The organism is Alphaproteobacteria bacterium US3C007 (genome assembly GCA_034423775.1).
In the GTDB taxonomy this organism is placed as follows: domain Bacteria; phylum Pseudomonadota; class Alphaproteobacteria; order Rhodobacterales; family Rhodobacteraceae; genus Thalassovivens; species Thalassovivens spotae.
This window is the reverse complement of the sequence record CP139918.1, coordinates 922,745-1,384,117: the sequence shown is the minus strand read 5'-3', so window position 1 is coordinate 1,384,117 and position 461,373 is coordinate 922,745. Positions and strand designations below refer to the sequence as shown.

Here is a 461,373-nt window from a genome sequence, read left to right as displayed (position 1 = left end):
CTGATGGGTGATCCAGCTTGGGCCAAATTGATGCTCGAACGCGAATTATCGCCCTCGGCAGAGGTTGTTGGGCCAGAATTATTTAGGCGGGTTGCGGGCGAAAATGGGGCAGATGACAATGAAGCGTCCATGGTGCGTGAATATGTGTTGCCGCGCGAAAACATCACGGGCGCGGTTGCGCTGCTGCCCGAAGCTCAAAAAATGCTAAGCGGTCATAGCGTCGACGTAAACATGTGGGCCCCCGTTATCGCTGCAGATATGCAACGGTTTTATATCGTTTATTCGGGGCGCGATATCACAACGCTTGGAAAGGCGGTGGATGAAGTGGGCGTGTCAAAAGAGTTTCAGGACATGCTTGTCAAAGCCTCGCAATTGGGAACGCTTGACCGAGCGTGGATGATGGCAACGCTCAAATAAATAAAATCGGGCGTCTAAACGGCGAAGGAAGGTTCCTCTTGATCAGCCGGCTGGCATATGGGCAGGGAATGATCCCCTTTTCATATGCGCCACCGTGAGGCAGAGAGCTGGCTTATTTTAGCATATCATCCAGCAAGCGCTGTTTGGCATCTGCGCTTATGGAAACCACGATAGCTTTTGCAATATCGGGCACTGGCGAGACCTTCTTTTTGTCTTTTTCTTCAACGCTATCTAGGCGCTGAGCCTCTTTTAACGCAGCTGCCAGTTGGGCTGAGGTGGTTTGAGACACAGGGTTCATAAAGCTTCCTCCAAAGCTTAAAATAGCACAAAACCGGAAATCTGTGTAGGGGGTTTCACAGATCTGATCCATCTTCTTACCCTCCAACGCAAGAAAAAGCGCGGGGTGCCGATACACCCCACGCTTTTCAATGTTTTTGATAGGTGGCGGGCTTGGCGTTAGGCGGCGCAATTCAGTATAGCTGCCAGAAAACCCCTCATAAAAAATTACAAGCTTTGCAACACGCCGCTTTACCAGCAATAAGCCCTCCCTCACTTTGCGCTGATACTCACATTGATTGGAATTTGATCGCCGATACGATAGTTGTTGTAGGTATAACTTTTGCCGCGAATACCGTTCCACTCATAGGTAATGCGGTAGTTTTTTATATGCGACTGCTCAGTATTAACCTGAACGAGATTACATTGCTGCTCTGACCTATACCCCACGATAACCCGCTTTGTCTGCTGGCCCTGATCTGCCGCCATCAGGCCCCCGATCACGGCGCCAGCTGCAGCGCCCCTGTCTTTTCCAGAAACGGTTCCACCCAGAAGACCTCCGATAATCATACCACCCAAAACATCGCTTGAGCTGGCGCCTCTGGTTTGCGAGGTTCCATAGATTGGCACCTCCACATTCTGACAGCGGCGCTGCGGTTCCGATAGTGTTTTTGTCTGGTAATTCGGCTTGATCTTAATAACCGTTGCATAGCTTTCAGCGCTCAAAAACGCCGGACTTAACGTTGCAAGCAAAGCCGCACCCAATATATTTTTCATCATAATCTCCAATCTTGTTTCTGATTGATGACAGAAAACAATAAAAGATCATGTTATCCAAAAACCGCCATTTGTTATTGAATAACGCGGCGAATTTGGTCAACTTTAGCAGACCCTACACGCTAAGGATGTTTGCTATGACCAAAATGATTATCTCAGCTTTGGCTTTTGGGATCTGTATAGGTGGATCCGCAGCGCTTGCATCAGGCGAATGCTATTACCTATATAAAGCCAAAAAAACCGCCCCGCTTCAACTGCATTTGGGGATGATAAAAATTAATGATACCTGTAGCTCAGGGCCGCACCAAACGCAGCTGTCGGACAGGCTAGCGCAAAACGGTTGGAAATTGATGCAGATAGTCAAACAATATCCTGAAATTGACGGAGTGAAGTTCAAAAATGATTTGGGTGAGTTCTTTCTTAAATATTAAGCCGCAAACCCTTATCCTTTGGGGCGCCGCGATCATATTGCTTTTGATAATCAGCGCGTTGGCCCTGATAATATGGTCGGTACCAGATCCACGCGTTTTCAATGAAAATATTGAGAAGGTTTTTTTGGAAAATGATTTTTCAACCCAAACAGAAATCAAACTGCTGGAAGTTTTAGCCTCATCGGGCAGCCTTTTTGAAAGTTCGATCAGCCTCTATTCAAGCATTATTTTCACGCTGGTTATCATCACAATTTCTATGATGGTGATAAGTTTTGGCTCTTTGATGTCCAACATACATCTGCGGCAGCAATTCGTTGCGCTGAAAAACAGCGCACTGCAGGTGAATGGGATCGAGCTGAGCCGAGCCGAAAATTCGGTAAAAATAAATGGCGATTGGCTGCACTTAACCAAAGGCAGCATGGAAACGTTAAGCGTGCTTTTAGAAGCGACATTAGACGGTGATTTTCTATCCGGCTTAGATGTTGAAATTTTGGTTTCGAGGAAAAACGCCGCCAATTGTGAGGATGCCGCGGGCGTGATGCGGATCAAAAGGCTGCGCGACAATATCGGAAATCAGATTGTCGCGCAGCATCTCATTCAAAATATTCCGGGCAAAGGCTACCAGATCAAAGTGTCCAAAAATAATATTGTGATCAACTGACGTACCTGCTGGCAGATGTTAGACTTTAGACGCCGGTAAATAACACTCGCCCTCAGACGGGATATATCAGTTCATTTTGAATGAATTTAAGGGTGAGGCATCTGGATCAGCAAAGCTGCAAGACATACAGATTGTCATCAAAGGCGCAGATCATAGATTTTTTAACGCATCTTTCAAAGCGCGCTTCCAAATACCAGAGTGATCAAAGGCAGGCCAATGTCATCTCCTGCGCAAATAAACGCATGCGCCGGTTCATCCGGCGCTTGTCTGAACGGATCAGATAGATAAAAAATTCTGGCATACTAAACGCGGGCAAAATCGGAACAAGCGCGCCCGTCTGCAAATTATCTTTTAAGATGAAATCGGGCAAATTGGCGATGCCCTGGCCTTGAAGCGCCACATGCAACAAAAAATCTCCGCTATTGCTGTTCAACGCTGGCGTAAACTCAATCGGATATGTTTTGCGCGTGGCCGTAGAAATCAATGGCCATCTTCCGCGCTTAGCGGCGCCAAAATGAAGCAGCTGATGCTCTTGCAAAGCCTGCAGATTATTTGGCTTGCCCCATTTGGCCAAATACGCAGCCGAAGCACAAATATGATGCCGCATAATTCCAATTTTCTCGGCAACAAGGGCTTGGTTCAATTGGGGTGTGATACGAATGGCAAAATCGTAATTATCGCGTTCAAGGTCAACCAGTTGATCGTCGAAATCGACCGTCAATTGAATTTCAGGATATTTCTCTATGAAGCCCATCAAAGCTTCTTTAAGAAAGGAGATCCCGAATTCCCGCGGCAAAGATACCGAAAGCGGCCCAGATATAGCCGCATGCGTGCTGCTGAAATCAGTTTCGATTTCTTCAAAATCATGAACCGCTCGCAAAGCCCTCTGGTATAATTCGCGGCCCGTTTCAGTCACGTTCCAGCGCCCCGGTGCACGATCAATCAACTTTGCTGAATAGCGGTCTTCCAAAAGGTGTAATCGCCGGCTGACCGCTGATTTTGCAATATTGAGCCGATCCGCTGCTTTTGAAATGCTGTGATTTTCGACAATCACCGTGAACAGACGCAAATCTTCCATTTGCCCCATTTTGTTCTCCTTTTTAGACCACCCTGCCCGTTTTTTAACACCTTATTCTTAATGTAAGAACATGGCAGATTTGGCACAACTTGCCAGTTTATATTCCCATTGATACAAAAACGGATCGGATAATATTTAGCCCTATAGGTTCTAAAATTTCGAACGAAATCGGCTAATATACTGAAAAAATTACTTTTATGATTGCCGATGAACCTAGAGAGACAGAAACACCCCAATGACGCACTATTCCCCAAGCGCCGGTTACATGACTGAAACGATACAGCGCAGCTATATCGCTTATGCCATCACGCAAAACACGCTTCCCGCGCAAGCCCATCGTATGCCGCAGATTATTTCTTTGGTTGCCGCAGAAGATCGTTCAAAACCGATCCAATTTTGGCAATTATTTTCCGTTATGGGCCAAACGCGTATTCTGCGCATCGTCCATGATTTTTACCGCCGCGTCTATGAAGATGAGGCTTGGTTTCGCGATGTTTTCGCCCGTGTTGGCGACGCAGCCCACCATGTCAGAACCCAATCGGCGATGTGGATTGATGTGATGGGTGGCGGCTTTCATTATCACGGGGCTGAGTTCAGGCTCAACTTTCATCATCAGCATAATGCTTTCCAGCTGATGACCAACGAGGGCGCAGCACGCTGGACAAAACTGATGATTGAAACATTGCAGGCCTGCGATGCGCAGATAAATTATGACCCACGCATTCGCCCGAGTATCAACACATTCTTGCAGTATTTTATGTCTAAATATGCGGCTGAATTTGGTTTTCAGGCCAGTCATCTCTTTGGCCCAACAAACCCAGCAGTTAGGCGAAAAATAAATTTTATGAATATGACGGATACGGCAATTGAAGCCTTGTCTGATGCTGATCTGAAAGAGGGGCTGCTGGCGCGGGGGGTCGATTTGAGCAGCAGCGAAGAAAGACAGGCATTGATCAAGAAAGCCCAAAGCCTGTAACGCCCCGCCTCGTGACGGCGTTACCATATAAAAAGGATCTATACATGCGTAGGCAAAACCCGGATCGCTCGGTTGAAGAATCCCAAACCAATGCGGCTGCTCGGCGCGCCAAGGGGGAATTTATGCGCGGTGTTAGCCAGTTCCGAAGCGCGCTGGGCAGTGCCGCCTTTCCCGCTGAAGCGCACCGCTATCATCTTTACGTGGCGTTGAATTGCCCCTGGAGCCATCGCGTGACTTTGGCGCGCAATCTCTTAGGTCTGCAGCATAGCATCACGCTTGACGTGGCCTTTCCAAACCGCACCGATGAGGCTGACCCCGAGGGGCCAAACCACTGGCAATTCGCACCAGAGCGGATTGCCTCGATCAGCCAAGCTACGCTACCAGATTGCACACAGGAAACCGCGACAGGGCAAAATTTTCGACTTCTTAAAAATATCTATGCCAAAGAAGGATCACAAGAACGCTCTGTACCCGTGCTTTATGACAAGCACAGTCAAAGCATCGTTTCGAACGAAAGCGCCGAGATTGTAAGAATGATGGGCCAGAACGCAGCCGCGCTGGGCAGTCGCCTTGCCGATGCAGAGCGCATCGATCTCTACCCTGCCGATCAAGGCTTAAGATCCCAAATTGACGCGCTGAATGGCCGTATTTACGACGCGGTCAATAATGGTGCTTACAAGGCAGGTTTCTCCTCTGATCAATCGGTCTATGAGGCGGCCTTTCATAAATATTTCAATATGCTGGAAGAGTTAAACGCGCTGTTGCAGGATGGCCGCGCCTACCTGACCGGTGAGGCGTTTACCGAAGCTGATTTAAAGCTATTCCCAACCCTATATCGCCACGACCCCGTCTATTATCTTCGCATGAAGCTGAATGGTGCGAAAATATTCCATTACCCAGATCTGTGGCGATGGCTCTGTCGCGTTTATGCGCTGCCAGGAGTGGCAGAAAGCGGATCTTTGACGCTTTGCCTGCAAGGCTATTTCGGGCGCTCATGGAATGGCGTTATCCCGCTTGGCCCCCGCCAGCCAAGGCCCTATCCAGAGGCCTATCATCATCCGGAACTGGCAAAGTCAGCCAAATCTAAATAGAGCACAAGACAGCAGTGAAACCCACGGCCACCAGTACCGGCTTGGGCTTTTTCGGCCCCCAAAAATCAAAATCCAACGCGCTGGGGCCAACTTATTTTTTCAGCAGGCAGCGCGTGATAAGATCTTATCAGCCATATTGGCGCGCGAGCGTGCAATAGTCCTCTGCGGCGATAGAATGACAGTTACGATAGACGCGTAAGGATCCGTTCCGTAAGATCATCAGGGCTGACCAGCTTTGCCCGCCATGCTGCCAGTATAAGTAATTTCAAGAAGAACCCGAAATCCGTTGGCGCCCGCAGATCAAACTGGCTCTTTTATCGACCAATCAAGGAGATAAGCATTTGATTAGTTGAGATATATAGAGTTTTATTCCTCTTAAGCCCGCCGTTTGCAAAAGGACATTAACAGATATGAAACCAACCATCCTTTCCGCACCGCATCCACGGTCTTTAGAGCTGATCTTTACGGCAAAGCGCCTTGCACAACTGCGCGATAGCTATGAGGTGATCGAGGTTTCTGAAGATGAGATTGCAAACCTTTCGCCACAAGTGCTCGCGCAGGTCCGTTATATCATCGGCCAACCCCCGCTTGACCATCTTCTGCTCGAGCAGCTGAAACAGCTGAAATGCATTTTCAACGTTGAATCAAATTTGATGGATAACATGCCCTATGACACGCTATTTGAGCGCGGGATTCATGTTGTCACTACGGGTGCGGTTTTCGCGCAGCCTGTTGCCGAATTGGCCCTTGGCCTTGCGCTCGACCTCAGCCGACAAATTACCGCCGCGCATCAAACCTTTGAGAACGGCACCGAAAAATGGGGGCTCGAAGGCAATCCGCAAGCAAAACTGTTGTTCAACAGCAGGGTTGGCATGATTGGATTTGGGGATCTGGGCAAGGCTTTGGCGACAATTTTGACCGGTTTCAAACCACAGATAAAAATATACGATCCTTGGCTTCCCAACTCTTTCTTATCGGGGATCGGCACGCCCAGCTCTTTAGAAGATATCTTCGACAGCTCAGATATGATCTTTGTGTTAGCTGCGGTCACGACTGAGAACCAACATTTTATAAACGCCGACCTTATCGCACGCATGCCCCAAGGCAGCAGTTTGGTTTTGCTCAGCCGCGCCGAAGTGATTGATTTCCCTGCGCTGATCAACGCGGTTGAAAAGGGTCATATCACCGCCGCAAGCGATGTATGGCCGCTTGAACCTATGCCCGCAGATCATCCCGTGCGTCAGCTTCCCGGGTTTTTAAAATCTGCGCATCGCGCCGGCGCCTTGCAGCAATGTTTTGAAGATATGGGGGAAATGGTCTGGGAAGACTTACAGCTTTTGGATCGGGGCCTTCCACCGCTGGTGTGCAAGCGCGCGCAACGGGAAACCGCAAGCAAAATGCAAAGCAAGCCCGTTTCGGAAAATTAACCTGATCGGGCCAAGAGTCCAGATTGTTTAGAGGCGCAGCTCGGCTTCAAAAGAGTTTCCCACTATTAGATCGGCAGATACGGAATTGTCTAACACCAATCGTGCATTTGGCAGGTCATTGGCCGTTACCTTTTCTTGCGCCGCTTCTTTTGATAGGTTCCCCCACCGCGCCAGCAGGCGCTGTTTAAGAATATCCATGGGTACGTCAAGCATCGCAGTAAGATCAAAACAAGGGCGTAAATCTTGCCAACCGGGCTGATCCAACAGCAGATAATTGCCCTCAACCAAAATGATTTCAGTTTTGCGTGAAATAATTCGCGCTGAGGCAAGCGAGAGATCCAAATCGCGGTCAAAAAGCGGTACCGCGATATCGCTGCTAGCCTCTTTCACACGGCTCAGAAGATTGGTTAAACCCTCTATGTTGAAGCTGGCGGGGGCGCCTTTGCGCGCCTGCAGCCCCAATGCGCTGAGCACCGCGTTATTGTAATGCCAGCCATCCATCGGGATGATTTGACATTGCGCATCGCGCTCTTGGTTGAACCGCGCGCAGAGCGCATCGGCAAACGTTGACTTGCCAGAGCCCGGTGGCCCAGAAATGGCGATAATCTTACGGTCTGCCGAGGTTAGGGTTTCAAGCTTGCGCCTGAAAAGGGTGAACGTTTCGTCACTCAGCAACATCGCCCGAGTCTTTTGGCTTCATCGCCCCGGTCATCATCGCCACAGCTTCTGACATTTCATATTCTTTGGGATCAATAACGCAGAGGCGCTTGCCCAATCGGTGGATATGGATGCGATCAGCCACTTCAAACACATGCGGCATATTATGCGAAATCAAAACAATCGATATGCCGCGTTCGCGCACATCCTTAATCAAATCAAGCACCCGACGGGATTCTTTGACCCCAAGCGCCGCGGTAGGCTCATCCATGATAATCACCCGCGATCCAAAGGCGGTGGCGCGCGCCACGGCGATGCCCTGGCGCTGCCCACCCGACAGGGTTTCAACCGTCTGACCAATATTTTGGATCGTCAACAGGCCTAAATCCGCAAGCATTTGCTTGGATTGCCGCTCCATTTCGGCGTGGTCAAGCTTGCAAAAAAGCTTGCCCATCAAGCCTTTTCTGCGAATTTCACGGCCTAAAAACATATTATCTGAAATTGACAATGCAGGCGATAAGGCCAGGTTTTGATAGACCGTTTCAATGCCCGCAGAACGCGCCTCAAGCGGGTTGCTGAAATGCATCTTTTTGGTTTCAAAATGGATGTCACCCGTGTCTAGTTGAATGGCGCCAGACAACGCTTTGATCAGCGTGGATTTTCCCGCGCCATTATCCCCGATAACGCCCAAAACCTCACCCGGATATAAATCAAAATCGCAATGATCCAGCGCAACCACCCGACCATATCGCTTTACAGCGTTGCGCGCATATAAAATTGGTTCCATCAGACCGCCACCTTTCTGATCCATTGATCAAGCGCAACCGCCACGATGATCAACAATCCAATCAACAAATAGGTCCATTGCGGATCCGTACCAATCATTCTGAGCCCTAAGGAAAAGACGCCAACAATCAAGGCGCCGCAAAGCGCGCCTAAAATCGAACCTCTTCCCCCGAACAAGGAAATACCCCCGATCACCACCGCGGTGATCGCCTCAATATTCGCGAACTGACCCGATGTTGGAGAGACAGAACCGATCCGCCCCACCAAGACCCACCCGGCCGTGGCGCAAATAAACCCCGACAGCATATAGACAGAGATCAAAACCCGTTTGGTTCGAACACCTGACAATTCCGCAGCATCCGGATCATCTCCCACAGCATAAACATGCCGCCCCCAAGCCGTATGGCGCAGCACATAGGCCAAAATGATCGCCAGCACGATCATCAAAATCACGCCATAGGTAAATACCGCGCCATAAATTTTAAACTTGTTGCCCATGAATTGGAAAATCGGCGCGCGTTCGGCAATATCAGCGCCGCGGATCGTTTCATTGGCGGAATAAATGAAATTCGACGCTAGAAAAATCTGCCATGTGCCCAAGGTTACGATAAAGGGAGGCAAACGCATGATTGCCACCAACACGCCGTTGATCGCCCCCATTAACGTGCCCGCCGCCAAGCCACAAATCAGAGCGATTTCCGGCGGTAACCCGTAGCGAAACGTAAATTGCCCCATGATCACCGATGAAAAAACCATGATCGCGCCAACAGAAAGATCAATACCAGCGGTCAAAATCACCAAAGATTGGGCAAGCGCAACGATGCCAACAATCGCAACCTGTTGTAAAATCAATGTCAGCGCGAAAGGGGAAAAGAACTTACCACCAAGCAGTAACCCAAAGATTGCCAGAGAACAGAGCAAAACCACCAATGGAACCGCAGCCGGCGTTTGCCTCAGCCATAAGCGAACCCTATCAGACAACGTTTCTTCTTCGATAAACGCCGAAACTTCCTCTGCAGTGGGATCTAGCCCAAGGCCTTTTTCTTCGCTGATTGACACCGCTTTGCCCCCGAATTGCCATTTTGGTTATGGCATAATTTTATTAAGCCATGGACGATGCACGCACCGCCCATGGCAAAGTTTACAAAGATATCGCTAAAGATCCAGCTTTGATGTTTCTAGCGATCTTATCCCCAGCACAGATCTGTGCCCTTAGCCGTGTCGATCGACTCAACACCGGCAGCAGGCTTATCGGTCACCAAAGATACCCCGGTATCAAAAAAGTTCTTACCCGGAGTCGGAGAGGGCTTGGATCCATCATCGGCCCATTGTTTAATCGCTTCAACACCCAATGAGGCCATCAACAATGGATATTGCTGCGAGGTGGCGCCAATGACACCGGCTTTAACATCCGCAATACCCGGGCAACCGCCATCGACAGACACGATCAAAACATCGTTTTCACGGCCAATCGCTTTTAGCGCCTCATAGGCACCGGATGCGGCTGGTTCGTTGATCGTATAGACAACATTGATCATCGGATCTTTTGCCAATAGGTTTTCCATGGCTTTGCGGCCACCTTCTTCATTGCCGGCTGTTACATCATTGCCAACGATCCGGCTATCAGTTTCATCCCCCCATTTATTGGGGTCACCCAAATCGATTCCGAAACCTTGCAAGAAACCTTGATCGCGCAAAACGCCAACAGAAGGCTGGCTCACAGCCAGGTCCAACATACCGATTTTGGCATTTGCCGCATCAGCACCTAAAGCCGCAGCGGCCCATTTGCCGATCAATTCACCGGCTAGGAAGTTATCTGTTGCAAAAGTCGCATCCGCCGCATCCATCGGCTCAAGCGGTGTGTCCAGCGCAATAACCAGCAAACCAGCGTCACGCGCCTGCGCCACGGGGCCCACGATGGCTTTGGTGTCCGAGGCTGTGATCAAAATACCTTTTGCGCCATCCGCGATACAGGTTTCAATCGCCGCCACTTGGCTTTGGTGATCCCCATCAATTTTACCGGCATAGGATTTTAAAGTAATGCCAAGCTCTTCGGCTTTTGCGGTGGCACCTTCTTTCATCTTCACAAAAAACGGGTTCGTATCCGTTTTGGTGATCAGGCAAGCCGAAATACCATGCCCGCCTGCAAAGGCGACGCTAGAGGCCAAGGCTAATGCAGAGGCGGCACACGCGGTTTTAAGCGCTTTGTTCAATGTGTGTTTCATACTTTTCTCCCAAAAATATTATCAGACCCCATGGATCACCCCATATGAATGATTCACTCCATAAGACCGACAGATCAGACCTTCCAATCTGATGTAAAAGGACAATGATTCTGACGGACTGTCAATAATTAAATCACTCTTATTTAAGTTTAAAAATTGCAGTTCGAGAAACAAAGCTTTAAGAATAATATATAGAGATAAAGGGATTGGTTGCTTAAGAAAAATGAAAACGGCCGATTTAACATCGACTTATAGCGGCAATAACCACTATGCCCGCGGATCGAATCAAACCAAAGTGCGCGCTTATAATGAGCGTCTTGTGCTGACATTGATCCGACAAAACGGCCCGATGGCGAAAGCCGAGATCGCCCGCGCTACGGGTTTATCTGCGCAAACCGTTTCGGTGATCACCCGCGCGCTTGAAGCCGATAAATTATTACAAAAAGAAACACCGATTCGAGGCAAAATTGGCCAGCCCTCTGTGCCAATGTCACTGAATAAAGAAGGCGCATTTTTTCTGGGGCTCAAAGTCGGGCGGCGCAGTTTGGATTTGGTTATCACTGATTTTACCGGCGCGATCCGCGCGCGGATCAACAAGCGGCACAGTTATCCCTCACCCGCTGCTGTGATCGAATTCACGCATATGGCAATCGAAAGGTTACTTAACAACCTCACCAATGAAGAGCGCGATCGCGTCGCGGGGCTTGGCATTGCCATTCCATTTCGCCTCTGGGAATGGGCGAAAGCATTGGGCCTTGACCCCAAAGATATGGAAGATTGGAAAACCGAAGATATTGCCGAAAAAATTTCACAGAAATGGGATTTTCCAATCTATCTTCAAAACGATGCCTCCGCAGCCTGCGGTGCAGAGCTGGTTTTTGGCGCTCAAGACCGCCCGCGTGATTTTTTATATTTTTTCATTGGCTTTTTCATTGGCGGCGGTCTGGTTTTGGACGATTCGCTTTATACAGGCAAAACTGGAAATGCCGCTGCAATGGGCCCGTTGCCGATCCGCAAAAGCAATGGCACAACAATCTCGTTGATGGATCTTGCCTCGCTTGTACGTTTAGAACAGGCCGTAATTGAAGCGGGCGGCATAGCGGAAACAATTTGGGAAAACACCCAGAATTGGGATATTGATCCGGCGCTGGTCGACACATGGATCACTGCAACCGTATCGGCATTGGTTGAAGGGATTATCGCCGCCTCTTGTATCATAGATTTCGAATGCGTGATGGTCGAAGGGTGGTTACCAGAGGATATTCGCGCGCGGATCGTGGCTGGCGTCAATGCAAAGCTCCAAGGCGTTGTTGCGCCCGGGATCGACCTGCCCACAGCCCGAGCAGGCACCATTGGCAGCGATGCAAGAGCCCTTGGTGGCGCCAGTTTGCCGCTGTCGGATCGCTTTCTTATAGACCGCCATGGCTTTGTGAATCACTGATACAACTGCTCTGAAAGCACCTGAGGCAAAGCAAACGCTTCTATAAGAGTTTTTGCAGCACATGAGGTAAGGCATAACCCAAACGGCGGGAAACTATGCGGCATCGCGTAACCAGTTGCAGAGGCGGGCGGCGCTTATCTTCTGATGAATTCTAACCGATCTTTGGCAAAACCACCCAAGTAATAGAAACGCCGGCTTTCAAGCACCGCGCTTTGCATTATTGCTCAAGAAATCACGCAGTAAACTGTTGAACAAGTCGGGCTTTTCCAGATGCACAGCATGCGCACATCCCGGCACCACGGCCAGCTCTGCCTGCGATATCGAGCTCCAAAGCAAATGCGTTTGCTGCCAAGAATAGGTGCGATCTTGATCTCCCCAGAGAACCAAGGTGCGCAGATCAATCTCTTGCAACAACGCCGCGCCCGTCCAAGCTTCCATCGCCGTCAGGCCCGCTTGAATCGCCGCGAGCGAGCTTTTTTCCGCGATCTGCGCACAGGGTTCATAGCCCTCAGCTGCGGCGCGCTGCAAAAACCACGTGGCAGAAATACGGCGGGCGGTGGCGGCGGCGCCCTCTTGCGCGGCGCGCGCCTTGCTGGTGGAAATGGTTTCAAAGCGCCCCGGTAAAATGCCCACACTGCCGGTGCTATACAGCACAAGGCTTTCAATCCGCTGGGCGTCGCGGCGCAGCATTTCCTGCACCACCATCCCCCCCATCGAATGCCCCAAAAGATGATAGCGGGGCAGATTTAACCGATGCAGCTCGGCGATGGCCCAATCGGCAAACCCCTCAATACGATCCAAAACAGGCAAATGCGCATTCTCGCCAAAACCAGGAAGATCCAGCGCAATAACCTCATAATCTTGCGACAAGGCCGCTTTTTGCCCGGCCCATTGCGCGCCCCCACCCATAAAGCCATGGACCAGAACCAGTGGGATCACTTGCGCTGCCCTTGCACGATACGGTCTAAAATCATGGCGCAAAATAAAATCGCAAACCCTGCCAAAATACCTTGGCCCACATTGGCATATTGCAAGGCTTCAAGCACGTCTTCGCCCAAACCTTTTGCACCAATCAGCGAAGCCACCACCACCATCGCCAGAGAAAGCATGATCGTTTGATTAATTCCTGCGCGTATCGACGGGCTGGCAAGCGGTAAATCCACGCGCGTGAGCAAATACCATTTATTCGCACCAAAAGAAATCGCCGCTTCGCGCACGCTATCGGGCACGCCGCGCAAGCCCAAAACGGTCAGGCGCACGACCGGCGTTCCCCCAAAAATCATCGTTGTGACCACGGCGGCGGGCTTGCCAGTGCCAAAAAAGGCAATGACGGGAATCATAAACACGAAGGCCGGCATCGTTTGCATGAAATCCATAATCGGTTGGATAAAGGCATAGAAGCGGCGACGGCGGGCGCAAAACATCCCCAGAGGAATGCCAATTGCAATCGACAAACAGGCCGCCGTTCCCAATAAGGCCAAGGTTGTCATGGCTTTTTCCCAAAATCCCAACAGCCCCATATAAGATAGGAAGGCTCCCGACCAAACCGCCGTGCGGATACCCGCCGTCAACCATGTAAGAACAACGATGATCGCGGCAATCACGATCCAAGGGGTTTTCACGAAGATCAGCTCAAGCGCATCCAAGATCAACCGAATGCCATAGGTAATGAAATCAAATACAACATCGCCATTGGCTACGCAAAAGGCAAAGAATGCCTCAACCCCCGCAATGCTCGAAAGGCGGTATTCTGGATCGGTTGGGAAATCGCTTAAAAACCCAAACCTGCCGGGCAAACTGTAATGCAGCATCGCCGCAGTGATGATCGCCACCACAAAAGCCGCGCTGAACAGAATTTGCGACACAGGTAGGCCAGAGCGCATGCTTCGATCTGAGACCCAATCGGAAAACCGCGCCTCTAAGGCCCAATTTGCAACGGTTAACTGCACAGCCTTTGTCACCAATAACAACCCAAGCCCCAGCAAGGCAATCGTCGCTCCCTGCTCAGACAAGGCCACGGCCTCAGCGCGAATATCGCCAATCGCAGCTTCAAGAGAATCCACCGTCCTTTGATACACCGCCACTTTTTCCGAGCCTGCCTCAATGGCCGCGGCCAACTGCTTGCGGCGCAGTTCCAGCGTGCCCTCGATCGAGGCGATGCGCACAAACGCATCCGCCGCAAGATCGCCAAAAAGACCCCGCGCGATTTGAACAAAAGCCAGCGTCTCCAAAATGAGAAACGGCAGCGCCCAGGACCATAGGCCCCGCGCACCAAACCATATCGGGCCAAACAGACCCGCCATAAGATTGGCCGTAGGCGTGAAATTTGCATTCTCGCCAATCCTATCAAATTGCGCGATGTAATAATCAGGATGCGTACGCACAAAGGTTCGAATATCCTCTCGGCGCTCGGCTGCAAAGGCCAGTGCAGCGTCTGATTGCGGTTGATCAAGGGGGTTTTGCACGGTTTCACTCATGACATTTCGGTTCCTTCAACAACGGTGCGCAAGAGATCGGTACGAGAAATCACACCCACTGCCTTTTCGCCAGAATCCACAATGATCGGGCTGTCATTCTCAATCGCAAGCGTGATCAACGTGCTTAACGTTTCGTCCATTTGCACATGCGGAGCCTGCGCATCCAAGGGTCCATGGCTTTGCACATAAGCCTCGATAGGCTGCATTACCGCATGCGCATGCACCACTTTAAGCCTCGAAATCCCTGCGACAAAATCGGCGACATAGTCATCAACAGGATTCATCACAATCTCTTCTGCGGTGCCCGTTTGGATCAAGCGACCATCGCGCATGATCGCAATGCGATCGCCGATCCGCACCGCTTCATCCAGATCATGCGTGATAAACACGGTGGTCTTTTTTAAGGTTTTTGACAGGTGTATAAACTCATCCTGCAATTGGCGGCGAATAAGCGGATCTAAGGCGCTGAACGGTTCATCCATCAAGAGCACATCTGGATTCGCCGCAAGCGCGCGCGCAAGGCCGACGCGCTGCTGCATACCGCCTGACAATTCATGCGCGTATTTCGAGCCCCAAGCCCCCAACTCGACAATATCTAAAATTGCGGCCGCCTGCCGCATGCGATCATTCTTACTGATATTTCGGATTTCCAGCGGCATCGCCACATTATCCAGCACCGACCGGTGCGGCATCAGGGCAAAATTCTGAAACACCATACCAATCTTTTGGTTTCGAAACCGTTGCAGCTCTTTCACACCAAGGCCCATCACATCCGTGCCTTCGATCAGAATTTGGCCATCGGTGGGCTCTAACAGCCGATTGAAATGGCGCACCAGCGTTGATTTTCCGCTGCCCGACAAGCCCATAATACAAAATATTTCGCCGCGATTTACCGAAAGGTTCACATCTGCAACCCCAACAACCGCGTTATACTCTGCGAGAACCTGCGCTTTGCTGAGACCTTTCTCGCGTATCGCGCGCAACGCATCTTGCGGCCGCTCTCCAAAAATTTTCCAGACATTGGAGATTTCAATGACCGTATCCATGCTCATCCTACGACATCGTTTCACAAATAGGGCGCACGGCCCGTTTAAATATAAAGGATGGCTTCAATCCGATTGAAGCCATCCATCTTAATGTTCAAGCCTGCCGTTTACAGACCAAGCCATGCGTCAACGCGATCAGGGTTCGCCTCTACCCACTCGCGGGCAACCTCTGCCGGATCGCGGCCATTACCACTAATTTCAAAGGCAAAATTGCTCACATCATCAGCGGTTAACGCGAAGCGGCCAAAAAACTCAGCGATCGCTGGCGAGCGGCTCTCTAATGAATTTGACCAAGCGATCTGTACCTTTTTCAGCGCATCTTTGGTTGCAACGCTGGATTTCTCATACCAATCGGCATCGTCCGAGGGCTGTACCATGACGTATTTGGCCGGATCATATGTTGGCTCGCTTAACATTTTCACATCAAACATGAACCACACCGCATGCGGCTTATAGCAATAAAACGCATAGCCTTCACCCTTGGCGATCGAATCCTTGATGCGCGCGGTTTTCACGCTTTCTTCAGCGCGAATTGGCTCGATAAAATCAAGCAGCCCATAGTCGCGTGTTTTCACTTCATTCACATTGGCCGAGGCCCAGCCCGGCGCACCGATCCACATCTCGCCCTTGCCATTGCCATCGCTATCCATCAACGCCGCAACATCGGGGCGGCCAAGATCGGCGATATCGGTTATATTATTGGCTTCGGCGAACGCGCTGGAGACGCAGAACCCTTGATTGCCCTCATAGGGGTTGGAAGACAGCGTGACAGAGCCGGCACCATCAACATATTTCTTTGTGAAGCTTTCTTGGTTGGGAAGCCATACATCAGGATGCACATCAATATCGCCTTTACCCTGATCCATACCCTGGAAAATCGTGGCGTTGTTACCCGGTACATATTCAACCGTACCGCCAATACGCATTTCAACGACGGCGCCCAAAAGATGGGCAATCGCCTGCGCCCCTGTCCAAGACGGCACACCGATTTTTACTTCTTCACCAGCAAAAGCCGGCACACTCATCGCGCTGAGCAATGAGGCTGTTATAAGTGATGTTCTGATTGACATGTTTTTCTTCTCCTAGTTGGTTGTGTTCTTTATGGTCTTTGAGTGTGAATATCCGGGAAGGTCATAGATTTCTGGATACCCAAATAGGGCAGCAGTGCCACCCGTATGCAGGAAAATAACGTTGTTCATTCCCGCGAAATAACCCTGCTTAACTAACGTGATCAAACCATCCAAACCTTTGCCCGAATATACGGGGTCGAACAAAAGACCTTCAGTTTGCGCCAATAATTTAATCGATCTGACCATGCCATCACTGGGAAGTCCATACCCAGCGCCGACATAGCCACAATTTACATGCACATCTTTACGGGCGATTTTGACGCCGGTGCCAAGATGCTGCGCGGTGCGGTGTGCCAAGTTGAAAACCAATTGCTCTTGCTGGTCTTGGGCTGCGCGCACGCCGATGCCCAATAAATGAATGTCGCTTTGAATGGCCGCCAATCCAACCAGCAAGCCAGCCTGCGTGCCTGCGCTATCTGTGGCATGCACCAACGCATCGATTTCAAGACCAAAATCAGCAGCTTGCTCGGCCAATTCTCTGGCGCAATTCACATAGCCCAAAGCACCCACACAATCAGATCCGCCCGTCGGAATAATATACGGTGTTTTCCCATCCTGGATCAGTTGATTGGCCAAAGAGGCGATCTCAGCGCTTATATCAGCAGAAGGCTCAAATTTTGACACGCACGCCCCGTGCAAATGGTTTAAAAGTGCATTGCCACTCAGCGCATAACTATCCTTGACCACGCCCGAGCGCTCTTCAAGCAAGATGTGGCAGCCCAGCCCAAGCTTGGCCGCGGCTGCCGCGGTTTGGCACGCATGATTTGATTGCATGGTGCCATGGGTCACAATAGTGTCTGCGCCTTGCGCTTGCGCATCCGCCATCGAAAACTCAAGTTTGCGGGTTTTATTGCCGCCAGATGACAAGCCCGTACAATCATCCCGTTTCACCCATAAGCGTGGCCCGCCCAATATCTCGCTTAGCCTGTCCAAAGGTTCAAGCGGAGTTGGCAAATGGCCAAGTCGTATTTTAGGAAACCGCGCCAAAGCCAAAGACAAATCTTTGCACAAGCTTTGGGACATTTCCGTCGACAAAGGGCTATTTCGAGCCAAAATTTGGGCAGCTTCGAACACACAGAACCTAAAATTGAAAATTTTCTATCCATAGCGTTGCAAATACCAAAACAGAAAAATAATGCTTTTTTCTACGGATGCTCATACATATTGTTTGAGCAAAAGGAGGTGATCTTGTGGATCTGCGATGGCTTGATGATGTTTTGATACTTTTAGAGGAAAAAAACATGACTCGCGCGGCAGCGCGGCGCAATATTACCCAACCCGCTTTTTCCCGGCGTATTCGAGGCTTTGAAAATTGGCTGGGCATCGCCATTTTACAACGCGGAACCAATAAAATTGAAATAAGCCCCGCCCTTTTCTCTAACGAAAAAGAAATTCGGGCTTTGGTGCTACGATTGCAAGATTTACGCAGCAAAATCGCCGATTTCAATCCCGCCAGCTCGACCGTGTCGATTGCGGCACAACATGCACCGGTGTTTTCCACTTTTCCCGATATGGCGCTCCGCGCAAATCATGTTTTTCCATCGCTTAAGTTTCGCTTGCAGGCGGATAACCTGCGCGATTGCGTAACAATGTTTTTGCGCGGCGATACGCATATGTTGCTTTGCTATGAATCCAAAAATGCTGGTCCATTGCCCTTTGATGCATCCATCCGCCGCGGCCTGTGGGGGATAGATTATCTGGTGCCCGTTGTAGGTGGCAGGCTGCGCTATGCCGTGAAAGATAGCGGTGAAATAGCGCCCGCAACGCCGGCAATCGTATATCCGGATAACAGTTATTTTGGCGAGGTTTTGAACGCAGGCGAGCGCCTGTTTGGCACGCGAAATCACAGCAAGGATCCGGTTTGCGAAACCGCTTTTTCCAGCGGTATGAAAGAACTAACGCTAAAAGGTATCGGCGTGGGTTGGCTGCCCTACAGCATGGTGCACCGCGAATTGGAAACCGGCGATTTGATTTCGCTTGCAAACACATATGGCCAAGAGCCGCTTGAGGTTGCGATTTACGCGGATATCAAAGAGGAAATTGCCCTAGCCGTTTTACAGGTTTGGAGCAAAGCGCCGAATATCAGGGAAGAGCAAACCGCCCAAGCGCTTTGATCGGCGGGCAGCCATCCCCTTGATAAGGCTCGATCCAAATATGTACCCAAAACCGTAAAAAAGTAGCAAGGCCGCGCGCCAGCACAACGGGCAAATTCAACCTCTTTAAAAAACATAGGTCCAGACATTTTAGCCAAGCCAACCCTAGCCGGCACTACCCCCAAAAGCGAATGCCCAGCTGCGCTTTGCATTGTCTTTTAGGATTTAGCCCGGCGGGGAGGGTGCCCGGCATCATGCGCCGCGGCGCGGCGCGCTTTATTCTTTTTGCTATTGGGCTTGCCCACAGAAGGTGCCAAATTTTTACCGCCTTTGGGCTTGTCTGCCCCCCCCCCGCGCTTGGCATCATAGGGCCCAGAGGATTTACCGACGTTTTTTCCAGCTGTTTTATTACCCGGTTTGCCTGAGGGTTTGCCAGCGGGCTTGGCACCGCGGGCTTTGCGATCAACAACTGCCCCATCATCGCGGGCCCGTTCTAAGGGCGAACGCGGTTTTTCGAAACGGCGCGAGACGTTCAACGCGCCGGGTTTACTGCCCGATTTTGCCCGCGATTTTGGTTGCGCCCCCCGATTTTGTACAACATTTTTTTGCGCCCCATCGCTTGGGGCCGCGGGTTTAGCGGTCGCTTGCGGTGTTGCGCCATCCGGCTTGCCAGAAAAGGGCTGATGAGCTGTCTCTGCCTGCCCCTTATGCACCCCTTTGGGCTTGCCTGCTCGCCTGTCTTGCTTTGGAGCATCGCTTTTGGACGGGCCAGCCTCTGACTTGCGGCCTCGGGCCGGTTTCTGCGGCGGCTTGAAGGCAGGTTTGGGCCCTTTTGCAGCCGCTGGTACGTGGTTAAGCGCAGACACAACCAACCCCCCTTCGATTTTCATGTCAGCGCCCAGCGCCTGCGTGAAACCAGCGACCGCCTGTTGTGAAATTTCTACAAAAGTTTCATCATTTTGAATGCGGATCGCGCCAATATCGTCTTTCGTGATCTCGCCCGCATTGCATAAAATGGGCAAAAGACGGCGCACTTCAGCAGCTTGATTGCGGCCCTGATTGATTGAAAACCATTTTGAAGGGCCAAAGGATGCAGCAGGTTTTGCAGCGCGAGATTCGCCTGGGGATGAAAGCTCTTCGGGGGCTGAGACGCGTTGATTATATAAACGTAGATAAGCCGCAGCGATCTGCTTAAGGTCAAATTTTTCGGCCAAGCGATCAACCATTTCTTCTTCACCCGCGGCAATCGGATCGTTCCACATCTGATCGGCAAGCAAGCGCTCTTGATCACGCTGGCGAACCGCCTCAGCCGAGGGGGCCTCACCCCATTCAGCTGCAAGTTTCGCACCTTGTAAAATGCGTTCCGCCTTGCGTCGCAATTTGGCCGTTACGATCAAACAGCTTTCGCCTTTTCGCCCGGCGCGCCCGGTGCGCCCCGACCGATGCAACAAGGTTTCATGATTGTTGGGCAATTCCGCATGCACCACCAAATCCAAACCCGGCAAATCAATCCCGCGCGCCGCCACATCTGTGGCAACACAGACCCGCGCGCGGCCATCCCGCATCGCCTGCAATGCATGGCTCCGCTCGGCTTGTGACAGCTCACCAGATAACGCCACGACTGAAAAATTTCGGTTGGACAGCCGCGTGGTGACGCGGTTGACCATGGCCCGTGTGTTGCAAAACACGATCGCATTGGGGGCTTCATAAAAGCGCAATATGTTGATGATTGCGTTTTCAGCATCATGATTGGCAACCGTCATCGCATGATATTTGATATCATTATGCTGTTTGGTTTCAGCAACGGTGGTCACCCGCACCGCGTCACGTTGATAGCTTTTCGCCAAAGTGGCGATTGCTTTGGGCACAGTTGCAGAAAACATAAGGGTGCGGCGATCATCGGGGGCTTCGCCCAGAATAAATTCAAGATCCTCGCGAAATCCCAAATCTAACATTTCATCGGCTTCGTCCAAAACCACCCCACGTACCGCCGATAAATCGATGCTGCCGCGCATAATATGATCGCGCAACCGACCCGGCGTGGCGACCACAATATGCGCCCCGCGTCCTAAAGCCCGGCGTTCGTCGCGCATATCCATGCCGCCAACGCATGACGCCATCACAACCCCGGCAGGCGCATATAACCAGGCCAATTCGCGCTTCACTTGTAAGGCCAATTCCCGCGTGGGGGCGATGATTAACGCCAGCGGCGCCTCGGCGTTGCCAAAATTATCTTGCGCACCCAACAAGGTCTCGCCCAAAGCCAATCCAAAACCAACCGTCTTGCCCGATCCGGTTTGTGCCGAAACGAGAAGATCCGAATTATGCAAATCGGCTTCCGTCACGGCCTTTTGAACCGGTGTCAATGTCTCATACCCGCGTTGTGTCAGGGCATCTGCAAGGGCTTTTTTCACGTGCGTCTTCTTTTCTAAGCTAAGGGGCGGTTCGATCTCCGCAAACCGCGTGCCTAAGCGGTTTGACCCGCTTTGTATAGGTGCAAGATCACGCTCTTGGCACGCAAAGCGCTTAGTTTTGATTAAATTGGGCGTTTCTAGCCTTTTAAAGCAAGGTATCGGGGCAAAGCGCTGCTCTGACAGGGCCAAAAACCGATGCATGCTCGACGCAGCGCTTCCGTGTTAACCGGCGGGCTGGATCGCAGGGCATACGGCCAGTTCTAGCATACAGTCTGCGATATTTAGCGCTGCAGCGGGCGCCCCGGCACGCGTCGCCGCGCTCATAGCCTTAAGATACCCGCTTATTAATATCAATTTAATCGATTCAATTGGTGTTTAGGCTTTAAAACAGGCCATAAAGGTTGTAGGCGTCTTCTGTGAATATAGGCAATTGGTAGGTGGTTTGCGAAATGGATGCCCCTGAAGGATCAGACGCAGTTGCGAAGGCCTTAAAATATACATTGGCCATTATGTTTTGTATTTGCTTGATCGGCGCAGCGGTCTTGGGACTTGTGGTGTTATTCGTCAACGTGCTGCAATAACCATGCAAACGCGATCTCTGCGGGCCCTGTCTTGAGAGATCTAAAGCAACCCTTCTGATCGAAAACTGAAACTGTCTCCGCGGCCAATGATCAAATGATCGTGAATGCAAATGCCCACTGCATCGGCCGCCGCCACGATCTGCGCGGTCAGAGTTCTATCCTGAGGCGATGGCTGCGGATTTCCAGAGGGGTGGTTATGCACCAGAATTAGCGCGGATGCATTGAGCTGTAACGCGCGTTTCAAAATCTCACGCTGGTAAACCGGCACATGATCAACCGTGCCTTCACTCTGCTGCTCTTGCACGATCAAAACGTTCTTACGATCAAGAAACAGGACCCAAAACCCCTCTAAGGCGCGGTGGGCAATGGTGATTTGACAATGCTCTAATAACCGATCCCAACTGGAAAGGATTTGCCTACCCAAAATGCGCGTCTGCGATAAACGATGGGCAGCCGCCTCAACGATTTTCAACTCGGTTACCACGGCGCCCCCGATACCCGGCACCGATAAGAGCTGATCAATCGGAGCAGAAATCACCCCGTTAAAACCGTGAAACCGCTCTAATAAACAGCGCGCCAGAGGTTTCACATCTTGGCGGCGCAGCGCGCGAAACAAGACCAGTTCGAGCAATTCATAATCCGGCATCGCCGCCAGGCCTGCGCGGTCAAAGCGTTCGCGCAGGCGTTTGCGATGGTCTTTCAAATAAGAGGGTAGCGGCTTGGCTGGGGCCGCCGATAATCCCACAGCCTCAGAGGGAAACAGGGATATCTGCTTTGGTGATGAACTCTTGGAAAGTGCCATAGCCTATGCTGAGGGGGCCATGGTTAAAAAAGCCTTAACAGCGACCTGCTAACCCTTCATCGTATCCCAGAATGATTTTACAGATGAAAAGAAACTTTTGCTTTCAGGATTGTTATCTTCCGAAAGCGCTTCAAATTCACGCAGTAACTCGCGCTGTTTTGAGGTTAGATTTACCGGTGTTTCCACGGCTATCTCGATAAACATATCGCCTTTTTGCGCCGATTTTATCGCGGGCATTCCTTTGCCGCGCAACCGCATTTGACGGCCAGATTGGCTGCCAGCTGGAATTTTTACGCGGCTGCGACCACCATCCATCGTGGGCACTTCTATATCGCCGCCCAGCGCAGCACCCGACATTGATACGGGAATTCGGCAGAACAAACTGTTCCCGTCGCGTTGGAATATTTTATGCTCGCGCACTTCAATAAAGATATAAAGATCACCAGCCGGCCCGCCGCGCAGCCCAGCCTCCCCCTCATTGGACAGACGAATGCGCGTGCCCGTTTCCACGCCCGCTGGCACATTCACGCTGAGCGATCGGTCTTTATTGGAACGCCCTTGGCCCCCGCAGCTTGAGCAGGGATTGCTGATCACCTGGCCCATACCGGAACAGCTGGGGCAAGTACGCTCAACCGTAAAGAAGCCCTGCGAGGCGCGCACTTTGCCCATTCCCGAACAGGTTGGGCAGGTGCTGGGTTCTGACCCTCCGGCGGCACCGCTGCCGTTACAGGGGCTACATTGCACAGAGGTGGGCACATTGATGGATTTTTGCAATCCAGAATAGGCATCTTCCAAAGAGATTTCTAAATTATAGCGCAGATCTGATCCACGAGACGCCCGAGACCGTCCGCCACCGCGCTGCCCACCTCCCATGAAATCACCAAATAAATCATCGAATACATCCGAAAATGCGCTTGAAAAATCGCCTTGGCGCTGGCCACCGCCGCCGCCCATGCCACCTTCAAAAGCCGCATGGCCAAAGCGATCATACGCCGCTTTGCGTTCGGGGTCCTTTAACACATCATAGGCCTCATTGGCCTCTTTAAACTTTGATTCTGCGCTGGGGTCAGAGGTATTGCGATCAGGATGAAGCTCTTTGGCTTTGCTACGATAGCCTTTTTTAATTTCATCCGCAGAGGCCCCTTTAGAAAGCCCGAGCACTTCGTAATAATCACGTTTTGACATGCACCATCTTTCCTTTTTGAAGCACAAAACCGGCCTTCAATTACGAGGGCCGGTTTGCAAGGTTCAATGCCTCAGTTTAAGAGCGGTTGCGATCATCCAGATCTTCGAAATCCGCGTCGACGATATCATCTTCGCCTTCACCCATATCCGCCGCAGATGGCTCAGCGTCACCACCCTCTTCTTGGCTGGCCTTATAAATCGCCTCGCCCAGTTTCATAGCGGCTTCCGTTACGTTTTGAACGCCAGATTTAATTTTTGCGGCATTATCGGTTTCAAGATCATCCTTCAACGCCACAATCGCCAACTCGATCGCTTCGATTGTTGTTGGGTCGACCTTGTCAGCATGCTCTTCCATCGACTTCTCTGTGGAATGGATCATGCTTTCCGCTTGGTTTTTAGCTTCAATCAACTCGCGGCGCTCTTTGTCTGACTCGGCGTTTTCTTCCGCTTCGCGCACCATATTATCGATGTCTTCATCCGACAATCCACCCGAGGCTTGGATGGTAATGGTTTGCTCTTTACCGGTGCCTTTATCTTTCGCCGCCACCGACACAATCCCGTTGGCGTCAATGTCAAAGGTTACCTCAATCTGCGGCATACCGCGCGGGGCCGGAGGGATATTTTCAAGGTTAAATTCGCCCAGAATTTTGTTATCCTGCGCCATTTCACGCTCGCCTTGGAAAACCCGAATGGTCACAGCACCCTGATTGTCTTCCGCGGTTGAGAACACCTGCGATTTCTTGGTGGGGATTGTTGTGTTGCGGTCGATCAACCGCGTGAACACCCCGCCCAAGGTTTCGATACCCAAAGACAAAGGCGTCACATCCAGTAGAACAACATCTTTTACATCGCCCTGCAAAACGCCAGCTTGGATCGCCGCACCCATCGCCACAACTTCATCCGGGTTCACCCCTTTATGCGGCTCTTTGCCAAAGAACTTGCTGACTTCTTCATGCACCTTGGGCATGCGGGTCATACCGCCGACCAAGACCACTTCATCAATATCGCTGGTGCTCAGCCCGGCATCTTTCAAAGCCGCCTGACAAGGTTTCATAGAGGCTTTGATCAAATCGCCCACAAGGCTTTCCAATTTCGCACGCGTGAGTTTCATCACCATGTGCAATGGCTGACCAGTGCTGGCATCCATCGAAATAAACGGTTGGTTGATTTCGGTTTGCGTGGCCGATGACAGTTCAATCTTGGCCTTCTCGGCCGCTTCTTTCAGCCGCTGTAGCGCCATCTTATCTTTTGAAAGATCAACGCCGTTTTCTTTTTTGAACTCATCCGCAAGATAATTCACGATGCGCATGTCGAAATCTTCACCACCCAAAAACGTATCGCCATTGGTAGATTTCACTTCGAACAAGCCATCATCGATTTCAAGAATGGTCACATCGAATGTACCACCGCCAAGATCATACACCGCAATAATTTTGGTTTCTTTTTTATCCAAACCATAGGCCAACGCGGCCGCTGTGGGCTCGTTGATAATCCGCAGCACTTCCAAACCGGCAATTTTTCCAGCGTCTTTTGTGGCCTGGCGCTGCGCGTCATTGAAATAGGCAGGCACTGTGATCACGGCTTGCGTCACATCCTCGCCCAGATAAGCTTCTGCTGTTTCCTTCATCTTTTGCAAAATAAAGGCGGAAATCTGGCTCGGGCTATAGGTCTCGTCTTGGGCTTTTACCCAGGCATCGCCATTGCCACCATCTACCACCGCAAAGGGCAGGTTCTTTTTATCTTTTGCCAAATCTGCGTCATCATTACGCCGCCCAATCAACCGTTTCACACCAAAAATGGTGTTTTCAGGGTTCGTAACGGCTTGGCGCTTGGCGGGCTGGCCAACTAAACGTTCGGCATCTGTAAAGGCAACAATTGACGGTGTGGTGCGTGCGCCTTCAGCGTTTTCAATCACCCGAGGCTGCGCCCCGTCCATAATTGAAATACAGCTGTTGGTCGTTCCAAGATCAATTCCGATAACTTTGGCCATAAATTTGATCCCTCTTCAATTCAGGCGATACACCAACGTCAACCCATGCGGCTTTGGCGCGGCGTATTAAATGTTTGCGTAAATGCGCAAATCTGCGCCGTGTGTATATAGGCAGGGGGTTTGCGACCTGCAAGCTTTCACAAGGCCAAGAATGCTTAAATTTAAATAAAATTATGATTTAATTGACTTTTTCGTACAAATTAAACGCAAAAATAACACTAAATCTTTGCCAGCCAGCTCGAAGACGCCCTTTGTCGGGTATAATATTCGCCTATGAAGCCAAGCATCAGCAAGCCTAAAGAAAAATATAAGGGGTAAAAAAGATCGCTGTTGCGGGGCTGATAGTTGATAAATGCAAAGCCGCGGGCCTGATCAATCACATGAAATAGCGGATTCCAGGTAAACATCACCAAAACTGATCCCGGCAAGCTATTGGCGACAAACATCTTACCCGATGCAACCATATTCAGGCGTTGAAATACGGTTTGCACCAACATGACCATATTGGGAGCCCAAGGCTTTAACGCATAAATCACCAAACCGATCGCGCATCCGGAAAACCACGCAAGCACAAACATCATGAACGCGCCAAGCGGCTGTTCGATCACAAAAGGCGTAAAGGCAAGGTAATAAAATCCAAGAATAACGATAATAGAGAGCAGCTGCATATAAAAAGAACCCAATGCCGCCGAGGAAACCGCGATCACAGTATTCATCGGAGCATGCTGCATCATTGGCGATGCAGGGCCCTCGGCTGTAGCCACTGCTGTGATCGCACCGATATGCGTCATAAATAAAAAAACACCGCTCATGATAAAAATAACAAAATCGCCGCGAAGGGCAGATCCCGTGGCCCCCAGCACTTGAAACATCACGATAAAGCCCATGGTGAATATCACCGATTGGGCAATCACGATCAGCAATGAAACGACCGGCAAACGGTGCTTTTTGCGCACGCTGCGCACCGAGCCGTGAAACACCGCATCAAACAATTGATAGGCCGCGCAACCAAGCCCTGCAAGGTTCCGCCAAACCCTCATTCAACAGCTCTCGAGGTTACAAAACGCGCCATACCGGTTCCTTTTTGCGTGATGTAGCGCGCTGCTGCGCCCCATCCTAACGGCGCTATGCATGGTACGTGCCTCCCGCCTATGCGAGCAGCCCCTATCGAGAGAAAATGGCTTAATTAAGGCTAGATCGCGTTAATATCAGGCTTAGCCCGCGCGCAAAAATTGTTTTTTGCGCCCCAAATCTGCAGGCCGCAGCACAAAGATTTATCACCAAGAAAGAACCCAATGAATCACTGAGAGCGCGTGCGTCCAGAGCAGGCCTGGCGTTTAGGCCCTCCAAACGGCCCACCACCCGCCGCTTAAGCCCAGGCGGGTCCTTCCCCAATATTTTCAATACGCATTAAGAGAGCACAGAGCAAAAAACGATCAAAATTAAGACACAATTTTACCCTTTTTGACCTCTACCCCTGTCTCGATCCGGCACAAATCTCTGCCAGGCTTACAACAAAAAAGCAGGTAGATGGGGCAAAATTTACACGCGCCGCACCACCTATAAAAGGAAACCCGCATGGCTCAGACGACGCTGTGGTAAACATATTGGTCACCGGTGGGGCGGGATATGTTGGATCCCATGCGTGCAAAGCGCTTAAAGCGGTCGGATACACGCCCGTTACGTTTGACAACCTGAGCAGCGGCTGGCGCGATGCGGTGCAGTTCGGACCTTTTGTGTTCGGCGATATAAATTCTCCATCATGCCTCAAAAACGCCTTTCAACAATATCAACCGCAAGCCATTTGCCATTTTGCCGCCCTTAGCGATATTTCTGAAAGCCAGCATCAGCCAGCACAATATTGGCTCACCAATGTGATGGGCAGCTTAAACCTTTTACAGGCCGCGCAACTCAACGGGTGCAACAATATCATCTTCTCCTCAACTTGCGCGGTATATGGGGATCAGCCGCGCGTGCCACTGACCGAAAACGCCCCCCTCAATCCAAGCAACGCCTATGCTGCCAGTAAACTCGCTGCTGAGCATCTTCTACAAAATTTTCAACATATTATGCCATTGAAATATCTGATCTTTCGATATTTCAACGTTGCCGGTGCAGATCCGACGGGCCGGCTGGGCGAATGCCACATGCCTGAAACGCATTTGATACCACGCCTTCTACAGGCGGCCGAAGCAGACAAAAATATTCAAGTTTTTGGAACCAATTACCAAACCCCAGATGGCACATGTTTGCGCGATTTCATCCATGTCAGCGATATCGCGCAGGCCTATGTGTGCGGGGTGCAATGGCTGTTACACGGCAAGGCCAGTCAGATTTTCAATCTGGGCAGCGGCCGAGGATATTCTGTGCTGCAAGTGATTTCGGCGGTTTCAAAACTCACCGGGCAAAAACTCAAGATAAGTGCGGCGCCCCGACGCCCCGGCGATTGTGCATCGCTGCAAGCAGATGTAACGCGGGTGGCCCAAGCTTTGGGCTGGTCAGCGCAGCGATCTTCTTTGGATATGATCATTCGAGATGCCCAGCGCTGGCAGCAAGGGGGCGGATATGCCCAATAGCCGTATCCAGCTTGCGCGATTGGCTAATTTACCAGCCAATGTGGCAACCGCGCACGCGCTCAACGCGCTCTATCAGGCAAAGATAGCCTATCGCCTGCGCTGGCGTCGAAAATATTTTCTATGGCGTGCAATGCGAAAATCAAAATCGTTGCAACCGGTAGCACAACGCACCCACCGCATCACAGATGATATGATTTTGGGGGCGATGGTTCTACGCAATGAATTTCAACGCCTGCCAAGTGTGCTGCAGCATTATCGCGCGCTTGGTGTTGGGCATTTCCTGATTGTTGATAATGGCAGTACGGATGGCAGCCTTGAGCTGTTGCGCGCACAAACAGATGTATCGCTTTGGCAAACCACGGCCAGCTATCGGTTTTCGCGTTTTGGCATGGATTGGATAAATGCGCTGTTGCGGCGCTACGGGCATGGCCATTGGTGCCTGACCTTCGATGCAGATGAATTATTTGTTTATCCGCATTGGCACAATCGGCCACTTTCTGCGCTGACCGACTGGCTCGAACGCGGTAAGATAGACATGTTCGGCGCGCTTATGTTAGAGCTTTATCCCATCGGTCGATTAGGCGGGGTTTCGCCAAACAACGCCTTTGATCCACTGAAAGTCTTAACCCATTTTGACGGCGGCAATTACAGCATCACCTATCAAGAAAAGCTACGCGCATTATGGGTCCAAGGGGGCCCAAGAGCCCGTAGCTTTTTTGCCGATCAACCGCGAAAAGCCCCGACCCTGAACAAAATACCCTTGGTCAAATGGCACAAATCTTTTGCCTATAACAGCGCGACGCATAGTTTACTGCCGCGGCGCCTAAACAAAGCGTTTAACGATACCGGCGCTATGGCCGCCTCTGGCATCCTTTTGCACACTAAATTCCTGCCGCAGATCATCGAGAAAAGCCATGAAGAAAAAAGCCGCGGGCAACATTTTGCAAATAGCAGCCTTTATCAATCTTATTATGACAGTTTGATCAAGAACCCAACGCTCTGGACCCCCTATTCGACACGTCTACGCAGCTGGCGACAATTGCAGCAGTTGGGGCTGATGTCGGCCGGAGGTTGGGGATGAAGTCGGGGGGAAAACAAAACCGCAGCGCGCATTCTGCGTCTGGGCACCAAACGCAAAGCGGTTTTGCAAGTGCGCGCCCGCGCATGAGCCGCTGAGATGAAGCTTGCGCGTCTGTTCCAGCTGCGAGCGCAGCGCCGCTGGCTGAATATGCGCGTCTATCGCAAGGCAGCAGAACTTACCCAGATCCGCAATCGCTGCAACGCCATCAAACCCCAAGACATTTTGCTTTTTGCAACTGTAAAAGATGAATATATCCGACTGCCCTATTTCTTAGACTATTACCGAAAAATTGGTATAGGGCATTTTTTGATTGTTGATAATAGCAGCCTAGACGGGGGCCGCAGGTTTTTGGCCAATCAACAAGATGTCTCGCTTTGGTCAACGAAAAAGAGCTATAAAGCTGCGCGTTTCGGGATCGATTGGATGCACGGTTTATTGAACCGCTTCGGGAATGGGCATTGGTGCCTGACTGTGGATCCAGATGAGCTTTTGATCTACCCCCATCTCAACACGCGCCCGCTTTGCGCCTTAACCGCGTGGTTGGACCAACAAGGCCAACGCAGTTTTCCCGCCCTGTTGCTGGATCTGTTTCCCAAAGGCTCGGTTGCAAAAGCGCAATATAAGCTTGGCCAAAACCCGTTGAATATCTGCCGATATTTTGACGCAGGGAATTATCAAATCTCCCAAAATAATCGTGATAAAAACCTTTGGATTCAGGGCGGCCCGCGGGCACGGCATTTCTTCAACGATCTGCCTCATAAAAGCCCTGCCCTGAATAAAATTCCCTTGGTCAAATGGCGGCGCGGTTATGCCTATACCAGCAGCACGCATGCGCTGCTGCCGTCACGCTTGAACGCGGTCTATGACCGATCAGGGGGGCAAAAAATAAGCGGCGCACTCTTGCATGTAAAATTCTTGAACACGCTTGAAGAAAAGCTCAACGATGCACTCTGCAATGCGGAACATTACCAGGAAAGTGCCGAATATCGGCGCTACACAGACCAAATGGCAAATAGCCCTTCGCTTTTTATTCCCAGCGCGGGCACTTTCAAAAACTGGTCACAGCTGGAAACTCTTGGCGTGATGTCAAGAGGCGGATGGGCGTAGCAGGGCTGTGGCACAATTGGGGATCATCCTGCTTATTCATTCTTCCTTTGAACGCGCAGCCCAAACCGCGCGCCTATGGCGCGATGCGGGATGTCCGGTTGTGGTTCATATAGATAAGGCCGCCCCCAGCCGGCCAGCCAAAGCGTTTCAAGATCAGTTTCAAAGCGATAGGTTAATCAGCTTTGCTCCACGCTACAAAACCGCTTGGGGCGGTTGGGGCTTGGTGAAAGCAAGCCAAGCTGCCGCAGCGCTTTTGCTGCGCAGATCACCAGAGCTTGGGCATATTCTACTGACCTCTCAATCATGCCTGATGTTGCGCCCACCAGAGGAATTAATCGCATTTCTGAAAAAAAACGCCCGCACTGATTTTATTGAATCTGTCTGGATTGACAAAATTCCATGGCAAAGTGGGGGCTTTGAACAAGAACGATTTTACTGGTTTTTTCCCTTCAACTGGAAGAGCCAACGGCGTTTGTTCAAAGCGGCTGTGGCCTTTCAAAAAGCCTGTAAGATGCGCCGGAAACCACCGCCAGATCTGCGCCTGCATTTGGGATCACAATGGTGGTGCCTGACCAGCGCAACGCTACGCGCAATTTTAGAAACCCCAAAACGCAAGGGCTATGAGCGGTTTTTCAAATCGGTTTGGATCCCCGATGAAAGCTATTTTCAGACGCTGGCGCGCTTGTATTCCGATAATCTCAAAAGCCGGTCGCTGACCTATTCAAAATTCGATCACCACGGCAAACCCTTCCTCTTTTATGACGATCACCTACAGCTGCTACAGCGCTCAAACCATTTTCTAGCGCGTAAAATATGGGGCAAAGCCGATGCGCTTTACAGCGCCTTTCCAAGACGCAGCCCCACACCAGACAACCCGCCAAGCTCTTTCGCCTTGGACAGTATATTCAATCGGGCCAATACTATTGCCAAAATTGGCCGGCCCGGATTGGTGATGCAAAGCTCGATTCCTGCGCCAAACCCGCGGCCCGAAAGAACCGCAGCACCCTATATGGTTTTACACGGGTTTAGCAGCCTGTTTGACGGGTTTAGCCCATGGCTTCAAGCCGCCAGCAACGCGACCGTGCATGGGCATCTCTTTGCCAAGGATAAAGCATATTTTGAACATAATACGGCGGTTTATAAAGGCGGCCTGATTGCCTCGGCGCCATTGCGTGACCGCGATCCTGAAGCATTTTTGCGCAATTTGATCTGGAATACCCAAGGCCGGTTTCAATGCCTAAATTTTGGCATGCAAGATAGACCGGATATTCTGCCTTTTCTGGTGTCAGATAAGCAGGCGATCAAGCTGATTATTACCGGAGCTTGGCTGATCGAACTGGCGCAGCTGTCCGCACCGTTTGACGTGATCCAAGATTTAGCCGCCACGTGGCACCAAAGCGAACTGGGCTTGACCGCAGCCCTCCGCCAGCCCGCCGCCCGCGGAATCATACAAATTTGGACCTTAGCAGAGGTTTTGAAAGCCCCTGAAACATGCCTTGGACGCGTTCTACACCACCTGCCAAGGGAACCGCAGGGGGGTGCGTTTTGCACCCTTAGGCAAGATTTAAACGCTCTTTACGCGTTGTGCAGCCGTTTGAATGACAGCGGCATTCCCCTCTCGCTTCAGGGTGATCTGAACAGCAAACGCGTTTTTACGGCCCAAAAGAAACATGTCGGCCCAGTCAAACCCCTTGAAAGGTGAACAAGATGGCCTTTGCTTTTAAATATTTTGTAATCTTTGCAGAAATGCGAACAGGCTCGAATTTTTTGCAATCTCATTTAAACAAATTTCCCGACCTGCACTGCTTTGGCGAATTGTTTAACCCAGTGTTTATTGATCGTCCGGGCCAATCAAGCGCCTTGGGGCTTTCGATGGCTGATCGCGATAAAAACCCCGTCTCGCTGCTGCGAGAAATAAGGAAAAATCGCACGAAGATACAGGGGTTTCGATATTTCCATAACCATGATCCAAGGATATTAAGCGCGCTATTTAAAGATCCAAGCTGCGCAAAAATCATTTTAACGCGCAATCCGATCGACAGTTTCGTCTCATTGAAAATTGCCCGCGAAACAGGCCAATGGAACCTTTTCGACACGCGCCAGAAAAAAACCACAAAAGTTAAATTTGTTGCGGAAGAATTCGAAACGCGGCTTTCAAAACTGCAATTCTTTCAAGAGCTGATTTTGCAGCGCTTACAAATGGCAGGTCAAACGGGATTTTATTTACGCTATGATGATTTAAACAATCTGTCGGTGATCAATGGCCTTGGAAACTATTTGGGCAGTGCGCATAAATTAAAGGATCTTTCTTCGCGCTATAAACCGCAAAATCCAACCTATTTGCACGAAAAAGTAGTGAACCCAGAAGACATGCAAACCGCCTTGGCCAATATGGATCCCTTTAAGTTGAGCAGCACTCCAAGTTTTGAGCCAAAACGTGCGCCAACCTTGCCAAATTCGATCGCAGCAGCGCGATCACCTTTGTTATATTTATCGATCCCGTCTGGCCCAGATCTCACCGTTGAAAACTGGCTGGCCAGTTTGGATAGGGTTGAGACGGCCGCGCTGCAGAAACATTTTTCGCAATCCAGCCTTATTGATTGGAAACGCCGCCATGCCACGCATCGCAGCTTTACCGTTTTACGCCATCCGGTTGCCCGAGCGCATAGCTCATTTTGCGCCTTGCTCACCTCGCGCGGGCCACAACGCTCGCGGGTTTTGCGGCACCTGCTGGACGTTCAATATGATTTGCATCTTCCAGAAAAAATTGCGGGGTTTGATCCCAACCTTCACCGCCATGCCTTTGAAAAGTTTATCGCTTTCCTTGCTGACAATTTAAGGGGCCAGACAACGTTGAGGATTGATCCGCATTGGGCCAGCCAGACGGCTCTGTTGCGCAGCTACTCTGCATTCTGCCCAACAGATATGATCATTCGCGAGGATGAGCTGCAAACTCTTTTGCCCTTTTTGGCGCAGCTGGCAGGGTATAAAAACCCCCCAACGCCCGTATTGGAACCAGAGGCGTCTTTGGCTTGGCTCACGGCCATTTACGACCAAAACTTAGAAAATCACCTGCAAGATATCTATCAACAGGATTATCTGTCATTCGGGTTTGGAGCCTGGAGCTCAACGTAAACCAAACGATGGCTCCACCGGCATTAAAGCGTTTAAGCGGCCTTCATCGTTTGGGCCTCGGTCAATAAGGCATAAAGCGTTTTGCTATTCGGATTGGCCCTCAGCTTGTTGCGCAGATCCATATCGCGCAACAGCCGCGACACTTTTGCCAATGCGCTTAAATGCTCAAACCCTGCATTTTGCGGTGCAAACAACGCAAACACGATATCAACCGGCAATTGATCCACGGCATCAAACATCACCGGAGTTTCCAGCAAGATGAAACTGCCCATTACCCGCTCAACGCCCGGCAGGCGGGCATGCGGCAAAGCCACACCATTGCCCACACCGGTCGGACCCAAGCTTTCGCGCTCTTGCAGCGCGGCGACGGTATCGCCAGCATCCAAACCCAGCGCAGACTGCGCCAAATCGCCCAACGCCGCAATCAGCCGCTTTTTGCTAGACACCTTGGACATCACCCGCACCGCTTCTGGCCGCAGAAGATCAAACAATTCCATTTCGCAATTCCCTAAATTTACGCTAATCCAGCGCCGATGTTATCGTGGTTCAATCCACCCTATATTTCCATCGTCGCGCCGATACACCACATTAACGCTGTTTTTTCCTTCGGTTCGAAACATCAAGAACGTAGAGCCTTTGAGTTCCATTTGCATCACCGCCTCACCCACAGAGAGCGACGCAATGTCATATTCAGTTTCCGCTATAATCACTGGCTCCAAGCTCTCAGGCTCAGCTTCATCGATGCCAGAATCGTTGGCGAGGGTATAAGAGGCTGCTTGAGAAAGTTCAACCGGTTCGCTGCGCTCTTTATGATGGTTCTTTAAACGCCGTTTATAACGGCGTAATTGCTTCTCTAATTTCTCATTACAGGCATCAAATGCTGCATAGATTTCAGTATCATGCGCCTTAGCCTGCGCGGTCAAACCGGATGAAAGATGCAAGGTCGCCTCACAAACAAACTCATGCGCATTTCTGGAAAATATCACCGTGGCATCGGTGGCCCGCTGCGCGTATTTATCGATAACAACGCCTAACGCCTCCTTTGCATGCGTTTGTAACGATACTCCAATGTCGATTTGTTTGCCTGAAATTTGATACCGCATAGAGACCCCTTATCTAGGAATTAAAGTCATAAGATTGTGTTAAGATTATGGTAGGCAACAGCATTGCCGACGATGGCGCGATGGCCTTACGTCAAAGCCAATAAGCGGCTTTCTTCCCTGCAACAGACTCAGCTGTAATCGGTTGCATTATCAGCTATTGAAGGCGACACAGGCGTCTGTGTCAATGGGCAGGAGCAAAAATCCGCCGCTAAAACGCGGCTATCGCATCCGAAACGCATCGCCCAAATAAACTTGGCGTACATTGTCATTTTGCACTACATCTTCTGGTTTGCCAGACGTCAAAACCTTGCCATCGTGCAAAATATAAACCCGATCAACCAGTTCAAGCGTTTCCCGAACATTATGGTCGGTGATCAACACACCAATTCCGCGCGATTTCAAATCCGTGACCAATTGCCGGATTTCCCCAACAGCGATCGGATCAACCCCGGCAAAGGGCTCATCCAAAAGCAAATATTTTGGATTGGCGGCCAAACAACGGGCGATTTCAACGCGTCGCCTTTCGCCGCCCGATAAAGCAATGGCGGGCGTGCGCCGCAAATGTTCGATTGAAAACTCAGCAAGAAGCTCTTCCAGCCTTTCGCGCCGTTTATGGCGATCGCCAATTGCGAGATCCAGAATAGCCCCGATATTCTGTTCAACGTTTAAGCCGCGAAAAATCGACATTTCTTGCGGTAAGTAGCCAATTCCCATCCGCGCCCGCCGATACATCGGCAGCGCCGTGATATCATCACCATCGATGCTCACTTTTCCGCCATCCGCAGAGACTAAGCCAGCCACTGCGTAAAATGTTGTGGTTTTTCCAGATCCGTTCGGACCCAACAAACCAACAACCTCACCGCGCTGTAAAGACATTGATACATCCCGAATAACCACACGCTTTCGGTAGCTTTTTCGTAAGCCATGGATTTTCAAACCGATTTCGGGGTTCTCGCTAGCCAACTCTGCAATATGGGCCTCCGGCTCAGTCATCGCCGGTTCCCAAAACGGTTTTCACACGGCCGCTCAGCGTCGCCGCGCCCGTTTCAAGATTGATTTCAGCCCGTTCGGCAGACAAATTATTTCCCGCCTGTCGCACGAAAACATTGCCCGTCATGATGATTTGGTCTGAATCGACCGCATATTCAGCGCGATCGGCTTTGGCTTCGTCTTCACCAGACCGCAAAATAACCTCGCCCGTTGCCAGAAGCGTTTCTATGGCGCCGCTTCCCGGCGTGTATGTCGCTTGCACAAAATCGGCGTTCAGGGATAAATCTCCTTGCAAAATTTCAACCATCCCGCTGAATTCCGTAACCCCGGTCTCATCATTAATGGCCAATTGATCCGCAGAAATTTCAATCGGCTTTTCACGATCCGCCACGACAGATCCAAACCCCGTGGCGCCCTGCTGCGCAATTGCCACTCCAATGAACGCCCAGCCAACAAGACCAATAATAACTGCTTTATTCACGCCATACTCTTTCAATTTTTAGGGTCGTATAGCAGTTTAATACCACCTTTGAAAATAATTTGCAGGCTTTGCGTGGCCTCTTCACGAAAAATTTCCATTTCCCCTGCCGATAAACTGCCATTTGGAGCCCTACCTTCAACTGGCCCCTCGGCACGCAACCATGTTTTACTGAGCTTAACCAAAACTTTGGGGCTGCTCACCCGATAGCCCGCATCGCTGATGACCTCGACCAATTGATCGACAACCAATTCATCTTTTTCAACCTGATAGCTTCCCAAGCCCGCCGTAAGCCGTATCTGCCGAGCCTCACGAGGCTTGAGAAGCAGCGCTATATCTTCGACCAAAACCGTATCCTCTTTGGCAGGATCTGGTAGGATCTGACGGGCCGAAAGGCTGACACTGTCACCACCCGCTGTCACCCCAGAATAATAGGGGGCGGTTATTTTCTGATCTGAAATTAAATCAAGCCGCTTGGCTTCGGAAAAAGGCAATTGGCTTTGCGTGGGCATCGGCTTTGAAATCAAGAATAAAGTTGCCAAAAGCCCCAAAGCGCTGAGCGGTAGCACAATTTTTAAGGCTACGATCAACGGGGAATAAGAGGCTTTAGGCTCTGCCATACTGCTTTGTGTAAACGGTTTTGAAGTTAATGTGCAAAAATATCGACCTCGGGCCAGCCCGCAAGATCTAATTGCGCGCGCGTTGGTAAAAACGAAAAGCACCGCGCTGCCAGATCGCTGCGATTTTCACGCGCCAAGCGTGTATCCAATGCGATGCGCAACTGATGCAGGTAAAGAACGTCAGATGCGGCATAATCCAACTGTGCGTCGCTTAATGTTTCAGCCCCCCAATCCGATGATTGCTGAAATTTTGAGATATCAACCGAAAGCAATTCCTGCAAAAGGTTCTTAAGCCCGTGCCGATCTGTATAGGTGCGGATCAATTTACTGGCGATTTTTGTGCAATAAACGGGCTCTGCCAAAGCTCCGAATGCGTGATACATAGCCGCAATATCAAACCGACCAAAATGAAACAGCTTCAAAACATCTCTATCTTCAAGCAAGGCGCAAAGATTTGGCGCGGGCGCAGCCTCAGCTGCGATTTGCACCAAATGCGCATTGCCATCGCCGCCCGAAAGCTGCACCAAGCACAGCCGATCACGATGCGGGTTCAAGCCCATCGTTTCGCAATCAATCGCGACCACCGTGCCCAAATCCAATTCATCGGGCAAATCGTCTTTGTAGAAAAAATTGGCCACGCCCCTGCTCCTGTAAAAACCGCGCTGTCAAGGCACCCATAAAGGCAATCGCTAAGCCCCGCAACTGTTTGCGACTTCTGTTTTGCGCCACGCAACCTGCGCCTGCGGCCGCGCAAATTTAACCACAATGCATAGCCCGCGCCGAAAGCCTTCAAAAATTGTTTTCGACCAAAGCCTTGAACAATAACAAGCTTATGGGCCATCATCGGCTTATCGCATTCGGGCTGAAGGCTTGATGTGCATAAGCTTAAATAGGGGGAAGGTTATGCTTCCATCGAACCTTTTTGATTTGACTGGCAAAACCGCTCTTGTAACGGGCGGTGCAACAGGGATCGGAAAAATGGCGGCAACGGGATTGGCCGCGGCGGGCGCCAGCGTGTTTATTGCCAGCCGTAAGGGCGAAGATTGCCGCAAAACCGCTGCCGACATAAATGCGCTGAATTTCTCCGGATCGGTGGAAGGCTTCGCCGCGGATATCGCCACTCAAACGGGCATTGAAGCCTTGATAAACGAAGTACAAAAAAGAACCGCACGGTTAAATATATTGCTGAACAATGCTGGGCGCAGCTGGGGCGCACCGCTGGGCGTCTTCCCGCATGACGCTTGGGGCAAAGTGCTTGATTTGAACGTCACGGGTATGTTTCACCTCACGCAAGGCCTGATCGAGATTTTGGCAGCCTCGGCGCAGCCAGAGGATCCATCGCGCGTGATCAATCTGGGCAGCGTGATGGGCGAAATCCCGATGGGTGATCAAGCCTATTCCTATTCTGTTTCGAAAGCCGGCGTACATCACATGACCAAGATTTTGGCCAAAGAGCTTGGTGCGCGCCAGATCACCGTCAATGCTTTAGCACCAGGGCCCTTTCAATCGGGTATGACCAAATTTGCCATTGGTGAAGACAAGGGCAGCGCCCGGGTGGCGGCGCGGGTTCCAGCGGGCCGGCTGGGGCGCCCCGAAGATATAGCAGGCGCCATTCAATTTTTATGCGGCGCCGGAGGCGCGTATATAACGGGGGCCATATTGCCGCTATCAGGCGGGATAAACGTTGCCACAGGCCCCTCAATATTTGGAGAGGATTAGCCGATGCGCAGCCTCTCACGGAAAGCGTTTAAAGCCTGTCTAGGGCAAACATTTGCCCCCTCCCGCTGGTTTCAGATTGATCAATCGCGCATCGATGCTTTCGCGGCCACCACCGATGATCATCAATTCATCCATGTTGATCCAGAGGCCGCCGCGCAAACGCAATTTGCGGGAACCATCGCGCATGGGTTTTTGACCCTATCGATGCTTTCAGCAATGTATTATGATGCCGTGCCCGCCATAGACGGCGCCGAACTCGGCGTGAATTACGGGTTTAATAAGCTGCGGTTTCTGTCACCTGTGAAAGCCGGGGCTTATGTGCGTGGACATTTCACTCTGACCACTGTGCGCCAAATAAAAGACGATCAACTCACCAATATCTGGGATGTCAGCGTTGAAATCAAAGGCCAAGAGCGCCCGGCCTTGGTGGCTGAATGGATTGGGCAACAATATTTTTAACGCAGCGCCCAAAACAACCTGCCATCCGCAGGCATCGCAGGGCCCGCTGATGAAAAGCTAAAAGGGGTTAAATGGCCGAGCTTTACCTAATTCGCCATGCGCAAGCCAGTTTTGGCGCAGAGAACTATGATCAATTATCCGACCTTGGCCATCAACAAAGCCAAAGCTTGGGCAAGGCCTTGGCCGATCAAGGCGTAAGCCCAGATCTTTTCTACGCGGGTGATATGCAGCGCCACCGCGAAACTTTAGAGGGTATTCAAGCCGGGCTAGGGCATGAAAAAAGCCCCTTTATTCTTCATACTGGTTTGAATGAATTTGATTTCACCGGGCTTCTAAACGCCCGGTTTCGCAAAGGCGGAGCGCCAGCGCTGATGCATAAAGACCGCAAAGTGCATTTCAAAACTCTGCGCGACACGGTTTTGGCTTGGCAGCAAAACCAAATCGAAGATCCACCAGAAAGCTGGGGCGTATTTTGCGCTCGGGTCGAAGCGGCGCGCCAAGCGATGATGATCGAAGGGCCCAAAACCGTGCTGGCAGTCAGCTCGGGGGGCGTGATTGCTCAAATGATCGCCGCGCTGTTGCAAACGCCCGCCAAACAGCAGATAAAATTGCAACTTCAATTGAAGAATTGCGCGGTCAATCGGTTTATTTTCTCGGCGCGCTCTACCTATCTTCACGGGTTTAATGAAACCCCGCATATCACCGCAGCCACCGCGCCGCTTTTATCTTACAGTTGAGGCTTTTCAGATGACGGATCACACCCCCCTTGATACGGATGCAGTGGCGCTGTGGATGGCCGACCACATAAAGGGGTTTCAAGGCCCGGTATCTGCCATAAAATTCACCCTTGGCCAATCCAATCCAACCTATGCGTTAACCGCGCAGTCAGGGCGCTATGTTTTGCGGCGCAAACCGCCCGGTATCTTGCTCAAATCTGCGCATGCGGTTGAGCGCGAATTTCGCGTGCAAAACGCACTCAGCGGCAGCGCAGTTCCAGTGGCCAGAATGTACAAGCTTTGTGAAGATCCCAGCATCATCGGATCGCCGTTTTACGTGATGGATATGATAGATGGGGTGACCTATAACGAGCCGCATCTGCCCGATCTCGCGCGCGAAAAACGGCGGGCGATTATTTTGGAAATGAACCGCGTCTTGGGCGCCATTCATAACGTTGATTTAAGCGCAACGGGGCTGACCGATTTTGGCCCTGAGGGAAATTATTACCGCCGCCAAACCGACCGTTGGACCAAACAATATCGCGCGAGTGAAACCGAAACGCTGCCAGATATGGACGCATTGGCCGCATGGCTTGATCAGAATATGCCCGTAGAAGACGGGCAGCGCAGCTTGGTGCATGGAGATTACCGGCTTGATAATATGCTGTTTGCAAAAGACGCGCCCAACTGCTTGGCCGTCTTGGATTGGGAATTGTCAACGCTGGGCCATCCCTATGCTGATTTGGCAGGCGTGCTTATGCAATGGTCGATGCCCGTGGGGGCGCAGGGGCGTGGCTTGGCAGGGCTTGCACGCGGCGCCGAAGGGTTAATGGAGGATCAAGAATTTATCGATCTTTACTGTGCCCAGCGCGGTTTGGCGCAAATCGAACGGTTTGAGTTCTATCTGGCCTTTTGTTATTTTCGAATGGCCGCTATCTTGCAGGGTGTGAAAAAGCGGGCGCTGGAGGGCAATGCCTCTAATCCTGAAAAAGCGATGCAATTGGCCGAACATGTTCCGGCATTGGCCAGCGCCGGCCTCCAAGCCGCGCAAGGCCTATAAATTCTAAACCGCCAATAATAAAGGCCTTTCATTCAGATGACCTCTCAAAGCCCCCCTCAAGAAGCCCCCTATCCTTTGCAGCGCCATTTAGGATTTAGCGTAACCGATTGGCGGATTGATTACTGCCGGCTTGAATTGCCGCTTCAAGGCTTTTTAATGAACCGGCAAGGCATTCCACATGGTGGCATACACGCAACATTGATGGATACGGCAATGGGGTTTTCGGGCTGCTTTTCGGATGATCCAGAACGCCCCCGCTATGCCATGACGCTAAACTTATCGGTCAATTTCCTTGGCTTGCCAGAAGGGGATTTGCTGATCACGCAAGCCTGGCGCACCGGCGGCGGACAAAGTACGTTTTTTGCCGATGCCAAAGTCACCGATGAAAATCAAACCGTTTTGGCCAGCGCAACGGGCGTGTTTCGCTATCGCAAAAAATTTACGAAAGGCCCAAACCATGGATAAGCCGACAATGCAGCATATTGTTCTATCCCAACGCCCCGAAGGCCCCGCCCGTGAAAACCATTTTCGGCTTGAAACCAAACCCATGCCCGTGCCAGCGCAAGACGACGTTCTGGTTGAGCTTGCCTATCTTTCGGTTGATCCCTACATGCGCGGGCGCATGGATGATGTGAGATCCTATGCAAAGCCAGTTGCTTTGGGCAGCACGATGGAGGGCGGCGCGGTTGGACGGGTTATCGCGTCGCGCAGCGCCGGTTTTGAAATTGGGGATTACGTGATGGGCCCCTTTGGATGGGCCAGCCATGGCTGTTGTCCGGCGGCCCATTTGCGCAAGCTGGATACAAGCATAGCGCCGATCAGCACGGCGCTGGGGGTTCTGGGTATGCCCGGATTTACCGGCTGGTACGGGTTTGAAAAACTGGGCCGCCCCAAACGCGGGGAAACGCTTGTGGTGGCCGCGGCCACCGGCCCGGTTGGATCTATGGTAGGGCAATTGGCAAACGCCGCAGGCCTGCGCGCCATTGGTATCGCCGGAGGGGCAAAAAAATGCGCCTTGGCCATTGAGCGTTTTGGGTTCGAGCAATGTTTGGACCATACCGCTTTTGCAACCTCAAAAGATCTGCGCGCAGCGCTGAAAAGCGCCTGCCCCGACGGGGTCGATATTTATTTTGAAAATGTGGCTGGCAAAGTTCTAGAGGCCGTTATGCCTCTGATGAATACGGGCGGCCGCATTCCGATCTGCGGCTTGATCAGTTGGTATGATGAGGGGGCTTTGGGGGGGCATGCAGCCGGCGGGGCTCAGGATAACCTGCCCAAGTTTTGGCGCAGCATTCTGGTCAAACGGCTTTCAATCAACGGCTTTATAATCTCAGATCACTGGGCGCTTTTTGATGCATTCCTGGCGGATATTACGCCGCGGGTGGCGGCGGAAGAGATCCGGTTTTACGAAGATATCACAGAAGGGCTTGAAAACGCCCCCAAAGCTTTGACCGGCCTGTTAAATGGGCAGAATTTCGGAAAACAGCTGATCAAGCTTTAGCGCTTTTTCATTGCGCGCCAGCCTTGGCGTCATCCCGCCCAGCCATGGAGGTTTTCGTCAATCACCGTGCATAACGCGCTCACATGCTCTGGGTCATCATTGAGGCACGGAATATAAAGAAAATCTTCGCCGCCCGCTTCTTCAAAGCTTTCTTTAATTTCTTCATTGATCTCTTCGAGAGTTTCGATGCAATCGGCAGAAAACGCGGGCGCGATCACCGCGATGTTCTTTTTACCCTCTTCCTCGGCAAGCCGGGCCACCTCTTCTACGGTGTACGGCTTCAGCCATTCTTCGGGGCCAAATTTTGACTGGAAGGTTGTTCTTATTTCCGTATCTTGCCAGCCCAACCGCTCTTTGAGAAGCCGCGTGGTTTTTTGACATTGGCAATGATAGGGATCGCCTTCAAGCAAATACCGCCGTGGCACGCCGTGATAAGAGCACACGAGAACATCAGGCTTTTTTTCCGCTGCGGCATAGGCCCGCTCAACCGACTTTGCCAGCGCATCAATATATTCTGGATGATCAAAATAAGGCGCCACAGTGCGCGCCGATGGCTGCCATTTCTCTTGCATCAAAGCGCGAAAAAACTGATCATTTGCGGTCGCGGAAGTGGCCCCTGCATAATGCGGGTAGAGCGGGAAAAACAGGATTTTGCTGCAGCCTGCTGCCGTCATTTCGCGCACTTTTGATTGAGTGGAAGGGTTGCCATAGCGCATGCAGAAATCAACCATCACCGATTCGCCATAGCGTTTATGCAGCTCTGTTTTGATTTTATCGGTTTGATTTCGGGTGATGGTCATCAGCGGGCTTTCATCGTCGGCCTCATTCCAAATCGACTTATAAGCCGCGCCCGAACGAAATGGACGCGAGGTTAGAATGACCAATTGCAACAGCGGCTGCCACAGCCAGGGCGAATAATCGATCACCCGCCGGTCCGATAGAAACTCGCCCAGATAGCGGCGCATTGACCAATAATCATAATTATCCGGAGTGCCCAGATTGGCCAATAAAATGCCCACCTTTTGCTGTGGTACTTTCGGGTGATCTGGCGCGGCATGCACAGGGCAGGCGGCTGGAACCGTGGCGTCAAACATCGTCTATTTCCAATTTTCTAAACATTGAGTGTCATTTAACTCTTTATAACTCTGGGTCAATCTTGCAGAGGCCTTTCGGGCACCTGCAACGCATCGGACAGCCGCGTTTGCGCCGATCCGGGGCGCAAGGGCTGTTGCTGCGATGCATCCGGTGCCCAGCCGGTTAACCAAATCATTTCAAAAAGCACCGGTAGAAGACCGTCAGGATGCGCAAAATGTTCGGCATAGATATCTTGTGCGGTTTCAAAAAGCCTGCGTGGGGCAAATTTTTTCAAACGCGCCTGTTGCGCGTTGGTTTCGCCCATTGCCCGAAGATCGTGCATGATATGCCGCAAATCTTGATATTGGGCGGTGATTTCAAAACTGTCCGCCACGGGCAGCGCCAAGCCCGCACGCTGCAGCAAGCTTCCCAATTCACGAATTTCGGCCATTGGCAAAACGCGTGGAGACACCCCGCCCATCACGGCAATTTCTGCCTCAGCCAAAGCGCTGCGCAACTGAAACAAACTGCGCCCGCCCAATAAGGCCGCCAAGAGAAGCCCATCACCGCGCAAAGCGCGGCGGCATTGAATCAATTGCCCCAACGGATCATTCGCCCAATGCAGCGCCAAGGCATGCACGATCAAATCACAGCTATTTGGCGCAAGATCCAAAACATCGTCATCTGAAATCACCCGTGCCTGCGGGTAAGCCGCTGCCCATATTTCAGGATCTGCGGTAATAATCACCATATCCGTAAAGGCTTTTGTAACCATTAGCAGGCGATCTTGCAGATCTTCAAGAGCTGCAACCTGCAAAAAATCAGGGCGGCTGCGCTGCTGTCTGGCGCGCTGGCGCAAAAGCGCAGATCGATCAATCAAAGGGGCGGGTACGCTCATATAAGGCCCCATAAATGAAACCAACGCTTTTTGAAACCATGTTACGCAGTCTTTATCCGCCCTGCTGCCTGCTTTGCGCTGCACCCGTGGACCGAGATTTCGGATTATGTCCGCCCTGTTGGCGCGATATGCCCTTTATCAGCCAGCCCGCCTGCATGTTTTGCGGAATGCCCATAGCCGCTGATAAGCTTGAGGGGCCCACCCCCTGCGATTCTTGCTTTCGCGCCCCGCCAGCTTGGGAGGCCGGACGCGCGGCGCTATTGTATCAACGCAGCGCAAAGGGGTTAATCCTTGCGATGAAGCATGGTGATAGAACCGATTGTTTTAAACCCGCCGCGTCTTGGCTTTTCGCGGCCTGCCAAGATCTTTTGACCCCCGATACAATCGTCACAGCCGTACCTTTGCATTGGCGGCGCTATCTAAACAGAAAATACAATCAGGCGGCTTTCTTGGGGCAGCACGTGGCGCGACTGGCCAATATTTCATATGAGCCGTTTTTGTTAAAGCGCCACCGCGCAACAGCCCCGTTGGACACCGCATCCAGTGCAGAACGCCGTGCGCGGATGCAAAACACCATCGTATTGAACCCGGCTCGGGCGCAGGCGCTTTATAACAAACCGGTTTTGATCATTGATGACGTGATGACATCAGGGGCTACGTTAACCGCCGCGACGCAGGCTTGCCGCGCCGGCCAACCTCAAAAAATTAGCGTAGCGATACTGGCGCGCACGCCCAAAAACGATTACTAGCAGCCCCGTAAGGGGTCGCTCATATGCAAACCATTGAAATTTATACCACGCCATTTTGTGGCTATTGCTTGGCCGCCAAACGCCTTTTGAAGCAAAAAAAGGCGCCGTTTCACGAAATCGACCTGAGCAAAAACCCCGATCGGCGCAAAGAAATGCAAAAACGCGCCGAAGGGGGCCGCACGGTGCCTCAGATTTTTATCGGCGAACTACATATTGGCGGCTGCGATGAGCTTTACCAACTTGAACAGGCCAAAAAACTGGACGCCTTGCTTAACGCGGCATGAAACTGGCGCTTGTTCAAATCTGCAGTGGGGATAACCCAACAAAAAACCTAGGAAAAACATGTGGTTTCATTCGCGAGGCAGCGCGGGCCGGGGCCGAACTGATCGTAACCCCCGAAGTGACCAATTGCGTGTCTCAAAACCGCGATCACCAACGGCAAGTTTTACAAACAGAGGCTCAAGATCTTACCTTGGCGCAGCTGCGCAAGCTGGCAGAACAGGAACGTATCTGGCTGCTGATTGGCTCTTTAGCGTTGAAAAATTCCGGGCCGGATGATCGGTTTTCCAACCGGTCTTTTCTGATTGATCCGCAGGGTCAAATTCAGGCCCGCTATGATAAAATTCATATGTTTGATGTCACCTTATCCGGCAGCGAATCATATACCGAATCCGATGGCTACAAACCGGGCAATCGTGCTGTCTTAAGCCAAACGCCTTTTGGCACCTTGGGCATGACCATTTGCTATGATCTGCGCTTCCCGCAGCTTTACCGCGATTTGGCCCAGAAGGGGGCGCAGCTGATCAGCGTGCCCGCGGCGTTTTCCTGCACCACCGGCCCCGCCCATTGGGAAATATTACTGCGCGCACGGGCGATCGAGACTGGATGCTTTCTGTTGGCCGCCGCGCAATCTGGCACGCATCCAACAGACCATGGATCAGCGCGCCGCACATATGGGCATTCTATGGTCATTTCCCCATGGGGGGAAGTTTTGCTGAATTTAAAATCCGCCCTCGGATTTGGCCTTGTTGATCTTAACCTCGAAGACGTTGACACAGCCCGCAACCGTGTGCCATCGCTACGGGCAGATACCCAATACGCCGGACCATTGCATGAGTGATGCTCAAAACCCACTTGCCATTTTATTTTTCAGCGAATTGCTGACCGTTGAACAATTGCTGCGCAATCAACTGGCCCGCGCGCTGCCCAAAGGGATGGAATTATCTCATTTCTCAGTTCTCAACCAATTGGCGCATATCGGCAATGAACGCACTCCCGCGCAATTGGCCAAAAGCTTTCACGTCACGCGCGGCGCAATGACCAACACGCTCAGCAAACTTGAGATGGCTGGCTATATTCATATCCGCCCAGATTGGGATGATGCGCGCCGCAAATTGGTTGCGCTCAGCCCTGCCGGCTCGCAGGCAAGAGATGCCGCACTCAGCGCGCTCACCCCAATGATACAAGAGGTCGTAGAACAAATGGGGGAAGATAAAACCCGCCTCTTGCTGCCGGTTTTGCGAGATCTACGCCTGCGGCTAGGAGCCGAAACCGAGCCAAAAAAAAACACCTAATGCAAAGAATAAAATCAAGATAAGATTAAAAAATAGACGCAGCGCAAAAAATCTTGAAAAGTTTTTTGTTCACTGGTGTACAGGATCATTTAAGTTTTATATACACTGCGCGCGTTTGCCTCCTCAAGGCTGGTAATCGCGGTTTGATAAAAAAGAGCAGCACCGTTGAGGAAACCGTCGTGAAGACCATCGCATCAGCTATATTTATGATCGCGCTTTGGCTGTTGCTGTCAGGCATTTACAAGCCGATGCTGGTGGGATTTGGCATCGCCTCGGTGATGTTGGTTTTGTTTATCGTGCGGCGGATGGATCAAGTTGACGGCGATCGTGTGACGGTTGCCTTAAACCCGATCAAATTTCTGACCTATTTTATCTGGTTGCTGGGTGAAATTGCCAAATCGAATTGGGCGGTCACCAAAGTTATCTTGTCGGGCCAGGCGCCACAACGGCAGCATTTCTTTGAAATTCCTTATTCTCAATCTACTGATTTGGGGCAGGTGATCTTTGCCAATTCGATCACCTTGACACCCGGAACGCTGACCGTTGAAACAGAGCAGGGTGATTTCCAAATCCACGCGCTTGCCTATTCAGATGAAGATCTTGAGGCATTGGCCGATATGGACCGTCGCGTCACCGCGATTGAAACGGAGCGGGCCTGAGCATGTTTGAAATTGCCGCCATCGCCATTTTTGTTGCTATGTTGCTGGTGCTAATCCGCTTGATCAAAGGCCCCACGCTTTATGATCGCGTTTTGGCAGGAAACGCCTTTGGGACGCATACAGTGCTGCTGATCGGTGTGGTCGGGTTTTTAACCGGGCGCCCGGATTTTTTGGATATCGCGCTGCTTTATGCTCTGATCAACTTTGTTGGCACGATCGCAATTTTGAAGTTTTTCAGATATCGGGCGATCGGCGACGCGCTGTGGACGCCCAAGCAAGAGGAGCCAAAAGAATGACCTTTCCCGCGCTCTTGATCGATATCTTAAGCTGGGCGATGATCCTTGCCGGATCTTTTTTCGTGATTATAGGCGCCGTTGGTATTTTGCGCTTTCCCGATTTCTGGTCACGCCTACATGCCGCCTCGGTGACAGAATCAGCCGGCATGATCTTGCTGCTGATCGGGATGGCGCTGCAAACGGGCTGGACATTGATCGCCTTTAAACTTGGTGTGATCGGCATTTTTATGTTGATCACCGGCCCAACCTCAACCCATGCTGTGGCCAATGCCGCGCTGGTATCTGGGCTGCGGCCACCTAAATTACCCCAAACCTCGCCGCAAAAGGCTGCCGCGGAAGCGGCTGATAAAAACCAAACAGGTGACGCATAGAAAGCTTCATTAATATAGCCTTGTTCAGCATGTTGGTGATCACCGCTTTGGCAGTGGTGCGCACGCATTCTTTGTTTGCTATCGTGGCGCTGTCGGGGGTGTTTAGCCTGCTTTCTGCCTTGCTTTTTATCACGCTTGATGCTGTTGATGTGGCCTTTACCGAAGCGGCCGTGGGCGCAGGAATTTCAACAGTATTGATGCTCAGCACATTGGCGCTGACATCGCGCGCTGAGAAAGTCAGCCATAAACCAAACCTAATCCCCTTACTTGCTGTGATTGTCACCGGCGCGGCACTGGTTTACGGCACGCTCGATATGCCGAGCTTTGGCGCGCCTGAAGCGCCCGTTCACACGCATCTTGGCCCAGCTTATTTGCATGATATTCCGCATGATATCCACGTGCCAAACGCAGTGACTGCGATTTTGGCTAGCTATCGCGGGTATGATACGTTGGGGGAAACCGCGGTGGTGTTCGCCGCCGGGATTGGTGTGTTGATGCTGATCAGCGGATTGCGCCGGCGTCGGCGCCCCGAGGATCAGGACGATGACGCGCAGAAGGAGGCCAGCTGATGCGTCACCATCTTATCTTGCGGGTGATTACCAAGCTTCTGGTAGGCACGATTTTTCTCTTCGCTTTATACGTTCAATTCCACGGTGATTACTCGCCCGGTGGCGGCTTCCAAGCCGGCGTGATTATGGCTGTTGGGTTTATCATCTACGGATTGGTCTTCAGCCTAAAAAAGGCCAAGCAAGTGTTTCCACCTTGGTTGGTGCATAAATTGCTGGCCTTTGGCGTTTTGCTTTATGCAGGCACGGGAATTTATAGCTTGTTCATGGGCTATGCCTATTTGGATTATGCCGCGATTGACCCCCAACATCCCTCGCATGGTCAACATTTGGGGATTTTGATCGTCGAAGCGGGCGTTGGCATCACGGTGACGGGGGTCATGGTGGCGATCTATTATGCCTTCGCGGCCCGCGCACCAATTTTAAGCGATGAGGATTGGTAGAATGGATACGCCAATGCTTGAATTTGTGATAGGGCACGCCAATTACTGGTTGTTTATTCTGTTGATGATGACCGGCCTTTACATCGTGATTGCCAAAGGCAATCTGGTAAAGAAAATTGTTGGTCTGAATATCTTTCAAACCTCTGTTTTCATGCTCTATATTTCAATGGGGAAAATTGCCGGCGGCACCGCGCCGATCTTTCCTTTAGATTTGAAAGTTGATCCAGATACGCTTTATTCAAACCCGCTTCCGCATGTGCTTATTCTCACTGCGATTGTGGTGGGCGTTGCCACTACATCTTTGGGCTTGGCGTTGATTATCCGTATCCGCGAAGAATACCACAATATTGAAGAAGCGCAGATTGCCGAGGCCGAAGAGGCCTTATTTCAATCTGAAATCAAAGCCTCGGATACTGCAATGAAAGAGGCCGTGTGATGGCAAGTGAAACCGTTCATCATACCGCGATGACGCTCAGCGAGCATTTGCCGATCCTAGAAATTCTGGTGCCCTTCGTCGCGGCACCCCTGATTGTGTTCATTGGCCGCCGCGATCTGGCTTGGCCGATCGCCTTTATTGCCAGCGCCGCCTCCTTTGTGATCGCGGGAATGCTGTTAAGCCAAGTGATTGATGGCTCTGTTATTTCTTATCAATTGGGGGGCTGGGCGCCACCTTTGGGCATCGAATACCGCGTCGACACGGCCAATGCATTCGTGCTGCTGCTGGTCTCGGGGATCAGCACCTTAGTGTTGCCCTATGCCAAAGCCAGCGTGGCGCGGGAATTGCCTGAAAGCGCGCAGACGCTGTTTTACGCGCTGTTTTTGCTTTGTTTCACGGGGCTTCTGGGCGTTACGATTACAGGCGATGCCTTCAATGTGTTCGTGTTTTTGGAAATCTCATCGCTGTCTACCTATGTGTTGATCGCGCAGGGCGCACATCGTGATAAGCGGGCCCTGACGGCCTCGTATAATTATCTGATCATGGGCACGATAGGCGCCACCTTCTTTGTGATTGGCGTTGGCTTTCTTTATATGGCCACCGGCACGTTGAATATGGCCGATCTCGCAGATCGCATCGAAAACCAATATGATAGCCGTACCGTGCGCGCCGCCTTTGCCTTCATCATGGTGGGCATGGGGTTAAAAGTGGCAATCTTCCCACTGCATTTATGGCTGCCCAATGCCTATACATACGCCCCCTCAGCAATCACCAGCTTTCTCGCCGCAACGGCCACAAAAGTGGCTATCTATGTGATGCTGCGATTCCTGTTCAGCGTCTTTCAGCCAGGGTTTCTAGCCGAAGTGCCAACGCTTGATCTTATTCTTTACCCTTTTGCAATTTTGGCGATGTTCGCTGCGTCTTACACGGCGATTTTGCAGCGTGATCTCAAGCGCATGCTGGCCTATTCCAGCATCGGGCAAGTGGGATATATGCTTTTGGGCATCGCGCTGCTGTCAGAAAGCGGGTTGATGGCAACGATGATCCATCTGTTCAACCACGGCATCACAAAAGCCGCGCTGTTCATGGGGGTGGGCGTCTATGTGATGAATGGCGGCGGGTCGTTTTACCATAACTTACGCGGACGCGGAAAAACCATGCCTTGGACCAGCGCCGCGATGGTGGTGGCCGGGCTGTCTTTGATCGGCGTTCCAGGCACGGCCGGTTTTCTGAGCAAATGGCTTTTGGTTGAAGCCACATTGGAGCAAGGCCTCTGGCCAATCGCTTTGTTGATCGTGGCCTCGTCTTTGCTGGCTGTGATCTATGTGTGGAAGTTGATCGAAACGCTGTATTTGGCGCAACCTGCCGAGGGCCTGCAAGATCAAAACGTGCCCTTAATGATGATGATCCCACTTTGGGTTATGGCGTTAGCCTGCATCTATTTTGGCTTTGACACAGACATCACGCTCAGCGCAGCGCGCAGCGCAGCGGAAGGTCTTTTGGCCGGATCCGCAGGGATGCGCTAGGGGTATATGGCAATGGAAACATCCTTCGCAATTCTGCTTTCAATGCTGCTGCCCGGCGCGGCTGTTCTCAGCAATATGCTGCTGCGCAACAGCCCCGATCTGCGCGACGGGCTGACATTGGGTGCCGCGATTGCCACCTTCATGGTGGTGCTGAATATTTTGGCCAATGTGGGCAATACAACCACAGAAACCTTTACTTTCCTGACGGTTATGCCGGGTCTGGAATTGGCCTTCAATGTTGAGCCTTTGGGCTTGATGTTTGCGCTCTTGGCCTCGGGGCTGTGGATCGTCACACATCTCTATGGCCTTGGCTATATGCGCGGCAATAATGAAGACAATCATGCAAGATTCTTTGCCTGTTTCTCTTTCGCTATTTTTTCGGTGATGGGCATCGCTTTTGCCGCCAATATGTTTACCCTCTTTCTATTTTATGAGGCGCTGACGCTCTCAACCTATCCGCTGGTGGCGCATAAGGGCAATATGGCTGCGATTAAGGGCGCGCGCACCTATCTGGGTATTTTGATCGGTACGTCCATCGGCTTGCAATTGGTGGCGATCATCTGGACCTACGCGGTTGCAGGCACGCTTGATTTTGCAAAAGGCGGCATTTTGCAAGGGTTGATCGCGGGCCCCAGCGTTGCCATCCTGCTGGCGCTTTACGCCTTTGGCATTGGCAAAGCCGCACTGATGCCTTTTCACCGCTGGCTGCCCGCGGCGATGGTCGCGCCGACACCGGTGAGCGCTTTGCTGCACGCCGTTGCCGTTGTGAAAGCCGGCGTCTTTACCATGCTGAAAGTTGGGATCTATATCTTTGGCATCGAGTTTCTGGCAGAAAGCGGCGCCTCAACCTGGTTGATGTGGCTCGCGGCCTTCTCGATCCTGGCCGCTTCTGTTATTGCCATGACCAAAGATAATTTAAAGGCGCGGCTCGCGTACTCCACGATCAGCCAATTGTCTTACATCACGCTGGGCGTGGCGTTGGCCAGTTCCATGGGGATATTGGGCGGCGGGCTGCATGTGGTCATGCATGCGATGGGTAAAATCACCTTATTCATGTGCGCTGGCTCGATCTATGTTGCCACCCACCGCACTGAAATCAGCCAGATGACCGGTTTGGGGCGGCGTATGCCGATCACTTTTATCGCCTTTTTGATCGGTGCCTTATCGATCATTGGTTTGCCACCTTTAGGCGGCTCTTGGAGTAAATGGCTGCTGATGGTGGGTGCAGTGGATGCCGAACATCTGTTTATACTGGGCGTTTTGCTGGTGAGCTCGCTGTTGAACGTGGCCTATTTGCTGCCGTTGGTGGCAAAGGGGTTTTTCTTGAGCAACGATACAGATGCCGAACTGGCGCAATCTGCAGAGGCCTCGCCGCTTGTCTGGGGGCCCCCAGCAGCAACCGCCTTTGGCTGCGTGGTGCTGTTTTTCTATGCCGGGCATATTCAAGATTTTCTAATGCCGATCGTGGCCACAAATTAAGGAGGCGCAAATGGATAAGAACCATCCCGAAGACACCAGCGGATATAGCCCCCTTGCGAAACTGTTCGTGTGGTTTGCAATGCCGGCCAATGCGAATAAAATTTTTGCCGCGCTTATTGCGCTGTGCCTGCTGCTGTTTCTGTCAGATTTTACCTATAAGAAATATGGCCATTTCCCGATCGAAAAGATCCCAGGATTTTACGGCGCCTACGGGTTTATCATGTTCACCGCGTTGATTTTAGCCGCCAAAACGCTGCGCCTCTTCATCAAACGCGACGAGGCATATTACGGCGAAAAATCAGTCGATCGCGAAGAATATCCGGCCGATCAATTGGAGATGGGGCAACATAATGATTGAGGCGATGCCAACGTTCTATCTCTTTGTTCTGGCCGCGCTGGGCGCCGGCCTGTTGCCCAAAGGATCCATGCGGGCGGCGCTTTTGCTACTTGTACCGGTTCTGGCAGCGCTTCAGATCTGGTCCTTGCCCGAAGGAAACCTTTATCAGGTTGAACTGTTGGGTCAGCAACTTGAGCTGATGCGGGTGGATAAACTGTCGCGCGTTTTTGGGCTGATTTTCTGTATTGCCGCGTTTTTGGGCAATCTCTACGCATGGCATATCAAAGATACCGTGCAGCAAATTGCCGCCGTGCTTTATTCTGGCTCGGCGATCGGAGCGGTTTTTGCCGGGGATCTGGTGACGCTGTTTTTTTACTGGGAAGGCACCGCGATTGCATCGGTATTCTTGATCTGGGCGCGGCGCACTGAGGGCGCGTATCATACCGGGATGCGCTATCTGATCATTCAAATCACCTCGGGTGTGATTTTGCTGGCGGGCACAGCGCTGCTATATCGCGAAACAGGCTCTATTGCCTTTGAGCAAATGACGCTTGGATCCTTGGCCACTTGGCTAATCTTTTTATCCTTTGGGATGAAATGCGCTTTTCCGTTTTTGCACAATTGGTTGCAAGACAGCTACCCCGCCGCCACCATCACCGGCACGGTGATCCTTTCTGCCTTTACCACCAAATTAGCCGTTTATGCTTTGGCCCGCGGCTTTGCCGGCACTGAAATGCTAATTTATATCGGCGCTGTGATGACGCTGTTTCCAATTTTCTTCGCCGAAATTGAAAACGATCTGCGCCGCGTTCTGGCCTATAGTTTGAACAACCAGCTGGGCTTTATGGTGGTGGGCATTGGTGTTGGAACCGAAATGGCCCTGAACGGCACCGCCTCTCACGCCTTCGCGCATATTCTGTACAAAGCGCTTTTGTTCATGAGCGTCGGCGCGGTGCTGTTGCGAACCGGCACGTCAAAAGCCTCAGAGCTGGGCGGGCTCTGCCGTACCATGCCGCGTACGGCCCTGTTTTGTTTGATCGGAGCCGCCTCAATTTCGGCTTTCCCGCTTTTCTCTGGATTTGTCACCAAATCTTTGATTATGGATGAGACCGCAAACGAACATTATCCAATCATCTGGGCCATCTTGGTATTTGCCTCGGCTGGTGTTCTATCACATTCAGGGATTAAAATCCCGTATTTCACCTTTTTTGGCCATGACAGTGGATTGCGCCCCAAAGAAGCCCCATGGAACATGCAGCTGGCGATGGGGATTACCGCGTTTCTGTGCATTTTCATTGGGGTTTACCCCGATCCGCTCTACGCGCTTTTGCCCTATGACGTGGTTTATAAACCCTACACAACCAATCACGTGATTGCCCAATTGCAATTGCTATGCTTTGCGTTATTGGCTTTTGCAGTTCTAATGCGCAGCGGTATTCATCCACCCGAAATACGCGCGGTGAACTTGGATGTTGATTGGATCTATCGGCGCTTGATCCCAAAGCTTTACCTCCCGATTGCGGCGTTGATTGGCTTGATTTGGACCGCGTTAAGCGAGGCGGCTTTGAAAAACCTTGGGCAGTTTCAGAATTTGTTATACCGCTGGCACAGCCCGGAAACCGGAATGGCCCGCGTGCGGCCAACCGGCGCTATGGTGATTTGGGTTGCGATCCTATTGGCGGTGACTTTGATCGCCAGTTATTTTTAAAAGTGCTTAAAGTTTAACCAACCATCCACCGCATGAAAGCCCCAAAGCCAAAGCCTAAAATCAGAGCATAAAATCTTAGCAAAAACCACCTCAGGGTTTTCAAATAGGCAGCGGGTTTGCGCCATGGCAGCGGCAGAATTGCCGCGCTTAAGACAAAATAAAAACATATTTTATGCGTAAACCACCTCGTAAGCGTTTGTTAAAGCCTTGTTGTTATTGCTGGGGCTTGCGCAGCTTAAGGTCGTTTATCGATGATAGAGTTTCGGAATGTCAGTAAATCCTTTTGGACGGGCACGCGCCGAAAAATCATTCTGAATAATGTGTCTTTCCGGGTAGAGCTGGGGCTATCTTTGGGCATTTTAGCCTCAAATGGCACTGGCAAAACAACCTTAATCAATATGATCGCGGGGTTGGAAAAACCGGATGAGGGCCAGATCACGCGGGCCTGCAACATATCCTTTCCTCTGGGGTTTATGGGCGGCGTTGTTCCCAAACATACGGGCCAAGAAAATGCGCGCTATATCGCCAAACTCTATGGGATGGATCCAAATTTTGTAGAGGCGTTTTGCCGCTGGTTATGCGGTTTAGAAGAATATTTTGACCAGCCGCTTGGCACTTATTCTTCTGGTATGCGCGCGCGATTTACGTTTTCGCTGATGCTGGCGATGGATTTTGACGTCTATCTGATCGATGAAGGCATGCCCACCAGCACGGATGTCGAGTTTAACCGAAAAGCTGGCGAAATCTTAGCGGAACGCTTGCAAAGCACCACCACCATTGTGGTCTCGCATCAAGCAGAGGTGCTGGAACAATATGCGCAAAAAGCCGCCGTGCTTACCGATGGCTCTTTATATTTCTTTGACAGTTTAGGCGACGCGAAAGTACTGTATGACTACCACACCCAAAGCACATAAATTTCAGCTGGGCCCAGAGGCGCCAAAAGGCGCAGGTGCCGCCGCTGACCAGGCAAAGGGCCCCAAACCCGCCGCAAAAGCGCCGGGCATAGATACGGGCTTAGATACGGGTAATTCGGCTGAATTGCTTGCGCGGGCCGCAACAGATTCCGGCGAAACACAAGCCACATTGCTGCGCCGTGCGCGCAGGCTTGCCACCCATTATGGCCTGCCTTTTGATACGGATGACGAGGCTGTAGATATATTGCGCCAACATAATATCGATCCCTTTCAAATGCCGGCCATGATGCACCGCGCGGCTCTGTCTGAACAAACCCAACCCGCGCGCCGCGAAAAACCGCTTCAGGCGCCCCCCTCATCGCCGCAAACAACCTTAAGAGAAGACGCCCCCAAACCCCCGAATATTTCGCTTTCACCACATCAAAAATCACCAGCCGGCACGCCGCATGCATTTCCAAATGCAGCCCAAAGAAGCGAAGAGATTTCAGCGCTGCAAAACAGCATGACGCGGCGACGGCGACGTCTAATCCAAAAACTAATCCTGCGCCTAAGCATCTTTATTCTTCTGCCAACATTGGCCGCAGGCTATTATTACAGCTTCATTGCAACGCCAATGTATGCCACGGACACGGCCTTCCAAATCACCACGGGTGATAGCACAAATCCAAGCTCACCTTCTATGTTTGGCGGCGGTCAATTCGCCACAACACCCGATGCCATCGCAGTGCAAACCTATCTCCAATCAAAAGAAGCGATGATTCGCCTACAAGATAATGAAGGGTTTAAGGCCACCTTCTCGGATCCCACAATTGATTGGTGGCAACGTTTGCCTACAAAGGCTTCATTTGAAGAAACGTATAAAACCTATCTCAAGCATATCAAAATCGCCTTTGACCCCACCGAGGGCATGATCAATATGGAGATCAGCTCCCCCTCGCCCGAATTGAGCGTGTTATTTTCAAAAGCGCTTCTGACCTATGCCGAGCAAAAAATCGATGGGCTTTCGCAGCGCAAACAAGAAAATCAATTGTCTGATGCCCGCAAATCTTTGGCGACGGCAGAAGACGCGCGCGTAGACGCGCAGCGGCACTTAATTGCCTTGCAACAATCCACGCTTCTTGATCCAGAGGCCTATGCCACAAGCCTTCGAGCGCAAATCAGCGGGCTTGAAGAAAAAGCGCTGCAAAAAACCATCGAGCTTCAGGCGTTTCTGGATAATGCCAACCCCAATAGCAGCCGCGTTGCGGGCTTGCGCGCCGAAATCCAGCGCCTCCAAAATGCCAAACGCGAAACCGAGGCAAAAATGATTGCGCAAATGCCCAATGGGATGACGTTGCCCGAGTTGCTTGCGCGTTTGCAAATGGCCGCTTCTGACGTTGCGACGCGTGATTTGATGCTGCAATCCGCTTTAGAGCAGCTGCGCGCGACGCAAATTCAAGCCACATCGCAATCGCGCTATCTTACAGTCGCGGTAGAGCCTATTGCACCGCAAGATCCGGCCTATCCCAGGCATATTCATGATACGCTTCTGGTGTTTTTGATCCTTTCAGGCGTGTATCTCATAATTTCAATCACGGCGTCCATTTTACGCGAACAAATCTCATAATCAGAACAAATACCTCAGGCCCGGATGCAGCGCATACCACCTTAAAGCGGGCGTGCGCGCAAGCGCTGTTGATGAAAATGGCGTAACTGATCCACTACCGACTGAAGGCGCACCGGCTTACTTAAATAATGATCCATGCCAGCGGCTAAAATGCGCGTTTCATCCCCCGGCATAGCATGGGCTGTTAAGGCAATGATCGGCGTATATACCCCGCGAACTTCATCCAAACCACGGATCACTTTTGCCGCTTGCAACCCATCAAGCTTGGGCATTGAAATATCCATAAAAATAATGTCAGGGGGCTGTGCTTTATAAAGATCAACCGCGTGCTGCCCATCGCAAGCCACTCTCAAACTTACGCCAAAGCGCTGCATCATTTTGGCAAAAATCAACCTGTTGGTTTTATTATCTTCCGCGAGAAGAACTTGCAATTGGAAGGTTTCAGACCTCTCATCCTTGATGCCAGCTGGATTGCCCGCCTGTAACTGAACGGCGGGTTGCGCAGGTTGGATGGCGGCCTTTGGCTTTTGCAACGCTTTTAACAGGCTTAAACGAGAAAAAACCAGCTCAGATGAAAGCGCCGGCGGCGCCAGATCAGTTTGTGCCCCCGCGGAACCCTTACTTAAAAAAATGCTTTTTGCTGCCATTTTATCCGCGATGCGGGGCGGTGCCTGTTGCAGTAACACCTCTATTTTCGATTGTTCCTGTTCGGCAAATAATATGGCTGAGGTTTTCGCCGTGACCGCCCGCAACACGGCCTGAACGGATCGAACCCGTTTGACCTTGCCACCCAATCCAACGATTTGATTGCGCAGAATGCACCATTTAATTGGGCATTTTGACATGACAAGAACATGCGATAATTGCGGCTTGACGACGTGCCATTCATCCTGCGCCGGCTTGCAGGGTTGCAGTTCGATCGTAAAGCCAACGTCAGCCCCTCCGCAAGCTGACGCCTCAACCCAAATATCACCTCCCATCAACGAGACCAGTTTTTGGCAAATCGCCAAACCCAATCCTGTGCCCTCGCCGCTTAGATTTTCCGCTCGCTTTGGCGTTTTCGATTGTAATTGGGTAAATTCTTGAAAAACATTCTTCCTTTGATCGGGCGGAATACCAACCCCTGTATCAATCACGCAGATCTGTAACTTGCAGGAATGGCTCTCTGCTCGGAACAGTTTTTTAACCCCAATCGCGATATGACCGTGAGATGTAAATTTTAAAGCGTTTCCAATAAGATTTATCATAATTTGCCGTATCCGGCCCGGATCACCGATAAAATCAGTTTCGCATGCGCCGTCATAATCCAAAAAAAGCGGCAAACCTTTGGCTTGTGCTTTATGCGATAAAACAGACAGCACATCATGGATCGCCACCTCAAGGTTAAATTTTTGGCGGCGCAACGTTAAGCGATCTGCCTCCATCTTTGAGTAATCCAGCACATCTTTCAAAATCACCAAAAGCGACTCACTGGAGGTTTTAATCGTGTCTGTAAATAGCTTTTGCTCTTTGCTAAGCGCCGTAGACGAAAGCAAATCAGCCATCCCGACCACCCCATGCAAGGGCGTGCGGATTTCATGGCTGATATTGGCCAAGAATGAAGCCTTTGCCCGCATATTTGCCTCGGCGGTTTTGCGCGCGGTTTTCATAACTGTCTTATAGCGCAAGGCCGCCGTCACATCATGCGCCAGACTAACCATATCACCCATCGGGCCCCGCTGATCGATCAGACGCAACATTTGGCCATTCCACAATTTTATATTTTTTGGTTTCGGCTGCGGTGCTTGCCAGCGCTGCAGCATCATCTGCCGCCACTGCGCCGCGCCCAAATGGCCAGTATCAACAATACCTTCTTGCGTTAAAAAAGATAAAATATCCGAATATGAAACCCCTGGGCGCATCGCCTGCAAACCATCAAAGATTGAAAAATAAGCCGAATTAGCAATCAATAACCGCGAAGATGCGTCAAAAACAGCAAAGCCATTTTTTAGCGTTTCTAAGGCTAGAAAAAGCCGTTGTTCGGCAATCTGCACCTGGTGCGTGGCAGCGCCTAAATCAGAGATCACCCGCTCATTTTGGCTGCGAACCGTATCAATCTCAACGCTCAGCGCTTCAGCGCGCAGCCCAAGCTTCTGGTTTGCCAACGACAATTCGGCCTGCTTTAAGATCAGCAGGCGTTCTGCGCTTAGGCGCGCGCGGCGCTCAGCAATAAGTTGGCGGGCCAAAGTCATCGCTGGGATCTCTTGGGAACGATGCAATCAATCGCAAGAAAATATCCCAAGCTATCTTAAAAACTGTTTAAAACCCGCATATCCTGTTTAACAAAAATGGCCTTGATTAGGCCGCAATCCGTTCAATGGCCAAAGCGATCCCCTGACCACCCCCAATACACATGGTGATCAAGGCGCGGTCTGATTGGGTGCGTTCCAGCTCATGCAAAGCTTTTATCACCAAAATCGCTCCGGTGGCGCCAACCGGATGGCCCAGTGCGATCGCGCCGCCATTTGGGTTCACCCGCGCTGCATCCAGCCCCAAGGCTTTATTAACCGCCAAAGCCTGCGCCGCAAAAGCTTCGTTGGATTCAATCACGTCAAAATCTTCAACGGTCAGACCAGTTTTCTGCAATAGGTTTTGCACGGCGGGTATGGGCCCAATCCCCATCACCGCGGGGCGCACGCCCGCATGCGCATATCCCAATACCCGCGCCCGCGGGCGCAGCCCTGCCATTTGCGCAGCGGAGGCTTGCGCCAAAACCAAGGCTGCGGCGCCATCATTGATCCCTGACGCATTGCCCGCCGTCACCGAGCCGTCTTTTTGGAACACCGGGCGTAACCCGGCCAACGCGGCCTCATCCGTCTGTTTGGGGTGTTCATCGCAAATAAAATCAACCTTATCGCGCTTCACTTTCACCGATACCGGAGTAATCTGGTCTTCAAAACGCCCATCACGGATGGCGGCAGCCGCGCGGGTTTGACTGGTCATCGCAAACGCATCTTGTTCCGCCCTTGAAACATCATGCTCTGCCGCCACATTTTCCGCCGTAACGCCCATATGACCGGTGCCAAAAGGACAATTCAGCGCCCCAAGCATCATATCCAACGTGCGCACATCGCCCATTTTTGCCCCCCAACGCTGATCCTGCAAAATAAACGGAGAGCGACTCATATTTTCTGCACCGCCAGCCAATCCAAAATCGGCATCCCCCAGCATCAAAGATTGAATGACCGAAACAATCGCTTGCGCCCCGGATCCGCAAAGCCGGTTCACATTCATTGCCGCTGTCGTTTCAGACACACCAGCCTGCAGGGCTGCAACCCGGCTTAAATACATATCTTTAGGTTCCGTATTGATCACATGACCAAAGGCAACCTGGCCAATTTGTGCGCCCTCAACCCCGGATCTTTCCAGCGCCGCTTTGCTAACAACCGTTGCCAATTCGATGGGAGAGGTTCCGGCCAACATCCCGCCAAAAGTTCCAATTGCGGTGCGTGCGCCGTCTAAAATCACAATCTCGTTCATCTTCCACCTCTGTTATCTTTCCCGTAGTGCTAAAAGCCAAAACGCGCCCTGTCAGCCAAAACGTTCCGTCACTTATCATACAAATTTTTAGCTATGGCGCCGCCCGTCGAAAAACCGCAATCTTTGCAAGATCAGCGCTATGCGATCCGCGTGCCTGCGCGCCGTAAATGGGCACCTCAAAAACTTTTAAATCCGAAACTACGCCGGCCAGAGCCGAAAATTTGCGCGCGAAGCCTTGGCTTTGCCAATGCGCGGCGTTGATGGAAACCACAAACAGCGCCGAGGGTTTGCCCAGATCTATCAGCGCATCCAGAACATCCGGGCCCAAATGACCATTGGTAAATGTACCGGCGCTGACCACCGCGCCATAATGCGCAGCCGGCAGCGGCAAAGCTTGTTCTAAATCCGCTGTAATTAAATCGCGATAGATATTCTTTTGTCGCGCAACCTCAAGCATTTCAGACGAAAGATCCAGCGCATCAATCGGACCAGTGTCCTGATCCGCTAAACAAACGCCCAGCAAGCCGGTGCCCGCCCCGACATCTAAAACAGGCCCCTCAGACTCAAACCTACTAAAATATAATGCCACGTGTTGGGGTAAGATATAATCCATATCCGCCGCAAAGCCCCGATCATAATCGGGCGCCCAACGCGCATAGAGCGCCCTGTTTTCTTCGGCGCCGGACAGGGCATAAGCCGCTTCTAAATCAGGATCTTTTTCACTCATCCAGCGATTGCAGCAGGACGGTTGTGAAAAATCAAGCAAAATTATCAAAGCCGCTTGCGGGCGCTGCGCGAACATGGGCAAATAGCCTATGCAGAAACATCTTTTTTCATTCGGACATGGATATACAGCGCAAGCGCTTTCACGCGCGCTGCCCAAAACAGATTGGGCCATTACGGGCACCACCCGCAAGCCTGAAAAGCAAGAACAGATGCGCCAAGACAACGTTACCCCTTTGCTTTGGGACAGCCCCGATATCGACGCCGCTTTGGCGCGCGCTGATGCGGTTTTGATTTCAGCCGGGCCCGAGGCGCAGGGAGATCCGGTTCTGGGCCGGTTTTCGTCTTTCTTTAAAAAACAGGGGCCTAAACTGGACTGGCTAGGCTATTTATCCACCACGGGCGTCTATGGCGATCATGCGGGCAATTGGGTCGATGAAACCACACCTCTTACCCCGTCGACCCGCCGGGGCAAGCTGCGTTTAAACGCCGAGCAGGCCTGGCAGGCAATACCAGATTTGCCTTTGCATATTTTTCGTTTGGCCGGAATTTATGGCCCTGGCCGAGGCCCGTTTTCAAAGGTGCGCCAAGGCACAGCCCAGCGCATTATAAAACCCAATCAAATTTTCAGCCGCATCCATGTGGCCGATATTGCACAAGTGTTAAAAGCCTCGCTGCACTCGCCCAATCCTGGCGCGATCTATAACGTATGCGATGATGATCCGGCCCCTCCACAAGACGTGATCGGACATGCGGCCGCCTTGCTGAACACGCCTTTGCCAGCAGAAATCGCGTTTGAAAAGGCCGATCTAAGCCCGATGGCGCGCAGTTTTTACGCCGAAAGCAAAAAAGTTCGCAACCAGCGCATTAAAACCGAGCTTGGTGTAAACCTGCTTTATCCCAGCTATCGTGACGGTCTGCCCGCCTTGTTGGAAGAAGAAACCAAAAACCAATCGTAACTGAACGGCGCTCGCAAAGGCGCTATAGAAAATAGCGGCTTATCAACGTGGCTTTTACGTCCAAGCCGCCATTCTTCAGCGCGGCGGATCAAAATGGCGCATCACTTCCTTTTAAGTGCCCGTCAGAAAATCTTTGAAAAAAGCTGAAACCCTTTCAACCAAACCGGCGCAGGCCCTCTTTACAAAGGTTAAGCCGTTTTAAGACAGCGCCATCCGCCCCAAGCAGACATTGAAGAGATTTTGCAATTCTCTCAAACCAGATGCAGCCACCGCGTTAGGCCCGCAAACAGTTTTTTCGTTTCAGTACAAACAGGCAAGAAGCGTCGGCTTAGCCCTGCGCAATTGCTTTTCTCTGTTGCAACAAACTCATAACTTTTTCGGCAATATGCTGCGCGTTTAAACCGGCCGTGTTATACATATCCGTCGGGCTTGCTTGGTCAATGAACTCATCAGGAAACACCATTGAGCGGAATTTTAAGCCCGCATCAAAAACGCCGTGATCGGCAAGTAACTGCATAACATGCGAGCCAAAACCACCAATAGCGCCTTCCTCAACGGTGATAAACGCTTCATGGTCTTCTGCCAAAGATAGAATAAGCGCCTGATCCAGCGGTTTGGCAAAGCGCGCATCGGCGATAGTGGGGGTGATGCCCTGCGCGTTTAAAAGTTCGGCCGCCTTGATCACTTCACCCAACCGCGTGCCAAAAGACAAAATCGCTACGCGGCTGCCCGCTTGAATATGCCGGCCTTTACCGATTTCCAACACAGTTCCGCGTTCGGGCAACTCAACGCCTTCGCCATCTCCACGCGGATAACGAAAGGCAATCGGCCCCGCATCATACGCGGCGGCCGTGGCCACCATATGCACCAGTTCAGCCTCATCCGCGGCCGCCATCACCACCATTCCGGGCAAATTGCTCAGATAGGCCACATCAAAACTGCCAGCATGCGTGGCGCCATCTGCCCCCACCAGACCGGCGCGATCAATCGCGAAACGCACAGGCAGATTTTGGATCGCCACATCATGCACGATCTGATCATATCCGCGTTGCAAAAAGGTAGAATACATCGCGCAAAACGGCCTCATGCCGCCAGCCGCCAATCCAGCAGCAAAAGTCACCCCATGCTGTTCGGCAATGCCCACATCAAAACAGCGCGACGGGTAACGCTGCGCAAACAGGTTTAATCCAGTTCCATCGGGCATCGCAGCTGTGACGGCGCAGATGCGGGGGTCTTCACCGGCTTCGCGCAACAGGCTATCGGCGAAAACTTTGGTGTAGCTGGGCGCGTTTGACGTTGCCTTTTGCTGCGCACCCGTCATCACATCGAATTTTGCCGTTGCATGACCTTTATCGCGCGCCTGTTCTGCAGGGCCGTAGCCGCGGCCTTTTTTGGTGATCACATGCAGTAAAATTGGCCCATCGGCCCGCTGCTGGACAGTGCGCAAAATTGGCAACAACTGATCCAGATCATGGCCATCTATAGGCCCTAAATAAGAAAACCCCAAAGCTTCAAACAAAGTGCCCCCGACGGCCATGCCCTTGAGCATATCTTTTGCGCGTTTGGCACCTTCGCGAAAAGGCTCGGGTAGAAAGCTGATCGCCCCTTTTGCCACATCTTTAAGATCTTGAAAGGGCGCCCCGGCATAAAGCTGTGACAAATAGGTGGAAAGCGCACCGACAGGCGGCGCGATCGACATTTCATTATCGTTCAAAATCACGATCAGGCGCTTCTTCAAATGGCCCGCATTGTTCATCGCCTCATAAGCCATGCCCGCGCTCATCGCACCATCGCCGATTACCGCAATCGCATCCCCATGGCCAGTCTCGCTTTGCCCGCCCAAATCCCCAGCAACCGCGAAGCCCAACGCAGCGCTGATCGACGTGCTGGAATGGGCTGCGCCAAAAGGATCATAGGGGCTTTCGCTGCGCTTGGTGAAACCGCTGATTCCATCTTTCTGGCGCAAACTGCGCATCTTAGCGCGCCGCCCGGTTAAGATTTTATGCGGATAGCTTTGATGGCTGACATCCCAGATGAGCTTATCTTTGGGCGCCTGAAACACCGCGTGCAGCGCCACCGTTAATTCAATCACGCCCAAGCCAGCGCCCAAATGCCCCCCCGTCTCAGAAACAACTGAAATGGTTTCAGCGCGCAATTCCTCGGCCAATTGATGCAACTCAGCATCGCTCAACGAATTAAGATCCGCCGGCTCATGCACTTGATCCAGCAAAGGGGTATAGGGGCGCTCAGTCATCTGGCCTTATCGCTTTGTTAATTGTCGCGGGCAATAATGAACTCGGCGCAGCGCTGCAAGCTGTTTGCCTCAGATCCAAAGGGTGCCAATGCGTCGCAGGCGTTGGCCACCAGCGCTTTGGCACGCCGCTTTGCACCGTCTAAGCCAAGCAATGTTACGAATGTCGCTTTGCCGGCCGCCTCATCTTTTTGCAACCGTTTGCCAGCTTTTTCCGGATCTCCCTCAATATCTAGAATGTCATCAGCAATTTGAAAGGCCAAACCGATCGCGCGCGCATAGGCCGTCAAGGGCGCGATATCTGCAGCTGCCAAGCGCGCGCCCGCTTCTGCCGACCAGGCAATCAACGCGCCGGTTTTTCCCTGTTGCAGCGTAATAATTTCTTCAAGCGTTAAAGGCTGGGCCGCGGTTTCGGCCGCGATATCCAAAGCCTGCCCCAAAACCATACCCCCTGCGCCCCCGGCTTGCGCCAATGACAGCGCCAGATCTGCACGAATCGCCGGATTAGGGCTGGCCTGCGGGTTTAAACTGAGCTCGAACCCAAAAGCGTGCAGCGCATCACCCGCCAAAACGGCCGTGGCCTGATCCCAGGCCTTATGCACGGTTGGCTTGCCGCGGCGCAGATCATCATCATCCATGCAAGGCAGATCGTCATGCACTAAGGAATAGGCATGCACCGCTTCAATCGCGCAAGCAGGCCAAATAGCCTGGCTGGGGCCGATATCGAACAGCGCCGCGCTCTGCATGACCAAAAACGCCCGCAGACGCTTTCCCCCTTGCAGACTATAGGCCATCGCTTTGGCCACTTCTGAGGTTTCAAGCAAGGCCAATTGCTGATCCAAATGCGCTTGCACATGCGCAGCATTGGCCTCAAGTGCGGCGCGAAACATCAAAGATCGGGAACGGAAGTGGTGCCGCTGGCGGCGCCATTGGCGTCTAAAGTGATTGCATTCACTTTTTCTTCGGCTTCTTTCAATTTATCCGCGCAGCGTTTTTTCAACTCAGCCCCACGTTCATAAAGCTGAATTGATTGCTCTAAAGCAACATCCCCGCGCTCAAGCTGACCAACCACCTGCTCAAGTTCGGCCATTGCTTGTTCAAAACTCATTTGATCTACAGGGGTTTGGCTCATTTTGTCGCCTCCAATAATTTTTCAACATGGGCTTTGGCCGATGCAGCCAAAGCAGGCAAATCATAGCCGCCTTCGAGCACCGAGACCACCCGTCCTTGGCAGAGTTCTGCTGCCAAAGCGCATAATTCCTGCGTGAGCCAAGCAAAATCTTCAACGCACCAGTTTAATTGCGCCAAAGGATCCGAGGAATGCGCGTCAAACCCAGCTGAAATAATCAGCAAATCCGGCCGGAACGCCCGTAAATGTGGCAGGACGGTTTCCCGATACAGCGTCCGCATCGCTTGCCCATCGGTTTCAGGCGCAAGCGGCAGGTTTATAATATTGTCAAACGCGCCTTTCTCGTCCGGCGCACCGCTACCTGGCCAAAGTGGCATCTGATGCGTGCTGACAAACAAAGCGCGCGGCTCTTCCCAAAGCAGATCCTGCGTGCCATTGCCGTGATGCACATCAAAATCCACCACAGCCACGCGCTGCAGTCCATATCGATCTAGCGCATATTTTGCCCCCAAAGCAGCATTTCCAAAAAGGCAAAACCCCATCGCTTTGGCGGTTTCAGCGTGATGTCCAGGCGGGCGCGTGGCCACAAAAGCATTTTGCGCAGCGCCCGAAAGAACCTGATCTACAGCCAATAAAACGCCGCCAGCCGCCCGATAAGCTGCCTTCAACGAGCCCGCAGACAGATGCGTATCTGCATCCAGCGCGGCGCTGCCATGCGCTGGGGACGCTGCGCGCAGCGCGTCAAGATAATGCTGTGGATGCACGCTTAAAAGATCGGCCTCTTGCGCCAAAGGCGCTGACAAAACCTCTACAGGCAAGCGCTCAAGCGCTTTTAACAAAACTTCTAGCCGGGCGATTTGTTCCGGATGGCCTTGCGGTGTTTCATGGCCGAGGCAATCAGGGTGCGTGATCAGAACAGTGCTTGAAGACATAATTTTAATCGCTTCTAAAATTTATCGCATGTGAGACATTTTATTGAAAAAAAAACTACCAACAGCAAGGCAGAATCATTCTAACATTTCGATTGAATTAAGCTCGGCAATCAACTGCAAACACGCAAACGCGAAACGGCTATGTCGTTTTTAAACTAAAAAGCGCTGCCTATTGCCATATCTACGACCATATGTTTGAATTATTTCAACTGAGAAACAATTCACACTGGTAGGTGCCTTTTGACAACTGACTCTGGCGAAATGGGATTCGTAGAATTCACAAAAGTACAAAAAAGTTATGATGGCGAAAATTTAGTTGTTAAAGATTTAAACCTGAGTGTTGGCAAAGGTGAATTTTTAACGATGCTCGGGCCCTCTGGATCGGGTAAAACAACCTGCCTTATGATGTTGGCCGGTTTTGAAACAGCCACCCATGGTGAGATTTTATTGGGAGGCAAACCGATCAATAATATTCCCCCTCACAAGCGTGGAATCGGCATGGTGTTTCAAAACTACGCGCTATTTCCGCATATGACGGTGAACGAAAACCTAGCCTTTCCTTTAGAAGTGCGCGGACAAAGCAAATCAGAGCGGGAAGCCAACGTTAAAAAAGCGCTGGACATGGTGCAAATGAGCGCCTTTGGCAATCGCCGCCCCGCGCAGCTTTCTGGTGGGCAGCAGCAACGGATTGCTCTGGCGCGTTCCTTAGTATTTGAACCCGATCTGGTCTTAATGGATGAGCCCTTGGGGGCGCTTGACAAACAGTTGCGCGAACATATGCAATTTGAAATCAAGCATTTGCATGACAGGCTTGGCGTTACCGTTGTTTACGTGACGCATGATCAATCCGAAGCGCTCACCATGTCAGACCGTATCGCCGTGTTTGACGATGGTATTATCCAGCAGCTGGCGCCGCCAAGCGACCTATATGAACGGCCTGACAACGCCTTCGTGGCGCAATTTATCGGTGAAAATAATCGCATTGAAGCCACCGTTTCCGAGCTGAAAGGCGACACCGCCATCGTTGATTATGGCAATGGTTCAAAAGGCGAAGCGCTGGCGATTAATTGTGGTGGCGTGGGCACAAAAACGGTTTTGTCGATCCGCCCCGAGCGGGTGCAATTGGGGCAAAAAAGTGGTTCAAACGCGATTGATGCAGAGGTTAAAGAACTCATTTACCTTGGAGACCATATCCGCTGCCGCATGAACGTTATGGGCAACGAAGATTTCGTTGTAAAAGTTGCCAACTCAGCCGGCCATACGCATTTGAATGTGGGTGAAAAAACCACCGTCAGCTGGGATGTCAGTGATTGTCGTGCGCTTGATGCATGATGAAGATTTGTGAGTAGGCTTTTGCCGTTCACATTAGAAACCCCGGCGAACCGGGGAACCAACAAGGAGAGTATGAATGAAGCTATCAAATACGTTTAAAATGGCTGCTGCAACGATCGCATTGACAGCGACCGGCGCGCTAGCATCCGACCTGACCGTAACATCATGGGGTGGTGGTTACACGGCGTCGCAGCAAAAAGCCTATGGTGAGCCATGGGAAGCCAAAACCGGCAAATCAATCCATTGGGAAAACTACAATGGTGGTTTGGGCGAAGTCAGAACACAGGTTGAAAGCGGCAATGTAACTTGGGATATCGTTGACGTTCTTCCCGACCAAATCCGTACCGGCTGTGACGAAGGCCTGTTCATCGAAGTACCAGATGATATTTTTGTGAAAACTGCTGACGGCAAATCCATGGATGAGGACCTGATGGTACCGCGTCCGAATAAATGCGCGATCCCACAAATCTGGTGGACATATCAAGCGTTCTATAATGAAGGTACTTTTTCTGGTGAGCAGCCAGACACAATCATGGATTTCTTTGACACTGCAGCCTTCCCTGGCAAGCGCGGCGTTCACACATGGGCAAACGCGATCCTAGAAATGGCCCTATTTGCCGATGGTGTTGCCAAAGAAGATATCTATTCAACGCTTGAAACCGAAGCGGGCGCAGATCGTGCCTTTGCAAAGCTTGACACAATCAAAGATGACGTTGTGTTTTGGTCTGCTGGTGCAAAACCGCTTGAGCTGGTTTCTTCGGGTGAAGTCTCAATGTCATTGGCCTATAACGGCCGTGTGGGTGGTGCAAACCTGAATGACGGCACAAACTTTGTGTCTATTTGGCATGGTCAGGTTCTGGAAGAAGAATGGATTGGCATCTTGACCGGCGCTCCAAACATGGACGCAGCTCTTGATTTCGCTGGCTTTGCCTCTTCTCCAACTGCGCAAGCAGAACAAGCACGCTGGATCAATTATGGCCCAATGCGGACATCTGCTTTGGATATCATCGCCGCCGGTGAGCCTTGGTTCAACACGGGTGTGAATATCCTTGAGCATATGCCAAACCGCGCCGACGTGATGGCAGATTCAATCGTTGCTGACCCTGATTGGTGGGCGGATAACGGTGATGAATTGCAAGAGCGTTACCAAGCGTGGATGGGCCAATAAGCCTTTGACGTAAGCTTTTACAAAGGGCGCGCGAGCGTGCGCCCTTTTTTAATTTCCGACTATTTCGAAAGTTCTTTCGCATGAGTGATGTCGCAGCCAACGCGCAAGCCGGACAAATGATGACGGCGGATGGTATTCCGCTGAAAAAAAGCTTAAAAGCCTCTTTGAGGCGGGAAAAGCTTCGCGCCTTTGGCCTAGTGGCTGGACCGGCTTTATTCATTTTAATTCTATTTGTATGGCCGATTTACGCGCTCTTTCAAAAAAGTATTGATGACAGTTTTGTCAATGACGTCTTGCCCCGAACGATGGCCATTTATGAGCAGTGGGATGGCGTTGACCTGCCCGGCGAGCCGCATTTCGAGGCGATGTATTTAGATCTTACATCGGCCGCAAAACTTCAAATCGGCAAAGTCTCAACCCGAATGAACTATGCAAAATCAGGCTGGAAAAGCCTGATCAAAAAATCAAACCGCAAGTTCAAGAAAATAGATGCCGAACAACCGCTTCAAGCGCAAATGATAAAGGCTGATAAGCGCTGGGGAGATGTCGAGTTCTGGAGATCTCTTGGAATTATGAAAGACAGAACCACAGCGGGGTATTATTGGAACGCGATTGACCGCACCTATGATGATAAAAAAAACGTAATCATGCAGCCGGAAAACCGCCGCGTCTACGTCATGTTTTGGAAACGCACGCTGCTGGTCTCGACCATCGTTACGATCGCCTGCCTTGTCTTGGCCTTTCCTGTTGCCTATCTGCTGGCCACGTTGCCCCTGCGGATCTCAAACCTGCTGATGATCTGCGTTCTTATGCCGTTTTGGACATCGCTTTTGGTGCGGATCGTGGCTTGGATGATTATGCTACAACAGCAGGGGGTATTGAACGATTCGCTTGTTGGTTTGGGGATTATAAGCGATGAAAACCGCCTGCCCTTAATGTATAATTTCAACGGGACGCTGATCGTAATGACGCAAGTTTTGCTGCCCTTTATGATCCTTCCGCTCTATTCGGTAATGCGCGGTATTCCCCCAACCTATATGAAAGCTGCGCAGAATTTAGGGGCAACCCCGGCGCGCGCCTTTATCCGAGTCTACATGCCTCAAACCATTCCCGGTATTGGGGCAGGTGTGATTTTGGTGTTTATCGTGGCAATCGGTTATTTCATTACGCCCGAATTGGTCGGCGGAAAAGATGGTCAAATGATCGGCAACCAAATCGCCTATCATTTGCGAAAATCGCTAAACTGGGGACTGGCATCCGCAATGGGCGTGATCCTGCTGTCAGCAATTCTAATCCTATATTGGGTTTATGATAAGATCGTCGGTATCGACAATATGAGGTTGGGATAACAACATGGCGCTTCCTATTTATGCAACCACCGGTCAGCGTATCTGGCATTATACCTATTTAACAATCTGCGGATTGGTGTTGTTCTTCCTTGTGGCCCCGCTGATTATCGTGATCCCCCTTTCTTTCACATCAAGCCCCTTCCTGAGCTTCACACCAGAAATGTTGGCGCTGAAAGCCGAAGGTTTTTCTGTACGCTGGTACCAAAACCTGTTTGGAATGTGCGAGGATATCAAAACCACGGTGTGCAGCGACAAATGGATGATCGGGTTCAAAAACTCGATCATCATCGGTATTTTCGCAACCCTATTGTCCACCGTCTTGGGTACGCTCGCCGCTTTGGGCTTAAGCCGCTCTCATATGCCGGGGCGTAAGCTTTTCATGGCGTTGCTAATTTCACCGATGATCGTGCCTTTGATCATCACTGCGGCTGGATTTGCCTTGTTTTCAATCACGATATTTGGTGCGCGCTTCGACCTTGTCGCCTCGCATGTTGGATTGGTCATCGCGCATGCGATCTTGGGCTTGCCCTTTGTGGTGATCACAGTGACGGCCACATTGGTTGGCTTTGATGACAATCTGCGCAAAGCTGCGGCCAATCTTGGCGCCGGCCCAACGCGGACATTTTTTAAAATTCAAATGCCCTTGATCTTACCGGGTGTAATCTCAGGCGCGCTGTTCGCCTTCATCACCTCATTTGATGAAGTGGTTGTGGTGATTTTTCTGGCCGGCGCCGACCAGCTGACGCTGCCGCGCCAAATGTGGGCCGGTATCCGCCAAGAAATCTCGCCCACCATTCTGGCGGCGGCTACAATCTTAGTCATCATCTCCATCGTTCTGTTGACTGTGGTGGAATTGTTGCGCCGCCGTTCCGAACGGTTGCGCGGCGTCAGCCCGGGGTAACCTGATTGAACGGGGCTGGTGATCCTTACAAAGATTTTGACCTTAGGCGGCGCTGTAAAGCGCCGCATCCACCTCATTACCCAATATGTTTACGTTTAAAATTGGACGTTTTAGCGCGGCGATCGCGGCGCCGGGAGCTGACCCATGGATGATGTAAATATTGGCCTTTATGCCGGGGATTTGACCTATGATCCGCCTGATAAAAACAAAAAAATTGGTGTTATCGCCCTATCAACAGATGTTACGGCAGAGCGCGATTTTGCGCGTATCCTGCCGATGGAAAGGCTGGGTGTTTACGTAACACGGGTAGCGTTTGAAAATCCAACAACGCCTGAAAATCTGCGTAAAATGGCACCGCTTATCACCCAAGCGGCGCGGCTCATTCTGCCCGAGGAACGGCTTGACGCTATTTGCTATAGTTGCACGGCCGCCTCGGTGGTGATTGGGGATGATGCGATCAAAGCTTTGGTGCATGCCGCGCGCCCAAATTTGCCCGTGGTGACCCCCAGCGGGGCAGCTGTCCGGGCTCTAAAAACCCTGGGCGCAAAGCATATTTCGGTGGTGACGCCCTATTTGGTGGAAACCAGCCAGCCCATGGCCGCCTATTTCCAAGCCCAAGGATTGTCATTGGCGAAATTTCTTTGCTTGGGACTTGAAAGCGATTTGGATATGGCACGCGTTGATCCTGCAAGCATCATCAAAGCGGCGCTGGCCAGCCAAACCAACCAAACCGATGCCTTCTTTTTATCCTGCACCGCGCTGCAAGCTGCGGATGTGGTCGCCGAGTTGGAACGCCAAACCGGCAAACCGGTTGTGACCTCAAATCAAGCCTGTGCTTGGGAATTGGCGCATCATGCAAATTTACGGGTTGATGCCGGTAAATGGGGCCGCTTGTTCAAGCATGCCCTGCGATAGGAGCCCCCAAATGACCTTTCAAAGCCCCATCGAACTGAGCGATATCAAAACTGCGGCGCAACGCATCGCGCCCTGCATTCGAACAACCCCTCTGGTCACCTCAGAAAGCTTAAGCAGGCTGAGCAAAACCCCCGTTCACCTCAAGCTTGAACATCATCAGATCACCAATAGCTTCAAATTGCGCGGTGCCAGCAACGCGGTCATGGCCTTGCCCGAGACGGCAAAGCAGCGCGGCGTTGTCGGCGTTTCGACCGGCAATCATGGCCGCGGCCTGGCCCATGCCGCGCAAGAAAACGGCGTGCGCTGCATCATCTGCATGTCGCAATTGGTTCCACAAAATAAGATTGATGGCATTAAAGCGCTGGGCGCAGAAGTGCGGATTATCGGTCAGTCGCAAGATGACGCACAAATCGAAGTAGACCATCTGGTAGCAGAGCAGGGCATGACGATGATCCCGCCTTTTGACCACCCCGATATTGTGACCGGGCAAGCCAGCCTTGGCCTTGAGCTGTTTGAAGCACTGCCCGGGCTTCAAACCGTTTTGGTGCCCGTATCAGGCGGTGGTCTTATTTCAGGCGTCGCCAGCGCATTGAAAGCGTTGAAAAAAGACGTGAAAATCATTGCTGTCAGCATGGAACGCGGCGCCGCAATGCATGCCTGTTTACAAGCCGGTAAACCCATATTGGTGAAAGAAGAAGCCACGTTGGCGGATTCTCTGGGGGGCGGTATTGGCCTTGATAATCAAATCACCTTCAATATTACCCAAAACCTTGTAGATGAGTTTATCTTGGTCAGTGAAATAGAAATCGCGCAGGCCATCCGCCATGCCTATTGGCAAGAACGGCAAATCATCGAAGGCTCTGGCGCCGTTTGTTTGGCCGCCTTGCTCAGCCAAAAGGTCAAGCCAGAAGGCAACACCATTGCCTGCGTGACCGGTGGCAATATTGACCTCTCTGTGCATCACCGCATTATTTCAGGCGAAAACGTAGATATATCAAATCTATAGGAGCATTCTATGCCGGAAGTCACGTTGTTAACCCAAGATGAATTGCGCAGATTAGTGCCGCTGGATCTGGCAGCGATCAACTGCGTGGAACAGGGTTTTAAAGCGTTGGCGGGTGGGCAGGTTGTAATGCCGCCAATCCTGTCAATGGCGATTGCCGCGCATAATGGCGAAGTCGATGTGAAAACCGCTTATGTGCCCGGCATTCCTTCATTCGCGATCAAAATGTCACCTGGGTTTTTTGACAATCCCAGCTTGGGCCTTCCCAGCACCTCAGGGTTGATGGTGGTGTTCAGCGCAAAGACCGGCATGCTGGAAGCGCTGCTTTTAGACAACGGGTATCTCACCGATATCCGCACCGCAGCAGCGGGCGCCGTGGCCGCAAACTGTTTAGCGCGCCCAGAATCAGAAACCGCCTGTATCATCGGCGCGGGCACGCAAGCCAAGCTGCAGCTGAAAGCCCTATGCTTGGTGCGCGAGATCCAGCAGGCTAAAATCTGGGCCCGCGATACCGCAAAAGCAGCCGCCTGCGCCAAAAGCCTGAGCTTGGAGTTAAATATCCCTATTACGGTTGCAGAAACGGCCAAACATGCAGTGCAAGGGGCTGATATTATCGTCACCACAACCCCATCCGCGTCACCGCTCATCCAAGCCAATTGGCTGCAACCGGGCCAACATATTACGGCCATGGGCTCAGATCAGGATCATAAATGTGAATTAGAGCCGGCCTGTTTGGCGCGCGCGGATCTGTATGTGCCGGATCGACAATCACAAACCAGCAAATTGGGTGAATTGCGCAGTGCAATTGCGGCAAATCATGTCGCAGATACCGAAATCTTTCCCGAACTGGGTGATATCATTGCCGGTAAAGCCCCCGGCCGGCAATCCGCAGAACAAATTTCAATTGCCGATCTTACCGGCACCGGGCTTCAAGATACAGTAATCGCTGCTTTTGCGCGCCAACGCGCCCAAGAACTCAAGCAGGGATCCGTTTTTAGGAGTTGAACCAATGATCGCCCCGGTTTTACATTTTAGCCGCGCCGAATTTGAACAGCGCATCAAAATCACCCGGCAGGAAATGGAGCTGCGTGGCCTCTCTTTGCTGATCCTTTCGGACCCCAGCAACATGAACTGGCTGACAGGCTATGATGGCTGGTCATTTTACGTGCATCAATGCGTGGTTTTAGGCTTGCATGGCGATCCGATTTGGTTTGGCCGCGCACAAGATGGCCGCGGCGCTTTGCGCACAGTGTTCATGCCCGAGAGCAATATTATCGGCTATCCGGATCACTATGTGCAATCCACCGAGCGTCACCCGATGGATTATCTTGCCGCGCAAATAACCACCCTAGGGCTAGATGGCGCGCGTATTGGCGTTGAAATGGACAATTATTGGTTTTCAGCCGCCGCCTACCAAGCGCTTCAGAGACATTTGCCAAATAGTAAATTCCAAGATGCAACAGCGCTGGTGAATTGGCAGCGTGCGGTCAAATCAGAGGCCGAGCTGGCCTATATGCGACAAGCCGGCAAAATCGTTGGCCGGATGCATGAGCGGATCCGGCAACGCGCAGAGGTTGGAATGCGCAAATGCGATCTTGTGGCCGAGATTTACGATGCCGCTTTGCGCTATGATGCCGATATTGGCACGGGTGGCGATTATCCCGCTCTGGTGCCTTTATTGCCCTCGGGGCCGGATGCCGCCGCGCCGCATCTCACATGGGATGATCAGCCCTTGAAACGCGGCGAAGGCACATTTTTCGAGATTGCCGGTGTTGTGCATCGCTATCACTGCCCGCTTTCGCGCACGATGTTTCTAGGCAAACCAACCGATACGTTTCTGAACGCTGAGAAAGCCGTTTTGGAAGGCATGGACGCGGGGCTTGAACAGGCGCGCGCCGGCAATCTTTGTGAAGATATTGCCACTGCATTTTTTGGTGTTTTGAAAAAATATGGCATCGAAAAAGACAACCGTACCGGTTATTCCATCGGTGCCAGCTACCCCCCCGATTGGGGAGAGCGCACCATGTCTTTACGCCCCGGGGACAAAACCGTGCTGCAGGAAAATATGACCTTCCATTTCATGACTGGGCTGTGGATGCAGGATTGGGGCTTTGAGATCACCGAAAGTATCCGCATCACACAGACCGGCTATGAGTGCTTGGCGGATGTACCCCGTGAATTGTTCGTAAAGGAATAAGATATGAGAGCCTCTCCGATAAGCGCCAGCGTTTCCTTTGACGCAGAGGGCGTGCAACATGGCCATCTCACGCTGCCCCATAGCCATGATTTCAGCGCTTGGGGAAAGATTATGATCCCCATCACCGTGATCCGCAACGGCGTCGGACCCACGGCGCTGATCACCGGGGCCAATCACGGCGATGAATATGAAGGCCCCGTTGCGCTGCAGGAGCTGGCTTTAACGCTAGACGAAAGCGCGATCACGGGCCGCGTGATTATCGTGCCAGCGTTTAACTTTCCAGCGTTTAAAGCTGGCACCCGCACCTCTCCTATCGACCAAGGCAACCTGAACCGGCTGTTTCCCGGGCGCCCAGATGGCAGTATCACCGAGAAAATCGCAGATTACTTTCAACGCTATTTACTGCCCATGGCAGATGTTGTGCTAGATTTTCATTCCGGTGGGCGCACGCTGGATTTTCTTCCCTTTGCGGCAGCCCATATTTTGGAAAACCCGGCCCAGCAAGCCGCTTGCGTGGCGGCGCGCAATGCCTTTAATGCGCCATTTTCAATGATGCAGCTCGAAATTGACAAGACGGGCCTGTATGACACAGCCGCAGAAGATATGGGAAAGATCTTTGTGTCAACCGAGCTGGGCGGCGGCGGATCCGCCACTGCTAAATCGATTGCCATTGCAAAAAAAGGCCTGCGCAATCTGCTTATCCATGCTGAAATACTGAACGCACCCTTAGCGTTAGAACCTTCTGTTGAAATCGATATGCCCGATGGCGATTGCTTTACCTTTGCTGCAGGCGAGGGCCTGTTTGAACCAATGGTCGATTTGGGGGATCCTGTGGAAAAAGGAGATATCACCGCCCGTATCTGGCCCAAAGATCATACCGGACGCGCGCCCGAACATTGCTATGCACGCCGCTCTGGTATTCTGGTTGGACGGCATTTCCCTGGCTTGATCGCCATGGGCGATTGCGCCACTGTGATCGCAGAAATAATCGGCGACGTGGATTTGCCTGATCCAACTTAAGCAGATTGCACAGCCCAAACCCATCGCGCACCCACCCCGGAAACACAGGACGATTATACAGGGCATTTGTAAGGATAAAACATGTTGAAAAATGACCAATTGGAAAGCTGGGATCGCGAAAACTTCTTTCATCCCTCCACCCATCTGGCAGAGTTTTCCCGCGGTAATTTAGCCCAGCGCGTGATCAAAACAGCGTCGGGTTGCCACATCACAGATCGTGATGGCAACCGCCTGCTGGATGCATTTGCCGGTCTTTACTGCGTGAATGTCGGCTATGGCCGATCAGAAATCGCCGAAGCGATTTCAAAACAAGCGCATGAATTGGCCTATTATCACGCCTATGTCGGCCATGGCACCGAAGCCTCAATCACCCTGTCAAAAATGGTGCTAGAGCGCGCGCCCGAACACATGTCCAAAGTCTATTTTGGGTTGGGGGGGTCGGATGCCAATACCACGAATGTGAAGCTGGTTTGGTATTACAACAATATTCTGGGGCGCCCTGAAAAGAAAAAGATCATCTCACGCTGGCGGGGGTATCACGGCTCGGGCTTGGTGAATGGATCTTTAACCGGGTTGAAAATATTTCATGAAAAATTTGATCTACCCTTAGATCGGATCCTGCACACCACCGCGCCTTATTATTACCGCCGCGATGATCTAACCCAAAGCGAAGAAGGCTTCGTGGCAAAATGCGTGGCGGATCTGGAGGCGATGATTGAAACAGAGGGCGCGGATACGATTGCCGCCTTCATTGGTGAACCGGCCTTGGGCACAGGGGGGCTTGTGCCGCCGCCAAAAGGCTATTGGGCCGCCATTCAAGCGGTTTTGAAAAAGCATGATATTTTGCTGATTGCCGATGAAGTGGTCACTGGCTTTGGCCGCTTGGGCAGCATGTTTGGCAGCGAGCATTATGAGCTAAAACCCGATTTGATCACGATTGCCAAAGGCCTAACCTCGGCTTATGCGCCCTTATCAGGCTCAATCGTCAGCGATCGCATGTGGCGCGTGTTAGAACAAGGCACGGATGAATTTGGCCCCTTTGGACATGGGTGGACCTATTCGGCGCATCCAATTGGTGCGGCCGCCGGCGTGGCGAATCTAAGCTTACTGGATGATTTAAACTTAATCGAAAATGTCCGCTCAATGGGGCGCTATTTTACCGCCGGCTTGCGCGATGCGCTTGGGGCGCACAAACATGTTGGAGATATTCGCGGGGAAGGATTACTGGGCGCGGTTGAATTGGTGGCAGATCGCAACGATCGGGTGTTCTTTGAACCCAGCGCGATGATTGGCGCAAAAGTAAACGCGGCTTTGCTCAACCGCGGTGTGATTAGCCGCGCGATGCCCGAAGGCGATATCTTAGGATTTGCGCCGCCTTTCTGCCTAACGCAAAGCGAAGCTGATGAAATCATCGCCAAATTGCGCGATGCGATCATTGAGGTACTGGGGTAAAACATTTTTTGTTTCCCCAATTTTTCAGTATTAGAGCAGGCAATAATATCTGGGGCATATCTAAGCAGCCCCAATTCAAGAGGTTCGAATGAGCAAGAAAAACGCGGTAATGCTGATCCTTCTTGGGGGCACATTTATGAGCTTTGTGGGGCTTTACATGCGCCTTCTCACCGATGCGAATGGCTTTCAGATCTTATTTTACCGCTCGCTGAGCCTCTGCGCAATCGTGGGCCTTGTCAGCTGTTTGCGCCGCCGCATTGGACCGGTCCAGTTTTTACAGCGCTTGGATCAAGCAGATTTCAAAATGGGCTCGGCGCTGGCACTGGCTTTTACCTGCTATGTCTTCGCCATGCTTTATACCACCGTTGCCTCAACTCTGTTTATCCTTTCGGCCGCGCCCTTTATGGCGGCGGTAATCGGCTGGGTTTGGATCAATGAAAAGCCGCAGAATATTACCTGGGTTGCGATGATTTTTGCCTCCTGCGGGGTATATCTTATGGTGCGCGAAGGGGTCCAGCTTGGCCAAAGCTTTGGCAATGTGATGGCCTTAATTTCCGCCGCCTGTTTTGCCTTAATGTTGGTTCTGGCGCGCAAAAGCGGCAAACAAGATGTGCTGGGTGGAACCTTTACCGGTGGCGCGATCTGCGCGCTGATCGGCGCGGGCGCAACCCTTTTTTCAGGGGCAAGTTTTGCTGTATTACCGCAGGATTTAGCCATCATTTTGATCATGGGCGCTTTTGGTATCGGCATCGGCATTGCCTTCGTTACATGGGGGGCCAGCTATGTTCCGGCCGCCGAAGTCAGCCTTTTGGTTTTGATCGAAAGCGTTCTAGGCCCCGTCTGGCCGTGGATTTTCTTGGGCGAAGCGATGAGCCCCACCGAACTGATCGGAGGGCTTACAATTTTGGCGTCGGTCGCCCTATTTGCACGAGTCAGCGCCAAACCCGAAGCAAAACGAAACGCCCAAAACAGCGCGCTTTAACGCCTAAACCTGCCCCTCCAAGCCCAAACTTGACAAAGATGGCCAAGGTTTATTTATGTCATAACAGATTGGAAAGCAGCGTGATGCGCATCAAATGGAAACAAAGAACACGATGAGGGTGCGGTCTATTTTCAAACGGGCCGTGATGAGCGCCCTACTGATTGCGGGGCAGATCGCAGCGCAGGGCGCGCAAGCCGGATCATCGATCAAGATCATTCCACAGGCCAAGGGCTCTGCTTTGCAAACCGATAATGCGGCTGACGGCACGGATGATTATTCCACAGATGCGCGGCTGGTAAGCTATGTTGTGGATCGGGTGATCTTGCGCAATGGCTTGATTGTGCGGAGATGGCGCTGGACGCCAGAGGCCAAAGCGCTTGGCATGGCCGATCTGCCTAGTTTCGGGATTATCGCGCAGGATGTTAAAGCCCTTCATCCTGAAATGGTGTTTACCAATGAACAGGGGCATCTGGTGATACAGCGCCAGAAACTGATGCAAAAGGATGCCTCCGTTGCGGAATTGGTAGAGGTGTGCGGCGCGATCTATGGATGTTCACAATATCGCCAACATATGCTGCAAACAGGGTTAAAATAACCAACCTCTTGCGTTAGATTAGGCCAGAATGAAGATGCGTTTCACACCATTAAAAAGCTTCATCTGCAGCCTGTTTCTTGGGTTTCACCAAGCCCTTGCCTGCGAGATAGAACTGGTGATCGCGATGGATGTATCGCGCTCGGTGGATCAATATGAATTCGACCTGATGCGCAGCGGCACGGCCAATGCGTTCCGCCATCCCGAAATTATCGACATGATCAATTGGATGGACGGGGGGATTGCGGTCAGCCTCACCCAATGGAGCGGTCTAGACAAACAACGCGTCATGCTACCTTGGCGGCATTTGCAAGATAAATCTTCAATCGCGCGCTTTGCAACTGAGATCGATCAGATGAAACGTGCCTTTCGCTTTGAATTTACTGCCCCCGCGCAGGGCCTGAGCCACGCGTTTTCAATGTTTGCCCAAAACCCCACGCAATGTGAGCGCAAAGTGATCGATCTTTCCGGCGATGGCAGGGCCAATCAAGGCGAAAGCACGGGTCAAATGGCCAGCCTGATTGCTGGCTTGGGCGTCACGATTAACGGGCTGGTGATCCGCGGAGATCACCCAGACCCGCTTGAGTTTTATGTAAATGATATCCAACGCGGGCCGCTATCCTTCGTGGAAATTGCCGATGGCTATGATGATTTCCCGCGTGCAATTTTCCAAAAAATCCAGCGTGAAATTGCACCGCTTTACTCGGAAAATACGCCCAAGCTGCGTTAAGCACCCCCCCGCAAGCTCGCAGGCAAATCTGCGTTTTAGAAATCAGACCCGCAGCCTAGAAACGCCCGGCTAAGCCGCTTTCCAAAGGCCTTTTTCAATCAGCGCCGCATGGGTTTCATCCAAAGCTTTGCGCGCCCGGCTGATCAATATATCAATCTCATCGGTGGAAATAATCAAGGGCGGCGAAATAATCATTCGATCGCCGACATGGCGCATCACCAAATTATTGGCAAAGCAGCGCTCGCGGCAGATATAGCCCACAGTTCCCGCATCGGCTTCAAATTTTGCCCGGCTCTGCTTATCCGGCGTCAAAGCGATTGAGCCCATCATCCCAACAATCTTGGCCTCCCCCACCATTGGATGATCGCTCAGGCTTTCCCATTGGGTTTTTAAATAGGGGGCCGTATGCGTGCGTACATTCGTAACGATGTTTTCTTCATCAAGAATCCGGATATTTTCCAAAGCCACCGCCGCGGCCACGGGATGGCTGGAATAGGTATAGCCATGAGTGAATTCCGCAGTCGCCATAACAGCGGCAATTTCGTCGCTGACGATTGAGCCCCCAATCGGCTGATAGCCCGAACTAAGGCCTTTTGCGATGGTCATGATATCGGGCTGGATATCCAAGGTTTGGCTGCCAAACCAATTGCCCGTGCGCCCAAAGCCGCAGATCACCTCGTCAGCGATCAGCAAGACGCCATATTTATGGCAGATGCGTTGAACTTCGGGCCAATAACTCTGCGGCGGCACGATCACCCCACCTGCGCCTTGCACCGGTTCGCCGATAAAGGCCGCAACATGCTCTTGACCAATATCTAAAATCGCTTGTTCAAGCTCGCGGGCGCGGGCCAACCCAAATTCTTCCGGGTCCAAATCGCCCCCTTCTGACCACCAATTGGGCTGGTTAATATGATGAATATCGGGAATTGGCATGCCACCTTGGGCGTGCATCGCGCTCATTCCACCCAGCGAGGCGCTGCCCAGACTTGACCCGTGATAGGCGTTTTTCCGGCTAATGATAACCTTGCGCTCAGGATGGCCTTTGAGCGCCCAATATTGCCTCACCATCCGAATATTGGTGTCATTGGCCTCGGATCCTGAGCCGGCATAAAATACGTGGTTCAAATTGTCAGGAGCCAATTGGGCCAAGCGCTCTGACAGTTCGATCACTGGCACATGCGTGGTTTGAAAAAATGTGTTATAATAGGGTAATTCGCGCATCTGACGCGCCGCCACATCGGCCAATTCGCTGCGCCCATAACCAATATTCACGCACCATAACCCCGCCATTGCATCCAAATACTGGTTGCCATCTGAATCAGTGATATACACGCCTTTGGCGCTGGTTATCACCCGCGCGCCTTGGGCCGACAGCTCATCTTGCGCAGAAAACGGTTGCATATGATGGGCCGCATTGCGCCGCTGCAATTCATCTGTGGGCAAATAATTGGTCAATTGATTCATCGTGGTACCTTTGATTTTGCGGGGGCAGAGCGCGCGCAATATCGCGCGCTTGCACAGAATATGATCAAATTATTTATTGTCAATCGAATCACCACCCACGGCCTTTACGCAATGCCGAGGCGAATTTGCTCCATCCCCTGCAAAACATCTTGTAAAATCGCATCCGAGGCCGCCTGCGGATCACCCGCTTTCAGCGCGAGCAATGTTTCTTTATGTTGATCCACGAGGTGAAGCGTTCCAAGCCGCCCACAGACGATGCGCAATGACGGCCCGAAGCGCAGCCATAAACCATCGGTTAAAGCGCTCAAAATCGGAGCCTGCGCCAATTGATAAAGCTGATGATGAAATTGATAATTTAACCGCAGATACATTGGCGCATCGCCGCGGAAAATGGCCTGATCAAGCGCGCTATCCAGCGTGATAAGCGCAGCGATATCCTGCGCCGTAACCTGCTGTGCCGCCATAAAAATAAGCTTTGGTTCAAGAAATTGACGCGCAAAAGATACATCTTCTAGATCTTTGAGGCTTAAAGTTGGCACGCAGACCCGCCGATTGTCATTGAAGCTCAACGCACCTTCAGCGGTCAGCCTTCTGATCGCTTCGCGCACGGGCGTGAGACCCGCGGAAAGCCGCGTGGCCAACCCTTGTATGGTCACCGCTTCACCGGGAATAAATTCACCGAATAAAATCAGCGCGCGCAAATCCTGATAGACAATTTCATGCACCGGCAAAGCAGCAGCAGAAAGGGTTTTATCTAGGTTCATCATCGATATAGTCCAAAACGATCGCCAAAAAAATACAAATGAATCAACAGAGCTTGTCAGTTCATTGCACGCATGAAATCATAAACATATTGCCAAGTCTGGCAATATTTGATCAGATTACCTATGCAGAGCGGATGCTCTTATCCCATTCCTTATACAGGAGAGACACAGAATGAAACTCAATCTTATCGCGGCCGCTGCCGGCCTGACGCTAACAGCCAGCGCAGCTTTTGCAGACGAAGTGCGCGTCTATAACTGGTCGGATTATATCGACGAGAACCTGCTTAGTAAATTTGAGGCCGAAACAGGCTTAAAACTGGTTTACGATGTGTTTGACAGCAATGAAGTGCTGGAAACAAAAATGCTGGCCGGCGGCTCGGGATATGATGTAGTTGTGCCCTCTGGAACATTTTTGCAGCGCCAGATCGTGGCGGGTGCCTTCCAGAAGCTGGATATGTCAAAACTGTCAAACCACAGCAATATGTGGGATGTGGTCTCTTCGCGCACCGAGCAATATGATCCCGATAACGCCTATTCAATCAACTACATGTGGGGCACCACGGGGCTTGGCGTGAATGTGGGCAAAGTGCAGGAAATTTTAGGCGCGGATGCACCGCTTGATTCTTTAGAGCTGGTGTTCAACGCCGATAATATGGCCAAATTGGCGGCTTGCGGGGTATATTTCTTGGATGCCCCTTCCGAAATGATCCCGGCGGCGCTGCAATATTTGGGCGAAAACCCTGACAGCCATGACCCAGATGTCATCGCACAGGCCGAAGCGGTGTTTATGGCCGTGCGCCCGCATATCAAAAAATTCCACAGCTCTGAATATATCAACGCGCTTGCAAATGGTGATATTTGCGTGGCCGTCGGCTGGTCTGGCGATATTCTACAAGCCCGGGATCGTGCAGACGAGGCCGAAAATGGCGTAGAAATCGCGTATAATGCGGCCAAAGAAGGCGCGCAAATGTGGTTCGATCAAATGGCCATTCCAGTCGATGCCCCAAATGTAGAGGGCGCGCATTTATTCCTGAACTTTATCATGGATGCGCAGAATATGGCGGATGCGTCTAACTATGTATATTATGCGAATGGCAATCTCGCCTCACAGCCCATGCTGGAAGAAGATGTGATCGGTGATCCGGCGATTTATCCTGATGCAGCCACTTTGGAAAACCTGTTTACCACGCGGCCCTATCCGCCAAAAATACAGCGCCAAGTGACGCGGATGTGGACCAAAATTAAATCGGGCACCTAAGACCACGCCGATTTGGCCCGCGCTGATCTGCGCGCGGGCCAAACCAAACCAAAAGGGCTTTTAAATGGCGCCAAATGGCCAAACGCAAATATTTGCACCATGGGCAGATCCAGCTGCAAAGCCGCTGATCGAGTTTCGAAACGTCAGCAAGCGCTTTGGCAATTTTACGGCCATCGATAATTTGAACCTCAGCATTTATGAGCGCGAGTTTTTTGCGCTTTTGGGCCCGTCAGGATGCGGAAAAACAACATTGATGCGGCTGCTTGCAGGCTTTGAGCCGCTCAGCGCCGGCACCATTCTTCTAGATGGTCAAGATATCTCACCGATTCCACCAAATTTACGCGCTGTAAACATGATGTTCCAATCTTATGCGCTGTTTCCGCATCTGTCTGTTTGGGAGAATATTGCGTTTGGCTTGCGGCGCGAGACGCGCGATAAAGAGGTGATATCGCAGCGGGTTGCGGAAATGCTGAGGCTGACGCGTCTGGCCAAATTTGCCAATCGGAAACCGCATCAAATTTCGGGGGGCCAACGCCAAAGGGTGGCCTTGGCACGCGCTTTGGCAAAAGCGCCAAAATTGCTTTTGCTCGATGAACCGCTCGGCGCGCTGGATAAAAAGCTGCGCAGCGAAACGCAATTTGAATTGATGGATATTCAAGAGCGCACCGGTACGACCTTTGTGATCGTGACCCATGATCAAGAAGAAGCGATGACCGTCTCCTCGCGCGTGGCGCTGATGGATGAAGGCAAAATGGTTCAAGTGGCCACGCCTTCGCAAATATACGAAGCGCCAAATTCGATTTATACCGCTGATTTTATTGGCGATGTGAATATCATTAGCGGCACAGCCAAGCCTGAAAGCCGCCAGATTTCAATTGTTTGGGATGCCGAGCACGCACCGATCATCGCCCCCTCAGATGCCAGCTTCGGCACAGATGATACCATTCATTTTGCGATCCGGCCCGAAAAAGTGGGGATTTCAGCAGAAAAGCCCGCCGCTTCTGAAAACAGCTACCAGGGTAAAATTCTGGATATTGCCTATTTGGGTAATATTTCCACCTATCACGTCGAGCTGCCTTCAGGCCATATTATCAAGGCCCAAACCGCGAATACCCAGCGCCTGTCTGAGCGCGGGCTCACCTGGGAAGATACGGTCTGGGTTTACTTTCAAGGCAGCGCTGGCGTGCTGCTGAAAAGGTAGAGAGATGCGCCGCTTCGCGATGATTTGCCTGCCGTATTTATGGCTGGTGGCGCTGTTCCTCGTGCCGTTTTTGATCGTTTTCAAAATATCACTATCAGATATAGATCTGGCCATCCCCCCCTATACACCGCGCCTAGATTTCAACGCCGGCTGGCAGGGTTTTCTGCGCTTTTGGGCGGCGCTAGATTTTGAAAACTATGTGTTTTTAACCTCGGATGATCTCTATTGGAAAGCCTATCTGTCAAGCCTGCGCATCGCCTTCATATCAACCACGCTGACGCTGTTGATTGGATATCCAATCGCCTATGGAATCGCCCGCGCCAACACCGAATGGCGCGCCACTTTACTGATGTTGGTTATCCTGCCCTTCTGGACCAGCTTTTTGATCCGCGTTTATGCTTGGATGGGCATTTTGGGTACTGAAGGCCTGCTTAACCAGCTGTTATTGGCGCTCGGATTAATCGAAACCCCGCTGACCATTCTGAATACCAATTGGGCGGTATATATCGGGATCGTCTATACTTACTTGCCCTTCATGATCCTGCCCATTTACGCCAGTTTGGAGAAGTTAGACAATTCTTTGCTCGAGGCGGCGATTGATTTGGGATGTTCACGCCTGCGCGCCTTCTGGCTGATCACTATGCCGCTATCTAAAAACGGCGTTGTTGCGGGATGTTTTTTGGTGTTTATCCCCGCGCTTGGTGAATTTGTTATCCCTTCTTTACTTGGCGGCTCGCGCACCTTGATGATTGGCAAGGTCTTATGGGAGGAATTTTTCTCAAATCGAGATTGGCCCGTGGCCTCGGCCGTGGCGATCATCCTGCTGCTTATTTTAATCATCCCGATTATTCTGTTTCAACGCAATGAGCAGAAACAGCGCGAGGGTGAGCAATGAAAAAGTTCACTTGGTTCAACGCCACGGCTTTAACCTTCGGTTTTGCATTTTTATATTTGCCGATGGTGATATTGGTGATTTATTCTTTCAACGCCTCAAAGCTGGTCACGGTTTGGGCGGGGTTTTCTACCAAATGGTATGGGCGGTTGCTTGAAAATGAAGCGTTTTTAGACGCGGCCTGGGTTACGCTGAAAGTGGGCTTTATTTCTTCAACTTTGGCGACTGTTCTTGGCACTTTGGCCGCCTATGTGTTGATCCGCGCCGGCAGGTTTTGGGGGCGCACGTTATTTTCCGGCATGATTTACGCGCCTTTGGTGATGCCAGAAGTGATCACCGGCCTCTCGCTTTTATTGCTGTTTATCGGGATCGGTCTAGATCGCGGTGTGTTTACAATTATCTTGGCGCATACCACGTTTTCAATGTGCTATGTATCGGTGGTCGTGTCCTCGCGCCTTGCCAGCTTTGATCGCGCGCTCGAAGAAGCCGCGCTTGATTTGGGGTGCAGCCCGCTGCAAGCCTTCCGTTTGGTCACTTTGCCAATCATTGCACCTGCGGTGATTTCAGGGTGGTTATTGGCCTTCACCCTGTCATTGGATGATCTGGTGATTGCCTCTTTCACTGCCGGCCCTTCGGCCACCACATTGCCAATTAAAATATTTTCCGCCGTCAGGCTTGGCGTAAGCCCAGAAATCAACGCCTTATCCACGATTATGATCGCAATCGTCACCATTGGTGTGATCAGCGCCTCGTTGATTTCAAAGCGCGCCGCGCGCAAGCTCCAAGATGACAACGCAATGGCAAAACGCAATCAGGGATGAAGCGCTTATGTGAAGCCCGCGCTTATAGCGCAAAACCCGTTGCCGCCTGCTATTGGGCCAGTACAACCGATACGCCAGAGCTGGCGAACCTGACGCAAGATATCAACACAGAGATTGCCATTATAGGCGCTGGCTTTACCGGCCTATCGGCGGCGCATCATCTGGCAAAGCGCGGCGCCGATGTCACGGTGATCGAAGCCGAATTTCCCACTTTTGGGGCAACTGGGCGCAATGGCGGGTTTTGTTGCCTGGGCGGCGCGCAGGCTAAAAACGCCCAACTGGATAAGCGCTATGGCAAAGTACAACGCCTCGCCTATCGGCGCAGCGAAGTTGCCGCGGTGGGCTTGGTCAAAACCCTATTGGCCGAGCTTAACCTTCAGGCTGATACGCATTCAAGCGGTGAAACCCTATTGGCCCATCGCGCCTCAGATTGCGACAGCTTAAAAAACAGCCGCGCTCAGATCAAAGAAGATTATGGCGTTGAGGCGCTGTTTCATAGCAAAAGTGAGCTGCGTCAATTGGGAATGCAAGGGCCGTTTCACGGCGCGTTAACGATCCCCATCGGCTTTGGTTTAAACCCGCGTAAATATGCCTATGGTTTGCTGAGCTCTGCGGTCAAAAACGGCGGTAAAGTGTTTGTAAACAGCCCGGTAATTGATCTCAAAAAAGCGGGCGAGACATTTCGATTGACCACGCCGCAAGGCTCGATAACGGCCGATCGGGTTATTATTGCAACCAACGCATATGCCGCTGAAGACCTGCCCGATTGGATGGCAGGGCGCTTTATGCCGCTGCATTCTTCCGTGATTGTCACCGAACCGCTAACGCCCAAGCAGATAGAAGCGCAAGGCTGGAGCAGCGCGCAAATGGCCTATGACACCCGCCAGCTTTTGCATTATTTTCGCCTGATGCCGAACCGACAGTTTTTATTCGGAATGCGCGGCGGTCTGTTCTCAACCGACCGCTCAGAAGCTGCGATACAAAAGCTGATTACGCGCGATTTTCATACGATGTTTCCAGCTTGGAAACGCGTCAAAATCCGGCATTTCTGGACGGGGATGGTCTGCATGACGCGGCATCAAATTCCCTTTATCGGGGCCATTCCCAACCTCAGCGGGGCCTATGCGGGGTTTGGCTATCATGGCAATGGCGTGGCGATGGCCAGCTATGCAGGGGCGGTGCTCAGCGATTTGGTGATTGGCGGCGCACCGAATTTTGAGCGTCCAAAACTGCTGGGAACGCAGCCGCCAAAATTCCCCTTGGGGCGGTATCGGCGCCACCTTCTGGCCCCGGCCTATGCTTTGAAATATTTACAAGACCTTTAAGCGGGCGGTTTGACAGCTTTGGACGCTCCGCGCTTTAATCCCAGTTGCGCCTCGCGCAAAATGATCACCAAACCCGCCATTATGATGATTCCAGCGCCAATCAGCATTTGCAATGTCGGCAATTCGTTGAAAAACACATATCCGATCATCAGCGAAAACAACATGGCGGTATATTCAAACGGTGCCACCACCGAGGCAGGCGCAAAGCGATAAGATAGGGTTAAAAATATTTGTGCAACGCCGCCGATCAGCCCGATCAAAACCAACAAAACCGTTTGCATGATACTGGGCAGCACCCAGCCAAAGGGCAGCGTACACAGCGCCACGCTGGTCGAGGTTAAACTAAAATAAAACACGATCGCAGCAGGGTGTTCGCTAAGGGTCAACTTGCGAATATGCACATGTGCAAGCGCGATGAACGCCGCGCCCAAAAGCACCAAACCCACCCCAAAAGCGGCGCGTGGTTCAAATGGACCACTGGAAAAGACGGTCAAACGCGGCTCGATCACAACCAACACGCCGATCAACCCCAGCGCCACCGCGCAAAGGCGAAACATGCGCACTGTCTCGCCCAGCAACAGCGCCGCCAGCAGGACGGTGAGCAGCGGAGCTGTAAAGCTAATTGCGGTCACTTCGGGCAGGGGCAAAAACCCAACCGCCGCAAAGTTCAACCCCATTGCTATGGTGCCAATAACGCCGCGCCAAAAATGCCCCATCCGCGAGCGCACGCGCAAGCCGATAGATAATTCCCCCCGCAAGAGCAACCAAACCACGATCACCGGAATCGCAAAGAACGAGCGGAAAAACACCGATTGACCGGCAGGAACATCCGCCGATACCGCTTTCACCAACGAGAGCATGATAATAAAGAGCATCACCGCACACAGTTTAAGGGCAATACCTCGAAGAGGTTGCACGGCACGCCTCCTTTTTTATCATCGATGCATCGCCGAGCCTCTCTGCGGCTTTAAGCTGAGTTTGGCAAGACCCAATCGGCGCGCGGAAAATGGCAGGTATAGCCATTGGGAACGCGCATTAAATAATCCTGATGTTCTGGTTCTGCCTCCCAGAACGGGCCAACCGGTTCCAGCTCAGTCACCACAGGACCTGGCCAAATGCCACTGGCATTCATAGCGGCAATTCTTTGCTCTGACGTTAGTTTTTGCTCTTCAGTTACATAATAAATGGCAGATCGATAAGACAGTCCGCGATCATTGCCTTGCCGGTTCAGCGTGCTTGGATCATGAATTTGAAAAAATACGTCCAAAAGCTGGCTGAAACGCAGCTTTTGGGGATCGTAAATCACTTCCAGCGCCTCGGCATGGGTGCCATGATTGCGATAGGTGGCATTGGGCACATCGCCCCCGGAATATCCGCAACGCGTCGAGATTACGCCCGGCAGGCGGCGGATTAAATCCTGCATGCCCCAAAAACATCCCCCCGCTAGAACCGCACGCTCACTCATACCACATCCTCCACTTGATCGCGATAGGCGCCATAGCCCTCAGCCTCCAAATCATCACGATGAATAAACCGTAACGAAGCCGAGTTGATGCAATAGCGTAGCCCCCCACGTGCTTGCGGCCCGTCTGGAAAGACATGGCCCAAATGGCTATCCCCGTGCAAGCTGCGCACTTCTACACGCACCATTCCAAGGCTGCTATCACGTAATTCTTTCACATGCTGAGTTTCCACCGGCTTGGTGAAACTGGGCCAACCGCAACCGCTGTCAAATTTTGCACCCGAGGTGAAAAGCGGCTCACCCGAGACGATATCAACGTAAAGCCCAGGCTGTTTGTTGTTCAATAAAGCGCCCGTGCCCGGACGCTCGGTGCCATTTTCCTGCGTGACCCAATATTGCTCTTCACTTAAAGCGGCGATCACATCCGGATTGCGCTGATACTCTGCCATCTCATCCCCATTTTTTTCTAAGTCATAATATGGGATCAAATTTCCAAAAATAAAGGCTTGCGGGTTAAACCGCTGTGCGAAATGCGCTGCGCGGGTACCCCTGAAGAAACAACAGCGCCGTCAGATCGCCGTGATTGATCCTGATATCGCATTGCGCGGCAACGCTGGGCTTGGCATGAAGCGCAACGCCGCTGCCAGCGCGTTTCAACATGCCCAGATCATTGGCCCCATCACCAACCGCCAAAACATCCTGCGCAGTGATTGAAAGCTGCGCGGTTAAACGCTCTAATGCCTCAACTTTGGCTTGCTGGCCTAAAATCGGATCGCTGACCTGCCCTGTTACCACGCCGTGATCCACCAAAAGCTGGTTGGCGTGATGTTCATGAAAACCCAAATGCTGCGAAACTGGCTGCGTAAAAGCGGTAAATCCACCCGATACCAGCGCCGTATAAGCCCCATTGGCTTTCATCGTAGCCAGCAGCTCGGCCCCACCTGCTGTAAAGAAAATGCGGGTTTTGAGCGCCTGATCAATGATAGATGCTGGCTGCCCCTCCAGCAACGCAACGCGCGCGCGCAAAGCCTGTTCAAAATCCAGCTCACCATTCATCGCTTTTGCCGTTATGCCTTTAACCTGCGTGCCTACACCCGCCAAATCGGCCAGCTCATCAATACATTCCTGCTGGATCATCGTGCTGTCCATATCGGCCAAAAGCAGCTTTTTGCGCCGGCCCGCCTTTGGTTGCACAACCAGATCAACGTGCATCTCTTGAAGATCTTGCCAAACCTGCCACCGGTTTTCAGGCATGGCAGCAATTTCAAATTCCGCCGCTTCACGCGGATGCAGCCATGTGAGCTCTCGCCCGCCCCAAGCGCTGAATAAATTTCCAGCCATATCAACGCTTAAGCCACCGGGGGGGGCGATCAAACTACAGATCAACATTTGCTCTCCTTTTTTAAGCGCCAGGCCACCGGCCTTGACGCTGCCGTTTCGTCCTTTGCGCCCCTCATGCCCGAATGGCGCCGGCTTGTCACCCCGCGGCCACGCTGTCACGCGCCCCAAAGGATGCAGTTTCAGGGATGCTGTTGCGGCCAGCATGCACGCCCCGCATGTGACACGCAGCAGCAAAAATACCTTTTCGCCCTTGTGAGCGCTTAGCCAGCGCTATAAAGACGTTAGTGGGACACCCCTCCCCAACGAGGGGCGATTATCTGAAAGGGTAGCATTAATGGCTATTAAACAACCGGCATCGCGGCCGGCCAATCCGCGTTTTTCATCTGGCCCTTGCGCCAAAATCCCCACTTTTGATTTAAAAAACCTAGCTGATGCGCCTTTGGGGCGCAGCCACCGCGCCGCAATTGGTAAGGCAAAGTTAAAAGCCGCGATTGACGGTACACGCGACATTCTTGGCATTCCGGATGAGTATCGCATTGGCATCGTACCGGCCTCGGATACGGGCGCTTACGAAATGGCAATGTGGTCTTTGCTGGGCGAACGCGCAGTTGAAATGCTGGCTTGGGAAAGCTTTGGGGCCGGCTGGGTCACCGATGCGGTGAAACAGCTTAAGCTGGACGCGCGCGTGAGCATCGCCGATTATGGCGATATCGTTGATTTCAGCGCAGTCGATTTTGACAAAGATGTTTGCTTTACTTGGAATGGCACCACATCTGGCGTCTGTTTGCCCAATGGAGATATGATCCCGGCAACGCGCGAGGGTCTAACCCTATGCGATGCCACTTCAGCCGCTTTTGCCATGGATCTGCCTTGGGATAAGCTGGATGTCACAACCTTTAGCTGGCAAAAAGTAATGGGCGGGGAAGCCGCGCATGGCATGCTGATTCTAAGTCCGCGCGCGGTAGCACGCCTGGAAAGCTATACGCCCCCTTGGCCGCTTCCAAAGATTTTTCGCCTGACCAAAGCCGGCAAGCTGATTGAAGGAATTTTCAACGGCGCAACCATCAACACGCCTTCAATGTTGGCGGTTGAGGATTATCTGGTGGCATTGGATTGGGCACGCTCGGTTGGAGGATTGACCGGTTTGATCGCCCGTTCGAATAACAATGCAAATGCCATTGCTGAATTTGTTGCGCAGCATGATTGGATTGATTTTCTGGCGCAGGATCCATCCACCCGCTCAACCACTTCTGTATGTTTGAAATTCACCGATACGCGCATTCAAGATGGCAGTGCCTTCGCCAAAGCAATTGCCAAACGTTTGACGGATGAGGCAATCGCGTTTGACATTGGCGCCTATCGCGATGCCCCTGCTGGGCTGCGCATATGGTGCGGTGCGACGGTGGAAACCAATGATATCCAGGCCATGCTGCCTTGGCTAGACTGGGCCTTCCAGCTGGAAATCACCTCTCTCATGCAAGCCGCATAAGCCGGTTTAAACCCCCCTTTCTGGTGCAGGATTTGATCTGCTGCCATATTATTTTTTATACAAAGGACTGCCACAATGGCCCCTAAAGTACTTGTTTCTGACAAACTCTCTGAAACCGCCGTTCAAATTTTCCGCGACCGCGGCATTGATGTCGATTTTCAACCCGATTTGGGCAAAGATAAAGACCGCCTGCTTGCGGTGATCGATCAATATGACGGGCTTGCCATCCGCTCGGCCACCAAAGTTACCGAAAAAATCATCAAGGCTGCCAAAAACTTAAAAGTGGTTGGCCGTGCCGGGATTGGCGTTGACAATGTGGATAAAGAAGCGGCCAGCAAAAAAGGCGTAATTGTGATGAATACGCCCTTTGGCAATATGATCACCACCGCCGAACACGCCATGGCAATGATGTTCGCTGTCGCCCGGCAAATCCCCGAAGCCAATGCCTCGACACAGGTCGGAAAATGGGAAAAGTCCAAGTTTATGGGGGTCGAATTAACCGGCAAAACGCTTGGCGTGATTGGTGCCGGCAATATTGGGGGCATCGTCTGCGATCGCGCACTGGGCCTGAAGATGAAAGTGATCGCCTATGATCCGTATTTGGGCCAAGAAAAAGCTGATAAAATGGGGGTTGAAAAAGTTGATCTAGAGGCGCTGTTAACCCGGTCCGACTTTATCACATTGCACGTGCCCCTCACGGATCAAACCCGCAATATTCTCAGCCGTGAAAATCTGTTGAAAACCAAGAAAGGCGTGCGCATTATCAATTGTGCGCGAGGCGGTTTGGTGGATGAAACCGCGCTATCTGAGCTGTTGCAATCGGGCCATATCGCGGGCGCCGCCTTTGATGTTTTTGCGGTAGAGCCGGCGATTGAAAATCCGCTCTTTAACCTGCCAAATGTGGTTTGTACGCCGCATTTGGGCGCCGCCACCACTGAAGCGCAAGAAAACGTGGCGCTGCAAGTGGCTGAGCAAATGTCGGATTACCTTTTAACGGGCGCGGTCAGCAACGCGCTCAACATGCCATCGGTCACCGCAGAAGAGGCCAAAGTGATGGGGCCTTGGCTGCTTTTGGCGGGGCATCTTGGCAATTTCATCGGCCAATTGACGGATGAGCCGATCAAAGCGGTGAATATTCTTTATGACGGCTCTGTGTCAAAAATGAATCTAGACGCGTTAAATTGCGCAGCGATTTCGGGAATCATGAAAAGGGTCAATCCTGATGTGAATATGGTCAGCGCGCCAGTGATTGCCAAAGAGCGGGGCATACAAATCAGTACGACCAATCAGGATAAATCGGGCGCTTTTGAGGGATATATCAAAGTCACCGTGGTGACGGATACGCGCGAGCGCTCGATTGCGGGCACCGTTTTCAGCGATAAGAAACCACGGTTTATCCAAATCAAAGGCATCAATATTGATGCCGAGATTGCGTCTAATATGCTCTACACCACCAATAAGGACGTGCCCGGCATTATCGGGGCTTTGGGCCTGACCTTGGGGACCAATGGCGTGAATATTGCCAACTTTACGCTGGGGCGTGCTGCGTCGGGTGGTGAAGCCATTGCGCTTTTATCGGTGGATAGCCGCGTGCCCGCACCCGTGGTCAAACAGCTGAAAGAAACCGGATTGTTCCAGCAGATCAAACCTCTGACCTTTGAGGCTACACAAAGCTGATCCGCTATATGACAGGCGCGGCAAACCTGCGCCTGTCACGGCCAAACAAACCTCTCGCTTTATGCCGTGAAACGCTGAAATCAAAAGGACCAAATGATGAGTGATACACTTTATGCCATCGGCGATGTGCACGGCCAATTGGCACAGCTTGAAACTGCATTGATGCTTATTGAAAAAGACGGCGGCGCTGAGGCAAAAACGGTGTTTGTGGGGGATCTCGTGGATCGCGGCCAAGACAGCCGCCGCGTGATCGAGCTGATCATGGACGGGCTGGCAGCGGGCCGCAATTGGACAGTTCTAAAAGGCAATCATGACCGCATGTTCGACTGGTTTATGCAAACGCCTTTGCGACAGGATCCGCATTTGCAAATTGGCCATTCGTGGCTTCATCCCAGATTGGGCGGCGATAAAACACTCGCCTCTTATGGCATAGATGCAAGCGAGGGGCGGCGGTTATACGAAGTACAGCGCGAAGCGTTTGACGCAATTCCCCCAGCGCAGATCGCGTTTTTGCGCGCTTTACCCCTTACCTTCCAGCATGCGAATTGGTTTTTTGTGCATGCGGGTATACGACCCAATATTCCCTTATCCGAACAGTTCGAAGATGATCTTTTATGGATCCGTGAACCCTTTTTAAGCTATAAAGATCGCCATCCCTTTATGGTGGTGCATGGACATACGGCCCTGGATGCCCCGGCGCATTTCGGAAATCGCATCAATCTTGATGGCGGTGCCGGATACGGCCGTCCGCTGGTGCCGGTGGCCCTTAACAAGGAGACGATGCGCCCGCTCTGTTAGGCCCGCCACGTCAAAATGCTTGCGCTGCCTCGGTCTTTTATCGTAGGGCAACGGCCATGTTTACTATAGCTGCCCTTTATCATTTTACCCGATTTGACGATCCGGCCAGCTTGCGCGCACCGCTGCAATCTGCCTGCGAAACCTTGCACATCACGGGCTCACTTTTGCTTGCCGCAGAAGGGATTAATGGCACCGTTGCCGGAAGCGCGTCCAATGTTGCAACGCTTTTAAAAACCTTGCGCGCGCTGCCCGGTTGCGCAGCCTTAGAGCATAAGGAAAGCACCGCAACTCTGCCGCCTTTTCCCCGGATGAAAGTAAAGCTTAAAAAAGAAATCGTCACCATGGGCAAGCCAGATGTGAACCCTCAGGCACAGGTTGGCCATTATGTAGATCCAGCGCAGTGGAATGAATTGATCAGCGCCCCCGATGTGGCGGTGATTGATACGCGCAATGATTATGAAGTTGCCATTGGCAGCTTTGAAGGGGCTATTGATCCGCAAACACGCTCGTTCCGCGACTTCCCCAACTGGTGGGAGGCCAATAAAGAACGGTTTCACAACAAACGCATTGCGATGTTTTGTACCGGTGGTATCCGCTGCGAAAAATCAACCAATTACCTGCTCGGGCAAGGCGTTGAGGATGTCTATCACCTCAAAGGCGGCATCCTGAAATATCTTGAAGACGTGCCAGAAGAAAATAGCAAATGGCAGGGCGATTGCTTTGTGTTTGATGCCCGCGTATCGGTGCAGCACGGGCTTGCCGAGGGGCCCCATCAGCTGTGCTATGCCTGCCGGCGGCCGATCTTGCCCAACGATAAAAAGCGCCCAGAATATGAGCATGGGGTCGCTTGCCACCACTGCTCAGCTCAAACCAGCGAGGCCGATAAAAACCGTTTTCGCGAGCGTCAAAAGCAAATTCACCTCGCCCGCACACGCGGTGAGACGCATATGCTGGGATATGACGGCAGCTAAAGCCGCAACGCCAATTTGGTCTAAATCGCATGCTGTTGGCAGCCGCGTGCGGCTGGGACGAAGACCCCCCTGCAAATATGGTGAAAAACCGCCGTAAAAGCCGTTGCCTTTCTGTGCAAATCAGCCGAAATTAGTGGCTAAATTAGGCAAAGGAACCGTTTTCATGGGTAATATATTGGCAATTGATCAAGGCACCACCTCCAGCAGGGCAATCGTGTTTGATCAGGCAATGACGCCCATTTCTGATGCACAAGAAGAATTCGAGCAGCATTTTCCGCAAAGTGGCTGGGTAGAGCACGCGCCTCAAGATCTCTGGGATACGACAATGCGCACCTGCCGCGCCGCGCTCTCAAACGCCGATCTTAATGCGCGCGATATCGCAGCTATTGGGATTACGAATCAACGTGAAACCACCGTGGTGTGGGATCGCCATACCGGCGAAGCCATTCACAAAGCCATCGTTTGGCAGGATCGGCGCACCGCAACGCTCTGCGCGACGTTGCGCGCTGAGGGTCATGAAGCCTTGGTCACCGCGCAAACCGGCTTGCTGCTGGATCCCTATTTTTCGGGCACCAAGCTGAAATGGATTTTAGAGAATGTTGAGGGCGCAAAAGCAAAAGCCAAGGCCGGTGATTTGCTGTTTGGCACGGTTGACAGCTATTTGATCTGGCGCTTAACGGGCGGTGCAGCGCATGTGACGGATGCCACAAATGCTGCACGCACGATGCTCTATGATATCCATAAAGGTGCTTGGAGCACAGAGATCTGCGCCCTCTTGGATATTCCCGTGCAGATGTTGCCAAAAGTACTGAACAGCGCCGATCATTTTGGCGAGACCACGCCGGATCTGTTTGGCAGCGCGATTCCTATTTTAGGCGTTGCAGGCGATCAGCAAGCGGCCACGGTTGGGCAGGCATGCTTTCAGCCTGGGATGCTGAAATCAACCTATGGCACAGGATGTTTTGCGCTTTTGAACACGGGCGATACGCCTGTAACATCCAGCAACCGTTTGCTAACCACGATTGCCTATCAGTTAAACGGCAAACCCACTTATGCGCTTGAAGGGTCCATTTTTATCGCCGGCGCCGTGGTGCAATGGCTGCGCGATGGCCTAAAAATAATAACCAATGCCCCGCAAACGCAAACTCTGGCAGAAACGGCTGATCCTGGCCAAGATTTGGTTTTGGTCCCTGCTTTTACAGGGCTGGGCGCGCCCTATTGGAACGCCGAATGCCGCGGCGCGATCTATGGGTTAAGCCGCAATTCTGGCCCCGCAGAATTCGCCAAAGCCGCCCTAGAAAGCGTTGGGTTTCAAACCCGGGATTTGCTAGAGGCGATGCAGGCGGATTGGCCCGGCGATGCTGCAAAGGCCGTGTTGCGCGTGGATGGGGGGATGTCTGCCAGCAATTGGACCATGCAGTTTTTAGCCGATATTATCGGCGCTGCGGTGGATCGACCAGAGGTTTTGGAAACCACGGCGCTGGGCGCTGCTTGGCTTGCCGGCATGCAGGCCGGAATTTACCCATCCCAAGAGGCGTTTTCAAAAACATGGGCTCTGCAACGCCGCTTTGAACCAGCTATGGACGCAGCCGCGCAAAGGGCCAAATATAGCCGTTGGAAAAACGCGGTTCAGGCGACGCTCAGCGTTTAAGCCCGCCGCTTAAATACCACAATCAACGATCGCCTTAGCCAAGATCGGCACGGTTTTTTGATTGAGGCCAGCGATATTCAAACGGCTGTCACCCACCATGTAAATCGCGTGTTCCTCGCGCAGCCGGGCCACTTTATCCGGGGTGGTTCCCAAACGCGAAAACATCCCACGATGCTGGGCTAAAAACCCAAACCGATCAGAGCCCGACAGGCGCTGAAGCTCTTCGGATAACTGTTCGCGCAGCCCCAACATCGACAAGCGCACCTCTTCCAATTCGGCGGCCCAATCCGCGCGTAGATCAGGATCGCTCAGGACCATGGTCACCAACCTTGCGCCATGATCCGGCGGGAATGAAAAATTTTGCCGATTCAAATAGGCAAGCGTGCCCTGATTGAGCCCCCGCGCCGCTAGATCTTGTGAAACCACCATCAACAGACCCGTGCGCTCACGATAAATCCCGAAGTTTTTTGAACAACTGGCGGCAATGATCGTTTCTGGCACCGATTGCACCAAAAGGCGCGTGCCAGCGGCATCCTCTTCAAGGCCATCACCAAAGCCTTGATACGCGATATCCACCATTGGCGTGGCGCCGGTTTTATGCAGCAGATCGATCACCGCCTGCCATTGCACCGCGTTCAAATTTGCCCCTGTCGGGTTGTGGCAACAGCCATGCAGCAAAATCACATCCCCCGGTTTGGCCGCCGAAAGATCTTGCAACATGGCTTCAAAATCTACGCCGCGCGTCTCACCATCAAAATACCGGTAAGGCACCACCGGCATGCCAAGGAATTTTAGAATAGACAAATGGTTTGGCCATGTCGGGTCTGACACAAAAATGCGCGCCTCAGGATGCGCCATTTTGATCAGTTCAAAAGCCTGTCTGACAGCACCTGTGCCCCCCGGGGTTGCGGCCGCAGCCACGCTGGCTCTTGGCACCGCATCACCCAGCACCAGATCAACCATCACGTCGGAAAAGCGTGGATCCCCCAACAGACCAACGTAAGATTTCGTTGTTTCTTGCTGCCACAGCTGATGCTCTGCGGTTTTAACCGCCCGCATCACAGGCGTGATCCCTTCGGCATTTTTATAAACGCCAACACCAAGATCAATTTTTTGATCGCGTGGATCTTCTTTATACGCCTGCACCAATGCCAGAATTTTATCTGCCGGTTGTACTACGAGATCTTGAAACATTATGTCTTTCCTGTGGCTATGGGCAAGGTTGGAAACATGCCCCATTCGGTCCAGCTGCCGTCATATAGGGAATGGTCGGTTTTGCCCATACGGGTCAATCCTAAACTGAGAATTGCGGCCGTCACGCCCGAACCGCAGCTGGTAATCACTGGTTTGTCCAAATCGACACCGGCTTCCAAAAAAACCTGACGCATTTCATCCGGCGATTTCATCGTATCATCTGCCTTCAACAAATCTTTGTAGAACACATTTTTTGATCCTGGAATATGACCGGCGCGTAAACCGGGACGGGGCTCGGGATCTTTTCCGTAAAACCGGCCCGGCGAGCGCGCATCCACGATCTCAGACTCTCCCAGTTTTGAAGCCGCCGAAACTTGCGTGACATCCTTGACCATTTGGTTTTGGCGCCGCACCATCATGTGGCGGTCGCGCAGAATAGGCGGCAAATCTTCCACCGGATGGCCCTCTGCCTGCCATTTGGGAAAACCGCCATCCAGCACGGCAATATCCATTTGGCCCATCAATTTAAACAACCACCACACCCGCGGCGCGGAAAACAACCCAGAGCCGTCGTAAACAACAATTTGATGCCCATCGCCTACGCCAATTGCGCGCATCCGCGACATGAATTTTTCCACCGGCGGAACCATATGCGGCAAATCCGAGCGATGGTCGCTAACATCATCAAGATCAAAGAAACGCGCGCCCGGAATATGCGCCGCCTGATATTCGGCAAAGGGGTCGCGCTTAGAACCGGGCAAATACCACGACGCATCCAAAACCCTTAAATCAGGATCTTTTAAATGCGCGGCCAGCCATTGCGTTGAGACAAGGGTTTTAGGGTCATCGCGGGTCATTATAAACCTCACTTATTGCTTTTGTTTTTGCCTACTACTGTCTCTATACAGGGGCAAGAGCGGGTTCGGCAATTGTCGCTTTTATAATCGACCGATTGCTCAGGAAGCCGCTACTCGCTATGGCGCAACAAACGCTGTTTTTGTCGCCCCCAATCCCGTTTGGCCTGATCGGCGCGCTTGTCATGATTCTTTTTGCCTTTGGCGATGCCAATTTTCAGCTTCACTTTGCCGCGATGGTTAAAATACATCACCAAAGGCACCAAAGTCAGACCCTTGCGCTGCGTATCGGCCCAGAGCCGTGCCAGCTCTTTGCGGCTGACCAGCAATTTGCGCCGCCGCCGCTCTTCATGTCCAAAGGTCTTGGCTTGCTCATAAGGGGCAATATAAGAATTCACCAACCACAACTCTCCGGCATCCACGCCGGCATAGCTTTCGGCAATATTGGCACTGTTCACCCGCAGTGATTTCACCTCAGAGCCCAAAAGCATCACACCGCATTCCAAATCATCTTCAATCGCATAATCAAAACGCGCGCGGCGGTTTTCAGAGATCACTTTATAATTTGGGTCAGATTTGGAATTTGCCATGGCATGGGCAGATACACGGCCACAGCTTCTGTGTCTATGGGCTGGTGCCCAAACTGTCCAAAATCATGGTGCCCTATCGCGCATGGGCTGTTTGCACCAGCAGGAAAAAACTAGACCTTGAACCGTTTATCGGCAAGATAGATATACGCAGCTGACACCCGCCAGCCCCTTGCAAACCAGAGAGATACGCAGCATGAAAGATGATAATTTTCTGAAAGAAAATAACGCCCGCCATTTATGGCACCCGATGGGCCATCCGGGCGATTCGTTGGAAACGCCACCGCGTATCATCACCGGGGCGGAGGGCGTTTATGTGCATGATATTGACGGGCATTCCGCGATTGATGCCGTTGGAGGCTTATGGTGCGTTAATCTGGGATATTCCAACAACCCGATCAAAGACGCGATCGCCAAACAGCTTTACGATCTACCCTATTCCTCAAATTTTGCCGGCTCAACCAACCCATGCGCGATTGAGGCCTCACTGGCGGTGCGCAATATGTTTGCCGAAGATGGGATGGCGCGGGTCTTTTTCACCTCGGGCGGCTCTGACTCAGTAGAAACCGCGCTGCGCCTATCGCGCCAATATCACCGATTGCGCAACGAACCCACCCGTACCAAATTCCTTTCGTTGAAAAAAGGGTATCACGGCACGCATTTTGGGGGCGCCTCGGTCAATGGCAATAACCGCTTTCGGATCAATTACGAACCACTGATGCCGGGCTGCTTTCATCTGCCCAGCCCTTATACTTATCGCAATCCCTTTGATGAAACGGATCCAGCAGCTTTGGCGCAGAAAATCGCCGCCAGTTTTGAGGATGAAATCCTTTTCCAAGGCGCGCAAACCATCGCCGCCTTCATTATGGAGCCAATCCAAGGCGCTGGCGGTGTGATTGTGCCGGATGCCTCATTCATGAAGCTGATGCGCGGCATTTGTGACAAATATGGAATTTTGATGATTTCAGATGAGGTGATTACCGGCTTTGGCCGTACCGGCGATTGGTCGGGTGCACGCCATTGGGGCGTAAAGCCTGATATGATGTGCTTGGCCAAAGGCATTACCAGCGCCTATTTTCCCGTAGGCGCTGCATTGATGAGCGAAAAGGTCGCCGAGGTGTTCGAAAAGGACACCACGGGCGAGGCGGGTATTTATCATGGTTATACTTATTCAGCGCATCCAGTCGGGGCCGCAGCCGTGGTGGCCTGCCTGCAAGAAACCCTGCGTCTTGATACAAAAACCAACGCGGCAGCGCGCGGCACTCAATTGTTTGAAGGGGTGAAAAAGCTCGCCGATAAATACGATATTATTGGCGATATACGCGGCGGCGAAGGGTTGATGATCGGACTTGAAATCGTTAGCGATAAAGCGACCAAAACACCGATGGATGGTGTAACGATGGCGCGGCTGCATCAAGCCACATTTGAGGCCGGCGCATTGGTGCGTTTAGGCATGCATAATGTGCTAATGTCTCCCCCTTTGGTGATTACAGAGGCAGAGGTGGATGGCATTCTCACGGCTCTAGACCGAGGCTTTGCCAATGTATAATTTAACCGCGCGGGCTTGCGGTCGGGTTCAGGATTTTTTCAAACTGACCCGGTTGCAACTCCCCCAACTGCCAAGGTCCAATCTGCGCCCGGATTAAGCGCAGCGTCGGAAAGCCCAGCGCAGCAGTCATTCGGCGTACTTGACGGTTTCGCCCTTCGCGCAGACTTACCTCCAACCACGCCTCCGGCACCGTTTTGCGAAACCGAACCGGCGGGGTTCTTGGCCAAAGATCAGCCGGCGGGTCGATCAAGCGCGCCTGTGCAGGCAAAGTCTTTCCGTCTTTCAGCAGGATGCCTTGTTCAAACCGCTCAAGATCTGATTGCTGCGGCGCCCCTTCCACTTGCACCCAATAGGTTTTGGTCATTTTATGTTTCGGGTTGGAAATCCGCGCCTGCAACTTGCCATCATCGGTCAAAATCAGCAAACCTTCGCTATCCCGATCAAGCCGCCCCGCAGGATAGACAAACGGGATATCGATAAAGGCTGACAGCGTCTTTCGATCGCTGCCCGCGCTGCCCTTATCGGTAAATTGCGACAGCACATTATAAGGTTTGTTGAATAAAACGATCACAAGGTCAATCCTCGCGCGGGGCGTATCTCGCCAGTCTGCAGCCCGCTCCAATTGACAATCGGCGCATGCATACGGTTCAGCGTTGCAGGATGTGCGGGCGGTAAAGCCCCCAAAGCGCAGAGCAGGGCCGCAATCGCGCATTCACTGGCGCGGGTGCTGCCATCCAATATTTTCACCGCGATGCCAAAGCGCTTTTGGGGAATAATGGCAACGAAAACCCCTTCGGCGCCAGTTTTGACCACCGTGCCGCCCTGCATCGCTTGCATCAATTCGGTGCAGGCGCGGCCCTCACCCGCCACCAAATCCGGATTCAGCGCCATCGCGCGGCGCAATCGCAAAGCCGCCTGTGAAGCGCCATCTATGCGCGCCTCAGCGCTGGCGAACCAAGCCATTGCCCGCGCCAATCCAAGCAATGAAGTGGCAAAATTGGGCGCAGAACATCCATCAATCGCATGCCCCGGGCTGGCGGCATCTGTCACCTGCTCAAAAGCTTCTAAGCAGGCGCGCTGTACCGGATGCGCAATGTCAGTATAGGCTTCATCGCCTTTTAAAAACTGACCCAGCGTTAAAAATCCGGTATGTTTTCCCGAGCAATTATTATGAATTTGGCAGGGCGCTTCCTGCGCCGCTTGCACGCGCCGTTTTTCACCCCGGTCCCGGGGGGGCTGGGCGCCGCATCGCAAAGCTGTTTGATCATACCCCAATGCCTGTAACCAGGCGCTGACCCGGCTGGTATGGATTTGTCCGCCTTGATGCGACGCGCAAGCCAGCGCCAAATCTTGCTCTGAGAGCCCATAGTGATCGCCCGCGCCTGAGCTGAGCAAGGGCAGGGCTTGAATCATTTTGGCAGAAGAGCGCGGCAAAATAACCGCGTCAGGATCCCCCCATGATTTTACAATTTGTCCGGTTTCATCACAGATCACAGCGTGGCCCAGATGTAGGCTTTCCAAAAATGATCCGCGCCAGATTTCACATAAAGCTTCAGGGGCTTGCATTCTTCTCTCCAGATAGTGATTTTTTCAGCAAAATCTTGCCAAGAGGGCTTTCGCTAAAACACAGTTTAAGGCTAATGTGGTTTTGTCGAGAATGTAATGGGATTTTCCCGTAAATGGTCATAAAGCACCATAGAACCTATAGGCCGGCGCTACCGGCTTATGACGGAGGCAAAAAATGAAGAGCCTGTTAAGAACCGCAGTGTTGGCCACCAGCCTTTTGGGCTTTGCTGGTGCAGGTTGGACAGCCGAGGGTAAGGCAACCCGCGTCTCAGAACATGGAGATTGGGCTGTGTTTGTGGATAAAAGCCCAAAAGAGTGTTGGAGCGTGTCGCTTCCCAAGAAAAGCGTCAACACGCGCGGCGGTCGGACCGTTTCGGTAAAACGCAGTGATATTTTATTATTTGTATTCTTCAGCCCAGCAGGAAAAGTATCCGAACAGGTGACATTCACCGGGGGATATCCTTTCGCAGAGGACAAAGCGATCAAGCTGAAAGTGGATGATAAGTCGTTCAAATTGTCACTGATCCAAGGCGAATGGGCCTGGGCCGGCTCTTCTGAAGAGGATGTAAAACTGGTCAAAGCCATGAAAGCGGGGGGCACGGCAACGTTAACAGCAGTGTCCAAACGCGGCACCCAGACCGTTGATACGTTTTCGCTAAAAGGCTTTACCGCCGCCAGCGACGCGGCAAAAAAGAACTGCAGCGGATAATTTCCAAAACCCCGGCCTTTGCCTAACCGTATAAATAGGCTATGCGGGCCGGGAAACTGTTGGAAAGTTATAGCTGATGTCGGTCAACGCTCCGATCACCCAAGACGTATTGACCCTGCCCCGCAAGCTGCCAGAGGGCCCGATAAATTTGATCGGGCTCACCCGCGCCGCCTTGCGCGAGGCATTGATTGCGCAAGGCACGCCGGATAAACAGGCCAAAATGCGCGCCGGGCAGATTTGGCAATGGATTTACGCCAAAGGCTGCCGTGATTTTTCGCAAATGACCAATCTGTCAAAAGACTATCGCGCCAAACTCGCCGAAACCTTCGTGCTTGAAGTGCCCGAAGTGATCACGCGGCAGATCTCAAGCGATGGCACGCGCAAATATCTGGTGCGCATTGCTGGCGGGCATGAAGTAGAGATCGTTTATATTCCCGAAGAAGATCGCGGCACGCTGTGCATTAGCAGCCAAGTGGGCTGCACGCTCACCTGCTCTTTCTGCCATACTGGCACGCAAAAGCTGGTGCGCAATCTATCCGCAGGAGAAATCATTGGCCAAGTCTTGGTGGCCCGCGATGATCTGGGCGAATGGCCCGAACCGGGCGAGCCACCAAACCCTGTGCGCCTTCTGTCCAATATTGTACTGATGGGCATGGGTGAACCGCTGTATAATTTTGACAATGTGCGCGATGCGATGAAGATCGCGATGGACCCCGAGGGCATTTGCCTATCGCGGCGCCGGATCACGCTGTCAACATCCGGCGTTGTGCCCGAAATTGCCAAAACCGCTGAAGAAATCGGCTGTCTGCTGGCAGTGTCTTTTCACGCCACGACCGATGAGGTACGCGATAAATTGGTGCCGATCAACAAAAAATGGAATATCGAAACGTTGCTCAGCGAATTGCGCGCCTATCCGAAACTGTCCAATTCAGAGCGCATCACTTTTGAATACGTGATGCTAAAGGGCGTGAATGACAGCGATGCCGATGCCCGCCGATTGCTAAGGCTGATCAAAGGTATTCCGGCGAAGATCAACCTGATCCCGTTTAACGAATGGCCCGGCGCGCCCTATCAACGCTCGGACCGCGCGCGGATCAAAGCGTTTTCGGATATTATTTTCAATGCCGGCTACGCCAGCCCGATCCGGCGCCCGCGTGGCGAGGATATTATGGCGGCCTGTGGGCAGTTGAAATCGGCCACCGAGCGGGCCCGCAAAAGCCGCAAAGAGATCGCCGCAGAAACCGGATTATGAATGGGTTGCGCCCTGCAAAGCCCGCTTTTCAATAAGATATCGGTATAGCGTGGTCAGAATGCTGCCACCATATAGGGTGAGGATCCAAGTTTGCAGCAGAAATGCCGAAATACACCAGCACTTCAAAACCAGCTAACAGTAATATCTGGGCCTCTAACTCGCTGGTCGGTCGCCAAGCTTCGCGCAAGCGCATATCTTTGCCAATGGCAGCGGCAGGCAGGTACAGGCTGATCCGATGCGCAAGCCAAATAAAACAAACAGATTTTATAAGCCAAACAAGCCATAAAAGGGGATTAAGCGCTATGATCATGGTGGGATCTTGCAGGTCCATCATCACGAGGGCTAGTAAGTCATGGAAACCCTCCGAGCCTTGCAGATTGATAAAATTGCGGATGAAAATGAGTAAAATAAATGTCCCGGCGATAAAGATAAGCATAATTTTTTGGGCTTTGATACTGTAAGGTCAGAAGACTGAGCGATTAAAAATAGGCCCTTCACCGCCCAGCATCATAAAGCGGTGCCAATGGATCGCGATCACTGCCAGTAAGAAACAGCTAAAAATAATAAAAACCAAACTAAGGTCTAAAAAGCTGCCAAGCCCCATTCCATCAGGGGTAGTAGTTATAAAACCCGGCTGTAATAACAAAAATGAGCCAGTCAACATCCAGCTAACCAAAGGATACACCAGCGCATAAAAAGCAAAAACCGGCGCGGTCGGTCGCAAAATTACCGAATAATAACAAAATTGACGACGTAAATAATCGAAGCCCCAACCGACCAGATACACCTTTGAACGAAAGCCCAAAGCCCAGCAGCGCTGCTCTCCAAAACAACTTTGGAAAGATTAGGCTTTTAGCCCAAACGACGCTTGCGCGCGGCAAGTAGCTTCAAGCGCAGCGCATTCAACTGAATAAACCCGGCCGCATCGCTTTGATCATAGGCACCGGCATCCTCTTCAAAGGTCACATGCGCCTCAGAATAAAGCGAGTGTTCTGACCAACGGCCAACCGTGCGCACCGAGCCTTTGTAAAGCTTTAGACGCACCGTTCCAGTGACATGTTCTTGGCTTTTATCAATCAAAGCCTGCAGCATTTCACGCTCGGGGCTGTACCAAAACCCGTTATAAATCAGCTCGGCATATTTGGGCATCAGCTCATCTTTTAAATGCGCCGCACCGCGATCCAGGGTGATCTGCTCAATGCCGCGATGCGCTTCCAGCAAAATTGTACCGCCCGGGGTTTCGTAAATGCCGCGCGATTTCATGCCAACAAAGCGCCCTTCGACCAGATCCAACCGGCCAATGCCATGCGCGCCGCCCAGCGCATTCAACTGAGTGAGCAGCTGCGCTGGCGAGAGCGTTTCGCCATTAATCGACACTGCATCGCCCCCCTCAAAGCCGATTTCAACAAATTCGGGTTTATCGGGCGCATCTTCAGGATTGACCGTCCGCTGATACACGTAATCCGGGGCATCCAAGGCGGGATCTTCCAAAACCTTGCCCTCCGATGAGGTGTGCAGCAGGTTGGCATCCACGCTAAAGGGCGCCTCACCGCGCTTGTCTTTAGCGATGGGGATTTGGTTCTCTTCGGCAAAGGCGATCAATTTTGTGCGGCTTGATAAATCCCATTCCCGCCAGGGCGCGATCACTTTGATATCAGGGTTCAGCGCATAGGCTGCCAATTCAAAGCGCACCTGATCATTGCCCTTGCCGGTTGCGCCATGCGACACCGCATCGGCGCCCGTGGCTGCGGCAATTTCAACCAAGCGTTTGGAAATCAGCGGGCGCGCAATGGACGTGCCCAGCAAATACAGCCCCTCATACAGCGCATTGGCGCGAAACATCGGAAACACGAAATCACGTACGAATTCCTCGCGCAGATCCTCGATAAAAATATTTTCCGGAGCGATCCCCAAAAGCTCGGCCTTTTTGCGCGCCGGATCCAACTCTTCACCTTGCCCCAAATCAGCCGTGAACGTCACCACTTCGCAGCCATATTCGGCCTGCAACCATTTCAAAATGATCGAGGTATCGAGGCCACCGGAATAGGCCAATACAACTTTTTTGGGCGCACTCATAGCATAGTCCTTTGCGGTTTTGATCGGGGCGATATCGGGTTTTGACGAAAGGAGCAAGAGAGCCTTGGGCTTGCGCATACGCAAAATCTGCCGCAAGACTAACAAATGACCGATTTTCAATCTCTTGCCCGCGCCGCCGAAGGCGAAATGCGCCACGTGTTTGCCGAAACACCGCTGCAAAAAAACGAACATCTCTCAGCTATATTTGACGCCGATATTTGGCTGAAACGCGAAGACCTTTCTCCGGTGCGCTCTTACAAGCTGCGCGGCGCGTTCAATGCGATGCGCAAACGCCCAGACCAACGCAATTTCGTTTGCGCCAGCGCGGGAAATCATGCGCAGGGCGTGGCCTATATGTGCCGGCATTTTGACGTGACCGGCACGATTTTCATGCCCGTCACAACACCGCAGCAAAAAATCCAGAAAACAAAGATATTTGGCGGCGAAAACGTGTCAATTCAATTGGTGGGCGATTATTTTGACGATTGTTTGAACGCCGCGCAAAATTTCTGTCAAGAGCAAGGCGCGCATTTTCTATCACCCTTTGATGATGCCGATGTGATCGAGGGGCAAGCCTCTGTGGCCGTAGAAATCGAACGGCAATTGGGCAGCACCCCGGATCATATTATCCTGCCTGTGGGCGGGGGCGGCTTATCCTCGGGGATGCTCAGCTATTTTGGTACCTCAAGCCAGTTTACTTTGGTCGAGCCTTTAGGTGGAGCCTGCCTTTGGGCCGCTTTGATCGCGGGCAAACCAGTCAAGCTAGACAAGGTGGATACGTTTGCCGATGGCGCCGCGGTGGGCCAAATCGGCCAGCGCACGTTTGAGTGCTTAAAAAGTATCGGTTTGGCCAATGTGCTGCGGATTCCCGAAGATCGGATCTGTATCACCATGCTTGAAATGCTGAATATCGAAGGCATTGTATTAGAACCAGCCGGCGCGTTGGCCATCGACGCGCTGCAAGATCTCGGTCAAATGATCCGTGGTCGCAAAGTGGTTTGCGTCTCTTCGGGAGGTAATTTTGATTTTGAACGACTGCCAGAGGTGAAAGAGCGCGCGCAGCGCTTTGCAGGCGTTAAAAAATACTTGATTCTAAGAATGCCGCAGCGCCCCGGTGCGTTGAAGGAGTTTTTGAATTTACTAGGCCCAGATGATGATATCACACGTTTTGAATATTTGAAAAAATCTGCGCGAAATTTTGGATCAATATTGATCGGATTGGAAACCAAAAACACCGATGGTTTTGAAGCTTTTTTTGCCAGCCTCGAGGCCGCTGGCTATACATATTCTGACATAACAAATGATGAAACACTGGCTCAATTTGTAATTTAAACTTGAACCTACAATGTCATATTCTGAAAATAGACCGCCTTGGCCCTTTCATAAGAGCGCCGCAATCGTTCGAAATAGGGCCGAATTTTTTCGACAGATAAGCCCGTTTCCATCGTAAAGAAATCAGGCTCACATAATCGAGCCAGTTCAAAAAAGCCCAAATTCAACGCACTACCACGAATGAAATGTAATAGATCGCGGATCTCATCCGGCTCTGTAAGGTCAAAAGATCCCGGTAAACTGCTGTCAATTTCTTCAAAAAACAACGCCACCACATCGGCAAAGTCTTTGTGCCCCACCTCTCGGCGCAGGTCTTCGATACGCTCCCAATCTATCATGAATTCACTCCCGTCCCGGCGTTATGGTTCAGCAAAACATTGAATCAGAGATGAATATCTAAAATTTTAAAATGCTTAATTTTAGGTTTTTACAGCCGGTTAAGTGCTGGGGTTTTACAACCCGCCCAACACAAGGGACGCTTGCATTGTATCAGCCATATCCAAAGCTTGAAACCAGCAAACCGCCACCCGTTTTGCGCGCGATCAAAACCGTGCTGATCGTTGATGACAGCGCTGTGCAAAGGCGCATCGTTGCAGGTTTTCTAACCAGCTGGGGACTTCACAGCCTGCAAGCCAGCAACGCCAAGGCGGCAATTAGCTTATTTAAAAAACACCGTCCCAATATCATTCTAAGCGATTGGATGATGCCAGAAATCAACGGCCTCGATTTGTGTTACACGCTGCGCCAAATCACCCCAGACCGATATATTTATTTTATTTTGCTTACCTCGCGCTCCACCAAAGCCGAGATGCTGTACGCCTTTCAACATGGCGCTGATGATTTTCTTAGTAAGCCGATTGCGGCGATCGAACTTCACGCCCGCGTCACGGCAGCGGCCCGGCTTCTTGACACGCAGCGGAAGTTAAAAGTCAAAAACCGACAGGTAAAAGCGGCGCTGCGCAAAACCCAAGCTTTAAATAACGCCATGGATAAAGATCTGATCGCCGCGCAGCAGCTTCAAACCGCGCTTATCCATAACAGGCATCGCAGCTTTGGTCGGTTTGACTTCACAGCCCTGGTGGAAAATGCAGGCCGTGTTGGAGGGGATTTGGCAAGGTTTTTTGCCATAGGGGCAACGCATATAGGGTTTTATAATGCCGATGTTTCGGGGCATGATATCAGCGCAGCAATGCTGACAGTGCGCATTGCAGGTTTTTTTTCAGCTGAAGCTTTCGGCCAAAATATCGCGGTAAAACGCCTTGAAACAGGGCAAATCTGCCCGCGCCAACCGCATGATATTTTACAAAGCATAAATCAAATCATGCTCAAAGATCTTACGACCGATCATTACTTGACCATGATATCGGGACTGCTGGATTTAACCTCCGGGCGCCTTTGTTTTGCCCAAGCTGGTCACCCTTATCCAATTTTACACGCAAAAGAGGGCACGTTTCACCATATTGGCTGTGACAGCCTGCCAATCGGCATTTCGCAAACGGCACGCTTTCAAGATCATCACTTGCAGCTGGCTTTGGGCGAGCGCCTGATCCTTTATTCGGACGGGTTTAGCGATGGTGCCTATGGCCAAAATACCGCGCGTGGAAAAGAAGGGTTACAGCCGCTCTTTGCCCGCGTTCAACATCTGCATGGGCCCGCTCTCACCCATAGTATTTTAAAAAATATACACGCCGCCTGCGATCAAACACCGCTGGTAGATGACCTGTCGGCGTTGATCATCACGCATCGCGCCGCAGGCGCATCTGGGCCTGAAACATCTGCGTAAAAGCCCGATCTCCGGGATTCGCCAAAAGCTCAAACGCCTCTTCGATTGGTATTAAGTGATCCTCATGGCCAGCCTCGGTTGGATCGCCAAGGCGCAACACAGGATCTGCGCGATAAACCAAACATAGTTTTTCAGCCCAGAGGTCATATTCAGGCATAAAAACGAACCGTCGAAAGGCGCCAATATGGCGCGGCCGGGCGATTTTCCAACCGGTTTCTTCCATCACTTCACGGTGCAGCGCGGTGATCGGATGCTCACCTGGGTCAATACCGCCGCCCGGCAATTGAAATTCGGGCTCAGGCTCTGCCTGATGGGTCAGTAAAAGCGCATCGCCATAAGGCAAAATCGCATAAACCCCACGCCGGATCTGATAGCGGCGATCCATTTGCGGGGTTTCTCCATAGCGTCTTATCATTCCAAGCTCCTTTTGGTCCAAACCCTCGGCTGCTTGCCCAGTCTTACGAGACAGGATATGGCTCCGCAAGAAAGATAAGGAATGCCTATGAAAAGTGGATCGCAAATTGCGTGGGACGACACTGTCCTACCCTTTCAACTTGATGCCTGTGACATGCGGGGCCGGATAGCGCGCCTTGATGGCGTTTTGGATGGCGTCCTACAGCAACATAATTATCCGCCCGTGGTCGAGGCATTGGTGTCTGAAATGGCGCTGCTGACAGCTTTAATCGGGGAAAGTATAAAGTTGCGCTGGAAGCTTTCATTGCAAGTGCAATCCAAAGGCGCTGTGCGCATGATCGCTACCGATTATTACGGCCCCGAAACCGAAGGCGCGCCAGCGCGGATGCGCGCCTATGCCAGCTTTGATGAAGCGCGGCTAACCGACGGACCAATTTTCGACCAAATTGGCGAAGGCTATTTTGCGATTTTGATCGATCAAGGCGCAGATATGGCGCCGTATCAAGGCATAACCCCGCTGGTGGGTGGCTCTCTTTCCGCCTGTGCAGAGGCCTATTTTGCGCAATCAGAGCAGCTGCCAACCACGTTTAAGCTCTGCTATGGAAAATCGCGGGCCCCCGATCAGCCCGCGCAGTGGCGCGCAGGGGGTATTATGCTACAACATATGCCCAAATCCAGCCTTGAGCCTGCGATCGACGAGGGCGGATCGGGCGATGGCGGTGTGTTAATGGCCAATGATATTATAGATGCCGATGACAGCGATAACTGGAACCGCATGAACATTTTGTTAAACACCGTCGAAGAGCTGGAAATGATTGGGCCAGTGATCCAACCCTCGCAATTGCTGCTGCGGTTGTTTCATGAAGATCAGCCAAGAGTGTTCGACGCCCAAGCCGTGCGCTTTGGATGCACCTGCTCGCAAGAGCGGGTGCGCCAATCCCTATCGATTTATTCGGCAAAAGATATTGCCAGCATGACCAGAGAAGACGGTCTGGTAACCGCAGATTGTCAATTTTGCGGCGCACATTATCAGTTAGACCCAACCAGCGTAGGGTTTCAGGCGGAGCCCGATGACAGTGCCCCCGCATGAGCTGCGCGCACGCTTACTGACAGCAACAGAGCGTTCGCTGGCCGCCTCTTCGGATTTTGATCTGAACCCCGTATCAAAGGAAAAGCGCACCGCATCCCTGCGCGACGCGGCCGTGTTGATTGGTGTGTATAGCAGCGTTGATGGACCCTGTGTCTTGCTGACCCGCCGCGCCGCGCATTTAAAGCATCACCCGAATCAAGTTGCTTTCCCCGGTGGTAAAGTCGAAGCAAAAGATGCCCATATTCACGCCGCCGCGCTGCGCGAAGCGCAAGAAGAGGTTGGGCTCAATCCTCAAAATATCGAGGTATTGGGCAGTTTGGCACCACATGAAACGGTCACCGGCTTTTCCGTCACGCCCGTAATCGGGCTTATTTCCAGCCCGTTTACGCCGCAGATCGATCCCTGCGAAGTGGCCGAGGCCTTTTGGGTCCCGCTGGCGCATCTGACGCAGGTGGAAAACTTTTCGATCCATCAGCGGCGCTGGCAATCGCAAACGCGAAAATACTATGCTATTCCGTTCGGTCCGTATTATATATGGGGTGCAACGGCGCGTATTCTTCGGGGGTTGGCAGACCGGTTGGTATGAATATCATTCAGGCAGACTGGCTCAAAAAGCCTGGTGTGGAAAAAATTACACGGCTGTTAAGCGACGCTGGGTTCGAGATTTATTTTGTCGGTGGCTGCGTGCGCAACAGCCTGCTCAACAGGCCCGTCGACGATATTGATCTGGCCAGCAACGCCCGGCCCGATCAAATTCAAAATTTGGCGCGCGCCGCCAAGCTAAAAACCATTCCAACCGGCATCGAACATGGCACCATCACGGTGATTAGCGAGGGTACGCCCTATGAAATCACCACGTTTCGCCAAGATATTGAAACCGACGGCCGCCGCGCCACAATTCAATATGCCGATAGCCTTAAAAGCGATGCAACGCGGCGTGATTTTACGATGAATGCGCTTTACGCCGATGCAAGCGGCAAGATCTACGATCCGCTGAATGGGCTTGCTGATCTGAAAGCGGGGCATCTGCGCTTTATCGAGAATGCCGAGCGGCGGATTACCGAAGATTACCTGCGTATTTTACGGTTCTTTAGGTTCTCGGCCTGGTATGCCGATCCAGATTTGGGCTTCGATCCTGATGCTCTGGCCGCGATTGCAACCCAGGGCGATGGCTTATTGGGGCTTTCTAAAGAACGCATAACCAAAGAACTGTTAAAATTGCTGGCTGCCCCAAGCCCCGCCCCCGCGGTGGCCGCGATGCGCATCACCGGAGTGCTGCAGCATGTTTTGCCCGGATCTGATGATAAAGCCCTTGCACCATTGGTTTACTTTGAAAGCCTCTATGAGGCTCCGATTGACCCGCTTCGGCGGCTTGCTGCGCTGGGCGGGGGGCAGGTTGAAGCCCATCTGCGCCTAAGCAAAGCCCAAAGCAAAACCCTGAAACTGTTGAAAACCCATATAGAGGCGATGACAAAAGCGGGCGAATTGGCCTATCGGTGCAAGGCGCCGATTGCTTTGGATGTTTTACTGCTGCGCGCCGCGCTTTTTGAAACGCCGGTCTCAGAGCCTGACTTGAGCGCGGTACAAACCGGTGCCAGCGCGCAATTTCCAATAACCGCCGAAGATCTGATGCCCCTTTACACTGGCTCAGCGCTTGGCAAAAAACTACGCGCCTTGGAACAGATCTGGATCACCTCTGGGTTCCAGCTGGATAAGACGGCGTTGCTGCGCACATTGGATGTTAAATAGTGGGCCTGATACTTTAGGGCTATTTTCACCGATAAAATTATATTGACGCCCCTGATAAACAGCTTAGCTCAGGACAACGGGGCGCTTTTAACAATTTTGAAGCTTGGTTCGAGCGAAATAGGCGCATATTCTAAAAGGCTTTGATATCTGCAAAGTGGGGGGTCATGTTTCGGTTTTTTGAAGATTTGATCGATCCTTTCGCCGATTACCGCGAAATTGATCGCCCACCGCAACGGCTTTGGCCTTTTCTACAGACCTATTGTCAACCGTTTAAATGGGTCTTCCTGCTGGCTTTCACCGCCTCGGTTTTGGTGGCTGGCAGCGAAATCGGATTGATCTATGCGCTGGGATGGCTGGTGGACCAGTTGCAGGGCGATCGCGCAGAAACGCTGCAGCGCCTTGGACCGGTTTTAATCGCCTTGGCGGTGTTTATATTGCTGATCAGGCCAATACTTACCTTTTTCGATACCGCATTGGTGAATAATACGATCCTCACCAATATGGCCACATTGGTGCGCTGGCGCGGGCATCGCCACGTAATGCGCCAATCTGTGGGCTGGTTTGAAGGCGATTTTGCCGGCCGCATCGCCAACCGCGTGATGCAAACGCCCCCTGCTGCGGGCGAAGTGGCCTTTCACGTGTTTGACGCAATGAGCTATGCGCTGGCCTATGTGATCGGCGCTTTCTTCTTACTGATGCAGGCAGATATTCGCCTTACCCTGCCCTTGGTGCTTTGGTTCGGGCTCTATTTGTTACTGCTGCGCTTCACGGTAAAACGCGTTGGCCCCGCTTCAAAAGCTTCATCAGATGCGCGATCCGAGTTGAACGGGCGGGTCGTGGATGCGTATACCAACATTCATTCGGTAAAATTATTTGCCCATGAGGGCGAAGAAATCGCCTTTGCCAAAGCGGGCATCACGCAAACCCGCGACACCTTCATCAAGGAAATGCGGATTTATACCCGCATGGATATTTTATTAAGTCTGATAAATGGCTTTTTGATCGTGGCGGTGATCGGGTGGGGGATTGCGCTTTGGGCGCAGGGCAGCGCCAGTGCTGGGGTTGTGGCGGCAGCGTCAGCGTTGGTTTTAAGGCTGAACAGCATGAGCAATTGGATCATCTGGGCCGTCGCCTCATTTTTTCGCGAATTGGGCGTGGTGGCCGAAGGCATGCAAACCTTATCACAACCCGTCACCTTAATTGACCACCCGAACGCGCAGACCTTACAACCACAAGAGGCCAGGATTGAAATAACCGAGCTGTCGCATCATTACGGCCGGGCTCTTGGTGGATTGGAAGGTATCAATCTAAGCATTCCAGCGGGTCAGAAGCTGGGCCTTGTGGGGCGCTCTGGCGCAGGAAAATCAACTTTGTTCAAGCTTTTGCTCCGGTTTTATGACGCTGAGTCCGGCCAGATTTATATTGATGGGCAACGCATAGACCTGGTGAAGCAAGACAGTTTGCGCCGCCATATCGGCATGGTCCAGCAAGAGAGCAGCCTGATGCACCGCTCAGTGCGCGATAATATCCGCTATGGGAATAACGCCGCCAGCGAGGCGCAAGTGATCGCGGCGGCCAAGCAGGCCGAAGCGCATGACTTTATTTTGGACCTCGAAGATCCAGAAGGGCGTTGCGGTTATGAGGCGCATGTCGGAGAGCGCGGCGTAAAGCTTTCCGGCGGGCAGCGCCAACGTATTGCCTTGGCCCGGGTGATTCTGAAAGACGCCCCCATATTATTGCTCGATGAAGCCACCAGCGCGCTGGACAGCGAAGCCGAGGCGGCCATTCAGACAACGCTTTACAGCATGATGGACGGCAAAACGGTGATTGCGATCGCGCATCGATTGTCTACGATTGCGCATATGGATCGAATTCTTGTAATGGATCAGGGGCGGATCGTTGAAGAGGGCAGCCATGAACAGCTGCTGGCAAAAGGCGGGCTTTATGCCGGGTTTTGGGCCCATCAATCGGGTGGGTTCCTTGATGTGGATGCAGCGCAGTGACACCTTTGGCAAATTGGATCTCGCATCACGCCAAAAGTGATCAGGCGCCGCCGAAAACATTGCTCGCCTTCCTGCGCTGGGCGTTGCGGGGCAGCGAGCCGGTTTTGCTGTTATCAGCCGCCGCCTCGATCACCGCCGGCATCGTCGAAATGTTAAGCGGCTTGGTGTTAGGCTTGGTGATTGATGCCAGCATGGCCAGCCCGCGTGAGGCGTTGTTTTCAGAAAATTTTTGGATGCTGGGCGCTGCCATCGCGTTTTTCTTATTGATCAGGCCTCTGGCCTTCGGTGCCAGCTCGATCATGCAAAGCTATGTGGTGGCGCCGAATGTGCATAATCTGGTACTCTCGCGTTTGCACCGTTGGGTTTTGGGCCATTCGGTCAGTTTTTTCGACAATGATTTTGCCGGGCGGATTGCGCAAAAAGAAATGCAAACCGCGCGCGCAGTAACCGATGTGGTGATCGAAATCCTACACACGGTTTTATTTGCGCTGGCCTCTGTTCTGGGGGCCTTGGCGGTTTTGGGTGCCATAAACCTTTTTATGGGCTCGGCGCTTTTGCTTTGGATTTTAAGCTATGTATTGGTGATACGGCATTTCATGCCACTGATCCGGGCCCGATCCGCGGCGCGGGCAGGGGCGCGGGCAAACGTGACCGGACAAGTGGTAGACACAGTAACCAATATCAAAACTGTCAAGCTATTTGCCCATGCGGGCCATGAAGATCAGGCCGCCCTATCGGCAATGGAGGGATATCGCAACGCCGCGCTTGGCCATGCGCGGGTTTCGGTTGTATTTCGCTTCTGGCTTATGGGACTGGCCGGTATTTTGCCAATCGTGCTGGTTGGCAGCACGCTGGTCAGCTGGTCGCAAGGCAATGGATCGGTGGGCATGATCGCCACGGCGGGTGCCGTGTCTTTACGGCTGGCGCAAATGACCGGTTGGGTCAGCTTCACGCTGATGGCGCTTTACGGCAATTTGGGCGAAGTGGAAAATGGGATGAAAACCTTCACGCCTGCGCATGATCTAACCGATGACCCTGCGGCGCAACCGTTAAAAGTAACGCAAGGAGCAATCACTTTTGATCAAACCTCTTTTGCCTATGGTCGCGAAAAAGGCGGAATTGAAAATATCTCTCTGACCATTCAGCCGGGCGAAAAGCTGGGGATTATAGGTGCCTCTGGGGCGGGGAAATCCACTTTAATTACTTTGCTTTTGCGGCTTCACGATCCCGAAAGCGGTCAGATCCTGATTGATGGTCAAAATATCCAACAGGTCACCCAAGAAAGCCTTCGCCGCGCGATCGCCACAGTGACGCAAGAAACCGCAATGTTTAACCGCGCGGCGCGCGATAATATCCTTTACGGTCAGCCAAGTGCCAGCGAGGCGCAAATGCGCGCCGCCGCTCAAAAAGCCGAAGCGGATGCTTTCATCCAAGATCTTGAAGATTTTAAGGGCCGGCGCGGCTATGAGGCCCATTTGGGCGAGCGCGGGGTAAAATTATCCGGCGGGCAGCGCCAGCGCATCGCCTTGGCGCGTGCAATTTTGAAGGATGCACCCATTTTGGTTCTGGATGAAGCAACCAGCGCGTTAGACAGCGAAGTCGAGGCATATATTCAAGACGCGCTCGATACGGTGATGGAAGGCAAAACCGTGCTGGCAATTGCCCATCGCCTCTCAACCATTGCGCGTATGGATCGCATCATCGTTCTGGATCAAGGGAAAATCATCGAAGCCGGCAGCCATGCCAACCTATTGGCGCAAGGCGGGCTTTATGCGCGGTATTGGAACCGCCAATCCGGCGGCTTTATTGGGTTGCAACCGGCGGCCGAATAAAAGGCGCAATTGGTCCTTTTAACGGGGCCGCCCATCCTCTAAAGCAAAACCATGCAAGAGTTTACGATTAAACGCATGGGTCATCTGGGCGATGGCATCACCGAAACGAGCCTTTTCGCGCCGCGCACGCTGCCGGGCGAACTTGTGCAGGCCAACCAACAGGGCCAAACCTTGATGGACAGGCGGATCCTAACGCCCAGCTCAGATCGCGTATCGCCGCCCTGCCCGCATTTTAAAACCTGTGGTGGCTGCCAAGTTCAGCATGCATCTGACGCGTTTGTAGCCCGGTGGAAAACCGAAATTATCGGGCAAGCTTTGGCTGCACATGGTCTAAAAACGCAGATGAACCCCATCCTCACCTCACCGCCCAACAGTCGCCGCAGGGCAAGCTTTGCTGTGCGGCGGACCAAAAAAGGCGCGTTGATCGGATTTCACGCGCAGGCATCGGATCAAATCGTTGAAATTCCAAATTGCGCGCTTTTACACCCGGATTTGCTGAAAGCGCGCCCCGTTCTGGAAGCGCTTGCCCATCTTGGGGGCAGCCGCAAATCGACGTTGAAAATACAGGCAACCCAAGCAGCCGCTGGCTTAGATCTTTTGGCCACTGGCGGCAAACCATTGGATGATGCATTGCGCGTCAGTTTGGCCGCCGCCGCGCTGAAATACCGGCTGGCGCGGCTAAGCTGGAACGACGAAATCGTTGCAACCCTCTCGCCGCCTGAACAACGCATTGGACCGGCCAAAATCACACCACCCCCGGGCAGTTTTTTGCAGGCCACCCAACATGGGGAAACCAGCCTGATCGAAACAGTAGGCAACATTCTGAAAAGCGCAAGCCCTGTGCTTGACCTATTCAGCGGATGCGGCACATTCAGCCTGCCCTTGGCGCAAATGGCTGAAATTCATGCGGTTGAGGGCGAGGCAGATATGTTGGCAGCGCTTGATAAAGCTTGGCGCAAAACGCAAGGCTTGAAGAAAATCAGCCATGAGAAACGCGATCTATTCCGCCGCCCCCTTTTGCCCGATGAACTGAATAAATTTGAGGCCGCCGTCATCGATCCGCCGCGCGCGGGCGCAGAAGCGCAGGTGACAATGCTGGCCAAAAGTACAATTAAAACTCTGGCCTATGTATCCTGCAACCCAGTGAGCTTTGCTCGGGATGCAAAAATATTAACAGATGCCGGCTATAGTTTAGAGGCCGTGACCCCCGTAGATCAGTTTCGTTGGTCTTATCACGTAGAATTGGTAGGGGCATTTCACAAAGCGACAGCATGAATTTACTTTGAAACCTCTCAAATTGTGGTAAAAGGCGTCAAAAAACAGGCATATTTATGGTTTTAAAACGGTTTTTCTTTCCCCTATGCGGGGTGCTTCTGCTGAGTGGGTGCTTGAATTTTTCTGATTTTACGATGTCAGGAAAATCGTCCCTCACCAACGATGTAAAAATCACCAGCATCAGCGTGGATAAATCGGCCCGCCGGATGTATCTGCTATCAGATGACACAATCATCCGCAGTTATCGGATTGGTCTAGGGTTTACCCCAAATGGTCACAAATCATTGAGAGGGGATGGAAAGACCCCTGAAGGCCGATATTACATTGATCGCAAAAACCCAAACAGCAAATTTTATCTGTCTTTAGGGATTTCATACCCGAATGCGCAGGATCGTGCCTATGCCCAAAGCGTGGGTGCTTCGGCAGGCGGCGATATCTTTATCCATGGACAAAACAAAAAGCCGCGCTTTTGGAAACGCGATTGGACCGAAGGCTGTATCGCCGTAAAAGATCACGAAATTCAAGAAATTTATGCTTTGGTGCCTATCGGCACCCCAATCTTAATCACTCCGTGATGGGGGCTTGTGGCGCGGGGCTGGCCCCTAAAACCATTGCCCACCAGATCTTTCCATCCGCTTCTTGATGCCAAGCCAAACCCAACTCATCGGCTTTGGCATCTAAAATAATGCGACGCGCACCTTCATCTGTCATCCAAGCGGCCAGCGTTTCCAGCTCAGTCTCGTAGGTTTCCGATATCACCTCGCCAACCAACTGCCCAGAATAGCCAACCCTCACCAGCCGGTCGATGGGCGATGATGCATCCGACCCAAAATGCCATGGGCGGTCTTGCACAGACATATCGCGGGCATGCGTGGCCGCGGCAGCCGTTAAGCTGGCATTTAAATTTACCATATCGGCGCCGCGCGACTGACGCAGCGCATTTACCCCGTCTAGCATACGAAATTTAATAATTGCGGGCTCAACTTGAGATAAAAAATAAGGTTTGGGTACGGGCTTACCATCTGAGGCCATCTGGGGCACATCGCTGACACAGCCCGCCGTAATCATAATAACGATCAACGCGGCAAAGTTTAATCGAGCCATCTATCCCTCGGATAATTTAGTAACAGTTGGGTGTCCTTACTATGTCTGCCGTTGCCAATCAAACCCAGTTTTGCTTTATCTTCACAAACGCTTGCTCAGATGTTGAAAAACCAGCACAAGCTGCATATTTCACAAAAAGCTTGTATAAGGCTGGAAATTTTAAGGATCTCGGCATGACAAATTTAACCAGACGCCATTTTATCCATTGCAGCGCAGCCTTGCTGGCCACCCCCGCGCTTGCTCAAGAGGCTGATGATAGCTCAACTGAAATTGAACAGGAAATTTCTCAAGGCGTGCGCCATAATGTCTCCAGCTTCCGAACATTAGAGTGGCAACCTTATTTCTCAAATTTAAAAAACGGGGCGGTGCTGGTTGATATCTCATCGCGCGCGCTGCATTTTTGGTCTGAAGATGAGAATACGTATAAATTATACCCCTCTAGCGTTCCCATGACAGACGATCTGACGCGTCGCGGCCGCACCTCGATCACGCGAAAGGTGACTGGGCCCAGTTGGCGGCCCACCCCTTCGATGAAAAAACGCAATCCGGAATGGCCAGATTTTATTGGCCCGGGCCCGGATAATCCGCTGGGGTCGCATGCTCTATATTTAAGCTGGCAATATTTTCGAATTCACGGCACCCATGATACGCGCAAAATCGGGCGGCGCTCTTCTAATGGATGCATTGGTCTTTATAATGAGCATATCGAAGACTTATTTCAACTTACCAAAATAGGAACGCAGGTCTTACTGATCTGAAAATAGATCTCTTTTTGCGTTGCGCTTATTTCCTTCAGCCCAAATGCCCACGAAGGCCCGTCTGTCAAGGCCCTTTGCATGGATCAATTGGTCGCCCATTTAGATTTTTAAAGCACAAGCCAGCACAGCCCACATTGACAAGCGCATAGCCGCAGACTTAAAGCGGGCAAGCAATTGAAACCTTGGATCTGCGCAATGGCCGACTGTACCATTCAATTTGAAAATGTCAGCCTAAGCTTGAATGCGCGTAAATTGCTAAATGGGGTTTCGCTTGATATTCAAGAACAGCGCGTGGGCGTGATCGGGCGTAACGGATCGGGCAAAACCTCTTTTGCACGCCTGCTCTCTGGCCTGTTGGCCCCTTCATCAGGGCGGGTACGCGTCAACGGGAATGATCTGTTTAAACACCGCGCTGCGGCGTTGAAAACTGTTGGCATTCTGTTTCAAAACCCGGATCATCAAATCATTTTCCCCACAGTTCTTGAAGAACTCAGCTTCGGCCTGACGCAACAGGGGCAGCGCAAAGCCGAGGCGATGCAAAATGCCACCAAAATCCTACAGCAGTTTGACCGGCTTGACTGGGCTGAGCGCACGATTGCAACACTTTCTCAGGGCCAGCGCCACTTGGTATGCTTGCTGTCGGTTTTGGCGATGGCACCCCCGCTGCTGGTTTTAGACGAACCCTTTGCTGGGTTGGATTTGCCCACAAAAACCTATTTACAAAACCTTCTCTACGGACTTGATCAATCGGTGCTGCACATCACGCATGATTTGCAAGCCCTTGCGGAATATGAGCGCGTGATTTGGCTGGAAAAAGGACAGGTTGTGGGCGATGGGTTGCCCAAGCATATTATTCCAAACTTTGAAAACGCAATGGCGCAGATAGAACAGATCTGATGCTGGCGCTCACAACCCCCTATCAAACGATTTTTCATCGCTGGCCCGCTAGCCTGAAAGTGGTCATGCTGCTGACCCATACCACCGGATTAATGTTGATCCAAACTCAAATGCTTTTGCTTTGCGCCGTGGGTCTCCCTTTTTGTCTTATCGCCAGTCAAGGTAGGGGATATCTTTGGTTCAGTTTAAAGCTGCTTCGCCCGCTTTGGCCGTTCGTTGCGATTATTCTCATCTGGCATTTCTACACGGCTGATTTGCAATCCGGCCTGTCTATTATTCTTAAACTGGCAGCGGCCTTCACCTTCGCCAATCTTGTGACCACCACCACCTCTCTTGCCGATTTCAGTGCGTTGATCGAAAAAGCCATGGCACCTTTTGACGGAAACGGAGCCCAGGGTAAAAAGCTTGGTTTGATGATTGCTCTGACATTGCGCTTCATTCCCGTTTTCGTCGAGCGGGCCAGCCTGCTGCGTCTTGCCCATCGCGCGCGCAGCACCAAACACGGCACTTGGCGGATTATTTTTCCGCTTGCCCTTAGCGCGCTTGATGATGCAGAGCATGTTTCAGAGGCTTTGAACGCCCGCGGCGGCGCAGCACCCAGATGATTGGAAAAAAACATGGATAAGAATGTTGTTTTGGTGTCGCTGTTTGCAGCGGTGATCGCGGCTTTGGGCTTAATTCCCAAAATCACCCTAATTAGCGGCGTGCCCATCACCGCGCAAAGCTTGGGGGTCATGCTCTGCGGTACCATTTTGGGCGCGCGCGCGGGCGCGCAAGCGGCCTTGTTGTTTCTTGGCTTAACAGCGCTGGGCTTGCCTCTTTTGGCCGGTGGGCGTGGCGGTTTGGCCGTGTTTGCCTCGCCCAGCGTTGGGTTCCTAATCGGATTTCCGATCGCCGCCTTTGTCACCGGATGGAGCATGCAGCACTTAGCGCGGTTTTCCATTGGCCCAGCCAGCGCCCTGGCCGCCCTGCTTGGCGGTATTATTGCGCTGTATATTCCTGGCGTTATTGGCCTATCCATAATGATCGATAAGCCGCTTTTGGCTTCATTGGCTTTGGTGGCGCCGTTTTTACCTGGCGATGTGATCAAAGTCATCCTCTGCGCCGTGATAACGCGCGCGATCTATACCGCACGCCCGCAGATGGTATTGGCAAAATCACTCCAGTCAGCGCCGGATGCGGCTGCGCAAACGGCAGAGAACCCACCCCAAAAGGACATTGCGCGTTAATCGCCGCTTTGCAAAAGCAAGGCGCTGCCTAAGCCGCCCGCAGCGGCAATGGCAGCCAGCCCGATTTGCCCTGCGCTTTGGCGCAAATCATGAAACAAACGCACGGCCAGAATTGCCCCCGAAGCGCCAATCGGATGGCCCCGCGCAAGCGCGCCGCCTTTGATATTGCACCGCGCCGGATCTAATCCAGTCTCTTGAATGCAAGCCAGCGCTTGCGCGGCATAGGCCTCCATCATTTCAACCTGAGCAAGATCGCGCGCGCCCACACCGCCCTTTTGAAGGACCTCGCGAATGGCCGGAACCGGTGCCAGCGCGGGAAAAGCCGGATCGCTGGCCAAAGCCGCGCTTTGTAAAATTGCAACCGATGGAGCAGCGATCTGCGCAGCAATCCGATCCGAGACCACCAAAGAAAACGCCGCAGCATCAGCCGCAACAGCGCTGTTGGCATGCGTAATGCTGCCCGATAATATTGGCGCTCTGGCGCATAATTCCGGGCTTAACCTGCGGGTATAACTGTCATGATCTAGGTTTTTGGGGCCCAGCGCTACGATCTCAACAGCCAAAGCCTTTTGCGCTGCTTGGGCCTTTTGATGGCTTAGCCTAGCCCAAGCATCCTGCGCCGCGCGATCGATCCCCATCTGCTGCGCAACCTGATCCGCCGCAATATCCATATCCGGATCTTGATCCGCAACCGGCGCAAAAGCGGGGCGATCATAGGGCAATGCCAAAGCTGCACCATGCCGGCTGCGCAACCGAATCGGGCGCTGCGAATAGGTTTCAACGCCGCCCGCCAAAACAATCTCAGCTTGCCCCGATACAATCATCGCGCGCGCCAGCGCCAGCGCATCCAGCCCGCCACAACATTGACGATCGATGCTATAACCGCCAATGCGCTGCGGCAAATCAGCCGCCAGCGCCACCAATCTGGCAGGATTGCCGCCAGCGCCCAGCGCGTTTGATACGATAATCTCATCAACCTGCGCCGCGCCAATTCCAGCATCCCCTAAAACGGCCCGGATCACCGGTGCCGCAAGCGCATGCAACTCAAGCGTTGCCAAATCACCGCCCCGCGGTGCAACCGGACTGCGGCGCGCGGCCACAATATGCGCCGAACGCTGCATTATACGGCCTCAATACATAGGCGTTTCAACGCTTGAAGATCCGGTTTTCCCGAGTTTAAGACCGGCCATTGCGCCAGAGGTTTCAAGACATATTTGGCCGGGCGCGCCCGCAGCGGCAAATGATGCGAGGCCCAAGCTTGAAGATCTTTTGGCAGCGCGCCCGATCCGGCGGCAACCACCGCAACGATCACCGCGCCGCGTTTGGCATCGGGGCACGCAAACACCACAGCCGCCTCAATAGCAGTATGTTGAGACAATTTGGCCTCAATAACCTCTGGATAGACGGTTTGATCCGCCACTTGAAACGCACGCGCGCGCCGCCCCTTTAAATACAGATACCCCTGCGAGTCTTGATATCCTATTTCGCCTATCGACAACCAATCATCGCGCCAGATGACATCAGGATCCGCCCCAGACCTATATTTGGAAAACACATAAGGAGAGCGCAGCCAAATATCTCCCGCGCTTGCGCTTGGGCAGGGCGCACCTTGGCCATCGCGTATTGCAAGCGCGACCCCGGGATAGGGCCTGCCCACAGAGCCCAACGGCGTAGTCCGATCCGATGCGCAAATAAAGCTGGCCTCGCTGGTGCCAAAAAACTCAGTAATCTCAGCCGCAGGGGCGCAGCGCTTTAACTGCGCGCGCGTCTCCTGATCCAGCGCGCCACCACCCAGCATCACATGCCGCAATGCCTCCAAACCGGTATTTTGGCGCTTCACATTTAAGAGCAGCCGTATTTGCGTAGGGGTCGCATAGAGCACATTAACACCCGCGCTTTGAAGCTCTGACAATTGCCGGCGTGGGCTGACGCCCCCCAAAGGGTGGTAAATTGCGCCAATATGCAAAGCCTCAATGGCCCCATATAAGGTTAAGGAATGCTGCAAATCACCCAGCGTGGCATAGCGCAGCGGCGTCTGTTGGGCGAATTGACGGGCATGCAGTTGAAAGGTTGCAATCCAACTGGCGCAGCGGCGCTGGATCACCTTTGGGGCCCCGGTTGTGCCGCCGCTCATCGCGCAAAACTCAGAATTGGCGTTTGCGCCAAGCACCGCCTCAACCCGCCCAGCAGCGCAAATCAGCGGCATGGACTGGTGGTTTAAAAGATCGAAAAACCTACAGATAGGATGCGCCTCAACCGCGGCTGAAAAGTGATGCTGCGGCTCGTCAAGGCAGGTTCCATCTGGCAAAATAAGCTGCGCATCTGCATGCCAGCGAAACCGCGCTTCCGGCAAAGGAGTCTTCGAGGCAGGCGCGTTCAACAAATTATCAACCCCCGCAGATGGTCATATCTGACGCCAGATCAGAACAGGCCTTCTTCTTTGGCGATCAAAGCGGCCTGCGTACGATTGGCCGCACCAATTTTGCGGTAAAGTGTTTTCACATGCAATTTAATCGTTGGTTCTTGCAAATCCAAATCTCGCGCGATCTCCTTATTTGATTTGCCTTTCGATAAGCCTTCAAGAACTTGTAATTCGCGCCTTGAGAGCTTTTGAGCCAGAGGGTTGGGCGCCACGGTTGGATCATCCGCGGTCATAAAATCAATCGGGGCGTATTTTTCCCCCATCGCCATAAATCTTACCGCGTTAACCAACGTTTTCGCGGCCAGCGTTTTGGGCACAAAACCCGCAGCTCCAAAAGAAAGCGCTTCTTCGGCCACAGAGCGCGATGCTATGCCAGACATCAAGGCAACCGGACTACCACCGCTGGCTTCCATGGCACGTTTCAAACCATTCAAACCTGCCATACCTGGCATGTTGTAATCCAACATGATCAAATCGAATTTTTCTTCGCTTTGTATAAGATCCAACGCCGCATCAAGCGTTGAAGCAAGCGCAGTATCAATACTTCCCTCTGAAGCTAAGAACATCGATAAGGTTTCTCGCAGGAGATCGTGATCATCCGCTATTAGAATTCGCATTTAGTCTCTTTCGCAATTTATAGTTCTTTTTCCCTATCACCACTTATACTCAGAACGCACTTCTAACCTAGCAACGCATTTACTTGGGCTTTCTATTGGCCCACCCATAAGGCTTTTTGTCTATATTACAAAGTATATCACAATTCACAATTGGTCTTTTAAGGCGTTTTCTAAGGGAAACTATTTGAAAAGCGCGGACCTTATACCCCACAATTTGGACAAAATCAGATGAGCCTGACTCAATTATGTAATAAGACAGTCAATATCGCATCAAAATTCCCAGTCTGTATATGTTTTAATATCTATATATACCACAGAGTATAAAAAATGTAGTTTTTCTTTACGTCTATATGCTTTAGTTGTTATATTTTGATTATTATTGATAGTTTTAACACGGTGGTTTTTTAAATCACAGATCGTGCTCAAAGCAAAAACAAAGCAGCGGATCGCGCATATTAAGGTCATAAACCGTACGATGGTTCATTTTTTTGAACAAAACAAAGCCACAGAAAAGGCGGATAATAACCGGCTTTTTTATATCGTTTGGGGAAAAAAGCCTGAACGTAGCGCGGCGGATGCATCTGTCACAAGACCCGCCCAATGATATTAGAAGGGCATCATAAAACCAAGCAGGGGCCAGGTTCATGTAAAGGCTCTCTATTGTTACGACGCCGCTGCGCTAGATCAAGCCTTCTGTCGGTTGATGCGTAATGGGTGGTCAGCCAGCATCTTTGAATCCAGATCCATCCTTCAAGAAACGACGGGTTGGTATCGCGGCTTTGCTGGCTTTGGCGTTGGCTCTTATCGGGTATGTAACGGTTGAAATAAATCACAAGGCGCGACTTTTTGGACAGCCCGCCGCCGAAGAAAGTTTAGGGGCCTTCCGACAGCTCAGCGTACAATATGCATTTCTTGTCTTAAGCGCGCATCAAGCATCAAGCGACCCGGTCAGTGAGCTTAAAAGATTGCGAAAAGAATTTAAGTCATTTCACTCCAAATCGGAATTGCTTAGCGCATCGCAATATTATCAAGATCTTCCACGAACACATCCGCTGAAACTAAATATAAATAAAGTGCAAAAGTTCCTATCCGAAAATGCGCCTCTTATTGAGCAATCAAATGCACAGCTTAAAACGACGCTTCCAAATTTAGTAAAAGACTTACGAAACCTTCAAACTCCCATTAAAATTATCTCTGAAGTGCCTGCAAACAGCTTGATCGCATCACCACAGGCAGAGAGTGCCCTAACGCCATGGATCTATCTGCGATTGGCCCTTTTAACCATCTTGGCAGGGTTTTCGATAAGTCTAGCCGCCATTTTAATAGCACGGCAAAGGGCCGCGCGCGCAACGCCAAGCACCAAAAAAGACACTCAAATTCCGCGCCCAGAAAGCCTTGCGGCCAGCGCCCACGACGCCGTTCTGAACCTCTCAAAAGACGGTATTATCACCGAGTATAAAAACAATGCCGGACCCGTGTTCGGATATACCAAAGAGGAAGCATTAGAGCGTAATATCGAAGATCTCCTTATACCGCCAAAATTGTTAAACCGGTATCGAAAAGAACTGAAACCCTTTGCCCTAAGCCCTATCGCAACGCCAGAGCATGCGCAGCGGTTCAAAGCGTGGCTGCAGCGCAAATCGGGCGAAACCTTTCCAGCGGAAATCTCCTTTCAGCCAATCGCCCCAGGGGCGCGTTCGCGCATCTCTGTTGTTATTCGCGATCTTACCCAAGAAAAAGCAAAGCAAAAAAATATCATCAATGCCCTGAATGTTGCGCGGCAAAGCGAGCAGCAAAAAACCGCCTTTATCGCCACCAACAGCCACGAAATGCGTAACCCGCTGCAAGGGCTTTTGGGGGCATTGAAACTGTTAAACGACACGGATCTTTACCCTATACAAAAACGCTATGTCGAAACGATGGATGCCTCGGGGCGGATGCTTTTGGCACAAATAGAAAATGCACTCGACATTTCAAAAGTGAATGAGGCGCAAGCTGAGCTTAGAGCAGATCCTATTCAATTGGACCAACTGATTGCGGAAGTGATCACCAGCCATGCCGCTTTAAGCGATGAAAAAGGCAATGAAATCCGGCACCAATGGGTGCATTCTGCAGCACCGGATATCCTTGGGGATAAAGTGAAATTACAGCAGATTCTTCTCAATCTGCTCAGCAATGCCACGCAATTCACCCGCGATGGAAAAATCTTGATCGAAACCGAGATAATGACACAAAGCCCGGATGCGATCATCGTCGAGTTTCGCGTGCGTGACACCGGCATCGGTATCACCCCTGATCGGCTTGGCCGTATTTATGATGATTTTGAAACCTCGAACCAAGCCAATGCGGATTTTTCGGCCAGTACCGGCCTTGGGCTTGGCATCGTGCGCCGGCTTGTAGATTTAATGGGGGGTCAACTGAGCGCGGAAAGCGCCTTTGGAGAAGGCTCAACATTTTTGTTTCGTATCGCCTTCAAACCGCACCTGCCAGCTTTGGAAACGCCGCTGAATCTGGCAAGGTTCGTCAATCATCTCAGCCCGATCAACATCTTGATGGTGGAAGATAATGAGATTAATCGCTTTATCCTGCAGGAAATGCTTAAGCTTGAAGGGCATCAGGTCACCGAAGTAAAAAACGGCAAATGTGGCGTAGAGGCGGCGGCAAAACAAAAATTTGACCTCATTCTTATCGATATCAGCATGCCGGTCATGGATGGGATAGAAGCCTCAAGGCGTATCCGCTCAAGCGGGTGCGCCTCTGCAAATACACCAATTATTGCCGTGACAGCGCATGCTATGCCCGACGAAATCGATGAATTCTTGGCAGCTGGAATCAACGATAAAATCATCAAACCGATCGACAGACGCATATTGCTTGAAAAAATTCGGCTCTATTGCCCACAATCTGCGCCGAAAAAAGATCCCCTCACAGATCGCGACGCAAGCGGAAAAATTGCAATTTTGGACCAGCCTCATATCCAAGATATCCTGACCCAACTGGGCGCTGATAAATTACAAAATTTGATGCAGCAATTTATCCATGAAACTGATGAAATGTTGAAATTGCTGGACCCAACTGATGCGGGTTCAAAAGGCAAGCTGACCAAGGAAACGATTGAATTGGTCCATCGAGCGGCCGGATCAGCGGCCGTGCTTGGGGCTTTAGCGCTGCATCAAAAGCTTAATATGATCGAGCTGGCTGCTCGATCTGATAGGGCCGATCAAGTGTCACACCTCATCGAAAACATTGGGGTGATTTGGAACAAAACCCAATCAGAATTGGCCGCATCGATCGCCCAAAAGGCGCGTTGAAATCACGCAGGCTGTAATGAGAATTATTCTTTATTATCGTTTTGTTTTTGCGTAACCTACTGCAGGTCATATTTTTCGATATAGCAAGTCAATCGCCATGCAAAAACAAGATATATCGCTTGAAACGATAGCTCCGCGTCCTGCCTCAGAGGTTATGCGCCTTTCGCGTATGGGCTGTTTCCATCAACATCGTTTATCGTTTATGCGGGTGTTGTTGAGGCGCTTGAAATCACAGGAATGGCGCTTTGAGGCAGCTTTATTCGATATCGATAAACAGGGCGTTGGCGTTGCGGTTTATAGCGCCCATGGGCCAAAAAATACCTATTCTTTGGTGGCCTTTGCAAATGACTTGGCGCCCGAAAAACGCTCAGACCGGGTAATTGCAACAGAATGGGACGCCACGTTCACGCTGTTTGACGGTGTGCCATCCACGCAAGATATAGCGCGCTTGCGCCAAAATATTCCACTGCAAGAAGCAGGCCGCGCGCAAGAAAGCGAATTGACCATCTCACGCGCCAACCGATCCGTCCGACTTTGGGATCATGTAGTTCAGCGCTTGGCGACCGGCCAACAGCCTGATGCGACTTTGGTCGATCAAGTGGGATATTTAATGCGCACCACTGCGGTGTATGGATCGGGAAAATTTGGTGCGGCGGATCGGGAAACGCTGAAAGAGCGCGACGAATGTCAGGGCGCTTTTCAAATAGAGATGCTGACGGTCTTTCTGATACGCGCATTCGCATTGGATCTTGTCGAACATATGGCCCGCGCACAAGGTGGCCAACGCGCCGTTGTGCTTGATCCAAGCTTGCGTAGAAAATTTGGAATTGGCAATTCCACAGGGCTTGGCATGGCCCCGTTCTTAATCAACCACCCGATGCTTTTAAACAATTGGATTGCTGCCAAAGAAGAAGCTTTGGCGCGGGTGCGGCGCGTAGAATGGGCCAGCCAAGACGCCATAGATACGTTTCAAGAGCTGCTGCCACGCGCGTTGCAAAATATCAAAGATTGGCACTCAGAACATCCGTTACAAGTTCAAAAATTGGCTAAGCTTAAACCTGATATAGAGCAATTGATCGCGTATATTCCTGATTTCAAGTTCAATACGCCAGCGCCTTGGAACCAGCTTTTCTTATGGGGTCAAAAGAATTTAGGCCAAGATGGCCAAGAATTGCTGATCAGCCTGATGATGGAACCTTATGGAGATCTGATCGATGGGCTTAGCAGCTGCATGACTGCAGATGAGCTCACAGGGTTTCGGATCGATGGCAGCATGTCAATTGGGCGCCTAAAAGCGCTTTGCGAAATGATTTATGACTGGGCGCTGGAAATCGACTGGGCACAAAAACAACCCAATTCGCGCGCCTGGTACGTCTCTTGTGAAAAGCTCGAGCCGCGTCTGGGCGAACGTTTCGATGAAGATATCGCCGAATTTGAGCAACCGCTGCAACCGGGCCGCGATGCCGCGCGGCTTTATAAAGATCTGGATAGCATGCCAGACACCGCACAGGTGGCAGAGTTCTTAATGGCGCATCCCGAGCATCGCCATAGCGTGAGGCGGTGCCAGCTGGCGGCGCGCTGTGACTATGCGGAAATCCGCGACAATACGATCGATGCCGAAATGCTGCCCATTGACCTATTGCGGGCAAAGCTGTCATTTTTCGGCGCAACGCATTTTGACCCGCGTTCCGATCGTTGGGTGCGGATCAATATGTTCCGGATGGCCCCGTTTCCACACGAGCTCGCACAATCAGACCCGGATCATTGGACCTACCCGCCGCTCAGCGCCGCCGAATGAGCTATTCGTTAAATGAGTTTCAAGCCTTAGCACGCAAAGCGGCCCGCGGCAGCGGAGTGCCCTGGGGGATTGCAGAAGAAGCTGGTATGGCCGCCCGGTATTTATGCGAGCACGGGTTAAACGGAGCAGAATCGTTATGCCAAGCTTTGGGCCAGCCGCCCAAAACCAACCCGCTTTATATCGGGCCCGCTTTAAGCGATGGGGCGTGGGCGCAGCAAAATTGGCAGTCGTCGCAGCCGATGCACGCCCCAGCACTTTTAATTCCCTTCGCGGCTTTATCGCTGGCCGATACCGATATTTGGCTGCATATCGCTTGGGATGGCGTCAGTTTATATCTTTCAAAATCAGATTTGATCTATACGAAAATAGACCAAATTCACGCCGCGGGCCCAATAGAGGTAAGGATAGAAACGGGTGAAGCCGGCTTGGGAAAGACGCTCCAAAAATCCTCACGCGCGCAGATTTCAAAAGAATGTTATCGCGCCCTAGAGCGACTGGCGGAAAAAACCTATGCACCAGCAACCGAAGCCAGCAGATTGGCCGGCGCAGGTGCCGGGCTGAATGACAATGATTAGGCCAACTGACCGGCTTTGGCCAAATGCACCGGCCAAAGCCGTTACATGATACAGCATGATAGCAAATATTCTTGGTTCCGTCTGGGCGTCACATTGGCGATCGCAACGATTGGGAATGTGGGAATGTGGCTTATTATTGTCGTGATGCCCGCGATACAAAGCGAATTTCACATTGATCGTTCGGAGGCCGCGCTTCCCTATACGCTTACCATGATCGGGTTTGCCTTTGGCAATTTTATTATCGGTGGATTTGTGGATCGTTATGGGATCGTGCGGGTTCTTATAGCGGCCGCTGTGCTCAATGCGATCGGGCTTGCGGGGGCGGCCTCAGCATCCTCTATCGCTGTGATAAGCGGCTTTCAATTTTTGATTGGGCTCGGCAATGCTGCAACCTTCGGACCATTGATTGCCGATGTGTCACACTGGTTTTTAAAACGGCGAGGCATCGCGGTGGCGCTGGCCGCAAGTGGCAATTATTTTTCAGGGGCGCTTTGGCCATGGGTGCTCAAAGATGTCATCGAATTGCAGGGCTGGCGAAGCACTTACGTGGTTTTGGCGGGCCTATCTTTGGCAATCATGATGCCTTTGGCGCTGTGGTTGAAAGCGAAGCTCAACGCGGAAAGCAGCGCCCATGCGGATCATATTTCGCGCGAAAGATTGGCAATGACCACAATGTCCTCGAACCGCGTCACTGCGTTATTAGGGATTGCGGGTATTGCGTGTTGTGTGGCGATGTCGATGCCGCAGGTCCATATCGTAGCCTATTGCGTGGATCTGGGATTTGGCGCCGTGGTCGGCGCTGAAATGTTATCCTTAATGCTGTTGGGCGGCGTGGTGTCGCGGGTAATCTCGGGGGTTCTGGCGGATCGCTTGGGCGGGGTAAAAACGCTTTTAATTGGCTCGGTCTTGCAATGTTTGGGGTTGATCTTCTATCTGCCATCAAATTCGATGATGTCGCTTTATGCCGTGTCTTTGATGTTTGGTTTGGCGCAGGGCGGTATTGTGCCCAGCTACGCCTTGATTGTGCGGGAGTATTTGCCCGGGCATGAAGCCGGTAGCCGGGTTGGGTTTGTGTTGATGACAACAATCTTGGGGATGGCTCTGGGCGGTTGGATGTCAGGCTGGATCTATGTCAAAACGGGCTCATATGAGCTGGCCTTTATAAATGGCATCGTGTGGAATCTGCTGAATATGGCCATCGCAGGGTTTTTCTTATGGTGGTCTAAACCCTCAAGACCCGCCCCCATTCTGCCAATCGGCTAGGGGATGCAAAGCCCCAACGGGCCCTGATCCGAAGCCTTAGGCGACAAGACGCAGCAAAACGCAAAAAGCCCGCCATGACTGGCGGGCCTATCGCTTTGTAACATCAGTTTTATTTGACGGTTACGCCTGTTTGCTTTTCTTTTTAATAGGCGCCCAGATGCGCTTATTGGTCAGATAGAGAAGTGCCGCCAAAAGGCTAAGCATCAAAACACCCACAAATCCAGCGTGCTGACGCGCCATCATTTTTGGCTCGGCTGTCCACATCAAGAAGGCTGCAACATCCACCGCTTCATGCTCAATATCATTGGCATGCCCGTCATCATAATCAACATCCTCGCCATATAAAGGCGGGGCCATGCTGATCCAGCCACCTGGAAATGCGGTATTCTCATACAGCGTTACGCCCGCTTCTTCCTTTTCTTCACCTGTATATCCGGTCAGCAATGACGCGATATATTCCGGGCCACCCATACCGTTGATCAGCTGGCTGATACCTGTTCCATATGGGCCATGAAATCCCGCCCGCGCTTTCGCCATCAAAGAAAGATCGGGTGCACCTGCGCCATCATTTGCAGGAAAATGATCGGTTGGCTTGGCCTCGCGGTAATCTTCAAGATCCGCATCATAAACTTCGAAATTGGTCGCATAGGCGCGCACTTGATCCGACGTGAAATGCGGCCCACCCTCATCCGCCAAGGTGCGAATAGGCACATAGCGCAGACCATGACAGGCCGCACAGACTTCTGTGTAGACCTTTAAACCGCGTTGCAGCTGGTTTTGGTCAAACTTGCCGAACGGCCCTTCAAAAGAAAACGCATAATCTTCGATATGCTGTTCACCGCCACCAGCTGCGAACGCAGCGGATGCGGCAAAGGCAAGGGCAGTGACGGCCGTGATCGTCAGGTTTCTTAACATTGTTTTCTGTCCCTTTACTTATTCAGCCGGAGTGGCGTTTTTCGAGCCGTAATGCGCGTCAAAATCATCTTCAATGGTTTCGGGCACAGGCAATGGTTTTTCTAACACACCAAGCAGCGGCAGAATGACCAAGAAATAGGCAAACCAATAGGCAGACGCAATCAGTGAGAAGGTTGCATAGGGCTCTTCTGCAGGCATTGCCCCCAGCCACATTAGCACGAAGAAATCCACCACTAAGATTGCAAACCACCATTTCAACATGGGGCGGTAGCGCGCAGAGCGTACCGATGATGTATCAAGCCAAGGCGCCAAGGCCATAACAGCAATCGCCCCGAACATCGCCAAGACGCCGAAGAATTTCGCGTCGATGATCCCGCCCGTTACGAAGCTGGCCAATTGAACAACCCAGACTTCCGATGTGAAGGCGCGCAAAATAGCGTAGAAGGGTAAGAAATACCATTCTGGCACAATATGTGCCGGAGTCGCCAACGCGTTTGCTTCAATATAATTATCCGGATGGCCCAGATAATTTGGCATGAACCCTACGATCGCAAAGAACACGGCCAACAAAAGGGCCAAAGCAAACAAATCTTTGATCACAAAATAGGGCCAGAAGGGCACGGTGTCTTTCTCGGCTTCGGCTTTTGAGCCGCGGCGCACTTCCACCCCCGTTGGGTTGTTATTCCCGGTCGTGTGGAATGCCCAAATATGCACGATCACCAAACCTGCAATCAGGAAGGGAAATAGATAATGCAGGCTGAAAAACCGGTTCAGTGTCGCGTTATCGACCGCCGGGCCACCAAGCAGCAATGTTTGGATGGGCTCTCCGATAAACGGGATAGCGCCGAACAGACCTGTAATAACGGTTGCGCCCCAGAACGACATTTGGCCCCAAGGCAAAACATAGCCCATGAACGCTGTGCCCATCATTAGCAGATAGATCAACATGCCGATGATCCACGTGACTTCGCGCGGCGCTTTGTAAGAGCCATAATAAAGGCCACGGAAAATATGCGCGTAAACGGCAATAAAGAACAGCGATGCACCGTTCATGTGCAGATACCGGATCATATGCCCACCGTTCACATTACGCATAATGTGTTCGATAGACGCAAAAGCCATATCCACATGCGGGGTGTAATGCATTACCAAAACGATACCGGTGATAATTTGCAGCGCCAAACAAAAGGTCAGCACAATGCCCCAGATCCACATCCAATTGAGGTTTTTCGGCGTTGGAAGCATCAATGTATCATAGAGCAAGCCAACAACTGGCAAGCGGCTGTGCAGCCATTTCTGGCCAGATGTTTTCGGTTCAAAATGGTCGTGAGGGATTCCAGCCATTACAGTAACTCCTTAACCCAATTTGATTGTAGTATCGTCGACAAAAGCGGCCATAGGCACCGGCAAGTTCTCCGGAGCAGGGCCTTTGCGAATGCGACCAGATGTATCGTAATGCGATCCATGGCAGGGGCAGAACCAGCCGTGAAAGTCGCCAGCGCCATCGCCCAAAGGCACACAGCCCAAATGCGTGCACACGCCCATCATCACCAACCATTCACCAGTCTCGTCAAGCGCACGGTTTTCATCCGCTGCATCCAACTCTGGCGCATTGTTGTTGCGCGCTGACAAATCGATCAAATCATCCATGGCAACGCCGCGCGCTTCGGAAATTTCATCTTCCGTCCGGCGACGGATGAAGACGGGCTTGCCCAGCCATTTTACAGTCAGCTGCGTGCCCGGTTCGATCTCTGAAATATCCACACGAATCGAAGACAAGGCCTTCACATCGGCAGATGGGTTCATCTGGTTGACCAAAGGCCAAACCGCTGCGCCCGCTGTTATGGCGCCGGCGCCTGCTGTGGCATAGTAGAGAAAATCTCTCCGGGTGCCTTCGTGATCTTCTGCATGTGACACGAGGTAAACTCCATTCTTCGTCTAAATAATCGTTCTTACAACGCGAGACCAAGATGCGGCCTCTGCTCTTTTCATGGGGCTATTTAGCCCCGCTTATGGACTTCGTCCAGCACACTCTTGAAACCGCGCCGTTTTGGCGCGGCTCTAAACCCATTTTTAACTAATTTTTTTGGCTTTTTTTCAAAAGATCCTGAAAATATTCGCTCTCTTGCAGGTTTCATGGGCGTATCAGACCTCCCACCGCCGTTTAAACGGCAAAAACGAATCTTTTGTCTTTAAACTTTGGCGCCAAAAGCAGCCTTTTCACGGGTCCTTTAAACCGCATGGGCATTACCGCTTTGCTCCACCTTTGAAAGACCCGCCAGATCTACGAATATTCACAGATTGAGGGTATAGGCATCAACGCCCATCCCTCCGTTGGCTCTTAAATCACTTCCGAACCAATATTTCATAACTTTCAGAAATATCACGCGTCAAAGCGCCCACGTCAAAATGATAATCGCCAATCTGGCCAACCGGTGTGACCTCGGCTGCTGTGCCCGTCAGCCAGCATTGCTCAAACCCTTCCAGCTCTTCTGGCATAATATGCCGCTCGATCACACGAATACCTTTTTCTTTAAGCATTTCGATAACCGTTTGACGGGTTATTCCGTTCAAAAAGGCATCCGCTGTCGGCGTATGTACTTCGCCATCTTTGACAAAGAAAATATTGGCGCCCGTGGCCTCGGCAACATAGCCGCGATAATCAAACATCATTGCATCGCTGCAGCCTTTGGCTTCGGCCGCATGTTTTGACATGGTTGCGATCATATAAAGCCCCGCAGCTTTGGCTTGCGAAGGCGCCGTGGCCGGATCGGGCCGGCGCCATTTTGCGATATCCAGCTTGGCGCCCTTCATCTTGGCATCGCCATAATAATTGCCCCACGACCACACAGCCACCGCCATGCGTACGGGATTGCGCGAGGAGGCAACCCCCATATCCGGCCCCGCGCCGCGCCATGCAAACGCGCGCACATAAGCGTCGCTCAGGCCATTAGCCTGCAAAGCCGCCTCTTTCGCGGCTTCGATATCCTCTACAGAATAAGGAATTTCGAAATCGATCAATTTTCCCGAAGCCAATAAGCGCTCTGAATGCGCCCGACTTTTGAAAATCTTGCCACCATAAGCGCGCTCGCCTTCAAACACCGAGCTGGCATAATGCATCGCATGGCTCAGCACATGAACTTGCGCGCTTCGCCAATCAACCAATTGGCCGTCAAGCCAAATCTTTCCATCGCGATCATCATATCCTAATTCCACAGCGCGCCCTTTCTCAGATTCTTATAGCAATTTATTCATATTATTTCAAAAACTGCGTCAATTGTGGTATAAAGTTACCAATAAACTCGGTTTTGCTAACAGTTGACGCTTGGAATGTCAACAAGACTGACATAAACTGCCAGATGAAATCAGTCGGAGATTTGGCATGGAGAACCCTTCCTTATCGCACCCCCTCGGGCATCGCGCTATGGGTGAAACGCTGCTTTACCTGACGGATGATCAATTAAGGCAGGGCATTGAGGCAATGTTTTTCGCCTATCGTGGTTTTACCGCTGATCCAGATAGGATACTTGAATTGCACGGCTATGGACGGGCCCATCACAGGGCCTTGCATTTTATCAACGGCGCGCCGGGCACGAATGTGAACAACCTGCTGCAAATTTTGGGCGTGACCAAACAATCGCTAAACCGCGTATTGCGCAAATTGATCGCAGATGGGTTGGTCACCAGCCAAGTCGGGCAGCGCGATAAGCGGGAACGGCATTTGGCATTGACCGAAACCGGCCATGCCCTCGAACAAAAGCTATCCGATGCACAGCGCCGGCGAATGCGCAGCGCGTTCCGGCAAGTCGGTCCCGAGGCAGTTGCCGGATTTCGCAAAGTGTTAGAAGCGATGATGGATCCGGATATGATGACAGCTTATTCCCAACTGCGCGAGGATGGGGCTTAAATGTTGATTCCACATATTTTGATCATTGATGATGATGAGCGCATTCGCGATCTGCTCAAGAAATATTTGCTGCGCAATGATTTCAACGTGACCACCGCCGATGATAGCCACCATGCCCGCAACTTGCTGGGGGGGCTTGCCTTTGATTTGATCATCTGTGACGTGATGATGCCCGGTCAGGATGGGATTTCGCTGACCAAAGATCTTCGCCGCAAAATTGACACACCAATTTTGCTGTTAACCGCGAAAGGCGAGATCGAGGATCGCATTGGCGGCCTTGAGGCAGGTGCTGATGATTATCTTTCAAAACCTTTCGAGCCCAAAGAATTGCTGTTGCGCCTACATGCAATTTTACGCCGCGTTCCAACCGATCTGGATCAAGGCGCGGGGCCTAAAATAATTACGCTTGGGCAGATCAGATATGACATGCAGCGCAAAGAACTTTGGAAAGCCGATGAGCAAATCCGCCTGACCGCCACTGAAAGCGCGTTAATGGGCATTTTGGCGCAAAGCGCGGGCAGGCCCATCCGCCGCGAGGATCTGATGAGCGAACTAGGGCGCGATCAAAGCCAAGGCCAAGACCGCGCAATCGATGTTCAAATCACCCGGTTGCGCCGAAAAATTGAGCCGGATTCAAAACAACCCCGCTATCTGCAAACAGTTCGCGGCGAAGGCTATATGCTGAATCCGGATTAGGGCTTTACGCTGGCGGTCACGTAATTCACGCTGAGATCCCGGTCAGACAATCGCCATTGCCAGCTAAGCGGATTGAAAACAAAGCCTTTGCGATCCACAACCGAAAGGCCCGCAGCTTCGATAAAACCAGACAATTCATCCGGGGTGATAAATTTTGACCATTCATGCGTGCCTTTGGGCAACCATCGCATCACATATTCCGCACCCACAATCGCCATGGCAAAACTTTTGGCGTTGCGGTTGATCGTAGAGCACACCATCAGCCCCCCCGGTCTCAGAAGCTCTTGGCAGGCTTTTAAATATCCTTGCGGATCGGCGACATGCTCGACCACCTCCATATTTAATACCGCATCAAACTCGCGGCCCTGTTCCACAAGGCTTTCGGCCGTGCCAGCGATATACTCGATCTGCAGGTTTGATTGATCGGCATGGGCTTGCGCCACAGGAATATTGCGCGCTGCTGCATCCACCCCGGTGACCGTTGCGCCCAATCTAACCATCGGCTCGCAGAGCAAACCACCCCCGCATCCTATATCCAGAATGCGCAATCCCTCAAAGGGGTTGCCTTGCGCAAGATCGCGGTCAAATTCTGCCGCTATCTGCGCAATGATATAATCCAATCGGCAAGGGTTAAGCATGTGAAGCGGTTTAAACTTGCCATTGGGGTCCCACCACTCTGCGGCCATCGCCTCAAATTTGGCAATCTCTTTAGCATCTACGGTAAATTCTGCGCCGCTCATAGGGTTCTCCGTCTGGTCTTTTGCACTATAAATCACATATAGTGCGTTCATGGATAAATTCTCAGATCAAAAACGCGCATATCAGCATTTATATCCTACCGTCGATCCATTTTCTGCAGAGATTATCGATACGGGGGATGGTCACCACATTTATATCGAGCAATGTGGAAACCCACAGGGGCGCCCGGTTGTGGTTGTTCATGGCGGGCCCGGCGGAGGCTGTAGCCCGATCATGCGGCGCTATTTCAATCCAGAACAATACCATATTATCCTTTTTGATCAGCGCGGTTGCGGGCGCAGCAAGCCGCAGGCCAGCGTGACCAACAATACCACCTGGCATCTGGTGCAAGATATGGAAGCGATGCGGCAGCGACTGGGTCTTGAAAAATGGGCGTTATTCGGAGGCAGTTGGGGCGCCACATTGGCGTTGATCTATGCTCAAACCCATCCAGAACGGGTGAGCCATCTCATTCTGCGCGGCGTCTTCACAATGACTCAGAATGAATTGGCGTGGTTTTATGGCGGCGGGGCCAGCCAGTTTTGGCCCGACGCCTGGGAAAAATTTATAGAAAAAATCCCGGAAGACGAACGAGATGATTTGATTGCAGCCTTTCACCGCCGTTTGTTCAGCGGAGATCTGCGCGTTGAAATACAGTTTGGCCGGATATGGTCAGCTTGGGAAACCGCATTGGCCTCGGTGTATTCGGATGGCCGTGGAGGTGAAGCACCAAGCGATTACGCGCGCACTTTCGCAAGATTAGAGAACCATTATTTCATCAATAACGGGTTCTTGGACCATGACGGACAAATCTTAAACGCCATGGAGCGGATCGCCCATATCCCCGGGTGGATCGTGCAAGGCAGATATGATATGATTTGCCCGCCCAAAACTGCGATCGAGCTGTCCAAAGTTTGGCCCAAATGCGATTTAAAAATGATCAAAAACGCAGGCCACGCGATGTCGGAACCTGGCATCAGCGTCGAGCTTGTTAAAATCATGGACCGGATCGCGCTGTCTGATTATTAAACCCAATAGATCGCGCAAACGCCCTAATTTCAAATAAATAGGGGGCCATGGCGCCTTTAAAATGGATCACGAGTAAATGCCCAAACGCAACCAAGCCGCTTTAGATTTCTTATTAACGCGACGCTCAAGGCCAGCAAAAACCTTAAGCCTCCCCGCGCCAGATCAAGAACAATTGCGTGATGTTTTAACGGCAGCGCTGCGCACGCCCGACCATGGTAAATTAGAACCTTGGCGCCTGATCGTTTTAACGTCAGACAGTTTGGATGAATTGGCCGGCATTGCCGAAGCCTGCGCGCTCGAGGCGCAATTAGACGCCTCTGCAGTTGAAAAAGCCCGCCAACCTTTTGACCAAGGCCATGTGGCAGTGGCCGTGATCGAGGTTCAAAAACCATCAGAGAAAATTCCCACAATCGAACAAACCTATTCGGCCGGCGCAGTCTGCCTCGCTTTGCTGAATGCCGCCCTTGCCGCCGGTTGGGGTGCGAATTGGCTATCGGGATGGGCCAGCCACAATCGCAGCTTTGTAGAAAATGGCCTTGGATTAAGCGCCCATGAGCGCGTGGCTGGTTTGATTTATTTAGGCACCGAAACTAAAACACCTCCAGAACGCCCACGGCCCAATCTTGAGCAGAGCGTGACCTGGCGGTAAGCTTTTACACGCCGCACTCAAAAAGTTCGATATCTTGGCCACTTTTCAACCGCGCCAAACCTGCAGATTTTGCCACCACCTCATTGCGCACATGCATCCTTGCATCGCTTGACAATAAAATCTGATCGCTCTCGGACAAATCACAAATATTGAAGGCGATATTCACATCTTTGCCCAAAATATCAAATTGGATGGTTGATTTGCCCACGGTGCCAGCAACCAATGAGCCGCTATGGATGCCCACATGCAACCCAAAAGAAGGCTCAAACGCATTGGCAATATCGCGCAGCATCAAACTGGCAGAGACGCAGGATTTCACCGCTTCGGGTGCTGGCCGCGCTAAGCCGCCCACGGCAACGATCGCATCGCCCACCGTTTTCACCTTATCTAAACCGAATTTGGTGAACACCTGTTCAAACGCTTCCACCAGCGTTTGCAAAGTTTTAACCACAATTTCAGGATCATTCTGCTCACAAAACGCGGTAAACCCCACCAGATCACAGATCAAAATAGCAACGTCATCATAGCGCCGAGAATGCACGCGCCCAGTGGATTGAAGCTCTACGGCGACATCGTTGGGCAGCACTGTTTTCAATACCTCTTGAGAGCGCTGCTTGTCGCTTTCCACTCGGCTAAGATACAGATCTTCGCTATCTTGCAAACGCTTCTTTTCAAGGCAGGCGCCAACCCGCGCCTTCAGCAATGTGGCGTTAAACGGCTTGGTAATGAAATCATCAGCCCCACTTAAAATACACTCAGCCGCCGTCTCAACCTCATCAGAGGCAGTGACCATAACAACTGGAATTTTGCGATAACGTGGATCAGACTTTAAGATTTTAAGCACCTCAAGGCCGCTCATATCAGGCATCATAAGGTCCAAAAGCACCAAATCAAATTCAGCGCTTTCAACAGAGCCTAGCGCGGCTTTGCCGCAATCGGCTAAAGAAACATTGGCATATCCATCGCGCTTCAACCGGCGCTCTAAAGTGAAGCGATTTGCTTCAATATCATCGACAACAAGGATCTTTGCCTGTTCTTTATTAGTCATTTCACCGCCCCAATGCTGCGTTAATTTTGGCCAGCAATCGGGGCAGGTCCACCGGCTTTGTATCATAATCATCACAACCTGCCTGCAGGGCGCTTTGCTTATGCTCTTCCATCGCATGCGCGGATAAAGCAATGACTGGAATCCCTTGCGTGGCGGGATCTGCCTTGATCGCCCGCGTTGCAGCCCACCCATCCATTTTGGGCAAACTCAAATCCATAAGAATTAAATCGGGGGATTCACTATGCGCCATAGCCACCCCGGCAAGCCCATCACCCGCGATCACCATGTCAAAGCCTTTGCGCGTTAAGCGCCGCTTCAGCATATAAACGTTATCTTCATTATCCTCGATATATAATATTTTCAACATCAGCGCACCGCCCCGCTGATTGTTTCGATCGCTTGCGCGATGTCATCGGCAATAAGCGCCACGCTTTCGGTATTTTTTTCAATCACGCGCAAGGTTTCCTGCGATAAAATTTTGCGCTCTTCAGAACTTAGATCGGCACCCGTTAACACCAAAACCGGGATTGATTTAAACTTGGTTGCCTGCAGCTTTTGCAGAAACTCAAACCCGTTCATCACGGGCATCAACAGATCAAGCAAAATCAAATCGGGCAGTTCATTGTGGTTTTCCAAGACAGAAAACGCCTGTTTCCCATGGCACGCCTCAAGCACTGTCGCGCCGGTTTTTTCTAGGATTTCTTTCACGGTAAAGCGCAGGTCTTGATCATCTTCGATCACGCAGATGGTTGCGGCTTTTTTCTGGCCAATAAGCCGTTGCACCGAAGAAATAAGATAATCCCGCTCGATCGGCTTGGATAGAAAATCTGCCGCACCCAAGGCAAAACCTTTGTTTTTTTCATCCAAAATTGACGCCATAATCACTGGGATATGGCGACTTTCGGGATCGGCCTTCAACGCTCGAAGCGTTGACCATCCGTCAATCTCTGGCATCAAAATATCCAAGGTGATCACATCGGGCTGGTGGGTTTTGGCCAAAGACAGGCCTTCCTTGCCCGATCTGGCGATAAGCACCGCATACCCGTTTTTGACCAGTTGCCGCTGCATCAACGCACTGATCGTTGGATCATCATCGATGATAAGCACTTTCTTACCCGTTGGTTCACCGCCGGGGATCACCCGCGTTATCAAAGGTTCAGCGCTGGCGTTTTCGGTATGCATATGCCCGGCATTGTTCAACGCGAAACTTGCGGTGAATACCGTGCCTATGCCCTTTTCGCTCTGCACGCTGACATCACCCCCCATCAGCTGCGCAAGCTGCTTTGAAATGGTGAGCCCCAAGCCGGTTCCGCCATATTTGCGGGTGGTCGAACTGTCGGCTTGTACAAAAGCATTGAACAAACGGCCCACCTGTTCTTCATCCATGCCAATACCAGTATCGGCAACATCCACTTTGACCAAATCGCCTTGCGGCGTGGATTGCCGGCTGACGGTCAAAGATATTTGGCCATTTTCGGTAAATTTGGTGGCGTTGGAAATCAAATTCAGAAAAATCTGCTTTATCCGCGTTTGATCATTTGTCACCTCATCGATCGACTCCAAGAAAGTTAAAGCAATTTCATTATTATTTTGCTCGACCAGCGTTTGGGTGGTTTGAATCACGCCATGCAGCAAAGGCTCTAATTCGAATGTTTCATTATATAACTCGACTTTGCCCGCCTCAATTTTTGATAGGTCTAGAACATCATTGATCAGCGTCAGCAAATGCTTGCCGGCGCTAAAGACACGGTCAAGCGGCTCGATAAAATCCTCCAAACCATCATCAACACAATCTTCCTTCAACATTTCAGTAAGGCCAATAATGGCGTTTAATGGGGTGCGCAATTCATGGCTCATATTGGCCAAAAACTGACTTTTCGTTTGGTTGGCCGCATCCGCCGCTTGTTTGGCTGTGTTGAGCTCTTCCACCAAATTATTCAGCTCTTCTTCACGGTTGGTCAAATCACTCACATCCACAAACACTTGCACCATGCCGCCATCTTCGAGGCGTTTACTGGTGATTTGAAGATGCGACCCATCTGCCATCCTTGGCAGCAAATTTATAGCCGTTCCGGTCAACGCCTGGCGTTGCGCCACTCGGTCTTTTAAGAATTCTTGCTTATCAACCCCTTCATCTAAAGAAAAAATGCCCCCATCAACAAGCTTTCCAGTTTCGTTAATGTAGGGTTGCCCTGGTTCAAGCGGCACGCCGAAGCGATCAAAAAACTTATTCACCCAGACCAGATGATCCTTGGCATCCCAGACCATAATCCCGGCTGAAATACTGTTCAACACATCCTGCGAGCGTTTTTCGATATCTGCCATGCGCAGCTGTATTTTCTTTTGATCATCGATATTTTCAACCAACCCATAGAATTTGGCCGCACGCCCCTGTTCATTCCAAAGGGCTTTGCCGCGTGTGCGGTACCAATTCAATTGGCCTGTATCCGATCGGATTCGGTGATCGCATGAAAATAGCGGGGTTTGCTTTTTAAAATGTGCGATCATCGCGGATTTATACGCCGCACGATCTTCTTCAAACACAGCATCCAAACGATCCATTTGCAGCCTGCTCATATTTTTTTCAGCTGCCGGCCCAACGCCTTCGGGGATTGAAAAGCTGGTCTGGCCATTTTCAATATTCCACTCGAAGACAAATGCATTCAGCGCATGCGTTACCCCAACATAACGCCGCTCTTTATCTTCTAGCTCGGCCTCATGCTTTTTAAGCGTGGTGATATCGGTATAGAGCTGCAGGTAATTGCCCGAGCTCAAAGGCTTATTGGTCAAAAGCAGCACCCCGCCATCGCGCAGGGGCAGCTCGATCCGCGAGCCCCCATCCTGGGCATACATATCGGCCTTACTCTGCCGCAGATAGGCCTCAATATCTAAATCGGGAGGTAACTTTAAAAATCCACAATCAATATTTTGTTGCACAACTTCTAAGCGTGAGATGCCCGGTTCGAGAGACACCCCAACCTCTTTTTGAAGTTCGTTGAAAAATCGATTTACGAAAACCAGGCGATCATCTTCTGTCCAAACGCATACGCCGCTTGGAAGAGTGTCCAAACTTTCAATTAAAACTGCGTTCAAATCTGATTGTTCTAAAGAATTCATCTTATTCATTCCGCCTGTTTTCACATTACAAACGTCACCCACGTTTTAAGATCTAGATTAACGAAGATTATTTTAACCTGTCTATGGGGAAACCAAATTCCCTTGGGTCATATCCAATCAAAGAAAGCCAAAACTCAGCAAAAGATTTTTAAAAAATTGGTTTAAATTGTTAAAAATACTTTTTCAGAGACAAGAGCCGGGAAACGTGGTTTCTCTAAGGCCGAACAATTCCCGCTGATCTCAGGCAAAATATCGGTAAAGTGATTGAATTATTATTCCGTGACGGCTGATTAATTTTCGTCTTTTCATCAATATTCTTGTCTGTTTGTCAAAACGAACAATTAGAATGTTGTCACGACCTTCGACTTGCTGAATACTGTTGTGAAACCAAAGCCGTAAAGCCGCAAAATCAATGTATATAACCATTCCAGCTTTGGCCCAATTTAAAACCCTGGTGCGAGGAAAGAATCTGTGACTGAAACGCCCAAAGACCAAGAAACAGAATTGAAAGATCTTAAAAAGGAACTTTCACGCCTACGCTTAGAAGCCAATTTGCGTAAGTCATTGGCAACCCAGCTGGAAAAACAAAAAAAGGTTGCCGAAGACGCAAAGGCTGAGGCGCAGTCGAAAACCCAGCAAATGGAAGACGTATCGGGGCAATTGGCAAAATATCTTTCGCCCCAAATTTACGAATCGATCTTTAGCGGCAAGCAGAATGTCGAGGTAAAAAGCTACCGTAAAAAAATCACTGTATTTTTCTCTGATATTGTAAATTTCACAGCCATATCTGACAAATTGGAATCCGAAGAGCTTACCGCGTTATTAAATTTTTATTTAAACGAAATGTCGCAGATCGCGCTGAAACATGGCGCGACAATTGATAAATATATCGGTGATGCGATCATGATTTTCTTTGGCGATCCGGAAAGCTTCGGAATTGAAGAAGATGCCCGAAGATGCGTAGCGATGGCGGTTGAAATGCAACAACGAATGGCCGAGTTATGGGGTTATTGGAGCAAACATTTTGGCTTAAAAAAAGATTTGGAAATCCGCGTTGGGATCAATACCGGATATTGCACCGTGGGCAATTTCGGCAGTGAAGACCGGCTTGATTATACCGTGGTGGGCGCTGCAGTTAATTTGGCCTCACGTTTGGAAAGCGCCGCGATGCCATCGGGAATATTGGTCTCTGAGGAAACCTATTTTCAAGTGAAAGACTATTTTAGCTTTGACGCCCCCCAACAGCTTGAATTGAAAGGGTTAGAGCGCGGTGTGATCGCCTATGAAGTTGATATTAGTGATACGTCTCGCGCTGAAACAAAGAATTTTGAAGGTGAGAATTTTCAGCTAAAGCTTACGAAACATCCGCTGGATCTGGAAGAATTGGAAACCCTTAAAAAGATCATTGATGAACTTTCAGAACCGCAACCGGAAGAAAATGTTGCCTAAATTTTCACGATAGCAGGCATATGCCGCAAAAGCTGGTGACAAACAGCCAAATGCACCGCGCTTGCCCCATAACATAACTCTGTAGGGTAATATGGACACGCAGGAAAAAACCGTTTTATTTTCGGATATTGTTGGCTTCTCGCGGCTGGTTGAGAGGGATGAACACCGCGTCATCACCCGCCAACAAACCCTACATACTAGGCTGCTTCATCCGCTTTTATCTCGCTATCACGGACGCTTGATTAAAACCACCGGGGATGGGTTTTTATGCCTTTTTGAGGCTGCTCAAGACGGGTTTGATTTTGCAACAGCGCTGCTAAGCGGGGTGAAAGCCTTCTGCGATGAAGATCCCAACAGCGATGTTTTCGTGTATCGGATTGGGCTGCATCATGGACCAGTTATAGAATTGGCAGGGGATGTTTTCGGATCTACCGTCAATATCGCCTCGCGGTTGGAAAGTATTTCAAAACCGGGATCTATCTGCACCTCTGAGCACTGCCTCGGCAAAATGTCAACGCAGGCGCAACAGGCCTTTGATGCCCAAGGTCTTCAACGGCTTAAAAATATAGACCGTCCAATTGCATGCTTTATGAGCGCGCCAGATTTTAATCCGAGCCATCCGCGCAGCGCAATTTTGGGAAAACAGCTCGATCAGCAAATCAGCTATTGTACAAGTGCCGATGGCTGCGCAATTGCCATGGCCAGTTTGGGGCAGGGCCCGGTGCTTTTAAAATCGCCAAATTTTGTAACACATCTGGATGCTGATTGGCGCAGCCCGTTATGGCGCCATATTTTCGAAAATCTTTCTTCTGAGCATCAATTGCTGCGCTTTGATCAACGCGGTAATGGGCTGTCAGAGCGCCACCCGGAAACAATATCATTTGACGCGTTTGTAGATGATATCATGGCGGTCTCAAACACCATTCAAGATGAAAAATGCGTGCTCTTTGGTGTTTCGCAAGGCTGCGCCTCGGCGATTGAATTTGCATATCGCCATCCCGAGCGCGTCAAGGGTTTAATTTTCTTAGGCGGGTTTGCGCAAGGCGCCAATAAGCGACCATCCGCCAACCCATCGCAAACTGACTTGGAAATTCAGATGATTCAAACCGGGTGGGACTCTGATATCCCGGCCTTCCGGCAGTTTTTTGCAAACACTATGATTCCCGATTCGAACCAGGCGGAAAAAGATGCGTTTGATCGGTTGATGCAACTGAGCACCAGCGCAGAAAATGCGGCCGCAATCTCTCGGGTGAATGCCGAAATTGATGTGACCAACCGCTTAGAGCAGATCACCCTGCCAACATTGATCATGCATAGCCGCGGCGATCAACGCGTACCAATGGATCAATCTCAGATAATGGCAGATAAAATGCCCAATGCCCGCTTTGTGCCGCTTGACTCAACAAACCATCTTATTTTGGAACAAGATGCCGGATGGCCAGTGTTTCAACAAGAAGTGTCCAAGTTTTTAGCGTCTTTGTAACGGGGTTTGACAGACCGCCAGCTCGGGTGGCAAAGACCCCAGTTCAATGCTGTAAATAATAAACCCGCTCTGGCGTTGCTGGTTTGGAGGGCTTATTAAGCCGGTGTGATTATAATGCCCCTTTGGCCGAGCGCGTTTTCGATGATACCGGCTCAAAATTAGAAAGAAGGAACGATCATATGATTCTTGTGGGTGGAGAGAACCTGATTGACTTTGTACAAACCGGCACGCCGGATGGGGCGGCTTTGTACCAAGCCATTCCAGGCGGTTCTTGTTACAACTGCGCAATAGCGACAGCCCGGCAAGGCCAAGATGTCACCTATATGACGCCCGTTTCAGAAGATGCTTTGGGAGCAATGCTGGAAGCGCGCCTGGCACAAGATAATATTGCCTTGGCCGCCCAGCGCGTGTCGCAGCCAACATCGCTGGCGGTTGTTTCGCTGGCGGATGGCATTCCAAGCTATCAGTTCTACCGTGAGGGCACAGCGGAACGCCAGATATCCTATCAGCAATTGATCGAGACTTGTCCCGCCAAGGCAACGGCGTTTCATATTGGCTCTTTGGCCTTGATCACCGGTGCGGATGCCCAAGCCTGGGAGGCGTTTTTTGAAAGCTGCGCCGAAAAAGGCATGATGACCTGCCTAGATCCCAATGCCAGGCCGGGATTGATTGCCAATAAAGCAGAATATGTAGAGCGCGTGTTGCGGCTTTTGGGCTCGGCAACACTGGTCAAGCTAAGCGATGAAGATCTGGCCTATCTGCTTCCAGAGCTGCCTTTGCTAGAGGCATTTGAAAAGATCCGCGCGCTGAGCAATGCCGCATTGCTGGTGCTGACAATGGGCCAAAAAGGCGCGATCGGCGCAACCGCGCAGCACAAAATCGCGGTGCCTGCGGGCGTTGCATCCCCTCTGGCCGATACGGTGGGGGCGGGCGACACCTTTATGGGCACTTTAATCGCGCAGATCACCAAAAATGGCTGGGACACGCATAAGGCACTTTCATCCTTAAGCCCTGAGAATTTGCAAAGCCTGTTAGAAGTCGCCGCAACAGCGGCAGCGCTGAACTGCGAACGCGCGGGATGTAACCCACCCTATCTAGAAGAGCTTCACCTCTAAAACTGCGCAAAAAACGCTGCGGAATTTTGCAAATATATTCTTAACACAATACCCAAAATTGATAATATGGCAGGGCAGATGTAACGGCGCGTCGGCGGCCCAACCCCTCCCCATGCCTTTGGCCAGAGCAGACCCGCAAAACCCGAGGAAACAAGCTGATGAGCGATACAAAACCCAAAGCCCTGTTGGAACAAGCCGGAAGGGATATGGCGGGGGCCGTCTCAGTGCGGCTGTGCAGTCTTGGTATTGAACTGGGGCTTTTTAAAGATTTGCACACACACGGGCGCTCTACCTCAGCGCAACTGGCAGCGCGCCTGCAATTAAACGAACGTTATGTTCGCGAATGGCTGCACGGGATCGTGCTCAGCGGCTATGTGATGTTTGATAAAGCCACGCGCGAAGCCTGGCTAAGCCCAGATCAAGCACAGCTATTGGTGGAAGACGGCGGCCGCTTTGCCCAATATGGTGCCTTTAAATTGCTGAACAGCGCGTTATTGCCCTATGAAAAGCTGCGCGAGGCCTTCAAATCTGGTGGCGGCGTCGGGTTTGAAGATTATCCGCCAGCGCTTTGGCAGGCGCTGGATCACACGGGCTGCGCGCGGTATCGTAATTTCTTGGTAAAAGATTGGTTGCCCCATATCCCAGCGTTGACGCAGCGCTTAAAAAAAGGCGCCAGATTTGCCGATTTTGGCTGCGGTACGGGCAGGTCCACGATTGAGTTGGCGAAGCTATTTCCCGAGTCAGAATTTATTGGCTATGATGCATTCTCGCCAAATATAGAACAGGCCGGCGTCAACGCAAAAGAGGCTGGCGTTGACCGTAATATCACATTTAAACATTGGAATATGGATGAAGGCAGCCCGGGCCAATATGATATTGTCGCCACGTTTGATTTAATTCACGATCTGCCAAACCCGGCGCTTGGCTTAAGAACCCTGAAACATTCTATGGCCCAGGATGGGATGTTTTTGCTGATGGATATCGAAGCCACAGAAGATCCGGTTGATAATTCAGGCCCGTATGGCGTGTTTAAATTGGGCATCAGTCTACATTTTTGTATGACCACCTCAATGTGGCAGGGCGGAGAAGGTATGGGAACGGTGGGTCTCTCCGATTCTGTGTTGCGCAACCTCTGCGCCGAGGCAGGGTTTTCTGAGGTGCAGAAAATTAATATCAAGCACCCGCTCAATTCTTTATACCTCATCACCTAAAAAGTGGGGGGCTGGGCCATTATGGTGCGTCCGAAAATAGGGCGCGATTCTGTACCCCAGCCAGGATCTGCGCAGCAGATCCGCCCGAAGGCTTGCGCGCTAAATTCGCACATACCCAGATAAAGGTTTTCGCTGCATAAAATTCACGCATTCCTTCCCCTATCTGCACAAAACCACGGATGATTATGTATGAGCTATGATTTTTCTGCATAGCAGCAATTCAAAATAAGTATTTCTGCGGTGCAGAAAGATATGGTACCAATAGAGTACGGTCTACCTCCTCCCAGATCGTAAAAACCGAAAATATATCCTCCCAGATTATTCGGTATCTCGAGACGCTAGAAATAGCGTCTCTTTTTTTGGGGCGAGTCACAACAATTAAGGGGTATGCTGTCCGTAAACCCCATCAACAGGGGCAAAGGCAATCGCCTTTAGGCGTAAGAAGCCCTTGCGATGCAACCTGATTTAACGATTAATGCACACATAAAATTTCAGAAAAGAGGTTGGCATGCAGCAAAACGAAAAAATTGGATTTATCGGCGTGGGCCTGATGGGCCATGGCATGGCCAAAAATATTTTACGCGCGGGATATCCTGTGACCGTAATCGCGCATAAAAACCGCGTGCCGGTTGAAAATCTGCTGTCGCTGGGCGCGCAAGAGGCCGGCAGCCTAGAAGCGCTGGCCAAAGGCTCAACGCTGGTATTCATCTGTGCCCCAGGTTCGCCTCAGGTCGAACAGATTATCGCGGAACTCACCCCTAATCTGTCAGAAAACGCCGTTATCATCGATTGCTCAACATCCGACCCCACCTCCACCCTAAAACTAGCAGAAAATTTGAAATCAAAGCGCATTCATATGGTGGATGCCCCGTTAGGGGGCACGCCGGTGCAAGCAGAAGAGGGCGCGCTATCTGCGATGGTGGGCGCCGATCAGCCGGTTTTTGCGCGGATCAAACCAGTGATCGAAAGCTGGGCTGCAACGCTCGTGCATATCGGCGCGGTTGGCGATGGCCACCGTATGAAATTGCTAAATAATTTTCTATCGCTGGGCTATGCCGCCATGTATTCCGAAGCGCTGGCCTTAGGGGCTAAAATGGGAATTGATGCCAAGCGCTTTGACAGCGTGATCCGCGGTAGCCGGATGGATTGTGGGTTTTATCAAACCTTTATGGGTTACGCGCTGGATGGCAATCGTGAGGCCCATAAATTCACCATGACCAACGCGCTCAAAGATCTGCGCTATCTCGAAAGCATGGCCAATGAGGCAAGCATTGCAAATCCAATTGGAAATGCCGCGAAAAGTAGTTTTGCGCGCGCCATGGCCATGGGTGGCGATGGCCCAGAGGATTACGTGCCCCATTTGGTAGATTTTGTAGCGCGGGAAAACGGGCTGAAAACGCGCTAAACGCACCCTAATTTCAGCGCAGCCACTGCCCGGCTCAACGGCGCGCCGATAGCTTTTGCGAGGCAGGCGGCACTTGTCGTTTAAACTCACGTATCGCTACAAAAACCCCGGAGGCAATGATTAAAAAGATTCCAAAGGCCGAACTTAAGCCCGGCACTTCCTGCCAAAATATATAACCCCATAAAACGGCCAAAATGACCGTAGAATATTCAAAAGGGGCCACCAAACCAGCGCTACTGCTGCGATAGGCTTGGCTGATAAGATAGCCACCAGACGCGCTGAAAAACCCCGCAGCTACGAATAAAAGAACATCTCTGCCGCTGGGCCATGCCCATGCGCGCAATATAAACTCAGCCGAAGGATGGCCCAACCCGGCAAATCTTCCATCTCCAAACATCAAACCCATCCCAAGGCACACGACAATAAAGACCAATTGGATATAAAGCGACATGGTGATGGGCGATTCCGCGAGCCCCATCGAACGGGTGATCGTGTGCAAGGTGGCATAGGCAATCGCGGATAAAAGCGGCAAAATCACCGCCCATTGAAACGCTGCACTGCCGGGCTTTACGATGATCAAAACGCCGAGCAAGCCGACCAAAAGCGCCGTCCAGCGCCAGACACCTACATATTCCCCCAAGAAAAATGCCGAAAATCCCGTTATTAACAGCGGCGCGATAAAGAAAATCGCCGAGGCCTCCGCCAGTGGCAAGGCAGCCAAGCCTGCAAAAAAAGCAAAATTTGCCACCACCACGCTTAGCCCGCGCAAAATATGGCGCGACAGGCGGCGGGTTGAAAACATGGTTTTTAAGGGCACCCCTCGCCCGAAAAGGAACAAAATGAATGCCATTCCAAAAAGCGAGCGGAATAAAATAACTTCATGAAGCGGTAAGCTATCGGTAAAATATTTTACCGTAATATCGTTTAAGGAAAACGCCAAAGACGCACCCATCACGCATAGAATGCTTAACCTGGCCTGATCTGACACCAGCGCTTGGGACATAACGGGGCTTCCTCTTCGTATCTCTAGCCTTGCTCTAACCGACCAAGACCCCTTGCTGCAGCTTCATTTGCGACAAGAGATGACGGGCCAAGCGGATCAACGCAGATTTTATGCCTTCCGGCCCGCATGGCTCAGCGCACCCACGGTTAGCCAACTGCCCAAGATCAAAGGCAGCGCCAAACCAAAGGAATAGCGAATGCCAAAATTTTCTGCCACAAAACCCAATAAAGGCGGCGCCAAAAGAAACGTTACAAACGAGAATTGCGCCAAAGCTGCTACATTTTCTGGGGATGAGCGATCGCCTCTTTGCGCCGCCGCCGAGATCGCCAAAGGGAAAATAACTGCAGTTCCCGCACCCAAAAATACAAACCCAATCAGGGCCAAAGTGGAATTGGGCGTAAACGACACCACGCCAGCGCCCAAAGCCAGCGCGATCAAAGATACCCGCGCCACCCGCTCAGCGCCATGGCGATCCACAACGGGGTCAGCAAAAAACCGAATGATAAATTGCCCCAAAGCTCCTAATGTCAGCGCCAATCCATTTACAAAAGCGCTTTCCTCAAAAACATCGCGCATATAAATCACCGACCAATCAATCAAAGCCCCTTCAAGCAGCATGGCAGATAATGTAAAGGCAACCAAAACCATGATCCCACGGGTTGGACGGGCCAATTTTGGCGGGCCATCATGATCGGCGCCGCGGATTGGCGCTGGCTGATACCTTGCCAAAAATAACAGCGTTAACGCAACCGAAACAAGCCCGGTCAAGCTTAAATGCAGGCCTGCAGGCACGCCCAACTGCGCCACGAACGCGCCCAGCAAACCCGTGGCGAAAAACCCTAAACTCCAAAAAGCATGCGACCGGTTCATAATCCGCCGACCCGCCAGCGCCTCAACCCGGTCGGCTTCGACATTCACCGCAACCTCCACAACGCCAATCGCCAAACCCGCCAGAAAAAACCATCCAAAGAAAACATAAGGGCTGGTGGCCAAACCGGCCAAAGCTTCACCAATACCCATCAACAGCATGCCAAAGAACATTACTTTTCGAAATCCCAACCGCGACAAGACTGAACTGGCCATCAATAATGAGACTTGCACCCCCAGCGCGGCACCGGTAACCGACAGCCCCAGCGCCGCAGGCCCAATGCCCATTTGCAATTGCAAATCCCCAAGCCGCGGGAAAATAGCCCCCAGACTGAACGCATAGATAAAAAACGAAAAATAGACATTCCATACCAAAGGTAGGCGGAATTTTATTCCCATAAGACATCCTGTTTCTGAAAAACCCAATTTGGGCGCGGTGTCACGGAAGTTGAGTGATTTTTTCTGGGTTTACAAGCCTTAAACTCATTTTCTCGCCTCGCAGCGCGCTGCATTTAATGGCTTTACCAACCTTGAAACCAACAGCAGAATAATTTTAGGAAACGGTCACTCTAAACGCTAATGTCCGATGCCCGACCAGATTTTATTGCGGGTACAATCCGTATGAAACTGATCACCAAAATAATTCACAGCCGTCACTTGCCTTAAATCGCTATTGGCAATTTTTCGGCTCAATTTGAGTGACTGACGCAGCATAGCGCCGCGCAAAGCGGGCGTATGCATGTGCCCATGTGCCTGCATTTGGGCCGCAATCATCCCGTCAATTGCCACCTCTTCTTGACCTTCTAACAGCATTTCAGCTCCACGCACCACCACAGCCCGGATATCCGTGCACAGGTGAAACGCCTGCGCCGAAGACGCCCAAAGAAACAGATTGAACATAATCAAGATAGGTTTGAGCATGCCGGCCCCCAATACGATACACAACAGTGTTGGCGCGTCGCGTGAGATTAATCAAGCCTATTGGCCCATTTCACGGCATTTGGCGAAAGGTTTCAAAGCCTTTTACGAAGATCTGCGCAAAATATTGACCGCCTCAACCAGGGTTTTAAAGGCGCGCAAACACCATCATCCAGATATTAAAATATCATCCTGTGCAGAAAACATGCTGGCATATAGCCCGGCTTTGGCCATCAGATCGGCATGAGTGCCTTGTTCAACCAATTTGCCGGCCTCAAGCACATAAATATGATCTGCATCAACCACACTCGAAAATTTATGTGCCACAACAATGGTGGTTTTACCGGCCTGAAGATCCTTGAAACTGGCATTAACTTTTTGTTCTGTCAGCGCATCAAGCGCCGATGTTGCCTCATCCAAAAGCAGGATCGGCGCCGGTTTTAAAAAGGCCCGCGCGATCGCGATCCGCTGCTTTTGACCACCCGAAAGCAGGCTGCCTTTTGGACCCACAGGCTGATCCCCGCGTTCGATCATCAAATCATCAATACGCGCCAGTTTTGCCGCCGCACGCACCGCCTCTGCGCTGGCTTTAGGATCTGCATATTGGATGTTTTCTGCGATGCTTTTGTTAAAAATAACCACATCCTGCGCCACGATTGAAAATTTCTCGCGCACCGATTTTAACGTGAATTTTTTAATGTCCTGTCCATTAAACAGAACCGCACCGCTATTTAAATCATAAAGCCGCGCCATCAAACTAAGCAGCGTGGTTTTTCCCGAACCGGTCGAGCCGACAATGGCGGTTTTTTGCCCCGCTTTAAACTGCAGGCTGATACCATCGAATAATGTTTGATCAGCCTCATAGGAAAACCCGATATCATGCAGGGTGATATCGATGCGCGTATCGGTAAACTTTGAGACATTGCCTTCATCTGAAACATCGGGCTGCGTTTGCAACACCCCGCGCACCGAGGCAAGCAAGATCAAACTGGTTTGCAATTTTGTGAAAAATTGCGACAGGCGCCGGGCGGGATCAAAAACGATCACCAAACCCAACAGAAAAGCGATAATCGACGCCCCGTCTAAGGCCGAGGCCTCTGAAAGCGCGAGATATCCACCACCGCCAATCACAACCATATATACTACCGCTGAAGATAAATCGATCGAAGGCAAAACAAGCGCCTGCGCCATATGAAGGTTGACCGCTAATTTTTTGATATTGCCCGATTCAGAAATCATTCGATCGACCTCAGCCGCCTCTTGTCCGGTCATTTTAATCGTGCGCATGCCCCCAGACATTTCTTCAATTGTATTCATGTAACTGCCCAGCGCCTGCTCAGATTGCGCCTGAATGCGTTTGATGGTTTCAGACACCATCCGCATCAGCAAAAAAATGATCGGCAAAAGAAGCAGCGCAACGCCAAAAAGCAGCGCCGATTTATAAATTAAATACCCTGAAATGATTACAATCGTGGCCACATCGCGCACAGCTTCCACCGTGGTGCGGCCAACGAATTGACTCAACGCTTCCACTTGATTGACAAAGCGAAGAATAAGATCCGAAGAATTGGTGCGATCAAAAAACCTTTGATCCATATAAAGAACATGGCGGATCAGATCCGAACGCAGCTCTAAAACAGCGCCACTGGCCAGACGCACGGATAAAGTGGGCACCACAAAAGAAACCAAGGCGCGAACCGTAAAAATCAAAAACACCATCAAGCAAATCCACAGCAGATCTATGATGTCGCCCTGCTCAAAAATCACCCGTAATCCCGTTTCGGTGATGGCCAAAAACTTTTGCAGCACGAAGCCCTCCAAAAGCACCAACGCCAATATCAAGCCCAACCATGGGGTTTTTCTTTTAAGATATCGGCGCCAAAACCAAGCAATATTTGATTTGTCTTTTTCCGAAAAAAGTTTCGAAGCCATATGGTTTCTGCCCATTCCCTGCGCCAGTGTCCCAGAAGATATGGAGAGCATGGCCCTTTTTTGCAACATAGATGCTGCAGATCAAACGATGCGCCGCTTATATGTGAAACATGATAAAAAACAATCGCCTTTCCATATGGCGTTGGCCGCCTGCAATATGGCAAAGCTTAAAACGGCACCACACCCTAGCCTAGACGGCCGAAAAACGTCATCCGTGCGGCCTCCGACAGTGCGATACCCGGCTTGGAATTATATGCCAAAACCACCAGAATGCGATCCCGCGCGCCTTGCGTTGGAGTAACCCGGTGCATCGCATTGCGTCCACGAAACAGCACCAAAGTGCCAGGCTCAACCAAAAGCGCCTCGGGTTGGCGCTTGCCCTCAACAACCGCTTGCACGCCAGAAAAATTCATATCGTCATTTTCTGCATCGCGCAGATCGCGCAGATACTCAAAATCACCGCCTGCCAAAGGGGCCTGCAACAGCAAAGTGATGGCAAATTCCGAATTGTCGAAATGCCAATTCAATTCTTGGCCTTCGCCCGCGTAATGCACGTTGATCGAAGACAACGGATCGGCATATTCAAACAGCGCCTGCTCTCCCACCAATTGGGCGATAAAGCCGCGAAACACGTGCGAATTATAAAGGCTATGCAGGCCAGACCCTGCGGGCACTTGATCCGTGGTGATGCAGCCTTTTGACGAGCTAACTTGACGGTTAAAAATATGATCTTCAGGCAGGCTAGGATCTTTGGGCGTTAAGTAAACATTATGCGTTGATGCGGTGAAAAATGCATGCTTGCGTTCCCGCTGCGCTTCTTTCACCAAATCTATGACCGCTTCGGGGCGCAAAAAGCCTTTCAAGGTTAGCACCCCCTCGCGATCAAAAGCAGCCCGGCAGCGTTCAAGCAAAGCATGATCGTGCAAAGGATAGGCGCTCAGGTCAACAACATCAGACAGGGTGGGCATCAACAATCTCTCTGCAAAGGAATTTGCGCAAAACCCTAGGGGCTTGCCCAAAATCTGACAAGCCCTGATCCGGCAGCGTTCAAAACGATACCCGGTTTGAACCCACAAAAAGCGGCCTTGCCTTTTACGCCTGCACCATGAATTAGCGCTGCAGATTTGGCCAAATGGGTTGAGAATTTATCGGCAAACTCGCAGAAGTTGGCCGCCATAAACGCCTTCAAGATTGCTTTTTGCGTTGGTAAATGCATGTGTGAAGCATGACAACGTTAGAGTTTAGCCACAATAGCGGCCTTGTCGTCGTGTCTTTTCTGATCGCTTTGGTTGCGGGTTTCACCGGCCTAACGCTTACCAAAGACCTGTCCCAAAAGTCTTTTTCGCAGCGTAAAATTGCGGTATCGCTTGCCTCCGTGGCTTTGGGAGGCGGAATTTGGTCGATGCATTTTGTGGCCATGTTGGGCCTGCAAATGCCGGTTTTATTTTACTATGATGCCGCAATCACGCTGGCATCTGCGCTTTTGGCAATTTTGATAGTGGGCGTTGCTTTGGGGCTTTTGCATTTTTTTGAGCGCCGCCCAAAAATTCTTTTTCTGTCCGGCAGCCTTGTCGGGTTTGGCATTTTAACCATGCATTATCTGGGCATGGCCGGTCTGCAATTATGCCGCCCCATTTATACGGTTCAAGGTATCTCATTGGCATTTTTATCCGCGATAAGCCTGTGCGTTGCAGCGATCTGGATCGCCTATGAGCAGCGCTCAAACCGTAATATATTACTGGGAACGGTTTGTTTCGGTTTGGCGGTTTTTGCGGTTCATTTCGTGGCCATATGGGGCACCCGCTTTGTCAAAGCTCCGGCGTTTAATGAGTTGGGGCCTAGCATTACAAACGAAGTTCTGGCGTTGGTCGTAATCTGCTCAAGCTTCCTCATTTTAGGAGCGTTTTTATGGACAGGTGTGACGTTTCTGGTGCCACAACCTACCCAAATGCCAAGCCCAAACCCAGAAAGCGCGGCGCCCGTCTCGTCGGGGGCGCCGGATCCAACGCCAGCGCCCAGCCCAAAGCCAGCTGCGGGCCCTGCGTCATCCGCCGCGTCGCGGGCACAACGAATTCCCTGCGAGAGCCACGGCACCACGTTGTTTATCGCGCCCGCTGACGTGGCCTTTATTCGGGCTGAAGGGCATTATACATATGTGTATAAAAACGATGGCGTGCGGCATTTTTGCGTTTGGCCTATCACCGAAGCCACCAAACGCTTAGCCCAATACAGCTTTCTCACAACCCATCGCAGCTATCTGGTCAACAGCGCTAAGGTGCAGCATTTTGAACGCCTCAAAGACTCGGGTCTGTGCCGGTTTGAAAACCCTAAACTGCCGCCTGTTCCCGTCAGCCGGTCGAATCTCAAACGGGTTAAAGAAACCCTCGGGCTTTAGCAAAGAAGCGCAATTCGTGCAGATCATTCGCAACTGGTGAGAAATTCCGCGGCGTTAATGTATTAGAGCATGTGCGAAAAACCACTTTCACTGACGCTTTTCGCAAAGAATGCTTTTAGGGGAGGAAAAGCAGTGATACCAGCACCATTCAGCTATCATCGGCCCAGCGCTTTGACAGATGCCATCGCCATTCTATCAGAGCACGGCGACGATGCGCGGGTTATGGCCGGCGGCCACAGCCTGATTCCGATGATGAAACTGCGCATGGCGGATATTCCGCACCTGATCGATTTACAAGACATCCCTAATTTGTCTGACATCTCCGTTGAGGGATCGCGGGTCAGAATGGGGGCGATGGTCACCCAAGCGCAAGTGATTGCGGATCAAGGCTTGGCACATGCAGCGCCCTTGTTAAAAGAAGCCGCGCTTCAAATCGCAGATCCACAAGTGCGGTATATGGGCACGGTCGGGGGTAACGTGGCCAATGGAGATCCTGCGAATGACATGCCCGGTCTTATGCAGTGCCTTGATGCTTCATTCACTTTGGTTGGGCCCAATGGCACGCGCGCGGTAAATGCACGCGCGTTTTACGAAGCCGCTTATATGACGGCCCGCGAGGATGAAGAAGTTTTGACAGAAATCTCGTTTGACGCGCATGCGGCCGGATATGCCTATGAAAAGCAAAAGCGCAAAATCGGTGATTACGCCACCGCTGCTTCGGCGGTATTGCTTTCCAAAGACGGCGGCCGCTGCAGCAGCGCCTCGATCGCAATGACCAATCTTAGCGATACGCCGATCTTCTCAGAAGCGGCCAGTGCTGCCTTAATCGGAACCCAACTTGATGACGCGGCGATCAAGCAAGCCGTTAGCGCGGCGCTGGGTGATATCGACCCAACCGAAGATAACCGCGGTCCCGTTGCGTTTAAAATGCACGTGGCTGGCGTTATCCTGACCCGCGCGATCCAGCGCGCTTGGTCCCGGGCTTGAAAGGAATAAAACATGACAGATAAACTACATATCAAACTAACCGTGAACGGCCAGGAAGAAGAGTTTCTCGCCGAGCCGCGCGAATTGCTGATTTATACATTGCGCGAACGGTTGAACATCACGGGCCCACATATCGGTTGTGAAACATCGCATTGCGGCGCGTGCACCATCACCATGGATGGCAAATCGGTCAAAGCCTGTACGGTTTTTATTGGCCAAGCCAATGGTGCAGATGTGACCACGATCGAAGGTATGGGCGGCCCCGATGCGCTTCACCCGCTGCAAAGCGCGTTCAAAGAGCATCATGGTTTGCAATGTGGCTATTGCACGCCGGGAATGATCACCCGTGCGGCAAAACTGCTCGAGGAAAATCCATCCCCAACCGAAGAAGACATACGCTTTGGAATGTCGGGAAACCTGTGCCGCTGCACCGGTTATCAAAATATTGTCAAATCCATTCTCGCCGCTGCGGCTGAGATGAACGCCGCGAAGGAGGCTGCAGAATGAATGATATGACTCCAGACCGCGAAGAGCGCAAATCAAGCCTCAAAGGCATGGGATCCTCGCGCAAGCGCGTTGAAGATGCGCGCTTCACCCAAGGCAAAGGCAATTATGTCGATGACATCAAACTTGATGGGATGCTGTCGGGAGATTTTGTACGCTCACCCTATGCGCATGCCCGGGTGGTGGATATAAACACCGAAGCCGCTTTGAAAGTGCCCGGCGTGTTGGCCGTGCTGACAGCCAAAGATCTTGAACCTTTGGGCCTGCATTGGATGCCCACTTTAGCCGGCGATAAGCAAATGGTTTTGGCCGATGGCAAAGTGTTGTTTCAAGGCCAGGAAGTGGCGTTTGTCATCGCCAAAGACCGTTTTGCAGCCGCGGATGGAATCGAAGCCGTTGAGGTTGAATATGAAGAACTGCCGGTTCTGACGGATCCGTTTGAAGCGCTGAAATCAGACGTGGTTTTGCGCGAAGATCTTGATCCAACAGCCGATGGCGCCCATGGGCCTCGCAAGCATCACAACCACATCTTCACATGGGAAGCTGGTGAAAAAGACGCAACCGAGCAGGTGCTGGCCGAAGCCGATGTGGTGGCTGAAGAAATGATCTATTATCATCGTACCCATCCTTGCCCCTTGGAAACCTGCGGCTGCGTGGCCTCAATGGATAAGGTCAATGGCAAGCTAACGCTTTGGGGCACGTTTCAAGCGCCGCATGCGATCCGCACCGTGGTCTCGCTGATTTCGGGCATTGAAGAGCATAATATTCGCGTGATCTCGCCCGATATTGGAGGCGGGTTTGGCAATAAAGTTGGGGCTTATGCGGGCTATGTCTGCTCGGTTGTGGCCTCCATCGTCACTGGCCAGCCGGTAAAATGGATCGAAGACCGGATGGACAATCTGATGACCACCGCTTTTGCCCGCGATTATTGGATGCAAGGGAAGATCTCGGCCACCAAAGACGGCAAGATCACTGGGCTCTGGTGCCATACAACAGCCGATCATGGCGGGTTTGACGCCTGCGCAGATCCCACCAAATTTCCAGCCGGCTTCATGAATATTTGCACAGGATCTTACGATATCCCCACCGCCTATCTGGCAGTCGATGGTGTCTACACCAACAAAGCCCCTGGCGGCGTGGCCTATCGCTGTTCCTTCCGCGTCACCGAAGCGGCTTATTTCATCGAACGGATGGTCGAGGTTTTGGCCATTGAGCTGAACATGGATGCAGCCGAATTACGCCGGATCAACTTTATCAAAAAGGATCAATTTCCGTATAATTCAGCGTTAGGCTGGGAATATGATTCCGGCGATTATCACACGGCTTGGGACAAAGCGTTGAAAGCTGTGAACTACGACGATCTGCGCAAAGAACAAAGCGCGCGCGTGGCCGCGTTTCAGCGCGGCGAGACGCGCAAATTATTGGGAATTGGCTTGACCCATTTCACCGAAATCGTTGGAGCTGGACCGGTCAAAAACTGCGATATTTTGGGGCTGGGCATGTTTGACAGCTGCGAAATTCGCATTCATCCCACGGGATCTGCCATCGCACGGCTTGGCACGATCAGTCAGGGGCAGGGCCATGCCACAACATTTGCCCAAATTCTGGCCACAGAAATTGGCCTGCCAGCAGATTCGATCACCATCGAGGAAGGTGATACCGATACAGCCCCCTACGGGCTTGGCACCTATGGCTCGCGCTCAACGCCAGTGGCCGGCGCCGCCACCGCAATGGCGGGACGTAAGATTCGCGCCAAAGCGCAGATGATTGCCGCCTATCTGCTGGAAGTGCATGATGATGACGTTGAGTTTGACGTAGACCGCTTTGTCGTTAAGGGCGCGCCAGAGCGCTTCAAAACCATGAAAGACATCGCCTTTGCCAGCTATAATCAGGCGATACCGGGGCTTGAACCGGGCCTCGAAGCGGTCAGTTACTATGATCCGCCCAACATGACCTACCCATTCGGCGCCTATATCTGCGTGATGGAATTAGATGTGGATACGGGCGAGCATGAAATCCGGCAATTTTATGCGCTAGATGATTGCGGCACGCGGATCAACCCGATGATTATTGAGGGCCAGGTGCATGGCGGTTTAACCGAAGCGCTGGCGATCGCGATGGGCCAAGAAATCGCCTATGATGAGATGGGCAATGTAAAAACCGGAACCTTAATGGATTTCTTCCTGCCAACGGCTTGGGAAACACCCCATTATACCACCGATCATACGACCACGCCCTCACCGCATCATCCCATCGGAGCCAAAGGTGTCGGTGAAAGCCCGAATGTGGGGGGCGTTCCGGCCTTTTCAAACGCCGTGCATGATGCCTTCCGCGCCTTTGGATTGCGTCAGGCGCACATGCCCCACGATCATTGGCGGGTTTGGAAGATCGCAAATGATTTAGGCTTGCATGGCTAAACAAAGCACGGGCGGATCTTTTCCGCCCGCTTTTGAGGATGGCAGACATGAGCTTTAGCGCAGTGCAAACCGCGATGGCCGAGGCAGGCTATATGGCATCGGATGATTTGGCTGTTGCCTTGCATCTGGCGATCTCGCTGCAGCGGCCGATCCTGCTGGAAGGGGCCGCGGGCGTTGGCAAAACCGAAGTGGCGCGAGTGTTGGCAACGGTGCAAAAAACCCAGCTCATCCGCTTGCAATGCTATGAAGGTCTGGATGCCGCACAGGCTATTTACGAATGGAATTATCAGCGCCAACTTTTGGCGATCCGCAGCAGCGCCGAGGCAGGGGAAACCGGATCCACGGTTGAAAAGCGCATTTTTTCAGAGGAGTTCTTACTCGAACGCCCGCTTTTGGCCGCCATTCGCCAACCCCAAGCGCCGGTGTTGCTGATCGATGAGATCGACCGCGCAGATGAAGAATTTGAAGCCTATCTTTTGGAGATATTGGCAGATTTTCAAATCACCGTGCCAGAGCTGGGTACATTAAAAGCGGTGAGTAAACCCATTGTGGTTCTGACTGCAAATGGCACGCGCGATTTATCAGACGCGCTGCGCAGGCGTTGCCTTTACACCTATGTTGACTATCCAGATCGCGAAACCGAATTGGCCATCTTAAACAGCCGATGCCCTAACATAGAAGCCAAGCTCGCAGAGCAAATCATCGGATTTGTGCAAAAACTGCGGGCAGAAGATTTAGAAAAAAACCCCGGCATTGCCGAAACGCTGGATTTTGCTGCAGCGCTGATGGGGTTGGGTATCGCCGATCTCACCGCGAACCCCGCGGCTTTGCAGGCCAGCTTGACCACGCTTTTAAAAACCCAAAGCGATCAAGCCCATATCACCCGTGAAGTGGCACAGCGGCTTGCCGGGCGCGCGGCATGAGCCGCGTAACCCGATTTGCTGGGCGCGATCCCGGCCCTGCCGCTAGAATGAGCGGATTTTTGGCCCATCTGCGAGAAAATGGCCTGCGCCTTGGCGTGGCGGAAACCGATTTGGCACTGGCCGGTCTCAGCCATGTCTCGGCTGCGCATATCCATGAAACCCGCTCAGCACTAAAGGCGATCTGCACCGGCTGCAAAGAAGATGCCGCACGGTTTGACGATCTTTTTGCCGCCTATTGGTTGAATGCTGGGCGGGTTAAACCAAAAGTCATCTCCGCTCAGAAACGTCCACAGGCAGATCAAATGTCATCTTCGCGCCGCGCTGCGGGCACCGATCAAGGGGCATCTGGCGCCCCCGAAACCCCAGAGACGGGCGAAACCGAAGCAGAAAGCGATGGATTGGGGCGTTTGATCGCCAGCAAAACCAATAATTTAAAACGCGCCGATTTACGCGCTTTGATCCAACCAAGCGATCTTGCAAAGGCCCAAGAACTGGCCGAGAAACTGGGCGCCGCCTTGAAAGACCGCCGCTCGCGCCGCCGCCGGGCGGCGCAAAAAGGGACTCAATTGCATTTTCGCAAAATTATCCGGCAAAGCCTTGCAACAGGCGGCGAGCCAGTCCGGCTTGCCCGAAAAAATCGCCCCGAACGCAGCTTGAAAATATCTGCAATCTGCGATGTCTCTGGCTCGATGACGGTGTATGCAAAAGTGTTTCTTGCATTTTTACTGGGTCTGATGCGCAACGACCCCACCAGCGATGCCTATTTGTTTCACACCCGTTTGATCCGGATCAGCGAAGCCATGCGCGATAAAGATGCGTTTCGCGCCTTAACGCGGATGTCGCTGATGGCAGACGGGTTTGGAGGCGGCTCAAAAATCGGCGAAAGTTTGGATTATTATGCCCGTAATTATGCAAAAAAATTCGTCAACGGACGCACCGTGGTGCTTATCTTATCCGATGGGTACGATACCGGCCCGGCGCATCAACTGGCGGGTGCGCTGGCGCAGCTGAAAAAGCGTGACTGTAAAATCATTTGGTTAAACCCGCTGAAAAGCTGGCAAGACTATCAGCCAATTGCCAAGGGCATGGCCGCCGCAATGCCTTATCTTGATGGATTCAAATCTGCCGGATCACTGGCCGAGCTTGCCACTTTAGAAACGGAGCTCGCCCGCTTATGATGCCCAAAGAATTGCTCGATGATGATATGTCCGAGGCGATTGACGGGATGCGCACGCGCCAAGAAGCCTTTGCGCTGGCCACGATTATCCGCACCGCCGGGGCCACAGCGGCCAAACCAGGTGCCAAAGCTGTACTGGATGCGCAGGGTCAGATTGTTTTTGGTTGGATCGGGGGGGGCTGCGCCCGCAGCGCCGTCAAACAAGGCGTCTTGCGCGCCATTCACGAAGACACTCCGCAGCTGGTTTCGATCACCCCCGAAGACCTGCTGTCAGAAAAGGGATTGAGCAATGGAGACGAAAGCGAAGGCATGCACTTTGCGCGCAATGGCTGCCCTTCAAAGGGCACAATTGATATTTTTATCGAGCCCTGCTTGCCGCGTCCAGAGCTTATTGTTTTTGGCGCCTCGCCGGTGGCGATGGCCCTCGCCGCGCTAGCCCCTCAATTTGATTGGTCTGTGTCAGGCAACGCGCGATCTGATGGGTTCGCCATACCACCATCAACAAAACGCTATGCGATTGTGATCGCCACGCAAGGTCAAGGCGATTTGCAAGCGCTGCGCGCCTCATTAGGCGCAAGCAAAGGGTTCGTAGCCTTTGTTGGCAGCCGCAAAAAATACCAGACGCTCGCGATAAAACTGATCGAAAGCGGATTGCCAGAAGAGCGGGTGCGCGCCGTGCAAGCACCGGCGGGCTTGGATATTGGCGCGGTTACCCCCGAAGAAATTGCGTTGTCCATCTTAGCCGGATTGACGCAATTGCGACGCAAAGCGTTCCGAGGAGAGGCCCAAAATGCTTAGTGCCAAAACGCTGCGTCTGAGATGTCTTGTTTATGCGCAAGATCTCTGCCAGACATCTGCGCATCATATCTGGAAAGTGCGGTTCATATGAAAATCATTTTAAAGTTTATGCGGCGGCGCATACAGCGCCTATCGCTGACACCGCAGCAAGCGGATGCTTTGGCGCGCCTCAAATTCCCCTGCTGCTAACGAAGGAACCCCTATGGAACTGAATGACGAAATCGAAATCAACGCCCCAATAAGCACCGTTTATGCGGCGCTGAATGATCCTGAAATTTTGCAGCAATGTATTCCGGGCTGCGAAGAGCTGATCAAACATTCCGACACAAATTTAGAGGCCAAGGTGGTTTTGAAAGTTGGCCCAGTAAAGGCCCGCTTCAGCGGTGAGGTTGTGCTTGACCAAACCGGAGCACCGGAAAAGTTTTCGTTAAGCGGCAAAGGCAATGGCGGTGCAGCCGGTCATGCCAAAGGCAGCGCCGATGTGACTTTGCGCGCCGAAGGGGATAAAACCATCCTTGCTTACGCGGCCAAAGCCGATATCGGCGGTAAGCTGGCGCAATTGGGCAACCGGTTGGTGCAAAGCACCGCGAAAAAACTGGCGGGTAAATTTTTCACCACGTTTTCCGAAATTTTAGACGGGCCAGAGTAGGCGTGAACCCACGCATCGCTCGGTGAGACCCTGAATTGCGAAACTGGCGGGCCGGGCCTTTTTGGAACGCGTAATCCAAAATAGTTGCCCTTATGGAAATTACGCTATTTCTCAAGCGTCAGCAGACCCAGAAGGGCAGAGCGATACGCTTTTGGCCACGCCGCAAAACGGTTGCGGCAATGGCCGGTTAAAGGCCTTTTTTCCTTTTCAAACGGCCGTCTTAAGCTGGGCCCAGCGGCAAACCAAATCGCTTAAGATAGCGATCTCGCAAAGCCTGCGAGGTGTGTTTTGGCCAATGGTTTTGCAACACCATGCGCGCCTGCTGCGCGGCGCGGCTGCCCATATCCAGCTTATCACTGGCTTGCCACTCTTCAATCAATCCACGATCCGCCACGTCAGGATATAAAAAATCGCTGCGCATGCGCGCATAGGTTTCAGGCCGGCCCAAGAAATGCCCTTCGCCGGCAACAACCTCCGTGATCGCGGCCAAGGCAAGGGTCTCCTCTGAGATTTCGGGCAGAATATTCGCGCGCAAAATAGCGCCAAGCATATCATTATCCGCAACCATCGCAGCAAAGCTCACGCCCATCAAGGCGGCTTGCGCCCCCGCTGCCTGCGTGATCAAATTGGCCCCGCTTTGCATCGCAGATTGAATCGTCGTTGCTTTTTCATATCCGGATTGAAAATCAACCAGCTTGCTATCGGTTGCCCCCGCAATCACCGAGCAGGGGATCTGCCACGCACGCAAGGCTTGCGCGGCCATCGCGGTTGCCATTGATTGTTCCCCCGCCCCGCCAGCCATGCCGCCGCTGCGCAAATCGATTATCATCGGGCGCGGCCCCGCGATTCTGGGTGCTTGAGGATCCAACGCATGCACAAAGGCCAAACCCGCCAACACTTCTGCCAAGGTCTGCGCAACCGATCCCGCCAATGTAACCGCGCTAGACGCGCCCAATTGACCAAAAACATTACAATGAACCGGAATTCCCGCATCCACCGCCGCGTGCATAACCGCGATGCTTTGCGCATGCATGCGCAATGGGGGTACCGCATGATTTATGTTCAAAGACAGAAACGGCCTCTCCCGGAAGGTCGCTTCTCCTCCGGCAATTTCATAACACAGCTCGGCAATTTTGAGCACATGCGCGGCCTCACTAGCTGAAACCACCACATGTTTCGAGGTACCAAAAACCGAAGCAACCGCGGTTCCAAGATCAAATTCCAGCGGATCTTCGATATCGCGCGCCACCACCGAGCGTGAAAAAAAATGGATATGATCCAGCGTATCCGCCAATCGAGCGGCAGAAAATAAATCTGCCAATGTCGACGGGTGGTAGGTCTTGGTCTCATCATCCAAAACCGTCGGGGCTGCGCCCCCGGTTCCCGTATAAGACGCGCTTCCGCCCAGCTTAAGATCATGCAAGGCGTTTTGCCCGGCAAGCAACACCTGTTTCGGGCCCTCTTGCACGGCAGCCTCTAACAAATCGCGTGGATAAAATAGCCGGTCGTTTTCACACCGCCCCCCCGCATCGATGATAATATCGCAGAGCGTATCGGGCGCTTCAGACACGCCTATATCGGTTAAAATTGTAAAGGCAGTTTGTTGAATTTTGCCAAGGCTCTGATCTGACAAAGGCGCCCAAGTTCCCCCCTGTGCAACCGTAATCGGTGCAGCAGCTGCCTGATTAGACGCCGCTGATTTGCGAGACCGGCGGGCCATCAGTCTGGCGCAGCCGGCGCGTTAAACGGGCTATCCTTAGCCGATACACATGCTTGAGGAAGGTCCAACCAGCGCAGAAAAGCACCATTAAAATTTCGGAGCATCGGGTCCACCTTTATGTGAAGAGCAGCGCGGCAAAAAGAATTTGCAACTTTTACCCATTATAAATAACCCCGTCTCAGTGGCCGGAGATCATCGCCGATAGTTTTCATCTGCAGCCGGCGCTTTAACCGGCTTAGCCCAAGAAAATATTGGTCATTATCAAGGCTGAATTCTGCGCGCATACGGCCCCTCCTGTGACGAGGCTTGAGATTTTACCAAACCCGCTATCTTAACGCCAAATCGATCCTGCGCTGCAAGCAGTATTTTTTAAGCGCGACCATTGCGCAAGCATGGCTCAAAAATATTCATTTCTGTATGATCATTTGACGCGCCCGAAATCGGTTTCAAAGCATTTGCTAGAAGCGCAAACATATGTGAGGTTGAATGAAAAAAGCCTCAAAACATGAATATGCGTCAGTCTATCTTGGCAAAATGGCGGCCCTGCACGGACAGTACGCAAGCTTGAAAAGGCCCAAACACAGCTGCGCAGATAACCGCCCTTACCAATTTAAACGATAAAATGATATGACGATAAAGTATCACAACAGTATAAAAATGCATTTATTTAAAAAACTTCTCTCATTTTTCATAACGAATAAAGAGGCTTTTTTGTTGACATATAGGGCCCCAGAGGCACCATAGTTTCTATGATCGACAATAAAAAAATACGATCAGATCAATAGGAGGAGGAAATAATGAAGATAACACTCAAAAGAACGCTGTCTATCGCCCTCACCGCGTCTGCCTTAACCGGTATGGCAAGTTTGGGCTTTGCCGGTGAATGCCGGGTCAGCGAGGCCAGCATGGCCAAGCCCGGTGGCTTTCCCGAGCGGGCTTTAACCATGGTGGTTCCCTATGGTCCTGGTGGTGGATCGGGCCAAGTTGCAGCTGCAATGGCCGAAGCCGTCACCGGTTTGACATCAGTCAATATCAACCGCGATCACAAACCAGGCGGATCCGGTACGGTTGGAATGACAGCCTATATGTCAGCACCTGCTGACGGCTATACAGTTCTTGAACATATTGATGATGCATCCTCAGCCCATGCGCTGGATTCGAGCAAACCCAATCCGGCAGTTGATCTGATTCCGTTGGTGATTTCACAAGTTACCTTCTCGCAAGTGTATATTCGAAGCAATGAAACACGCTTCACCGATTGGCCAAGCTTTGTGGCATGGGTTCAGGCTCAAGATGGCAAAGCAACCATTGCCAACGTGTCAAAAGAAGGTTCGATGGAAAGGGTGATTATGAAATTTATCACCGAGGCCTCGGACATGCAGATCCAACAGATCTCATTTGACAAAGGAGCTCCGCGCTATGGCGCGCTTTTGGGCGGTCAAGTGGATGCTTTATTCGAGCAGCCAGGCGATGTGCGCAACTTTCTGGATGCGGGCAATTTCAAGCCAATCCTAACCGTATTCAACGAGCGCCCCGCCGCATTTGCTGATGTGCCAACGCATGTCGAAATGGGTATGGATTTTGAACCGCTTTTGCGCTTTCGCGGCTTTTATGTACATAAAGACGCGCCTGCCGACCGCGTTGACTGGTTGAAATGGGCCTTTCAGCGCGCCTATTGCGAAGACAGCTATCAAACCTATAACGATAGCAAATTCATGAATGTGATTGACAGCTATCGCGATACAGATGGAGCGATTGACATGATCAATGCAGCGATCGAGCAATATCGTGACGTCTATAAATCCATGGGCTTAGACGTAAAATAAACTAAAAACGTAAGCTAGGCGCCTGCTTGGAGCCACCGCTCCAAGCAGGTTCTGGCCTAAAAAAGACAAAAAATATGGGCAATCTTAAAAAATCAGATTTGATAGAAGCCGTTTTTTGGCTGGCACTTGCAGGCATTTTTTTCGCCGTCACCTATGACTTCAATCAACCAATTGAAATTTACAAATTCGGGGCGACGGGCTGGCCGCGCACCATCCTTTTATTGATGGTTTTGGTGGCTTTGGGCAATGTGTTTTACACTCTGCGCCATGGTGGAAAAGCCCTGAAAAGCCGCGTTGGAGCCAGCGAAGAGCCAGATCAGATCGAATATCGCGGATTGCGCGATTATTTGAAAACTGGCTTTATCCTATTGCTGCCTTTTGCCTATGCGATCTCGCTAAAACCCGTGGGGTTTTATGCCGGAACTCCAGTGTTCATTGCGCTGATTATGCTGGCCTGGGGCGAACGCAGACTGGGCTTTATTCTGGGCAGCACGGTGGTGATCTATACCTTATTGATCCTGCTGTTCATGGTGGTGTTAAACGCACCCCTGCCGCAAGGCAACGTTTCCCCGTTTTACGATATCAGCGCGTTTATGCTGAAAACCAAAACCCAACTCGATCAACTGTTTTAAGGGTGGCCCATGCTTGAGAATTTTCTAGCCGGAACGGCTACGCTATTTGGCGATCCCGTCACGATTGGCATTTTCATCTTCGGCGTTGTTGGCGGTATGCTATTCGGGGCCATCCCGGGCGTTAGCATGCTGACATTGGCAGCGATTTTGCTGCCCTTTACCGCCGATCTGAACCCGGCACAGGGGGTGATGCTATTCGCGGTGATTTATTGCACCGGCACCTATGGCGGGGCGATCACGGCAATCTTGTTCAACATTCCAGGCGCGCCTGAAAACGCCCCAACGGCCTTTGACGGCTATCCGATGACACAAAAAGGCATGGCCGGAAAAGCCGTTGGCGCGGCCGTTTTATGCTCTGCAATCGGTGGCATCGCATCCGCCTTGGTGATGATGAGCGCAACAGAGCCACTTGCCAAATGGGCAATTATGAATATTGGACCGCCAGAAATTTTTGCGCTGGTATTTTTTGGCCTTGCCGTTGCCTCCTCGGTTGGCGGGCGCACGATCTGGAAAGGCTGGCTATCGGTGCTTTTGGGGCTTTTGGTGGCAACGATCGGGCAAGACCCCGTGGGCGGCATCAACCGCTTCAATTTCGGCTTTACAGATTTGGCCGCCGGCATCGCTTTTGTGCCGGCCATTCTAGGTTTTTTCGCGGTATCCGAAGTATTTGTACAAGCCGAGCGCAACATCAGCGGAAAATACGTGGCGCCGAAATTCAGCGTTGATTTTCCGAGCATTGCCGAGCTTTGGGCGCATAAAATTGCGGTAGTACGCTCAATTTTTGTCGGCTTCTTTTGCGGTATTTTACCGGGCATCGGCGCTACGTTGGCTGCTTTTATGGGCTATGGCGAGGCAGTGCGCTGGTCAAAAGATAAAAAAGAATTTGGCAAAGGCAAATTGGAAGGCGTGATTTCATCCGAAACCGCCAATAACGCGGCCACTGGCGCCGCAATGATCCCTCTTTTGGCGCTGGGTCTGCCGGGCGGCGCGTTAACCGCGATGATGGTCGCCGTGTTCCAAATGCACGATCTCGAGCCAGGGCCATTGGTGTTTTATAACTCACCAGACTTGATCTGGATCGTTTTCGCCGCGATGTTCTATGCTAACCTATCAATCCTTTTCATCGGATTGCTCGAAACCAAAACCATCCTTTATTTGCTGAAAATTCCGTTTCAATTTTTAGCTCCGATGATTTTAATGCTGGCCAGTATCGGCGCTTATATCGGGCGTGGACTGGTACTGGATGTGATGGTGATGTTTGGCGCAGGAATTATCGGCTTTTTACTACGCCGGTCGGGATATTCTATTCCGGGCATCGTGCTGGGCCTGATCCTCGGTAAAATTGGTGAGCAAAACTTTGCGCAGGGCATGCAAATGGTTCATTATGATTTGGCCACGTATTTTTCGCGCCCGATTTGCACGATCCTTATTATAGCGGGGGCTTTAACGTTGTTGAAAAGCCTTCACTCAGCCTTCTCCTCACATGAGGAAAAGGCAAATGTTTGAAAGGCATCCTGATGGATATTGAGGCCGATATCTTAGAAATCGACGCGCTGGTCGAAAAAGCCAAGCAGGCGCAGGCGGTTTATGAAGCCCAAGGCTCCCAAAAAACCTTTGATCTGGCCTGTCAGGCGGTGGCATGGGCGCTGATGAAACCAGAGCATAATAGCAGCCTATCAAAACTGGCGGTTGAAAAAACCGGTTTGGGCAATGCAGCGGATAAAACGAGAAAGAACCATAATAAAACGCTTGGCTTATTGCGCGATTTAAAGGCGGTTACCGCCTTTGGCCATGTTGAGGATAATGCTGAAACCGGCCTCTCAACCTATTTGCGCCCAAAAGGCGTGATTGCCGCCATTGTTCCCTCAACGAACCCTTTGGCAACGCCGGTGAATAATATCATCAACGCATTAAAAAGCGGCAATGCAATTATTATCGCTCCTTCGCCAAAAGGCGCAGAGCCTTTTGCAACGCTGCTCACCTTTATTCATCAAAACCTACGCAGCATCGGCCTTAATCCAGATCTGGTACAAATGGTGCCAATGCCCCCTTCAAAAGCCAAAACCCAACGCTTGATGGAACTGGCCGATCTTTTGGTCGTTACGGGTTCACAAAATAACGTGCGCGCCGGATATTCTTCGGGCACACCGGCCTTGGGAGTTGGGCAGGGCAACGTGGTCACAATCATTGACGAAAGCGCCAATATTGCTGATGCGGCGGAAAAAATTGCTGCTTCAAAAACTTTTGACAACGCCACATCCTGTTCTTCGGAAAACACCGTCATTGCCCTAGAAGAGGTGTATGATGAGGCCGTTGCCGCGCTCGAGGCGCAGGGTGGGCTGGTACTGAGCGAAGAAGAAACGCAACGTTTGATGGCAACGCATTGGCATAATGGCAACTTAACAGGCGCTTTGCTGGCCAAAGATATTGATGTGGTTTTAAAGCGTTTAGAGCTGACGCATCGGGCCCCTGCAAACACGCGTTTCTTGGTGGTTCCCAGCACGAAAGCAGGTGCTGATGCCCCCATAAGCGGCGAAAAAATGGCGCAGTTTTTTGCTTTGTATAAAGCCAAAGATTTTCAAGAGGCGGTGAACCTTGCCCTGACCATTCAAGATTATCAAGGCGCCGGGCATTCTTTGGGGCTACATTCCACGAAAGATGCCCGCGCGCATGAATTGGCGATGGCAGCCCGCACCTGCCGGGTGATCGTGAATCAGGCACATTGTTTTGCAACAGGCGGCTTTTTTAACAACGGATTGCCTTTCTCTTTATCGATGGGTTGCGGCTCTTGGGGGGGCAATTCGATCGATGGCAATCTCAACTGGGAGCATTTTGTCAACCGGGTGCGGATTGTGCGCGTGATCGAAGAAAACAAACCCGCGTTGGAAGATGTCTTATCCGAGTTTTGGAGCGCCAGCACTAAATGAACCCCTTGCCGAAAAGTAAAACGCTGAAACAGCAAATTGACGCGAACGCAGCCGAGCATGGCGATAGAATCTGGCTGGCCTCACCAGAAACCGGGCGCCAGGTCAGCTTTGCAGACGGCGCTGCACAAATCCGCGATATCGCGCAGCATATCGCCAATATGGGGCTTCCAAAGGGCAGCAGTATTGCCATTGCTTCGCCCAATAGTATCAGTGCCTGCCTCACATTTATGGGAATCGTCTACGGCGGATATGTGGCGCTGCCTTTAAACTTGGTCGCGGGTGCGAAGGTATTGGGATATACATTGGCCCATTCAAAGGCCGCGCTGATCTTCGTGCAAAGCGACTGCCAGGATATGATCCAAGAGGCGATGCAAGAGGCCAAGAGCACCGCAAATACCTGCCCGTTGGATCTAAATGACGGGCCACAATGGCTTGAAAATAGCCCTGCCACATCCAAGCCAAACGCGCCGATCGATAACCCCAACGCAGACAGTATCGGTGTTCTGATGTATACCTCGGGCACCACAGGAAACCCTAAAGGGGTGATGCTCAGCCATCATAATTTGCTGGCTGCAGGGCATTTTATTTCGACCGGCCATGGCATCACAAAACAAGATAGGGCCTTATGTGTGCTGCCGATTTATCACATTAACGGCCTATGCGTGACGGTGATGGGCACAACCGTCTCTGGCAGCATGTTGGTACTTCCGCATAAATTTTCGGTCTCGTCCTTTTGGTCTCATATCGCTGCGTATAAATGCAGCTGGTTTTCCGCTGTTCCTACGCAATTTGCCTATATTTTGAACCATCCCGAAAGCGCCAAAGATCTGTCATATCTGCGCTTTGCGCGCTCAGCCTCTGCGCCGCTCTCCCCCGAAATTCATCGCCGCTTTGAAGAGCGTTTCAATATCCCCATAATCGAAACGATGGGGCTGACCGAAACCGGATCGCAAATCACCACAAATCCCCTGCCCCCCGCAATCCGTAAAATCGGTTCTCCCGGCACGGCGTTTGGCAATGAAATTATGATTGGGGATGACACCCTTGCCGCCGTACCCGCTGGGACGGTGGGTGAAATTCTGGTGCGCGGCGCCAATGTGATGCAAGGCTATTTGAACCAACCTGAGGAGACCGCGAAAACCATTTCATCCGATGGCTGGCTCAGAACCGGCGATCTGGGATATCTGGATCAAGATGGATATGTGTTTGTATCGGGCCGCATCAAAGAATTAATCATCAAAGGCGGTGAGAATATTGCGCCACGCGAAATTGATGAGGCGCTGCTCGAACATGAGGCAGTTTTAGAAGCTGCGGCCTTTGCGGTTCCTTGCGAGAATTATGGCGAACGGGTCGAAGCCTGCATTCGTCTGAAGGAACATGTACAAGCAAGCGCATCCGACTTGCTGGCGCATTGTCAAACCCGTCTTGGAAAATTCAAATCACCAGATACAATCCATATCCTGGAGGATTTACCCAAAGGGCCCTCGGGCAAGGTTCAGCGGTTAAAGCTGTTCGGATTGGTTTACCCCGCCGAATAATGCAGGCAGCCAGCGCTGTTTTTGCGTTCGCAAGAGAGCGCTGACACATTTCTTGGAGCCGCTTATGCAAGAGCACCTATTTAACACTTTATTTGCCAATCAGACACCCAGCATTCTGATTTTAATATCTGCAACATTGTTCATTGCGGGCATCGTCAAAGGGTTTTTGGGCATTGGCCTACCGGCTGCTGCGATGGGGCTTTTAACGCTGGTGCTCAGCCCCACCCACGCGGTTGCCCTGCTTGCTATCCCGATTCTGTTCACCAATTTTACTCAATTTGTAAAATCGCAGCATCGGGCTGATTCTATGAAAACCTATTGGCCGATGGCGCTCACGATCTTACTCAGCATTTTTATCACCTCTTTTTTCTTGTCACGTTATCCCACCGGTTTACTGACTATCACCATCGGTGCGGCAATGGTCATTGTGGCGCTAAATGGATTGATAGGATGGAAATTACGCCTTGGCCCGAGCTATTCCATTCAAATCGGAGTTGGATTGATCGCCGGAATATTGGGGGGGCTCAGTTCAATTTGGTCGCCGCCGGTGGCCACCTATATGATCGCGCGGGGGCTCGAAAAAGAACGGTTTATCGCCGCCACCGGTTTTGTTTTCTTGGTGGGGGCCGCACCGCTCTCATTGGGGCTTTATTTGGGCGGCGTTCTGACAAACGCGATCCTCCAGCAATCGCTTTTGGGGCTTTTATTCGTGATGGCCGGCTTTCGGATTGGGGAAATATTGCGGGGTAAAATTTCTCAGGTTTATTTTCAAAAAGCCGTGTTAATCGCCTTTTTTCTAATCGGCCTGCGGCTAATTGCTGTGGGTATTTTTTAATCTTTGATCAATTGCTGATCGAGCAATCTGGCCACATGCACAGCTTCGCGCGCAGCACCATCTTTGATTTGGCTACGGCAGGATGTGCCATCAGCAATCACATATGTTTGCGCATCCGCGCCGCGAATGGCAGGCAGCAAACGTGCCTCGGCCATTTGCATTGAGATATCGAAGGTCTCAGCACCATAACCAAAAGCGCCGGCCATGCCGCAGCAACTGGTCTCGATCGTTTCAACCTCAAGCCCTTCAATCATGCCAAGCACCTCTTGCACGGGGCGCATCACGCCAAAGGCTTTTTGATGGCAATGCCCGTGCAGCAGCGCCTTTGCTTGCAACGGCTTCAAACGCAATGCGGTTTTTTCGGTGAGTAATAATTCTTCAAAAGTCAGAACCATCTTGGCCACTTGTTGTGCATCTTGCGTGTTTAAAAGTGCGGGGATTTCATCCTTTAAAGCCAGCAGGCAGGACGGCTCCAACCCAACAATCGGAATGCCCGCCGCGGCATAAGGGGCGTAGGCTTCAACAAGGCGCTGCGCGGTATCACGCGCCCGCGCCACGTTGCCAACCGACAGATGCGTGCGCCCGCAACATAAAGGTTTTCTGCTGCGCTGATCTGGCAGCGGCGCAAAAGGGGTGAATCCAGCTGCGGTTAAAACCCGCTGCGCGCTGCGCAGGTTTTCAGGCTCAAAATACCGACTAAACGTATCGACAAATAAAAGAACCGGCCTCTCCCCGATAGGCGTAACCGCCAGCTCGGTGGACTGAAACCACCTGCGTTGCCAAAGAGGCAAGGGCCGGTTGGCAGAAAACCCCGTTAAAATTTGGCTCAGCCAAGCCAATCCAGGAAGCTTATCGCGCAGGTTAAACAGCGGCGCCAGCGCCGCTGCGATAGGGGCATAATCAGGCAAATAGGCAATCAACCGGTCGCGCCGCGATAATCCATTTTCTGCGCGGTACAACACAGAGGTTTCAATTTTCATCGCCGCCATGTCAACACCAGTTGGACATTCATGCTTGCAAGCTTTGCAAGAGACGCACAGCTTCATCGTGTCGGCCATCTCCGGTGAGGCCAGAGCCTTTGCGCCCAATTGCCCCGACATTGCAAGCCGCAAGCTGTTGGCCCGCCCGCGGGTGCTGTCTTTTTCCGCGCCTGTAACGCGAAAAGACGGGCACATCACTCCCCCGTCGCGTTTCCGGCAGGCGCCGTTATTGTTGCACATTTCGACCGCGCCCTGAAACCCATCCGCCGCGCCCGGCCAAGCCGACCAATTCAACTGGGTTGGAAAATCCGCAACGTGATAGCCTGGTGCAAAGCGAAACAGCGCCCGCGTATCCATATCTGGCGCATCTACGATTTTGCCGGGGTTGAAAACGCCCGCCGGATCAAAAAGCGCTTTCAGCTTGCGAAACGCCGCCGTCAATTGCGGACCAAACATCACCGGATTGAATTCAGAGCGCGACAAGCCATCGCCATGTTCACCCGAATGCGATCCACCATATTTTTTTACCAGTTCAAACGCTTCGGTGGCGATGGATTTCATCTTTTGCACGTCTGCAGATAATTTCATATTCAACACCGGCCTCACGTGCAGACAGCCCACAGAGGCATGCGCATACCAAGTGCCGCTGGTGCCATATTTTTCAAAAATATCCTTCAACCCTTGCGTATAGTCGGCCAAGTCTTGCAAGGGCACGGCGCAATCTTCCACAAAAGAAACCGGCTTGGCCTCAGATTTCATCGACATCATGATATTTAAGCCAGATTTTCGCATTTCGGAAATTCGCGCTTGCTGATCGGGCGGGGTGATCACCACCACCGCCTCCTCTGGGCGAATTTTCTGGCGAGGCTTGCCGGCTTGTGCGTCAGAAAGCTGTGCCATCACCGCTTGCAATTGATCTATTTTTGCAAGGTTGTTAGCCCAGTCCTCCTCGGCAAACTCAACCACCAGCACCGCTTCTGGAGTGTTTCGAATATAATCATCAACGGTGCTTTTAAACAGCGGGATCGAGCGGGCCAAAGAGATCATCGTTTGATCGATCAATTCCACCGTAATCGGATCTAAGGCAACCAAATACTGGGCCGCATCCATCGCGGCATAAAAGCTTGCAAAATGGCATAGCGCCATAATTTTTGGCGCCGGCAAGGGGGATAATTTCAGTTCGATCGCGGCGGAATAGGCCAGCGTACCTTCTGAGCCAACCAATAAATGCGACAGGTTGATATCATCTTCTTGCGCTGTGCTACCCGGGCGTTTCGCCAGCGTATCGGGCAAAAGCGCATCTAAATTATACCCGCCAACGCGCCGCAGCACTTTGGGGAAACGTGCTTCTATTTCTCCGCTATTGTCTTGTCCAAGCGCTAATAAATCCGGCAAAAGGCTTTCAAGCCCGGCGCTGCCCTCGTTTAAAAGCCCAAACCGAGCCGTCCGGCCTGTGCTGAGGATCGCATCAATCGCCCCAACATTATCGCGCATAATCCCATAGCGAATGGATCTGCCCCCGGCAGAATTATTACCAACCATACCGCCAATCGTGGCCCTGCTTGAGGTTGAAACATCCACCGGAAACCAAAGCCCATGCGGCTTGAGCAGCCGGTTCAACGTATCCAGCACCATTCCTGGCTCAACACTGCAGCGCATATTCGCAACATCTAAATCCAACAAACGGTTAAAATAAACGCTGTTATCCAACACCAAAGCCTTGTTCACGGTTTGCCCATTTTGCGAGGTTCCAGCCCCGCGCGGCAAGACCGACAGCTTGCGCGCTTGCGCAAATTCGATGGTGGTTTTGATATCGCGCGCAGAGCGGGGCGTGATCACAGCCAAGGGCATCATTTGATAAATCGAGGCATCCGTTGCATAGCGCCCCCGATCAAAAGCACTGTCTAAGACATCGCCCTCAAGCGAGCGCTTTAAACGGGTTATATCCTTGGTCATTTGCGATCTTCTTCATGGCTCATGCTGCGGCATTGTAACCTATAATAACCAGTCACAGAAGGATCACAATGCTTGCTATTCCAAACTGAGCTTGACTATAATTCGGTGATAAAAATGCGATAAAAAGGTATCTTGCATATGCCCCACTCAAAACCGTCAGGCCGCCATTTTCTGCAGATACCCGGGCCTTCAAACGTACCGGATCGAATTTTACGGGCGATAGATTTTCCCACCATCGATCATCGTGGCCCAGAATTTGCCGAGCTTGGCAAAAAATGCCTTTCCGGTCTGCAAGAGGTTTTTAAAACCCGCGCGCATGTGATCATCTATCCTGCCTCGGGAACGGGGGCTTGGGAGGCGGCATTGGTCAATACACTCAGCGCCGGCGATACCGTTTTAATGATCGAAACCGGGCATTTTGCCAGCCTTTGGTACAAATTGGCAGCGCGTTTGGGGGTGCATACCGAATTGCTAAAAACCGATTGGCGCCGCGGCGCCGATCCCCAAGCGATTGAAGCGCGGCTTGCGGCCGATAAAGAGGGCAAGATCAAAGCCGTCTGCGTGGTACATAACGAAACATCAACCGGCGCGATGTCGCGGATCAGTGACATCCGCGCCGCGATCGATGCCGCGCAACATGATGCGTTATTGATGGTCGATACAATTTCTTCTTTGGGCTCATCTGACTATTGCCATGACGCCTGGGGCGTTGATGTCACCGTTGCCGGCTCTCAAAAAGGGCTGATGCTACCGCCTGGCTTGTCGTTCAATGCCGTGTCGGAAAAAGCCAGACAGGCGGCCAAAACCGCTGATTTGCCCAGATCCTATTGGGATTGGGAGGATCAACTCGCGGCAAATGCCTCTGGGGCTTTTCCCTATACACCGGCCACGAACCTGCTTTACGGATTATCCGAGGCGATTGATATGCTACTTGAAGAAGGGTTGGAAAACGTTTTTGCCCGCCATAAGCGCCACGCGCAGGCAACCCGCATCGCGGTGCAAGCTTGGGGCCTAGAAGTTTTATGCCAAGAGCCTTTGGATTTTTCCAATACGCTGACGGCGGTTTTATTGCCTGATGGCCATAATGCGGATGCGTTTCGCAGTACGGTGTTGAAAAACTTCAATATGTCACTGGGCAACGGCCTGTCACACTTGGCTGGAAAAGTGTTTCGAATTGGCCATTTGGGGGATTTCAACGATCTGATGATGATTGGCACTTTGGGCGGCGTGGAAATGGGGCTTGCCCTTAGCGACGTGCCGCATCAATCCGGTGGCACCGATGCCGCAATGCAATTTTTGAAAAACAATTTGACATAAAGCAGGCGAGAGGCCTGCGGCCCGTTTGGCTAAGATTTGACCCTCGCAGAGAGGCGAGAAATCCTGCGCTGGATCGATTAAAACCGGGAAAGACGCCAGACCTTTCAACGCATCGGGCTGCTTCGCTTTGTTGAAAAAACCCCCTCGCTTGACCGCGGCTTTCACGCCAAGAGTAAACGCCGGTCATATGTTTCCTTACAAGCTAGAGCATGCTGCTCAGCAGGTGCGCCCGGGCAAAATGCCCTGTTAGGCACGCCAAACCCAGCTGGAGCCGCCTGTCCGCCGTCTGATCACGCTTAATAGTAAAACCGTTGCTTTGCACGGCCAACTTCGCGCGCATCGACCAGCGCTTTGGTGTCAGGATCATTGGTAACCTCAGCGCCAACAACCTCCCACCAAACTTCGGATCCAGGGGGGGAACGATAGCGTTCTGTTGGCACAACGATCATACAGGGGCCAGCTTCATCGCGGGCATTTGAAAGCGCTTGTTTGAACGCAGACTCGTCTTCTGCAAGCCACGCTTTTACCCCGACGCTTTCTGCATTTTTAACATAATCGATCTGAATAAACTCGCCCTTATCAAGAAGGCCAGATTGCCCATCACGGATTTTGAATTCATTGCCCAAAGATTGCCCGACCAAAGCCTTTTGATGGCCATGTATGGATTGATATCCGTCATTCACGTTCAAAATAATAGTAATCTTGGCGCGCTCTTGCATCGCGGTAACCAGCTCCATCGGGTGCATTTGGTAATTTCCATCGCCCATTAGAACGAAGATTTCATCATCCGTGCCGGTTAAACGCACTCCAATCGCTGCGGGGATATCATATCCCATGCAGGAATTGCCAAATTCAATATGCAGGTTCTTGCCATCTTTTACATCGAATAATTTGGTCAGATCAGCCGGCACGGTGCCAGCGGCGGCCAATAATGTATCGCCCGTTTGCATCTGATCAGAGATCAACCCGATCAATTGGCCCTGACTCATTTTTTCGCCTTTATGTTGGATAAAAACCTGTTCCCGTTTGGTTTTATCCCAAGCCAAACGCGCCGCGTTGGCGGTTTCAACCCAAGGTTCATTCACGCCGATACCCGCTGCAGCCGCCGCCTCAGCTAGGGCTACAAGCGCCAGCTTGGCATCCGATGCCAAAGGCAGAGCCCCCAATTTATACGCATCCCGGCCATTCACGTTGATCGAAACAAATTTAACATCCGGGTTTTGAAACGCCGAATTAGACCCGGTAACAAAATCGTGCAAGCGCGTGCCAATACAGATCACCAAATCAGCTTCTTCAGCGATTCTTGCCGCGGCCGGCGTGCCCAAATGGCCCGTGCCCCCCATCAATAAAGGCGAACCATTTTTCAGCGCGCCGCGCCCCGCATGGGTTTCCCCGACAGGAATGCCAAACCGTGTTGCAAAAGCCTCTAACTCTTGCCAAGCTTCGGAATAATGAATGCCACCACCCGCAATGATATAGGGCTTTTTTGCGGATTTCAGCAGGGCAATGGTTTCAGCGATGCGGTTCGGATGTGGCACCTGCCGTTCCATGCGCCAGACGCGTTTTTCAAAAAAGCTTTCTGGATAATCAAACGCATAGCCCTGAATATCTTGCGGCAACGCAATCGTAACCGCCCCAGTTTCTGATGGGCTGGTAAGAATCCGCATGGCTTCGGGCATTGCTGTTAAAATCTGTTCGGGGCGGGTCAGGCGGTCGTAAAAACGGCTCACAACGCGAAACGTATCCGTCACCGACATATCATCCGAACTAAGATGATCAATATCCTGCAAAACTTTGCCTTGAAACCGCGTGGCATAATAATCCGACGGCAGCAACAGAACCGGGATTCGGCAAATAGTTGCCGTGGCCGCCCCGGTAATCATATTGGTGGCTCCTGGACCAATCGAGGTGGTGCAAGCCATGGTCGCCTTGCGCCGCATCGTGCGCGCAAATCCGGTTGCCGCATGCACCATTGATTGCTCATTAGTGGGTTGATGATAAGGAAGATCATCGCCATATTCGACCAGAGCCTGGCTCAGGCCCGAAACATTCCCATGCCCAAAAATACCCCAGATTCCTTGAAAAAACCTGTGCTCAACCCCGTCATATTCGCTGTATTGCGCTTGTAGAAACTTCACCATCGCCTGTGACAGGGTGAGGCGTTGCTTTTTCTCTGAGCTATAAAATTTCATATCAAATGCATTCCTTTTTCTTTTCTGCAAAGAAGCCGGCGCTTAAGCTCAGCCTCTGCACTGCTTCCATGCAGGTTTTCGATGACCACGCTGGGGCGGTTATACGGTCATCCATTCTCCGTCATTTTTGGCCGATTTAACCATCGCCTCAACCACTTCGATCGAATGGCACCCCTCTTCTGCGGTGGGGTAGGTCAGCGCCAAGGGATCGGGAGACGTGCCAGAATTTTGCGCGCCGATCACCTCGCTTAAATCACGATACACATTTGCGAAGGCCAGAACCATGCCCTCTGGATGCCCCACCGTTATTCTATTCGCGCGCGCCGCGGCCTCAGAAAGGCCGACTGCGCCGCGCTCTAAGATTTGGGTTGGCGCATTGAGGGGCGTCCAGCGCAATTGGTTGGGATGCTCTTGTTGCCAGCTTAACCCACCAATTTCGCCAAACACTTGCAATGTCAGCCCATGCGTGCGCCCAATCGCCAAACCGCTTGTCCAAAGCCGGCCAATGGCACCACCGCTCATGCGGAACGCCGATAGGTTATCATCTTCCAATTCCCGGCTTTTGATCCCATGGGCAAAATCACTGGATACTTTAGTCACATATTGCCCAGTGACATAGCAGGCCATGTGTAAGGCGTGGATGCCACAATCCACCGTTACAGCCGCCATTCCCGCTTGCTTTGGATCAAACCGCCAGCGGACGCGGGGATTTTCAGCATCTGCGGCATCCGCCATAAAGCCACCCGCAAATTCTGCAACCACGCAGCGGATCGCCCCCAATTGCCCAGCCTCAACCATCGCTTTCATCTGCCGCACCAATGGGTAACCGGAATAGCCATAATTCACCGCGCAAACCCGGTTGGCCTTTTTTGCAATCTGAACAAGCGCTTGCGCTTCAGGCACTGTCATCGTCATCGGTTTTTCGCATAGGACGTGAAAACCTGCTTCCAAAAAGGCTTTTGAAATCTCAAAATGGGTGGCATTGGGCGTTGCCACCGTCACCAAATCGATACGGTCATCGCGTGATTTCTCACCCTGCAGCATTTCTTGCCAAGTGCCATACGCGCGGCTTGGATCAAGCCCAAGCGACGCGCCATAGCTTTTTGCCACATTCGGATCCACATCCATGGCGCCCGCCATCAATTTAAAGCGGCCATCAATTTCCGCGCCGGATCGATGCGCAAACCCGATTTGACTGCCTTGCCCACCGCCAATAAGGCCCCATGAAAGTCGTTTCAAAATATATACCCCGCGCTTTAAACTAAGTGGTGCCCGTTTTCTGTGCGCGAACCTATGGAGGCAACAGCCCATGGTCAAACGAATAACGCATGTTTCAGCGCGAAAATATTGGATCTTTCAAAGCGGCTTTCGCAAAGCTTTGAGCGCCGGTAGAATGAGCTGGATATAGAATGAACAATTAGGGGAGAGCATGGTGCGGTTTGATCCGAAAAACACCTTAATATTGGTTGCTTTGGAAGCAGAGCTGCCAAATGAGATGATACCAAGCTGGAACGTAGCTTATACAGGCGTTGGAAAAGTGAATGCTGCGCTGAAAGGCAGCGAATATGTGGCCCGCTATAAACCAATGAATTTGATAAACTTTGGCACTGCAGGGGCGTTAAACCCAGAATTAAGCGGCTTGCTAGAGGTAACACAATTCTTCCAACGCGATATGGATGCCCGCGATATGGGATTTGCCTTGGGGCAAACCCCTTTCGAAGAGGCGCCTTACGTTTCGGCGCAGGGGCATGGCCTGTCTTGCGGCACTGGCGATAGTTTTGTAACAGCACCGCCTGAACTGCAAACAGATCTTGTGGATATGGAGGCGTTTGCCTTGGCGAAGCTAGCACAGATGGCAGGCATCCATTTTTCTTGTTTTAAATATGTATCGGACCAAGCAGATGAAAACTCGCCCAGCGCCTGGAAGGATAATTTGGCCGATGCAAGCCATATTTTTATAAATGAAATCTTAGCCAATCACGATTGATATTAAAGCTTTGATTGGGTCGTTTAGTTTAAAAATATGAATATTTTCAAGTGATGTTTCGAATAGAAAACGATTTTTCAAAATTGATCCTAATTTACGTCAACCCATTGGCTTGAGTATCGGTTTGCGATCAAAAAGGAGAAAAGGATTATTGTAGAGCCCGCAAATTAATGATAGCGAAAATCGCATAGAACTGAGGTGGTGATGATTGATTTAAGACGCATGTTTAAACTGGTCAACACCATTGCAATTATTGTCTTATCGCCCAATTTGCTTTCAGCAGACTCGCAATCATACACGAGCTACGGCACAATTGGCTTGATCGATATGCCTACTGCTGCATCAGATTCAGATGGGCGGCTTGTCCTTAGCCAAAGCGGCTTTGATGGGGATCGACGCACCAGTTTAACCGCGCAAATCCTACCAAGAATATCAGCCAGCTTTCGCTATTCAGCCCATGGACGAAATGGCCATGAAGCGGGGGGTTATTATAACCATGACCGCAGTTTTGATATTCGCTTTCGCGCCGTTGATGAAGGTCAATATATGCCGGCTTTCGCCATTGGCTTAAATGATTTTATCGGAACCGGTTGGTATACGGGCGAATATGTTGTGGGCACAAAAAATGTTGGCCCTGTTGAAGTGACAGCCGGATTGGGCTTCGGTCGGTTGGCCACTTATGGTGGGTTTGACTCGCCGTTAGGGCAAATTGACGAGAGGTTTAAAACCCGCGCTGGACGAGATTTTGGCAGGGGCGGTGAGCTTGAATCAACCGAATGGTTCAGAGGCGATACGGCTGCCTTTGGGGGTTTGGCTTGGCATCTGGGCAAAGGGTTCACGGCAAAATTTGAATATTCATCTGATCAATATAACCGAGAAGCGCCCTATCTTGAGCATCAAACCCCTTGGAATTACGGGTTATCCTGGAATTCTGGTAGGGGTTATTTCCTACAATCCAGCTTTTTGCATGGAGATAAAATTTCTCTATCTGCGCATATTGTGATGGATCCCAAAGATCCGCCAAACGGGCCGGGTAAGGAACTTGCGCCGATGCCCGTGCGTCCGCGCGCGCTCGCGCCAAACAAAACCTCGGTGCAAGCTATCAAATTTGAAGATCTGCAAAAAGGCCTTGAAACAGCTGGCCTAAAGTTAAAGGGCATTCAGATTAAGTCGGGGCACGCACGTTTTCAAATGATGAATGCGCGTTATAGATCTACCTCTCAGGCGCTTGGGCGCGCGGCCCGTACGATATCGCAGTATCTTGGCGATGATATAGCATCCTTTACGGTCGAGTTTATCGATGCTGATATGGTTGTATTTTCTGCGAAAATCGAAAGGGCGGATCTGGAGCGCTATGCGCTGTCAGCGGACCCGTCGCGGGCGATATTGGATAAAATTGAATTTTCAGACCGAAAAGACCGCCTGGAAGATCAATCGGTCACAAAACCATTTTTATGGTCTCTCAGTCCTTATTTTGAATATTCCCTATTTGATCCGTTAGATCCAATTCGGTATGATTTAGGGGCAAAGTTGAAAGGAGAGTTCACCCTTGGCCCTGGACTATTCATCGACGGGGAAATCAGAAAATCAATTTTAAGTAGTTTTGGTGAGGTTTTACGGCCTTCCGATTCTCTGCTACCTCATGTGCGCAGCGACCATGCTATTTATGGGCGAGATGGAGATCCAAGTTTGGATCAACTTACCGTTACAAAATTAGCCAAGTTCACGCCCGATCTTTACGCGCGCCTATCTACCGGTTATTTGGAAAAGATGTATGCAGGCGTTTCAGGCGAAATGCTTTGGAAACCTGTAAACAGCCGTTTGGGAGTTGGCTTAGAGCTCAGCCGCGTGCAACAACGCGACTTTGATATCCGCTTGGGCCTACAAGAGTATCAAGCCACGACGGGTCACCTGTCAGCGTATTACGATTTTGAGAACGGTCTTGTAGCGCAGTTAGATGCTGGGCAGTATTTAGCAGAAGATCGGGGCTACACCCTTCGCCTTTCAAGGCAGTTTGGTAATGGGTGGGAAATGGGAACCTGGGCGACGATAACCAATGTTCCATTTGAAAAGTTTGGCGAGGGTTCATTCGACAAAGGTTTCTTTTTCAGAATTCCGTTAGATTGGGGAGCTGCGCAACCAACCGGTGCAACGCCTCACATCGAGTTCAATGTAATGGGCAGAGATGGTGGCCAAAAGCTTAATGTACCATACAGGCTTTATAATCTAACGCGCTTTTCTCATTCAGAAGCAATTTATAAAGAAGCAGGAAGGTTCTGGAAATAATGAAATCATTGCGTTTCTTATCAGCATTTCTGTTAATCTTGATTTCTGCTTGCAGTGAGATCTCAAATAGCAGCACTGTTCTAAAATCAAAATTTTCGCTCGATTTGAGAAAAAGCGAATCAAGCTTTGAATATAACCCTCGAAAAACGATTACGCGTAAGATGATCAACGCCAGCAGCACGCCATTGGTGTTGGTCGAAATCTTGAACAGTGACTATATTGCAACAATTCAATCTGCCCCGTTTCCGGCACTTGCAGACGTTTGGCTAACGAAAGATGGAAAAAGCTTAACCACAAAAGACGGCGTTTTAGTGGCAACACGCGGGTTCAATTATGATCTCATGGGTGCAGATGTTGCCGCGCTTAAAGCCGCTTTAACAAAGGCACAGACATCAAAACAACCCATATTTTATGACCGTTCTTATCGTTATCTTGTGAAAGACAATCAAGATGAGATCATAACAGTGAATTGTGAGCTGTCTTCCGCTGGAAAAAGCCCTTTTAAAATATTCGATAAAAGTTATGGCACAACGCTCTTGTTGGAAACATGTCAAAACAAAGCAGTACAATTTGAAAATAAATTTTGGGTGCAAAAAAACGGCTTAATCAGAAAATCAATGCAATGGCATGGTATAAATCTTGAAATGATATTGATTGAACGTGTGATTTAGGATATCCACAAATCAAGATATAACCGATGGAGATCAACATGAGAAAAGTAATGACTATTTTGGCAGTCGCAGCATTGTCTGCATCAACTGCTTTCGCTGGCGGCGTAGAGGATGCTACCGGAGACGCACCCACGCTTGTACAAACACCTGCTAGCGGTACGATTTGTACAAATAGCATAGTTGAGGCAGCAGCATGCGGAGTTGTCGCCGCTTGCGTGGGCGGCCTCTGTGGTGGTGGAAGCTCAACCAGCTCACCTTCGAGCCCTGCGTCACCATCGAGTCCTGCATCATAAGCAGCTGATACAAAATATCTCAAAAGATTTTTGGACAGAAAGCGGCCTTAAGGCCGCTTTTTTTCATGTTTCAACTTGATAAGTAACAACTAGATTTATCAATTACTTCAACATTTAAAAATCTTCTGACTAGCAGATTTTTTGTCATATTTCCAATCTTCGTCACAATCTATCTTTATTCAAAGCTGAGGCTACTTTTCAATCCTTGTAAAATTATTCTTGACTTAGCGCAGAATCTGATAAAGCGTCGAATGCCCGTATCAACCCCAACCTGATACAGCTTCCAAGACCCCCCAAACACCATAAGCTTGGTATAAAATTCCGCTTGCCCTAAAGAATATTGTATAATACCAAGGGATATATTTTAAATCGTAAGGGGTATTTTATGTATAAATTAATAAGCACAAGTCTCGCAATCGCCTTAACATCTGTTTCTATCGGATGGGCCGGAAGTCTCGAATTAGAAGCGATGGAAGAAGAAGCCGTGATGGTTGCAGAAGAACCAATGGCCACAGAATTTTTGGGCTCTAATACCGGTTTATGGGTGGTTGGCGCGTTTATTTTAGCGCTGCTGGCCTCAGATGATAATTCATCCAGCAGCACAACAACAAATTAAATTCAAAAACCGGGCCGCCAGGGGCGGCTCGGCATAATGCAGCATCCGAATGTTGCCTTTTAGGTTATGTCAAATGCAGCATGCGGGCCAATGAGCGCGGCAAAAGCTTAGTGATGAATAAGGTTTCCAACATCACCGCATTTGAATCAAGCTTGTCACCGCTGCAATGTGCTTATATCCAGCAACTTAAAGGAGCGCTGATATGAGCATGAATACATTCGGCCATTTATTTCAGGTCACCACATGGGGGGAAAGCCATGGCCCCGCGATTGGCGCAACCATTGATGGCTGCCCTCCGGGCATTAGACTTGATGAAACCATTATTCAGCCCTGGTTAGACAAACGCAAACCTGGCCAAAGTAAATTTACCACGCAGCGACGCGAAGCAGATAACGTAGAAATCCTCTCTGGAGTGTTTGAGGGAAAAACAACGGGAACCCCGATTCAGTTGACCATCCGCAACACCGATCAACGTTCAAAGGATTATGGCGATATTGCCAATACGTTCCGGCCAGGCCATGCGGATATCACCTATTTTCAAAAATACGGCATTCGCGATTATCGCGGGGGCGGTCGCTCTTCTGCACGCGAAACCGCGGCGCGCGTCGCAGCGGGGGCGGTGGCAAGGGCGGCACTGGCTAAATTAGCACCAAAGGTTAAAATCATCGGCTTCATGTGCCAAATGGGCCCGCATAAAATCGACCGCGCGCATTTTGACTGGTCAGAAATTGACCAAAACCCCTTTTGGGTGCCCGATGCAAAAGCCGCAAAAGACTGGGCGCTATATTTAGACGAGGTGCGCAAATCGCACAGCTCGGTTGGCGCAGTGATTGAAATCGTTGCACAAGGGCTTCCTGCCGGGCTTGGCGCACCTATTTACGGCAAGCTTGATGGCGATCTTGCGGCGGCAATGATGTCAATAAACGCGGTAAAAGGCGTTGAAATTGGGGAAGGCATGCAAGCTGCCGCATTGAGTGGTGCAGAAAATGCCGATGAAATAACGCTTGGGCCGGATGGCTTACCCCAATATTCGAGCAACCATGCCGGTGGCATTCTTGGCGGAATTTCAACGGGTCAAGATGTGGTGCTGCGATTTGCAGTCAAACCGACATCCTCCATTTTAACAGCACGCAAATCAATCACCAAAGACGGGCAAGCGATCGATGTGGTCACCAAAGGGCGGCATGATCCCTGCGTTGGCATTCGCGCTGTGCCTGTCGGCGAAGCCATGATGGCCTGCGTTCTTCTAGACCACTTGCTGCTGCATCGCGGGCAGGTTGGCGATCAAGGTGGTAAGATCGGCCCCGCTGCGTAACGATCAGCGCGCGGGCCTAGATTTGGTTTGATGTTGCTTTGATAGCTGAACGGCCAAAATACCCAACGCAATGATTACCACGCCAACATAATCCAAAAGCCCTATGTTTTCGCCCAACAGCGCGGCGGCGATCAATACCCCGAAAAACGGATTCAAAAAATGAAAGGTTGCGGCTTTCACAGCGCCAATCCTGCCAACCAATTTAAACCAGATAAAAGTGGCCGCAAGGCCGGGGATAAGCGTGGTATAGGTAAACGCCCCCAGCAACCGCCATGTTGGATTGATCTGAAATGGCTCCCAAATAAGGGCGATTATAGCCAAACTGACGCCGCCCACGATCATCTGCAACCCAACAATCATCATCACATTGCCACCCGCGACCGCCCCGCGTACGGATAAGGTGGCAACGGTTAACGCCATCGCGGCAATAAGGCACAAAACCAGGCCGTGCAACTCTACCCCTGCCTCGATGCGCAGACCCATAATTAAACTGACACCCAAAACGCCAAACACCAGCCCAACGATCCCCAAAAATGGAAGAGTTTCCCGAAACACCAGCCAGCCAGCCAGCGCCACCATCAAAGGCATTGAAGATGCAATAATGGAAGCAACCGACGCTTCAATGGTTTGCATCGCCACAAAGTTTAACCCAAGATAAATCGCATTTTGAAAAATACCGAAAACAATTGTCGCCCGCCATTGCGCCTGCGTTAAGCGCATGGTTTGGCCCAAAAACCGCGCGATTAAAACGCCCAATAAACCGGAAATTAAGAACCGAACCGACAAGGCAGCCAAAGGCGAAGCCTCTGCAACGATCATCCGCGCCGACGTAAAAGCCGAAGACCACATCAGCGCAAAACCCAACCCGAGCATCAAAGATCTTAGATCCATTTTAATCTCGCTATAAAACGACCCACGGGCGCCATCGAAACGGGCAAATAAAAAGGGCCGCCCAAAAGCGACCCTTTCTTGAAACAGTTCAACGGGGCTTAACCGTTTACGCTGTCTTTCAGCGCTTTTGCAATTGTCATTTTAACAACTTTATCCGCTTCTTTTTTGAATTGCTCGCCCGTGGCTGGGTTACGCACCATACGCTCTGGACGCTCACGGCACATGATTTTGCCAATACCTGGCAACGTGACCGCACCGCCACCAGAAACTTCGCGCGTGATCAGGTTACAGATCGCGTCCAAAGAGGCAGCCGCCGCCTTTTTATCTGAGCCCATATCTTCGGCCAGCGCAGCAATCAGTTGTGTTTTCGTCATTGGTTTCGACATTTTTTTCTCCTTCACTGCCCAACTGTTAGGGCCTCATGGAACGTTTCTAACTGAATGTTGTTTATAAACACAACAAATAGTGGGTGTTTTGGTCGAAAAAAGATACTTTTTTTCAATTTTAGCCCCTATAAAAACGCAGTTTCGTCAAAACTGCGCAATTTTCGGCTGTGCAAGCGCTCAAGCGGCATGTTTTGTAAGCTTTCCATCGCCTTTATTCCAATTTCCAAATGCCGTGAAACCTGCGTTTTATAAAAGTCAGATGCCATTCCCGGCAGCTTCAACTCACCGTGCAAGGGCTTATCCGACACGCAGAGCAAAGTTCCATACGGCACCCGAAACCGATACCCGTTCGCCGCGATTGTGGCGCTTTCCATATCCAGTGCCACCGCCCGAGATTGGCTTAAACGCTGAACCGGGCCAGATTGATCGCGCAGCTCCCAATTTCGATTATCAACCGTGGCCACGGTGCCGGTGCGCATAATTTTCTTAAGCTCATAGCCCTGCAGCTTTGTGACATCGGCCACCGCAGTTTCAAGCGCGATCTGAATTTCAGCTAAAGCAGGGATCGGAACCCAAGCCGGAAGATCTGCGTCTAAAACCTTATCATCGCGCAAATAGGCATGCGCCAACACAAAATCGCCCAAGCTTTGCGAATTGCGCAAGCCAGCGCAATGCCCAACCATAATCCAGGCATGTGGACGCAGCACCGCTATGTGATCGGTTGCTGTTTTCGCGTTTGAGGGGCCAACACCGATATTAACCAAAGTGATGCCGCTGCCGTCGGGGCGTTTTAAATGATAGCTTGGCATTTGTGGCAGTTTTGAAACTGGCTCAATCAGTGCATCAGACTGCGTGATCTCAACATTCCCCGTACTGACAAAACTGCTATAGCCGCTTTTCTCATCAGCCAAAGCGCGGCGCGCATAAGCTTCGAATTCTGCCACGTAAAATTGATAATTTGTGAAAAGCACATAATTTTGAAAATGGCTTGGATCCGTTGCGGTGTAATGCGCCAAGCGCGCCAAAGAATAATCAACGCGCTGCGCAGTGAATGGCGCCAAAGGCATCGGCTCTTGGGCTGATCGCGCGCCATCGCCATTGACGATATCATCATTCGTTGTGGCCAAATCCGGAACATCAAACAGATCTCTTAGCAAAAAGGGCTGCGATTGAGCCTCAGCCTTATTCGCCGAGATCTCATCGGAAAGCGCAAAATGCAAGGGAATCGGCGTTTCAGACGGACCGATAAGGATCGGGGAATCATGGTTTTCTACCAACAATTCGATTTGTTGGCGCAGGTACCCGGCAAATAAATCTGGGCGTGTGATCGTGGTTGTGTGACTACCAGGGCTTGTCACATGGCCAAAACTTAACCGGCTATCGATGCTTCTGAAACTATCAACCTGCACGCTAATCTGCGGGTAAAACGCACGATAGCGATGCCCAGTGCTGCCCGAACGCAGCACTTCATCAAACCGGCTTTGCAAAAATCCTACCGCGTCTTGATACAAAACATTTAAATAGGCCACGGCCTTATCCGGATCATAAAACGCTGTTTCAGGACGCGCATCAGGGGTGTGTATTTTAGAACCTTCAACCATAAATAAACCTTATTTTTAAAACATAACAAACCATATTCATGCTAAAGTATATATCAGACTTTAGAAACACTACTACAAAGACCACGCTGTATCACATAGCCCACCTTACCCTTAGACAGTGGGATCAAAGCCTTATAGCGGAGAAACCTCAATGGATTACAACATGGTTTCAGCAGAAGAATTTGGCAAATCGCTCACCGGTCTTGGAGTGAACATCATTGTAAAAAAGCCCTGAACAAACAGCCCAATCCTTAGAGACCGTTTTTGAATTATACCCAAGCCAGTTAGGCGCTGATTTTGCCCTTATACTATATCAAGATGATATATTTCAGCTGCATAGCGATAAAAGCTTCGCAACGCATCCAAGCTATCCGCATTTGCCCGAAAATCTGCCGCGCGGCACTGGCATTGAACTTCGCCTTTATAACAGTGATCCGGATCAAGCCTGCACAAAGGCGCAGGCCTATGGCTGCATGGTTTTAGCGCCCGCAACCGATAAGCCGCATGGCTTGCGCGAAGCAACAATACTTTGCCCAGATGGCTATATGTGGATACCGTCTCGCCCTTTGGCCTAAGCAGAGCACGCCAACACCCAGAAAAGGGTGCAAGCGCGGTCGATCAAAGCCTTGATTTTCATTCATACTAGGTAGATGTTGAGCCAAGATTTGGAGAATAATATGACGGTTGAGCCCCTGCGTAAAAATATGGACTTTTGGCAAGAACGGGTTGATCTGGCAGCCGCGTTTCGCTGGTGCGTGCGGTTGAATTATCACGAAGCGGTGGCAAATCATTTTTCATTGGCAGTCAATGAAGAGGGCAGCCAATTTTTAATGAACCCCAACCAAATGCATTTTTCACGCATCAAAGCCAGCGATCTATTGCTGATCGACGCGAATGATCCCAAAACGCTTGAGGGTCCGAATGCGCCAGATCCAACCGCATGGGGGCTTCATGGCGCGGTGCATCGTCATTGCCCGCACGCAAAATGCGCCATGCATGTGCATTCAATTCACGCCACGGTCTTGGCCAGTTTACAAGATAGCCGCCTGCTTCCGATTGATCAAAACTCTGCGATGTTTTTCAACCGCTATGTGATTGATGATCATTATGGCGGGCTGGCCTTTGAAGAAGAGGGTACGCGCTGCGCAAGCTTGCTGACAGATCCAAAACAAAAAGTGTTGATCATGGGCAATCACGGCATTCTGGTTTTGGGCAATAGTGTGGCGGACACGTTTAACCGTTTATATTATTTTGAACGGGCCGCAGAAACCTATATTCGCGCCTTACAAACAGGCCAAGATTTACGCGTTTTACCCGATGAAATTGCCGAAAAAACAGCACAAGAAGTTGAGGAATATCCCGAACAGGGAATACGACATTTCGGCGAGCTAAAGCGCATTCTTCAGGATGAGGGCGCAAATTACGCAACATAGGGCAGCACGATTGCTTGCGATGCCCGCGCAGGCCTTCTTAAAAAGCAAAAGCTGCGGGGCCACCGCGCCGTCAAATTCTGGCCCTGACGTCTAAACTCTTGTTGCGCCTCGGCGTAAAGCGGCGCGTGCTCTCAACGGCGTTCAAACCCTCTTTGGCGGCGCAGATGCTTGCCAAGAGGCAGAGCGCATGACAGGATCACTCCTGCAGAATTTGAGAAACACCCATGTCAGAGCAAAACATATCAGCCTTTCCACAATCGACTGCATCCCATTCAACAAGAAACCCAGGGATGGCTTTGGATCTTGATTGGGTGGGCGCCGCACAAGCCAATACTTCTGCGATCGAACGCCGCGCAGCAAGCCTGGGCGCGCGACGCAGCGTCAAAAAAGACTATCAAGCCGCTTGGTTGCTTCGCGCAATCACCTGCATCGATCTGACCACCCTGTCGGGTGATGACACGAAGGCGCGTGTCAAACGGCTTTGCGATAAGGCGCGCCGACCGCTTAGGGATGATCTTCTCAAAGCGCTGGATATCGCGTCTTTGCAAACCGGCGCAATTTGCGTTTACCACGACATGGTGGAAACCGCCGTTTCGGCCTTAAAGGGCAGCGGCATTCCCGTGGCGGCGGTCTCTACCGGCTTTCCTGCCGGATTGTCGCCCTTAGAGCTGCGCATTGCTGAAATCAAAGCCAGCGTCGCGGCCGGTGCGCGCGAAATCGATATCGTGATTTCGCGCCGGCATGTGTTAACCCAAAACTGGCAGGCACTATATGACGAAATGCAAGCGTTTCGCGCGGCCTGCGGCGAGGCCCATGTAAAAGCGATTTTAGCCACGGGCGAGCTTGGTAGCCTGCGCAACGTGGCGCGGGCTTCATTGATTTGCATGATGGGCGGCGCTGATTTCATCAAAACCTCAACAGGCAAAGAAAGCGTCAACGCAACCTTGCCCGTCTCATTAGTGATGGTGCGCGCTATCCGCGACTATCATGACCGCACCGGATATGCGGTTGGCTACAAACCCGCCGGTGGCATTTCAAAAGCCAAAGATGCCTTAGTCTATCTTAGCATGATCAAAGAAGAACTGGGTGATCAATGGCTGCGGGCGGATCTGTTCCGTTTTGGAGCTTCGTCACTTTTGGGCGATATTGAACGGCAATTGGAACATCACGTCACCGGTGCATATTCTGCAGGGCACCGGCATGCATTGGCTTAAGCTTAAATTTGGACATCCCCTATGAGCGTAAAAGAAATATTTGAAACGATGGACTACGGCCCCGCCCTTGAAGCCACGCAGGAGGCAACACAATGGCTGCAAAACCACGATCGCAGATTTGGGCATTTCATAAATGGCGCAAACTGCGAAGGTTCTGATCATTTTCAAAGCCGCAATCCCGCCACCGGCGAGGCTTTGGCAAAAATCGCCCAAGCCAGCGAGCAAGATGTGCATAACGCCGTGGCCAGTGCCCGCGCCGCGCAAGCGGATTGGGGCGCGCAAAGCGGGCATCAACGCGCGCGTGTTTTATACGCCATCGCCCGGCTTGTTCAAAAGCACAGCCGGCTTTTCGCCACATTAGAAACGCTGGATAACGGCAAGCCCATTCGTGAATCCCGCGATATTGATATCCCGCTTGTACACCGGCATTTTTATTATCACGCCGGCATGGCCCAGTTGATGGCCAGCGAACTTCCCAACCGGCAAGCGCTGGGCGTGTGCGGCCAGATCATCCCTTGGAATTTTCCACTTCTGATGCTGGCATGGAAAATTGCGCCGGCCTTGGCAATGGGCAATTGCGTGGTTTTGAAACCGGCTGAATACACCTCGCTCACAGCTCTTTTATTCGCCGAAATCTGTATGCAGGCCGGCGTACCAAACGGAGTTGTAAACATCATCACCGGCGATGGCACCGTGGGCGAGCATCTGGTGAACCACCCTGATATCGATAAGATTGCCTTTACCGGATCCACCGATGTGGGGCGCAAAATTCGCCAAGCCACCGCAGGCAGCGGCAAAAAGCTCACTCTTGAATTGGGGGGAAAATCCCCCTTCATCGTGTTTGATGATGCCGATCTTGACAGCGCGGTAGAAGGCTTGGTTGATGCAATTTGGTTCAATCAAGGGCAAGTATGCTGCGCAGGATCGCGGCTGTTGGTGCAAGAGGCAGTGGCCGATCGCTTGCATGATAAAATCCGCGCCCGGATGGCAAAACTGCGGCTGGGCAATCCGCTCGATAAATCTGTCGATATGGGGCCCTTGGTTGACCCGGCGCAAGTTGCACGGGTAAACAGCTTGGTTGATGCAAACACAAACGGCACCTGCTTTCAGCCCAATATTGATCTGCCCAAACAGGGCTGCTTTTATCCCCCAACGCTGCTGACCGGGCTCAGCCCATCTGACCCGTTGATGCAGGAAGAGATTTTCGGGCCGGTGCTTGTTTCAACCAGTTTTCGCACGCCGCAAGAAGCCGTACAGCTTGCCAATAACACCCGCTACGGGCTGGCCGCATCGATCTGGAGTGAAAACGTAAATCTTTGCCTTGGTTTGGCACCAGCTTTAAAGGCCGGGGTCATTTGGATAAATGGCACCAATATGTTCGATGCCGCGGCCGGCTTTGGCGGCATTCGCGAAAGCGGCTTTGGCCGGGAAGGTGGCTGGGAAGGCTTGACCGCCTATACCAAATCCAAAGCCCAGACCACCGCCAGATCCTTAAAACCTATTTTGGCAAAAACAGGTCCAAAATCTGTAGCTTTCGGCCTTGATCGCACCGCCAAACTGTATATTGGCGGCAAACAAACGCGACCAGATAGCGGATATTCTACGGCTGTGTTTGATGCCGCCGGAAATTTCATCAGCGATGTTCCAAGCGCCAATCGAAAAGATATCCGCAACGCAGTTGAAGCCGCACAGGGGGCCGTAAAATGGTCTGGATCAAGCGGGCATTTACGCGCCCAAATTCTATATTTCATTGCCGAAAATCTCTCGGCACGCGCCGCTGAATTTGCCACAAAAATCAACCTCTACACGGGTGAAACAAATGGCGCAGCAGAGGTTGAGGCCAGCCTAGAGCGCCTGTTCACCTATGCAGCCTGGGCGGATAAATATGATGGGGCAGTGCGCGATGTGCCCTTGCGCGGCGTGGCATTGGCTTTGAACGAACCGGTTGGCGTGATCGGCACCTTTTGCCCGGATGACGCGCCGCTACTTGGGCTGGTCTCGCTGCTTGGGCCGGCTTTGGCGATGGGCAATCGCGTTGTTATGGTGGCCTCTGAGCCCTACCCGTTGATCGCCACCGAATTTTATCAGATTTTAGAGACCTCGGATGTCCCTGCGGGCGTTGTTAATCTGTTAACCGGCGCCCATTCGGAGTTGGCCGCACCTCTGGCCAGCCATTTGAATATTGACGCCATATGGAGCTTTTCGTCCAGCGATTTATCTACGGAAATTGAAACGCAAAGCGCGCTGGGTTTAAAACGCAGCTGGGTCAATTACGGACAGGATCGAGATTGGTTTTCAACAGAGGGTGAAGGAAAAAGCTTTCTGGCAGAAGCCAGCCAATCAAAAACCGTTTGGATCCCCTTCGGCGAAGGATAGCCCAGATCTTAGAAAGACCCTAACCGGCAAGCTCGGCCCATAAAGCCCGGCTTAGATAGGCATCAGCAACATATCCCTGGTCGCGTTGATACCTCCAGAGCGCCGCCGCGGTGTTTGGACCCATAAGCCCATCTGCGCCAAACGTGTCATAGCCAAGCGCGCTGAGGGCGATTTGCACGTTGCGCTTTTCGTTGCGACTCAGCGCAGCCTCGCCAATAGGCCAAGGTTGAACAAGGCCCAACCCGCCCGCAATCGCATCACCTAACGCGCAGACTGACAGCGCATAAGCCTGCGCAGGATTATAGGTCAATAAAGCGGTATAATTTTCCAGAACCATAAATTTCGGGCCCTGTATACCAGCGGGAAGGATCAGCTTGGCAAGGCCGTTTTCGGGTAAATCTTGATAAGGTGTCAGACCTCTCATCGTCCAATCTGACGGGTTCAGGGCCGTGTCAGGAGGGGGCAAATCCAATGCGGCCTCCGGTGATAGAAAAACCTCTGCGCCCCAAATCTGCCCTGAGCGCCAACCCTGCGCCTGCAAATACGCAGCCGTTGAAGCCAAAGCATCAACCGGGCTGTCCGACCAAATATCGCTAAACCCATCGCCGTCAAAATCAACCGCGTGCTGAAGATAAGAGCACGGCATAAATTGCGTATGGCCCATAGCGCCGGCCCAACTGCCCAAGAAACGCTTAGCTGACACGTCTCCGGCTTGTAAAATATCCAAGGCGGCAATCAATTGCTGTTCAAAAAACGCCGCCCGGCGCCCCTCAAACGCAAGGCTGGCCAAAGCATCTAAAACAAAAAAGCCGCCGCGATTTGATCCGTAAGCGGTTTCACAACCCCAAACGGCCAGTAAAACCTGCGCCGGTACGCCATAAGCATGCACAATTTCATCTAGAGAGGTTTGAAATTTTGTTAGAAGTTGCTGGCCCTGCGCAACACGCTCGGATGAGCATGTTTTTTGAAGATAGGTCCAGATTGGCATCTCCGTTTCAGGCTGAAACCGGTCTTTTTCAATCACCTCGGGAAGAAATTGAAAACTGAGCACTGTTTTATGCAGAAAATCTGCGTCAAACCGCCCCGCAACGCGCTCTGCAAACTTCGTTGCCCATGCCCGAAACCCCTGATCCATCACATCCTAACGCTTTCGTTTAACGCTCCGCTTTACCTTATCAGATTTTTTCCGCGCTTTGCCCAATTTGCGCTTTACCGGGCGCGCATTTTTACGCCCAGATTTGGGTAATGCGTTGCCTTCGACGCTTAACAATTCAAACGCAACGCTACCGGATTCTGCGATAACTTCGCTTAACCTTACCTCAATAACCTGCCCTAAACTGAGTAAAAGCCCTGTCTCAGAACCAAGTAGGCTATTGGTTTGTTTGTCATAATGAAAATACTCGCGGCCTAAAGTTCGGATAGGAATCAACCCCTCAGCGCCGCTTTCATCCAAACGCGCAAACACGCCAAATTTCGCAATGCCGCTGATCCGGGCGGTAAATTCTGAGCCTTTGCGCTCATTCAAATAGGCGGCAAGATACCGATCCGTCGTATCGCGCTCTGCCACCATTGAGCGCCGCTCTGTATCGGAAATTTTCTGCGCAGTCTCATCCAGCAGGGCCTCTTCTTCTGCGCTCAACCCATCCTTGCCCCAGCCATGCGCCCGAATAAGCGCCCGATGCACGATCAAATCGGCATAGCGGCGAATGGGCGAGGTAAAATGCGCATAAGAGCGCAAAGCCAATCCAAAATGGCCGAAATTCTGCGGGCTGTAATAAGCCTGCGTCATTGAACGCAACGTTGACATATTGATGAGTTCAGCTTCATCCTTGCCCTCAGCTTGCGTAAGCAGCGCGTTTAAATGCCGTGTTTGCAACACTTGGCCTTTGGCCAAGTTAAGCCCGGCCGCCTGCGCTGTTTCACGCAGCGCATCAAGCTTTTCGGGCGAAGGTTCTTCATGCACGCGAAACAAAAGCGGCACCTGTTTGGCTTGCAGAGCCTCCGCAGCGGCCACATTCGCCAAGACCATAAATTCTTCAATCAAGCGATGCGCATCCAAACGATCGCGAAAATTTACCGAGGCCACTTGCCCGTCTTCATCCAAGATGATTTTGCGTTCGGGCAGATCCAGCTCAAGAGGTTGGCGAATTTCGCGTGCCCGAACCAAGGCGGCGTAAGCCTCATATAAGGGCTTGATAACAGGCTCTAACAATGGCGCTGCGCGCTTGCTAATAGAAACACCCTCATAGGCCGACTGCACTTCTTCATAGGTGAGTGACGCGGCGGATTTCATCACACCGCGGTGAAAACTTTGCCCTAGCTTCACGCCCTCCGCGCTGATTTGCATCCGCACCGCCAAACAGGCCCGTGGCACATCTTCGTGCAAGCTGCACAAATCGCCCGAGAGATGATCCGGGAGCATCGGCACCACCCGGTCTGGAAAATAAGTGGAATTGCCGCGCTTGCGGGCTTCACGATCCAAGTTTGAATTGGGCCGTACGTAATGCGCCACATCCGCGATCGCCACCCAAATGATATGCCCGCCCGGATTATCAGCCGCGTCATCCTCATGCGCATAGCAAGCATCATCATGATCGCGCGCATCCGCCGGATCAATGGTGACCAAGGGCATATCTCGCAAATCTTCGCGGCCCTCTACCCCTGCCGCGCGTTGCGCTTCGGCCTCATGCACCACATCTTCGGGGAAATGATCAGGGATATCATGTTGGTGAATTGCAATCAGAGACACCGCTTTTGGCGCAGAGGGATCCCCCAAACGCGTCATCACCCTTGCGCGCGGCAATCCCATGCGCGATTTTGGGCCCGCTTGCTCTGCTTCAACCAATTCACCATCTTTTGCGCCGCCGGCATCATTGGGACCAACCTGCCATTCTTTGCCCGACCGCTCAACGGGCACGATGCGCCCCCCTTCCGCAGCTTGCCTGAAAACCCCCAAGATCTGGCTTGGATTGGCGGCGATTCGGCGGATCAGGCGACCTTCATATTGATAGCCTTCTCCCTCAATTTCGGTGAGCCGGGCCAAAATGCGATCACCCGCGCCCAGCGCAGGATCAGAAGCTTTCATAACCAATAAAATGGCGGGTTCCATACCATCGCCTTGCCATTCCAGCGCTTTGGCAAACAAATCGCCAGTGCTGGTGGCCGGCAAAACCTGCACCACGCTGACAGGGGGCAGCTTTTCCGGATCACGATAAGTTTTCTTACGCTTTTGCAGATGCCCCTCAGCCTCTAAGCTGCGTAAAAGCTTTTTCAAATCAACCCGCGCAGCGCCCTTTATGCCAAATGCTTTGGCAATATCGCGTTTTGCGGTTTGCGTCGGATTGGCCGCAATCCAATCTAGAATTTGGCGTTTGCTTGGAATCTCATTCATTCGGCTCGCCTATCACGCTTTTAAAGCGCCGTCATGGCGGTTTTTAAACCCCGCGCTGAAACCACAATTAAAAGCCTGATTTATAAAGTCAGAACCATATCGCGATGTAAGATACCGGCATCCATATAATCGGCGCCATAGGCTTGAAAGCCAAGGCTTTCATACAGCCCCAAAGCAGAGATCTGCGCGCCCAGTTTGGCCTTAGTTACGCGCTCATCAGCCTTTAAATGGCTGAGGCATGCCCCTATCAAAGCTTTCGCATGACCACGACCTCGATAAGGCGCTAACACGCAGACGCGGCCAATTTTTCCAATCTCATCCAAGATCAAAATTCGCGCTGTCCCGACCGGCACTGTATTGTCTCTAAGCAGAAAATGCAGCGCTTTAGAATCTTGTCCATCTACTTCATCTTCGACAGAAACGCCTTGTTCTTCAATAAAAACTGCGCGGCGAATTTCCAAACATTGGATCAAATCATCGCTGCGCCCCACCCACCGCGTCATTCGAAATAGGCCTGCAGAATGCGCCGATAAATCGCTTTCAACTGGTGTATTTGTTCCACTGGAACGCATTCATCCACGCCATGCATACCCCGTCCGACCAAACCAAATTCCGTCACCGGGCAAATGTCTTTCACAAAACGCGCATCGGATGTGCCACCCGTGGTTGAAAGCGCGGGGCGACAACCCAATTCGGCTTCGGCCGCGTCACCAATAAGCCGTGACAAAAGCCCTGGCGGGGTGAGAAAACTTTCACCAGAAACTTTTACATCGATTTCAAATTCAACTTCGCTATTCGTGCTTTGCTGCGCGGCTTGTTTTTCCAACCAAGCGATCAGATCCTGCGAGCTATGCGTATCATTAAAGCGGATGTTCACCGTGGCTTTAGCGGCAGCAGGAATAACATTGGTGGCAGTGTTGCCCGTATCAATCGTGGTAATCGCCAAAGTTGAAGCATCAAAATGCGCAGTTCCCTGATCGAGCGGGTGCGTAGCCAACCGGTCCAGCAACGCCACAAGCGCGGTTAACGGGTTTTTCGCGCGATGTGGATAAGCAGAATGCCCTTGTACACCTTTTGCCGTTATAAACGCGGTTAAAGAGCCGCGGCGGCCGATTTTCATCATTTCCCCCATATGATTAGGGCTGGTGGGTTCACCCACGAGACAATGATCTATGCTTTCACCCGCCTCGCGCATCCAATCCAAAATTGCCGTGGTTCCGTGATGGGCATCGCCCTCTTCATCGCCTGTGATCATCAGAACCACAGATCCATCAGGGGGTGTTTCATTTACAAACTCAATCGCAGCGGCGGCAAAAGCCGCCACGCCTGATTTCATATCAACCGCGCCGCGCCCATAAAGCACGCCCTCTTTTATATCGCCGCCGAAAGGATCACTTTGCCATTGCGAAAGATCGCCAACCGGCACAACATCCGTATGGCCGTTAAAAGCGAAGCTTTTTCCATTTTTACCAACGCCCCAGCGGGCAAATAAATTGTCGATGCCACCGCGCTTGATTCGCGTACAGGCAAACCCGTGCCCGCCCAATAAGGTTTCAAGCAAAGATAACGCCCCAGCTTCAGCCGGCGTAACCGAAGGGCAACGAATCAAATCTGCACTCAGCGCAACGGGGTCAATACCAGTCATTAGGTTTCCTTACAGGGGCAAAAGGCCTGATACGGTTTCTGCCAATTTTTGCGGATCACTGATAATTGCATCTGCGCCGGCCTCTTGCAATTCCGCAAGGCCCCCGTAACCATAAGATACACCCAGTGCTTTCATCCCATTGGCCTGCGCGCCCTGAATATCATAGACTCTGTCGCCCACCATAATCGCCCGCTCACCCTCGGCGCCAACAACCGCTAAACCATGCGCCAAAAGGGCCGGTTTATCCGAATTTCTGCCATCAAGTTCAGAGCCAAATTCAAAGCTCATAAAATTTGAAATACCAAAATAAGCCGTAATTTTGCGCGCATAACTATGCGGTTTCGACGTAGCAAGGCACAACGTATAGCCCGCCTCTTTCAACTTTGCCAATTGGTCTAAAATACCATCGTAAAGTTTATTTTCCTTCCAACCCATTTCGATATAGCGTTCGCGATAATACCCAACCGCGCGGTCTAAATCATCGTTTTGAACCCCAAGTTGGGCAAAGCTGGGCCAGAGCGGCGGGCCTACAATCCAACGATTATCACCGCTTAAACCGGGCAGGCTAAGCTTGCGCAAAGCATAATCTACCGAATTCAAAATGCCTTCCCCAGCATCTGTTAAGGTTCCATCAAGATCAAGAAATACTGTGGCCATTATCCATCCGCCTGCTCTTCATAAAGCGCGTTCATCTGCGCAACGATGACAGAGTTTTCATCTAAAGCACGTTGCATCAATACATCTTCTTCTGAGTCAATTTCATGCCCTTGCGCGATCCGCTCTTCGCGCGTTCCATAACCCGTTACATCTAAAGGAGAGAGCGCCGCCTGTTTCAAAATAGCCACAGTTTCACGCACGGCTTCCGCCTCATCCACGCCGCTGGCATAACAGAGCAAAGCCGCCCCGGTTGCGCTTTTAGGCAAATCATCCTCGGGGCTGCGGCCAACTTGTACCAACAACGTATAAACTTTCTGACGATTTGGTTTTTTAGACGTGTCGCTCATCACTTTGCCTCATTACACGCGCTTCTAAAGATTAGACGAAAAAAATGCAAATCCAGCGCATGGGCTTTTTTATATTTATCAAAATGACAAAATTATAAATATTGTTCAAGCGCTTTACAAAACCGAAAGGGCGGGTTTTAAAACGCTAAAATAAGGGCAAAATAAACCGGTTATACATCTCAGAGAATAAAAAAACCCGCGCATCTGGCGGGCTCTTTAACGGCGATTCTACTGCACTAAAATATCAGTCGCGCAACAAATCGTTAATTGCGGTTTTACTGCGCGTTTGAGCATCAACGCGTTTCACGATAACCGCACAATACAGGCTGACCCCATTTTTTGACGGCATCGACCCTGACACCACAACCGAATAGGGCGGCACTTCACCATAACTCACCTCGCCCGTTTCACGATCAACAATTTTGGTGGATTTACCAATATAAACCCCCATACCCAAAACAGACCCTTCGCGTATAATGCAGCCTTCCACCACTTCTGAGCGCGCGCCGATAAAACAATTATCTTCAATAATTGTTGGGCCGGCTTGCATCGGCTCTAACACGCCTCCAATTCCAACGCCGCCCGATAAATGCACATTCTTACCAATTTGCGCGCAAGAGCCCACGGTGGCCCACGTATCTACCATCGTACCAGTATCCACATAAGCGCCCAAATTAACAAAGGACGGCATCAACACCACGCCCGGCGCGATAAAAGCAGACTTACGAACAATACAATTTGGTACCGCGCGAAACCCTGCTGCATGCCATTGCTCATCACCCCAGCCTTTAAATTTACTATCGACCTTATCCCACCAGCCACCACCTTGGGGGCCGCCGTCTTGAATCGCCATATCTTGAATTCGAAACCCCAGCAGAACCGCTTTTTTCGCCCATTGGTTCACATGCCAATCGCCGCTTTCCTGCTTTTCAGCCACGCGAAGCGTGCCCCCATCAAGCGCGTTCAGCGTCTCTTCAATCGCCTCGCGCATTTCACCCGTTGTTGCGGATGATAATGTATCGCGCGCTTCCCATGCGGCTTCGATGGCTTGCTCAAGCTGACTGTTGGACATGATCGCTTCTCCTATATAAATTTTCTGCTCTATATCTTTCCTACCTCTATCGCACAAGGTGGCGGAATGAACGAATAACGCCAGTGCAAACACCTGTCGATTTATGTGCGGTTCCAAATAAAAAAGCCCGGCCATATGGCCGGGCTTTTCATCATATTTAAAGGCTTTTAATTTGCCGCTTTTACCGCGCGACCCGTAAGCACTTTCACCAAGTTTGCGCGATAAGCTTTGCTGCCATGCAAATCTTCAATCATGTCTTGCGCAGAGACAGTGAGATTTGCCAGCGCATCACCTGAAAAATTAGACTCCAAAGCCGCTTCAGCCTCGCTCCAACGAAACACACCATCTTCAGACGCACCCGTTACCGCCACGCGCACACCATCGGCATATTTGGCCACAAAAACGCCCACCAATGCAAAGCGAGACGCCGGTTGTTCAAACTTTTGATAGTTCGACACTTGGGGTACAGGAAAGCGCACTGCGGTCACGATTTCACCTTCGCCCAGCGCTGTACTGAACATACCCTGAAAGTAATCATCCGCCGCAATCTCTCGTGAATCTGTGACAATCGTGGCATTCGACGCCAAAGCCGCCGCCGGATAGCAGGCGGCAGGATCGTTATTGGCCAAAGATCCGCCAATCGTGCCCCGATTGCGCACGGCAGGATCACCAATATGCGCCGCAAGCTTTGCCAATCCGGGGTAAGACTGTGCTTTGGCTGCAACCGTGGCATGCGTGGTTGCAGCCCCGATATGAACCATGCCATCAGCCTCGGTTACGCCTTGCATTTCGGCAATCCCCGCCAGACTGACCAGCTTTTCAGGATTGGCCAACCGCTGTTTCATAGTTGGTAAAAGCGTTTGGCCCCCGCTCAGCGGCGTTGCCTCTTCATCCGTCAAAGCTGTCACGGCTTCTGAGATCGAGGACGGTTTTACAAATTCAAAATTATACATTTCTGATCCTCCTATTGCGCGTTGATCGCAGCCCAAACACGGGCTGGCGACACAGGCATATCAATATGCGTTACATGGGTATGGCCAGCAGAATGCAAGGCGTTGATAACCGCATTCACGATCGTTGGCGGGGATCCAATCGCCCCCGCTTCACCGCAGCCCTTCACCCCTAGTGGATTATGGGTACAGGGCGTGTTGCAGGAATGATCCACCGTATAAAATGGCAAATCAGAGGCGCGCGGCATCGCATAATCCATATAAGACGCGCTTAACAACTGACCATTATCATCATAAGCGCAATTTTCCAAAAGCGCTTGGCCTATGCCTTGTCCAATGCCCCCATGTACCTGACCGGTTACGATCATCGGGTTAATCACATTGCCAAAATCATCCACCGCGGTAAAGTTTTCCACGGTGACTTTGCCCGTTTCAGGATCAACCTCAACCTCGCAAGCATACGCACCCGATGGATATGTAAAATTGCCCGGATCATAAAACGCTGTTTCTTCCAAGCCCGGCTCGAGATCTTCAACCGGATAATTTTGAGGGACATAGGCCTTGAAAGCCACTTCGCCAAAGGAAACTGATTTATCGGTTCCCGCAACGCTGAATTGGCCATCCTTGAATTCAATATCTGCCTCTGCTGTTTCCAGCATATGCGCAGCGATCTTGGTGGCTTTATTGATGATCTTCTCGGTTGCGCGCACCACAGCCGGGCCACAAACCGCAATACTGCGCGACCCATATGAGCCCATACCAAACGGTATTTTCGCCGTATCCCCATGAACGATATCAATCGAGGATTGATCAATACCCAGCATTTCCGAAACCACTTGCGCAAAAGCTGTTTCATGGCCTTGCCCGGTGCTTTGGGCGCCAACCATCACCGAAAGATTACCCGTTGCATTCACCCGCACGGTCGCCGCATCATAATAACCCACACGGCTGCCCAAGACCCCGGTCAGATTTGAAGGCGCAAGCCCGCAAGCTTCAATATACGCGTTGATCCCCAAGCCGCGCAATTTGCCATCCGCTTCTGATAATTTGCGGCGGGCCTCAAAGCCTTTGAAATCTGCCAGTTCATTCAGCTTATCAACCAGCGCATCGTAATTGCCGGTATCATATTCCAAGCCAGCCGCGCTAACATAAGGGAACTGTTCAGGTTTGATAAAGTTTTTACGACGCATCTCCATCGCATCAAGCCCTAATTCATGCGCGCATTTGTCGATCACCCGCTCGATTGAAAACGTAGCTTCAGGGCGGCCCGCTCCCCGATACGCGTCCACTGGAGCCGTATTTGTAAACACGGTTTTTACGTTCACATAGACATGTGGCACCGTGTAATTGCCCGCCATCAACGTACCGTGCAAAAAGGTTGGCGTGGCGGTTGAGAAGTTCGAAAGATAGGCCCCAACATTGGCCATCGTATCCGTCCGAAACGCGATAAATGTTCCGTCTTTTTCGCAGGCCAGCTCAATTTTGGTGACATGATCGCGGCCATGCGCATCCGTTAAAAAGCTTTCCGAGCGTGTGGCTGTCCATTTCACTGGGCGGCATAGCTTCTTTGAGGCAGCAAGAACCAAAGCCTCTTCACCATAATGGTAGATTTTTGATCCAAAACCACCGCCAACATCCGGCGAAACGACGCGCAATTTATTTTCTGCAATGCCCATCACAAAGGCGCTGATCAACAGCCGAGTCAAATGCGGATTTTGCGAGGTTGTGTAAAGCGTATATTCTCCGGTGCCCGGATCATAATCCGCGGTTGACGCGCGGGTTTCAATCGCGTTTGGCACAAGGCGGTTATTGATCAATTCTAGCGTGGTGACATGGGGTGCATTTTTGATGGCCGCATCCGTTGCTGCACGATTATCTTCTATCCAACCCCAATCAAAACATTGGTTGGTTTCGATCTCATCATGCACAAAGGGACCACCCGCCAACGCTGCCGACATGTCCACAACCGCTGGAAGCTCTTCAATCTCTGCCACAATCGCATCTGCAGCATCGCGGGCCTGTTCAACGGTTTCTGCAATCACCGCAGCATAAGCATCCCCCACATGGCGCACTTTGCCATGCGCCAAAACCGGGCGCTTGGGCTCTTTCATGGGTTCACCATCGCGGCTGGTAATCGCCCATCCTGCAGGATTCCCACCCACTTCAGCAAAATCTTCACCCGTAAAAATCGCCAGAACCCCTGGCATTGCTGCTGCGGCGGCTGTATCGATCGATTTGATCGCGCCATGCGCCACATCACTGCGCAAAAACACAGCATGCGTTTGATTAACCAAGTTAATATCTGATGTGTAGCGGCCTTTACCCGTTAAAAACCGCTGATCTTCAACCCGTTTGGTGCTTGCACCAATGCCTGAATCCTTTGGCATGTTAATTCCTCCCCTTGTGGTGGTTTGCCCACCCAGCTTTTCTAATTATACTTATTCCGCTGCGATCGACGACACGTCTTGACCAGACGCTGCCATGATCGATTTGACGATGTTATGATATCCCGTGCAGCGGCAAATATTGCCGTCTAAATGGTGACGAATTTCTGCAACCGTTGGCTTTTTATTGTGTTTAAGCAATTCCGTTGCCGCCATCACCATGCCAGGCGTACAAAACCCGCATTGCAACCCGTGATGGTCTTGAAACGCCTGTTGGATGACATTTAAGGAACCATCCTGATTGGCTTGGCCTTCAATCGTGGCCACATCAGCGCCATCTGCTTCGGCAGCCAATATGCTGCAAGATTTCACGGACATACCGTTTACATGCACAGTACACGCACCGCATTGGCTGGTGTCACAGCCGATATGCGTTCCTGTCATCTTCAAATCATTTCGAAGAAAATCCACAAGAAGCGTACGGCCTTCTACCTCGCCTGAAACCGCTTCTCCGTTTACCGTCATTGAAATTTTCATAAATTCCTCCCAATTGGTCTTTTGTTCTTATTGGTTTTTTACCAATTTTATAATTTTTCGATCTGCCTTTGTTGAGCAGCTATTGGTGTTACTTTAACCTTTAAACTTTAATTTCCCCCTAGATAATTTGACGCAGGTCCCAAATACTAAATCTCTGGACGTCCCACGCGTTGGCAAGAGCCCTTCCAACACTTGAATCGCAGTGAAAATTTTAAACCCAAACGCAGACGCGCTTTTTAAATGGTCTCACCTAGATCAGTTGGAAAAAGGATAAGGCATTTTTTGCACCAGTCAAATGACAAGATGAAAAAACGGTGCTTTAACCGCCATCCAAATGTAGCAAAACCCACAGAAAACTACCGTCGTTTTTTAAGGTAAACATAGTATGCCCCCTCGCCGCCATGCGATATATGGGCCTGATCTACCTGCAAGATTGCTGGTCTGAGCGCTGGCGCATGCAGCCATTGAGGCACCTGTCGACGCAGCACTCCGCGTTCGCGCGATGTAGCAGGATGCGGCCCGCCGCGTTCGCCTTTTCCAGTGATCACCAGAACCAACCGACGTCCAGCGCGTTGTGAAGATAAGATAAATTGCGTTAAAGCGGGATGGGCTTGATTCAACGTCATCCCATGTAAGTCGATGCGCGCCTCGGGTGCTAATTTTCCCCGCCGCATTTTCACGAAAGACTTCTGATCCATCTGCACTGTTGTCTTGGACGCTGGCGCTTTTGGACCGGTGCGCCTGGTCACAAAGCTTTGGCCAAGCGCCGTTTGTGACTTTGAGCCGATTTCAAAAGCTTTCAAATCAAATAAATCTAAGCTGGGTTTTGGTTTTGAAGAAACCGGTTTTGATTTTTTCGTTTCTGAAATTTTAGCCGCTTTGAGCGGTTGAAGAGGTTGCATGGTCTTTGCAACTTGATCCCAAAGCGCCGCTTCTTCTTTGTTTAATCGCCGCTTTTTCATCCGCCCTCTTCACCCACCTCATCACTCTTGAAGTTTTAAAAGGCTTTTAAAACAATAACTTATTCGCCTGTGGCGACCAGAAACCAAACCGGATCTTGGCTTTTGATATCTTTTGAAAATGTCCAAACATCTTTTTGCCGTTTAGATTGCTTTTCATCACCTTCAAGAATCTCGCCATCGCTGTTTTTCACAACCGAAATTAATTCAGAAATAAAAGACACGGTTATTTCAGCCATATCCGTCTCTTTATCAAATATAACATCGTTGATTTTCATCTCGCGTATGCCCAAAAACTCAGCTTCGATCTGCAATCCTTGTGAGCTACGTTGCGCGATCACTTCATCAAACGTATTGGTCACCTCATCCGACAAGAACGAACGCACCGCGCTCAAATCGCCGCGCTCAAACCCCATTAAAATCATTTCATACGCAGCGCGTGAGCCTGACAAAAATTCAGAGACCAAAAACCCTGAATCAACCGCTTTTATTGAAGTGAGCGTTTGCGCAAGCTCAGATCCGGTAGGCACATGATCCGTAATATCGGCATCCGGGCCACCTTCAATCACTTTTAAATCAGGGCTGCGCAAATTTGCGGGCGATTGCGCTTTGGGCTTTTCAAACCCTTCACGCGTTCCCAGAACATTTTTCAGGCGCATGATTAGAAAAATGGCTATGCCAGCCAAGACTAAGATTTCGATCGCAATCGCATTCATAAGAAGATCATTCCCAAAGGTGGTAAAAACAGATGTTAGTTCCTATTTAGGTGAGGTGGCCTCACAAGTCCACAACTTGACAGATATTTAGGAGCGCTTTGTAATGTGGCTATTCGTCCTTTTTGTAACCGTACCGATTATTGAAATTGCCCTATTCATACAGATCGGCGGTGAGATCGGGTTGCTATCAACATTGGGTATTGTGATTGCAACAGCGTTTCTGGGCACTTATTTAGTGCGCAAACAGGGGTTGAGCGCTTTATCACAGCTTAAAAACAACGTTGAAACTCTCGAAAACCCAATCGCGCCTTTGGCACATGGCATCATGATTCTTTTGGCGGGTGCTTTGCTTTTAACGCCGGGTTTCTTTACCGATGCGGTGGGGTTTTCGCTTTTGGTACCAAACATCCGGATTTGGCTATTTGAACGCGTTAAGCAGCGCATCCTACATTCGCAAAATGGGTTTTCATTCACCCATGCACGCACAGGGGGCGCGAAGCACAGCTCTCAAAATGGCGAACGCCATGCCTCTGGCACCACGATCGAAGGGGTTTATGAAGAGCTTGCCCCTAAAAATGATCCGTAACCCTACAACAACGCAATGCGCCATTGAGGCCACTGCTGCAAACTGCTAGGCAATCGCGACATAATTTTTCAAGGATTCCGACATGGCAGAAGAGACATCACAACCAGCGCAGCCCTCTGTAAACGTACTGGCGCAATATATTCGAGACTTATCGTTCGAAAACATTCTTGCCCAAAAAGGCGTCTCCGGTGATGTTACACCTGATATTCAAATACAGGTGAAATTAGACGCACGTAAACGCTCGGTTACCGATCAATATGAAACAGTCATCAAATTAAATATTGATTCAAAATCCAAAGACACGAATGACCAGCTTTTTTTGCTAGAAATCGAATATGCGGGCGTGTTTACCGTGACCGGCGTTCCAGATGAACAACTGCATCCATTTCTTATGATTGAGTGTCCGCGGATGATCTTCCCATTCTTGCGACGCGTGGTTAGCGATCTTACACAAGATGGCGGATTTCCAGCGCTTAACCTAGAAACCATTGATTTCATGCAGCTTTACAGAAGCGAAGCGTTGCGCCGCCAAACCGAAGCCGCGTCTGAAGAAACCAAAAACTAGGTTTGCTCTTTCCAAATATGATCACGCCACATCGCTTGATCCCCTAGGGTTGCAACCATTTCAAGATGGGCTTTTTTCTCTGCATCACTTACCCGGGGGGCAAGCGGCTTTAAGCGCTGCTTTGATCCTGAAACATGCCGATCCGTGCCTGCGTGTTCGGTTGCGGTTGTCGCTTGAGCAGAGAGCATAAAATCGGGCTGTCTGCCGCCAATAAGCTCAAGATAAACCTCAGCCAGTATTTCAGAATCGAGCAAAGCGCCATGCAGCGTGCGGGCATTGTTATCAATCCCAAAACGGCGGCACAGCGCATCTAAGGATGCCGGTGATCCAGGAAATTTTTTCCGCGCAATGGCCAAAGTGTCTAAGGCGCGCTCTAATGGGATTTGTGGTCGTTTCACCCATGAGAGTTCAGCGTTTAAAAACCGCATATCAAAGCTGGCATTATGAATCACCAACTTAGAATCAGCGATAAATTCAACAAAATCGGATGCGATACTCGAAAATACAGGCTTATCGCGCAAAAAATCATCCCCTAAACCATGCACTTGAAAGGCTTCATTGGGCATGTTGCGTTCGGGATTAATATATTGATGATAGGTTTTTCCGGTTGGAATATGGTTCCATAATTCCACGGCACCTATTTCAACAATTCGGTCTCCTTGATTGGGATCCAGGCCCGTGGTTTCAGTATCCAAAACAATTTCACGCATCCTTAACCGCCCTTAATTTTGCCACTAAATTATCCACTTGGACATGCACATGTTCCAGCGTGTCTGTTAGAATTACAAAATCTGCTTTTTCGCATTTTCTAGAATTTGACCATTGGCGCGATTTAATTTGCTCAAACATTTTTTCGCTCATCGTTGCGCGGTCCAGCACCCGTTTCTTTTGCTCTTCTTCATCGATAGTCACGCAAATTACCGCGTTCATATGGGCATCTGCGCCGGTTTCAAAAAGCAGTGGAATATCAAATACCAAAATATCTGATTGGGCTGAGTCTATAAAGTTTTGTCGATCCTGCGCCACAAGCGGGTGAACGATCGCTTCAAGCTGCCCAATCAAATCAGGGTTTTTTTGCAATTCATGCTTTAACACCTGCCTTGAAATCGCACCCTCAATCAGTGCTTTTGGAAATAGGTTTGACAAAGATGCCACCGCGGCGCCTTGTTTTGCATAAAGACGATGCACTGCTGCATCAGCATCCCAAACATCACAACCAGCATCTTTGAAAAATCCTGCTGTTGTGGATTTTCCCATTCCTATAGATCCTGTAAGACCTAACAAAAAACTCATGATAATAATAAATTGCGCGTTTCTTGATCAACGGTTGGCTTTTTACCAAACCACCGCTCAAAACCCGGTACCGCTTGATGAATTAACATTCCCAAACCATCTACCACGGGGCATCCAATTGCGTTTGCTTGCTTTAATAAATCGGTTTCGAGGGGCGTGTAGACAAGATCTGTTACCAATGTTTTAGAGGTAAGGTTTTTCAAGCTTAATGATAAATCTGGCTTTCCCACCATGCCCAAAGATGTCGTATTCACCATAAGATCAATGCCATCCAAGATTTCAGACGCTTTTGACCAATCCAGAACGTGAATCCTTGCCCCAAGATCGGTTTTCAACTGATCCGCCCTGGCACGCGTTCTATTCGACAAATATATTTCGGGAGCTCCGGCCTCTATCAACGCCGATAATACAGCGCGCGAGGCTCCGCCAGCGCCCAAAACCAGCGCTGGGCCAGACGCTGCATTCCAATTTGGTTGATGATCTTTGATGTTTTCTATGAATCCATATCCATCTGTATTATCCGCGTAGATTTTTCCATCCTCACTGAACGATAATGTATTTGCAGCTCCGATTAATGCCGCACGATCGGAAACGTGATCGGCATGCGTTAAAGCAAGGTGTTTGTGCGGAATCGTAACATTGGCACCCACAAAACCCATTTTTGGCATCATTTTAAGCACATGCGCAAAATCGGCGGGTTCAATATCGACCGGTATATAATAGCCCGCAAGCCCTAGTTTTTTCAGCCAATTACCATGTAACCGTGGAGATTTTGAATGGGAAATCGGATGACCAATCACGGCTACCAAAGGTATTTTTGACACCGTCATGTTGAGAAATCCCCTCTGAGTGACAAGAAATTAAGCACTTCTAATAAAGGTAACCCTAAAACACTGAAATAGTCACCATTGATTCTACGGATCAGTTGTACGCCTTCAGCTTCAAGCCTGTATCCCCCAACACAATATTGGATATGATCCCAAAATCGATCGATATATGCGTTAATAACCTCATCCGATAATGGTCTGAAAGAAACATCTACCTTTGAAATATGCCGCCAGATTGGGCGCGTTTCATGACAAATGACAGCGGCGGTAAACAATTTATGAGTTTTGTTTTGAAACGCCTGTAATTGTGCAAAAAGCTCTGTTTTGCTGTGTGGTTTTGAAATCACTTGTCCCTGAAATTCCAAAATTTGATCGGATCCAATGATAAATGAGTTTGGAAATTTTGAAGCAACCTTTGATGCTTTCAGTTCTGCCAAATGATCCGCCATATCCCGGCAGGATAGATTTTCAGAAATCATGCTTTCTTTTATCATTTGTTCATCGAGTCGTGGGGGGTATGCTTCAAACGCAACACCCGCATTACGCAACAATGTTGCACGTGAAGTAGATGAAGAAGCCAAAATAAGAGAAGGTCGCATGTGGATAACCCGTCCAAAAACCAGGTGAATAATGCGGTGAAATTACCGCACAAACACCGGAAAACAAAAATCTTTGCCAATTAAAGTATAAAAGTAACAATAGCATATAAATATACAATGTGGAAAAGGATAAGTTTGTCTTTACTTAAACTGTGGATAATCAATTTAAGACAAAAATATATTAATTTTTTTATTTAAGTATTTGTTTTAAATATAAAATATATCACAATTTTTTTCCTCATGTTTTTTGTCCTGTGGATAAATAATAGGAAAAAATTTGATCCACAAAAACAGGCCTACCTACATATCCTACTTCCTTTCTATCTATATTTCTTTATTAAATAGACTTGCCTAAAATTGGGGAAAACATGATTGATTTTTTAAGCAATTCTTATCTTTGGATAAAATCAATTCATATTTTGGCGGTTATCTCATGGATGGCCGGCTTGTTCTACTTACCTAGAATATTCGTGTATCATAGTGAACGCGCAGAAAAGGGCGATATTCTGGATGCAACGTTTCAAATTATGGAAAGAAAACTGCTTAGGTTTATTATGCGACCAGCAATGATTCTAACTTGGATCTGTGGTCTTTTGATGGTGCTTATTCCTGGCATTATTGATTGGTCAATGGCCTGGGTATGGGTAAAATTTGTAAGCATTCTTGGTATGACTTGGTTTCACAAATGGTGCGCTGATCATTGTGAATTGTTTGAATCTGGTCAATCTTTAAGAACTGGTCGATATTATCGAATGATGAACGAAGTCCCAACTGTTTTAATGATCGCGATCGTGGTTTCAGTGATTGTCAAATTTTAACGGTTTAATTCTACAAAAAATTAGAGTAAGCAATTTTCAGCCCGTCCGGGCGCTTTTTCCTGTAAACAGACATAACGCGGTCAAAACCGCAATCAGAGGTATATTATGGCGGTCGAACGGCTGAACCTTTCCGATTTGAAACGTAAAAGTCCAAAAGATTTAGTGGCTTTGGCCGAAGAGCTGGAAATTGAAAACGCATCAACGATGCGTAAAGGCGAAATGATGTTCCAAATTCTGAGCGTGCGCGCGGATGAGGGATGGGAAGTTGCGGGCGACGGCGTGTTGGAAGTTTTGCAGGATGGTTTTGGGTTTTTGCGGTCACCTGAAGCGAATTATTTGCCTGGTCCAGACGATATTTATGTATCGCCAGACATGATCCGAAAATTTGCATTGCGCACGGGTGACACGATCGAAGGGGTGATTAAAGCACCCGAAGAAAATGAACGTTATTTTGCATTGGTTAATGCGTTCAAAATTAATTTTGAAGAGCCTGAAAAAGCCCGTCATAAAATTGCTTTTGACAATCTTACACCGCTGTATCCGGATGAACGTTTGACGATGGAGTTGGCAGATCCAACAGCGAAGGATAAATCTGCGCGCATTATCGATTTAGTTGCGCCGATTGGCAAAGGTCAACGGTCTTTGATCGTAGCACCGCCGCGCACGGGTAAAACGGTATTGTTGCAAAATATAGCGACCAGTATCGAACAAAATCACCCTGAATGTTACTTGATCGTTTTGTTGATTGATGAACGTCCGGAAGAAGTTACGGATATGCAACGGTCTGTGAAGGGTGAGGTTGTATCATCCACCTTTGATGAACCAGCAACGCGGCATGTTGCAGTGTCGGAAATGGTTATCGAAAAAGCCAAGCGCCTTGTGGAACACAAACGTGACGTGGTGATCCTGCTGGATTCGATTACCCGTTTAGGGCGGGCTTTCAACACGGTCATTCCATCTTCGGGCAAGGTATTGACCGGCGGTGTCGATGCGAACGCGTTGCAACGCCCAAAGCGGTTCTTTGGGGCTGCGCGTAACATCGAAGAGGGGGGTTCATTAACGATTATCTCAACCGCTTTGATTGATACGGGAAGCCGGATGGACGAAGTGATTTTCGAAGAATTTAAAGGAACGGGTAATTCTGAAATTGTTTTGGATCGGAAAGTTGCGGATAAGCGCGTTTTCCCTGCGTTGGATATTTTGAAATCTGGTACGCGAAAAGAAGAGCTGCTGGTTGATAAGATAGATCTTCAGAAAACTTTTGTGTTGCGGCGTATTCTGAACCCCATGGGAACAACGGATGCTGTTGAGTTTTTAATCTCGAAACTCAAGCAAACAAAATCTAATTCTGATTTCTTCGATTCAATGAATTCTTAACTGTTTCGGGGTGTAGGCCCAATGGATACGATCGTCGCCTTGGCATCGGGTCATGGGAAAGCTGGTATATCTGTGATCAGATTATCGGGACCGCAGGCTTGTAATTGCGCTGGTGCGTTGGCTGGAAAGCTGGGAGCACCGCGGGTGTCTGTGTTACGGCAGATTACTGACGGGCAGGGGGCAGCGCTCGATAGCGGGTTGGTCACGTGGTTTTCAGCCCCAAAAAGCTTCACTGGTGAGGATATCGTTGAATTGGCTTGTCACGGTAGCCTAGCCGTTGTTTCAGCGGTTCTTGCGGCGTGTTGCAGGCAGCCCAGCGTTAGGATGGCTGAGCCGGGTGAGTTTACGCGGCGCGCGCTGGAAAATGGCCGTTTGGACATGACACAGGTTGAAGGTTTGGCTGATCTGATTGATGCTGAAACTGAAGCGCAGCGGCGCCAAGCTTTAAGGGTGTTGTCAGGCGAGCTGGGACAGCGTGCTGCGCAGTGGCGGTTGGATCTGGTACGGGCCTGTGCATTGCTGGAAGCAACAATTGATTTTGCCGATGAAGAGGTGCCGGTGAATGTGACCCCGGAAGTGCGTGATTTGGTAACGGGTACGCGCGCGGCGTTGGTGTTTGAGGCTGGGGGAGTTTCGATGGCAGAGCGGGTGCGTGCTGGTTTCGAAGTGGCAATCGTTGGAAAGCCGAATGTGGGAAAATCAACCTTGCTGAACGCATTGGCTGGGCGTGAGGCAGCGTTGACGTCGGATGTGGCTGGGACAACGCGCGATATAATCGAGGTGCGGATGGATTTGGCGGGGTTTGCCGTTACGCTGTTGGATACGGCCGGGTTACGCAATACGGCGGATCATATAGAGGAATTGGGTGTTGAGCGCGCAATAGCGCGTGCGAATGCCGCGGATATTCGTGCTGTATTGTCGCTAGACGGCGCTGTTCCCGTGGGGATTGAGATGACACCGGATGATATCGTGTTGCTTGCGAAATGCGATGATGGCGATAAAAAAGGTGGTATTTCAGGGCGGACGGGAGCGGGGATTGACCGTTTTGTTGATCATCTCAAAGCTGTATTAAAAGAAAAGACTTCTACCTCAGGTGTTGCAACGCGCGAGCGCCATAAACAGGCGTTACAAGAAGCGGTTGTGGCCATGGACCAAGCTCTTTTATTTTTAGAAATTGGACCGGATGTTTATGAATTGGCAGCAGAAGAGTTGCATCGGGCTTGCCGTGCAATGGATGGTCTTATTGGACGAATTGGGATAGAATCTATTTTAGACGAAATTTTTAGCAGCTTTTGTTTGGGAAAATGATGGAGTGTTTCACGTGAAACATTTTGATGTGATCGTTGTTGGCGGTGGGCATGCTGGTTGTGAAGCGGCCGCTGCTGCGGCGCGTATGGGCGCGCAAACAGCGTTGATAACATTATCTGCGCATGATTTGGGTGCGATGTCCTGTAACCCTGCGATTGGGGGTTTGGGTAAGGGGCATCTGGTGCGCGAAGTGGATGCGCTTGATGGCATTATGGGTAAAGCGGCAGATCAGGCGGGCATTCAATTTCGTTTGCTTAATCGTCGCAAAGGGCCAGCGGTGCAGGGTCCTCGTGCGCAGGCGGATCGAAAACTATATCGGGCGGCGATACAGGCGCAATTAAAGGCAACAGAAAACCTTACCTTATTAAATGGTGAGGTTGTTGATCTATTGGGCGCACCATCAAACATATCTGGTGTTGTGTTGGGGGATGGATCGGAACTGCGATCGCACTCAGTGATCTTAACAACTGGCACATTTTTACGTGGAATTATTCATATCGGGGATGTTGCGCGGCCAGGCGGCAGAATGGGCGATAAGCCATCGGTAAAACTCGCGCAGCGGATTGATGAATTTGGATTGTCTTTGGGGCGTTTGAAAACGGGTACTCCTCCGCGATTGGATGGAACGACAATCGATTGGCAGGGGTTGGAAAGCCAGCCTGGCGATGAGGTGCCAACGCTGTTTTCGTTTTTGTCTAAAGAACCAGCAGCACGGCAAATTGCTTGCGGTATCACGCATACAAATGAAAAGACACATGCGATTATTCGTAAAAACCTTGATCGTTCTGCGATGTATGGTGGCCATATAGATGGAGTTGGTCCGCGTTATTGCCCGTCGATCGAAGATAAGATCGTCAGGTTTGCTGATAAGACATCGCATCAGATTTTTCTTGAGCCCGAGGGTTTGGATGTGGCCACGATCTATCCAAATGGGATTTCCACTTCACTTCCCCAGGATATACAGGAAGATTATGTGCGCTCTATTGCGGGATTAGAAAATGCGCTTATCACGCAACCAGGGTATGCGATTGAGTATGATTACGTTGATCCGCGATCGCTAGAGATGTCTTTGGCTTTGCGCAATGTGCCAGGTTTGTATTTAGCGGGGCAAATTAATGGCACCACCGGCTATGAAGAGGCTTCGGCGCAAGGCATGGTGGCGGGTTTATCTGCTGCAGCGCAGGCTTTGGGTCGTGATGGTCCCAGTTTTTCGCGAAGTGACAGCTATATCGGCGTGATGCTTGATGATCTTATTTCGCGCGGGGTCAGCGAGCCTTATCGCATGTTTACGTCGCGTGCGGAGTTCCGGCTTTCGTTGCGCGCGGATAATGCGGATCAAAGGCTAACGCCGCAGGGGATCGCATTAGGTTGTGTGGGCTCAGAACGGTATGCGGCCTTCTCGCTGAAACAAGAGAAATTGGCAAAGGCCACGGCGCAATTACACGCAGATAGCTTTACCCCATCTCAATTACAGGCCGGTGGTATCGCGGTAACCCAGGATGGTTCCCGCCGCTCGCTATATCAGGTTCTGTCGTTTCCCAAGGTAACGTTTGAGGATCTTATCACTATATCCCCTGATCTGCGCGATATTGAGCCGGATATTGCCGCACAACTGAGCTGCGATGCGTTATATTCAAATTATATCGCGCGGCAGAAAAAAGATGTTGACGCCGTGCAGCGTGATGAGGCGTTAAAGATACCAGAGGGGTTTTCATACGCAGATATAGATGGTCTCTCATCAGAGCTTCGTGGAAAACTTGCAGATCGCCGGCCCGAGAACCTGCGCCAAGCCCAACAGGTCGAGGGAATGACGCCTGCGGCAACCATGTTATTATTGGCGAAATTGCGCCAGTTTAACCGCCTTAAAGCCGGATGACCGACTATTATAGCCTTTTTTTGGATTTAGATGTTTCACGTGAAACATATGACGCGTTGAAAGCATATCAACGCTTATTGGAAAAATGGACAACACGGATAAATTTAATTTCAAAATCCACGCATGATGACGTGTGGGTCCGCCATATTTGCGATTCTGCTCAGGTGATGGCGCTTGCATCACCGCATGCTAGACATTGGGTTGATATTGGCAGTGGTGGTGGGTTGCCAGGGTTGGTTGTTGCGATCTTGGCCAAAGAGCTAAATCCACAGTTGCGTGTGACCTTGATTGAAAGCGATCAGCGAAAGGCAGTATTCATACGCACCGTTGTGCGGGAGCTGCAATTAAGCGCAACGGTTCAGGCAAAGCGTATCGAAGCTGTAGGCCCTTTAAAAGCTGATATTATTTCGGCCCGCGCTTTGGCTGAGTTGAGTGATTTGTTAAGGATGACGCATTCTTTCATGGGGGAAAATACGCAATGCTTATTCATGAAGGGTAAAAATTGGTCAAAAGAAGTAAAAGAGGCTGAAAAAAGTTGGCAATTTCAAGCAGAGCGCTTTATCAGTAAAACCAACCATGAAGCAGTGATATTAAGCGTAAGGAACGTGACAGGTGCGCCACGCAGCGAATAAAAAAATGGCTAAGATAATCTCGATTACCAATCAAAAGGGAGGTGTTGGCAAAACAACCACCTCAATAAACCTGGCCGCCGGGCTTGCGGAATCGGGTTTGAAAATATTGATTGTTGATTTGGACCCCCAAGGTAATGCATCAACCGGATTAGGGATTGATGTAAGCGTGCGCACCACCACGATCTTTGATCTTTTGCTCGATCCTTCTCATCTTAAAGACGCTATCTTAGATACTAATATTAAGGGACTAAGCGTTATTCCATCCACCGTTGATCTAAGCTCAGCAGAATTTGAATTGGTGTCAAATGAAAAGCGCAGCTCGCTCTTATTGGATGCTTTGCGGCAAGACAGCATGATAGCGTATGGGTTTGATTACATTCTGATCGATTGCCCGCCATCGTTATCGCTTTTAACAGTGAACGCGATGGTGGCTTCGGATTCGGTTCTTATTCCTTTGCAAAGTGAGTTTTTTGCGTTGGAAGGCCTGTCCCAGTTGATGTTAACCGTGCGTGAAGTGCGTAAAACTGCCAATACAGACCTGCGTATCGAGGGAATTGTTTTAACGATGTTTGATCAGCGCAATAATTTGTCGCTGCAAGTCGAACAGGATGCGCGTGATAATCTTGGTGAATTGGTGTTCCAAGTCAAAATCCCGCGGAATGTACGGTTAAGCGAAGCGCCGTCCTTTTCTATGCCGGTTTTGCAATATGACAGCCTGTCAAAAGGGGCTATGGCCTATCGGGCTTTAACGCAAGAATTTTTGAAAAACAATCTGGCGACAGCACCGGTGAAAGAGGTTTAAATGGTTGATAAAAAAGGAAAAGTTCGTGGTCTTGGGCGGGGCTTGTCAGCTTTAATGTCTGATGTTGGCTCCACATCAACGGAACAAGGGCAACCAGCGGATACTCTTCCACTAAAAAGTGATATGAATGTTCCGATTGAAAAAATATTTCCCAATCCGGATCAGCCGCGCCGCAGTTTTACCGAAGAAAATCTAAACGATCTTGCGAATTCTATTCGCGCAAAGGGCATTATTCAGCCGTTGATTGTGCGCGAACGCCCAGAGCGTGAGGATGAGTTTGAGATCGTAGCGGGCGAGCGTCGATGGCGCGCAGCGCAGATTGCGCAATTGCATATGCTACCCGTTGTGCTGCGTAGATTTTCAGATACCGAAGTGCTGGAAGTGGCAATTATCGAAAATATTCAGCGGGCCGATTTAAACCCGGTTGAAGAGGCGCAGGGTTACAAAAACTTGATGGAGCGTTTTGGGCGCACGCAAGAACAAATGTCAGAGGCGCTTGGAAAAAGCCGCAGCCATATTGCCAATCTTTTGCGGTTGTTAAACCTTCCCGATGAGATTTTAACCTATCTGCGGGAAGGGCAATTGACCACGGGTCACGCGCGGGCGTTGATTACGTCAGACGATCAATTAGACCTCGCGCGTCAGGTCGTGAAAAAAGGGTTGTCGGTGCGCGAGACTGAGCGGCTTGTAAAGCGGGCGGCGCAAGCTGATGGGCCAAAAGATAAGCCGAAGCCCAAGGCGAGAAACTTGGTGGAAAAGGATGCAGATACGCGCGCTTTGGAAGCCGATTTATCCGTAGGATTGGGTATGAAGGTCCTTGTTTCACATGTAGATGGAACAGAAACAGGAACAATATCAATTACTTATGGCGACCTTGATCAATTAGATGATCTATGTCGGATTTTAAGTTCTACGCAGCAGGTCGAGTCCAAATAAACAATAAAACGCAGCTTAAGACGGCTGCTTGTATTGTTAATATTAGTGGTCTCACACCGGTGATCACAGAAATTGCAAAAACCAAAGCAATCGATAATGTGGCCATTTTTTTGGCGCTGGTAGAAATCGCGCCTGATTGACGCCAATCTTGGATCATTTTGCCAAAAAGCCGATGGGTCAATAGCCAGTTATGCAATCTGTTTGAGCTTTTTGCAAAGCAAAACGCTGCGAGCAATATGAAAGGTACGGTTGGCAGAAGCGGCAAAACAACCCCTAAGCATCCCAACCCCAACACGATTAAACCGAAGATTAACCAAATAACTCGCATGTCAGGCTTCCAATAAGGAACTGATAACTGAGTTTAGCACGGCGGTGCCGGCTCGCGTGGCTTTTAGGGTTTTATCGCTGCGTATTAGCAAACCCATGTCTTCAAGAGAGGTTTGAGCCTCGATATTAAGTGGTGCCCCTGCCAAATTCTCAAAGCGCTTTAAATCAATACCGTCTTTGATCCGTAACCCCATCAGTAAGTATTCTGTGGCTTGTGCGGTTTGATCGATCTGCTGCGCAGATTTTTCTCCTGTGCCCTGGTCTACTGCGGCAAGCCATTTATCTGGGTTGTAAAATGCTTCAGTGGCAAATTTTTGACCCTTCAGCGTCAACCGCCCATGGGCCCCTGGGCCAATACCGGCGTAATCGCCATAGCGCCAATATATCAAATTATGCAAGCATTCTGCCCCCTCTCTTGCATGATTTGAAACTTCATATGCAGGCATATTATGCGCATCGCATAAAGATTGGGTAAGCTCGTAAAGATCTGCGCCAAGATCATTGTTTGGCAGACCTGGTAGCCGGCCGACTTTGTAACGATCGCCAAAAGCGGTTCCGGTCTCAACGGTCAATTGATAAAGCGAGAAGTGATCAACTGCCATTGCAAGCGCCTCGCTTAATTCTGCCCGCCATTGCGCCAGGGTTTGATATTGCCGTGCATAAATTAAATCAAAACTGACGCGGGCAAAAATATTGCGCGCGGTTTCAAACGCCAACCGAGCTTCTTGAGCGGTATGCAAACGGCCAAGTCTGCGCAAATCTGGATCATTTAGCGCCTGAATCCCCATTGAAATTCGGTTAACGCCCGCATCTTGATAGGCCGCAAAGCGGCCTGCTTCAACCGAGGTCGGATTGGCTTCAAGCGTTACTTCAAGTTGGTTGCTGATAGGAAAGCTGGATTTAATGGCCCCAATGACTGCCTCAACAACCTCGGGATCCATCAGGCTGGGCGTGCCACCACCGAAAAAAACGCTACTAACCAGGCGCGGGCCAACCGCATTCCTTACCCGCTGGATTTCGGATAAATATCCCTTAAGCCATTGTTTTTGTTTAACTTTTTTAGAGACGTGGCTGTTAAAGTCGCAATAGGGGCATTTCGCAGAACAAAAGGGCCAATGGATGTAAATTCCAAAGCCCCCATATGTCCAATCATCCACCAAAGCATTCTCGTATCAGTTTTTCAAAGGCTCTGGCGCGGTGGCTGATACGGTTTTTTTCCCAACGGTCCATTTCTGCGAAGGTGACGTTATAACCGTCAGGTTGAAAAATTGGATCATAACCATGGCCTTGGTCTCCGCGCATTGGCCATATCACTTGGCCAGGCATAATCCCCTCAAACACCGCATCGGTCCCGTCGGGCCAGGCCAGCACCAAAGTGCAACAAAATTGAGCGATGCGCGGGGCAGGCGCGTTTATTTTTTCAAGCTCGAAATGTGCCTTTTCCATTGCCATTTTAAAATCACGTCCTTTGGGAGTTTCCGCCCAATCCGCGGTATAAACCCCAGGAGCACCATTTAGGGCAGCGATTTCAATGCCGCTATCATCGGCCAGCGCGGGTGAGCCCGTCGCTTTTGCCGCAGCATGGGCTTTTATACGGGCATTGCCAACAAAGCTGGATTCGGTTTCCTCTGGTTCAGGCAGGTTTAAACTGCCGGCCCCAACCACCTTGACATCAAATGGTGCAAGCAAAGCGGCGATTTCTTCAAGTTTGCCTTGGTTATGGGTGGCCAATATTAAGCGATCTTCTTGAAATAAACGGCTCATTCAACGGCCTTAAGCTGCGCTTCCACCAATGAGGCCACGCCGGCTTCTGCCAAATCCAACAATTGGTTCATTTGCGCGCGCGAGTAAGTAGCGCCCTCAGCGCTCATCTGGGTTTCAATCATTTGGCCATTTGCCAACATGATGAAATTTCCATCTACGCCGGCTTCACTGTCTTCAGGATAATCCAAATCAAGCACGGCTTGACCTGCATATATGCCGCAGCTGATCGCAGCCACGGGTGAAATTAACGGGTCTGAAAGCACCACGCCAGTTTTTAACAATTTGTTGATTGCCAGCTTTAACGCAACCCAGCCACCGGTGATGGAGGCGCATCTTGTGCCACCATCGGCCTGAATCACATCGCAATCCACGGTAATTTGGCGTTCGCCCAATGCCAAACGATCAACCCCCGCCCGCAGGGACCGCCCGATCAGGCGTTGAATTTCTACGGTCCGACCACCTTGTTTACCAGCGGTTGATTCGCGGCGCATGCGCGAGCTGGTTGATCTTGGCAGCATGCCATATTCCGCCGTTACCCAGCCAAGCCCGGATCCCTTGATGAAGGAGGGTACCCGATCTTCAATGGTGGCTGTACACAGAACATGCGTGTCGCCCATTTTGATCAGACAGGATCCTTCGGCGTGTTTGGTCACCTCGGTTTCAATTTTCACCGAACGCATTTCATTTAATTTTCTTCCTGAGGGACGCATGTTATAAACCTTTCTCTGTTGCACTGATGCATACAAGCGGCTGATATAGAGACGCAACCCCGATAGTTTTGATCTGGGCGGTGCTTTTAGAGATTTAAAAAGGATACGGCGATATGGCCAGCCCAGATCTTTTAAACGATATGAATGAACGGTCGCGGGAAATTTTTCGCAGGTTGGTCGAGGGCTATTTAGAAAGTGGCGGCCCGGTTGGATCGCGCACGCTTACCCGCACCTTAAATGAAAAGGTCAGCGCGGCCACTGTGCGTAATGTGATGCAGGATCTTGAATTTTTAGGCTTGCTTGATAGCCCGCATATCAGTGCGGGGCGGGTGCCCACGCAATTGGGGCTGCGCATGTTTGTGGATGGTTTGTTGGAAGTGGATCAGCTTAGCAAGGAAGATCAGCTGAAGCTGGATCAAACCGTTGATCGCAACAGTCAAGATGTCAGCAGCGTGTTGGATCGCGTGGGATCAACGCTTTCGGCATTAACCCATGGCGCCTCTTTGGTATTAACGCCAAAGCAGGAACAGCCGATAAAGCATATTGAGTTCGTGTCATTATCCCCCGATCGGGCTTTGGTTGTTCTTGTTTATTCCAATGGTGATGTTGAAAACCGCCTGTTCACGCCGCCGGTCGGGCAAACACCCAGTGCGATGCGCGAAGCGGCAAATTTCTTAAATGCGGTTCTTGAAGGGCGCACGTTAAGCGAATTGCTTTCGACCATTCAAGATGATGTTGATTTAAGGCGGCAAGAAATTGACAGTTTGGCGCAAGAATTGGTGACGCAAGGCTTGGCGGTTTGGCAAACTCAAGGCGATGATAATGAACGCTTGATCGTGCGTGGCCGTGGCAACTTGCTGGAATCAGAGGCGCATGAAGAGGATTTGGAGCGTATCCGGAACCTGTTTGATGACTTGGAACGCAAGCGCGACATCGCAGAATTTCTTGAACTGACCGAGCAAGGCGATGGTGTGCGCATTTTTATTGGCTCAGAGAACAAACTTTTTTCACTTACGGGTTCCTCTTTGGTTGTTTCTCCCTATATGAACTCAGAGCGTAAAATTGTTGGGGCCATCGGAGTGATTGGACCAACGCGTTTGAATTATGGTCGGATTGTGCCGCTGGTTGATTATACCGCGCAATTGGTGGGCAAGCTTATTTCCGACCGCATTGAAAGGTAAGTTATGGAAGAGCCAAAAGCAGAAGAATTTTTGGATGATATTGATCAAATGCAAGAGGCAGAGGATGCGCTTGAGGAAGAGCTGATCGATATAACTCAAGAGGATGCGCAAACCGATGAGGTTGATGAATTGGCCGCTGTAACCGCTGAGCGGGATGAGTATCGCGACCGTTTCATGCGCGCCTTGGCGGATGCCGAAAATTCGCGCAAACGGGCTGACAAAGATCGCCGCGAGGCCGAAAATTACGGTGGTTCGAAAATGGCACGTGATTTACTGCCCGTTTATGACAATATGAAACGGGCGGTTGAAGCCGCTGGTGACGAGCAAAAAGAGGCCGCGGCGGCGCTGATCGAAGGCGTCGAGTTGACGATGCGGGAATTGTTGAACGTCTTTAAAAAGCACGGCATTCAGCCTATTTCACCGCAAGTTGGCGATCGCTTTGATCCGCAGCTGCACCAAGCCATGTTTGAAGCTCCAGTTCCGGGCACAAAAGCCGGTGATATTATTCAGGTATCCGCAGAAGGCTTCATGTTGCACGATCGGTTGCTACGTCCCTCGCAGGTTGGTGTTTCCTCGACCCCTGCATCCTAAAGCGGTGTGCCGGCGGCAAAGCCATTAGCCTGTTGGTTTTGCCGCGGCCTTTAACTCATATAGTTTTTGAAGCGCTTCTTTTGGTGTCAATTCATCTGGATGCAGCGTCTCGAGCATTTCCAAAGCAGGTGATACGGTGGCTTGCGGGGGGGACAGCGCTGCAGGGCTGCGCGAAAACAACGGTAAGTCGTCAATAACGGCTTGCCGGCCGGTACTTCCCGCTTCGCGCTCGCCTTTTTCCAAAGCGTCCAAAACCACCCGCGCGCGCTCAACCACCACTAAGGGAAGGCCTGCCAATTGTGCCACTTGCACCCCGTAAGAGCGATCTGCAGCCCCTTGGCGTACCTCGTGTAAAAAGATTACATCGCCGTGCCATTCTTTTACCGCAACAGTGGCATTTTCAACCCTGTCTAATTTGCCGGACAGGGCTGTGAGCTCATGATAATGGGTTGCGAATAGCGCCCGCGATTGGTTCACATCATGCAGATGCTCGAGCGTTGCCCATGCGATGGACAGCCCGTCATAGGTTGCCGTGCCACGGCCAATTTCATCTAAGATCACCAGCGCTTTTGCATCGGCCTGATTTAAAATCGTAGCGGTTTCGACCATTTCCACCATAAAAGTGGATCGCCCACGCGCCAAATCATCAGATGCACCGACGCGGCTGAACAATTGACTGACCACCCCAATATGGGCGCTGCTTGCCGGCACAAAACTGCCCATCTGTGCCAAGACCGCAATCAGCGCATTTTGTCTTAAAAACGTGGATTTACCAGCCATATTTGGGCCGGTTAAAAGGCGAACCGCGCCGTCAGATAGATCGCAATCATTGGCGATAAAATGCTGGCCACTGGACCTTAACGCGCGCTCCACAACCGGATGGCGCCCGCCTTCAATGGCGAAGGCCCGGCTGTTATCCACCACAGGGCGCACCCAATTTTGTTGCTGCGCAAGATGTGCGAGTGCTGCTGCTACGTCGAGTTCTGCCAAAGCGGTGGCCAATCCATAAAGGCTTTCTGAGTGGTCAAGAATCTCTGCGCAGAGCTGCGCGAAGATTTTGGCCTCAATCTCGCTTGCCTGCCCCCCGGCATTTAAAATTTTGGTCTCAATCTCTGACAGGTTGACGGTGGTAAAGCGCACTTGGTTGGCTGTGGTCTGCCGGTGGATGAAGGTTTCTGACAAAGGCGGCCGCAGCATTTTATCTGCATGGGTCGCGGTGGTTTCGATGAAATAGCCCAAAACGTTATTATGTTTGATTTTCAACGAAGCGATTTCGGCCAAGCTACTATACTCGGCCTGCATCTGCGCAATCACCCCGCGGCCTTCGTCGCGCAAATGCCGGGCATGGTCCAAATCAGGCTCAAAACCCGCGGCGACGAAACCCCCATCACGCAACAGCAAGGGGAGATCTTCGTTCAATGCTTTTGACAACAGCTCGATTAAACTGGCATGCCCCATCAGTTTCTCGTGAACCGATTCTAATTCGGGGCATAAAGGGCTTGTTTGCATCACATCAGCGATCGCTTCGGCTTGGTGCAGCGCGCTGCGGATGCTTCCTAAATCTCTTGGTCCACCGCGGTTTAAGGCCAGCCGCGAGAGCGCCCGCGCCACGTCTGGAATATGGCGCAAATGCCCGCGTAATTTATCCAGCACTGGGCTATGCGCGATCAACGCGGAAATGGCGTTTTGTCGATTGTTCAAAACGTCAATATCAAGCGAAGGAGAGCCGATGCGGTGCTCAAGCAATCTACCGCCAGCGGCGGTTAATGTTTGATCAATAGTTGCCAATAAAGAGCCATTTCGTGTGCCTGAGAGCGCATGCGTAAGTTCAAGATTGCGCCGCGTTGCGGCATCTATTTGCATGGTTGTCGCGCTGATATGGCGTTTTGGCGGTTGCAACAGCGGCAGGCTGCCTTTTTGCGTGATGTCTAGATAATCAACAATCGCACCCAAGGCTGATAATTCCGCCCTTGAAAACCCTCCATGCGAATCAAGCGTGGCCAGTTTAAACGTTTTGAGCAGCCGGTTTTCTGCCGATGTGCTGTCAAAACTGCTGGCGCTGATCGGCGTCGGTGCCGCGCCGCTTTCCTCAATGAGAGTTTCTAAATCTTGAAAAGACTTTTCCGATAAAAGTACCTCTGAAGGTGCCAGCCGCGCCAATTCGGGCCCCAGCAATACCAAAGGCAGGGTGCTGACGCTAAAATCACCAGTAGAAATATCCACCCAAGCCAGCGCTGAGGCATCGCGTATCTGCGCAAATGAGGCCAGAAAATTATGCCGCCGCGCCTCAAGCAAGCTGTCTTCGGTTAGTGTTCCAGGTGTTACAAGGCGCACCACGTCGCGCTTTACAACCGATTTACTGCCCCGCTTTTTTGCCTCGGCAGGGCTTTCCATCTGCTCGCAAACCGCCACACGAAAGCCTTTTCGGATCAGCGTCAGCAAATACCCTTCTGAGGCGTGATGCGGCACCCCGCACATTGGAATATCCGCGTTGAGATGTTTGCCGCGTTTGGTGAGGGCAATATCCAGCGCTTCTGCAGCCGCCACTGCATCTTCAAAAAACAACTCATAAAAATCACCCATGCGATAAAACAGCAGGGCCTCAGGATATTGTGCCTTGATGTCAAGATATTGGGCCATCATCGGCGTCACGGGTTTGTCTCCTTAGGGTTTTACCTTGCCCTCCAGCGTATCTTTAGGCAGCGCGAGGGGAAAGCCGAAAACGATCTTGATGTGTGCTAAAAAACGCATGATAACAGTGGTTCATACGCAAAAGGGTGCAAAATGGCGAAAATGAAAATCACGCGGGAAGAGGCGTTGGCCTTTCATCTCGAACCAACCCCGGGAAAATGGGAGGTATCTGCCACGGTTCCGATGATGACCCAACGTGATTTATCGCTCGCCTATTCACCTGGCGTTGCGGTGCCTTGTGAAGCCATCGCCGAGAACCCTGAGCTTGCCTATGATTATACAAATAAAGGCAATTTGGTTGCGGTTATTTCAAATGGCACGGCGGTTTTGGGGTTGGGTAATCTTGGCGCGCTGGGCAGCAAACCTGTGATGGAAGGTAAATCGGTTCTGTTCAAACGGTTCGCCGATGTGAACAGCATCGATATTGAGCTGGATACAGAGGATCCCGATGCGTTTTGCAAAGCGGTGAAGTTAATGGGCCCTAGTTTTGGCGGTATCAATCTCGAAGATATCAAGGCGCCGGAATGTTTTATCATTGAACAGCGCTTGAAAGAGGAAATGGATATCCCGGTTTTCCATGATGACCAGCATGGAACCGCGGTGATTTGTGCCGCAGGCCTAATCAATGCCCTGCATATCAGCAAGAAGAAGATCGAAGATGTCAAAATTGTTTTAAACGGCGCTGGTGCGGCTGGAATTGCCTGTATCGAATTGCTTAAATCGATGGGTGCAAAGCACCAAAATTGTTTTGTCTGCGATTCCAAAGGTGTGATTTATCAAGGCCGTACCGAGGGGATGAACCAGTGGAAATCGGCCCATGCGGTGAAAACAGAAAGCCGCAGCCTTGATCAGGTGATGCAAAATGCCGATGTGTTTTTGGGGGTTTCGGTGAAAGGCGCAGTCACACCGCAAATGCTGGCATCAATGGCGCCAAACCCGGTGATTTTCGCGATGGCCAATCCGGATCCGGAAATCACACCGGAAGAGGCCCATGCCGTGCGCAAAGACGCAATCGTTGCCACAGGGCGCAGCGATTACCCCAATCAGGTGAATAATGTTTTAGGGTTTCCATATTTATTTCGCGGGGCTTTAGACATCCATGCGCGCGCGATTAATGATGAAATGAAAATAGCCTGCGCGCAGGCTTTGGCCGCGCTGGCCCGCGAGGATGTACCTGATGAAGTGGCGATGGCCTATGGACAAAAATTAACCTTTGGCCGGGAGTATATCATTCCAACTCCGTTTGATCCGCGGCTTATTTATCGCATACCGCCTGCAGTGGCGAAAGCGGGTATTGATACCGGGGCCGCGCGGCGCCCGATTATCGATATGGAAGGTTATGAGCTGTCGCTGAAAACCCGGATGGATCCAACCGCCAGCATTTTGCGCGGAATAACCGAGCGCGCGCGCGTCGCGCAGGCTCGGATGATCTTTGCCGAGGGCGATGATCCGCGGGTGTTGCGCGCCGCGGTGATGTATCAGCGCTCGGGATTTGGTAAAGCGTTGGTGGTGGGCCGCCAGCATGATGTTGCGGCGAAGCTTGATGCGGCCGGGATGGGCGATGCCGTGCAAGAGCTTGACGTTGTGAATGCCGCTAATACCGAGCATCTTGATGCGTATAAATCCTTCTTGTTCGAGCGTTTGCAACGCAAAGGTTTTGACAATGCCGATATTCACCGCCTGGCAACCCGCGACCGTCATGTTTTCTCTGCTTTGATGCTGGCGCATGGCCATGGCGATGGTTTGGTGACGGGGGTAACGCGCAAATCAGCGCATGTGATGGGGCTGCTCAACCATGTTTTTGACGCAGATGCCGAACATGGGGCGGCGGGGGTGACGGCGCTGTTGCATAAGGGTCGGATCGTTTTGATCGCGGATACTTTGGTGCATGAATGGCCCGAAGCCGAGGATCTGGCAAATATTGCAGAACGCGCCGCTGATGTGGCCCGCGACTTCGGCCTAGAGCCGCGCGTGGCATTTGTGAGCTTTTCCACATTTGGCTATCCCGTATCAGAGCGGGCTGAAAAGCTTGCTTTAGCCCCGAAAGTGCTGGATGCGCGCGGCGTTGATTTCGAATATGAAGGCGAGATGACCGTTGATGTGGCGCTGAATACGCAAGCGCAGGCGCATTATCCGTTTTCGCGGCTGACTGGGCCGGCCAACATCTTGGTGGTGCCAGCACGCCATTCGGCAAGCATATCGGTGAAACTGATGCAGGAAATGGCTGGCGCCACGGTGATCGGACCAATTCTTACGGGCGTGGATCAATCCATACAAATATGCGCGTCGGTTTCCACAGCAACAGATATTCTGAACATGGCTGTTTTGGCAGCTTGCAAAGCAGGCGAGGGGGCATCGCGCCATGGATGACGCACAAACCACGCATCAGGCCGAAGAGGATGCGCGCAATGATCACATTTTGATCTATGTTGACGGCGCTCTTGTGCCAAAATCGCAGGCGGTGGTCAGCGTCTATGATAGCGGATTTATGTTGGGGGATGGTATCTGGGAAGGCTTGCGGCTTTACAATGGCCATTGGGCTTATTTGGATCTGCATCTTGATCGGTTATTTGAAGCGGCCAAAGCCATTGATCTTGACATTGGATTAGATCGCCAAGGCGTAAAAACTGCCTTGTTAGAGACACAATCAGCCAATCACATGCAGTCTGATGCCCATGCGCGGTTGATGGTCACGCGCGGGGTGAAACACCGCCCCTTTCAACATCCGTCTTTGTCGCGCTCGGGGCCGACTTTCGTGATTATTATGGAGCATTCGCGGCCAAAATTGGCGCGCCCCGTGCGCCTTGCCACGGTGCCGCATCTACGCGGCTTGCCGATGACACAGGATCCAAAATTAAACTCGCATTCCAAGTTAAATTGCATTCTTGCTTGTATTGCAGCGGAAAAAGCCGGGGCGGATGAAGCGCTGATGTTGGATGTGCATGGATTCGTAAACACCACCAATGCCTGCAATTTCTTTATCGTGCGCAAGGGCGAAGTTTGGACCAGCACGGGTGATTACTGCATGAATGGTATCACGCGGCAAAAGGTGATTGAGATTTGTCAGCATAACACTATTCCGGTTCATCAGCGCAATTTTTCATTGGTGGATGTTTATGGGGCGGATGAGGCGTTTCTGACGGGTACGTTTGGCGCCCAAACACCGGTGAGCGAAGTGGATAAACGCCAGATAGGAACCGGGAATATCGGGCCGGTCACGCAGAAAATACGAAGCCTTTATAAAGATTTAATATCGAAAGAATTCGCCTGATGCGGCTTGCTGTCTGGTCGGGGCCACGCAACTTATCAACGGCGCTGATGTATGCGTTTGCTAATCGGGTAGATTTTTCGGCGGTGGATGAGCCGTTTTACGCCGCCTATTTGAAGTTGTCGGGTTTAAAGCATCCGATGGTTAAAGAAATTTTGGCCAGCCAGGCGCAAGATCCGGCAGAGGTGGTGAAAGCCTTGTTGGCGCCGATCGGCCCGCCGCATCGCCATATGTATCACAAGCATATGACCCAGCATATGATTCCGGAAATTCCCCGCGATTGGATGCGCGAGGTTGAGAATGTGTTTTTGATCCGGCACCCAATGCGCGTGGTGGCCAGCTTTGCGCGTAAATATGAAAATCCAACGCTGGCGGATCTAGGATTTTTACAACAAGAATCGTTGTTTGAGGGGCTTCGGGCGCAGGGTCAAACCCCTTTGGTGATCGATAGCGCCGATATTTTATTAAACCCAGAGCGCGCCTTGCGCCGCCTTTGCGCCGCGTTGGAGCTTGGCTTTGACCCTGCTATGCTAAGCTGGCCAGCGGGCGGTATGTCATGCGATGGGGTTTGGGCAGCGCATTGGTATGGGGCCGTGCATCGCTCAACTGGATTTAGCGCCGCAGAAGCAGAGCCTCTTCCGGATTTACCGGATCATTTGAAGGCGTTGGCCGATCAGGCCATGCCGGCCTATGATACATTGGCGCAATTTTGCCTTAGGCCATAGCCCGAACCATATCGGGGCTAAAAATCCGATCCGAGTGCTGATCTAGATAGATCCGCAGCCAGGGCGTAAACCGACTGGGCCAGCGCTGAACTTCTGCCAAAAGATCGTGATATTCGACCCAGCGCAGATCCATCACCTCATCTGGGTTTGCGGCCATCGGGGGCGGCGCATCCACATGGGTTATAAACAAATCTACAACCTCATGCTCGATCAAGCCATTGCCCACATCTGCACGATATTCGATGCGATCCCGATAGATCAGTTGAATATTTTCAATGGCCAGTTCTTCTTTCATGCGCCGCATTGCGCAATCTTCTGGGGCCTCATTCCACAAAGGATGCGTGCAGCACGTATTGGCCCATAACCCGGGCGTGTGATATTTTTCCAAAGCCCGCCTTTGGATAAGGATCTTGCCGTTGCAGATCATAAATACCGAAATCGCTTTGTGTTTAAGCCCTTTTTCATGGGCTTCTAGCTTTTCCACGGGGGTTAATACGCCGTTTACCCAGGCCGGGATCATTAAGCTCATATGCGATTTGCTCCTACAAGCCCGGTTAAATGGGCAAGGTTTTTTAGGCCTATTTTCACATGTGCCAGCGGGCGCGCCTGCACAAGCTTCTTATTCATATAGGCTTCAAATGTCAGTTTTTGAACATCAACATCATGGCAAAGCGATACGAATCTTTCGCGCCGTTCATCTGAGCGATAATAGGCGTTTTGCATTGAGGCCAATACGCGAAACACCGTTTTATGTTCGCGCATGAACAAAGAGCGGGCCAGTTTTAAATCCTTTACACGCCCGGTTTTCAAAAAGGCGCTGGCGGCGGTGGCGGCCACTTGCCCCCCGACCATGGCATAATAAATCCCTTCTCCAGAACTGGGCGCCACAACTCCGGCGGCGTCACCTGCCAGCACCACATCGCGGCCATTATCCCATCGATCAAGTGGCTTTAACGGAATGGGCGCCCCTTCTTTTCGAATCGTTTTGCAGGCTTCTAAACCGGCAGCCCGGCGCAATTTAGCGGTGGCATCTTTCAGATCAAACCCGTCAAGCCCGGTGCCCATCCCGACGCTGGCAGAGCCGCCATGGGGAAACACCCAGCCGTAAAAATCGGGTGATATATCGCCATCATAAATCACATCGCAGCGCATAGGGTCATAGGTGGCGTTGGGTTTGGGGGCTTCGATAATTTCGTGATAGGCAATGACATAAGGAATTTTTTCGCCATCGGGCACTTCTGCGCGGGCCACCGAAGAGCGTGCGCCATCCGCGCCAATAACCAGTTTTGTTTCTAAAAGCGTTTCGGCGCCAGTGTCGCGATCACGATATTGAACTTGGGTTTTCTCGCCATCGCGGATGATTTTTTGAAAGACGCCGGTCAGACGCTGCGCGCCCGCCTTTGCCGCACGTTTTCGAAGAAATTCATCAAAAAACTCGCGGTCTACCATACCAACATAGCCGTTTTCTATCGGAATATCGACGGATCTTTGCGTGGGTGACACCATCCGTGCGGTGGTGATTTTAGCCACGATTTGCGAGTCAGGAATGCGAAAATCACTGATCAGGCGCGGGGGTACAGCGCCGCCACAGGGCTTGATCCGGCCCGCGCGATCTAGCAGGGCAACCTTTCGGCCGCTGCGCGCTAAATCCTCTGCGGCTGTTGCACCCGAAGGTCCGCCTCCAATTACCACGACGTCAAACATGATTATTCTCCCGGTACTAAATTCTGTGCGATTGGTTTGTGTTCGATGGTTTTTGCCGCCATAGCCGCAGCCAGAACGAACAGCGCGGCCTCAAATAGAAACACGCTGCCAAATGCGCTGGCGGGTGAGGCCATCCATAACCGCATCGCATCTGCTGCTGCGGCGCCAAACAGCCCGCCAAATCCTGCGGCGATGGCTTGCGCGGCGCCCCAAAGCCCCATCCGCGTGCCTTCGCGCGCCCCGCGCCCTGCGCCGGCAAGCGACATCATCGAGCCGATTGCCGCAACAGCAAACATACCGTTGAAGACGCCAAGCGCGATAACCGCCGCGGTCAATTGCGCGGCACTGCCCTCAAGTCCAAGCGCTGCGATCGCGCTTAAGCTTAACGCTGATCCGAGGCAACCGCCGATCACCCAGCTGCGCAGACTGCCAAGCGTCAAACCCGTACAGGCCAGTCCAACGCAGAGCATGCCCAAGAAGACGCCCCCATTCTGGGCCCCTGATAAGCTGGTAGATTGGCCTGGGCTAAAGCCGAATACCAGCCCAGCATAGGGTTCAAGAATCAACTCCTGCATGAAATAGGCGGTCATTGATAAGAACACAAAAACCGTGAACTTTCGGGCTTTATCTTCGGCCCAAACTTCCTTTAGCCCTTCTAAAAATGGTGTGTGAGAAGCTTCGGCCTGGCGGGTTAATCCGCGCTCGATGCCCCAAATCCCGATTAGGGTTAAAAGAACCGCGCCGGCGCTGACGGTTGCAACGATTTTGAGCAAAAGTAAATGGGAATATGGGTCTAACAGGCTGCCGGCAACGCCGGCTGTGATTGCAATACCGGCGATCATCATCAGCCATGTGATTGTGGCGGCGGCGGCGCGGCGGCGCGGTGCTGTGGCTGTTGCCAATAAAGCCAATAACGAGGTTCCAGACGCGCCAACACCTAATCCGATAGCGCTGTAGGCGATCACGGATAGAAACAAGCCCCATCCAAAATTTTGCTCGAGCAGAGGTATGGCGGCCGCTGCCGCAAGCCCTCCGAAAGCCAAAATCACCATCCCGCCAATAATCCAACTGCTGCGCTGGCCGCCCTTATCTGAACGAAATCCCCAATTTGGCCGGGTGATTTGAATGCCATAATGCAGCGCAACCAAAAAACCTGGTAAAAGCGCCGGCAACGCCAGTTCAACCACCATTAATCGGTTCAAGGTCGAGGTCATCAGCACCACGATCGCTCCAAGGCACATTTGCACCAATCCCAATCGTAAGATCGATATCCAACTAAGCATTACAAGGCCCCCCCAAGGAAGCGCAGCGCAAAAGCGGTGATTAACATGCCGCTGACATACATCATCACTCCGGTGCCATTATACCAAGGCGCTTTTGCTTTAGGATCGCGCAGCATCACCCGCATCGCCCAAAGCTGGCCCAAGATTAAGGCTGTGATCGCCGCCGGATAGGCATTAGGCACCGCCCAAAGCATCAGCAGAATCACCACCGCTAGCTGCGGAACTAACATGATCCAACAGGCGATATGCGCTGCGCGCTTTGGCCCCAGCGTAACGGGCAAAGAACGTAAACCGGTTTGACGATCGCCCTCAAGCGCTTTGAAATCGTTCAAGGTCATAATGCCATGCGCGCCCAACGCATAAAGCGTGGCCACAAGAATGATTTTTGGATCTGGCAGCGCGGTTGACATCACCGCAGCCCCGGTGAACCAAGGCAGGCCCTCATAGCACAGGCCAACCAGGCCCGGCCCCCACCAGCCCGATTTTTTAAGGCGGATTGGTTCGGCGGAATAAGCCCAAGCCGCCAAAACACCAAGAATTGTGGCGGCAAAGCCCCAGATTCCCAAACACCAGCCAACGAAGAGCGAAAGCGCTGACATTGCCAGTGCAATCCACAAGCCCCATGCGCCGGGAATCCGCCCTGAGGGGATCGGGCGATAGGGTTCATTGATCGCATCGACATGCCGGTCGCACCAATCATTGGCAGCTTGGCTCATCCCGCAGACAATTGGTCCGGATAAAACGATTCCCAACAGGATAAGCCATATATTCTGTAGAAGCGGCATTCCCGAAGAGATCACGCCGCAGCCAAAGGCCCACATAGGCGGAAACCATGTGATGGGTTTGATCAATTCCAGAGCCGCCAGCGGATGTGGTTTTTTCGCCAGCTGTAAATCTTGCGCAACAGTCATATGTCTAGTTTGACTTACAACTTATCGCAACGCAAGAAAAACCCGCCCGCAGAGGCAGGTTGATACTGGCTAGGGGCGCGTTTTTAAATTATGACGGGCGGTCTCTGGCTAAAAGATCAAACTTGCGCAGTTTTACGTAGAGGCTTTGCCGCGATAATCCCAACATTTCAGCCGCAGCTGCGCGGTTGTTTTGAGTCAGCTCTATCGCTGTTTCAATACAGATTTTTTCGATCATATCGGTTGTTTCACCCACGATTTCGCGCAGGGTAGACGAGCCTACCAATTCTGCCACATTAGATTGGCTGAAATCCTCAGAGGTGATCGCCGGCGCTGGGTTTTCTTCAAAACGGTTGGTGTCTCTGATCACAAACGCCATCGTTTCGCGCGCGTCGCTTGGTAACCTTACCACCGACACTTCAATGCCAAGCTTGCTGCCAACCGCATTTTGCAACTTGGTGGCGTAAACGCGTACTTGGCCAGACCGCGTGACATTTTCGAGCATAACAGCCAGATCAATTTGACCGCGGGCCAAAAATTCGCTCAGGCTGCGGCCTTTGATATCACCCAGATTGGCGGTGTTTATCAAATCAAGAAAGCCTTCATTGGCCGCTTCGATAAATCCATTTGCCGAGGTGAATACGATGCCATCGGTTCCCAGGTTATAAAGCGATAAAAGATTCTGAGTTGTTATATCATCCTTTAAAGACGTGTCATTTTCGCTGATCAGGCGGCAAATCAAAAGCCGCTCGCCCGAGGCCCGGAACAACGAGGCTTTAATTTTGAAGCGCCGGCCCAGCTTCACATCTTCGACGGTCATATCAGAATTTTGATCTTTTGATGAAATGGCCAGCAGGGCGTCTTGGAATTCACCGCGGCGGCGGTTCTTGAACAATTGCGAGAAAACGCTGCCTTCCAGTTCATTGGTGTTTTGGCCGAATAAGTTAATCGCGGCTGCGTTTATATCCTTGATCCGCCCATCATTTGCAGAAACAAACACCACTGGTTCTTGCATCGTCGCCAACAGCATGCGGTAGCGGGCATCGAAATCGCGGCGTTCTTCATATCCGCGCTCGATCGCCAATTGGGCCTTAACCAATTGCTGTTGTGTCTCTGCGGTAGAACTAAGGTCGCGGCCAAGCATAAGCAGTGTATCGGCATCTCCTAGCCGGTGAATGCTGTAGGAAACGGGAAATTGCCAAATCGCGTTGTCGCGATGGTTAAGCTCGACAGGATGCAAAACATTCTGCCCGCTCGCGAATTGGGCAAAAACGGCTTCAAGTTTCGGAATGCTTTCAGTGGTAAGGAAATCGTGGATTTTTCGCTGTTCCCAATGCGAGAGATTTCCCAAGCTTCGATCATTGTCATTGACAAGCACCGACAATACTTTGCCTTTAAGGGTTACCACCAAAGCAATATCCGAGGCAGCGGCTAAAATACTGCCCAGATATTCTGGCTCGATCATTGGAATAGAGCCAAAATCCCAGAGTTTTGTGCCGCTGTTTTTCATCCAGACACCTTAGCTTTAGTTTTGCCGGCTTTTACGACTTGCCCGCTTTCGAGCTGTTCCAACGCATCTGTTAAACCTGAAGCAATCACATCTACCGCCACTAACTTTTCAATTTCGGGCGCGTGGCCCAAAACGGCTCCGCCCAGTAATAATATGGGTGGATCGCTTATCTCTTGGCGTAGTGATTTAACAACTTTCGCCACATTATCAAGGGACACGACGCTTGAACACGAAAACATCACCATGTCGAAAAAGCCAGTTTCGATATTATCATGCACGTCTTTCTCGGTTGCGCCGAGCAGCAGCTTGACCGAATACCCAAGCCGCCGTAGCTGATCGCTTAGAACCAGCGGGCCCAATATATGATCCTCATCGCCACAAATTGCCACCAAAACGCTTGGTTGGTCATGGATAACCGGGGTAAATTTCCACTGTGCACTCAGCTCTTGCACCAACCCTTGCAGACGGACTGTGCCCAGCGAAACCTGACCAAAGCTGCGCGTGTTGTCATTCCAGCCCGCTCCCAGCGTACGGGCAGCCTCTGGGATACATACATCGATTAATAATTCGTTCGAAACACCTTTTTGCATTAAAGCCTTAAGCATTGCCTCATGCGAATAAGATCCAGGAGTGCTGCAAGTAACCGCCAGCCAATGCGCGGTTTTCTGGATTTGCTCACGCGCTTCTGCGGGGGCTTTTTGTCCGAGTTCGTGCAAAACGCGTTGCGCCAAATTAGACACCAGAGCGGATCCTTTTCTTGATCCTGCCTCTTCATGTTTGGACATTTTCGTACCCCCCAGTGCCGCATTTATGGCAGCAAAGGTTTGCTCACTGCATGCGACACATTGCTAGTTTTTTCTAAAACGAAGTAAATGTCAAAGAAAATGGATGTTTGGGATCAACTTGGAAGATGAACACCAGCCGGCTTCACCGGTGTTATGCACTTTTTGGCTATGTTTTATGTATGTTTGGCGGCATGCAGGCTTATACATGAATTATATCATTATGATGAACTGTAACAAAGATTTGTCACCCAGCCCTCTACTTGTAAGTTTTAATTGACACTTTTCATAATAAGAACGTAAATTGGGGGGGAGAGAGCCTATAAGGAGATCCAAATGTCCCTCATGTCGGGGCCAAATACACGCCAGCCGCTTTATACCGCGGCGCAGCGTGCAAGACGCGATGCGACCAAATGGACTTTGGTGCAAGGCGTTCTTGCGCCTATTCAATTCGTGGTGTTTTTGATCTCTTTGGCTTTGGTGCTGCGCTATCTTTCAACCGGCGACGGCTATGGGGCGGCTAATGCTTCGATTCTGCTAAAAACAGCCATTTTATACCTGATAATGGTCACTGGAGCGATTTGGGAAAAAGTTGTGTTTGGCCAGTATTTACTGGCTCCGGCTTTTTTCTGGGAAGATATGGTTAGCTTTGCCGTTATTTTTCTTCACACACTTTATTTATATGGTCTTTTCACCGGGATGATGGGGCCTGAAAGCCTGATGTGGTTGGCGATTGCAGCATATTTTATTTATGTGCTGAACGCCGCGCAATTCTTGCTAAAATTGCGCGCTGCGCGGCTTGATATGACACCGGAGGTGCAACATGCCTGATGGGCCCATTCAAAGCTGTCGGGACGCACCGATTCTTAAAGAGCGTGGACAGCGTGAGGTGTTTTGCGGGTTGACCTCGATCATTTGGCTGCATCGCAAAATGCAGGATGCCTTCTTTTTGGTGGTTGGCTCTCGCACCTGCGCACATTTGCTGCAAAGCGCGGCGGGCGTGATGATTTTTGCCGAACCCAGATTTGGCACGGCGATTCTTGAAGAAACCGATCTGGCAGGCATGGCGGATGCGCAGGATGAACTGGATCGCGAGGTCAACCGCTTGTTGTCGCGCCGTCCAGATATCAAGCAATTGTTTTTGGTCGGCTCATGTCCCTCCGAAGTGATCAAGTTGGATCTTGCCAAAGCCGCAGAGCGTTTGACGCAAAAGTTCGCGCCTTCCGTGCGGGTGATAAATTTCTCTGGTTCGGGCATTGAAACAACCTTCACGCAAGGCGAGGATGCGTGCCTTGCGGCGATGGTACCGGTTTTGGAGCAAACCGATCAGCGTGAATTATTGGTGGTGGGTGCGCTGCCGGATGTGGTCGAAGATCAAATGCGGGGCTTGCTTTCTGCGCTGGGCATTCAAAATGTATCGGTTTTGCCGGCGAGCACGGTAAATCATCGGGTTTGCGTTGGGGAGAACACGGTATTTGCGCTGACGCAACCCTTTTTGGGGGACACGCATGCAGAATTAGAGCGTCGCGGCGCGCGGCATTTGCCCGCGCTTTTTCCATTTGGCGCTGAAGGTACAACCGCTTGGCTGCGCGTGATCGCAGCCGAATTTGGCGTTGATCCAGCTTTGTTTGAGCAAGTAATCGCCGCGCCTAAAGCCCGCGCAGAAAAGGCGGTATCGCAAGCGGCGGCGCAATTGTCTGGCAAAACGGTGTTCTTCTTTCCCGATAGCCAGCTTGAAATACCTCTGGCTCGTTTTCTCACCCGCGAATGCGGCATGAGGGCGATTGAGGTTGGGGCGCCTTATATTCATAAATCACTGGTCGGTCCTGATCTTGATTTGATGGAGGCGGGGCCAATTTTGTCTGAGGGTCAAGATGTGGATCTGCAGCTTGATCGCGCGCTTGAGGCGCGCGCGGATTTGACCGTTTGCGGGCTTGGGCTGGCCAATCCGTTGGAGGCCGAGGGCTTGACCACCAAATGGGCGATCGAGCTGGTGTTTACGCCGGTGCATTTTTACGAACAAGCGGGCGATTTGGCGGGCTTATTCTCGCGCCCGCTGCGCCGCCGCGCCATTTTGCGCCGTGAGGCTGCCGAATGAAGCTGACGGTGTGGACATATGAAGGCCCGCCCCATGTTGGCGCGATGCGCGTTGCTACAGGGATGAAGGGCTTGCATTACGTGTTGCATGCCCCGCAGGGCGATACTTATGCCGATTTGCTGTTCACAATGATCGAGCGCCGTGATCACCGCCCACCGGTGACCTATACCACCTTTCAAGCGCGCGATTTGGGCGCTGATACGGCCAATCTGTTTAAAACAGCCTGTCAGGACGCTTATGACCGTTTTCAGCCCGAGGCCTTGATTGTTGGTGCCTCTTGTACGGCCGAATTGATCCAAGATGATCCGGGTGGAATGGCGGAAACCATGGGTCTGCCTGTGCCGGTTATTCCGCTTGAATTGCCCAGCTATCAGCGCAAAGAAAATTTTGGTGCAGATGAAACGTTTTTTCAGATCGTTAAGGCTTTGGCCAAGCCAATTGATCGCAGTGCGCAGATCAGTTGTAATCTGATTGGAGTCACCGGGCTTGGTTTTCGCCATCGCGATGATATTGCCGAAATCAGCGGGTTGCTTTCTGATATGGGCATCAGCGTTAATGTTGTGGCGCCCATGGGCTCAAGCCCGTCTGATATTAAGCGCCTTGGCGCGGCGCATTTCAACGTGCTGATGTATCCTGAAACGGGCGAAATGGCGGCGCGTTGGCTCGAGCGTGAATTGGGCCAGCCCTATACCAAAATTGTCCCTATTGGCGTAGGTGCTACGCGTGATTTTATCGCGGAAGTTGCGCAGATCACCGGGCTGGATCCGGTGGTGGATGACAGCCGCTTGCGTCTGCCCTGGTATTCCGCCTCGGTTGACAGCACCTATCTGACTGGCAAGCGGGTGTTTATTTTTGGCGATGGCACGCATGCGATGGCTGCGGCGCGAATCGCCCGCGATGAAATGGGTTTTGAGGTGGTTGGCATGGGCTGTTACAACCGCGAGATGGCGCGCCCCATGCGGGCTTTGGCCAAGTCTTTCGGGTTGGATGCGTTGATCACGGATGATTATCTGGAAGTCGAACAGCAGATCGAAGCATTGGCGCCTGAAATGATTTTGGGCACCCAGATGGAGCGCCATATTGGCAAGCGTCTGGGCATTCCTTGCGCGGTAATTTCGGCGCCCGTGCATGTGCAGGATTTTCCCGCCCGTTATTCCCCGCAAATGGGGTTTGAAGGTGCGAATGTGATCTTTGATACATGGGTGCATCCACTTGTAATGGGCCTTGAAGAGCATTTGCTGCATATGTTCCGCGATGATTTTGAATTCAATGACGCGGCGGGGGCCAGCCACCACGGCGGCCATGGCGTTGCAGATAAACCCCAGTCGACTTCGCGCGCAGTCGGTGATTCTCAGCCAGCGGCGGTTGAAGCGGGCGCTGTGCACGCGGCAGAAACGCAGACCATTTGGCTGATAGAGGCCGAAAAAGAGTTGAAAAAAATTCCGTTTTTTGTCCGCGGCAAAGCCCGTCGCAATACAGAAACTTATGCGGCGTCGCGCGGGGTTCAAGAAATCTCGATTGACACGCTATACGAGGCAAAAGCCCATTATGCGCAATGAAACTGGCATAAGTGGCCTCCCGGTTGGGTATCGCGTGGTTGTTATCACGCTGGATGCGCATTCTGCGGGCCCTTGTGATCGCGCCGCGGCGCGGCTTTTGGCGGATTTTCCCGGCTTAAGCGTTGACGTGCACGCAGCGGCGGAATGGGGTGAAAACCCACAGGCCTTGGTTGAGGCAAAAGCCGCCATCGCAACGGCCGATATCATTCTGGTTAATTTGTTGTTTCTGGAAGAGCATGTTCAGGCTATTTTACCCAGCCTAGAGGCGCGGCGCGCTGGCTGTGATGCGATGGCTGGGGTGATTTCAGATGCTGCGATTGTCAAGCTGACGCGGATGGGCGCGCTGGATATGTTGGCGCCTGCCTCGGGCACGATGGCGTTGTTAAAAAGGCTGCGCGGGTCCAGCAAGCCGTCTTCGCAAAATGGCGAAAGCAAAATGCGGATGCTGCGGCGTTTGCCAAAGATCTTGAAATATATTCCCGGCAAAGCTCAAGATTTGCGGGCTTGGTTCATGGTGATGCAATATTGGTTGGGCGGGTCCGACACCAATATCGAATCGATGCTGCGGTTTTTGATTTCGCGTTATTGCCGTATCGAGGCGTGGCAGAACTGCGCTGCAGCGCCGCCGGAAGATTATCCCGAGGTGGGGCTGTATCACCCCGATCTGCCCGGCAAAATGACCACGGATATAACGGCGCTTCCGGTGCCCCAAAAGCCCGTGGCCACGGTTGGTTTGCTGTTGATGCGCTCTTACGTATTAAGCGATGATACGGCACATTATGATGCAGTTATTCGAAACTTTGAAGCCAATGGTTTAAAGGTGATACCGGCCTTTGCGGGGGGGTTGGATGCGCGCCCGGCGATTGAAGGTTATTTTCAGGGCACTGCAGGCGTACAGATTGATGCGATGGTCTCGTTAACCGGGTTTTCGCTTGTTGGTGGGCCTGCCTATAATAACTCACAAGCCGCGATTGCTTTGCTGGAAAATTTGGATGTGCCTTATATTGCGGCGCATCCGCTTGAATTTCAAACCTTGGGGCAGTGGGCCAATGCCGAGCAGGGCCTTGGCCCGATTGAAACCACAATGCTGATCGCCCTGCCCGAGCTTGATGGAGCTACTTGCCCAACCGTTTTTGCGGGCCGGCATGGGCCCGAGGGATGTCAGGGTTGTTTGCACAAATGTCAGGCGGCCGCGCAATCGCGCGCTATGGCCCCCTGCCACGAGCGGATTGACAGTTTGGCTGAGAAAACCCTGCGCGCTGCGCGGCTGCGCCAAAAGCGTAATCACGATAAAAATGTTGCGATTGTGCTATTTGGGTTTCCGCCCAATGCGGGCGCCACGGGCACCGCGGCCTATTTGGATGTCTTTGAATCTTTGCAAAACACGCTGATGCAAATGAAAGCTGACGGGTATGATGTTGCGCTTCCCGAAACGGTTGCCCATCTGCGTGCGGCAGTGTTGGAGGGTAATGCTAAGCAATATGGTCAAGAAGCCAATGTTGAGGCGATTGTCAGCGCCGAAGAGATTGTGCGCTCAACGCCGCCTTTGAAAGCCATTGAGGCGGTCTGGGGCCCTGCACCGGGGCGCATACAATCGGATGGGCGCGGCGTTTTCGTGCTGGGTGTGCAGCTTGGAAAAGTGTTTGTCGGTGTGCAGCCCGCCTTTGGCTATGAGGGTGATCCGATGCGGCTTTTATTCGAAAAAGGCTTCGCACCAACCCACGCGTTTGCAACTTTTTATCTTTGGATGCGCAACACTTTTAAAGCCGATGTGGTGCTGCATTTTGGCATGCATGGCGCGCTTGAATTCATGCCGGGGAAACAGGCGGGTTTGGGTGCGCAGGATTGGCCGGATCGCCTGATTGGCGAAATGCCCAATGTTTATCTTTATGCGTCAAACAATCCCTCTGAGGCGTCGCTGGCCAAACGGCGCTCGGGGGCTGTGACGGTAACGCATCTCACCCCACCTTTGGCGCAAAGCGGGCTTTATAAGGGCTTGTCCGAACTTAAAGACAGCTTAACCCGTTGGCGTGAAATGGATCCAGATGATGCGCAAGCTGGCGACCTTGAAGCCTTGATTAATGAGCAGGCCGCGGCTGTGGATATGGCCGGTAGAAAAGCGGAAGAATTATGGCTGAACCTGCTTGAAACCGAAGATGCGCTGATCCCCGAAGGTTTGCATATCGTTGGAAAACCGTTTTCGGATGCCGCGCGGGCGGGGTATTTAGGCTTGCTGGATGGCGTTGATCCGGCCCGCCGCGCGCAGGTCGATCAAATGCTGCAAGAAGATCACGAATTGCCGGCCTTAATGCGCGCCCTATCGGGGCGGTTTATCGCGCCCGTGCCTGGGGGCGATTTGATCCGCTCAACCGATATTTTGCCCACAGGGCGCAATATTCATGCGTTTGATCCGTTCCGTATGCCGACCGAATTCGCCTGTCGTGACGGCTTCAAGCAAGCGCAAATTTTGCTCGAAACGCATCCTGAATTGCCGCGCAGCGTGGCTCTGGTGCTGTGGGGTTCTGATAATATTAAATCTGACGGCGCGCCGATCGCTCAGGCCTTGGCCCTCATGGGTGCGCAGCCGCGATTTGACAGTTTTGGCCGCTTATCTGGGGCGGATCTCATTCCGTTGAGCGAGTTGGGGCGCCCGCGGATTGACGTGATTATGACGCTGTCGGGGATTTTTAGGGATCTGTTGCCTTTGCAAACCAAATTGCTGGCTGAGGCGGCGTTTAAGGCCGCGCAGGCAGATGAGCCGTTAGAGATGAATTTCATCCGAGCGCATGCGTTGAAATATGCCGCCGATATGGAGGTTGATTTGGAAACCGCCGCCTTGCGGGTGTTTTCAAATGCCGAAGGCGCTTATGGCTCGAATGTGAATCAGCTGGTCGATAGCTCGGCTTTTGGCGATGAAGATGAGTTGGCCGATGCGTATGAGGCGCGCAAAAGCTTCGCCTATGGGGTGAATGGAAAAGCGCATAAAAACCATGGCCTGCTGCAAAAAGCGTTGAAAGACGTTGATTTGGCTTATCAAAATCTAGAAAGTGTTGAGCTTGGCGTGACCACGGTGGATCATTATTTTGACACTTTGGGTGGTATTTCGCGGGCGGTTAAGCGCGCCCGTGGTCAAGAAGTTGCGGTCTATATAAGCGATCAAACCCGCGGATCTGGAAAGGTCCGCACCTTGTCGGATCAAGTGGCTTTGGAAACCCGTTCGCGCTCGCTCAACCCGAAATTTTACGAAGCGCTGTTAAGCCATGGCTCAGAAGGCGTGCGCCAGATTGAAGCGCATGTGACCAATACATTGGGTTGGTCGGCAACCACGGGCCAAGTAGACCCTTGGGTGTATCAGCGCATTAGCGAAACGTTTGTGCTCGATGAAGCGATGCGCAATCGTTTGGCAGAGCTGAACCCCACGGCCAGCTCGCGCATGGCCAATCGATTGCTTGAAGCCAGCGATCGCGCCTATTGGCAGCCCGATGCCGAAACATTGGCGGCGTTGCAATCCGCAGCGGATGCTTTGGAAGATCACATGGAAGGGATCGCAGCAGAATGATGCCTTTCGTAACCCCTCAAAAAAGGAGCCTCACATGAGCCCACTTGACAGACAGCCCCCGGCCTTGCGGGGTATGGATGGCGAAGGATCGGTGCAGGTGCATCAAGATTCGTCGATGAAAATTGAAGGCGCGAAGGTGTTTTCGGTTTATGGTAAGGGCGGGATTGGCAAATCCACCACCAGCTCAAACCTTTCTGCCGCGTTTTCCAAACTTGGCAAACGCGTGCTGCAGATCGGCTGTGATCCAAAGCATGACAGCACCTTCACATTGACCGGAACCCTGGTTCCGACGGTGATCGATATTCTCAAAGAGGTCGATTTTCATTCTGAGGAATTGCGCCCCGAAGATTTCGTGTTTGAAGGCTTTAATGGTGTGAAATGCGTGGAAGCGGGCGGCCCGCCTGCCGGCACCGGCTGTGGTGGTTATGTTGTGGGTCAAACCGTGAAGCTGCTAAAGCAACACCATCTTCTGGATGATACGGATGTAGTGATTTTTGACGTTCTGGGGGATGTGGTGTGCGGCGGCTTTGCCGCGCCTTTGCAACATGCGGATCGGGCCTTGATCGTTACCGCGAATGATTTTGACAGTATTTATGCGATGAACCGGATCATCGCCGCGGTTCAAGCCAAATCCAGCAATTATAAAGTGCGGCTGGCGGGCTGCGTGGCCAATCGCTCGCGCGAAACCGATGAGGTGGATCGCTATTGTAAAACGGTTGGCTTCAATCGAATCGCGCATATGCCAGATTTGGACGCCATTCGCCGCTCACGCCTGAAGAAAAAGACGCTGTTCGAAATGGATGCGGATGAGGATATTATCGCGGTTCAGGCGGAATATATCAAACTGGCAGAAACCCTATGGAACGGCACCGAGCCTTTGGCGCCGGCGCCGCTGCCAGATCGTGAAATCTTTGAGCTGTTGGGGTTTGATTGATGTCCTATGATCAGACCCTGACACGGGTTGAAACGTATTTTGACCAGACCGCGACCAAGACTTGGGAGAGGCTGACATCGGATGCTCCGGTGTCAAAAATACGTGAAACTGTGCGTCAGGGTCGTGATCAAATGCGGGCTACACTTTTGGCTGAACTGCCCGAAGATTTGCACGGGGCGCGGGTTTTGGATGCGGGCTGCGGCGCGGGGCCCACAACGGTAGAGCTGGCTGCGCGCGGGGCGCATGTGGTGGCGATCGATATCAGCCCAGCTTTAATCGATATCGCCCGCCAACGCTTGCCGCGTGCCCTGTCCAAACAGGTTGAATTTTGTTCGGGCGATATGTTGGCCGCGTCTTTGGGGTCTTTTGATTACGTGGTGGCGATGGACAGCCTTATTTATTATAGCGCGGATGATATTAAAACAGCGCTGACCGGTTTGGCCAAACGCACCAGCGGGTCGGTTTTGTTCACCGTGGCACCGCGCACGCGCATGCTGATGGCCATGTGGTATGCCGGCAAATTATTTCCACGTTCAGACCGCTCGCCGGTGATGGTGCCGCATGCGCCCGCAGCCTTGGCCGCCCTGTTGCAGGGTGAGGGCCGTTTGCGCGATTTAGGCCGGATAAAATCTGGGTTTTATATTTCGCAAGCATTGGGGTTTGCGGCATGAGCCAGAAAAAGCCCCATCCGCTGACCCAGCTGACGGCGCGCATGCTGCCTTTCGCAGATGCTGCGTCAGAGGGGTTGCCGCTGGGCAAATTGCTGCGCTTGTCGTTGTTTCAAGTTTCGGTTGGCATGGCCAGCGTGATGCTTTTGGGCACGCTTAACCGGGTGATGATCGTCGAATTAAGCGTTCCGGCGATGATTGTGGCGTTTATGATTGCCCTACCGGTGTTGATCGCGCCGTTTCGCGCCTTGCTTGGCTTTCGCTCTGACACGTATAAATCGGCGATTGGCTGGAAGCGCGTACCGTATCTTTGGTTTGGATCTTTGTGGCAAATGGGGGGATTGGCGGTGATGCCTTTCGCGCTGATTGCCTTGTCAGGGGTGCAACAGGTTGGCCCCAGTTGGGCGGGCGAGGTGCTGGCCGCTTTGGCGTTTTTGATGACTGGGCTGGGTTTGCATATGACGCAAACGGCTGGTTTGGCGCTGGCCAGCGATTTGGCGGATGATGAAACCCGCCCGCGGGTGGTTGCTCTGCTCTATGTGATGTTCCTGATCGGGATGGCGGCCTCGGCATTGATCATCGGCTGGTTGCTGGTTGATTTCTCGCCCTTGCGGTTGATCCGGGTGGTGCAAGGGGCCGCGCTGGCTGGTATTTTGTTGAATTTGATCGCCCTTTGGCAGCAAGAGCGGCCGCGCCCGATGTCGCAAGCCGAGCGCGCTGCGCCGCGGCCCTTGTTCCGCGATGCTTGGGCTGATTTGCTGGCCGGTGGGCGCGCGGGCCGTTTGCTGGTGGTGGTGTTTATCGGCACGATGGCCTTCAATATGCAAGATGTTCTGCTTGAACCCTTTGGCGGCGAAGTCTTGGGTCTATCGGTGTCGGCCACCACGCTCTTAACTGCTATTTGGGCGGTAGGGGCGCTGTTTGGCTTCGCGCTGGCCGCTTGGAGGTTGCGCCTGCAGAGCGATCCTTATCGTTTGGCGGCGCTTGGCCTTTTGGCGGGGCTTTTGGCCTTTGCCATCGTTATTATTTCAGCCCCTATGGGCTCGGCTGTGCTGTTTTTTATTGGCGCAGGTTTGATCGGATTTGGAGGAGGTTTGTTCGCTGTTTCAACGCTGACCTCCGCCATGACTATGCCCGCCGAAGGTTTGGCGGGTCGTGGGCTTGCTTTGGGCGCTTGGGGCGCCGCGCAAGCAACCGCTGCCGGCGTATCAATCGCCATCGGTGGAACGCTGCGTGACTATGTAAATGGTCACGCGCTCAGCGGAAATTTGGGAGAGGCGCTCGCCACGCCTGCGACGGGATATTCGTTCGTTTACCACAGCGAGATTTTCTTGCTGTTCGTGACGCTTGCCATTCTGGGGCCATTGGTCCGATCAGAGGGGCAAACGTCTCCCACACAACAGGGAGCGGCACGTATCGGCCTTGCCGATTTCCCAACATGATCCGCCGTACCACTGAAAGGAACCTGAAATGACCGGTACATTCTTTGCAGAATTTGATCTGGCCAGCTTGGCAATATGGCTCTTCTGGGCGTTTTTCGCTTTGTTGATCTTTTATATCCAGCGCGAGAATATGCGCGAAGGCTATCCAATGGAAAACGATGATGGCACAGAAGCGGCCAATCAAGGGCCTTTTCCTTTGCCTGAGCCAAAAACGTTTAAATTGCCGCATGGCCGCGGTGAGGTGAGCTTGCCCGATGGTGCGCGCGAAGCGCGCGACGTGGCGTTGCGCCAAACCAATGTGGCCAATGGCTATCCGCTAGAGCCCACGGGCGATCCAATGGTGGATGGGGTTGGCCCTGCTGCTTGGGCGCCGCGCCGCGATGTGCCCGAATTAGATGGCAAAGGCCATCCTAAAATCGTGCCAATGGCGGGCACCGAGCATTTTCACGTGTCCGCAGGGCGCGATCCGCGTGGTTTGCCCGTGATGGCGGGCGATGAAGCGATTGTGGGTAAAATCACCGATATGTGGATTGATGAACCCGAACAATTGGTGCGTTATCTGGAGGTTGAGTTGGATCCAGAACATGGCGAAGGCACGCGGTTGCTGCCGATGACCATGGCACGCATTCATTCTGACCGCGTGGCGGTAAGATCAATCTTTGGCACTCATTTCAACGGCGTGCCGCGCAATGCCTCTGGGCGCCAAGTCACCATGTTGGAAGAAGAAAAAATCTCGGCCTATTACGCCGGGGGTTTGCTTTACGCCAGCAAAGAGCGGCAGGAACCGCTGCTGTAAACCCGAAAAAGGAACGCCTTATGCCCCATGATGATTTTGCAGTAGAGCCGATTAAAGGTTTGCCGGAAATGCCTCCGGAGGGTGAAGTTATCCTGTGGCAGGGGCGGCCCAATTGGTGGGCCCTCAGCAAAGAATCTTTAAACCTTTATTGGGTTTTGGGGTATTTTGTTTTGTTGGCGGCTTGGCGGTTTCTCAGCCTGTCCGATCTGATGCCGCTGGGGCGGGCCTTTGCGGCTTCGGTGCCCTTTTTATTCCTAGGGGCTTTGGTGGCAGGTCTGCTTATGCTGACCGCTTTTATTCAAGCAAAAGCCACGGTTTACACGGTCACAAACCGACGGGTGGCGATGCGGATCGGCGCGGCATTAACCGTGACGCTGAATTTGCCATATACGCAAATCGCCAATGCCACGCTTGCGCAGCGCAAAGATGGTGCTGGCAGCATTGCTTTGGAATTAATGGCCGAGTCAAAGCTGTCTTATCTGGTGTGTTGGCCGCATGTGCGCGCTTGGTATATCGCCAAACCCCAACCCTGTTTGCGGTGTATTTCCAATCCTCAGGAGGTGGCAGATATTTTGGCCAAAGCTGCAAAATCGCGCGTCAGCTCGGTGCAATCGCAGGATCGTTCGCTGGCCTCAAACGCGCTGCCGGCTGAATAGAGGGGATCGGAAACATCATGGCACAAGTTGATCAACCTGCATTGAAATATGACACCGCTGTCGTTCCTCGGATGATGGTACGGGCGATGTTTGCTTTGGTTGCCGTGATCTTGCTGCTTGTCAGCTTGGCGCGCCTGACGGATCAACCGCTCAGCGCGATCCCGCCGGAAAGTGAGGCGGTGCTTAGCCGCACGGTTTTTCTATCCGGGCAATTAAGCGGCGCCGCCAAGGTGATGGATGCCAATGGCAATCTGATCGCCGATCTTTCGGCCGATGAAGGCGGGTTTATCGCCGGCGTTGCCCGTGTTTTGGACCGTGAGCGCGCGAAATATAAGAAACCGCTGGATGGGGCGGTCATTGTGACTCTTGGGGCCAATGGAAGACTGTCAATCACTGACCCCAGCACCGGCTGGAGCGCTGATCTTATGGGATTTGGCGCTGATAATGCCAAGGCTTTCGCCAAGCTCTTGGCCCAAAATCCGAAAGGGAACTAAAGATGGGATTGTTTAGAAGAGAAATCGAGCGGGCGCCCTGCACCGTCGAGATCAGCCATAAATTTGAAAGCCTGCATGCGCATGTGCGTTTCAACAACGGGGCGGTTGTGGAACCTGGAGATGAAGTGCAGGTTCAAGGCCCCGAAATCATGGCGCCATTTGGCGAGATCGTGCGCGAGGATCGCGAAGCCATTATTTTGCGTGCCAGCGCCGTCGAGCGGCTATGGACGCGCCTTTTCGGAGATCTGGAAGTGATGGAGCTGTGCGAGTTTTCTTTTTCTGAGGAGGTGAAGCTATGAATATGCATTCCGCTGACGCCACCACGGCAGAAGAAGCGCTGGCCGTTCAAGAAAAACTGGATAGCGAAATGGCCACGGCCGTTGCCATGCAAGATACGCTGCTGACGCCGCGGTTTTATACGACTGATTTTAACGAAATGGATGCCATAGACGTATCGCCCGTACGCGGTGATTGGGACAAACTGATCGACCAGATGGTCAGCGATCCCAATAAGGGGCATTTCAAAAAGAATGAAGATTGGGAGGATGTCGATTGGGAAGGTATGGAGCCGGAACTGAAAAAAGAATTTATCGATTTTCTGATTTCTTCATGCACTTCTGAGTTTTCGGGCTGCGTTCTGTACAAGGAAATGAAGCGCCGGGGCAGCAATAAAGATATCACGCAATTGTTTCAGCTGATGGCGCGCGATGAGGCCCGCCATGCCGGCTTTATCAATGATGCGTTGCGCGAGGCGGGCGTGGCGGTGAATTTGGGATTTTTAACGCAGAAAAAGAAATACACCTATTTTCGCCCGAAATTCATCTATTATGCTACGTACCTGTCGGAGAAGATTGGCTATGCGCGGTATATTACCATTTATCGGCATCTAGAAGAACATCCAGAGCTGCGCTTTCACCCGATTTTCAAATGGTTCCGAGAATGGTGCAATGATGAGTTTTCGCATGGTGAGGCGTTTGCGCTGCTGATGAAAACCGACCCTAAATTAACCAGTGGTATCAACGTCTATTGGATCAAGTTCTTCCTCACGGCGGTCTATGCCACGATGTATGTGCGCGACCATCAGCGCCCGGCCTTTCATGCCGCGCTTGGGGTGGATGTGGATTGGTATGGCCAAGAGGTGTTTCGCAAAACATCTGAATTGAGCAAACAGATTTTCCCCATCACGCTGGATATTGATCACCCGCGTTGGATGGCCAATTTAAAGCGGTTGCGCGCCGCCAATGTGACCTTGGCCGACGCCGCAGATCAAAAGGGCCTTGGCGGTATGATCACCCGCACAGGCGCGCGGTTGCAAGCCGCACTGGCTTTTGTATCGCTTTACACCATTCCCACCAAATCGCATGCGGTGCCAGTTTCAACGCGCCTTGAGCCGGCATATTGATTGGCCCGGTTGGCATAGCTGCGCTGGTTGCGCTGTTTAGCTGGTGGTTTTTCACTGGCGCGATCCTGTTGATTGTGCGGGGGGCGGATCAGCGCGGCCCAAATGCGCATCGGATCGCCACGCTGCTGGCTTTGCCAACCCTGCTCTTGGGTGCATTTGGGTTTTGGATGACGCTTGAGGGCAGCAGCCCAGCGCAGATTTATCTTGGGTTTTTGTCAGCTTTGGCGATATGGGGCTGGATCGAGCTGGCTTTTTTGACTGGTGTGATCGCAGGGCCTAATCGCAATGATGCCCCAAAAGAGATTCCCGAATGGGAGCGGTTTATCCGGGCCTGGGGCACCATTGCCTATCATGAAATGTTGCTTTTGGCAGCCTTGCTGACGGTGTTGTATTTTGGCTGGGGGGCTGAAAACACCATCGGTTTATGGACCTTTGTGATTTTGTATTTTGCGCGAATTTCGGCGAAATTGAATTTGTTCTTTGGGGTTCCCAGAATCAATATTGAGTTTTTGCCAAAGCCGCTTGGGCATTTGCCCAGCCATTTTAAGATTGCCCAGTTGAACTGGGTATTTCCAATCTCAATTACCGCGCTTAGCTTCGCCACTGCCTGCTGGTTGGAGCGGCTGTATGCGACGGGCGATTTAACCGCTCAGATTGGATTTTCGCTTTTGGCCAGCCTGTCGGCTTTGGCCCTTCTTGAACATTGGTTGATGGTCTTGCCACTGCCCGATGCAAAACTTTGGCGCTGGATGCTTCCGGCGCCCAATAACAAAACGCCTGATTTAAGACCGGAGGATGCCCATGGACTTTAACGCCCTGTTTAACGCGCAATTGCAAACATTAAAGGATGAGGGCAATTATCGCATTTTTGCGGAACTTGAGCGCCAGCGCGGTCAGTTTCCACGCGCTATAAGCCATGATTCTGATGCGCCTGACGAAGTTACGGTTTGGTGCTCGAATGATTATTTGGGCATGGGCCAAAACCCTCTGGTGGTAGAGGCGATGAAAAGCGCAATTGACAATAGCGGCTGCGGTGCGGGCGGTACGCGCAATATTTCTGGAACCAACCACGAGCATCTTTTACTTGAGCGCGAATTGGCGGATTTACATGGTAAGGAAAATGCGCTGCTCTTTACATCGGGCTATGTGTCAAACTGGGCGGCTCTCAGCACCTTGGGCGGGCGTTTGCCGGATGCAGTGATCCTATCGGATGAGCTTAATCACGCCAGCATGATCGAGGGCATTCGCCATTCGCGGGCCAAAAAAATGATCTGGAAGCATAATGATCCGGAAGATCTGGATCGTAAACTGGCAAGCTTGCCGGCCAATGCGCCGAAGATTGTTGCCTTTGAATCGGTTTATTCCATGGATGGTGATATCTGCCCCATGCGCGAAATCGTTGAAGTGGCCGAAAAGCATGGCGCGATGACCTATTTGGACGAGGTGCATGCGGTCGGGCTTTATGGCCCACGCGGTGGCGGTGTTTCCGAACAGGAAGGGTTGGCCGATAGGATTACCTTGATTGAAGGCACTTTGGGTAAGGCTTATGGTGTAATGGGTGGCTATGTAACCGGCTCTGCGGCGCTGTGTGATTTTATCCGTTCATTTGCCAGCGGGTTTATTTTTACCACGGCGATTCCTCCGGCGGTGGCTGCGGCCGCGCGCACCAGTATTGCGCATCTGAAGCGATCACAAAGCGAGCGCGATCAGCAGCGGCACCAAGTGGCAAAGCTGCGCGCTGGCCTGGATGCGGCCGGTATTCCGCATTTGGAAAACCCCAGCCATATCATTCCGGTGATGATCAAAGATCCGGTGAAATGCCGGCAATTGGCGGATATTCTGATGCAGGATTTTGGAATTTACGTGCAGCCGATCAATTACCCAACGGTGCCCAAGGGCACTGAGCGGTTGCGCTTCACGCCATCGCCGTTGCATTCAGACGCTGATATTGAGCATTTGGTGCATGCGCTAACGGTGCTTTGGAAACGTTGTGCAATCTCACATGCCGTTGCCTAAACAGCTGTCGTGCATTGACAATTTCTAATCCGTGCTACTTGTCTATACGACGAAAAGAGGAGGCATAAATGACCGGAGTTTTCAAGGCGATAACAATCGCATCATTGGCACTTGCCGCGCCCGCTTTTGCAGGCGGGGATGCGGATAAGGGCGCAAAAGTTTTTAAGAAATGCAAATCCTGCCATATGATTCAAGATGACGCGGGAAATAACATCGTCAAGGGCGGGAAAACGGGCCCGAACCTCTATGGCGTGTCTGGCCGTGTAGCAGGAAGCCTGGATGGGTTTCGCTACGGCAAGTCGCTTAAATCTGTAGCCGAGTCAGGCTTGGCTTGGAGCGAGGAAGAATTTGTATCTTACGTGGCCGATCCGAAAAAATGGCTGCAAAAAACGCTGGATGACAAAAAAGCGAAATCAAAAATGTCATTCAAATTGAAAAAAGAAAAAGACGCGGCCAATGTTTGGGCCTATCTGGTTTCTGTGGGGCCGTCTTAAGCAAGACGCCTGAATATTTTGATATTATTACGCGCTGGTCTGTGAAAGAGCAGCGCGTTTTTGTTTGAAGAAAGCGCTTAAAAGTCCTGCAACCTTTTGTGGATCCTCTTCATGCGCCAAATGTCCTAGACCGTTCAGCTCATGATATGCGGTGTTGCGCATCCGCTCGGCGGTTGCTTTTACATCGGCGCAGGGAACCGTGCGGTCACGCGTGCTGGCGATCAATAGGCAGGGCGTGTCAACGGTGTTGAGCTGTGCTAAAAGCCGATCTAAATTCCATTGTGACATCATTAAAATAGTGCCCTTCACATGCGTCTTATCGCTAAAAAGCTTTTGATATAGGTTGATTTGATCTTCCGCCAAATCAGACCCGGTGCCTGATAAAATCTGTCGCACACGCGATTTGCTTTTTGCCAACCCTGCCAGATAGCGCGGCGTAAGCGGGTTTAAGGCCATCATTTTAGCCATCATTGGAAACATCACCCCGGCCAATCCAGGAAATTTGCTCAAGGCGGGGTTCAGGCCCACGACGCCTTTGAGGGGAAGAGATTTTGACATTTCGAGCGCCAAAGCCGCGCCCGCGGAATGTCCAACGATAAAATCCGGCTGAAACTGTAGGGTTTGGCACAGGGTCAGCAGGTCCTGCGCCATATAGGTGAGGCTGCTGCGCTGGCCTGTGCTTATTTTGGTCAGGCCATGGCCGGGTAAATCAACCAATGTTGCTGCGATATCATGTTGCAAAAGCGGCATTAACGGCGCCCAACTATGGGTCGAGGCACCGGTGCCATGCAAAAACAGCACCTTTGGCCCATTGCCTCCAAGCCTTTGGATATGCCAGTGATGCGGCCCTGCGCGCAGTTGCTCTGAGGCCTGGGCGAAAGGCCAGTTTGCTCTATTGCGCGCGCCCTCGATCAATTGTCCAAAACCCGATGCACAGTCTGGCTTAGGCCATGGGCATCTGCGCGGGGCATCGGATAATACTCGGCGCGTAAGGTCTGCGCCAAATCTGCAAGGGCTGCGTTCGGGCTACGCGCGACATCCATCACCACTGATTTGATTCCCAAACCAGAGATCCACCCGGCCATTAAGGCGGCATCTTCCGCTGCTTTCTGGCGGTTTGCAGAACCGTCCAAACTGATATTTGCCCGTCCATCGGTGAGCAGAGCCAAGACGGGTGTTTTGCCTTGGCTGAGCGCTTTTTGCGCCAAAACACCGGCGGCTTGCAAGCCGCCTGCCAATGGCGTTCCCCCCCCGCCGGGCAGCGCTGATAAACGGCGTTTGGTTTGCACAAGCGAGCGAGTCGGGGGCAACATCAAATCCCCTGAGGCGCCGCGAAAAGCGATTAAGGCAACGTAATCGCGCCGCGCATAGGCTTCTGCCAGCAGCAGCTCAACGGCGCCTTTGGCCTCTGCCAAGCGCGCCATCGCCGCAGAGCCAGAGGCATCTACGATAAAAATAACCAATCGCTCTGCACGCTGTTCATAGCGCTTAAGGTGAATATCGTTTGGGAATATCGTAATTCTCGATTGCTGCGGTTTGCGCGCTGCGCGCAGCTTTTGCCAAGGGGCTGCGCTGCGCAAAGTCGCGATCACATCTACGCGGCTTTGTCCGTCTAAACGCCCTGGCCGTGAGGGTGCGGGGCGCCCTCTGGCTTTTGATTTACGGCTCTGCCCAGCGCCGGTGCCAGCGGCGCTGCGCTGTGCCCCTGCGGAGGCAAGCCTGCCCAGAAAATCTGGAGGAAGTAGGGCTTTGACAGCCTCGATTAACAGCTCTTGGGGCAGTTCGGACAGGTCGGTATGCTGGGCGCTCTCGGCCTCGTCTTGAGAGTCGTCTTGCTCAGGCTCTGGGGCCTGTTCGGGCGGGGCCTCTGGCGTTTCCGGCACCAGTGTTGCGCGGCTGGGATAGATCAAAGCGACAGCGATTTCTATATCTTCCGCGCTGAGCGCGCTGCGCCCTGCAAGCGCCGCATGGGTGCGCGCGCATGTCAAAGCAAACTGCGCAGCGCGGGCCGAGTGAATTCCAAACCGTGCCGCTAAATCGACCAAAGTGGCAATATCTTCGGGGCGGGCGCTGACTACGGCCAACGGCTCCTTTGGCGCGGGCTCAAACTTTACCACCTCAAGATCAGCCAGCGAGACATCTTCCAGATCCACCCAAAATCCCACCCGGTCTTTCAGCGCCTGGGGGGCGGTTTCCTCATCTGTACCCTCGTCGAAGACGATCAGCGGAGCGATGCGACCGTCATCCAAGGCTTGCCCAAGTTTTGCCGCTAACGCGCCATCGCAGCGCTCTGCCATGTAGAGCTGCGCCCAAGCTGAACGCGCCAGAAGCCCCTGTGCATAAACCAATTTTTGTTGCTGTAGCGTTTGTACAAGATCCAAGCCGCCGAATAATTGCTCATCGCTCATAATGGGATAGATTTTGTATAATGCAGGGGCTGTATTTTGGATAATCTCTATTAGCCGGTCGCGTATGGGCCCGCTGCGGGCGCGAATGACAAGGCCTTTCAAGCCGGTTGGGTTGGCGCTCAGCAGCCGCAATGCCAAAAGGGTTTTCACCCAGCTATCTAACCCTTGGGTCACCCCAAAACATCCTCGACAACGCGTGCAACGCGCGCGCTCGAACCGGCTTCATCCAACGGATCACGGCGTAAGCGGTGGCTTAGGGCCAAAGGCGCCACGGCTTTTAAATGCGCGCGCTGGATGCTGGTTTGCCCCTCATAAGCTGCCAGAGCGCGGCTGGCGCGCAGCAAGGTTAATTCTCCGCGCAGGCCATCGGCGCCAAGCGCCAAACATAATTCGGCGCAATCGCGCAGCACAGCTTTGGTTTTTTTGATTTTTGCCAAAGCGGCCCGCGCGTCGGTAATCGCTGCGCGCACGTTCAGCTCTTCGGGTTTCCATTTGCTAAGAAAGCGTTTTGGATTTTGATCAAACGCGTCTCTGCGCTCGATTACGGCAATGCGTTCATCGATGGTTTTTGGCGAAGTCACTTCGACTGACAAGCCAAAGCGATCAAGCAGTTGTGGCCGTAATTCGCCCTCTTCTGGATTGCCCGACCCCACCAGAACGAACCGCGCCGGATGCCGGATTGAAAGCCCTTCCCGCTCAACTAGATTCTCGCCCGACTGTGCGACATCAAGCAACAAATCGACGATGTGGTCTTCCAACAGATTGACCTCATCTATATATAAATACCCGCGGTTGGCTTGCGCCAAAAGCCCGGGTTGAAAAGCTTTTTCGCCCTGCGTTAGGGCGCGTTCGATATCTAGCGCGCCGGTAACCCGATCTTCTGAAACGCCAAGCGGCAGATCGATCACGGGGGTTGCGCGTTGATGCGGTTCAAAGCGGGTTAATTCCGCCCATTCTGGCACATCTTTTTTGGTTTCTGCGTTGATCGGGCAGCCCTTAATGGCGGTGATTTGCGGCAAAAGAGCTGCTAGTGCGCGCACGGCTGTGGATTTTCCGGTGCCACGATCCCCAAAGACCAGAACGCCGCCGATTTTGGGATCGACCGCGGTGAGAATCATTGCCAGTTTCATATTGTCCTGCCCGACAATCGCGGCAAATGGGAAGGCGTCAGTCATTGCGTGTCTTTCATTTTAAGGGGGTCTTGGCCCATCCAGCAGCCTTGGCTGTCCAGAACTGCAAAACGGGCATAAAGCTCTTCTTTGAACCACAGCCCTTTGCGCACTGCAGAGATCGCTTTGGCATGTGGGCCATCATGGCGCGCAAATTCCGCCATGCTTTGCGTTGAGGGCCAAATTGAAAAAGTAATTTGATGTAAAAACGGCACTTCACCAATGCCAATTTTGAACAAGACATCATTATTTTGGCCGATGACATTGCTGATATCGGGCACCCGATCCCAAAATTGCAGTGCAACGCGGGGTTTGATCGTGGCGCGCGTCAAGGCCGCTATAGGCCCATCTTGGCCGGTATGATCTGCGGAAAATGGTGTCTCGCCCGACCACGCGCCGCGCGCAGATGAGGGGCCCAGATAAACCGTCCAGCTTTCGCTAGAGCGTTTGCGATAGCGGTGAAAAATGCTGGCCCGCGCAATATTGGCTTGCGCCGTTTGCAAATCGGGCCAAACGCATAGAATCGCATAAACCGCAGTATTGGGTTTCGGGGTAAACCCTTCGCCCGTGCCCGATCCGCAAAGCTTCCAAAAACTGGCATCGCTCAAGCGCCGCATCGATAGCCGCGCAAGCCCCATCATCACGAACGCCCAGAGGCGCGCAGGCGTTGATTGGAATCTGAAGAAGCTGAGCGTAACGGCTTGAATGTTCTTCCCTTTCTGCGGCTAAGTCAGAATGCTTATTCGGATATAAAATCATATCAAGCTTTAGTTGTAAATCAAACTAGACAGTTGTACTGTATGAAAATGATGACAACTGTCGACCCTAAGCTTCTGGTTGCGGCCGAGCAAAGCACCGCCCCGCGCGCCGTTGTCATCGGCGCTGGGCTGGGCGGGTTAAGCGCAGCTATGCGTTTGGGGGCCAAAGGCTATCGGGTAACCGTTTTAGACAGGCTGGACCGGCTGGGCGGGCGCGGATCTTCGATCACGCAAAATGGCCATCGCTTTGATCTGGGGCCCACCATCGTGACCGTTCCTAACGTGTTTCGTGATCTTTGGGCTGATTGCGGGCGGGTCTTTGAGGATGAGGTCGATCTGCGCCCTGTAGACCCCTATTATGAGATACGCTGGCCCGATGGCAGCAGGTTCCAAGTGCGTCAAGATGAAGCCAAAATGCTGGCTGAAGTTACGCGGTTATTTCCCAATGATGTGAAGGGCTATCAAAAATTTTTGAAAGACAGCGAAGCCCGCTATCACTTTGGCTTTGAGGGGATGGGCCGCAAGCCGATGAACCGGCTGTGGGATTTGATCAAGGAATTGCCAGGGTTTGCCGCCCTTCGGGCCGATCAATCCGTCTATGCCCATGCTGCCAAGCGGGTCCGGGATCCAAAATTGCGCATGGCCTTATCCTTCCACCCGTTGTTTATCGGCGGTGATCCGGTGAATGTGACTTCGATGTATATTCTTGTGTCATATTTGGAAAAAGCTTTCGGGGTTCACTACGCGATGGGTGGGGTGCAAGCGATCGCTGATGCGATGGGGCACGTGATTGAAGATCAGGGTGGGTGTATTCGGCTGGGTGAAGAGATTGAAGAGATCCTTTGCAAGCAGAAGGTTGTGCGGGGCGTGCGCACCAAATCTGGCGATGTAATCACGGCTGATATTGTGGTGTCAAATGCGGATCCGGGCCATACTTATGATCACTTGTTGCGCGGCATAGAAAAGCGCCGCTGGACGCCTGAAAGGCTGCGCCGCGCGCGCTGGTCGATGGGGCTGTTTGTTTGGTATTTCGGCACCAAGGGCACAGCGGGTAAATGGGCTGATGTGGGGCATCATACAATATTAAATGGCCCTCGGTATCGCGGTTTGCTGAAGGATATTTTTCAAAAGCGGTATTTGGCCGATGACATGTCGATCTATTTGCACCGCCCCTCGGTCACGGATCCCAGCGTTGCGCCGCTCGGTGATGATACGTTCTACGCTTTATCGCCCGTGCCTAATCTGGTGGGCTCGGAGTCGGTGGATTGGCAACAGGCCTGCGCGTCATACCGGCAGAAAGTGGAAGATGTGTTGCATAACCAGCTATTGCCAGGCTTTGCCGACCATCTCTCAGCTTCTGAAATTTTTACCCCCGAAACGTTTCAAAGCCGCTATCTAAGCCCGCATGGTGCTGGGTTTTCGCTAGAGCCGCGGATTTTTCAATCGGCTTGGTTTCGCCCGCATAATATCAGCGAAGAAATCCACGGATTATTTTTGGTGGGGGCCGGCACGCATCCGGGTGCGGGGCTTCCCAGCGTGGTCACCTCATCAGAAGTGCTAAATCATTTGGTTCCAGAGGCGCAGTATTGGAAGGCTTATCATGATTGATCCCAAAGATCTTGCATATTGTGAAGAGGCGATTCGGCATGGCTCGTTATCCTTTCACGCAGCGTCTAAAGTTTTGCCCAAAAAGGTCCGCGACCCGGCTTTGGCGCTTTATGCGTTTTGCCGCCTTGCTGATGATGAGGTGGATTTGCAGGCCGATAAAGCACCGGCGGTTTTGGCCTTGGAAGAGCGGATGGATGCCGCCTATGCGGGGCGGCCCCGAAACACGCCAATGGACCGTGCCTTTGCCCAAATGGTAGAAGATTTTAACATGCCGCGCGCCCTGCCTGAGGCCCTGCTGGAAGGGTTGGCTTGGGATGCAATGGATAAGCGCTATCACAGTCTGTCGGATGTGATTTCTTATTCGGCCCGCGTGGCGTCAGCGGTTGGCGCAATGATGTGCGTTTTGATGAAAATACGCGAACCAAACGCGTTGGCGCGCGCGTGTGATCTGGGGGTTGCCATGCAGCTGACCAATATCGCCCGTGACGTGGGCGAAGATGCGTTAGAGCGGCGGATTTATCTACCGCTGGATTGGATGCAAGAGGCCGGCCTTGAGGTTGACGCGTTTTTCGACAATCCGCGCCCCACCAAAGCGGTGCGGCAAATGGTGCGGCGCCTTTTGATGGAAAGCAATCGGCTTTATTATCGTTCGGAGGCGGGCATCAGCAAATTACCCTTGGGATCACGCACAGGTATCTATGCCGCACGCTATATTTACGCAGGAATTGGCAGTGAAGTTCAGGCGCTGGGCTATGAAACAATCACGCAGCGCGCGCATACGAATAAGCTGCAGAAACTGGGGTGGTTGGCGCGTTCAATCTTAAGCACTGGGGTCAGCATTGCGATGCCGCAATCGGCGGTGCTTTACGCCAAACCCCTACCAGAAGTGCAATTTTTGGTCGATGCTGCCGCAGAGCAGGCGTCTGGCAAGCGCGATTGGAGCGATAAAATCATTCTGGCAATGCAGCAATTGCGCGAGGGCGATATCGCCAAAAACAGCAGCTTGATCCGTTAAACCCTTTACACGAGAGACCCAGAGATGGATTGGATGATGTTTCTAATATTTTTGGTTGCGTGTTTTGCGGCTGGCGCAACCGGGGGCTTGTTTCCCCCCGGTGCCTGGTACCAACAATTGAAAAAACCCAGCTGGACGCCCCCCAATTGGTTGTTCCCAGTGGCATGGACGAGCTTGTATTTATGCATGTCTGTGGCCGGCGCACGCGTTGCGGGCTTGCCGGAAAACGGATTTGCCATGGCATTTTGGAGCTTGCAGATTGCCTTGAATGCGCTGTGGACGCCCGTGTTCTTTGGTCTTAGGAATTTACGCTTGGGTTTGCTCGTGCTGATCGGCCTTTGGCTTTCGGTGGCGGCTTGTTTGATATCACTTTGGCAGGTTGATACGCTCTCTGGGCTGCTGTTCCTTCCCTATTTGGCTTGGGTAAGCGTGGCCGGAGCGTTGAATGCGAGCGTTTTAAACCTGAATCCGGAGCAACGCCCGATCAGTCTTAATCAAATTTCCAATTAGCACGGCGGGGAACCCGCACGGCCAACATAGGTTTGATCAGCGGACTTCGGAACCGAACCAAATCCAAAGCCTCATGCACGCCAACCGTTTCCATGCCGTTGATCTTGGTTTTTACCGCTGAGCGGCTGTAAAATGGAGCATCCAGCATATTTTTGACTTGTTTGGGCTGGTATCCCGCATCCGCGCGGGTTTCGCGGGCAACCGCCCAAAGGCTGCGGGGTAGGCGCGCTTTGGGGGGCATCGGCGTGTCGACCAGCGCACCCTCGCGGTTAAACGTGACCGCTTGCTCTAACACGCTGCCATCTAAGCGGGTGGCATCGTAAAAGCAGGTGCTGCCTTGCTGCGTTGGAAATCGGCCCCACGTCCAATATGAAAAATCTTCTTCTAAGGCGCGCGTGCCGAAATTGGCATCGAAATATCCATGGCCATCCCATTGCCACCCCTCTCCGTTCAGGTCGACTTTAATATGCGAAGTGGGCGCAAATGGCCGCCATATATGCGCGCCATCGCTGGTAAGCGCCAATTCTTGATCGGTGATTGCGCTGGGCGTGAGCGTGATGCGTCCGCGCACGCGTGAAATAATCGGTGGGCCGCTGATTTCATCAATCTCGATGATCAATTTGCCATCTTCCCAGCGCAGGCTTGAAGGTCCCACTTCGAAACGATCTTCGCTTTGCCGCAAAGCGCTGCGCCCCCGGTCGGTCATCGTGAAGCGCCCGCCTGGTCCATAGGTCGCGACATTGATGCAGACGTTGTTTTCAGGGTCTTTACGACCCGACCAGCGATACCAAGGCGAAAAAACCGAGCCTATGAATCCGATGACTGAAACCGCGCGCTGCGCAGTTCGATCGACTCCGTCGATATACCACCATGCATATCCATTTGGGGGGACGATGAGGTTGAAGTTAGGTCTTTGATGATCGCCTCGGCCGCGTGCCGCGCGGAGAGGGTTGCCATCGGCACCCCCGCCCCCGGATGGGCTCCGCCCCCGGCCAGATACAGACCTTGAATCTGCGTTCGCGTTGTTGGCCGCCGGAAGGCTGCCGTCAGACCATGTGGGCTCTGCCCGTAAAGCGAGCCGTCCGAGGCTGGGAACATGCTGGCGAAATCCGCTGGTGTCGTCAGCGCCTCTTCCTTTGGAAGCGGCGAGAAGGTCAGACCGAACCTGCCCAGCGTGTCGAAAGTGCGTGTCCGACATGTTTCAAACTCCTTCTCCAGCGTTTGCGCCCCGTAAACAGGGGCCGCGTTTAGGATAATCTCAAAGCGCTCTGTTTTGGGATAGGGGGCGTTTTGGCCGCGATCTTGGGCGCAGATATAGATCGTTGGATCAACGGGCATTTGACCTTCGGCAAGATCGTCAAATTCGGATTTTGAACTCTGCCCAAAGAATACGTTGTGATGAATCAAATCAGGGCCGGTTAATTCCGCCGCAAAGCTCCAGACGCGGGCCGAAAAGCTGCGCTTGTCTTTAAGCGTTTGTGGGGCGATTTTCTGGCAGTCTGGGCCCATCGCGCCCGTGGCCAATGCGCGGGGATCTCCATTGAACACAACCGCATCTGCGCTGATATTTTCGCCGTTTTCCAGCGTCACGCCAATCACTTTTTCATCCTTTGTCAAAATCCGGCTGACATGACTGTTATAATGAAAAATGGCGCCGCGGTTTTCGCTTAGCTCTACCAGTTTCTTGGCCAATTTATGCATGCCGCCCTTAACCGCCCACACGCCATTTGCTTCGGCCTGCCAAATCAAAGATAGTAAGCTGGGGGCGGCATAAGGCGATCCGCCAACATAGGTGGCATAGCGGCCAAATAATTGCGCCAAGCGCGGATCGCTGAATTGCTTCTCAAGCATTTTTGATAGGCTGTGCCAAGGGGCCATATCGCTTATCAAAGATGGTTTTTTCACCACCGATTTTATAATTTCGGCTTGGTTGGGCTGTGCCGCGCGCATCATCGGGGCGTCAAAAGCCGTAAAGAGCCGTTGCGTACGCTTAAAAAATTCTTGAAATTCGCCAAAAGCTTTCAGCCCTGCAAATTCATAGATGGCCTCTTGAGAGGCTTCATAATCATCAAATAAATCGAGTGAACTGCCATCTGGCCACCAATGTCGCGCCAGAATTTTTTGCCGAACCAATGTCAGATGATCTTCGATTTGCTCTCCGACAGAGCGAAACAGATCTTCGAAGACTGGCCGCATGGTCAAAACAGTTGGGCCAGCATCTATCGGCCCTGCCACGCTTGACAAACCGCGCATTTTACCACCTGGGCCCGTATGGCGTTCAAGTACAGTGACTGAAAATCCCTGATGCGCCAAACGCAGCGAAGCCGCCAGCCCGGCAATGCCGGCACCAATTACGATCACCTCGCCTTTGGTCCGTTTTGAAATCACTGACAGGTTCATAAAGCAATTGTTGACTCTGAATGCCAAACTGTCCAGTATCATTTACACCAATATGTCAACTAAATGAGACAGTATGGCAAAAAGGAACCATAATGGGCCCTAAAACGCGTATAGAAGCGGCACTGACGGCGGCCGTGAAGCTTAGTCAGGCAAGCTCTGCTCCGCATAAGCTCGCGCATGCGCTTGATTTTGCGTTATTTCCAGGGGGCGCTCGAATCAGGCCAACGATCTTACTTTCGGTGGCTCTGGCCTGCGGAGATGATCGCCCCGATATAAGCGATGCCGCGGCTGCCGGGCTTGAATTGATCCATTGTGCAAGTTTGATTCACGATGATCTGCCCTGTTTTGATGATGCGGATTTGCGCCGTGGAAAGCCTACGGTTCATAAACAGTTTTCAGAGCCTTTAGCGGTGTTAGCTGGCGATAGTTTGATCGTGCTGGCCTTTGAAATTTTGGCCCGGCAAAAACACAACGATCCGTTGAGGGCGATCAATTTGGTGGAAATTTTGGCCAAGCAAACGGGCATGCCCAATGGCATTTGTGCGGGGCAAGGCTGGGAAAGCGAAAGCCGGGTTGATCTGGCCGCTTATCACCGAAGCAAAACCGGTGCATTATTTGTTGCAGCCACGCAAATGGGCGCAGTGGCGGCGGGCCAAGATGCCGAACCTTGGTATGAGCTGGGCGCGCGGATTGGCGAAGCCTTCCAGGTTGCGGATGATTTGCGCGATGTGCTTTGCGACACCGAGGCATTGGGCAAGCCCGCTGGCCAAGATGATCTGCATGGCCGCCCAAACGCGGTTGCAGAGTTTGGTGTTGAGGGCGCCTCAAAACGCTTGAAAGATATATTGGGCGGGGCAATTTCGTCGATACCCTCTTGTCCGGGTGAGGCGCAATTGGCGCAGATGGTCAGCCTGCAGGCTGAGCGCTTGATCCCTGCGTCACGGTCAACTTTTTCGGTGTAACGGATGACAGTGGCCGATCCGATTTTGGCAAAACCAAGCGGTAGAATTGTATTTGCGGGCTTGCCCAATAAAATCTTTGCAAGCCCGAGGTTTCAAAGATTTATCAGTAAGGTACCGATTCTTCGGCGGGTTGCTCGCCAAGAAGGAGAGGCCCTTTTTGATTTGGTCATGGGGTTTGTTCAGTCGCAGGCGCTTTATGCATTGGTGAAGTTGAAAACCTTAGAGCATTTGCTCGATGGCCCGTTGTCGCTGGAAGCGCTGGCGGATCGAGCTTGCGTGCCTATCGCGCGTATGGAAATTTTATTGCAAGCAGGCGTTGCGCTGAAGCTGCTGCGTCGCCACCGGCGCGGGCGCTATGGTTTGGCGCGGCGCGGCGCGGCGCTTTTGGGGGTGCCGGGCTTGGCGCAGATGATCTTGCACCATGATCATTTTTATCAAGATATGGCGGATCCCGTCGCGCTGTTACGCGATCAGGTTGATACAAAGCTGGCGCAATTCTGGCCCTATGTGTTCGGCGCAACCGGCGCTGCTCCGCAATCTGTAACGGATGAATATTCGCGTTTGATGGAGCAGTCGCAGGCGTTGGTGGCGGCGGATACGTTGAAAATGGTGCCGTTGAAGGGCGCAGAAACGCTGCTTGATATCGGGGGCGGTACGGGGGCGTTCTTGGCCCATGTGGCGCGCCAATATCCAGCGCTTAACTTGAATATTTTTGATCTTGCACAAGTTGGACCGGCGGCACAAAACCGGTTGGCGGAGCAAGGGTTAAGCGATCGAATTTCGTTTCATGGGGGCTCTTTTCGTAGTGATCCTTTGCCTTTAGAGGCAGATGTAATCAGTTTAATTCGGGTTCTGTACGATCATTCCGATGAGACTGTGCAGGCACTTTTGAAAAAAACGTATGAGGCTTTACCGGTTGGCGGGCAGTTGATCATTTCAGAGCCGATGGCCGGTGGCGCGGCCCCGACACGCCCGGGTGATGTGTATTTTGCCTTTTACACCATGGCTATGAATACCGGCAAAGCGCGCTCGGTCGCGCAAATATCAGCGCTTTGTCAGGAAGCAGGGTTTGTGGATATCAAAGCGCCAAAAGCCCCGCGCCCGTTTATCACCTCTGCAGTAACGGCACGCAAGTCGCGGTGATTTGTGAATAACTGTCTATTTTAGTTGACACAAAACAATGTAAGTTTAAAATGACAGAAAGGCATATTCTATGGGATATGATTTCTGCTCACGATGCTGACTCGAAACAAAAGGACTTACACGGTTTGGAAACCTCTGCGGTAATCATGCATGGCCCTCGCTCAATCGGGCTCGACTCGCTGGCGCTTAAAGCGCCTGTTGCGGGCGATGTGGTCGTAGAAATATCGCATTCTGGCATTTCCACCGGCACTGAGAAATTATTTTGGTCGGGTGAGATGCCGCCTTTTCCCGGCATGGGGTATCCGTTGGTTCCCGGCTATGAGGCAATGGGTGAAATCGTTGACGCCACCCCCGAATCAGGGTTAAAAATCGGTGATTATGCCTTTGTTCCAGGGGCCAATTGCTATCAAGAAGCGTTTGGGCTTTTTGGAGGGTCGGCGCGGCGCGTCGTTACTTCGGCAGATCGACTCACCAAGATTGATCCCGGGTTTGGGCCTCAAGGCGCCCTATTGGCCCTTGCGGCCACAGCGCGCCACGCGATGGCGGGTTTGGATAAAAAAGTTCCAGATTTGATCGTTGGCCACGGCGTTTTGGGTCGTTTATTGGCCCGCCTCACGCTCGCAGCTGGCGCCCCCGCCCCGACGGTTTGGGAAATAGATCCGTTACGTCAATCTGGCGCCGAGGGTTATCAGGTGCTGGCCCCGGAAGACGATTCGCGTCGCGATTATCAGGCGATTTATGATGCATCAGGCAATGGCGGCTTGTTGAATGAATTGGTCAGCCGGATCGCAAAGGGCGGCGAGATTGTTTTGGCTGGATTTTACACCGATCCGCTGAGCTTCGCCTTTCCGCCGGCCTTTATGAAAGAGGCCCGGCTTCGGATTGCAGCGGAATGGGCCAAAGAAGATATGTTGGCCGCCCGGGCTTTGGTGGAGGGTGGTGCGCTGTCTTTGGGTGGTCTTATCACCCATGCCGCAGGCGCCGAGCGCGCCGATAAAGCCTATCCAACGGCCTTTAATGATCCAGGCTGTTTAAAAATGATATTAGATTGGAAGGATATCGCGTGAAAGACGACGTACCAAATCTGAAGGATTTCGACCGCCGCTTGCGTGAAGAGGCGCATGAGGATCTGGCTGATCTGCAAGCTGCTGAAGAGCAAGGCGAACCCACATCAAAAACCCAGATCATCGCGATCTATGGCAAAGGTGGCATCGGCAAATCTTTCACCCTAGCCAATCTCAGCCATATGATGGCCGAGCAGGGCAAACGTGTTTTGCTGATTGGCTGTGATCCCAAATCAGACACAACCAGCCTGCTTTTCGGGGGCAAAGCCTGCCCGACGATTATTGAAACATCGACCAAAAAGAAATTGGCCGGGGAAGAAGTTCAGATTGGGGATGTCTGTTTCAAGCGTGGCGGGGTGTTCGCGATGGAGTTGGGCGGCCCAGAAGTTGGCCGCGGTTGCGGTGGACGCGGGATTATCCATGGCTTCGAGCTTCTGGAAAAGCTGGGCTTTCATGATTGGGATTTCGATTATGTTCTGCTTGATTTTCTGGGCGATGTGGTCTGCGGTGGCTTTGGTCTGCCAATCGCGCGGGATATGGCGCAAAAAGTTATTCTGGTTGGATCCAACGATCTACAATCGCTTTATGTGGCCAATAATGTCTGCTCGGCGGTGGAATATTTCCGTAAGCTAGGCGGTAATGTTGGCGTGGCCGGTTTGGTAATCAACAAGGATGATGGCACCGGTGAAGCCGCTGCCTTTGCCAAATCAGTCGATATTCCGGTCCTTGCGGCGATTCCTCAAGATGATGATTTGCGCAAGAAATCTGCCAATTACCAAATCGTTGGAACGGCGCAAAGCCCGTGGGGCGCCTTGTTTGCTGAATTGGCAGATGCCGTCTCGATCGCGCCGCCGGTACGCCCTGCCCCGTTGGATCAAGATGGGCTTTTGAACTTGTTCGACAGCAAGGATACGGGCGGCGATTACGTTCTGGTGCCCGCCACAGATATCGATATGCGCGGTAAAAATGCCGAGCCTAAAGAATCGCTTGAAGTTGTCTATGATGAGGCGTGATGGATGAGTGACGAAGTCACATATGATGCGGCTTCACAGGTTGAAGTGATCAAAGGTCATCCGCGCGATGAGGCGGCTGAAGCCTCTGTTATGCCAGCTGATGGTCTGGGATGTCATTCTGGATCTGAAATGAAAAAGGCGGCTGAATTGTCGGGGAATTCTGAATTGCTCGCGCAATTCGCCAAGGATTATCCGCAAGGTCCGCATGATAAACCGCAATCCATGTGCCCGGCTTTTGGCTCCTTGCGCGTTGGCCTGCGGATGCGCCGCGTGGCCACTGTGCTCTCTGGTTCGGCTTGCTGCGTCTATGGCTTGACCTTTGTTAGCCATTTCTATGGGGCGCGACGTTCGGTTGGCTATGTGCCGTTTAATTCGGAAACCTTGGTTACGGGCAAGCTGTTTGAGGATATCCGCGATTCGGTTCACGAATTGGCCGACCCCGATCTTTACGATGCGATCGTTGTCACAAATCTTTGCGTGCCGACCGCCAGCGGCGTGCCGTTGCGCTTGTTGCCCGATGAAATAAATGGCGTGCGGATCGTGGGTATCGATGTGCCCGGCTTTGGGATCCCAACGCATGCCGAGGCGAAAGATGTTTTGGCCGGTGCGATGTTGAATTATGCGCGCAAAGAAATTGAAGCGGGGCCTGTGGCGGCGCCGCTGGGTGGCAAATCGGATCGCCCTACGGTGAGTTTGCTCGGAGAAATGTTCCCCGCTGATCCGGTGATGATTGGTGCGATGCTGGCTCCGATGGGGCTTGCAGCCGGGCCCGTGGTGCCCACCCGTGAATGGCGCGAGCTCTATTCGGCGCTGGATTGTGGCGCTGTTGCGGCGATCCATCCGTTTTACACCGCGGCGATACGCGAATTTGAAGCGGCCGGCCGCCCTATTCTGGGCAGCGCCCCCGTGGGTTATGACGGCACAGCGGCTTGGATGGCGGGTATTGGTGATATTTTTGGTCTGGCCGCAGATCAAGTGGCCGCGGCCCAAAATGCCTTTCTGCCTGCGATCAAAGGCGCGCTTGCCGCCAAGCCAATCACCGGACGGATTACCCTATCGGGTTATGAGGGCAGCGAATTGCTGGTCGCGCGCTTGTTGATCGAAAGCGGCGCTGAAATTCCATATGTCGGCACCGCCTGCCCCAAAACGCCGTGGTCAGCCGAAGATGCGGCTTGGCTTGAGGCAAAAGGGGTTCAGGTAAAATTCCGTGCATCGCTGGAAGATGATTGCGCGGCGATGGAGGCGTTCCAGCCCAATTTGGCGATCGGCACCACCCCGGTGGTTCAAAAGGCCAAAGAACTGGCTATTCCGGGGCTTTACTTCACCAATTTGATTTCTGCGCGCCCCTTGATGGGCCCTGCCGGGGCAGGATCGCTGGCAGAAGTGGTGAACGCGGCGATTGCCGGAAAAGAGCGTATGGATAAGATGCGTGACTTTTTTGAAGGCGTTGGCGAGGGGGATACCGCGGGCGTTTGGGAAGGGGCCCCAAATCTGCGCCCCGATTTTCGCGCCGCACATCAGAAAAAGCTTGATAAAATGGCGCGCGCCGCCAAAGCGCAGGAGATGATCTGATGCTGATTCAGGATCATGACAGAGCGGGTGGATATTGGGGCGCAATCTATGCATTTTGCGCCGTCAAAGGCCTGCAATGCGTGATCGATGGGCCTGTGGGCTGTGAAAATCTGCCCGTGACCTCAGTGCTGCATTACACAGATGCGTTGCCGCCGCATGAATTGCCCATCGTGGTGACGGGTTTGGGCGAAGAAGAACTGGGCCGCGATGGCACGGAAGGTGCGATGAAGCGCGCTTGGGGAACGCTTGATCCAGCTTTGCCCGCAGTGGTGGTGACAGGGTCAATTGCCGAAATGATCGGCGGTGGTGTCACCCCAATGGGCACCAATATTCAGCGGTTTTTGCCACGTACAATTGATGAAGATCAATGGGAAGCGGCAGATCGAGCCATGACATGGATTTTCACCGAATTTGGCATGACCAAAGGCCGTATGCCGCGTGAGAAAAAGCGCGAAGATGGCGCCAAGCCGCGGATCAATATTTTGGGCCCGATGTATGGCACGTTTAACATGCCCAGTGATTTGGCCGAGATCCGCCGTTTGGCAGAGGGTATTGGCGCCGAAGTGAATATGGTGATGCCGCTTGGCGCGCATGTGGCTGAAATGCGCGATTTGGTGAATGCGGATGTGAATATTTGTATGTATCGCGAATTTGGCCGCGGCTTATGCGAAGTGCTTGGGAAGCCCTATTTGCAAGCGCCGATTGGGGTAGAAAGCACCACGCTGTTCCTGCGCAAATTGGGCGAGCTTTTGGAATTGGATCCCGAGCCGTTTATCGAACAGGAAAAGCATTCCACGATCAAGCCAGTTTGGGATTTATGGCGCTCGGTGACGCAGGATTTCTTTGCTACAGCTGGGTTCGCAATCGTAGCTAATGAAACCTATGCGCGCGGAATTCGCAATTATTTAGAGGGTGATTTAGGATTGCCCTGCGCCTTTGCCGTGGCCCGCTCGCGGGGCAGCAAGACCAATAATAACGAGGTGCGCGCGCTGATGGCGCAAAAACGCCCCTTGATTGTTTTGGGCAGCATCAATGAAAAAATGTATTTGGCAGAATTAAAAGGCGGCCATGGGCCCAGCCCAGCCTTTATTCCGGCATCTTTTCCCGGCGCGGCGATCCGGCGCGCTACGGGTACGCCGATGATGGGCTATGCCGGTGCGACCTATTTGCTGCAAGAAGTCTGCAATGGGTTGTTTGATGCGCTGTTTCATATTTTGCCTCTGGGCAGTGAAATGGACAGCGCGGAGGCCACCCCCACCACCTTACGCCGTGATTTCCCTTGGGATGCCGATGCGCAGAACGCGCTGGATCGCATCGTTGAACAACATCCGATTTTAACCCGTATTTCCGCAGCAAAAACATTGCGGGATGCCGCCGAAAAAGCGGCGCTTGCGCAAGGCGCTGAGCGGGTTGTGATCGAAACTGTATTGGCACTCGACCCCTCTGGGTCGGCTGTAACTTAGAAAGGACCGACAGATGACGGACTTTACTTCAAACGTTCCCAAAGCGCGCAGCACAACGCGGCGCAGCTCGGAATTCATGATTTACTTCAGCCTCATTTTTGTTTTGGCAATCCCCTTTGCCACGGCAGCTTGGGTGCTGGATGTGATCCGCAAACAGACATTGATGCTGCACGGGCCGCTTGCGCGTGCCTGGGCTGAGGCTGATCGGATCACACCACTAATTTTCTCGGCCTGAAAGGGTTGGGAAGACGAAACTGACCCCTCTTTTGAGGGGGCAGGACCCGGCGGGGTGAAAGCCCCAAAGGACCCGGCCGCAGGGGCACTGCGGCGTCGGCTTAACATTCCGGAGGAAAGTTCATGGCTGATAGAAGTGACCTGTCGTTTACAGGTTTAACAGACGAGCAAGCTCAAGAGCTTCACTCAGTATATCTGAGTGGTATGTGGTTATTCGTTGCCGTAGCTGTGGTTGCCCACATTGCTACGTTCATCGTGTTTCCGTGGTTTTGAGGAGGATTGAATAATGGCTAAGTTTTACAAAATCTGGCTCGTTTTTGATCCACGTCGTGTCTTTGTAGCGCAGGGTGTTTTCCTGTTCCTACTGGCCGCGATGATCCATTTGGTGCTGCTCAGCACGGATGGCTTCAACTGGTTCGAAATAGCAGCTGCTGCAAATTAATTGGCTGATGGCTCTTTATTAAGGGCCATCGGACAGTTTTCACAAAAGACAGTGGCGGGCGATCCCTTTTGGGATCGGCCGCGGCTAGTCAAATTCACAGAAGGCGGCCATCGCAGGTGCGAAAGGCCGGTAAGAGCGGAGAAATTAGATGGCATTGCTCAGCTTCGAAAGAAAGTATCGCGTCCGAGGAGGGACGTTGATCGGGGGCGATCTGTTCGACTTTTGGGTGGGGCCTTTTTATGTAGGCTTCTTCGGGGTCACGACAGCATTTTTTGCCCTGTTGGGAACCGTGCTGATCTTCTGGGGGGCCTCACAGCAAGGCACGTTTAACCCTTGGTTGATCAATATTGCACCTCCTGATTTGAAATATGGATTGGGTCTGGCCCCGTTGCTTGAGGGCGGCTTGTGGCAGATTATCACGATGTGTGCGGTCTGCGCCTTTATCAGTTGGGCGCTGCGTGAAGTCGAGATTTGTCGAAAGCTTGGCATGGGGTATCATGTGCCCTTTGCGTTTAGCTTTGCAATTCTTGCCTATATGACTTTGGTCGTATTTCGGCCTTTATTAATGGGCGCTTGGGGGCATGGGTTCCCTTATGGGATTTTCAGCCACCTCGATTGGGTCAGCAATACTGGCTATGCATATTTACACTTTCATTATAATCCAGCCCATATGCTGGCGGTAACCTTATTCTTTACCACCACGCTGGCGTTGGCATTGCATGGCGGTTTGATCCTGAGCGCGGCCAATCCTGAAAAAGGCCAAGAAGCGATGGGCCCGGATCACGAAGATACGTTCTTTCGCGATCTTATCGGGTATTCGATTGGCACGTTGGGGATTCACCGGCTTGGATTTTTACTGGCGATTAACGCGGTTTTCTTTTCCGCCGTTTGTATCATTATTTCTGGCCCGGTCTGGACAAAAGGCTGGCCTGAATGGTGGAACTGGTGGCTTGAATTGCCGATTTGGCCATCACAGGTGGGGATGTAATCATGATTGAATATCAGAACATATTCACCCAAGTGCAAGTTCGCGGTCCTGCGGAGATGGGCTTGGATAATGAAGCGGGCACGATGGCGGCCGAGCGGATGGGAACCCCTTGGTTTTCCAATCTGGCCGGTTGGATCGGAAACGCGCAGCTTGGCCCGGTTTATTTGGGCTGGACGGGTATGATCGGTCTGGCAACAGGCTTGGCCTGGTTCTTCATCGTTGGTATTAGCATGTTGGCGCAGGTGGATTGGTCTTTGCCAGAGTTCCTGCGGCAGGGTTTCTGGCTGGCGCTAGAACCTCCGGGCCCCGAGCACGGGCTCAGCATGCCACCATTGAATGATGGAGGGCTTTATATCATCGCCTCCTTCTTCTTGCTGGTTTCGGTTTGTACGTGGTGGATGCGTACCTATCTTTTGGCGCAAGAGCAAAAGATGGGCAAACATGTGGCTTGGGCCTTCGCCAGTGCGATTTGGTTGTTCTTGGTGCTTGGCTTGTTCCGGCCCGTCCTGATGGGCAGCTGGTCTGAAGCTGTGCCTTATGGCATCTTCCCGCATCTCGATTGGACCACTGCGTTCTCAATTCGTTATGGCAACCTTTATTATAACCCCTTCCATTGTCTGTCGATTGTCTTCCTCTATGGCTCGGTTCTGCTGTTCGCCATGCATGGGGCGACCATTCTGGCGGTGACCCGTTTCGGCGGCGATCGCGAGCTTGAGCAGATTTATGATCGCGGCACCGCCTCTGAGCGTGCAGCCCTTTTCTGGCGCTGGACGATGGGCTTTAACGCGACCATGGAGGGTATTCACCGCTGGGCATGGTGGTTTGCAGTGCTCACCCCGATCACGGGTGGTATTGGGATCCTTCTCACCGGCACGGTTGTCGATAACTGGTTCATCTGGGCACAAGAGCATAACTTTGCGCCTATGTATGACGGCTCGTATGGCTATGATAGCTATGGCTCATACGAAGCCTTTATAGGCAAGGAGTGATAGCATGCTTCCGAATTGGTTTAACAAATGGAATCGCGAGAACCCGAAAGATGTATTTGGGCCTGGCATTCTGGTTGGCGCCTTAGGCGGGGCTGTTTTTGTAGCAATCATGATCGTGGCCTGGGGGCAACCCTACGCCACGGACAGTCTGCAAACCGGGCCGCGCGGCACGGGTATGTCAGTGCCGGAATTTAAAGCCGAACTGGCTATTCCGGATCCTGATATTGCCGAGCTGATCGAGGATGAGCCTTATATCCCTGAGGCTGGCGATGCGCTGGCAAAAGACATCTATGAAAACGTGCAAGTGTTGGGGGATGTCACAGAGGATAACTTCAACCGGGTGATGGCGGCGATGACCCGCTGGGTAGCGCCCGAAGAAGGCTGCGCTTATTGTCACGGGGATGGCGATGTCGAAACCTATGGTGAAGATACACTCTACACCAAAGTTGTGGCCCGCCGGATGATCCAAATGACCCAGAATATCAACGAAAACTGGGATGGTCATGTCAACGCCAATAAAGAAGTTGGTGTGACCTGCATGACCTGTCACCGGGGACAAAATGTCCCCAGCGATATTTGGTTCAAAGTGACGCCGGTCAACGCGTCTACTGCGGGATGGTCGTCGAACCAGAACCGGGTCACGCCGCTCAGCCAATACAGCTCTTTGCCCTCTGATGCGCTTGAGAAGTATTTGGTAGATGGGGAAGTGATTGGCGTGCACAGTCTGGAAAGCCGGAGCGATGAAGACATCACCGATCCGGATGTAGCGGGCATTCAGAATGCAGAACGCACCTATGCGCTGATGAATTATGTCAGCAATTCTTTGGGTGTGAACTGTGTCTTCTGCCACAATACGCGGGCGTTCTATGATCCCGAGCAAGTGACGCCGCAATGGGGCACAGAATCGCTGGGTATCGGAATGGTTCAGGAAATGAACACCGAGTATCTGATCCCATTGGGCGATACTTATCCTGAGAACCGCCTTGGTCCTTTGCATGGGGATGCGCCAAAAGCGGCGTGTAAAACCTGTCACAAAGGCTATCAACAGCCGCTGCAGGGCACCAATGTGATCCAATACTGGCCCGAGCTCGCGACCACGGGCACGCCGGTTTACGAATAGGATCGCGGGCGGTACTGCCGCCCCGATCCCCGCCAGATTTGACCCATTTTCCCGTGGGTCAAATACGGGGTCTCCACACCCCGGTTCCCATCCTGTTGGCTACAGGAGACTGGCGTCACATTCAGGGTCTCCTTGAATGTGACGCTTTTTCCCTCGCTTAGGAGGCGCGCCTGATGCAATATTCTGATCTTCCCATGCTCGAGCGAATTGCAGGCCCTGCAGATCTAAAAGGTCTAAGCGATCCAGAGCTCATCCAATTGGCGCATGAGCTGCGCAGCGAGGTTGTTTCGGCCGTGTCCGAAACCGGCGGCCATTTGGGCTCTTCGCTGGGGGTTGTCGAATTGAGCGTGGCGATCCACGCGGTGTTTAACACGCCGCATGATAAATTGATCTGGGATGTTGGGCATCAATGTTACCCGCATAAGATTCTTACCGGCCGGCGCGACCGCATCCGCAGTTTGCGGCAAAAAGACGGGCTAAGCGGCTTTACCAAACGCAGCGAAAGCGAGTTTGATCCCTTTGGCGCTGCGCATAGCTCAACCTCAATTTCTGCAGCGCTGGGCTTTGCCGTGGGCCGCGATATGGGGCGTCCGACGGGGGATGCAATCGCTGTGATCGGCGATGGCTCGATCAGCGCGGGTATGGCTTATGAAGCCTTAAACAACGCTGGCAGCGAAGGCCGGCGCTTATTTGTTATTTTGAACGATAATGAAATGTCGATCGCACCCCCAGTGGGCGCGATGTCCTCATATCTGTCGAAGCTTTATTCGAACGAACCTTTGGCGAAAATGAAGGCGCTGGCGGAAGGGTTTGAATCGGCCCTGCCCTCACCCTTGCGCGACAGCGCTAAGCGCGCGCGCCAATTGGTCACAGGTTTGCACGGCTCTGGCACTTTGTTCGAAGAATTGGGATTTGAGTATATTGGCCCGATTGATGGCCATGATATGACTCAGTTGCTGCCGATATTGCGCGCGGCGCGCACGCGGGCAACGGGCCCGGTGTTGATCCATGCTTGCACGGTGAAAGGCAAAGGCTACGCGCCTGCAGAACAAGCTGCGGATAAATATCACGGCGTATCTAAATTCAACGTTGCAACCGGCGCGCAGGCAAAATCGCAACCCAACGCGCCGGCTTATACAAAAGTGTTCGGGCAAGCGCTGTGCGATGAAGCGGCACGCGATCCCAATATTGTTGCGGTAACCGCGGCGATGCCATCGGGGACAGGTCTCAATATTTTGGCGGACCGCTTTCCAAAGCGCGTGTTTGATGTCGGGATTGCGGAGCAGCATGGGGTGACATTTGCCGCAGGAATGGCGGCCAGCGGCCTGAAACCCTTCTGTGCGATTTATTCAACCTTTTTGCAGCGTGGCTATGATCAAGTGGTTCATGATGTGGCGCTGCAAGGTTTGCCGGTACGCTTTGCAATTGACCGCGCGGGTTTGGTTGGGGCCGATGGGGCCACGCATGCGGGGGCGTTTGATATCGCCTATCTGAGCAATCTGCCGGGGTTTACCGTGATGGCTGCCTCGGATGAGGCTGAGTTGATGCATATGGTGGCCACTGCGGCGGCGCATGATGCTGGCCCGATCGCCTTTCGCTATCCGCGTGGAAACGGCACAGGGGTTGCCATGCCCGTGCGCGGCGAAGTGCTTGAAATCGGCAAAGGCCGTATTGTGCAAGAGGGCGAGGATGTCGCCATCCTTTCTTTCGGCGCACATTTGGGCGAAATTGAGCAAGCCTCAGTGACTTTGGCGCAGCAGGGTATCCGCGTGACGATTGCGGATGCGCGCTTTGCAAAGCCCCTTGATACAGATTTAATCACGCAATTGATGCGCCACCATAAGGCGGTGGTAACGGTTGAGCAGGGCTCGGTTGGTGGCTTTGGCGCTATGGTGCTGCATTATTTGGCGCAATCAGGTCAGTTGGAGCAGGGGGTGAAATTGCGCACCTTAACCTTGCCGGATCGCTTTATTGACCACGGATCGCCACAAGAAATGTACAAAGATGCCGGTTTGACCGCGCAGGATATTCACAAAACCATCTTTGAATTGGTGCATCCATCGCAAAATATTCTGCAGTTTTCCGCCAGCTAATAAAATCGCTCTTCAAAGCTAAATTTTTGCGGCCCGCCGTTGCGAGCATGCGCCGCGCTGCTTGCGCTAGCACTCCATTTGGATTGTACCATTTCCGGGATGCGCGCCCGGGTTTACAGTTTTTGGCCCCAAGCCTGTGCTCGTAAGATAGGTCTGTATGGCATAGCTTATTCTGGCAAGTGACTGGCGAATTCGTTTAAAACGGCGTGATAAACTGCGCGTTTAAAAGGCACAATATTTTCGATCAGATCTGCAGGACGCATCCAAGCCCATGCGGAAAATTCGGGATGCTCTGTTTGAATATTCACATCCTGATCCGCGCCCTCAAAGCGCATCAGATACCATTTTTGTTCCTGCCCCCGATATTTTCCTTGCCAGAGTTTGGATACCAGATCGGCGGGCAAGTCATAGGTCACCCAACCCTTTGAGACGGCCATTAACGTGGCGGAGGCAGGCGCAACCCCGGTTTCTTCTTCCAATTCCCGCCAAGCCGCCGCTTCCGGCGTTTCTCCGGGATCTATTCCGCCCTGCGGCATTTGCCAGGCATCGGAATGGTTATCGCGCCGCTGCCCCACAAACACGTATCCGCGTTTGTCGATCAGCATGATCCCGACATTGCGTCGATAAGGTAGCGCGGCAATCTGCTCTGGCGTCATCGGCTTAATCTTGCCCCGCCAGTGCCATCATACCTTTGAGAAGATCAATCGCGTAAGACAGTTGAAAATCGTCATTGCGCAGTTTGGCGGCCAATTCAGCCTCGGCTTGGTCTGTTTCAATCTGTTTAATTTCTTCATCGCTGAGGCTGTCATTCAGCAAAGATCCGCGCAGATCCGCTTCCGAACGGCGCTGGCTTGTGCCGTCTTCATCTTTGGCCTCTTCGTTCTCTTTTCGGCGCGGTTGCTCAACGATAATATCAGGCGAGACACCCAAAGCCTGAATCGAGCGCCCTGATGGCGTGTAATAACGGGCAGTTGTCAGGCGCATCGCACCATCACCGCCCAAGGGCATGACCGTTTGTACCGAGCCTTTGCCAAAGCTGCGCGTGCCCACAACCACGGCGCGGCGATGATCTTGCAGCGCGCCGGCCACAATTTCCGAGGCCGAGGCAGACCCACCATTGATCAGCACCACAATGGGTTTGCCCTCGGCCAGATCATCGGGCGAGGCATTATAGCGATCTCCGTCCTGCGGATCGCGGCCGCGGGTTGAGACGATTTCGCCCTTCTCTAAAAACGCGTCGGACACGCGGATCGCTTGCGAGAGCAAGCCACCCGGATTGTTGCGCAAATCCAACACAAATCCGTTTACGTTGTCGATGCCGCCCAATTCTTCAACTTGCTTGGCAATCCCGTCAGAAAGGTTGGGATAGGTTTGATCGTTGAACGTGGTGATGCGCAGCACCACCGAGCTGCCTTCAACGCGCGATCTCACTGCCGTGAGCTTAATCGTATCGCGGATGATTGACACATCGAAAGGTTCATCTTCGCCCTCGCGCACCACCGTGATGATAATTTCAGAGCCAACCGGCCCGCGCATCATTTCCACGGCTTGATTGAGCGTTAAGCCAAGCACCGTTTCGCCATCAACATGGGTGATAAAATCGCCCGCTTCAATGCCCGCTGCATCCGCAGGGGTGCCATCAATGGGCGAGACAACTTTCACAAACCCATCTTGTTGGGTAACTTCGATGCCAAGCCCGCCAAATTCACCACGGGTTTGCACACGCATATCCGCAGCTGCTTTTGGCGACATATAGCTGGAATGTGGATCCAGTGAGGTCAGCATACCATTGATCGCGGCTTCGATCAGTTCAGCCTCGTCAACCTCTTCCACATATTGCGAGCGGATGCGTTCGAAAATATCACCGAAAAGGTCAAGCTGCTCATAGACGCTGCTGCGCTCACTGCTGGATTGCGCCAGAACCGGTGCCGCGAATTGCAACGCTGTCATCACCCCAAGGCTCAGGCCAAACCCTGCGGCTAAAATCAACCTACTCATTTCTTAAGATCCTTTCCCTGGCCGAACCAAAGCAGTGGGTCCTGCGGAATATTTTCATTTCTTATCTCTATATAGAGCGTTTCCGGTCGTTCGCTACCATTGCCAATCACAGTTTGTTCAATTATTTCTTCAAAGCTTTGTGATTGGCCGCCCATGATGCCGATTGGGCTGCCCGCCGGCAGCACTTCGCCAATATTGCCATAGACTGTTTCCATGCCCGCAACGATGATCAGCACCCCGATTTGCGGTTCGATAATCGACACTTGCCCATAATCTAGCAGTGGCCCGCGATAGCGTATTGTGGCGGCTGTGGGCGTTGTGACGATGGCTTGTGAGGCCGTTGCAATAACCAAGCCTGGGCGAACAATCCCCGCCGCGTCAGTTTCATTGAATTGGCGGATGATCCGCCCCGCCACGGGAAAGGGCAGCGCACCTTTGCGATTTCCGATGTAGGGCAGGGATCCGGGCACTTCATCGGCAGCGATGATCGCAACGCCGTCTGCGAAAGCGTCTAAACTATCGGCAGCGGTCAGCAAGATTTCGGTTTTTGATGGATCCTCGGTAAAGCGGCGGGGAAGGTCTTTGCGATCGGCAAGCGCTCTGGCCAATGCAGTGCGGGCGTGCTGCACTTCGCTCAGCCCTAGTTTCAGCGCATCGCGGATTTCGGTTTGAAACGCGATCAGCGCGTTTTGATCCTCTAATTCGCGTTGCAGCGCCGAGACCCGGCTTTGCAATGCCGGCACGATATCTGAAAGCATCATGCCCGCCCGCGCCGTTGCCAAGGGGCCAGAGGGGTGGATTAGGCTGCTGTAAACTGTGTCTTTATCGATGCTGTGCAGCACCCCAAGCAGACGTCCGATTTCATCTTCTTGACGGGTGAGATGGGCATCAATCGCTGCCGTTTCCATCGCCATTTCGCGCAGGCCTTGGCGCACCAAAGCCAAGGCGTGCTCGATGCTTTTGATCGATTGCGTCAAGGCCCGCACGCGATCTGATGCTGTTTCTGCGCGCACCAAACTTGCGGTGGCTTGATCCAGCGTGTTTGCGGCTTTTTGGGCGGCCTCTACCAGGTTTTGAGGGCTGCTGGCCAAATCGCGGGCAATGCCTTGGCCCGCAGATAAGCTCAGCAGAGCGAGAAGGGCGAAAAGCGGCTTCATGGCAGCAACAGGCTGCGGCCTGTCATTTCGCCGGGGCAGTCCAGCCCCATCAGCTGCAAGAGCGTTGGTGCCAGATCTGCCAGCCGCCCCCCTGGCCGCAAAGCGCTGCCATCGGGGCCATTGATTAACGCCACCGGCACCGGGTTAAGCGTATGCGCAGTATGGGGTTGCCCCGTTTCCGGATCTACCATCATTTCACAATTTCCATGATCCGCCGTAATGATCATTTGCCCATTGGTTTCTTCTAACGCATTCAACACCCGCGCAAGGCCACGGTCAACTGCTTCGCAGGCTTTGATGGCGGCGTTCAAATCCCCCGTATGGCCAACCATATCCGGATTTGCATAGTTCACAATGATAAGATCATAGGCGTTATTGATCGCGCCGATCAGCTGATCTGTAACGGCCTCAGAGGCCATTTCGGGCTGCAAATCATAGGTTGCCACTTTCGGAGAATGCGGCATGAACCGCTCTTCGCGCGGCTCTGCTTGTTCTTTGCCACCGTTTAGAAAAAACGTGACATGGGGGTATTTTTCGGTTTCGGCAACGCGAAACTGGCGCTTGCCATGCCGCGCCACCCACGCCCCTAATGTGTTCACCACGGGTGTTTTGGGAAAGCAGGCTTGCATGTAAGCGGCATGCGCTTCGGAATAATTCACCATGCCCAATGCGCCCGCCCAGGCGGGTTGGGCATGGCTTTGAAAATGATCAAAATACGGATCAGCCAGAGCGCTTAGAATTTCGCGTGCCCGATCGGCGCGAAAATTTAAACAGAACAGCCCATCGCCTGACGAAACGCCGCGATAACCGTTCACAACCGTTGCGGGGATGAATTCATCGCTGATGCCTGCCAAATCTGCCGAAGTGACCGCTTGCGCGGCTGTTGTGGCGGTTCTGCTGCTTTGCGCCGCCACGATTGCATCATAAGCGGTTTGAACCCGCTCCCAGCGATTGTCGCGATCCATCGCAAAATATCTGCCCGTTACGGTGGCGATCTGCGCTTGCGCGGGCAGCGCGGCGCTGAGCTGTTCGATAAAGCCAAGCGCGCTTCCCGGGGCCACATCGCGGCCATCGGTGATCGCATGGATGCGGCTGGGCACGCCTGCTGCGCTCAGCACTTGCAGCGTTGCAAGCAGATGCGCGATATGCCCATGCACCCCGCCATCGGACACAAGAGCCATCACATGCGCGACGCCGCCGCTGCTTTGAAGCTGACCGATAAACGCGTTAAGCGCTGCGTTTTGGCCAAAAGAGCCATTTTCGATTGCCAGATCAATTTGACCAAGATCCATCGCCACCACACGCCCAGCGCCGATATTCATATGACCCACTTCTGAATTTCCCATTTGCCCCGAGGGCAGGCCGACATCTGGCCCGTATGTGATTAATTCTGCTTGCGGGCAGGTTTTCATAATGTGGTCAAAGCAAGGTGTTTTTGCTAGTTTTGGGGCATTTCCAACCTCGCTGGCGCCACAGCCCCAGCCGTCTAAAATACACAGAACTGTAGGTGTTGCTGCCATGCTGATTTCCTTTTTTACCCGATTTAGGCTGCGCTGCATTGGGGTGCAAGCCTTGGTGGGGGCGCAATCTGGCTTTTAGGCTTGCCGATCGTTGTTGATAACTGGGCGCGGCCTTACAGGGTTGACGCTTTATATTCGGTGATAGGGGGTGCCAGCAAGAATGGCTGCGGCGCGGTAAATTTGTTCACATAGCATCGCCCGCACTAAGAGATGTGGCCAGACCATTTTACCAAAAGACAATTGCGCATGGGCCGCGTCGCGCAAGCTTGGGTCAATTCCATCGGCGCCACCGATTACGAAGGCTAAATCGCTGATCCCCTGATCGCGCAACGCGGCCATATAGCGCGTAAATTCTGGCGAGCTCATCACCGGGCCGCGCTCATCAAGCGCGCAGATACGGGCCGAATTGGGGATGGATTTGCGCAGCAGTTCGGCTTCTGCTGACATGCCAATATTTTTCTTATCTTCCACTTCTTGAATTTTCAAAGGGCCCAATCCCAAAGACCTGCCCATGCGATTGAACCGGGTTGCGTAATCGGTGATCAAAAGATGTTCGGGGCCGGACTTTAACCGGCCAACGGCACAAATGGTAAGACGCATTTTCGGGCTATATCAGGCGTTCTTGGCCTGCTGTCCAAGCGGCACCCACATTTTTTCCAACTGATAAAATTCGCGCACTTCCGGGCGGAAGAGATGTACAATAATATCCCCCGTATCAACGAGAATCCAATCACCGGTGTTTTTGCCTTCGATTTTGGACAGGCGTCCAAACTCTTGCTTCAACCGGTCGGTCAATTTTTCTGCCAGCGCCGCGACTTGCCGCGTAGAGCGCCCCGAGGCAATCACCATATAATCCCCGATCGCGGTTTTGCCGCGCAGGTCTATATCTACAATATCTTCGGCTTTGTCTTCGGCGAGGGAGTCAAGGATTCGGGTAAGAAGTGTTTCACTTGAGACCGGTTTATGCCCTTCTAAATAAGAGGGCTGAGCTGCAGCGCCTGCTGCATCAACTGATAGTGTCAGGACTGTGTCCTCCATGTTATTACGCCGAAAGCTCCGGCGCTGAGCATATTTAAAGTGTAACATGGCTGATATGAAATCTCAATCAAACCTTTGTGCACGCCCGGATTGAGGTTTTCTGGCAACAGGCAAGCCGCAGAGCATATCATCGCTTTGCGCAGGCGGCTGCTGGCTTGGCCGCGTTTGACGCGCTTTTTAAACGCGGCGCACTGGCACTGGTTTGGATCTTAGGGCGCTGGTTTTGACATTACGGTTTTGGCGTCCCCCGGTGGCTTGAAGCGCCATAAATTTGGGCGTATGAACGGTTTATGACAATGACTCGTATTTTTGACATGGATGATCGCGCCCGTCTGCCTTGGCGGTTCTTTGGGGCGATGAAATCTGTCCGCGTGCCTTCCTAGGCCCGTCAAAAAACGTTCGCCCTATCTTTTCATACCCTACGGGAGAGGATTAAAAATGACCGCCCCGAAAACACTTTACGATAAAATCTGGGATGCGCATGTGGCGCATGAGGCCGAGGATGGCACTTGTTTGCTGTATATTGACCGTCATCTTGTGCATGAGGTGACCAGCCCGCAAGCTTTTGAAGGCCTTCGGATGAGCGGGCGCAAAGTGCGCGCGCCTGAAAAAACCATTGCCGTGCCGGATCATAATGTGCCCACCACGCTGGATCGTGCCAAAGGCATCGACAACCCTGAAAGCCGCATTCAAGTGGAAGCGCTGGATAAAAACGCGGCTGATTTTGGCATTCACTATTATCCTGTTTCGGATGTCCGCCAAGGTATCGTGCATATTGTTGGGCCCGAGCAAGGCTGGACTTTGCCCGGAATGACCGTTGTGTGCGGCGATAGTCATACCGCGACCCATGGCGCTTTTGGTGCTTTGGCGCATGGCATTGGCACCTCTGAGGTTGAGCATGTTCTGGCCACGCAGACGCTCATCCAGAAGAAATCAAAAAATATGAAAGTAGAAATCACCGGGAAATTGCGCCCTGGCGTGACGGCGAAAGACATTACCCTCTCGGTTATCGGCGCGACCGGAACCGCTGGTGGAACAGGCTATGTGATCGAATATTGCGGTGAGGCTATTCGCGATTTGTCGATGGAAGGCCGGATGACCGTGTGCAATATGGCGATTGAAGGTGGTGCCCGCGCTGGTTTGATCGCGCCGGATGAAAAAACCTTTGCGTATTGTCAGGGCCGCCCGCATGCGCCCAAAGGGGCCAGTTGGGAAACCGCACTGGCCTATTGGAAATCACTATTTTCGGATGAGGGCGCGCATTTTGACAAAGTCGTGACGTTGAAAGGCGAAGATATCGCCCCCGTCGTTACCTGGGGCACTTCACCCGAAGACGTTTTGCCGATCACGGCATCCGTGCCCGCCTCGAGTGATTTTGAGGGCGGCAAAGTTGACGCTGCGGCCCGCTCGCTTGATTATATGGGGTTGACGTCAGGCACACCTCTTACCGATATCGCCATCGATACCGTGTTTATCGGGTCATGCACGAATGGGCGGATTGAAGATTTGCGCGCGGCGGCCGAAATTCTAAAGGGGAAGAAAATCAAAGACGGTATGCGTGCTATGGTGGTTCCCGGGTCAGGTTTGGTGCGCGCGCAAGCCGAAGAAGAAGGTTTGGCCGATATCTTTAAAGAGGCTGGTTTTGAATGGCGGCTTGCCGGATGTTCGATGTGTTTGGCGATGAATCCAGACCAGCTGGCGCCGGGCGAGCGCTGCGCGGCCACGTCAAATCGCAACTTTGAGGGCCGCCAGGGCCGCGGTGGACGCACGCATTTGATGTCTCCGGGGATGGCGGCTGCGGCGGCGATCACGGGCAAGCTCACAGATGTACGGGAGATTATGTAATGGATAAGTTTGAAAAACTCAGTGGGATTGCCGCGCCCATGCCTTTGATCAATATCGATACGGATATGATCATCCCGAAAGTCTTTTTGAAAACCATCAAGCGCTCGGGATTGGGTGTGAACCTGTTTGATGAAATGCGCTATCAGGATGATGGCAGCGAAAACCCCGATTTTGTGCTGAACAAGCCGCAATATCGTGAAACGGAGATATTGGTGGCGGGCGATAATTTTGGCTGCGGCTCTAGCCGCGAACATGCCCCATGGGCGATTAAAGATTTCGGGATCCGCTGCGTGATTTCTACAAGCTATGCCGATATCTTTTTCAACAATTGCTTCAAAAATGGTATTTTGCCGATTGTGCTGCCAAAAGCGCAGGTGGATGTGTTGATGAAAGACGCTGAAAAAGGCTCAAACGCGCGCATCGAGGTTGATCTTGAAGCGCAGACCGTCACAACCTCGGATGGGGAAACCTTTTCCTTCGAGGTGGATGCGTTCAAAAAGCATTGCCTGCTGAACGGTTTGGACGATATCGGCCTGACGATGGAAAAAGCTGCGTCCATCGATGCCTATGAAAGCAAATTACAAGTAAGCCACCCTTGGGTGTAAGCGGGCGGCTTTGACCTCATAAACCAAATGGGCGTGGCAGCTGGGGGTGCTCCTCTTTCCAACGCGCCCGTTTTTGCAAAATGACATATTCCGAAGGAGTCTTTGAAAATGACAAACCCCTCCCTTCTTATTTTGGCCGGCGATGGTATTGGCCCAGAAGTGATGACCGAAGTGCGCAAAGTGATCGATTGGTATGGGGCCAAGCGCGCTCTGCCTTTTGACGTGTTTGAAGATTTGGTGGGCGGCTGCGCCTATGATATGCATGGCACGCCGCTGCATGATGACACGATGGCCAAAGCCCAAGAGGTCGATGCGGTTTTGCTGGGGGCTGTTGGTGGCCCAAAATATGACGATCTGGATTTCAGCGTGAAACCCGAGCGTGGTTTGTTGCGCTTGCGCAAAGAGATGGATCTTTTTGCCAATTTGCGACCCGCGCAATGTTTTGATGCTTTGGCCGATTTTTCATCTTTGAAAAAAGATGTGGTAGCAGGCCTTGATATTATGATCATTCGCGAGCTGACCTCGGGGATTTATTTTGGCGAGCCGCGCGGTATTTTTGAAGAAGGCAATGAGCGCGTGGGCATCAACACGCAGCGCTATACCGAAAGCGAGATTGACCGGGTAGCGCGCAGTGCGTTTGAACTGGCCCGAAAACGCGGCAATAAAGTCTGTTCGATGGAAAAAGCCAATGTCATGGAATCGGGCGTATTATGGCGCGAAGTGGTTCAGAAAGTACATGATGAGGATTATCCGGATGTAGAGCTTAGCCATATGTATGCCGATGCCGGCGCTATGCAGCTGTGCCGCTGGCCCAAACAATTTGACGTGATTGTCACGGATAACTTGTTTGGGGATCTGCTGTCGGATGCCGCGGCGATGTTGACCGGCAGTTTGGGTATGTTGCCCTCGGCCAGCCTTGGCCTGCCGATGGCGAATGGACGTCCAAAAGCGTTGTACGAGCCGGTTCATGGCTCAGCGCCGGATATTGCCGGTCAAGGCAAAGCCAATCCGATCGCTTGCATTCTAAGCTTTGCGATGGCGTTGCGCTATAGCTTTGATCAGGGCGGGGAGGCGACGCGGTTGGAACAAGCGATTGAAACCGTTTTGGCGCAAGGCGCGCGCACACCAGACCTGATGGGCCCCGAAGATGGCACGCCGATCACCACCGCAGAAATGGGTGATGCGATTATCGCAGCGTTGGACTCTAGCCTGTAAAGCACCTTGGCAAGGCGGATGCGCCTTGCCTGTTTCCGGCACCTGAGTTTTACCCAATCGCCCATCAGAAATGAGAGCGCCATGTCAGAGACATCCGCCAATCGCACCGGGGCGCTTTTCGCCTTGCTTGGCTTTGCGCTTTTCTCAGGCCATGACGTGATCGTGAAGATGCTGGGTGACACTTATTCGGTGTTCCAGATTATTTTCTTTTCGGTTTTGTTCAGTTTTCCGCTTGTGGTTTTGTTTCATCTGCCTGATCGCAATGAAGATAATCTCATGCCGCATCATCCGGTCTGGGTGTTCCTGCGCACTTGTTCAACGGTGATTACGGCGGTGGCGGCGTTTTATGCTTTTTCTGTTTTGCCACTGGCGCAAACCTATGCATTGATGTTTTGTATGCCCTTGCTGATCACCGTTTTGGCGATTCCGATTTTGGGAGAGCAAGTTGGTGCCCATCGCTGGGCAGCCGTTATCTTGGGGTTTGTTGGGGTGTTGATCGTGTTGCGTCCGGCAAGCACCGCGCTGACTCTTGGCCATGTTGCAGCCTTAACCGCCGCCTTATGCGGTGCGCTTTCATCTTTGATCGTGCGTAAAATCGGCAATGAGGAACGCACGATTGTTTTGATGCTTTATCCGATGTTTGCCAATTTGATTGTTCTGGGTCCATTGGCGGCCTATTCCTATACGCCAATTGCTTTGGAAGATATTGGCTTGTTGGGCTGTATGGCGGTGCTGGGTTTCTTGGCGATGCTCTGTATTATTAAAGCCTATCGCAGTGGAGAGGCCGCGGTGGTGGCCCCGATGCATTATTCACAAATGCTTTGGGCGGCGCTCTATGGAATTGTTTTGTTTCAAGAATTTCCCGACCGGATGACGATGCTTGGTTCAGCCGTGATCGTGTTGAGTGGTCTATATCTTTTGCTGCGCGAGCGGCGCCGAAAAGACAGCTCGCAAAAGCCAGTTTTAAGCACGCGTAGCCGGATGGATATTGGCATCACGCCAAGGATCAGCCTGTTGCTCAAACGCCGATCTTAACGCCAAACTTGCTTTATTAAGGCTTTAGGGTGCAAAACTTGCCGATGTTGGGTGGAAAACCTTTCGCTGCTGTTATACTCGTGGTGCCGTAATGTGGCGCGACGAAAGGGCCTAAAGCATGTCAAAAACGCTTTTGGTGATTGATGTCCAGAATGATTTTTGCCCCGGCGGCGCCTTGGCCGTGTCGGAAGGTGATCAGATTATTCCTGCAATCAATGGCTTAATGGTTGGATATGATCGGGTGATTTTAACGCAAGACTGGCACCCAAAGGGGCATTCCAGCTTTGCCAGCAGCCATAACAGTAAGGCGCCTCTGGATATGGTTGAGATGCCATATGGCCCGCAAGTGCTGTGGCCGGATCATTGTATGCAAGGCACCTTTGGCGCGCAGCTTCACGCGGATATGAATCAGGATGCGGCGGCGCTTATTCTACGCAAAGGAAGCAATCCTTTGATTGATAGCTATTCAGCGTTTTTTGAAAACGATCATGTAACCGCCACTGGCTTGCATGGTTATTTGCAAAATTGCGGCGTTAGCGCTTTGGACATGGTTGGGCTGGCAACCGATTTTTGTGTGAATTATTCGGCCGTTGATGCCGCGAAACTGGGATATTCCGTGCGGGTCTTATTGGGGGCCTGCCGCGGGATTGATGTGAACGGCTCATTGGCGGCAGCGCAACGCGATATGCGCGATGCCGGTGTGCGATTGGAGGCTGATTATGGTTGATATCGCCACCCGCGTCTGGAATCACAAATGGAAAATCGACCCGATCGTACGCTCATTGATCGATACGGATTTTTATAAACTTCTGATGTGCCAATCCGTGCTGCGCAACAAACCCCAAACCACGGTGGTGTTCAGCTTGATCAACCGCTCATCGCAGGTGCGCCTTGCTGATTTGATCGATGAAGGTGAATTGCGCGAGCAGTTGGATCATATTCGTGGGCTCCGCCTAACGCGCGGTGAAAGCACTTGGCTGCGCGGCAATACGTTTTATGGCAAACGCTATATGTTTCGACCAGATTTTATGGAGTGGTTCGAGGGGCTGCGCTTGCCCCCTTATCATTTGGAAAAACGCGACGGCCAATATGAGCTGACATTTGAAGGCAGCTGGCCAGAAGTTATGCTGTGGGAAATACCCGCTTTGGCGACGCTGATGGAATTGCGTGGCCGCGCTATGTTGAAAAAAATGGGTCGGTTCGAGTTGGAAGTGCTATACGCGCGCGCCAAAACAAAATTATGGGAAAAAATCGAAACTTTACGCGAAATTGAGACCTTACGGATTGCAGATTTTGGCACCCGCCGCCGGCATTCTTTTTTATGGCAGGATTGGTGCGTGCAAGCCATGCAGGAAGGTTTGGGTGAGAAATTCGTCGGCACCTCAAACTGTTTGATCGCCATGCGCCGTGATATTGAGGCGATCGGCACCAATGCGCATGAATTGCCGATGGTCTATTCGGCCTTGGCGCATAGCGATGCAGATTTGGCGCAGGCCCCCTATCAGGTTCTGTCGGATTGGCAGGATGAGCATGATGGGAATTTAAGAATTATTTTGCCCGATACCTATGGCACAGAAGGTTTTTTGCGCAATGCGCCGGATTATTTGGCGGGGTGGACGGGCATACGTATCGATAGTGGTGATCCGGCAAGTGGTGCAGAAATTGCGATCAAATGGTGGCAAGAGCGCGGCGAAGACCCCAGACAAAAGCTGGTTATTTTTTCGGATGGGCTGGATACTGGGATGATCCAGAAACTGCATCACCAGTTTAGCGGCCGGGTGAAAGTGTCCTTTGGATGGGGCACTCATTTTACAAATGACTTCAGAGGTTTGGTGCCTTCTGAAGGGTTGGATTCATTTTCTTTGGTGTGCAAAGCTGTTTCAGCCGACGGCAAGCCGACGGTCAAATTATCAGACAATCCACGCAAAGCGATGGGCCCTCAAAGCGAGATTAAGCGCTACAAACGTGTGTTTGGCGTGGGCGCCCAGAATCCGATTGAGGTGTTGGTTTAGGACGTTGCGCTTAATGGAACGATTTGCCTTTAAAGGCGCGGAACATATGCGTTTTTAAAAAGTCTGCTTGATGTTCATCGCTTTTGCCTGCCTTATGGGGATGAAGCCTGGGGGGGAATTATGAGCGCGCGCAAACGGATCTGGGGCTGGTATTTTTTCGATTTGGCCACCCAACCTTATAATACGTTGCTGCTAACCTTTATTTTTGGGCCGTATTTCGCTTCGGTTGCGGCGGAATATTACCTGTCAGCGGGGGTTTCCGGAACGCAGGCAGATGCACAAGCGCAAAGCCTCTGGTCCCTGTGTTTGACTATAACGGGTTTAATCATTGGCTTTGGGGCCCCCGTTTTAGGGGCGATTGCCGATACCTCTGGCCGACGCATCATCTGGATCGTTGGTTTTGCGCTCCTTTATGTCTTGGGCTCTTATAGCCTTTGGTGGACGCTGCCTGATGGCTCGAACATGCTCTGGATGTTGGGGGCGTTTGGGATCGGCTTCATAGGCGCCGAATTCGCCTATATTTTTACCAATGCGCAATTGCCTTCCTTGGGCAAACGCGATGAGATTGGTAAGATTTCTGGGGATGGGTTTGCCTTTGGATATTTCGGGGGAATTGTGTCGTTGATGATCATGCTGTTGCTTTTCGTCGAGCAAGAGAATGGCAAAACGATTTTCTTGGAATTAGACCCTTTATTTGGGTTGGATGCGGCGCAAAAAGAAGGCACACGCAGCGTTGGACCCTTCGTTGCGCTTTGGTTTTTGGTGTTGATCATTCCCTATTTTTTGTGGGTTAAGGAGGATCCGGGTGAAAAATCGCCTATACGCATTCGCGCCGGTTTAAGCAGCTTGCGGCGTTCTCTTTTAAGCTTAAAGACCCGCAAAAGCTTTTCGCTTTATTTACTCTCTTCGATGTTTTATCGCGATGCATTGAACGGGCTCTACAGTTTCGGGGGTATTTACGCGGTCTTGGTTTTGGATTGGGGCATCAGCAGTTTGGGTGCTTTTGGTATCGTTGCAGGCCTTTCCGCGGCTGTTTTTTGTTGGCTGGGTGGCTTCGTCGATCGCAAATACGGGCCCAAACCGGTTATTACGCTGGCAATTTTAATTTTGATTTTAGTTTGTATCACCGTGGTTAATATGAGCCGTGAGATGTTTTTTGGGGTGCCGCTGGCGGCTGGATCTGCGCTGCCTGATTTGGTGTTTATGAGCTGCGGTGTGGTGATTGGGGGCATTGGCGGGGTTTTGCAATCGGCCAGCCGCACGATGATGGTACGCCACACAAGCCCCGAACGCGCCACCGAAGGCTTTGGGCTTTATGGGTTGATGGGGCGGGCTACCGCCTTTTTGGCGCCCGCGTTGATTGGCGTGGTTACTTGGTTGACCGAAAGCCCCCGGCTGGGGGTTTCGCCACTGATTTTTCTTTTCATCATTGGTCTTATTTTGCTACGATGGGTGAATAAGGATGGCGATCAAGAAAGCGGTGAGATAGCCTAACCCGCTGCGAACTTGACTAGGGGGGCATCGGTGATCCGTTTCTGGCATAGTGCATCGCTCTTTTTGCTGCTGTTTTGTGGTATTTTAGCCGGATCAGTGCTTCAGGTCGGGGCGAAAGCCGCAAAAAACTTATTTGGAAGCGCGCAAACCGGATCGGATCAAACCCCATCTGCGTTTGGCAGCTACGCCAAAGGCTGTTTGGCGGGCGCCGATCAATTGACAGAATCTGGACCCACCTGGCAAGCCATGCGCCTGTCTCGAAATCGCAATTGGGGTCACCCTGAGACGATAAATTACATTCAAAAACTGTCGCAGCGCGCCAGTAATTTGCGCGGTTGGAACGGCCTTTATATTGGCGATATATCACAGCCACGCGGGGGGCCAATGCTAAGCGGGCATGCCAGCCATCAAATTGGTCTGGATGTGGATATATGGTTGCGTCGCGCGGATGATTTATCGCTTAGTCGCGCGCGACGAGAAGAAATTTCGTCAACATCGCTGCGCCGAGCGAAAGGCGCCTATATAAATGACAAATGGACCGGTCAGCATTTTCAGCTTTTGAAATATGCCGCGCAAGACCCGCGTGTTGCGCGGATTTTTATATTTCCCGGGGCTAAGGTTAAAATGTGCAAACAGGCAAGCGGGGATCGCGCTTGGTTGCGTAAAATCCGCCCCTGGTGGGGCCATCATTCCCATTTTCACGTGCGCCTGAAATGCCCGGCGGGCTTGCAGGGCTGCGTAAACCAGCCTCCACCTCCGAAAGGCGATGGTTGTAAAGAGGCCGAGAAATGGGTGGCTCGAATTCTCAATCCCCCCAAGGTCAAGCCAAAGCCGCCGGGCCCGCCGCGTCCAAAGGCGCGTCCAAAGCCGAAGCGGGTGTTGCAATTGGCTGATTTGCCCGGCCAATGCCGCAATGTGTTAAACGCAAAGTAATGCGCGGTGTCGGTCTATCTGCTGGATTTTTCACCTAGGCCTGAAAAAGCTTATTTTCCATGCAAAGATTTGTTTGACAAAGCTGTAAACTCTGCCACGGTAAGGATGAGTTCAACAATGTGAAAGGAGGTGGTCCAGTGTCTAGAGAGGTATTGGAGAGAGGTGTCGGAACAGTTCAGGAGAGCCGCGTCTGAAGGCAACCCTTGATCGCAGGATCAACTGAATTGGTGGCTGCCTAACCGGCCCACCTCCGTAAGTCTCGAAGGGTCGCTTGTTTCAAGCGGCCCTTTTTGGTCTTAAAAAAGGGATTGCGGTTCACTTCACTTCAAAAGGCAAATCATGCTGCGCGTATCGGATAAAATTATCATCGAGGAATGGGAGCTAAGCGAGCAGTTCATGCGCGCCTCTGGCCCGGGTGGTCAAAACGTGAATAAGGTCAGCTCGGCGGTTGAGTTGCGCTTTGAAGCGTCGCGTTCTCCGGCTCTGAGCGATCCGGTTAAAGCGCGCTTGCAGCGATTGGCTGGGCGGCGCTGGACCAAAGATGGTGCGCTTATCTTGCAATGTGATGAAACACGCCATCAGGCCCGAAATCGAGAAATTGTGCGTAACCGGTTGGTGACTTTGCTGCAGCAAGCTTTGCAGCGCCCCAAGCCGCGCGTGGCCACCAAACCCACTTTGGGCAGTCAACGCCGGCGCTTGGCGGCTAAAAAAATTCGAGGCGCGGTGAAAAGCAATCGTGGGCGGCCATCAAAAGCCGAATTTGACGGGGATTAATTTGTCAGAAACTTCTGGCCAGCCTTGTTCTTTGGCATCCGCTTCACTAGGTAGTTTACTAGAAATAACGGGAACTCAAAATAATGATGGCAATATATGGACCTCTGCGGCTGATCTTGGATATCGCGTTTTTCATCATGATTGTGCATATTATCATGAGCTGGTTGATCAATTTTCAGGTTTTGAATTTGCACCAGCCAATGGTAGCGCAGATTTGGCAGGGGATAAACCGCTTGTTAGAGCCTATTTATCAGCCTTTACGCCGGGTTTTACCCAATACCAACCCGTTGGATCTGGCGCCTTTGGTGGCCTTTGTAATCATCATTTCTTTACGTGATTACATTCTTCCTGAGCTTTTACTGCGCTAATGGCAGCCCTTTAAACCCGCGCTCTGGCAACGCTTGAAACGCGCAGCCCCGCCCCAAATTTCAGGTGATGAATGGCCAGCCCTCAAACGCTTTTAAGCGATGTGTTTGGATTCGATGCGTTTCGCCCCGGGCAGGAAGACGTGGTTGACGCAGTGGTCGAGGGGCATAATGTGTTGGCCATCATGCCCACGGGGGGCGGTAAATCCTTATGTTTTCAAATTCCCGCTTTGCTGCGCGAGGGCGTTACCTTGGTGGTCTCGCCGTTGATCGCTTTAATGCGCGATCAGGTGCGCGGATTGCAGGCGGCCGGCGTGGCTGCGGGCGCGCTAACATCGGGGCACACGCAAGAGGAAACCGATAGCGTATTTCAAGCGTTGGCGGCGGGTCAGCTAAAGCTGCTTTATCTGGCCCCTGAACGTTTGGCTTCCACTTCGATGCAAGCGGCTTTAAAGCGCTATAATATCGCGCTGATCGCGGTAGATGAAGCGCATTGTGTAAGCCAATGGGGGCATGATTTTCGCCCAGATTATTTGCGAATTGGTGAGTTGCGCCGGACGTTGAACGTTCCCGTTGCGGCCTTTACCGCCACCGCGGATCGCGACACGCAGCAGGAGATTATCGAACGATTATTTGCCGGGTCGCAGCCGCAGGTGTTTCTGCGCGGGTTCGATCGGCCGAATATTCATTTGGCCTTTACAGCAAAAGACAGCCCGCGGCGGCAAATTTTAGATTTCGTAGCCCCCCGCAAAGGCCAATCGGGCATCGTCTATTGCGGTACACGGGCCAAAACCCAAGCGTTATCTGCAGCATTAAATGAGGCAGGGCATCGGGCGTGTTACTATCATGGCGGAATGGAGGCAGAAGATCGGCGCATTGTTGAGGGACGCTTTGCAAATGAAGATGGGCTGATCGTGGTGGCGACAGTGGCGTTTGGCATGGGGGTGGATAAACCCGATATCCGCTGGGTGGCGCATGCGGATTTGCCCAAATCAATCGAAAGCTATTATCAAGAAATTGGCCGCGCCGGCCGCGATGGCGGACCGGCCGAAACGCTTACGCTTTATGGCCCTGAAGATATTCGCCTGCGCCGCGCGCAGATAGATGAAGGGCTGGCCCCGGTTGAACGGCGCGCCGCGGATCATGGCCGATTGAACGCGCTATTGGGCCTGGCAGAGGCTTTGATCTGCCGCCGCCAAACATTGTTGGCATATTTTGATGAAACCACGCAGCCGTGCGGCCATTGTGATCTTTGTGATGCACCCCCGGATCGTTTTGAGGCCACTGAAGCGGTGCGCAAAGCGCTATCGGCAATGTTGCGCAGCGATGAGCGCTTCGGGGGAGGCCATGTGATCGATATTTTATTGGGCAATAAGACGGATAAAATATGCGCCCATGGGCATGAATCCCTGAGCACGTTTGGCGTCGGCAAAGAGTTTTCAAAATCCCAATGGCAGGCAATATTTCGCCAGATGATGGGTCATGATTTGATCCGCCCCGATAGCAGCCGCCATGGTGCTTTACGGATGACGGATGCCGCCTTGCCGCTGTTGCGCGGCGAGGCCAGCCTCACCTTGCGTGCAGATACGGTGAAATCGGCGCTGCCCGCACGGCGCGTTAAAGCGTTGGTCAGCGAAGATGATGCGCCTTTGCTCTCGGCCTTAAAGGCCAAACGCCGCGCTTTGGCCGAGGCTGCGCATGTACCTGCCTATATCATTTTCAACGATAAAACGCTGATTGAAATGGCGGAAACCCGGCCAGCTTCGCTGGATGATATGGCGCGGATTAGTGGCATTGGCACCAAAAAGCTGGATCGTTTTGGGCAAGACTTCTTGCAGGTCATTGCGGGAGAGGCGGCGCATATGCACCCGCAGAGGCGTAAATTGGCGGGGCGACAAAATGGCGCTGTATTTGATCGCCTTTTGGCAGTGCAGGCCAATTTGGCGCGTGGCGAAAGTGGGATTGAGAAACCGCTCAGTTGTTCTGCCGCATTATTAGCGAAGGTGGCGAAGCTGCCCGGGTCTAATCCAGAGGCGCTCAAACAGCTCTTGGGAGAAAAGCGTCATCAACGCTTTGGCGAGGCTTTTCTGGAAGTTTTGCAAGAAAGCCCCTAAATAGAGAATAAGAGAAATTGGAGGCCTGCCATGTTGATCGTTGTTTCCCCTGCTAAAAAACTTGATATGACCCCGCGCGAGGATTTGGAGCAGTCGCAGCCGATATTCCCCGAACAAGCGGCAGATTTGGCACAGGTTGCCGGCGCTTTATCGCAAGCTCAATTGCAAAAACTGATGGGAATTAGTGAAAAACTGGCGCTGCTTAATCAAGAGCGCTTTGCCAATTTTGGCCAGCAGGCGCGCAGCGCTGCGGCGTTTGCATTTGCTGGCGACACGTATCAAGGCCTTGAAGCCATGAGCCTTGATGGAGAGGAGCTGCGCTGGGCGCAAGCGCATCTTCGGATCTTATCCGGCCTTTATGGGCTGTTGCGCCCCTTGGATGCGATCGAGCCCTACCGCTTAGAAATGGGCAGCCGTCTGAAAACGCCGCGCGGAAAATCACTATATGAGTATTGGGGCGATCGTATTTCCTTGGCGCTGAACGCGCAGGCTGAAAAAACCAACGCCTCAGTTTTGGTGAATTGCGCCTCGCAAGAATATTTTAATGCTGTGGATCAGACAGCGCTGAATTTGGATGTTGTGACGCCAGTATTTATGGAATCTACGGATAAGGGGCCCAAAATCGTAAGCTTTTATGCCAAAAAAGCCCGTGGTGCGATGGCGCGGTTCATTATCACCCGCCGCCTGAGCACGCCGGAAAGCCTGCGCGATTTCGATCTGGGCGGCTATGCCTATCAAACGCAGCTTTCCACCCCAGAAAAACCCGTTTTTCTGCGCGGCTAAACGCACAAAGATCGGCAAGGTGACAAGCGCAGCCTAGCCGCGTATAACCGCGCGAATCGACCCTATCGCGAAGGAAAAGCACCATGGTTCTGCAGGTTTTTGGCCATAAATCGCCCGACACTGATAGCACGGGATCGCCGATCATATGGGCTTGGTATCTCAGCGAGATTCAGGGTATTCCTGCGCAAGCAAACCTGTTGGGAGAGCCCAATAATGAGGCGCTGTTTATGCTTCAGCATTGGCAGCTTGATAAACCTGAAATTATTTCAGAGGTTGCACCCGGGGCGCCTGTGGTGATCGTTGATACCAATAACCCTGCAGAATTGCCCGATGTAATCAATCAAGCCGATATTCGCGCTGTGATTGACCATCATAAACTGGTGGGTGGCCTTGAAACCAAAGCGCCGATCGATATTACCATTCGCCCCTTGGCCTGCACAGCTACGATTATGCATGATTTGATGGGCGCCGATGCTGCAAAAATGCCGCGTGCTGTTAAAGGCGCGATGCTGTCGTGCATTCTTTCTGATACTTTGGCGTTTCGCAGCCCGACAACCACCGATCATGATCGGGCCTTAGCCGAAGCTTTGGCCGAGGAGCTTTCTGTCAATCTAAGCGAATATTCTGCGCAAATGTTTGCCGCAAAATCGGATGTGTCGGCTTTTTCAGATGTTGAATTGCTGCGCATGGATAGCAAATCCTTCCCGGTGGGCGATCAGACCTTGCGCGTCTCGGTTTTGGAAACCACCGCACCACATGTGGTGCTGGCGCGCAAAGCGGCCTTGATGGCGGCGATGGGCCCGGTGGCGCTAGAAGATAATGTGGATCAGGTGTTGTTGTTTGTTGTCGATATCTTGGCCGAAGAGGCCACGCTTTTGGTGCCAAATGAGGCCGTTAAATCCATTGCGGAAAAGTCTTTTGACGTTTGCGTCGATGGGGATAGCGTGGTGTTGCCCGGTGTGATGAGCCGCAAAAAGCAGATCGTTCCTCAATTAACCTTATAAGATTGTATCTGGCGTCTTTACGCCCCGCTTAAAATGAAAGGGCGCAAAATGTCTCAGATCGTTCAAAATCTCAGCGATATTTCTGATCAATATGAAGCGTTATTTGTCGATCTTTGGGGCTGCGTTCATAATGGGGTTGAAGCTTATCCTGCAGCCAATGAGGCGCTGATCGCCTATCGGAAACGCGGCGGAAAGGTTGTTTTGGTTACCAATTCACCGCGCCCGCGCAGCTCGGTGGCAGAGCAAATCAAAGAATTTGGCGTGTCAGACCACGCGTGGGATAGCATCGCCACCTCTGGTGATAGTGCCCGCGCCGCGATGTTTCAGGGCGTGGTGGGCGAGGCGGTTTATTTTATTGGCGAGCCGCGTGATAAAGGTTTTTTTGAGCCGCTTAAACTGCTTGAACACCCGGTGCAGATCACCTGTGTCGCGCTAGATCAGGCCAGTGGCATCGTTTGTACAGGGCCCTTTGATTCGAACGCGGATCCGGAGGTGATGTTGCCGCAGCTTGAGATCGCGCGTGCCAAAGGCTTAAAGTTTTTGTGCGCCAATCCGGATATTGTGGTGGATCGCGGCGCGCATCGCGAATGGTGTGCGGGCGCATTGGCGCAGCTTTATACGCAAATTGGGGGGGAAAGCCTGTATTTTGGCAAACCATTTGCGCCGATTTACGATTTGGCGTTTCGTCGCTTAAAGGCGTTGGCGCCCGATATTTCCCCCGCCTCTGTGTTGGCGATTGGCGATGGCGTGCAAACCGATGTCAAAGGCGCTTCGGATGCAGGGTTGGATGCGCTGTTTATCGCAGGCGGGCTTGCGGCGCGCGAAACAAAAACCAAGCGTGATCCTGACCCAACCGCCCTTGCCCAGTTCTTACACGCCGAAAGTCAAAGCGCAAAATACACGATAGGATTTTTGCGTTGATATAAAGGGTTGCATATCCACCCTATTGAGTAATAAAGTTACTTAATTGCTGAATTTTTCAGTCTAATATTACCTTGTAATTATGAGGCGGCGGATGTTGGATAACTTTCCCAGGGGTACGATTTGTATCGAAGATATCGAAATGGGCATGTCGCGCCACCTGCATAAGGTGATAGGCGATGAAGATATCGCCTTATTTGCCCAAGTCTCGACGGATCATAACCCTGTTCATTTGGATGAAAGCTATGCACGGGATACAATTTTTCAGGGTCGCATTGCGCATGGGATGCTGACCGCGGGCTTGATTTCGGCGGTAATTGGCGAACAACTGCCCGGTCATGGCAGCGTTTATTTGGGTCAAAGCCTGAAATTTTTGGCACCCGTACGGCCGGGAGATTTGGTTTATGCTGAAGTGATTGTATCAGACATTGATCTTCCAAGGCGCCGCGTGATTCTTGATTGCCAATGTAAAGTAGATGGCAGGCGGGTCTTGGTGGGCGAGGCAACAGTGCTTGCGCCAAGCCGTAAGTTTGACTAGCGCGCGCAGTGGCTTGCTTCTGATCGTTTTGAACGCTACCTGACGGGTATGAAGATTATTCGCGATTATATTTATGTTGACCCTGAAGACAGAGGCGCCAGCGTGGCGGTTGGTAATTTTGATGGGGTGCATTTGGGCCATCAATCGGTGATTGATTTGGCCCGTCAGACTGCTGAAACCATATCAGCGCCTTTGGGTATTTTAACCTTTGAGCCGCATCCACGCAGCTATTTTGCGCCCCAAAGCCCCGCTTTCCGGCTGATGAGCTCGGAGGCGCGCGCCACCCGCCTGGCAAAGCTTGACGTTGACTTGCTCTATGAGCTGAATTTTAACACCAGCCTCTCTTCGCTGACGCCGCGCGAATTTGCACAAAACGTGATTGCGGATGGTCTTGGGTTGAGCCATTTGGTAGTGGGAGCGGATTTTTGTTTTGGAAAAGGTCGCGCGGGAACGGTTGAAGACTTGCAACATTTTGGTGCGGAAATGGGCTTTGGGGTCACCGTTGCGCCATTGATTGAAGCTGGCGAAGGACAAGTGTCTTCAACCTCGATCCGCAGCGCCTTGGCCGAGGGGCGGCCGCGCGATGCCGCAACCCAGCTGGGCCATTGGCACCGGATTGAAGGGATTGTGATTGGCGGCGAACAGCGTGGGCGTGAACTTGGTTATCCAACGGCAAATATGTCACTTGAGGGTCTGCATCTGCCAAAACTTGGCGTTTATGCGGTTTTGGTTGATGTTCTGGATGGGCCTTTTCAAGGCAGCTATCACGGGGCAGCCTCGCTGGGTGTACGGCCGATGTTTGGCGAAAACACCCCCAATTTAGAAACATTTATATTCGATTTTTCTGGCGATCTTTACGGCTCGAACCTTTCTGTGGCCTTGGTTGATTTCTTGCGCCCCGAATTGAAGTTTGACGGGCTGGAGGCGTTGATCGAACAAATGCAGCGCGATTGTGATCAGGCGCGAAAAACCCTGGCCGCATTATGAGCGCAGAGGAAGGCATCAAGCGCAGCGGTCTTGCCCCCAAGTTTTGGGAAGAAAAACCGCTGTCCAAATTATCTAAGGCAGAATGGGAGGCGCTTTGCGATGGATGCGGAAAATGCTGCTTAAATAAATTAGAAGATGAAGACACCGGTGAGGTTGCGCTTACGCGGGTGGCCTGCCGTTTGCTGGATGATGACAGCTGTGGCTGCGGACAATATAAAATTCGCCATCAATTTGTGCCCGAATGCATCGTCTTGCGCCCTGATAACTTGGCCGCTCATGCCTATTGGTTACCGCGCAGCTGTGCCTATCTGTTATTATGGCAGGGCAAACCCTTATATGATTGGCATCCTTTGATTTCCGGAGATCCCGAGACGGTGCATGCGGCCGGTGTTTCGGTGCGTGGAAAAACCCTTCCTGAATTTGAAGTGGATGAAGAGTATTGGGAAGATCATTTGTTTGAGGAGCGCGCGTGAATGTTTTTTGGCTCAGATAATCAAGGGCCAGTGCCCGAGGCCGTTTTAGAGGCATTGCGCGTGGCAAATCAAGGCTATGCCGCCTCTTACGGCGCTGATGCGATCACTCTGGATGTTGTCTCGAGAATTCAAACTCTGTTTGAGGCCCCGAATGCGGCGGTATATTTGGCCGCCACTGGCACCGCGGCCAATACATTGGCCCTGGCCTGCTTATGCCCACCCTGGGCAACAATTTATTGCAGCCCCGTTGCGCATATCCAAGAAGATGAATGCAATGCGCCCGAGTTTTTTACCGGTGGGGCGAAATTAAACCTCGTCGGCAGCGATGATAAGCTGACGCCTGCTGCGCTTGAACAGGCTATTTTGGGAACGGCGCAAGGGGATGTCCACGGTCCGCAGCGCGGGCCCGTTTCGTTGACCCAAATCACCGAAAAAGGCAGAATTTATACGCTTTCAGAGCTTTCAGAGCTGTGCGCTGTGGCCAAAGCTTACGATCTTCCGGTTCATATGGATGGGGCCCGGTTTGCCAATGCGATTGCCGCCTTGGGGTGCAGCGCGGCTGAAATGACGTGGCGATGCGGGATTGATGCCTTGACGTTTGGTGGAACGAAAAACGGCTTGATGGGTGTAGAGGCGGTGATCTTTTTTGATCCTAAATACGCTTGGGAATTTGAGTTGCGGCGCAAACGCGGCGCGCATTTATTTTCAAAAAACCGCTTTCTTGCCGCGCAAATGCAGGCCTATCTTGAGCATGATCTTTGGCGCGACCTGGCGCAAAAAGCAAATGATAACAGCGCCTACCTGGCGCAGGGCCTGCGCAAATTAGACGCGGTTCGGTTTCAGTATGAACCCGCCGCCAATATGATTTTCGCCTATATGCCGCGGGCTTTGGTGCACCGCGCGCGTCAGGGCGGCGCAGTTTTTTCGGTATGGTCGGGTGATATTGCGCATGGCCCTGCAGAGGAAGAGCTGGTTACCCGCCTGGTCTGTGACTGGTCGCTTGAAACATCTCAAATTGACCAGTTTCTGGGGTTGATTGCACCAATCTGAGCCCGATGCAGTTTGCGCATCAGGCCGCCGTGTCAAAAGTCCAAATTGGCAACGCTTAACGCGTTGGTTTGGATAAAATCGCGGCGGGGCTCGACAACATCGCCCATCAGCTTGGTGAACAGATCATCCGCCTCGGCTGCATCTTCAACTTTCACCTGCAATAAGGTGCGCGCATCCGGATCGAGCGTGGTTTCCCAAAGCTGGTCGGGGTTCATTTCACCCAGACCTTTATAGCGCTGCAGGGATAAGCCCTTTTCACCCTCTTTCAAAACCGAGTCGAGCAGATCGAGCGGCCCGAAAATCACTTGGCTGCGATCTTTGCGGATCAATGTCGCGGCGCTGCCATAAATTTCTTGCAGGCTTTCGGTAAAGCTGCCGGTTTTGCGCGCTTCACCCGATCGCAACATGGGCCCATCAAGGCGGCGCACTTCTTCAACGCCGCGCAAAATCCGCGCCAAACGGATGCCATGATCTTGGGTAATGCGCCCGTTCCAACCGCGTTCATATTCTGCTGCGATTAAATCGAGACGGGCAGCAATCTTATCCGCTGTGCCTTGCAGATCCGCGTCAACTCGGCCCGGAACGAAGGCGCCGGCAATCGCGGCTTGTTCCAAAATATGCTGGGGATAGTGGTTTGGAAAGGCGTCCAGAACGCGCTTGAGCTGGCGGGCTTCATCGACCACGCGGGCCAGATCTTGGCCGGCCAACTCCGCGCCATCTTCCAAACGTAAAAGGGCCCCATCGATACCCTGCTGGATCAGATAATCATCCATTTCAGCCTGATCTTTTAGATAGACTTCGGATTTGCCGCGGCTCACTTTGTACAGCGGCGGTTGCGCGATATACAGGAACCCGTTTTCCACCAATTCGCGCATCTGACGGTAGAAAAACGTCAGCAGCAAGGTTCGGATATGCGCGCCATCAACATCGGCATCGGTCATGATAACGATTTTATGATAACGCAGCTTTGAAAGATCAAACTCATCCCGCCCGATACCGGTGCCCAGCGCCATCACAAGATTGCCAATCTCTTGGCTGTTGAGCATGCGGTCAAACCGCGCCCGCTCAACGTTTAGAATTTTCCCTTTAAGTGGCAAAATGGCTTGCGTGCGCCGGTCGCGGCCCGTTTGCGCAGAGCCACCGGCGCTGTCACCCTCGACCAGGAACACTTCGGTTTTTGATGGATCTTTTTCGGAACAATCTTTTAATTTTCCAGCCAGATAATTCACATCAAGCGCGGTTTTGCGGCGGGTCAGTTCGCGGGCTTTACGCGCTGCCTCGCGGGCCAACGCGGCCTCGATTATCTTGCTGACGATTATTTTTGCAATCGCGGGGTTTTCTTCGAACCATTCGCCCAGTTTTTCATTCATCAGCCCTTCAACAGCGGGGCGCACTTCTGAGCTGACCAGCTTATCTTTGGTTTGGCTAGAAAACTTTGGATCGGGCACCTTGACCGATAACACACATGTTAAGCCTTCGCGGGCATCATCGCCGGTGAAATTCACCTTCTCTTTTTTTGCGATACCGCTGGATTGGGCATAAGAATTGATGGTGCGGGTCAACGCGCCGCGAAACCCTGCCAAATGGGAACCACCATCGCGCTGGGGAATGTTATTTGTGAAAGGCAGAACCGTTTCATGATAGCTGTCATTCCACCACATCGACACTTCAATGCCGATCTCATCCCGCTCGCCTGTAATAAAGATCGGCTCGGGCATGATCGCGTTCTTGGAGCGGTCAAGATATTTAACGAATTCTTTTACACCGCCCTCATAAAAGAGTTCGCTGTGCAACGGCTCAGCTGGGCGCTCATCTTCAAGGATAATCCGCACGCCCGAGTTTAAAAAGGCCAATTCCCGCAGCCGCTTTTCTAGCGTATCAAAAGAATATTCAAGGTTTGAAAAAGTGTCTGTTGAGGCCAAAAACCGCACTTCTGTGCCGTTGCGGCCATTCGCATCCCCAACGATTTTCAAATGCTCAACCGTATCGCCATGTTCAAAGCGTGCCACATGCTCTTTGCCGTTGCGCCAAATCCGCAGCTCCAACCAGACCGATAGCGCATTTACCACCGAGACGCCCACGCCGTGTAAACCACCCGATACTTTATAAGAATTGCTATCAAATTTCCCGCCAGCATGCAGCTGAGTCATAATGACCTCGGCGGCGGAAACGCCCTCTTCCTCATGGATATCCACGGGTATCCCGCGCCCATTATCAGACACAGATACGCTGTTATCGGCATGAATTTTCACATGCACATGGTCGGCATGTTTGGCCAAAGCTTCATCGATGCCGTTATCCACAACCTCATAGACCATATGATGAAGCCCGCTGCCATCATCGGTATCGCCAATATACATGCCAGGGCGTTTGCGAACTGCCTCTAAGCCTTTGAGAACCTTGATAGAATCAGCGCCGTATTCATTGGCGGCTTGATCAGTGTTGGACATTGCTGTCATCCCTTAAATTTCACAGACAATATACGAGGTCTGGTAGAGAATGTCACGCCTATAGACTATATTTTGTGGCCTAAGTGAAGGGAATCACCGTTCCTACCAGGATAAGCAAGCCACCGGAAATTTGCGTGATCCGCTGTCGCGATTGTGGCGATGTGAAAAACTGCCGGCTGCGGTTTACCAGCAGGGCAACGCAGAGATTTCCCGTGAAGGGAATGCTAGCAGACAGCAGAGCGATCAGCGCCATATCCAGCGCCGTGAGGGTGTTAAAATCGAAAAACCCCGGCAGAATAGCGATGTAGAATAACATCGCTTTCGGGTTACCAATGATCACGGCTGCACCGGCGATAAAGCCGGCCCAGGCGCCGGGTTTTATCAGGCGCGATTCCTGCGCAATCGCCTGATCTGTCCTGCGCAGCAAGGCCAGCCCCATCCCCCAAAAAACCACCACAGCCACGGCTTTGAGAAGGATCAAAATCATCGAAAATTGTGTCACCAGCCAGCTGAGGCCCAAAATTGCTAGGGTTGGCCATAGCAAATCCCCCACCATCACGCCAAATGCCAAAGGCACAGCCGCCGCCAAACCGCCGCCCAGCGTGCGGGCAATCAGAGCCACCCAAACTGGGCCTGGGGTAAGGAACAGCACCAAAAGCCCTCCCGTATAGAGCAGCAAGTCAATTGCATTCACAGACATAGGCTGGCCTTTCTTTGATGCCCTGCACTTTTAGCCGAGTTTTATAAATGAGCCTGAACCGCTATCGCCAAGCTCTAACATCAACGCTGCCGCGCCTAGATCTTCAAACAATTCGGGCCCTGTACCGGTCATCCAAGCTTGTGCTTTTAGGGTGTTAATTTCGGTATAAAGCGCAGCTCGGCGCTGGGCGTCAAGATGCGCGGCCACCTCATCCAATAATAAGATTGGCGGGGCGCCGATTTGGTCTGTCAATGCGCGCGCATTGGCTAAAATAATTGAAATTAAAAGCGCTTTTTGTTCTCCGGTTGAGCATTCTTTGGCAGGCATGCCTTTGCTGAGATAAAGCGCGGATAGATCCGTGCGATGCGGACCCAGCAAGCTGCGCCCGGCGGCCAGGTCGCGCGCTCGCGCGCTGGCGAATGCGGCAGATAGATCTTCAACCGTATCTGGAAGCGGGCCGTTCTCGGATTGCAGCAATGTTAATTCTGCTTTTGGAAACTGGGTGCTCGCCGCGATTTGCGCGTTATGAATATACGCAAGCGCCGCTTGGCGCGCCTGCATAATGGCCACCCCCGAAAGGGCCATTTGATGTTCGAGCGCCCGATACCAATGATCATCAGTCACTTGGTCTTTTAACAAACGGTTTCTTTCACGCATGGCTTTTTCATAGCTCAGGCTGTGCTCGGCATGGCTTGGAAAAAAACTCAGCGCAATGCGATCCCAAAAGCGCCGCCGCCCTTCTGCCCCCTCGATCCACAACCTATCCATCGCCGGGACCAGCCAGAGCACGCGTGTTATGCCGCCCAGCGCAGTTTGCGAAGCGGTTTTCCCGTCAATCTTGGTGCTGCGCGCCGCGCCGTTTCGCGAACTTAGCTCGATCTCATGTTGACGCCCCTGCGCGGTCAGCGTGCCGCGCAGCTTCCATCCGATATGTTCAGGGCGTCGCGCCATATCTTCGGCGCTGGCGCGTCGCAATCCGCGCCCCGGCGAAAACAGCGATACAGCTTCCAAAATATTTGTTTTGCCAGATCCATTGGCGCCAAACAGGGCGACCGGCCGCTCATCACATTCCAATTCTAACGATTTATGCGATCGAAAATGCGACAGATGGAGACTGGTTAGATACAGCATTGCCCGCGCATGATTTCAATGGCGATGTTGTGCGTTGCCGCGGGGCATGGGCAGATGCGGATCATCTTGGCCTTACACGCGCATGGGCATAACAACATAGACCGCGCTGGCATCATCGCCCTCGCGCATCAGCGTTGGATCTCCAGAGGAATTAAACATGAAAACTGCGTTCTCACGATCAACTTGACTGGCGATTTCGAGCAGGTATTTGGCGTTAAAGCCAATTTCAAGCATCTCATCCGAATAGGCCACTGCAAGCTCTTCTTCGGCAGCGCCGCTATCGGGCGCGTTCACCGAGAGCACCAAGCGATCTTCATCCAGCGATAGTTTAACGGCGCGCGAGCGTTCAGAAGACACGGTTGCCACCCGATCCACCGCCTTTGCGAATTCAGAAGCATCCACTTCAAGCCGCCGCGTGTTATTTTGCGGAATAACCCGCGTGTAATCTGGAAATGTTCCGTCAATTACCTTTGATGTCATGGTGATTTCGGGTGTGGCAAAGCGGATTTTGGTTTCTGAAACAGAGACCGCGATTTGCATATCATCATCGTCAAGCAATTTGCGCAACTCACCCACGGTTTTGCGCGGCACAATCACGCCGGGAAGATCGCTTGCGCCCTCTGGCAATGCCGCATCAATGCGCGCCAGGCGGTGCCCATCGGTTGCCACGCAGCGCAGCGTTTGCCCGCCCTCGCCATCGGCCACATGTAAGTACACGCCATTAAGGTAATATCTTGTTTCTTCTGTAGAAATGGCAAATTTAGATTTATCAAACAAACGGCGCAGCATCGCGGCCGGGGCTGAAAAATTCGCCGTATATTCCGAACTTGCCATGATTGGAAAATCTTCTTTGGGCAATGTGGCCAAGGAAAAGTTTGACCGGCCAGCCTCTACGTATAAACGCCCCTTTGTGGCATCATCCGCCAGCGTGACCAACGCGCCATCTGGAAGTTTGCGCACGATCTCGTGCAGAGTCACCGCAGAGACGGTTGTGGCGCCCGGGCGCTCGACCTGCGCAGGGGTCTTGTCGATCACCTCAATATCCAAATCGGTTGCTCGGAAATGGACGGTGCTTTCATCGCATTCGATCAACACATTTGCCAAAATAGGAATGGTGTTGCGGCGTTCAACAACCGACTGAGCTTGCGACAGCGCTCTGAGCAATATACTGCGTTCAATGCTCAATTTCATATCAATTGCTCCTGTTTTTTTCGAACCGTTCAGCTGCCTAAGGCAGGGCCGTGCCCAATGAATAATTACTTATTGATGCTAAAGCTAAACCCGTCAAGTGCAACCCTTTGATCTTTGCCACGGCCAAGCGATAAACAGAGGTAAGCGCCTGTGATGGTTTAGGCTTCTAAAGTTCTGCGCAGCATTTCAAGATCTTCTGCCACTTGCCCATCCTGTATCTTGAGCTCTTCGATGCGCTTTACGCCATGCATAACGGTTGTGTGGTCGCGGCCCCCAAATCGGCGGCCGATCTCGGGAAGGCTGCGACTGGTCATTTGTTTGGCCAAATACATCGCCACCTGGCGCGGGCGGGCATAGGTGCGCACGCGTTTGGGACCAATGATATCTGACAGACGAATGTTATAATGCTCAGAGACTTTGCGTTGGATTTCTTCCACTGTGATCTTGCGCTCGGAGGCGCGCAATACATCTGCCAAGCAATCTTGAGTCAGATCCAGATTGATCGGCCGTCCAACCAAAGAGGCAAAAGCAAATAACCGGGTAAGTGCGCCTTCTAAGACGCGTACATTTGTTGATATCCGCAACGCTAGAAACTCTAATACGTTGGGCTCAATCACCAGATCAGGATATTGACTTTGATGCCGCTCTACCTTCGACTGAAGGATCCCCAAACGCAATTCATAATCGGTTGGGTGCAAATCCACCACCAAGCCGCATTGCATCCTGCTTTTGATACGATCTTCCAGATCTTTAATTTCACCCGGCGCACGATCTGCCGAAATGATAATTTGCTTATTTTGATCGACCAAAGCGTTAAACGTGTGAAAAAATTCTTCTTGGGTGCTGTCTTTTCCGGCTATGAATTGTACATCATCCACCATCAATACATCCACCGACCGGAACAATTGTTTGAAATCCATCATTTTGCGTTCGCGCAGCGCTTGCACGAACCGATACATAAATTGTTCTGCCGAAAGATATAGAACGTTTAGATCTGGCCGCCGGGCTTGCAATTCCCAGGCCGTGGCATGCATCAGATGCGTTTTACCTAAGCCCACACCTCCATATAAAAACAGCGGGTTAAACGTGACCTCTCCACCTTCGGACACGCGCTTTGACGCCGCATATGCCAGCTCATTTGGTTTTCCAACGATAAAAGTGTCGAAGGTGAAGCGCGCATCAATTGGCGCGCTTGTAAACTCTGACGAGAAACCACCATTCTTTGCAGCGCTGGATTTTGGCGTGTCTTGGCGTGCCGGCGCTTCCAGCGGCTTTTTGATATCGGTTTGACGCGCAGCAACTTGAAACCGAATGCGGCGGATCTGCGCCTGCGCTTCGCTGAGCTTATGTAGAATCACATCCCCAAAATTTTGCTCTACATAATTTCCCAAAAACGTTGTGGGCACATCGAACACCGCAACATCATCTTCCACATGCGAAAAATTCAGCGGGTCAATCCAGGTTCGATAGTTATTATTGCCAATTGTCAGTTTGATTGAGGATTGTAAGTCGCGCCATTTTTCTGGAGTCATTTAAATTGCTTCCCACATTCCCAAGCGCCGCTTTCCACCAGCTAAACCGTGGACCTACGACGAAAATTCACCACATCCGCCTTTTCACAGACAGAATATTGCGAAGTCACTTCGCCATTTTTTGAGGCAGAGCTACGCTGCCACATTTTGGTGGTGTGCTGTTCACACAGCATATCACCCCAGCATGAAACCAAATGGTTCCACTAACATAATTGCTTTGCTGCGGTTGTTCAGTCCCCCCCCGGGGTCTCACGACTCGCCTGTAGACTTTAGCAACAGACTTACGGGGGCGGCAACAGAACTTCGGACTTGACTCAGAGATTTGTCAAAAGAATCTCTTGAAGCGATTTATGCAAAAAAAATGCACCGCAAAAAGCAGTGCATTAGACATGTTCGCCGATTAATAATTAAGCGTAGGAGGCTTAAGCAATCGCTTTCAAGCGTGCCGTTAGGCGCGACATTTTTCTAGCGATCGTGTTCTTGTGGTAGATGCCCTTTGTCACGCCGCGCATCATTTCTGGCTGGGCTGCACGAAGCGCTTCTGAGGCTGCATCTTTATCACCGCTTTCGAGCGCTTCTTCCACACGGCGCACGAATGTGCGGATGCGTGAGCGGCGGGCTTTGTTAACAGCAGCGCGGCGCTCATTCTGCCGGGCGCGTTTTTTTGACTGAGGCGTATTGGCCATAAATAAATTTCCCATGTTTTGGGTTTCTAAGTATCAGGCGGCGTCTTTAGGCTGCCTTCTGCGGTGAGTCAACAGGGCAATGGCATCTCGGGCGATAAAAAACCGTTAAATCCCTTATTTGTCGCGAAATTGTGGTTCGCGTTTTTCTAGAAATGCCGCCATCCCTTCTTTTTGATCTTCGGTGGCAAATAAGGCATGGAAAACGCGCCGTTCGAAGAGTAGCCCCTCGTTAAGCGTTGTCTCGTATGACCGATTGATCATTTCTTTCACAGCCACTGTTGTTATTTGGGATTTTTCCGCGATTTTCGCAGCTGCGGCCATCGCTTCAGAAAGCAGTTTCTTTGCGGGAACGACGCGGCTGACCAGCCCGCATCTTTCGGCTTCTTCGGCTTCCATAAACCGGCCCGTCAGGCACATATCCATAGCTTTTGATTTCCCGATCGAGCGGGTCATTCGTTGTGTGCCGCCAATCCCAGGAGATACGCCTAGGTTGATTTCGGGCTGACCAAATTTCGCAGTGTCCGAACAAATGATGAAATCACACATCATTGCCAATTCACAGCCGCCGCCCAACGCATAGCCTGATACGGCGGCGATGATTGGTTTGCGCGTCGCGGTGATTTTATGCGCCTCTGATGCGAAGAGATCTTCGGTGAACACATCGACAAAGCTTTTCTGGCTCATCATTTTTATATCTGCGCCAGCGGCGAATGCTTTTTCAGATCCAGTCAAAACGATGCAGCGAACTTTATCGCTGGTTTGTGCCTCGCCAAGCGCCTCAGCCAATTCTTGCATCAATTGATTGTTCAGCGCATTCAGCGCATCCGGACGGTTTAACTTTATCAGGGCAACGTGATCTTCAACGGTTACAATGATCGTTTCATAGGCCATGCGCCAGGCTTTCGGTTGTTTCCACAGATGACTTGCATAGCATGGGTAAGAAAACCATGTCCAGAATGCGTTCTTTCTAGGTTTGACAGGAAGGGCAGTAAAAACTTGAGCGCCCTGATTGTTGAATTCTTCGAATTAAGCTTTTGCAACCCGATGCATTGCACGGTGCGCCTTCGCGCCCATAAACGTCAAATTGGTGTTGGAAATAGCCCAATTCACCATCAGCCTGACGAAAATCGCGCAAAGACGACCCACCGGCTGCAATGGCTTCATTCAAGACATCGCGAATAATTGGAACCAGCGATTTTATCCGCTTTGGGGCCAATCGAAACCCCGCACGATGCGGGGCAATACCCGCACGAAAGAGCGCTTCGCATACATAAATATTGCCCAAACCCGCGACCAGGCGTTGATCTAGCATTAAGGATTTGATCGGGGCGCGCCGCGTTTTTACGTGATTGAAGAAATAGGGTTCATCAAAAGTATTTCCCAAAGGTTCGGGGCCTATATCGCGCAACAATCGATGGCTTTCGCCAGCCGCAGTTTGCATCAAATCCATAGCCCCAAAGCGCCGCGGATCGTTGAAGGTGACGCGGGTGCCTTTTTCCATGTGAAAGATCACATGATCATGTTTGCCAATGGCCGCGTGGTTTTGCACAAATCGCCCCAACGGGTCACCTGAAACCAATATGCGCCCCGACATGCCCAGATGCATCAAAAGGGTTTCTCCGCTAGATAAATCCGCCAGAATATATTTTGAGCGCCGGCGCAATTGTTGAATTCTTTGCCCTGTGAGCCTTTTTGCCATTTGTGTTGGAAAGGGCCAGCGCAAATCGGGCCGGTTTACCTGGGCTAATTTTATCACATCGCCCTCCATCGCGGGCGCCAATCCGCGCATGACGGTTTCAACTTCAGGCAGTTCGGGCATGGTATTGCTTTTCTGTTGCGCCCCTTTTGGGGCAGTTACGAATCTGCACGCGGCGCTGATCGCCCTGCGCATAGGCTCTATTGTAAAAACGCGATGGTCAAAGACGCAAGTGCCGCATTGTATTCAAGCTGTTCCGCTATATAACACAACTTATTAAGGTAAAGGCAGTTGCGATGAATGATCAGGGCGAAACCACAACCCATTTCGGATTTGAAACCGTATCTGAGGCGGATAAAGCCGATCTTGTGCAGGGTGTTTTTGGCAGCGTTGCCTCGAAATATGATATTATGAATGATGTGATGTCGGGGGGCGTACATCGTCTTTGGAAAGATGCGATGATGGATTGGTTGGCGCCGCGCGCAGGCCAACGTCTGCTGGATGTGGCGGGCGGTACGGGCGATATTTCTTTCCGCTTCTTGAAAAGAGCCGGGCGCGCCCATGCCACGGTTTTAGATTTAACCGAACCGATGTTGATTGAAGGGCGGAAACGCGCAGAAGCCGCGCAAATGCACGACCAGCTGGATTGGGTGGTTGGGGATGCTATGCATCTGCCATTTGAAGATAACTGTTTTGATGTGTATACGATCAGCTTTGGAATTCGCAACGTTACACGCCCGCAAGAGGCTTTAAATGAGGCGTTTCGCGTGCTGAAACCGGGCGGGCGTTTGGTGGTGCTTGAGTTTTCACATATTCCCAATACCACGCTGCAATGGGCGTATGATCGCTATTCATTCAATGTCATTCCAGTGATGGGTCAGATTATCGCGAATGACCGCGACAGCTATCAATATCTTGTCGAGTCGATTCGGCAATTTCCCGATCAAGACACGTTTCTATCGATGCTGCGCAAAGCGGGGTTCGAAAATGCCAAATATCGCAATCTGAGCATGGGAATTGCGTGTTTGCATTCGGGTTGGAAAATCTAGATGCGGGGCCCGCATAATATATGGCGTCTGGTGCGCACGGGCGCCACGCTTGAGCGTACGGGCGCCATGCGCGCAGTGTTAGACGCGATGGAGGCTCCGCGCGCGCTGCGCGTGACCGCGCGCATTTTGGGTTGGCCCTTCGCCTGGTTGGGGTTGAAGGGGGATGCAACCATGCCGCCTGCCCCGCGCGCCCTGTCTGCTTTGGGGCCGGCCTATATTAAATTTGGTCAGATATTATCCACCCGGCCAGATTTAGTGGGCCATGATTTGGCGCAACAATTGCGCGTTTTGCAGGATAAGCTGCCGCCATTTTCGATCGCAGAGGCCAAAGCCAGCTTTGCAGAGGAAATCGGCATAGATCCCGATCAGGTGTTTTCGGAATTCAGCGAGGCTGTGGCCGCGGCCTCTATCGCGCAGGTTCATAAAGCCCGTTTGCTTGAAACCGGTGCGTATGTTGCGGTGAAAGTCCTGCGTCCCAAAATCGAAAAAGCCTTCCGCAAAGATATTGATGCGTTTTATTTGGCGGCCCGTATGGTGCAGCTTTTGTCACCCGCATCGCGCCGCTTGCGCCCTGTGGATGTGATTTCACATTTTGAAGGCGTTGTGATGGGCGAATTGGATCTACGCCTCGAAAGTTCGGCGGCCTCAGAATTTGCCGCCAATACGCAGGGTGTTGATGCAGGGTTTCAATTGCCTGCGGTGAAGTGGCCTCTATCGGGGCGCCGGGTGATGACGCTGGATTGGGCTGAAGGGGCACCGCTGGGCGATAATGAGGCCCTGCTGGCCGCGGGGCATGATTTGGCCCAGTTGGGGGATCGGGTTCTAAAATTATTTCTCAGCCATGCGCTGCGCGATGGGTATTTTCACGGGGATATGCATCAGGGTAATTTAAAAGTGGCCGCAAATGGCGATATTATCGCGTATGATTTCGGAATTATGGGGCATATTGATGAATATACGCGCCGGGTCTATGCCGAAATCTTATATGGGTTTATCCGCCGCGATTACAAACGCGTTGCAGAGGTACATTTTGAAGCGGGCTATGTGCCCGCAGATCGGGATGTCGATGAATTTGCGCGGGCATTACGCGCCGTCGGCGAGCCTATTTTTGGCATGGATGCAACGCAAATATCGATGGGCCGCCTGCTGAGTTATTTATTTGAAGTAACACAAAAATTTGGCATGGAAACCCGAACCGAGCTGATCTTATTGCAGCGAACCATGGTGGTGGTTGAGGGGGTTGCACGCTCTTTGAACCCGCAAATCAATATTTGGCAAGTCGCGCGGCCAGTGGTTGAGGATTACATTCGCAAACGTATCGGGCCGCTGGCGTTATTGCGTGATTTGTCCAAAGCAGCGGGCGTTTTGGCGCGCTTTGGCCCCCGCCTGCCGGGTTTGGTTGAGGCGGCGTTGATCCAGCAATCTGCACCCGCGCAGGAGGCCGCGCCACACTCAACCTTATTGCGGGTGGCGTTGTTTTCTGGAGCGGTGGCTTTGGGCGGTGCCTTGGTTTATTGTTTGCCGCTTATGCTTTAACCTTCAATGCCGTGACTTCTTGATCAAACGCATCTGAATAATCTGAATTGCCTTGCTGTTTTTGCCAGAGGCAATAGGCGGCAATGCGCCAGCTGTAATGCGGGTATAATCGTTCAAAACGCGCAAAGTCGAAACGGGGATATTGCGCTTGATACGCGTTTAAAACCTGCTTTTGCTGTTTTGCGTTTAGTATTTTGCCACGATAAAGGCGTTGCATTGCGGGGGATAAGAAATGGCTTAGATCTTCCATTGGATCACCCAAAGCAGGGCTTTGCCAATCAATCATCAGGGCCGTTTGGCCTGATATCACGATATTATTTGCCACTGGATCTGCATGAATGAGGCTTATTTTTGTTGGTTTTTCTACAGGGATGGTCGGCCTTAGGCGCTCTAAGAGCCCGCGCTCTGGCCCCTCGCATCGTTGCAAAATTTGTATAGTATGGGCGTTTAATTCACTAGATCCACAGGGCGCGTGTCTTATGGCTTTTGAATCGGCCGGAACCGTGGGCCGGCTATGGATGCGCGCCAGCAACTGGCCGACTGGCGCGGTTTGATCGCTGAAACTGACCCCGTGGTGATGGTGATAAACCAAGCAGCGCCCTTGGGGCGTCACTACCAACCCCAATGGCTTTGGACAAAGCTTTTCTGCGTGAAGATTTTCTAGGCAATAATATTCGCCCGCAGGATCATTTGCAAAAAGCGGATTCTGCCACGCGGTTTGTGGATATAGTTTTACGCAGAGATCTTGCGCGCCAGCTTGTGAAACGCGCCAAACGCGGTTTGAGCGCCCCCCCGAAAGCGCGACCCATTGCGCGGGTATTTGCAACAGCCCTTTCTCGCGCAAAGATGTCTCTAAACTGGCTATGGGCACGGGCGCTTATCCTTTCAGACTGCCCGATCGATTAAGGGATGTCTTTGGCAGGCGCAAGTTTTCTGCGTTTGCGCAGACCAGTAAGGTTTTTCCACGGAAGGGTTTGGCCATTTCCAAGCGTGACCAGTATGTCATCAGCGGGTTGCGATATTTCTTCAATGGTTTGCAAACTGGCAAGTTTAGAAATTCCTAATGATTGATCTTTCGCAAAGCCTTCAAGGGCGAAATTATAATGTCCAACCGGCGCTACAGCGCCCTTCGAGGTGGTGCCTGCCCATGCGAATTCTTGATCTTGGGCGCCAAGCCTGTGGCGAAAGATTTCCGCCCCTGTAGCATCTTGTACGATAAAATCTGTTTTCTCGCTGCCCGTTGGCGGGGTGATCAAAGCGGTGACTTCGCCGCCAGAATAGGTGAATGATCCGGGCAGTTTGACCGTTTTTCCCATCCAGTTAGATAAGCTGGCCAAAGTGTTCTGGTGTAAATTATTTTGCAGCACATCCATTTTTTGGTTCAATAAAACCTGTTGTTCCACCGTCGAAAAGGCGGCCAATTGCATGGCATAATCTGCAGAATCAACCGGATTTAATGGATCTTGATGTTTGAGTTGCGTCGTCAGCATATTCAAAAACGCATTAAAATCGCTGCTGAGCGGCGAGGGCTGCGACGGGTTACTGGGTTTTGTTGTGGTCAGATTGCCGGCGGATATGGGTTCAAGCAAAAGAGGGTTCCTTTCAGAGGCTAAGTGTGAGGCGCTGAGCCGCGTCGTTTGGCCCGAATGGCAGCGCAACTGTTGTGGCCACGGCTTGCGGCTTTGTGCTGAGATCTTCGGCCAAAGCGGCCTGAATGCTATGACTCGATTGACTGACCAGTGTTTTTGCCTCTGGGGTATGTGTGAGCGTGATCTCAACCGTGTGGTAGCCCTGATTTAAAAAGAACCGTTTCAAATCAGCCCTCCTGCGCTGAAAGCGCTCAATAGTGGCGTTTAAATTCGTATCCATCTCAATCCTTATTGACCTATCGGCCACAGGCTCGAGCGTCAGTTTGATATGTTCAGAAGAGCCAAATTGCAGATGAACTTGGGTGATGCAGTGATTATCCGCGCGCCGCTCTGTCCAGATATTTAACGCCCTCGGGTGTGAAGCCGGCGTGTATTTTGCGCTTTCAGCCGCGGTTTTTTGGGAATTGAGGACGGGTGCAGCAGATTGAACTATTGGATCGCAGGCCGTGTCTGTCGGTCCTATGCCTTGCAATATTTTTATCACCTTTTGCGGAAGTTGGGGATCCGGTCGGCGCATCGGCGAAAGGCTCTGATTGGATGGCGGCAGCAGGAACGATTTACCTGATCGTCTGTCGGGCTCTGTCAGCATTACAGCAATCGCTAAGGCTTGTTCTTCTGGGCTATCTCTTTTCTGCAGACGGGCAGCAGATTTGTTCCAGGCGTTTTGAAACCGGCCCACCTTATCTTGGTCCTTGTCGATGTGCAGAGCTTTGACCCGAGCCGATTTTGCAACGGCCGCCGGCTTGGCTGCGGGGTATTTTGCATTGTGAAAATCGCCGCTGTGAGGGCTGGAAAACATTATGATGTCCAAACTTTGAAAATCTGATCAGCCTAGTTTTGCCAGAATTTGGTTACCGCTTCTTTACCGCCGGTCTGTAGACTGCCGATATTATTCTTAAAAAGGAACATATCATGGAGCCAGCCCCCACCGCCCTTCACGGGTTAAACCGGGATCCAAGCCATGCAGATATCCGTTTACGAAAAGCGGCGAAGGATTTGGAAACCAGCTTTTTGGCCGAGATGCTAAAGTCAGCAAAGATTTTGAAGATGCCAAATGGGTTTAGCGGCGGTGCCGGTGAAGCGCATTTTCAATCTTATCTGGTGCAGGGCCTGGCCGAAGCGCTCAGCAAACAACGCAGGTTTGGCTTGGCCGATGCGGTATATTCCGCGCTAAAAAACCGCGCTTTGAATGACTGAGTCTGCCGCGTTTACCAGCGAAACTATTCTGGCAATGCTTGATAAAGAATGTGAAGCGCTGCGCAATGGGGCGTTTCATCAGTTGGCTGAGGTTGAAACCTTCAAAACCAAATTGTTTGATTGGTGCCAATCGCAGAAAGGCGCTGCCGGCTTGGACTGGCCTGCGCTGCAAGCGGCGTTTGCGCGTTCTGAGCGCTTGCTGCGCGCAAGCGAGGCGGGGTTGCGGGACGTTCGCTTTAAATTAGAAGCGTTAAAGCACAATCATGCCTTTTTAAGCATATATACACAGCGGGGTGGGCGTCAGGATTTACCCACCTTTTTAGGTGGGAAGACTGATTTAGAGGCCTGATGGAAATCAATAAAATGCAATATATTCTCTTCGCGGTTTTAGGAGTTTGTTAGGGGTTTATTTGCATCTTAAAAGCGCATCGAAATCGATGGCGCGGCTGTATTAGGCCGTATGTGTCAGAATGGCAGAATCTGTGCGCGCGTGCTGCGGCACTTCAAATTTTTGATGCAAAATGCATCCCTGATGCAAGGATTTAAAACATGTCTGATATTTCAATACCGACTGGCGCCATGATGGCGCTCTACAATCTGAAACAAATTGGCGCTGATCTTGTTACCACGCAAAATGAAATTTCAACAGGCCGCATTGTCAATGGACCAAAAGACAATAGTGCGGTTTGGCAGCAAACCGAAAAGATGAAATTTGAGCATGCGGGATATGACGTGATCAACCGGCAAATTGGCGCCGTTGAAGCTTCCTTGTCAGTTGGCCGCGGGGTGGCTCAAAATATTGTTGATGTGTTGGAAGACTTGAAAGCCACAATCAGTCAAACGTCATCAGACGAAGGGAAATTGATTGCCGCGCGCGATGCGGCCAAGAAACAAATTGATACTTTTACCAAAATGGTCTCTGTAAATGGACAAAATTGGATTTCTTCAGCTGGCAATCAGACCGTGACAGTTGGTTTTGAAACCAAAATCGTAGATGATCAAGAAGTGCGTTCTGAATTAACAATCACAATCGCCAAGCAAAATCTAAAAACGTCAGGCCCAGGCGCCCTGGCTGATTTGGCGAACCTTGCATTTACAGATGCAACTGCGGTTAAGACATCTAAAGAGGCGCTAGAAACTATGATTGAGGAGGTAAGAAATGCCGCCTCTCATTTTGGTGAAAATGAGGCGAGGTTGGCAAGATATAAAGAGCTTAATGCAACAATTTCTACCTCTCTTCAAAAGGGAATAAGTTCTTTGATTGATGCTGATTTAGAAGCGGCATCATCACGCTTACAGGCACTGCAAGTGCAGCAGCAGCTTAGCATTCAAGCGCTGAGTATCGCCAATAGAGAACCGCAAAACCTACTGGCCTTATTTCGTTAGTCGTGGGTTGATTGAGGGGTCTTAAACCCCTTTTTCTTTTTCAAATTTTAGGAGGGTTAGAGTGCCTGCTTTCACCGAGGCCAAGCGCGCCTATACAAATTTAGACTTGCCCGTACAAACTGCGCGGCAATCTGAATATCAGATCTTCGCAAAAATAACGGGGCAATTACAGGCTGCTGCAGCAATGGAGGATTTTGATGTTCAAAAACGAGCATTGACAATTTATGAAAATCAAAAGCTGTGGTTGGCCTTGCAAGAGGATCTCAGCCATCCGGATAATGCTTTTCCCGATCAGCTAAAGGCAGGGCTGATCTCTTTGGCAATTTTTATCCAGACCCATAGCAGTAAAGTTTTACTAGGAAGAGAAGATATTCAACCTCTTATCGATGTAAATATTTGCATGATGCGTGGTTTGCAAAGGCAGGCTAACGGGTGAGCGGGCTGATCTTAAAACTGGCGCCAAAAGAACGCATATTGTTAAATGGGGCGGTGCTTGAAAATGGCGACCGCCGCGCCAAACTGCGGATCATCACGCCGCGGGCGCATATATTGCGCCTGCGTGAGGCTTTACACCCCGATCATTCAGATACGCCGCTGCGGCGGCTCTGTTATACGGTGCAATTAGTGCTCACGGGGGATATCTCTGATACAGAAACGCGTCCTGTCATTTTACATCAACTCGACGAATTGATCCATCTTTTTAAAGATCGTAAAGCTCGGCGCAACTTAGAACAGGCGGTCATGGCTATCCATCATGGCCAGTTTTACAAAAGCTATAAGCTGCTCCGATCGCTTATGGCGGATGAGAAAGCGCTGCTGAAGTGTCATGCTTGATGTCCCCCCGTCAATTTATCCTTATCAGCAGGGGTTTATAACAAAGTGTTGCTTTGGGTTTGCCGTAAAATTTCAAACAATTGCTCGAAGCTGTCTTGGATCATGCCCGCCTCATGCGCACCGATAAAACGATCCAGCGCAGGCCAAACCTTGATCGCATCCTCAATCAGTGGATCTGAACCAGCCTCGTAAAGCCCTGCCTTGATAAGCGTTTCTTGCGTTTCATAGGCGCCAAGAATTGCCCGCATCACACGCAAGGCATGGTTTTCTTCGGGGCTGGCGGCAAGGGGCAGGGCACGCGAGACCGAGCGCAAAAGATCAATCGCGGGAAACCGCCCCCGTTCAGCGATGGCCCGGCTGAGCACGACATGACCATCCAACACGCCGCGCAAAATATCTGCCACGGGATCTTCCATATCTGACCCTGGGACCAAAACGCTGAACAGCGCTGTGATATCGCCCATGCCGGTGTCTAGCCCCCTATACTCGCCCATTGAGTTTTGGTTTCTCTAATAAGGTTTCTGGGACGGGTGGGCGCATGTTTAATGCGTGATGAGGTCTGATCTGGTTGTATTGCCTGAGCCAAACATTGATAGCGACCTGGGCTTGCCGTGTGGTGTGGAACCATTCAGCGTTTAGCACTTCTTTTCGCAAGGTGCCGTTAAAGCGTTCGTTGTATCCATTTTCCCAAGGGCTGCCCGGATAGATTTGCATTGGTTTGATACCGATCCTCTTCAGCCAGTCCTGTAGATGCGTGGCAATGAACTCGGGTCCGTTGTCAGAGCGAATAAACTCTGGCTTACCATGTTTAATCAGCAGCGGGTGCAGTGTCTCCAAAACGTCGTTCGCATTCATTTTGGATCGCACTGCCACGTAGAGCGCTTCACGGGTATATTCATCTAGAACCGTGAGCATTTTATAGCTGCACCCATTGCTAAGCTTATCGTGCACAAAGTCGATCGCCCAAATATGGTTGGGATGTGTGGGCCGCAGCCTGATGATGGAGCTGTCTTTGTGATAAAGCCGTTTGCGCTTCTTGTGCCGGCGCGGCAGCTGTAAACCTTCTTCGTTCCATAAGCGCTCGATCCTCTTGTGGTTAACACGCCAGCCTTCCATGCGCAGCAGGGCTGTGACTTTCCTATAACCATACCACCCATACTGTTTGGCCAGCCGGATCATCGCCAAGCGTAGTTTGGTATCATCTACTTGTTTGGCTTGATAGCGCAGACTTGAGCGGGCTACATCCAGAACAGCGCAAGCACGCCGCTCAGAAATATCCAGCTTTTGACGCGTATGAATAACAGCCTGACGAAGCTGAGCCCGCGTCAGGCCCGTGGCTTTAGATGATCAAGGCTCTCCTTCAGGATCACCTTGTCTAACTGCAAGTCAGCGACGATCTTCTTCAAGCGCTCGTTTTCTTTCTTGAGCGATTTCATCTCTGAAACCTGTGAACGAGAAAGGCCTCCAAACTTCTTACGCCAGTAATAATAACTCTTATCTGAAATCCCAGCTTTGCGACACGCACTCACAACGTCCAAACCATCGTGCAAATGAACATCAATCTCGCGCAATAACTTCAACACATCTTCATCAGAATAACGCTTCCGAGCCATGTTTCCTTACTCCCTATGCCAAAATATACTGGCACAGTTCTAGGGGGCTAAGACATTGCGTTGCCGCTTATGTGGCCAGCAGTGAAAAAGCGACAGCAGGTCTGAAATTGCATTTATCAACACTGTTTTTTACGTTTGAGGCGGCGCGCTTGGCGATTCTGCAAGAGATATCTTTGGTTCTGAATCAGGTGATCGAACAGATTTTACCGTCGCTTTTAAAGCAAAGCTTTCTACCTTTTGTCATTGAACGCCTTGATGCGATGGTGGCGGCCTCTGCCCCGACGGGCCTTGTTATATCGGTTAACCCGTCCCAGCTTGATCGTATAGAGGCAGCACTGGGTCAGGCGTTTAAAAGCAAGATCACGCTCGTTGGCGATATCGCTTTGAACCCAGAAAGGGCGCTTCTGACAATAGGCAATGGCGAGATTGAAGTGGATTTTAAACGTTATCTTACTGAAATTTCTGAGGCGTTTCAGAACTTTCAAGCGGTTTCGGATATGGGTGAGCCGCAATGAGGGAACTTGAGCCCGATGTGGGAAGCCAGCTGTCTGCAAGCCCGTTTCAATCCGTTCCCATTGAGGTCATTGTTAGCGTAGGGCGCGCGCGCCCCGCGATTAAAGAGCTGTTGGATTTAAAGCTCAATGCTGTTTTGATCCTCGATAGCCAGATCGATGATGCCGTTGAGCTTTACGTTGGAGATCGCATTATAGCGCGCGGGCAATTAGAAGAAATTTCCGAGGGCCCGGATATCGGAAAATTGGCGGTGCGCTTAACGGATATTCTGACCAGCCCATTGCCTGTAGGGTGATTTTGGCGCGGTTCAGAGTTCTATTCTGGGTTCTGTTCGGGGTACTGTCGCTTTCGCTTTCGCAGATGGCCCATGCACAGACGAGCAGTTTTGAACTGCCGCTCACCGGCTCTTTGAGGTTGCAAACGGTTCAAATCTTTTTGTTAATCACCGTGATAAGCATTGCGCCCGGCATTTTGATCATGGTGACCTGCTTTCCCTTTATTCTAACGGTATTGTCAATATTGCGGCAGGCGATCGGAGTCCAGCAAGCGCCACCAAATATGCTTTTGATCAGTTTGGCGTTATTTTTGACCTATTACATTATGGAGCCTGTTTTTCAGGCCTCTTGGGCTTTGGGTGTCGAGCCCATGATCGCAGAAAAAATATCAGTTTCGGAGGGTTTTCGCAAAGCTGCGGAACCCTTATCTGCCTTTATGCTGGCGCGTGTAGATGGGGAGACGTTGCAGGCGATGCAGGCCTTGCGCGCGCAAACACAAGGCGCGCCTCAGAGCCCGCCGGCTTTATCGGTTTTGGTTCCAAGCTTTATGCTCTCAGAAATCGCGCGCGCGTTTCAGATCGGATTTCTGATTTTTTTGCCCTTTTTAATTATCGATTTGGTCGTGTCGGCAATTTTAATGTCTATGGGCATGATGATGGTGCCCCCTGCGGTTGTAGCGCTGCCCTTTAAACTGGCCTTTTTCGTCGTGTCTGATGGTTGGCAGTTGATCGCTTTTTCGCTTGTACGGGGATATGTATAATCGCCGACTGGGGTTTTATTGAACGATAAATTCGGCATGCAGCGCCCCAGCGGCTTTGATACTTTTCAAAAGATCGATCATTTCCTTTGCGCCAACGCCCAAAGCATTGAGGCCGGCAATGATTTCAGACAAGTTTGCGCCATCGGGAACTTCGGCGAGCGCAATATTTTTCTGAGCCCTCATAGAGACATCACTGCGTGGCAAAACGATGGTTTCGCCCTGGCTAAAAGGGTTGGGTTGCACGGCTTGTGGCGCTTCTTGAATATGAAGCGTTAAATTCCCCTGTGAAACCGCAACGCGCGAAATGCGCACCTCGGCGCCCATCACGATGGTACCCGATCGCTGATCGACCACCACGCGCGCTTTGCGTTCTGGAATAAGGGTAAGGTTTTCAATCGCGCTTAACGCATGGGCAGGAGAAGATGCGTTGGTTTTTAAGATATCGATCTCAATCGTGGCCGCATCCAACATGCGCGCAACAGGGCTTTTAAAATTCTTGTTGATAAGCGTTTCAATTTTATGTGCAGTGCTGAAATCGGCTTGTCGCAGGGCAAGATTGATGGTTTTTAATATCTTAAAATCAAAGGCGACTTCGCGTTCGACCAAAGCGCCAGATGGGATAACACCGGCCGTGGGAACGCCTTCGATAAGTTGCTCGGCCGCACCGCGTACGGCGGCCCCACCGGCAATGATCGCGCCTTGCGCAACGGCGTATATATCGCCATCGGCGGCCCGGAGTGGCGTCATCACTAAAATACCACCGCGCAGATTACTCGCATCGCCAATGGTTGCGACGGCCACGTCAATATAGCTTCCCCCGCGTGAAAACGGAGGTAATTTGGCTGTAACAAAAACTGATGCGATGTTTTTTGTTCTGAACGCCTCTCCCGTTACATTTGTGCCAAGGCGCTCAAGAATGTTCGAGATCAAATCTTCTGTGAAAGGTGCATTGCGCAAGCTGTCGCCAGTGCCATCCAGCCCGATGACCAGGCCATAGCCGATAAGATCATTTGCTCGAACGCCCTCATATTCCACCAGGTCTTTAATGCGAACAGGCGCCGACATTGCCAGCGATGCGCAGAGTAAAAACACCGCAATAAGGCTTAGATTGCGTATCATTTCAAAAAGTGAATCAAAGATAATTTAGAAAGCTTGGCCGTAATCAAGTATAGATTTTGTAATCGGGTCTCCGCATCTTGCAGCGCCACGGTTGTATCATATTTATTGATATCGGTCAGCTCCGCCATTTGCAGCTCAAGCGCATTTTTGTCTTTTTTCGCGAAGGCGTTTTGTTGATCAAGCCGTTGATGCGTGACGCCAAGATTTGCACGGACCTGTTGAAAATTATCGAGCGCGCTTTGGAGCGAGGTCGCCGTTTCTTGATAGATCTGCGCGAGATCTGGTGCAGGCATAGGCGCATCGATCGCCAAGATAAGCTGAGCGACGGTTTTCAACATCATTTTTACCGCTTCTGAGTTGCCACGCAAAGGGGAGCTGAGGGTTTCACCAGCGTTTGTTTGGAAGGTTTGGTGTCGGCTGGTATCGCCGTGATAAAAATCCTGCTCAAATCGTGCTGAGGCGCCATCAAACCAATTGTTGAGTGCGGTGTTCAACTGATCTGGGGTGTAGGTGGTTCCGAGATCCTGGCGCAGCGCCGTCAATATGGTCTTTGCATCAGAAAGAGGGGCGCGGTGGCTCTGGTGTCCTGAGAAAAAGAATTTTCCCCCGCTTTGTCGATTAATCAGGCCCACCAAGGCGGTGAAAATGCTTTCAGCTTTTGCGCTTGCATTGGGTGATGCCATCTCTTGGGGAGCAGAGCTTAAATTCAACAATCGCTCATTTTCGGCTTTTATATGCGCGGTGATATCTGCCAAAGACAGTTCGGTTTGCGTGAAGAAGAAATCAGCATCTTGGCGTATAATTGCGCGCGCCGCTGCGTTTTGCAGATCGCTTTGAATGGTTTGTATCAGAGGAATTTGGACGGCTTGTGCTTTGCCCAGATTGGTATGTTTGCCGCTTGACAAATCAGCGCTTAAATCCAGGATGTCAGCTTTTAACTGTGAGGTGAAAGAGGATAAATTTGCGCGCCCATAGGTATGAAAGGAGAGGTTCATCGGCCAATCCTTAAGATTTGTTGGATCATTTCATCAACCGTTTGAAGCATTTTGGCATTTGCGGCAAATGCCGTTTCAATCTGCAGTAATTCTTGCAATTCAATATCCGTATCGACCGAGTGCGCGGCAAGCGCCGTTTCGGTAAGCGTTAAATAGGCCTGCTGTGTAACAAGGTTTTCTTCGGCTTGATTTGTCAATCGGTGGGCCTGCGCGGTGATTATCTGCGCATCCTTTAAAATGGAAGTTGATGGGTGACCGTCCAACCTTTGTGGCATCGATAATTGATCGGCCATTTCAGTGAGCAGCGCGCCCGAGATATCTTCGGCGGGGTGTTCAGCATAGACGCCATCGCGCATCCGCCAAAGCTGCCCACCTTGATCTGGGTTCACGCCTGCATTGATCTGCAACCGACTGGCCAAGCCCTCGACATGATCAGCGTTTATGCGCCCGCCCAGATCGGTGAAAAGGCCTGGGTTATCGCCTTGCAAGCTGGTATCTTCTGTCAATCTGGAAAATACCTGCGACAGCTTGAAGGCCAATTGATCGGTTTGAGCCTGTATATTAGGCCCCCAGTTGAGGCTGATATCCTGCTTGGCAGATAGCGACCCTGCGCTTGAAACAGGTCGCATTGGCTGCCATCCATCGCCTGTCTTGATTTGTAATTGAGTATTTTCTACGCCCGGTGGTGGAGGCCAATTTTGGTCTAAATCTGTCTCAGAAATAGCCAACTCTGCAGCGTGACTGTCTAAAAGGATTTGCCCTTTCTCCGTATAAAGCGCCACCGCTCCATGTGCCCGCTCAATTTGTTTAAAGGGCAGCAGCTGTGCCAGATCTTGCAATAAGAGATCCTGCCGATCGAGCAAGCCGGCCTGCTGCGAAGAGAGCGGCGCCGTTTGAGACAGTTTTTGGTTCACAGTCTCTAGCTGCAACAGGGTTTCATTGATCAAGGAAATATCCTGTCGCAAAGAGTGATCTGCAATTTCACGCTGTTTTTGAATGGCCATGCCGGTTTTATTGAGCATTCGAATAACCGATTGTGCTGCGTGAAAAGCGCTTTCCAATCTGTTTTTATCGCTGGGATCGACGCTGGCAATGCGCAAATCGGTTTCCAATTTATTCAATGAGGCTTCCAGTGTGGCGTTGGAGCCAATATTGCCAAATGTGACACGCATGGCGTCATAAAAGCCTGCTTTGAGCTTTGCATATGCCCGGTTTCCCGCCGCCAACTGATGCTCACCAAGCAGCAAGCCATTATCCTGCCTTACTATCGTGTTGATGCTCAGGCCGCCTTGAGCATGCGTTGGCCCATGAAGGCTGAGGCTGCGTTTTGCATAGCCTGCTTTATTGGCATTGGCGATGTTTTCTGAAACCAGCTCGGCAGCTTTTGCGCTGCGCGCCAGCCCTGACATGGCCTGTGATAAAGAACTGATCAATGACACGTTCTTGGCCTTTCAAGCGCTTAACGGATGAGATTTGTGGTTTCCTGAAGCATCTCATCAACTGTTTGAATAACTTTGGCATTTGATGAATACGCCCTCTGCGTACGGATCATATCCGTTAATTCTGTTGCAACATCTGTGGTGGATTCTTCCAGCGCCTTTGGAACGATGGTTCCGGTTGGGCCATCGCCTGGGCTCCATAATGAATAATCACCGCTCGAAGAGGAAGGCAGATATGTCTCATCGCCCTGCGCGCTTAGCCCATTGATATTGGGAAGATTGACCAGAGGCACTTGATATAAGCGGCGCGCAAGGCCCGTATCAGATATCGCAAAAACATTTCCCGCTTGATCAATTTCGACGTTTTTCATGGTGCCGCTTTTTGCTCCATCTTTCTCGCTGGTGACGGGTGTGAAACTGTCTGACAATTGGGTCATTCCATAGCGATCTGCGATTTTGCCTATGGTCACTTCAATCGGGCCGCTTTGGGCGTTTAAAATAACTGTTCCCGTGCTCGCATTATAGGCTGGGCTGCTGTCAAGCGGCGTTATCGAATTTAACGTGCCGCCTGCGTTGCGCGCATCTTTAAAAGACATCTCATAGGCTCCGATCAATGCGGTTTGACTGGCTGAATCGGTGATGTCCATACGCCATTTATTGGAAGCGTCTGCGCCTGGAATTACGGGTGTAAAGGTAAACTCAAAGCTATGTGGCCGCCCCAAATTGTCAAAATACTCAACCGAGATCCCTTCTGTGCTAGGCGCTGCCCCCGCCATCGTGGCGGTTGCGGGGAGATTTACGGCCACACGCATCTTGGTTGTGGGTTGTCCAGAAAGCGTCTGAGCGTTGATTTTTATAGGCTCAAGATCGAGGCTGCTATCGCGCGCGTAATTGGGAATAGATCCATCTTCACGCGCGGGCCAGCCCAGCAGCGTGAGCCCGGAGGTGGTGGATAAATAGCCATCCTTATCCAATCGGAACGAACCGGTGCTGGTTAATTTCATGGGGCTTCTGCCATTATCGACCTTGATTTGTGCCGCATCACTGACCGGCAGCAACCCGCGCTATTATTCGTTGAAATAAGGCTTCCCGACTGATCGATCATGCGCTGTTGAGAGCTGCGGACCCCGCCCGCTGCGTAAGCGTGTTGCCGATTTGAGATGACCATAGAGTGAAAATCTGTTTCAACCCGCCGATATCCATTCGTAGCTGAATTGGCGATATTGTCTGAGATGCCTGCCAGGCGGCTGGCGTTTGAACTTAGGCCTGAAACGCTGGCATTAAGCGAGGATGAGATTGTCATAATACCTATCTTTGAAATCTGTTGAAATCGCGTCTCAGACAGGTAGCTGGGTTTTGCTTAACAGCGTGCTAATAGTTAAAATTTTCTATTCTTTGGTGAGGTTTAAAAAGACAATCGATACGCGGTTGTTCTGCTGGGCCATCGGGTTTTCTGAGATTGGATCGTTGTCTCCATGGGCCGTGTTGCGCTTTATACGGGTTTCGGGTACCCCCAGTCGCTGCAGCATTACCCGCACATTGCCTGCGCGCGCGCTCGAGATCATCCAATCCTGTGGTCGCTTTACCACCAAAGGCGCGGCTTGCACATGCGCTTCAACCGCGATCGGATGTTCTACGCGGGCTGTCATTTTTGCGATTATATCAAGCAGCTTGATCAGCGCTGTTTTGGGGTTTTGGCTTGTGTCAAAAAGCTCAGCGCCCTTGGTTTCAAAAAAATCAAACTGGAAGCCTTCATCGCTGAGGTGAAGGCCGATTTGGGCCTCTGATAGGGGGCGCCCGAGTTTTTCTTTGTATAGGTCAGAAAACAGCGTTTCGATAGCTTTAAGGTCTTTTTGCGTTGCGTTTTGATGCGGTTCATCGGTGCTCGAAGATTGCGCTTCCACGCTTTCAAGCTTGGCTTCAACTGCAGCGTCTAATGTATCCCCACCATGCAATATTCCTTTATCCACCATGGACAGGCTTCCGGTTTCGGTTCGATTTAAGTCTGAAGACGGGCGGAAATATCCCGCGATCCCCCGCCGCTGATCTTCGTTTGCCGATGACAGCAACCACATGACCATAAAAAATGCCATCATGGCGGTTACGAAATCCGCATAGGCCACTTTCCATCCGCCATTTTCTTGTGGTTCTTCCGGATCTCTTATTTTGCGTTTGATAATAGTTTGAACAACAGTCTTTTCTGACCCACTCATTTTATTTCCCCTTTACCCGCAGTAAGATTTAGCAGGTAGAATTGGCGAAAGACTTAACGTTTAAAGTTCAACCTATTTTTGCGCGTAAGCCGGCCTAGCCGATACGCGCGGCGCGATAAATTAGCTGTAAATCTGTGTTCCACTCTTTGCTGTAAAGACCAAGCAATCGATCCGCCGGGGATTTTTGGGTTGCCAGATTTTCGAAGAGAGGGTCTAGAAAACGGCTTTCATCAACGGCGCCTGTTTCGACATTGGCGCGGCCCCTTGCGATCAGGCCCTTGCGCGAGATATCAACAAGTTCCTTAGCCAGGTCGATCAATTTAACCCCGTCGACCTGTGCCGCTAAGCCGCTTCTGGCGCTGTTTATCCGCAGCGTTTCGCGAAATTCGGCCGTCCAGTTTTTCGCCAAATCCCAAGCCGCATCCAACGCGGTTTTATCATAACACAAGCCCACCCAAAACGCTGAAAGCGCGCATAGATGATCTGTCTGCCCCGCATCTGCTCCGCGCATTTCAATAAATGTTTTCAGCCGGGCCTCGGGAAAAATAGTGGTCAAGTGATCCGCCCAATCGCTTAGGCTGGGCCGCTCTGCGGGCAAGGCGGGCAATTTTCCCTGTAGAAAATCGCGGAAAGATTGCCCCAAAGCATCAATATATCGGCCGTCTCGATAGACAAAATACATTGGCACATCGAGGGCGTATTCGACCCAAGCCTCAAAGCCAAACCCCGGCTCAAATATGAAGGGCAACATGCCTGTGCGATCTGCATCAAGATCTTGCCAAACGCGGCTGCGCCAACTTTTATGGCCATTGGGCAACCCATCGAAAAACGGTGAGTTGGCGAAAAGTGCGGTTGCAATCGGCTGCAGCGCAACTGCTACGCGCATTTTTTGAACCATATCCGCTTCAGAGCTAAAATCTAAATTTACCTGCACGCAAGACGTGCGATACATCATAAATTTTCCCATCGTGCCGACCCGATCCATGTAATCGGTCATCAGAGTATAGCGGCCTTTGGGCATAACGGGCATCGTCTCGTGAGACCATATGGGCGCCGCGCCCAGCGCTATAAATCCAGCGCCAATTTCATCGCTGATGCCGCGCAGCTCGTCTAGATGCTGGTTAAGTTCCTTGGCCGTGTCATGAATGGTCTCTAAAGGGGCGCCCGATAATTCAAACTGGCCACCCGGCTCTAGGGATATATTTGCGCCATTTCGGGTTAATCCGATTAATTTATCCGCTTCCAAAACTGGCGACCACCCGAAGCGGTCGCGCAGCGCTTCGAGGATGGTCTTGATTGAACAGGGCCCGGAATAGGGCAAAGGCCTCTGGTTTGCCTGGCAAAAACCGAATTTTTCATGTTCGGTCCCGATGCGCCACTTGCTTTCCGGCTTGCAGCCTGCCGCCAGATAGGCCGCCATTTGCTCTGGGTGCTCGATGGGGCCACCACCCGATTGGGGAATAGACATTGCGGGAACTCCGAAGTTTCAGATATGCAGATTTGCTGTGGATTAACCAAGCTGTCAATGGATGTAATTTTGGGGGTCTAAAAAATAGTCTTTTTGCCAGATCGTTTGAGGGGTGTTCAAGCGCTGCGCCAAAAGCTGAAGCATCGCCTCGATTTGAAAATTATCTAGCTGGGTAAAAGCATCAAACAGCCGCTCTGCGCCTGTTGCACCGGTGGGAATAAACAGCGCCGTCTGGGCCGGTTGCTCGAGTTTCCACAGCTGCTGGTTCTGATAATATATGAGGCTAATTTTGGTGATATCATCCAGCGCAATCACACCGCCGGTATCGGGGCCAAAATAGGTGATTTGGCCTTCGGTAACATCTACGATACCGGCCCCGTGTTGCGATTTTGAGAATCGCGCGCGCTGCAGCCCGGCAAAGCCAATCAGCGCTCCAATAAGGGTCAGCGCCGCCCCGACCCAGGATAATAGCCCGAAAGTTTTGGTAAACCAATAGAGCCCTAAAGCGATAAGCGCCGCGCCGATAAACGCATCGCGCCAGCGCTGTAAAACCGCTGCGGCCTCGGGCCGTATCATGTCCAATCTCCTAGGTGAGCTTGCCAGAGGCTAAGGGCGGTTACCGCGGCGGTATCAGCGCGCAAAATGCGCGGGCCCAAGCTGATGCAATGCGCATTTGGTAGGTTGGATATCTGCTGGCGCTCTGCCGCGTCAAACCCGCCTTCCGGACCGATTAAAATGGCGCAGGGCCCCGGTGCGAGCGCAGCGAATGAAGTGGCCGCGCCAGCTTTTGTTTCATCGCAAAATAATAAGCTGCGATCTTCCGGCCATTGATCCAAAACCGCTTTTAATTTCTGCAATGCGTCAACCACCGGCACATAGGTGCCGCCGCATTGTTCGGCCGCTTCAACCGCATGGGCTTGCAGCCGGTCGCGCCGAATCCGTTCAGAATTTGTAAAGGTGGTTTGCACCGGACAAATCCGTGCAGCACCCAATTCGGTGGCTTTTTCTACAATAAAATCGGTGCGTGTTTTTTTGATCGGTGCGAAAAGCAGCCAGAGATCTGGGGGGGCGCGCAGTGCTTTGCTTTGTGTTAAACAGCTCAGCGCGCCCGATTTTTTACCGGCTTGCGTGATTTCAGCCAGCCATTCGCCGTCTTGGCCGTTGAACACCAGAACGCGATCTCCCACGTTTTGGCGCATCACGGAAAATAGGTAATGCGCGTGCTCGCGCGTTAAAGGTAGTGATTGCGCCGGTGCCAGCGGGTGATCTACAAAGAGTCTGATTTTAGAAGTCATAGGGCCTAACATATGTCTGAGCAGAGAACAAAACCAGAGGTAGCGGGTGAAGTTTTTGATGCTGTGAAAGGCAATTGGGTTGATCGCTTTGCGCCGCAAGCCAGCAGGCCTTATTTACGCCTGTCGCGGGCGGATCGGCCAATTGGAACCTGGTTGCTGTTGTTTCCCTGCTGGTGGGGGTTGTTTTTTGCCATCCTAGCCGATGGTCAATTTGCCTTAAGCGATGTGTGGATTTTTGTGGGATGCGGGCTGGGGGCTTTTTTGATGCGCGGGGCTGGCTGCACGTGGAATGATATCACAGATCGCAAATTTGACGGAGCGGTTGAACGGACCAAATCGCGGCCGATCCCCTCGGGACAAGTATCGGTGAAATCGGCAGTGATTTGGATGGGCGCGCAGGTGGCATTGGCCGCCTGCATTCTTTTCAGCTTCAACGCAGCGGCGATTATATGCGGGATCATCGCCCTGATCCCCGTGGCGATTTACCCTTTTGCGAAACGCTTTACCTGGTGGCCGCAGGTGTTTTTGGGCTTGGCCTTTAATTGGGGTGTTTTATTGGCCTTTATCGCCCATCAGGGCGGGTTACAGGTTTCCGCTGTGATCCTATATTTAAGCGGTATTTGTTGGACGCTGTTTTACGATACAATTTACGCTCATCAGGATATTGAAGATGACGCATTGATCGGCATCAAATCCACGGCGCGTCTATTTGGGGCAAAGACATGGCCTTGGTTATTGGGCTTTGCGCTTACCAGCGGTGGATTGATGCTGGGCGCTTTGGCGCTGCAGGCACAGGGGCCGGCTTTCTGGGTTGCGGGGCTGGGCGTTGCTGCCTTTGTGCTGCATATGATGTGGCAATTGCGTCAGTTCCGCTTGGGAGAGACCGGGTTATTGTTGCGATTGTTTCGGGCAAACAGCCACACCGGCTTAATGCCCGTTGTCTTCTTTGGCCTTGCGATTTTCCTTTATTGAACCCATGGGCGCGAAAGCCTATGAAGGCAGCAGCCCTGTTAACCGAGCGATTTTATGCGATTTTTGGCCAAACGCTACATTCTTATTACCTTTAGCGCCGCCGCGATCGTAGCTTGTTTCTGCGCTATGGCTTTGGTTTGGGTGCTTGAAGCAAAAACCATATCGCGGCTTGAAGCCGCCTTTGTAAAGGCCGATCTGGGTTGGGTTGAGATTGCCGCTGATGGGCGGCAGGTGGTGCTCTCTGGCCAGGCTGAAACCGCGGCGCAGCGATTTCAAGCTTTAGCACTGGCGCGAAAAATCGTGGCGATACACAATCTATCGGATCAGATTGTTCTATCTGAGACAGGCGCCAAAACACCAGTTGCGCTTACCCTACAAATTTTTAAAACCTCAAAGTTTATCCGCGCAATGGGCAATGTGCCAAGCGGGCTGGCGCAAGAGACGTTGCTGGCGGGTTTGCGTGATATGGCCGCGGGGCAGATGGAGCTGAAACATTTCTTTACCGCCGCCCAGCGCCGCCCGTCTGAAAAATGGCTCACCGCCCAGCAGCTTGGGCTTGAAGCTTTGACGCAGATACATCGCGGCGAGGTGACCATTGCGGAAGATCGCGTTGTTGTGAAAGCGCTTGTAAAAACGGAAGAGCGCCGGCAGGAGGTTTTGACAAATCTAGAGCAGCTTAGTCCGAATGGGCTTTTGTATGAGATTGCGGTGGTGGCGCCCAATGCTGCGCCTGAAGGTTATCGCTTTCGCGCGGTGAAAAGCGATGGCGCGTTGCGCGTTCTCGCCTGCCGGGTCAACAGCCAAATGCATCTCAAAGCGCTTGCCTCAGCGTTGCAAGCGTTTGACGTGACGTATGGATTGCCCTGCCTGATGAATTTTGCAGATCGCCCAACCGGGTTTGATGAAACCATTTTTTTGGCGCTCGATGAATTAAGGCCGATCCGCACAGCCACAATTCATTTGGCGGATAACCGCCTCCAGCTGTTTCTTCCCAATCCGCTAGATGCCGATAACATCGCCGCAGTGGTCGAAAAAATAAAACAGCGTTTGCCAGGGGGTTATAAGGTTGAAGCGTCTAGAAATCAGCCCGGTATGGCGGGCGGGCTTCTCGCCGCAGAGTTTTTGTTTGAGCTTGAGGCGGATGGCAACTTAATTTTGCAGGGCCCTTTGGACGATCAACGCGCTCAAAAGGCGGTAACGGCGCTGGCGCAAGCCCGGTTTGGATTTGATAAGGTGACGTTTTCTGGATCGCTGGACCCGGCGCTGGGCAACGATTGGACCCTGCAGATCCTGTCTTTGATCGATGCGATGCTACCCTTGCAGCGGGCGCAAATGCGCTTGACCCGGCACGATCTAACAGTTTCTGGAATGTCCCATCGCAAGGATGCGCAGGCCGCTTTGGCGTTAAGCGTACACCAGATATTGCCAAATACTGTGCGCGCCGATTTGCAGATTAGCTATGAACCGCCCCCCAAAGCAGAGCCGGATCTGTTGCCGGCTGTCCTTTGTATCAGCCAAATTAACGGGCTGCTTCAATCTGAAAAAATCAATTTTGACCCGGGATCGGATCGGGTGAATTTGGCAGGCCAGAACCTCTTGGATAAAATCGCGGATATATTGCGCCAATGTGGAGAAATTCCGCTTGAAATCGCTGGCCATACAGACAGTCAGGGGCGCGAGGAAATGAACCTGCAACTGAGCCAAACGCGCGCGCAGGCGGTGTTGATGGAGCTGCAAAGGCGGCGTATTTTAACCGGCAGTTTTGTGGCACAAGGCTATGGTGAGACCAAACCCATTGCAGCAAATGACAGCGCAGAAGGGCGTGATATCAACCGGCGAATTGAGTTTTATCTGCGCGAAAATGAACCGGTGCCGCTGGCGCAGGGTGATGCAGAAACGCCGCCAACTGAGGCAAGGACAAACGCTGATGCAGGCCAATGAGGTGATGTTAATTGGCGCGCTTGCGCTGTTTGCAGCCTTTGCTATGGGCTGGTGCATGCATTGGCTTTGGACGCAGCTTTTGCGCGGCTCTTTGCCCAGCATTGAGGCGATGACCAACGTCACACAAGAGCTGCTTAACGCCACAGCGCAGCGCGATGCGGCGCGTGAAGAGGCTGCCCTAAAAGAGGCTGAGCTGACAAACCTATTGGCCCAAGCGCGGGCAGAACGTGACGCGGCGATGGAGGGATTGCGACAGGCTCGGATAAGCGAAACCGACCGCTTATAATGCCCGGGGCAGGTGCGATGGTCGTGCTACCAACGCCTCAAAGCCTGCTCGTCGCTGTCTTTTGCTTCTACCCAGTTTGCTCCGGATGCGGTTATCTCTTTTTTCCAAAAAGGTGCGCGCGATTTGAGATAATCCATCAGAAAATCTGCGGCGGCAAACGCGTCACTGCGATGCGTGGCGGCGGTTGCCACCATCATGATTCCCTCGCCGGGGGCAAGGTTTCCATAGCGATGCAGCACCAGCGCGTCCTGCAATGACCATCTGTCAATCGCCGTTTGGGCGATCTCAGAAATCGCCTTTTCTGTCATGGCGGGGTAATGTTCGATTGTGAGAGTTTTTAAATCGCCTAAAGATGTGTTCCGCACAATCCCGGTGAAGGTAACTATTGCGCCGGCATTGTCTTGTTTTTCGGCAAAGTTTTGCGCTTCTTGACCCAGATCAAAGGGGTGTTCTTGAATGAGGATGCGCATGATCACCCCCCCGTCATCGGAGGAAAAAATGCAACTTCTTTGGCGCCGTTGAGCGGGGCGTCAAATTCAACCAATTCTTGATCCACTGCGGCGCGCAGCGCGGAGAGATCCGAAAACGCCAGCGCGTAGCGCGGATCTTTGGCGCGCAGCTCTGTTATAAGATCCGCCACTGTGGCGGCTTGGCTATCAATGGTTTCGCGGGGGATGCCGATGCGCTCGCGCAGCCAAGCAAAATATAAAACCTCTATCATGCCTCATCTTTCAAAAATGGAAGCGCTTTTTTGAAATAATCAAAGCCGGTGATCAAGGTTAAAGCGGCCGCAACCCAAAGTAAGATCAGCCCGACATTGCCCGACCAGATCATCGCATGATGCTTCCAGATCACGCCCAGCGTATCTTGGGCGCCGCCGTTTAGGATATTGTTCAGCGCGTCTGGGCCGATTTCTCGCGCCGAGAGCTTCAGATAATGCTCAAAAACACCTTGTGAGAATAAAATTGCAATCGCCGCCATTTGCGCGGTGGTTTTCCATTTTGCCAGTTTTGTGACCTGCAGCGTGCTGGCACTATCGCCCAAAAACTCGCGCAGGCCAGACACAAAAACTTCGCGAAACAAAATCACAGTCGCGGGCAGCACAAGCCAAGGCGACATGCTCGAATACCCCACAATGATCAGAAGCGCGATGATAACCATTGCTTTATCCGCGATCGGATCGAGCATTTGGCCAAATTTGGTTTCCTGTTTCCACGTGCGGGCGAGGAATCCATCAACCCAATCAGTAAGCGCGGCAAATATAAACAGCAGCAGCGCGAACCAATCCGCATAGGGCCGGTTAAAATACAAAAACATCAGCGCCAATGCGGGCGCAGCAAGCAAGCGCCCCGTGGTTAAAATATTTGGAACCGTCCATATCATAACCTTGGTGTATCCAAACTTATTCAAAAGGAAAAGGCCAGCAACTGCCACAAGGCTGAAAACCGCCTTAGGGCCCGAATGCCAAGCGCGGCTGAGGCGGTTTCTAGAGCGTTGCGGTGCGCTACTGCGCTGCAAAAAGGCCCTTATACCTGTCTCGCAGCAGGTTTTTTTGCACTTTACCCATCGTATTACGCGGCAGTTCCGCGATAATTTGGTAGGATTTTGGATGTTTAAAGCGTGCTAATTTTTGCGCCACCTCTGCGGCCAAATCGCGTTCTTGCAAAGTAACTCCGCTGCGGGGCACCACGGCGGCCAGCACGGTTTCGCCAAAATCTGCATGCGGTACGCCGATCACGGCGCTTTCCAAAACGCCGGGCACATCATCTAAGATTTGCTCGATTTCCTTCGGATAGATATTATACCCACCAGAGATGATAAGATCTTTGCTACGCCCGACGATTTGCACATAGCCCTGCCCATCGATCATCCCCAAATCACCCGTGATGAAAAACCCGTTTTCTCGCAGCTCGGCAGCAGTTTTGTCTGGCATGTTCCAATAGCCTTGAAACACGTTGGGGCCGCGTATTTCGATCATTCCAATTTCACCTTGGGGAAGCAGTTCTTCGGTTTTTTCATCGATGACCCGCAGCTCTACACCGGGTAAAGGAAAGCCAACAGTGCCCGCGCGCCGCTCAGCGTTATAAGGGTTTGACGTGTTCATATTGGTTTCGGTCATGCCGTAGCGCTCTAAAATACGATGCCCGGTGCGGCTTTCAAAGGCTTCATGCGTTTCTGTCAGAAGCGGCGCGCTGCCCGACACGAAGAGGCGCATGTTTTCGGTAATGCGTTTGGTGAAATTTGGATCATTTAACAAACGGGAATAAAAGGTCGGCACCCCCATTAAAGCGGTGGCCATTGGCATATCTTGGATCAGCTGTTTGGCGTCAAACGCGGGATAAAACCGCATCGAGCATCCGGCAAGAAGGCAAATATTTGTGGCCACAAAAAGCCCGTGAGTGTGAAAAATAGGCAATGCGTGCAAAAGCACATCTTGGGCGGTAAAGCGCCATGCATCGCATAAGGCTTTTGCGTTTGATAACAGGTTATCATGGCTAAGCATGGCCCCTTTTGAGCGCCCGGTCGTGCCCGATGTATAAAGAAAGGCTGCCAGATCAGCGCCGCTGCGGGCGCGAGGTTGGTAGCTTTTGGGATGGTGCATCGCCAAGCGTGTAAAGCCGCCGCTGCCATCCCCATTCAAAACCTGCAATTGCGCCTGCGCAGCCTGCGCTACGGGGTGCAAAGCGGTTTCTGCTTTGGCGTCGCACAATACCAGTTTTGCCCCTGAATTCTCAATAAAATATGCCATTTCACGGGCTGTATAGGCGGTGTTTAAAGGAAGAAAGATCACCCCTGCTTGCAAACAGGCCGCGTAGATCGCCAAGGCTTCGGGGGATTTTTGTACCTGCACGGCCAATCGATCCCCGATCTGTAGCCCAAGCGCTTCTAACACATGCGCGTATTGCGCGGCAGTTTCTAAAAAGCGTTTATAGCTCCAAACCTCCCCATCTGGCAGGATCAAGAACGGCGCATCAGATCCGATATGATCGGCAAACAGCGCGTCGAATAAAACGTTGCTCATTCTGAGGGCTTTCTATGTGGTGAGCAATTTCGCGATATGCTGAACCGCGATCCGGTATCCGTCGATGCCGAACCCAGCAATCACGCCCTCGGCGCGCAGCGACACGTAAGAATGATGGCGGAAGCTTTCCCGTTTATGGATATTAGAGATATGGACCTCTAAAAGCGGGCCCTCAAACGTGTTTAAAGCATCCAAAATGGCGATCGAGCTATGCGAGAACGCCCCCGGATTCATTATAATGCCCTCGGCTTCCTCTCGTGCTTGATGAATCCAATCAATCAGCTGGCCTTCATGATTTGACTGCAAATGCGTCAGCGTTAGGTCCAGCTTGTCAGCGGCCAAATCGCAATCGCGGGCAATATCGTTTAATGTGTCATGCCCATAGATTTCAGGTTGGCGTTTTCCCAACAGATTCAAATTCGGTCCGTTCAGCATAAAAATCATGCGGGCCATCGTTCCATCCTTTTGCTGCATTAGATCCCCTTAACAAGTCACTAGCACAGTGGCTGCGTGGTTTAAAGACTGGCCCAGAGGATCAGGCCAGCCCCGAAAACCACCCGATAGATCACATAAGGCGTGAAGCTTATGCTGCGCAGCAGGCGCATCATAAGCCCCAAAGCGATGAACGCTGAGAAGGCGGCAAAAGCGGCGGCCAATGCCGCGTCACGCAACTGCGCGCTCGCTTCGTCCGCAATCAGATCAAGGCTGGCCAGCGCTGTTGCGGCTAGGATCACCGGGATTGACATCAACATGGATAAGCGCGCGGCTTCGTGCCGATTATAGCCCGCCAAGAGCGCCCCGGTGATGGTTATGCCAGATCGCGAGGTGCCCGGAATAAGCGCTAGCGCTTGCCAGAGGCCCAATTTCAGCGCATCGCCTCGGCTGAAATCTGAAACAGCTTTTAGGGTTTTGGGGCGTCGATCGGCCCACCAGAGAAGCAAGCCGAATCCTAGCATTGCCCAGCCGATCAGCGCAACATTTTCGCGCATCGCGCCGCTTACACCAGAAAGTTTGAGCATTAAGCCGACGGCGATGGCGGGCAGGGTGGCATAGATCAGGTAGAGCGCGAATCTGGCCTCGGGTGGCGTGGTTCTGCCTTTCAATAGGTGGCCGGCGCCAAAAAAGATCTTTCGCACATCGCTGTGAAAATACAGCATAACGGCGAGCAGCGTGCCCAAATGGACGGCGACATCGATAATAGGCCCTTGATCTGTGGTGCCGGTGAGCGCAGGAAATAGGATCAAATGCGCGCTTGAGGAAACGGGAAGGAATTCTGTAACCCCTTGAATAATAGCTAGTATAATCAAATGAAGCAGGGGCATTTAAAACCTTATAATGGTGCAAACCCATCATATAACCAACAGATTTATAATAGAAACACTCTTTTTAAGTCCGATTCGGACTTAATTTTTGATCTAGATTGTCAATTATTTGTTTTTTAAGGGTGTAAGTGAAAATAAACGTCAGCACTTCTGCCTTTTCTTTTTGATAGGCTTCCGCTACATAACCAGAAATTGAAAGTAGGAGGCTCTCATGGCCAAGCAGCCAATGTTAAAATTCGTGTCGATCGAACGCGATATGCCAAAGAAACGCAGCGCGACCGAGCGTGCAGAAGATTTCAAAGAAATCTACGCCGAATTCGCGGCTGAGAAGGCAAAAGAGCAATCGAGCCGCTGTAGCCAATGCGGGGTGCCTTACTGCCAGTCGCATTGCCCGCTTCACAACAATATCCCCGATTGGTTGCACTTAACGGCCGAGGGCCGCCTACAAGAAGCCTATGAGGTGTCGCAGGCGACCAATAGTTTTCCTGAGATCTGCGGGCGGATCTGTCCGCAAGACCGTTTGTGCGAAGGCAATTGCGTGATCGAGCAATCGGGGCATGAAACCGTCACGATTGGGGCCGTCGAGAAATATATCACCGATACCGCATGGCAAGAAGGCTGGGTGCAGCCTTTATCACCCGCACGCGAGCTTGATAAATCGGTTGGTATTATTGGCGCAGGGCCCGGTGGGTTAGCCGCTGCGGATCGGCTGCGCCGGGCGGGGTTTCAGGTTACGATTTATGACCGCTATGACCGGGCAGGTGGATTGCTCACCTATGGTATTCCCGGCTTCAAGCTGGAAAAAGACATTGTTATGCGCCGCAATCAGCAATTGGTTGATGGCGGGGTGACGCTTAAGTTGAATTGCAATATCGGCGAAGATATCACGTTTGAGGACCTACGCGCGCAGCATGATGCCGTGATTGTGGCTACTGGCGTTTACAAAATCCGCGATTTGGATGTGCCGGGCGGCGCGCTCTCGGGCGTTGTGCAAGCGCTCGACTTTCTGGCCACGTCAAACCGTGAAAATTTTGGCGATGACGTGCCAGAATTTACCAGCGGTGCGTTGAATGCTGCCGATAAAAACGTGGTGGTGATCGGCGGTGGGGATACGGCGATGGATTGCGTGCGCACGGCGATCCGCCAAGGGGCCACCTCGGTAAAATGCATGTATCGCCGCGACCGCGCCAATATGCCCGGATCGCAGCGGGAAGTTGAAAATGCTGAAGAAGAAGGCGTTGTTTTTGAATGGCTATCTGCGCCCGAAGCGTTTGTGGATGATACGAACATTCAGGATGTGAAAGCGGTTGCCGCGCAAGCCGGCCCTGTGCGCGGTGTGCTGGGGCATAAAATGCGCCTTGGGGCGCCTGATGCCACCGGACGGCGCATGCCTGAGGTGATCGAGGGCAGCCGCTATGTCGAAAAGGCGGATCTGGTGATCAAAGCTCTGGGCTTTGAACCGGAAGATCTTCCGCATTTATTTGACCAACCCGAATTGCCCGTGACCCGCTGGGGAACGATAAAAGCCGCGTTTGGAAGCGGGAAAACAGCGCTTCCGGGGGTTTACGCGGTGGGCGATATCGTGCGCGGAGCCTCATTGGTGGTTTGGGCCATCAAAGATGGACAGGATACGGCCAATGCCATCATTGCCGAGCTGCAACCTTCGGCTGCTATCGCCGCAGAATAACAAGATAAAAGGCCGCGCTGACGCCCGCCATCAAATGGCTTCGGGCAATTTGGTCGCCGCCGCATAAGGAGATGATCCATGACACATGAAAACACCACGGGCTTTGGGCCAGATTGGATGAAGCAACAGGAACAAAAGCGCCAATGGATGACGCAGAACAGCCTGTATCGCGAAGAGGATGAGCATGCCTCATGCGGCGTAGGTTTGGTGGTGTCGATCAATGGCAAGGCCAGCCGCAAAGTTGTTGAAAATGGCATTGCCGCGTTGAAAGCGGTTTGGCACCGCGGCGCTGTGGATGCAGATGGCAAAACCGGCGACGGAGCCGGCATTCACGTGCAAATACCCGTGCGGTTTTTCTATGATCAAATCCGCCGGACGGGTCATGAACCGCGCCAAGATGAGCTGGTGGCTGTGGGGCAGGTGTTTTTACCCCGCGCAGATTTTGGCGCGCAAGAAACCTGCCGAAGCATCGTTGAAAGCGAAGTTTTGCGGATGGGCTATTATATCTATGGATGGCGACACGTGCCCGTTGAGGTCAGTTGTCTGGGTGAAAAAGCAAACGCAACGCGGCCCGAAATTGAACAAATTCTGATCAGCAACTCCAAAGGGGTAGATGAAGAAACGTTTGAGCGCGATCTCTACGTGATCCGCCGCCGGATTGAAAAATCTGCGGCCGCATCGGGTGTGGGGCAACTTTACATCGCCTCGCTGTCCTGCCGTTCGATCATTTACAAAGGCATGATGCTGGCCGAGCAAGTGGCGGTGTTCTATCCCGATTTGATGGATGAGCGCTTCACCAGCGCCTTTGCCATTTATCATCAGCGCTATTCCACAAACACGTTTCCGCAATGGTGGTTGGCGCAACCTTTTCGGATGCTCGCGCATAATGGCGAAATCAACACGCTTAAAGGCAATGTGAATTGGATGAAAAGCCATGAAATTCGCATGGCAAGCACGGCATTTGGCGACACGGCTGAAGACATCAAACCCATCGTGCCAAGCGGCTCTTCTGATTCTGCGGCGCTTGACGCAGTGTTCGAGGCCTTGGTGCGGGCCGGGCGCAATGCGCCAATGGCGAAAACCATGTTGGTGCCTGAAACCTGGTCAAAGCAGGGCAAAGACCTGCCCGATGCTTGGCGGGATATGTATTCTTATTGCAACTCGGTCATGGAGCCATGGGATGGCCCTGCGGCTTTGGCGATGACCGATGGTCGCTGGGTTTGCGCTGGGCTGGATCGCAATGGTTTGCGCCCGATGCGTTATGTGGTGACGGGCGATGGCTTGCTGATCGCCGGATCCGAAACCGGCATGGTGCCGATTGATGAGGCCACGGTGCGCGAAAAGGGCGCCTTGGGCCCGGGGCAATTGCTCGCGGTCGATATGAGTGATGGAAGATTATACCATGACACAGCGATCAAAGATAAATTGGCGGCCGCGCAGCCCTTTGGCAGCTGGGTTGAGAAAATTAACGAATTAGACGCGCCTTTGGCAAGCGTCACCGAAGCCCCGCTATTTACCGGCGCAGATTTGCGTCAACGTCAGATTGCTGCGGGATATTCGATCGAAGAACTCGAACAAATTCTGGCGCCGATGGCCGAAGATGGCAAAGAAACGCTTGCATCGATGGGTGATGATACACCGAGCGCGGTCTTGTCGAAAAAATATCGCCCATTGTCGCATTATTTCCGGCAAAATTTCTCGCAAGTGACCAACCCGCCGATTGACAGCCTGCGCGAATATCGCGTGATGAGCCTAAAAACCCGGTTTGGAAATCTTAAAAACGTATTGGATGAAAGCAGCGCGCAAACTGAAATTCTGGTGCTTGACAGCCCCTTCGTTGGAAATGCGCAATGGGATGAATTGACCAGCCATTTTAACGCGCCGATGGTTGAGATTGACTGTAGCTTTGCCGTTGGTTCAGGGCCATCAGCCCTGCAAACTGGGTTGGAGCGTATCCGGGCAGAGGCAGAAGATGCCGTGCGTTCGGGGGCGGGTCATTTGGTGTTAAGCGATCATGCTTCTAACGCAGATAAAATTGCTATGCCGATGATTTTGGCCACCTCAGCCGTGCACAGCCATCTCACCCGCAAAGGCTTGCGTACGTTTTGTTCGCTGAATGTGCGGTCTGCAGAATGCATTGATCCGCATTATTTTGCAGTATTGATTGGCGCGGGGGCAACGGTGGTGAATGCCTATTTGGCCGAGGACAGTTTGAACGATCGGATCGAGCGCGGCTTGCTGAACGGGACTCTGACAGAGGTTGTGACGCGCTATCGCGAGGCGATCGATCAAGGCTTGCTGAAAATCATGTCGAAAATGGGTATTTCGGTGATTTCTTCCTATCGGGGCGGTTTGAATTTTGAAGCTGTTGGGCTTAGCCGTGCGATGTGCGCTGAATATTTCCCGGGTTTGATGAGCCGGATTTCGGGCATTGGCGTCAGCGGCGTGCAGAAAAAAGCAGAAGAAATTCACGCGGCCGCTTGGCAGGGTGCCACGGGTGTTTTGCCGATGGGCGGGTTTTATAAATCGCGCAAAACTGGCGAAACCCACGCCTGGGAAGCTCAAACCATGCATATGATGCAAACTGCCTGTGATCGGGCCAGCTTTGATCTATGGAAACAATATTCTGCCCGCATGCAATCAAACCCGCCAATTCATTTGCGCGATTTGCTGGCTGTGAAGCCGATCGGTGAACCTGTGCCATTAGAGGAAGTGGAAAGCATCACGGCGATTCGCCGGCGTTTTGTGACGCCGGGTATGTCTTTGGGGGCCTTAAGCCCGGAAGCGCATAAAACGCTAAACGTCGCGATGAACCGTATCGGGGCCAAATCGGATAGCGGCGAAGGGGGCGAGGATCCCGCGCATTTTCACCCCGAACCCAATGGTGACAATCCATCGGCGAAAATCAAGCAAGTTGCTTCGGGCCGCTTTGGCGTGACTGCGGAATATCTCAACCAATGTGAAGAGCTTGAGATCAAGGTCGCGCAAGGGGCGAAGCCAGGTGAAGGCGGTCAGCTGCCGGGCATGAAGGTCACCGATTTGATCGCCCGTTTGCGCCATTCTACCAAGGGCGTTACGCTAATTTCCCCACCTCCACATCACGATATTTATTCGATCGAGGATTTGGCGCAGCTGATCTATGATTTGAAACAAATCAACCCGCGCTGCAAAGTGACGGTGAAATTGGTCGCTTCTTCGGGCGTGGGCACGATCGCGGCCGGGGTTGCAAAAGCCGAAGCAGATGTGATTCTGATTTCCGGCCACAATGGGGGCACCGGTGCCTCTCCGGCAACCTCGATTAAATTTGCCGGCTTGCCATGGGAAATGGGATTGACCGAGGCCCATCAAGTGTTGGCGATGAACAATCTGCGCGACCGCATTACCTTGCGCACCGATGGCGGTTTGCGCACGGGTCGTGATATCATCATGGCTGCGATGATGGGGGCCGAAGAATTTGGCATCGGCACCGCAGCGTTGATTGCGATGGGCTGTATTATGGTGCGGCAGTGCCAATCCAACACATGCCCTGTCGGCGTGTGCACGCAAAACGAAGAGCTGCGCTCAAAATTCACTGGCTCCGCGGATAAAGTCGTGAATTTGATCACCTTCTATGCGCAGGAGGTGCGTGAAATTCTGGCGAGCATTGGCGCGCGCTCATTGGATGAGATCATCGGTCGGGCCGATCTGCTGGGGCAAGTTAGCCGGGGCGCAGAACATTTGGATGACCTAGATTTGAACCCGCTTTTGATCCGCGTTGATGGGGCTGACACGGTTGTGTATAACCGTGACCGTCCCCGCAATACGGTTCCTGATACGCTGGATGCTGAGATTGTGCGCGACGCGGCGCGGTTTTTACAAGATGGCGAAAAAATGCAGCTGTCTTATTCGGTTCAGAACACTCACCGTACCGTCGGCACACGCATATCCAGCCATATCGTAACCAAATTCGGTATGCGCAATGCGCTGCAAGAGGATCATCTAACGATCAAGCTTACCGGCAGCGCGGGCCAATCTTTGGGCGCCTTTGCCGCGCCCGGGCTGAAGCTGCAAGTGTCGGGGGATGCCAATGATTATGTTGGCAAGGGGCTTTCAGGGGGCATGATTGTGGTGCGCCCTGCGATGACAAGCCCCTTGGTGGCGGCGGATAATACGATTATCGGCAACACGGTTCTCTATGGCGCCACCGATGGCCACTTATTCGCAAGCGGGCGTGCCGGAGAGCGCTTTGGCGTGCGTAATTCAGGTGCCAAGGTTGTGGTTGAAGGCTGCGGCAGCAATGGGTGCGAATATATGACCGGCGGGGTTGCGGTGATTTTGGGCACTGTCGGGGCCAATTTTGGCGCCGGTATGACGGGTGGCATGGCCTATATCTATGATCCAGACTCGCTGGCGCAAAGCCGGATGAATATGGAAACATTGATCACCTGTCCGGTCACGATTGGGCATTGGCAAGAGCAGTTGAAATCTTTGATTTCACGCCATGCTGAAGAAACCGGCAGCCCTAAGGCGTATGATATTTTGCGCCAATGGGATGTGGAAAAAGACCACTTTTTGCAAGTGTGCCCTAAAGAGATGTTGGTGCATCTGCCGCATCCTTTATCGGATGAAGCCAAAAGCATTCCGGCTGAATAAGCACAGCAGCGCTTGGGCCCTTGGTTTAAAGAGCTCAAGCGCGCTGCCTGTGTCAGCCGCGCCTTTGGTAAACCGGCTTAGGCGATATAATAGTGGCAAGCTGGATAAATCGGCGTTTGAAGGATTGAAAAATCCGCTCTGACAAGGCATTCAAAGTGAGACGATATTTGTTTTGAAAGGCTGAAATGCTGCGCTTGTATCATGCCCCCCTCTCGCCATTTTGCCGAAAAATTCGGCTGACCCTTGCTGAAAAACGCATTGAGGTAGAGCTGGTCGATGAAAAATACTGGGAGCGCAGCACGGATTTTTTGCGCCGCAACCCGGCTGGGCAAGTTCCGATTTTGCGGCATGAAAGCGGCTATCTCACTCAAAGCGGTGCGATTTGCGAATTTCTTGAGGATTTATATCCCGATCCAGCGCTGCTGCCCAAAACCGCTTTGGACAAATACGAAATGCGCCGTTTGATCGCGTGGTTTGATGATAAGTTTCACAAAGATGTGACGGTAAAATTGCTAAATGAGCGGGTGATCAAGAAAATTACCGGTGAGGGTTTTCCTGAAAGCAAACACGTGATTGCAGGTATGAAGGCGATTAAATTTCATCTTGATTATATGTCTGAGCTGTTGGACCAGCGCCGCTGGCTTGCGGGCGATCAGATGACGCTGGCAGATTTTGCAGCTGCCGCGCATCTGTCAGTGCTAGATTATATTTCAGATGTGGATTGGAATCGATCGGCCATCGTGAAAGATTGGTACGCAAAAATCAAATCTCGCCCCGCGTTTCGAAGTATTCTAGCGGATCAAGTGCCGGGGTTTCCACCGCCCAAACATTACAATGATTTGGATTTCTAACATGGTGTCCGGCTCAGGCATAGGCGCGGCGCTCTATTTTGGGCGCGGGATCTGATGCAAGAGCTTAAACAGCGGCTTTTGGCGCAGGCCCAGGGGGAAGGCTTTGATCAACTGGCGATTTGCCAACCCTCGGCCGTACCCCAGATGGAGGCCGATTTGCGCGCGTTTTTGGCCAAAAATTATCACGGGCAAATGGCTTGGCTGGAGGATCGCCAAGCATGGCGTTCGGATCCCAGCGCCCTGTGGCCAGAGGCGAAATCGGTGATAATGCTGGCGCGATCCTACGCGCCCAGTGAAGATCCGATGGCGGTTTTGGCGCAGCCTGATCGCGGTACAATTTCTGTTTATGCCCGAAATAAAGATTACCATGATATTATTAAAAAACGCCTGAAAGCCTTGGCCCGTTGGTTAATCGCCGAGAAGGGCGGCGCTGTTAAAGTGTTTGTGGATACGGCGCCGGTGCCAGAAAAACCCTTGGCGCAGGCTGCCGGGCTTGGCTGGCAAGGCAAACATACGAATTTGGTCAGCCGGTCACTGGGCAATTGGTTTTTCTTGGGCGCGATTTTTACAACGCTCGATTTGCCGGTGGATGAAAAAGAGCCGGATCATTGCGGATCCTGTCAGGCGTGTTTGCAGGCTTGCCCGACGCAGGCTTTTCCAGCGCCATATCAGTTGGATGCACGGCGCTGCATTTCCTATCTGACGATTGAACATAAAGGCCCGGTGGATCTTGATTTACGGGCGCAGATGGGAAATCGCATTTATGGTTGCGATGATTGTTTGGCGGCATGCCCGTGGAATAAATTTGCCCAAACCGCGCAAGATGTGCGTTTTCACGCGCGCGAAGATTTAACCGCGCCAAAATTGGCCGAGCTGGCGATGCTAAAGGATGCGGAATTTCGCCAGAAATTTTCGGGCAGCCCGATCAAACGCATCGGCCGTGATCGGTTTATACGCAACGTACTTTATGCGATCGGAAATTCGCAGCAGGTTGAGTTGGCCGCGGTGGCCTCCCGCCTACAATCAGATCCTGACCCAACGGTCGCAGAAGCCGCGATTTGGGCGCAAGCGCAGCTTGAAAAACTTTAACCGGTCGAAAGCGGCCTTGATCCGCGGCTTTGTGTCGTAATCTGTCTTTCTTTTGGCTTTAATTGTGACTAGGTGCGGGCGGAGGCAGCTGCAACAGTCAATCATTAAGAGGATCAGATGGCCGTTTTACTGGGCGTTGATACGGGTGGAACTTTTACGGATGCAGTGTTGCTGCGCGATGAAACAGAAGTGATCGCCAGCGCAAAATCCTTAACCACGCGCGCAGATTTGGCTGAGGGGATTGGTAAGGCTGTTGCGGCGGTTTTGGCCGCCTCGCAGGTCAAACCGGAAGAGATTGCGATGGCCTCGCTCTCAACCACATTGGCCACAAACGCGTTGGTTGAAGGGCAAGGCGGACGGGTTGCATTGGTCTATATAGGGTTTCGCCCGGGTGATCTGATCCGCCATGGTCTGTCTGAGGTATTGGCCGGTGATCCGGCCATCGAATTACCGGGGGGGCATGATCACGCAGGCTCCGAGCAGCAGCCTTTGGATCTGCGCGCTTTGCAAAGCTGGATAGAGGCGCAAACTGGGGTGTCAGCCTTTGCCGTGGCCGGGCAGTTTGCCACGCGAAATGCGGCGCATGAAGAAGCGGCTAGCCAGCTTATCCGCGCGGTTTCGGGAAAGCCGGTTAGCGCGTCGCATCAGCTATCCTCGAAGTTAAATGGGCCAAAGCGGGCGCTCACGTCGGTGTTAAACGCCCGTTTGATTGGGATGATTGACGGTTTGATTGAGCGGGCAAGCTTCAAATTAACGGCGCTTGGTATTCTGGCGCCTTTGATGGTGGTGCGCGGCGATGGGGCCTTGATTTCGGCGCAACTGGCGCGCGACAAACCCATCGAGACCATTTTAAGCGGGCCTGCTGCGTCGCTTGTGGGCGCGCGGTGGCTCACCGGTGAGAAAACCGCTTTGGTCTCTGATATTGGAGGCACCACCACGGATATTGCCGTTTTGCGCAATGGCCAACCGGCGCTGGATCCGCAGGGGGCTCAAGTGGGCCCTTATCGCACCATGGTAGAGGCTGTTGCCATGCGCACCTCGGGTTTGGGGGGCGATAGCGAAGTTCATTTCCTATCTGAAGGGTTGCAGGGTGGCGTGTTGCTGGGGCCCAAGCGCGTTTTACCAATTTGCTTGGCGGCGATGGAGGCCCCTGATCTGGTGCATGATGCGTTAGATCGCCAGCTGCATACGGCGCTTCCAAGCGAATATGATGGGCGTTTTGTGCGCCGCCTTTCGGGGCCGGCCATGCAAGGGTTACAAAGCCGCGATCTGGCGCTTTATCAGCGGCTCACCCTTGACTTTCAGCCGCTGGATAGGGTGTTGAAAAGCCGGTTAGAGCAGCAGGTTTTGCGGCGCTTGCTATCGCGGGGGGGGGTGCAAATTGCAGCTTTAACGCCTTCGGATGCCAGCCATTTTCTGGGCGCTTCGCAACTTTGGGATCGCGGGGCGGCGCAAAAAGCCCTTAGCGTCTTTGGGCGGCGGCGCACGGGCGCCGGGCAGCGCTTGGCAAAAAATCCGCAAGATATGGCGGATATGATTATTGATCAGCTCACCCGGCAAACCTCTACTGCGTTGTTAGACGTGGCCTTTGCCGAAGAAACGCAAAGCTTTGGCTTGGCCTCGCAAGATTTGGCAGGGCATATTTTGCTGGAACGTGGGCTAAGCGGGCATCGTGGATTGATAAAGCTGGATGCTGGTCTAAACCTGCCTGTGGTGGGGTTGGGCGCTTCGGCGCCAAGCTATTACCCTGCGGTTGGCGCGCGCCTGAACTGCCCGATGCTGATTCCCCAGCACGGCGATGTTGCAAATGCCATCGGCGCGGTTGTTGGGCAGATTACGATGCGCGCCAGCGGCACGGTGACAGCGCCCACAGAAGGTGTGTTTCGCGTACATAGTGGCGTGGGCACGCAGGATTTCACGCAAGAAACACTGGCTCTTGAGACGCTTGAGCAGATCTTGAGGGCTCAGGCAATAGCGCAGGCGAAGGCTGCAGGGGCTGATGCGCTTGAGCTAAGCTGGCAGCGCGATATTTCAAAAACGCAGGCAGAGAATCGCATGGTCTTCATTGAAGCGCGACTAACCGCTGTGGTGTCAGGGCGGCCCCGCATTACGGCCTAGCGAAGGCTCTAGATGCGCGGGGTGAGTTGGTATTGGAAGCTCTTGGAAAGCCAACGCTGATGCAGCCTATGTTTCAGCGCTTGAAATAAAAAACCGCCTAGTTCTGAACGTATCCTGTCTGGCTGATCAAAATCTCTTGCAAATTCTTTGTTTCGGGGCTTGCGATCCTTTTGCAGTCGGTTTACTAAGCCACTACTTGGCGCGGGATGGAGCAGCCCGGTAGCTCGTCAGGCTCATAACCTGAAGGTCGTAGGTTCAAATCCTACTCCCGCAACCAAGATAAGGTTAAGTAGCTGGTTTAGTGATAATAGGCCACGTTCCTGACGATAGGAACACAGCGGGACGATCCTTTTTGCGGCTCTATATTCTTTAGGTGCCGCATGACTTGCAGCATCAGTCAAATGTATAGTTTTTGGTGTAGTCACCTAGAAAGTAAAAGCCGTAAGGTTTTTATTCACCAGATACATAAGCTGAAAGTTACAGCTTCACACCCTACTTCCAAAACAAAAAAACGTCCACTTGGCGCTTCGGTGTATTCCGGTGATATAATAATTTTAAGATGTATTATGTAGTGACGTTTATCGATGTGTTTGCGCGATGTTGTTTGGAAATTAACCTTTTGTCACGGCGATGAATGCCCGTCTCTATTGTAAGGGAAGCCTTTTAATTTAGTACTTGCCAACGTACTCTAATCACATCCGAGCGATAGATTGCTTTCAGGACAAGCTTAATAACTTACGCCATTATGAAATGCTGAATGATTTTACAACATTCAGTGAGCCTAGGTCGCGTTCAAAATTTAGATCAACTAATAGAGTTTCCTTTTGTCTTTTAAAACGACTAAGCATGAGGTTAAAAAACACACAGATTCAATCAAATAAGCCCGGGCTCATTTGGATTGAAGGGGATTTAACAAGAAGCTTATGAAAGCAGTCCTGCGGTTTTGGCGAAGTGAATTGCTTCAGTTTTCGAGTGTACGTTTAGTCTTTTGAATAAACTTCTGCTGTAAGTGTGCACCGTATTTATCGACAAGCCCATGTCAGAGGCAATTTGAGTATAAGATCTACCGGCATAAATAAGGGTCAAAATACGCTGCTGTTGAGGAGTGAGGCTTACCTCTTTATTTTCAATAATTATTTTTTGCTTAATGTTGGGAATTAATAATTTGGCTATTGAAGGGCTGATGGGAAACCCCTGATTTTCAATCGACGACAGTGCAAGCGCGATTGAAATAGCTGTATCTTTAGTGTTGATGAAACCATTGATCCCAAATGATAGTATTTTTTCAAAATGTGAAAGATCAACATTTTCTGCAACAGCTAGCCTGGGTGTTTTGTCTAAAGCGTCAATGATACGCTTAAAATTTCTATAAGCGAATGTTGAGCGTGCGCTGATTTCTATGATTGCATACGCAATATCTTTTCTGTTTGATGCTATTACATTTAGAACGTTTTCAGTGTCAGAGTGATGGCTAATTAGCCAATTTCCTTCTTGTTCCTTTATAAAATCTAAGACTGGCTGTTGAAAGTAGAAATTTGTCGCACAAACTAGTATTATATTAATATTATTTTTCGTCCCGCCATTTTCCTCTTGAATAGCCATAGGGTCAGCCTTCTTTTATATGTGAACAGTTTAGATTTTCTTTAAGAGGTTTAGTCGTGAGATGTAGCAAAGAAGAAACTCAATTATTATATCTAATTTTTAGGGTAAAATATCTATTATTAAGTATTAATTAGATATTTACTGCAAGCCTTCAATTGTTATTTCTGGCAAAAGAGCAACGTGCGCTTGTAAGTTAAACTCTTTGATAAAAAGGCCTGTGAGCGTTATTTTCATAGGCAAGACTTGGTTACGTCTTGCCTTAGTTGGAGAAAAGAAGATGAAAGATTCATCATTTGAGGTAAAAAATTTGTATCAAGTTCAGATAAATAGTGACGAAAATGTTACAGATGTACTTAATTTGGAAAAATCTCAAATTGGTGTTCAGCCAATCGTTCGTGGTGGAGTTTTGTCTGAGGGGATGTTTGCGGAAGTCGAACCTGGATCATTTCGCGCACTCAATGGCCAGTCAAGTAAAAGTATCAGGAAGATAAAACTTCCCGCCGATGTCTCGGCGCGGAGGAAGTTTTTAGCTGAATGGTCGGAGCGCGCGCGACACGCTTCAAAGAAGGGTGGGGCGTTTAGCGTTTTGCTCTTGCCCCTAGCGGCCTGTGGGGGGGGTGGTACATCTAGCAACCCTGGTGAGGTTTCTGAAGGGTATGTAATTGACGGCTATGTAACGAACGCGTTTGTCTTCCGAGATGAAGATGGAGACGGTGTTTATGACGCTGCCGATGGGGAGGCCACCGCATACACGGATTCAGCTGGTAAATATTCGCTAGGCGGTAGTTCGACTGCGTCGATTGTAATGGATCCAAGTCAAGATCCAGAGGGTCGTACCGCAATCGATCTGGACAACCCAAATGAGGCGTTTACAGGCATCCTCAAAGCGCCAGCCGGCTCCACCGTTGTCACGCCGTTAACCACACTTGTGCAGCAAATCGTCGAGACCGGTGCAACCGCCGAGGCCGCTGAAGCCGCTGTCAAAACGGCTTTGGGCATTACAGGAGATGTTGAACTAACGACGTTAGATCCAATCGCCTCAGATAATGTTGAAGTCTATAAGGCCGGTGTACAAGTTGCGGCTTTGATTTCCGAGTCGGGTGGTGGCGAAGCAGGTTTTGCCGTTTCCGCAGCTTTGGCAAAAACGGTTCAAAACTCTTCGGGTGCGGTCGATTTAACGGACGTTGATGTGGTAAAGGCTGTTATCGATACAGCAATAGCTGACAATCCAACTGCAACAGCTTCTCTGGATTCGGATTCCGTTGCCTCGTCCGCCGCAAGCCAGGCCGCGGTCATTGCTGCTGCAACGTCAGTTGATGATGTTTCAAACGCGCAATCCGCAACGTTTACCGTAACTGAGACCAATAACGTAATTGTGTTTGGTGGGGATGCTACCGGTACAGTCGTCATGACACTGAACTCTGAAGGTGGAGCAACTTTCACCCGCGGCGGAGTTTCTGGTAAAGATGGAACGGGCAGTGATGCATCGGTTGTGACGATCGACAGCGTAGCCGATAAAACCATTTCTGGTGCGGTCGAGCTTACGGTTGTTGTTTCTGCAGAGGCAACGTCAGGAGCGGACGAGTTCATCATTAATGCGCCAGATGCAACCAAGATCGATTTGCGTGGCTCTATGGGCGAAGGTGCCGATAGCATCGTGATAAAAGTGGCTGATGAAACCGTTGGAACTGTCGACAGCCGAGATTTAATTCTTGATACCTCTGGTCTTACGGTAGCTTCAAATGATCGTTTGGTTTTCGATTTTGACGGCGAAGAAGATCTGGTGAATTTGACACTTGGGTCTGACGTAAGTCAGTTCAGCGAAATTGAAGTCGCCAAGGGCACCTTAGATGTTCGAAGCATCACAATAAAAGATGGCTTGCAGCTTACTGTTAACTCAGGCGTTAGCATGTCGCTAGATCAGTTTCACTCGTTGGAAAGCCTTGTCAGTGCATCTGGTCTGGGCGCTTTAACCATAACGTTGGACTCTTCGGAAGCGCTAAGCGACTTGACTGGCAGCGGATTGGATTCCGACTTTGTGATGATCGGGACGTCTATTACCGTTAAAAATTCTGCTGGAACAACTCTTTTGAGCAATGTGACCGGATCAGAGTTTGGTTCTGTTCCATCTGGATTGACCATTTATCCAGGCATCCCTGAGCTTGCGATAATGGCGAGTGCGTTGGAGACGCAAATTTCTTCCAATGATACGGATATCGCATCAAATTTATCTGATATCGCAGACCTTAGTACTTTAATTGGCGTAGTTACGGACAATACAGATAATGCATCGACGGTTGCCGTGGAGCTAAATGCCATTCAAGATCAGTTGGCGGTTATATCGGGTCAAGTAGCTGACATTATAGCAGCTCAACGAGATAATTTGACTGAAGTTACGATTACGGATAATGCGTCTGGCACGACGAACGGAGACGTTACATATACGTTCACATTTGATGAGGCTGTGACTGGGTTTACGGCTGCGGATGTTACGGTTGTGAATGGTGTGAAGGGTACGTTTGAGGCTAATAGCACGACAGAATACACGTTGGTTGTGACGCCTAATGACAATTATGAGGGCGATGTTCTTGTAAGCGTTAAGGACAGTGTTGCCGTTGATGGTAATAGTAATGGTAATGCGGCTGCGTTGGATAGTGTTCAGGCGGTTGATACACTTGATCCGACTGTCACTATCACGAGCAGTGCGTCCAGTTTGAAGGTTGGCGAGACTTCCACGCTGACGATTACTTTTAGTGAGGCTGTTACAGCGTTTACTAAAGATGATATTTCTGTAGAGAGTGGCACGCTTGGTGAATTGAGTTCAGTGACGACGAATTCTGATGGTACTGCGACGTATACGATTGCCTATACTCCGGCGACTACAACGGATAGTGAGGTCGCGATATCTGTTTCGACGTCTTATACGGATACAGTTGGCAATGCGGGTCGCGCTAGCTCGACGCTCAATTTGAACGTCGATACTGTAGCGCCTGCGGTTGCTATTACTGGTGGTGCTGTTAGCAGCAAAGACGCTGTTCATGCGATTAGCGGGACCGGGGAAGCCGGCGCGACGGTATCGATTGTAGATACGACTGCTGATCCTGACGTAGTTTTGTCGACGACGGTTGTGAATGTGGATGGAGCCTGGACGACTACGATTGATCTTGGCACTGATGGCACTCACGCGCTGAAGGCAGTTGCAGTGGATGCAATGGGCAATACTACCTCTACGGCCACGGTTGACTACACGTTAGTTGAAGACGATGTTCCAGCTGTTACGATTACGGATAATGCGTCTGGCACGACGAACGGAGACGTTACATATACGTTCACATTTGATGAGGCTGTGACTGGGTTTACGGCTGCGGATGTTACGGTTGTGAATGGTGTGAAGGGTACGTTTGAGGCTAATAGCACGACAGAATACACGTTGGTTGTGACGCCTAATGACAATTATGAGGGCGATGTTCTTGTAAGCGTTAAGGACAGTGTTGCCGTTGATGGTAATAGTAATGGTAATGCGGCTGCGTTGGATAGTGTTCAGGCGGTTGATACACTTGATCCGACTGTCACTATCACGAGCAGTGCGTCCAGTTTGAAGGTTGGCGAGACTTCCACGCTGACGATTACTTTTAGTGAGGCTGTTACAGCGTTTACTAAAGATGATATTTCTGTAGAGAGTGGCACGCTTGGTGAATTGAGTTCAGTGACGACGAATTCTGATGGTACTGCGACGTATACGATTGCCTATACTCCGGCGACTACAACGGATAGTGAGGTCGCGATATCTGTTTCGACGTCTTATACGGATACAGTTGGCAATGCGGGTCGCGCTAGCTCGACGCTCAATTTGAACGTCGATACTGTAGCGCCTGCGGTTGCTATTACTGGTGGTGCTGTTAGCAGCAAAGACGCTGTTCATGCGATTAGCGGGACCGGGGAAGCCGGCGCGACGGTATCGATTGTAGATACGACTGCTGATCCTGACGTAGTTTTGTCGACGACGGTTGTGAATGTGGATGGAGCCTGGACGACTACGATTGATCTTGGCACTGATGGCACTCACGCGCTGAAGGCAGTTGCAGTGGATGCAATGGGCAATACTACCTCTACGGCCACGGTTGACTACACGTTAGTTGAAGACGATGTTCCAGCTGTTACGATTACGGATAATGCGTCTGGCACGACGAACGGAGACGTTACATATACGTTCACATTTGATGAGGCTGTGACTGGGTTTACGGCTGCGGATGTTACGGTTGTGAATGGTGTGAAGGGTACGTTTGAGGCTAATAGCACGACAGAATACACGTTGGTTGTGACGCCTAATGACAATTATGAGGGCGATGTTCTTGTAAGCGTTAAGGACAGTGTTGCCGTTGATGGTAATAGTAATGGTAATGCGGCTGCGTTGGATAGTGTTCAGGCGGTTGATACACTTGATCCGACTGTCACTATCACGAGCAGTGCGTCCAGTTTGAAGGTTGGCGAGACTTCCACGCTGACGATTACTTTTAGTGAGGCTGTTACAGCGTTTACTAAAGATGATATTTCTGTAGAGAGTGGCACGCTTGGTGAATTGAGTTCAGTGACGACGAATTCTGATGGTACTGCGACGTATACGATTGCCTATACTCCGGCGACTACAACGGATAGTGAGGTCGCGATATCTGTTTCGACGTCTTATACGGATACAGTTGGCAATGCGGGTCGCGCTAGCTCGACGCTCAATTTGAACGTCGATACTGTAGCGCCTGCGGTTGCTATTACTGGTGGTGCTGTTAGCAGCAAAGACGCTGTTCATGCGATTAGCGGGACCGGGGAAGCCGGCGCGACGGTATCGATTGTAGATACGACTGCTGATCCTGACGTAGTTTTGTCGACGACGGTTGTGAATGTGGATGGAGCCTGGACGACTACGATTGATCTTGGCACTGATGGCACTCACGCGCTGAAGGCAGTTGCAGTGGATGCAATGGGCAATACTACCTCTACGGCCACGGTTGACTACACGTTAGTTGAAGACGATGTTCCAGCTGTTACGATTACGGATAATGCGTCTGGCACGACGAACGGAGACGTTACATATACGTTCACATTTGATGAGGCTGTGACTGGGTTTACGGCTGCGGATGTTACGGTTGTGAATGGTGTGAAGGGTACGTTTGAGGCTAATAGCACGACAGAATACACGTTGGTTGTGACGCCTAATGACAATTATGAGGGCGATGTTCTTGTAAGCGTTAAGGACAGTGTTGCCGTTGATGGTAATAGTAATGGTAATGCGGCTGCGTTGGATAGTGTTCAGGCGGTTGATACACTTGATCCGACTGTCACTATCACGAGCAGTGCGTCCAGTTTGAAGGTTGGCGAGACTTCCACGCTGACGATTACTTTTAGTGAGGCTGTTACAGCGTTTACTAAAGATGATATTTCTGTAGAGAGTGGCACGCTTGGTGAATTGAGTTCAGTGACGACGAATTCTGATGGTACTGCGACGTATACGATTGCCTATACTCCGGCGACTACAACGGATAGTGAGGTCGCGATATCTGTTTCGACGTCTTATACGGATACAGTTGGCAATGCGGGTCGCGCTAGCTCGACGCTCAATTTGAACGTCGATACTGTAGCGCCTGCGGTTGCTATTACTGGTGGTGCTGTTAGCAGCAAAGACGCTGTTCATGCGATTAGCGGGACCGGGGAAGCCGGCGCGACGGTATCGATTGTAGATACGACTGCTGATCCTGACGTAGTTTTGTCGACGACGGTTGTGAATGTGGATGGAGCCTGGACGACTACGATTGATCTTGGCACTGATGGCACTCACGCGCTGAAGGCAGTTGCAGTGGATGCAATGGGCAATACTACCTCTACGGCCACGGTTGACTACACGTTAGTTGAAGACGATGTTCCAGCTGTTACGATTACGGATAATGCGTCTGGCACGACGAACGGAGACGTTACATATACGTTCACATTTGATGAGGCTGTGACTGGGTTTACGGCTGCGGATGTTACGGTTGTGAATGGTGTGAAGGGTACGTTTGAGGCTAATAGCACGACAGAATACACGTTGGTTGTGACGCCTAATGACAATTATGAGGGCGATGTTCTTGTAAGCGTTAAGGACAGTGTTGCCGTTGATGGTAATAGTAATGGTAATGCGGCTGCGTTGGATAGTGTTCAGGCGGTTGATACACTTGATCCGACTGTCACTATCACGAGCAGTGCGTCCAGTTTGAAGGTTGGCGAGACTTCCACGCTGACGATTACTTTTAGTGAGGCTGTTACAGCGTTTACTAAAGATGATATTTCTGTAGAGAGTGGCACGCTTGGTGAATTGAGTTCAGTGACGACGAATTCTGATGGTACTGCGACGTATACGATTGCCTATACTCCGGCGACTACAACGGATAGTGAGGTCGCGATATCTGTTTCGACGTCTTATACGGATACAGTTGGCAATGCGGGTCGCGCTAGCTCGACGCTCAATTTGAACGTCGATACTGTAGCGCCTGCGGTTGCTATTACTGGTGGTGCTGTTAGCAGCAAAGACGCTGTTCATGCGATTAGCGGGACCGGGGAAGCCGGCGCGACGGTATCGATTGTAGATACGACTGCTGATCCTGACGTAGTTTTGTCGACGACGGTTGTGAATGTGGATGGAGCCTGGACGACTACGATTGATCTTGGCACTGATGGCACTCACGCGCTGAAGGCAGTTGCAGTGGATGCAATGGGCAATACTACCTCTACGGCCACGGTTGACTACACGTTAGTTGAAGACGATGTTCCAGCTGTTACGATTACGGATAATGCGTCTGGCACGACGAACGGAGACGTTACATATACGTTCACATTTGATGAGGCTGTGACTGGGTTTACGGCTGCGGATGTTACGGTTGTGAATGGTGTGAAGGGTACGTTTGAGGCTAATAGCACGACAGAATACACGTTGGTTGTGACGCCTAATGACAATTATGAGGGCGATGTTCTTGTAAGCGTTAAGGACAGTGTTGCCGTTGATGGTAATAGTAATGGTAATGCGGCTGCGTTGGATAGTGTTCAGGCGGTTGATACACTTGATCCGACTGTCACTATCACGAGCAGTGCGTCCAGTTTGAAGGTTGGCGAGACTTCCACGCTGACGATTACTTTTAGTGAGGCTGTTACAGCGTTTACTAAAGATGATATTTCTGTAGAGAGTGGCACGCTTGGTGAATTGAGTTCAGTGACGACGAATTCTGATGGTACTGCGACGTATACGATTGCCTATACTCCGGCGACTACAACGGATAGTGAGGTCGCGATATCTGTTTCGACGTCTTATACGGATACAGTTGGCAATGCGGGTCGCGCTAGCTCGACGCTCAATTTGAACGTCGATACTGTAGCGCCTGCGGTTGCTATTACTGGTGGTGCTGTTAGCAGCAAAGACGCTGTTCATGCGATTAGCGGGACCGGGGAAGCCGGCGCGACGGTATCGATTGTAGATACGACTGCTGATCCTGACGTAGTTTTGTCGACGACGGTTGTGAATGTGGATGGAGCCTGGACGACTACGATTGATCTTGGCACTGATGGCACTCACGCGCTGAAGGCAGTTGCAGTGGATGCAATGGGCAATACTACCTCTACGGCCACGGTTGACTACACGTTAGTTGAAGACGATGTTCCAGCTGTTACGATTACGGATAATGCGTCTGGCACGACGAACGGAGACGTTACATATACGTTCACATTTGATGAGGCTGTGACTGGGTTTACGGCTGCGGATGTTACGGTTGTGAATGGTGTGAAGGGTACGTTTGAGGCTAATAGCACGACAGAATACACGTTGGTTGTGACGCCTAATGACAATTATGAGGGCGATGTTCTTGTAAGCGTTAAGGACAGTGTTGCCGTTGATGGTAATAGTAATGGTAATGCGGCTGCGTTGGATAGTGTTCAGGCGGTTGATACACTTGATCCGACTGTCACTATCACGAGCAGTGCGTCCAGTTTGAAGGTTGGCGAGACTTCCACGCTGACGATTACTTTTAGTGAGGCTGTTACAGCGTTTACTAAAGATGATATTTCTGTAGAGAGTGGCACGCTTGGTGAATTGAGTTCAGTGACGACGAATTCTGATGGTACTGCGACGTATACGATTGCCTATACTCCGGCGACTACAACGGATAGTGAGGTCGCGATATCTGTTTCGACGTCTTATACGGATACAGTTGGCAATGCGGGTCGCGCTAGCTCGACGCTCAATTTGAACGTCGATACTGTAGCGCCTGCGGTTGCTATTACTGGTGGTGCTGTTAGCAGCAAAGACGCTGTTCATGCGATTAGCGGGACCGGGGAAGCCGGCGCGACGGTATCGATTGTAGATACGACTGCTGATCCTGACGTAGTTTTGTCGACGACGGTTGTGAATGTGGATGGAGCCTGGACGACTACGATTGATCTTGGCACTGATGGCACTCACGCGCTGAAGGCAGTTGCAGTGGATGCAATGGGCAATACTACCTCTACGGCCACGGTTGACTACACGTTAGTTGAAGACGATGTTCCAGCTGTTACGATTACGGATAATGCGTCTGGCACGACGAACGGAGACGTTACATATACGTTCACATTTGATGAGGCTGTGACTGGGTTTACGGCTGCGGATGTTACGGTTGTGAATGGTGTGAAGGGTACGTTTGAGGCTAATAGCACGACAGAATACACGTTGGTTGTGACGCCTAATGACAATTATGAGGGCGATGTTCTTGTAAGCGTTAAGGACAGTGTTGCCGTTGATGGTAATAGTAATGGTAATGCGGCTGCGTTGGATAGTGTTCAGGCGGTTGATACACTTGATCCGACTGTCACTATCACGAGCAGTGCGTCCAGTTTGAAGGTTGGCGAGACTTCCACGCTGACGATTACTTTTAGTGAGGCTGTTACAGCGTTTACTAAAGATGATATTTCTGTAGAGAGTGGCACGCTTGGTGAATTGAGTTCAGTGACGACGAATTCTGATGGTACTGCGACGTATACGATTGCCTATACTCCGGCGACTACAACGGATAGTGAGGTCGCGATATCTGTTTCGACGTCTTATACGGATACAGTTGGCAATGCGGGTCGCGCTAGCTCGACGCTCAATTTGAACGTCGATACTGTAGCGCCTGCGGTTGCTATTACTGGTGGTGCTGTTAGCAGCAAAGACGCTGTTCATGCGATTAGCGGGACCGGGGAAGCCGGCGCGACGGTATCGATTGTAGATACGACTGCTGATCCTGACGTAGTTTTGTCGACGACGGTTGTGAATGTGGATGGAGCCTGGACGACTACGATTGATCTTGGCACTGATGGCACTCACGCGCTGAAGGCAGTTGCAGTGGATGCAATGGGCAATACTACCTCTACGGCCACGGTTGACTACACGTTAGTTGAAGACGATGTTCCAGCTGTTACGATTACGGATAATGCGTCTGGCACGACGAACGGAGACGTTACATATACGTTCACATTTGATGAGGCTGTGACTGGGTTTACGGCTGCGGATGTTACGGTTGTGAATGGTGTGAAGGGTACGTTTGAGGCTAATAGCACGACAGAATACACGTTGGTTGTGACGCCTAATGACAATTATGAGGGCGATGTTCTTGTAAGCGTTAAGGACAGTGTTGCCGTTGATGGTAATAGTAATGGTAATGCGGCTGCGTTGGATAGTGTTCAGGCGGTTGATACACTTGATCCGACTGTCACTATCACGAGCAGTGCGTCCAGTTTGAAGGTTGGCGAGACTTCCACGCTGACGATTACTTTTAGTGAGGCTGTTACAGCGTTTACTAAAGATGATATTTCTGTAGAGAGTGGCACGCTTGGTGAATTGAGTTCAGTGACGACGAATTCTGATGGTACTGCGACGTATACGATTGCCTATACTCCGGCGACTACAACGGATAGTGAGGTCGCGATATCTGTTTCGACGTCTTATACGGATACAGTTGGCAATGCGGGTCGCGCTAGCTCGACGCTCAATTTGAACGTCGATACTGTAGCGCCTGCGGTTGCTATTACTGGTGGTGCTGTTAGCAGCAAAGACGCTGTTCATGCGATTAGCGGGACCGGGGAAGCCGGCGCGACGGTATCGATTGTAGATACGACTGCTGATCCTGACGTAGTTTTGTCGACGACGGTTGTGAATGTGGATGGAGCCTGGACGACTACGATTGATCTTGGCACTGATGGCACTCACGCGCTGAAGGCAGTTGCAGTGGATGCAATGGGCAATACTACCTCTACGGCCACGGTTGACTACACGTTAGTTGAAGACGATGTTCCAGTGTTGAATTCAGCCTCTGTCAGTGGCACAACTTTGACGCTGACTTATAGTGAAGCACTCGACGACTCTGTTGGTGAAGTGCCAGTTACAGGTGATTTTTCGGTCAGCACGGACGGCGTTGCAAACGCGGTGAATGCAGTGGCAGTCGCTGGTTCCACTGTAACATTGACATTGGAAACGGCGGTAGAGTTCGGTCAAACAGTTTTGGTATCCTACACCGATCCAACTGGTGATAGTTCGGCAACTACTCAGGACGCCGCTGGGAATGACGCCGTCTCATTCGTTAATCAGACTGTTACAAATAGTACGGCCCGTGCCAATTTGGCTGATACGCCTGCAGACCTCGTTGCAGAGGGTGTTACAAGCTTGGATGCGGCGGGTAATATCACCACGAATACCACTGCCGCAACGATCCAGCAGGCGCGTACGTTGATGGATGCGCAAAACACTGGCACGACAACAATTCACGAGTTAAGCGTGTCCGCGGCAGACGCTGTTTCATTGGCGCCAGACTCAAATGACGCTCTCACTCTTGTGAGCGTGAGCGGCGTGTTTGGGACTGGCAAAGATGCAGAAATTTCACTTACCAATATACCGTATGCGTCAAACATCACATTCGCTGGCAGAAGTGCAAACGAAACTATTTATCTGCCGGAACGTGACGCCTCTTCCGATGGCGCAACGGGCGGTGTCCTGAACCTAGATGGTGGGGCTGGCAACGATACGTTCCTGATTTATGGTGGTTCCTCAGGTAGCCGCGTCCTGTCATCGAGTGACGTACTCGCGGGTGGCGCGGGCACTGGAGATACACTACATCTCGTGGGAACAGTTGACTTGTCTGGGATTAATACGTTCTCCGGGATCGAGAACCTTACGCTAGAAAATTCGACCTCACTGGTCACAATGACTGGTGATCAATTTGCCACATTAACTGGAACCGTCACTGGCGACACGACGTCCAAGATCGTCATCGATGCGGATGCCAATAACGCGCTCGATATTTCGGGCACGGGTGTAACATTCTCAAACGTGGCCGAGCTGGAGGTTGCAGCGGGGATTGCCTTAACGGTGAACCTAACCCAGTTGGGTACGATCACAAATGTTGACACGAATGCGACGGATGCGACATTGGCAGTCAACCTCAATGGGGTTACAATTGATGGAACGTCGGTGGACATTAGTGACTCAGACTTGGATGTTGGTTCGTCTACAATTAATGTGACATTGGCTAACTCGGCCACGTTTACTATGAGCGCTGTACAGGCTCATGGCGCTACAGTGGGTGGTACTGGAACTGTTATTGTGAAGGGAACCCAGGGAACAAACCTCGACATAAGCGCTCTGACCTCCACGTCAACGGACATTACAGACGTTAATAGTGGGGCGGCTTTAACTAATTTCACGCCCCCGACAGTCGGTGATTCTAAGACGCTGACACTGACCGCTGCGCAGGCAACCGGCAAGACGATCACGGGTGATGGTACAGTACAGATTGAGACCACAGGCGCTGATACGATTGCGTTCTCAGCGGATACGGATCTATCCAGTGTCACAGCGACGCTTGGTTTTGCAACAAACGTCTCAGTTGCTGATACGAAGACGTTGACGTTGACTGCTGCGCAAGCGACCGGCAAGACGATCACGGGTGATGGTACAGTATCCATAAAAGGTGATGTTGCTGCGGATACTGATCTGACAGATATCACTGCGACGGTTTCTTTGGATGGCGGCACAGCGGCTGTTGCTAATACGAAGACGTTGACGTTGACTGCTGCACAAGCGACCGGCAAGACGATCACAGGTGATGGTACAGTACAGATTGAGACCACCGGCGCTGATACGATTGCGTTCTCAGCGGATACGGATCTATCCAGTGTCACAGCGACGCTTGGTTTTGCAACAAACGTCTCAGTTGCTGATACGAAGACGTTGACGTTGACTGCTGCACAAGCGACCGGCAAGACGATCACGGGTGATGGTACAGTATCCATAAAAGGTGATGTTGCTGCGGATACTGATCTGACAGATATCGCTGCGACGGTTTCTTTGGATGGCGGCACAGCGGCTGTTGCTAATACGAAGACGTTGACGTTGACTGCTGCGCAAGCGACCGGCAAGACGATCACGGGTGATGGTACAGTATCCATCGAAGGTGATGTTGCTGCAGATACTGATCTGACAGATATCGCTGCGACGGTTTCTTTGGATGGCGGCACAGCGGCTGTTGCTAATACGAAGACGTTGACGTTGACTGCTGCGCAAGCGACCGGCAAGACGATCACGGGTGATGGTACAGTATCCATCGAAGGTGATGTTGCTGCGGATACTGATCTGACAGATATCGCTGCGACGGTTTCTTTGGATGGCGGCACAGCGGCTGTTGCTGATACGAAGACGTTGACGTTGACTGCTGCACAAGCGACCGGCAAGACGATCACGGGTGATGGTACAGTACAGATTGAGACCACAGGCGTTGATACGATTGCGTTCTCAGCGGATACGGATCTATCCAGTGTCACAGCGACGCTTGGTTTTGCAACAAACGTCTCAGTTGCTGATACGAAGACGTTGACGTTGACTGCTGCGCAAGCGACCGGCAAGACGATCACGGGTGATGGTACAGTATCCATAAAAGGTGATGTTGCTGCAGATACTGATCTGACAGATATCGCTGCGACGGTTTCTTTGGATGGCGGCACAGCGGCTGTTGCTGATACGAAGACGTTGACGTTGACTGCTGCGCAAGCGACCGGCAAGACGATCACGGGTGATGGTACAGTATCCATCGAAGGTGATGTTGCTGCGGATACTGATCTGACAGATATCACTGCGACGGTTTCTTTGGATGGCGGCACAGCGGCTGTTGCTAATACGAAGACGTTGACGTTGACTGCTGCACAAGCGACCGGCAAGACGATCACGGGTGATGGTACAGTACAGATTGAGACCACAGGCGTTGATACGATTGCGTTCTCAGCGGATACGGATCTATCCAGTGTCACAGCGACGCTTGGTTTTGCAACAAACGTCTCAGTTGCTGATACGAAGACGTTGACGTTGACTGCTGCGCAAGCGACCGGCAAGACGATCACGGGTGATGGTACAGTATCCATAAAAGGTGATGTTGCTGCAGATACTGATCTGACAGATATCGCTGCGACGGTTTCTTTGGATGGCGGCACAGCGGCTGTTGCTGATACGAAGACGTTGACGTTGACTGCTGCGCAAGCGACCGGCAAGACGATCACGGGTGATGGTACAGTATCCATCGAAGGTGATGTTGCTGCAGATACTGATCTGACAGATATCGCTGCGACGGTTTCTTTGGATGGCGGCACAGCGGCTGTTGCTAATACGAAGACGTTGACGTTGACTGCTGCACAAGCGACCGGCAAGACGATCACGGGTGATGGTACAGTATCCATCGAAGGTGATGTTGCTGCGGATACTGATCTGACAGATATCACTGCGACGGTTTCTTTGGATGGCGGCACAGCGGCTGTTGCTAATACGAAGACGTTGACGTTGACTGCTGCACAAGCGACCGGCAAGACGATCACGGGTGATGGTACAGTATCCATCGAAGGTGATGTTGCTGCGGATACTGATCTGACAGATATCGCTGCGACGGTTTCTTTGGATGGCGGCACAGCGGCTGTTGCTAATACGAAGACGTTGACGTTGACTGCTGCGCAAGCGACCGGCAAGACGATCACGGGTGATGGTACAGTACAGATTGAGACCACAGGCGTTGATACGATTGCGTTCTCAGCGGATACGGATCTATCCAGTGTCACAGCGACGCTTGGTTTTGCAACAAACGTCTCAGTTGCTGATACGAAGACGTTGACGTTGACTGCTGCGCAAGCGACCGGCAAGACGATCACGGGTGATGGTACAGTATCCATAAAAGGTGATGTTGCTGCGGATACTGATCTGACAGATATCACTGCGACGGTTTCTTTGGATGGCGGCACAGCGGCTGTTGCTGATACGAAGACGTTGACGTTGACTGATGCGCAAGCGACCGGCAAGACGATCACAGGTGATGGTACAGTATCCATCGAAGGTGATGTTGCTGCGGATACTGATCTGACAGATATCGCTGCGACGGTTTCTTTGGATGGCGGCACAGCGGCTGTTGCTGATACGAAGACGTTGACGTTGACTGCTGCGCAAGCGACCGGCAAGACGATCACGGGTGATGGTACAGTACAGATTGAGACCACAGGCGTTGATACGATTGCGTTCTCAGCGGATACGGATCTATCTAGTGTCACAGCGACGCTTGGTTTTGCAACAAACGTCTCAGTTGCTGATACGAAGACGTTGACGTTGACTGCTGCGCAAGCGACCGGCAAGACGATCACGGGTGATGGTACAGTATCCATAAAAGGTGATGTTGCTGCGGATACTGATCTGACAGATATCGCTGCGACGGTTTCTTTGGATGGCGGCACAGCGGCTGTTGCTAATACGAAGACGTTGACGTTGACTGCTGCACAAGCGACCGGCAAGACGATCACGGGTGATGGTACAGTACAGATTGAGACCACAGGCGCTGATACGATTGCGTTCTCAGCGGATACGGATCTATCCAGTGTCACAGCGACGCTTGGTTTTGCAACAAACGTCTCAGTTGCTAATACGAAGACGTTGACGTTGACTGCTGCGCAAGCGACCGGCAAGACGATCACGGGTGATGGTACAGTATCCATAAAAGGTGATGTTGCTGCAGATACTGATCTGACAGATATCGCTGCGACGGTTTCTTTGGATGGCGGCACAGCGGCTGTTGCTGATACGAAGACGTTGACGTTGACTGCTGCACAAGCGACCGGCAAGACGATCACGGGTGATGGTACAGTATCCATCGAAGGTGATGTTGCTGCGGATACTGATCTGACAGATATCGCTGCGACGGTTTCTTTGGATGGCGGCACAGCGGCTGTTGCTGATACGAAGACGTTGACGTTGACTGCTGCACAAGCGACCGGCAAGACGATCACGGGTGATGGTACAGTACAGATTGAGACCACCGGCGCTGATACGATTGCGTTCTCAGCGGATACGGATCTATCCAGTGTCACAGCGACGCTTGGTTTTGCAACAAACGTCTCAGTTGCTGATACGAAGACGTTGACGTTGACTGCTGCGCAAGCGACCGGCAAGACGATCACGGGTGATGGTACAGTATCCATAAAAGGTGATGTTGCTGCAGATACTGATCTGACAGATATCGCTGCGACGGTTTCTTTGGATGGCGGCACAGCGGCTGTTGCTAATACGAAGACGTTGACGTTGACTGCTGCACAAGCGACCGGCAAGACGATCACGGGTGATGGTACAGTACAGATTGAGACCACAGGCGTTGATACGATTGCGTTCTCAGCGGATACGGATCTATCCAGTGTCACAGCGACGCTTGGTTTTGCAACAAACGTCTCAGTTGCTGATACGAAGACGTTGACGTTGACTGCTGCGCAAGCGACCGGCAAGACGATCACGGGTGATGGTACAGTATCCATAAAAGGTGATGTTGCTGCAGATACTGATCTGACAGATATCGCTGCGACGGTTTCTTTGGATGGCGGCACAGCGGCTGTTGCTGATACGAAGACGTTGACGTTGACTGCTGCGCAAGCGACCGGCAAGACGATCACGGGTGATGGTACAGTATCCATCGAAGGTGATGTTGCTGCAGATACTGATCTGACAGATATCGCTGCGACGGTTTCTTTGGATGGCGGCACAGCGGCTGTTGCTAATACGAAGACGTTGACGTTGACTGCTGCACAAGCGACCGGCAAGACGATCACGGGTGATGGTACAGTATCCATCGAAGGTGATGTTGCTGCGGATACTGATCTGACAGATATCACTGCGACGGTTTCTTTGGATGGCGGCACAGCGGCTGTTGCTGATACGAAGACGTTGACGTTGACTGCTGCACAAGCGACCGGCAAGACGATCACGGGTGATGGTACAGTATCCATCGAAGGTGATGTTGCTGCGGATACTGATCTGACAGATATCACTGCGACGGTTTCTTTGGATGGCGGCACAGCGGCTGTTGCTGATACGAAGACGTTGACGTTGACTGCTGCACAAGCGACCGGCAAGACGATCACGGGTGATGGTACAGTACAGATTGAGACCACAGGCGTTGATACGATTGCGTTCTCAGCGGATACGGATCTATCCAGTGTCACAGCGACGCTTGGTTTTGCAACAAACGTCTCAGTTGCTGATACGAAGACGTTGACGTTGACTGCTGCGCAAGCGACCGGCAAGACGATCACGGGTGATGGTACAGTATCCATCGAAGGTGATGTTGCTGCGGATACTGATCTGACAGATATCGCTGCGACGGTTTCTTTGGATGGCGGCACAGCGGCTGTTGCTAATACGAAGACGTTGACGTTGACTGCTGCACAAGCGACCGGCAAGACGATCACGGGTGATGGTACAGTACAGATTGAGACCACAGGCGCTGATACGATTGCGTTCTCAGCGGATACGGATCTATCCAGTGTCACAGCGACGCTTGGTTTTGCAACAAACGTCTCAGTTGCTGATACGAAGACGTTGACGTTGACTGCTGCGCAAGCGACCGGCAAGACGATCACGGGTGATGGTACAGTATCCATAAAAGGTGATGTTGCTGCGGATACTGATCTGACAGATATCGCTGCGACGGTTTCTTTGGATGGCGGCACAGCGGCTGTTGCTAATACGAAGACGTTGACGTTGACTGCTGCGCAAGCGACCGGCAAGACGATCACAGGTGATGGTACAGTACAGATTGAGACCACAGGCGCTGATACGATTGCGTTCTCAGCGGATACGGATCTATCCAGTGTCACAGCGACGCTTGGTTTTGCAACAAACGTCTCAGTTGCTGATACGAAGACGTTGACGTTGACTGCTGCGCAAGCGACCGGCAAGACGATCACGGGTGATGGTACAGTATCCATAAAAGGTGATGTTGCTGCAGATACTGATCTGACAGATATCGCTGCGACGGTTTCTTTGGATGGCGGCACAGCGGCTGTTGCTGATACGAAGACGTTGACGTTGACTGCTGCACAAGCGACCGGCAAGACGATCACGGGTGATGGTACAGTATCCATCGAAGGTGATGTTGCTGCAGATACTGATCTGACAGATATCGCTGCGACGGTTTCTTTGGATGGCGGCACAGCGGCTGTTGCTAATACGAAGACGTTGACGTTGACTGCTGCACAAGCGACCGGCAAGACGATCACGGGTGATGGTACAGTACAGATTGAGACCACAGGCGTTGATACGATTGCGTTCTCAGCGGATACGGATCTATCCAGTGTCACAGCGACGCTTGGTTTTGCAACAAACGTCTCAGTTGCTGATACGAAGACGTTGACGTTGACTGCTGCGCAAGCGACCGGCAAGACGATCACGGGTGATGGTACAGTATCCATAAAAGGTGATGTTGCTGCAGATACTGATCTGACAGATATCGCTGCGACGGTTTCTTTGGATGGCGGCACAGCGGCTGTTGCTGATACGAAGACGTTGACGTTGACTGCTGCGCAAGCGACCGGCAAGACGATCACGGGTGATGGTACAGTATCCATCGAAGGTGATGTTGCTGCAGATACTGATCTGACAGATATCGCTGCGACGGTTTCTTTGGATGGCGGCACAGCGGCTGTTGCTAATACGAAGACGTTGACGTTGACTGCTGCACAAGCGACCGGCAAGACGATCACGGGTGATGGTACAGTATCCATCGAAGGTGATGTTGCTGCGGATACTGATCTGACAGATATCACTGCGACGGTTTCTTTGGATGGCGGCACAGCGGCTGTTGCTAATACGAAGACGTTGACGTTGACTGCTGCACAAGCGACCGGCAAGACGATCACGGGTGATGGTACAGTATCCATCGAAGGTGATGTTGCTGCAGATACTGATCTGACAGATATCGCTGCGACGGTTTCTTTGGATGGCGGCACAGCGGCTGTTGCTAATACGAAGACGTTGACGTTGACTGCTGCGCAAGCGACCGGCAAGACGATCACGGGTGATGGTACAGTACAGATTGAGACCACAGGCGTTGATACGATTGCGTTCTCAGCGGATACGGATCTATCCAGTGTCACAGCGACGCTTGGTTTTGCAACAAACGTCTCAGTTGCTGATACGAAGACGTTGACGTTGACTGCTGCGCAAGCGACCGGCAAGACGATCACGGGTGATGGTACAGTATCCATAAAAGGTGATGTTGCTGCAGATACTGATCTGACAGATATCGCTGCGACGGTTTCTTTGGATGGCGGCACAGCGGCTGTTGCTGATACGAAGACGTTGACGTTGACTGCTGCACAAGCGACCGGCAAGACGATCACGGGTGATGGTACAGTATCCATCGAAGGTGATGTTGCTGCGGATACTGATCTGACAGATATCGCTGCGACGGTTTCTTTGGATGGCGGCACAGCGGCTGTTGCTGATACGAAGACGTTGACGTTGACTGCTGCACAAGCGACCGGCAAGACGATCACGGGTGATGGTACAGTACAGATTGAGACCACAGGCGTTGATACGATTGCGTTCTCAGCGGATACGGATCTATCCAGTGTCACAGCGACGCTTGGTTTTGCAACAAACGTCTCAGTTGCTGATACGAAGACGTTGACGTTGACTGCTGCGCAAGCGACCGGCAAGACGATCACGGGTGATGGTACAGTATCCATAAAAGGTGATGTTGCTGCAGATACTGATCTGACAGATATCGCTGCGACGGTTTCTTTGGATGGCGGCACAGCGGCTGTTGCTAATACGAAGACGTTGACGTTGACTGCTGCACAAGCGACCGGCAAGACGATCACGGGTGATGGTACAGTACAGATTGAGACCACCGGCGCTGATACGATTGCGTTCTCAGCGGATACGGATCTATCCAGTGTCACAGCGACGCTTGGTTTTGCAACAAACGTCTCAGTTGCTAATACGAAGACGTTGACGTTGACTGCTGCGCAAGCGACCGGCAAGACGATCACGGGTGATGGTACAGTATCCATAAAAGGTGATGTTGCTGCAGATACTGATCTGACAGATATCGCTGCGACGGTTTCTTTGGATGGCGGCACAGCGGCTGTTGCTGATACGAAGACGTTGACGTTGACTGCTGCACAAGCGACCGGCAAGACGATCACGGGTGATGGTACAGTATCCATCGAAGGTGATGTTGCTGCGGATACTGATCTGACAGATATCGCTGCGACGGTTTCTTTGGATGGCGGCACAGCGGCTGTTGCTGATACGAAGACGTTGACGTTGACTGCTGCACAAGCGACCGGCAAGACGATCACGGGTGATGGTACAGTACAGATTGAGACCACAGGCGTTGATACGATTGCGTTCTCAGCGGATACGGATCTATCCAGTGTCACAGCGACGCTTGGTTTTGCAACAAACGTCTCAGTTGCTGATACGAAGACGTTGACGTTGACTGCTGCGCAAGCGACCGGCAAGACGATCACGGGTGATGGTACAGTATCCATAAAAGGTGATGTTGCTGCGGATACTGATCTGACAGATATCGCTGCGACGGTTTCTTTGGATGGCGGCACAGCGGCTGTTGCTAATACGAAGACGTTGACGTTGACTGCTGCGCAAGCGACCGGCAAGACGATCACGGGTGATGGTACAGTACAGATTGAGACCACCGGCGCTGATACGATTGCGTTCTCAGCGGATACGGATCTATCCAGTGTCACAGCGACGCTTGGTTTTGCAACAAACGTCTCAGTTGCTGATACGAAGACGTTGACGTTGACTGCTGCGCAAGCGACCGGCAAGACGATCACGGGTGATGGTACAGTATCCATAAAAGGTGATGTTGCTGCGGATACTGATCTGACAGATATCGCTGCGACGGTTTCTTTGGATGGCGGCACAGCGGCTGTTGCTAATACGAAGACGTTGACGTTGACTGCTGCGCAAACGACCGGCAAGACGATCACAGGTGATGGTACAGTACAGATTGAGACCACCGGCGCTGATACGATTGCGTTCTCAGCGGATACGGATCTATCCAGTGTCACAGCGACGCTTGGTTTTGCAACAAACGTCTCAGTTGCTGATACGAAGACGTTGACGTTGACTGCTGCGCAAGCGACCGGCAAGACGATCACGGGTGATGGTACAGTATCCATAAAAGGTGATGTTGCTGCAGATACTGATCTGACAGATATCGCTGCGACGGTTTCTTTGGATGGCGGCACAGCGGCTGTTGCTGATACGAAGACGTTGACGTTGACTGCTGCGCAAGCGACCGGCAAGACGATCACGGGTGATGGTACAGTATCCATCGAAGGTGATGTTGCTGCGGATACTGATCTGACAGATATCGCTGCGACGGTTTCTTTGGATGGCGGCACAGCGGCTGTTGCTAATACGAAGACGTTGACGTTGACTGCTGCGCAAGCGACCGGCAAGACGATCACAGGTGATGGTACAGTACAGATTGAGACCACAGGCGCTGATACGATTGCGTTCTCAGCGGATACGGATCTATCCAGTGTCACAGCGACGCTTGGTTTTGCAACAAACGTCTCAGTTGCTGATACGAAGACGTTGACGTTGACTGCTGCGCAAGCGACCGGCAAGACGATCACGGGTGATGGTACAGTATCCATAAAAGGTGATGTTGCTGCAGATACTGATCTGACAGATATCGCTGCGACGGTTTCTTTGGATGGCGGCACAGCGGCTGTTGCTAATACGAAGACGTTGACGTTGACTGCTGCACAAGCGACCGGCAAGACGATCACGGGTGATGGTACAGTATCCATCGAAGGTGATGTTGCTGCGGATACTGATCTGACAGATATCACTGCGACGGTTTCTTTGGATGGCGGCACAGCGGCTGTTGCTAATACGAAGACGTTGACGTTGACTGCTGCACAAGCGACCGGCAAGACGATCACGGGTGATGGTACAGTATCCATAAAAGGTGATGTTGCTGCAGATACTGATCTGACAGATATCACTGCGACGGTTTCTTTGGATGGCGGCACAGCGGCTGTTGCTAATACGAAGACGTTGACGTTGACTGCTGCGCAAGCGACCGGCAAGACGATCACGGGTGATGGTACAGTATCCATCGAAGGTGATGTTGCTGCGGATACTGATCTGACAGATATCACTGCGACGGTTTCTTTGGATGGCGGCACAGCGGCTGTTGCTAATACGAAGACGTTGACGTTGACTGCTGCACAAGCGACCGGCAAGACGATCACGGGTGATGGTACAGTATCCATCAAAGGTGATGTTGCTGCGGATACTGATCTGACAGATATCACTGCGACGGTTTCTTTGGATGGCGGCACAGCGGCTGTTGCTGATACGAAGACGTTGACGTCGACTGCTGCACAAGCGACCGGCAAGACGATCACGGGTGATGGTACAGTATCCATCGAAGGTGATGTTGCTGCGGATACTGATCTGACAGATATCACTGCGACGGTTTCTTTGGATGGCGGCACAGCGGCTGTTGCTGATACGAAGACGTTGACGTTGACTGCTGCGCAAGCGACCGGCAAGACGATCACAGGTGATGGTACAGTATCCATCGAAGGTGATGTTGCTGCGGATACTGATCTGACAGATATCGCTGCGACGGTTTCTTTGGATGGCGGCACAGCGGCTGTTGCTGATACGAAGACGTTGACGTTGACTGCTGCACAAGCGACCGGCAAGACGATCACGGGTGATGGTACATTGGATATTTCCGGAGCGGTAACTGCTGACGCCAACTTTACTGATGTAACATCCAGTATTCTATTTGGTGGTGATAACACCGTCACAGTTAGCAATGGGGCGACTTTGACTGTTACGGGTGACCAGGCTAATCAAATTGCTGGCGGAGTGACAAAACTTGGGGGAGCTAAATTAGCAGTTCTTGTTGAAAGTGCGTCACTGGATCTTACACAAAAAGATCTAAGCGACGTCGATAGCTTGACGAGCACATCTGGTAATTCAGCGGTGCTAACAGTTTCACAGGCTACAGCGCTTGGCACGTCAAATATCTCCGGCACGTACATCCTGAAGGATACGGTCACGGCACTGTCCAATGCAGATGCAACTATCTTTGCCAATGCAGCGTCGTATAGTGTGCTTGACACGTCTTCAAAAATTCAGGCTGAAATTGACACTAATGGCATCACAACTGGAACTCTCTTGGTTGATGCAACTGCAATTGACGCAAGTGATAATAATACAGTCGACCTGACTGTTACGCAGATTGCAGCCAAGGGTAGTGTTTTCACTGACGGATACGATTTATCGGATACATCGACAAACTTGCTTAACGCAAGCCAGTCAGTGATAGACGCCGTAGTGAACGCGTCCAATGATGTGAAGGTCGCGGCGGGTGATGCAAATGAGTTGACTGTTGCACAGTATAATACTCTCATTGGTCGAACGACGGTCGATACCTGGTCCTACGAAATTCAGGATAGTGCGTCAGCCATTATTGCGGCGTCGGGCACCAACGCAATCACTGGTACGACGACAATATCCGTGACGGATAATGCGGCTGGTTCACTTCAGGTGTCTGAGTATACGACACTCAATGGATTGACGAAGCCGGATGGGAACGACAACTGGTCATATTCCATCGACGATACCCCGACGAATATTGATACAGAGGTCGAAAACAACGGCGACGCTGGGGGGTCCATGTTGGCGGGTGCCAGCTCTGTGACGGTGAGTGGCACTGGCGCTGCTGAGACGCTTAACTTGCAATCTGTCGAAACTGGGACGCTAAACTATGTTATTAACATGGGAGCGGGTGCGGACAGTGTTACAACCGGTTCTGGAAACGATACTGTGGACTTAGGCGCGAGTGATGGAGCGGTGGATACGTATGTATTTGCGGCGAGTGACACGGCCAATGGCCAGGACGTTGTCTCAAACTTTGAGGGCGGCACAGATAAAATTGACGTTTCAGCCTTCAGTTCCACCAAGGTTCAGATATCGGGGACGCCTGACATTACGACTACGAATGGTACGGTATACTATGTGACCACCAGCACCGCGGGTGCGGCCGACGCCGGCCAGTCGGTTGGTGCAGCATTTGTGATCAATTTGAGTGCAAACTGGTCAGACAATAACGCGACGTCGTGGATCGTATTAACTGATAACAACAGCACTGCTGTCTATGAATTCAATGACACTGCGGGATCTGCCGATGGCGTTCAAGCGAGCGAGTTGACACTGCTTGCCACGCTGGATGACCAAGTAGGATTTGCTGAAATCCTGACTTCATAATCAATTCTTGGGGGAGCCGAAGCGGCTCCCCCAATGAATTCATGGATTGTTGTTTTATGGTTGCAGTTGAATTGTAAGGATTTTGCGTACCTATGAGAAAATATGTAAATTTAGATGGTAATTCCTATAGGATTAAAGACTTAACTGAGACGGCCAGGGACCTAGTGGCAAACCTTCAATTTACCAACGATCGCATATCCACATTGAGTAATAGACATGCCTTGCTCCTTCGGGCAAAGAACGGGTACATCTCAGACCTAAACTTAGAGATCTTGGAAGGCAAAACGGGTATTGACCTTGGCCAACTACTTCAGGAGGACTGAATATTGCCCAAAATAAAAATAGATGACGTAGAGTATAACTCAGAAGACTTGAGTGAGGCAGGGAACGCGCAGCTGCGAAGTCTTCAATTCCTGGAGACACAATTACAGCAGCTGCGAAACGAAATAGCAGTCTATCAAACTGCGCACGCGGCGTATGTAAGTGGATTGAAAGCCGAAATTGAACAATCGGGAATAGAGCCAGTCTCCGAGACGGCGGCCGAAGGTGATTGATGACCGAAGTGGCTCAGCCAGATGAAGCCAGCGCCCGCCTAAAGTTTCACATTAAGACGTTCACGGGCCGGTATATTCCCGTGGAGGATCGACTGCGGCTCGACGCAGTTGACGAGGAATGTAACAAGCAGTCGTTATTTATGACGCGCCGCCTCGTGGATCGAATTATACCCGTCATGGTCGAGCACCTGGAGGGGCAGTCGCCTGAGGGCATGCCCAGTGATTTGGTGCAGGAGATGCAGCAGGATCGAGCGAGGCAGGTACACGCCGAGGGTCCCCGGAGGCCCCGGTTCATGTCGAGCCCGAGTTCGTTCCTTGGCTGTGCCGCACGGTTCACTTCACGAAGACTGGGTCGAGCCTCGTCGTCGTGTTTACGGATGACATGCATATTGAGGCCCAAATGCCAATGACTGCGGAAAACTTGCGCGTGGTCTTGGATATTTTCAAGACGCTCTACACGTCCGCGGGGTGGGGGCTCCAGGCGTTCCCGGATTGGATGCAAGCGCCGGCCAGTGCAGAGGCGCCGCGCCAACTAAATTAATCTAACCTAAGTCTTGGCTCGAGAATTGGCGAAACTTACCGGGACTGCCAAATGTTGTGCTCCGCGAGGCTGAGGTAGCGCATCGCGATGGACATGTTACTCCAGCCACCCGCGCGCATGATTGCGCCGATGTCGTGGCCATCCGCGAGGAGGTCCTGCGCGGCGCCTACGCGCAGCGAGTGCCCCGAAATCTCCGCCTCCCGCGGCCGAGCGCCCAGCGTACGCAAGACGGCGCGCTTCACGATTTCGCTGACAGTCCGCCCGCAGACGCTGCGGTCGAGGCAGGTGTCGTGGTTCACTGCGCAGAATAGCCAGGGTATGTCCTTGGGTTTCCTCCGGAGCCACCGCCGCAGTAGCTTGGCGCTGCGCTCGGAGCCGAAGAGGAGGCGCCCGCGTCCGTAGGGGTCGGTCTTGCTGCGGCGGATGACGCCGCGCAGCCCGCCGCGCGCGTCAAACTCCACGTCCTCATTTCTGAGGGCTGTCAATTCCGAGCGCCGCGCGAGGAAGTCATACCCAATTGAGAGGAGGGCGCGGTTGCGGATGCCCACGAGGCCTTCGGGCTGCGCGGCTATGGCGCGCAGGAGGAGGTCCCGATTGATGCCATGGCTTGACGCGTTCGGATGGGCTTGGCGCGCTTTATGCGCCGGATTGCGAGGCGGTATGGCTCCGCCTGCGGGATGTCTGGGTGCCCGAGCAGTCCATTGACGCGCCTAATGGAGCTGGTGCCCCGCCGCAGCGTGGTGAATGCGTGGTGATGTTGAATGCACTCGAGGTAGTGGATGAGTGTCGCTTCCTCCAGGGGGAATGGCGTCACGCCGGCGCCGAGACACCAGTCGACAAATTGGCTGGCGTCGCTATGGTAGGAGCGAATGGTATTTTGCGCGTAGGCGCCGTCGAGTTTTGTGAGTGCGGAATCGATCAATTGAATATAAGCAGACATATGGACGAAAATAGGACATAAAGCCGAAATGTCAACACTGACAAGTGAGCAAATTAGAATGGCAAGAAGCGCTTTAAAGTGGTCTTTTGAGCAACTAGCCCAACGATGTGAGGTAAGTGCGCGCACTATTAGGCGAATAGAATCAGAGGGCGGCCTATCATCGGCCACACCCGCAAACCTTAAGCTGATCCGGGAGACGCTCGAGGCGGCGGGCGTGGAGTTTATCGGCTCCGGCGGCGAAGGGCCGGGAGTGCGCCTGTGGCGGCGCTGACTATCCTCACGGACTATTGACACATATTGTGTGTGCTAACCCATTTGGGTACCGAATGTGGTGTGGTATACTGAGGCCACTCTAGGTAACGCATAGGTGGCACATGCCCGACGACATCGCGAAACTCTCCCGCCTCCCCAACCCGAGCCGCATGCTCCTGGCCGATGAAAGCGCCGAGGCGTATGACGCCCTGCTGGCGGAATACATTCAAGACCTCCGCCCCGTGGGCGCACTGGAGCGGCGCCAGGTGGAGTTGATCCTGCGCTGCGACCTCGACATCGACCGCCAGCTCCGGATGATTGCCCAGCACCTAAACCCCCTTGGTGAGGAGGTGAACCGCGGCGCCGAGGTGGTGCGCGACTTGCTCCGCCGCTCGCTCATGCACCCCAGTGCACTGGAAAAGCTGGACGAGGAGGAGGGGCGGATACCGCCGGCCGAGCCCCCTTTGCCGCCCGAGGGAGACGGCCGCCTGACAGCCACTCATCGCCCAACGATACGCCCAGCAGGGGGAGCTCATGGCAATCCACCAGCGCGAAGTGGCCTCGGCCGAGCGGAGGCGCCGGCAGGCCATTGAGCTCCTCTTCAAAATCCAGGACCGCCGCGCGCGGAGTGCGGTCCCGGACGCGGAAGTCGTGGAGGCGGACGGTGACTGAGGGGAGGGGCGCGCAGCGTCGCCACGGCGCGCAGTCCCGCCCGCCGCGTGCAGACATCATGACGCACCTGGAGCGTATTCTCGGTGCGGCACCTGACGCCTTGGCGTTATTGGAGCCCGACGAAGCCACTGCGGCGGCCCTCCACCTGGCCGAGTGTGAGGCGCGCCTCGACCGGGCGCACCGGCACTACGCGGAGGCGCAGGGCGTGCACCGCCACGCGGACTTAGACGACCTGCAGGACCACCTGGAAGATTTAATGTACTTCAACTGGATTGAGGACGCCGCGAAGCGGGAGGCGGCGGCGCGTGTCATGCGCCTCGAGCGCCTCTCGACACGCTACGCAAACCACGGCAAGAGGCTCGCGGGGCGCTACCTGCGGGAGGCCCAGTCGCGGCGCGACCGCGCGCTGGAGCACTACCTCGGATTTTGTTAAAAACAAAAATACCGAAATCAGATAAAATTAAACTTAAAGTTGAAGACATCAGTGTCGCCGTGAGGCGTACGCCCGATGGGTAACTCGCACTCAGGGAATAAGGCCACTGGGGTCGCTTGGGGGGCGATCGGGGCTGGCTCCATGGACCGGCTCGCGCGGCTCATTCGCACTCGAAATCGGGTTCGTAACTTATGTCATAACTCGGGGACTTGAGTGATCCGATTTGGGTCAGGGCTTTGGTGGATGAGCTTCAGACACTTTCATTTGATTTTGACAGCCAGTTGCGTTATAATATTTGTAAGACAGGGTCCCTGCAATTTGGATGAAACTTAATGACTGCGCTCACAATCAAATCTGTTGGTAATTCCGCTGGCGTTCTATTGCCCAAAGAAATCTTGACCAAACTCCGGGTCGACAAAGGGGACGTCTTGCATGTAATTGAAACGGAGAACGGCATTGAGCTTACCCCCTATGACCCTGAGTTTGATGCTCAGATGGCGATTGCAGAAGAAATCATGCGCGAAGATCGTGACATCTTGCGAAAACTGGCTAAATGACGGAACCGATCTGGATCAATTTGCGTGTCATAAAGGCATTTCATGATCGGCAAATTAATGAGCATGGTGGACTACCGGGGCTTCGTGATGAGGGATTGCTTTTGTCTGCCTTATCAAGGCCCGAAAATGCCTATCATTATTCTGACCCAAAACCGGACGTAGCTGAACTCGCTGCCGCCTACGGGTTCGGGCTCGCGAAAAATCACCCGTTCAATGATGCTAATAAACGTACTGCATTAATCGCAATGCGCCTGTTTCTGAAGTTAAACGGATACGATTTAGTGGTCTCAGCTGAAGACAAGTATAAGACGATTATTCGCGTTGCGGCGAGTGAAATCAGTGAAAATGAACTCGCGCAGTGGATTAGGGAAAACTTGAAAGAGATAAAAAGTTAAACCTAAGTAATAGTCATTTACTTCAGGGATTTGGGGGTTCCGATAAGTCCAATACCAGTTATGTCTGGTGTTTTTGTGAGTATAGATTTTAACGCGTATCAATCACAGATAGACGAAACCGGACCCACGGCTTTGGGTGATCGAGGCTCTCTTTCAAGGTCAATTTCTCGAACTGGAAGTCGGCAACAATCTTCTTCAAACGCTCATTTCCTTACTTAAGTGCTTGCATTTCAGATACCTGTGAATGAGAAAGACTTTCAAAACTTTTGTGCCAGTAACAAAAACTCATTTTTAAAATGCTAGTCTTACGTTCTGTATTCAAAACGTTCAAAAATTAGTACGAATAACCATTGATTTCACGCGATCGTCTTTGAAACCCATTATCGAAAAATCGCTTTAGAGCTAGCTTATATTCTCCATATGGAAAATCTATAATAAAAAGGCTTAGGGACTAAGACATATTTCTTAAAAGTTTAATACTTTAGAGAACTAGTAAAATAATATGCTCAGCAGAAATTTTTGTGTTAAATTTAACATAATAACCTTTAGAAAATTTTTTCTGAACGCGTAATTTTTTCTGATCGAACAAAGGCAGCCAACATGTTCAATAATAACTGAAAATTAAGCTTAAAAGTATTAAATTACCTTAATAATTAGATATATGTTTTTTGTATCGTAAATGAGATGAAAGATCCGCAAGATAGGGTCATACAAATGCATACTGCTGCACAATCTCAACTTTTAAAATTTTCAGCTGGAAAATCATTTAAAAGTGTAAATATTAGAAACCTGAAAAAATTACTTCTTTTAACATTTCCACTTATCTTAACCGGCTGTCTACAATCGACCAGAGATATTGGTAACATTTCAGAAAATATTACTGCCATTATATCCGAAGCCAAGGTGACAGAGCCCTCTCAAGAACAGATAGAACTTCACGATCAATCGGACTTTTCAAAGGCTATCCAAGAAGCAGTTCTTAACAATAAAAGTTATAATTCAGCGCTCGCCTTTGAGCGTTCAATGCAGAGTAAAATTGAAGTGGCAGAAAGTATGCAACGCATACAGATAAATGGAAGCTCAACGATTGGTGGGATTCGCGAAGATGGCGGTAACACAGCTGATCAAACGACAACAGGAATGGCGGCGAATATTACCTTATCGCAATTGATTTATGATGGTGGACAAAGCGCTTCCAACATCAGTCGTGCAACAGCGGAGGCGTTTGGAGCCAGCGCAGAGCGACGATCTATTGGAAATGATATAGCTCTGGAAGCGGGTCGAGCTTGGATCAATTACTGGCAGTATCAAACCCGGCTCTTTGCGCTGCAAGAGCGAACTTCTGAAATGAATAATATCGTTTCACAGATGGAGAGAATGGCCTCAAATGGTATGATTGACCGTGCTGCGCTGGATAGTGCCCGCCGGCAGATTTTAGATATTTATTTAGAAGAAATGGTATACAAGAGTGAATTAGAGCAAGCTCAAATCAACTTCATACGTTTCTTCAATTACGACCTGAAGAGTGTTTCTCAACCCAGCAAAATTGATGGTTTGGTTGAAGCATTAGGTCAATCTGACAATTGGCGCCGATCGCCCTCTTTACAAAAGACTGCAGCAGAAGTGGTTGTAGCTACAAACGTTGTTCAATCAGCCCAAGCTGCATTTGAACCGCGTGCGAAAGTTCAGGGTGGTTTAACCTCTCCTATGAAAAATGGTGAAAGCACAGATACAAGCCTAGGCGTTGTATTGGAATATACGTTTGGAGACGGTGGAAAGAGGGCTGCGCAACTAAAAGAGGCGAAGGCTGGCCTAGAAGCAGCAAAATCTCGCCTGCAAGATGTTCTAACGGGATTGGACGCAGAGCTGAAGTCGGCAATGAACAAGCTTAACGCTCTAAAAAAATCAATGCCACTCATTCAAGAAAAGATTTTACTAAGCAAAGACGAAGCGAAAACGGCGCGTTCGCAACTTACTACTGGGCAAGCTGATTTGCGAAAACTTATTGATGCAAAGCTTGAAAACTACAGAGCCGAAGATCGGCTGATTAGTATGCAGGCTGAAAAACTTACGCTAGAGCTTTTAATAGCCGCTAAGTCTGGGGCCTTGAGCGAATTGATTGGTTTGGAAAATTCGTGAAATCGCGATCGCTGCAATAGCAAAGGACAAATCATAAATGGAGCAGCGACCTACAGAGTTAGCAAAGACGCACGTTGAAGCTTTGGAAGAAAGTGGCAATGAGAATAAAAACCCAATTGAACAGGTTGGATTGGCGCAAGATATCGATAGCGGAGAGCAGGGTGTTTCGAACACAGACTTGAACGAAAATAAAGATAAAACTGCAAAAGTTGAAAAACCCAATAACGAACACACACTCATCCGTGCAGTTCAGAAAATTCTTTCATTATCGGGTATGACTTTTTCGCGCGCAGCCGTCCGCGATTTGCCGGAACTCGTAGGTGATAATTTTGGTATTCGTGAGGCCGTATCTGCACTTGAGCATGTGGGGTTTGAAGCCAGCTTTGGCCAAATTCAGCTTAAGAAAATAGGAATTGGGCATTGCCCCGCAATTGCTTTTTTGCATAGCGGCGAAGCGGTTATAATTCAAAAAATTGAAAAAGATGGCAAGTTATTGATAACGCGTTTCTCTGAAGTTGGTGGACAAATAACGGAAGAAACTCTGTCCCGTAAAGAAAGAGGTAACCGGTTAACACCATATATTATTTTGTCTCGCCGCAGCCAGATTGCAATGGCAGTAAAAGGAAAAAATGATTGGTTTTGGGGATCGCTCTTTCAAGGTAAATGGCTTTACGCACAGGTGCTTCTAGCTGCGGCAGTAACAAACTTCTTAGGGCTATCTACATCCCTCTTTATCATGGTTGTTTATGATCGAGTTGTTCCTAATGAAGCGGTGGAATCTTTGATAGCCTTAACGGTTGGTGTTCTGATAGCATTGGGCTTTGACTTTATAATTAAGACTTTAAGGGCCCAATTTGTGGATAAAGCGGGCAAACGTGCAGATGGTCGAATGTCAAGACTCATTTTTGACAAGATATTGACAATGAAGCTCGATAACCGTCGCCAGAAATCGGGAGCTATGGCAAGCATAGTACGTGAGTTTGATACACTGCGAGAGTTTTTTACTTCTGCAACTTTGGTAGCGGTTGTGGATTTACCTTTCATTTTCTTCTTTATTTGGGTCATTTCTTTAATCGCGGGCCCTTTAGCTTTGATACCGCTTATTGCGGTACCATTAGTGATAATTGCCGGCCTTGGAATACAACCATTTTTGGCACGTATTACAAAAGGCTCAATGCAGTCAAATATGTCAAAGCAGAGCGTTTTGGTTGAAACATTAAATGGTCTTGAAACAGTTCAAGCTACCGGGTCTGGGCGGCTTATGCGGCAACGCTTTGAGGCAGCAGCTGAGGCGCAGTCTGATTTGGGGCTTAAAAGCAGAATGCTCTCTCAATTTGCTATAAATTCTGCGGCTTCTGTCCAGCAGTTAGCTCAAATTGCAACTATTTTTTATGGCGTTTTTCTAATTCAGGATGGTGTGGTCACGATGGGCGCCTTAATTGCGGCCGTTATACTGGGTGGGAGAACCCTAGCGCCCCTATCTCAACTTGCACAAGCTATGTCGCGGGCCAATGGGGCCCGGGAAGCTTATCGGTCTTTGTCTTCAGTTATGAGAGATGAAGAGGCCCATAGTTTAGACACTCGCCCGCGTCTTAGTCGTCCAACCCTATCGGGAATAATTGAGCTTAAGGGGGTGACTTATACATTTCCAGGAGCAAAAAGTCCAATAATTCGAAACTTATCTCTTAAAATCCCCGCCGGACAAAAAGTCGCAATTCTTGGTAAAATGGGCTCAGGTAAATCCACGCTATCGCGCCTTATATCGGGACTTATTGAGCCCGAAGAAGGGTCGATATTAATTGACGGGGTGGATGTACGGCAAATTGACCCCTCTGATGTAAGACGAAATATTGGAATTATGCTTCAGGAAACGTGGTTGTTCTCCGGAACCGTTAAAGAAAATCTTCAAATGGGGTTTTATGAATACGATGATGCTCATATTTTGAAAATTGCCAAGGTGTCTGGTGTGGATGAGTTTGTCTCAACGCATCCTCAAGGTTACGATCTAGAGTTGAAAGAGCGAGGTGAGGGACTTTCTGGTGGTCAAAGACAGTCAATTAATTTGGCCCGCGCCCTTTTACATAATCCGTCCCTTCTTGTTTTAGATGAGCCGACCAGCTCAATGGATACAGGGACTGAGAAGGGTGTTATTGAGCGCCTAAAAGCCTGGAATGGAGATCGCACAATTATAATGGTAACCCACCGGAATACTTTGCTCGAGTTAGCAGATCGAGTTTTAGTGATTGACCAGGGGCAGGTCGTTGCGGACACGACGCCAGAGAAGCTGCGTGCTCAGGGGCGAAAAGGCTAAAGTGATGTCGGATACAGATTTTAAATATTTGTCAAAACAAATGACTGGGCGTCAGGGTCTCACAGGTTCGACCATATTATTTACAATATTCGCACTTATTGGACTTCTAGTTTACTGGGCCTCTTGGGCAGAATTGGACTCAGTAACTCGAGGTGAGGGACGGATCGTATCTTCTGTTCAGAACCAGCTTGTTCAAGCGGCGGAAGGCGGCGTAATACTCCGCCGTTTTGTATCGGAAAATAGTGCGGTATTTGAAGGTGATATTCTCTTTGAAATCGATCCCGTTGACGCAAGCAGTGAGTTGAATAGATTAGAGCAGCGTTTGGCCGCACTAAAAATAAAAGAAGAGCGTCTCCGCGCTGAGATAAATGGAACTGAATTTCTGGTTCCAGTAGCATTAAATGCTCGCGCTCCTTTAGTCGCCTTAACCGAAAAAAGCCTATTTATTGCTAGAAGAACTGAATTAGCTGGACAGCTTGCTGTACTTGAGCAGCGGCTACAGCAACGAGAACAAGATCTAAGCGCGGCTGAAACGTCCGTTGGAACCGCACAAAGAACAGCAGATTTGCTAAATAAGGAGATCTCAGTTGTTGAACCGTTGGTGCGTGACAATATTGCTCCGGCGACGCGTTTATTGGAGTTACAACGTCAATTAGAACAGGTTGTCGGTGAAAAGGACCGGTCTTTAGTTGCAATCAATCAAGCACGGTCTGGTTTAGCAGAGCTTGAGATGGAATCAAAAAACACAAAGTCGAACTATGGACTTCAAGCTATGGACGAGTTGAATAGCGTTGTTGCAGAACAAAGCGAATTAGGAGAGTCTCTTCCTCGACTTGAGGAAAGAGTTAGCCGGACGGTAATTCGTGCGCCATTAGACGGTATTATCAGTCGCTTAAATTTCAGAACACCCGGAGGATTTGTGAATACTGGCGATGTGATACTCGAACTTGTGCCCACAGGAGAAGCATTGATTATCGAGGCAAAAATTATGCCCAAAGATATTTCTAGGATAAGTGTAGATGACGATGTTCGTATAAGAATGTCTGCCTACGATTCAGCAAAATATGGTACGGTAGATGGCCGAGTCATTCGAATTAGCCCTGATGCCGTAGTGGATAAGCAAAACAGCGATGTAAGCCATTATCTTGTCGATGTTGCGATAGAAGGCAGTTTGATATTGGAAAACTCCAATGAAGCAGTAACATTCATTCCTGGTATGACAGCCACTGTCGATGTTATTTCTGGGAAACGGACTGTGTTAGAATATATTTGGCAACCGATGGCGCGCGTGCAGGAACTGGCGCTTCGGGATTAGATTGAAAATGAAGAAAAGTTAACTTCGGGATGATTATGATAAAGGCCATTGAAACATTCTTTATTTTAACAAGTTGGCTTTTACTTATTATAAGTTTCCTACTACTCGTCTGGTCGGTTGGTGGTAATTACGGGCTTGATATTATTACTTGCCCTGAAACAGTTATTAAAGTCGGTTTGGATTGCAATGAAATATCTGTACAGGTTTCAGGCGGTTTGCAAAAAATAGTAGATAATCGAGTTAATATTTTTGGTTTTATTATCAGTGAGTCGACTCATGTATTATTCTTAATGGCGTTTTGTGGTTTCTGCAGTACTTTTTTTATTCGTCTTTTTATCAGAGGCTTAAGACAACGGCGGAGGCGTATTTTGGGAGTGTTTGCAGACGTTCCGGGTTTTAGCCCAGTGGAAGCAGATAATTTCGAAAAGTTCTAATCTAGCCAGCTCATAATTCTTCAGAATCGTTATGTCACAATTCATCTGCGCTGGCGCTTCCACGCCTTGGGCGAGCCTCCGCGTGTCCGGGCCAAGGCTGCCAAGCTGTGACCCTTATCTCGCGCAGATAGGTCGTATACGTAGATCCGCGTGGGCTAAACTGTAGATCTGGCAACTTGCGTAGAAAAGCGGTGTATCAGTACTGGCTGCATTTTGAAGTGAAATTGGGGTGGCGAGTTTGAAGGGTGAATTTGGATTTTCTGGGCGTGGCACCGGGCAGAGAGTGTGTTTCAACAAGGGCGCATTGGCTGCGCCCCGCCCTGCAAGAAGAATTGGCCAGGATATGGTTTTTTCGGGCCAGTGCCGCCTTTTTTCCAGATCTATTCGAAATAAACCATGTTCAGGCGGCGATATTTTCGCCTAAGATATGGGGCAATATTCGAAAGCCGTTAACTATGACATCATTTGAAACTTTGGAGCTTACATCGGTTGATGCGCATGTCTTGCTGGTTCGGTTGAACCGGCCAGAGGCGGCAAATGCGTTTAACACGCAAATGGCGTGGGATTTGATCAATCTGTTTGAGGGTTTGGCGCTCCAGCCTGACGACACCCGCGTTGTGGTTATAACCGGTGCGGGTGAAAAAGCCTTTTGCGCCGGCGGTGATCTCAAAGAGCGCAACGGTATGTCCGATGCAGCGTGGCAGGCGCAGCATCTGATTTATGAGCGGATGGTGCGCGCGGTGATTGCCTGCCCGCTTCCAACGATTGGCGCGATCAACGGGGCTGCCTTTGGCGGTGGGTGTGAATTGGCGGCGGCGTTTGATTTTATCTATGCTTCTGACAGCGCGCGCTTTGCGCAAACCGAAGTGCGCATCGGCATCATACCCGGCGCGGGGGGCACGCAAACGCTGGCGCGCGCCATTGGCGAGCGGCGCGCCAAAGAATTGATCCTATCGGGGCGGGTGTTTTCGGCCCAAGAGGCCTATGATTGGGGTCTTGCGAACGCGGTTTGCAGCGCGCAAAGCCTGTTGGAGACAGCGCTTGAGATGGCCAAAACCATCGCTGGAAATGCACCTATTGCGGTGCGTCAAGCCAAGCAAGCAATCCATAAAGGACTGCAAATGGGCTTGATGGATGGTCTGGCTTTTGAGATTGAGGCCTATAACCGGACGATCCCGACGCAGGATCGCCGCGAAGGGGTTTTGGCTTTTAACGAGCGGCGGAGCCCAGTTTTCAAAGGCAAATAGCGCCCCGGGCCCGCCGTCTTCAGGGGCGCCGGTTTTGCGCCCTATGCAAGGTTGATATGGGTCGGCTGTGACTGATCGGGTTTAGGCGTTTGTAATGGTGTTAAAGCCTTACGGGTTATAGGCCCGCCAGATCCAACAAGTGTTTTTCAATCGGCTGCACGCCTTGATCATGTTTAATTTGAGCAAAGAAAAACGGCTTCTCCTGACGCTGCGCGCAGGCATCGCGACGCATCACCTCTAAATCGGCGCCAACATAGGGCGCCAGATCGGTTTTGTTGATCACCAAAACATCCGATTTTGTCACGGCAGGACCGCCTTTACGTGGAATTTCTTCTCCCGCGGCCACATCAATCACATAAACCGTTAGATCCGCCAATTCTGGGCTGAACGTTGCCGATAGATTATCTCCACCGCTTTCGATCATCACGATTTCAATTTCGGGATGGCGAGCTTCTAATTCGGCGATGGCAGAGAGGTTGATCGAAGCATCCTCGCGAATTGCGGTATGCGGGCAGCCCCCTGTTTCAACGCCAATCACCCGATCTTCGGGTAGGATCTGCAACCGCATCAAGGCTTCTGCATCCTCGCGGGTATAAATATCATTGGTAATCACCCCAATCGAATACCGCTCTGACAGGCGCCGCGCCAACGCGGCTGTGAGCGAGGTTTTACCTGCCCCAACGGGGCCTCCGATCCCAATGCGAACGGGTCCATTCATTTTATTCATGTTTTAAAAATCCGTGTGTGAAGCGTTTCATGACGCATTGAGGCGACATCAGAGAGAAAGGTTGTGCTGCTCAGATCGTCTTCATCGGCGTCGCTTGCCTCTACTGCGCAGGCATTGATTTCAGAAGTGAGCGCCAATAAGATGTGTTGGCCTTGTGTTTGGCCTAAGGGCACAAGCCGTATGGCCGCTGAGATTAAATTGGCGCTGAATGCGTGTAAATACGCGGCAATTATGTCTTCTTTGATCAGGTTTTCGCGCCGCGCCGCCGCCCCTAGCGCTACGGGATAGCATAAATCCGTGCAGTCCTGCCCCCACACGTCGCGGATCGTTTTGCCAAATGCCTGCCCTTGCAAAAGCGTTTCACTGCGCCGCTCGGCACTGGCTGATAAAGCCAAGGCAAGCTGGTTCAAATAGATCAATTCTGCCTTGCTTTCCGATTCAAAGGCCAGGGCCAGTAAAATGGCATCGCTGCGCGCAGATCCAAGCCCAAGCAGGTCTTGCAGCCAGTTTTGCAGGCTGATTTGATCCGTCACATGGCGCTTTTCGATGGCCCATTCCAAGCCATGCGAATAGGCAAAGCCACCGATTGGAAACGCAGGCGATAGCCATTGAAGCGCCGTGAGAAAGGTTTTGTTAGTGCTCATGCTCATGCTCATGCTCATGATGATGGTGGCTATGATCCCCGTGCACATGGTGATGCATATGCTCAATATTGCCGTGATCATGGCTATGCGTACGCCCCATCCCATAAGCGCCGCCGGCGGGGGTGAAGGCCTCTCGCACAACCGTGGTTGTTCCGCCAAGCCTTGCGATCATATCCTCAATCACATGGTCATGGCAGATTAATAACCGTTCGGCTTCGATCTGGCAGGGCGTATGACGGTTCCCGATATGCCAAGCCAAATGCAGCAGATTGGGCCCGGTGATGGCGATCAGCTTTTCTTGCTTGGCAAGAATTTCAACGGTTTCTTCATTCGACAGCAGCAGGTGGTCGCCCTGCTTTAGATCGGTGGTTTTGGGCAGATCCACCACAAAGTTTTTGCCACAATCCGTGCTGAGTTTGCGGCGCCGCAAAAACCGTTCCTCATAGGTCAGAGAACAGGTGTAATCTGCGGCCCCGGTTGGCGGATCTATTTGCAATGATTGAGCGATTGGCAACATGAGCGGCCTCAATATAAGAAATAGCGCTGCGCCATGGGCACGGTCTCAGCCGGCTGGCAGGTCAATAACTCGCCATCAGCGCGCACTTCATAGGTTTCAGGGTTTACCTCAACCTGCGGCGTGGCTGTGTTGAGCTTTAAATCGGATTTGCCAATTTGCCGCGTATTTTGTACCGCCAGCGTTTGTTTGGCCAACCCGTATTTTTCGCGCACATTCTCTGCCTGTGCAGCTTGCGAGACGAAGGACACCGCGCTGTGCTCAACGGCGCGGCCAAAGGCACCAAACATTTGCCGGCTGTAAACTGGTTGCGGAGTTGGGATCGACGCGTTTGGATCGCCCATCTGCGCGCAGACGATGCTGCCACCCATCACGACCATGTCGGGTTTTACGCCGAAGAAGGCCGGTGACCAAAGCACCAAATCGGCGCGCTTGCCAAGTTCTATCGAACCGATTTCATGTGAAATCCCATGCGCAATGGCAGGGTTGATGGTGTATTTTGCCACGTAGCGGCGGGCCCTTAGGTTATCATTATCGCCCGCTTCTTCGGCTAAGGCGCCGCGCTGGCGTTTCATTTTATCCGCAGTTTGCCACGTGCGCAGGATCACTTCGCCAACGCGCCCCATCGCCTGACTGTCTGAGGCAATAATGCTAAAGGCGCCCATATCATGCAATATATCTTCCGCTGCGATGGTTTCGCGGCGGATGCGGCTTTCTGCAAAAGCGATATCTTCGGGAATCGATTTATCCAAATGATGGCAGACCATCAGCATATCAAGATGTTCTTCGACCGTGTTGACGGTAAAGGGGCGGGTTGGGTTGGTGGAGGAGGGCAGCACATAGTCTTCCCCGCAAATCCGGATAATATCGGGGGCATGACCGCCGCCAGCGCCTTCGGTATGGAAGGCATGGATGGTGCGCCCTTTCATGGCGGCAAGCGTATGCTCGACAAATCCTGACTCGTTTAACGTGTCGGTATGGATCATCACCTGCACATCCATTGCATCGGCCACGCTGAGGCAGGTATCAATAGCCGCTGGTGTGGTGCCCCAATCCTCATGCAGTTTCAGCGCGCAGGCGCCCGCGAGCACTTGTTCTTCAAGCGCCGCTGGCAAGGAGGCATTGCCTTTGCCCGCAAAGGCCAAATTCATCGGTAGAGCGTCGGCGGCTTGCAGCATCCGTGCGATATGCCAAGGCCCCGGCGTACAGGTGGTGGCCAAGGTGCCATGCGCGGGGCCGGTGCCTCCGCCCAGCATGGTGGTGATGCCGGAATGCAAGGCATCATCGATTTGTTGCGGACAGATAAAGTGAATATGGCTGTCAAACCCGCCGGCTGTGAGGATCTTCCCCTCGCCGGCAATCACCTCGGTGCCCGGTCCTATGATAATATCGACATTGGGCTGCGTATCGGGATTGCCGGCCTTGCCGATCGCGGCAATGCGACCATCGCGCAGCGCGATATCGGCTTTGTAAATGCCCGTATAATCCAAAATCAGCGCATTGGTGATCACCGTATCAGCAGCGCCGGCGGCGCGCGTGGCTTGCGACTGCCCCATACCGTCACGGATCACTTTGCCGCCGCCAAATTTAACCTCTTCGCCATAGCTCGTCAGGTCTTTTTCAACTTCGATGAAAATCTCCGTATCGGCCAAACGCAGCTTATCGCCCGTGGTTGGCCCATACATCCCCGCATAATCTCGGCGGCTAATATTGACTGCCATGTCCTACAGATCCCCCATGATTTTTCCGTTAAATCCAAACACCCGCCTGTCGCCCGCTATTTTGATAAGGCTGACCGCGCGTTTTTGCCCGGGTTCAAAGCGCACAGCGGTTCCTGCAGCGATATTCAAACGCTGCCCATGCGCCGCGCTGCGGTCAAATTCAAGTGCGGGATTGGTTTCGGCAAAATGGTAATGGCTGCCCACTTGAACGGGCCGGTCGCCCGTATTTGCGACCAGCAATTCGATCGCCTCACGGCCCTCATTCAAGATAATATCGCCCGCGGCGCAGATCAGTTCGCCCGGTTTCATAGGTCGGCCTTTCGGGTCCGCTTTATAAGCACCACGCTAGAGAAAATAAGAACGATCCCCGCCAAAACGGGGGCTGCCAGTTCAGGCAATGTGCCGCTCTGCGCGCCATGGGGTAAAATATGCGGATGCGCGAAGGCGGGGGCCGCACTAAAAGTGCAGAGTAAACGGAGCGTTGTTTTCATTTTAATATCCTATCGAATTGGGTTGTGAACGGTCACAAGCTTAGTGCCATCTGGAAACGTTGCTTCCACTTGTACTTCGGGGATCATATCGGGCACGCCCTCCATACAATCGCTGCGGGCAATGATGCTGGCGCCAAATTGCATCATATCTGAAACGCTGCGCCCGTCGCGCGCGCCCTCGACAACGGCATCGCAAATCAGCGCTATCGCTTCGGGATGGTTGAGCTTTACCCCACGTAACAGGCGCTTGCGCGCAACTTCTGCCGCCATCGCGATCAGCAGCTTATCTTTTTCCCTTGGGGTTAATTGCATTTATAATCTCCAACATTTTGGCAGGGTGTTTTGCGTTAGGCGATCCAAGATCGGCAGTATGATTTGGCGCAGCGCATAGCCGTCATGCGCCAAAACACGCAGCGCGCAAAGATCAGGAGCGATGAGGCTGCATCCTGAAGTGTCGTTGAGCTGGGTTTGGATGGCGCGGCAAAGGCGCGCTGCATCGGGCGCACGGTAGAGTATGTTGGCCATGGCACCGAGACCGGCGGCAACCGCGGGGCGGGCAAGTGTCGCTGTAATATCACCAGATAGCAGCGCCACATCGCGATAGACCAAGGCTTCATCAACCCAAAGCTCGACCTGATCGCGCAAAAACCCAGAAATCTGCGTTTCGCCCATCGCATGACGGCCGAAGATAACCGGCTCAACCATCAACAGCTTCGCGCTGTGATGCATGCGGATGGTTAAGCGGCGGCTCAACCCCCCCTTATCATAAAAAAGAGTTTCTTGAGGCACCCAGTTTAATGAGGCTTCTGGGGCAATGCTAAGCGTGGTTTCAACGCGCCCTATGCTATCGGGTTGAGCTTTATAAATCCGCTCGCAGGCTTGGGTTGTCAGCGTGAGATGCGCCTGTGGTTCGGCTTTTGCGTTAAAGGATAAATGATCGCCGCCCGTTATGCCGCCCGATGTATTGATCAAAACCGCTTCCAGATGTTCCGGTTGGTTGGGAAACAAAGCTTTCAGGCAGCCGTTTTGATACAGATCTTTCAAACGGCTTGACCCATCCACCGCTTGCGCCGTGACAGCGAGGCTGCCGATTGCGCGCGGGGTATTGATAACAGAGTTGTCCAATAGGTCTTTCATCGCGATCCTCAATTGCGCAGGCGCCATGTCTTTGCACCTGCGCTTTCTTGCGGGTTTGACGCAGAAAATCCAAACATATGCAGAAGGTTTCAAGGAATTCGGTTAGTTTTCGATTATTTATTAATCATTTAAGAAGGCGATGATTAATTTATAGTCGAAAACTTTTGTTTTTTGTTTTTTTTGCCCGCGTGCCTTGAGCTTTCCACCTGCGCTCGGCACGACTTTATCACCGGCTTGGCACAGAGCGGCCATGTGACGGTAACGGCGTGTGACGACCGATCGAATTGCAGCTCGGAACGATCGCCACACAAATTGCAACATTAGTTGCAGGCGAGACTCTAGGTGGTGGCCTCCCACAATACAAGCCACTCTGCGGTTTTGTCTGCGAGGAGACTTAAATGAAAAATTTAAAAAATTCTTTGGCTGGCGGCGTTCTTTTTAGCGCGCTGCTTAGCTCTGCTGTGGTCGCTGATACGATTAAAGTGGGTGTTCTACATTCCTTATCGGGCACGATGGCAATTTCAGAAACAACGTTGAAAGACACGATGTTGATGCTGATCGAGGAGCAAAATGCCAAGGGTGGTGTACTGGGCAAGCAATTGGAGGCAGTTGTGGTTGATCCTGCCTCAGATTGGCCCTTATTCGCTGAAAAAGCGCGGGAATTGCTGACTGTGCATGAGGTAGATGTGATGTTTGGCAATTGGACAAGCGTGTCGCGCAAATCCGTTTTGCCGGTGATTGAAGAGTTGAACGGCTTGCTGTTCTATCCGGTTCAATATGAGGGCGAAGAAAGCTCGAAAAACGTCTTTTACACTGGCGCGGCGCCCAATCAACAAGCCATACCAGCAACGGATTACTTCCTCGAAGAGCTGGGCGTTGAAAAATTCGCCTTGTTGGGCACTGATTATGTATATCCGCGCACAACCAACAATATTTTGGAAAGTTATCTGATCTCAAAAGATATCGCGGCAGAGGATATCTTTGTAAATTACACGCCCTTTGGCCATTCTGATTGGTCCAAAATCGTGGCTGACGTAGTGGCTTTAGGCGCCGATGGCAAAAAAGTTGGGGTGATTTCCACGATTAATGGCGATGCAAATATTGGCTTTTACAAGGAATTAGCAGCCGCAGGTATTTCGGCAGATGACATTCCGGTGGTTGCATTTTCGGTGGGGGAAGAAGAACTTTCTGGATTAGACACAAGCAATCTTGTGGGTCATCTGGCTGCGTGGAATTATTTCCAGTCAGCGGATGTAGGGGCTAATACCGAGTGGGTTGCCGCTTGGAAAGCACGTATGGGCGATGAGCGGGTAACGAATGACCCCATGGAAGCGCATTATATCGGGTTTAATATGTGGGTGAACGCGGTTGAAGCTGCGGGCAGTTCAGAGGTTGATGCGGTGCGCGCCAAAATGTACGGCCAAACATTTCCCAACTTGACCGGCGGAATGGCTGAAATGCTGCCCAACCATCATTTGTCAAAGCCGGTATTGATCGGTGAAATCCAAGCGGATGGTCAGTTTGATATCATCAGCCAAACCAGCGAAGTTCCCGGCGATGCTTGGACAGATTTTCTGCCTGAATCCGCTGTTTTGGTGTCTGACTGGCCAGGCCTAGAATGCGGAATGTACAACACGCAAACCAAATCCTGCGTTCAAATCGGTTCAAATTATTAATCCGTTTGATGGAAATTGTTGGAGGGCAGTCTTGCCCTTCAACCCGTACAAGGCGTGAAAAGTATGAGAGTTTTAGCGGCTGCGCTTTTTGCGTGTTGGGTGATCTGCTCCGAGGCCACGTTGAGCGCACAAAGCTTGTCAGAAATTGTCAGCACCCATAGCCAAGCGATAGCAAAAAGCTCGCGTAAAACGATCCAGCCAGCGATCGATGCGCTTGTCGCAAGCAAATTACCAAATGTAGAATTTATGTTGGTGCAATGGCGCGCCAAAGCCTTATGGCTGAATAAAAGCACCAACGCGATCATCGCCGTTCAAGATAAACGGATGATTGATCTTGATACGCAATCCGATCTTGGGCCGTTTGAAAAGGCCGGGTTTAAGCAGATCAAACCCAATAGCGGCGTGCGCAATTTAATCTCCGGGGCTTTGGTGGCGTTTCAATTGAATGCGCCGGATATTGCTATGCGCAAAGCCGCCTTAGCGTCTATACGCAGAAATGAAGATCCGGCCTATTTACCCTTGCTCGAACAATCGCTGGAGCTAGAAACAGATCCCGCCCTAGTGGCAGAAAAGCAGCAGTTGGTGCATTTGTTAACGCTGAAATACGGCCAATCTGTTGAGGTGCGGCTTACGGCAATTGCGGCAATTGGCGGCTCGTTGGATGTTGAGGTACGCGGTGCGCTTAACCCTCTATTAGCGACCCGGCGTACCTATGCAACTGCGCTGCCGGATGACGCTAATATCGCAAAAGTTTTGGTGCCGGGTCAGAATGGTTTCTCAACCCAAAAGGCCTATCAATTGCTGGTGGCGGGCGGTGAGGCTGCCGCGCAGCCTTCTTTAGAGCAAATCAAGCAAGCGTTGATTGACAATATTGACGGGGGTCGTATTGGCGGCGTTCCAATCGCTCAATTAGACGATCCAGCCGCCCGCATGAAGGCCTATGGGGCTTTGGCGCAAGCTGGCTTGGTGCCGGCGCAAATCAGTCAAAGCGCGATTGATGCGACCGTGTCAAATTTTAGCTTCTTTGATCAATATCTTGAGCCTGATCCGCAAATCACTGCAGCGGCGCAAGCGGCGCTGAAAGCGATTTCATATCGGGTGAGTTTGTCGAACATGATTGATATCCTTCTAGACGCGATCTCGCTGGCTTCGATTTATTTTTTGGCAGCTATAGGATTGGCGATCACCTTTGGTGTGATGGGCGTTATCAATATGGCGCATGGCGAATTTATCATGATGGGCGCTTATACGGGCTATGTATTGCAACAAATCGTGCCAGATGAAACTTTGTCAATTTTACTGGCGGTTCCAACCGCTTTTGCAGTGACTTTTTGTGCCGGTGTTGTCATGGAGCGCTTGGTTATCCGGTGGTTGTATAACCGCCCCCTTGAAACGCTTTTGGCGACCTTTGGAATTTCGATTGCCCTCCAACAAATGGCCAAAAATATATTTGGAACGCAAGCACGCCCGCTGACCTCACCCGATTGGCTGGGGGGGGCCTGGATGATCAATGATGTGGTGTCCATCAGCTTTATTCGCATTGCCATTTTCGTTCTGGCACTGATTTTTCTGGCGTTGTTCCTGTTTATTATGAAACGCACCCGCCTAGGGTTGGAAACCCGCGCGGTGACGCAGAATTCGCAAATGGCCGCTTTGATGGGGATTAATCCAGATCGGGTGAATATGTTAACCTTCGGGTTAGGCTCTGGGATTGCAGGCATTGCCGGTGTGGCGATCGGCCTTTACGCCAAAGTCACCTCTGAGATGGGCAATGATTACATCGTGCAAAGCTTTATGACCGTGGTTGTAGGCGGCGTTGGGAATATTTGGGGCAGCCTTGCAGGCGCGGCGATGGTGGGCTTTTTGCAAAAGGGCATTGAATGGTTCAACCCGTCCAATACATTGGCGGCGCAGACCTACATGATCCTATTTATTATCATTTTTATCCAGTTCCGTCCGCGGGGTATCATCGCGCTTAAAGGGCGCGCAGCAGGAGATTGAGGTAGGTATATGACCAGTTTTAAAATCCCGCCTTCGGCGTTGATCTTCCTATCAGGCTTGGCCATTTTTACGATTATCGTTTCCGTTTTATCTGAGGGAATGGGGGGGGGCGTAATTTCGACCTCCTTCATCAAAACCATCGGCAAAACATTGTGTTTGTGCCTAGCGGCTATCGCGATGGATTTGGTTTGGGGGTATTGTGGCATATTATCCTTGGGGCATTTCGCCTTTTTTGGGTTGGGTGGCTATATGATTGGCATGTGGCTGATGTATGCGCGCACCGAAACCATTGTGGCCACATCGATGGCGCAAGCGGAAATTCCGCCCACCCCGCAAGAGGTGATTGAGGGGGTCGGCACGCAAATTTTTGGGGTGGTGGGCAGCAGCGAATTTCCGATGATTTGGGCCGTTGCGGATAGCCTTTTTTTGCAGCTCATCTTGGTGGTGGCCCTGCCTGGCGCTTTGGCCTTTTTGTTTGGATGGTTGGCGTTCCGGTCGCGGGTAACGGGCGTTTATCTGTCAATTTTGACTCAAGCTTTCACTTTGGCGCTGTCATTATACCTGTTTCAAAATGAAAGCGGCTTGCGCGGCAATAACGGCTTATCGGGTTTGCAAAACCTGCCTTATGTGAGCGCAGGCCAAGATCAGGTGGCTTTGTGGTTTCTCTGGGGCTCGGCGGCAGCGCTTGGGGGGGGCTATCTTCTTATCAGCTTCATTGTGGGTGGAAAATTTGGATCGGTTATTCGGGCCATTCGCGATAATGAGGCGCGCGTGCGGTTTCTCGGTTATCAAGTTGAACATTATAAACTTGCTATTTTCACCGTAACGGCCTGCATCGCGGGCATTGCTGGGGCGCTGTATTATCCGCAAGCCGGTATCGTAAACCCGGCAGAAATGGCCCCGATTGCTTCAATTTATCTGGCCGTTTGGGTGGCGATTGGCGGACGCGGGCGCATTTATGGTGCGGTAATCGGGGCGGCGTTTGTCAGCCTGTTATCCACATGGTTTACCGGTGGGCAGGCCCCGGATCTATCGCTTGGGTTTGGTGTGATCAAATGGGTGGATTGGTGGCAAGTTTTGCTGGGTGTGTCTTTTGTGCTGGTAACGCTATTCGCGCCAAAGGGGATCGGTGGCCTGTTCGATTTAAACTTTATGAAAAGGCGCTGAGGATGAGCTCGCTTTTAGAAGTGTCTGGCGTTTCGGTCAGCTTTGATGGTTTCAAAGCCATTAACAACCTGTCTTTTCAGATCGGAGCGGCAGAGTTGCGGGCAATTATTGGCCCCAATGGAGCTGGCAAAACCACCTTTATGGATATTGTCACGGGCAAGACGCGCCCCGATACGGGGGTTGTGAAATGGGGCGATAAAAGCATTGATTTATTGTCTTTGGATGAAGCACAGATTGCGCAAGCAGGGGTGGGGCGTAAATTTCAGAAACCTACCGTGTTTGAAGATCAAACAGTCTTTGAAAACCTATTATTGGCGTTGAAAAACCACCGCAATGTGTTCCGCGTGTTGTTCTATAAGCGCCGTAAGTCTGATCACCAAAAAGTGGAGGATTTGGCGCGTGATATCTCGCTTGATAACGCATTGCACCGTTTGGCAGGCGAGCTGAGCCATGGCCAGAAACAATGGCTCGAGATTGGCATGTTACTGGCGCAGGATCCAAAACTGTTGCTGGTGGATGAACCGGCGGCCGGTATGACTGCAACCGAGCGCGAAAAGACAACGGCGATGCTGGTCAATGCCGCAAAAACCCGCGCTGTGGTGGTTGTGGAGCATGATATGGAATTTGTCAGGCGGCTTGAATGCAAAGTGACGGTTTTACATGAAGGCGCGGTGCTGGCGGAGGGGCGGTTAGATCACGTGACCGCCAATCAAGACGTGCTGGATGTATATTTAGGAAGGTAAGCGATGCTTGAGACCTCAAAAATCAATCTGTTTTATGGGAAGTCGCAAATCCTTTATGATATCGATTTGGAGGCTCAAAAAGGCCAGGTAACCTGCGTTTTGGGAACAAATGGTGTGGGCAAAACCAGTTTGATGCGGGCCATATCGGGCGCGCATGCGGTGGCGGCTGGCCATATTCAATTGGATGGGCAGGATTTAACCCGTTTGACCCCCTTTAAACGCGCCCAATCTGGGGTGGCCTATGTGCCACAGGGCCGCGATATTTTTCCATTGCTGAGCGTCGAAGAAAACCTACAGACCGGTTATTCTTGTTTGCCGCCCAAAGATCAACAAATCCCCGATCATATTTACGAAATGTTTCCAGTTTTAAAGAAAATGAAAGCGCGCAAGGGGGGCGATCTATCGGGCGGCCAGCAACAGCAATTGGCGATTGCCCGCGCGTTGATTACCCGTCCCAAATTGCTGATTTTAGATGAACCGACCGAAGGCATACAGCCCAATATTATCAGCCAAATCGGTGAGGTGATTGAACTGCTGAAACAACAGGGAGATATGGCGATCATTTTGGTGGAGCAATATTTTGATTTTGCCTTCAGTCTTGCAGACCGATTTTATACGTTAAAACGCGGCCGGGTGACCATGGCGGCTAAAAAATCTGAGGTCACGCGCAAGGATGTGTTGGCAAATGTCACCGTGTAATGCCAGCTGGGCTAAGCCTTGCTTTGCTTAAAGCGCTTGAGGGCTTGAACAAGGAACCGGATTGGCCAAATACGCCGGGGGCGGTTTATCTGCGAATGCCCAAGCCAGCCCCCTGCGCGGCTTATAAAGCCTCTGCCCGCGCTGCGTAAAAACCCAGTGGACATTTCTACAACTTACTTGGGCTGAAAAGCGCCCTATGAGCGTGGTCGAACACCGCCAAACAGGACGCCTTAATGCAAGCTTCGTAATTTTTCCCCCAATTTCTTTGTTAATCGTGGCATCGCTTTTCTCGGCACGCCTGAAAAGCCTAACACCAGCGCCGATCTTTGGATTGGCTCGCTGCAATAAACCGATAATGGAAGCGAATCGATACCATGCGCAAGCAGGGCTTTATGGGCTGTTTGATCTTCGATCCCATGTTTTAAATCTGCTAAAATATGCATTCCTGCATCGCTTTGCTGCGGGATCAGGCTGTCCGAGCAGTTTTCAAGAAGGCAATTTAGTAACATGTCTCGACGGTCGCGATAGAGCCGGCGCATCTTGCGAATATGTTCGGCAAACCGGCCTTCATTTATAAATTGTGAAAGTGCCTGTTCGGTTAATGGCGAAGAACTTTGGCCCAAAATGTTTCGTGTGTGCGCGAAGGTTTCTCGCAACCAATGGGGGATCACCACATAGCCCAGGCGCACGGCTGAACAGAGTGATTTTGAAAATGTGCCGACATATAAAACCCGGCCATTTTTATCCAAAGCGCTCAGCGCTGGTAGCGGGCGGCCCCGATAGCGAAATTCGCTGTCATAATCATCTTCAATGATCCAAGCATTATTGTCGACGGCGTATTTCAGCAGTGCTAAACGCCGCCGCAATGACATCGTAATACCCAAAGGTTGCTGATGTGAGGGCGTGGTGAAAATAAGCGCAGGTTTTGCATAGCGGGCAATGGCATGGCTTAAATCCAACCCCTCTTTATCGATTGGAATCGGTGCAATAGTCGCCCCGACCAAAGACATGATATCGCGTCCCGCTATATGACCGGGGTTTTCATACCAAACCGTGTCACTTACTTTTAACAAGATAAGCGAAATCAACACAAAGGCCTGTTGGGCGCCAGATGTGATGATGATCTGCTCATGATCCACTTGCATACCGCGCGAATCTGCAAGATGCGAGGCGATAGATTTCCTAAGACTTTCAGATCCATAAAATTCGCCATAACTTAAATTGCGCCGGTCCTCTTGGCTCAGCGCCGCAGCCATATATTTGTTCCAGCGCTTTATCGGAAATTTATCCAAGGCGGGCACGCCGGGCCGAAACGCGAGGGTTGAGCCAAACCGGGCACTGGCTTTGGATTCATTTATCTTTTCGGCAATTTCAGAAAACTGTTGCGCTTGTAGCGCTGGGCCGGTTTTCTCATACTGCTGCGACAGTGGCTTTTCAGGGATCAAGCCTTCGGAAACAAACGTGCCGGCACCCGTTTTAGCTTCTGCATAGCCTTCCGAAATCAATTGTTCGTAAACGGTTTTTACGGTGATGCGCGAAACGCCCAGTTCTTCGGCCAATTCGCGGGTGGATGGAAGTTTTTGTTTGGAAGGCAAGCTGCCCTCTAAGATCAGACGCCTGAGAAAGTTTTCGAGCTGTCGATAGATCGGCGTTGTCGACCCTTTGTCGATTTGCAGCGTTGCCAATAACGCCCCTTTTGCTGATTTTACCATATTTCTTTCCTATTGGGTATATAAATTCCTCTAAATTGGGTCTGTTCGCAAGTCCCAATTTCTGCATAAATGGCGGAAAAAATAAAGTGCCGGCGCGTTTTAAGCCCAGCACGCAAAGCAGGCGGATTAATGTTAACCCCAGAAAGGCAGGTTTAACCTGATGATAAGTGCTAGGCTTTTTCGGCGAACAAAAGAACTTGAGTCGCAGGTAGATAAGTTTTTTGATCAATTGTCGGAAGCTGCTGTCATCTATCGGCTGGCCGTCCGCGGGTATTTACGCGCTGGTGTTTCAGAAGAATTTACCGCGCGTCTAGAGCATGTTTGCGCGAAAGAAACAGAGGCAGATAGTTTAAGGCGGCAGATCGAACATGCGCTTTATACGAACTTGCTGATACCAGATTCGCGCGGTGACGTTTTGGGGTTGATCGAAACCGCCGATGAAATCCTTTCGCTGTTCAAAAGTTCTCTTTGGGCTTTTGAAGTGGAAACTCCGGAGATTCATAAAGATTTAAATGCCGGGTATAGACGGTTAACGAATATGGTTGTGAAATCGGTTGATGAATTGGCCGCCGGGTGCCGGGTATTCTTTCGATCACCGCATTTGGTGTCGAGCTATAATGCTAAGGTTACGCTGTATGAAAAAGAAGCCGATAAAATTAGTTATGCTTTGAAAAAACAAATTTTTTCTTCAGAGTTAGGGCTTTCTGAGAAAATACACTTAAGAGAATTTGTGGATCACATTGATGCCATCGCGGATCAGGCCGAGGATGTGGCAGACCGGTTGACGATTTACGCGGTTAAAAGACAAAGCTGATGCTGTTTGACCCTCTTGTTCTTTTGTTTCTATCAAGCGGTTTGTTTTTGGGCTGGGCGCTTGGTGCAAATGATGCAGCTAATGTGTTTGGCACAGCGGTTGGCACCAAAATGCTCAGCTGGCGGTCTGCGGCGATCATTTGCTCATTATTTGTTGTCCTTGGTGCGGTAATTTCCGGGGCGGGCACAACCCATACGCTCGGGAAATTAGGCGCTATTTCTGCTTTGCCCGGCGCCTTCATGACGGCGTTATCAGCGGCACTTGCGGTGTTTTCGATGACCCGTGCCGGTTTGCCCGTTTCCACATCCCAGGCGATTGTGGGCGCTATTATAGGGTGGAATTTCTTTTCGAATAATCCCACCGATAGCGTGGTTTTAACAAAAATACTAAGCACTTGGATCATTTGCCCGATTTTATCGGGGGTAATTGCGATCATTCTCATAAAAGCGTTTAAATTCTGCGCAAAACGCCTGTCGGTTCATATGGTTTTTGCGGATGCGTATAAGCGCATTGCGTTGATCCTTGCCGGCGCATTGGGTGCCTATTCTTTGGGTGCGAATAATATCGCAAATGTGGTTGGAGTGTTCATACCCGTACAACCGATACCCCCTTTGACGATTGGTACATTTGTGTTCAGCTCGGGGCAGCAGCTTTTGCTTTTAGGGGGATTGGCGATCGCGCTTGGCGTGTTTACCTATTCTAAAAAAGTTATGATGACGGTTGGAGACCAGCTTGGCAATCTGTCTGCGACAGCCGCGCTGATCGCGGTGATTTCGCATTCGGTTGTACTGTTTATATTTGCATCACGCGGCCTAGAAGCTTGGCTGTCCAATATGGGGTTACCAACAATTCCCTTGGTGCCGGTTTCAAGCTCTCAGGCGCTGGTGGGGGCGGTGGTTGGTATTTCGATTCTGCAGGGTTTATCCGCCATTCGATGGATGGTTCTTGGAAAGATTGTTTTTGGCTGGATCGTAACGCCCATTCTAGCTTGTTTCGTTTGTTTCATGGGTCTTTTCTTTCTTCAAAACGTTTTTGGTCTTACTGTTTTATAACAAAAATCCCTCTATATTGGATCTATTGAATTTTTTATAATGGGTCTATTTGATGTGCCCACTCTTATGCTTACTAAGGTGAAGTTAAGCCGCAGTCGCGGCTTTCAATATAGGTTGACCGGATCTTAAGCAGGCGGAGAAATGTAATGGATTTAGACGCATATTCTTATCCGCAGGGGCTAACGCTTTTGCAGCGCTGGCAGGCTGGGGAGGCAGCGGCGAAGACAGAAATTAAAGATGTGTTTGACGCTGCAATCGCGGGGGAGTTTGATCAAAATTTTTCAATCCTCGCCCCCACAGATGAGGTGCATGCCACCGCGTCGGTGCATATGCTCGCCTTGGCGATTTTGCATGATATCTATGGGATTAGAGCCGCCGAGTATTACAAAACGGATCCCTATCGTTATGTGCGCGCCAATTTAACCGTTTCGCGGCTTTTAGGCGTTAATAAATTATATATTACATGGGCGCTTTACGCGTTTTCCTGCGAGGTTCTTGGGCAGAAAATGATGTATCCGGATAAATTTCCGCCCGGATCTGATCCGGATCATGCCTTGATCAACAAAGACAATTGTTTTGAGTTGGAAACGCCCGATTTTAACTCTGGGATTCCCAAAATAATTGATGATATTTTGCGCGTTACCGAAGAGCTAACCGGGATGGAGCCGCTGTTGCAGATTTCAGCGCCTTATAGTCTGGCGGCGGATATTTATGGTCAAGAGCCGCTTTTGGCGGATGTTTTACACGATCCCGATCATGTCAATAAGTTGTTAGATCATTTGGCTGACAAGGTGCTGGTGCCGTGGATTGAGCATCATTTTTCTGTATTTCCAAATGGCTGGGTTGAGCTTTCCGATGCGTCCGGCTCGCCCTTTTTTATCGGACCTGAAAATTGCAAAACAATGTCGATCCGATCCATTCAGCGGATGGATAACGGCGATCTCTGGGGGGGGCGGGTTTTTGATTGTAATTATCGCGGCGATTATGTTGCTAATGTCAAAAATAAAGTGCGCAGTTCGCGGCGGCAGAGCAAGCAGCAAGTGGCCACAGCCAAAGTTGATTTGAATGAATTGACGGATATAAAGGTCAGCGTCTGTCAGAAATTTATGATGCGCCTTGAAGCGGATAAAGTCGATGTTTCCTTTTACCGGGATCAAGCGCTGGCGCGCAACATTCCGCTGACAACTGGGATCGGGTCTTGTGAAGTTGACAGGAACAGCATCGATGATCTTGAACTCGCAAAAATAAATCTTGAAACCGCAGCGGGTGAGTATGTCGCGGCCATCAAGGCGGTATGCGAGGCCATTGATCTGCCCGAAAATAACTTCGTGGACCAGCCTTGGCCCAGCCATTTGTACTTTGAGGATTTAAATGGAGAAACCGAATTTGATCTGGTGCGGTTGATAATCGGGCAGGTTTTCGAATGCCCTAAACTGGCCCGAGCGATGATTTAAGCGGAGTTTATCCCAATGTATATTCCAAATTTTGATCAAAACCCCACTCAAAAAGTTGGCCGCCCTGCTGATGCGTCACAGCAGATGCGGCCGGTTGCAGAACGGGTTTATCAAAAATGTAAGATTATGATTCTGGTCGTTGATGGTGTTTCTTTAACCACCGTCGCGTCAATCATGGACCCTTTTATGCATGCCAATAAAATTCTTGGACGCGATAGGTTTGATCTCGAAAGGGTCTCTTTATTGGAGCAGGATCCGCTGACCACGGCGGGCATCCGTTTGGCCTGTGAAAAACCTTCAAACTGCGTTTTGGCCCATGGTGATGTGAAAAACCGGCCCGATTTTGTTATGCTTGCCTGCGGCCAAGAGGTTGATAAAACCTCTCAAAAAGCGCTGCAAACCTTTCTCAGAAAACTGGCGGCCACCTCTGTGCCGTTTGTGGCTTTGGGCGCTGCCAATGCCTTTGCTGTTACTACGGGTTTGATTAGAGCTGATAAATGCGTCGCACATTGGGAAACCATTGGGCTGCTTCGCGAAAATTTCCCGGCCATCGATTTTTTGAATGTTTTGTTCGAAACCTGCGAACGCGGCACAAGCTGCGCAGGAGAATTGGCTGCGCTTGATTTCGCCATTGCGTTTATAGAAAACCATTGTGGGTCAAGCATCGCGCAAAAAATCGGAAGCCATTTTCTGCTGCAAAGTCGGCGCAGCGGCAATGCGCTGCAATTGTTGAATGGCAGCGCGATGCTCTGCGCGAATGGGCGTATTCAAAAAGCGATTGCGATGATGGTTGAGAATATAGAACGCCCGATTGGCATGGATGAAATAGCAGATGAGCTAAACATTTCGACGCGACAGCTCGAACGGATTTTTGCGCGGTATGGGTTTGATTCTCCCGGTCGATATTTTAAAGAATTGCGGCTGGAGCGGGCGCGGCAATTGTTAGAGCAATCTGAACTTTCTTTGGCCGAGGTCTCACTGGCCTGTGGCTTTGAAAGCCAGAATAATTTCTCAAAAAGCTTTAAAAAACTTTTTGGCGTTTCGCCGCGTGATTTTAGAACCCCGCGTGGTGGGTTGAAATATTTACGGGAAAATATCTTCTAAATATCTCTCACGGTCTTGGGCTTATTTAACGCCGTACGAAATAATGATCGGCGGCTTTTTCATGTAATAACGTGTCCCGGCATATTTCCGAAAACCTTTCGATTAGCTTTGTGGGAATCGCCCGGTTAGTGATGGCGAGCCCGTATTGCGCAGGCGGCACGTCATCCGCCAAGGGAATATAGGCCAGCCCTGTGCCATTATAGGCCCTATTTGTGACAGGCCGCATGATCATAATCGCATAGCCTTCACCGGCACCCACCAAACTGCGCACCAATTCGTAGGATTTGGTTTGATGTCTGACTTTGGGGCGTAGATTATGCTGCGAAAAACACGATAAGAAATATTGCTGTGTCAGGGGTAAGTTTAAAGACACCATATCTTTTTCAACCAGCTCTTTAAGCGCAATTGATTTTTTTGATGCTAAGGGATCATTGCGCGCGATCATAACATAAGGTTTTTCTTCGATTAGGGTTTCAAACTCAATCGAGGGATTGGGAAACATATTATACGTCAAAGCAACGTCAATCGTGCCTTGTACCAATAACGTGTTTAATTCATCCAAATCCGCTTCATGAATTTGTAAAGAAATATCAAGCCCGCGGGTTTCCAAAGCCTGCAAAATGATTGGAATGATAAAGGCTGCGGTGGGGGTGAAGCATCCAAGTTGAATCGTGCCGCTGGAGTTTTTGCTCAGGTTTTTAGCCAAATCTTCAAATTCTTCGGCATTTTCGATAAGCCGTTTGGCTTGCGCGATAAACCGCCGCCCCACCGAGGTCAGCGCCAGTTTATTCGGTCGGTCTCGGATGAATATTTTCAATCCGTATTCTTGTTCTACCTTTTGAACCGCATTGCTCAATGCGGGTTGTGAAATTGCTATTTTTTCCGAAGCCGCTTGCACCCCACCATGATCGGCAACGGCCACTGCGTAACTCAGTTGTCTATAGGGTAACAATATAATAAATCCTTATATTAAATTAATTTATATATTATTTTACAAATAATAGAATCAATTGCAACGTTGGTCTTGTTGTGGATGCATGGCACTGAAAAAAATAATTCGCGATTGTAATATGATTGCTGCCTAGCTTGAATACAGAAGCCGTAAACGGCGCATAAGCTAAGTAAAGGGGGGAACAAGTGGCCGGAATAGCGCTAAGTGGCGTGACCAAATCCTATGGTGGTCAGTCTGTAATAAATGGTGTGGATTTAGACATACATGATGGGGAGTTTCTCACCTTAGTGGGCCCTTCCGGTTGCGGTAAGTCGACAACGCTGAGAATAATTGCGGGCCTTGAAACGCAATCCAGCGGTGATGTCTCTATCGATGGCGTTAGCGTGAATGAAACACGGCCCAGCCTGCGCGATTTGGCAATGGTGTTCCAATCTTATGCGCTTTACCCGCATCTCACAGTTCGTCAAAATCTTATGACGCCCTTGCGGCTGAGAGATCTGAGCTTTTGGGAGCGGTTTCCCCTATTGGGGCATTTGCTGCCCAGCCGCCGATCCAAAATGGTGCAAATTGAAAAAGAAGTTCAAATCGTTTCAGAAACGCTGAAGATTGAGCCGCTTTTGGCGCGCAAACCAGGCCAGCTTTCGGGGGGGCAAAGGCAGCGCGTTGCCCTTGGTCGTGCGATGGTGCGCAACCCGGCGGCCTTCTTGATGGATGAGCCCTTGTCAAATCTGGATGCGAGTTTGCGGGTGCATATGCGCGCTGAATTATCGGCGTTGCATAAGAAGCTCAAAACCACGTTTATCTATGTAACGCATGACCAAGCGGAAGCCTTAACCATGTCGGATCGCATTGCGGTGATGATGGATGGAGATTTGCTGCAATTGGGATCCCCTGAAGAGGTGTATCAAAACCCTCAGGATATTCGGGTGGCGGAATTTATTGGCAGCCCAAAAATGAATATTCTTCCAGGTCATTGCGATGAATTTGGACATATCACCTGCGCTGGTTTGAGCTTGGGCGGGGTGCTTGCCGACCCCGCTCCGGGGCCCGTTTCTGTGGGATTACGGCCCGAACATTTAACGTTGACCGACGCGGGGGCCGCGCAAAGCTTGTCCGGCAAATTGACCTATAAGGAAAATCTTGGCTCGGATGTGTTCTTTCACGTTACGCAAGAGGGCAGCGAAAGCGCCATCATTATACGGGCCCAACCTTTGGCGGCAACGCCTCAAAAGCCCGGCGATACGCTTCACTGCGCCCCCGTGCCGGGCAAACCTTTGGTCTTTGGTGCTGATGGGCGGCGGTTGGATTTTAACCATGTGGCCAGCTCTGGGAAGCTAGCCTGATGGGGCGCTCGAAAGCACATTATTGGTTCGTTGGTCCGGCAATTTTTTTGATGCTTTTGCTTCTGATCGCGCCCGTCTTTGTAGCCGCCGCATTGTCGATGACAGATTATAGCCTAGGCAATAGCGGTTTTAATTGGATCGGTTGGGAAAATTACGAAAAACTGTTTAGCCGCCGCAGCTATAGCAAAATGTTCACAGCCTCGCTGACCTATGTTTTGCTCGTGGTGCCGATCTCTGTGGCATTGGGGCTGGGATCTGCGCTTCTCATTTCAAGTTTGCGCATCGGGGGGGAGCTTTACAAGGCGATCTTTTTCCTTCCCGTTATGGCCACATTGCTTGCGATGGCGATCGTGTGGGAATTTGCGCTCAACCCAATCGTTGGCGTGGTAAATGATATCTTGCGCTCTGGTTGCGATAAATCCGCGATCTATGCGCTGCTCTCGGGCTCTTGGTTGGGCTATGATCCGCTGGACAGTTGGTATGGCTCGGCCTGCGAAAAGAAATTTCCACTATGGCTCGGTGATCGGCAATATGCGCTGGGCACGATCGCCTTTATTGGCATATGGCAGGCCTTTGGTTTCAATATGGTGCTCTATCTTGCAGGGCTCACGTCGGTGCCAAGAGAGCTATATCAGGCAGCGCAAATGGATGGGGCTGACAGCGCTTGGGAGCGGTTCAAACTTGTTACCTGGCCGATGCTGGGACCAACGCATGTGTTCGTGATAACCATTTCGTCGATCAGATCCTTTCAAGTCTTCGATACGGTGGAGGCCTTAACGGAAGGTGGCCCCTCAAAGTCAACCTATGTGATGGTCTATGCCATGTTTGAAAAAGGCGTACGACAGAACCTGCTGGGAATGGGCTCTGCGATCACGATTGTGTTTCTTATCTTCGTTTTGATCCTGACATTGGTGCAGGTGTATTTCGTCAATCGGAAGGTGCATTACTAATGTCTATTCATACAAATTGGCTGGGAGAGTTTTTCAAGCATAGTTTGTTGCTTGCCGGAGCGGTTGTGGTTTTATTGCCGTTTTATCTGATGCTGTCTTATTCGCTGAAAAGTCCGTCCGAGATTGAAACCAACACTGGTGGGTTTTTCGGGGCGCAACAAATCATGACCGATAACCGCTGCGTTAAGGCGGGCAATCCAGAAGAAAACTGCCTGATGCGGCCGATCGTTTACAATTACACGGCCGCGTTCAAAGAAGCGCCCTTGGTGCGTTATATGCTCAATGGCGTTTTTGTCACAGTGAGCATATTTTTAATTCAGGTGATCATTGCCCTCCCCTGTGCTTACGCGCTGTCTAAGCTCAGGTTTTGGGGCCGCAATGTGGTGTTTGGGATGGTCATTTTCTGCTTGCTTATCCCCGTGCATGCGATTGCCCTTCCGCTTTATATTATGCTTGCAAAAGTGGGGCTGACCAACACATATGCGGCGCTGATCGTGCCTTGGAGTATCTCGGTTTTTGGCATCTTTTTGATGCGGCAGTTTTTCATGACCGTGCCAGATGATTTGATCGATGCCGCGCGCATGGATGGGATGAGCGAATTTTCGATCGTTTGGCAGGTGATGCTGCCCACGGCCATTCCCGCGCTGCTTGCCTTTGGTATTTTTTCAGTGGTGGCGCATTGGAATGATTATTATTGGCCGCGCGTTGTGATCACTGGGAATAAAGATTTGATGACACCGCCCTTGGGCTTGCGGATGTTTAAATCAGACATGGATGGAAACGAATATGGCCCGATGATGGCTGCAACCACCGTGATTGTTTTGCCTTTGGTGATCGTCTTTCTGCTCGCCCAAAGGCGGTTCATTGAAGGGATCACGATGACGGGAATGAAATGAGAATTTTTAGGGATACCGGTTTGGCTGCATGCCGGCCCGGTTTAAACGAGGAGCTACAAGCGTAACACGCGCAAAAGGTTCCTATAATTTGGGAGGTAAAGATGAAGAACTTGACTAAATTTTCTGCACTTGCTTTGGCGACCAGCGTTCTGACGACACCGGTCCAAGCCGTTGAAATCGAGGTAGGGTATGCCTATTCCTCGTTGTTTGATGTGACGATGGAGCGGCTCATACCTGAGTTCAAAAAAGCGCATCCAGATATTGATGTGAAATTTCGGGCGACCTATGAAAATTATGAAGATGGAACCAACACAATTTTGCGCGAATCCGTCGCTGGAGATTTGCCAGATGTGACCTTTCAGGGTTTGAACCGTCAGGCATTATTGGTTGAGAAAGGCATTGCAAAATCGCTTGAACCGTTCATTGCCGCGGAAGCGGATTTCGCAAAAGATGGCTATCATCAAGCGATGTTAGACCTGGGCACATTCAACGGCGAAGTGTATGGCCTGCCCTATTCGGTATCACTGCCGGTTGGGTATTACAATATGGATAACCTCAATGCAGTTGGCATTACAGAGCTTCCGGCCACTTGGGATGAGGTCATTGCCGCGTGCCATACATTGATGAAAGCGGGTCATAAAACACCCATGTGGTGGGGCTGGAGCGTCACGGGCAACTGGTTTTTCCAAGCGTTGATGTGGAGCCAAGGCGAGCCTATCTTGAAAGATGGCAAAGTCAATTTTGACGGTGAAGCCGGCTTGGCAGCGCTTGAGCAGATGAAAAAGCTGTTCCGCGAATGTGATATGCCAAACCTGTCTGCTGGCGATGCGGGCGTGCCCTTTAACTCGGGCGAGGTGTCGATGTATTTCTGGTCAACATCTGCGGTTGGTGCGATTGAACGCGCGAAGGGTGATTTTGAACTTAAAACGGGTAAATACCCTGGCATGGGCCAAACCCCGATGGGCCTTCCTGCGGGCGGCAACTCGGTTATGATGGTGTCAACCTCTGAAGATCCAGCAGAAATCGATGCGGCTTGGAAATTTGTAAAATTTGCCACATCGGGCGTTGGCGCGGCATTGGTTGCGGAAACGACGGGTTATATCCCACCCAACAAAGCAGCAAATGATCTTTTGACTGATTTCTATGCGCAAAACCCGAATAAATACACAGCGGTTGAGCAATCTGGGTTGCTGCGCGATTGGATCGCCTATCCGGGTGATAACGGATTGGCCATCACGCAGGTTCTTTATGATGGTATGGAATCCATCGTGACGGGGGAATCTGATGATATGGCCGAGCTTCAAGAAGAGCTGGTTGAAGAGGTCAACGACCTGCTTCCAAAATAATCAGTCTTTAAACAGATAAGATCTCCGGGCCTCCAAGAGCCCGGTGATCTTGGCTAACAGGTTGTTACAGGGCTTATATCATGACAACAAATACCGAAATCGAAGGTCGCCGCGACAAGTCTGTTGCCAGAGCAATCGCGTATTCTTCTACCTTCATCGCTGAAAAAGCAGAGAATGCCGAAATCTGGGATGTTGAAGGCAAACGCTACATAGATTTTTGTGGCGGTATTGGCTGTCAGAATATTGGCCACCGCCATCCGCAGGTTGTTTCTGCCATTAAGCATCAGTTAGACAGCCTGACGCATACCTGCTTTCAAGTCACACCTTATGAAAGTTACATCGCCCTAGCCGAGCGGCTTAACGCGCTGTATCCGGGTGATTTTGAAAAGAAATCAATGTTCTTTTCTGCAGGGGGGGAAGCCGTTGAAAACGCAATAAAGGTGGCGCGTTATCATACGAAACGGCCGGCGCTGATTACCTTTACCAATGGGTATCACGGGCGCTCTTATATGGGCATGGCGCTGAGTGCCAGAATGGTCCCATTTAAGCAGGGTTTCGGGCCATTCCCGGGTGAAATTTTTCGCCTGCCTTTTCCGGATGCGTTTCGTGGCATAACGCTTGAGGATACAAAGCAGGCCTTTGAAACATTATTCAGAAGCGATTGTCCACCAGATCAGATCGCCGCTATATTTGTTGAGCCGGTGCAGGGCGAGGGCGGTTACAATATCGCCTCGGGTGAGTTTCTCACCTATCTGCGGGCGCTTTGCGATACGCATGGCATCGTTTTGGTGGCAGATGAAATTCAATCAGGGATCGGGCGTACCGGCAAAATGTTTGCCTTTGAGCATTTCGGAATGTGTGCGGATCTCACCTGTGTTGGCAAAAGCATAGGCGGCGGCTTGCCGATTTCGGGCATAGTGGGCAAAGCCTCTATCATCGATACAGTGCCCCCGGGCGGATTGGGGGGCACGTTTGGCGGAAACCCGATGGCTTGCGCTGCTGCGCTGGCGGTGCTTGACGTGATTGAGAAAGAAGGCCTGTTGGATAAAGGCTTGAAAATGGGTGAGCTAATCGACTCTCGCTTGCAAAAAATGAAGCTTAAGAACTCGTTGCAATGTATTGGCGATGTGCGCGGGCTTGGCTGTATGAACGCGATTGAGCTGGTGACGGATCGTGCCAGTGGCACCCCCGATGGAGCGTTGGCGGCCAAAGTCGCCGAAATCGCTCTAAAGAAGGGTCTTATTTTGGTAACGGCGGGCCCAACACGCAATGTCATTCGTATTCTGGTGCCGCTGTCAGCGCAGTTTTCACTGGTAGAAGAAGGCCTAGACATCCTGGAAGCGTGCTTAGAAGAAGCCACGGCGTGATCTTGGCGTATAGGCCATATAAAATGACGGGAAAATGCGCATGAAAATGAAAGCCGCCATTCTCAGAACCACCTCGGCACAAAGGCCGTTCAGCGTCAGCAAACCGCTTAGCATAGAAGAGGTTGAGTTAGATCCCCCAAAGCGCGGGGAGGTCTTAATTAAGGTTAAGGCCGTAGGTTTGTGCCATTCCGATCTTGTTGCGATCACCGGAGAGCGCGCCAAACCAATGCCAATTGTGATCGGGCATGAGGCGGCGGGGATCGTGGAAGAGATAGGCCAAGATGTGCAAGGCTTTGCGGTGGGCGATCACGTAGTGCCCTCTTACGTGGCCAGTTGTGGGCGCTGTGAGATGTGCAGCGTTGGCCGACCGGCACTATGTGAACCTGCAACGATTGCCAATGCAAACGCTGTTTTAAAGGATGGAACAACGCGATTGCGGCAGGGCAGCACCCGGATTCATCATCATTCCGGGGTGGCCGGCTTTGCCGAATATTCGGTTATACCCGAAGAAGCTTTGGTAAAAATTGATAAATCTGTTCCCTTTGAACATGCGGCGCTGTTTGGTTGCGGCGTGGTGACCGGTGTGGGCTCGGTGATTAATACAGCGCAGGCGAAACCGGGCCAATTTATCGCGGTGGTTGGGCTTGGCGGCGTTGGCCTCAGCGCGGTTTTGGCGGCTTTAGCGATTGGGTCTGGGAAGGTTTTGGCGCTGGATCTCAGCGAAGAGAAGTTGGCATTTGCGCGCGAACTTGGCGTGCATCACGCGCTGAATGCGGGGGATGCGGATGTTCAGGCGCAGATCGCTGCTTTAACCGGAGGGGGTGTGCATATCGCCATCGAGACGGCAGGGTCAAACCGTGCTTTGCAGATGGCTTATGATATCACCCGCCGGGGGGGCACGACTGTGACGGCGGGAATGCCTGGCCCGGAGGCCGAGATTACTTTATCGCATTTGAAAATCGCCGCTGAAGAGCGCAGCATAAAAGGCTCTTACATGGGCAGCTGCGTGGCAAAAAGAGACATTCCGCGCTATTTGAACATGTTCCAAAACGGCAGCCTGCCAGTGGATAAATTGATGTCGCGTTTGATCGGGTTTGATGATTTAAATGCAGCGATGGATCGCCTTGCCGATGCAAAAACTGTGCGCGAAGTGCTGATTCCTTAGCTTTAGGGGGAAAGCTTAATGGCGTTTAACTTTTCTGCAAATACGGGATATCTTTGGAAAGAGCTGCCGTTTTTGGACCGGATACGGAGCGCCAAAAAATACGGGTTCCACTCGGTTGAATTGCACGATGAAGCGCATTTTGAAGATCTGGGTGATTTGAAATCTCTGTTGAAAGAGGTTGGGCTGCCCGTGAACAGTATGAATATACGCATGGGCCCCAGTTTTGGTTGCGCTGCGATTCCAGATCGTCAGCACATCGCGCGACACGACATTCGGGAGGCGGCGAGGCTTGCGCAAGAGATCGGAGCCAAGGCGTTGCATATTTTGTCAGGCTTCAGTGAGCAGACGCCAGAAGCATTCGAGACCTTTGTTGAAAATCTCGAATATGCGCTGGATCATTCGACTTTAACCATTGTGATTGAGCCGGTATGTGAAGAACAATTGCCCGGGTATTTTTTACGGACCCTTGCGCAGGCGGGCCAAGTTCTGGACGCGATCAACAATCCGCGGTTAAAAATTATGTTTGATTGTTACCATGTGTTCATCCAAAGCGGTGATCTATTGGAACATTTTTCACGCTATGTCGATAAAATTGGTCACATTCAAATTGCAGCGGCAGAGCAGCGCGCCGAACCGTTTCCAGGGGCGCTTGACTACGGCGTTTTACTGCCTCAGTTTCAAGCTTTGGGATATCAAGGGGCATTTGGATGCGAATACCGCCCCAAATCCAAAACAGAGGCAGGCTTGAGCTGGCGGGATCAATTTTCAACATTGGGCGGTTAAAATGGCGCAAAAATATTCCTTAAAACCGAAAGCCAGCGTGTCGGAGGGCGATGTCAACCTATCGCCTCAAAGAGCGGCTTGGTCGGCAGCCCATATTGATGCCTCAACCCAAGACCTGCTTGCACAAGACGCGCAGTATTTTTTGCATCAATCGTTATCGAGCCCCTGTTTGAACGTTTTGACGCATAGCAACGGGATCTACTTGGAAGATACCCAAGGCCGTCAAATCATGGATTTTCATGGAAACAGCGTGCATCAAGTTGGCTATGGCCATCCCAAAGTGGTTGACGCGATTAAAGAGCAGCTGGATACGTTGCCATTTTGTCCGCGTCGCTACACAAACCAAACGGCAATTGATTTGGCGCGTCGTTTAGCGGAATTGGCGCCGGGGCAGCTTAATAAAATGTTATTCGCGCCTGGCGGCACCAATGCAATCGGCATGGCCTTAAAACTGGCGCGCTACGCGACCGGGCGGCACAAAACCATTTCGATGTGGGAAAGCTTTCACGGTGCCTCACTGGATGCCATCTCGATTGGCGGGGAAAGCCTGTTCCGGAAGGATGTTGGGCCGCTTTTGCCGGGCTGTGAACATATTCCACCGCCAACGCGCGGAAAATGCCATTTCAATTGCCAAGATGAGCAGCATGAGGGCTGCCTAAACTACTTAAAATATGTGATAGAAATGGAAGGTGATATTGGGGCTTTGATCGCCGAACCCATGCGTTGGACGAGCGTTGAATTGCCGCCCAAGAATTATTGGCGCCGCGTCCGTGACATTTGCGATGAACATGGCATTCTTTTGATTTTTGATGAAATTCCATCCGCGATTGGCCGTACCGGAGAAATGTTTGTCTGTGAGCATTTCGACGTGGTGCCTGATATGCTGGTGATCGGAAAAGGGCTGGGTGGAGGTATTTTCCCGATGGCGGCGCTGCTCGTGCGAGAAGATCTGGACGTAACGGGGGATCGGGCTTTGGGCCATTATACGCATGAAAAATCTTCGGTTGGTTGCGCGGCGGCTTTGGCCACGATTGACTGTTTGTTTGAGGATAGGCTTATTGAAAACGCGCGTGCGTTGGGGCGGCGTGGATTAGAGCGGCTTTTAGAGATCAAAGCTAAATATCCGCTGGTTCATGATATACGGGGCTTGGGCTTATTTTTTGGCATTGAGCTGCGGATTGATAACCAACCGGCGCTTAAAGCTGCCGAGGATATTTTATACCATTCGCTGTCACATGGTTTGAGTTATAAAATTGGCGGTGGCTGCGTGCTGACGCTCTGCCCGCCCTTAACCATTACAGAATCCGAGTTGTTTTCAGCCTTCGATATTATTGAACAGGGCCTGGCTGCCGTTGCGCCCTGCGCATAGGGGCATGTTCAGCGCTGTTTAACCGCATAGCCCGTCGAAAACGGGCCTGCGCTGCACTCTTAGGCGCGTTTTGTTATGTTATGGCGAAAAGCGGTTTGCGGCCCCTGTGCAGTAAGCGCGCTTAAGGCCAAACTGCGATCCATATTTTGCATTCGAAATTTCAACATTTGCCGCGTCAGACGGGCAAGGTTGGGGGCGTAGTTCGCCTGTTCTGCTACGTTTTCAAGCTCTCCTTTCTTTGCATGGTCAAACAGTAAAGGTGGCAGATCGCCGGCAAATTCAACCAGCGTGAATTGCGCATCGCGTAAAATGCTTAAACTGCACTCATCAACGGATAGTCCCAGCTGCTTTTGCCATTTAGTCGGAAAAAGGGGATGTCCAAAATTTAGCTCTGAGAAAGTGAATTTACGCCAGTTTTCGGGTGTTTCCCCTTTGATGAGCGGCAATAGGGACTGTCCATCCATCGAGTTTGGAATATCTGATCCGATCCAGTCAAGTATTGTTGGGGCAATATCCACGCTTTCAGTTTGCAGCTGCACTTGCATTCCAGATTGGGCCTGTAGCTGCGGCGCTCGGATAATAAGGGGTGTGTGATAGGCGGCGTTATAAACGCTCATTTTGCCCCATGCGTGGCGATCCCCCAGCATCTCACCATGATCTGCTGTGATGATTACCAACGTGTCCTCATACTGGCCCGCTTGTTTCAAATCGGTGATCACCCGCCCGATATGATGGTCTACTTCGCTCGCAAGCCCAAGATATACAGCGCGCAAAGCCTGCACCGTATCTTCGTTGGGTTTCAAATCGGGCATGCCAGATACGAAATGCGCCGGGGTTGCGCTGTCAAACATTGGGGCGAAAAACGGATGCACGGCTTCTTCTGACGCCTGACTGTTTAGGCGGTGGGGCAAGGGCAGTTTTTGGGGATCATAAAGCGTATTATAGGGGGCCGGCGCGACCAAAGGCGGATGCGGGCGTAAATAGGTTAAATGCGAAAACCAATTAGAGGTATCCCGGGTTGCGCGATCGGCCAAATAGGCATTTGTTAAAAAGGCGGTATCGCTGTCTTTTGCGGCGTAAAGCGCTGGGTCAGTGATTTCGGGGTGGGCGCCATCCGCGGCCACTGGGATGTATAAATCATCATGATTTTTGAAAATATAGCCTTGCGCTGCTAAATGCGACAGCCAAGGAATAGATTGCTCAGATCGCATTTCGAGCCGCTCTTGAAACCCGGGCATCACATATTCATAGGTTGTTAGCGCGGGATCATCTGCTGCGTGAACGCGCGGGTCTAGCGAGGTGTCGGTATAGCCGTAAAGAAGCGGCAGATAGCCTGATTTTCGCAATTCGCCTGGAAGGCTTGGAATGTCATGCCGCAGCGGTGCACCATTGCGCACGGAGCGGTGGTTCATCGAATATTGCCCCGTCAAAAGCGAGGCGCGCGATGGTCCGCAGGGATTTGTGACTGAAAAATTGCGGGTAAAGGTCACCGCTTCGCTCATAAACTGGCGCAAGTTGGGCAAATCTACATGCGTGGCAAGCGCCCCTGTCAGACAATCTGCCCGCAGCTGGTCAATCACGATAAACAGAACGTTGCGCGGCTTGGCCATTGGGTTTCCTTTCAGGCTAGAGCGGATGATAGGTAATCCTTATCGGGCGGTCTAGCGGGGTTACTCGGTTTTTCCCGTAAAACTCAAATTCTAAGAAAGCGCAATTAGGATCACGCCAAAGGCAACAACGCATGCGGCGCAGATGCGCATCAGAACTGGCCGCTCTTTAAACCAAATGACCCCGATAAGCGCCGCCAAAATAACCGATGTTTCGCGGATCGCGGCGACCAAAGCCAAAGGCGCTAAGGTTTGCGCAAAAACCGCCAAAGCATAAGACAGGCTTGAAAGAACCCCGCCTGAAAATCCCGTCAAAAATTGTTTTACACCATTTTGCCTGATCAAGGCGCGCCGAGGCATTAGCACGAATAGAGTGACACAGATTTCCGCGGTAAAAAGCCATGTGATATATGAGAGAGGCGCGCCTGAAACGCGCACTCCAATCCCATCCACGATTGAATAAGCCGCCACCATTAAAGCGGTGATGAAGGCGGGAAACAGGGCTTTTGTAACCGCACCGGTGGCGCGGGATACGACCAGGAGCGCAACGCCGCAAGAGACGCCGATGATCCCACCCCAAGCCATGAGCGATAGAATTTCCCCCGGCCAGATCGTGGCACCCAAGGCGATTAAAACCGGCGCTGCCCCCCGCGCAATCGGATAGGCCACTGAAAGATCGCTGTTTTTATAGGCTGCAATCAAGAAAAAGTAATAGCCCCAATGAATTACCGTTGACGCAACGATATAGGGCAGAGCTGCCATATCCGGCGCGGGCAAGATTAAAAAAAACGGCAGGGCGGGTACGAAATGCCCTAAAGAGACCAAGCCAATCGATAATGCGCGATCAGCGGCTCCCTTGACCATAGCATTCCATGTGGCGTGCAAAAGCGCCGCGCTTAACGCGATTAGCATGACCCCGGGGCTTATCATCGGGTCTTACATACAGTACGGGTGCCGGCTACGCTTTTCGTGCTAGTCACGAAAAGTCAGCAAGCCCGCGCCGCTCATCACTTGTTTGTCTATGGCCATGGCAAAGAATAGGTTTTGACATTTGTGAAGAATTTCATGGCTTCCAAAACCCCTTCTTTGACGCCATTCCCGCTATCTTTGATGCCGCCAAAGGGTGACATCTCAATACGGTACCCCGGTTGTTCCCAAATGTTCACAGTGCCCACGTCCAACCCCTCGATAAAGGCTTGCATGCGGGTAAAGTCATTCGTGCAGACGCCGGAGGACAATCCAAATTCGGTAGAGTTTGAAATTTCCATCACGGCATCATCATCATCGGGCACGCGCACGATCGGCACGATGGGGCCAAAGGTTTCTTCCATTACCAATTCTGAGCTATGGGGCACTTTATCGATCACGATCGGGGGCAAAAGCGCTCCGTTACGCCCCGGATGGTACAGGATTTCTGCGCCCTCTGCTTCGGCCATATAGACCCGCTTTTCAAATAGTTCTGCAGCTTTTGCATGGATCACGCAGCCCAATTGGGTGTCTGGATCCATCGGATCGCCAAAGCGGATGGCTTTGGCTTTTTCCAGCACCAGGGGTACAAATTTATCCGCCACGCTGTTTTGCACCAAGATCCGCTTAACTGCCGTGCAGCGCTGGCCGGAATTTCCCGTGGCACCGGCCACCGCAATCGTCGCAGCTTTTTCAAGATCTGCATCAGAGAGATCATTTAGAATAATCAGTGGATCATTGCCGCCAAGCTCAAGCGCGGCGCGTTTATATCCGGCTTTTTGCGCAATCATTTTGCCCACAGGCACACCGCCGGTGAAGGTGACAATATCAATATTTTCATTGGTGACCATTTCATCGCCAATATCTTTGGGCCATCCGGTGACGATTTGGAACATTTCAACCGGCAGGCCGGCTTCGTATAAAATATCCGCCAATGTGATCGCAGTCAGCGGTGTTAACTCGGTTGGTTTGCACACAACGCAGTTATTGGTTGCAATCGCGGGGGCGATTTTATGCGCCACCATATTTAAGGGATGATTGAACGGGGTGATGGCTGATATCGTGCGCACGGGTTCGCGTTTGGTGAATATTTTGCGCGGCTTTCCATGCGGTGTCAGATCGCAACTGAAGATTTGACCATCATCTTGAATGGCGGCCTGACCGGCCAACATAAACACATCATAAGAACGCCCGGTTTCATACAGCGCATGCTGTTGGCAAATGCCCAATTCCAAGGTGAGCCAATGCGCGATACTATCGCGGCGTTCACGGATCAATTCGGCCGCGCGAAACAGAATTTTCTGGCGCTCATACCGCGTTAAGCTGGGCTTATAAGCGGCGGCAATTGCAAAGGCTTGCGCCGCATGCTCTGCGGTGCCGGCCGGCACCGTGGCCACCACCTCATCCGTATAGGGATAGCGCACCTCGACCACATCGTCTGTAAAGACTTTTTCGCCTCCGATGCGCATGGCTTCGTGTCGAATTTCTTCTGTAGCTGTCATTTGGAGCCTCATTCTTCTTCGCGTTGTTTAATTTGCGGTCATCGCCCATCTTCAGACAACCGCGGTTTTCTTAAGAGAAGGGCAGTGAGGTTTTTTCAACCCCCTCCTCGTTTTTAAGCTCGCCAAAAGACTTTGGCGGGCGCATGTTGAGCGCAGATTTACTGCGCTGCCGCTTGCAAGGCATAATAAAACGCATCAAAATTTCGCAATTGGGGCGCATTTGGCAAATCCATAACCCGGTTTACGATGAACGGCACGGTTTGTTCGGTAAGCCCGCCATGGCTGCGCAAGGGTTCTTTCAGTGCGGCCAGATCATGGCGATGCTGGGAAGTGCCAATGGTCATATTTTCGGTTGAAACCATGACAATATCGCCAATCCGATCTGCGGGCAGTTCAAATTCGGCCACCGCCTCTTCTTTGCTGAGCACAGAAAGCATTTCGGGCAAAGCTGTTAGGCGGGCAATAATTTCCCCATGATCGCAGCCCTCTGGCAAATAGGCCGTTGCAAACGAACCTAAAGCGCCATGATGCACAACATAAGGATCGGTGATGGGCAGAATAACACGGGCGGCTTTTTCACCCAGCCACTGGTCTAATACATCCTGAATATAAATCACCGCTGGGGTGCCATCGGCTTGATGTTTGGGCTTCATACCATGATCGGCGGTCACCACAATTGCTGCGCCTAATGCGTCTAATTCAGCCAGATAACGGTCAAACATAGCATAGAAATCTTTTGCGCCTTGCTCATCAGGGGCAAATTTATGTTGGATATAATCTGTGGTTGACAGATACATCACGTCTGGCGCCCAGGTTTTGAGAAGCTTTACCCCAGCGGCAAAAACAAATTCTGATAAATCGGCAGAATAGACTTCTGGGACGGGGCGATCCATATAGGCGCTTGCATTTTCAATCCCGTTTTCGGCCAAGGTAGCTTGATCGGCCTTTTCTGAGGAAAAACAAATCGCCCGATCTTCATCAAATTTCAATCCCGCGCCCAACAGCGCCCGCAATTTGTCTTTGGCCGTGACCACGGCCACTTTTGCCCCGGCATTGTACAGGCCGCCAAACACGGTTGGGGCGCGCAAAAACCGCACATCATTCATCATCACTTCTTCGCCGGTTTCCGGCTCATACAGGTAATTGCCGCAAATGCCATGTACGGCGGGTGGGCGCCCTGTCGCAATCGACATATTGTTGGGGTTGGTGAACGAGGGGATCACCGAATGGGCAAGATGATCGCTACCCATGGCCCGGATACGCTTTAATGTGGGCATCAAACCTTCGCCAATCGCCACATCCAAATACGCCGGTTCACAGCCATCAAGACAGATCACAATCGCGCAGGTTTTTGGGGCTGTATATACTCGCCCGTTTACATTTACATCCGTATTCATTGTCATTCGATTGCTTTCTTCATTCGTTAGGCTAATAATTTGCGTCGTTCGTTAAGCGCGGCGCGCGGCGGGGCCGCATCTGCAACGCCCATTTGCGCCAATGCGGCTTTCACCGCAGTCAGCAGTTGGTGCATCACATCGGTGTCTATCTGACCAATACACCCGATTCTAAAACTGTCTACAATTGTCAGCTTTCCGGGATAGATAATAAAGCCCCGTTCTTTCATCGCATCATAAAACTGGCTGAATTTAAATGCCGGGTCAGCAGGGCAGAAAAATGTAACGATGATTGGCGATAACCAGCGCTCTTCCAGCAATGTTTCAAATCCAAGTGCGCGCATGCCCGATACCATGATATCGCGGTTTTGAGTGTAGCGCGCCCCGCGCGCCTCAACACCGCCCTCTGCAGCATGGGCGGCCAAAGCCTTTAAAAAGGCGGCCACCACATGCGTGGGCGGCGTAAAGCGCCATTGCCCGGTGTCATTCATGACCCGCCATTGCGCTTCAACATCAAGGCTTAAAGAATGCGCATTGCCGCGCGCGGCCTGCAACTCGGTGGTTTGCGCGATTACAAAGCTGAAACCGGGCACGCCTTCGATACATTTATTGGCCGAGGAGACAAAAGCTGCGCATCCAAGCTGGGCGGGGTGCAGCGCAAGCGCCCCGAAGGCCGACATCGAATCAATCAACAATTTGCGCCCCGCGCCGCGGGTTGCTTCGGCAATTTCTTCGATCGGGTTTAAAATTCCGGACGAGGTTTCGCAATGAATTGCCATCACATGGGTGATTGCCGGATCCTTTGCTAAAATTTCTGCCACTTCAGCGCCGCGAGGTGGCATATAATCCCCCTTGTCTAAAACGACTTTATCGCGGCCAAGATACTCTAATGTGGCGGCAGCACGCATGCCATACGCGCCATTGGCCAAAACCAAAACCTTGCCATCTTGGGGTACAAAACTGCCCAACATGGCTTCAACCGCGTAAGATCCAGGGCCTTGCATTGGTACGCAATCATAAAGATCGGCTTTTGGGCCAATCAGCGCCAGCAAACCTGTTCGTATCTGCGCTGTCATAGTGCGAAAATCATCATCCCAACTGCCCCAATCTTTGAGCATCTCTTGTTTTACTTCATAGGCCGTGGTGAGCGGCCCTGGCGTTAACAAATACGGCTCGCCAAGCGCGGGCTTGGGTAATTTTTCAAAACGGTCGGTGTTTGGCATATGGGCTCTCCCAATTTACATTCCCTAAATGCGCCTCATTATGCCATAAGTAAAATACATTAATCATATCAAATGATCGGAAAAACTTATATATGAGATATTCCCAACTTCGCGCCTTTCACTTTGTTGCGTTGCATGGAGGGTTTTCCAGCGCTGCGCGCGCGTTGAACCAAAGCCAGCCCAGCTTATCCGATCACGTACGGCAATTGGAGCAGCTGCATGACACGCTTTTGTTCCATCGTGAAAAAAAACATGTGCAGCTGACCGAAGCTGGGGATGAATTATTTTTGCTGACGCGGCAGTTATTCGATGTGGAAGAGCAAATCGAGCTCTGCTTAAGCAAGCGCCAACACCAGCTGCGGGGCAAGTTGCGGGTGGTGGCAGATTCGGCTTTACATATCACGGCGTCGCTCAGCGCTTTTCGCGCGGCGAACCCGAAAACCTTCGTGTCTGTTCGAACGGGAAATTCGGAAGATGTGCTGCAGCGTTTACGCCATTATGATGCCGAGATTGGCGTGGTGGGCAATAGCCCTTCAGCGCCCGATTTGGTAGAAATTCCGATGGGGGATGCGCCAATTGTCGCAATTATGGCACAAGACTTTTTACCAGAAACGGTTCAAGAGCTTGCGTTTGAGCAGCTTGTAAAATGGCCTTTGGTATTCCGTGAAAAAGGATCAAGTACACGGCGCTGTATCGAAGCAGAGGCGCAGGCCTCTGGGCTGCGTTTGCGCCCGGTGATTGAAGTTGACGGACGTGAGGCGCTGCGCGAGGTGGTGGCATCGGGGGCGGGTATTGGATTTGTCTCGCGCGCCGAATTGGGCAATGCTTCTGATATTCGTGCTGTCGCAATTTCGGGCGTCACGCTGCGCATGAAAGAATCTTTGGTATTTTTATCCGTCCGCCGGGATCAACCCATGATCCGTGCTTTTTTGCGCTGTATTGACGCGACGCATCTGTGATGCCTGTCCATTAATTCTGAGAGAAGTGAGGGGCGGCGTATCGGTACTGGATCTTTGAGAGGGGGATGGAAGGATTTTTTAGAAAAGCTGGGAGTATTTATTTTTGATTTGCAGAAATGCCGTAAAACGCAAAATACGCGTTTGTACAAAGACGGGCTAAGCGATCTAAATAGAGGAATCGTTTTCTTCAAGTTTCTGTTTTAGCAGTATTTAAGAATTAAAAATAAGTTGTTATGCGATTCTTGAGATGCCTGCCCGATTGGTCATGATCTTTGGGTTTTTGTTCGGCGCGAACAGATTTTTGCTAAATTTCCCAAATTATTTTTGAAAGACCGTCAGCAGTCAGCTTTCATTGACAAACGCTATGAAAATTAGAGTTTGGAACAGAGGCCTCGTGTTAAATTTTTCAAAAAAGATCTGTGATATACCAAAAAAGGGGAGCGAAGAAAGTTTTTGGAGGCTACATTTACCTTGAATTATCAAAAAAAATACTTTTCCATCACACCCGATCCCTAATTGCGTATTTGCGAAGAATACTCTGATCAAGGGGATGAAACGTTAACGCCCTCGAGAGGCAGGCCTTTATTGATGTCGCGTAAGTTTTGGTTTTTGGATCTTTTCTCGTTGACATGACAGGTGTGCTTTTAGGCGAAGAAAGGAAGGTCAGACGGAGTTGACTGTCAATATTTTAAATTGTGACGATCGCGCCGGATATAGTATGTCTGACCTAATCTATCGTGTCGCTGACTTGGCGCGCACGAGAACTAAGCGCGTCATCAGATCGCGCATGATACAACTAACCTAAGGAGAGAACATGAAACGTTTATTGCTTTCTGGCGTGGCTGCGATTGCATTGCCGGGTATGGCATTTGCCAATTGCCCCGCGATCACGGTTGCCGATATGGGGGGAGTCGCGGCAGGCGCTTACCCGCAACAATATGATTTGGCCGAGTTCGAGGCTGCGGCCGGATGCACTATGGCGCTTTCGGGAAATCCGGATGCTGCTGCATTAAACGCGCGCATCCAAGGCAATGGCGCTCTGCCAGCTTTGGCGGACCGGTTGCCTTCAGAGCCTTTAGTGATGGTTCCTTATGATGCCGTGGGCCGTTATGGCGGGCAATTAGACGTTTTATCGAATGCGACGGAAGCAGGAACATCTGACTTTTTATCCGTGCGCCATGTTAGCCTTTTGCGTTATTCGGATGATCTTCAGACGATCGTTCCGAATGTGGCGAAATCCTTCGATTGGAATGATGATTTTACCCAGCTGACAATCAAGCTTCGGGAAGGCCATAAGTGGTCGGATGGCGCGCCATTCACCAGCGAAGATATCGTGTTCTATCACGATAATCTAATGTTGGATAAAAATATCTTTGAAACGCCGAAAGATTATATCACCGTCGCAGGTGAGGCGATGAGCGTAGATGCGCCCGACGCCACCACGGTGATTTTCAACTTACCTGCGCCCAAACCCGGCCTGATTGCGCATTTCGCGACACATTATTCGCAACCGTTCCAGCCCAAGCATTTCCTGGGTCAGTTCCACCCAGGTGTTGACTCGAATGCGGATGCCAATGCACAGGCGCTTGGCTTTGAAAATGGCTATGCTGCGATTAAGGCCTATTACGGTAATTCGGATTGGACGGATACGCCAACCCCAATGCTGTCAAACCCGGATCTGGTTGCTGGCCTTCCTAAAGCAACCTATCCTACGCTTGAAAGCCATATCGTAATCGCCGACACCCCCGAAGGACGGCATTTTGTTGCTAACCCTTATTTCTTCCAAGTGGATCCGACTGGCCAGCAATTGCCTTATATCAATGAGTTTGATGAAGTTTACATCAATGATAATGAGGTGCGTATACTTAAGATTGTAAATGGCGAGATCGATTATAAGGCCCAGTCTTTGCAATTGGCTTCAGCACCAATCCTGCTCGAAAACCAAGAAAAAGGCGATTATACGGTTCATTTGAAGCCTGAAATTACCATCGGTGCTTTGGGCTTTAACGTGACCCATGAAGATCCGGCCAAACGCGAGGTTTTTGGTAATATTGATTTCCGGCGGGCGATGTCAATCGCGATCAACCGCAGTGAGATGAACGAAATCGGCTTCTTTGGTCAAGGTACGCCTCGTGCCTATACTGGGTTTTCACCGCTGCCAGCATTTGCTGATGCGTCAATGGAGACCTATGCCACTGAGTATGATCCGGCTGGTGCCAATGCGCTGCTTGACGGGCTTGGCATGGCCGACACGGATGGTGATGGTATTCGCGAATTGCCAAATGGCGATAAGCTTGTCTTGAATCTTAACTTTTCAACTCAAGGGATTGCTGGCCAAACTGTCGAATTAGCGGCGCAATATTGGCGCGATGTCGGCATTGCTTCTGTTGTAAAGGAAGTTACACCGGATGAGTATCGTTCGGCTCAGTCTTCTAATAAACTGGATGTCAGCATGTGGCGCAAAGGTCAGCCTTTGGCGATCGTTCTGGGTAATAATGAGCTATGGGTTCCACCCTATGAAAATTATTTCGGAAACCGCAATGCGATGCTTTGGGCCGAGTGGATTGATTCTAACGGGTCTGCGGGCGAAGAGCCTCCAGCTTGGGCCAAGCAGATGATGGAAGACATCAATGTTCTGCAATCCGCCGCAGCAGGTTCTGATGCTTTCAATCAGGCAGGTGCAAGAATGGTCGAACATATGACCAAAGAATTGTTGTTCATTGGTACGGTGATTGCCCCTGCGCCGATGATTCATCGCAACAATCTGATCAACTTTACCGAAACCAAGACTCATAGTTACGAATATTACCGGACTTATCCTTACCGTGCGACCCAGTGGTGGTTGGACGAGTAAGCAGTAAGGTTTTTGGTGAACTGATGACGGGCGGCTTGCCGCCCGTCATTGATTTTAATATGCTTCTGGGCAGGGCGAACAGGAAATTACAATGCTAAACTTTGCGCGCTTCGTGATAACACGGGCCGTTATGGCGCTGATCACGCTAATAATAGTATCGCTCTTTGTGTTCTTACTGATGGAGTTGGTGCCAGGTGATTGTGCTGAACGCTATCTTGCCTTTAAGAATACCCAAGGGTCTTCGATCCAAATTGCCAATGAATTGGAGGCCGAAAGGCAGCGGCTTGGTCTCGACCGACCTTTCCTTGAACGTTGGAGCAAATGGATCGTTGGCGCCTTTCAGGGTGAGTTTGGGAATAGCTGTATCCTACGGGTGAATATCGCTGATCTTTTGGGCGATAAGTTTTTGCTATCGCTTGGCATCTGTCTTGCCTCGCTGGCTTTGGCCTATGCAATCGCAATTCCGGTGGGGATCATTGCTGCTGCATCCAACAATCCATATCTGAATAATTCTTTGCGTATCATTAGCTATCTTGGTCTTGCGATGCCAAACTTCTTGCTGGCTTTAATGATTATGCTCTTCGCCACGGTTTATTTTGGCGAAACGCTAACAGGACTGTTTTCTAGCCAATACCGCGATGCACCCTGGTCTTGGGCACGTTTTGTCGATCTTCTGAAACACGCATGGCTGCCCGTATTCATTCTGGGCTGGTCCGCAACCGCTTTTGCCCTGCAAACGGTGCGGGCTTTGATGTCAGATGAGATCGGGAAGCTTTACGTTACAGCTGCAACCGCGCGCGGCGTGCATGGCCGCAAGTTGCTCTGGAGATATCCGGCGCGTCATGCGCTTGGACCAATCATTAACTCGCTCGGGTTTGACCTGAACCGTATTTTCAATGAGTTGCCCATTGTTGCCTTGATTCTTGTGATGACCGATGCGGGTAAGCTTTTGATCGATGCCCTTGCGCGCTCAAATGACCAGCAGCTTGCTGGGGCGATTATTTTCCTATTAACCGCGTCTATAGTGGCGTTAAATTTTTTCACGGATATCTTGCTGGCAACCATCGACCCGCGTGTCCGCAAAAGCATCGTGAGGTGAGGACATGAGCAATATGCCAGATCCGACCGACCCAAAATTAGCTGGGATAAATATACCAAACACAACACAGTTTGGGGCTGAGGGTGACAATGATCAGCACGCGAAAGAAGCCTATTTTACAGCGTCGCAGGGCCAATTAATTTGGGCTCGGTTTAAGAAACAGCGCGCTGCAATGATTGCAGCTTTTTTTCTAGTCTTTTTGATTTTTTCAGGCCTTTTTGCGCCATTTCTATCGCCTTATGATCCCACTGTGGCGGGCCGCAATAAAGATTATACAAACGGTGCCCCCCAGATTCCGCAATTTTGTGATAAAAACGGCTGTTCTTTGCGCCCGTTCATTCATCCTGTTGAACGAGAAAGATCATTGGCGACAAATTTTCGGTGGGTTACTAAAATCAATGAGGATAAACGATCCTATTTGACGTTCCTGCCCAAAGGAGATGCTTATAAGCTTTTCGGTGTCATTAAAAGTGATCGTCATCTTTTTGGTTTAGAAGAGGGAAAGCTACACGTCTTTGGAACGGATGAGGATGGACAAGATATCTTTAGCCGAACATTACACGCGATTTGGACCTCGCTTCAGGTGGGTACAATCGGCGTTTTGATTGCCTTCGTGCTGGCTTTGATTATTGGGGGGGTGTCCGGCTATTACGGTGGCTGGATCGACAGCGTGATACAAATGATCACCGATGCTTTTCGAACGGTGCCGGCAATTCCGCTATTCATGGCCGTAGCAGCCTTTATGCCGCCTGAAATTTCGGCTGAAGCCCGGTTTTTTTATATTTCGATTATTTTGGGCTTTATCGGGTGGCCTACATTGGCACGGCGTATCCGAACGCATCTGCTGACAGAGCGAAATCAAGAATATGTGTTGGCTGCGCAACTTTGCGGCGCGTCCTCGTCGCATGTAATTCGACGTCATTTACTGCCGTCTTTTACCAGTTACATTATTGTCGATTTGGTAATTTCCTTTCCCTATATGGTACTCAGCGAAACCGCTCTTTCCTTTATTGGGCTTGGTCTGAAAGATCCAGTTTCTTCGCTTGGTGTAATGTTGCAAAAGGCCACATCTGCCGATGTTATGTTAAATTATCAATGGTATTTTATTCCAGTGGCGTTCTTTATCGTTCTGGTTATGGCGTTCGTTTTCGTGGGAGACGGGTTGCGCGATGCTGCTGATCCCTATTCCGAGGTGAACAAATGAGCGCGCTGCTTGATGTCAAAAACCTGACCCTTCAGTTTCGTACCGATGAAGGGCTGATCACGGCGGTGGAAGACGTCTCCTTCTCGTTGAACAAAGGAGAAGTGATGGGGCTGGTCGGGGAAAGCGGATCGGGCAAATCGGTAACCGCGAAAGCCTTGATGCATCTCAATGCGCGCAATGCAGTTTACGGCCCCGACTCGCGCATCACCTTGCATACAGAGCAAGGCGAAGTTGATGTTCTGTCGCTTCGAACGCCGCGCGATTTAAAGGTGGTGCGGGGCGGTGCGATCTCAATGATCTTTCAAGAGCCAATGGCTTCTTTTGCGCCTGCGATTACCATTGGCAAACAAATGGTCGAGCAGCTGCAATTGCATGGCGATATGTCTAAGGCGGGGGCGAAAGAAATTTCGGTCGAAATGCTCGATCGGGTTGGTATTTCGGATGCTTCCCAGCGCTTTGATCAATACGCGTTTGAACTTTCGGGCGGCATGCGCCAGCGTGCGATGATCGCGATGGCGCTTTCAACCAAGCCTGCTTTGCTAATTGCAGATGAACCAACCACAGCTCTGGATGTGACGATTCAGGCGCAGGTCATCGATTTGATGAAAGATTTGGTGGATGAATTTCACATGGGAATCATTTTTATTACCCATGATCTTGGCGTCGTTGCTCAAACCTGTGATCGGGTGAATGTGATGTATCTTGGCCGGTTGATTGAAGAAGGTCCGGTGCGCGAAGTGATCCGCAATCCCAAGCATCCTTATACGCAAGGGTTGATTTCAGCTTTGCCAAAGCTTGATAATCTTGACCAGTCGCTCACTGCTGTGCCGGGCGATATTCCGTCGCCGCTGGAACGCCCGCCAGGGTGTGTTTTCAACACGCGCTGCAGCCAGATTGTGGGGGCAGCGTGTACTACAATCGGTCCAAATGAGGTTGATCTTGGCGCGGATCACACCGTTGCCTGTCATATCTATAAGGAGGTCGCGGAATGAACGGACCATTGATTCGGGCCGAAAATCTTTCTGTGGGGTTTCCCATTGGCAAAGGGTTGTTTGATAAATTTGTTTTGAAGGCAGTTGATGACGTAACGCTTCATATCGATAAGGGCAGTTTTTTTGGATTGGTGGGTGAATCTGGCTCGGGGAAAACCACGCTTGGGCGTGCGCTCTTAAAGGCGGTGCCGATCACGGGTGGATCGGCGCATTATGCAGATGGCGAAGTGGCCTATGATCTTGAAACGATTGGCAAAGCCGATCTTAAGGATTATCGCAAGCGCGCCCAATTGATTTTTCAGGATCCTTATGCCGCGTTATCTCCGCGAATGACGGTTCGCGATATTATCGCAGAACCGCTGGAAGTGATGGGTCTGACGCGCAATCGGCAGGAAACCGATGAACGCGTACGTGAAACCGCGGCCAAATGCAGGCTTAACCTTGAACATTTGAGGCGCTTTCCACATGCGTTTTCGGGTGGTCAGAGACAGCGGATCTCAATTGCCCGGGCGTTGGTGTCGGGCCCCAAACTTGTAGTTGCCGATGAAAGCGTGGCGGCGCTTGACGTTTCGATCCAGGCAGATGTTTTGAACCTTCTGAAAGAGCTTCAGCGTGATCTTGGCATTACTTTTATGTTTATCAGTCACGACCTGTCTGTGGTTGCACATACATGTGATCACGTTGCGGTGATGTATTTGGGCCGCCTTGTGGAAACCGCCCCTACGCGCCAACTTTTCGCCGCGCCCCGGCATCCCTATACAAAGGCGCTGTTTTCGGCCATTCCATCGCTTGACCCGGATGATCGCGGCAGGGCGCAAAAGCTTGAAGGCGAAATTCCTTCGCCGATGAAGCAACCTTCGGGCTGTAAATTTCACACAAGATGCCCGCATGTGATTGATCGCTGCAAAGTAGAAGAGCCGCGTTTGCAAAGCAGCGCAGCAGAGCATAACGTGGCCTGCCATCGCTGGGAAGAGCTTTTACAAAACGCCTAAGTCATCTTTTTGGTTTGATCCTTTGACTCTGTGCGTCTTTGCGCGCCGTGCTTACAGCTTGCGCGACACAATGCAGCGCCTCTGTCATGGCCACTTGCGGTTTCACTCTGCTGGAATAGATATTCATCAGAGGCCGCCGATAGATCAAAGCAACGCGCTGGGAGAGTTACGTGACACAAGCAAAGCAGACCAGCACAGCGCCGGTTTTGATGTGGTTCAAGCGCGATTTATCGGTATTTGATAACGCGGCTTTGATCCATGCGACGCAGGCCGGTTCGGTGCTTCCTGTTTATATTCTTGAGCCCGGGCTTTGGCAGCAACCGGATATGAGCCATCGGCATTTTTGTTTTTTACAAGACAGCCTGGCTGATCTGTCAGAGGATCTTTGCGCCTTGGGTCAGAGCTTAGTTCTTCGTATCGGGGATCCGGTTTCGATCCTTACCGAGTTGCATCAAAAATTTAGTTTCACCCAGCTGTGCTCGCATCAAGAAACGTGGAATGGTTGGACCTACGCGCGTGATCAGCGCGTTCAGGCTTGGTGTCAAACCACCGGGGTGACGTGGCATCAGCCACGGCGTATTGGCGTGACCCGAGGCTTGAATAAGCGCGCCGGTTGGGCGCAGCGCTGGCAGCACTATATGGCGCAGCCCTGCCTGCCGGCACCAACGGGTTTAAAAAAGATCGATCTCACCTCAGAGCCGATGCCGCGGCCGGAAGATTTTCATCTCGCGGAGGATGGGTGCACTGCGCGCCAAAGCGGGGGGCGGCGGCAGGGTTTACAGGTATTGGAAAGCTTTTTACACAGGCGCGGAGAGGATTATTCAAAAGCGATGTCCTCTCCCTTAAGCGCGGCGCAGGCTTGTTCACGCCTTTCCGCGCATTTGGCCTTTGGAACTTTGTCAATGCGCGAAGTGCATCACGCTTTGGAAGCCCGGCGCAAGGCACTGGCCGCCTCTCCAAAAACTATGTCAGGCAATTGGCCAAAGGCGTTCAGTTCTTTTTCAAGCCGCTTGCATTGGCATTGCCATTTTATTCAAAAGCTTGAAGACGAGCCCCGCATCGAATTTGAAAACATGCATCCGGCCTATGATAAGCTGCGCCAAGAGCCGGTGAATGACGCCTATCTTACCGCGTGGCAGCAAGGTCAGACCGGCTATCCGATGGTGGATGCGTGTATGCGATCCCTGATTGCCACCGGTTGGCTGAATTTTCGCATGCGCGCTATGTTGATGAGCTTTGCCAGCTATCATCTGTGGCTGCATTGGCGCTTGCCAGCCTTGCATCTGGCGCGCCAGTTCACCGATTATGAGCCGGGTATTCACTACGCGCAAGCGCAGATGCAATCGGGCACAACGGGGATCAATACGATCCGAATTTACAACCCGATCAAACAAAGCCTTGATCAGGATCCAAATGGGGTTTTTATCAAGCGCTGGGTGCCAGAGCTGCGCGATGTGCCGATTGGGTTTATCCATCAACCTTGGCATTTCCCGGACAAAATGAACGGATACCCGCTGCCAATTGTGGACGAAAAAGCCGCTCGACAGGCCGCAAGCGCGAAGCTTTATGCGTTAAGAAAGCCAAGGCAGCATGCATTGGCTGCGCAACGCATAGTAGATAAGCATGGCAGCCGAAAATCAGGGATTATTCAGATTGTACCACGCCGCAAGCCCAAAAAAGATCCGCGCCAAGATGAATTTATATTTTAATAAAAATCTATTGCCGTAGCGCTTTTTTTCTGATGGCAGGTAAGCCTTTGCGCGGTTGGGGCTGCAATCTGCAAAACCGATTAGATCGAAACGACCTGCCCGTTTGGTCATGGTACGGCCCCTTATGATAACGCGCGGGGCACCTGAGAGGCTCGCCAAGCCCGAACCAGGATATGGCAGCTCTGCGAGGTAGAAGCGCATTGCGGCATAGAAAAACCCTTATGGCGCGCAGCAATCTATCTAGATGCGGTTGAAAACCGGTGCTCGATCGCGGGCCTTATTTGGCACGCTGGCAAATTTTGCATCTGGCAATGACCCGTGCGTGCAAAGCGCAAACGCCTGTGGCAGCGCCCAAAGCAAAGTTTTTTTCAGATTTTAAAAATCTATGATATGGTGAAAAAAGCCAATAATGGGAGAAAAAAATGGCAGATTCATTTGGTGGTTCATTGAATATGGTGTTGTGGATTTTGATTATCGTCGGGGGTGGGTATTACAGTTATCGCTGTTTATTCGCCACGAAGGGTTTCGTTGATCAATATGGCTTTGGCGATAGTGCGGTTTTCATGACACGCTTTGCAGGCACGTGCGTTGGCGCATCTACATTGATCGCTTTGGTTTTATTATTCGTTGGTCCGCAAGGCGCATGGGCTTTTGTGGCGTTTGCTTGGACGCAAGCGTTGCTCGCAACGTATTTTGGCTATACTACGGTGAACAGTGACTGGGCCGAAGTCGAAGGCGTGAAAGCAACGGCAGAGGGTTATATCGCCCCAATTTTCTTTTTGGTTGTGAACACGATATTACTGTTCAACATGTCTGATATTTTATACGTGGCGCATCAAGTTCAATAATCCAATCCGTTGGATTTAAGATTTTTTAAACGTATAATGTTTGCCGAGGCGCTGGAAGATCAGCGCCTCTTTTTTTGACGCGGCAGAAATAGTAAGCGCGCGATTTCAGAGGGTGCGCGCATAGGCTTTGATCACTTTGGATGAGCGCTTTTTGACAGGCGCGCCGCAGAAGAAAACCCATACAAAAACGAAGCGTGCCATTTTTCAGTTTTGTTTCTCAATAGGGGCTACGCCTGCGTCACCTTATATTTGCTGTGTATTTTACAGCGTAAGGGTGCCCTGGGGTAAACGCGCTTGACGCGCTAGACCGCTTGAAGATATGCTTTTGGATATAAATTAATACTTATTTTATTTTCAGGGGAGATTTCACATGACTCAACGTTCACAAATTAATCTATCCACGGATGAATTACATAATCTGTCTTTTGATGCATTTGATGAGGCGATCAACCCTAGATCGAAATGGCATGATTTTGATGCGATCGTTGAAGACGCAATTTCGCGGCGTGGTTTTTTAGGGGGCGTGATCGCAATGGGCAGCGTTGCGGGCTTGAGCGCGGCCACCACTGCATTGACACCGGTCTCCGCCCATGCGGCGACAAGCCGGTTTGGTTTCGAAGCCGTAAGCGTCAGCACGAAAGACACGGTCGTGGTGCCCAAAGGGTATAATTGGCATGTTGCAACGCGTTGGGGAGATCCTCTGTTTTCAGATATTCCAGAATTTGACCATGCAACCCGCGGCACCGCGGCCAGCCAAGCCGGTGCGTTTGGCGATAACAATGATGGGATGGCGATTTTCACCGATCAAGATGGGCATCAAATATTGATTGCGAATAATGAATATACAAACCGATCGGTCATGTGGGGCAATAATCCTGACGGCAAATATGCCACCGATGATGATATTAACAAGGGTAAAAATGCGCATGGGTTAACGGCGGTCGAGCTTAAAGAGATCGATGGCCGGTGGCAAATTGTCAAAGATTCGCGCTATAATCGCAGATTCACGCCGGATGAGCCGATGGAGATTACCGGCCCTGCTCGCGGGCATGCTTTGATGAAAACAAATGCCGACCCGCAAGGTGTCACCGTGTTGGGAACTTTTAATAATTGCGGCAATGGGCGCACCCCTTGGGGCACCTATCTGGCTTGTGAAGAGAACTTTAACGGATATTTTGGCACAGCAGATCCAGACAGTTTTACGCAAGATGCGGCGCAAAAGCGCTATGGTGTTAGTGGCAAAGATCGTGGCTATGGATGGTGGAAAGTTGATCCACGCTTTGACGTTTCTCAAGAGCAGAATGAAGCGAACCGCCACGGCTATATTACCGAGGTTGATCCTTATGATCCGAGCTCTAAGCCTAAAAAGCGCACGGCTTTGGGCCGCTTTAAGCATGAGAATGCCGAAGTGGTTGTGAACGCCGATGGCCGGATCGTGATCTATATGGGCGATGATGAGCGTGGTGAGTTTTTGTATCGCTATGTGTCGGATGGCTATTACGCGGAAGGCGGCGATACGGATAAATTGATGGAGATAGGCACGCTTTACGCCGCAAAATTTGACGCCGATGGCACGGGCACCTGGCTTGCTTTGACCCCGGAAACCACTGGTATGGAGCAAGCGATGATCTGTATCCATACGCGTTTGGCGGCCTCTTCTTTGGGTGCAACAACCATGGACCGTCCCGAATGGGTGACGGCCAATCCATTAAAAGCGGAAGTGTATTGCGCCCTCACCAACAATAAAAACCGTGGTGTGAAACCGAATGCCGGAGGGGATGAAACCCCAGTGGGCGGCCCCAATCCGCGCGAGGCCAATAAATATGGACAGATCGTTCGATGGTGGCCCAGCGAGGCCGATCATACGGCCGACACATTTACCTGGGATCTTTTTGTCATGGCGGGAAATCCCAGCCTTCACAGCGATGCAAGGGGAGGATCGGCGAATGTTAATATGGGCAATATGTTCAATTCACCCGATGGTCTGTCTTTCGATGAGAAAGGGTTGCTATGGATCCAGACAGATGGGAATTATTCGAACGAAAAAGATTTTGCCGGTCAAGGCAACAATCAAATGCTGATCGGCGATCCGGCAACGGGTGAAATTCGCCGGTTCTTGGTGGGGCCAAAACAGGCTGAAATTACCGGTGTTGCTTGGGCTGCAGATCGCAGAACCGTGTTTGTTGGGGTGCAACATCCGGGCGAGCGGGGAGAGTCGAACTGGCCAGATGGTGGTGATAAAACCCCGCGATCTTCCATTATTGCGATCCGCCGCGATGATGGCGCTGCGCTTGGTTGAGGGCGCAGGTTTAAGGGCGCTGAGAGAGGGCTTTCAATTGTCGGGTTTTGGCATAGCCAGTGGCCCGGCTTCACATTTTTTCTAATGGGCTTTCAAATCTAATCGCAGCGGTGTGATTGACGAATATTACTATATTTTCGGGCGCTTCCGCGCCAAACCACGCTGATTAAAGCCAAGCCACAGTGTGGTAGGGCGGCGCCAGGATGGGTGGGGCTTTGGGCTTTATATTTGGGTGCGTTAAGCCGCCCTCTATGCCCGCCAGCCTTTCTTGTGGGCGCAAGAATGGGCAGGCCCAAAGGGATTAGATCTCAATTATTTGCACCCGCGCGGTGGCTGCTTGCTCGGCCAATGATGCCTTAAGTTCATTCGTTATGCTGTTTTTACAAGTGGTTATGGATGTGGGCGTTGGCTTGCGCTATCCTTATGCGGATAAACTCAAATAGTGGGTAAGACGGCACAGCAACACGCGCAGAGCGTGCTCCAAAAAAGAGGGGTCCTTTATGAAAATAGAGTTTCATCACATCAATTGTGTTTCCAAAGATGTGGAAGGCCTTGATCTTTTCTATCGAGATATTTTGCAAATGCAGCCCATTCCCGCCCAGCAATTTGTAAGAACCGAGGCGACGAAGGTCGACGGGTATGACGGCAAAATTAAATTTGTCACCGAAGGCAGTATGCAAATGCATTTGGCCGAAAAAGACTTAAACGTTGCCGCAAAAAACAAACGCCATATCAACCCGGTCGAAAACGGTCATATAGCTTTTCGGACAGATGATATAACGGCATTTAAGGCCCATCTTGATGCACATGGGATCCCATTTGCGGATTATGGAACCACGTTCTCGCAGCAATGGCACCAGATTTTTTTTCATGACCCGGAGGGCAACGTTATTGAGGTGCATCAAGAGCTGCAGCTACAAGCGCCGCGCACGGAAACGATGCAGGAACAACGCAAAGCGGTGCCGTTGCGCGCAGGGATTGAACCTTCACATAATACGGCTGCAAAATTTGCGGTAATCTCAAGATATATTCCCAAAGACGGGTTTGTGGAAGACATTGTGCAGAGCCTTACCGATGCGCCTTTGTCGGGTGCGCTTTCGCAACATATGCTGGTCACCCACGATAATCAGATTTTGACCATTGCATTTTTTGACGCCGCTTATGATGACCACGAAAATGCGCCTGTCCGTTTCAGCGGTTTAGAAAGTTTCAGCGATAAATTGGTGGGTTTTCCAAATGGTGGCTTGCTTGAGGTAAGATCTGGGCCAGTGGTGTTCGATCTTTATATCGAAGAGAATGCGCGCCGCCTGAAAGATGAAATGCAGGTTTTGTCGGTTGTGCGCTTTAAGGTGAAAACCAACTGTACCGAGGCGTTTTTAGAGAACATTCAAAATTTTCCTTTGGGAGAAGACCGTATTCGACGAAGCGTTGTTCAAACAGGTGAGTGCGAATTTATAGCCATTACCAGAGATCCAATAGAAGCCAAGATTGCCTTAGAACCTTTACGTTTGCAGGCGCTTGATGGGATTGAACACTTGCTAGAATGGTTTGATGACAGCCGTACAGATCCGCGGTCAGGCGTGGTTCACCATGATTGGGTAAGGCAATAAAACCACCCGTCTTGCGGCGTGCTGGTTTGGCGTTGAAATTGCAAAATGGTTTGCGCAACGCATCAGTTCTTTGGGCCTGCATTGCGCTAACACAAGGCTGGATGATGGGTATGCTGGATTGTGTGCGAAAAATATTGAAGGCGGCCGTAGTTGGCTGATTGTCTTACACCATCACTGCCGTAACTCGAGCCGCCTCACATCGTTTTTAAATCAAATATAAGAACATTACAAGAACAAAATTACTTTTGTTCTTTATTTATTCTTTTTTGACTGTGTATTTTTATTCATTAAAGTCAGCCTTACCAAATTTTATACAAAAAAATACCGCAGGGTCGGCGTTTAACGCCCTGTCTGATAAAATATATTTGGGGTTGAATTTAAATATGGGTGACGCGTTGTGGATCTAAAGCGGGTGCGCTCGTTTGCCCCGCAAATGTCTGGTGCTGCTGATACGCGCCTCTTATGATACGGCGTGAGCGCGGCGCGTCTAAGCGCAAAATAAAAGGAACCGAAATGTCTGAATGGTTATATCAAATCCGGATCAAAACCTCTGAGGTATTATCGGCCGATCTGCGCGGTGCGCGGACGATGGCTTTGTCGCAAGCGGTGCTGAAAATTGCCCAGCAGAACGGAATGCAGTTGGTCTGCACTTTTGATGCGTTTCGGGAATATTGCGAAGAAGCGGAATGCAATGATATCGCGCAATATCACCTTTATGATTGGACCAAAGCCACGATTGAAAACCCTGAGAAGAAAGCCAAACATCTCAAATCTTTCGCGTTTTATCTTGGGAATGAGCAAGTATATTCGAAAGCCCATGCCGGCGTCGTGGAAAAATCTTTACAAAACCTTGGCGAGACGCTGCATCTTATAGAAATTAACGTAATAGATTCAAACCCAGCCAATAATCCCCAACCCCCAAGCTGAAGCAAAATTTTTACCGCGAGGTCAAGAACATGTTGAATGAGCGAGATAAGCGCAAGATTGAATTACTAGAGATTTTATCAGAGGGATGTCGCAAACATCCCGCATATCGTGCCCGGCGCAAAGTCAGCATATCCTGCGAAGATTGCGTGCAACTTTGGAACGCGCGTGTTGAACTTACGTTATTAAACGAAGGCTAGAGCCGTGCTGGTCCACGCCCAAAAACCCGTGGTTTCTGGGTGTTGTTTTAGATGGAAAACGCGACTTAACGCTATGGTCCCATCGCTTAATATTATGCTGTAATGTGTCAAAATACTCGCCACCGCATAATGCGCCGCGCGCAGTTATGGTGTTTAAAGTAAGCGCTTTTTAACAATTATAGACTACTCAATTGAATATCAGAGATTGAAATACAGGCGGGTATGCCTAGAGTGGTTTTGAAATTTGAAAAGGAAATGAAAATGGCAGTTTTTGAACAATGGGAAGAGGCTTGGAATAAGAATGACGCTGCAGCCTGGATCGCATTGCTTCATGAGGATTATCAATTCAAATTTCATTCCAACGGGAAGGTTATGAAAAAATCTGATATGACGCTTGAGATGATGACTGCGGCCATGACAAATGAGAGCGTTACAAACAGGCGCTGTCTATATGAGAATGATGATATCTGTGTGATCCACCAATTCAATGACTTTGAAAATGGCGATAAAGAAGCCGTTATGTTGGTGACGCTGAAAAAAGATGGGTTGTTTTGGCGCACCGAAACAGGTGCCACACCCCTTAAATAAAACCCTCTGACATGGGTCTGACGAAACGGCAGCCTCTTGGATATTAGAACGGCTAGTTGTGGGCCAGTTCAGGTAGAACGGCTCCTTAAAACTGGCCTCACAAAGCGCTTCCGGGCGCTGTATCCATGCGGCACCGATAATTGCATGGCTGTAAGCTGAGCCTGCGCGCACGTGTCACGCGATCTTTAAATCTACGGGCACCATGCGCTAAAAATAAACCATCAGGCTTGGAACTTTGTGAGCTTAACCCAAAATTACCGGGCGCAAATTAAGCGACAGACGGTCTGATATCAGCTTACCAATTGCAATTTGGGTTGCAGCTTTGCAACGTGATCCAGAAACACCTCTCGTAAGGTGCTTTGAACCACCACGTCGTATCTCCCCATTTCTTCAATCGCTGCTTCCAGCCCTTCAAAATCGCAGGTTTTCAGATCCTTGATCAGCCAAGGGCATTGCTCTAAAGAGCCATATTTTGCCACTGAGAGCGCTGCGGCGAACAGAAGTATATTTTCCGAACAAGCCTCAATTTCTTCCGCCAGTTCCAACCCCAGTTCAACCCGATCATCCATTAAGCACCCAAAAACAGCATCGCTTTTGCGTTTATCACTATTGGTTTGACCCTGCGCCACCGGATCATATTCCAACGCGAGCAATGTTAAATCACAGCCTTGTTTGGTTTTGCCCGTTTTCAATAGAATTTCGCCGTATTGTTGCAAAATTCTTGGATCATTCGGCACCATATCATAGGCTTTTTTCCCATGTTCAACGGCCGCTTTAAATTTTCCTGTCATGGTGCTTATGCCGCATAAAAGCCTGTGAAGCTCGAAATCATTGGGATCTGCTTTGACGGCGTGATCCATCAATTTATTAAATTCAGGCATAACCTCTTCAAGCGATTTCTCTATCCATCCACGGCCCAATGCTTGCCCCATAGTGCAGGCCTTCCATGCATAAGCTTGCGCATTAGCAGAGTCTGCTTCGATGGCTTTATCGAACATTTCAAGCGCGTGTGCATTGGCATCCTTGTCGATCGCATGATGCCCCTCTTTCCCCCTCAGAAGGAATTCATAAGAGCTCATATTTTGGGTGGGTTTACGTTTTGCTCGGTTTAAGCTGGCCAGCTCAATTTCGCCTAAAATCGCCTGTGTTACGCTGCGAACGATCTCATCCTGAACTTCGAATATATCGTCCAACTTCCGGTCAAACCGCTTGCTCCAAACGATTTCTTTAGTATCAGCCTCTAATAGTGAAACCGTAACGCGTACCTTTGAGCCGGATGATCTAATCGAGCCTTGGATGAGGTAATTGACTTTAAACTGAGCGATGAAATCATCTAATTCCTTATCGCTATCGGCAAAGTTCACGCTTGATTGGCGCGAAACAATGGAAAGCTGCCTTACCATAGAAAGCTCGGTCAGGATGTCTTCATAGACGCCATCGATTAAAAAAGAGCTATCTTCGTTTTCATTCAGGTTCTTAAAGGGCAGGATAGACAGCGTTGGCTTTTGTGTTCGGTCTGTTTCTTCTTGTTCTTCAGAGATGTCTGCGCCTTCAAGATTATTTGTTTTATCGGTGGAGATGGTAAAAACCTCAAATTCGCTTGAGATATTTTTCAGTTTTTTTGTTCCCGCTGCTCTCGAAATCGCTTCAATTCTAGAGGCGACCTGTTCATTTATCACTCTGGAAACAAGAATTTGACCTGGCGCGCATTGGGCTTCGAGGCGCGCCGCGATATTGACACCATTGCCATATACATTGTCCTTCTCGAAGATTACGTCATCTGAGTGGATTCCAATTCTCCAAAGTAACTTTCGCCGCTGATCCTCATCTGAAATTGTTTCATTGCGCTCTTGGATGGCTTCTTGGAATTTGATGGCGCAGTTCACGGTTTCAATTGGGCTTTCAAAATCGGCAAGTACGGAATCCCCCGCGGTATGAAAAATTCGGCCACCATGCTGCTCAATAAGCGAGTCAATGATTTCGCGGCAAGCGTTTAAGCTTTCAAAGGTTGCCTGTTCATCTTCCAGCATATGTTTGCTGAAGCCCACGCAATCTGTCGCAAGAATAGTTGCAAACTTTCTTTTAACATCGCCCATAGAATATCTCCCTAGATCGAGTTGGCAGTGTGATGGAACCACGCCCATAATCTAGCATAAAGAAGACACAGATAAACAGATTTACCGCGCGTTACGAATTTCGATTAATTTACAGGCAATCGGCCAGTCTATTTGAGGCGCTAATCTATTATCTTGCCACGGCTTGAAATGTCTTCCGCGCCGGCAGGTATCCATCCAGTCGCAAAGGTTTGCTTGGTCGTATGATCGCCTTCTAGGCCTTCTAAAGATGACACTAATTTTTCAGTACCACTAATTTTGGTTGTTTCGAATAAGGGTTTTCTGCTTTTAAGCGCTGTCTCAGTAACTGGTGGGTTTGATGGTATTTTTGAGCGGAGCGCTATTGGCGCGCGGGGTGTGTAACTGCGGGTTTGGAACCCTTTTTTGAGAGGGCTCGCATTTCTGAATGCGCCTTTTAAGCGATGCATATAACCGATTTCCAGAGGTTACGCCGACTATATTTAAAGAGATTTTCTGTGTTCAAGCCCAGAAAGAACTTTAAAGGCAAGGTATATAAATGGGCGTCTTAAGACACCACCCGTAAAGTGAGATTAATCCTGCCACCATTTTTTAAAAGTGTTGAGCTGCCGCCTTTGATACGATCTATCCCATGATGGATCAGACGGGCCGCGCCACCCAAGCGAATAACGTCGCCCGAGCGCAGCCAAAGGCTTTCGGTTTTGCCGCCTTTCGTTTCACTGCCGATACGAAAAAGGGCCTCGTCTCCCAAAGAAATTGATATGACGGGTTGCTCAAAGTCTGCCTCATCGCGATCTTGATGCAACCCCATGCGGGCGCCAGTTTGGTAGAAATTAACCAAACAACAATCTGGGCTGCGGCTCGTGCCTGACAGAGTATGCCAGACGTTTAAAACAGATTGGGGAATAGGGGGCCATTTCGTACCGATTGGATGGTTTGGCTGATATCGGTAGCCCCTTTTATCCGTGACCCAGCCATAGAGGCCAGCAGATGTCATTCGGACGCTCATTTTTTTCCCGGATGGAGTGACTGGCTCAAAGAGAGGCGCTTGTGACACAATACGTCTTATATCCGCCAACATTTGTATTTGGTGTTCTGCAGAAAGCCATGTTTCCCATAGGTCAACCCCGCGAATAATGCGCGTTGGTGCTATTTTCGGGGTATCGCTCATTTAATATTATGGGCTCCAAAGGGCTATTTTTATTGTTTACCCCGCGGGCGAAGATCTGTCACCTCGAAGTCAGCGCTGGGCCGTTGAAATTTGAGCTTTTCGCAAAGGGAAAGACCAACTTTTTGCCCTTGGATCAATATTTTAACCACTCTAGATATCGGGCTTCGATTTAAGGCCAAGCTCGAGATATACGTGTTTTTACCCCGAAAATGCGGTTATCACTGCCGTTCCCGGAGGGGTTGGGCCGCTCATTGCGCGCAGTTCAGAACTTGCCGCTGAAAGCGAAATTTCTCGATCAAGCATTGGGCTTAGGTCAACATCGCCACGCTCAATCATGCTTAGCAATGACGGATATTTCCAAGCGGGCATGCCTCTTGTTCCGTAAAATGCAAGTTGTTTGGCATATATTGCCCGCATGTTGATATGCATCATGCCATCGCCTGACGGCATGCCAACATGAACATGCCGGCCCAAAGTTGCAAGGCATTCAACGGATGCATTCGTTGTGATTTCATGCCCAAGCGCCTCAATCGAGACTTGCGCGCCGCCAGAAGTTATGTCGCGGATCTTTGCCGCGACATCGCCCTGCAAGGCGTTGACGGCCGCATCCGCGCCCAAGTGCCGCGCATGCGCCAGTTTTTCTTCTACAACATCCACCACCACCACGCGTGCGCCTAACATTTTTGCGAGCAATAAGGCGGATAAGCCAATTCCGCCTGTGCCATGAACAGCCACCCATTCCCCCGCGCGCAGATTGGCCCTGTCGGTTAATGCGTGCCAAGCGGTTGTTACGCGGCATCCAAGACCTGCGGCGAGCGCGGGTGACATGTTTTCGGGTAAATGCACAAGATTATGATCGAAGGGCACAGCCACAAACTCGGCATAAGCGCCAGGGGTTCCAAAGCCCGGTACGATCGCGCTTTCGCACGTGTTTGAGGCGCCCATCTGACAGGCGCCGCAACTTCCACAGCCCAAAATAAAGGGGGCGATCAGTTTATCTCCAATGCTATAAGTTGCCCGAGGGCCCGCCTCAACAACCGTGCCGCAATATTCATGCCCCAGAATTGAACCGGGCGTGACTTTCGGGTGGCCACCAACCCAACCGTGGTAATCAGAACGGCACACACCGCAAGCGGCGACTTCAAGAACCACCCCATTTTCGGGGCAGTCAGGATCTGGAACTGTTTCTATTGAGAGATCTTCGTTAAAAGCTTTTATAAGTGCTGCGCGCATTGAAACCCCTTCGCATCATTCTTCGGCTGGAAGCCCGCGTTCTCTTAATTAATCACAAGGGCCGGCCGTCAGGCCCGCGATGCACATATATTTTACAGACATGTAATCATCTAGCCCTTGGCTGCCACCTTCTTTGCCCATACCACTTTCTTTTAAACCGCCAAAGGGCGCCTCGACCGTCGTGATCAACCCAGAATTTATTCCGATCATCCCGTATTGCAGCTTTGAATTTAATCGAAACATGCGCCCGAGCAAGCTTGTATACGCATAGGCGGCCAACCCAAACTCTGTTGCATTGGCCGCGGCGATCACTTCGTCTTCTGTTTCAAATTTAAAAATAGCGGATACAGGCCCAAATATTTCTTCAGTGGCAAATTGCATCTTTTCGGTCGCGCCGGAAATAATGGTCGGTTCAAAAAAGGTGCTGCCAATCTTATGCCGCGATCCGCCAGAGACCACCAAAGCCCCCTTTGACACGGCATCAGCAATCATCTGCTCTACTTTGACAACCGCGGCTTCATCGATCAAAGGGCCTTGCTCAACGCCACTTATTGAACCGTCGCCAACCACTAAAGCTTCAGTTGCTCGTTTCAGTCGTTCAACAAAACGGTCATGAATGCCCGCTTGAACATAAAATCGATTGGTGCACACACAGGTCTGGCCCATATTTCTATATTTAGCGATCATCGCGCCTTCAATCGCGGCATCAAGATCAGCATCATCAAACACGATGAAAGGCGCGTTGCCCCCCAATTCCATCGATAGTTTTTTGACCGTTTCTGCAGATTGTCGGATCAAAATTTTGCCCACATCCGTCGAGCCTGTGAAGGTGACTTTTTGGATCTCAGAACTGGCCATTACCGCAGCGCCAATGGCGCGCGCAGATCCCGTAACGATATTGACGACCCCGTTTGGAAATCCCACATCTTGGCATAATTTTCCCCATGCCAAACCAGAATAGGGGGTGGCGCTTGCCGGTTTGGCCACGATCGTACAGCCCGCGGCCAAAGCAGGGCCAAGTTTGCGAGCCAGCATCGAAGATGGAAAATTCCAAGGCGTTATCGCCCCGACCACACCCACCGGGTGGCGGGTAACCAAAAGCTGCCGATCTTGGGAGGGCGCGGGAATTATCTCGCCTTTGGCGCGGCGCACTTCTTCGGCAAACCATCGGATATAAGCCGCTCCAATCGCTATTTCGCCCATCGCCTCGGCTAAGGGTTTACCCTGCTCTGCGGTCAGTAAATGCGCCAGTGGATTTTGATTGTCCATTAGGGCATCATGCAGTTTATGCAGTAAGTTTACCCGAAAACTTAAATCGCTGGATGACCAGTCGGTGAAGGCCGTAGACGCAGCCGCGATCGCGCGCCCCGTTTCCACAGCGCCACAATTTGGAATAGTGCCAAGTTTGATACCATTTGCGGGATTGCAAACATCAAGCGTCGCCCCGTTATCAGCATTGCACCAGGCGCCACCAATAAGGTTCGACTGTTGCAACATACCTTTGAAATCGGCCATTTGCGTTCTTTCGGATCTCGTGTTTTGAGTGAAGCGGCCTATCAAGAGCGCGCTTATTCGTTGATAGCTGAAAGTAAATCTACATAAAAGCAAAACAGATTTACATTTTTTGTAAGATAAATTAATGGAATAGCGGTTGAAAATCCGGCGTCACGCATAAATTTGGTGGATATTCTTGTTTAAAGCAACGCGCTTATCCGCTTCGTTACCTGCAGCCTTAAGAATATCTATGTGTTTAAATTCACGAATAGAATTTGTTTTCAGGCAAGAGTACTGCGCGCCTTAAAACTTTACACCAGCCGCCCCAAACCCAATGCGATGGCATAATTTGGCATTCAGAAAGATTTATAGAGGAATAAATGCAACCCCGATCGATCATGCAGGTTTTAACCCCTGCTCATCGAAAAAGGTTAAGCTCAACTTAACATTTTAAATATAATTGAGTAGGTTCAGTAATATAAAATATAAAAAATAGGTTCGTTTATGACTATTAGAATGCTGAAAACGCTTATCGCGATTGATAATAACCACACTTTCAGCGCCGCCGCCGATGATGTGTTCATTACCCACGCGGCTGTCAGCCAACAAATGAAAGCTTTGGAAGATGAGTGGGCGGTTACTTTATTTGACCGGTCAAAACGTACCCCCGAATTAACGCCAATTGGACGAGAAATTGTAAAGAAAGCCAGAAAGGTCGTTCATGCGTATGAGGATATCGTGCCCTCAGTATTGGAAGATACCGGTTTATCAGGAGAAATTGCGCTTGGTGCGTTGCCGACAACATTGACAGGGTTAACACCCTTGACCGTAAATTTGCTTAAAAAACGCTTCAATGACGTGCATGTTCGCGTGAATCCCGGGCTTACTTTAAATCTTATCGCTGAAATTGAGAGGGGCAGATTAGACGCTGCAATCATATCACGGCCAGAGTTTTTACCAAGATCGATTGGCTCAAAGTTCATTGCCACTGAGGCCATGCATTTGCTGGCCTCGCAAAACACCCAAACGGATGAACCAACAGAACTTTTGGCAAAAAACCCGTTCATACGCTTCACCCGTAACGCCGTTGTGGGGCGGCTTATCGACGAATGGTTGCAGCGGTATAAAATTCAAGTCGAGGAAACGATGGAACTTGAAAGTCTTGAATCGATCGCCAGTATGGTGGCGGCAAATCTCGGGGTTTCAATCGTTCCAAAAAGATGCGTTCAAAGCCCCAATCCACTGCCCGTTAAACGGATCGCTTTGGGGGAAGATGCCCCAAGCAGACAATTGATCCTGATCTATCGCAGTGACAATCCAAAATCACAAATGCTTGACGCTTTAAACACCGCGATCCAGGAAGCCGTTGCAATCGGTCGCCTAGAAATTGAAGCGAATAAGCAAATTTAAACGTAGAATGCGAACAGCCTTTTTGAGAAACGCGGCCATTCTGAGAGTAACAAACGGGCCCTCTGGACTCCAAGCCGCGCCGGTACTTTACGCATGTCTGACAATATCGCCTGTCATATATGCGTGGCTCGGACGATTTTAGCAAAGGGCGCGTGAAACCAAACTGGTCTGTCCAGATGCAGCCGGTTTTGGCCGCGACCGAACTACGCAGATCTCTGGCTCGCCATGTCCGATTCAGACCTGACATTTAAAAATCGGGATCTTCCATAGATTGAAGGTTTGAGACCTATAAGTGCAGATCGCCATCTGGGTTATCCGATCAGTTCCTCGTTCCGGTCGTCGGTTTCCCCGAACCGCTTTAAGACGGCAGGTTTCGTGCCTTCATAGACGCGGTCTAGGTTTTGGCTGATCTTTTCATTTTCTCGCTCAAAAAGGCAGTTTCCATCCAAGTCCGATGCTGCGATGAATGGCCCCATCCTTTTGCACTTAATCACCCACATCGCCTGTGCCAGCCCCAATTCCTCGGTCCAATGCACCGCTTCAACGCATTCAACGCCGCGCCCCAACAAGGCGCCTGTGCCATAGCCCACGGTTGATAAATAGACGGCTCCATTGGGCACAAAATAGTCCTTATAATCTTTTGATGACATGCCGCCTTTACCAATGATCAATTTGGCACCGGTCTTTGCCATCCATTCAGGCAACCATTTGGCAAAGCGAAAGCTCGCCGTTGCGGTTACAGCCCCTAGGTCAAAGGAGCCATCCGGATTGATCCGCGCGGCTGGCGAGCAATGAAAATTTGCAGCGCTTTTCGAGGGCAATTCCAGAGGAATATTGGCTTTCTGATCCAAAGCGCGCGTATAGACGCCCTCGCGGGCCGTGTACATCAACCCATCAAGGTAAACGATATCGCCAAGGCGCAATTCTGCAATCTCGGCGGCGCTTGGGGTGGTGCTTAAAACAATCTCCCGCGGCTTCATTCGGCGGCCTCCCTTGTTGGTTCCCAATCCACAGTCTCTCGTCGCTGATAGGGGGTGAACCAATCGGGATCGGTGCGGTATTCAACGCGCCCATCGGAAAAGAGGCGCGCCACCGCCCGGCGAGAGCTAAGGCAAAACGCGTGCACAGACATTTGCATGCCCCCTGTATGGCAATAGCCCACCTCGATATTGCAATCGATAACCATATTTTTACCAACAAATCCCATCGCGCCCATCCCGATAGAATTTCCCAATTCTTTGAACTGGTCTTCCAATGCGGCAATTTTCGGGTCAGAGTTTCGGCTGCCCACCACGCGCAACACCGAAGCGCGTTTTCCCAGCGCCATGCAGGTATCCTTTGAGCCGCCCAATCCGATGCCTATAATTGCCGGCTGACAGGCAAGGCCACGCTTGCCGAACGCGACAAGGCAATCAAGATAGAAGCGCTTGATGCCTTCAATCCCATCCGAGGGAAACAACATACGATAATCAGTGCCAAAAAGCCCCCCTTTATGCACTGTGATCAAATCAATCCAGTTTCCAGACGGCTCAAACCCATATTCAATTTCGGGGGCGCCGATCCCGACATTGTTATTATGGTCGGTACGCCACAGCGGATGCACGCGGTTCGGGCGCAATGGCACCCCATTGGTGGCTTCAGCAGTGGCACGGCGCAACGCCGTTTCAAGGGCCGTCATCCCGCCCTCTACCCGCGCCTCATTGCCCATTTTGACGAACCAGCGCGGCACACCGGTATCGCCGCAAATTGCGCGGCGATCTTCTTTGGCGGCCTCGTAATTTTCAAGCATGGCTTTCAGAACAAAGGATGACAAATCGCCATCTTCGGTCTTGGCCGCTGCTTCCAATCCTTCAAGGTAATCCTGGGGGATTTCGATGGCGGCTTTGTCCATCAATATGCGTGCTGTTTTTTGGATCAGGTCGATGGCTATCATTGTGATGCTACCAATGTTTCGGGTTCGCTGTCAGGCAGGATGGTTTCACCTGGGCGAACGATGGAGAATTCAACGGGGGCCCGGGTCACGTTGACTGCACCGTCTTTTACATTTGCGATGGTAAAATAGGACGTGTCCATTTCGCCAGGTTCGGGGAAATCTTCGCGGAAATGCGCCCCGCGAGAGTTTTCGCGCGCAAGTCCGGCTTTGGCAATGGCTTCGGAGACGTCACATAGGGAACGCATGTTTAGCCAATCATGCCATGTTAGGTTAAAGGCTAGATTGTCAGGGGCCACGCCAACACCCATTAATTCGTCTGAAATTTCGGCGATGCGTTTCAGCCCGCGGGTCATCCCCGCTTGTGTCCGCATCACGCCGACGTCTTCCCACATTGCTTCCTGCAGTTTTTGACGCAAAGGCTGGACCGGCGCGGGGGCATGGGTAAGTGGATGGCGGGCTCGTTCGATCTCAGCGGCCAGAATATCCTCATCAGCTGGGCGCAGCGCCCCCATTTTCTGGATATCTTGCCCCATAATATCGCCCGCGATCCCGCCATAAACCGTAGAGTTGGCCACGCCATTCCCGCCCAATCGGTTAGAGCCATGCGCGCCCCCTGCATCTTCGCCAGCCACATAAAGGCCTTCCAACGCGGTGCGGGTGTCAACATCCACCACAACACCCCCCATGAAATAATGCGCGGTGGGCACAACTTCGACTTTTCCAGCGGCCAGATCAAACCCGCTATCTGCACAGCGATTGACCATGCCCTTAAATTTCTTGCGCACATTATCTGGACCAAGATGCGCCATCGAAATGAACACACCTTCTTGGGCTGGGTTGTTGTTTTTGCGCATTTCGGCGTAAATGCCGCGGCTGACCACATCGCGCGTTGCCCGCTCTCCTCGATCGTCATAATCAAACATAAACCGCTGACCTGCATGCGTCAGCAATTGGCCACCCGCGCCCCGCAACCCTTCTTCCAGCACGGTTCCAGTCATACGCGTATGCGCGCCCGCTAATAATCCAGTGGGGTGAAATTGCACCATTTCCATATCGCGCAAGGGCACACCAGCGCGCAGCGCCATGGCCAAACCATCCATCGTTTTATCACCGGATGGGGTGTGATATTTGTACATTGTCGGACCGCCGCCTGTGGCCATCAATACCGTTTTCGCGCGCACAAACCGAAAGCCACCTGTGCGCATGTCAATCATTAAAACGCCTGCCAAAGCCGACCCATCTGGCGTGGGGATCAACCCGATGGCGCGATGCTCCTGGAGCCGTCCTATCGGGCGCGATAAAACTTGTTCCATCAAACGGTTGATAATCTCGATCCCCGTCAAATCGCCCTTATGCACGGTGCGATCCGCCGTTTGTCCCGCAAAGGCTTTGTGATGAAGCGTGCCATCTAAATTGCGATCAAAAAAACAGCCTATCTCGTTTTCCAATTCGCGTACCCGCACGACGGCCTGCTCGCATAACCGCCACGCCATGTCTTGATCGGGCAGCCATTTGCCGCCATTGATCGTATCCATAAAATGGCGCTCAACCGTATCGCCATAGCCAAGCGCAACATTATATCCACCTTGGACCATTCGGGTGCAGCCGCATTTCCCAATCAGCCCTTTTACGGCGATTGTGATCTTGGTGCCGGGCGGTGCTGATTGTTGCGCGTGCAGCGCAGCAAACAGACCTGCTCCGCCGGTTCCTAAGATCAAAATATCCGTGTCATGGCGGTCTATATTGGGTTTCATGGGCATGTTTATACTGCCTGCAATAAAAATATGGTGGAAATGAATAGCGACAGGCCCACCGCGCCGGCGGCAAGCGTTTTCTGGCTGTGGCTCCAAGGCATAAATTCGAGTGCTAAAAGGCGCAAGCCGCCAAATATGTGCACTGATAAAAGCAACACCAGACCAAATTCAGCAATTTTTACGATTGGATTTTCTGCAAACTGCAAAAATGAATCCAACCGCTGCGGCTGCGTGAGTGCCAGCGATAATAGCCAGAAATGCGCCGGTAAAAACAAGGCCAGTGCCAAACCAGAAAGCCTATGCAGCATGAAGGCCAGCCAGAGCGGATGCGCCCGCGCAGGCGCCTTCATAGCAATGTCACGGCCGTTACAGCGCGCGCCCCCATAAATAACAAAATCAAACAAAGCGACCATGTGAACAGCGGTAAAGTAACGCCTTTTAGCCCTAACCACTCATGCATAATAACGCGCATTCCAATGGCAGCGTGAACAGAGACGGCAATCACAAATGTTCCATAAAAGACAAACCAGAATATTGAGCCTTGCGTCCGCGATAAGATTTCTGCGCTGCTCAGACCCCCTTGAATGGCGTAAATCATCACGGCCAGATGCCCCAAAACCAAAGGGCCCATGATCATCGCGCTGATCCGCTGCGCCATGTAGAGCTTTAGATCAAGCATTTGTGCGTCCTTTGAAAAAAGCCTTGGCGGTTTCGCGCTTTAAACCACTGATTGCAGACATTGGATCAAGGTCATTTGGGCAATAATGCGTGCAACTTCCCATCGAATGGCAGTTGTGACAGCCCGATGCGCCAGAGACCGCGTCTAAAATCACCTGTTTGCTTTCATTCTTAGCGTCATTGAACACGGTCCATGCCCGCTGCAAGGCGGCCGGTCCCAGATAATCAGGATTTCCAGCCACCGTATCGCAGGCGGCATAACAAATTGAACAATTTATACATTCGATGCCCGCATTCGCCTCGACACGCGCGGCCGTTTCAGGCTGCACAGGCGCAATGGGATCGTTTCGGGTTTGTGTTGGATGATGCTTGCCTTCGGCCTGTGTCCATTTATCAAAAAACGGATCCATATCAACCGCAAGATCTTTAATCACGGGCAGGTTTCGAAGCGGAGCAATATGCATTTTATTTTTATCAAGCACTTTGTTTACATGCGTTCGACACGCCCATCGTGGCTCTCCATTCACCATCATGGCGCAGCTGCCACACATGCCCACGCGGCAGGCAAAGCGATAGGTCAAACTTGGATCCGCATAATGTTGGATCCATGAAACAACATCCAGGATTGTTTGATTTTCATAGGCGGGGACTTGAAATATTTCATCCTGCGGGGCGTCATGGGTGCCGCGCTGAACCGTGACTTCAAGAGTATTTATATTTGTCTGTTGCAAGGCACCCTCAAGATGTTCTGGTTGCAGTTTCTGATGTTGAAATTACGCGTATTGGCCACAAAAAGCGATAAATTCTTATTTGCCTGTTCCATCACCTCCGCAAAAAAAGGATGGTGAAAGACGCGGTGAAGCCGGCCAAAGAGTTGTCACAAGCTCTGCGCTTTGTCGCGGGTTCATCCCGCAGCAAGCGCTGTTTTAGATATTTTTGAGATATCATGCTTCGCATCCGACCTACTTATAAATATCTGGAAGCAGCGTTGTAGAGATCGCGGGCACATAAGCGATTAGTAACACAACCAGCAGCATGAAAAATACAAACGGCACCGCGCGGCTTGCAATTCTGAGAATTGATTCGCCGGTAATTCCGGAAACAACGAATAGGTTCAGCCCTAGTGGCGGCGTGATGAAGCCAACCCCAAGCGCTGTGATCATCATGATGCAGAACTGGATCTCATTCATTCCTATATCATCGGCCAAGGGTTTCAAAATAGGCGCAAGGATCACGATGTTGGGCGTGGTTTCCATGACGCAGCCCGCCGCCACCAATATTGCGATCATCAATAAGATGAGCAAAGCAGGATTTTCGGTAAGTGAGGTGACAGAATACACAAACCCTTGCGGAACACCCATGATTGCCAGCGCTTCGGCCAAGGGTGCCGAGAACGCAATAATGGGTAAGATCACCCCATTCACCTTTGCTGATCCGATCAACATCGCTGGAAAATCGGCAAGCGTTAAGCTGCGCAGTATGAAGCCCATTGTGATGGTTACCACAACCGCGGTGGCTCCAGCTTCGGTGGGTGTAAGACGCCCTGAAAAAATACCGTAAAAAATGATACCGGGCACGATAAACGCGTACCAACCCGATCCCAAGGATCTTCCCAAATTTAAAAAATAGGCTCGGGCCGACAGATTTCCTCCGCCTTCATATCCGTAGATGCGGTTCACCACCAGATTGGTGGTCAAGATAGAAAAGAGGATAGCCAAACCCGGTATTAAAGCCGCAAGAAATAAGGTGGAGGCGGATATCCCCAGAACAAGCCCGATAATGATATAGGCGATGGACGGAGGGATCAAAATCCCCGTACAAGCCCCGGCAGCGACCAGCGCGCAGGCATAAGGGCGTGGATAACCGCTTTCAACCAATCGCGCGATCGTCATTCGGCCTACGGCAGCGGCGCCTGCAGCGTCTGAGCCAGAAATGGCCGCAAACATACCGCATACCAGCACTGTGGCTGAGCCGAATCCACCTTTTGCAAATTGCGTCAAGGCGTCGGCAACATCTAAGAATTTCCGGCTCAGCCCGGTGCGCACCAGCACATCCCCCGTCAGAATGAACAAAGGCACGGCCGTCAAAGCGAATGCATCAATGCCCGTAAAGAGGCTTTCGCCAATCAGATTAAGCGGTAAATCTCCTGACAAAACCAGCATTAAGATTGCCGCAGAACCAATGGCGGCCCAGACGGGAACTGCCAAAGCAATCAAACATACAAATAGCATCACGGGCAGATAAAAATCCCAACCCAATTCCACAATCTGTTCTTGCATTCCGGTAAACAGCATGGCGCGGCCCCCTTAATCGAACAACGTATCGCCTTCATAAACGGGCGTGCCGCTGCGAAGGCTGCGCATGTCGCGCAATAAAGATTGAATAAGACGCCAAATCACCAGACTAAAACCTGTTGGAACCGCCATCAGGAACCAGACCATCGATATCCGTAGTCCATGGCTGACCGAGCCGAATTTCCAGGACACATGTACCGTTTCAAATGACCAATACAGCGCAATAACAGCGACCACGATCATCACCATATCCCCAAAAATATAAATTAACGCTTTGCCGCGATTGCCGAGATAATGCAGGATAACATCAATGCGGATATGACCCCGCTCTTTGACAGCAACGGCGGCGCCGACCCACGCCAAATAAATGAAACTGTAGCGCACGATTTCTTCGCCCCAGATCGAAGAATAGGCAAAGATTTCACGCCGCAAGACTTCAATCGCCATCGTCAGAACCAGCATCACGTATAAGGTCAATAGCGCCCAGCGTTCGGCATTTTCATCGATATTTCGAAAGAACTGCATTTTTATCCTGTTGAAAGGGTCAGTTGCATCTGCGCAGATCAAGCGCGGCCAGCGTTACAGCCAAGTGGCTGAAGATTTCAGGGCGCTCCCTAAGGAGCGCCCCTCGGAGGAACTAGGCGTCGTGCACGTAATATTTGCCCTGAATACCTGCAGCTTCTTCAAGCTTTGCAAAGTTATCCATTGAGCCTGCGAGTTCGACTTTGAATTCATCCCATTCTGGGCGCTGATAGCCGCCAGCGGCTTCCCACTCGGCCAGCTGATCAGTGCTGAGGTTGTGGAATGTGACGCCTGATTTGATCAGCTCAGACATGGCAAATTCCCGCGCTGATGGAACTTTTGAAAGGTTCTGGTGTCGCGTCATATCTGACCCCCATAACACACCCTCTTGTATATCGCTTGGCAAGGCGTTGAACCATTCCAAGTTACAAGAATAGACTTGTGCATCTGGAACCGCCTGCGTGAAGGTTACATGGCTTAAGATATCCTTGAACCCAAACACGTAAAGCGCACCCACAGAAGGGTCCAGCGCATCCGCAACTCCTTGCTTGATCGCAGAAGGCGTTTCACCCCAAGCAACCGGTGTTGGGTTTGCGCCAACCATACGGTAATATTGCTGAAGCATTTTAGAGCCGGGAACGCGGAATTTTACACCACTCAGATCAGAGGGCGTGAGAACCGCATTGCCGCCTTTGCGCACCGCAACGACCCGCGGATCGATATTCACGTAATATAGCGGCTTAAAGCCATTTTCCTCGACCTTTGGCTCAACATTGCTTTTCCAGAATTCAGAGCCTACAAGGTTCGTGAAACGCTGATTTGAACCACAAAGATATGGCATATTAATCAAATCAACCGTCGGAGCAAAAGGCGCAAAGTTTGAAAGCGAGTGCTGCGCAGCTTGGATCGTGCCGCTTTGAACTTTTTGAACCAGCGCGCCACCGGCGCCCAGCTGGCCACCAGCGGCCAGTTTGACGTAGACTTTGCCATTGGTCGCGTTTTGGATATTTTCTTTGAGATCCAATTGCATAATCGGATAGCTGCGTGAGGCGCCCAAAATATAGGCGGTGGCGATCGTCATAATGTGATCGGCGGCGGCTTCCCGCTCTTTTTCCTCTTTGGCCGTTTGGGCAATTGCTTCCGTTGACCAGAGCATACCCGCCCCGCCGGCCACCATTGCGGCCGTGAAACTGCCAGAACCGGCCAGTTTTAAGAAATTGCGGCGCTCGGCCGATTTCAGTGTTTTATAGTCTTTTGTCAAAACAAACCCTCCCTTGTTTGGATTATCAGCCGTCTTCATTATTTTTCCGGCTGGATTCTTTATTAAGAATTGCAACGACGAAAACCGCTGACGCGGCTAACAGAACCATCATCTCTCCGACATCGGATAAGAAAACTGGGCCATCTATCGACCCCAAGGCGACATTCAACGCGAATATGGCCAAGAATGCGGCAGATAGATAAAGTGACATTGAATGATGTGCTCCGGCTAGAAATGGTTCCTATATATAGAAGTTCTTACACAAAGTTTATGCAAGCGGTTTAATTTGAAAAATACTTATCATTTATGTAAGAAAAAATTTATAAAATACGCTTATATTTCGAAAGGCACGAGCCACAGCTGATCGGACCTGCGTCAAGCCCCCGCGAATAGGGTCATTTCACTTGGACGCACAGCAATGCATGCAATCCCCGTATACCCCTTTGAGCATAAAGCGTTGTTGCTGCCTGAAAATGTGAGCCTATGGCTGTTTAAATACAGTCGGGGGTCACCTGTTTAGGTAGCCCGCTTGGTCTATGAACCCTATCAAGCCTGTTTTTCAATTTGTCAGATATAATGCTCATCCATTTGGCGCATGGTCTCATGGTTGAAATCATACATCTGAACCATAACTGCCTTTTAGAAACATTGTGATCGGCGCTGGGCCCAATGCAGTTCAGGTTAAAGCAGCTTTTTTGCAACCATGAAACGGTGCTTGGATTGGTTGGGATAGTTAGGTTGCTCTCAATTGAAGCGAAAGCCGCGCGGCCGACAGGCAGGTTTGCCGCAAATTAAATGATCACTTCCACAAGAACATGATCTAAAGATATAGATATAATACGCATAAATTTGGCAGATTAAAGGAGCCTTGGTATCAATAAGTTTGACCCGAAAGCCGCCTCTGTAGCGCATCAAGATATCATCAAAAACACCCGTCAATGGCTTGATCAAATGGTGGTAGGTTTGAATTTATGCCCGTTTTCTTCTGGAGTCATAGCCCAAGATCAAGTGTATTATGCTATTTGCGATGCCACCGGGGACGCAGATTTAAAACAGTTCTATGTGAATGAAGTAGAGCGCTTGCTTGAGGCTGACGAAAATGACATTGCCACGAGCCTGCTTATGTTTACCCAAGGCTTTGAAATATTTGATGATTACCTTGATTTACTGGATTGGTTTCAGCATTTATTAGAGCAAACAGATCTGATAGAGCATGTGCAATTGGCCTCTTTTCATCCCCGATATCAATTCGAGGGGGTGCCTGCGGATGATCTTAGCCAATTTACCAATCGCGCTCCCTATCCAACCATACATCTTCTGCGGCAAGATCAATTGAGTAGGGCCCTGGCCCACGTTGCAGAGCCTGAGAAGATTTACATAGAAAACATAAAAACATTGAATAAATTGGGCCGTAAACAGGTTGAAGCTCTTTGTCCCTGGGGGAGATAGAAAAATTTATGGGTGTTGATAAACATATCAGAATGCGATTTTGAGTGCCGTAACAGTTTAACCCCGCGCCAAGACTGAGAATAATTATTTCTGTATTTAGCGGGCAACTTCCCAAATTACCATCGCGAATTTTTTCAAAAAAACGATAGAGTGTAATGGCTGTTTCATTGGTGTGAAACACCCAAATGAGGGCCTTCTACGCGCGCGGATATTTATATTTTGTTTTGTATCTATCGCTAATATTATGGCCATTTACGCGTATACACCCGATAAAATTACCAGTTTCTAAATATTTTTCTTACGTAAGAAAATTGCATTCTTAGCTCGTTCTATCGGGTTAAAAAAATGTTTGTGATGTGCAATGTTATAATATAACTAATTCCGTATTGAGTCGCTAAGGAACATGGTATGGGCAAGCGTGGAAAGCAAATGCAAAGGGAAATCCTTACCATTTTGCGCGATAGCAAGAGCCCGTATTCTGCCTATACGCTGCTTGAACGTCTGCAGGAAATATATCCGAAAATTGCGCCGCCAACCGTGTATCGGGCGCTTGCTGCGCTGGGTGAGCGTGGCCAGATACATCGTTTGGAATCGTTAAATGCCTTTGTCGCTTGTCAAAGCGAGGCGCATCATCAAACCTCGGTACTTTCAATATGCGAAGATTGTGGCGTTGTAGAAGAGAATTTTGAGCCTGATATCTTTTCGCGTTTGAGCGCCGCGTTACGAAAATCTGGTTTTTCTGCCCAACGCCATATCATCGAAGTGAATGGGATCTGCGCAAGCTGTGGACCCTCGCAGGCCAAAGTATGACACAAGAAAAGCGTTCCTTCCGCCCTTTGCTTATTGGGATTGGGCCTAGATTGGGCGTTGCCAGCCTGATTGCTGCCGCGCTATGGCTTGGGTTCTTCTGGGCAACAAACCCTTTAAGTTCTTTATGACAGGTGTGATTAAATTTCAGAACCTGACCTTGGGTTATGACCGGATGCCTGCGGTCCAGGAATTGGAGGCAGAGGTTCGAGAGGGCAGTCTTACAGCGATTGTTGGCCCGAATGGGGCAGGAAAATCAACCTTGCTAAAAGGCGTTACCGGCGCAATTTCTCCCCTGGAAGGGGGCGTTTTGATCGACGGGTTTCACCAAGATGAGATTGCCTATCTGCCGCAACAATCCCAGATTGACGGAAGTTTTCCGATATGCGTGATTGACCTTGTGGCGATGGGGCTCTGGCGCGAGTTAGGCGCTTTCGGCCAGCTGACCCGCAAGATGCGCGCGAAGGTGGATGCTGCCCTTGCTGCGGTAGGTTTGACCGGGTTTGAAAAACGCACCATTGGATCCTTATCGGGGGGGCAAATGCAGCGGGCTTTGTTTGCTCGGCTGCTTTTGCAAGACGCGCGTCTGGTTTTGTTGGATGAACCCTTCGCCGCGATCGATGCAAAAACGATGGCCGATTTGATTGATGTGATCAAACGCTGGCATTCGGAAGGCCGCACCATCTTGGCGGTTCTGCATGATTACGCCACAGTGGGTACACATTTTCCATTCACCATGATGCTTGCGCGTGAGCTTGTGGCGCATGGGCCTACGGCACAAGTTTTAACATCCGAAAACCAGTTTCGTGCCCGCCAAATGTGCGAGGCCTGCGCCGCAAATCCACATACTTGCGGAAAGAGCGCGGCGTGATCTGGGATGTGCTCTTGGCGCCCTTTGTGGATTTCGGCTTCATGCGCCGTGCGCTTTTGGGCTGTATCGCCGTGTCGGTGGGCGCCACCCCTGTGGGGGTGTTTCTGATGCTGCGGCATATGAGCTTGACTGGCGATGCAATGGCGCATGCAATTTTACCAGGTGCGGCAACGGGTTATCTGGTTTCGGGTCTTTCGCTTGGCGCGATGACGGTTGGAGGTTTGATCGCAGGCATGCTGGTTGCATTGGCTTCTGGTTTCGTGGCGCGGGTAACGTCGCTGCGTGAAGATGCAAGCCTGGCTGCGTTTTATCTTATTTCATTGGCCATCGGCGTGTTGATCGTATCAACGCATGGCAATAACGTTGACTTGATGCATGTGCTGTTTGGAACAGTGCTCGCGTTAGACGATACCGCGCTTATTCTGCTGTGTTCCTTCGCCAGCGTATCGCTTTTGGTTTTGGCGCTTTTGTTTCGACCTTTGGTGCTAGAATGCGCCGATCCACAGTTCTTGCGCTCTGTCAGCAAGTTGAGTGCGATTACCCATTTTGTTTTCTTGGCGCTTGTGGTGATGAACTTGGTCGCCGGGTTCCATGCGCTGGGCACTTTAATGGCGGTAGGTATTATGATTTTACCCGGCGCTGCAGCGAAGTTTTGGGCGGAAACAATCGCTGGCTTGATCGCTGTTGCCGCGTTGATCGCGATGCTCTCAAGCGTGATCGGGTTACTCTTATCGTTTCATTACAGTCTCCCCTCGGGGCCAGCAATCATTTTGGCGGCCGGTATCGGCTATGGGCTGTCAATTATCTTTGGGCCGGTGGGGGGCGCAATTGCGCAAAACCTACCACACCGTAACTTAAAACCTTGAAAGGACTACTATGACGTCTCTACGTTCTGCGCTGAAATCTGCTACGGCTCTTGCCGCTTTTTCGTTATCGTTTCCCTTGGCCTCATGGGCCGAAGAACCCCTTCCCGTTGTGGCAACCTTTTCAATCCTTGGGGATATGGTTGAGCGGATCGGCGGCGAACATATCGCACTTACAACGCTGGTTGGACCAGATGGCGATGCGCATGTCTATCAACCAACACCAAAGGTTGCGCGCTCGGTTGCAGAGGCTGATGTGTTGTTTTTGAACGGCCTTGAGTTTGAAGGTTGGTTAGAACGTCTTGCCGAAGCCGCGTCCTTCGGCGGCGCGATGGTTGTGGCGACAAAGGGCGTTGTCCCAATAGCCTTTGATGATCACGATGATCACGACGATCATGATAAGCACGATGATCACGACGACCACGCTGACCATGACGATCACGATGACCATGAAAAGCACGACGACCACGACGACCACGATGAGCATGATGAGCATGATGAGCACGACGACCACGCGGGGCATGATCATGGCGCATTTGATCCGCATGCGTGGCAGAGCCTCGAGAATGCTGTGATCTATGCCAATAACATCGCCGCAGGGCTTGCTCAGGCAGACCCTGAAAACGCCGGAGATTATTATGCTAATCGCGCCGCTTTTATAACTGAGGTAGAGACGCTTCGTGCTGATATTGGGGCGATGATGAAAAGTTTGCCCGCAGATAAAAGAACGGTGGTAACGCCGCATGATGCCTTTGGATATTTTGCGGCAACGTATGATCTGACCTTTGTTGCGCCCCAAGGAATGAGCACTGATAGCGAAGTTTCAGCCGCCGATGTCGCTGCCTTGATCACACAAATTCGCGAAGAAAGCATTTCGGCAGTGTTTATCGAATCGATCACTGATAATCGTATGATGCAGCAGATCGCAAATGAGACGGGTGCAACGATTGGGGGAACGTTGTACTCAGATGCGCTTTCGGCGCAAAGCGGGCCGGCATCCACTTATCTTGATATGATGCGCCATAATGCAACGACGCTCTTCGACGCTTTGGGGAACTAAACGATGGCAGATCCACGCGTTCCAGTAACATTGCTCACAGGATTTCTTGGCGCCGGCAAAACCACTTTGCTCAATGCCGTTCTATCCGACAATTCTGCCGGGCGCGTGGCTGTTATCGTCAATGAATTTGGCGAAGCAGGGTTGGATCACGATCTGATCGAAGAAAGCAGTGAAGAAATTATTTTAATGCGATCGGGGTGTCTATGCTGTTCGGTGCGTGGTGACCTCTCTCAGACCATCTCGGATTTGTTTGAGCGCCGGGTGCGAAATGAAGTTGCATTTGACCGTATCGTTATCGAAACCACTGGATTGGCGGATCCCGGCCCGATCTTGCAGACGTTACTGGTGGATGATTTTCTTGCAAAAAACACCCGGATGGACGGCGTTGTAACGGTGGTGGATGCCGCGCATGCGGCTGCCACGCTTGATGCACAATTTGAGGCCGTGTCTCAAGCGGCTATGGCGGATTTGATTGTTCTAAGCAAAACCGATCTCGTAAACCCTGCTGATATGGAAAGTTTGGAAACCCGCTTATATGGTTTGAACCCTGGCATCACCATCATCCGATCCATCTTAGGCACGGGTTTGTTTGGAAAACTATGGGGGTTAAGCGCGCTTCACAACAACGCCACAAAGCAGCAAGCTTTGAATTGGACAGTTGGTGAAACGCCACAATTTGAGGCGCTTGAAAACCTGTCAGGTTTTGCCCCCGCCGCTCAAATAGCAGCGCCTTTGCCAGCGCATGATACGCGGATTGGATCAGCTTCGATCATTTTGGATGATCCGCTGCCGGATGCCGCTTTTGATCTTTGGCTCGACACGCTTATTGCGATCAGAGGCCCTGATATATTGCGTGTGAAAGGTATTTTGTTCCTTGAAGGCATCGAGGCCCCTTTCGTTATCCACGGGGTGCAGCATATTTTTGCACCACCTGTGCAGTTAAAAGACTGGTCGAAAGAGGATCGTAGAACCCGCATTGTGATTATTGCTCGTGATTTATCCCGACCCGACTTGCAGCGGAGCCTTGATATGCTGCGCGTGCGGGCAACTGAGCCGGCCTTAGCATCCTAAATAATAAGGTGTTTTTATGACTGATAAACGACTTCCGATTACGGTTTTATCTGGCTTTTTAGGAGCTGCTAAAACCACTCTTTTACGCCGTGCGTTGAATAATCGTGAAGGTCGCCGCGTTGCGGTGTTTGTCTTCGATACGTCAGAGGTAAATATTGATACCGCCCTATCTGATTTCAATAAAATCTATGAGCATTCCATCTGGCGCCGTTCTGAAGAAGCCGCATGAGCATGCTCTGTGACAAGAACAAAAACGCGCTGGTGGGGGTTGCGCTTGCACAAACCGCTAGCGATTTTTCGATTATTCAAGATCCGGATTGCGCAGGAGTATTGTGCCAAGCCGGAATATCTTCTCATATTTTGGCCTGGCTCGCATCATTAGACCCGGCGTGTTTGCCAAAAGCACGTGTTATCTTGCGCCCAGATCGGGTTCACAGCGCCTTGGTTCAAATTTGTGGCATGTCTCAGATGCCGGTTTGTGCGGAACGCGACGCCTTTATCGCGCATGCGCAACAGCTTTCAGATGCGTTTTTGCATATTATGAAAGCCCCATATCTGCGCTTACGCTTTAATGTTATCTCGCATAATGCCTGCAGCCGCTTTCACATAGATGCGCTGACTGCGCGGCTTATACGTACTTATCGTGGCACCGGCACCCAATATGGGCTCGCAAATGCTGCTAGGGATCCCGAAATAGTTCACAGGGTTCCAACGGGAGCAGCAATCGTTCTGCGCGGCAAACGCTGGCCTTCTAAAGCAAAACTGGATCTGGTGCACCGATCTCCCCCCATTCAAGGCACAGTCCAAACCCGACTGGTTCTGGTTCTTGATCCAATCGCAGATCTAGATGAGGGGGTGTAATGGCGCATAATCGTGGTCAGACCAGCCTGAAATCTTCGCTACGAAATGAAGACCCTATGCAAGATTTTGATCGACTCTCGCAAGAATTACGGGCTTGGATTGCGGCCGCGGATTTGCCGTGGAGACCCAGATCAGTGCGCAAAACGTTTGAGCGTGCCTTGGCGAAAATGGGCAGCCGCGAGAAAGCTTTCGAAGAGCTCAGCCGCATTCAAAGGCGACTTCTGTCAAAAGATGCAGAGCGTGTTTGGGGCAAAAATCATCCAGATGCTGGAGATTAAATCGAAACTTGACTAACGCGCCTTTATGGCATTTTGATATCTTATTGAACGTAAACGGCGCTGTGGATGATGCGCCAGATAATATTTAAAAGCTTTATCAAATAGGTCTTAATTATGAAAACGTTAACCTCTATTATTTTTTTTATTATTGCGTCACCGGTTTTTTCGGAAGACGCGCGCCAGCTGAACGCGCATGAACATGGCATTGGTGCTCTCAATATCGCGATTGAAGCTCCGCTGGTAGTGATGGAGCTTCACGCCCCCGGTGCTGATATCGTGGGTTTCGAATATGCAGCGAAAAGCGATGCGGATCTTGCCGCAATTTCTGCGGCGCTAAAAACATTAGAAGCACCGCTTGATTTATTTGTTTTGCCCAAAGCGGCGCGCTGCGCAGTGCAAGCGGTGCAGGTAGAATTGGAAAGCGATGCGGATCATGGCGCGAATGAAGAGGATCACCAAGGCCAAGATGCGCATACCGAAGTTGGGCATCAAGACCATGACGATCATGACGACCATGATGATGAGCACGACCATAAACATGAAGATCACAACGATCACGATGAAGAGAAGCATGCCGCATCCTCTGGTCACACCGAGTTTCATGCAGAATACAGCCTCATCTGCAGCAATATAGAGGCGCTTACCCAGATTGATTTCGCCTATTTTGAGGCGTTTCCGAATTCAAAACAGGTCGCGCTGCAACTCATATCGCAATCGGGCGCCCGCGCGTTTGAGATAAAGAGCGGCGCGCCGCGGCTTGATTTGGGGCTTTGAAAAAAGATGGCGAAGCCAGTTCTTAAGCTTCGTAAGGTTTTCTTTCGTTGGCCGGGCCGATCATCTTTTTCTTTAAGTCTAGCCGATTTGACGGTTTCATACGGGGAAAAACTATTGCTTTTGGGGGCAAGCGGCACAGGTAAATCTACGCTGCTATCCGTGATCAGCGGCACACTTTTGCCAGATCAGGGTTCCGTTGAAATCGCAAAAACTGAGATAACAAACCTATCAGCGAGTGCGCGCGATAGGTTCCGGGCCGAGCAGCTGGGGGTGATATTTCAGCAATTCAACCTGCTGCCATTTGGGTCAGTGGCCGATAATATTTTACTGCCTTTGCGTTTTGCTCCGATACGGCGCAACCGGGTTAAAGATGCCAAATCAGAAGTAGCACGCCTTTGCGCCGCGCTTGGTCTGCCGGTTGATATTGGGCGTGAAAAGGCCAGTTCTTTAAGCGTGGGGCAACAGCAACGCGTTGCGGTGGCGCGCGCTCTGATCGGTCATCCGCCGTTAATCATTGCGGATGAGCCGACTTCGGCCTTAGATATAAACAGCCAAGATGCGTTTCTCGATCTGCTCTTCACGCAAGCTCAAACACAGGGCACATCTATTGTGATGGTCAGCCATGATGAAAGGCTTGGCCCGCGGTTTGATCGGATCCTCCATATGGAAGAGATCGCAGAGTTTAAAAGAGGCGCAGCATGATCTTGCGTCTGGCAATAGCCTCCCTTTTTGCCCGAGCGCTGACCGTGGGCATGACGGTTCTTGCAATCGCGCTGTCAGTATCGCTGTTTTTGGGCGTTGAAAAAATACGGACGGGTGCCAAGTCTAGCTTCGCCGATACTATTTCTGGTACGGATCTGATTGTAGGTGCGCGGTCGGGGTCGGTGCAGCTTTTATTATATTCCGTTTTCCGCATTGGGAATGCCACCAATAATGTAACCTGGAAAAGCTATCAAGATATTGCAGCGCGCCCCGAGATTGAGTGGATCGTTCCGATTTCTTTGGGTGATAGCCACCGTCAGTTCCGCGTTATGGGCACAAACCGGGCCTTTTTTGAGCATTACAAATATCGACAAGGGCGGGTGCTGGCGCTGGCAGAGGGCGCGTTTATGGCAGATTTATTTGATACTGTTATTGGCGCGGATGTCGCGGTGACATTGGGCTATAAGGTTGATGCGCCGATCATTGTTGCCCATGGCCTTGCCTCTTTTAGCACCCATAAAGACCAGCCGTTCCGCGTTTCGGGGGTTTTGGAAAAAACTGGAACGCCGGTGGATCGGACCGTGATCGTGAGTATGGAAGCGATTGAAGCTATCCATGTTGATTGGCAGGGCGGAGCGCAGGTGGTGGGCCAGTCAACGCCCCTAGAGCAGCTTCGTGAAATGCAGC

At 51.5% G+C, this 461,373-nt stretch carries 417 protein-coding genes, 1 tRNA gene and 3 pseudogenes (2 of these 421 only partly in view); 251 read left to right on the top strand and 170 right to left on the bottom strand.

What is annotated here, in order from left to right; all coding sequences use genetic code 11:
* Window positions 1-417 carry the 3' portion of a hypothetical protein gene (locus UM181_06710; GenBank protein WQC64291.1) on the top strand. The gene continues 210 nt to the left of window position 1, outside the view, so 417 of the gene's 627 nt are visible here — the last part of the coding sequence; its start codon lies off the left edge, out of view; the stop codon is at window positions 415-417.
* Window positions 418-529: 112 nt separating this feature from the next.
* Here the strand turns inward: UM181_06710 and UM181_06705 are convergent, their stop codons facing one another.
* Both UM181_06705 and UM181_06700 read right to left on the bottom strand, forming a co-directional pair.
* On the bottom strand, window positions 530-955 hold the full coding sequence (locus UM181_06705; protein WQC64290.1) for a hypothetical protein: 426 nt from the start codon (window positions 953-955) through the stop codon (window positions 530-532).
* 11 nt (window positions 956-966) lie between these two features.
* On the bottom strand, window positions 967-1,470 hold the full coding sequence (locus UM181_06700; GenBank protein ID WQC64289.1) for a hypothetical protein: 504 nt from the start codon (window positions 1,468-1,470) through the stop codon (window positions 967-969).
* Between the two features lie 137 nt (window positions 1,471-1,607).
* Between UM181_06700 and UM181_06695 the strand changes: the two genes are divergently transcribed.
* Window positions 1,608-1,901, top strand: a complete 294-nt coding sequence (locus UM181_06695) for a hypothetical protein (protein WQC64288.1) — start codon at window positions 1,608-1,610, stop codon at window positions 1,899-1,901.
* On the top strand, window positions 1,879-2,562 hold the full coding sequence (locus UM181_06690; protein WQC64287.1) for a hypothetical protein: 684 nt from the start codon (window positions 1,879-1,881) through the stop codon (window positions 2,560-2,562). The genes UM181_06695 and UM181_06690 overlap by 23 nt, the downstream gene beginning before the upstream one ends.
* A gap of 202 nt (window positions 2,563-2,764) precedes the next feature.
* Here UM181_06690 and UM181_06685 read toward each other — a convergent pair whose 3' ends face one another.
* Window positions 2,765-3,649 carry a LysR family transcriptional regulator gene (locus UM181_06685; GenBank protein ID WQC64286.1) on the bottom strand — a complete coding sequence of 295 codons (885 nt, stop codon included), beginning with the start codon at window positions 3,647-3,649 and terminating at the stop codon, window positions 2,765-2,767.
* A gap of 226 nt (window positions 3,650-3,875) precedes the next feature.
* Between UM181_06685 and UM181_06680 the strand changes: the two genes are divergently transcribed.
* The 3 genes from UM181_06680 to UM181_06670 all read left to right on the top strand — a co-directional run bounded on the left by UM181_06680 (window position 3,876) and on the right by UM181_06670 (window position 7,134).
* Window positions 3,876-4,616, top strand: coding sequence for a hypothetical protein (locus UM181_06680; GenBank protein ID WQC64285.1), 741 nt, complete (start codon window positions 3,876-3,878; stop codon window positions 4,614-4,616).
* Window positions 4,617-4,660: 44 nt separating this feature from the next.
* Window positions 4,661-5,707 (top strand): glutathione S-transferase C-terminal domain-containing protein, encoded by a 1,047-nt coding sequence (locus tag UM181_06675; GenBank protein ID WQC64284.1) that lies wholly within the window; start codon window positions 4,661-4,663, stop codon window positions 5,705-5,707.
* A gap of 410 nt (window positions 5,708-6,117) precedes the next feature.
* A complete protein-coding gene (locus UM181_06670; GenBank protein ID WQC64283.1) occupies window positions 6,118-7,134 on the top strand; it encodes a hydroxyacid dehydrogenase in 1,017 nt (338 codons plus the stop codon).
* A gap of 27 nt (window positions 7,135-7,161) precedes the next feature.
* On the opposite strand, the gene UM181_06665 is transcribed toward UM181_06670, so the two are convergent.
* The 4 genes from UM181_06665 to UM181_06650 form a co-directional block, all read right to left on the bottom strand.
* Window positions 7,162-7,812 (bottom strand): nucleoside triphosphate hydrolase, encoded by a 651-nt coding sequence (locus UM181_06665; GenBank protein WQC64282.1) that lies wholly within the window; start codon window positions 7,810-7,812, stop codon window positions 7,162-7,164.
* On the bottom strand, window positions 7,799-8,578 hold the full coding sequence (locus UM181_06660) for an ATP-binding cassette domain-containing protein (protein WQC64281.1): 780 nt from the start codon (window positions 8,576-8,578) through the stop codon (window positions 7,799-7,801). The genes UM181_06665 and UM181_06660 overlap by 14 nt, the downstream gene beginning before the upstream one ends.
* Window positions 8,578-9,636, bottom strand: a complete 1,059-nt coding sequence (locus UM181_06655) for an ABC transporter permease (GenBank protein WQC64280.1) — start codon at window positions 9,634-9,636, stop codon at window positions 8,578-8,580. The genes UM181_06660 and UM181_06655 overlap by 1 nt, the downstream gene beginning before the upstream one ends.
* Window positions 9,637-9,764: 128 nt before the next feature.
* Window positions 9,765-10,802: a sugar ABC transporter substrate-binding protein gene (locus UM181_06650; GenBank protein WQC64279.1), complete on the bottom strand. Its 1,038-nt coding sequence runs from the start codon at window positions 10,800-10,802 to the stop codon at window positions 9,765-9,767.
* A gap of 223 nt (window positions 10,803-11,025) precedes the next feature.
* Between UM181_06650 and UM181_06645 the strand changes: the two genes are divergently transcribed.
* Window positions 11,026-12,243, top strand: coding sequence for an ROK family transcriptional regulator (locus tag UM181_06645; GenBank protein WQC64278.1), 1,218 nt, complete (start codon window positions 11,026-11,028; stop codon window positions 12,241-12,243).
* Window positions 12,244-12,441: 198 nt separating this feature from the next.
* Here the strand turns inward: UM181_06645 and UM181_06640 are convergent, their stop codons facing one another.
* The 5 genes from UM181_06640 to UM181_06620 form a co-directional block, all read right to left on the bottom strand.
* The gene (locus UM181_06640) at window positions 12,442-13,182 is read right to left on the bottom strand and encodes an alpha/beta fold hydrolase (GenBank protein WQC64277.1); all 741 of its coding nucleotides are present in this window, start codon (window positions 13,180-13,182) and stop codon (window positions 12,442-12,444) included.
* Window positions 13,179-14,720, bottom strand: coding sequence for an ABC transporter permease subunit (locus UM181_06635; GenBank protein WQC64276.1), 1,542 nt, complete (start codon window positions 14,718-14,720; stop codon window positions 13,179-13,181). The genes UM181_06640 and UM181_06635 overlap by 4 nt, the downstream gene beginning before the upstream one ends.
* Window positions 14,717-15,772 (bottom strand): betaine/proline/choline family ABC transporter ATP-binding protein, encoded by a 1,056-nt coding sequence (locus UM181_06630; GenBank protein WQC64275.1) that lies wholly within the window; start codon window positions 15,770-15,772, stop codon window positions 14,717-14,719. The genes UM181_06635 and UM181_06630 overlap by 4 nt, the downstream gene beginning before the upstream one ends.
* A 101-nt stretch (window positions 15,773-15,873) precedes the next feature.
* Window positions 15,874-16,836 carry a glycine betaine ABC transporter substrate-binding protein gene (locus UM181_06625; GenBank protein ID WQC64274.1) on the bottom strand — a complete coding sequence of 321 codons (963 nt, stop codon included), beginning with the start codon at window positions 16,834-16,836 and terminating at the stop codon, window positions 15,874-15,876.
* 12 nt (window positions 16,837-16,848) lie between these two features.
* Window positions 16,849-17,919, bottom strand: coding sequence for a D-cysteine desulfhydrase (locus UM181_06620; GenBank protein WQC64273.1), 1,071 nt, complete (start codon window positions 17,917-17,919; stop codon window positions 16,849-16,851).
* Window positions 17,920-18,086: 167 nt separating this feature from the next.
* Here UM181_06620 and UM181_06615 point away from each other — a divergent pair, with 167 nt between their 5' ends.
* Window positions 18,087-19,010, top strand: a complete 924-nt coding sequence (locus UM181_06615; GenBank protein WQC64272.1) for a LysR substrate-binding domain-containing protein — start codon at window positions 18,087-18,089, stop codon at window positions 19,008-19,010.
* 197 nt (window positions 19,011-19,207) lie between these two features.
* On the opposite strand, the gene UM181_06610 is transcribed toward UM181_06615, so the two are convergent.
* On the bottom strand, window positions 19,208-21,403 hold the full coding sequence (locus UM181_06610) for a DEAD/DEAH box helicase (GenBank protein ID WQC64271.1): 2,196 nt from the start codon (window positions 21,401-21,403) through the stop codon (window positions 19,208-19,210).
* A 449-nt stretch (window positions 21,404-21,852) separates the two neighbouring features.
* On the opposite strand from UM181_06610, the gene UM181_06605 reads away from it, so the two are divergent.
* Window positions 21,853-21,984: a hypothetical protein gene (locus UM181_06605; GenBank protein WQC64270.1), complete on the top strand. Its 132-nt coding sequence runs from the start codon at window positions 21,853-21,855 to the stop codon at window positions 21,982-21,984.
* Between the two features lie 40 nt (window positions 21,985-22,024).
* Here UM181_06605 and radC read toward each other — a convergent pair whose 3' ends face one another.
* The 4 genes from radC to UM181_06585 form a co-directional block, all read right to left on the bottom strand.
* Entirely contained in the window at window positions 22,025-22,786 is a 762-nt protein-coding gene (radC, locus tag UM181_06600) for a DNA repair protein RadC (GenBank protein WQC64269.1), read from the bottom strand.
* 48 nt (window positions 22,787-22,834) lie between these two features.
* The gene (dnaJ, locus tag UM181_06595; GenBank protein WQC64268.1) at window positions 22,835-23,971 is read right to left on the bottom strand and encodes a molecular chaperone DnaJ; all 1,137 of its coding nucleotides are present in this window, start codon (window positions 23,969-23,971) and stop codon (window positions 22,835-22,837) included.
* A gap of 76 nt (window positions 23,972-24,047) precedes the next feature.
* Entirely contained in the window at window positions 24,048-25,961 is a 1,914-nt protein-coding gene (dnaK, locus tag UM181_06590; protein WQC64267.1) for a molecular chaperone DnaK, read from the bottom strand.
* Between the two features lie 218 nt (window positions 25,962-26,179).
* Window positions 26,180-27,001, bottom strand: a complete 822-nt coding sequence (locus UM181_06585) for an ABC transporter permease (GenBank protein ID WQC64266.1) — start codon at window positions 26,999-27,001, stop codon at window positions 26,180-26,182.
* A 555-nt stretch (window positions 27,002-27,556) separates the two neighbouring features.
* Between UM181_06585 and galE the strand changes: the two genes are divergently transcribed.
* The 5 genes from galE (at window position 27,557) to UM181_06560 (ending at window position 33,860) form a co-directional block, all read left to right on the top strand.
* Entirely contained in the window at window positions 27,557-28,537 is a 981-nt protein-coding gene (gene galE / locus UM181_06580; protein ID WQC64265.1) for a UDP-glucose 4-epimerase GalE, read from the top strand.
* Window positions 28,527-29,618, top strand: a complete 1,092-nt coding sequence (locus UM181_06575; GenBank protein WQC64264.1) for a glycosyltransferase family 2 protein — start codon at window positions 28,527-28,529, stop codon at window positions 29,616-29,618. The genes galE and UM181_06575 overlap by 11 nt, the downstream gene beginning before the upstream one ends.
* Window positions 29,619-29,714: 96 nt before the next feature.
* The gene (locus UM181_06570) at window positions 29,715-30,725 is read left to right on the top strand and encodes a glycosyltransferase family 2 protein (protein ID WQC64263.1); all 1,011 of its coding nucleotides are present in this window, start codon (window positions 29,715-29,717) and stop codon (window positions 30,723-30,725) included.
* Between the two features lie 7 nt (window positions 30,726-30,732).
* Entirely contained in the window at window positions 30,733-32,427 is a 1,695-nt protein-coding gene (locus UM181_06565; protein ID WQC64262.1) for a beta-1,6-N-acetylglucosaminyltransferase, read from the top strand.
* Window positions 32,428-32,432: 5 nt separating this feature from the next.
* A complete protein-coding gene (locus tag UM181_06560; protein ID WQC64261.1) occupies window positions 32,433-33,860 on the top strand; it encodes a sulfotransferase family 2 domain-containing protein in 1,428 nt (475 codons plus the stop codon).
* Window positions 33,861-33,892: 32 nt separating this feature from the next.
* Here UM181_06560 and UM181_06555 read toward each other — a convergent pair whose 3' ends face one another.
* From UM181_06555 to UM181_06530, 6 genes are all read right to left on the bottom strand, one after another.
* Window positions 33,893-34,357, bottom strand: coding sequence for a PTS sugar transporter subunit IIA (locus tag UM181_06555; GenBank protein ID WQC64260.1), 465 nt, complete (start codon window positions 34,355-34,357; stop codon window positions 33,893-33,895).
* A 39-nt stretch (window positions 34,358-34,396) separates the two neighbouring features.
* A complete protein-coding gene (gene raiA, locus UM181_06550; GenBank protein WQC64259.1) occupies window positions 34,397-34,963 on the bottom strand; it encodes a ribosome-associated translation inhibitor RaiA in 567 nt (188 codons plus the stop codon).
* 219 nt (window positions 34,964-35,182) lie between these two features.
* Window positions 35,183-35,956 (bottom strand): LPS export ABC transporter ATP-binding protein, encoded by a 774-nt coding sequence (gene lptB / locus UM181_06545; protein ID WQC64258.1) that lies wholly within the window; start codon window positions 35,954-35,956, stop codon window positions 35,183-35,185.
* Entirely contained in the window at window positions 35,949-36,434 is a 486-nt protein-coding gene (lptA, locus tag UM181_06540; protein WQC64257.1) for a lipopolysaccharide transport periplasmic protein LptA, read from the bottom strand. Before lptA ends, lptB begins: the two co-directional genes overlap by 8 nt.
* An 11-nt stretch (window positions 36,435-36,445) precedes the next feature.
* Window positions 36,446-37,051, bottom strand: coding sequence for a hypothetical protein (locus UM181_06535; GenBank protein ID WQC64256.1), 606 nt, complete (start codon window positions 37,049-37,051; stop codon window positions 36,446-36,448).
* Between the two features lie 26 nt (window positions 37,052-37,077).
* Window positions 37,078-37,689: a ribonuclease D gene (locus UM181_06530; GenBank protein ID WQC64255.1), complete on the bottom strand. Its 612-nt coding sequence runs from the start codon at window positions 37,687-37,689 to the stop codon at window positions 37,078-37,080.
* Window positions 37,690-37,954: 265 nt separating this feature from the next.
* Here UM181_06530 and UM181_06525 point away from each other — a divergent pair, with 265 nt between their 5' ends.
* The 6 genes from UM181_06525 to UM181_06500 all read left to right on the top strand — a co-directional run bounded on the left by UM181_06525 (window position 37,955) and on the right by UM181_06500 (window position 42,506).
* Window positions 37,955-38,770 carry an SDR family oxidoreductase gene (locus UM181_06525; protein WQC64254.1) on the top strand — a complete coding sequence of 272 codons (816 nt, stop codon included), beginning with the start codon at window positions 37,955-37,957 and terminating at the stop codon, window positions 38,768-38,770.
* A gap of 3 nt (window positions 38,771-38,773) precedes the next feature.
* The gene (locus UM181_06520) at window positions 38,774-39,229 is read left to right on the top strand and encodes a MaoC family dehydratase (protein ID WQC64253.1); all 456 of its coding nucleotides are present in this window, start codon (window positions 38,774-38,776) and stop codon (window positions 39,227-39,229) included.
* Between the two features lie 71 nt (window positions 39,230-39,300).
* On the top strand, window positions 39,301-39,966 hold the full coding sequence (locus tag UM181_06515; GenBank protein WQC64252.1) for a histidine phosphatase family protein: 666 nt from the start codon (window positions 39,301-39,303) through the stop codon (window positions 39,964-39,966).
* 10 nt (window positions 39,967-39,976) lie between these two features.
* Window positions 39,977-41,005 (top strand): phosphotransferase family protein, encoded by a 1,029-nt coding sequence (locus tag UM181_06510; GenBank protein ID WQC64251.1) that lies wholly within the window; start codon window positions 39,977-39,979, stop codon window positions 41,003-41,005.
* A gap of 36 nt (window positions 41,006-41,041) precedes the next feature.
* Window positions 41,042-41,470: a PaaI family thioesterase gene (locus tag UM181_06505; protein ID WQC64250.1), complete on the top strand. Its 429-nt coding sequence runs from the start codon at window positions 41,042-41,044 to the stop codon at window positions 41,468-41,470.
* Window positions 41,463-42,506: an NADP-dependent oxidoreductase gene (locus UM181_06500; GenBank protein ID WQC64249.1), complete on the top strand. Its 1,044-nt coding sequence runs from the start codon at window positions 41,463-41,465 to the stop codon at window positions 42,504-42,506. The genes UM181_06505 and UM181_06500 overlap by 8 nt, the downstream gene beginning before the upstream one ends.
* A gap of 29 nt (window positions 42,507-42,535) precedes the next feature.
* On the opposite strand, the gene hemH is transcribed toward UM181_06500, so the two are convergent.
* Window positions 42,536-43,600, bottom strand: coding sequence for a ferrochelatase (hemH, locus tag UM181_06495; protein ID WQC64248.1), 1,065 nt, complete (start codon window positions 43,598-43,600; stop codon window positions 42,536-42,538).
* A 56-nt stretch (window positions 43,601-43,656) separates the two neighbouring features.
* The gene (locus UM181_06490; protein ID WQC64247.1) at window positions 43,657-44,478 is read right to left on the bottom strand and encodes a methyltransferase domain-containing protein; all 822 of its coding nucleotides are present in this window, start codon (window positions 44,476-44,478) and stop codon (window positions 43,657-43,659) included.
* Between the two features lie 14 nt (window positions 44,479-44,492).
* Between UM181_06490 and UM181_06485 the strand changes: the two genes are divergently transcribed.
* The 16 genes from UM181_06485 to UM181_06410 all read left to right on the top strand — a co-directional run bounded on the left by UM181_06485 (window position 44,493) and on the right by UM181_06410 (window position 57,142).
* Window positions 44,493-45,227, top strand: coding sequence for a ComF family protein (locus tag UM181_06485; protein WQC64246.1), 735 nt, complete (start codon window positions 44,493-44,495; stop codon window positions 45,225-45,227).
* A gap of 23 nt (window positions 45,228-45,250) precedes the next feature.
* Window positions 45,251-45,511 carry a glutaredoxin 3 gene (grxC, locus tag UM181_06480; GenBank protein WQC64245.1) on the top strand — a complete coding sequence of 87 codons (261 nt, stop codon included), beginning with the start codon at window positions 45,251-45,253 and terminating at the stop codon, window positions 45,509-45,511.
* Entirely contained in the window at window positions 45,508-46,347 is an 840-nt protein-coding gene (locus tag UM181_06475; protein WQC64244.1) for a carbon-nitrogen hydrolase family protein, read from the top strand. Before grxC ends, UM181_06475 begins: the two co-directional genes overlap by 4 nt.
* Window positions 46,340-46,801 (top strand): MarR family transcriptional regulator, encoded by a 462-nt coding sequence (locus UM181_06470; GenBank protein WQC64243.1) that lies wholly within the window; start codon window positions 46,340-46,342, stop codon window positions 46,799-46,801. Before UM181_06475 ends, UM181_06470 begins: the two co-directional genes overlap by 8 nt.
* Before the next feature lie 179 nt (window positions 46,802-46,980).
* Window positions 46,981-47,460 carry a Na+/H+ antiporter subunit E gene (locus tag UM181_06465; GenBank protein ID WQC64242.1) on the top strand — a complete coding sequence of 160 codons (480 nt, stop codon included), beginning with the start codon at window positions 46,981-46,983 and terminating at the stop codon, window positions 47,458-47,460.
* Window positions 47,461-47,462: 2 nt separating this feature from the next.
* A complete protein-coding gene (locus tag UM181_06460) occupies window positions 47,463-47,756 on the top strand; it encodes a cation:proton antiporter (protein WQC64241.1) in 294 nt (97 codons plus the stop codon).
* On the top strand, window positions 47,753-48,127 hold the full coding sequence (gene mnhG / locus UM181_06455) for a monovalent cation/H(+) antiporter subunit G (protein WQC64240.1): 375 nt from the start codon (window positions 47,753-47,755) through the stop codon (window positions 48,125-48,127). Before UM181_06460 ends, mnhG begins: the two co-directional genes overlap by 4 nt.
* A gap of 29 nt (window positions 48,128-48,156) precedes the next feature.
* The gene (locus UM181_06450; GenBank protein ID WQC64239.1) at window positions 48,157-48,696 is read left to right on the top strand and encodes a DUF4040 domain-containing protein; all 540 of its coding nucleotides are present in this window, start codon (window positions 48,157-48,159) and stop codon (window positions 48,694-48,696) included.
* Window positions 48,696-49,136, top strand: a complete 441-nt coding sequence (locus tag UM181_06445) for a Na(+)/H(+) antiporter subunit B (protein ID WQC64238.1) — start codon at window positions 48,696-48,698, stop codon at window positions 49,134-49,136. Before UM181_06450 ends, UM181_06445 begins: the two co-directional genes overlap by 1 nt.
* Window position 49,137: 1 nt before the next feature.
* Window positions 49,138-49,572, top strand: coding sequence for a cation:proton antiporter subunit C (locus UM181_06440; GenBank protein WQC64237.1), 435 nt, complete (start codon window positions 49,138-49,140; stop codon window positions 49,570-49,572).
* Window positions 49,572-51,098, top strand: a complete 1,527-nt coding sequence (locus tag UM181_06435) for a monovalent cation/H+ antiporter subunit D family protein (GenBank protein WQC64236.1) — start codon at window positions 49,572-49,574, stop codon at window positions 51,096-51,098. The genes UM181_06440 and UM181_06435 overlap by 1 nt, the downstream gene beginning before the upstream one ends.
* A gap of 12 nt (window positions 51,099-51,110) precedes the next feature.
* Window positions 51,111-52,577 carry a proton-conducting transporter membrane subunit gene (locus UM181_06430; protein WQC64235.1) on the top strand — a complete coding sequence of 489 codons (1,467 nt, stop codon included), beginning with the start codon at window positions 51,111-51,113 and terminating at the stop codon, window positions 52,575-52,577.
* Between the two features lie 10 nt (window positions 52,578-52,587).
* Complete coding sequence (locus UM181_06425) at window positions 52,588-52,935, top strand: hypothetical protein (GenBank protein WQC64234.1); 348 nt, start codon at window positions 52,588-52,590, stop codon at window positions 52,933-52,935.
* Window positions 52,928-54,622, top strand: coding sequence for a Na(+)/H(+) antiporter subunit D (locus UM181_06420; protein WQC64233.1), 1,695 nt, complete (start codon window positions 52,928-52,930; stop codon window positions 54,620-54,622). The genes UM181_06425 and UM181_06420 overlap by 8 nt, the downstream gene beginning before the upstream one ends.
* Before the next feature lie 251 nt (window positions 54,623-54,873).
* The gene (locus tag UM181_06415; protein WQC64232.1) at window positions 54,874-55,536 is read left to right on the top strand and encodes an ATP-binding cassette domain-containing protein; all 663 of its coding nucleotides are present in this window, start codon (window positions 54,874-54,876) and stop codon (window positions 55,534-55,536) included.
* Window positions 55,511-57,142: a capsule biosynthesis protein gene (locus UM181_06410; GenBank protein ID WQC64231.1), complete on the top strand. Its 1,632-nt coding sequence runs from the start codon at window positions 55,511-55,513 to the stop codon at window positions 57,140-57,142. The genes UM181_06415 and UM181_06410 overlap by 26 nt, the downstream gene beginning before the upstream one ends.
* Before the next feature lie 41 nt (window positions 57,143-57,183).
* Here the strand turns inward: UM181_06410 and UM181_06405 are convergent, their stop codons facing one another.
* The 3 genes from UM181_06405 to UM181_06395 form a co-directional block, all read right to left on the bottom strand.
* Complete coding sequence (locus tag UM181_06405) at window positions 57,184-59,367, bottom strand: ATP-binding protein (protein WQC64230.1); 2,184 nt, start codon at window positions 59,365-59,367, stop codon at window positions 57,184-57,186.
* A gap of 112 nt (window positions 59,368-59,479) precedes the next feature.
* Window positions 59,480-60,661, bottom strand: a complete 1,182-nt coding sequence (locus UM181_06400) for an acetyl-CoA C-acyltransferase family protein (protein WQC64229.1) — start codon at window positions 60,659-60,661, stop codon at window positions 59,480-59,482.
* Between the two features lie 91 nt (window positions 60,662-60,752).
* A complete protein-coding gene (locus UM181_06395) occupies window positions 60,753-61,463 on the bottom strand; it encodes a class I SAM-dependent methyltransferase (protein WQC64228.1) in 711 nt (236 codons plus the stop codon).
* A 13-nt stretch (window positions 61,464-61,476) separates the two neighbouring features.
* Between UM181_06395 and UM181_06390 the strand changes: the two genes are divergently transcribed.
* Window positions 61,477-62,343, top strand: coding sequence for an SDR family oxidoreductase (locus UM181_06390; GenBank protein WQC64227.1), 867 nt, complete (start codon window positions 61,477-61,479; stop codon window positions 62,341-62,343).
* Window positions 62,344-62,671: 328 nt separating this feature from the next.
* On the opposite strand, the gene dxs (UM181_06385) is transcribed toward UM181_06390, so the two are convergent.
* Genes dxs (UM181_06385) through UM181_06370 form a run of 4 tightly spaced genes read right to left on the bottom strand, consistent with a single transcriptional unit; the run spans window position 62,672 to window position 66,655 of the window.
* The gene (gene dxs, locus UM181_06385) at window positions 62,672-64,597 is read right to left on the bottom strand and encodes a 1-deoxy-D-xylulose-5-phosphate synthase (GenBank protein ID WQC64226.1); all 1,926 of its coding nucleotides are present in this window, start codon (window positions 64,595-64,597) and stop codon (window positions 62,672-62,674) included.
* A gap of 17 nt (window positions 64,598-64,614) precedes the next feature.
* Window positions 64,615-65,484: a farnesyl diphosphate synthase gene (locus tag UM181_06380; GenBank protein WQC64225.1), complete on the bottom strand. Its 870-nt coding sequence runs from the start codon at window positions 65,482-65,484 to the stop codon at window positions 64,615-64,617.
* Window positions 65,484-65,726 carry an exodeoxyribonuclease VII small subunit gene (locus UM181_06375; protein ID WQC64224.1) on the bottom strand — a complete coding sequence of 81 codons (243 nt, stop codon included), beginning with the start codon at window positions 65,724-65,726 and terminating at the stop codon, window positions 65,484-65,486. Before UM181_06375 ends, UM181_06380 begins: the two co-directional genes overlap by 1 nt.
* Complete coding sequence (locus UM181_06370) at window positions 65,723-66,655, bottom strand: histone deacetylase family protein (protein WQC64223.1); 933 nt, start codon at window positions 66,653-66,655, stop codon at window positions 65,723-65,725. Before UM181_06370 ends, UM181_06375 begins: the two co-directional genes overlap by 4 nt.
* A 261-nt stretch (window positions 66,656-66,916) precedes the next feature.
* Between UM181_06370 and UM181_06365 the strand changes: the two genes are divergently transcribed.
* From UM181_06365 to UM181_06305, 13 genes are all read left to right on the top strand, one after another.
* Window positions 66,917-67,987, top strand: a complete 1,071-nt coding sequence (locus UM181_06365) for an ABC transporter ATP-binding protein (protein ID WQC64712.1) — start codon at window positions 66,917-66,919, stop codon at window positions 67,985-67,987.
* A gap of 76 nt (window positions 67,988-68,063) precedes the next feature.
* A complete protein-coding gene (locus UM181_06360; protein ID WQC64222.1) occupies window positions 68,064-69,155 on the top strand; it encodes an extracellular solute-binding protein in 1,092 nt (363 codons plus the stop codon).
* 80 nt (window positions 69,156-69,235) lie between these two features.
* Window positions 69,236-70,504, top strand: a complete 1,269-nt coding sequence (locus tag UM181_06355) for an ABC transporter permease (GenBank protein ID WQC64221.1) — start codon at window positions 69,236-69,238, stop codon at window positions 70,502-70,504.
* 4 nt (window positions 70,505-70,508) lie between these two features.
* On the top strand, window positions 70,509-71,405 hold the full coding sequence (locus UM181_06350) for an ABC transporter permease (GenBank protein ID WQC64220.1): 897 nt from the start codon (window positions 70,509-70,511) through the stop codon (window positions 71,403-71,405).
* Between the two features lie 144 nt (window positions 71,406-71,549).
* Complete coding sequence (locus UM181_06345) at window positions 71,550-72,320, top strand: ectoine utilization protein EutA (GenBank protein ID WQC64219.1); 771 nt, start codon at window positions 71,550-71,552, stop codon at window positions 72,318-72,320.
* A gap of 10 nt (window positions 72,321-72,330) precedes the next feature.
* Window positions 72,331-73,326 carry a hydroxyectoine utilization dehydratase EutB gene (gene eutB, locus UM181_06340; protein WQC64218.1) on the top strand — a complete coding sequence of 332 codons (996 nt, stop codon included), beginning with the start codon at window positions 72,331-72,333 and terminating at the stop codon, window positions 73,324-73,326.
* Window positions 73,327-73,335: 9 nt separating this feature from the next.
* Window positions 73,336-74,328: a cyclodeaminase gene (locus UM181_06335; GenBank protein ID WQC64217.1), complete on the top strand. Its 993-nt coding sequence runs from the start codon at window positions 73,336-73,338 to the stop codon at window positions 74,326-74,328.
* 4 nt (window positions 74,329-74,332) lie between these two features.
* Window positions 74,333-75,520 carry an ectoine hydrolase DoeA gene (gene doeA, locus UM181_06330; protein WQC64216.1) on the top strand — a complete coding sequence of 396 codons (1,188 nt, stop codon included), beginning with the start codon at window positions 74,333-74,335 and terminating at the stop codon, window positions 75,518-75,520.
* A gap of 3 nt (window positions 75,521-75,523) precedes the next feature.
* Window positions 75,524-76,540 carry a N(2)-acetyl-L-2,4-diaminobutanoate deacetylase DoeB gene (gene doeB / locus UM181_06325; GenBank protein ID WQC64215.1) on the top strand — a complete coding sequence of 339 codons (1,017 nt, stop codon included), beginning with the start codon at window positions 75,524-75,526 and terminating at the stop codon, window positions 76,538-76,540.
* 81 nt (window positions 76,541-76,621) lie between these two features.
* Window positions 76,622-77,992: an aminotransferase gene (locus UM181_06320; GenBank protein WQC64214.1), complete on the top strand. Its 1,371-nt coding sequence runs from the start codon at window positions 76,622-76,624 to the stop codon at window positions 77,990-77,992.
* 88 nt (window positions 77,993-78,080) lie between these two features.
* On the top strand, window positions 78,081-78,974 hold the full coding sequence (locus UM181_06315) for a DMT family transporter (GenBank protein WQC64213.1): 894 nt from the start codon (window positions 78,081-78,083) through the stop codon (window positions 78,972-78,974).
* Between the two features lie 112 nt (window positions 78,975-79,086).
* Window positions 79,087-79,569 carry a hypothetical protein gene (locus tag UM181_06310; GenBank protein ID WQC64212.1) on the top strand — a complete coding sequence of 161 codons (483 nt, stop codon included), beginning with the start codon at window positions 79,087-79,089 and terminating at the stop codon, window positions 79,567-79,569.
* Between the two features lie 28 nt (window positions 79,570-79,597).
* Window positions 79,598-80,296, top strand: a complete 699-nt coding sequence (locus tag UM181_06305) for a DUF1194 domain-containing protein (GenBank protein ID WQC64211.1) — start codon at window positions 79,598-79,600, stop codon at window positions 80,294-80,296.
* A 69-nt stretch (window positions 80,297-80,365) separates the two neighbouring features.
* Here UM181_06305 and UM181_06300 read toward each other — a convergent pair whose 3' ends face one another.
* Together UM181_06300 and UM181_06295 are read right to left on the bottom strand one after the other, a co-directional pair.
* The gene (locus tag UM181_06300; GenBank protein ID WQC64210.1) at window positions 80,366-81,760 is read right to left on the bottom strand and encodes an aspartate aminotransferase family protein; all 1,395 of its coding nucleotides are present in this window, start codon (window positions 81,758-81,760) and stop codon (window positions 80,366-80,368) included.
* A 104-nt stretch (window positions 81,761-81,864) separates the two neighbouring features.
* Window positions 81,865-82,527 (bottom strand): GntR family transcriptional regulator, encoded by a 663-nt coding sequence (locus UM181_06295; GenBank protein ID WQC64209.1) that lies wholly within the window; start codon window positions 82,525-82,527, stop codon window positions 81,865-81,867.
* A gap of 169 nt (window positions 82,528-82,696) precedes the next feature.
* Here UM181_06295 and UM181_06290 point away from each other — a divergent pair, with 169 nt between their 5' ends.
* From UM181_06290 to UM181_06270, 5 genes are all read left to right on the top strand, one after another.
* Window positions 82,697-83,782: a polyamine ABC transporter substrate-binding protein gene (locus UM181_06290; protein WQC64208.1), complete on the top strand. Its 1,086-nt coding sequence runs from the start codon at window positions 82,697-82,699 to the stop codon at window positions 83,780-83,782.
* 64 nt (window positions 83,783-83,846) lie between these two features.
* Entirely contained in the window at window positions 83,847-84,983 is a 1,137-nt protein-coding gene (locus UM181_06285; protein WQC64207.1) for an ABC transporter ATP-binding protein, read from the top strand.
* 4 nt (window positions 84,984-84,987) lie between these two features.
* Window positions 84,988-85,878 carry an ABC transporter permease subunit gene (locus UM181_06280; GenBank protein ID WQC64206.1) on the top strand — a complete coding sequence of 297 codons (891 nt, stop codon included), beginning with the start codon at window positions 84,988-84,990 and terminating at the stop codon, window positions 85,876-85,878.
* Window positions 85,875-86,696 (top strand): ABC transporter permease, encoded by an 822-nt coding sequence (locus UM181_06275; GenBank protein ID WQC64205.1) that lies wholly within the window; start codon window positions 85,875-85,877, stop codon window positions 86,694-86,696. Before UM181_06280 ends, UM181_06275 begins: the two co-directional genes overlap by 4 nt.
* A complete protein-coding gene (locus UM181_06270; protein ID WQC64204.1) occupies window positions 86,693-88,021 on the top strand; it encodes an FAD-binding oxidoreductase in 1,329 nt (442 codons plus the stop codon). Before UM181_06275 ends, UM181_06270 begins: the two co-directional genes overlap by 4 nt.
* Here the strand turns inward: UM181_06270 and UM181_06265 are convergent.
* The 4 genes from UM181_06265 to serB form a co-directional block, all read right to left on the bottom strand.
* Complete coding sequence (locus tag UM181_06265) at window positions 88,018-88,938, bottom strand: DMT family transporter (protein WQC64203.1); 921 nt, start codon at window positions 88,936-88,938, stop codon at window positions 88,018-88,020. The genes UM181_06270 and UM181_06265 overlap by 4 nt on opposite strands.
* A 50-nt stretch (window positions 88,939-88,988) precedes the next feature.
* Window positions 88,989-89,486, bottom strand: a complete 498-nt coding sequence (gene msrA / locus UM181_06260) for a peptide-methionine (S)-S-oxide reductase MsrA (GenBank protein ID WQC64202.1) — start codon at window positions 89,484-89,486, stop codon at window positions 88,989-88,991.
* Window positions 89,483-89,932, bottom strand: coding sequence for a peptide-methionine (R)-S-oxide reductase MsrB (gene msrB, locus UM181_06255; protein WQC64201.1), 450 nt, complete (start codon window positions 89,930-89,932; stop codon window positions 89,483-89,485). Before msrB ends, msrA begins: the two co-directional genes overlap by 4 nt.
* A gap of 64 nt (window positions 89,933-89,996) precedes the next feature.
* Window positions 89,997-90,872, bottom strand: a complete 876-nt coding sequence (gene serB, locus UM181_06250; protein WQC64711.1) for a phosphoserine phosphatase SerB — start codon at window positions 90,870-90,872, stop codon at window positions 89,997-89,999.
* A 286-nt stretch (window positions 90,873-91,158) separates the two neighbouring features.
* Between serB and UM181_06245 the strand changes: the two genes are divergently transcribed.
* The 5 genes from UM181_06245 (at window position 91,159) to glpK (ending at window position 97,410) form a co-directional block, all read left to right on the top strand.
* Complete coding sequence (locus UM181_06245) at window positions 91,159-92,313, top strand: phosphoserine transaminase (GenBank protein ID WQC64200.1); 1,155 nt, start codon at window positions 91,159-91,161, stop codon at window positions 92,311-92,313.
* Window positions 92,314-92,388: 75 nt separating this feature from the next.
* Complete coding sequence (gene serA / locus UM181_06240; protein WQC64199.1) at window positions 92,389-93,990, top strand: phosphoglycerate dehydrogenase; 1,602 nt, start codon at window positions 92,389-92,391, stop codon at window positions 93,988-93,990.
* Between the two features lie 96 nt (window positions 93,991-94,086).
* Window positions 94,087-94,788: a metallophosphoesterase family protein gene (locus UM181_06235; GenBank protein ID WQC64198.1), complete on the top strand. Its 702-nt coding sequence runs from the start codon at window positions 94,087-94,089 to the stop codon at window positions 94,786-94,788.
* 56 nt (window positions 94,789-94,844) lie between these two features.
* The gene (locus tag UM181_06230; protein ID WQC64197.1) at window positions 94,845-95,759 is read left to right on the top strand and encodes a rhodanese-related sulfurtransferase; all 915 of its coding nucleotides are present in this window, start codon (window positions 94,845-94,847) and stop codon (window positions 95,757-95,759) included.
* Window positions 95,760-95,922: 163 nt separating this feature from the next.
* Window positions 95,923-97,410: a glycerol kinase GlpK gene (gene glpK, locus UM181_06225; GenBank protein WQC64196.1), complete on the top strand. Its 1,488-nt coding sequence runs from the start codon at window positions 95,923-95,925 to the stop codon at window positions 97,408-97,410.
* Window positions 97,411-97,419: 9 nt separating this feature from the next.
* Here the strand turns inward: glpK and UM181_06220 are convergent, their stop codons facing one another.
* The 3 genes from UM181_06220 to smpB all read right to left on the bottom strand — a co-directional run bounded on the left by UM181_06220 (window position 97,420) and on the right by smpB (window position 100,048).
* Window positions 97,420-98,604: an amino acid aminotransferase gene (locus tag UM181_06220; GenBank protein WQC64195.1), complete on the bottom strand. Its 1,185-nt coding sequence runs from the start codon at window positions 98,602-98,604 to the stop codon at window positions 97,420-97,422.
* Window positions 98,604-99,461, bottom strand: a complete 858-nt coding sequence (sseA, locus tag UM181_06215) for a 3-mercaptopyruvate sulfurtransferase (protein ID WQC64710.1) — start codon at window positions 99,459-99,461, stop codon at window positions 98,604-98,606. Before sseA ends, UM181_06220 begins: the two co-directional genes overlap by 1 nt.
* 110 nt (window positions 99,462-99,571) lie before the next feature.
* Window positions 99,572-100,048 (bottom strand): SsrA-binding protein SmpB, encoded by a 477-nt coding sequence (gene smpB / locus UM181_06210; GenBank protein WQC64194.1) that lies wholly within the window; start codon window positions 100,046-100,048, stop codon window positions 99,572-99,574.
* Window positions 100,049-100,241: 193 nt separating this feature from the next.
* On the opposite strand from smpB, the gene UM181_06205 reads away from it, so the two are divergent.
* Window positions 100,242-101,594 carry an aminotransferase class III-fold pyridoxal phosphate-dependent enzyme gene (locus tag UM181_06205; protein WQC64193.1) on the top strand — a complete coding sequence of 451 codons (1,353 nt, stop codon included), beginning with the start codon at window positions 100,242-100,244 and terminating at the stop codon, window positions 101,592-101,594.
* Window position 101,595: 1 nt separating this feature from the next.
* Here the strand turns inward: UM181_06205 and UM181_06200 are convergent, their stop codons facing one another.
* A complete protein-coding gene (locus UM181_06200; protein ID WQC64192.1) occupies window positions 101,596-102,165 on the bottom strand; it encodes a pseudouridine synthase in 570 nt (189 codons plus the stop codon).
* Window positions 102,162-103,160, bottom strand: a complete 999-nt coding sequence (locus tag UM181_06195) for an asparaginase (GenBank protein WQC64191.1) — start codon at window positions 103,158-103,160, stop codon at window positions 102,162-102,164. Before UM181_06195 ends, UM181_06200 begins: the two co-directional genes overlap by 4 nt.
* A gap of 175 nt (window positions 103,161-103,335) precedes the next feature.
* Between UM181_06195 and UM181_06190 the strand changes: the two genes are divergently transcribed.
* The gene (locus tag UM181_06190) at window positions 103,336-103,869 is read left to right on the top strand and encodes an invasion associated locus B family protein (protein WQC64190.1); all 534 of its coding nucleotides are present in this window, start codon (window positions 103,336-103,338) and stop codon (window positions 103,867-103,869) included.
* Between the two features lie 76 nt (window positions 103,870-103,945).
* The gene (gene rlmN / locus UM181_06185) at window positions 103,946-105,121 is read left to right on the top strand and encodes a 23S rRNA (adenine(2503)-C(2))-methyltransferase RlmN (protein ID WQC64189.1); all 1,176 of its coding nucleotides are present in this window, start codon (window positions 103,946-103,948) and stop codon (window positions 105,119-105,121) included.
* 28 nt (window positions 105,122-105,149) lie between these two features.
* On the opposite strand, the gene UM181_06180 is transcribed toward rlmN, so the two are convergent.
* From UM181_06180 to UM181_06170, 3 genes are read right to left on the bottom strand one after another with little or no spacing between them, the layout of a single operon-like run.
* Entirely contained in the window at window positions 105,150-105,557 is a 408-nt protein-coding gene (locus tag UM181_06180) for a hypothetical protein (protein ID WQC64188.1), read from the bottom strand.
* Window positions 105,558-105,584: 27 nt separating this feature from the next.
* A complete protein-coding gene (locus UM181_06175; GenBank protein ID WQC64187.1) occupies window positions 105,585-105,926 on the bottom strand; it encodes a hypothetical protein in 342 nt (113 codons plus the stop codon).
* Between the two features lie 47 nt (window positions 105,927-105,973).
* Window positions 105,974-107,197: an argininosuccinate synthase gene (locus UM181_06170; GenBank protein WQC64186.1), complete on the bottom strand. Its 1,224-nt coding sequence runs from the start codon at window positions 107,195-107,197 to the stop codon at window positions 105,974-105,976.
* 105 nt (window positions 107,198-107,302) lie between these two features.
* Between UM181_06170 and ilvA the strand changes: the two genes are divergently transcribed.
* The gene (ilvA, locus tag UM181_06165) at window positions 107,303-108,529 is read left to right on the top strand and encodes a threonine ammonia-lyase IlvA (protein ID WQC64185.1); all 1,227 of its coding nucleotides are present in this window, start codon (window positions 107,303-107,305) and stop codon (window positions 108,527-108,529) included.
* A gap of 8 nt (window positions 108,530-108,537) precedes the next feature.
* Here ilvA and UM181_06160 read toward each other — a convergent pair whose 3' ends face one another.
* A complete protein-coding gene (locus UM181_06160; GenBank protein WQC64184.1) occupies window positions 108,538-108,867 on the bottom strand; it encodes an Hpt domain-containing protein in 330 nt (109 codons plus the stop codon).
* A 146-nt stretch (window positions 108,868-109,013) separates the two neighbouring features.
* Between UM181_06160 and UM181_06155 the strand changes: the two genes are divergently transcribed.
* Window positions 109,014-110,312, top strand: coding sequence for a SpoIIE family protein phosphatase (locus UM181_06155; protein ID WQC64183.1), 1,299 nt, complete (start codon window positions 109,014-109,016; stop codon window positions 110,310-110,312).
* Here the strand turns inward: UM181_06155 and UM181_06150 are convergent.
* Entirely contained in the window at window positions 110,266-110,727 is a 462-nt protein-coding gene (locus tag UM181_06150) for an NUDIX hydrolase (protein ID WQC64182.1), read from the bottom strand. The two genes, UM181_06155 and UM181_06150, sit on opposite strands and share 47 nt — an antisense overlap.
* An 87-nt stretch (window positions 110,728-110,814) precedes the next feature.
* Here UM181_06150 and UM181_06145 point away from each other — a divergent pair, with 87 nt between their 5' ends.
* From UM181_06145 to UM181_06115, 7 genes are all read left to right on the top strand, one after another.
* Window positions 110,815-111,816 (top strand): Hsp33 family molecular chaperone HslO, encoded by a 1,002-nt coding sequence (locus UM181_06145; protein ID WQC64181.1) that lies wholly within the window; start codon window positions 110,815-110,817, stop codon window positions 111,814-111,816.
* The gene (locus UM181_06140) at window positions 111,797-112,402 is read left to right on the top strand and encodes a CoA pyrophosphatase (protein ID WQC64180.1); all 606 of its coding nucleotides are present in this window, start codon (window positions 111,797-111,799) and stop codon (window positions 112,400-112,402) included. Before UM181_06145 ends, UM181_06140 begins: the two co-directional genes overlap by 20 nt.
* Window positions 112,399-113,565 (top strand): CCA tRNA nucleotidyltransferase, encoded by a 1,167-nt coding sequence (locus UM181_06135; GenBank protein WQC64179.1) that lies wholly within the window; start codon window positions 112,399-112,401, stop codon window positions 113,563-113,565. Before UM181_06140 ends, UM181_06135 begins: the two co-directional genes overlap by 4 nt.
* A gap of 164 nt (window positions 113,566-113,729) precedes the next feature.
* On the top strand, window positions 113,730-115,568 hold the full coding sequence (locus UM181_06130; GenBank protein WQC64178.1) for an ABC transporter ATP-binding protein: 1,839 nt from the start codon (window positions 113,730-113,732) through the stop codon (window positions 115,566-115,568).
* Window positions 115,565-117,400 carry an ABC transporter ATP-binding protein gene (locus UM181_06125; GenBank protein ID WQC64177.1) on the top strand — a complete coding sequence of 612 codons (1,836 nt, stop codon included), beginning with the start codon at window positions 115,565-115,567 and terminating at the stop codon, window positions 117,398-117,400. The genes UM181_06130 and UM181_06125 overlap by 4 nt, the downstream gene beginning before the upstream one ends.
* A 51-nt stretch (window positions 117,401-117,451) precedes the next feature.
* Window positions 117,452-118,675: a class I SAM-dependent RNA methyltransferase gene (locus UM181_06120; protein ID WQC64176.1), complete on the top strand. Its 1,224-nt coding sequence runs from the start codon at window positions 117,452-117,454 to the stop codon at window positions 118,673-118,675.
* Between the two features lie 56 nt (window positions 118,676-118,731).
* On the top strand, window positions 118,732-119,250 hold the full coding sequence (locus UM181_06115) for a L,D-transpeptidase family protein (GenBank protein WQC64175.1): 519 nt from the start codon (window positions 118,732-118,734) through the stop codon (window positions 119,248-119,250).
* Here UM181_06115 and UM181_06110 read toward each other — a convergent pair.
* The gene (locus UM181_06110; GenBank protein ID WQC64709.1) at window positions 119,240-119,743 is read right to left on the bottom strand and encodes a CAP domain-containing protein; all 504 of its coding nucleotides are present in this window, start codon (window positions 119,741-119,743) and stop codon (window positions 119,240-119,242) included. The genes UM181_06115 and UM181_06110 overlap by 11 nt on opposite strands.
* Before the next feature lie 209 nt (window positions 119,744-119,952).
* Between UM181_06110 and UM181_06105 the strand changes: the two genes are divergently transcribed.
* The 4 genes from UM181_06105 (at window position 119,953) to UM181_06090 (ending at window position 122,663) form a co-directional block, all read left to right on the top strand.
* Window positions 119,953-120,537: a L,D-transpeptidase gene (locus tag UM181_06105; protein ID WQC64174.1), complete on the top strand. Its 585-nt coding sequence runs from the start codon at window positions 119,953-119,955 to the stop codon at window positions 120,535-120,537.
* Between the two features lie 195 nt (window positions 120,538-120,732).
* On the top strand, window positions 120,733-121,434 hold the full coding sequence (locus UM181_06100; protein ID WQC64173.1) for an ABC transporter ATP-binding protein: 702 nt from the start codon (window positions 120,733-120,735) through the stop codon (window positions 121,432-121,434).
* Window positions 121,434-122,039: an energy-coupling factor transporter transmembrane component T gene (locus UM181_06095; GenBank protein WQC64172.1), complete on the top strand. Its 606-nt coding sequence runs from the start codon at window positions 121,434-121,436 to the stop codon at window positions 122,037-122,039. The genes UM181_06100 and UM181_06095 overlap by 1 nt, the downstream gene beginning before the upstream one ends.
* A gap of 12 nt (window positions 122,040-122,051) precedes the next feature.
* The gene (locus UM181_06090) at window positions 122,052-122,663 is read left to right on the top strand and encodes a biotin transporter BioY (GenBank protein ID WQC64171.1); all 612 of its coding nucleotides are present in this window, start codon (window positions 122,052-122,054) and stop codon (window positions 122,661-122,663) included.
* Here UM181_06090 and UM181_06085 read toward each other — a convergent pair.
* The 3 genes from UM181_06085 to UM181_06075 are packed head-to-tail and all read right to left on the bottom strand — an operon-like array spanning window position 122,660 to window position 125,702.
* The gene (locus tag UM181_06085; protein WQC64170.1) at window positions 122,660-123,784 is read right to left on the bottom strand and encodes a thiolase family protein; all 1,125 of its coding nucleotides are present in this window, start codon (window positions 123,782-123,784) and stop codon (window positions 122,660-122,662) included. The genes UM181_06090 and UM181_06085 overlap by 4 nt on opposite strands.
* The gene (locus tag UM181_06080; protein WQC64169.1) at window positions 123,784-125,046 is read right to left on the bottom strand and encodes an AMP-binding protein; all 1,263 of its coding nucleotides are present in this window, start codon (window positions 125,044-125,046) and stop codon (window positions 123,784-123,786) included. Before UM181_06080 ends, UM181_06085 begins: the two co-directional genes overlap by 1 nt.
* Before the next feature lie 38 nt (window positions 125,047-125,084).
* Window positions 125,085-125,702: a response regulator transcription factor gene (locus tag UM181_06075; GenBank protein WQC64168.1), complete on the bottom strand. Its 618-nt coding sequence runs from the start codon at window positions 125,700-125,702 to the stop codon at window positions 125,085-125,087.
* Between the two features lie 710 nt (window positions 125,703-126,412).
* Here UM181_06075 and UM181_06070 point away from each other — a divergent pair.
* From UM181_06070 to UM181_06055, 4 genes are all read left to right on the top strand, one after another.
* Complete coding sequence (locus UM181_06070) at window positions 126,413-129,013, top strand: response regulator (GenBank protein WQC64167.1); 2,601 nt, start codon at window positions 126,413-126,415, stop codon at window positions 129,011-129,013.
* 97 nt (window positions 129,014-129,110) lie between these two features.
* Complete coding sequence (locus UM181_06065) at window positions 129,111-130,811, top strand: hypothetical protein (protein WQC64166.1); 1,701 nt, start codon at window positions 129,111-129,113, stop codon at window positions 130,809-130,811.
* Window positions 130,808-131,386 carry a DUF3726 domain-containing protein gene (locus UM181_06060; protein ID WQC64165.1) on the top strand — a complete coding sequence of 193 codons (579 nt, stop codon included), beginning with the start codon at window positions 130,808-130,810 and terminating at the stop codon, window positions 131,384-131,386. Before UM181_06065 ends, UM181_06060 begins: the two co-directional genes overlap by 4 nt.
* A 45-nt stretch (window positions 131,387-131,431) precedes the next feature.
* Window positions 131,432-132,649 carry an MFS transporter gene (locus UM181_06055; protein ID WQC64164.1) on the top strand — a complete coding sequence of 406 codons (1,218 nt, stop codon included), beginning with the start codon at window positions 131,432-131,434 and terminating at the stop codon, window positions 132,647-132,649.
* A gap of 120 nt (window positions 132,650-132,769) precedes the next feature.
* Here UM181_06055 and UM181_06050 read toward each other — a convergent pair whose 3' ends face one another.
* From UM181_06050 to UM181_06035, 4 genes are all read right to left on the bottom strand, one after another.
* Window positions 132,770-133,564, bottom strand: coding sequence for a cytochrome c1 (locus tag UM181_06050; protein WQC64163.1), 795 nt, complete (start codon window positions 133,562-133,564; stop codon window positions 132,770-132,772).
* Window positions 133,565-133,582: 18 nt separating this feature from the next.
* Complete coding sequence (gene petB, locus UM181_06045) at window positions 133,583-134,908, bottom strand: cytochrome b (protein ID WQC64162.1); 1,326 nt, start codon at window positions 134,906-134,908, stop codon at window positions 133,583-133,585.
* Window positions 134,909-134,920: 12 nt separating this feature from the next.
* Window positions 134,921-135,481 carry a ubiquinol-cytochrome c reductase iron-sulfur subunit gene (gene petA, locus UM181_06040; protein WQC64161.1) on the bottom strand — a complete coding sequence of 187 codons (561 nt, stop codon included), beginning with the start codon at window positions 135,479-135,481 and terminating at the stop codon, window positions 134,921-134,923.
* A 429-nt stretch (window positions 135,482-135,910) separates the two neighbouring features.
* Window positions 135,911-136,780, bottom strand: coding sequence for a branched-chain amino acid aminotransferase (locus UM181_06035; GenBank protein WQC64160.1), 870 nt, complete (start codon window positions 136,778-136,780; stop codon window positions 135,911-135,913).
* A 166-nt stretch (window positions 136,781-136,946) separates the two neighbouring features.
* Here UM181_06035 and UM181_06030 point away from each other — a divergent pair, with 166 nt between their 5' ends.
* Both UM181_06030 and UM181_06025 read left to right on the top strand, forming a co-directional pair.
* Complete coding sequence (locus tag UM181_06030) at window positions 136,947-137,471, top strand: MarR family transcriptional regulator (GenBank protein ID WQC64159.1); 525 nt, start codon at window positions 136,947-136,949, stop codon at window positions 137,469-137,471.
* On the top strand, window positions 137,472-138,167 hold the full coding sequence (locus UM181_06025) for a response regulator (protein WQC64158.1): 696 nt from the start codon (window positions 137,472-137,474) through the stop codon (window positions 138,165-138,167).
* Here the strand turns inward: UM181_06025 and ubiG are convergent.
* Window positions 138,164-138,907: a bifunctional 2-polyprenyl-6-hydroxyphenol methylase/3-demethylubiquinol 3-O-methyltransferase UbiG gene (gene ubiG, locus UM181_06020; protein ID WQC64157.1), complete on the bottom strand. Its 744-nt coding sequence runs from the start codon at window positions 138,905-138,907 to the stop codon at window positions 138,164-138,166. The two genes, UM181_06025 and ubiG, sit on opposite strands and share 4 nt — an antisense overlap.
* A gap of 49 nt (window positions 138,908-138,956) precedes the next feature.
* On the opposite strand from ubiG, the gene pip reads away from it, so the two are divergent.
* Both pip and UM181_06010 read left to right on the top strand, forming a co-directional pair.
* Window positions 138,957-139,934: a prolyl aminopeptidase gene (pip, locus tag UM181_06015; protein WQC64156.1), complete on the top strand. Its 978-nt coding sequence runs from the start codon at window positions 138,957-138,959 to the stop codon at window positions 139,932-139,934.
* A 76-nt stretch (window positions 139,935-140,010) separates the two neighbouring features.
* Complete coding sequence (locus UM181_06010) at window positions 140,011-140,583, top strand: nitroreductase (GenBank protein WQC64155.1); 573 nt, start codon at window positions 140,011-140,013, stop codon at window positions 140,581-140,583.
* Between the two features lie 4 nt (window positions 140,584-140,587).
* Here UM181_06010 and UM181_06005 read toward each other — a convergent pair whose 3' ends face one another.
* The 3 genes from UM181_06005 to UM181_05995 are packed head-to-tail and all read right to left on the bottom strand — an operon-like array spanning window position 140,588 to window position 144,757.
* Window positions 140,588-141,631, bottom strand: coding sequence for an adenylate/guanylate cyclase domain-containing protein (locus tag UM181_06005; protein ID WQC64154.1), 1,044 nt, complete (start codon window positions 141,629-141,631; stop codon window positions 140,588-140,590).
* A 1-nt stretch (window position 141,632) separates the two neighbouring features.
* Entirely contained in the window at window positions 141,633-141,998 is a 366-nt protein-coding gene (locus UM181_06000; GenBank protein WQC64153.1) for a response regulator, read from the bottom strand.
* Window positions 141,998-144,757: a response regulator gene (locus UM181_05995; protein WQC64152.1), complete on the bottom strand. Its 2,760-nt coding sequence runs from the start codon at window positions 144,755-144,757 to the stop codon at window positions 141,998-142,000. Before UM181_05995 ends, UM181_06000 begins: the two co-directional genes overlap by 1 nt.
* A gap of 462 nt (window positions 144,758-145,219) precedes the next feature.
* Between UM181_05995 and UM181_05990 the strand changes: the two genes are divergently transcribed.
* The 5 genes from UM181_05990 to UM181_05970 all read left to right on the top strand — a co-directional run bounded on the left by UM181_05990 (window position 145,220) and on the right by UM181_05970 (window position 151,411).
* Window positions 145,220-146,197, top strand: coding sequence for an adenylate/guanylate cyclase domain-containing protein (locus UM181_05990; protein WQC64151.1), 978 nt, complete (start codon window positions 145,220-145,222; stop codon window positions 146,195-146,197).
* Between the two features lie 91 nt (window positions 146,198-146,288).
* Window positions 146,289-147,680, top strand: coding sequence for an alpha/beta fold hydrolase (locus UM181_05985; GenBank protein ID WQC64150.1), 1,392 nt, complete (start codon window positions 146,289-146,291; stop codon window positions 147,678-147,680).
* 179 nt (window positions 147,681-147,859) lie between these two features.
* Entirely contained in the window at window positions 147,860-148,795 is a 936-nt protein-coding gene (locus UM181_05980; protein WQC64149.1) for a carbohydrate kinase, read from the top strand.
* 158 nt (window positions 148,796-148,953) lie between these two features.
* Window positions 148,954-150,006, top strand: coding sequence for a class I SAM-dependent methyltransferase (locus UM181_05975; protein WQC64148.1), 1,053 nt, complete (start codon window positions 148,954-148,956; stop codon window positions 150,004-150,006).
* Window positions 150,007-150,514: 508 nt separating this feature from the next.
* Window positions 150,515-151,411: an NAD(P)-dependent oxidoreductase gene (locus tag UM181_05970; GenBank protein WQC64147.1), complete on the top strand. Its 897-nt coding sequence runs from the start codon at window positions 150,515-150,517 to the stop codon at window positions 151,409-151,411.
* Window positions 151,412-151,445: 34 nt separating this feature from the next.
* On the opposite strand, the gene UM181_05965 is transcribed toward UM181_05970, so the two are convergent.
* From UM181_05965 to UM181_05940, 6 genes are all read right to left on the bottom strand, one after another.
* Window positions 151,446-152,414, bottom strand: coding sequence for a DMT family transporter (locus UM181_05965; protein ID WQC64146.1), 969 nt, complete (start codon window positions 152,412-152,414; stop codon window positions 151,446-151,448).
* Between the two features lie 108 nt (window positions 152,415-152,522).
* A complete protein-coding gene (locus UM181_05960; GenBank protein WQC64145.1) occupies window positions 152,523-153,680 on the bottom strand; it encodes an MFS transporter in 1,158 nt (385 codons plus the stop codon).
* A 177-nt stretch (window positions 153,681-153,857) separates the two neighbouring features.
* A complete protein-coding gene (locus UM181_05955; GenBank protein ID WQC64144.1) occupies window positions 153,858-154,202 on the bottom strand; it encodes a hypothetical protein in 345 nt (114 codons plus the stop codon).
* A 165-nt stretch (window positions 154,203-154,367) separates the two neighbouring features.
* Complete coding sequence (locus UM181_05950) at window positions 154,368-156,131, bottom strand: ABC transporter ATP-binding protein (GenBank protein WQC64143.1); 1,764 nt, start codon at window positions 156,129-156,131, stop codon at window positions 154,368-154,370.
* A 185-nt stretch (window positions 156,132-156,316) separates the two neighbouring features.
* Window positions 156,317-157,099 carry a 2OG-Fe(II) oxygenase gene (locus UM181_05945; GenBank protein ID WQC64142.1) on the bottom strand — a complete coding sequence of 261 codons (783 nt, stop codon included), beginning with the start codon at window positions 157,097-157,099 and terminating at the stop codon, window positions 156,317-156,319.
* A gap of 35 nt (window positions 157,100-157,134) precedes the next feature.
* Window positions 157,135-157,347 carry a hypothetical protein gene (locus UM181_05940; GenBank protein WQC64141.1) on the bottom strand — a complete coding sequence of 71 codons (213 nt, stop codon included), beginning with the start codon at window positions 157,345-157,347 and terminating at the stop codon, window positions 157,135-157,137.
* Window positions 157,348-157,356: 9 nt separating this feature from the next.
* On the opposite strand from UM181_05940, the gene UM181_05935 reads away from it, so the two are divergent.
* The 8 genes from UM181_05935 to UM181_05900 all read left to right on the top strand — a co-directional run bounded on the left by UM181_05935 (window position 157,357) and on the right by UM181_05900 (window position 165,981).
* Window positions 157,357-158,526, top strand: a complete 1,170-nt coding sequence (locus tag UM181_05935; GenBank protein ID WQC64140.1) for an MHYT domain-containing protein — start codon at window positions 157,357-157,359, stop codon at window positions 158,524-158,526.
* Between the two features lie 132 nt (window positions 158,527-158,658).
* Entirely contained in the window at window positions 158,659-159,513 is an 855-nt protein-coding gene (locus UM181_05930) for a xanthine dehydrogenase family protein subunit M (protein WQC64139.1), read from the top strand.
* A gap of 12 nt (window positions 159,514-159,525) precedes the next feature.
* Window positions 159,526-160,020, top strand: coding sequence for a (2Fe-2S)-binding protein (locus tag UM181_05925; protein WQC64138.1), 495 nt, complete (start codon window positions 159,526-159,528; stop codon window positions 160,018-160,020).
* Complete coding sequence (locus UM181_05920) at window positions 160,017-162,434, top strand: aerobic carbon-monoxide dehydrogenase large subunit (protein WQC64137.1); 2,418 nt, start codon at window positions 160,017-160,019, stop codon at window positions 162,432-162,434. Before UM181_05925 ends, UM181_05920 begins: the two co-directional genes overlap by 4 nt.
* A gap of 47 nt (window positions 162,435-162,481) precedes the next feature.
* Entirely contained in the window at window positions 162,482-163,357 is an 876-nt protein-coding gene (locus tag UM181_05915) for a MoxR family ATPase (GenBank protein WQC64136.1), read from the top strand.
* Window positions 163,354-164,535, top strand: coding sequence for a VWA domain-containing protein (locus UM181_05910; GenBank protein ID WQC64135.1), 1,182 nt, complete (start codon window positions 163,354-163,356; stop codon window positions 164,533-164,535). Before UM181_05915 ends, UM181_05910 begins: the two co-directional genes overlap by 4 nt.
* Window positions 164,532-165,332 (top strand): XdhC family protein, encoded by an 801-nt coding sequence (locus UM181_05905; GenBank protein WQC64134.1) that lies wholly within the window; start codon window positions 164,532-164,534, stop codon window positions 165,330-165,332. The genes UM181_05910 and UM181_05905 overlap by 4 nt, the downstream gene beginning before the upstream one ends.
* 202 nt (window positions 165,333-165,534) lie before the next feature.
* Window positions 165,535-165,981, top strand: coding sequence for a carbon monoxide dehydrogenase subunit G (locus UM181_05900; protein WQC64133.1), 447 nt, complete (start codon window positions 165,535-165,537; stop codon window positions 165,979-165,981).
* A gap of 220 nt (window positions 165,982-166,201) precedes the next feature.
* Here UM181_05900 and UM181_05895 read toward each other — a convergent pair whose 3' ends face one another.
* Window positions 166,202-167,701: a trimethylamine methyltransferase family protein gene (locus UM181_05895; protein ID WQC64132.1), complete on the bottom strand. Its 1,500-nt coding sequence runs from the start codon at window positions 167,699-167,701 to the stop codon at window positions 166,202-166,204.
* A gap of 797 nt (window positions 167,702-168,498) precedes the next feature.
* On the opposite strand from UM181_05895, the gene UM181_05890 reads away from it, so the two are divergent.
* The 6 genes from UM181_05890 to UM181_05865 all read left to right on the top strand — a co-directional run bounded on the left by UM181_05890 (window position 168,499) and on the right by UM181_05865 (window position 175,459).
* A complete protein-coding gene (locus tag UM181_05890; protein ID WQC64131.1) occupies window positions 168,499-169,527 on the top strand; it encodes a tripartite tricarboxylate transporter substrate binding protein in 1,029 nt (342 codons plus the stop codon).
* A 74-nt stretch (window positions 169,528-169,601) separates the two neighbouring features.
* Window positions 169,602-170,159 (top strand): tripartite tricarboxylate transporter TctB family protein, encoded by a 558-nt coding sequence (locus UM181_05885; GenBank protein ID WQC64130.1) that lies wholly within the window; start codon window positions 169,602-169,604, stop codon window positions 170,157-170,159.
* Window positions 170,160-170,168: 9 nt separating this feature from the next.
* A complete protein-coding gene (locus UM181_05880) occupies window positions 170,169-171,665 on the top strand; it encodes a tripartite tricarboxylate transporter permease (protein WQC64129.1) in 1,497 nt (498 codons plus the stop codon).
* An 11-nt stretch (window positions 171,666-171,676) separates the two neighbouring features.
* A complete protein-coding gene (locus UM181_05875) occupies window positions 171,677-173,086 on the top strand; it encodes an aldehyde dehydrogenase family protein (GenBank protein ID WQC64128.1) in 1,410 nt (469 codons plus the stop codon).
* Window positions 173,083-174,624 (top strand): AMP-binding protein, encoded by a 1,542-nt coding sequence (locus UM181_05870; GenBank protein WQC64127.1) that lies wholly within the window; start codon window positions 173,083-173,085, stop codon window positions 174,622-174,624. Before UM181_05875 ends, UM181_05870 begins: the two co-directional genes overlap by 4 nt.
* Window positions 174,625-174,688: 64 nt before the next feature.
* The gene (locus tag UM181_05865; protein WQC64126.1) at window positions 174,689-175,459 is read left to right on the top strand and encodes a sulfite exporter TauE/SafE family protein; all 771 of its coding nucleotides are present in this window, start codon (window positions 174,689-174,691) and stop codon (window positions 175,457-175,459) included.
* Here UM181_05865 and UM181_05860 read toward each other — a convergent pair.
* Window positions 175,456-178,395, bottom strand: a complete 2,940-nt coding sequence (locus UM181_05860) for an FAD-linked oxidase C-terminal domain-containing protein (protein ID WQC64125.1) — start codon at window positions 178,393-178,395, stop codon at window positions 175,456-175,458. The genes UM181_05865 and UM181_05860 overlap by 4 nt on opposite strands.
* A gap of 138 nt (window positions 178,396-178,533) precedes the next feature.
* Here UM181_05860 and UM181_05855 point away from each other — a divergent pair, with 138 nt between their 5' ends.
* A complete protein-coding gene (locus UM181_05855; GenBank protein WQC64124.1) occupies window positions 178,534-179,712 on the top strand; it encodes an aminotransferase class V-fold PLP-dependent enzyme in 1,179 nt (392 codons plus the stop codon).
* Between the two features lie 296 nt (window positions 179,713-180,008).
* Here the strand turns inward: UM181_05855 and iolD are convergent, their stop codons facing one another.
* Entirely contained in the window at window positions 180,009-181,904 is a 1,896-nt protein-coding gene (gene iolD / locus UM181_05850; protein WQC64123.1) for a 3D-(3,5/4)-trihydroxycyclohexane-1,2-dione acylhydrolase (decyclizing), read from the bottom strand.
* Between the two features lie 99 nt (window positions 181,905-182,003).
* Entirely contained in the window at window positions 182,004-183,143 is a 1,140-nt protein-coding gene (locus tag UM181_05845) for a Gfo/Idh/MocA family oxidoreductase (protein WQC64122.1), read from the bottom strand.
* Between the two features lie 190 nt (window positions 183,144-183,333).
* On the opposite strand from UM181_05845, the gene UM181_05840 reads away from it, so the two are divergent.
* The 5 genes from UM181_05840 (at window position 183,334) to aroC (ending at window position 189,072) form a co-directional block, all read left to right on the top strand.
* Window positions 183,334-183,891: a 5'-methylthioadenosine nucleosidase gene (locus UM181_05840; GenBank protein ID WQC64121.1), complete on the top strand. Its 558-nt coding sequence runs from the start codon at window positions 183,334-183,336 to the stop codon at window positions 183,889-183,891.
* Between the two features lie 204 nt (window positions 183,892-184,095).
* On the top strand, window positions 184,096-186,177 hold the full coding sequence (locus UM181_05835) for a YjbH domain-containing protein (GenBank protein ID WQC64120.1): 2,082 nt from the start codon (window positions 184,096-184,098) through the stop codon (window positions 186,175-186,177).
* Window positions 186,177-186,848 (top strand): YjbF family lipoprotein, encoded by a 672-nt coding sequence (locus tag UM181_05830; GenBank protein ID WQC64119.1) that lies wholly within the window; start codon window positions 186,177-186,179, stop codon window positions 186,846-186,848. Before UM181_05835 ends, UM181_05830 begins: the two co-directional genes overlap by 1 nt.
* A gap of 678 nt (window positions 186,849-187,526) precedes the next feature.
* On the top strand, window positions 187,527-187,757 hold the full coding sequence (locus UM181_05825) for a hypothetical protein (protein WQC64118.1): 231 nt from the start codon (window positions 187,527-187,529) through the stop codon (window positions 187,755-187,757).
* Between the two features lie 202 nt (window positions 187,758-187,959).
* Window positions 187,960-189,072, top strand: a complete 1,113-nt coding sequence (gene aroC, locus UM181_05820; GenBank protein ID WQC64117.1) for a chorismate synthase — start codon at window positions 187,960-187,962, stop codon at window positions 189,070-189,072.
* A gap of 3 nt (window positions 189,073-189,075) precedes the next feature.
* On the opposite strand, the gene UM181_05815 is transcribed toward aroC, so the two are convergent.
* From UM181_05815 to UM181_05805, 3 genes are all read right to left on the bottom strand, one after another.
* Complete coding sequence (locus UM181_05815; GenBank protein ID WQC64116.1) at window positions 189,076-189,963, bottom strand: DMT family transporter; 888 nt, start codon at window positions 189,961-189,963, stop codon at window positions 189,076-189,078.
* Between the two features lie 98 nt (window positions 189,964-190,061).
* Window positions 190,062-190,349 carry an HU family DNA-binding protein gene (locus tag UM181_05810; GenBank protein WQC64115.1) on the bottom strand — a complete coding sequence of 96 codons (288 nt, stop codon included), beginning with the start codon at window positions 190,347-190,349 and terminating at the stop codon, window positions 190,062-190,064.
* Window positions 190,350-190,474: 125 nt separating this feature from the next.
* Entirely contained in the window at window positions 190,475-191,950 is a 1,476-nt protein-coding gene (locus UM181_05805; protein WQC64114.1) for an AMP nucleosidase, read from the bottom strand.
* Window positions 191,951-192,327: 377 nt separating this feature from the next.
* Here UM181_05805 and UM181_05800 point away from each other — a divergent pair, with 377 nt between their 5' ends.
* The 4 genes from UM181_05800 (at window position 192,328) to UM181_05785 (ending at window position 196,973) form a co-directional block, all read left to right on the top strand.
* On the top strand, window positions 192,328-192,525 hold the full coding sequence (locus UM181_05800) for a hypothetical protein (protein WQC64113.1): 198 nt from the start codon (window positions 192,328-192,330) through the stop codon (window positions 192,523-192,525).
* Between the two features lie 102 nt (window positions 192,526-192,627).
* Window positions 192,628-193,383: a class II aldolase and adducin N-terminal domain-containing protein gene (locus UM181_05795; GenBank protein WQC64112.1), complete on the top strand. Its 756-nt coding sequence runs from the start codon at window positions 192,628-192,630 to the stop codon at window positions 193,381-193,383.
* A 224-nt stretch (window positions 193,384-193,607) separates the two neighbouring features.
* On the top strand, window positions 193,608-194,597 hold the full coding sequence (gene deoC / locus UM181_05790) for a deoxyribose-phosphate aldolase (protein ID WQC64111.1): 990 nt from the start codon (window positions 193,608-193,610) through the stop codon (window positions 194,595-194,597).
* A gap of 21 nt (window positions 194,598-194,618) precedes the next feature.
* Window positions 194,619-196,973 carry an aldehyde dehydrogenase family protein gene (locus UM181_05785; protein ID WQC64110.1) on the top strand — a complete coding sequence of 785 codons (2,355 nt, stop codon included), beginning with the start codon at window positions 194,619-194,621 and terminating at the stop codon, window positions 196,971-196,973.
* Between the two features lie 19 nt (window positions 196,974-196,992).
* Here the strand turns inward: UM181_05785 and UM181_05780 are convergent, their stop codons facing one another.
* The 12 genes from UM181_05780 to UM181_05725 all read right to left on the bottom strand — a co-directional run bounded on the left by UM181_05780 (window position 196,993) and on the right by UM181_05725 (window position 209,631).
* Entirely contained in the window at window positions 196,993-198,108 is a 1,116-nt protein-coding gene (locus UM181_05780) for a lytic murein transglycosylase (protein ID WQC64109.1), read from the bottom strand.
* A gap of 6 nt (window positions 198,109-198,114) precedes the next feature.
* Window positions 198,115-200,364 carry a ribonuclease R gene (gene rnr, locus UM181_05775; protein ID WQC64108.1) on the bottom strand — a complete coding sequence of 750 codons (2,250 nt, stop codon included), beginning with the start codon at window positions 200,362-200,364 and terminating at the stop codon, window positions 198,115-198,117.
* Between the two features lie 80 nt (window positions 200,365-200,444).
* Window positions 200,445-200,867, bottom strand: coding sequence for a GNAT family N-acetyltransferase (locus tag UM181_05770; GenBank protein ID WQC64107.1), 423 nt, complete (start codon window positions 200,865-200,867; stop codon window positions 200,445-200,447).
* Window positions 200,864-202,009, bottom strand: coding sequence for a succinyl-diaminopimelate desuccinylase (gene dapE / locus UM181_05765; protein WQC64106.1), 1,146 nt, complete (start codon window positions 202,007-202,009; stop codon window positions 200,864-200,866). The genes UM181_05770 and dapE overlap by 4 nt, the downstream gene beginning before the upstream one ends.
* A 9-nt stretch (window positions 202,010-202,018) precedes the next feature.
* On the bottom strand, window positions 202,019-202,666 hold the full coding sequence (locus UM181_05760) for an HAD hydrolase-like protein (GenBank protein WQC64105.1): 648 nt from the start codon (window positions 202,664-202,666) through the stop codon (window positions 202,019-202,021).
* Window positions 202,666-203,013, bottom strand: a complete 348-nt coding sequence (locus UM181_05755; protein ID WQC64104.1) for a hypothetical protein — start codon at window positions 203,011-203,013, stop codon at window positions 202,666-202,668. The genes UM181_05760 and UM181_05755 overlap by 1 nt, the downstream gene beginning before the upstream one ends.
* 244 nt (window positions 203,014-203,257) lie before the next feature.
* Window positions 203,258-204,085 (bottom strand): 2,3,4,5-tetrahydropyridine-2,6-dicarboxylate N-succinyltransferase, encoded by an 828-nt coding sequence (gene dapD, locus UM181_05750; GenBank protein ID WQC64103.1) that lies wholly within the window; start codon window positions 204,083-204,085, stop codon window positions 203,258-203,260.
* Window positions 204,086-204,252: 167 nt separating this feature from the next.
* Window positions 204,253-205,038: an FAD binding domain-containing protein gene (locus UM181_05745; GenBank protein WQC64102.1), complete on the bottom strand. Its 786-nt coding sequence runs from the start codon at window positions 205,036-205,038 to the stop codon at window positions 204,253-204,255.
* Window positions 205,039-205,049: 11 nt separating this feature from the next.
* Entirely contained in the window at window positions 205,050-207,422 is a 2,373-nt protein-coding gene (locus tag UM181_05740) for a xanthine dehydrogenase family protein molybdopterin-binding subunit (GenBank protein WQC64101.1), read from the bottom strand.
* A 51-nt stretch (window positions 207,423-207,473) separates the two neighbouring features.
* Entirely contained in the window at window positions 207,474-207,956 is a 483-nt protein-coding gene (locus tag UM181_05735; protein WQC64100.1) for a (2Fe-2S)-binding protein, read from the bottom strand.
* Between the two features lie 356 nt (window positions 207,957-208,312).
* Window positions 208,313-208,918, bottom strand: coding sequence for a Smr/MutS family protein (locus tag UM181_05730; GenBank protein WQC64099.1), 606 nt, complete (start codon window positions 208,916-208,918; stop codon window positions 208,313-208,315).
* Window positions 208,919-208,977: 59 nt separating this feature from the next.
* On the bottom strand, window positions 208,978-209,631 hold the full coding sequence (locus tag UM181_05725; protein WQC64098.1) for a Tim44/TimA family putative adaptor protein: 654 nt from the start codon (window positions 209,629-209,631) through the stop codon (window positions 208,978-208,980).
* A gap of 103 nt (window positions 209,632-209,734) precedes the next feature.
* Between UM181_05725 and UM181_05720 the strand changes: the two genes are divergently transcribed.
* The gene (locus tag UM181_05720) at window positions 209,735-210,217 is read left to right on the top strand and encodes an FxsA family protein (protein ID WQC64097.1); all 483 of its coding nucleotides are present in this window, start codon (window positions 209,735-209,737) and stop codon (window positions 210,215-210,217) included.
* An 82-nt stretch (window positions 210,218-210,299) separates the two neighbouring features.
* Entirely contained in the window at window positions 210,300-210,782 is a 483-nt protein-coding gene (secB, locus tag UM181_05715) for a protein-export chaperone SecB (GenBank protein ID WQC64096.1), read from the top strand.
* Here the strand turns inward: secB and dnaQ are convergent.
* The 4 genes from dnaQ to UM181_05695 are packed head-to-tail and all read right to left on the bottom strand — an operon-like array spanning window position 210,779 to window position 213,501.
* The gene (dnaQ, locus tag UM181_05710) at window positions 210,779-211,492 is read right to left on the bottom strand and encodes a DNA polymerase III subunit epsilon (GenBank protein WQC64095.1); all 714 of its coding nucleotides are present in this window, start codon (window positions 211,490-211,492) and stop codon (window positions 210,779-210,781) included. The genes secB and dnaQ overlap by 4 nt on opposite strands.
* Window positions 211,485-212,075 (bottom strand): dephospho-CoA kinase, encoded by a 591-nt coding sequence (gene coaE, locus UM181_05705; GenBank protein WQC64094.1) that lies wholly within the window; start codon window positions 212,073-212,075, stop codon window positions 211,485-211,487. Before coaE ends, dnaQ begins: the two co-directional genes overlap by 8 nt.
* On the bottom strand, window positions 212,072-212,905 hold the full coding sequence (locus UM181_05700) for a shikimate dehydrogenase (GenBank protein WQC64093.1): 834 nt from the start codon (window positions 212,903-212,905) through the stop codon (window positions 212,072-212,074). The genes coaE and UM181_05700 overlap by 4 nt, the downstream gene beginning before the upstream one ends.
* On the bottom strand, window positions 212,902-213,501 hold the full coding sequence (locus UM181_05695) for a nucleoside triphosphate pyrophosphatase (GenBank protein ID WQC64092.1): 600 nt from the start codon (window positions 213,499-213,501) through the stop codon (window positions 212,902-212,904). The genes UM181_05700 and UM181_05695 overlap by 4 nt, the downstream gene beginning before the upstream one ends.
* 368 nt (window positions 213,502-213,869) lie before the next feature.
* Here UM181_05695 and hemJ point away from each other — a divergent pair, with 368 nt between their 5' ends.
* The 7 genes from hemJ to UM181_05660 all read left to right on the top strand — a co-directional run bounded on the left by hemJ (window position 213,870) and on the right by UM181_05660 (window position 221,250).
* Window positions 213,870-214,319 (top strand): protoporphyrinogen oxidase HemJ, encoded by a 450-nt coding sequence (gene hemJ, locus UM181_05690; protein WQC64091.1) that lies wholly within the window; start codon window positions 213,870-213,872, stop codon window positions 214,317-214,319.
* A gap of 105 nt (window positions 214,320-214,424) precedes the next feature.
* Complete coding sequence (rho, locus tag UM181_05685) at window positions 214,425-215,696, top strand: transcription termination factor Rho (protein WQC64090.1); 1,272 nt, start codon at window positions 214,425-214,427, stop codon at window positions 215,694-215,696.
* 21 nt (window positions 215,697-215,717) lie between these two features.
* On the top strand, window positions 215,718-217,004 hold the full coding sequence (mnmE, locus tag UM181_05680; GenBank protein ID WQC64089.1) for a tRNA uridine-5-carboxymethylaminomethyl(34) synthesis GTPase MnmE: 1,287 nt from the start codon (window positions 215,718-215,720) through the stop codon (window positions 217,002-217,004).
* A 13-nt stretch (window positions 217,005-217,017) separates the two neighbouring features.
* On the top strand, window positions 217,018-218,880 hold the full coding sequence (mnmG, locus tag UM181_05675; protein WQC64088.1) for a tRNA uridine-5-carboxymethylaminomethyl(34) synthesis enzyme MnmG: 1,863 nt from the start codon (window positions 217,018-217,020) through the stop codon (window positions 218,878-218,880).
* Complete coding sequence (rsmG, locus tag UM181_05670) at window positions 218,877-219,512, top strand: 16S rRNA (guanine(527)-N(7))-methyltransferase RsmG (protein WQC64087.1); 636 nt, start codon at window positions 218,877-218,879, stop codon at window positions 219,510-219,512. Before mnmG ends, rsmG begins: the two co-directional genes overlap by 4 nt.
* Before the next feature lie 4 nt (window positions 219,513-219,516).
* Window positions 219,517-220,314 (top strand): AAA family ATPase, encoded by a 798-nt coding sequence (locus UM181_05665; protein ID WQC64086.1) that lies wholly within the window; start codon window positions 219,517-219,519, stop codon window positions 220,312-220,314.
* Window positions 220,315-221,250: a ParB/RepB/Spo0J family partition protein gene (locus tag UM181_05660; protein WQC64085.1), complete on the top strand. Its 936-nt coding sequence runs from the start codon at window positions 220,315-220,317 to the stop codon at window positions 221,248-221,250.
* On the opposite strand, the gene UM181_05655 is transcribed toward UM181_05660, so the two are convergent.
* The 4 genes from UM181_05655 to rph are packed head-to-tail and all read right to left on the bottom strand — an operon-like array spanning window position 221,225 to window position 224,051.
* Window positions 221,225-221,578: a YbaN family protein gene (locus UM181_05655; GenBank protein WQC64084.1), complete on the bottom strand. Its 354-nt coding sequence runs from the start codon at window positions 221,576-221,578 to the stop codon at window positions 221,225-221,227. The two genes, UM181_05660 and UM181_05655, sit on opposite strands and share 26 nt — an antisense overlap.
* A 1-nt stretch (window position 221,579) precedes the next feature.
* Window positions 221,580-222,737: a radical SAM family heme chaperone HemW gene (hemW, locus tag UM181_05650; GenBank protein ID WQC64083.1), complete on the bottom strand. Its 1,158-nt coding sequence runs from the start codon at window positions 222,735-222,737 to the stop codon at window positions 221,580-221,582.
* The gene (gene rdgB, locus UM181_05645) at window positions 222,727-223,341 is read right to left on the bottom strand and encodes an RdgB/HAM1 family non-canonical purine NTP pyrophosphatase (GenBank protein ID WQC64082.1); all 615 of its coding nucleotides are present in this window, start codon (window positions 223,339-223,341) and stop codon (window positions 222,727-222,729) included. The genes hemW and rdgB overlap by 11 nt, the downstream gene beginning before the upstream one ends.
* Window positions 223,338-224,051 carry a ribonuclease PH gene (rph, locus tag UM181_05640; GenBank protein WQC64081.1) on the bottom strand — a complete coding sequence of 238 codons (714 nt, stop codon included), beginning with the start codon at window positions 224,049-224,051 and terminating at the stop codon, window positions 223,338-223,340. Before rph ends, rdgB begins: the two co-directional genes overlap by 4 nt.
* Before the next feature lie 113 nt (window positions 224,052-224,164).
* On the opposite strand from rph, the gene hrcA reads away from it, so the two are divergent.
* Both hrcA and UM181_05630 read left to right on the top strand, forming a co-directional pair.
* The gene (hrcA, locus tag UM181_05635) at window positions 224,165-225,232 is read left to right on the top strand and encodes a heat-inducible transcriptional repressor HrcA (protein WQC64080.1); all 1,068 of its coding nucleotides are present in this window, start codon (window positions 224,165-224,167) and stop codon (window positions 225,230-225,232) included.
* 3 nt (window positions 225,233-225,235) lie between these two features.
* Window positions 225,236-225,823: a nucleotide exchange factor GrpE gene (locus UM181_05630; protein ID WQC64079.1), complete on the top strand. Its 588-nt coding sequence runs from the start codon at window positions 225,236-225,238 to the stop codon at window positions 225,821-225,823.
* A 24-nt stretch (window positions 225,824-225,847) separates the two neighbouring features.
* Here the strand turns inward: UM181_05630 and mutS are convergent, their stop codons facing one another.
* Window positions 225,848-228,466: a DNA mismatch repair protein MutS gene (gene mutS, locus UM181_05625; GenBank protein WQC64708.1), complete on the bottom strand. Its 2,619-nt coding sequence runs from the start codon at window positions 228,464-228,466 to the stop codon at window positions 225,848-225,850.
* Between the two features lie 141 nt (window positions 228,467-228,607).
* Between mutS and UM181_05620 the strand changes: the two genes are divergently transcribed.
* The 3 genes from UM181_05620 to UM181_05610 are packed head-to-tail and all read left to right on the top strand — an operon-like array spanning window position 228,608 to window position 232,507.
* Window positions 228,608-230,884 (top strand): NADP-dependent malic enzyme, encoded by a 2,277-nt coding sequence (locus tag UM181_05620; protein ID WQC64078.1) that lies wholly within the window; start codon window positions 228,608-228,610, stop codon window positions 230,882-230,884.
* Window positions 230,877-231,785 carry an aminotransferase class IV gene (locus UM181_05615; protein WQC64077.1) on the top strand — a complete coding sequence of 303 codons (909 nt, stop codon included), beginning with the start codon at window positions 230,877-230,879 and terminating at the stop codon, window positions 231,783-231,785. Before UM181_05620 ends, UM181_05615 begins: the two co-directional genes overlap by 8 nt.
* Complete coding sequence (locus UM181_05610; protein WQC64076.1) at window positions 231,785-232,507, top strand: HAD family hydrolase; 723 nt, start codon at window positions 231,785-231,787, stop codon at window positions 232,505-232,507. The genes UM181_05615 and UM181_05610 overlap by 1 nt, the downstream gene beginning before the upstream one ends.
* Here the strand turns inward: UM181_05610 and idi are convergent.
* The 6 genes from idi to UM181_05580 form a co-directional block, all read right to left on the bottom strand.
* Window positions 232,497-233,036, bottom strand: a complete 540-nt coding sequence (idi, locus tag UM181_05605; protein ID WQC64075.1) for an isopentenyl-diphosphate Delta-isomerase — start codon at window positions 233,034-233,036, stop codon at window positions 232,497-232,499. The two genes, UM181_05610 and idi, sit on opposite strands and share 11 nt — an antisense overlap.
* On the bottom strand, window positions 233,033-234,211 hold the full coding sequence (locus UM181_05600) for a geranylgeranyl diphosphate reductase (protein WQC64074.1): 1,179 nt from the start codon (window positions 234,209-234,211) through the stop codon (window positions 233,033-233,035). Before UM181_05600 ends, idi begins: the two co-directional genes overlap by 4 nt.
* A gap of 2 nt (window positions 234,212-234,213) precedes the next feature.
* Window positions 234,214-235,494: a BCD family MFS transporter gene (locus UM181_05595; GenBank protein WQC64073.1), complete on the bottom strand. Its 1,281-nt coding sequence runs from the start codon at window positions 235,492-235,494 to the stop codon at window positions 234,214-234,216.
* Window positions 235,494-236,405, bottom strand: a complete 912-nt coding sequence (gene chlG / locus UM181_05590) for a chlorophyll synthase ChlG (protein ID WQC64072.1) — start codon at window positions 236,403-236,405, stop codon at window positions 235,494-235,496. Before chlG ends, UM181_05595 begins: the two co-directional genes overlap by 1 nt.
* Before the next feature lie 88 nt (window positions 236,406-236,493).
* Window positions 236,494-237,912: a transcriptional regulator PpsR gene (ppsR, locus tag UM181_05585; protein WQC64071.1), complete on the bottom strand. Its 1,419-nt coding sequence runs from the start codon at window positions 237,910-237,912 to the stop codon at window positions 236,494-236,496.
* Window positions 237,909-238,697 (bottom strand): cobalamin B12-binding domain-containing protein, encoded by a 789-nt coding sequence (locus tag UM181_05580; protein WQC64070.1) that lies wholly within the window; start codon window positions 238,695-238,697, stop codon window positions 237,909-237,911. The genes ppsR and UM181_05580 overlap by 4 nt, the downstream gene beginning before the upstream one ends.
* A gap of 333 nt (window positions 238,698-239,030) precedes the next feature.
* Here UM181_05580 and bchF point away from each other — a divergent pair, with 333 nt between their 5' ends.
* The 15 genes from bchF to UM181_05505 all read left to right on the top strand — a co-directional run bounded on the left by bchF (window position 239,031) and on the right by UM181_05505 (window position 254,812).
* Window positions 239,031-239,525, top strand: a complete 495-nt coding sequence (gene bchF, locus UM181_05575) for a 2-vinyl bacteriochlorophyllide hydratase (protein ID WQC64069.1) — start codon at window positions 239,031-239,033, stop codon at window positions 239,523-239,525.
* Window positions 239,518-240,792 (top strand): ferredoxin:protochlorophyllide reductase (ATP-dependent) subunit N, encoded by a 1,275-nt coding sequence (locus tag UM181_05570; protein WQC64068.1) that lies wholly within the window; start codon window positions 239,518-239,520, stop codon window positions 240,790-240,792. Before bchF ends, UM181_05570 begins: the two co-directional genes overlap by 8 nt.
* Window positions 240,789-242,351 carry a ferredoxin:protochlorophyllide reductase (ATP-dependent) subunit B gene (bchB, locus tag UM181_05565; protein ID WQC64067.1) on the top strand — a complete coding sequence of 521 codons (1,563 nt, stop codon included), beginning with the start codon at window positions 240,789-240,791 and terminating at the stop codon, window positions 242,349-242,351. The genes UM181_05570 and bchB overlap by 4 nt, the downstream gene beginning before the upstream one ends.
* Window positions 242,341-245,910: a magnesium chelatase subunit H gene (locus UM181_05560; GenBank protein WQC64066.1), complete on the top strand. Its 3,570-nt coding sequence runs from the start codon at window positions 242,341-242,343 to the stop codon at window positions 245,908-245,910. Before bchB ends, UM181_05560 begins: the two co-directional genes overlap by 11 nt.
* Window positions 245,911-245,944: 34 nt before the next feature.
* The gene (gene bchL / locus UM181_05555; protein ID WQC64065.1) at window positions 245,945-246,844 is read left to right on the top strand and encodes a ferredoxin:protochlorophyllide reductase (ATP-dependent) iron-sulfur ATP-binding protein; all 900 of its coding nucleotides are present in this window, start codon (window positions 245,945-245,947) and stop codon (window positions 246,842-246,844) included.
* Window positions 246,844-247,515, top strand: a complete 672-nt coding sequence (gene bchM / locus UM181_05550) for a magnesium protoporphyrin IX methyltransferase (protein ID WQC64064.1) — start codon at window positions 246,844-246,846, stop codon at window positions 247,513-247,515. The genes bchL and bchM overlap by 1 nt, the downstream gene beginning before the upstream one ends.
* Window positions 247,512-248,954, top strand: a complete 1,443-nt coding sequence (locus UM181_05545; protein WQC64063.1) for a PucC family protein — start codon at window positions 247,512-247,514, stop codon at window positions 248,952-248,954. Before bchM ends, UM181_05545 begins: the two co-directional genes overlap by 4 nt.
* A 28-nt stretch (window positions 248,955-248,982) precedes the next feature.
* On the top strand, window positions 248,983-249,750 hold the full coding sequence (puhA, locus tag UM181_05540) for a photosynthetic reaction center subunit H (GenBank protein WQC64062.1): 768 nt from the start codon (window positions 248,983-248,985) through the stop codon (window positions 249,748-249,750).
* Between the two features lie 20 nt (window positions 249,751-249,770).
* Window positions 249,771-250,406: a photosynthetic complex putative assembly protein PuhB gene (gene puhB / locus UM181_05535; protein WQC64061.1), complete on the top strand. Its 636-nt coding sequence runs from the start codon at window positions 249,771-249,773 to the stop codon at window positions 250,404-250,406.
* Between the two features lie 17 nt (window positions 250,407-250,423).
* Window positions 250,424-250,900: a photosynthetic complex assembly protein PuhC gene (gene puhC, locus UM181_05530; protein WQC64060.1), complete on the top strand. Its 477-nt coding sequence runs from the start codon at window positions 250,424-250,426 to the stop codon at window positions 250,898-250,900.
* 2 nt (window positions 250,901-250,902) lie between these two features.
* Window positions 250,903-251,199 carry a hypothetical protein gene (locus UM181_05525; GenBank protein WQC64059.1) on the top strand — a complete coding sequence of 99 codons (297 nt, stop codon included), beginning with the start codon at window positions 250,903-250,905 and terminating at the stop codon, window positions 251,197-251,199.
* Window positions 251,196-252,302, top strand: a complete 1,107-nt coding sequence (gene acsF / locus UM181_05520; GenBank protein WQC64058.1) for a magnesium-protoporphyrin IX monomethyl ester (oxidative) cyclase — start codon at window positions 251,196-251,198, stop codon at window positions 252,300-252,302. Before UM181_05525 ends, acsF begins: the two co-directional genes overlap by 4 nt.
* Window positions 252,299-253,114 carry a putative photosynthetic complex assembly protein PuhE gene (puhE, locus tag UM181_05515; protein ID WQC64057.1) on the top strand — a complete coding sequence of 272 codons (816 nt, stop codon included), beginning with the start codon at window positions 252,299-252,301 and terminating at the stop codon, window positions 253,112-253,114. The genes acsF and puhE overlap by 4 nt, the downstream gene beginning before the upstream one ends.
* Complete coding sequence (hemA, locus tag UM181_05510; protein WQC64056.1) at window positions 253,104-254,318, top strand: 5-aminolevulinate synthase; 1,215 nt, start codon at window positions 253,104-253,106, stop codon at window positions 254,316-254,318. The genes puhE and hemA overlap by 11 nt, the downstream gene beginning before the upstream one ends.
* A gap of 68 nt (window positions 254,319-254,386) precedes the next feature.
* A complete protein-coding gene (locus UM181_05505; GenBank protein WQC64055.1) occupies window positions 254,387-254,812 on the top strand; it encodes a c-type cytochrome in 426 nt (141 codons plus the stop codon).
* Between the two features lie 27 nt (window positions 254,813-254,839).
* Here the strand turns inward: UM181_05505 and bchO are convergent, their stop codons facing one another.
* From bchO to UM181_05485, 4 genes are read right to left on the bottom strand one after another with little or no spacing between them, the layout of a single operon-like run.
* Complete coding sequence (gene bchO, locus UM181_05500) at window positions 254,840-255,727, bottom strand: alpha/beta fold hydrolase BchO (GenBank protein WQC64054.1); 888 nt, start codon at window positions 255,725-255,727, stop codon at window positions 254,840-254,842.
* Window positions 255,724-257,394, bottom strand: coding sequence for a magnesium chelatase subunit D (locus UM181_05495; protein WQC64053.1), 1,671 nt, complete (start codon window positions 257,392-257,394; stop codon window positions 255,724-255,726). The genes bchO and UM181_05495 overlap by 4 nt, the downstream gene beginning before the upstream one ends.
* Window positions 257,391-258,395 carry a magnesium chelatase ATPase subunit I gene (gene bchI, locus UM181_05490; GenBank protein WQC64052.1) on the bottom strand — a complete coding sequence of 335 codons (1,005 nt, stop codon included), beginning with the start codon at window positions 258,393-258,395 and terminating at the stop codon, window positions 257,391-257,393. The genes UM181_05495 and bchI overlap by 4 nt, the downstream gene beginning before the upstream one ends.
* Window positions 258,392-259,030, bottom strand: coding sequence for a spheroidene monooxygenase (locus UM181_05485; protein ID WQC64051.1), 639 nt, complete (start codon window positions 259,028-259,030; stop codon window positions 258,392-258,394). The genes bchI and UM181_05485 overlap by 4 nt, the downstream gene beginning before the upstream one ends.
* 165 nt (window positions 259,031-259,195) lie before the next feature.
* Here UM181_05485 and UM181_05480 point away from each other — a divergent pair, with 165 nt between their 5' ends.
* From UM181_05480 to UM181_05470, 3 genes are read left to right on the top strand one after another with little or no spacing between them, the layout of a single operon-like run.
* Window positions 259,196-260,755, top strand: a complete 1,560-nt coding sequence (locus tag UM181_05480; protein WQC64707.1) for a phytoene desaturase — start codon at window positions 259,196-259,198, stop codon at window positions 260,753-260,755.
* Window positions 260,748-261,770 carry a phytoene/squalene synthase family protein gene (locus UM181_05475; protein ID WQC64050.1) on the top strand — a complete coding sequence of 341 codons (1,023 nt, stop codon included), beginning with the start codon at window positions 260,748-260,750 and terminating at the stop codon, window positions 261,768-261,770. The genes UM181_05480 and UM181_05475 overlap by 8 nt, the downstream gene beginning before the upstream one ends.
* Before the next feature lie 24 nt (window positions 261,771-261,794).
* Entirely contained in the window at window positions 261,795-262,280 is a 486-nt protein-coding gene (locus UM181_05470) for a TspO/MBR family protein (GenBank protein WQC64049.1), read from the top strand.
* Here UM181_05470 and UM181_05465 read toward each other — a convergent pair.
* On the bottom strand, window positions 262,261-262,986 hold the full coding sequence (locus tag UM181_05465; GenBank protein ID WQC64048.1) for a carotenoid 1,2-hydratase: 726 nt from the start codon (window positions 262,984-262,986) through the stop codon (window positions 262,261-262,263). The two genes, UM181_05470 and UM181_05465, sit on opposite strands and share 20 nt — an antisense overlap.
* Before the next feature lie 101 nt (window positions 262,987-263,087).
* The gene (crtI, locus tag UM181_05460; GenBank protein WQC64047.1) at window positions 263,088-264,680 is read right to left on the bottom strand and encodes a phytoene desaturase family protein; all 1,593 of its coding nucleotides are present in this window, start codon (window positions 264,678-264,680) and stop codon (window positions 263,088-263,090) included.
* A gap of 92 nt (window positions 264,681-264,772) precedes the next feature.
* Between crtI and UM181_05455 the strand changes: the two genes are divergently transcribed.
* The 13 genes from UM181_05455 to dxs (UM181_05395) all read left to right on the top strand — a co-directional run bounded on the left by UM181_05455 (window position 264,773) and on the right by dxs (UM181_05395) (window position 277,763).
* Window positions 264,773-265,642 (top strand): polyprenyl synthetase family protein, encoded by an 870-nt coding sequence (locus UM181_05455; GenBank protein WQC64046.1) that lies wholly within the window; start codon window positions 264,773-264,775, stop codon window positions 265,640-265,642.
* 3 nt (window positions 265,643-265,645) lie between these two features.
* Complete coding sequence (locus tag UM181_05450; protein WQC64045.1) at window positions 265,646-266,785, top strand: methyltransferase; 1,140 nt, start codon at window positions 265,646-265,648, stop codon at window positions 266,783-266,785.
* 125 nt (window positions 266,786-266,910) lie between these two features.
* Complete coding sequence (bchC, locus tag UM181_05445; protein WQC64706.1) at window positions 266,911-267,852, top strand: chlorophyll synthesis pathway protein BchC; 942 nt, start codon at window positions 266,911-266,913, stop codon at window positions 267,850-267,852.
* Window positions 267,849-268,862 (top strand): chlorophyllide a reductase iron protein subunit X, encoded by a 1,014-nt coding sequence (locus tag UM181_05440; protein ID WQC64044.1) that lies wholly within the window; start codon window positions 267,849-267,851, stop codon window positions 268,860-268,862. Before bchC ends, UM181_05440 begins: the two co-directional genes overlap by 4 nt.
* Window positions 268,863-268,865: 3 nt before the next feature.
* Window positions 268,866-270,434 carry a chlorophyllide a reductase subunit Y gene (gene bchY / locus UM181_05435; protein WQC64043.1) on the top strand — a complete coding sequence of 523 codons (1,569 nt, stop codon included), beginning with the start codon at window positions 268,866-268,868 and terminating at the stop codon, window positions 270,432-270,434.
* Window positions 270,434-271,897 carry a chlorophyllide a reductase subunit Z gene (gene bchZ / locus UM181_05430; GenBank protein WQC64042.1) on the top strand — a complete coding sequence of 488 codons (1,464 nt, stop codon included), beginning with the start codon at window positions 270,434-270,436 and terminating at the stop codon, window positions 271,895-271,897. Before bchY ends, bchZ begins: the two co-directional genes overlap by 1 nt.
* 13 nt (window positions 271,898-271,910) lie before the next feature.
* A complete protein-coding gene (gene pufQ / locus UM181_05425; protein WQC64041.1) occupies window positions 271,911-272,132 on the top strand; it encodes a cytochrome PufQ in 222 nt (73 codons plus the stop codon).
* Between the two features lie 122 nt (window positions 272,133-272,254).
* A complete protein-coding gene (gene pufB, locus UM181_05420; GenBank protein WQC64040.1) occupies window positions 272,255-272,404 on the top strand; it encodes a light-harvesting antenna LH1, beta subunit in 150 nt (49 codons plus the stop codon).
* A gap of 13 nt (window positions 272,405-272,417) precedes the next feature.
* Complete coding sequence (gene pufA / locus UM181_05415; GenBank protein WQC64039.1) at window positions 272,418-272,573, top strand: light-harvesting antenna LH1, alpha subunit; 156 nt, start codon at window positions 272,418-272,420, stop codon at window positions 272,571-272,573.
* 148 nt (window positions 272,574-272,721) lie between these two features.
* A complete protein-coding gene (gene pufL / locus UM181_05410) occupies window positions 272,722-273,561 on the top strand; it encodes a photosynthetic reaction center subunit L (GenBank protein WQC64038.1) in 840 nt (279 codons plus the stop codon).
* Between the two features lie 2 nt (window positions 273,562-273,563).
* Window positions 273,564-274,550, top strand: a complete 987-nt coding sequence (pufM, locus tag UM181_05405; GenBank protein WQC64037.1) for a photosynthetic reaction center subunit M — start codon at window positions 273,564-273,566, stop codon at window positions 274,548-274,550.
* A 4-nt stretch (window positions 274,551-274,554) separates the two neighbouring features.
* The gene (pufC, locus tag UM181_05400; GenBank protein ID WQC64036.1) at window positions 274,555-275,670 is read left to right on the top strand and encodes a photosynthetic reaction center cytochrome PufC; all 1,116 of its coding nucleotides are present in this window, start codon (window positions 274,555-274,557) and stop codon (window positions 275,668-275,670) included.
* 173 nt (window positions 275,671-275,843) lie between these two features.
* Window positions 275,844-277,763: a 1-deoxy-D-xylulose-5-phosphate synthase gene (gene dxs, locus UM181_05395; protein WQC64035.1), complete on the top strand. Its 1,920-nt coding sequence runs from the start codon at window positions 275,844-275,846 to the stop codon at window positions 277,761-277,763.
* Window positions 277,764-277,930: 167 nt separating this feature from the next.
* On the opposite strand, the gene UM181_05390 is transcribed toward dxs (UM181_05395), so the two are convergent.
* The 6 genes from UM181_05390 to rsfS all read right to left on the bottom strand — a co-directional run bounded on the left by UM181_05390 (window position 277,931) and on the right by rsfS (window position 283,476).
* On the bottom strand, window positions 277,931-278,419 hold the full coding sequence (locus UM181_05390) for an RNA pyrophosphohydrolase (GenBank protein WQC64034.1): 489 nt from the start codon (window positions 278,417-278,419) through the stop codon (window positions 277,931-277,933).
* Between the two features lie 4 nt (window positions 278,420-278,423).
* Complete coding sequence (locus UM181_05385) at window positions 278,424-279,761, bottom strand: S41 family peptidase (GenBank protein ID WQC64033.1); 1,338 nt, start codon at window positions 279,759-279,761, stop codon at window positions 278,424-278,426.
* Window positions 279,758-280,918, bottom strand: a complete 1,161-nt coding sequence (locus UM181_05380) for a peptidase M23 (protein ID WQC64032.1) — start codon at window positions 280,916-280,918, stop codon at window positions 279,758-279,760. Before UM181_05380 ends, UM181_05385 begins: the two co-directional genes overlap by 4 nt.
* Window positions 280,915-282,438 carry a 2,3-bisphosphoglycerate-independent phosphoglycerate mutase gene (gpmI, locus tag UM181_05375; protein WQC64031.1) on the bottom strand — a complete coding sequence of 508 codons (1,524 nt, stop codon included), beginning with the start codon at window positions 282,436-282,438 and terminating at the stop codon, window positions 280,915-280,917. Before gpmI ends, UM181_05380 begins: the two co-directional genes overlap by 4 nt.
* A gap of 129 nt (window positions 282,439-282,567) precedes the next feature.
* Entirely contained in the window at window positions 282,568-283,038 is a 471-nt protein-coding gene (gene rlmH, locus UM181_05370; GenBank protein ID WQC64030.1) for a 23S rRNA (pseudouridine(1915)-N(3))-methyltransferase RlmH, read from the bottom strand.
* A 12-nt stretch (window positions 283,039-283,050) separates the two neighbouring features.
* Window positions 283,051-283,476, bottom strand: a complete 426-nt coding sequence (rsfS, locus tag UM181_05365; protein ID WQC64029.1) for a ribosome silencing factor — start codon at window positions 283,474-283,476, stop codon at window positions 283,051-283,053.
* Between the two features lie 438 nt (window positions 283,477-283,914).
* On the opposite strand from rsfS, the gene leuC reads away from it, so the two are divergent.
* The 18 genes from leuC to UM181_05275 all read left to right on the top strand — a co-directional run bounded on the left by leuC (window position 283,915) and on the right by UM181_05275 (window position 301,624).
* The gene (gene leuC / locus UM181_05360) at window positions 283,915-285,321 is read left to right on the top strand and encodes a 3-isopropylmalate dehydratase large subunit (GenBank protein WQC64028.1); all 1,407 of its coding nucleotides are present in this window, start codon (window positions 283,915-283,917) and stop codon (window positions 285,319-285,321) included.
* A complete protein-coding gene (gene leuD / locus UM181_05355) occupies window positions 285,321-285,926 on the top strand; it encodes a 3-isopropylmalate dehydratase small subunit (protein WQC64027.1) in 606 nt (201 codons plus the stop codon). The genes leuC and leuD overlap by 1 nt, the downstream gene beginning before the upstream one ends.
* Window positions 285,927-286,034: 108 nt before the next feature.
* Window positions 286,035-287,141 carry a 3-isopropylmalate dehydrogenase gene (leuB, locus tag UM181_05350; protein WQC64026.1) on the top strand — a complete coding sequence of 369 codons (1,107 nt, stop codon included), beginning with the start codon at window positions 286,035-286,037 and terminating at the stop codon, window positions 287,139-287,141.
* A gap of 81 nt (window positions 287,142-287,222) precedes the next feature.
* On the top strand, window positions 287,223-288,176 hold the full coding sequence (locus UM181_05345; protein ID WQC64025.1) for a DMT family transporter: 954 nt from the start codon (window positions 287,223-287,225) through the stop codon (window positions 288,174-288,176).
* Window positions 288,177-288,294: 118 nt separating this feature from the next.
* The gene (gene pncA / locus UM181_05340) at window positions 288,295-288,903 is read left to right on the top strand and encodes a bifunctional nicotinamidase/pyrazinamidase (GenBank protein WQC64024.1); all 609 of its coding nucleotides are present in this window, start codon (window positions 288,295-288,297) and stop codon (window positions 288,901-288,903) included.
* Window positions 288,896-290,188: a nicotinate phosphoribosyltransferase gene (gene pncB / locus UM181_05335; protein ID WQC64023.1), complete on the top strand. Its 1,293-nt coding sequence runs from the start codon at window positions 288,896-288,898 to the stop codon at window positions 290,186-290,188. Before pncA ends, pncB begins: the two co-directional genes overlap by 8 nt.
* 120 nt (window positions 290,189-290,308) lie before the next feature.
* The gene (locus UM181_05330; GenBank protein ID WQC64022.1) at window positions 290,309-291,682 is read left to right on the top strand and encodes an MFS transporter; all 1,374 of its coding nucleotides are present in this window, start codon (window positions 290,309-290,311) and stop codon (window positions 291,680-291,682) included.
* Between the two features lie 63 nt (window positions 291,683-291,745).
* Window positions 291,746-292,615 carry a penicillin-insensitive murein endopeptidase gene (mepA, locus tag UM181_05325; protein ID WQC64705.1) on the top strand — a complete coding sequence of 290 codons (870 nt, stop codon included), beginning with the start codon at window positions 291,746-291,748 and terminating at the stop codon, window positions 292,613-292,615.
* Between the two features lie 339 nt (window positions 292,616-292,954).
* Window positions 292,955-293,389: an alternative ribosome rescue aminoacyl-tRNA hydrolase ArfB gene (gene arfB / locus UM181_05320; GenBank protein ID WQC64021.1), complete on the top strand. Its 435-nt coding sequence runs from the start codon at window positions 292,955-292,957 to the stop codon at window positions 293,387-293,389.
* Between the two features lie 83 nt (window positions 293,390-293,472).
* Window positions 293,473-293,757 (top strand): YggT family protein, encoded by a 285-nt coding sequence (locus UM181_05315; GenBank protein ID WQC64020.1) that lies wholly within the window; start codon window positions 293,473-293,475, stop codon window positions 293,755-293,757.
* Between the two features lie 71 nt (window positions 293,758-293,828).
* Window positions 293,829-295,868: a DNA helicase RecQ gene (gene recQ / locus UM181_05310; GenBank protein ID WQC64019.1), complete on the top strand. Its 2,040-nt coding sequence runs from the start codon at window positions 293,829-293,831 to the stop codon at window positions 295,866-295,868.
* Window positions 295,869-295,898: 30 nt separating this feature from the next.
* A complete protein-coding gene (yaaA, locus tag UM181_05305) occupies window positions 295,899-296,651 on the top strand; it encodes a peroxide stress protein YaaA (protein WQC64018.1) in 753 nt (250 codons plus the stop codon).
* An 83-nt stretch (window positions 296,652-296,734) separates the two neighbouring features.
* Complete coding sequence (locus UM181_05300) at window positions 296,735-297,655, top strand: manganese-dependent inorganic pyrophosphatase (protein ID WQC64017.1); 921 nt, start codon at window positions 296,735-296,737, stop codon at window positions 297,653-297,655.
* A 48-nt stretch (window positions 297,656-297,703) separates the two neighbouring features.
* Window positions 297,704-298,576: a TIGR01459 family HAD-type hydrolase gene (locus UM181_05295; protein ID WQC64016.1), complete on the top strand. Its 873-nt coding sequence runs from the start codon at window positions 297,704-297,706 to the stop codon at window positions 298,574-298,576.
* 94 nt (window positions 298,577-298,670) lie between these two features.
* The gene (locus tag UM181_05290; GenBank protein WQC64015.1) at window positions 298,671-299,114 is read left to right on the top strand and encodes a MaoC family dehydratase; all 444 of its coding nucleotides are present in this window, start codon (window positions 298,671-298,673) and stop codon (window positions 299,112-299,114) included.
* Between the two features lie 48 nt (window positions 299,115-299,162).
* A complete protein-coding gene (locus UM181_05285) occupies window positions 299,163-300,101 on the top strand; it encodes a bifunctional riboflavin kinase/FAD synthetase (protein WQC64014.1) in 939 nt (312 codons plus the stop codon).
* The gene (locus UM181_05280) at window positions 300,098-300,574 is read left to right on the top strand and encodes a YcgN family cysteine cluster protein (GenBank protein WQC64013.1); all 477 of its coding nucleotides are present in this window, start codon (window positions 300,098-300,100) and stop codon (window positions 300,572-300,574) included. The genes UM181_05285 and UM181_05280 overlap by 4 nt, the downstream gene beginning before the upstream one ends.
* Window positions 300,575-301,624 carry a beta-eliminating lyase-related protein gene (locus UM181_05275; GenBank protein ID WQC64012.1) on the top strand — a complete coding sequence of 350 codons (1,050 nt, stop codon included), beginning with the start codon at window positions 300,575-300,577 and terminating at the stop codon, window positions 301,622-301,624. It begins immediately after the preceding gene.
* Between the two features lie 32 nt (window positions 301,625-301,656).
* On the opposite strand, the gene gyrB is transcribed toward UM181_05275, so the two are convergent.
* The 8 genes from gyrB to mutM form a co-directional block, all read right to left on the bottom strand.
* On the bottom strand, window positions 301,657-304,074 hold the full coding sequence (gyrB, locus tag UM181_05270; GenBank protein ID WQC64011.1) for a DNA topoisomerase (ATP-hydrolyzing) subunit B: 2,418 nt from the start codon (window positions 304,072-304,074) through the stop codon (window positions 301,657-301,659).
* A gap of 79 nt (window positions 304,075-304,153) precedes the next feature.
* Window positions 304,154-304,774, bottom strand: coding sequence for a LysE family translocator (locus UM181_05265; GenBank protein WQC64010.1), 621 nt, complete (start codon window positions 304,772-304,774; stop codon window positions 304,154-304,156).
* Window positions 304,775-304,804: 30 nt separating this feature from the next.
* Window positions 304,805-305,905, bottom strand: coding sequence for a DNA replication/repair protein RecF (gene recF / locus UM181_05260; protein ID WQC64009.1), 1,101 nt, complete (start codon window positions 305,903-305,905; stop codon window positions 304,805-304,807).
* 72 nt (window positions 305,906-305,977) lie between these two features.
* Window positions 305,978-307,096, bottom strand: coding sequence for a DNA polymerase III subunit beta (gene dnaN / locus UM181_05255; protein ID WQC64008.1), 1,119 nt, complete (start codon window positions 307,094-307,096; stop codon window positions 305,978-305,980).
* Between the two features lie 158 nt (window positions 307,097-307,254).
* Complete coding sequence (dnaA, locus tag UM181_05250; protein ID WQC64007.1) at window positions 307,255-308,628, bottom strand: chromosomal replication initiator protein DnaA; 1,374 nt, start codon at window positions 308,626-308,628, stop codon at window positions 307,255-307,257.
* A gap of 422 nt (window positions 308,629-309,050) precedes the next feature.
* Entirely contained in the window at window positions 309,051-309,314 is a 264-nt protein-coding gene (rpsT, locus tag UM181_05245; GenBank protein ID WQC64704.1) for a 30S ribosomal protein S20, read from the bottom strand.
* Between the two features lie 114 nt (window positions 309,315-309,428).
* Window positions 309,429-310,205, bottom strand: coding sequence for an enoyl-CoA hydratase (locus tag UM181_05240; protein ID WQC64006.1), 777 nt, complete (start codon window positions 310,203-310,205; stop codon window positions 309,429-309,431).
* A 76-nt stretch (window positions 310,206-310,281) separates the two neighbouring features.
* Entirely contained in the window at window positions 310,282-311,133 is an 852-nt protein-coding gene (gene mutM, locus UM181_05235; GenBank protein WQC64005.1) for a bifunctional DNA-formamidopyrimidine glycosylase/DNA-(apurinic or apyrimidinic site) lyase, read from the bottom strand.
* A gap of 173 nt (window positions 311,134-311,306) precedes the next feature.
* On the opposite strand from mutM, the gene ubiE reads away from it, so the two are divergent.
* Window positions 311,307-312,059: a bifunctional demethylmenaquinone methyltransferase/2-methoxy-6-polyprenyl-1,4-benzoquinol methylase UbiE gene (gene ubiE, locus UM181_05230; GenBank protein WQC64004.1), complete on the top strand. Its 753-nt coding sequence runs from the start codon at window positions 311,307-311,309 to the stop codon at window positions 312,057-312,059.
* Complete coding sequence (gene ubiB, locus UM181_05225; protein ID WQC64003.1) at window positions 312,060-313,595, top strand: 2-polyprenylphenol 6-hydroxylase; 1,536 nt, start codon at window positions 312,060-312,062, stop codon at window positions 313,593-313,595.
* Here ubiB and UM181_05220 read toward each other — a convergent pair.
* Genes UM181_05220 through UM181_05210 form a run of 3 tightly spaced genes read right to left on the bottom strand, consistent with a single transcriptional unit; the run spans window position 313,585 to window position 316,043 of the window.
* Window positions 313,585-314,466: an aminoglycoside phosphotransferase family protein gene (locus UM181_05220; protein ID WQC64002.1), complete on the bottom strand. Its 882-nt coding sequence runs from the start codon at window positions 314,464-314,466 to the stop codon at window positions 313,585-313,587. The genes ubiB and UM181_05220 overlap by 11 nt on opposite strands.
* A 31-nt stretch (window positions 314,467-314,497) precedes the next feature.
* On the bottom strand, window positions 314,498-315,184 hold the full coding sequence (locus UM181_05215; GenBank protein WQC64001.1) for a flagellar hook capping FlgD N-terminal domain-containing protein: 687 nt from the start codon (window positions 315,182-315,184) through the stop codon (window positions 314,498-314,500).
* Between the two features lie 13 nt (window positions 315,185-315,197).
* Window positions 315,198-316,043 carry a hypothetical protein gene (locus UM181_05210; GenBank protein WQC64000.1) on the bottom strand — a complete coding sequence of 282 codons (846 nt, stop codon included), beginning with the start codon at window positions 316,041-316,043 and terminating at the stop codon, window positions 315,198-315,200.
* A 113-nt stretch (window positions 316,044-316,156) separates the two neighbouring features.
* Here UM181_05210 and UM181_05205 point away from each other — a divergent pair, with 113 nt between their 5' ends.
* From UM181_05205 to UM181_05185, 5 genes are all read left to right on the top strand, one after another.
* Window positions 316,157-316,441 (top strand): rod-binding protein, encoded by a 285-nt coding sequence (locus tag UM181_05205; protein ID WQC63999.1) that lies wholly within the window; start codon window positions 316,157-316,159, stop codon window positions 316,439-316,441.
* Entirely contained in the window at window positions 316,434-316,790 is a 357-nt protein-coding gene (locus UM181_05200; GenBank protein ID WQC63998.1) for a hypothetical protein, read from the top strand. The genes UM181_05205 and UM181_05200 overlap by 8 nt, the downstream gene beginning before the upstream one ends.
* A 200-nt stretch (window positions 316,791-316,990) precedes the next feature.
* A complete protein-coding gene (locus UM181_05195; protein WQC63997.1) occupies window positions 316,991-317,827 on the top strand; it encodes a flagellin in 837 nt (278 codons plus the stop codon).
* A 61-nt stretch (window positions 317,828-317,888) separates the two neighbouring features.
* Entirely contained in the window at window positions 317,889-318,263 is a 375-nt protein-coding gene (gene flaF, locus UM181_05190; GenBank protein ID WQC63996.1) for a flagellar biosynthesis regulator FlaF, read from the top strand.
* Window positions 318,260-318,661: a flagellar biosynthesis repressor FlbT gene (locus UM181_05185; protein WQC63995.1), complete on the top strand. Its 402-nt coding sequence runs from the start codon at window positions 318,260-318,262 to the stop codon at window positions 318,659-318,661. Before flaF ends, UM181_05185 begins: the two co-directional genes overlap by 4 nt.
* Window positions 318,662-318,696: 35 nt before the next feature.
* Here UM181_05185 and UM181_05180 read toward each other — a convergent pair whose 3' ends face one another.
* Together UM181_05180 and UM181_05175 are read right to left on the bottom strand one after the other, a co-directional pair.
* On the bottom strand, window positions 318,697-319,155 hold the full coding sequence (locus UM181_05180) for a hypothetical protein (GenBank protein ID WQC63994.1): 459 nt from the start codon (window positions 319,153-319,155) through the stop codon (window positions 318,697-318,699).
* Window positions 319,142-320,274, bottom strand: a pseudogene (locus UM181_05175) (IS3 family transposase). The gene UM181_05180 and the pseudogene UM181_05175 overlap by 14 nt, the downstream one beginning before the upstream one ends.
* Before the next feature lie 107 nt (window positions 320,275-320,381).
* Between UM181_05175 and UM181_05170 the strand changes: the two are divergent.
* From UM181_05170 to fliP, 3 genes are all read left to right on the top strand, one after another.
* Window positions 320,382-320,789 (top strand): hypothetical protein, encoded by a 408-nt coding sequence (locus UM181_05170; protein ID WQC63993.1) that lies wholly within the window; start codon window positions 320,382-320,384, stop codon window positions 320,787-320,789.
* The gene (locus tag UM181_05165) at window positions 320,786-321,082 is read left to right on the top strand and encodes a FliM/FliN family flagellar motor C-terminal domain-containing protein (protein ID WQC63992.1); all 297 of its coding nucleotides are present in this window, start codon (window positions 320,786-320,788) and stop codon (window positions 321,080-321,082) included. The genes UM181_05170 and UM181_05165 overlap by 4 nt, the downstream gene beginning before the upstream one ends.
* A gap of 65 nt (window positions 321,083-321,147) precedes the next feature.
* Window positions 321,148-321,822, top strand: coding sequence for a flagellar type III secretion system pore protein FliP (fliP, locus tag UM181_05160; protein WQC64703.1), 675 nt, complete (start codon window positions 321,148-321,150; stop codon window positions 321,820-321,822).
* A gap of 15 nt (window positions 321,823-321,837) precedes the next feature.
* On the opposite strand, the gene UM181_05155 is transcribed toward fliP, so the two are convergent.
* The 8 genes and pseudogenes from UM181_05155 to UM181_05120 form a co-directional block, all read right to left on the bottom strand.
* Window positions 321,838-322,941 (bottom strand): flagellar basal body P-ring protein FlgI, encoded by a 1,104-nt coding sequence (locus tag UM181_05155; protein ID WQC63991.1) that lies wholly within the window; start codon window positions 322,939-322,941, stop codon window positions 321,838-321,840.
* Window positions 322,938-323,936 (bottom strand): hypothetical protein, encoded by a 999-nt coding sequence (locus UM181_05150; GenBank protein WQC63990.1) that lies wholly within the window; start codon window positions 323,934-323,936, stop codon window positions 322,938-322,940. Before UM181_05150 ends, UM181_05155 begins: the two co-directional genes overlap by 4 nt.
* Window positions 323,933-325,375, bottom strand: coding sequence for a flagellar basal body rod C-terminal domain-containing protein (locus UM181_05145; GenBank protein WQC63989.1), 1,443 nt, complete (start codon window positions 325,373-325,375; stop codon window positions 323,933-323,935). The genes UM181_05150 and UM181_05145 overlap by 4 nt, the downstream gene beginning before the upstream one ends.
* Before the next feature lie 20 nt (window positions 325,376-325,395).
* Window positions 325,396-326,678: pseudogene (locus UM181_05140) on the bottom strand (flagellar hook-basal body complex protein).
* An 85-nt stretch (window positions 326,679-326,763) separates the two neighbouring features.
* Entirely contained in the window at window positions 326,764-327,588 is an 825-nt protein-coding gene (locus UM181_05135) for a flagellar motor protein MotB (GenBank protein WQC63988.1), read from the bottom strand.
* Between the two features lie 94 nt (window positions 327,589-327,682).
* On the bottom strand, window positions 327,683-329,056 hold the full coding sequence (locus UM181_05130; GenBank protein ID WQC63987.1) for a glutamate--cysteine ligase: 1,374 nt from the start codon (window positions 329,054-329,056) through the stop codon (window positions 327,683-327,685).
* A gap of 54 nt (window positions 329,057-329,110) precedes the next feature.
* Entirely contained in the window at window positions 329,111-329,632 is a 522-nt protein-coding gene (locus UM181_05125; protein ID WQC63986.1) for a hypothetical protein, read from the bottom strand.
* Complete coding sequence (locus UM181_05120; GenBank protein WQC63985.1) at window positions 329,629-330,351, bottom strand: 16S rRNA (uracil(1498)-N(3))-methyltransferase; 723 nt, start codon at window positions 330,349-330,351, stop codon at window positions 329,629-329,631. Before UM181_05120 ends, UM181_05125 begins: the two co-directional genes overlap by 4 nt.
* Before the next feature lie 12 nt (window positions 330,352-330,363).
* Between UM181_05120 and ubiA the strand changes: the two genes are divergently transcribed.
* Genes ubiA through UM181_05105 form a run of 3 tightly spaced genes read left to right on the top strand, consistent with a single transcriptional unit; the run spans window position 330,364 to window position 333,550 of the window.
* Entirely contained in the window at window positions 330,364-331,323 is a 960-nt protein-coding gene (gene ubiA / locus UM181_05115) for a 4-hydroxybenzoate octaprenyltransferase (GenBank protein WQC63984.1), read from the top strand.
* Window positions 331,324-331,377: 54 nt separating this feature from the next.
* Window positions 331,378-333,264, top strand: coding sequence for an OmpA family protein (locus UM181_05110; protein ID WQC63983.1), 1,887 nt, complete (start codon window positions 331,378-331,380; stop codon window positions 333,262-333,264).
* Window positions 333,251-333,550, top strand: a complete 300-nt coding sequence (locus UM181_05105) for a hypothetical protein (GenBank protein ID WQC63982.1) — start codon at window positions 333,251-333,253, stop codon at window positions 333,548-333,550. The genes UM181_05110 and UM181_05105 overlap by 14 nt, the downstream gene beginning before the upstream one ends.
* 26 nt (window positions 333,551-333,576) lie before the next feature.
* Here UM181_05105 and moaE read toward each other — a convergent pair whose 3' ends face one another.
* From moaE to UM181_05075, 6 genes are all read right to left on the bottom strand, one after another.
* Entirely contained in the window at window positions 333,577-334,020 is a 444-nt protein-coding gene (gene moaE / locus UM181_05100; protein WQC63981.1) for a molybdopterin synthase catalytic subunit MoaE, read from the bottom strand.
* A gap of 2 nt (window positions 334,021-334,022) precedes the next feature.
* Window positions 334,023-334,271, bottom strand: a complete 249-nt coding sequence (gene moaD / locus UM181_05095) for a molybdopterin converting factor subunit 1 (protein WQC63980.1) — start codon at window positions 334,269-334,271, stop codon at window positions 334,023-334,025.
* Complete coding sequence (gene pgsA, locus UM181_05090) at window positions 334,268-334,933, bottom strand: CDP-diacylglycerol--glycerol-3-phosphate 3-phosphatidyltransferase (protein WQC64702.1); 666 nt, start codon at window positions 334,931-334,933, stop codon at window positions 334,268-334,270. Before pgsA ends, moaD begins: the two co-directional genes overlap by 4 nt.
* Before the next feature lie 121 nt (window positions 334,934-335,054).
* A complete protein-coding gene (locus tag UM181_05085) occupies window positions 335,055-336,572 on the bottom strand; it encodes a malonyl-CoA synthase (protein ID WQC63979.1) in 1,518 nt (505 codons plus the stop codon).
* A 12-nt stretch (window positions 336,573-336,584) separates the two neighbouring features.
* Window positions 336,585-337,025: a type II 3-dehydroquinate dehydratase gene (gene aroQ / locus UM181_05080; GenBank protein ID WQC64701.1), complete on the bottom strand. Its 441-nt coding sequence runs from the start codon at window positions 337,023-337,025 to the stop codon at window positions 336,585-336,587.
* A gap of 62 nt (window positions 337,026-337,087) precedes the next feature.
* Window positions 337,088-337,894 carry an undecaprenyl-diphosphate phosphatase gene (locus tag UM181_05075; GenBank protein WQC63978.1) on the bottom strand — a complete coding sequence of 269 codons (807 nt, stop codon included), beginning with the start codon at window positions 337,892-337,894 and terminating at the stop codon, window positions 337,088-337,090.
* Window positions 337,895-338,105: 211 nt separating this feature from the next.
* Between UM181_05075 and UM181_05070 the strand changes: the two genes are divergently transcribed.
* From UM181_05070 to UM181_05045, 6 genes are all read left to right on the top strand, one after another.
* A complete protein-coding gene (locus UM181_05070; GenBank protein ID WQC63977.1) occupies window positions 338,106-339,581 on the top strand; it encodes an NAD(P)-dependent oxidoreductase in 1,476 nt (491 codons plus the stop codon).
* Window positions 339,582-339,659: 78 nt separating this feature from the next.
* The gene (gene gltB, locus UM181_05065; GenBank protein WQC63976.1) at window positions 339,660-344,213 is read left to right on the top strand and encodes a glutamate synthase large subunit; all 4,554 of its coding nucleotides are present in this window, start codon (window positions 339,660-339,662) and stop codon (window positions 344,211-344,213) included.
* Between the two features lie 185 nt (window positions 344,214-344,398).
* Window positions 344,399-345,064, top strand: coding sequence for a glutathione S-transferase family protein (locus UM181_05060; protein WQC63975.1), 666 nt, complete (start codon window positions 344,399-344,401; stop codon window positions 345,062-345,064).
* Between the two features lie 54 nt (window positions 345,065-345,118).
* Window positions 345,119-346,153 (top strand): tRNA epoxyqueuosine(34) reductase QueG, encoded by a 1,035-nt coding sequence (queG, locus tag UM181_05055; GenBank protein ID WQC63974.1) that lies wholly within the window; start codon window positions 345,119-345,121, stop codon window positions 346,151-346,153.
* A gap of 117 nt (window positions 346,154-346,270) precedes the next feature.
* Window positions 346,271-348,271 (top strand): hydantoinase/oxoprolinase family protein, encoded by a 2,001-nt coding sequence (locus tag UM181_05050; protein ID WQC63973.1) that lies wholly within the window; start codon window positions 346,271-346,273, stop codon window positions 348,269-348,271.
* A gap of 200 nt (window positions 348,272-348,471) precedes the next feature.
* Window positions 348,472-348,548 (top strand) — tRNA-Met (locus tag UM181_05045).
* 644 nt (window positions 348,549-349,192) lie between these two features.
* On the opposite strand, the gene UM181_05040 is transcribed toward UM181_05045, so the two are convergent.
* Entirely contained in the window at window positions 349,193-349,873 is a 681-nt protein-coding gene (locus tag UM181_05040; protein WQC63972.1) for a response regulator transcription factor, read from the bottom strand.
* A gap of 277 nt (window positions 349,874-350,150) precedes the next feature.
* Between UM181_05040 and UM181_05035 the strand changes: the two genes are divergently transcribed.
* From UM181_05035 to UM181_05025, 3 genes are all read left to right on the top strand, one after another.
* A complete protein-coding gene (locus UM181_05035; protein WQC63971.1) occupies window positions 350,151-373,520 on the top strand; it encodes an Ig-like domain-containing protein in 23,370 nt (7,789 codons plus the stop codon).
* Window positions 373,521-373,846: 326 nt separating this feature from the next.
* Window positions 373,847-374,074: a DUF6447 family protein gene (locus UM181_05030; protein WQC63970.1), complete on the top strand. Its 228-nt coding sequence runs from the start codon at window positions 373,847-373,849 to the stop codon at window positions 374,072-374,074.
* A gap of 367 nt (window positions 374,075-374,441) precedes the next feature.
* Window positions 374,442-374,615 carry a hypothetical protein gene (locus UM181_05025; GenBank protein ID WQC63969.1) on the top strand — a complete coding sequence of 58 codons (174 nt, stop codon included), beginning with the start codon at window positions 374,442-374,444 and terminating at the stop codon, window positions 374,613-374,615.
* A 35-nt stretch (window positions 374,616-374,650) separates the two neighbouring features.
* Here the strand turns inward: UM181_05025 and UM181_05020 are convergent, their stop codons facing one another.
* Window positions 374,651-375,163: a tyrosine-type recombinase/integrase gene (locus UM181_05020; protein WQC63968.1), complete on the bottom strand. Its 513-nt coding sequence runs from the start codon at window positions 375,161-375,163 to the stop codon at window positions 374,651-374,653.
* Window positions 375,164-375,583: 420 nt separating this feature from the next.
* On the opposite strand from UM181_05020, the gene UM181_05015 reads away from it, so the two are divergent.
* From UM181_05015 to UM181_04970, 10 genes are all read left to right on the top strand, one after another.
* Window positions 375,584-375,826 (top strand): helix-turn-helix transcriptional regulator, encoded by a 243-nt coding sequence (locus tag UM181_05015; protein WQC63967.1) that lies wholly within the window; start codon window positions 375,584-375,586, stop codon window positions 375,824-375,826.
* 103 nt (window positions 375,827-375,929) lie between these two features.
* A complete protein-coding gene (locus tag UM181_05010) occupies window positions 375,930-376,400 on the top strand; it encodes a hypothetical protein (GenBank protein WQC63966.1) in 471 nt (156 codons plus the stop codon).
* A gap of 137 nt (window positions 376,401-376,537) precedes the next feature.
* Window positions 376,538-376,912, top strand: coding sequence for a hypothetical protein (locus UM181_05005; GenBank protein ID WQC63965.1), 375 nt, complete (start codon window positions 376,538-376,540; stop codon window positions 376,910-376,912).
* Window positions 376,913-377,244: 332 nt separating this feature from the next.
* A complete protein-coding gene (locus UM181_05000; GenBank protein ID WQC63964.1) occupies window positions 377,245-377,469 on the top strand; it encodes an AbrB/MazE/SpoVT family DNA-binding domain-containing protein in 225 nt (74 codons plus the stop codon).
* Complete coding sequence (locus UM181_04995; protein ID WQC63963.1) at window positions 377,466-377,864, top strand: type II toxin-antitoxin system death-on-curing family toxin; 399 nt, start codon at window positions 377,466-377,468, stop codon at window positions 377,862-377,864. The genes UM181_05000 and UM181_04995 overlap by 4 nt, the downstream gene beginning before the upstream one ends.
* A gap of 684 nt (window positions 377,865-378,548) precedes the next feature.
* Window positions 378,549-380,003, top strand: coding sequence for a TolC family protein (locus tag UM181_04990; protein ID WQC63962.1), 1,455 nt, complete (start codon window positions 378,549-378,551; stop codon window positions 380,001-380,003).
* A 37-nt stretch (window positions 380,004-380,040) separates the two neighbouring features.
* Window positions 380,041-382,314: a type I secretion system permease/ATPase gene (locus UM181_04985; GenBank protein WQC63961.1), complete on the top strand. Its 2,274-nt coding sequence runs from the start codon at window positions 380,041-380,043 to the stop codon at window positions 382,312-382,314.
* 4 nt (window positions 382,315-382,318) lie between these two features.
* The gene (locus UM181_04980; GenBank protein WQC63960.1) at window positions 382,319-383,629 is read left to right on the top strand and encodes an HlyD family type I secretion periplasmic adaptor subunit; all 1,311 of its coding nucleotides are present in this window, start codon (window positions 382,319-382,321) and stop codon (window positions 383,627-383,629) included.
* A 35-nt stretch (window positions 383,630-383,664) separates the two neighbouring features.
* Window positions 383,665-384,063 carry a hypothetical protein gene (locus UM181_04975; protein ID WQC63959.1) on the top strand — a complete coding sequence of 133 codons (399 nt, stop codon included), beginning with the start codon at window positions 383,665-383,667 and terminating at the stop codon, window positions 384,061-384,063.
* A gap of 455 nt (window positions 384,064-384,518) precedes the next feature.
* Complete coding sequence (locus tag UM181_04970; GenBank protein WQC63958.1) at window positions 384,519-385,310, top strand: enoyl-CoA hydratase-related protein; 792 nt, start codon at window positions 384,519-384,521, stop codon at window positions 385,308-385,310.
* Window positions 385,311-385,425: 115 nt separating this feature from the next.
* Here the strand turns inward: UM181_04970 and ureG are convergent, their stop codons facing one another.
* Genes ureG through UM181_04930 form a run of 8 tightly spaced genes read right to left on the bottom strand, consistent with a single transcriptional unit; the run spans window position 385,426 to window position 390,571 of the window.
* Window positions 385,426-386,037: an urease accessory protein UreG gene (ureG, locus tag UM181_04965; protein WQC63957.1), complete on the bottom strand. Its 612-nt coding sequence runs from the start codon at window positions 386,035-386,037 to the stop codon at window positions 385,426-385,428.
* Window positions 386,034-386,681 carry an urease accessory protein UreF gene (locus tag UM181_04960; GenBank protein WQC63956.1) on the bottom strand — a complete coding sequence of 216 codons (648 nt, stop codon included), beginning with the start codon at window positions 386,679-386,681 and terminating at the stop codon, window positions 386,034-386,036. Before UM181_04960 ends, ureG begins: the two co-directional genes overlap by 4 nt.
* A complete protein-coding gene (locus UM181_04955) occupies window positions 386,671-387,198 on the bottom strand; it encodes an urease accessory protein UreE (protein WQC63955.1) in 528 nt (175 codons plus the stop codon). Before UM181_04955 ends, UM181_04960 begins: the two co-directional genes overlap by 11 nt.
* A gap of 8 nt (window positions 387,199-387,206) precedes the next feature.
* On the bottom strand, window positions 387,207-388,916 hold the full coding sequence (ureC, locus tag UM181_04950) for an urease subunit alpha (protein ID WQC63954.1): 1,710 nt from the start codon (window positions 388,914-388,916) through the stop codon (window positions 387,207-387,209).
* Between the two features lie 3 nt (window positions 388,917-388,919).
* On the bottom strand, window positions 388,920-389,225 hold the full coding sequence (locus tag UM181_04945; GenBank protein WQC63953.1) for an urease subunit beta: 306 nt from the start codon (window positions 389,223-389,225) through the stop codon (window positions 388,920-388,922).
* Window positions 389,222-389,407 carry a hypothetical protein gene (locus UM181_04940; GenBank protein ID WQC63952.1) on the bottom strand — a complete coding sequence of 62 codons (186 nt, stop codon included), beginning with the start codon at window positions 389,405-389,407 and terminating at the stop codon, window positions 389,222-389,224. The genes UM181_04945 and UM181_04940 overlap by 4 nt, the downstream gene beginning before the upstream one ends.
* 9 nt (window positions 389,408-389,416) lie before the next feature.
* Complete coding sequence (locus UM181_04935) at window positions 389,417-389,719, bottom strand: urease subunit gamma (GenBank protein ID WQC63951.1); 303 nt, start codon at window positions 389,717-389,719, stop codon at window positions 389,417-389,419.
* Window positions 389,720-390,571: an urease accessory protein UreD gene (locus UM181_04930; protein WQC63950.1), complete on the bottom strand. Its 852-nt coding sequence runs from the start codon at window positions 390,569-390,571 to the stop codon at window positions 389,720-389,722. It lies immediately after the preceding gene.
* A 371-nt stretch (window positions 390,572-390,942) separates the two neighbouring features.
* Between UM181_04930 and urtA the strand changes: the two genes are divergently transcribed.
* The 5 genes from urtA (at window position 390,943) to urtE (ending at window position 396,830) form a co-directional block, all read left to right on the top strand.
* Window positions 390,943-392,220 (top strand): urea ABC transporter substrate-binding protein, encoded by a 1,278-nt coding sequence (urtA, locus tag UM181_04925; GenBank protein ID WQC63949.1) that lies wholly within the window; start codon window positions 390,943-390,945, stop codon window positions 392,218-392,220.
* 63 nt (window positions 392,221-392,283) lie between these two features.
* Window positions 392,284-394,221 carry an urea ABC transporter permease subunit UrtB gene (gene urtB, locus UM181_04920; protein WQC63948.1) on the top strand — a complete coding sequence of 646 codons (1,938 nt, stop codon included), beginning with the start codon at window positions 392,284-392,286 and terminating at the stop codon, window positions 394,219-394,221.
* 9 nt (window positions 394,222-394,230) lie between these two features.
* Window positions 394,231-395,388, top strand: a complete 1,158-nt coding sequence (locus UM181_04915) for an urea ABC transporter permease subunit UrtC (protein WQC63947.1) — start codon at window positions 394,231-394,233, stop codon at window positions 395,386-395,388.
* A gap of 2 nt (window positions 395,389-395,390) precedes the next feature.
* The gene (urtD, locus tag UM181_04910) at window positions 395,391-396,131 is read left to right on the top strand and encodes an urea ABC transporter ATP-binding protein UrtD (protein WQC63946.1); all 741 of its coding nucleotides are present in this window, start codon (window positions 395,391-395,393) and stop codon (window positions 396,129-396,131) included.
* Between the two features lie 3 nt (window positions 396,132-396,134).
* Entirely contained in the window at window positions 396,135-396,830 is a 696-nt protein-coding gene (gene urtE, locus UM181_04905) for an urea ABC transporter ATP-binding subunit UrtE (GenBank protein ID WQC63945.1), read from the top strand.
* A gap of 230 nt (window positions 396,831-397,060) precedes the next feature.
* On the opposite strand, the gene UM181_04900 is transcribed toward urtE, so the two are convergent.
* On the bottom strand, window positions 397,061-398,542 hold the full coding sequence (locus tag UM181_04900; protein ID WQC63944.1) for a PLP-dependent aminotransferase family protein: 1,482 nt from the start codon (window positions 398,540-398,542) through the stop codon (window positions 397,061-397,063).
* A gap of 160 nt (window positions 398,543-398,702) precedes the next feature.
* Here UM181_04900 and UM181_04895 point away from each other — a divergent pair, with 160 nt between their 5' ends.
* The 4 genes from UM181_04895 to UM181_04880 all read left to right on the top strand — a co-directional run bounded on the left by UM181_04895 (window position 398,703) and on the right by UM181_04880 (window position 402,966).
* A complete protein-coding gene (locus UM181_04895; protein ID WQC63943.1) occupies window positions 398,703-399,356 on the top strand; it encodes a DUF47 family protein in 654 nt (217 codons plus the stop codon).
* Window positions 399,356-400,408 carry an inorganic phosphate transporter gene (locus tag UM181_04890; protein ID WQC63942.1) on the top strand — a complete coding sequence of 351 codons (1,053 nt, stop codon included), beginning with the start codon at window positions 399,356-399,358 and terminating at the stop codon, window positions 400,406-400,408. Before UM181_04895 ends, UM181_04890 begins: the two co-directional genes overlap by 1 nt.
* A gap of 146 nt (window positions 400,409-400,554) precedes the next feature.
* Window positions 400,555-401,862 (top strand): uroporphyrinogen decarboxylase family protein, encoded by a 1,308-nt coding sequence (locus tag UM181_04885; GenBank protein WQC63941.1) that lies wholly within the window; start codon window positions 400,555-400,557, stop codon window positions 401,860-401,862.
* Window positions 401,863-401,877: 15 nt separating this feature from the next.
* A complete protein-coding gene (locus tag UM181_04880; protein ID WQC63940.1) occupies window positions 401,878-402,966 on the top strand; it encodes a helix-turn-helix domain-containing protein in 1,089 nt (362 codons plus the stop codon).
* A 25-nt stretch (window positions 402,967-402,991) separates the two neighbouring features.
* Here UM181_04880 and UM181_04875 read toward each other — a convergent pair whose 3' ends face one another.
* Window positions 402,992-403,918 (bottom strand): LysR family transcriptional regulator, encoded by a 927-nt coding sequence (locus UM181_04875; protein WQC63939.1) that lies wholly within the window; start codon window positions 403,916-403,918, stop codon window positions 402,992-402,994.
* A 185-nt stretch (window positions 403,919-404,103) separates the two neighbouring features.
* Here UM181_04875 and UM181_04870 point away from each other — a divergent pair, with 185 nt between their 5' ends.
* The 8 genes from UM181_04870 to UM181_04835 all read left to right on the top strand — a co-directional run bounded on the left by UM181_04870 (window position 404,104) and on the right by UM181_04835 (window position 413,137).
* The gene (locus UM181_04870) at window positions 404,104-405,261 is read left to right on the top strand and encodes an ABC transporter ATP-binding protein (protein ID WQC63938.1); all 1,158 of its coding nucleotides are present in this window, start codon (window positions 404,104-404,106) and stop codon (window positions 405,259-405,261) included.
* Complete coding sequence (locus UM181_04865; protein WQC63937.1) at window positions 405,261-406,211, top strand: sugar ABC transporter permease; 951 nt, start codon at window positions 405,261-405,263, stop codon at window positions 406,209-406,211. The genes UM181_04870 and UM181_04865 overlap by 1 nt, the downstream gene beginning before the upstream one ends.
* Entirely contained in the window at window positions 406,211-407,107 is an 897-nt protein-coding gene (locus tag UM181_04860) for a carbohydrate ABC transporter permease (protein WQC63936.1), read from the top strand. The genes UM181_04865 and UM181_04860 overlap by 1 nt, the downstream gene beginning before the upstream one ends.
* A 101-nt stretch (window positions 407,108-407,208) precedes the next feature.
* Window positions 407,209-408,453, top strand: coding sequence for an ABC transporter substrate-binding protein (locus tag UM181_04855; GenBank protein WQC63935.1), 1,245 nt, complete (start codon window positions 407,209-407,211; stop codon window positions 408,451-408,453).
* 80 nt (window positions 408,454-408,533) lie between these two features.
* A complete protein-coding gene (gene gabT, locus UM181_04850; GenBank protein ID WQC63934.1) occupies window positions 408,534-409,820 on the top strand; it encodes a 4-aminobutyrate--2-oxoglutarate transaminase in 1,287 nt (428 codons plus the stop codon).
* Between the two features lie 40 nt (window positions 409,821-409,860).
* Window positions 409,861-410,985, top strand: coding sequence for a zinc-dependent alcohol dehydrogenase family protein (locus UM181_04845; GenBank protein ID WQC63933.1), 1,125 nt, complete (start codon window positions 409,861-409,863; stop codon window positions 410,983-410,985).
* Window positions 410,986-411,003: 18 nt separating this feature from the next.
* Window positions 411,004-411,768 (top strand): TIM barrel protein, encoded by a 765-nt coding sequence (locus tag UM181_04840; GenBank protein ID WQC63932.1) that lies wholly within the window; start codon window positions 411,004-411,006, stop codon window positions 411,766-411,768.
* A gap of 1 nt (window position 411,769) precedes the next feature.
* Complete coding sequence (locus UM181_04835) at window positions 411,770-413,137, top strand: aspartate aminotransferase family protein (GenBank protein ID WQC63931.1); 1,368 nt, start codon at window positions 411,770-411,772, stop codon at window positions 413,135-413,137.
* Between the two features lie 59 nt (window positions 413,138-413,196).
* Here the strand turns inward: UM181_04835 and UM181_04830 are convergent, their stop codons facing one another.
* The 5 genes from UM181_04830 to UM181_04810 form a co-directional block, all read right to left on the bottom strand.
* A complete protein-coding gene (locus UM181_04830) occupies window positions 413,197-414,747 on the bottom strand; it encodes a sulfatase-like hydrolase/transferase (GenBank protein ID WQC63930.1) in 1,551 nt (516 codons plus the stop codon).
* 90 nt (window positions 414,748-414,837) lie between these two features.
* A complete protein-coding gene (locus tag UM181_04825; GenBank protein ID WQC63929.1) occupies window positions 414,838-415,674 on the bottom strand; it encodes a DMT family transporter in 837 nt (278 codons plus the stop codon).
* 89 nt (window positions 415,675-415,763) lie between these two features.
* On the bottom strand, window positions 415,764-417,212 hold the full coding sequence (gene phnY, locus UM181_04820; protein ID WQC63928.1) for a phosphonoacetaldehyde dehydrogenase: 1,449 nt from the start codon (window positions 417,210-417,212) through the stop codon (window positions 415,764-415,766).
* A 158-nt stretch (window positions 417,213-417,370) separates the two neighbouring features.
* Complete coding sequence (gene phnA / locus UM181_04815; protein ID WQC63927.1) at window positions 417,371-418,615, bottom strand: phosphonoacetate hydrolase; 1,245 nt, start codon at window positions 418,613-418,615, stop codon at window positions 417,371-417,373.
* 20 nt (window positions 418,616-418,635) lie between these two features.
* Complete coding sequence (locus tag UM181_04810) at window positions 418,636-419,829, bottom strand: 2-aminoethylphosphonate--pyruvate transaminase (protein ID WQC63926.1); 1,194 nt, start codon at window positions 419,827-419,829, stop codon at window positions 418,636-418,638.
* A 92-nt stretch (window positions 419,830-419,921) separates the two neighbouring features.
* Here UM181_04810 and UM181_04805 point away from each other — a divergent pair, with 92 nt between their 5' ends.
* The 13 genes from UM181_04805 (at window position 419,922) to UM181_04745 (ending at window position 436,107) form a co-directional block, all read left to right on the top strand.
* The gene (locus UM181_04805; protein WQC63925.1) at window positions 419,922-420,788 is read left to right on the top strand and encodes a LysR substrate-binding domain-containing protein; all 867 of its coding nucleotides are present in this window, start codon (window positions 419,922-419,924) and stop codon (window positions 420,786-420,788) included.
* Window positions 420,789-421,602: 814 nt separating this feature from the next.
* A complete protein-coding gene (locus UM181_04800; GenBank protein ID WQC63924.1) occupies window positions 421,603-423,642 on the top strand; it encodes an ABC transporter substrate-binding protein in 2,040 nt (679 codons plus the stop codon).
* Window positions 423,643-423,733: 91 nt separating this feature from the next.
* Window positions 423,734-424,741 (top strand): ABC transporter permease, encoded by a 1,008-nt coding sequence (locus UM181_04795; GenBank protein WQC63923.1) that lies wholly within the window; start codon window positions 423,734-423,736, stop codon window positions 424,739-424,741.
* 4 nt (window positions 424,742-424,745) lie between these two features.
* Entirely contained in the window at window positions 424,746-425,945 is a 1,200-nt protein-coding gene (locus UM181_04790; GenBank protein WQC63922.1) for an ABC transporter permease, read from the top strand.
* Complete coding sequence (locus tag UM181_04785) at window positions 425,942-426,937, top strand: ABC transporter ATP-binding protein (protein ID WQC63921.1); 996 nt, start codon at window positions 425,942-425,944, stop codon at window positions 426,935-426,937. Before UM181_04790 ends, UM181_04785 begins: the two co-directional genes overlap by 4 nt.
* Window positions 426,934-427,929, top strand: coding sequence for an oligopeptide/dipeptide ABC transporter ATP-binding protein (locus tag UM181_04780; GenBank protein WQC63920.1), 996 nt, complete (start codon window positions 426,934-426,936; stop codon window positions 427,927-427,929). The genes UM181_04785 and UM181_04780 overlap by 4 nt, the downstream gene beginning before the upstream one ends.
* A 170-nt stretch (window positions 427,930-428,099) precedes the next feature.
* Entirely contained in the window at window positions 428,100-429,638 is a 1,539-nt protein-coding gene (locus tag UM181_04775) for a deoxyribodipyrimidine photo-lyase (protein WQC63919.1), read from the top strand.
* A gap of 422 nt (window positions 429,639-430,060) precedes the next feature.
* Window positions 430,061-430,486, top strand: a complete 426-nt coding sequence (locus UM181_04770; GenBank protein WQC63918.1) for a hypothetical protein — start codon at window positions 430,061-430,063, stop codon at window positions 430,484-430,486.
* A gap of 370 nt (window positions 430,487-430,856) precedes the next feature.
* Window positions 430,857-432,785 (top strand): PhoX family phosphatase, encoded by a 1,929-nt coding sequence (locus UM181_04765; GenBank protein WQC63917.1) that lies wholly within the window; start codon window positions 430,857-430,859, stop codon window positions 432,783-432,785.
* A gap of 500 nt (window positions 432,786-433,285) precedes the next feature.
* Entirely contained in the window at window positions 433,286-434,395 is a 1,110-nt protein-coding gene (locus UM181_04760; GenBank protein WQC63916.1) for a VOC family protein, read from the top strand.
* A 513-nt stretch (window positions 434,396-434,908) separates the two neighbouring features.
* Window positions 434,909-435,322, top strand: coding sequence for a hypothetical protein (locus tag UM181_04755; GenBank protein ID WQC63915.1), 414 nt, complete (start codon window positions 434,909-434,911; stop codon window positions 435,320-435,322).
* Window positions 435,323-435,351: 29 nt separating this feature from the next.
* Complete coding sequence (locus UM181_04750) at window positions 435,352-435,519, top strand: hypothetical protein (protein ID WQC63914.1); 168 nt, start codon at window positions 435,352-435,354, stop codon at window positions 435,517-435,519.
* A 261-nt stretch (window positions 435,520-435,780) separates the two neighbouring features.
* Window positions 435,781-436,107: a nuclear transport factor 2 family protein gene (locus UM181_04745; GenBank protein WQC63913.1), complete on the top strand. Its 327-nt coding sequence runs from the start codon at window positions 435,781-435,783 to the stop codon at window positions 436,105-436,107.
* Window positions 436,108-436,397: 290 nt separating this feature from the next.
* Here UM181_04745 and UM181_04740 read toward each other — a convergent pair whose 3' ends face one another.
* The 4 genes from UM181_04740 to UM181_04725 all read right to left on the bottom strand — a co-directional run bounded on the left by UM181_04740 (window position 436,398) and on the right by UM181_04725 (window position 442,119).
* Complete coding sequence (locus UM181_04740) at window positions 436,398-438,203, bottom strand: adenylate/guanylate cyclase domain-containing protein (GenBank protein ID WQC63912.1); 1,806 nt, start codon at window positions 438,201-438,203, stop codon at window positions 436,398-436,400.
* Window positions 438,204-438,747: 544 nt separating this feature from the next.
* A complete protein-coding gene (locus UM181_04735; GenBank protein ID WQC63911.1) occupies window positions 438,748-439,371 on the bottom strand; it encodes an alpha-ketoglutarate-dependent dioxygenase AlkB in 624 nt (207 codons plus the stop codon).
* A gap of 198 nt (window positions 439,372-439,569) precedes the next feature.
* A complete protein-coding gene (locus UM181_04730; GenBank protein WQC63910.1) occupies window positions 439,570-440,604 on the bottom strand; it encodes a zinc-binding dehydrogenase in 1,035 nt (344 codons plus the stop codon).
* Between the two features lie 48 nt (window positions 440,605-440,652).
* Window positions 440,653-442,119, bottom strand: coding sequence for an NAD-dependent succinate-semialdehyde dehydrogenase (locus UM181_04725; protein ID WQC63909.1), 1,467 nt, complete (start codon window positions 442,117-442,119; stop codon window positions 440,653-440,655).
* A gap of 483 nt (window positions 442,120-442,602) precedes the next feature.
* Between UM181_04725 and UM181_04720 the strand changes: the two genes are divergently transcribed.
* Window positions 442,603-443,508 (top strand): LysR family transcriptional regulator, encoded by a 906-nt coding sequence (locus UM181_04720; protein WQC63908.1) that lies wholly within the window; start codon window positions 442,603-442,605, stop codon window positions 443,506-443,508.
* 311 nt (window positions 443,509-443,819) lie between these two features.
* Here UM181_04720 and UM181_04715 read toward each other — a convergent pair whose 3' ends face one another.
* The 10 genes from UM181_04715 to UM181_04670 all read right to left on the bottom strand — a co-directional run bounded on the left by UM181_04715 (window position 443,820) and on the right by UM181_04670 (window position 452,161).
* Window positions 443,820-444,488 carry a fumarate hydratase C-terminal domain-containing protein gene (locus UM181_04715; GenBank protein ID WQC63907.1) on the bottom strand — a complete coding sequence of 223 codons (669 nt, stop codon included), beginning with the start codon at window positions 444,486-444,488 and terminating at the stop codon, window positions 443,820-443,822.
* Window positions 444,485-445,441 (bottom strand): fumarate hydratase, encoded by a 957-nt coding sequence (locus UM181_04710; GenBank protein WQC63906.1) that lies wholly within the window; start codon window positions 445,439-445,441, stop codon window positions 444,485-444,487. Before UM181_04710 ends, UM181_04715 begins: the two co-directional genes overlap by 4 nt.
* Window positions 445,438-447,195 carry an FAD-binding protein gene (locus UM181_04705; protein ID WQC64700.1) on the bottom strand — a complete coding sequence of 586 codons (1,758 nt, stop codon included), beginning with the start codon at window positions 447,193-447,195 and terminating at the stop codon, window positions 445,438-445,440. The genes UM181_04710 and UM181_04705 overlap by 4 nt, the downstream gene beginning before the upstream one ends.
* A gap of 8 nt (window positions 447,196-447,203) precedes the next feature.
* Entirely contained in the window at window positions 447,204-447,545 is a 342-nt protein-coding gene (gene sdhC / locus UM181_04700; protein ID WQC63905.1) for a succinate dehydrogenase, cytochrome b556 subunit, read from the bottom strand.
* Window positions 447,542-447,874 carry a succinate dehydrogenase gene (locus UM181_04695; protein WQC63904.1) on the bottom strand — a complete coding sequence of 111 codons (333 nt, stop codon included), beginning with the start codon at window positions 447,872-447,874 and terminating at the stop codon, window positions 447,542-447,544. The genes sdhC and UM181_04695 overlap by 4 nt, the downstream gene beginning before the upstream one ends.
* Window positions 447,867-448,604: a 2Fe-2S iron-sulfur cluster-binding protein gene (locus tag UM181_04690; GenBank protein ID WQC63903.1), complete on the bottom strand. Its 738-nt coding sequence runs from the start codon at window positions 448,602-448,604 to the stop codon at window positions 447,867-447,869. Before UM181_04690 ends, UM181_04695 begins: the two co-directional genes overlap by 8 nt.
* A gap of 231 nt (window positions 448,605-448,835) precedes the next feature.
* On the bottom strand, window positions 448,836-450,167 hold the full coding sequence (locus UM181_04685; GenBank protein WQC63902.1) for a TRAP transporter large permease: 1,332 nt from the start codon (window positions 450,165-450,167) through the stop codon (window positions 448,836-448,838).
* 12 nt (window positions 450,168-450,179) lie between these two features.
* The gene (locus UM181_04680; protein ID WQC63901.1) at window positions 450,180-450,692 is read right to left on the bottom strand and encodes a TRAP transporter small permease; all 513 of its coding nucleotides are present in this window, start codon (window positions 450,690-450,692) and stop codon (window positions 450,180-450,182) included.
* Between the two features lie 112 nt (window positions 450,693-450,804).
* Window positions 450,805-451,989 carry a TRAP transporter substrate-binding protein gene (locus UM181_04675; GenBank protein ID WQC63900.1) on the bottom strand — a complete coding sequence of 395 codons (1,185 nt, stop codon included), beginning with the start codon at window positions 451,987-451,989 and terminating at the stop codon, window positions 450,805-450,807.
* Window positions 451,976-452,161: a hypothetical protein gene (locus UM181_04670; GenBank protein ID WQC63899.1), complete on the bottom strand. Its 186-nt coding sequence runs from the start codon at window positions 452,159-452,161 to the stop codon at window positions 451,976-451,978. Before UM181_04670 ends, UM181_04675 begins: the two co-directional genes overlap by 14 nt.
* A gap of 662 nt (window positions 452,162-452,823) precedes the next feature.
* Here UM181_04670 and UM181_04665 point away from each other — a divergent pair.
* From UM181_04665 to UM181_04610, 12 genes and pseudogenes are all read left to right on the top strand, one after another.
* On the top strand, window positions 452,824-453,399 hold the full coding sequence (locus UM181_04665; protein ID WQC64699.1) for a DUF1415 domain-containing protein: 576 nt from the start codon (window positions 452,824-452,826) through the stop codon (window positions 453,397-453,399).
* A gap of 408 nt (window positions 453,400-453,807) precedes the next feature.
* Window positions 453,808-454,209, top strand: a complete 402-nt coding sequence (locus UM181_04660) for a Fur family transcriptional regulator (GenBank protein ID WQC63898.1) — start codon at window positions 453,808-453,810, stop codon at window positions 454,207-454,209.
* A gap of 82 nt (window positions 454,210-454,291) precedes the next feature.
* On the top strand, window positions 454,292-455,077 hold the full coding sequence (gene aztA, locus UM181_04655; GenBank protein WQC63897.1) for a zinc ABC transporter ATP-binding protein AztA: 786 nt from the start codon (window positions 454,292-454,294) through the stop codon (window positions 455,075-455,077).
* Window positions 455,074-455,943 carry a metal ABC transporter permease gene (locus UM181_04650; protein WQC63896.1) on the top strand — a complete coding sequence of 290 codons (870 nt, stop codon included), beginning with the start codon at window positions 455,074-455,076 and terminating at the stop codon, window positions 455,941-455,943. Before aztA ends, UM181_04650 begins: the two co-directional genes overlap by 4 nt.
* A 10-nt stretch (window positions 455,944-455,953) precedes the next feature.
* Window positions 455,954-457,000, top strand: a complete 1,047-nt coding sequence (locus UM181_04645; protein WQC63895.1) for a zinc ABC transporter substrate-binding protein — start codon at window positions 455,954-455,956, stop codon at window positions 456,998-457,000.
* 3 nt (window positions 457,001-457,003) lie between these two features.
* Complete coding sequence (locus UM181_04640) at window positions 457,004-458,071, top strand: GTP-binding protein (GenBank protein WQC63894.1); 1,068 nt, start codon at window positions 457,004-457,006, stop codon at window positions 458,069-458,071.
* A 16-nt stretch (window positions 458,072-458,087) separates the two neighbouring features.
* Window positions 458,088-458,231, top strand: a pseudogene (locus tag UM181_04635) (GTP-binding protein).
* 65 nt (window positions 458,232-458,296) lie between these two features.
* Window positions 458,297-458,932, top strand: coding sequence for a DUF1826 domain-containing protein (locus UM181_04630; protein ID WQC63893.1), 636 nt, complete (start codon window positions 458,297-458,299; stop codon window positions 458,930-458,932).
* Complete coding sequence (locus UM181_04625; protein ID WQC63892.1) at window positions 458,932-459,210, top strand: DUF6525 family protein; 279 nt, start codon at window positions 458,932-458,934, stop codon at window positions 459,208-459,210. The genes UM181_04630 and UM181_04625 overlap by 1 nt, the downstream gene beginning before the upstream one ends.
* 114 nt (window positions 459,211-459,324) lie before the next feature.
* Window positions 459,325-459,984 carry a DUF2796 domain-containing protein gene (locus UM181_04620; GenBank protein WQC63891.1) on the top strand — a complete coding sequence of 220 codons (660 nt, stop codon included), beginning with the start codon at window positions 459,325-459,327 and terminating at the stop codon, window positions 459,982-459,984.
* Between the two features lie 6 nt (window positions 459,985-459,990).
* The gene (locus tag UM181_04615) at window positions 459,991-460,686 is read left to right on the top strand and encodes an ABC transporter ATP-binding protein (GenBank protein ID WQC63890.1); all 696 of its coding nucleotides are present in this window, start codon (window positions 459,991-459,993) and stop codon (window positions 460,684-460,686) included.
* On the top strand, window positions 460,683-461,373 hold the 5' portion of the coding sequence (locus UM181_04610; GenBank protein WQC63889.1) for an ABC transporter permease. 560 nt of this gene lie beyond the right edge of the window; the window shows 691 of its 1,251 coding nt (coding positions 1-691); its start codon is at window positions 460,683-460,685; its stop codon lies off the right edge, out of view. The genes UM181_04615 and UM181_04610 overlap by 4 nt, the downstream gene beginning before the upstream one ends.

Bases quoted from the DNA above. Each gene is read 5' to 3' on its own strand.
- UM181_06700 (WQC64289.1), bottom strand. From the start codon at position 1,470: ATGAAAAATATATTGGGTGCGGCTTTGCTTGCAACGTTAAGTCCGGCG.
- UM181_06695 (WQC64288.1), top strand. From the start codon at position 1,608: ATGACCAAAATGATTATCTCAGCTTTGGCTTTTGGGATCTGTATAGGT.
- UM181_06685 (WQC64286.1), bottom strand. From the start codon at position 3,649: ATGGGGCAAATGGAAGATTTGCGTCTGTTCACGGTGATTGTCGAAAAT.
- UM181_06680 (WQC64285.1), top strand. From the start codon at position 3,876: ATGACGCACTATTCCCCAAGCGCCGGTTACATGACTGAAACGATACAG.
- UM181_06675 (WQC64284.1), top strand. From the start codon at position 4,661: ATGCGTAGGCAAAACCCGGATCGCTCGGTTGAAGAATCCCAAACCAAT.
- UM181_06670 (WQC64283.1), top strand. From the start codon at position 6,118: ATGAAACCAACCATCCTTTCCGCACCGCATCCACGGTCTTTAGAGCTG.
- UM181_06665 (WQC64282.1), bottom strand. From the start codon at position 7,812: ATGTTGCTGAGTGACGAAACGTTCACCCTTTTCAGGCGCAAGCTTGAA.
- UM181_06660 (WQC64281.1), bottom strand. From the start codon at position 8,578: ATGGAACCAATTTTATATGCGCGCAACGCTGTAAAGCGATATGGTCGG.
- UM181_06650 (WQC64279.1), bottom strand. From the start codon at position 10,802: ATGAAACACACATTGAACAAAGCGCTTAAAACCGCGTGTGCCGCCTCT.
- UM181_06645 (WQC64278.1), top strand. From the start codon at position 11,026: ATGAAAACGGCCGATTTAACATCGACTTATAGCGGCAATAACCACTAT.
- UM181_06635 (WQC64276.1), bottom strand. From the start codon at position 14,720: ATGAGTGAAACCGTGCAAAACCCCCTTGATCAACCGCAATCAGACGCT.
- UM181_06630 (WQC64275.1), bottom strand. From the start codon at position 15,772: ATGAGCATGGATACGGTCATTGAAATCTCCAATGTCTGGAAAATTTTT.
- UM181_06625 (WQC64274.1), bottom strand. From the start codon at position 16,836: ATGTCAATCAGAACATCACTTATAACAGCCTCATTGCTCAGCGCGATG.
- UM181_06620 (WQC64273.1), bottom strand. From the start codon at position 17,919: ATGTCCCAAAGCTTGTGCAAAGATTTGTCTTTGGCTTTGGCGCGGTTT.
- UM181_06605 (WQC64270.1), top strand. From the start codon at position 21,853: ATGGATGCCCCTGAAGGATCAGACGCAGTTGCGAAGGCCTTAAAATAT.
- radC (WQC64269.1), bottom strand. From the start codon at position 22,786: ATGGCACTTTCCAAGAGTTCATCACCAAAGCAGATATCCCTGTTTCCC.
- dnaJ (WQC64268.1), bottom strand. From the start codon at position 23,971: ATGTCAAAACGTGATTATTACGAAGTGCTCGGGCTTTCTAAAGGGGCC.
- dnaK (WQC64267.1), bottom strand. From the start codon at position 25,961: ATGGCCAAAGTTATCGGAATTGATCTTGGAACGACCAACAGCTGTATT.
- UM181_06585 (WQC64266.1), bottom strand. From the start codon at position 27,001: ATGAGGGTTTGGCGGAACCTTGCAGGGCTTGGTTGCGCGGCCTATCAA.
- UM181_06575 (WQC64264.1), top strand. From the start codon at position 28,527: ATGCCCAATAGCCGTATCCAGCTTGCGCGATTGGCTAATTTACCAGCC.
- UM181_06570 (WQC64263.1), top strand. From the start codon at position 29,715: ATGAAGCTTGCGCGTCTGTTCCAGCTGCGAGCGCAGCGCCGCTGGCTG.
- UM181_06560 (WQC64261.1), top strand. From the start codon at position 32,433: ATGGCCTTTGCTTTTAAATATTTTGTAATCTTTGCAGAAATGCGAACA.
- UM181_06555 (WQC64260.1), bottom strand. From the start codon at position 34,357: ATGGAATTGTTTGATCTTCTGCGGCCAGAAGCGGTGCGGGTGATGTCC.
- raiA (WQC64259.1), bottom strand. From the start codon at position 34,963: ATGCGGTATCAAATTTCAGGCAAACAAATCGACATTGGAGTATCGTTA.
- lptB (WQC64258.1), bottom strand. From the start codon at position 35,956: ATGACTGAGCCGGAGGCCCATATTGCAGAGTTGGCTAGCGAGAACCCC.
- UM181_06535 (WQC64256.1), bottom strand. From the start codon at position 37,051: ATGGCAGAGCCTAAAGCCTCTTATTCCCCGTTGATCGTAGCCTTAAAA.
- UM181_06525 (WQC64254.1), top strand. From the start codon at position 37,955: ATGCTTCCATCGAACCTTTTTGATTTGACTGGCAAAACCGCTCTTGTA.
- UM181_06520 (WQC64253.1), top strand. From the start codon at position 38,774: ATGCGCAGCCTCTCACGGAAAGCGTTTAAAGCCTGTCTAGGGCAAACA.
- UM181_06515 (WQC64252.1), top strand. From the start codon at position 39,301: ATGGCCGAGCTTTACCTAATTCGCCATGCGCAAGCCAGTTTTGGCGCA.
- UM181_06510 (WQC64251.1), top strand. From the start codon at position 39,977: ATGACGGATCACACCCCCCTTGATACGGATGCAGTGGCGCTGTGGATG.
- UM181_06505 (WQC64250.1), top strand. From the start codon at position 41,042: ATGACCTCTCAAAGCCCCCCTCAAGAAGCCCCCTATCCTTTGCAGCGC.
- UM181_06500 (WQC64249.1), top strand. From the start codon at position 41,463: ATGGATAAGCCGACAATGCAGCATATTGTTCTATCCCAACGCCCCGAA.
- hemH (WQC64248.1), bottom strand. From the start codon at position 43,600: ATGTTTGACGCCACGGTTCCAGCCGCCTGCCCTGTGCATGCCGCGCCA.
- UM181_06490 (WQC64247.1), bottom strand. From the start codon at position 44,478: ATGAGCGTACCCGCCCCTTTGATTGATCGATCTGCGCTTTTGCGCCAG.
- UM181_06485 (WQC64246.1), top strand. From the start codon at position 44,493: ATGAAACCAACGCTTTTTGAAACCATGTTACGCAGTCTTTATCCGCCC.
- grxC (WQC64245.1), top strand. From the start codon at position 45,251: ATGCAAACCATTGAAATTTATACCACGCCATTTTGTGGCTATTGCTTG.
- UM181_06475 (WQC64244.1), top strand. From the start codon at position 45,508: ATGAAACTGGCGCTTGTTCAAATCTGCAGTGGGGATAACCCAACAAAA.
- UM181_06470 (WQC64243.1), top strand. From the start codon at position 46,340: ATGAGTGATGCTCAAAACCCACTTGCCATTTTATTTTTCAGCGAATTG.
- UM181_06460 (WQC64241.1), top strand. From the start codon at position 47,463: ATGTTTGAAATTGCCGCCATCGCCATTTTTGTTGCTATGTTGCTGGTG.
- mnhG (WQC64240.1), top strand. From the start codon at position 47,753: ATGACCTTTCCCGCGCTCTTGATCGATATCTTAAGCTGGGCGATGATC.
- UM181_06450 (WQC64239.1), top strand. From the start codon at position 48,157: ATGTTGGTGATCACCGCTTTGGCAGTGGTGCGCACGCATTCTTTGTTT.
- UM181_06445 (WQC64238.1), top strand. From the start codon at position 48,696: ATGCGTCACCATCTTATCTTGCGGGTGATTACCAAGCTTCTGGTAGGC.
- UM181_06440 (WQC64237.1), top strand. From the start codon at position 49,138: ATGGATACGCCAATGCTTGAATTTGTGATAGGGCACGCCAATTACTGG.
- UM181_06435 (WQC64236.1), top strand. From the start codon at position 49,572: ATGGCAAGTGAAACCGTTCATCATACCGCGATGACGCTCAGCGAGCAT.
- UM181_06430 (WQC64235.1), top strand. From the start codon at position 51,111: ATGGAAACATCCTTCGCAATTCTGCTTTCAATGCTGCTGCCCGGCGCG.
- UM181_06425 (WQC64234.1), top strand. From the start codon at position 52,588: ATGGATAAGAACCATCCCGAAGACACCAGCGGATATAGCCCCCTTGCG.
- UM181_06420 (WQC64233.1), top strand. From the start codon at position 52,928: ATGATTGAGGCGATGCCAACGTTCTATCTCTTTGTTCTGGCCGCGCTG.
- UM181_06415 (WQC64232.1), top strand. From the start codon at position 54,874: ATGATAGAGTTTCGGAATGTCAGTAAATCCTTTTGGACGGGCACGCGC.
- UM181_06410 (WQC64231.1), top strand. From the start codon at position 55,511: ATGACTACCACACCCAAAGCACATAAATTTCAGCTGGGCCCAGAGGCG.
- UM181_06400 (WQC64229.1), bottom strand. From the start codon at position 60,661: ATGAACGAGATTGTGATTTTAGACGGCGCACGCACCGCAATTGGAACT.
- UM181_06395 (WQC64228.1), bottom strand. From the start codon at position 61,463: ATGTTCGCGCAGCGCCCGCAAGCGGCTTTGATAATTTTGCTTGATTTT.
- UM181_06390 (WQC64227.1), top strand. From the start codon at position 61,477: ATGCAGAAACATCTTTTTTCATTCGGACATGGATATACAGCGCAAGCG.
- dxs (WQC64226.1), bottom strand. From the start codon at position 64,597: ATGACTGAGCGCCCCTATACCCCTTTGCTGGATCAAGTGCATGAGCCG.
- UM181_06380 (WQC64225.1), bottom strand. From the start codon at position 65,484: ATGTTTCGCGCCGCACTTGAGGCCAATGCTGCGCATGTGCAAGCGCAT.
- UM181_06375 (WQC64224.1), bottom strand. From the start codon at position 65,726: ATGAGCCAAACCCCTGTAGATCAAATGAGTTTTGAACAAGCAATGGCC.
- UM181_06370 (WQC64223.1), bottom strand. From the start codon at position 66,655: ATGTCTTCAAGCACTGTTCTGATCACGCACCCTGATTGCCTCGGCCAT.
- UM181_06365 (WQC64712.1), top strand. From the start codon at position 66,917: ATGGGATTCGTAGAATTCACAAAAGTACAAAAAAGTTATGATGGCGAA.
- UM181_06360 (WQC64222.1), top strand. From the start codon at position 68,064: ATGAAGCTATCAAATACGTTTAAAATGGCTGCTGCAACGATCGCATTG.
- UM181_06355 (WQC64221.1), top strand. From the start codon at position 69,236: ATGAGTGATGTCGCAGCCAACGCGCAAGCCGGACAAATGATGACGGCG.
- UM181_06350 (WQC64220.1), top strand. From the start codon at position 70,509: ATGGCGCTTCCTATTTATGCAACCACCGGTCAGCGTATCTGGCATTAT.
- UM181_06345 (WQC64219.1), top strand. From the start codon at position 71,550: ATGGATGATGTAAATATTGGCCTTTATGCCGGGGATTTGACCTATGAT.
- eutB (WQC64218.1), top strand. From the start codon at position 72,331: ATGACCTTTCAAAGCCCCATCGAACTGAGCGATATCAAAACTGCGGCG.
- UM181_06335 (WQC64217.1), top strand. From the start codon at position 73,336: ATGCCGGAAGTCACGTTGTTAACCCAAGATGAATTGCGCAGATTAGTG.
- doeA (WQC64216.1), top strand. From the start codon at position 74,333: ATGATCGCCCCGGTTTTACATTTTAGCCGCGCCGAATTTGAACAGCGC.
- doeB (WQC64215.1), top strand. From the start codon at position 75,524: ATGAGAGCCTCTCCGATAAGCGCCAGCGTTTCCTTTGACGCAGAGGGC.
- UM181_06320 (WQC64214.1), top strand. From the start codon at position 76,622: ATGTTGAAAAATGACCAATTGGAAAGCTGGGATCGCGAAAACTTCTTT.
- UM181_06315 (WQC64213.1), top strand. From the start codon at position 78,081: ATGAGCAAGAAAAACGCGGTAATGCTGATCCTTCTTGGGGGCACATTT.
- UM181_06310 (WQC64212.1), top strand. From the start codon at position 79,087: ATGAGGGTGCGGTCTATTTTCAAACGGGCCGTGATGAGCGCCCTACTG.
- UM181_06305 (WQC64211.1), top strand. From the start codon at position 79,598: ATGAAGATGCGTTTCACACCATTAAAAAGCTTCATCTGCAGCCTGTTT.
- UM181_06300 (WQC64210.1), bottom strand. From the start codon at position 81,760: ATGAATCAATTGACCAATTATTTGCCCACAGATGAATTGCAGCGGCGC.
- UM181_06295 (WQC64209.1), bottom strand. From the start codon at position 82,527: ATGATGAACCTAGATAAAACCCTTTCTGCTGCTGCTTTGCCGGTGCAT.
- UM181_06290 (WQC64208.1), top strand. From the start codon at position 82,697: ATGAAACTCAATCTTATCGCGGCCGCTGCCGGCCTGACGCTAACAGCC.
- UM181_06285 (WQC64207.1), top strand. From the start codon at position 83,847: ATGGCGCCAAATGGCCAAACGCAAATATTTGCACCATGGGCAGATCCA.
- UM181_06280 (WQC64206.1), top strand. From the start codon at position 84,988: ATGCGCCGCTTCGCGATGATTTGCCTGCCGTATTTATGGCTGGTGGCG.
- UM181_06275 (WQC64205.1), top strand. From the start codon at position 85,875: ATGAAAAAGTTCACTTGGTTCAACGCCACGGCTTTAACCTTCGGTTTT.
- UM181_06270 (WQC64204.1), top strand. From the start codon at position 86,693: ATGAAGCGCTTATGTGAAGCCCGCGCTTATAGCGCAAAACCCGTTGCC.
- msrA (WQC64202.1), bottom strand. From the start codon at position 89,486: ATGAGTGAGCGTGCGGTTCTAGCGGGGGGATGTTTTTGGGGCATGCAG.
- msrB (WQC64201.1), bottom strand. From the start codon at position 89,932: ATGGCAGAGTATCAGCGCAATCCGGATGTGATCGCCGCTTTAAGTGAA.
- serB (WQC64711.1), bottom strand. From the start codon at position 90,872: ATGTTGATCTGTAGTTTGATCGCCCCCCCCGGTGGCTTAAGCGTTGAT.
- UM181_06245 (WQC64200.1), top strand. From the start codon at position 91,159: ATGGCTATTAAACAACCGGCATCGCGGCCGGCCAATCCGCGTTTTTCA.
- serA (WQC64199.1), top strand. From the start codon at position 92,389: ATGGCCCCTAAAGTACTTGTTTCTGACAAACTCTCTGAAACCGCCGTT.
- UM181_06235 (WQC64198.1), top strand. From the start codon at position 94,087: ATGAGTGATACACTTTATGCCATCGGCGATGTGCACGGCCAATTGGCA.
- UM181_06230 (WQC64197.1), top strand. From the start codon at position 94,845: ATGTTTACTATAGCTGCCCTTTATCATTTTACCCGATTTGACGATCCG.
- glpK (WQC64196.1), top strand. From the start codon at position 95,923: ATGGGTAATATATTGGCAATTGATCAAGGCACCACCTCCAGCAGGGCA.
- UM181_06220 (WQC64195.1), bottom strand. From the start codon at position 98,604: ATGTTTCAAGATCTCGTAGTACAACCGGCAGATAAAATTCTGGCATTG.
- sseA (WQC64710.1), bottom strand. From the start codon at position 99,461: ATGACCCGCGATGACCCTAAAACCCTTGTCTCAACGCAATGGCTGGCC.
- smpB (WQC64194.1), bottom strand. From the start codon at position 100,048: ATGGCAAATTCCAAATCTGACCCAAATTATAAAGTGATCTCTGAAAAC.
- UM181_06205 (WQC64193.1), top strand. From the start codon at position 100,242: ATGAAAGATGATAATTTTCTGAAAGAAAATAACGCCCGCCATTTATGG.
- UM181_06195 (WQC64191.1), bottom strand. From the start codon at position 103,160: ATGCAAGCCCCTGAAGCTTTATGTGAAATCTGGCGCGGATCATTTTTG.
- UM181_06190 (WQC64190.1), top strand. From the start codon at position 103,336: ATGAAGAGCCTGTTAAGAACCGCAGTGTTGGCCACCAGCCTTTTGGGC.
- rlmN (WQC64189.1), top strand. From the start codon at position 103,946: ATGTCGGTCAACGCTCCGATCACCCAAGACGTATTGACCCTGCCCCGC.
- UM181_06180 (WQC64188.1), bottom strand. From the start codon at position 105,557: ATGCTTATCTTTATCGCCGGGACATTTATTTTACTCATTTTCATCCGC.
- UM181_06170 (WQC64186.1), bottom strand. From the start codon at position 107,197: ATGAGTGCGCCCAAAAAAGTTGTATTGGCCTATTCCGGTGGCCTCGAT.
- ilvA (WQC64185.1), top strand. From the start codon at position 107,303: ATGACCGATTTTCAATCTCTTGCCCGCGCCGCCGAAGGCGAAATGCGC.
- UM181_06160 (WQC64184.1), bottom strand. From the start codon at position 108,867: ATGATAGATTGGGAGCGTATCGAAGACCTGCGCCGAGAGGTGGGGCAC.
- UM181_06150 (WQC64182.1), bottom strand. From the start codon at position 110,727: ATGATAAGACGCTATGGAGAAACCCCGCAAATGGATCGCCGCTATCAG.
- UM181_06145 (WQC64181.1), top strand. From the start codon at position 110,815: ATGAAAAGTGGATCGCAAATTGCGTGGGACGACACTGTCCTACCCTTT.
- UM181_06140 (WQC64180.1), top strand. From the start codon at position 111,797: ATGACAGTGCCCCCGCATGAGCTGCGCGCACGCTTACTGACAGCAACA.
- UM181_06135 (WQC64179.1), top strand. From the start codon at position 112,399: ATGAATATCATTCAGGCAGACTGGCTCAAAAAGCCTGGTGTGGAAAAA.
- UM181_06130 (WQC64178.1), top strand. From the start codon at position 113,730: ATGTTTCGGTTTTTTGAAGATTTGATCGATCCTTTCGCCGATTACCGC.
- UM181_06120 (WQC64176.1), top strand. From the start codon at position 117,452: ATGCAAGAGTTTACGATTAAACGCATGGGTCATCTGGGCGATGGCATC.
- UM181_06115 (WQC64175.1), top strand. From the start codon at position 118,732: ATGGTTTTAAAACGGTTTTTCTTTCCCCTATGCGGGGTGCTTCTGCTG.
- UM181_06110 (WQC64709.1), bottom strand. From the start codon at position 119,743: ATGATTACGGCGGGCTGTGTCAGCGATGTGCCCCAGATGGCCTCAGAT.
- UM181_06105 (WQC64174.1), top strand. From the start codon at position 119,953: ATGACAAATTTAACCAGACGCCATTTTATCCATTGCAGCGCAGCCTTG.
- UM181_06100 (WQC64173.1), top strand. From the start codon at position 120,733: ATGGCCGACTGTACCATTCAATTTGAAAATGTCAGCCTAAGCTTGAAT.
- UM181_06095 (WQC64172.1), top strand. From the start codon at position 121,434: ATGCTGGCGCTCACAACCCCCTATCAAACGATTTTTCATCGCTGGCCC.
- UM181_06090 (WQC64171.1), top strand. From the start codon at position 122,052: ATGGATAAGAATGTTGTTTTGGTGTCGCTGTTTGCAGCGGTGATCGCG.
- UM181_06085 (WQC64170.1), bottom strand. From the start codon at position 123,784: ATGCAGCGTTCGGCGCATATTGTGGCCGCGCGCCGCAGTCCGGTTGCA.
- UM181_06075 (WQC64168.1), bottom strand. From the start codon at position 125,702: ATGCGAATTCTAATAGCGGATGATCACGATCTCCTGCGAGAAACCTTA.
- UM181_06070 (WQC64167.1), top strand. From the start codon at position 126,413: ATGGGTGGTCAGCCAGCATCTTTGAATCCAGATCCATCCTTCAAGAAA.
- UM181_06065 (WQC64166.1), top strand. From the start codon at position 129,111: ATGCAAAAACAAGATATATCGCTTGAAACGATAGCTCCGCGTCCTGCC.
- UM181_06060 (WQC64165.1), top strand. From the start codon at position 130,808: ATGAGCTATTCGTTAAATGAGTTTCAAGCCTTAGCACGCAAAGCGGCC.
- UM181_06055 (WQC64164.1), top strand. From the start codon at position 131,432: ATGATACAGCATGATAGCAAATATTCTTGGTTCCGTCTGGGCGTCACA.
- UM181_06050 (WQC64163.1), bottom strand. From the start codon at position 133,564: ATGTTAAGAAACCTGACGATCACGGCCGTCACTGCCCTTGCCTTTGCC.
- petB (WQC64162.1), bottom strand. From the start codon at position 134,908: ATGGCTGGAATCCCTCACGACCATTTTGAACCGAAAACATCTGGCCAG.
- UM181_06030 (WQC64159.1), top strand. From the start codon at position 136,947: ATGGAGAACCCTTCCTTATCGCACCCCCTCGGGCATCGCGCTATGGGT.
- UM181_06025 (WQC64158.1), top strand. From the start codon at position 137,472: ATGTTGATTCCACATATTTTGATCATTGATGATGATGAGCGCATTCGC.
- ubiG (WQC64157.1), bottom strand. From the start codon at position 138,907: ATGAGCGGCGCAGAATTTACCGTAGATGCTAAAGAGATTGCCAAATTT.
- pip (WQC64156.1), top strand. From the start codon at position 138,957: ATGGATAAATTCTCAGATCAAAAACGCGCATATCAGCATTTATATCCT.
- UM181_06010 (WQC64155.1), top strand. From the start codon at position 140,011: ATGCCCAAACGCAACCAAGCCGCTTTAGATTTCTTATTAACGCGACGC.
- UM181_06005 (WQC64154.1), bottom strand. From the start codon at position 141,631: ATGACTAATAAAGAACAGGCAAAGATCCTTGTTGTCGATGATATTGAA.
- UM181_06000 (WQC64153.1), bottom strand. From the start codon at position 141,998: ATGTTGAAAATATTATATATCGAGGATAATGAAGATAACGTTTATATG.
- UM181_05995 (WQC64152.1), bottom strand. From the start codon at position 144,757: ATGAATAAGATGAATTCTTTAGAACAATCAGATTTGAACGCAGTTTTA.
- UM181_05985 (WQC64150.1), top strand. From the start codon at position 146,289: ATGGACACGCAGGAAAAAACCGTTTTATTTTCGGATATTGTTGGCTTC.
- UM181_05980 (WQC64149.1), top strand. From the start codon at position 147,860: ATGATTCTTGTGGGTGGAGAGAACCTGATTGACTTTGTACAAACCGGC.
- UM181_05975 (WQC64148.1), top strand. From the start codon at position 148,954: ATGAGCGATACAAAACCCAAAGCCCTGTTGGAACAAGCCGGAAGGGAT.
- UM181_05970 (WQC64147.1), top strand. From the start codon at position 150,515: ATGCAGCAAAACGAAAAAATTGGATTTATCGGCGTGGGCCTGATGGGC.
- UM181_05965 (WQC64146.1), bottom strand. From the start codon at position 152,414: ATGTCCCAAGCGCTGGTGTCAGATCAGGCCAGGTTAAGCATTCTATGC.
- UM181_05960 (WQC64145.1), bottom strand. From the start codon at position 153,680: ATGGGAATAAAATTCCGCCTACCTTTGGTATGGAATGTCTATTTTTCG.
- UM181_05955 (WQC64144.1), bottom strand. From the start codon at position 154,202: ATGCTCAAACCTATCTTGATTATGTTCAATCTGTTTCTTTGGGCGTCT.
- UM181_05950 (WQC64143.1), bottom strand. From the start codon at position 156,131: ATGGCTTCGAAACTTTTTTCGGAAAAAGACAAATCAAATATTGCTTGG.
- UM181_05945 (WQC64142.1), bottom strand. From the start codon at position 157,099: ATGCCCACCCTGTCTGATGTTGTTGACCTGAGCGCCTATCCTTTGCAC.
- UM181_05940 (WQC64141.1), bottom strand. From the start codon at position 157,347: ATGCATTTACCAACGCAAAAAGCAATCTTGAAGGCGTTTATGGCGGCC.
- UM181_05935 (WQC64140.1), top strand. From the start codon at position 157,357: ATGACAACGTTAGAGTTTAGCCACAATAGCGGCCTTGTCGTCGTGTCT.
- UM181_05925 (WQC64138.1), top strand. From the start codon at position 159,526: ATGACAGATAAACTACATATCAAACTAACCGTGAACGGCCAGGAAGAA.
- UM181_05920 (WQC64137.1), top strand. From the start codon at position 160,017: ATGAATGATATGACTCCAGACCGCGAAGAGCGCAAATCAAGCCTCAAA.
- UM181_05915 (WQC64136.1), top strand. From the start codon at position 162,482: ATGAGCTTTAGCGCAGTGCAAACCGCGATGGCCGAGGCAGGCTATATG.
- UM181_05910 (WQC64135.1), top strand. From the start codon at position 163,354: ATGAGCCGCGTAACCCGATTTGCTGGGCGCGATCCCGGCCCTGCCGCT.
- UM181_05905 (WQC64134.1), top strand. From the start codon at position 164,532: ATGATGCCCAAAGAATTGCTCGATGATGATATGTCCGAGGCGATTGAC.
- UM181_05900 (WQC64133.1), top strand. From the start codon at position 165,535: ATGGAACTGAATGACGAAATCGAAATCAACGCCCCAATAAGCACCGTT.
- UM181_05895 (WQC64132.1), bottom strand. From the start codon at position 167,701: ATGGCCCGCCGGTCTCGCAAATCAGCGGCGTCTAATCAGGCAGCTGCT.
- UM181_05890 (WQC64131.1), top strand. From the start codon at position 168,499: ATGAAGATAACACTCAAAAGAACGCTGTCTATCGCCCTCACCGCGTCT.
- UM181_05885 (WQC64130.1), top strand. From the start codon at position 169,602: ATGGGCAATCTTAAAAAATCAGATTTGATAGAAGCCGTTTTTTGGCTG.
- UM181_05880 (WQC64129.1), top strand. From the start codon at position 170,169: ATGCTTGAGAATTTTCTAGCCGGAACGGCTACGCTATTTGGCGATCCC.
- UM181_05875 (WQC64128.1), top strand. From the start codon at position 171,677: ATGGATATTGAGGCCGATATCTTAGAAATCGACGCGCTGGTCGAAAAA.
- UM181_05870 (WQC64127.1), top strand. From the start codon at position 173,083: ATGAACCCCTTGCCGAAAAGTAAAACGCTGAAACAGCAAATTGACGCG.
- UM181_05865 (WQC64126.1), top strand. From the start codon at position 174,689: ATGCAAGAGCACCTATTTAACACTTTATTTGCCAATCAGACACCCAGC.
- UM181_05860 (WQC64125.1), bottom strand. From the start codon at position 178,395: ATGACCAAGGATATAACCCGTTTAAAGCGCTCGCTTGAGGGCGATGTC.
- UM181_05855 (WQC64124.1), top strand. From the start codon at position 178,534: ATGCCCCACTCAAAACCGTCAGGCCGCCATTTTCTGCAGATACCCGGG.
- iolD (WQC64123.1), bottom strand. From the start codon at position 181,904: ATGAAATTTTATAGCTCAGAGAAAAAGCAACGCCTCACCCTGTCACAG.
- UM181_05840 (WQC64121.1), top strand. From the start codon at position 183,334: ATGGTGCGGTTTGATCCGAAAAACACCTTAATATTGGTTGCTTTGGAA.
- UM181_05835 (WQC64120.1), top strand. From the start codon at position 184,096: ATGATTGATTTAAGACGCATGTTTAAACTGGTCAACACCATTGCAATT.
- UM181_05830 (WQC64119.1), top strand. From the start codon at position 186,177: ATGAAATCATTGCGTTTCTTATCAGCATTTCTGTTAATCTTGATTTCT.
- UM181_05825 (WQC64118.1), top strand. From the start codon at position 187,527: ATGTATAAATTAATAAGCACAAGTCTCGCAATCGCCTTAACATCTGTT.
- aroC (WQC64117.1), top strand. From the start codon at position 187,960: ATGAGCATGAATACATTCGGCCATTTATTTCAGGTCACCACATGGGGG.
- UM181_05815 (WQC64116.1), bottom strand. From the start codon at position 189,963: ATGGATCTAAGATCTTTGATGCTCGGGTTGGGTTTTGCGCTGATGTGG.
- UM181_05810 (WQC64115.1), bottom strand. From the start codon at position 190,349: ATGTCGAAACCAATGACGAAAACACAACTGATTGCTGCGCTGGCCGAA.
- UM181_05805 (WQC64114.1), bottom strand. From the start codon at position 191,950: ATGGTTGAAGGTTCTAAAATACACACCCCTGATGCGCGTCCTGAAACA.
- UM181_05795 (WQC64112.1), top strand. From the start codon at position 192,628: ATGACGGTTGAGCCCCTGCGTAAAAATATGGACTTTTGGCAAGAACGG.
- deoC (WQC64111.1), top strand. From the start codon at position 193,608: ATGTCAGAGCAAAACATATCAGCCTTTCCACAATCGACTGCATCCCAT.
- UM181_05785 (WQC64110.1), top strand. From the start codon at position 194,619: ATGAGCGTAAAAGAAATATTTGAAACGATGGACTACGGCCCCGCCCTT.
- UM181_05780 (WQC64109.1), bottom strand. From the start codon at position 198,108: ATGGATCAGGGGTTTCGGGCATGGGCAACGAAGTTTGCAGAGCGCGTT.
- rnr (WQC64108.1), bottom strand. From the start codon at position 200,364: ATGAATGAGATTCCAAGCAAACGCCAAATTCTAGATTGGATTGCGGCC.
- UM181_05770 (WQC64107.1), bottom strand. From the start codon at position 200,867: ATGACGCGGTGGGTGGGGCGCAGCGATGATTTGATCCAATGTTTGGAA.
- dapE (WQC64106.1), bottom strand. From the start codon at position 202,009: ATGACTGGTATTGACCCCGTTGCGCTGAGTGCAGATTTGATTCGTTGC.
- UM181_05760 (WQC64105.1), bottom strand. From the start codon at position 202,666: ATGGCCACAGTATTTCTTGATCTTGATGGAACCTTAACAGATGCTGGG.
- UM181_05755 (WQC64104.1), bottom strand. From the start codon at position 203,013: ATGAGCGACACGTCTAAAAAACCAAATCGTCAGAAAGTTTATACGTTG.
- dapD (WQC64103.1), bottom strand. From the start codon at position 204,085: ATGTCCAACAGTCAGCTTGAGCAAGCCATCGAAGCCGCATGGGAAGCG.
- UM181_05745 (WQC64102.1), bottom strand. From the start codon at position 205,038: ATGTATAATTTTGAATTTGTAAAACCGTCCTCGATCTCAGAAGCCGTG.
- UM181_05740 (WQC64101.1), bottom strand. From the start codon at position 207,422: ATGCCAAAGGATTCAGGCATTGGTGCAAGCACCAAACGGGTTGAAGAT.
- UM181_05735 (WQC64100.1), bottom strand. From the start codon at position 207,956: ATGAAAATTTCAATGACGGTAAACGGAGAAGCGGTTTCAGGCGAGGTA.
- UM181_05730 (WQC64099.1), bottom strand. From the start codon at position 208,918: ATGAAAAAGCGGCGATTAAACAAAGAAGAAGCGGCGCTTTGGGATCAA.
- UM181_05725 (WQC64098.1), bottom strand. From the start codon at position 209,631: ATGAATGCGATTGCGATCGAAATCTTAGTCTTGGCTGGCATAGCCATT.
- UM181_05720 (WQC64097.1), top strand. From the start codon at position 209,735: ATGTGGCTATTCGTCCTTTTTGTAACCGTACCGATTATTGAAATTGCC.
- secB (WQC64096.1), top strand. From the start codon at position 210,300: ATGGCAGAAGAGACATCACAACCAGCGCAGCCCTCTGTAAACGTACTG.
- dnaQ (WQC64095.1), bottom strand. From the start codon at position 211,492: ATGCGTGAAATTGTTTTGGATACTGAAACCACGGGCCTGGATCCCAAT.
- coaE (WQC64094.1), bottom strand. From the start codon at position 212,075: ATGAGTTTTTTGTTAGGTCTTACAGGATCTATAGGAATGGGAAAATCC.
- UM181_05700 (WQC64093.1), bottom strand. From the start codon at position 212,905: ATGACGGTGTCAAAAATACCTTTGGTAGCCGTGATTGGTCATCCGATT.
- UM181_05695 (WQC64092.1), bottom strand. From the start codon at position 213,501: ATGCGACCTTCTCTTATTTTGGCTTCTTCATCTACTTCACGTGCAACA.
- hemJ (WQC64091.1), top strand. From the start codon at position 213,870: ATGATTGATTTTTTAAGCAATTCTTATCTTTGGATAAAATCAATTCAT.
- rho (WQC64090.1), top strand. From the start codon at position 214,425: ATGGCGGTCGAACGGCTGAACCTTTCCGATTTGAAACGTAAAAGTCCA.
- mnmE (WQC64089.1), top strand. From the start codon at position 215,718: ATGGATACGATCGTCGCCTTGGCATCGGGTCATGGGAAAGCTGGTATA.
- rsmG (WQC64087.1), top strand. From the start codon at position 218,877: ATGACCGACTATTATAGCCTTTTTTTGGATTTAGATGTTTCACGTGAA.
- UM181_05665 (WQC64086.1), top strand. From the start codon at position 219,517: ATGGCTAAGATAATCTCGATTACCAATCAAAAGGGAGGTGTTGGCAAA.
- UM181_05660 (WQC64085.1), top strand. From the start codon at position 220,315: ATGGTTGATAAAAAAGGAAAAGTTCGTGGTCTTGGGCGGGGCTTGTCA.
- UM181_05655 (WQC64084.1), bottom strand. From the start codon at position 221,578: ATGCGAGTTATTTGGTTAATCTTCGGTTTAATCGTGTTGGGGTTGGGA.
- rdgB (WQC64082.1), bottom strand. From the start codon at position 223,341: ATGAGCCGTTTATTTCAAGAAGATCGCTTAATATTGGCCACCCATAAC.
- rph (WQC64081.1), bottom strand. From the start codon at position 224,051: ATGCGTCCCTCAGGAAGAAAATTAAATGAAATGCGTTCGGTGAAAATT.
- hrcA (WQC64080.1), top strand. From the start codon at position 224,165: ATGGCCAGCCCAGATCTTTTAAACGATATGAATGAACGGTCGCGGGAA.
- UM181_05630 (WQC64079.1), top strand. From the start codon at position 225,236: ATGGAAGAGCCAAAAGCAGAAGAATTTTTGGATGATATTGATCAAATG.
- mutS (WQC64708.1), bottom strand. From the start codon at position 228,466: ATGATGGCCCAATATCTTGACATCAAGGCACAATATCCTGAGGCCCTG.
- UM181_05620 (WQC64078.1), top strand. From the start codon at position 228,608: ATGGCGAAAATGAAAATCACGCGGGAAGAGGCGTTGGCCTTTCATCTC.
- UM181_05615 (WQC64077.1), top strand. From the start codon at position 230,877: ATGGATGACGCACAAACCACGCATCAGGCCGAAGAGGATGCGCGCAAT.
- UM181_05610 (WQC64076.1), top strand. From the start codon at position 231,785: ATGCGGCTTGCTGTCTGGTCGGGGCCACGCAACTTATCAACGGCGCTG.
- idi (WQC64075.1), bottom strand. From the start codon at position 233,036: ATGAGCTTAATGATCCCGGCCTGGGTAAACGGCGTATTAACCCCCGTG.
- UM181_05600 (WQC64074.1), bottom strand. From the start codon at position 234,211: ATGTTTGACGTCGTGGTAATTGGAGGCGGACCTTCGGGTGCAACAGCC.
- UM181_05595 (WQC64073.1), bottom strand. From the start codon at position 235,494: ATGCTTAGTTGGATATCGATCTTACGATTGGGATTGGTGCAAATGTGC.
- chlG (WQC64072.1), bottom strand. From the start codon at position 236,405: ATGACTGTTGCGCAAGATTTACAGCTGGCGAAAAAACCACATCCGCTG.
- ppsR (WQC64071.1), bottom strand. From the start codon at position 237,912: ATGAAAAACAGCGGCACAAAACTCTGGGATTTTGGCTCTATTCCAATG.
- UM181_05580 (WQC64070.1), bottom strand. From the start codon at position 238,697: ATGTCCAAACATGAAGAGGCAGGATCAAGAAAAGGATCCGCTCTGGTG.
- bchF (WQC64069.1), top strand. From the start codon at position 239,031: ATGTCCCTCATGTCGGGGCCAAATACACGCCAGCCGCTTTATACCGCG.
- UM181_05570 (WQC64068.1), top strand. From the start codon at position 239,518: ATGCCTGATGGGCCCATTCAAAGCTGTCGGGACGCACCGATTCTTAAA.
- bchB (WQC64067.1), top strand. From the start codon at position 240,789: ATGAAGCTGACGGTGTGGACATATGAAGGCCCGCCCCATGTTGGCGCG.
- UM181_05560 (WQC64066.1), top strand. From the start codon at position 242,341: ATGCGCAATGAAACTGGCATAAGTGGCCTCCCGGTTGGGTATCGCGTG.
- bchL (WQC64065.1), top strand. From the start codon at position 245,945: ATGAGCCCACTTGACAGACAGCCCCCGGCCTTGCGGGGTATGGATGGC.
- bchM (WQC64064.1), top strand. From the start codon at position 246,844: ATGTCCTATGATCAGACCCTGACACGGGTTGAAACGTATTTTGACCAG.
- UM181_05545 (WQC64063.1), top strand. From the start codon at position 247,512: ATGAGCCAGAAAAAGCCCCATCCGCTGACCCAGCTGACGGCGCGCATG.
- puhA (WQC64062.1), top strand. From the start codon at position 248,983: ATGACCGGTACATTCTTTGCAGAATTTGATCTGGCCAGCTTGGCAATA.
- puhB (WQC64061.1), top strand. From the start codon at position 249,771: ATGCCCCATGATGATTTTGCAGTAGAGCCGATTAAAGGTTTGCCGGAA.
- puhC (WQC64060.1), top strand. From the start codon at position 250,424: ATGGCACAAGTTGATCAACCTGCATTGAAATATGACACCGCTGTCGTT.
- UM181_05525 (WQC64059.1), top strand. From the start codon at position 250,903: ATGGGATTGTTTAGAAGAGAAATCGAGCGGGCGCCCTGCACCGTCGAG.
- acsF (WQC64058.1), top strand. From the start codon at position 251,196: ATGAATATGCATTCCGCTGACGCCACCACGGCAGAAGAAGCGCTGGCC.
- hemA (WQC64056.1), top strand. From the start codon at position 253,104: ATGGACTTTAACGCCCTGTTTAACGCGCAATTGCAAACATTAAAGGAT.
- UM181_05505 (WQC64055.1), top strand. From the start codon at position 254,387: ATGACCGGAGTTTTCAAGGCGATAACAATCGCATCATTGGCACTTGCC.
- bchI (WQC64052.1), bottom strand. From the start codon at position 258,395: ATGACTGACGCCTTCCCATTTGCCGCGATTGTCGGGCAGGACAATATG.
- UM181_05485 (WQC64051.1), bottom strand. From the start codon at position 259,030: ATGATGGGGCTTGCGCGGCTATCGATGCGGCGCTTGAGCGATGCCAGT.
- UM181_05480 (WQC64707.1), top strand. From the start codon at position 259,196: ATGATGACAACTGTCGACCCTAAGCTTCTGGTTGCGGCCGAGCAAAGC.
- UM181_05475 (WQC64050.1), top strand. From the start codon at position 260,748: ATGATTGATCCCAAAGATCTTGCATATTGTGAAGAGGCGATTCGGCAT.
- UM181_05470 (WQC64049.1), top strand. From the start codon at position 261,795: ATGGATTGGATGATGTTTCTAATATTTTTGGTTGCGTGTTTTGCGGCT.
- UM181_05465 (WQC64048.1), bottom strand. From the start codon at position 262,986: ATGACCGACCGGGGGCGCAGCGCTTTGCGGCAAAGCGAAGATCGTTTC.
- crtI (WQC64047.1), bottom strand. From the start codon at position 264,680: ATGAACCTGTCAGTGATTTCAAAACGGACCAAAGGCGAGGTGATCGTA.
- UM181_05455 (WQC64046.1), top strand. From the start codon at position 264,773: ATGGGCCCTAAAACGCGTATAGAAGCGGCACTGACGGCGGCCGTGAAG.
- UM181_05450 (WQC64045.1), top strand. From the start codon at position 265,646: ATGACAGTGGCCGATCCGATTTTGGCAAAACCAAGCGGTAGAATTGTA.
- bchY (WQC64043.1), top strand. From the start codon at position 268,866: ATGAGTGACGAAGTCACATATGATGCGGCTTCACAGGTTGAAGTGATC.
- bchZ (WQC64042.1), top strand. From the start codon at position 270,434: ATGCTGATTCAGGATCATGACAGAGCGGGTGGATATTGGGGCGCAATC.
- pufQ (WQC64041.1), top strand. From the start codon at position 271,911: ATGACGGACTTTACTTCAAACGTTCCCAAAGCGCGCAGCACAACGCGG.
- pufB (WQC64040.1), top strand. From the start codon at position 272,255: ATGGCTGATAGAAGTGACCTGTCGTTTACAGGTTTAACAGACGAGCAA.
- pufA (WQC64039.1), top strand. From the start codon at position 272,418: ATGGCTAAGTTTTACAAAATCTGGCTCGTTTTTGATCCACGTCGTGTC.
- pufL (WQC64038.1), top strand. From the start codon at position 272,722: ATGGCATTGCTCAGCTTCGAAAGAAAGTATCGCGTCCGAGGAGGGACG.
- pufM (WQC64037.1), top strand. From the start codon at position 273,564: ATGATTGAATATCAGAACATATTCACCCAAGTGCAAGTTCGCGGTCCT.
- pufC (WQC64036.1), top strand. From the start codon at position 274,555: ATGCTTCCGAATTGGTTTAACAAATGGAATCGCGAGAACCCGAAAGAT.
- dxs (WQC64035.1), top strand. From the start codon at position 275,844: ATGCAATATTCTGATCTTCCCATGCTCGAGCGAATTGCAGGCCCTGCA.
- UM181_05390 (WQC64034.1), bottom strand. From the start codon at position 278,419: ATGACGCCAGAGCAGATTGCCGCGCTACCTTATCGACGCAATGTCGGG.
- UM181_05385 (WQC64033.1), bottom strand. From the start codon at position 279,761: ATGAGTAGGTTGATTTTAGCCGCAGGGTTTGGCCTGAGCCTTGGGGTG.
- UM181_05380 (WQC64032.1), bottom strand. From the start codon at position 280,918: ATGAAGCCGCTTTTCGCCCTTCTCGCTCTGCTGAGCTTATCTGCGGGC.
- gpmI (WQC64031.1), bottom strand. From the start codon at position 282,438: ATGGCAGCAACACCTACAGTTCTGTGTATTTTAGACGGCTGGGGCTGT.
- rlmH (WQC64030.1), bottom strand. From the start codon at position 283,038: ATGCGTCTTACCATTTGTGCCGTTGGCCGGTTAAAGTCCGGCCCCGAA.
- rsfS (WQC64029.1), bottom strand. From the start codon at position 283,476: ATGGAGGACACAGTCCTGACACTATCAGTTGATGCAGCAGGCGCTGCA.
- leuC (WQC64028.1), top strand. From the start codon at position 283,915: ATGACCGCCCCGAAAACACTTTACGATAAAATCTGGGATGCGCATGTG.
- leuD (WQC64027.1), top strand. From the start codon at position 285,321: ATGGATAAGTTTGAAAAACTCAGTGGGATTGCCGCGCCCATGCCTTTG.
- leuB (WQC64026.1), top strand. From the start codon at position 286,035: ATGACAAACCCCTCCCTTCTTATTTTGGCCGGCGATGGTATTGGCCCA.
- UM181_05345 (WQC64025.1), top strand. From the start codon at position 287,223: ATGTCAGAGACATCCGCCAATCGCACCGGGGCGCTTTTCGCCTTGCTT.
- pncA (WQC64024.1), top strand. From the start codon at position 288,295: ATGTCAAAAACGCTTTTGGTGATTGATGTCCAGAATGATTTTTGCCCC.
- pncB (WQC64023.1), top strand. From the start codon at position 288,896: ATGGTTGATATCGCCACCCGCGTCTGGAATCACAAATGGAAAATCGAC.
- UM181_05330 (WQC64022.1), top strand. From the start codon at position 290,309: ATGAGCGCGCGCAAACGGATCTGGGGCTGGTATTTTTTCGATTTGGCC.
- arfB (WQC64021.1), top strand. From the start codon at position 292,955: ATGCTGCGCGTATCGGATAAAATTATCATCGAGGAATGGGAGCTAAGC.
- UM181_05315 (WQC64020.1), top strand. From the start codon at position 293,473: ATGATGGCAATATATGGACCTCTGCGGCTGATCTTGGATATCGCGTTT.
- recQ (WQC64019.1), top strand. From the start codon at position 293,829: ATGGCCAGCCCTCAAACGCTTTTAAGCGATGTGTTTGGATTCGATGCG.
- yaaA (WQC64018.1), top strand. From the start codon at position 295,899: ATGTTGATCGTTGTTTCCCCTGCTAAAAAACTTGATATGACCCCGCGC.
- UM181_05300 (WQC64017.1), top strand. From the start codon at position 296,735: ATGGTTCTGCAGGTTTTTGGCCATAAATCGCCCGACACTGATAGCACG.
- UM181_05295 (WQC64016.1), top strand. From the start codon at position 297,704: ATGTCTCAGATCGTTCAAAATCTCAGCGATATTTCTGATCAATATGAA.
- UM181_05290 (WQC64015.1), top strand. From the start codon at position 298,671: ATGTTGGATAACTTTCCCAGGGGTACGATTTGTATCGAAGATATCGAA.
- UM181_05285 (WQC64014.1), top strand. From the start codon at position 299,163: ATGAAGATTATTCGCGATTATATTTATGTTGACCCTGAAGACAGAGGC.
- UM181_05280 (WQC64013.1), top strand. From the start codon at position 300,098: ATGAGCGCAGAGGAAGGCATCAAGCGCAGCGGTCTTGCCCCCAAGTTT.
- UM181_05275 (WQC64012.1), top strand. From the start codon at position 300,575: ATGTTTTTTGGCTCAGATAATCAAGGGCCAGTGCCCGAGGCCGTTTTA.
- gyrB (WQC64011.1), bottom strand. From the start codon at position 304,074: ATGTCCAACACTGATCAAGCCGCCAATGAATACGGCGCTGATTCTATC.
- UM181_05265 (WQC64010.1), bottom strand. From the start codon at position 304,774: ATGTCTGTGAATGCAATTGACTTGCTGCTCTATACGGGAGGGCTTTTG.
- recF (WQC64009.1), bottom strand. From the start codon at position 305,905: ATGCTGTATCTAACCAGTCTCCATCTGTCGCATTTTCGATCGCATAAA.
- dnaN (WQC64008.1), bottom strand. From the start codon at position 307,096: ATGAAATTGAGCATTGAACGCAGTATATTGCTCAGAGCGCTGTCGCAA.
- dnaA (WQC64007.1), bottom strand. From the start codon at position 308,628: ATGACTCCAGAAAAATGGCGCGACTTACAATCCTCAATCAAACTGACA.
- rpsT (WQC64704.1), bottom strand. From the start codon at position 309,314: ATGGCCAATACGCCTCAGTCAAAAAAACGCGCCCGGCAGAATGAGCGC.
- UM181_05240 (WQC64006.1), bottom strand. From the start codon at position 310,205: ATGGCCTATGAAACGATCATTGTAACCGTTGAAGATCACGTTGCCCTG.
- mutM (WQC64005.1), bottom strand. From the start codon at position 311,133: ATGCCCGAACTGCCTGAAGTTGAAACCGTCATGCGCGGATTGGCGCCC.
- ubiE (WQC64004.1), top strand. From the start codon at position 311,307: ATGAATGATCAGGGCGAAACCACAACCCATTTCGGATTTGAAACCGTA.
- ubiB (WQC64003.1), top strand. From the start codon at position 312,060: ATGCGGGGCCCGCATAATATATGGCGTCTGGTGCGCACGGGCGCCACG.
- UM181_05210 (WQC64000.1), bottom strand. From the start codon at position 316,043: ATGTTTTCCAGCCCTCACAGCGGCGATTTTCACAATGCAAAATACCCC.
- UM181_05205 (WQC63999.1), top strand. From the start codon at position 316,157: ATGGAGCCAGCCCCCACCGCCCTTCACGGGTTAAACCGGGATCCAAGC.
- UM181_05200 (WQC63998.1), top strand. From the start codon at position 316,434: ATGACTGAGTCTGCCGCGTTTACCAGCGAAACTATTCTGGCAATGCTT.
- UM181_05195 (WQC63997.1), top strand. From the start codon at position 316,991: ATGTCTGATATTTCAATACCGACTGGCGCCATGATGGCGCTCTACAAT.
- UM181_05180 (WQC63994.1), bottom strand. From the start codon at position 319,155: ATGGGCGAGTATAGGGGGCTAGACACCGGCATGGGCGATATCACAGCG.
- UM181_05165 (WQC63992.1), top strand. From the start codon at position 320,786: ATGAGGGAACTTGAGCCCGATGTGGGAAGCCAGCTGTCTGCAAGCCCG.
- fliP (WQC64703.1), top strand. From the start codon at position 321,148: ATGGCCCATGCACAGACGAGCAGTTTTGAACTGCCGCTCACCGGCTCT.
- UM181_05155 (WQC63991.1), bottom strand. From the start codon at position 322,941: ATGATACGCAATCTAAGCCTTATTGCGGTGTTTTTACTCTGCGCATCG.
- UM181_05150 (WQC63990.1), bottom strand. From the start codon at position 323,936: ATGAACCTCTCCTTTCATACCTATGGGCGCGCAAATTTATCCTCTTTC.
- UM181_05135 (WQC63988.1), bottom strand. From the start codon at position 327,588: ATGAGTGGGTCAGAAAAGACTGTTGTTCAAACTATTATCAAACGCAAA.
- UM181_05130 (WQC63987.1), bottom strand. From the start codon at position 329,056: ATGTCTATTCCCCAATCGGGTGGTGGCCCCATCGAGCACCCAGAGCAA.
- UM181_05125 (WQC63986.1), bottom strand. From the start codon at position 329,632: ATGATACGGCCCGAGGCCGCAGCGGTTTTACAGCGCTGGCGCGATGCG.
- UM181_05120 (WQC63985.1), bottom strand. From the start codon at position 330,351: ATGACTTCTAAAATCAGACTCTTTGTAGATCACCCGCTGGCACCGGCG.
- ubiA (WQC63984.1), top strand. From the start codon at position 330,364: ATGTCTGAGCAGAGAACAAAACCAGAGGTAGCGGGTGAAGTTTTTGAT.
- UM181_05110 (WQC63983.1), top strand. From the start codon at position 331,378: ATGCGATTTTTGGCCAAACGCTACATTCTTATTACCTTTAGCGCCGCC.
- UM181_05105 (WQC63982.1), top strand. From the start codon at position 333,251: ATGCAGGCCAATGAGGTGATGTTAATTGGCGCGCTTGCGCTGTTTGCA.
- moaE (WQC63981.1), bottom strand. From the start codon at position 334,020: ATGCGCATCCTCATTCAAGAACACCCCTTTGATCTGGGTCAAGAAGCG.
- moaD (WQC63980.1), bottom strand. From the start codon at position 334,271: ATGATAGAGGTTTTATATTTTGCTTGGCTGCGCGAGCGCATCGGCATC.
- pgsA (WQC64702.1), bottom strand. From the start codon at position 334,933: ATGATATGGACGGTTCCAAATATTTTAACCACGGGGCGCTTGCTTGCT.
- UM181_05085 (WQC63979.1), bottom strand. From the start codon at position 336,572: ATGAGCAACGTTTTATTCGACGCGCTGTTTGCCGATCATATCGGATCT.
- aroQ (WQC64701.1), bottom strand. From the start codon at position 337,025: ATGGCCCGCATGATTTTTATGCTGAACGGACCGAATTTGAATCTGTTG.
- UM181_05075 (WQC63978.1), bottom strand. From the start codon at position 337,894: ATGCCCCTGCTTCATTTGATTATACTAGCTATTATTCAAGGGGTTACA.
- UM181_05070 (WQC63977.1), top strand. From the start codon at position 338,106: ATGGCCAAGCAGCCAATGTTAAAATTCGTGTCGATCGAACGCGATATG.
- gltB (WQC63976.1), top strand. From the start codon at position 339,660: ATGACACATGAAAACACCACGGGCTTTGGGCCAGATTGGATGAAGCAA.
- UM181_05060 (WQC63975.1), top strand. From the start codon at position 344,399: ATGCTGCGCTTGTATCATGCCCCCCTCTCGCCATTTTGCCGAAAAATT.
- queG (WQC63974.1), top strand. From the start codon at position 345,119: ATGCAAGAGCTTAAACAGCGGCTTTTGGCGCAGGCCCAGGGGGAAGGC.
- UM181_05050 (WQC63973.1), top strand. From the start codon at position 346,271: ATGGCCGTTTTACTGGGCGTTGATACGGGTGGAACTTTTACGGATGCA.
- UM181_05040 (WQC63972.1), bottom strand. From the start codon at position 349,873: ATGGCTATTCAAGAGGAAAATGGCGGGACGAAAAATAATATTAATATA.
- UM181_05035 (WQC63971.1), top strand. From the start codon at position 350,151: ATGAAAGATTCATCATTTGAGGTAAAAAATTTGTATCAAGTTCAGATA.
- UM181_05015 (WQC63967.1), top strand. From the start codon at position 375,584: ATGTCAACACTGACAAGTGAGCAAATTAGAATGGCAAGAAGCGCTTTA.
- UM181_05010 (WQC63966.1), top strand. From the start codon at position 375,930: ATGCCCGACGACATCGCGAAACTCTCCCGCCTCCCCAACCCGAGCCGC.
- UM181_05005 (WQC63965.1), top strand. From the start codon at position 376,538: ATGACGCACCTGGAGCGTATTCTCGGTGCGGCACCTGACGCCTTGGCG.
- UM181_05000 (WQC63964.1), top strand. From the start codon at position 377,245: ATGACTGCGCTCACAATCAAATCTGTTGGTAATTCCGCTGGCGTTCTA.
- UM181_04995 (WQC63963.1), top strand. From the start codon at position 377,466: ATGACGGAACCGATCTGGATCAATTTGCGTGTCATAAAGGCATTTCAT.
- UM181_04990 (WQC63962.1), top strand. From the start codon at position 378,549: ATGAAAGATCCGCAAGATAGGGTCATACAAATGCATACTGCTGCACAA.
- UM181_04985 (WQC63961.1), top strand. From the start codon at position 380,041: ATGGAGCAGCGACCTACAGAGTTAGCAAAGACGCACGTTGAAGCTTTG.
- UM181_04980 (WQC63960.1), top strand. From the start codon at position 382,319: ATGTCGGATACAGATTTTAAATATTTGTCAAAACAAATGACTGGGCGT.
- UM181_04975 (WQC63959.1), top strand. From the start codon at position 383,665: ATGATAAAGGCCATTGAAACATTCTTTATTTTAACAAGTTGGCTTTTA.
- UM181_04970 (WQC63958.1), top strand. From the start codon at position 384,519: ATGACATCATTTGAAACTTTGGAGCTTACATCGGTTGATGCGCATGTC.
- ureG (WQC63957.1), bottom strand. From the start codon at position 386,037: ATGAATAAAATGAATGGACCCGTTCGCATTGGGATCGGAGGCCCCGTT.
- UM181_04960 (WQC63956.1), bottom strand. From the start codon at position 386,681: ATGAGCACTAACAAAACCTTTCTCACGGCGCTTCAATGGCTATCGCCT.
- UM181_04955 (WQC63955.1), bottom strand. From the start codon at position 387,198: ATGTTGCCAATCGCTCAATCATTGCAAATAGATCCGCCAACCGGGGCC.
- ureC (WQC63954.1), bottom strand. From the start codon at position 388,916: ATGGCAGTCAATATTAGCCGCCGAGATTATGCGGGGATGTATGGGCCA.
- UM181_04945 (WQC63953.1), bottom strand. From the start codon at position 389,225: ATGAAACCGGGCGAACTGATCTGCGCCGCGGGCGATATTATCTTGAAT.
- UM181_04940 (WQC63952.1), bottom strand. From the start codon at position 389,407: ATGAAAACAACGCTCCGTTTACTCTGCACTTTTAGTGCGGCCCCCGCC.
- UM181_04935 (WQC63951.1), bottom strand. From the start codon at position 389,719: ATGCAATTAACCCCAAGGGAAAAAGATAAGCTGCTGATCGCGATGGCG.
- UM181_04930 (WQC63950.1), bottom strand. From the start codon at position 390,571: ATGGCGCCTGCGCAATTGAGGATCGCGATGAAAGACCTATTGGACAAC.
- urtA (WQC63949.1), top strand. From the start codon at position 390,943: ATGAAAAATTTAAAAAATTCTTTGGCTGGCGGCGTTCTTTTTAGCGCG.
- urtB (WQC63948.1), top strand. From the start codon at position 392,284: ATGAGAGTTTTAGCGGCTGCGCTTTTTGCGTGTTGGGTGATCTGCTCC.
- UM181_04915 (WQC63947.1), top strand. From the start codon at position 394,231: ATGACCAGTTTTAAAATCCCGCCTTCGGCGTTGATCTTCCTATCAGGC.
- urtD (WQC63946.1), top strand. From the start codon at position 395,391: ATGAGCTCGCTTTTAGAAGTGTCTGGCGTTTCGGTCAGCTTTGATGGT.
- urtE (WQC63945.1), top strand. From the start codon at position 396,135: ATGCTTGAGACCTCAAAAATCAATCTGTTTTATGGGAAGTCGCAAATC.
- UM181_04900 (WQC63944.1), bottom strand. From the start codon at position 398,542: ATGGTAAAATCAGCAAAAGGGGCGTTATTGGCAACGCTGCAAATCGAC.
- UM181_04895 (WQC63943.1), top strand. From the start codon at position 398,703: ATGATAAGTGCTAGGCTTTTTCGGCGAACAAAAGAACTTGAGTCGCAG.
- UM181_04890 (WQC63942.1), top strand. From the start codon at position 399,356: ATGCTGTTTGACCCTCTTGTTCTTTTGTTTCTATCAAGCGGTTTGTTT.
- UM181_04885 (WQC63941.1), top strand. From the start codon at position 400,555: ATGGATTTAGACGCATATTCTTATCCGCAGGGGCTAACGCTTTTGCAG.
- UM181_04880 (WQC63940.1), top strand. From the start codon at position 401,878: ATGTATATTCCAAATTTTGATCAAAACCCCACTCAAAAAGTTGGCCGC.
- UM181_04865 (WQC63937.1), top strand. From the start codon at position 405,261: ATGGGGCGCTCGAAAGCACATTATTGGTTCGTTGGTCCGGCAATTTTT.
- UM181_04860 (WQC63936.1), top strand. From the start codon at position 406,211: ATGTCTATTCATACAAATTGGCTGGGAGAGTTTTTCAAGCATAGTTTG.
- UM181_04855 (WQC63935.1), top strand. From the start codon at position 407,209: ATGAAGAACTTGACTAAATTTTCTGCACTTGCTTTGGCGACCAGCGTT.
- gabT (WQC63934.1), top strand. From the start codon at position 408,534: ATGACAACAAATACCGAAATCGAAGGTCGCCGCGACAAGTCTGTTGCC.
- UM181_04845 (WQC63933.1), top strand. From the start codon at position 409,861: ATGAAAATGAAAGCCGCCATTCTCAGAACCACCTCGGCACAAAGGCCG.
- UM181_04840 (WQC63932.1), top strand. From the start codon at position 411,004: ATGGCGTTTAACTTTTCTGCAAATACGGGATATCTTTGGAAAGAGCTG.
- UM181_04835 (WQC63931.1), top strand. From the start codon at position 411,770: ATGGCGCAAAAATATTCCTTAAAACCGAAAGCCAGCGTGTCGGAGGGC.
- UM181_04830 (WQC63930.1), bottom strand. From the start codon at position 414,747: ATGGCCAAGCCGCGCAACGTTCTGTTTATCGTGATTGACCAGCTGCGG.
- UM181_04825 (WQC63929.1), bottom strand. From the start codon at position 415,674: ATGATAAGCCCCGGGGTCATGCTAATCGCGTTAAGCGCGGCGCTTTTG.
- phnY (WQC63928.1), bottom strand. From the start codon at position 417,212: ATGACAGCTACAGAAGAAATTCGACACGAAGCCATGCGCATCGGAGGC.
- phnA (WQC63927.1), bottom strand. From the start codon at position 418,615: ATGACAATGAATACGGATGTAAATGTAAACGGGCGAGTATATACAGCC.
- UM181_04810 (WQC63926.1), bottom strand. From the start codon at position 419,829: ATGCCAAACACCGACCGTTTTGAAAAATTACCCAAGCCCGCGCTTGGC.
- UM181_04805 (WQC63925.1), top strand. From the start codon at position 419,922: ATGAGATATTCCCAACTTCGCGCCTTTCACTTTGTTGCGTTGCATGGA.
- UM181_04800 (WQC63924.1), top strand. From the start codon at position 421,603: ATGAAACGTTTATTGCTTTCTGGCGTGGCTGCGATTGCATTGCCGGGT.
- UM181_04795 (WQC63923.1), top strand. From the start codon at position 423,734: ATGCTAAACTTTGCGCGCTTCGTGATAACACGGGCCGTTATGGCGCTG.
- UM181_04790 (WQC63922.1), top strand. From the start codon at position 424,746: ATGAGCAATATGCCAGATCCGACCGACCCAAAATTAGCTGGGATAAAT.
- UM181_04785 (WQC63921.1), top strand. From the start codon at position 425,942: ATGAGCGCGCTGCTTGATGTCAAAAACCTGACCCTTCAGTTTCGTACC.
- UM181_04780 (WQC63920.1), top strand. From the start codon at position 426,934: ATGAACGGACCATTGATTCGGGCCGAAAATCTTTCTGTGGGGTTTCCC.
- UM181_04770 (WQC63918.1), top strand. From the start codon at position 430,061: ATGGCAGATTCATTTGGTGGTTCATTGAATATGGTGTTGTGGATTTTG.
- UM181_04765 (WQC63917.1), top strand. From the start codon at position 430,857: ATGACTCAACGTTCACAAATTAATCTATCCACGGATGAATTACATAAT.
- UM181_04760 (WQC63916.1), top strand. From the start codon at position 433,286: ATGAAAATAGAGTTTCATCACATCAATTGTGTTTCCAAAGATGTGGAA.
- UM181_04755 (WQC63915.1), top strand. From the start codon at position 434,909: ATGTCTGAATGGTTATATCAAATCCGGATCAAAACCTCTGAGGTATTA.
- UM181_04750 (WQC63914.1), top strand. From the start codon at position 435,352: ATGTTGAATGAGCGAGATAAGCGCAAGATTGAATTACTAGAGATTTTA.
- UM181_04745 (WQC63913.1), top strand. From the start codon at position 435,781: ATGGCAGTTTTTGAACAATGGGAAGAGGCTTGGAATAAGAATGACGCT.
- UM181_04740 (WQC63912.1), bottom strand. From the start codon at position 438,203: ATGGGCGATGTTAAAAGAAAGTTTGCAACTATTCTTGCGACAGATTGC.
- UM181_04735 (WQC63911.1), bottom strand. From the start codon at position 439,371: ATGAGCGATACCCCGAAAATAGCACCAACGCGCATTATTCGCGGGGTT.
- UM181_04730 (WQC63910.1), bottom strand. From the start codon at position 440,604: ATGCGCGCAGCACTTATAAAAGCTTTTAACGAAGATCTCTCAATAGAA.
- UM181_04725 (WQC63909.1), bottom strand. From the start codon at position 442,119: ATGGCCGATTTCAAAGGTATGTTGCAACAGTCGAACCTTATTGGTGGC.
- UM181_04720 (WQC63908.1), top strand. From the start codon at position 442,603: ATGACTATTAGAATGCTGAAAACGCTTATCGCGATTGATAATAACCAC.
- UM181_04715 (WQC63907.1), bottom strand. From the start codon at position 444,488: ATGAAGCCGCGGGAGATTGTTTTAAGCACCACCCCAAGCGCCGCCGAG.
- UM181_04710 (WQC63906.1), bottom strand. From the start codon at position 445,441: ATGATAGCCATCGACCTGATCCAAAAAACAGCACGCATATTGATGGAC.
- UM181_04705 (WQC64700.1), bottom strand. From the start codon at position 447,195: ATGAAACCCAATATAGACCGCCATGACACGGATATTTTGATCTTAGGA.
- sdhC (WQC63905.1), bottom strand. From the start codon at position 447,545: ATGAAGGCGCCTGCGCGGGCGCATCCGCTCTGGCTGGCCTTCATGCTG.
- UM181_04695 (WQC63904.1), bottom strand. From the start codon at position 447,874: ATGCTTGATCTAAAGCTCTACATGGCGCAGCGGATCAGCGCGATGATC.
- UM181_04685 (WQC63902.1), bottom strand. From the start codon at position 450,167: ATGCTGTTTACCGGAATGCAAGAACAGATTGTGGAATTGGGTTGGGAT.
- UM181_04680 (WQC63901.1), bottom strand. From the start codon at position 450,692: ATGCAGTTCTTTCGAAATATCGATGAAAATGCCGAACGCTGGGCGCTA.
- UM181_04675 (WQC63900.1), bottom strand. From the start codon at position 451,989: ATGAAGACGGCTGATAATCCAAACAAGGGAGGGTTTGTTTTGACAAAA.
- UM181_04670 (WQC63899.1), bottom strand. From the start codon at position 452,161: ATGTCACTTTATCTATCTGCCGCATTCTTGGCCATATTCGCGTTGAAT.
- UM181_04660 (WQC63898.1), top strand. From the start codon at position 453,808: ATGGGCAAGCGTGGAAAGCAAATGCAAAGGGAAATCCTTACCATTTTG.
- aztA (WQC63897.1), top strand. From the start codon at position 454,292: ATGGCTTGGGTTCTTCTGGGCAACAAACCCTTTAAGTTCTTTATGACA.
- UM181_04645 (WQC63895.1), top strand. From the start codon at position 455,954: ATGACGTCTCTACGTTCTGCGCTGAAATCTGCTACGGCTCTTGCCGCT.
- UM181_04640 (WQC63894.1), top strand. From the start codon at position 457,004: ATGGCAGATCCACGCGTTCCAGTAACATTGCTCACAGGATTTCTTGGC.
- UM181_04630 (WQC63893.1), top strand. From the start codon at position 458,297: ATGAGCATGCTCTGTGACAAGAACAAAAACGCGCTGGTGGGGGTTGCG.
- UM181_04625 (WQC63892.1), top strand. From the start codon at position 458,932: ATGGCGCATAATCGTGGTCAGACCAGCCTGAAATCTTCGCTACGAAAT.
- UM181_04620 (WQC63891.1), top strand. From the start codon at position 459,325: ATGAAAACGTTAACCTCTATTATTTTTTTTATTATTGCGTCACCGGTT.
- UM181_04615 (WQC63890.1), top strand. From the start codon at position 459,991: ATGGCGAAGCCAGTTCTTAAGCTTCGTAAGGTTTTCTTTCGTTGGCCG.